The sequence below is a fragment of the Actinocrispum sp. NPDC049592 genome (assembly GCF_040675465.1).
GTDB lineage: Bacteria > Actinomycetota > Actinomycetes > Mycobacteriales > Pseudonocardiaceae > Kibdelosporangium.
Genome location: NZ_JBFAPA010000003.1, coordinates 114124 through 505830, shown reverse-complemented (window position 1 = coordinate 505830; position 391707 = coordinate 114124). Strand labels below are relative to the sequence as shown.

At 67.5% G+C, this 391707-nt stretch carries 327 protein-coding genes, 2 tRNA genes and 7 pseudogenes (1 of these 336 only partly in view); 185 read left to right on the top strand and 151 right to left on the bottom strand.

Going from position 1 to position 391707, the window contains the following annotated elements; translation table 11 throughout:
• Positions 1-87: 87 nt before the first annotated feature.
• From AB0J95_RS12250 to AB0J95_RS12200, 11 genes are all read right to left on the bottom strand, one after another.
• Positions 88-2355: a hypothetical protein gene (locus AB0J95_RS12250; protein WP_364756155.1), complete on the bottom strand. Its 2268-nt coding sequence runs from the start codon at positions 2353-2355 to the stop codon at positions 88-90.
• Positions 2324-2680 (bottom strand): hypothetical protein, encoded by a 357-nt coding sequence (locus AB0J95_RS12245; protein WP_364756153.1) that lies wholly within the window; start codon positions 2678-2680, stop codon positions 2324-2326. The genes AB0J95_RS12250 and AB0J95_RS12245 overlap by 32 nt, the downstream gene beginning before the upstream one ends.
• A 3-nt stretch (positions 2681-2683) precedes the next feature.
• Positions 2684-3280 carry a hypothetical protein gene (locus tag AB0J95_RS12240; protein WP_364756150.1) on the bottom strand — a complete coding sequence of 199 codons (597 nt, stop codon included), beginning with the start codon at positions 3278-3280 and terminating at the stop codon, positions 2684-2686.
• 249 nt (positions 3281-3529) lie between these two features.
• The gene (locus AB0J95_RS12235; protein ID WP_364756147.1) at positions 3530-6541 is read right to left on the bottom strand and encodes a hypothetical protein; all 3012 of its coding nucleotides are present in this window, start codon (positions 6539-6541) and stop codon (positions 3530-3532) included.
• Between the two features lie 31 nt (positions 6542-6572).
• Entirely contained in the window at positions 6573-6881 is a 309-nt protein-coding gene (locus tag AB0J95_RS12230; RefSeq protein ID WP_364756144.1) for a hypothetical protein, read from the bottom strand.
• A 98-nt stretch (positions 6882-6979) separates the two neighbouring features.
• A complete protein-coding gene (locus tag AB0J95_RS12225) occupies positions 6980-7255 on the bottom strand; it encodes a hypothetical protein (RefSeq protein ID WP_364756141.1) in 276 nt (91 codons plus the stop codon).
• Positions 7252-7887, bottom strand: coding sequence for a hypothetical protein (locus AB0J95_RS12220; RefSeq protein WP_364756138.1), 636 nt, complete (start codon positions 7885-7887; stop codon positions 7252-7254). Before AB0J95_RS12220 ends, AB0J95_RS12225 begins: the two co-directional genes overlap by 4 nt.
• Before the next feature lie 86 nt (positions 7888-7973).
• Positions 7974-8390 (bottom strand): hypothetical protein, encoded by a 417-nt coding sequence (locus AB0J95_RS12215; protein WP_364756135.1) that lies wholly within the window; start codon positions 8388-8390, stop codon positions 7974-7976.
• On the bottom strand, positions 8387-8731 hold the full coding sequence (locus tag AB0J95_RS12210) for a hypothetical protein (protein ID WP_364756133.1): 345 nt from the start codon (positions 8729-8731) through the stop codon (positions 8387-8389). The genes AB0J95_RS12215 and AB0J95_RS12210 overlap by 4 nt, the downstream gene beginning before the upstream one ends.
• A gap of 3 nt (positions 8732-8734) precedes the next feature.
• Positions 8735-9064: a hypothetical protein gene (locus tag AB0J95_RS12205; RefSeq protein ID WP_364756131.1), complete on the bottom strand. Its 330-nt coding sequence runs from the start codon at positions 9062-9064 to the stop codon at positions 8735-8737.
• Positions 9064-9456 carry a hypothetical protein gene (locus tag AB0J95_RS12200; protein ID WP_364756129.1) on the bottom strand — a complete coding sequence of 131 codons (393 nt, stop codon included), beginning with the start codon at positions 9454-9456 and terminating at the stop codon, positions 9064-9066. Before AB0J95_RS12200 ends, AB0J95_RS12205 begins: the two co-directional genes overlap by 1 nt.
• 287 nt (positions 9457-9743) lie before the next feature.
• On the opposite strand from AB0J95_RS12200, the gene AB0J95_RS12195 reads away from it, so the two are divergent.
• Positions 9744-10013, top strand: coding sequence for a hypothetical protein (locus tag AB0J95_RS12195; protein ID WP_364756127.1), 270 nt, complete (start codon positions 9744-9746; stop codon positions 10011-10013).
• A 147-nt stretch (positions 10014-10160) separates the two neighbouring features.
• On the opposite strand, the gene AB0J95_RS12190 is transcribed toward AB0J95_RS12195, so the two are convergent.
• Genes AB0J95_RS12190 through AB0J95_RS12170 form a run of 5 tightly spaced genes read right to left on the bottom strand, consistent with a single transcriptional unit; the run spans position 10161 to position 14586 of the window.
• Entirely contained in the window at positions 10161-10340 is a 180-nt protein-coding gene (locus tag AB0J95_RS12190) for a hypothetical protein (RefSeq protein ID WP_364756125.1), read from the bottom strand.
• Between the two features lie 11 nt (positions 10341-10351).
• Positions 10352-11329, bottom strand: coding sequence for a DUF5309 family protein (locus AB0J95_RS12185; protein ID WP_364756123.1), 978 nt, complete (start codon positions 11327-11329; stop codon positions 10352-10354).
• A 42-nt stretch (positions 11330-11371) separates the two neighbouring features.
• Positions 11372-12034 carry a hypothetical protein gene (locus tag AB0J95_RS12180; protein ID WP_364756120.1) on the bottom strand — a complete coding sequence of 221 codons (663 nt, stop codon included), beginning with the start codon at positions 12032-12034 and terminating at the stop codon, positions 11372-11374.
• Between the two features lie 42 nt (positions 12035-12076).
• Positions 12077-13054 carry a hypothetical protein gene (locus AB0J95_RS12175; protein WP_364756118.1) on the bottom strand — a complete coding sequence of 326 codons (978 nt, stop codon included), beginning with the start codon at positions 13052-13054 and terminating at the stop codon, positions 12077-12079.
• Positions 13051-14586: a phage portal protein gene (locus tag AB0J95_RS12170; protein WP_364756116.1), complete on the bottom strand. Its 1536-nt coding sequence runs from the start codon at positions 14584-14586 to the stop codon at positions 13051-13053. The genes AB0J95_RS12175 and AB0J95_RS12170 overlap by 4 nt, the downstream gene beginning before the upstream one ends.
• Between AB0J95_RS12170 and AB0J95_RS12165 the strand changes: the two are divergent.
• The 4 genes and pseudogenes from AB0J95_RS12165 to AB0J95_RS12150 form a co-directional block, all read left to right on the top strand.
• A pseudogene (locus tag AB0J95_RS12165) lies at positions 14567-15547 on the top strand (class I tRNA ligase family protein); the annotation flags it as partial. The gene AB0J95_RS12170 and the pseudogene AB0J95_RS12165 sit on opposite strands and share 20 nt — an antisense overlap.
• Positions 15548-15647: 100 nt before the next feature.
• Positions 15648-17186: a pyridoxal-dependent decarboxylase gene (locus AB0J95_RS12160; protein WP_364756113.1), complete on the top strand. Its 1539-nt coding sequence runs from the start codon at positions 15648-15650 to the stop codon at positions 17184-17186.
• A gap of 712 nt (positions 17187-17898) precedes the next feature.
• On the top strand, positions 17899-18822 hold the full coding sequence (locus tag AB0J95_RS12155) for a class I SAM-dependent methyltransferase (RefSeq protein ID WP_364756110.1): 924 nt from the start codon (positions 17899-17901) through the stop codon (positions 18820-18822).
• Positions 18823-19114: 292 nt separating this feature from the next.
• Complete coding sequence (locus AB0J95_RS12150) at positions 19115-21802, top strand: N-6 DNA methylase (protein ID WP_364756107.1); 2688 nt, start codon at positions 19115-19117, stop codon at positions 21800-21802.
• Positions 21803-22877: 1075 nt separating this feature from the next.
• Here AB0J95_RS12150 and AB0J95_RS12145 read toward each other — a convergent pair.
• Positions 22878-23264 (bottom strand): helix-turn-helix domain-containing protein, encoded by a 387-nt coding sequence (locus AB0J95_RS12145; protein WP_364756105.1) that lies wholly within the window; start codon positions 23262-23264, stop codon positions 22878-22880.
• A gap of 33 nt (positions 23265-23297) precedes the next feature.
• Between AB0J95_RS12145 and AB0J95_RS12140 the strand changes: the two are divergent.
• Together AB0J95_RS12140 and AB0J95_RS12135 are read left to right on the top strand one after the other, a co-directional pair.
• Positions 23298-23450 (top strand): annotated as a pseudogene (locus tag AB0J95_RS12140) (NAD-dependent epimerase/dehydratase family protein); the annotation flags it as partial.
• A gap of 123 nt (positions 23451-23573) precedes the next feature.
• Positions 23574-24125, top strand: a complete 552-nt coding sequence (locus AB0J95_RS12135) for an NmrA family transcriptional regulator (protein ID WP_364756197.1) — start codon at positions 23574-23576, stop codon at positions 24123-24125.
• A gap of 3 nt (positions 24126-24128) precedes the next feature.
• Here AB0J95_RS12135 and AB0J95_RS12130 read toward each other — a convergent pair whose 3' ends face one another.
• Positions 24129-24512 (bottom strand): hypothetical protein, encoded by a 384-nt coding sequence (locus tag AB0J95_RS12130; protein WP_364756102.1) that lies wholly within the window; start codon positions 24510-24512, stop codon positions 24129-24131.
• 78 nt (positions 24513-24590) lie between these two features.
• On the opposite strand from AB0J95_RS12130, the gene AB0J95_RS12125 reads away from it, so the two are divergent.
• Entirely contained in the window at positions 24591-24869 is a 279-nt protein-coding gene (locus tag AB0J95_RS12125; RefSeq protein ID WP_364756099.1) for a helix-turn-helix transcriptional regulator, read from the top strand.
• Here the strand turns inward: AB0J95_RS12125 and AB0J95_RS12120 are convergent.
• The gene (locus AB0J95_RS12120) at positions 24835-24999 is read right to left on the bottom strand and encodes a hypothetical protein (protein ID WP_364756096.1); all 165 of its coding nucleotides are present in this window, start codon (positions 24997-24999) and stop codon (positions 24835-24837) included. The two genes, AB0J95_RS12125 and AB0J95_RS12120, sit on opposite strands and share 35 nt — an antisense overlap.
• Positions 25000-25337: 338 nt before the next feature.
• On the opposite strand from AB0J95_RS12120, the gene AB0J95_RS12115 reads away from it, so the two are divergent.
• Both AB0J95_RS12115 and AB0J95_RS12110 read left to right on the top strand, forming a co-directional pair.
• The gene (locus AB0J95_RS12115; RefSeq protein WP_364756093.1) at positions 25338-26171 is read left to right on the top strand and encodes a hypothetical protein; all 834 of its coding nucleotides are present in this window, start codon (positions 25338-25340) and stop codon (positions 26169-26171) included.
• 11 nt (positions 26172-26182) lie between these two features.
• Positions 26183-27964 (top strand): carboxyl transferase domain-containing protein, encoded by a 1782-nt coding sequence (locus AB0J95_RS12110; protein WP_364756090.1) that lies wholly within the window; start codon positions 26183-26185, stop codon positions 27962-27964.
• Here the strand turns inward: AB0J95_RS12110 and AB0J95_RS12105 are convergent, their stop codons facing one another.
• Positions 27965-28336 (bottom strand): hypothetical protein, encoded by a 372-nt coding sequence (locus AB0J95_RS12105; RefSeq protein ID WP_364756087.1) that lies wholly within the window; start codon positions 28334-28336, stop codon positions 27965-27967. It lies immediately after the preceding gene.
• Between the two features lie 87 nt (positions 28337-28423).
• On the opposite strand from AB0J95_RS12105, the gene AB0J95_RS12100 reads away from it, so the two are divergent.
• The 4 genes from AB0J95_RS12100 to AB0J95_RS12085 all read left to right on the top strand — a co-directional run bounded on the left by AB0J95_RS12100 (position 28424) and on the right by AB0J95_RS12085 (position 30370).
• Positions 28424-29338 (top strand): SPFH domain-containing protein, encoded by a 915-nt coding sequence (locus AB0J95_RS12100; protein ID WP_364756084.1) that lies wholly within the window; start codon positions 28424-28426, stop codon positions 29336-29338.
• Between the two features lie 7 nt (positions 29339-29345).
• On the top strand, positions 29346-29546 hold the full coding sequence (locus AB0J95_RS12095; protein ID WP_364756082.1) for a hypothetical protein: 201 nt from the start codon (positions 29346-29348) through the stop codon (positions 29544-29546).
• A gap of 200 nt (positions 29547-29746) precedes the next feature.
• On the top strand, positions 29747-30115 hold the full coding sequence (locus tag AB0J95_RS12090; RefSeq protein ID WP_364756079.1) for a hypothetical protein: 369 nt from the start codon (positions 29747-29749) through the stop codon (positions 30113-30115).
• An 18-nt stretch (positions 30116-30133) separates the two neighbouring features.
• On the top strand, positions 30134-30370 hold the full coding sequence (locus AB0J95_RS12085) for a hypothetical protein (protein WP_364756076.1): 237 nt from the start codon (positions 30134-30136) through the stop codon (positions 30368-30370).
• On the opposite strand, the gene hrpB is transcribed toward AB0J95_RS12085, so the two are convergent.
• Positions 30336-32672 (bottom strand): ATP-dependent helicase HrpB, encoded by a 2337-nt coding sequence (hrpB, locus tag AB0J95_RS12080; RefSeq protein WP_364756189.1) that lies wholly within the window; start codon positions 32670-32672, stop codon positions 30336-30338. The two genes, AB0J95_RS12085 and hrpB, sit on opposite strands and share 35 nt — an antisense overlap.
• A 95-nt stretch (positions 32673-32767) precedes the next feature.
• On the opposite strand from hrpB, the gene AB0J95_RS12075 reads away from it, so the two are divergent.
• Both AB0J95_RS12075 and AB0J95_RS12070 read left to right on the top strand, forming a co-directional pair.
• Positions 32768-33265: a MauE/DoxX family redox-associated membrane protein gene (locus AB0J95_RS12075; RefSeq protein ID WP_364756073.1), complete on the top strand. Its 498-nt coding sequence runs from the start codon at positions 32768-32770 to the stop codon at positions 33263-33265.
• A 5-nt stretch (positions 33266-33270) separates the two neighbouring features.
• Positions 33271-34077, top strand: a complete 807-nt coding sequence (locus AB0J95_RS12070) for a thioredoxin domain-containing protein (protein WP_364756070.1) — start codon at positions 33271-33273, stop codon at positions 34075-34077.
• On the opposite strand, the gene AB0J95_RS12065 is transcribed toward AB0J95_RS12070, so the two are convergent.
• On the bottom strand, positions 34066-35298 hold the full coding sequence (locus AB0J95_RS12065; protein WP_364756067.1) for a phenylacetate--CoA ligase: 1233 nt from the start codon (positions 35296-35298) through the stop codon (positions 34066-34068). The two genes, AB0J95_RS12070 and AB0J95_RS12065, sit on opposite strands and share 12 nt — an antisense overlap.
• 188 nt (positions 35299-35486) lie before the next feature.
• On the opposite strand from AB0J95_RS12065, the gene AB0J95_RS12060 reads away from it, so the two are divergent.
• Positions 35487-35559 (top strand) — tRNA-Ala (locus tag AB0J95_RS12060).
• Positions 35560-36223: 664 nt separating this feature from the next.
• Here the strand turns inward: AB0J95_RS12060 and AB0J95_RS12055 are convergent.
• A pseudogene (locus tag AB0J95_RS12055) lies at positions 36224-36655 on the bottom strand (recombinase family protein); the annotation flags it as partial.
• Between the two features lie 178 nt (positions 36656-36833).
• On the opposite strand from AB0J95_RS12055, the gene AB0J95_RS12050 reads away from it, so the two are divergent.
• The 3 genes from AB0J95_RS12050 to AB0J95_RS12040 all read left to right on the top strand — a co-directional run bounded on the left by AB0J95_RS12050 (position 36834) and on the right by AB0J95_RS12040 (position 40185).
• On the top strand, positions 36834-37394 hold the full coding sequence (locus AB0J95_RS12050) for an EF-hand domain-containing protein (RefSeq protein WP_364756065.1): 561 nt from the start codon (positions 36834-36836) through the stop codon (positions 37392-37394).
• 115 nt (positions 37395-37509) lie between these two features.
• Entirely contained in the window at positions 37510-38673 is a 1164-nt protein-coding gene (locus AB0J95_RS12045) for an oxygenase MpaB family protein (RefSeq protein WP_364756062.1), read from the top strand.
• Between the two features lie 312 nt (positions 38674-38985).
• Positions 38986-40185, top strand: coding sequence for a lipase family protein (locus AB0J95_RS12040; protein ID WP_364756060.1), 1200 nt, complete (start codon positions 38986-38988; stop codon positions 40183-40185).
• A 1318-nt stretch (positions 40186-41503) separates the two neighbouring features.
• On the opposite strand, the gene AB0J95_RS12035 is transcribed toward AB0J95_RS12040, so the two are convergent.
• Complete coding sequence (locus tag AB0J95_RS12035; RefSeq protein ID WP_364756057.1) at positions 41504-41710, bottom strand: hypothetical protein; 207 nt, start codon at positions 41708-41710, stop codon at positions 41504-41506.
• Between the two features lie 309 nt (positions 41711-42019).
• Here AB0J95_RS12035 and vanH point away from each other — a divergent pair, with 309 nt between their 5' ends.
• The 5 genes from vanH to AB0J95_RS12010 are packed head-to-tail and all read left to right on the top strand — an operon-like array spanning position 42020 to position 46289.
• Positions 42020-43060 (top strand): D-lactate dehydrogenase VanH, encoded by a 1041-nt coding sequence (vanH, locus tag AB0J95_RS12030; RefSeq protein ID WP_364756055.1) that lies wholly within the window; start codon positions 42020-42022, stop codon positions 43058-43060.
• Positions 43053-44090, top strand: coding sequence for a D-alanine--(R)-lactate ligase (vanA, locus tag AB0J95_RS12025; RefSeq protein ID WP_364756053.1), 1038 nt, complete (start codon positions 43053-43055; stop codon positions 44088-44090). Before vanH ends, vanA begins: the two co-directional genes overlap by 8 nt.
• Positions 44087-44695, top strand: a complete 609-nt coding sequence (vanX, locus tag AB0J95_RS12020) for a D-Ala-D-Ala dipeptidase VanX (protein ID WP_364756052.1) — start codon at positions 44087-44089, stop codon at positions 44693-44695. The genes vanA and vanX overlap by 4 nt, the downstream gene beginning before the upstream one ends.
• Positions 44696-44706: 11 nt before the next feature.
• The gene (locus tag AB0J95_RS12015) at positions 44707-45192 is read left to right on the top strand and encodes a GNAT family N-acetyltransferase (protein ID WP_364756049.1); all 486 of its coding nucleotides are present in this window, start codon (positions 44707-44709) and stop codon (positions 45190-45192) included.
• Positions 45189-46289: a UDP-N-acetylglucosamine--N-acetylmuramyl-(pentapeptide) pyrophosphoryl-undecaprenol N-acetylglucosamine transferase gene (locus AB0J95_RS12010; RefSeq protein WP_364756047.1), complete on the top strand. Its 1101-nt coding sequence runs from the start codon at positions 45189-45191 to the stop codon at positions 46287-46289. Before AB0J95_RS12015 ends, AB0J95_RS12010 begins: the two co-directional genes overlap by 4 nt.
• Positions 46290-46292: 3 nt before the next feature.
• Here the strand turns inward: AB0J95_RS12010 and AB0J95_RS12005 are convergent, their stop codons facing one another.
• A complete protein-coding gene (locus AB0J95_RS12005; RefSeq protein WP_364756045.1) occupies positions 46293-47357 on the bottom strand; it encodes a HAMP domain-containing sensor histidine kinase in 1065 nt (354 codons plus the stop codon).
• Between the two features lie 154 nt (positions 47358-47511).
• Here AB0J95_RS12005 and AB0J95_RS12000 point away from each other — a divergent pair, with 154 nt between their 5' ends.
• Entirely contained in the window at positions 47512-48000 is a 489-nt protein-coding gene (locus AB0J95_RS12000; RefSeq protein ID WP_364756042.1) for a M15 family metallopeptidase, read from the top strand.
• A gap of 379 nt (positions 48001-48379) precedes the next feature.
• On the opposite strand, the gene AB0J95_RS11995 is transcribed toward AB0J95_RS12000, so the two are convergent.
• Positions 48380-49216: a hypothetical protein gene (locus tag AB0J95_RS11995; protein ID WP_364756039.1), complete on the bottom strand. Its 837-nt coding sequence runs from the start codon at positions 49214-49216 to the stop codon at positions 48380-48382.
• Between the two features lie 128 nt (positions 49217-49344).
• Between AB0J95_RS11995 and AB0J95_RS11990 the strand changes: the two genes are divergently transcribed.
• Together AB0J95_RS11990 and AB0J95_RS11985 are read left to right on the top strand one after the other, a co-directional pair.
• Positions 49345-49971 carry a TetR/AcrR family transcriptional regulator gene (locus AB0J95_RS11990; RefSeq protein ID WP_364756036.1) on the top strand — a complete coding sequence of 209 codons (627 nt, stop codon included), beginning with the start codon at positions 49345-49347 and terminating at the stop codon, positions 49969-49971.
• Positions 49972-50058: 87 nt separating this feature from the next.
• A complete protein-coding gene (locus tag AB0J95_RS11985) occupies positions 50059-51453 on the top strand; it encodes a hypothetical protein (protein WP_364756034.1) in 1395 nt (464 codons plus the stop codon).
• 56 nt (positions 51454-51509) lie between these two features.
• On the opposite strand, the gene AB0J95_RS11980 is transcribed toward AB0J95_RS11985, so the two are convergent.
• The gene (locus AB0J95_RS11980; RefSeq protein WP_364756031.1) at positions 51510-53312 is read right to left on the bottom strand and encodes a hypothetical protein; all 1803 of its coding nucleotides are present in this window, start codon (positions 53310-53312) and stop codon (positions 51510-51512) included.
• Positions 53313-53790: 478 nt separating this feature from the next.
• Complete coding sequence (locus AB0J95_RS11975; protein WP_364756028.1) at positions 53791-54798, bottom strand: LLM class flavin-dependent oxidoreductase; 1008 nt, start codon at positions 54796-54798, stop codon at positions 53791-53793.
• A 515-nt stretch (positions 54799-55313) separates the two neighbouring features.
• Between AB0J95_RS11975 and AB0J95_RS11970 the strand changes: the two genes are divergently transcribed.
• The gene (locus tag AB0J95_RS11970; RefSeq protein WP_364756187.1) at positions 55314-55511 is read left to right on the top strand and encodes a hypothetical protein; all 198 of its coding nucleotides are present in this window, start codon (positions 55314-55316) and stop codon (positions 55509-55511) included.
• 16 nt (positions 55512-55527) lie between these two features.
• Here the strand turns inward: AB0J95_RS11970 and AB0J95_RS11965 are convergent, their stop codons facing one another.
• From AB0J95_RS11965 to AB0J95_RS11955, 3 genes are all read right to left on the bottom strand, one after another.
• Entirely contained in the window at positions 55528-56097 is a 570-nt protein-coding gene (locus tag AB0J95_RS11965) for an ABATE domain-containing protein (RefSeq protein ID WP_364756025.1), read from the bottom strand.
• 76 nt (positions 56098-56173) lie between these two features.
• Positions 56174-56857: a response regulator transcription factor gene (locus AB0J95_RS11960; RefSeq protein WP_364756022.1), complete on the bottom strand. Its 684-nt coding sequence runs from the start codon at positions 56855-56857 to the stop codon at positions 56174-56176.
• Entirely contained in the window at positions 56854-58014 is a 1161-nt protein-coding gene (locus tag AB0J95_RS11955; RefSeq protein WP_364756020.1) for a histidine kinase, read from the bottom strand. Before AB0J95_RS11955 ends, AB0J95_RS11960 begins: the two co-directional genes overlap by 4 nt.
• Before the next feature lie 146 nt (positions 58015-58160).
• Between AB0J95_RS11955 and AB0J95_RS11950 the strand changes: the two genes are divergently transcribed.
• The 3 genes from AB0J95_RS11950 (at position 58161) to AB0J95_RS11940 (ending at position 63165) form a co-directional block, all read left to right on the top strand.
• Positions 58161-58904 (top strand): ABC transporter ATP-binding protein, encoded by a 744-nt coding sequence (locus AB0J95_RS11950; RefSeq protein WP_364756017.1) that lies wholly within the window; start codon positions 58161-58163, stop codon positions 58902-58904.
• Positions 58904-61339, top strand: coding sequence for an FtsX-like permease family protein (locus tag AB0J95_RS11945; RefSeq protein ID WP_364756015.1), 2436 nt, complete (start codon positions 58904-58906; stop codon positions 61337-61339). Before AB0J95_RS11950 ends, AB0J95_RS11945 begins: the two co-directional genes overlap by 1 nt.
• 173 nt (positions 61340-61512) lie before the next feature.
• Positions 61513-63165, top strand: coding sequence for a hypothetical protein (locus AB0J95_RS11940; protein WP_364756012.1), 1653 nt, complete (start codon positions 61513-61515; stop codon positions 63163-63165).
• Here AB0J95_RS11940 and AB0J95_RS11935 read toward each other — a convergent pair.
• Positions 63159-64703 carry an amidase gene (locus AB0J95_RS11935; protein WP_364756010.1) on the bottom strand — a complete coding sequence of 515 codons (1545 nt, stop codon included), beginning with the start codon at positions 64701-64703 and terminating at the stop codon, positions 63159-63161. The two genes, AB0J95_RS11940 and AB0J95_RS11935, sit on opposite strands and share 7 nt — an antisense overlap.
• Before the next feature lie 269 nt (positions 64704-64972).
• Here AB0J95_RS11935 and AB0J95_RS11930 point away from each other — a divergent pair, with 269 nt between their 5' ends.
• Positions 64973-66604 (top strand): GMC oxidoreductase, encoded by a 1632-nt coding sequence (locus tag AB0J95_RS11930; RefSeq protein ID WP_364756007.1) that lies wholly within the window; start codon positions 64973-64975, stop codon positions 66602-66604.
• 41 nt (positions 66605-66645) lie between these two features.
• Here AB0J95_RS11930 and AB0J95_RS11925 read toward each other — a convergent pair whose 3' ends face one another.
• The 3 genes from AB0J95_RS11925 to AB0J95_RS11915 all read right to left on the bottom strand — a co-directional run bounded on the left by AB0J95_RS11925 (position 66646) and on the right by AB0J95_RS11915 (position 69794).
• A complete protein-coding gene (locus AB0J95_RS11925) occupies positions 66646-67137 on the bottom strand; it encodes a carboxymuconolactone decarboxylase family protein (RefSeq protein ID WP_364756004.1) in 492 nt (163 codons plus the stop codon).
• Between the two features lie 2 nt (positions 67138-67139).
• A complete protein-coding gene (locus AB0J95_RS11920) occupies positions 67140-68213 on the bottom strand; it encodes a dihydrodipicolinate reductase (protein WP_364756002.1) in 1074 nt (357 codons plus the stop codon).
• A 207-nt stretch (positions 68214-68420) separates the two neighbouring features.
• The gene (locus tag AB0J95_RS11915) at positions 68421-69794 is read right to left on the bottom strand and encodes a M36 family metallopeptidase (protein ID WP_364756000.1); all 1374 of its coding nucleotides are present in this window, start codon (positions 69792-69794) and stop codon (positions 68421-68423) included.
• 250 nt (positions 69795-70044) lie between these two features.
• On the opposite strand from AB0J95_RS11915, the gene AB0J95_RS11910 reads away from it, so the two are divergent.
• From AB0J95_RS11910 to AB0J95_RS11900, 3 genes are read left to right on the top strand one after another with little or no spacing between them, the layout of a single operon-like run.
• Positions 70045-71535, top strand: coding sequence for an ankyrin repeat domain-containing protein (locus AB0J95_RS11910; RefSeq protein WP_364755997.1), 1491 nt, complete (start codon positions 70045-70047; stop codon positions 71533-71535).
• Entirely contained in the window at positions 71525-72697 is a 1173-nt protein-coding gene (locus tag AB0J95_RS11905; protein ID WP_364755995.1) for an AAA family ATPase, read from the top strand. Before AB0J95_RS11910 ends, AB0J95_RS11905 begins: the two co-directional genes overlap by 11 nt.
• Entirely contained in the window at positions 72694-73830 is a 1137-nt protein-coding gene (locus AB0J95_RS11900; protein WP_364755993.1) for a VWA-like domain-containing protein, read from the top strand. The genes AB0J95_RS11905 and AB0J95_RS11900 overlap by 4 nt, the downstream gene beginning before the upstream one ends.
• Here the strand turns inward: AB0J95_RS11900 and AB0J95_RS11895 are convergent.
• The gene (locus AB0J95_RS11895; RefSeq protein WP_364755991.1) at positions 73823-74398 is read right to left on the bottom strand and encodes a dihydrofolate reductase family protein; all 576 of its coding nucleotides are present in this window, start codon (positions 74396-74398) and stop codon (positions 73823-73825) included. The genes AB0J95_RS11900 and AB0J95_RS11895 overlap by 8 nt on opposite strands.
• Positions 74399-74466: 68 nt before the next feature.
• A complete protein-coding gene (locus AB0J95_RS11890; protein ID WP_364755989.1) occupies positions 74467-75366 on the bottom strand; it encodes an NADP-dependent oxidoreductase in 900 nt (299 codons plus the stop codon).
• A 945-nt stretch (positions 75367-76311) separates the two neighbouring features.
• Here AB0J95_RS11890 and AB0J95_RS11885 point away from each other — a divergent pair.
• A complete protein-coding gene (locus AB0J95_RS11885; protein WP_364755986.1) occupies positions 76312-77154 on the top strand; it encodes a patatin-like phospholipase family protein in 843 nt (280 codons plus the stop codon).
• Here AB0J95_RS11885 and AB0J95_RS11880 read toward each other — a convergent pair.
• From AB0J95_RS11880 to AB0J95_RS11870, 3 genes are all read right to left on the bottom strand, one after another.
• Positions 77139-82133, bottom strand: a complete 4995-nt coding sequence (locus AB0J95_RS11880) for an SDR family NAD(P)-dependent oxidoreductase (protein ID WP_364755983.1) — start codon at positions 82131-82133, stop codon at positions 77139-77141. The two genes, AB0J95_RS11885 and AB0J95_RS11880, sit on opposite strands and share 16 nt — an antisense overlap.
• A gap of 19 nt (positions 82134-82152) precedes the next feature.
• A complete protein-coding gene (locus AB0J95_RS11875; RefSeq protein ID WP_364755982.1) occupies positions 82153-85440 on the bottom strand; it encodes a BTAD domain-containing putative transcriptional regulator in 3288 nt (1095 codons plus the stop codon).
• Positions 85441-85605: 165 nt separating this feature from the next.
• Complete coding sequence (locus tag AB0J95_RS11870; protein ID WP_364755980.1) at positions 85606-87093, bottom strand: hypothetical protein; 1488 nt, start codon at positions 87091-87093, stop codon at positions 85606-85608.
• 541 nt (positions 87094-87634) lie between these two features.
• On the opposite strand from AB0J95_RS11870, the gene AB0J95_RS11865 reads away from it, so the two are divergent.
• The 3 genes from AB0J95_RS11865 to AB0J95_RS11855 all read left to right on the top strand — a co-directional run bounded on the left by AB0J95_RS11865 (position 87635) and on the right by AB0J95_RS11855 (position 91017).
• Positions 87635-89173: a hypothetical protein gene (locus AB0J95_RS11865; RefSeq protein WP_364755977.1), complete on the top strand. Its 1539-nt coding sequence runs from the start codon at positions 87635-87637 to the stop codon at positions 89171-89173.
• An 85-nt stretch (positions 89174-89258) separates the two neighbouring features.
• Entirely contained in the window at positions 89259-89534 is a 276-nt protein-coding gene (locus tag AB0J95_RS11860; RefSeq protein WP_364755974.1) for a YggT family protein, read from the top strand.
• A gap of 70 nt (positions 89535-89604) precedes the next feature.
• Positions 89605-91017: an alpha/beta hydrolase gene (locus AB0J95_RS11855; protein ID WP_364755971.1), complete on the top strand. Its 1413-nt coding sequence runs from the start codon at positions 89605-89607 to the stop codon at positions 91015-91017.
• Positions 91018-91141: 124 nt separating this feature from the next.
• Here the strand turns inward: AB0J95_RS11855 and AB0J95_RS11850 are convergent, their stop codons facing one another.
• The 3 genes from AB0J95_RS11850 to AB0J95_RS11840 form a co-directional block, all read right to left on the bottom strand.
• The gene (locus tag AB0J95_RS11850) at positions 91142-91516 is read right to left on the bottom strand and encodes a YccF domain-containing protein (protein ID WP_364755969.1); all 375 of its coding nucleotides are present in this window, start codon (positions 91514-91516) and stop codon (positions 91142-91144) included.
• Positions 91517-91585: 69 nt separating this feature from the next.
• Positions 91586-94477: a M36 family metallopeptidase gene (locus tag AB0J95_RS11845; protein ID WP_364755966.1), complete on the bottom strand. Its 2892-nt coding sequence runs from the start codon at positions 94475-94477 to the stop codon at positions 91586-91588.
• A 115-nt stretch (positions 94478-94592) separates the two neighbouring features.
• The gene (locus AB0J95_RS11840; protein ID WP_364755963.1) at positions 94593-95450 is read right to left on the bottom strand and encodes an SDR family oxidoreductase; all 858 of its coding nucleotides are present in this window, start codon (positions 95448-95450) and stop codon (positions 94593-94595) included.
• Between the two features lie 132 nt (positions 95451-95582).
• Here AB0J95_RS11840 and ykgO point away from each other — a divergent pair, with 132 nt between their 5' ends.
• Both ykgO and htpG read left to right on the top strand, forming a co-directional pair.
• Positions 95583-95705, top strand: coding sequence for a type B 50S ribosomal protein L36 (gene ykgO, locus AB0J95_RS11835; RefSeq protein ID WP_364755961.1), 123 nt, complete (start codon positions 95583-95585; stop codon positions 95703-95705).
• A gap of 138 nt (positions 95706-95843) precedes the next feature.
• Entirely contained in the window at positions 95844-97736 is a 1893-nt protein-coding gene (htpG, locus tag AB0J95_RS11830; protein ID WP_364755958.1) for a molecular chaperone HtpG, read from the top strand.
• Here htpG and AB0J95_RS11825 read toward each other — a convergent pair.
• The 4 genes from AB0J95_RS11825 to AB0J95_RS11810 form a co-directional block, all read right to left on the bottom strand.
• Complete coding sequence (locus AB0J95_RS11825) at positions 97696-98898, bottom strand: DUF6596 domain-containing protein (protein WP_364755955.1); 1203 nt, start codon at positions 98896-98898, stop codon at positions 97696-97698. The genes htpG and AB0J95_RS11825 overlap by 41 nt on opposite strands.
• The gene (locus AB0J95_RS11820; RefSeq protein WP_364756184.1) at positions 98898-99287 is read right to left on the bottom strand and encodes a YciI family protein; all 390 of its coding nucleotides are present in this window, start codon (positions 99285-99287) and stop codon (positions 98898-98900) included. The genes AB0J95_RS11825 and AB0J95_RS11820 overlap by 1 nt, the downstream gene beginning before the upstream one ends.
• A 79-nt stretch (positions 99288-99366) precedes the next feature.
• Entirely contained in the window at positions 99367-100347 is a 981-nt protein-coding gene (locus tag AB0J95_RS11815; protein WP_364755952.1) for an aldo/keto reductase, read from the bottom strand.
• 11 nt (positions 100348-100358) lie between these two features.
• Positions 100359-101501: an FAD-dependent monooxygenase gene (locus AB0J95_RS11810; RefSeq protein WP_364756182.1), complete on the bottom strand. Its 1143-nt coding sequence runs from the start codon at positions 101499-101501 to the stop codon at positions 100359-100361.
• 91 nt (positions 101502-101592) lie between these two features.
• On the opposite strand from AB0J95_RS11810, the gene AB0J95_RS11805 reads away from it, so the two are divergent.
• The 4 genes and pseudogenes from AB0J95_RS11805 to AB0J95_RS11790 all read left to right on the top strand — a co-directional run.
• Positions 101593-102165, top strand: coding sequence for a TetR/AcrR family transcriptional regulator (locus tag AB0J95_RS11805; RefSeq protein WP_364755949.1), 573 nt, complete (start codon positions 101593-101595; stop codon positions 102163-102165).
• A 139-nt stretch (positions 102166-102304) separates the two neighbouring features.
• On the top strand, positions 102305-102595 hold the full coding sequence (locus tag AB0J95_RS11800; protein WP_364755946.1) for a hypothetical protein: 291 nt from the start codon (positions 102305-102307) through the stop codon (positions 102593-102595).
• Positions 102588-103055, top strand: coding sequence for a MarR family transcriptional regulator (locus tag AB0J95_RS11795; protein WP_364755944.1), 468 nt, complete (start codon positions 102588-102590; stop codon positions 103053-103055). The genes AB0J95_RS11800 and AB0J95_RS11795 overlap by 8 nt, the downstream gene beginning before the upstream one ends.
• Before the next feature lie 351 nt (positions 103056-103406).
• A pseudogene (locus AB0J95_RS11790) lies at positions 103407-103853 on the top strand (sigma factor-like helix-turn-helix DNA-binding protein); the annotation flags it as partial.
• A gap of 19 nt (positions 103854-103872) precedes the next feature.
• Here the strand turns inward: AB0J95_RS11790 and AB0J95_RS11785 are convergent.
• Complete coding sequence (locus AB0J95_RS11785; RefSeq protein WP_364755941.1) at positions 103873-104661, bottom strand: SAM-dependent methyltransferase; 789 nt, start codon at positions 104659-104661, stop codon at positions 103873-103875.
• Positions 104662-104838: 177 nt separating this feature from the next.
• Here AB0J95_RS11785 and AB0J95_RS11780 point away from each other — a divergent pair, with 177 nt between their 5' ends.
• The 5 genes from AB0J95_RS11780 to AB0J95_RS11760 all read left to right on the top strand — a co-directional run bounded on the left by AB0J95_RS11780 (position 104839) and on the right by AB0J95_RS11760 (position 116279).
• A complete protein-coding gene (locus tag AB0J95_RS11780; protein WP_364755938.1) occupies positions 104839-105381 on the top strand; it encodes a dihydrofolate reductase family protein in 543 nt (180 codons plus the stop codon).
• A 114-nt stretch (positions 105382-105495) separates the two neighbouring features.
• The gene (locus AB0J95_RS11775; protein WP_364755935.1) at positions 105496-106086 is read left to right on the top strand and encodes a hypothetical protein; all 591 of its coding nucleotides are present in this window, start codon (positions 105496-105498) and stop codon (positions 106084-106086) included.
• A gap of 3 nt (positions 106087-106089) precedes the next feature.
• Complete coding sequence (locus AB0J95_RS11770) at positions 106090-108171, top strand: flotillin family protein (RefSeq protein WP_364755932.1); 2082 nt, start codon at positions 106090-106092, stop codon at positions 108169-108171.
• A complete protein-coding gene (locus AB0J95_RS11765) occupies positions 108168-113027 on the top strand; it encodes a DNA repair ATPase (protein WP_364755929.1) in 4860 nt (1619 codons plus the stop codon). The genes AB0J95_RS11770 and AB0J95_RS11765 overlap by 4 nt, the downstream gene beginning before the upstream one ends.
• Before the next feature lie 159 nt (positions 113028-113186).
• Positions 113187-116279, top strand: coding sequence for an NACHT domain-containing protein (locus tag AB0J95_RS11760; RefSeq protein ID WP_364755927.1), 3093 nt, complete (start codon positions 113187-113189; stop codon positions 116277-116279).
• A 6-nt stretch (positions 116280-116285) separates the two neighbouring features.
• Here AB0J95_RS11760 and AB0J95_RS11755 read toward each other — a convergent pair whose 3' ends face one another.
• Positions 116286-116939 carry a DUF899 family protein gene (locus tag AB0J95_RS11755; RefSeq protein WP_364755925.1) on the bottom strand — a complete coding sequence of 218 codons (654 nt, stop codon included), beginning with the start codon at positions 116937-116939 and terminating at the stop codon, positions 116286-116288.
• A gap of 162 nt (positions 116940-117101) precedes the next feature.
• Here AB0J95_RS11755 and AB0J95_RS11750 point away from each other — a divergent pair, with 162 nt between their 5' ends.
• From AB0J95_RS11750 to AB0J95_RS11735, 4 genes are all read left to right on the top strand, one after another.
• Complete coding sequence (locus AB0J95_RS11750) at positions 117102-119075, top strand: amino acid transporter (protein WP_364755922.1); 1974 nt, start codon at positions 117102-117104, stop codon at positions 119073-119075.
• A gap of 67 nt (positions 119076-119142) precedes the next feature.
• The gene (locus AB0J95_RS11745) at positions 119143-120234 is read left to right on the top strand and encodes a MoxR family ATPase (RefSeq protein WP_364755920.1); all 1092 of its coding nucleotides are present in this window, start codon (positions 119143-119145) and stop codon (positions 120232-120234) included.
• Entirely contained in the window at positions 120224-121396 is a 1173-nt protein-coding gene (locus AB0J95_RS11740) for a VWA-like domain-containing protein (RefSeq protein WP_364755917.1), read from the top strand. The genes AB0J95_RS11745 and AB0J95_RS11740 overlap by 11 nt, the downstream gene beginning before the upstream one ends.
• A complete protein-coding gene (locus tag AB0J95_RS11735; RefSeq protein ID WP_364755915.1) occupies positions 121393-122142 on the top strand; it encodes a hypothetical protein in 750 nt (249 codons plus the stop codon). The genes AB0J95_RS11740 and AB0J95_RS11735 overlap by 4 nt, the downstream gene beginning before the upstream one ends.
• Before the next feature lie 234 nt (positions 122143-122376).
• Here AB0J95_RS11735 and AB0J95_RS11730 read toward each other — a convergent pair whose 3' ends face one another.
• The 4 genes from AB0J95_RS11730 to AB0J95_RS11715 form a co-directional block, all read right to left on the bottom strand.
• Complete coding sequence (locus AB0J95_RS11730; RefSeq protein ID WP_364755913.1) at positions 122377-123177, bottom strand: SAM-dependent methyltransferase; 801 nt, start codon at positions 123175-123177, stop codon at positions 122377-122379.
• 65 nt (positions 123178-123242) lie between these two features.
• Positions 123243-123602 (bottom strand): VOC family protein, encoded by a 360-nt coding sequence (locus AB0J95_RS11725; protein WP_364755910.1) that lies wholly within the window; start codon positions 123600-123602, stop codon positions 123243-123245.
• Between the two features lie 11 nt (positions 123603-123613).
• Positions 123614-123997 carry a DUF3037 domain-containing protein gene (locus AB0J95_RS11720; protein WP_364755907.1) on the bottom strand — a complete coding sequence of 128 codons (384 nt, stop codon included), beginning with the start codon at positions 123995-123997 and terminating at the stop codon, positions 123614-123616.
• Positions 123981-124733, bottom strand: coding sequence for a HipA family kinase (locus AB0J95_RS11715; RefSeq protein ID WP_364755905.1), 753 nt, complete (start codon positions 124731-124733; stop codon positions 123981-123983). Before AB0J95_RS11715 ends, AB0J95_RS11720 begins: the two co-directional genes overlap by 17 nt.
• A gap of 74 nt (positions 124734-124807) precedes the next feature.
• On the opposite strand from AB0J95_RS11715, the gene AB0J95_RS11710 reads away from it, so the two are divergent.
• On the top strand, positions 124808-124966 hold the full coding sequence (locus AB0J95_RS11710; RefSeq protein WP_364756194.1) for a hypothetical protein: 159 nt from the start codon (positions 124808-124810) through the stop codon (positions 124964-124966).
• A gap of 327 nt (positions 124967-125293) precedes the next feature.
• Here the strand turns inward: AB0J95_RS11710 and AB0J95_RS11705 are convergent.
• From AB0J95_RS11705 to AB0J95_RS11695, 3 genes and pseudogenes are all read right to left on the bottom strand, one after another.
• Positions 125294-126787 (bottom strand): annotated as a pseudogene (locus AB0J95_RS11705) (carboxylesterase family protein).
• A 73-nt stretch (positions 126788-126860) separates the two neighbouring features.
• Positions 126861-127772 carry an RNA polymerase subunit sigma-70 gene (locus AB0J95_RS11700; RefSeq protein WP_364755902.1) on the bottom strand — a complete coding sequence of 304 codons (912 nt, stop codon included), beginning with the start codon at positions 127770-127772 and terminating at the stop codon, positions 126861-126863.
• A 2-nt stretch (positions 127773-127774) separates the two neighbouring features.
• Positions 127775-128179, bottom strand: a complete 405-nt coding sequence (locus AB0J95_RS11695; RefSeq protein ID WP_364755899.1) for a VOC family protein — start codon at positions 128177-128179, stop codon at positions 127775-127777.
• 93 nt (positions 128180-128272) lie between these two features.
• Here AB0J95_RS11695 and dinB point away from each other — a divergent pair, with 93 nt between their 5' ends.
• Entirely contained in the window at positions 128273-129472 is a 1200-nt protein-coding gene (dinB, locus tag AB0J95_RS11690) for a DNA polymerase IV (protein WP_364755897.1), read from the top strand.
• Between the two features lie 249 nt (positions 129473-129721).
• Here dinB and AB0J95_RS11685 read toward each other — a convergent pair whose 3' ends face one another.
• Positions 129722-130180 (bottom strand): nuclear transport factor 2 family protein, encoded by a 459-nt coding sequence (locus AB0J95_RS11685; protein WP_364755894.1) that lies wholly within the window; start codon positions 130178-130180, stop codon positions 129722-129724.
• Positions 130181-130256: 76 nt separating this feature from the next.
• On the opposite strand from AB0J95_RS11685, the gene AB0J95_RS11680 reads away from it, so the two are divergent.
• The gene (locus AB0J95_RS11680) at positions 130257-130769 is read left to right on the top strand and encodes a TetR/AcrR family transcriptional regulator (protein ID WP_364755891.1); all 513 of its coding nucleotides are present in this window, start codon (positions 130257-130259) and stop codon (positions 130767-130769) included.
• Between the two features lie 9 nt (positions 130770-130778).
• Positions 130779-131717, top strand: a complete 939-nt coding sequence (ligD, locus tag AB0J95_RS11675) for a non-homologous end-joining DNA ligase (RefSeq protein WP_364755889.1) — start codon at positions 130779-130781, stop codon at positions 131715-131717.
• Here the strand turns inward: ligD and AB0J95_RS11670 are convergent.
• Positions 131714-132166 (bottom strand): peroxiredoxin-like family protein, encoded by a 453-nt coding sequence (locus tag AB0J95_RS11670; protein ID WP_364755886.1) that lies wholly within the window; start codon positions 132164-132166, stop codon positions 131714-131716. The two genes, ligD and AB0J95_RS11670, sit on opposite strands and share 4 nt — an antisense overlap.
• Positions 132167-132286: 120 nt before the next feature.
• Between AB0J95_RS11670 and AB0J95_RS11665 the strand changes: the two genes are divergently transcribed.
• From AB0J95_RS11665 to AB0J95_RS11630, 8 genes are all read left to right on the top strand, one after another.
• A complete protein-coding gene (locus tag AB0J95_RS11665) occupies positions 132287-132907 on the top strand; it encodes a TetR/AcrR family transcriptional regulator C-terminal domain-containing protein (RefSeq protein WP_364755883.1) in 621 nt (206 codons plus the stop codon).
• A 77-nt stretch (positions 132908-132984) separates the two neighbouring features.
• Complete coding sequence (locus tag AB0J95_RS11660) at positions 132985-133242, top strand: hypothetical protein (protein ID WP_364755880.1); 258 nt, start codon at positions 132985-132987, stop codon at positions 133240-133242.
• A gap of 306 nt (positions 133243-133548) precedes the next feature.
• Positions 133549-134568 (top strand): Gfo/Idh/MocA family oxidoreductase, encoded by a 1020-nt coding sequence (locus AB0J95_RS11655; protein ID WP_364755877.1) that lies wholly within the window; start codon positions 133549-133551, stop codon positions 134566-134568.
• Complete coding sequence (locus AB0J95_RS11650) at positions 134568-135530, top strand: NAD-dependent epimerase/dehydratase family protein (protein WP_364755874.1); 963 nt, start codon at positions 134568-134570, stop codon at positions 135528-135530. The genes AB0J95_RS11655 and AB0J95_RS11650 overlap by 1 nt, the downstream gene beginning before the upstream one ends.
• The gene (locus tag AB0J95_RS11645; protein ID WP_364755871.1) at positions 135512-136642 is read left to right on the top strand and encodes a DegT/DnrJ/EryC1/StrS family aminotransferase; all 1131 of its coding nucleotides are present in this window, start codon (positions 135512-135514) and stop codon (positions 136640-136642) included. The genes AB0J95_RS11650 and AB0J95_RS11645 overlap by 19 nt, the downstream gene beginning before the upstream one ends.
• Positions 136639-137274: an acetyltransferase gene (locus AB0J95_RS11640; protein ID WP_364755868.1), complete on the top strand. Its 636-nt coding sequence runs from the start codon at positions 136639-136641 to the stop codon at positions 137272-137274. Before AB0J95_RS11645 ends, AB0J95_RS11640 begins: the two co-directional genes overlap by 4 nt.
• Positions 137274-138350 carry a DegT/DnrJ/EryC1/StrS family aminotransferase gene (locus tag AB0J95_RS11635; RefSeq protein WP_364755865.1) on the top strand — a complete coding sequence of 359 codons (1077 nt, stop codon included), beginning with the start codon at positions 137274-137276 and terminating at the stop codon, positions 138348-138350. Before AB0J95_RS11640 ends, AB0J95_RS11635 begins: the two co-directional genes overlap by 1 nt.
• A complete protein-coding gene (locus AB0J95_RS11630) occupies positions 138347-138910 on the top strand; it encodes an acyltransferase (protein WP_364755862.1) in 564 nt (187 codons plus the stop codon). Before AB0J95_RS11635 ends, AB0J95_RS11630 begins: the two co-directional genes overlap by 4 nt.
• Before the next feature lie 55 nt (positions 138911-138965).
• Here AB0J95_RS11630 and AB0J95_RS11625 read toward each other — a convergent pair whose 3' ends face one another.
• The 4 genes from AB0J95_RS11625 to AB0J95_RS11610 form a co-directional block, all read right to left on the bottom strand.
• Positions 138966-139541 carry a hypothetical protein gene (locus AB0J95_RS11625; protein ID WP_364755859.1) on the bottom strand — a complete coding sequence of 192 codons (576 nt, stop codon included), beginning with the start codon at positions 139539-139541 and terminating at the stop codon, positions 138966-138968.
• A 124-nt stretch (positions 139542-139665) separates the two neighbouring features.
• On the bottom strand, positions 139666-140133 hold the full coding sequence (locus AB0J95_RS11620; protein WP_364755856.1) for a SigE family RNA polymerase sigma factor: 468 nt from the start codon (positions 140131-140133) through the stop codon (positions 139666-139668).
• 60 nt (positions 140134-140193) lie between these two features.
• Positions 140194-140781 (bottom strand): hypothetical protein, encoded by a 588-nt coding sequence (locus AB0J95_RS11615; RefSeq protein WP_364755853.1) that lies wholly within the window; start codon positions 140779-140781, stop codon positions 140194-140196.
• 68 nt (positions 140782-140849) lie between these two features.
• On the bottom strand, positions 140850-142580 hold the full coding sequence (locus tag AB0J95_RS11610) for a discoidin domain-containing protein (RefSeq protein ID WP_364755850.1): 1731 nt from the start codon (positions 142578-142580) through the stop codon (positions 140850-140852).
• A 353-nt stretch (positions 142581-142933) separates the two neighbouring features.
• Here AB0J95_RS11610 and AB0J95_RS11605 point away from each other — a divergent pair, with 353 nt between their 5' ends.
• The 3 genes from AB0J95_RS11605 to AB0J95_RS11595 are packed head-to-tail and all read left to right on the top strand — an operon-like array spanning position 142934 to position 145342.
• The gene (locus AB0J95_RS11605; RefSeq protein ID WP_364755847.1) at positions 142934-143773 is read left to right on the top strand and encodes a DUF1996 domain-containing protein; all 840 of its coding nucleotides are present in this window, start codon (positions 142934-142936) and stop codon (positions 143771-143773) included.
• Positions 143770-144321 carry a DUF305 domain-containing protein gene (locus tag AB0J95_RS11600; RefSeq protein ID WP_364755844.1) on the top strand — a complete coding sequence of 184 codons (552 nt, stop codon included), beginning with the start codon at positions 143770-143772 and terminating at the stop codon, positions 144319-144321. Before AB0J95_RS11605 ends, AB0J95_RS11600 begins: the two co-directional genes overlap by 4 nt.
• Positions 144322-144328: 7 nt before the next feature.
• The gene (locus AB0J95_RS11595) at positions 144329-145342 is read left to right on the top strand and encodes a LacI family DNA-binding transcriptional regulator (RefSeq protein ID WP_364755841.1); all 1014 of its coding nucleotides are present in this window, start codon (positions 144329-144331) and stop codon (positions 145340-145342) included.
• Here the strand turns inward: AB0J95_RS11595 and AB0J95_RS11590 are convergent.
• On the bottom strand, positions 145339-146811 hold the full coding sequence (locus AB0J95_RS11590; protein WP_364755838.1) for a carboxylesterase family protein: 1473 nt from the start codon (positions 146809-146811) through the stop codon (positions 145339-145341). The two genes, AB0J95_RS11595 and AB0J95_RS11590, sit on opposite strands and share 4 nt — an antisense overlap.
• 44 nt (positions 146812-146855) lie before the next feature.
• On the opposite strand from AB0J95_RS11590, the gene AB0J95_RS11585 reads away from it, so the two are divergent.
• Complete coding sequence (locus AB0J95_RS11585; protein WP_364755835.1) at positions 146856-147335, top strand: cupin domain-containing protein; 480 nt, start codon at positions 146856-146858, stop codon at positions 147333-147335.
• Between the two features lie 234 nt (positions 147336-147569).
• A complete protein-coding gene (locus AB0J95_RS11580) occupies positions 147570-148226 on the top strand; it encodes a Crp/Fnr family transcriptional regulator (RefSeq protein WP_364755832.1) in 657 nt (218 codons plus the stop codon).
• A gap of 230 nt (positions 148227-148456) precedes the next feature.
• Here AB0J95_RS11580 and AB0J95_RS11575 read toward each other — a convergent pair whose 3' ends face one another.
• The gene (locus tag AB0J95_RS11575; RefSeq protein ID WP_364755830.1) at positions 148457-149743 is read right to left on the bottom strand and encodes a hypothetical protein; all 1287 of its coding nucleotides are present in this window, start codon (positions 149741-149743) and stop codon (positions 148457-148459) included.
• 169 nt (positions 149744-149912) lie between these two features.
• Between AB0J95_RS11575 and AB0J95_RS11570 the strand changes: the two genes are divergently transcribed.
• Positions 149913-150614: a hypothetical protein gene (locus AB0J95_RS11570; RefSeq protein WP_364755827.1), complete on the top strand. Its 702-nt coding sequence runs from the start codon at positions 149913-149915 to the stop codon at positions 150612-150614.
• Here the strand turns inward: AB0J95_RS11570 and AB0J95_RS11565 are convergent.
• Positions 150547-151542 carry a hypothetical protein gene (locus AB0J95_RS11565; protein ID WP_364755824.1) on the bottom strand — a complete coding sequence of 332 codons (996 nt, stop codon included), beginning with the start codon at positions 151540-151542 and terminating at the stop codon, positions 150547-150549. The two genes, AB0J95_RS11570 and AB0J95_RS11565, sit on opposite strands and share 68 nt — an antisense overlap.
• Before the next feature lie 390 nt (positions 151543-151932).
• On the opposite strand from AB0J95_RS11565, the gene AB0J95_RS11560 reads away from it, so the two are divergent.
• Positions 151933-154131 (top strand): NB-ARC domain-containing protein, encoded by a 2199-nt coding sequence (locus AB0J95_RS11560; protein ID WP_364755821.1) that lies wholly within the window; start codon positions 151933-151935, stop codon positions 154129-154131.
• 137 nt (positions 154132-154268) lie between these two features.
• Here AB0J95_RS11560 and AB0J95_RS11555 read toward each other — a convergent pair whose 3' ends face one another.
• The gene (locus AB0J95_RS11555) at positions 154269-155870 is read right to left on the bottom strand and encodes a TIR domain-containing protein (RefSeq protein ID WP_364755818.1); all 1602 of its coding nucleotides are present in this window, start codon (positions 155868-155870) and stop codon (positions 154269-154271) included.
• A gap of 275 nt (positions 155871-156145) precedes the next feature.
• On the opposite strand from AB0J95_RS11555, the gene AB0J95_RS11550 reads away from it, so the two are divergent.
• From AB0J95_RS11550 to AB0J95_RS11530, 5 genes are read left to right on the top strand one after another with little or no spacing between them, the layout of a single operon-like run.
• Positions 156146-159646 (top strand): glycosyltransferase, encoded by a 3501-nt coding sequence (locus AB0J95_RS11550; protein WP_364755815.1) that lies wholly within the window; start codon positions 156146-156148, stop codon positions 159644-159646.
• Between the two features lie 5 nt (positions 159647-159651).
• A complete protein-coding gene (locus tag AB0J95_RS11545; protein WP_364755812.1) occupies positions 159652-160302 on the top strand; it encodes a tetratricopeptide repeat protein in 651 nt (216 codons plus the stop codon).
• A 32-nt stretch (positions 160303-160334) separates the two neighbouring features.
• Entirely contained in the window at positions 160335-163259 is a 2925-nt protein-coding gene (locus AB0J95_RS11540; protein ID WP_364755809.1) for a BTAD domain-containing putative transcriptional regulator, read from the top strand.
• A gap of 60 nt (positions 163260-163319) precedes the next feature.
• The gene (locus tag AB0J95_RS11535; protein ID WP_364755807.1) at positions 163320-163754 is read left to right on the top strand and encodes a helix-turn-helix transcriptional regulator; all 435 of its coding nucleotides are present in this window, start codon (positions 163320-163322) and stop codon (positions 163752-163754) included.
• A gap of 37 nt (positions 163755-163791) precedes the next feature.
• Positions 163792-164301, top strand: coding sequence for a VOC family protein (locus AB0J95_RS11530; protein WP_364755805.1), 510 nt, complete (start codon positions 163792-163794; stop codon positions 164299-164301).
• On the opposite strand, the gene AB0J95_RS11525 is transcribed toward AB0J95_RS11530, so the two are convergent.
• Positions 164265-164693, bottom strand: a complete 429-nt coding sequence (locus AB0J95_RS11525; RefSeq protein ID WP_364755803.1) for a DoxX family protein — start codon at positions 164691-164693, stop codon at positions 164265-164267. The genes AB0J95_RS11530 and AB0J95_RS11525 overlap by 37 nt on opposite strands.
• Before the next feature lie 155 nt (positions 164694-164848).
• Between AB0J95_RS11525 and AB0J95_RS11520 the strand changes: the two genes are divergently transcribed.
• Both AB0J95_RS11520 and AB0J95_RS11515 read left to right on the top strand, forming a co-directional pair.
• Positions 164849-166213 carry a hypothetical protein gene (locus AB0J95_RS11520; RefSeq protein WP_364755801.1) on the top strand — a complete coding sequence of 455 codons (1365 nt, stop codon included), beginning with the start codon at positions 164849-164851 and terminating at the stop codon, positions 166211-166213.
• 57 nt (positions 166214-166270) lie between these two features.
• The gene (locus AB0J95_RS11515) at positions 166271-167053 is read left to right on the top strand and encodes a methyltransferase domain-containing protein (RefSeq protein WP_364755799.1); all 783 of its coding nucleotides are present in this window, start codon (positions 166271-166273) and stop codon (positions 167051-167053) included.
• Here AB0J95_RS11515 and AB0J95_RS11510 read toward each other — a convergent pair.
• Positions 167050-167427, bottom strand: a complete 378-nt coding sequence (locus AB0J95_RS11510) for a VOC family protein (protein WP_364755797.1) — start codon at positions 167425-167427, stop codon at positions 167050-167052. The two genes, AB0J95_RS11515 and AB0J95_RS11510, sit on opposite strands and share 4 nt — an antisense overlap.
• Positions 167428-167620: 193 nt before the next feature.
• On the opposite strand from AB0J95_RS11510, the gene AB0J95_RS11505 reads away from it, so the two are divergent.
• On the top strand, positions 167621-168607 hold the full coding sequence (locus tag AB0J95_RS11505) for a sigma-70 family RNA polymerase sigma factor (RefSeq protein ID WP_364755795.1): 987 nt from the start codon (positions 167621-167623) through the stop codon (positions 168605-168607).
• Between the two features lie 326 nt (positions 168608-168933).
• On the opposite strand, the gene AB0J95_RS11500 is transcribed toward AB0J95_RS11505, so the two are convergent.
• From AB0J95_RS11500 to AB0J95_RS11490, 3 genes are read right to left on the bottom strand one after another with little or no spacing between them, the layout of a single operon-like run.
• Complete coding sequence (locus AB0J95_RS11500) at positions 168934-171813, bottom strand: AAA family ATPase (protein WP_364755793.1); 2880 nt, start codon at positions 171811-171813, stop codon at positions 168934-168936.
• Between the two features lie 45 nt (positions 171814-171858).
• Positions 171859-171990, bottom strand: a complete 132-nt coding sequence (locus AB0J95_RS11495; protein WP_364755791.1) for a hypothetical protein — start codon at positions 171988-171990, stop codon at positions 171859-171861.
• Between the two features lie 43 nt (positions 171991-172033).
• Positions 172034-173146 (bottom strand): glycosyltransferase, encoded by a 1113-nt coding sequence (locus AB0J95_RS11490; RefSeq protein ID WP_364755789.1) that lies wholly within the window; start codon positions 173144-173146, stop codon positions 172034-172036.
• A gap of 103 nt (positions 173147-173249) precedes the next feature.
• On the opposite strand from AB0J95_RS11490, the gene AB0J95_RS11485 reads away from it, so the two are divergent.
• Positions 173250-175538: a PQQ-dependent sugar dehydrogenase gene (locus tag AB0J95_RS11485; protein ID WP_364755787.1), complete on the top strand. Its 2289-nt coding sequence runs from the start codon at positions 173250-173252 to the stop codon at positions 175536-175538.
• Positions 175539-175700: 162 nt separating this feature from the next.
• Positions 175701-176549 (top strand): chitosanase, encoded by an 849-nt coding sequence (locus AB0J95_RS11480; protein ID WP_364755784.1) that lies wholly within the window; start codon positions 175701-175703, stop codon positions 176547-176549.
• A 59-nt stretch (positions 176550-176608) separates the two neighbouring features.
• Here AB0J95_RS11480 and AB0J95_RS11475 read toward each other — a convergent pair whose 3' ends face one another.
• Complete coding sequence (locus tag AB0J95_RS11475; protein WP_364755781.1) at positions 176609-178216, bottom strand: L-lactate permease; 1608 nt, start codon at positions 178214-178216, stop codon at positions 176609-176611.
• A gap of 139 nt (positions 178217-178355) precedes the next feature.
• On the opposite strand from AB0J95_RS11475, the gene AB0J95_RS11470 reads away from it, so the two are divergent.
• Positions 178356-179405 (top strand): hypothetical protein, encoded by a 1050-nt coding sequence (locus tag AB0J95_RS11470; RefSeq protein WP_364755779.1) that lies wholly within the window; start codon positions 178356-178358, stop codon positions 179403-179405.
• Here the strand turns inward: AB0J95_RS11470 and AB0J95_RS11465 are convergent.
• Complete coding sequence (locus tag AB0J95_RS11465) at positions 179402-180274, bottom strand: TIGR03854 family LLM class F420-dependent oxidoreductase (protein ID WP_364755776.1); 873 nt, start codon at positions 180272-180274, stop codon at positions 179402-179404. The genes AB0J95_RS11470 and AB0J95_RS11465 overlap by 4 nt on opposite strands.
• 1474 nt (positions 180275-181748) lie before the next feature.
• Here AB0J95_RS11465 and AB0J95_RS11460 point away from each other — a divergent pair.
• A complete protein-coding gene (locus AB0J95_RS11460) occupies positions 181749-182675 on the top strand; it encodes a LuxR C-terminal-related transcriptional regulator (protein WP_364755773.1) in 927 nt (308 codons plus the stop codon).
• Here the strand turns inward: AB0J95_RS11460 and AB0J95_RS11455 are convergent.
• Together AB0J95_RS11455 and AB0J95_RS11450 are read right to left on the bottom strand one after the other, a co-directional pair.
• Positions 182672-185191, bottom strand: a complete 2520-nt coding sequence (locus AB0J95_RS11455) for a PEP/pyruvate-binding domain-containing protein (RefSeq protein ID WP_364755771.1) — start codon at positions 185189-185191, stop codon at positions 182672-182674. The genes AB0J95_RS11460 and AB0J95_RS11455 overlap by 4 nt on opposite strands.
• A 499-nt stretch (positions 185192-185690) precedes the next feature.
• On the bottom strand, positions 185691-186464 hold the full coding sequence (locus tag AB0J95_RS11450; RefSeq protein WP_364755769.1) for an SGNH/GDSL hydrolase family protein: 774 nt from the start codon (positions 186462-186464) through the stop codon (positions 185691-185693).
• Positions 186465-186517: 53 nt separating this feature from the next.
• On the opposite strand from AB0J95_RS11450, the gene AB0J95_RS11445 reads away from it, so the two are divergent.
• Positions 186518-187105: a hypothetical protein gene (locus AB0J95_RS11445; protein ID WP_364755766.1), complete on the top strand. Its 588-nt coding sequence runs from the start codon at positions 186518-186520 to the stop codon at positions 187103-187105.
• 95 nt (positions 187106-187200) lie between these two features.
• On the opposite strand, the gene AB0J95_RS11440 is transcribed toward AB0J95_RS11445, so the two are convergent.
• Positions 187201-187350, bottom strand: a complete 150-nt coding sequence (locus AB0J95_RS11440) for a hypothetical protein (protein WP_364755764.1) — start codon at positions 187348-187350, stop codon at positions 187201-187203.
• 197 nt (positions 187351-187547) lie between these two features.
• Between AB0J95_RS11440 and AB0J95_RS11435 the strand changes: the two genes are divergently transcribed.
• A complete protein-coding gene (locus AB0J95_RS11435; RefSeq protein WP_364755762.1) occupies positions 187548-187904 on the top strand; it encodes a pentapeptide repeat-containing protein in 357 nt (118 codons plus the stop codon).
• Between the two features lie 3 nt (positions 187905-187907).
• On the opposite strand, the gene AB0J95_RS11430 is transcribed toward AB0J95_RS11435, so the two are convergent.
• Positions 187908-188309: a MarR family transcriptional regulator gene (locus AB0J95_RS11430; RefSeq protein ID WP_364755760.1), complete on the bottom strand. Its 402-nt coding sequence runs from the start codon at positions 188307-188309 to the stop codon at positions 187908-187910.
• Between the two features lie 92 nt (positions 188310-188401).
• On the opposite strand from AB0J95_RS11430, the gene AB0J95_RS11425 reads away from it, so the two are divergent.
• A complete protein-coding gene (locus AB0J95_RS11425; RefSeq protein ID WP_364756179.1) occupies positions 188402-189874 on the top strand; it encodes an MFS transporter in 1473 nt (490 codons plus the stop codon).
• A 30-nt stretch (positions 189875-189904) separates the two neighbouring features.
• Here the strand turns inward: AB0J95_RS11425 and AB0J95_RS11420 are convergent, their stop codons facing one another.
• A complete protein-coding gene (locus AB0J95_RS11420; RefSeq protein ID WP_364755757.1) occupies positions 189905-190555 on the bottom strand; it encodes a response regulator transcription factor in 651 nt (216 codons plus the stop codon).
• A complete protein-coding gene (locus AB0J95_RS11415) occupies positions 190552-191613 on the bottom strand; it encodes a sensor histidine kinase (RefSeq protein WP_364755754.1) in 1062 nt (353 codons plus the stop codon). The genes AB0J95_RS11420 and AB0J95_RS11415 overlap by 4 nt, the downstream gene beginning before the upstream one ends.
• 335 nt (positions 191614-191948) lie before the next feature.
• Between AB0J95_RS11415 and AB0J95_RS11410 the strand changes: the two genes are divergently transcribed.
• Positions 191949-194012, top strand: a complete 2064-nt coding sequence (locus tag AB0J95_RS11410) for an EAL domain-containing protein (protein WP_364755751.1) — start codon at positions 191949-191951, stop codon at positions 194010-194012.
• On the opposite strand, the gene AB0J95_RS11405 is transcribed toward AB0J95_RS11410, so the two are convergent.
• A complete protein-coding gene (locus tag AB0J95_RS11405; RefSeq protein ID WP_364755748.1) occupies positions 194003-194680 on the bottom strand; it encodes a TetR/AcrR family transcriptional regulator in 678 nt (225 codons plus the stop codon). The genes AB0J95_RS11410 and AB0J95_RS11405 overlap by 10 nt on opposite strands.
• 107 nt (positions 194681-194787) lie before the next feature.
• Between AB0J95_RS11405 and AB0J95_RS11400 the strand changes: the two genes are divergently transcribed.
• Positions 194788-196245 carry an MFS transporter gene (locus AB0J95_RS11400; protein WP_364755745.1) on the top strand — a complete coding sequence of 486 codons (1458 nt, stop codon included), beginning with the start codon at positions 194788-194790 and terminating at the stop codon, positions 196243-196245.
• Between the two features lie 127 nt (positions 196246-196372).
• Here the strand turns inward: AB0J95_RS11400 and AB0J95_RS11395 are convergent, their stop codons facing one another.
• A complete protein-coding gene (locus tag AB0J95_RS11395; RefSeq protein WP_364755742.1) occupies positions 196373-197305 on the bottom strand; it encodes a methionyl-tRNA formyltransferase in 933 nt (310 codons plus the stop codon).
• Between the two features lie 107 nt (positions 197306-197412).
• Here AB0J95_RS11395 and AB0J95_RS11390 point away from each other — a divergent pair, with 107 nt between their 5' ends.
• From AB0J95_RS11390 to AB0J95_RS11355, 8 genes are all read left to right on the top strand, one after another.
• Positions 197413-198699, top strand: coding sequence for a SidA/IucD/PvdA family monooxygenase (locus AB0J95_RS11390; RefSeq protein WP_364755740.1), 1287 nt, complete (start codon positions 197413-197415; stop codon positions 198697-198699).
• Positions 198700-198726: 27 nt separating this feature from the next.
• Positions 198727-199746, top strand: a complete 1020-nt coding sequence (locus AB0J95_RS11385) for an iron-siderophore ABC transporter substrate-binding protein (RefSeq protein ID WP_364755737.1) — start codon at positions 198727-198729, stop codon at positions 199744-199746.
• A gap of 38 nt (positions 199747-199784) precedes the next feature.
• Complete coding sequence (locus AB0J95_RS11380) at positions 199785-203942, top strand: amino acid adenylation domain-containing protein (RefSeq protein WP_364755734.1); 4158 nt, start codon at positions 199785-199787, stop codon at positions 203940-203942.
• On the top strand, positions 203939-222679 hold the full coding sequence (locus AB0J95_RS11375; RefSeq protein WP_364755732.1) for an amino acid adenylation domain-containing protein: 18741 nt from the start codon (positions 203939-203941) through the stop codon (positions 222677-222679). Before AB0J95_RS11380 ends, AB0J95_RS11375 begins: the two co-directional genes overlap by 4 nt.
• The gene (locus AB0J95_RS11370; protein WP_364755729.1) at positions 222676-222885 is read left to right on the top strand and encodes an MbtH family protein; all 210 of its coding nucleotides are present in this window, start codon (positions 222676-222678) and stop codon (positions 222883-222885) included. Before AB0J95_RS11375 ends, AB0J95_RS11370 begins: the two co-directional genes overlap by 4 nt.
• A 172-nt stretch (positions 222886-223057) precedes the next feature.
• Positions 223058-223354, top strand: a complete 297-nt coding sequence (locus AB0J95_RS11365) for a hypothetical protein (protein ID WP_364755726.1) — start codon at positions 223058-223060, stop codon at positions 223352-223354.
• Positions 223355-223358: 4 nt separating this feature from the next.
• The gene (locus tag AB0J95_RS11360; RefSeq protein WP_364755725.1) at positions 223359-224306 is read left to right on the top strand and encodes a hypothetical protein; all 948 of its coding nucleotides are present in this window, start codon (positions 223359-223361) and stop codon (positions 224304-224306) included.
• Positions 224303-224875 (top strand): DUF3558 domain-containing protein, encoded by a 573-nt coding sequence (locus AB0J95_RS11355; protein ID WP_364755722.1) that lies wholly within the window; start codon positions 224303-224305, stop codon positions 224873-224875. Before AB0J95_RS11360 ends, AB0J95_RS11355 begins: the two co-directional genes overlap by 4 nt.
• Before the next feature lie 41 nt (positions 224876-224916).
• Here the strand turns inward: AB0J95_RS11355 and AB0J95_RS11350 are convergent, their stop codons facing one another.
• From AB0J95_RS11350 to AB0J95_RS11335, 4 genes are all read right to left on the bottom strand, one after another.
• A complete protein-coding gene (locus tag AB0J95_RS11350) occupies positions 224917-225150 on the bottom strand; it encodes a hypothetical protein (RefSeq protein WP_364755720.1) in 234 nt (77 codons plus the stop codon).
• A gap of 131 nt (positions 225151-225281) precedes the next feature.
• The gene (locus AB0J95_RS11345) at positions 225282-226259 is read right to left on the bottom strand and encodes an iron-siderophore ABC transporter substrate-binding protein (RefSeq protein ID WP_364755717.1); all 978 of its coding nucleotides are present in this window, start codon (positions 226257-226259) and stop codon (positions 225282-225284) included.
• A gap of 10 nt (positions 226260-226269) precedes the next feature.
• Positions 226270-227982, bottom strand: coding sequence for an ABC transporter ATP-binding protein (locus AB0J95_RS11340; protein WP_364755714.1), 1713 nt, complete (start codon positions 227980-227982; stop codon positions 226270-226272).
• Complete coding sequence (locus tag AB0J95_RS11335) at positions 227979-229652, bottom strand: ABC transporter ATP-binding protein (protein WP_364755711.1); 1674 nt, start codon at positions 229650-229652, stop codon at positions 227979-227981. The genes AB0J95_RS11340 and AB0J95_RS11335 overlap by 4 nt, the downstream gene beginning before the upstream one ends.
• Positions 229653-229781: 129 nt before the next feature.
• On the opposite strand from AB0J95_RS11335, the gene AB0J95_RS11330 reads away from it, so the two are divergent.
• The gene (locus AB0J95_RS11330; protein ID WP_364756177.1) at positions 229782-230747 is read left to right on the top strand and encodes an iron chelate uptake ABC transporter family permease subunit; all 966 of its coding nucleotides are present in this window, start codon (positions 229782-229784) and stop codon (positions 230745-230747) included.
• The gene (locus AB0J95_RS11325; RefSeq protein ID WP_364755709.1) at positions 230744-231787 is read left to right on the top strand and encodes an iron chelate uptake ABC transporter family permease subunit; all 1044 of its coding nucleotides are present in this window, start codon (positions 230744-230746) and stop codon (positions 231785-231787) included. Before AB0J95_RS11330 ends, AB0J95_RS11325 begins: the two co-directional genes overlap by 4 nt.
• Here AB0J95_RS11325 and AB0J95_RS11320 read toward each other — a convergent pair.
• Together AB0J95_RS11320 and AB0J95_RS11315 are read right to left on the bottom strand one after the other, a co-directional pair.
• Positions 231695-232951 carry an aromatic acid/H+ symport family MFS transporter gene (locus AB0J95_RS11320; protein WP_364755706.1) on the bottom strand — a complete coding sequence of 419 codons (1257 nt, stop codon included), beginning with the start codon at positions 232949-232951 and terminating at the stop codon, positions 231695-231697. The two genes, AB0J95_RS11325 and AB0J95_RS11320, sit on opposite strands and share 93 nt — an antisense overlap.
• Positions 232952-233079: 128 nt before the next feature.
• A complete protein-coding gene (locus AB0J95_RS11315) occupies positions 233080-234138 on the bottom strand; it encodes a hypothetical protein (RefSeq protein ID WP_364755703.1) in 1059 nt (352 codons plus the stop codon).
• Positions 234139-234267: 129 nt separating this feature from the next.
• Here AB0J95_RS11315 and AB0J95_RS11310 point away from each other — a divergent pair, with 129 nt between their 5' ends.
• Together AB0J95_RS11310 and AB0J95_RS11305 are read left to right on the top strand one after the other, a co-directional pair.
• A complete protein-coding gene (locus AB0J95_RS11310) occupies positions 234268-234912 on the top strand; it encodes a dienelactone hydrolase family protein (RefSeq protein WP_364755700.1) in 645 nt (214 codons plus the stop codon).
• Positions 234909-235454 carry a carboxymuconolactone decarboxylase family protein gene (locus AB0J95_RS11305; protein ID WP_364755697.1) on the top strand — a complete coding sequence of 182 codons (546 nt, stop codon included), beginning with the start codon at positions 234909-234911 and terminating at the stop codon, positions 235452-235454. The genes AB0J95_RS11310 and AB0J95_RS11305 overlap by 4 nt, the downstream gene beginning before the upstream one ends.
• Here AB0J95_RS11305 and AB0J95_RS11300 read toward each other — a convergent pair.
• From AB0J95_RS11300 to AB0J95_RS11285, 4 genes are read right to left on the bottom strand one after another with little or no spacing between them, the layout of a single operon-like run.
• Positions 235438-237108 (bottom strand): GMC family oxidoreductase, encoded by a 1671-nt coding sequence (locus tag AB0J95_RS11300; RefSeq protein ID WP_364755695.1) that lies wholly within the window; start codon positions 237106-237108, stop codon positions 235438-235440. The two genes, AB0J95_RS11305 and AB0J95_RS11300, sit on opposite strands and share 17 nt — an antisense overlap.
• Complete coding sequence (locus AB0J95_RS11295; protein ID WP_364755692.1) at positions 237098-238399, bottom strand: tocopherol cyclase family protein; 1302 nt, start codon at positions 238397-238399, stop codon at positions 237098-237100. Before AB0J95_RS11295 ends, AB0J95_RS11300 begins: the two co-directional genes overlap by 11 nt.
• On the bottom strand, positions 238380-239096 hold the full coding sequence (locus AB0J95_RS11290; RefSeq protein ID WP_364755690.1) for a GntR family transcriptional regulator: 717 nt from the start codon (positions 239094-239096) through the stop codon (positions 238380-238382). Before AB0J95_RS11290 ends, AB0J95_RS11295 begins: the two co-directional genes overlap by 20 nt.
• Positions 239097-239117: 21 nt before the next feature.
• Entirely contained in the window at positions 239118-240575 is a 1458-nt protein-coding gene (locus tag AB0J95_RS11285) for an FAD-dependent oxidoreductase (RefSeq protein ID WP_364755688.1), read from the bottom strand.
• A gap of 78 nt (positions 240576-240653) precedes the next feature.
• On the opposite strand from AB0J95_RS11285, the gene AB0J95_RS11280 reads away from it, so the two are divergent.
• Positions 240654-241316, top strand: coding sequence for a TetR/AcrR family transcriptional regulator C-terminal domain-containing protein (locus tag AB0J95_RS11280; RefSeq protein WP_364755686.1), 663 nt, complete (start codon positions 240654-240656; stop codon positions 241314-241316).
• Between the two features lie 13 nt (positions 241317-241329).
• A complete protein-coding gene (locus AB0J95_RS11275; RefSeq protein ID WP_364755683.1) occupies positions 241330-242628 on the top strand; it encodes a hypothetical protein in 1299 nt (432 codons plus the stop codon).
• Here the strand turns inward: AB0J95_RS11275 and AB0J95_RS11270 are convergent.
• Complete coding sequence (locus tag AB0J95_RS11270; protein WP_364755680.1) at positions 242616-243365, bottom strand: Tat pathway signal sequence domain protein; 750 nt, start codon at positions 243363-243365, stop codon at positions 242616-242618. The genes AB0J95_RS11275 and AB0J95_RS11270 overlap by 13 nt on opposite strands.
• A gap of 134 nt (positions 243366-243499) precedes the next feature.
• Between AB0J95_RS11270 and AB0J95_RS11265 the strand changes: the two genes are divergently transcribed.
• The gene (locus AB0J95_RS11265; RefSeq protein WP_364755678.1) at positions 243500-245800 is read left to right on the top strand and encodes a penicillin acylase family protein; all 2301 of its coding nucleotides are present in this window, start codon (positions 243500-243502) and stop codon (positions 245798-245800) included.
• Between the two features lie 192 nt (positions 245801-245992).
• Here the strand turns inward: AB0J95_RS11265 and AB0J95_RS11260 are convergent, their stop codons facing one another.
• Positions 245993-246529, bottom strand: a complete 537-nt coding sequence (locus AB0J95_RS11260) for an AAA family ATPase (RefSeq protein WP_364755677.1) — start codon at positions 246527-246529, stop codon at positions 245993-245995.
• A 185-nt stretch (positions 246530-246714) separates the two neighbouring features.
• Here AB0J95_RS11260 and AB0J95_RS11255 point away from each other — a divergent pair, with 185 nt between their 5' ends.
• On the top strand, positions 246715-247155 hold the full coding sequence (locus tag AB0J95_RS11255) for a histidine triad (HIT) protein (protein WP_364755674.1): 441 nt from the start codon (positions 246715-246717) through the stop codon (positions 247153-247155).
• A 190-nt stretch (positions 247156-247345) separates the two neighbouring features.
• Here the strand turns inward: AB0J95_RS11255 and AB0J95_RS11250 are convergent, their stop codons facing one another.
• Positions 247346-248890 carry a methionine--tRNA ligase gene (locus AB0J95_RS11250; RefSeq protein ID WP_364755671.1) on the bottom strand — a complete coding sequence of 515 codons (1545 nt, stop codon included), beginning with the start codon at positions 248888-248890 and terminating at the stop codon, positions 247346-247348.
• An 89-nt stretch (positions 248891-248979) separates the two neighbouring features.
• Between AB0J95_RS11250 and AB0J95_RS11245 the strand changes: the two genes are divergently transcribed.
• From AB0J95_RS11245 to AB0J95_RS11220, 6 genes are all read left to right on the top strand, one after another.
• Positions 248980-249573 carry an XRE family transcriptional regulator gene (locus AB0J95_RS11245; protein WP_364755668.1) on the top strand — a complete coding sequence of 198 codons (594 nt, stop codon included), beginning with the start codon at positions 248980-248982 and terminating at the stop codon, positions 249571-249573.
• 41 nt (positions 249574-249614) lie between these two features.
• Entirely contained in the window at positions 249615-250739 is a 1125-nt protein-coding gene (locus AB0J95_RS11240; RefSeq protein WP_364755666.1) for an FAD-binding oxidoreductase, read from the top strand.
• Positions 250736-250927: a 2Fe-2S iron-sulfur cluster-binding protein gene (locus tag AB0J95_RS11235; protein ID WP_364755664.1), complete on the top strand. Its 192-nt coding sequence runs from the start codon at positions 250736-250738 to the stop codon at positions 250925-250927. Before AB0J95_RS11240 ends, AB0J95_RS11235 begins: the two co-directional genes overlap by 4 nt.
• Positions 250924-252144 carry an NAD(P)/FAD-dependent oxidoreductase gene (locus AB0J95_RS11230; protein WP_364755661.1) on the top strand — a complete coding sequence of 407 codons (1221 nt, stop codon included), beginning with the start codon at positions 250924-250926 and terminating at the stop codon, positions 252142-252144. Before AB0J95_RS11235 ends, AB0J95_RS11230 begins: the two co-directional genes overlap by 4 nt.
• A 388-nt stretch (positions 252145-252532) precedes the next feature.
• Positions 252533-253444, top strand: a complete 912-nt coding sequence (locus AB0J95_RS11225; RefSeq protein ID WP_364755659.1) for a dihydrodipicolinate synthase family protein — start codon at positions 252533-252535, stop codon at positions 253442-253444.
• The gene (locus AB0J95_RS11220; RefSeq protein ID WP_364755657.1) at positions 253441-254442 is read left to right on the top strand and encodes a proline racemase family protein; all 1002 of its coding nucleotides are present in this window, start codon (positions 253441-253443) and stop codon (positions 254440-254442) included. The genes AB0J95_RS11225 and AB0J95_RS11220 overlap by 4 nt, the downstream gene beginning before the upstream one ends.
• Here AB0J95_RS11220 and AB0J95_RS11215 read toward each other — a convergent pair.
• From AB0J95_RS11215 to AB0J95_RS11200, 4 genes are read right to left on the bottom strand one after another with little or no spacing between them, the layout of a single operon-like run.
• On the bottom strand, positions 254437-255174 hold the full coding sequence (locus tag AB0J95_RS11215; RefSeq protein ID WP_364755655.1) for an ABC transporter ATP-binding protein: 738 nt from the start codon (positions 255172-255174) through the stop codon (positions 254437-254439). The two genes, AB0J95_RS11220 and AB0J95_RS11215, sit on opposite strands and share 6 nt — an antisense overlap.
• Positions 255165-255923, bottom strand: a complete 759-nt coding sequence (cbiQ, locus tag AB0J95_RS11210; RefSeq protein ID WP_364755653.1) for a cobalt ECF transporter T component CbiQ — start codon at positions 255921-255923, stop codon at positions 255165-255167. Before cbiQ ends, AB0J95_RS11215 begins: the two co-directional genes overlap by 10 nt.
• A complete protein-coding gene (locus AB0J95_RS11205) occupies positions 255923-256255 on the bottom strand; it encodes a PDGLE domain-containing protein (RefSeq protein ID WP_364755650.1) in 333 nt (110 codons plus the stop codon). Before AB0J95_RS11205 ends, cbiQ begins: the two co-directional genes overlap by 1 nt.
• A complete protein-coding gene (locus AB0J95_RS11200; protein WP_364755647.1) occupies positions 256252-256950 on the bottom strand; it encodes an energy-coupling factor ABC transporter permease in 699 nt (232 codons plus the stop codon). The genes AB0J95_RS11205 and AB0J95_RS11200 overlap by 4 nt, the downstream gene beginning before the upstream one ends.
• A gap of 183 nt (positions 256951-257133) precedes the next feature.
• Between AB0J95_RS11200 and AB0J95_RS11195 the strand changes: the two genes are divergently transcribed.
• Positions 257134-258522 (top strand): glycosyl hydrolase family 28 protein, encoded by a 1389-nt coding sequence (locus tag AB0J95_RS11195; RefSeq protein ID WP_364755645.1) that lies wholly within the window; start codon positions 257134-257136, stop codon positions 258520-258522.
• 175 nt (positions 258523-258697) lie between these two features.
• Positions 258698-259081: an Lsr2 family protein gene (locus AB0J95_RS11190; RefSeq protein ID WP_364755643.1), complete on the top strand. Its 384-nt coding sequence runs from the start codon at positions 258698-258700 to the stop codon at positions 259079-259081.
• Positions 259082-259088: 7 nt separating this feature from the next.
• On the opposite strand, the gene AB0J95_RS11185 is transcribed toward AB0J95_RS11190, so the two are convergent.
• Both AB0J95_RS11185 and paaI read right to left on the bottom strand, forming a co-directional pair.
• Positions 259089-259721, bottom strand: coding sequence for a TetR/AcrR family transcriptional regulator (locus tag AB0J95_RS11185; protein WP_364755641.1), 633 nt, complete (start codon positions 259719-259721; stop codon positions 259089-259091).
• Positions 259718-260086 carry a hydroxyphenylacetyl-CoA thioesterase PaaI gene (gene paaI / locus AB0J95_RS11180; RefSeq protein ID WP_364756175.1) on the bottom strand — a complete coding sequence of 123 codons (369 nt, stop codon included), beginning with the start codon at positions 260084-260086 and terminating at the stop codon, positions 259718-259720. Before paaI ends, AB0J95_RS11185 begins: the two co-directional genes overlap by 4 nt.
• 234 nt (positions 260087-260320) lie before the next feature.
• Here paaI and AB0J95_RS11175 point away from each other — a divergent pair, with 234 nt between their 5' ends.
• Genes AB0J95_RS11175 through AB0J95_RS11165 form a run of 3 tightly spaced genes read left to right on the top strand, consistent with a single transcriptional unit; the run spans position 260321 to position 262690 of the window.
• On the top strand, positions 260321-261499 hold the full coding sequence (locus AB0J95_RS11175) for a thiolase family protein (protein WP_364755639.1): 1179 nt from the start codon (positions 260321-260323) through the stop codon (positions 261497-261499).
• Positions 261499-262335, top strand: a complete 837-nt coding sequence (locus tag AB0J95_RS11170) for an LLM class flavin-dependent oxidoreductase (RefSeq protein ID WP_364755636.1) — start codon at positions 261499-261501, stop codon at positions 262333-262335. The genes AB0J95_RS11175 and AB0J95_RS11170 overlap by 1 nt, the downstream gene beginning before the upstream one ends.
• A gap of 31 nt (positions 262336-262366) precedes the next feature.
• Positions 262367-262690 (top strand): hypothetical protein, encoded by a 324-nt coding sequence (locus AB0J95_RS11165; protein WP_364755633.1) that lies wholly within the window; start codon positions 262367-262369, stop codon positions 262688-262690.
• A 139-nt stretch (positions 262691-262829) separates the two neighbouring features.
• Here AB0J95_RS11165 and AB0J95_RS11160 read toward each other — a convergent pair whose 3' ends face one another.
• Positions 262830-263600: an enoyl-CoA hydratase-related protein gene (locus AB0J95_RS11160; protein WP_364755630.1), complete on the bottom strand. Its 771-nt coding sequence runs from the start codon at positions 263598-263600 to the stop codon at positions 262830-262832.
• A 62-nt stretch (positions 263601-263662) separates the two neighbouring features.
• Between AB0J95_RS11160 and paaZ the strand changes: the two genes are divergently transcribed.
• The 8 genes and pseudogenes from paaZ to AB0J95_RS11120 all read left to right on the top strand — a co-directional run bounded on the left by paaZ (position 263663) and on the right by AB0J95_RS11120 (position 271436).
• Entirely contained in the window at positions 263663-265696 is a 2034-nt protein-coding gene (gene paaZ, locus AB0J95_RS11155; RefSeq protein ID WP_364755627.1) for a phenylacetic acid degradation bifunctional protein PaaZ, read from the top strand.
• On the top strand, positions 265693-266622 hold the full coding sequence (gene paaA, locus AB0J95_RS11150; protein ID WP_364755624.1) for a 1,2-phenylacetyl-CoA epoxidase subunit PaaA: 930 nt from the start codon (positions 265693-265695) through the stop codon (positions 266620-266622). Before paaZ ends, paaA begins: the two co-directional genes overlap by 4 nt.
• Positions 266619-266897: a 1,2-phenylacetyl-CoA epoxidase subunit PaaB gene (paaB, locus tag AB0J95_RS11145; protein WP_364755621.1), complete on the top strand. Its 279-nt coding sequence runs from the start codon at positions 266619-266621 to the stop codon at positions 266895-266897. Before paaA ends, paaB begins: the two co-directional genes overlap by 4 nt.
• Positions 266898-266903: 6 nt before the next feature.
• On the top strand, positions 266904-267737 hold the full coding sequence (gene paaC / locus AB0J95_RS11140) for a 1,2-phenylacetyl-CoA epoxidase subunit PaaC (protein WP_364755618.1): 834 nt from the start codon (positions 266904-266906) through the stop codon (positions 267735-267737).
• Positions 267731-268216, top strand: a complete 486-nt coding sequence (gene paaD, locus AB0J95_RS11135) for a 1,2-phenylacetyl-CoA epoxidase subunit PaaD (RefSeq protein WP_364755615.1) — start codon at positions 267731-267733, stop codon at positions 268214-268216. Before paaC ends, paaD begins: the two co-directional genes overlap by 7 nt.
• Entirely contained in the window at positions 268216-269286 is a 1071-nt protein-coding gene (gene paaE / locus AB0J95_RS11130; RefSeq protein ID WP_364755613.1) for a 1,2-phenylacetyl-CoA epoxidase subunit PaaE, read from the top strand. Before paaD ends, paaE begins: the two co-directional genes overlap by 1 nt.
• A 70-nt stretch (positions 269287-269356) precedes the next feature.
• A complete protein-coding gene (gene pip, locus AB0J95_RS11125) occupies positions 269357-270346 on the top strand; it encodes a prolyl aminopeptidase (protein ID WP_364755611.1) in 990 nt (329 codons plus the stop codon).
• Positions 270318-271436 (top strand): annotated as a pseudogene (locus tag AB0J95_RS11120) (IS3 family transposase). Before pip ends, AB0J95_RS11120 begins: the two are co-directional and overlap by 29 nt.
• A 437-nt stretch (positions 271437-271873) precedes the next feature.
• Here the strand turns inward: AB0J95_RS11120 and lpdA are convergent.
• The gene (lpdA, locus tag AB0J95_RS11115) at positions 271874-273259 is read right to left on the bottom strand and encodes a dihydrolipoyl dehydrogenase (RefSeq protein WP_364755608.1); all 1386 of its coding nucleotides are present in this window, start codon (positions 273257-273259) and stop codon (positions 271874-271876) included.
• A gap of 58 nt (positions 273260-273317) precedes the next feature.
• Between lpdA and AB0J95_RS11110 the strand changes: the two genes are divergently transcribed.
• Together AB0J95_RS11110 and AB0J95_RS11105 are read left to right on the top strand one after the other, a co-directional pair.
• Positions 273318-276806, top strand: coding sequence for an AAA family ATPase (locus AB0J95_RS11110; protein WP_364755606.1), 3489 nt, complete (start codon positions 273318-273320; stop codon positions 276804-276806).
• 79 nt (positions 276807-276885) lie between these two features.
• Positions 276886-277710: an MBL fold metallo-hydrolase gene (locus tag AB0J95_RS11105; protein WP_364755603.1), complete on the top strand. Its 825-nt coding sequence runs from the start codon at positions 276886-276888 to the stop codon at positions 277708-277710.
• Here AB0J95_RS11105 and AB0J95_RS11100 read toward each other — a convergent pair.
• Entirely contained in the window at positions 277683-278318 is a 636-nt protein-coding gene (locus AB0J95_RS11100) for a response regulator transcription factor (RefSeq protein WP_364755600.1), read from the bottom strand. The two genes, AB0J95_RS11105 and AB0J95_RS11100, sit on opposite strands and share 28 nt — an antisense overlap.
• Positions 278315-280873: a P-loop NTPase fold protein gene (locus tag AB0J95_RS11095; protein WP_364755597.1), complete on the bottom strand. Its 2559-nt coding sequence runs from the start codon at positions 280871-280873 to the stop codon at positions 278315-278317. Before AB0J95_RS11095 ends, AB0J95_RS11100 begins: the two co-directional genes overlap by 4 nt.
• Before the next feature lie 124 nt (positions 280874-280997).
• Here AB0J95_RS11095 and AB0J95_RS11090 point away from each other — a divergent pair, with 124 nt between their 5' ends.
• The 3 genes from AB0J95_RS11090 to AB0J95_RS11080 all read left to right on the top strand — a co-directional run bounded on the left by AB0J95_RS11090 (position 280998) and on the right by AB0J95_RS11080 (position 286427).
• Positions 280998-284075, top strand: coding sequence for an amidohydrolase family protein (locus AB0J95_RS11090; RefSeq protein WP_364755594.1), 3078 nt, complete (start codon positions 280998-281000; stop codon positions 284073-284075).
• Between the two features lie 142 nt (positions 284076-284217).
• The gene (tdh, locus tag AB0J95_RS11085; protein WP_364755591.1) at positions 284218-285249 is read left to right on the top strand and encodes an L-threonine 3-dehydrogenase; all 1032 of its coding nucleotides are present in this window, start codon (positions 284218-284220) and stop codon (positions 285247-285249) included.
• Positions 285249-286427 (top strand): glycine C-acetyltransferase, encoded by a 1179-nt coding sequence (locus AB0J95_RS11080; protein ID WP_364755588.1) that lies wholly within the window; start codon positions 285249-285251, stop codon positions 286425-286427. The genes tdh and AB0J95_RS11080 overlap by 1 nt, the downstream gene beginning before the upstream one ends.
• Here AB0J95_RS11080 and AB0J95_RS11075 read toward each other — a convergent pair.
• The 4 genes from AB0J95_RS11075 to AB0J95_RS11060 form a co-directional block, all read right to left on the bottom strand.
• Positions 286424-287281, bottom strand: coding sequence for a LysR family transcriptional regulator (locus AB0J95_RS11075; protein WP_364755585.1), 858 nt, complete (start codon positions 287279-287281; stop codon positions 286424-286426). The genes AB0J95_RS11080 and AB0J95_RS11075 overlap by 4 nt on opposite strands.
• 207 nt (positions 287282-287488) lie before the next feature.
• Positions 287489-287716 (bottom strand): hypothetical protein, encoded by a 228-nt coding sequence (locus AB0J95_RS11070; protein ID WP_364755582.1) that lies wholly within the window; start codon positions 287714-287716, stop codon positions 287489-287491.
• A 253-nt stretch (positions 287717-287969) separates the two neighbouring features.
• The gene (locus tag AB0J95_RS11065; protein WP_364755580.1) at positions 287970-288188 is read right to left on the bottom strand and encodes a hypothetical protein; all 219 of its coding nucleotides are present in this window, start codon (positions 288186-288188) and stop codon (positions 287970-287972) included.
• A 222-nt stretch (positions 288189-288410) separates the two neighbouring features.
• On the bottom strand, positions 288411-288941 hold the full coding sequence (locus AB0J95_RS11060; RefSeq protein ID WP_364755577.1) for a histidine phosphatase family protein: 531 nt from the start codon (positions 288939-288941) through the stop codon (positions 288411-288413).
• Positions 288942-289069: 128 nt separating this feature from the next.
• On the opposite strand from AB0J95_RS11060, the gene AB0J95_RS11055 reads away from it, so the two are divergent.
• The 3 genes from AB0J95_RS11055 to AB0J95_RS11045 are packed head-to-tail and all read left to right on the top strand — an operon-like array spanning position 289070 to position 292208.
• Entirely contained in the window at positions 289070-290260 is a 1191-nt protein-coding gene (locus AB0J95_RS11055) for a SpoIIE family protein phosphatase (protein ID WP_364755576.1), read from the top strand.
• Positions 290257-291774 (top strand): ATP-binding protein, encoded by a 1518-nt coding sequence (locus AB0J95_RS11050; RefSeq protein ID WP_364755574.1) that lies wholly within the window; start codon positions 290257-290259, stop codon positions 291772-291774. The genes AB0J95_RS11055 and AB0J95_RS11050 overlap by 4 nt, the downstream gene beginning before the upstream one ends.
• Positions 291771-292208: a response regulator gene (locus AB0J95_RS11045; protein ID WP_364755572.1), complete on the top strand. Its 438-nt coding sequence runs from the start codon at positions 291771-291773 to the stop codon at positions 292206-292208. The genes AB0J95_RS11050 and AB0J95_RS11045 overlap by 4 nt, the downstream gene beginning before the upstream one ends.
• Here the strand turns inward: AB0J95_RS11045 and AB0J95_RS11040 are convergent.
• The 4 genes from AB0J95_RS11040 to AB0J95_RS11025 are packed head-to-tail and all read right to left on the bottom strand — an operon-like array spanning position 292201 to position 295651.
• A complete protein-coding gene (locus tag AB0J95_RS11040) occupies positions 292201-293544 on the bottom strand; it encodes a VWA domain-containing protein (RefSeq protein WP_364755570.1) in 1344 nt (447 codons plus the stop codon). The genes AB0J95_RS11045 and AB0J95_RS11040 overlap by 8 nt on opposite strands.
• The gene (locus AB0J95_RS11035; protein ID WP_364756172.1) at positions 293541-294416 is read right to left on the bottom strand and encodes a MoxR family ATPase; all 876 of its coding nucleotides are present in this window, start codon (positions 294414-294416) and stop codon (positions 293541-293543) included. The genes AB0J95_RS11040 and AB0J95_RS11035 overlap by 4 nt, the downstream gene beginning before the upstream one ends.
• Positions 294417-294425: 9 nt before the next feature.
• On the bottom strand, positions 294426-295160 hold the full coding sequence (locus tag AB0J95_RS11030) for a zf-HC2 domain-containing protein (RefSeq protein WP_364755568.1): 735 nt from the start codon (positions 295158-295160) through the stop codon (positions 294426-294428).
• An 8-nt stretch (positions 295161-295168) separates the two neighbouring features.
• A complete protein-coding gene (locus AB0J95_RS11025; RefSeq protein WP_364756170.1) occupies positions 295169-295651 on the bottom strand; it encodes a sigma-70 family RNA polymerase sigma factor in 483 nt (160 codons plus the stop codon).
• A 318-nt stretch (positions 295652-295969) separates the two neighbouring features.
• On the opposite strand from AB0J95_RS11025, the gene AB0J95_RS11020 reads away from it, so the two are divergent.
• From AB0J95_RS11020 to AB0J95_RS11005, 4 genes are read left to right on the top strand one after another with little or no spacing between them, the layout of a single operon-like run.
• Positions 295970-296785: a DUF4142 domain-containing protein gene (locus AB0J95_RS11020; protein ID WP_364755565.1), complete on the top strand. Its 816-nt coding sequence runs from the start codon at positions 295970-295972 to the stop codon at positions 296783-296785.
• Positions 296782-297375: a ferric reductase-like transmembrane domain-containing protein gene (locus AB0J95_RS11015; protein ID WP_364755563.1), complete on the top strand. Its 594-nt coding sequence runs from the start codon at positions 296782-296784 to the stop codon at positions 297373-297375. Before AB0J95_RS11020 ends, AB0J95_RS11015 begins: the two co-directional genes overlap by 4 nt.
• Complete coding sequence (locus AB0J95_RS11010; RefSeq protein ID WP_364755561.1) at positions 297372-297578, top strand: ferredoxin; 207 nt, start codon at positions 297372-297374, stop codon at positions 297576-297578. The genes AB0J95_RS11015 and AB0J95_RS11010 overlap by 4 nt, the downstream gene beginning before the upstream one ends.
• Positions 297579-299933, top strand: a complete 2355-nt coding sequence (locus AB0J95_RS11005) for an FAD-dependent oxidoreductase (RefSeq protein WP_364755558.1) — start codon at positions 297579-297581, stop codon at positions 299931-299933.
• Between the two features lie 496 nt (positions 299934-300429).
• Here the strand turns inward: AB0J95_RS11005 and AB0J95_RS11000 are convergent, their stop codons facing one another.
• The 5 genes from AB0J95_RS11000 to AB0J95_RS10980 all read right to left on the bottom strand — a co-directional run bounded on the left by AB0J95_RS11000 (position 300430) and on the right by AB0J95_RS10980 (position 304754).
• Positions 300430-301050, bottom strand: coding sequence for a response regulator transcription factor (locus AB0J95_RS11000; RefSeq protein ID WP_364755555.1), 621 nt, complete (start codon positions 301048-301050; stop codon positions 300430-300432).
• Positions 301047-302288, bottom strand: a complete 1242-nt coding sequence (locus tag AB0J95_RS10995) for a sensor histidine kinase (protein ID WP_364755553.1) — start codon at positions 302286-302288, stop codon at positions 301047-301049. Before AB0J95_RS10995 ends, AB0J95_RS11000 begins: the two co-directional genes overlap by 4 nt.
• Positions 302285-302998, bottom strand: coding sequence for an ABC transporter permease (locus AB0J95_RS10990; RefSeq protein WP_364755551.1), 714 nt, complete (start codon positions 302996-302998; stop codon positions 302285-302287). Before AB0J95_RS10990 ends, AB0J95_RS10995 begins: the two co-directional genes overlap by 4 nt.
• Before the next feature lie 260 nt (positions 302999-303258).
• Complete coding sequence (locus AB0J95_RS10985; protein WP_364755549.1) at positions 303259-304176, bottom strand: ABC transporter ATP-binding protein; 918 nt, start codon at positions 304174-304176, stop codon at positions 303259-303261.
• A 71-nt stretch (positions 304177-304247) separates the two neighbouring features.
• Positions 304248-304754: a sigma-70 family RNA polymerase sigma factor gene (locus tag AB0J95_RS10980; protein WP_364755547.1), complete on the bottom strand. Its 507-nt coding sequence runs from the start codon at positions 304752-304754 to the stop codon at positions 304248-304250.
• A gap of 498 nt (positions 304755-305252) precedes the next feature.
• Between AB0J95_RS10980 and AB0J95_RS10975 the strand changes: the two genes are divergently transcribed.
• Positions 305253-305864 (top strand): response regulator transcription factor, encoded by a 612-nt coding sequence (locus tag AB0J95_RS10975; protein WP_364755544.1) that lies wholly within the window; start codon positions 305253-305255, stop codon positions 305862-305864.
• On the opposite strand, the gene AB0J95_RS10970 is transcribed toward AB0J95_RS10975, so the two are convergent.
• Positions 305859-306512: a response regulator transcription factor gene (locus AB0J95_RS10970; RefSeq protein ID WP_364755541.1), complete on the bottom strand. Its 654-nt coding sequence runs from the start codon at positions 306510-306512 to the stop codon at positions 305859-305861. The genes AB0J95_RS10975 and AB0J95_RS10970 overlap by 6 nt on opposite strands.
• Positions 306464-308353, bottom strand: coding sequence for a histidine kinase (locus AB0J95_RS10965; RefSeq protein ID WP_364755538.1), 1890 nt, complete (start codon positions 308351-308353; stop codon positions 306464-306466). Before AB0J95_RS10965 ends, AB0J95_RS10970 begins: the two co-directional genes overlap by 49 nt.
• A 165-nt stretch (positions 308354-308518) precedes the next feature.
• Here AB0J95_RS10965 and AB0J95_RS10960 point away from each other — a divergent pair, with 165 nt between their 5' ends.
• Positions 308519-309421 carry an ABC transporter ATP-binding protein gene (locus tag AB0J95_RS10960; RefSeq protein ID WP_364755536.1) on the top strand — a complete coding sequence of 301 codons (903 nt, stop codon included), beginning with the start codon at positions 308519-308521 and terminating at the stop codon, positions 309419-309421.
• 1 nt (position 309422) lies between these two features.
• Entirely contained in the window at positions 309423-310187 is a 765-nt protein-coding gene (locus tag AB0J95_RS10955; RefSeq protein ID WP_364755533.1) for an ABC transporter permease, read from the top strand.
• 7 nt (positions 310188-310194) lie between these two features.
• On the opposite strand, the gene soxR is transcribed toward AB0J95_RS10955, so the two are convergent.
• Positions 310195-310686 (bottom strand): redox-sensitive transcriptional activator SoxR, encoded by a 492-nt coding sequence (gene soxR, locus AB0J95_RS10950; RefSeq protein WP_364755531.1) that lies wholly within the window; start codon positions 310684-310686, stop codon positions 310195-310197.
• Between the two features lie 146 nt (positions 310687-310832).
• On the opposite strand from soxR, the gene AB0J95_RS10945 reads away from it, so the two are divergent.
• Positions 310833-311540 carry a M50 family metallopeptidase gene (locus AB0J95_RS10945; RefSeq protein ID WP_364755529.1) on the top strand — a complete coding sequence of 236 codons (708 nt, stop codon included), beginning with the start codon at positions 310833-310835 and terminating at the stop codon, positions 311538-311540.
• Between the two features lie 64 nt (positions 311541-311604).
• Complete coding sequence (locus AB0J95_RS10940; protein WP_364755526.1) at positions 311605-313017, top strand: carotenoid oxygenase family protein; 1413 nt, start codon at positions 311605-311607, stop codon at positions 313015-313017.
• Between the two features lie 70 nt (positions 313018-313087).
• On the opposite strand, the gene AB0J95_RS10935 is transcribed toward AB0J95_RS10940, so the two are convergent.
• Together AB0J95_RS10935 and AB0J95_RS10930 are read right to left on the bottom strand one after the other, a co-directional pair.
• On the bottom strand, positions 313088-313699 hold the full coding sequence (locus AB0J95_RS10935) for an NAD(P)H-binding protein (protein WP_364755523.1): 612 nt from the start codon (positions 313697-313699) through the stop codon (positions 313088-313090).
• Positions 313696-314577 carry an EamA family transporter gene (locus AB0J95_RS10930; RefSeq protein ID WP_364755520.1) on the bottom strand — a complete coding sequence of 294 codons (882 nt, stop codon included), beginning with the start codon at positions 314575-314577 and terminating at the stop codon, positions 313696-313698. The genes AB0J95_RS10935 and AB0J95_RS10930 overlap by 4 nt, the downstream gene beginning before the upstream one ends.
• Positions 314578-314656: 79 nt before the next feature.
• Between AB0J95_RS10930 and AB0J95_RS10925 the strand changes: the two genes are divergently transcribed.
• The gene (locus AB0J95_RS10925) at positions 314657-315526 is read left to right on the top strand and encodes a LysR family transcriptional regulator (RefSeq protein ID WP_364755517.1); all 870 of its coding nucleotides are present in this window, start codon (positions 314657-314659) and stop codon (positions 315524-315526) included.
• Here AB0J95_RS10925 and AB0J95_RS10920 read toward each other — a convergent pair.
• A complete protein-coding gene (locus AB0J95_RS10920) occupies positions 315523-316884 on the bottom strand; it encodes an amidase (RefSeq protein WP_364755514.1) in 1362 nt (453 codons plus the stop codon). The two genes, AB0J95_RS10925 and AB0J95_RS10920, sit on opposite strands and share 4 nt — an antisense overlap.
• 66 nt (positions 316885-316950) lie before the next feature.
• On the opposite strand from AB0J95_RS10920, the gene AB0J95_RS10915 reads away from it, so the two are divergent.
• From AB0J95_RS10915 to AB0J95_RS10900, 4 genes are all read left to right on the top strand, one after another.
• A complete protein-coding gene (locus AB0J95_RS10915; protein WP_364755512.1) occupies positions 316951-318177 on the top strand; it encodes an aldehyde dehydrogenase family protein in 1227 nt (408 codons plus the stop codon).
• Positions 318178-318302: 125 nt separating this feature from the next.
• A complete protein-coding gene (gene ctaD, locus AB0J95_RS10910; RefSeq protein WP_364755509.1) occupies positions 318303-320048 on the top strand; it encodes a cytochrome c oxidase subunit I in 1746 nt (581 codons plus the stop codon).
• Between the two features lie 92 nt (positions 320049-320140).
• Positions 320141-321367, top strand: a complete 1227-nt coding sequence (gene serB / locus AB0J95_RS10905; RefSeq protein WP_364755506.1) for a phosphoserine phosphatase SerB — start codon at positions 320141-320143, stop codon at positions 321365-321367.
• Entirely contained in the window at positions 321364-322164 is an 801-nt protein-coding gene (locus AB0J95_RS10900; protein ID WP_364755503.1) for a peptidyl-tRNA hydrolase, read from the top strand. The genes serB and AB0J95_RS10900 overlap by 4 nt, the downstream gene beginning before the upstream one ends.
• A gap of 74 nt (positions 322165-322238) precedes the next feature.
• On the opposite strand, the gene AB0J95_RS10895 is transcribed toward AB0J95_RS10900, so the two are convergent.
• Together AB0J95_RS10895 and AB0J95_RS10890 are read right to left on the bottom strand one after the other, a co-directional pair.
• On the bottom strand, positions 322239-323138 hold the full coding sequence (locus tag AB0J95_RS10895) for a DUF559 domain-containing protein (protein WP_364755500.1): 900 nt from the start codon (positions 323136-323138) through the stop codon (positions 322239-322241).
• A 173-nt stretch (positions 323139-323311) separates the two neighbouring features.
• Positions 323312-323959, bottom strand: coding sequence for a choice-of-anchor P family protein (locus AB0J95_RS10890; protein ID WP_364755497.1), 648 nt, complete (start codon positions 323957-323959; stop codon positions 323312-323314).
• A 149-nt stretch (positions 323960-324108) separates the two neighbouring features.
• Between AB0J95_RS10890 and AB0J95_RS10885 the strand changes: the two genes are divergently transcribed.
• Entirely contained in the window at positions 324109-324696 is a 588-nt protein-coding gene (locus AB0J95_RS10885; protein ID WP_364755494.1) for a biotin transporter BioY, read from the top strand.
• Between the two features lie 54 nt (positions 324697-324750).
• Here the strand turns inward: AB0J95_RS10885 and AB0J95_RS10880 are convergent.
• A pseudogene (locus AB0J95_RS10880) lies at positions 324751-325548 on the bottom strand (DMT family transporter); the annotation flags it as partial.
• Positions 325549-325664: 116 nt separating this feature from the next.
• Here AB0J95_RS10880 and AB0J95_RS10875 point away from each other — a divergent pair.
• From AB0J95_RS10875 to AB0J95_RS10865, 3 genes are all read left to right on the top strand, one after another.
• Positions 325665-326537, top strand: a complete 873-nt coding sequence (locus AB0J95_RS10875) for a LysR substrate-binding domain-containing protein (protein WP_364755491.1) — start codon at positions 325665-325667, stop codon at positions 326535-326537.
• Positions 326538-326564: 27 nt separating this feature from the next.
• Entirely contained in the window at positions 326565-328568 is a 2004-nt protein-coding gene (locus AB0J95_RS10870) for an ATP-dependent DNA helicase (protein ID WP_364756167.1), read from the top strand.
• A 67-nt stretch (positions 328569-328635) separates the two neighbouring features.
• Positions 328636-329826 (top strand): S1 family peptidase, encoded by a 1191-nt coding sequence (locus AB0J95_RS10865; protein ID WP_364755488.1) that lies wholly within the window; start codon positions 328636-328638, stop codon positions 329824-329826.
• Between the two features lie 512 nt (positions 329827-330338).
• On the opposite strand, the gene AB0J95_RS10860 is transcribed toward AB0J95_RS10865, so the two are convergent.
• Positions 330339-330908: an isochorismatase family protein gene (locus AB0J95_RS10860; RefSeq protein ID WP_364755486.1), complete on the bottom strand. Its 570-nt coding sequence runs from the start codon at positions 330906-330908 to the stop codon at positions 330339-330341.
• A 10-nt stretch (positions 330909-330918) separates the two neighbouring features.
• Positions 330919-332214: a nicotinate phosphoribosyltransferase gene (locus AB0J95_RS10855; RefSeq protein ID WP_364755483.1), complete on the bottom strand. Its 1296-nt coding sequence runs from the start codon at positions 332212-332214 to the stop codon at positions 330919-330921.
• 71 nt (positions 332215-332285) lie between these two features.
• Between AB0J95_RS10855 and clpS the strand changes: the two genes are divergently transcribed.
• From clpS to AB0J95_RS10815, 8 genes are all read left to right on the top strand, one after another.
• A complete protein-coding gene (clpS, locus tag AB0J95_RS10850) occupies positions 332286-332573 on the top strand; it encodes an ATP-dependent Clp protease adapter ClpS (protein ID WP_364755480.1) in 288 nt (95 codons plus the stop codon).
• The gene (locus AB0J95_RS10845; RefSeq protein WP_364755477.1) at positions 332570-333130 is read left to right on the top strand and encodes a DUF2017 domain-containing protein; all 561 of its coding nucleotides are present in this window, start codon (positions 332570-332572) and stop codon (positions 333128-333130) included. The genes clpS and AB0J95_RS10845 overlap by 4 nt, the downstream gene beginning before the upstream one ends.
• On the top strand, positions 333127-334068 hold the full coding sequence (locus AB0J95_RS10840; RefSeq protein ID WP_364755475.1) for a P1 family peptidase: 942 nt from the start codon (positions 333127-333129) through the stop codon (positions 334066-334068). The genes AB0J95_RS10845 and AB0J95_RS10840 overlap by 4 nt, the downstream gene beginning before the upstream one ends.
• Positions 334068-334295, top strand: a complete 228-nt coding sequence (locus AB0J95_RS10835) for an ATP-dependent Clp protease adaptor ClpS (RefSeq protein WP_364755472.1) — start codon at positions 334068-334070, stop codon at positions 334293-334295. Before AB0J95_RS10840 ends, AB0J95_RS10835 begins: the two co-directional genes overlap by 1 nt.
• Positions 334292-334735 (top strand): hypothetical protein, encoded by a 444-nt coding sequence (locus tag AB0J95_RS10830; protein WP_364755469.1) that lies wholly within the window; start codon positions 334292-334294, stop codon positions 334733-334735. Before AB0J95_RS10835 ends, AB0J95_RS10830 begins: the two co-directional genes overlap by 4 nt.
• A gap of 65 nt (positions 334736-334800) precedes the next feature.
• Positions 334801-335256 (top strand): M67 family metallopeptidase, encoded by a 456-nt coding sequence (locus AB0J95_RS10825; protein ID WP_364755466.1) that lies wholly within the window; start codon positions 334801-334803, stop codon positions 335254-335256.
• Between the two features lie 42 nt (positions 335257-335298).
• On the top strand, positions 335299-335571 hold the full coding sequence (locus AB0J95_RS10820; RefSeq protein WP_364755464.1) for a MoaD/ThiS family protein: 273 nt from the start codon (positions 335299-335301) through the stop codon (positions 335569-335571).
• A gap of 5 nt (positions 335572-335576) precedes the next feature.
• Positions 335577-336527, top strand: coding sequence for a cysteine synthase (locus AB0J95_RS10815; protein ID WP_364755462.1), 951 nt, complete (start codon positions 335577-335579; stop codon positions 336525-336527).
• Positions 336528-336572: 45 nt separating this feature from the next.
• Here the strand turns inward: AB0J95_RS10815 and AB0J95_RS10810 are convergent, their stop codons facing one another.
• Positions 336573-337430, bottom strand: coding sequence for an SMP-30/gluconolactonase/LRE family protein (locus AB0J95_RS10810; protein ID WP_364755459.1), 858 nt, complete (start codon positions 337428-337430; stop codon positions 336573-336575).
• Positions 337431-337521: 91 nt separating this feature from the next.
• Here AB0J95_RS10810 and AB0J95_RS10805 point away from each other — a divergent pair, with 91 nt between their 5' ends.
• Genes AB0J95_RS10805 through rdgB form a run of 5 tightly spaced genes read left to right on the top strand, consistent with a single transcriptional unit; the run spans position 337522 to position 341195 of the window.
• The gene (locus AB0J95_RS10805) at positions 337522-338175 is read left to right on the top strand and encodes a rhomboid family intramembrane serine protease (protein ID WP_364755456.1); all 654 of its coding nucleotides are present in this window, start codon (positions 337522-337524) and stop codon (positions 338173-338175) included.
• On the top strand, positions 338172-338975 hold the full coding sequence (gene murI / locus AB0J95_RS10800) for a glutamate racemase (RefSeq protein ID WP_364755454.1): 804 nt from the start codon (positions 338172-338174) through the stop codon (positions 338973-338975). The genes AB0J95_RS10805 and murI overlap by 4 nt, the downstream gene beginning before the upstream one ends.
• Positions 338976-339011: 36 nt before the next feature.
• The gene (locus AB0J95_RS10795; RefSeq protein ID WP_364755451.1) at positions 339012-339782 is read left to right on the top strand and encodes an MBL fold metallo-hydrolase; all 771 of its coding nucleotides are present in this window, start codon (positions 339012-339014) and stop codon (positions 339780-339782) included.
• A 28-nt stretch (positions 339783-339810) separates the two neighbouring features.
• Positions 339811-340587 (top strand): ribonuclease PH, encoded by a 777-nt coding sequence (rph, locus tag AB0J95_RS10790; protein WP_364755448.1) that lies wholly within the window; start codon positions 339811-339813, stop codon positions 340585-340587.
• The gene (gene rdgB / locus AB0J95_RS10785; RefSeq protein WP_364755445.1) at positions 340587-341195 is read left to right on the top strand and encodes an RdgB/HAM1 family non-canonical purine NTP pyrophosphatase; all 609 of its coding nucleotides are present in this window, start codon (positions 340587-340589) and stop codon (positions 341193-341195) included. The genes rph and rdgB overlap by 1 nt, the downstream gene beginning before the upstream one ends.
• Here rdgB and AB0J95_RS10780 read toward each other — a convergent pair.
• On the bottom strand, positions 341182-344253 hold the full coding sequence (locus AB0J95_RS10780; RefSeq protein WP_364755442.1) for an NACHT domain-containing protein: 3072 nt from the start codon (positions 344251-344253) through the stop codon (positions 341182-341184). The two genes, rdgB and AB0J95_RS10780, sit on opposite strands and share 14 nt — an antisense overlap.
• Before the next feature lie 57 nt (positions 344254-344310).
• The gene (locus AB0J95_RS10775) at positions 344311-344856 is read right to left on the bottom strand and encodes a TetR family transcriptional regulator (protein WP_364755439.1); all 546 of its coding nucleotides are present in this window, start codon (positions 344854-344856) and stop codon (positions 344311-344313) included.
• Positions 344857-344899: 43 nt separating this feature from the next.
• Here AB0J95_RS10775 and AB0J95_RS10770 point away from each other — a divergent pair, with 43 nt between their 5' ends.
• Entirely contained in the window at positions 344900-346006 is a 1107-nt protein-coding gene (locus AB0J95_RS10770; protein ID WP_364755437.1) for an FAD-dependent monooxygenase, read from the top strand.
• Here the strand turns inward: AB0J95_RS10770 and AB0J95_RS10765 are convergent.
• The 5 genes from AB0J95_RS10765 to AB0J95_RS10745 form a co-directional block, all read right to left on the bottom strand.
• Positions 346003-346869: a hypothetical protein gene (locus AB0J95_RS10765; protein WP_364755435.1), complete on the bottom strand. Its 867-nt coding sequence runs from the start codon at positions 346867-346869 to the stop codon at positions 346003-346005. The two genes, AB0J95_RS10770 and AB0J95_RS10765, sit on opposite strands and share 4 nt — an antisense overlap.
• A gap of 120 nt (positions 346870-346989) precedes the next feature.
• Positions 346990-347460, bottom strand: a complete 471-nt coding sequence (gene bcp / locus AB0J95_RS10760) for a thioredoxin-dependent thiol peroxidase (protein ID WP_364755432.1) — start codon at positions 347458-347460, stop codon at positions 346990-346992.
• A gap of 20 nt (positions 347461-347480) precedes the next feature.
• Positions 347481-348014, bottom strand: a complete 534-nt coding sequence (locus AB0J95_RS10755; protein ID WP_364755430.1) for a hypothetical protein — start codon at positions 348012-348014, stop codon at positions 347481-347483.
• Positions 348015-348173: 159 nt separating this feature from the next.
• The gene (locus AB0J95_RS10750; protein ID WP_364755427.1) at positions 348174-348356 is read right to left on the bottom strand and encodes a hypothetical protein; all 183 of its coding nucleotides are present in this window, start codon (positions 348354-348356) and stop codon (positions 348174-348176) included.
• A gap of 73 nt (positions 348357-348429) precedes the next feature.
• Positions 348430-348663, bottom strand: coding sequence for a hypothetical protein (locus AB0J95_RS10745; protein WP_364755425.1), 234 nt, complete (start codon positions 348661-348663; stop codon positions 348430-348432).
• Positions 348664-349052: 389 nt separating this feature from the next.
• On the opposite strand from AB0J95_RS10745, the gene AB0J95_RS10740 reads away from it, so the two are divergent.
• On the top strand, positions 349053-352253 hold the full coding sequence (locus AB0J95_RS10740) for a DUF4132 domain-containing protein (RefSeq protein WP_364755423.1): 3201 nt from the start codon (positions 349053-349055) through the stop codon (positions 352251-352253).
• 428 nt (positions 352254-352681) lie between these two features.
• On the opposite strand, the gene AB0J95_RS10735 is transcribed toward AB0J95_RS10740, so the two are convergent.
• The gene (locus AB0J95_RS10735; RefSeq protein ID WP_364755421.1) at positions 352682-352915 is read right to left on the bottom strand and encodes a hypothetical protein; all 234 of its coding nucleotides are present in this window, start codon (positions 352913-352915) and stop codon (positions 352682-352684) included.
• Entirely contained in the window at positions 352912-353454 is a 543-nt protein-coding gene (locus AB0J95_RS10730) for a TetR/AcrR family transcriptional regulator (RefSeq protein WP_364755419.1), read from the bottom strand. The genes AB0J95_RS10735 and AB0J95_RS10730 overlap by 4 nt, the downstream gene beginning before the upstream one ends.
• Before the next feature lie 133 nt (positions 353455-353587).
• Between AB0J95_RS10730 and AB0J95_RS10725 the strand changes: the two genes are divergently transcribed.
• From AB0J95_RS10725 to AB0J95_RS10715, 3 genes are all read left to right on the top strand, one after another.
• Positions 353588-354712, top strand: coding sequence for a cytochrome P450 (locus AB0J95_RS10725; protein WP_364755417.1), 1125 nt, complete (start codon positions 353588-353590; stop codon positions 354710-354712).
• A 443-nt stretch (positions 354713-355155) separates the two neighbouring features.
• On the top strand, positions 355156-356724 hold the full coding sequence (locus AB0J95_RS10720; protein ID WP_364755414.1) for an LCP family protein: 1569 nt from the start codon (positions 355156-355158) through the stop codon (positions 356722-356724).
• Positions 356725-356828: 104 nt separating this feature from the next.
• Positions 356829-357344, top strand: a complete 516-nt coding sequence (locus AB0J95_RS10715; protein WP_364755412.1) for a helix-turn-helix domain-containing protein — start codon at positions 356829-356831, stop codon at positions 357342-357344.
• 98 nt (positions 357345-357442) lie between these two features.
• Here the strand turns inward: AB0J95_RS10715 and AB0J95_RS10710 are convergent, their stop codons facing one another.
• The 3 genes from AB0J95_RS10710 to AB0J95_RS10700 all read right to left on the bottom strand — a co-directional run bounded on the left by AB0J95_RS10710 (position 357443) and on the right by AB0J95_RS10700 (position 360689).
• The gene (locus tag AB0J95_RS10710; protein WP_364755410.1) at positions 357443-358474 is read right to left on the bottom strand and encodes a hypothetical protein; all 1032 of its coding nucleotides are present in this window, start codon (positions 358472-358474) and stop codon (positions 357443-357445) included.
• 105 nt (positions 358475-358579) lie between these two features.
• A complete protein-coding gene (locus tag AB0J95_RS10705) occupies positions 358580-359146 on the bottom strand; it encodes a TIGR03086 family metal-binding protein (RefSeq protein ID WP_364755408.1) in 567 nt (188 codons plus the stop codon).
• A gap of 76 nt (positions 359147-359222) precedes the next feature.
• Positions 359223-360689 carry an NAD(P)/FAD-dependent oxidoreductase gene (locus AB0J95_RS10700; RefSeq protein ID WP_364755405.1) on the bottom strand — a complete coding sequence of 489 codons (1467 nt, stop codon included), beginning with the start codon at positions 360687-360689 and terminating at the stop codon, positions 359223-359225.
• Positions 360690-360759: 70 nt separating this feature from the next.
• Between AB0J95_RS10700 and AB0J95_RS10695 the strand changes: the two genes are divergently transcribed.
• Entirely contained in the window at positions 360760-361392 is a 633-nt protein-coding gene (locus AB0J95_RS10695) for a helix-turn-helix domain-containing protein (RefSeq protein WP_364755402.1), read from the top strand.
• Positions 361393-361505: 113 nt separating this feature from the next.
• A complete protein-coding gene (locus AB0J95_RS10690; RefSeq protein ID WP_364755400.1) occupies positions 361506-361796 on the top strand; it encodes a hypothetical protein in 291 nt (96 codons plus the stop codon).
• Positions 361797-361854: 58 nt separating this feature from the next.
• Here the strand turns inward: AB0J95_RS10690 and AB0J95_RS10685 are convergent, their stop codons facing one another.
• On the bottom strand, positions 361855-362076 hold the full coding sequence (locus AB0J95_RS10685; protein ID WP_364755398.1) for a DUF3618 domain-containing protein: 222 nt from the start codon (positions 362074-362076) through the stop codon (positions 361855-361857).
• A gap of 101 nt (positions 362077-362177) precedes the next feature.
• Between AB0J95_RS10685 and AB0J95_RS10680 the strand changes: the two genes are divergently transcribed.
• Positions 362178-362251: transfer RNA gene (locus AB0J95_RS10680), tRNA-Leu, on the top strand.
• Between the two features lie 243 nt (positions 362252-362494).
• Positions 362495-363445, top strand: coding sequence for a YafY family protein (locus AB0J95_RS10675; protein WP_364755396.1), 951 nt, complete (start codon positions 362495-362497; stop codon positions 363443-363445).
• Here AB0J95_RS10675 and AB0J95_RS10670 read toward each other — a convergent pair.
• Positions 363436-364350: an SDR family oxidoreductase gene (locus tag AB0J95_RS10670; RefSeq protein WP_364755393.1), complete on the bottom strand. Its 915-nt coding sequence runs from the start codon at positions 364348-364350 to the stop codon at positions 363436-363438. The genes AB0J95_RS10675 and AB0J95_RS10670 overlap by 10 nt on opposite strands.
• 61 nt (positions 364351-364411) lie before the next feature.
• On the opposite strand from AB0J95_RS10670, the gene AB0J95_RS10665 reads away from it, so the two are divergent.
• A complete protein-coding gene (locus AB0J95_RS10665; protein WP_364755390.1) occupies positions 364412-365248 on the top strand; it encodes an alpha/beta hydrolase in 837 nt (278 codons plus the stop codon).
• Here the strand turns inward: AB0J95_RS10665 and AB0J95_RS10660 are convergent.
• Genes AB0J95_RS10660 through AB0J95_RS10650 form a run of 3 tightly spaced genes read right to left on the bottom strand, consistent with a single transcriptional unit; the run spans position 365226 to position 368623 of the window.
• Entirely contained in the window at positions 365226-365612 is a 387-nt protein-coding gene (locus AB0J95_RS10660; RefSeq protein ID WP_364755387.1) for a hypothetical protein, read from the bottom strand. The genes AB0J95_RS10665 and AB0J95_RS10660 overlap by 23 nt on opposite strands.
• A 10-nt stretch (positions 365613-365622) precedes the next feature.
• A complete protein-coding gene (locus AB0J95_RS10655) occupies positions 365623-366657 on the bottom strand; it encodes a DUF6745 domain-containing protein (RefSeq protein ID WP_364755384.1) in 1035 nt (344 codons plus the stop codon).
• The gene (locus AB0J95_RS10650; RefSeq protein WP_364755382.1) at positions 366638-368623 is read right to left on the bottom strand and encodes a phospholipase A2; all 1986 of its coding nucleotides are present in this window, start codon (positions 368621-368623) and stop codon (positions 366638-366640) included. Before AB0J95_RS10650 ends, AB0J95_RS10655 begins: the two co-directional genes overlap by 20 nt.
• A gap of 95 nt (positions 368624-368718) precedes the next feature.
• Between AB0J95_RS10650 and AB0J95_RS10645 the strand changes: the two genes are divergently transcribed.
• Positions 368719-372159 (top strand): tetratricopeptide repeat protein, encoded by a 3441-nt coding sequence (locus AB0J95_RS10645; protein ID WP_364755379.1) that lies wholly within the window; start codon positions 368719-368721, stop codon positions 372157-372159.
• 358 nt (positions 372160-372517) lie between these two features.
• Positions 372518-373405, top strand: a complete 888-nt coding sequence (locus tag AB0J95_RS10640) for an SDR family oxidoreductase (protein WP_364755376.1) — start codon at positions 372518-372520, stop codon at positions 373403-373405.
• Here the strand turns inward: AB0J95_RS10640 and AB0J95_RS10635 are convergent.
• On the bottom strand, positions 373392-375194 hold the full coding sequence (locus AB0J95_RS10635) for an FAD/NAD(P)-binding protein (protein WP_364755373.1): 1803 nt from the start codon (positions 375192-375194) through the stop codon (positions 373392-373394). The two genes, AB0J95_RS10640 and AB0J95_RS10635, sit on opposite strands and share 14 nt — an antisense overlap.
• 45 nt (positions 375195-375239) lie before the next feature.
• Positions 375240-376151 carry a universal stress protein gene (locus tag AB0J95_RS10630; protein WP_364756165.1) on the bottom strand — a complete coding sequence of 304 codons (912 nt, stop codon included), beginning with the start codon at positions 376149-376151 and terminating at the stop codon, positions 375240-375242.
• A gap of 179 nt (positions 376152-376330) precedes the next feature.
• Here AB0J95_RS10630 and AB0J95_RS10625 point away from each other — a divergent pair, with 179 nt between their 5' ends.
• The 4 genes from AB0J95_RS10625 to AB0J95_RS10610 all read left to right on the top strand — a co-directional run bounded on the left by AB0J95_RS10625 (position 376331) and on the right by AB0J95_RS10610 (position 381332).
• Positions 376331-377671, top strand: a complete 1341-nt coding sequence (locus AB0J95_RS10625) for a PucR family transcriptional regulator (RefSeq protein ID WP_364755370.1) — start codon at positions 376331-376333, stop codon at positions 377669-377671.
• Positions 377672-377723: 52 nt separating this feature from the next.
• Complete coding sequence (gene gabT / locus AB0J95_RS10620; protein ID WP_364755367.1) at positions 377724-379037, top strand: 4-aminobutyrate--2-oxoglutarate transaminase; 1314 nt, start codon at positions 377724-377726, stop codon at positions 379035-379037.
• Complete coding sequence (locus AB0J95_RS10615; protein WP_364755364.1) at positions 379034-380419, top strand: NAD-dependent succinate-semialdehyde dehydrogenase; 1386 nt, start codon at positions 379034-379036, stop codon at positions 380417-380419. Before gabT ends, AB0J95_RS10615 begins: the two co-directional genes overlap by 4 nt.
• A 175-nt stretch (positions 380420-380594) precedes the next feature.
• Entirely contained in the window at positions 380595-381332 is a 738-nt protein-coding gene (locus tag AB0J95_RS10610) for a serine protease (protein WP_364756163.1), read from the top strand.
• Positions 381333-381653: 321 nt separating this feature from the next.
• Here the strand turns inward: AB0J95_RS10610 and AB0J95_RS10605 are convergent, their stop codons facing one another.
• On the bottom strand, positions 381654-384593 hold the full coding sequence (locus tag AB0J95_RS10605; protein ID WP_364755361.1) for a tetratricopeptide repeat protein: 2940 nt from the start codon (positions 384591-384593) through the stop codon (positions 381654-381656).
• 210 nt (positions 384594-384803) lie between these two features.
• On the opposite strand from AB0J95_RS10605, the gene AB0J95_RS10600 reads away from it, so the two are divergent.
• Entirely contained in the window at positions 384804-386018 is a 1215-nt protein-coding gene (locus tag AB0J95_RS10600) for a hypothetical protein (RefSeq protein WP_364755358.1), read from the top strand.
• Between the two features lie 224 nt (positions 386019-386242).
• On the opposite strand, the gene AB0J95_RS10595 is transcribed toward AB0J95_RS10600, so the two are convergent.
• Both AB0J95_RS10595 and AB0J95_RS10590 read right to left on the bottom strand, forming a co-directional pair.
• Positions 386243-388324: a tetratricopeptide repeat protein gene (locus tag AB0J95_RS10595; RefSeq protein ID WP_364755355.1), complete on the bottom strand. Its 2082-nt coding sequence runs from the start codon at positions 388322-388324 to the stop codon at positions 386243-386245.
• Between the two features lie 58 nt (positions 388325-388382).
• Positions 388383-388937, bottom strand: a complete 555-nt coding sequence (locus AB0J95_RS10590) for an Lrp/AsnC family transcriptional regulator (RefSeq protein ID WP_364755352.1) — start codon at positions 388935-388937, stop codon at positions 388383-388385.
• 97 nt (positions 388938-389034) lie between these two features.
• Here AB0J95_RS10590 and AB0J95_RS10585 point away from each other — a divergent pair, with 97 nt between their 5' ends.
• The 3 genes in view from AB0J95_RS10585 to AB0J95_RS10575 are tightly spaced (each overlapping or abutting the next) and all read left to right on the top strand, a layout consistent with a single transcriptional unit that may run on beyond the window.
• Positions 389035-390012, top strand: coding sequence for a thiamine pyrophosphate-dependent dehydrogenase E1 component subunit alpha (locus AB0J95_RS10585; RefSeq protein WP_364756160.1), 978 nt, complete (start codon positions 389035-389037; stop codon positions 390010-390012).
• On the top strand, positions 390009-390989 hold the full coding sequence (locus AB0J95_RS10580; RefSeq protein WP_364755349.1) for an alpha-ketoacid dehydrogenase subunit beta: 981 nt from the start codon (positions 390009-390011) through the stop codon (positions 390987-390989). Before AB0J95_RS10585 ends, AB0J95_RS10580 begins: the two co-directional genes overlap by 4 nt.
• On the top strand, positions 390986-391707 hold the 5' portion of the coding sequence (locus AB0J95_RS10575) for a dihydrolipoamide acetyltransferase family protein (protein WP_364755346.1). It continues 472 nt past the right edge of the window; only the first 722 of its 1194 coding nucleotides appear in the window; the start codon lies at positions 390986-390988; its stop codon lies off the right edge, out of view. Before AB0J95_RS10580 ends, AB0J95_RS10575 begins: the two co-directional genes overlap by 4 nt.

Here is a 391707-nt window from a genome sequence, read left to right as displayed (position 1 = left end):
ATGACAGTGCTCACCGGCCAGCGGCTCGGCAACCAGCCTCACCCCCACCAACCACAATCGGTGGGAGGCCACGCCGATCAATCCCCATTAGGTGGTGACGGGCCGGATGGTCAGCTCGTCAACGAATCCGTCTGTGGTGGACAGTCGGCGGGTGATGCCCACGATGGACGCGGTCACGGTGGTGGGGTAGGCGAGAGTGATGGTGTCGGTCAGGACTCGGCGTGGGTCACCGGGTACGGGGATGCGGTCGTACACCGCGTTGGGGTGTGCCAGCTCATTGAGCAGTGTCCGGGCGAGTGCCTGGAACGGCTCGACCCGTTGCCGCCAAGGGCCGGAGGGCAGGTCCAGCGAGCGGCGCCGGTAGGTGGCGATCGATGCGTCGTCGGTGATGGTGTCGGTGCGGGTGGGGTCGGCGGTGACCACGGTCCCGGACACCCGAAACGCGGGCCGGGGTGTGGCTTCGTTGGTGGTGAACTGGACGGCGAACGCGTTGGAGTTGATGATCCGGATTTGGGCGGTGGTGCCGGTCAGTCGTCGCACGACGACCGAGACGTTGCTGGTGACCTCGGTGGTGGGCTGGTCGACCCGGACCATGCAGAATCCTGTTTGGACGTTGTCGTTCCAGTTCGCGCTCGGGACACGCACGACGATGCCGCTGGTGAGGCTGTTGAGCAGGCCGCTGAAGTTCACCGATCCTTCGGGTAGGACCACTGTGCGCCGGTCGGTGGTGTTGGCCGGGATGACATAGGACAGCGGGTCGGTGGACTCGATCAACACGCGCGGGGTGCAGGTGTAGGCGGGGGTGGCCGAGATCGCGATTTCGTTCCGCACGCTGTCCATGCTGGTCGTCGCGTTCACCTCGGCCAGGTCGTCCACGGTTACCCTGCCTGTGGGCGGTGCGGATTGGCGGGCGGCGATGGTGGCGCGGTTGAGAAACGAGAACCGTCCAGCCTCGTTGAATCCCGGCACCGCGAACTCGGCGCCGGCGACTTCCTTGAGCACGTCCCAGGAGTCCTGGCCGCTGATCGAGGGGAGGCAGGTGAATTCGTTGAGACCGGGGTCGATGTCAGCGGGCGGCGCCGGAGGGAGTTGCGGCCAGCCGCCGGGCGCGGGCGGGGTGGGCGACGTCCAGATCTGGACGCCGCTGATGGGCCGGACCACGGTGAGTGTGGCCAGTGCTGAGGGGAACTCCCCGCCCGCCAACACGTTGCGTGTGGTGACGGTGGTCGCGGTCTGCCCGTCGATGTACCAGTTCACGGTCAGCTGCGTGATGGACGTGGGAGAACCGGCGCTCCAGGAGACGTGGGCGGCGATCAGCCGCCACTTCACCGTCGAGTCCAGGACAATCGGGCAGACGGTGAACATGTCCGTCGGCGCGACGATTCTGACCGAGAAGGCGATGCCGCCGTTGGGTTGCAGGACCAGCCGCAGGCTTCTTTGGTCAGCGGGCAGGATTTCCAGTACGGGCGAGGTGGTCAGGCCACCGCCGAGCGGTGCCCCGGCCCCGTGGTAGATCCACGCGGCCATGCCGAACCCGCCGCCGAAGGTCACCGGGACCGGCCTGGTGCCGGTATAGCTGGCTGTGTAAGGCGGGATGCTCCCGCCGCCGTTCGGGGCGAGCATCCCGTCCGGGCCGTTGGTCCACAAGGGACCTGTGTAGGTGCCGGTGGTGCCGAGCGGCTGCCCACCGAAACCGATCTCCGGAGTGAGCGCGCCGTGCCCGGTCACCGACAGCACCGCGCCGGGCAGGGGCGCCGCTGCGGTCAGGATTCCGTTGGCACGCAAGACATAGTCCACGATCCACTGGCTGTTCATCCAGTACCGGTACGCGTCGCCATACTTGGCTTGCTGAAGGCCGTCCAGGCTGATCGCGGGCAGGGTGATCGCGGCCCGCAGCCGTTCGGCGCCGTCGGCGGCGGTGAGTTCGACCTGGCCACTGGACGCCCGCAGGGTGGTGGCCCGGACCACGCCGGTGAACTGCCGCAACATCACCGGCCCGACCTTGGTGAGCAGGCCCAGGTCGTAGCGCACACTGACACCCGCCCACAGCGGGTTTCCGGGTCGTTGGATGACCGCGTCGGTGATCGGTGTCCCGTCAGGGAAGCGGCCTTCCAGGCGTGCGGTGAGCTTGGCTGAGGCGTAGCCCTCGACCTGGGCGGTGCCCTCGGGCAGGTCCCCCGTGATCGCGCGTTCCACGTCGATCTCGGTGACCAGGCCGTTCAGATCCGACCAGGGATGGGCAAAGCCGCCGTCTCCGGCCAGATCCACCATGAGGCGCCAGATGGGTTGCCGGACGGGTTGGGCCAGTGCTTCGGCCAGGGCGTCATCCAGGGCCGGGGTTCCGGTCGTCAGCATCGCTCGCCCCTCTCACCGGTCTGCCGGATCGTTGGCGGCGGGCGCGGGCGGCGGCGTCCTCGGCCGCGCGTCGGCGTTCGCGTTCGGAGTCGAGTTCGGTTTCCAGTTCGGCGAGCCGTTGTTCCAGCGCGGCCAGCCGGACGCGCAGGCCGGCGAGATCGGCTTCATAAGCCGTCCGGACCGCCGTGAGTTCGCTCGCGTGCTCGCCCTCGCGGGCGGCCAGGGTCTTCTCGTGTTGCAGGCGGTCGCGGAAGTTCGACGCCAGCAGGTAGGCGATCACCAGGACCAGGGCACCGGTGATGCCGAGGCCGGGGAGATCGTGCACGGTTCATGCCTCCAGCAGGGTCAAGGTGGTCGCGAAGGAGCCGGGCAGGGGGTAGGTCACGCCGAGGGAATCCACCAGCACCACCGCCGCGCCTCCGCCCGCACTCCATGCCGTCGCGATCGATCCGGCTTCGACCTGCCATCCGGTTGTCGTGACGGTGGCGGCTGTCCCGGATGGCGCGGTCAGCGCGACCCGGCAGGCAGCCGCCCCGGCAGGAGGAGCAAGGGTGAGGGTCAACCTCGTGCCGGTGGGGTCAGGGGTGACCGGGTTGCTGTCGTGTGTGGACAGCGTGGTGCCGGTGGCGGTTTCGGTTGTGACGGTCAGCCGGAGGGATCTCGGAGGGGAGGGAGGCGTGGCGACGTAGGCGGAGAAGGTGACCGGCCCGGTGTCGGGGAGCGGGACACGGCCGGTGGCGTCCAGCCGTGCACTGTCGGCAGGCACTGTCCAGGCGACACCGCCCGCCGCTGGGAGCCCGCCGAGACCGGTAGGCGTCCAGGCGAGCGTCCCCGCGGTGGCAGTGGTTCCGTGGTGCGAGTGGTCGACCCGGTGGAGGCGACCGCCACCGGCAACCGGTTCGGCCGTTGCGGGTCGATCAGCCACACCGGGTCGGTGAGCAACCCCAGGTGCAGGGCGTCCAGGAAGGCGTGCGTGGACGGATCGAGGAAGGGCCAGGTCAGCCTCCACGTCCGGCGCGCGCCCAGCAGGTCGATGGTGGGCCTGCCGGACAGGGACCGGTGGGTGGCGCCGTACCGGGTGGTAGTCGCCTCCGGACCACTCCCCAGGGACGGCGACGGCAACGCTCGTAACGCCCCGAGGGGACCGAGCCAGAACACCGGCATCTCGTTCACCTCACCGTCGGGCGTTGCGGGCGTTGACGGTGTTGACCAGTCGGGCAACTCCAGCGCCGTCGACGGTGTTGACCAGTCGGGCAACTCCAGCGCCGTCGACGGTGTTGACCAGTCGGGCAACTCCAGCGCCGTCGACGGTCATGCGGGCGCCGTCCAGCGCGGCCAGGACCCCGGCGGTGACCGCCGCCGTCAACATGCCCGGATCGGCCTGCCACCCACACGGCCCGGCAGAGGGACCAGCCCCCAGGGATGCCCCGACAACCCCAGCAGAGGCACGAGACCCGGCCTGGACGGTCAGCGGCAGGCTGGTGGTCAAGTTGGTCAGATAGTCCCGGATCGCGGGTTCCTCACCCTCCAAACCGGACAGCAGCCCTTGCATGATCAACCGGCCGTTCGGGGCCAGCAGCACCTTGTCCCGCGCGGGCGGACCTTTCCACGAGGTGATCCAGTCCGTGAGTTCACCGAGCTTGTCCTTGACCCAGGTGAACCCGGCCACGATGCCGTCGACCAGGCCCCGGATGATGTTCTTTCCGGCCTCCAGCAACAACGAGCCGAGATCACCGAGGGCGCCGAGGATGCGGCCGGGAATGCTGGCGAAGAACTCGACCAGACCGCCGATCATGTCGAGTGCGCCCTTGAGGATGCCGCCGAAGATCCCCGACACGAACTCTTTGATCCCGGTCCAGACTTTCGACCAGTCGCCCGAGATCACGCCCATGACGATGTCGATCACGCCCTGGATCGCCTTCATCGCGCCCCCGGTGATCTCGCCGATTCCCTTGAACACGTCGGTGACGACCGTGAGCAGGTCACCGAGTATCGGAATGACGTTCTGCGCGATCAGAATCACGAACGGCGTGACCGCCTGGACCAGCGCGGCGAAGGTGTTCGCGACCTCAATAACCACCGGGGCCAGCGCGACGATCAACCCGGTCAGCGGCGGCAGCAGCGTGGAGATCAGTTCCAGCAACGGCGGCAGCAACGGCAACAAGGCGTTGACCACGTTGAGAAACGCTTCGGCCAGCGGCGGGATGATCGGCACCAGGGCCGTGATCGCTTGCGCGAGGATCTGCCCGAGCAGGGTGCCGACCTGGGCCAGGATCGGCGCCGCGGCCGAGAGCGCTTGCGAGATCACCCCGGCCAGCTGAGTGATCACCTGCACGACCACCGGCAGGACCGGCATCACGGCTTGCAGCGACGCCAGGAAAACCTGACTGAACACCTGGGCCAGCTGGCCAAGCACAGGCAACACAGCAGCCAGCGCTTGCAGGAACGCCCCGCCCAGTTGGGTGATGATCGGCGTCAGCTGGGTCAACAGCTGCGCCAGGATCGGTCCGAGCGTGCGGAACGACTCGGCCAGCAACTGGCCAAACTGGACGATCAGTGGCGCGGCGGCCTCGGCCAGTTGCTGCAATGCCGGTGCCACAGCGCGGATCGCGTCACCGATCGCACCGCCGAGCAGACCGGCGACCTCAGCCAGCGCGGGCGCCAACGCTTGGACCACTGGCGCCAGCGCCTGGACGGCGGGCACCAGGATCGCGGCGAACGCTTGCGCGACCGACCCGAGCACGGGTGCCAGGGCGGCGATGATCTGGCCCAGTGGAGCGATCGCGGGCGCCAGGGCGCCGAGCGCTTGGCCGAGCATCGGCCCCAGCTGCGCGATCGCCGGAGCGATCGAGTTCACCAGCAGCGGCCCGAGTTGCGCGAACACCGGGCGCAGGCCCTCACCGACCGCGCGCAAGCCGCCGAAGATCTGGTGCAGCGCGTTCAAGCCCTCGGCCGAGCGCAGGAACGTCACCAGGCCGCCGGTCAGAGAGACCAATGTGGACAGCAACGAGACGCCGCCCGCGTTGGCCGCGCCGAACACGGTCATGACGATCTTGACCAGGTTGCCCAACAATGTGAACAGCTGGCCCAACGCCGCGAGCCCCTGGGAGATCCACTCTTTGAGCCGCCCGGTTTCCCGGGCGTGGGCGATGAACTCTGCGAACTTGTTCGCGCCGTCGGCCAGACCGGAGGCGAACTTGGGCAGGAACTCCGACCCGACCGCCGCGATATCCCGGAACGCCCGCAACAGCGGCGCTACCGCGCTGGACAGCGACCCCATCGACTTCGCGGAGTTGTCCAGGATGGTCCGCAAGTCGCCGACCGTGCGGGACTCGCGGGCGAACTCGCCGAAGCCGCGGGCACCAGCGTTGAGACTGGTCGCCATCTCGCCCAGACCGGTCCGCAACACCGGCAGATACAGCGCGCCCAGGTCCCGGACCTGTTGGCCCAGCCCGGAAAACAGTCTTTGTTGAACGTCCAGGCGAAGCTCTGTCCACGCAGGCGCCAAGCTGCGGACGGCCTGTGCGGTGTCCCGGGCGGACGGGGCGAGCTTGGCCAGTGCGTCGGCGAACTTCTGCGGGTCGGTCTCTTTCAAGACGTCGCTGAAGCCCTGCATGCCCAGCTTCGCGGTGTGCATCGCGACGGCCAGCGCGATGCCCGCCGAGAGCACCAGCAGCAGCGACCCGGACGCGGTCACCGCCGCAGCGCCGACCGCGTGCAGCGCGGCGATGGCCTGCCCGACCCCAGCGGCCAGCACCGCGTACTTCAGGGTGGCCGCGCCGACGCTGGCGGTCAGCCGGGTGAATCCGAGCGCGGTCTTGTCGACCCCGGACGACACCGCACCCAGGGCGCTCGCGACCTGGGAGAGCGCGGAACGGTCGGCGTTGACCTTGACGTCGACCGACTTGCCCGACAGGCGCCGCAGCAGCCGCTGAAACTGGGTTTCGGCGGGGACCGCGTCCAGCTCGGCCAACAGCCGGATCGCGGTCTCGTCGCCCTCCCGCGCCGCTGCCCGCAGCTGCTCTTTCAGCAGCGCGGTCTGCACCTGCGCGGTCAGCGAGATCGACGGAGCCGAACGCTCGGACTCGCGGATCTGGTCGCGCAGGTGACGCCCCAGGCCCTGCAACGAGGGCATGATCTTCAGATAGGCGTGGCCGACAGCGGTGATGGCGACCACCACCCACACCGCAACCCGTTACCAGGACTGGGAAACGGGACTAGTGGCCGCGCATCATCAGCGCCATCTCACGCAGAGTCTTGGTCTCCGGCCTGGCCTCACCCCCGCCCGCAGCGGCAGGCCGGTCACTGCGACCGATCAGGGCGTCTACTGGGCTGGCCACCTGGTCCTCGGTCAGCGTGTGACCGAACGCGGCGGCGACCGTCGCCCACAGCAGGGTGACCCGCCGTTCCAGCGCGACCAGGAGGTAGTCCGTGCGTGGCCATCCGGCGTCCCGGCCGGCGGAACGCCAGACCGCCGCGTCGTCCGGCAGGTGGGCGACGATGACGCAGACCCGCCGGAAGGACATCCGGCCCCGGTAGAGATCCAGCAGATCCAGCCCGAGGCGAAGGAAGTCGGTTTCCAGCGCGCCCGCGGTGGTTTCGTCGCCCAGCAGCCGGACGACCGTTAGGGGTTTCCCGGCCCCAGCTCCCGCATCACCTTCGTGGAGAAGTCCTCCGCGTCGGCCGCCGTGGAGGCCAGCGAGCGGAACGTGGCGTACTGCTCGACGCCCAAGATGAGCTTGAGCGCGGTCAGGTGCTTGCCGTCCTCCTCGGCCTCCAACGCTTCCAGGGGCATCTGGTCCGGAGTGGGCAGCGTGAACCGCTTGCCGCGCCACATCACCGCCGGACCACCGGAGGCGGCGGGTTTGCGCGTGGCTTCGGCGCGTTGGCTGGTGCTCACTGGGTTGTCTCCTCACTGAACGGTTCGATGGCCGTGAGCGCGGGCGGGGTGGCCAGTACTGCCGGGTCGTCGGTCAGCCACACACCGAGCACTGTGGACCCGCCGACCGGTGCGAGCGCGGCGAACGTCATCCCCCACCGGTTTTCCTGGCTGCGGCTCCACTGCGCGTCCTCGGTCTCGGAGACCTCGGCGCGGGGGAGGTAGAGCCGATGGTGGTAGACCTCGGTATCGCTGATGAAGTCGGTCCAGTCCACGCACAGCGCGCGGACGTCGCTGCGCGGGACGCTGGAGATCTCGGCACGGTACTTCTTGCTGCCCTGCGCGGTTTCCGCGAACCGCAGGCCGCCGAAGTACGCGCCGAGCACGACCCCCTTGCTTTCTTGGAATGACGACGCGACGGTGAGTTCCTGGCCCTGGTAGATGTATCGGGCGGGAGTCAACTGCTGCCAGTGCTCCGTGCCCTGTTTGTCCACCGACCGCCGCACCGTCACGCCGTCCGATGTGGACAGCCCGAGACCGGACCAGGCTGCGGTGAGTGGAGTGGTGGCGTCGGAAGGTTCCGGCGTTCCCACCGGGGCCAGCGAGACCTCGCCGGTTCCGGCGACGCGAACAAGGGCACTGTTGAGTGCCATAAGTTTGGTGACCTCCAAGCATGATGAGGAGGTCAGGGCCTCGCGCGGGACGCCAGAGGCGCAAAACCTCCAGAGCGAGAACGTGTTTATCGGCGGGTGGGAGTTCGTGCGAGCACCGCGACAGCGGCGGTAGCGAGGGGCTTGTCGGTGTAGGGGTCGGTGCCGCTGATCGGGCCGCTCACCGGCTCGGCCGACCACGGGCGGCCAGCGCCCGGGGCGCAGAGCACGGCCATCGCCAGGGCGGCCAGTGCGGTGCTGCTGTGTGCGGTGCGGTGCCAGCAGGTCAGACGGACGGTGACGCGTTGGACGGCGGGCCAGTCCCAGGTGTGGCCGTCGTTGGCGACCAGCAGCCACGGCAAGGACGGTGGACCGCCGGTCGGGCCGCGCCCGGTTTCGGTGGACACCTTCACCCCGGCGGCCTCGGGCTCGGGTCGCTCAGCCAGCAGCCGCCGCAGGGCGCGCACCACCAGCTCGGCCACGTCGAGCGGAACAGGAAGAGTCATCCGCCATCACGCGCCCGTCGCCGTGGCAGCGGGGTCGGGATGTCGAGACCTTGCACGTCCAGGCCGGCGGCGCTCGCGGCCCGCTTGAGCACGCCGTGCCAGGCTTCCATGCCGACCCCGGCCGCGTGCGGCACGGCGACCGTGGTTCCGGCTCGATCGGTGCCGGGGTCGTCGTAGACCTCGATCGGGAGTGGTTCGCCGGAGGTGACCCGGTGGCCCTGGGCGCGGGCGGCCTCGGCGACCTGTTCGGCAGCGTCGCTGACCGCATCGGCCACCTCGGGCGAGTTCAGGATCTCCTCAACCCCGGCCCGATCGATCTCCAGACCATAGAAGTCCGGCAAGACTCAACCCTCCACAGTGGATAGTGAGGCTTCATAGTGGGTACGGCCAGGACGCGGCGCCCAAGCAGCGGGCTCGCCCTGCACATCGAGCGTCCGGCCGTTCCACTCGACGCGTTCACGGGCATGGATCGGTGAGAACGTGAACAGCCGCCACGACGAGATCACCGGCTGACGGCCGGGCTCGGGGTCCTCGCGCGACCCGGTGGGTTGCAGCTGGCCCCAGATCTCCCGCCGTGGCGCGTCCGGCCCATAGTCCAGGCGCGGCGTGGGGTTGTCGTACTCGTCGGTCTTTTCGGTCGGGGTGATCACGATCAGCCGGTGCGGCAACTGCATCAACCACCCCCGGTCTGCGTGGACGGCGCGGGCGGGACGGTCCAGATCGAGAACGCGCCGCGTGGCTGCGACCTGGGCGGACGCAACAGATCCAGCTCGGCCTCGGTGAAATACAGCCCGCCGCCCTCGTGAGCGACGGTGCGGGAGTAGCCGCCGACCGTTTCACTGCGGATGCCGTCCGCCGGGCTGGCCAGCGCCCGCAGCACGGCGGTACACACCACCCCGACCGCTGTCGGGGGTGGCGGGGTGGAGATGTCCGGCACGTAGGTGTAGGCGATCGCGGCTGCGTCGGCAAGCAGAGCCGTGGTACGTGACCGTTCCTCATCAGTCAGGGGGTGATCAGCGCGGGCTTGGACGTCCTCGACGGAGGCGAGTGAAACGAGAGGAGGCATCGATGCACCTACCTGCCCCGTCACTCGAACGGGTGATGTGCCCCTGAACAGGCTAGACGCCCGTGACAACCCCTAGGCGTAGGTATATAGTCACATGCGCATCTATTGCTTGGTCACGACACCCCTTGGTAACTCGATTGGTCGTGACCATCAAATGAAGAGAAAGGTATGAAGATGTTTCATCTTTACCCGCTCCGCCGCTGATGTTCGCCGGTGCAGTCGCCAGAAAGGACGGGTGATCGGCGCACGGCGGAGTGGCGTTTTGGTCTATACCCGGGTGACTGACCATGAGGTTCGTTGTTGCCGGACTGTTCGCCCTGTTGGCGGACCTACTGAAGCCCCTGGGAGCAGTCGGCGGGGTCGCCGGTCTCCTGCTCTTCCTCCTCACGTACCTACTCATAGCGTTGTTGCTGAACGCAACGCGGAAGTTCCTCAAGTTCGTCTGGCGCCAGGCGTGTCAGAAGGTCTTCCGCCGGAGGTTCTGCAACAAGGCCGAGACGATGTTCAAGGCGATCAAGAAGATCGTCTGGTGGGTCTGGCGCAAGGGCTGGTTCTAACCCAACCCGATACGGCTCCCACAAAGCCTGGCACAGCCCCATTAAGTGCCACGGCTGCATTGCCGCCTCCCCGAGGTGAGACTCGGGCAGGCCCCGGGGCCTGCCGACATCGTGCAGGCCCCTTTTTTCATCGTCGGAAACTGCTAGCTACCGTGCCTCGGCGTCCCGCACAGGACGCCCACCCGCAGCGCGCACGCCCACATCGGGCGGGAGACCGCGCAGGGCTTCGATGGTGGCCTTGTCGGTCACCTCGGCTTCGCCGTCGACGAAGGTGACTTCCAGGTCGTGGACGACCAGTTGGGGATAGCGGGTTGACGTGAACTTCATCAGGACCCTTCCTACGCGGTAGCCAGGTTGGTGATCTTGCCGTGGGCGATCTCCGGCCCGTACTCCAGCGAGATCTCGCCGTAGATCTGGGCCTTGTCCGACGCGCCGGTCTTGCCGAGCGGTTCGGAGAACAGGAATCCCCGCCCGGAAGTTTCCAGCAGGACCGGGGCGCACTGGTCCAGGCTGGCAACCTGGACGGTGTCGGCGGGCATGTAGCGATTGAGCATGATCCCCAGTCGCCCGAAGTCAGTCTCAATGGTGGTCACACTGACGCCCGCAACGTTGCGCGACTCTTCCCGGTACTGCTTCTTGGTGATGAACTCGTTGGTCAGCACGCGCTTCTGCCAGCCGTTGCACATCAGCACAGCGGTCTCGGAGACCTGGATGCCGCCGCTCTCCCAGACCTTCTGCAACAGGTCGAGGACCATCTTCTCGGTCAACGCCGTGGGGTTGGCATTGGTGATGACGTTGGTCTTGGTGGCGTCGATGATGCTCTTGGTCTTGCGGACCGTGCTGTTGTCGGTTGGTTCCTGCATCTTGCCGACGAGGAATCCGACCTCGACGTCCCGGGCGATCTGGACCAGGGCTTGGCGGGTCTGCCAGTCCATCTCGTTGTCCACCGCGTTCGTCCCGCCGATGGCAGCAGCGTTGGGGTTCGGTGATCCTGTTCCGGCGAACATGGTCTGGGCGGCCTGGCGGGTGTAGGTGACGCCCACGGTTTCCTGGTGGATCTCCAGGACGTTGCGGTCCTGCCCGCGCACCCGGGTTTCCGGGCTGGGCGCGTCCGCGCCTTCCGGGCGCTGCCGGTTGGGGTCCGGCGGTCGCAGGTCGTACACGCTCCAGGTGTGCACGATCCCGTTGGCGCGCTTGCCGCCGGTCAGGCCGCCGATCGCGGCCAGGAACGGTGTGTCGGTGGGGGTGAGGGCGAACAGTTCGCCGACGAAATTGGGGCTGTTGTAGGTGTTGGCGATCGCGGCCACACCGGGCATGAGCAATACTCCAAACAGGACAAGGAAAGGACAGGGGAGCGGTCAGCGCTGCTGGCTGGCCTGTAGGGCGAGACGCTGGTTCTTCAGGCGGATGGCGGTGGCCCAGTCGCCGGTGCGCTCGGCCTCGGCGATCTGCGCGTCCAGCCCGGCGGGGCCGTTGCTGCGGGCGCCCTGCGAGGGGTCCGGCGCGGGCCGCCGCCCGCCGGCGTTCTCGGTCTCGGTGGTGCGGGCCAGGTGCGGGCGGGTCAGCAGGACCGCGGCGAGGTCCGCGGTGATCGCGGCGGTGTCGACCGTCCCGTCCGCGGTGAGGTACTTATCGCGCTGGTCGAGGTAGCGCGGTGCGTCGGTCGGGTCGGCCCAGTTCGTTGCGGCTGCGCGGATTTCGGCGTCCACGGCCAGGCGGCGAAGCGCGGTGATCTGCTGTTCGGCCGCCTCAGCGCGGGCTTCGGCCTTCTGGGTGTCGGTTAGCTGGGTGGCCTGGTACTCGTCGTACTTCGTGGCCTTGTCAGCGTGGTCGCGGGCGGTCTGCTCGGCGGCGGTCAGCCGGGCGCTGGTCTGCTCGTAGAGCGCCTTGTAGTCCACTGTGCCCGGCTCGCTGGCCGGAGGCTGGTCACTCGGTGGCGGGATGGTGGGTGGTGGTGGCGCGGGCTCGGGCGGTGGGACGGGTGGGGTGGCTGGATTGGTCGGGCTCGGTGTGTCGGGCACGGGTAACCAGAACTCCTTTCACGACAAGCAAATACGGTGGGATCAGCGCAGGTAGCCGAAGCGGCGCAACAGGTCGGCCAGTTCGATCTCGTCGCGTGCGCTGTTGACCAGCTGGGCGGCGGTGGGCCTCGCGGTGCGGGTGGAGCGGTAGCGGTCGCCGCGTTGACGGGCCAACTCGCCCATCTCGCGGCCTGCGCCACGCACGGTGACCGAGTCGCGGGTGTACTCGTGCCCGCCCGCGACATACAGCGCGCCAGGGCGGCGGGCGTTGACCACACGGGCGATGTCCGCCCCGGCTCGGATCGCCGCCGCGTCGCCCTTACCGAACGCCTTGTCCTGCTCGGCGTGGGTCATCCCGGCGAACAGGGCGCGGGGGTTGTTGTCCCGGTGGGACTCCCACTGTGTACGGGTGACCGGGCGCATACCGCAGTCACAGCGCGGATGCCGGGCGAACCCGGTGGAGAACCGGTAAAGCCGACCGGCCAGCAGGATGCACCGGCCGCAGGCCGGGAGGTGCACGATCCGCTCGTACCCGGCGATCCGTGGATCGGCCACGGAGGCGGCCGTGACGGCCAGCCGGGCCGTGTCGCTGATCTCCGTGGCCGTGTAGGTCAGCAACCGCGACAACCCGATAGCGCTGGCCTCACTCTCGGGCACGCCCAGGGCGAGGGCGCGACGGTAGGCGCCGAACGCGAGATCGAACAGCGCGGCCAGCGGTAGACCGTTGGCGGCGTAGCCGGCGAATGCGGCGGCCACCAGGGCGGCGACCGGGGCCGCTACCAGGCCAGCGGCCAGCAGCACGGCGGCCACGTACACCGGGGCCAGCGACGCGGTCTCGGCTTGGGCCTGCTCGACGGCCGCGACCGTCTGTGGCCGGACCTGCTCGGTCCACGACCCCACCGGGTCGCCTTCGTCGAGCCCGGCCCAGGCGGTCTGGACCTGCTCGACGGCCTGCCGCGTCGCCTGCTGGTATGCCTGGTAGAACTCGATCTCCGCGCCCGCGCTAGCGGGTGCGGTCACGCCACCACCCGCCCAGCCGCCACGGGTTCGCGGAACTGTACGGCCCGTGGCGGACGCCCGGTCCGTGTCGGCGCTGGTTCGTTGTCCGGTGTGGGATCGGCGGCCATCGGCGGGCGCGGCTCGGTCGGTTTCGGACCGTATTCCGCTGCGAGGTCCCCACCCGCGACGCGGGCGTAGGCTTGTTGGTCTTCAGCTTCCATGTCCCGGATCTGCGCGTCCGAGTAGCCCAGGGCGCGGCGGGAGGCCCGGCGTGGCAACAGTTTGTCCGCGCTGTAGAGCTTGACCACCCCGTCGGCCTGGGCGGCAAACGTGGGCGTCGCGGCGTCCACCCACTGGGTCTCCACCCGCAGCGCCTCATCCGGTACCCGGCCGTCGCGCACGTGCAGAATCCGTTGAGCCACTTGGTTCCAGCCATCCCCGAAGGACCGCTGACGGCGCTCCGCGCGCTTGATGTGCCGGGCCTCGGACGAACGGATGCCTTCCGCGCTCGCCGGGTTTTCAGTGGCATAGCCCAGAAAGTGCGGCGGCAGACCGGAAATCGACGCGACCAACCGAGCCAGGGCGTTCAGGGTGTTGTGGAAGTTGGACAGATCCGCTTCCGGGAACTGCCCGACGGCGACCCCGTCCTCCTTGGGCGACTTTGACGAGGCCCACAGCACACCTGCGACCGCTTCCCATGGGGTGAGCGGTCGTCCTTGTGCGTCAACGAAGTCGTCCTTGTCGAACCCCAAGGCGTACCGGCGGGGCATCGCGTGGAACTCCGCGGAGACCATCATGTCGGTGGCGACTTTGTTGGCCGCGTCCGACAACGGCAGCACGCTGGCCAGCTCGGACCGGCCGAGGCGCGGTGGTGTGGTGCGGCGTCGCCGGATGCGAGGCCGGTTGATCAACGGCACGACCGGGACCACGCCCATGCCGTGCTCGTCCCGGTCGTACTCCTCCCACACCGCGCCGCCGCTGTCGGAGCTGTACCAGATCGTCTCGTTCGGCAGGTACAACGTGGCCCACGCCTCGGACAGGTCCCCGTCGCCGTCCTCGGCGTACTGCCGCTTCAACGCCGCCCGCGCCTCACGGGTCCGCGGGTCAATGTCCACGTGCACGTCGAACGGGGACTCCACCGTGACGATCGGGAACGCGGGGCGCTTCTCGTTCGTGCCGACGATCGCGAAGGACCGGCCGAGCACCAAGGCGTCGATGTGGGCTTGCTCGGAGTGCAGGCCGAGCCGGTTGGCCTGCCAGATCTGCCACAGCTCCCGGTCGGCCGCCTGCTCAGCGCCGAGCCGGAACCCGGTGATGTCCAGCCGCTCGTCCAGCGAGTCCACGACTAGCTCAGGCCAGTTGATCACCACCTGGCGTACCCGGTTGTCCAAGCGCCGCAACAGTTCCGGGTGCATGTACGACAGAGGCTGCTCGCCTTCGTAGTAGGAGTCCAGCAGCTCCAGGTGCGGACGTTGCGCGTCGTGCTGACGCGTGATGCGGGTGATCCACTGCGCCGGAGAGAGATCGAGTGGGTGGGCGCGCCGATTTGGCAAGACCTCGGACCAGTGGAAAGAATGGTGGGCGGCTAATGCTGACGCCGAATCATTCTATTTCATGGGTAAGGACAACATCACCTTTCATGCTCAGATCTGGCCGGGCGAGCTTCTTGCCTACAACGGTCAAGGATCGAAGGGTGGGCAGCCTGGCGAGTTCGGCGAACTTGCGTTGCCGACGGAAGTGGTTTCGAGTGAGTACCTGACGATGGAGGGAAAGAAGTTCGCAACCTCACGAGGACGTGTGATCCTTGTGCGCGATGTCTTGCAGCGGTACAGCGCAGACGCGTTGCGGTACTTCATCGCGGTTGCGGGACCTGAGTCGTCTGATACTGACTTTACTTGGGATGAGTTCTACCGGCGTAACAACACCGAGTTGGTGGCCGGTTGGGGAAACCTGGTGAATCGATCCGTTTCGATGGCGGCCAAGAATTTCGGCGCTATCCCGGCGGCAAGTGATCTGACACCAGCCGATCAAGCACTTTTGGACTCAGCCAAGGCCGCGTTCGGGACGGTAGGCGACCTGATTGCTCGCCACCGGCAGAAGGCTGCAATCGGCAAAGTAATGCAGGTTGTCGGCGAGGCCAACAAGTACCTCTATGAGCAGGAACCCTGGAAGATCAAGGACGACCCTGTCCGCATGGGCACGATCTTGCATGTGACTTTGCAGGTGGTCAGCGACTGCAACACTCTCCTGACTCCCTTCCTGCCACATGCGTCTCAGAAGATCCACGAGTTGCTGGGCGGCACAGGCGTCCACGCTCCGATGCCCGTGATCGCCGAGGTTGAAGACCTCGATGGCGGTCCGGCGTACCCGATCCTCACAGGTGACTACACGGTTGGCGCACGTTGGGAGTCCGTACCACTTGAAGTGGGTCGTGAGCTCTCCCCGCCAAAACCCGTATTCAAAAAGCTAGACCCCTCCATAGTCGAGGAAGAGCTGGCCCGAATGAGCGCTTAGGCGCAGTAGGTATCGAGGCGCGATGGACTTTCGCGCCTCGATACTGCGGGTCCAAAATCTCGACGCTTCGCATTTCACACGGAAGTGAGATGGTGCACGAGTGGATCCGAGAGACTTCTTAGGCCATAACGGCCTTCCATACTCCGAAGCGCAGAAACTGCTGCGTAGGGTCGTGGATGTGGGATTGCGATTCAAATATCGCAAGCCTTTCGGTGCGCCTCCATCCCGAGAAGCGCTCGACTTGATCGCCACGGAGCCCCTTCCGTTGGAAGGCCAGCCAGTAGACGAGCTTCTCACGGCACTTGCGGACAACTACCTGCCCCACATGCCTAACTTCGCGTCGACGGCGTTCGCCGGTTTTCCGGACGCAGGCAATAGTGTTGCTGGTACTGCTGGTGCGCTTCTCGCAGAGCTTCTTAACGTCAATATGATCAACGCCGAATTCTGTTCCAGGGGCGCGACTGAGATGGAAATCGCTCTCATTCGCTGGCTTCGAGAGCTGATTGGGTACACGATCGCCCCAACGGCGCCCATGTCGGCTACTGACGTTGGCGGGATACCAACCGCCGGCGGGACGAACGCAAACTTTGCTGCGGTTCTGCTGGCGCGCACGCGAGCGAGCGCGGACGTGCGTCAAAAAGGGCTTGGTCGCTGGAACCAAAGGCAGCGAGTGATACTGCCTGAACATGTGGGGCACTACACCGTAGGTGCGTCGCTTGCGTGGTCGGGCCTTGGCACTGATGCCGCTCTCTACAGTCCGGTCAAGGATTTTCGATACGATCTTCCTCGTTTGCACGACACGTTGAGTGCGGCGCAGGAGCGTGGCGACGAAGTCATTATGGCTGTCACATATGCAGGGGACAGCAGGACCATGACGATCGACGAGCTAGGCGAAGTCGCCGCGACTGTCCGTCAATACTATCCAGAGGCTTGGCTTCATTGCGACGGATGTCACGGCACGAGCCTACTCTTCTCTAGCAGTCAACGTTCCCGACTTGACGGGCTTTCTGAATACGACTCGGTCATGATGGACCCTCACAAGGTCCTGACCGTTCCCTACTCGAACTCGTTCTTGCTTCTGCGGGATCCAGCCGACGCCGCGATGATAAGCACCGAATCCGAGTTGATCCTCCGACAGGCTAGATCATTCGGTCAGGTCACTCCCGCCACTGGCTCTCGGGCATTTCACAGCCTTCGCACATGGATGCTTTTGAAATCCCTGGGTGTGCAAGGCGTGGGGTCTATGATCGACCGCAGGATAGACGCCGCCCGGAGATTTGCTGAGATCATCGACGAAAGTCCATACCTAATTCGCCTCAACGACGTGAGCATAAATTCTGTCATGTTCACGCTCGATCCCGTAAATAACGGCGCGCCATTCGGTGCGGAGGCGGCTGAAGTCTCGGCTCGCGCAACGGAGAAGGCATATCAGGCGATCTTGCATGACGGAGCTGCGTATCTTCACAGCTTTCTGATTGCGGATACTGGTGACCGCCTTGGGCTCGGAAGATCTTACCGGCACCCGGTCCTGCGCTTCATGTCGGGAAACCCGCTGATCCAGGATGTAGATATGTTTGACCTTGTTGAACAGTGCGTCGACCTTGCGAAGCTGCACCGCACTCTATCTCATACGCAATAGCGTTAACTCATCTGGGAGACCCGTTGATGACTGCACGGGCAATATGTGACGACGCGCTTAGCCGGTTATCCGAAGTGACGCTTGCCAGGTTAGATGGTCCGCGGTGTGTCATTATCTACGGATCGCACGCCGTTGGTATGTCGCAAGCGAAATCCGATCTCGACGTTCTCTTTGTTGGGTCGAGCGTGTATGGAACTGTGTCGCCTCTTGTGGATGCAGTGGTGCGTTTCCATCGAGAGTACGGCTTGACGTTAGACGCTGAGGTTCCCTACGAGAACAAGATTCTTTGTGGATGGGATGAGCTAGAAATGGCGGCGAGTTGCCGAGTGTTTACGCAAGGGTTGGACGGGCGTCGCTTGACTCCTGTGAGGCGAGACCCAACTTACCTGAGTTCTCACTCCATGCGCGAACGGCTCCTCGTCAACATTCTTTGTCAACCGATCGTCGTTTGGTCTGAAGATCAGCTACGACTTGACCGGCTGCGCAGAGTGGCAAGGCAAGAGCTTGTCCAGACCGCTAGCGAGACTCTCGGACTAATGCGTGAGGCGCGCTCCGTTGATGCGATCGTTGAAGTACTTATGCGGTCGAACGGGGTTTCGGGTAAGGACTATCTAGGTTTCGGTACTGACTCCACGACTCAGGCCCATTTGCGCGCCATTGTTGCGTCCGAGTTTGAACGCCAGTGTTCCGCATCACCGATAGAGGGGCGAGGATGAACATTCAGCCAGATTTGCAAGCGTTACACGAAGCCTATCCGTGGCTACTTCGCGCGCCCAATAGGCATTCTGACTATCTCAGGCCTGAGTACTACGATCAGCTGCTGCCGGAGTATTCGTTTGGCGGTTACTCGGACCTCGATCTACTCGCCTCCTTCCTTCGGGGCCTCCAAGCACGTGACGGAATGAGGGTGCTTGAGTTGGGATGCGGCTCGGGACGTGCCACAGACGTTCTGTTCCGAGAAATGTCAGACCCGGCAGCGGTCGACCTCGTCGACCTTAGTCCGCAGATGGTCGACTTCTGCCGAGGGCGGTTCCAGCAACAGTCTCCGAACTTGAATGTCTATCAGTCCGACAGCCTCAACTACCTGCGTGGCGCTACTTCGGAATACGATGTGATCGTCAGCCTGTGGAATCTTTCCCACTCTGTTCACCAACACATGTTGCGCGACGGTCGCGCAGCTGCGGAGAGCAGGGTGCGAGGGGCCATCGAGAAGTTGATCACTCATCGCATGGCTCCCGGCGCATCTGCCTTCCTCATCCACTATGACATCCAGTCTCCCGAGCAGAAGCTGATCAATCCGTGGCGGAAACTGCTCTGGCAGGACGCGGACCCTGATTATGAGGTGTCCGGGCAAACTCCCTCGAAGATTATCCTGGACGAGGTTCTTACGCGGGCGCAGGACGAGGGATACATCGCCTTCAATTGCACCCATCACGAGGGTGATCCAATTGAATATGACTCTGTCGACCACGCTTTGGAAGTTTTCATGAACTTCCACATGGAAGGAATCTTCAACAGTCACGACCGGTTGGTAGACGTCCTTGCCAACTTGCAGGCGGGCCTCGACGAGCACACCCAGGATGGCATGGTGGCCGTTGCTCCGGGATGCTTCACGTACTCGATCGTCCGGTTGTAGACCACCGGCCTGCGGACTGGTACCAGTCGTAACGGTGTGGCTGGCAGAGTCTGGCCACCCACACCGGCACGACTGTGTGACTTAGGAGGAACTGCACATTCCCAAGTGCCCTCAATCATGGACTACTACCAGTTGAGAGGGTTCACTCACTTGGGCTCATGACCTTCTAGGCATACCCGAAGGTCGATGAGATGTCTACGATGCACGACACGCCGGAGGGGGTAATCCAAGCGCCGAAGTGCGCGGATGATACCATCGCTCAGTCAATTTGCGTCAGCGAGCAGGGAGCGCAGTGAGCACCACCGCGGAGAACAAGTTCGGCCGTCTGTCCGATCTAAGCAACGAAGCCACCGTGGAACAGTTCTTTGTCAACCGCTTGCTGTCCGACCTTGGATATGTCGATAAGAACATTCGACCGAAAGTCGCACTCGACGAGCTCGCAATTAGCCTGGGTCGCAAGAAAGTCAAGTACCGTCCTGACTACGCTATGCTAGTCGGGGGGAAAGTGCGCTGGATCTGTGAGGCTAAAGCGGTCGACGAGAATCTCGATGACTGGGTATCGCAATGTTCAAGTTATTGCCTCGAGCTCAATAAGGAGCATGCGGAGAACCCTGTCGAGTACTTCCTGCTAACGAACGGTGTCACGACTCGTTTGTACCGATGGGACAGTGGAAAGCCTCTCGTAGAAGCAAGTTTCCACCATTTCGTCGACGGCAACCAACAGTACGATCGGATTCGGGCGATATTGAGTTCGACCGCGCTTCGCGTAAGGCCGAGCCAGCGCAACATGCAGCAAACAGATCGATTTGTACTCCGTCGTAAGACGGTATCCGAGCTGAATGCCGATTTTGCTTGGGCTCACCGTCAGATTTATAAGCGGGAGCATCTCAGCTATGCGGCAGCTTTCATGGAGTTCGTCAAAATAGTATTCCTGAAGCTTCTCTCCGACCGGGACGTACATTCTTCGGCGAACGCCATAGAAGAAGAGGATCAGGTCACTGTACCGATCGACGAGGTGCGCTTTTCTCGAAGGTGGATTGAGATCCGAGAGAAGGATACATCGAATCCGCTTGATTCCATCCTGTTCCAGGACCTTCTGTCAAACTTTGAGACAGAGATCAGAGAAGGCAAGAAGAAACGCATCTTTAATCCTGGAGAACGGCTCAACATATCGCCAGACACTATTAAGGCGATTGCAGAACGGTTTCAAAATATTGACTTGATTAGCATTGACGCTGACTTGAATGGGAGGATGTTCGAGACCTTCTTGAACTCGACCCTGCGAGGGAAAGCGCTTGGACAGTATTTCACACCGCGCAGCGTCGTAAAACTTGCTGTGGGACTTGCCAACCTGGATGTTGGACCTAAGCGCGTTGACGTCGTGATGGATGCCTGTTGTGGGACGGGCGGCTTTCTTATCGAGGCCCTTGCTGCTATGTGGAGTAAAATCGAGCAGAATTCCTCGCTTTCGAATAAGCAGCGCGAAGAACTGCGTGCTCGGGTCGCGACCGAGTGTCTCATTGGTGTGGACGTCGCCAGAGATCCGGCTTTGGCCAGAATCGCTCGGATTAATATGTATCTCCATGGCGATGGGGGAAGCAGCATCTATCAACTTGATGCTCTCGATAAAAAGGTCCGCTCGGGGTCCACAGATTCTCCTGAGATCCGCCAAGAAAAGACCGAATTTCGGAAGAGGATAGAGGCATCTGATGGCCTCGCAGATGTAGTTCTGACTAACCCTCCTTTCGCAAAAGACTATAGTCGAGAGCAGTCGTCGGAAAGCACTTTGCTTGATGACTACGAGCTGGCCTATGACCACAAGGGGGGATCCTTGAGGCCGCTTGCGACAGTCAGCTCCATGGTTATGTTTCTGGAGCGTTATCATGATCTGCTCAAGCCTGGTGGTCGCCTCATAACGGTCATTGACGACAGTCTCCTAGGCGCAAATCGGTATCGGCCCCTTCGGGATTGGATTCGTAGGAACTGGCTGGTTAGGGCCGTCGTTTCCCTTCCTGGCGATGCGTTCCAGCGATCGCAGGCTCGTGTAAAGACGTCTGTCATCATGCTACAGAAACGATTGTCGCAGGAGGAAGAGCAGCCAGCGGTCTTCATGTATTACTGTACCGCGGTTGGGATAGATGACCCGCCGAGACAACGAGTACTTCCGATCGACGAAATTAATCGGAAGAAGGCCATTGATGAGATTAGACGTGTAGGTAAACTCTACGAGGAGTTTTTCGAAGGCAAACCAGAAGCGAAGCCTTGGGCGGTGCCTGCTAGCGCCATCGGTGATCGTATGGATGTTAAAGCGTGCTTGATGCAGCCTGGCCGTAGGGTCAAGGAATGGGAGGAAAATGGGCTAAGCGTCGTGACGCTGCAGGAGCTGATTCGGCCTGTTTATCCTAAAAACAGCATATCTCTCCGCCCGGAAGATGTAATCGATACGGCGGAATCTGATGAACTAGTTACATATTTGCGAGTCCGCTACGATGGTTTTACCGAGGCTGGCGACGAAGTTTGGACGTCAGACATCTCTGGCCAGAAAATGCATAGAGTGAGGACCGGTGACATAGTTATCAGCCACATCAACGCTATTCATGGGGCGATTGGTGTCGTGCCACCGGAACATGATGGTCTTGTGGTTACTAGCGAATATACTGTGTGCACGACTGTGAGTGGTATGGATCCCAAAGTTGTTTGGACCTTGTTGAGGTCACCTGAGGTGCGTGCAGAGCTCCTGATCCTGGCTACGGGAATTGGACGTACTCGGATCACTTGGGATCAGGCAAGTAAACTCATGCTTCCAGTTCCTGACAAGAATCTCAGTTCTACTTTGATTGCCGACTTAACTCGCGCTGAGAATGCAGAATTGGATGCAAGGAATACTCGAACTGCCGTGCGAACTAAGGCCGAGTCAAAGTTGCAATTGGGTAGTTCAGCGGCGCAGGAAATTCTTGCAGCATTCAAGCCTCCAAGGTGAGTAATGGACAAGGAAACTCGTAAGTTTCTAGATGCCGTCACTCTTCAATCAGGGCGTTCCGCGAGTGCAATCCTAAGAAACGTTCTGCATATAGACGGCTTAACGGAGTGCGCCGAGTTTCGGCGTATATATAGCGTATCAAACCAGCATGTAACTAGTCTTATCAAGTCGCTTGACTGGAATCTGCGCGTATTGAATCCGGGTTTGCATTATGTATTTCGGAAGGAGTTCATTGGTTTCCGTCGAGAACAAGGAGTGACTGCTAGTACCCGTGGTGAGCGCTCACAGATATTTCTCTGTGTCGTTGTGCGCTCAGCAAAGGTGGTGGTCACACTTCCTTTGCAACCCCACAAGTTCTTGACCTTCCCAACTGCACGTGATGTAAGTAAGGTTGGACACCAAGGAGTTGGCGACCTTGAAGTTACGCTGTCAAGTGAGGCTGATGTGAGCAACTTTCTCGAATATTTCTTCAGCTGGCTTAAGTCGTCAGATAGCCATCTATGACCCGTCGAGATAACAGTCGATTCTGATTGGATAGCCGTATTCTTCTATGCTAGATGGTCGAAATGTATTGGTATGTGCGAGCCCAAACACCCGCGCCATTAGTGATGTCCCTGGCATTCTCTCTCCGGAATCAAGTCTTAGTGCTTAGTATTGGGTGTCAGGCTCGGCGCCCTCATGACCCACGACGGTCCCAGCACCCGCTCATCGGCACGAGAACGTGCCGCTGTTATGTCAGGCGCGGGTTCGCACCGATTGGATATGCACTTCCGGGCCATCTGCCAGTACTTCCTGGTTCTTATGCTGACACGTTAGGTCCACTCGGGGAGTCCCACGTCGGTGCTCGCAAGCTCGCACCTTCGCGGGGCTCCTTTCGGATTGTTTTGGGGGGGCCGAGCCCCCCATGGGCGCCGCAGCGCCGCGGAGCGGCGCGGGCGCCGTTGGCGCGGAGTGCCATAGGCGCAGGGCGCCGAGGCGCCGTAGGCGGGAAGCCCGGAGCGCGGGGCGCCCGTTGGCGCGGACCGTCATAGGCGTCTTTGGCGCCAGGGGGCGTGCCCCTTGTGAGGGCGATGTCTCAGTTTCGGTCGTGGGCCTTCTTGGGTTTGTGGGTTTGGTCGTAGGTGTGGCGGGCGGTGTGGACTTTTTGGAGGTTGGGGGTCCAGGTGGCGAGGGCTTTGAAGATGGGGACGAGGGTTTTGGCGAGGGGGGTTATTTCGTACTCGACCCGTGGGGGGACTTCGGGGTGGTAGGTGCGGGTTATGAGGCCGTCGCGTTCCAGGGCGCGGAGCCGTTGGGTGAGGACTTTGGGGGTGATGGTGGTTATTCGGTGTTCCAGTTCGCTGAAGCGTTGGCGGCCGTGTTCGTTGAGGGTCCAGAGGATGGGGGTGGTCCAGCGGCTGAAGACGAGGTCGACGACCGGGGCGATGGGGCAGGCCTGTTCCGGGGGTGTGGGCTCGGTCACTTTGAGGCCGCTTTCCTGTAGGTACCTACTGTCATGGGGATAGTAGCTTTCGCCGCGTACCTAGTGCGATGGGAGCGGATGATGATCTTGGTGACTGGGGCTACGGGGAATGTCGGGCGGCCGCTGGTGCGTGGCTTGGAGCAAGCCGGGGTGGCTGTGACGGGTGTGTCAAGGCGGGATGGGGTGGATTTGACGCGGCCGGAGAGTTTGCCGCTGGATGGGGTCGAGGCGGTTTTCTTGATGACGCCTGCGGAGTTCCTGGCGGGAGGGGATCTGGCGGCCGTGATGAAGGTTGTGGTGGCGGCCAGGGTGAGGAAGGTTGTGTTGCTGTCTTCGCAGGGGGTGGGGACCGGGCGGCATCCCGGGGATTTGGAGGATGCGGTCACCGGGTCCGGGATCGCGGAGTGGGCGGTGTTGCGGCCGAGCAATTTCGACTCGAACGCGTTGCAATGGGCGCCGTCGATCAATGGGCAGCGAGTTGTTGCGGCGCCGTTTGGGGATGTCGGGTTGCCCGCGGTGGATCCGGCCGACATTGCTGAGGTTGCGAAGGTTGCCCTGGTGGGGGACTTGAATGGCGTCGTCACGTTGACTGGGCCGGAGCTCGTCACGCCCAGGCAGCAGGTTGCGGCGATCGCTGATGCGCTGGGGGAGCCGGTGCGGTTCGCGGAGCAGAGCCGGGCCGAGGCGCGGGATCAGATGCTGCGGTTCATGCCCGAGCCGTTCGTGGAGACGACCCTGGAGCTGCTCGGCAGGCCGACCGCGGATGAGCAGCGGGTCAGCCCGGATGTCGAGCGTGTGCTCGGGCGGGCGCCGCGGACGTTCGGTGAATGGGCGGAGCGCTCGGTCGGTGCGTTCCGGTAGGCGTTAGTGCCAGCGGATGTCCAGGAGGGCTCTGAGCTTTTGGTGTTCCGTTGGTTGTTCGGCCAGGAAACGGTCCAGGAACGCTATTACGTCGTTCGCCGTTGAGGTCCGGGGGTGCAGCGGGCGGATGATCGGCTGCGGGACGTAGGCCGGATCGGCCAGGATTCGGTCGGTCGCGTTGTCCGGCCAGTCCAGGGCTCGTTCGATGCCTCGCTGCGTTGCCGCGGATATCGGCGTGTCGTGTTTGTTCAGGGCCCGGCGGAGGGTGGAAAGGCGGACCTTGCCCTTTTCGGCCAGATCCTGAATCTGCATTCCTTGTTCTATTCTCGCGCTGTGCACGAGGCGTGTGAGCCGCCGGCGGGCTTCAACCTGCTCATGAGCGCTCATTGGCGCACATTAGCGCAACTTTCCGGGGCGTGCGCGTTCCGATTTGTTGTGAGCGCTTATTGGCGCTAATGTCCGCTCATGGCTCGCCGTCCGCTCACCCTGCCGTTCAGTGGAGCCCGGCTCCGCGCCTGGCGGGAGCGGGCCGGGCTGACCCAGCGGGAACTGGCCGAGCGGACCGGGCTGTCGAGATTCCGGATTTCCCGATGGGAAACCGGGGAGACCAAACCGCAGCCCGGTGCGCTGGAACCGTTGGTCCGCGGGCTCGCCGCGGCATTGCGGCGCCCCGAGTTCGGCCTCGACGACCTGCTGGACGAACCGCCGCTCAGGACCGATGAACCTGAACAGGACCGACTGTGATGCTGACCAGCAGGCCGATGGCCACGATCGCGAGCGTGGCCAGCACGATCAGCAGGCCGGCCCGTAATGTCGCCGGCCAGCTGGCCAGCACCGCCGTCAGGAATCGAATCCATGGCGTTCCGCGGTTCATGAATCTCCTTTGTCGGAAATACGGAATTCAGCAGAACTCCGGCGAAGGATGAATGGCGGCTCCCCTTTGCGGCAGGGGAGCCGCCGCCAGACAGTAGTGGCAGTAAGGCCGCGGGCGAACACAATTCATGCGTAGTGGCGAATCCTCGGGAATGTTGATTCGTGGTTCTCGAAACCTACTTTCGTCTGGACCGCTGAACGGAACACCACTACGCCCACAAGGTGGACAACGTTGACACCCCGAACCCGTCTGCTTACTTTCTGTGTGTGGTGACGTCGAGCCAAGCAGCGCCGGGGGCGTTGGCGGAGTTGTTGGCAGATGGGCCCTTTCATGTCGCATTGCGAGCGGCGATCAGCTCCAGCGGGCTGGCCCTTGACCGCATTCGGTACCGGTTGCGGTTACGTGACGTAACAATCAGTGTTCCGACGCTCAGCAACTGGCAGTCCGGGCGCAGACGGCCGGAACGCCCGGAGTCGCTGCGGGCGCTGGCCGAACTCGAAGACGTGCTGGACCTGCCGCCCGCCGCGCTGCGGTCGCTGCTGGGCCCGCCCAGACCCCGGGGCCGCGCGGCGCACCCGAAAGGGCCCGGCGCGATGGTCGAGACCTGGGGACCGGCGGTGGAGCGGCTGCTCGGTGGCGTGGACATGGCGTCCGACGGGCGGCTGACCAGGCTGAGCCAGCACGACCAGATCGAGGTCGACGACAACGGCAGGCTCGCCGAGGTGGCCAACCGGCTGGTGCTGCGGGCCAGCCACGACGGCGCCGACCGGTGGATCCTGGTCTGGGACGCCGGGCACGCCGAACGCATCCCCGAGGTGATCGCCGGCCAGCACTGCCGGCTGCGGCGGCTCAACGTCGACTGGGACACCGGCCTGATGGTGGGCGAGCTGCTGTTCGACGCCCCGCTCGCGCGCGGTGAGACGATCATCATGGAGTACCGGATCGTGTACCCGATCCAGTCGACCACCAAGTCGGACACGTTCGTCCGCCGGTTTCACCGGACCACCAGGGACTACGTGTTGCAGGCCCGGTTCGACCCGACCGCGCTGCCCGCGCGCTGCGTGCGGCTCGGCGGCGGGACCGGCTGCGAGCTGGTGCCGGATCCGAGCGGGTCGGCGCACCTGGTGGAGTTCAACGTGGCCGGGACGGTCGGGATCGTCTGGGATATGTGATCCTCGACGGCGTGACCGAACTGGTGGCGCCCATGCAGGGCACGGTCGTGCTCGTCTCGGTGGGCCCCGGCGACCGGGTCCGCGCCGGGCAGCAGGTCGTCGTGCTCGAGTCGATGAAGATGGAGCACGTCGTCGCGGCGCCCGAGGCCGGCCAGGTGCTGTCCCTCGCGGTCGCGGCGGGCGACACCGTGAAACGCGACCAGCCGCTCGTGGTCATCAAGCCGGGTGAAGCCGAGGAGGTCGACGAGCCGTCGGCCGACGCCGCCACCGGTGCGGAGCGGGCCGACCTGGCCGAGGTTCTGCGGCGTCGCGCGGCCACGCTGGACGAGAACCGGCCCGAAGCGGTGCTCCGCAGACACCGGGAAGGCCGCCGAACCGCCCGGCAGAACGTCGAGGACCTTTGCGATCCCGGGACGTTCGTCGAGTACGGCGCCTTTGTCGTCGCCGCGCAACGCAACCGCCGCCCGCTGGACGAGCTGATCGAGAAGACGCCCGCGGACGGGCTGGTCACCGGGACCGCGGAGATCAACGGGATGCCCTGCGTGGTCGTCGCTTACGACGCGACCGTGCTGGCCGGGACTCAGGGCGCGTACAACCACGCCAAGAAGGACCGGATGTTCGAGCTGGCCGCGCGGCGCGGGCTGCCGGTCGTGTTGTTCGCCGAAGGCGGCGGCGGACGCCCTGGGGATACGGACATCCCGGTCGTCGCCGCTCTGGACGCGGCCGCGTTCTCGCTGTTCGCCCAGCTTTCCGGTGTCGTGCCGTTGATCGGGATCGTCGCCGGGCGGTGTTTCGCGGGCAACGCGGCCCTGCTGGGGTGTTGTGACGTGATCATCGCGACCGCGGACGCGAACATCGGCATGGGCGGGCCGGCGATGATCGAAGGCGGCGGTCTCGGCGTGGTCACCCCGGAAGAGGTGGGGCCGCTCGACGTTCAGGTGCCCAACGGGGTCGTCGACATCGCGGTGGCCGACGAGGCCGAGGCTGTTCAGGTTGCCAAGCAGTACCTGTCCTACTTCCAGGGCCTAACACGGTGGTCCACTGTGGACGCTAGCGGATTGAGGAGCGCCGTTCCGGAGAACCGAGTGCGGTCGTATGACGTGCGGGCGGTGATCGACTTGCTCGCGGATCCCGGTTCGGTGCTGGAGATCCGCCGCGAGTTCGGGGTCGGGATCATCACCGCGCTGGTCCGGGTCGAAGGCCGGCCAATGGGGTTGATCGCCAACAACCCCACGCATCTGGGCGGCGCCATCGACCGGGACGCGGCCGACAAGGCCGCCAGGTTCCTGCAACTGTGCGACGCACATGGGCTGCCGGTCGTTTCCCTTTGTGACACACCGGGGTTCATGGTCGGCCCGGAGTCGGAGAGGACCGCGACCGTCCGGCACTTCAGCCGGTTGTTCGTCACCGGTGCGAACCTGACCGTGCCGCTCTGCGCGATCGTGCTGCGCAAGGCGTACGGGCTCGGCGCGATGGCGATGTTCGGCGGCAGCGCCAAGCTTCCGCTCGCCACCGTGGCCTGGCCGACCGCTGAGTTCGGTGCGATGGGCCTGGAGGGCGCGGTCAAGCTCGGCTTCCGCCGAGAGCTGGACGCCATCGAGGACCCGGTGCGGCGCAAGGAGACCCTGGACGCGATGATCCAGGCCGCCTACGAGCAGGGCAAAGCGCTCAACGCGGCCTCGATGTTCGAGATCGACGACGTGATCGACCCGGCCGACACCCGCCGCTGGATCACCGCCGCCTTGCCGGAAACCGTTGCGCGGGGCCGGAGGCCGAACATCGACACCTGGTGATCACTGGCTGCGGAAGGCGACCGGCGCGCTGACGAGACCGGCGACGAGGTAGCCGCCAGTCACCGAGGCGACCGTGGCGAACGGCGTCAGCGCAGGCCACAGGCCGATGAACACCCCGCTGGCCATCGGGCCCAGCATCGCGACCAGCCAGCCGTGCGGGAGCCCCGAGGACGTCAGGACGAAGTGCCCGAGCAGTGCGCACACGACCAGCAACGCCGGATACAGCAACAGGACCACGCCGAGGCAGCCCTCACCGGTGCAGAAGACGTCGGCCTCGAACAGCCGGTTGATCAGCCACCAGGTCAAGCCCAGGGCCAGGCCGACGGTCGTGCACGTGGCACTCCGTACGGCCAGCTCGACGCCTCTCGACATGGGCATATGGTGACGCACCAAGGCTCCTGGTGTCCCGTGATCCGGTCCCGCTGGCAAAAAGTGATATCACTTTGCTATGGTCTGGGCATGACCACTGAGATCCCTGCCCCGCGAGTGCGGGAGCACGCTGCCAACGAACGCGCCGGCCTGGGCATCCTGCTCGGCGGAATCCTTGTCGAGCTCGCCGGCGCCGGTGCGTTGATCGGTGGCGTCATGGCCACCGCGAGAGGCAACCCACCGCTGGGCATCCCGCTGATCGTGGTGGGCACGCTCGCCGCGCTGTTCGCGGTGCTCATGTTGGCGGGCCTGACAATCGTGGCCCCCGGCGAGTCGCGGGTGCTGCAGTTCTTCGGCCGCTACACGGGAACCGTTCGCACGGCGGGGATCCGTTGGGTCAACCCGTTCACCACGCGGGCGCGGGTGTCCACCAGGATCCGCAACCACGAGACCTCCGTGCTCAAGGTGAACGAGCTGGAGGGCAACCCGATCGAGATCGCGGCCGTCGTGGTGTGGCAGGTTCAGGACACCGCGCGGGCGATGTTCGAGGTGGACAACTTCGTGCAGTTCGTGAGCATCCAGACCGACACCGCGATCCGGCACATCGCCAACAGCTACCCGTACGACTCTCACGGCACCACAACGCTTTCGTTGCGGGACAACGCCGACGAGATCACCGAGCGGCTCTCGCTGGAGATCGGTGCGCGGGTGGAACCCGCTGGTGTCAAGGTGATCGAGTCCCGGCTGACCCACCTGGCGTACGCGCCGGAGATCGCGCATGCGATGCTGCGCAGGCAGCAGGCCACCGCCGTCGTCGCCGCCCGCCAGCAGGTGGTGGAGGGCGCGGTCGGCATGGTGGAGATGGCGCTCGACCGGCTCGCCGAACGCGAGGTGGTGGAGCTGGACGAGGAACGGAAGGCCGCGATGGTCAGCAACCTGCTCGTGGTGCTGTGCGGCGACCGCGACACCCAGCCGGTGGTGAACACCGGGTCGCTCTACACCTGAGGTCACTGTGCCGGAACGCAAAAGCGTCCTGTTGCGACTCGATCCCGCGGTGCACGACGCGCTTGCCCGGTGGGCCAACGACGAGCTGCGCAGCACCAACGCGCAGATCGAGTTCCTGCTCCGCCGGGCACTGGCCGACGCGGGCCGGATGCCCGACGAGGCCGGGCGGATCCCCAAGCGCGGCCGTCCACGCAAGGCCGACGAGTGACGTTTGCTACTTTCCGCAATAGGTGCACTGTCCCGCTTGGGCCGACCGGGCGTGGATCTGACTTTCCGTAACCTGGCCGAAATCGGTATACCAGCATCCCGATACCTCCTGACACCCTGTGTGACCAGGGATTTTCCACCGTTTGCCATTCGATCCCGAGGTCGTCTTCTGGGACAGTTGATGGTGGGAGGTGGTGCGCTGTGTCACCGTCATCAAGCGATCGTGCGCACGTCCGCGCACTGTTGCAGCCAGGAGAAGAGATCAGCTACTTGTTTCCGGCGTCGATGGTCGGCGGGCCCTACAGTTCGTCGCATTTCCTCGTCGCCGTCACCGACTCGTCGATCACCGTGCTGGACACCGGGCTGGGTGGCCGCACGAGGCCCAACGCGGTCTGGCGGCGCTACCCGCGCCGGACCAGGCTCGGACCGGTGGACCTGACCGTGATCCCCGAGTTCCAGCTGGGTGGCCGGGTGTACGAGGTGGATGAGGAGTATGTTGCGGAGATCAACGCGGCGGACGCGGAGTGGTCCGCGGATGCGATGCCCCCGGACCCGCTGCCGCACCTGTAGGTAGGTAGATTGGGTCGGGTGGACGACGAATCCGGGCGGGGTGAGCTGGTCGACGACCTGATGTTCGAGCCGGACTCGGACGGGTCTGCCAAGCAGGACAGGCAATGGGTGCATCGGTTGCGCATGTTCTGGCGCGCGGCCATCCGCTGGCCGCTGTGGCCGGTCACGGTGGTCGTCACCGCGGCCGTCGTGGGCGTGCTGATCTACATCGCGGTAGGCCTCATCGCGGGGTTCTTCTCGGGGATTGTGGAGTAACGGGCCAGTCGTGCTTCGGGTAGCGGCCACGCAGTTCCGCGCGGACCTGTGGATAACCGTTGACCCAGAACGACTCCAGGTCGTCGGTGACGGCGGCCGGGCGGCCCGCGGGTGACAGCAGGTGCAGCTGCACGCGGACCTGACCGTTGACGATCAGCGGTGTCCGCGTCCAGCCGAACGCCTCCTGGAGCTTGAGCCGGAGCACGGGGCGGTCGCCGGTGTAGTCGAGCGTGAACTTCTTGCCGGACGGGACTTCCAGGCGTTCGGGGGCGAGCTCGTCCAGCCGTGCGGCCTCGGGCCAGGGCAGGAGTGCCTTGAGGGCGTTGGTGACGCTGACTTTCGCGAGCTGTGCGCGGTTCCTGACGCGGCTTAGGTCCACTGTGGACAGAATGCGGTCGTCGGTGGGAGCTGGCCAGGGTTCGCCGAGGGTTCGGTGCAGCAGGGTCATGCGGGCGCGGAGGGACTCCGCGGTGTCGCTCCACTGGAGGATGCCGATGCCTTCGGTGCGGATCCCGGTGCGGATGGCGGCTTCGACGCTTTCCGGGCCGGGGTTGGTGAGGGCGCGTTCGGACAGGGTGATCGCGCCGATCCTGATGACCCGTTTCGCGGTGACGTCGCCGTCCCAGGTGACTTCGTCCACTGTGGACGGTGGAATGATCGCCTTCGCCAGTGCCTCGTCGGCTTTTGCGGCGAGGCGGATCCGGCCGTGTGCGTCGCCGGGGCGCCGGTCCGCGACCGCGACGGCGAGCCATTCCTGGTCGTTCAGGCCGGTTCCGGGCGGCAACTCGACCGCGGTCCCACCGGCCATCAGGTAGATCGCCGACCCGGGCGCGCGGCGGCGGGCCAGGCGCTCGGGATAGGCCAAGGCCACGATCAACGCCGGATCCGGTGCGCCAGCACGGTTCCCAGCCACCAACCCCGCCAGCCGCCGAGCCTCCCGCGCCCACCTGTCCCCACCGGCATTGCGGAGGGCCAGGTCGAGGTCGACGTCGTCGGTGTGGGCGTCGTTGTCGAGGAATGCCACGACATCCGCGGCGTTCTGCGCGCCGACCTGAGGTGCGCCGTCGAGCAAAGCCCGCGCCAGCCGCGGATGCAGCCCGAGCTCGGCCATCCGCCGGCCACGGTCGGTCGGGCTGCCGTCGATCACGGCATCCAACGCCCGCAACACGCTCTGCCCGGCCCGCAGCGCACCCTCGGGCGGCGCGTCCCACCACCGCAGCCCCGTCCCGTCCGGCGTCCCCCAGCACGCCAGCTCCAGCGCCAGCCGCGTCAGATCGGCGACCTTGATCTCCGGCTCCGGATACCGCGGCAAGGTCGCGTGCTCGTGCTCCGGCCAGCACCGATACACCCGCCCGGGTGCCTCCCGCCCGGCCCGCCCCGCACGCTGCGCAGCCACCGCGGCGGACACCCGAACCGTCGCCAGCCCGGGCAGACCCCGCCGGTGGTCAACCCGAGGAACCCGCGCCAGCCCGCTGTCCACAACCGCCCGCACCCCGGGAACCGTCAGGCTCGACTCCGCGATGGCGGTCGCGAGCACCACCCGTTGACTCGAACCCCGCCGAAGCGCGGCATCCTGCGTCGCGGAAGACAACCGGCCGTGCAAGGTGACGACGTTCACCCCATCGAGCATCGCCCGCACCCGCGCGATTTCCCCCGCGCCAGGCAGGAACACGAGCACATCACCGTCCGTTTCGGACAGTGCGAGCCGGGTCGCGCGAGCCACAGCCACCTCGATGCGCTCGTTGCGCACCGGAGGGGCGTACACGGTCGAAGTCGGGAAAACGGGAGCCTCGACCGTGAGGACAGGCGCGTCCAAGAGCTGGGCCAGGCGATCCGTGGCGACGGTCGCGGAGGTGGCCAGCAGCTGGAGGTCCGGCCGAAGCTCACGGGCGTCGGTCAGCAGCGCCAGCAGCAGATCCGCGTCGAGGTGGCGTTCGTGGCATTCGTCGAGCAGCACGGTGTCCACTCCGGACAGTTCCGGGTCGTGCTGCACCCGTCGCACAAGCAGCCCGGAGGTGACCACTTCGATCCGCGTGCGCGCCGACACCCGCCGCTCGCCCCGGATCGAATAGCCCACGGTCTCGCCGACCGGTTCACCCAGCAGCGAAGCCATCCGTGCGGCGGCGGCCCGCGCGGCGATGCGGCGGGGTTCGGCGACCACGACGCGGCCGCCCAAGGCCAGGGGCACGACCGTGGTCTTGCCGGTCCCGGGCGGGGCGACGAGGATCACCGCGCCGCGTTCACGCAGCGTGCGGGCCAGCTCGTCGACGATGGCCGTGATCGGCAGGTCAGGCAGGTTCATGCGGGTGGGTGGCGTCTTTTCGGTCACGGCGGGAACTCACCCGCCGATTGTCGGTGCTCAGGCTGTCCTCAGTTTGCCCGGGTAGCCTCGGCACCGTGGTTCGACCGTCACCCCGTGTGCTGGACGGCGTGGGCACGGTGGCCAGGCTCGGTCTGGCGGCCGTGTGGTTCGTCTCCGGCGGCATCAAGGCCAGCGACCTCAACCAGACGTACATCGCGGTGCAGGCGTACGACGTGCTGCCCAGCGGTGTGGTGAGCGTGGTCGCGTCCGCGGTGCCGTTCCTCGAGCTCGCCCTGGGCCTGCTTCTGCTGCTCGGCCTGGGCACGCGGCTCGTCGCCGTGCTGTCCGCCGTGGTGCTGCTCGCGTTCATCGCGGCCATCTCGCAGGCGTGGGCGCGCGGGCTGTCCATCGACTGCGGCTGCTTCGGCGGCGGCGGCCAGGTGGCCGCCGGGCAGACGGCGTACCTCCAGGAGATCCTCCGGGACATCGGGTTCCTCGTGCTGGCCGGCTGGCTGATCGTGCGGCCGCGGAGCCTGTTCGGACTGGACGGATGGCTGACCGGCCGTCCGGCCGCGGTAGTCGGGAAGGAATAGGGAACGTGGGTGGAGCCGAGCGCACGGCGCGCAAGCGGCGGCAGGAGATCGCCGCGAAACGGGCGGTCGCCGCGGCACGCCAGGCCAAGAGCGACCGCAACAAGGTCATCATCACGGTCGTCGTGCTCGTCGTGGTCGCCGCCGCGGTCATCGTCGGCGTCGTGATCAGCAACAGTCAGAAGAACAAGACCGCGGACGCGGCCATCCCGACGAAGTCGGTGACCCTCAGCTCGGGCGTCACGGCCAAGCGGGACGGCGCCACGGTGCTGGTGGGCAAGGACACGGCGAAGACGACCGTGGACGTCTACGAGGACTTCCTCTGCCCGGTCTGCGGCAACTTCGAGTCCACCTATGCCCAGCAGCTGGAGCAGAAGGTGAACGACGGCACCATCAAGATCAACTATCACCTGGTGAACCTGCTCAACGACCGGTCCGACCCGGTCGGCTACTCCACGGACAGCGCCAACGCCGCCCTCTGCGTGGCCGACGCGGCACCGGACAAGTTCATGGCGTTCCACGCGAGCCTCTACGGCACGCAGCCCGAGGAAGGCGCCCGCGGGTACGACAAGAACCAGCTGATCAAACTGGCCCAGGACCTGGGCGTGAACTCGCCGACCCTGTCCTCGTGCGTCAACGGCGGCAGCTACAACCAGGCCGTCAGCGACGCCTACCAGAAGGCGCGCACCGACCCCGCCCTGGCGCAGGAGGTCGGCGGCCAGACCGGCTTCGGCACGCCGACGGTCCTGGTCAACAACAAGCTCGCTGACTGGCAGGACCCGAAGTGGATGGACGCCCTGGTCTCACAGTCCTAGCAGCGGCGGCTCGCCCGACTGCCAGCGCGCCAGGCGGCGTGCCTTGCCGACTTCGGTCCGCGGCACGCTGCCTGGTGTGAGGACTTTCACCACACAGGTGATGCCCAGGCGTTCCCGCAACGCGTTGACGAGGTCTTTCTCCAGCTGCTCGGTGTCGATGCCGTCGCTGAACGGCTCGGTGGCGATGCGCAGCTCGCTGCGGGCCGGGTTCCGGCGGTCCTCCACGATCAGGTAGTGCGGGCTGACCCGTTCGTCGTTGAGCAGGACCGCCTCGATCTCGGTGGGGAAGACGTTCACACCCCGGATGACCAGCATGTCGTCCGTCCGGCCCTTGAGCTTGGACATCCGCTTGAGGGTCCGCGGCGAGCCGGGCACCGGGTCGGCCAGCGCGGCCACGTCGCCGGTGCGGTACCGGATCAGCGGCATCCCGGTCTTGGTGAGGGTGGTGAACACCAGCTCGCCAGGAGTGCCGTCCGGCACCGGGTTGCCGTCGCTGTCGATGGCCTCGACGTAGAAGTGGTCCTCGGCGACGTTGAGCATGCCCTCGGAGTCCAGCGACTCGCAGGCAACGCCGGGGCCGATGATCTCGGACAGGCCGTAGATGTCCAACGCCTTGAGCCCCAGCAGGTTCTGGATCTGGGTGCGCATCTCCTCGGTCCACGGCTCGGCGCCGAACACCCCCGCCTTGAGACTGGTCTCCTTGCCCTGCAAGGCTTCGCCGAGGTGGATCGCATACGACGGGGTGCACGTGAGGATATCCGGGCGGAGGTCCTCGATCAGCCGGATCTGCCGGTCGGTCATCCCGCCGGAGACCGGGATCACCGTGGCGCCCAACCACATCCCACCGTGATGCACGCCGAGCCCACCGGTGAACAAGCCATAGCCGTATCCATTGTGGATAGTGCTCGCCCTCGTCGCCCCGGCCCCACCCAACGCCCGCGCCATCACCCGCGACCACACCTGCACGTCATTCGCGGTGTACGGGATCAACGTCGGCCGCCCACCCGTCCCAGACGAGCCGTGCACACACACGATGTCCTCAGCGGACGCGACCCGTAACCCGAACGGGTAGTTCTCCCAGATATCCGCCTTCGAGATCAACGGCAACCGGCCCAGATCCTCGAGCGACACATCCGCGGCCCGGCTGACCCCCATCGCCCGCAACCGCTCACCCTGCAGGTTCCCCGGAGCCTGCAGCACCCGGTCCACCGTCAGCCGCAACCTATCCTGCTGAACCGCCCGCCGAACCTCAGGAGCCCCACCCTCACCATCCGGCTCAACCAGCTCGACAAGCCCGTCATCCCTGATCACCACCATGGTCTAGCACGCCGCAGCCCCCGAATCGACCCCCCGGTGAAACCCGTTTGACCCCGTCAGGTACGGTATCCAAGCACTCGAAAGAGCGCGGCGGGGCTGTAGCGCAGTTGGTAGCGCACCACACTGGCAGTGTGGGGGTCAGGGGTTCGAATCCCCTCAGCTCCACCTTAGAGGTCTTACTAGAACAAGTGCCTGAATGACGGCCGCGAAGTAGGACCGCGACGCCTGAAGGTGAACATGGGCCACCCGCATTGCGGGTGGCTTTCTTGTTGGTGGGCAGCTGGCTGGTTGCTGTGGCCTTGACCTGGTCGCCCTGGATGGCGTGGAGCAGCCCGAAGGGTTCGCGGAGTTCACCTTCTGTGATCTCCTCGTCCTCGATGTAGGGGGCTTGGAAGATCGCTTGGTTGAGCAGACGCCGTTGTTGGTCGTTGCAGCGTCGGTACAGGTTGTCGGGCTGTTCGAGCAGAGCGAGGCTGGCGTTGACGAGCTGGGCGCTGTCGGTGAGGTCGGCGTTCGCGGTTTCGAGGCGCCCTTCCAGCTTGCGGCGCTCGATCGCGATGTCGCGGAGCCTCTCCTTGACCTTGGTCCGCGGAAGGGTGCTGTCCGCTGCGAGGTCGGTCAAGTTCTCCTCCTTGGTGTCGAGTTCCTTGAGCTGTGCGGTGATCTGCTTGCGCAACAGCCGCGCGGACTTCTCCTGATCGCCGATTACGGCATCGACTTGGTCGCGCATGTCGGCGATGAAGGACTGGCTGAAGCGAATCGCCGCGTAATGCCGCTCGACGGCGTCCTCGATGAGTGCGACGTTGATGTACGGGGCTTGGCACGCCTCCTTCTGTCGGCCTCGGCAGAAGAAGTACGTGTACTCGGCGCCCTTCGAGTTGGTGGTCTGCTGGATGATCACCCGCCGCTTGATGCCCTCGCGCCGACAGCGCCCGCAGAAGAGCGATCCTTTCAGGTAGTGGTGATACACACGGCGGAGTTCTTGAGCTGTCATTCGCGAGTCGAGGATCTCCTGGACTGTGTCGAAGAGGTCCTCGTCGATGAGCGCTTCGTGCCGCCCCCGGATTTCTTCGCCGTCGTAGTCGACGTAGCCGAGGTAGTAGCGATCGTGCAGCATCTGCGAGATCTTGTTCTCGGAGACCTTTTTGGCCGGATGCCGGCGGGTGGCCCTGGTGCGGAGACCGCGATCGCAGAGTTCGTCGGACAACTCCTCTTGCGTCAGGATGGCGACCGCAGACCAAGCCGCAACTGCCGGAATCACCCGGCTCGGGCATTGCGGCGTGCAGCGTGCGCTGCGAGTGTTCGGGTTGGTCTCTGGTGGCCGGCATTCGGCGGCGGAGGGGTGCCGGACACGCGCCCGGCGTGGCCCGCCGATGAGCGTTCACCACCCAGGCTGACCGGTCGACAGATTCGGTGCCGCTCGACGGGAAAGGCTGCTCGTGGATATTTCGGCGTTTCTGGACCAGAAGCTGTCGCGCCGCTTCCGCACCTACGACCGGGACGGTGACGGCTTCGTCGACCGGGAGGACTTCGTCAGCGCGGCCGCTCGGCTCGGAGCGGAATTCGGGCATGCCCCGGACTCCCCGGTGCAGCAGCGGATGACCACGCTGTGCCTGGGAGTGTGGGAGCACCTGGTGAAGGTCGCGGATGTCGACGGCGACCAGCGGATCAGCGAGGCGGAGTACAAAGCCGCGTTCGCCGCCGGGCTGCTGGAGACGCCGGCTGCGTTCGACGCCGGCTACCAGCCCTTCCTCGCCGCCATCATGGACATCGCCGACGCCGACCACGACGGCTGGTTGACCGAAGACGACGAGGTGCGCTGGACCGGTGCGCTGATGGGCTTGCCCGAGGCCGACGCCCGGGCTGCGTTCCAGCACCTGGACCGCGACGGCGACGGGTACATCACGACCGGTGACCTGCTGGCGGCCATCCGCGCCTACTACTTCGACGAAGCTCCCGGCTCGGCGGGCAGCTGGCTCCTCGGACCCTTGGCCCCGTGATGGAGCCTGCAGCCGTCTGAGATCGCGGAAAGTAATGAAGCTATCACCAGGTCGAGGCGTGGCAGCGCCCGAACAGCGCTAGCGCCGACCTTCGGCTTTCGATGAGGCTGACCCGATGTCGGAAGGCTTGATCGGGCGGCGGGCGGGTTTGTCCGCTCTCGAAACGCTGAAGTACCAGGGTGACCCGCCGGCGGACGCCGTCATCGCCGATCTGGTGGCCGGTGGGCGGACGGGCGTGGTGAACGAGGTCCTGGCCCGGTTCCGGGACAACGATCAGCCCGTTCCCGAGGATTTGCCGGACTCGGTGCGGCGGTACCTGATCGACACGGACGTCCCGCCGGGCTGGGCGGATCTGGACCGGGTCGCGGGTGCGTACGAGTTCTTCGTGGACGATGGCGTGCACGTCGCTTCGGTGCTGTCCTTCGGGGCCATGGTGAACTGTTACGCCCAGCCGCGGCCCTCCAGGGTCCTGTCGCTGACCCATCGGCTGAACCAGCCGCATCGGCGGTTGTCGGAGACGTCGCAGTTCGTGTTGCATCTGATGGGTCCGGACCCGTTCGGTTCGGGCGGCAGTTTCGTGCCCACCATCCAGAAGACCCGGCTGATCCACGCCGCGGTGCGGTACTTCATCACCCGGTCCGGTGAATGGGATGTCGAGGCGGACGGTGTCCCGCTGTGCCAGCAGGACATGCTCGGTGCGCTGCTGATCTTTTCGGTACAGGTCATCGACGGGATGCGCCGGATCGGGATCTCGGTGACCGAGCGCGAAGCCGAGGATTACTACTACATCTGGCGGGTGACGGGGGCGATGCTCGGCATCCCGGCCGGGGCCATGCCCGAAACGCTGAAGGCGGCCCGGGAACTGAACGCGGAGCTCGTCGAGGCGACCTACGGCCCGTCGGCCGAGGGGATCGAGCTGACCCGCAACCTGCTGCGCCTGTGCGAGGAAATGGTGCCGGGCAAGGCGTTCGACGGGGTGGTCGCGGCGATGGTCCGCCAGGTTGTCACCGAGGAGGTCGCCGACTGGCTCGAAGTGCCGGACTCGCGCGGATGGCGCCGCGTGGTCGGTGCGGGTGTGCGGGTGACGCGGTTGCTGGAACGTTCGGAGGACCGCAGCCGCACGGCTACGGCGGTGCTCGACAAGGCAGGCAGCCTGCTGCTCGGCGGCAGCGTCCGGACGCTGACCAACGGCCAGCCGACCACACTGACCATCCCGGCGGACCTGCGGGAGAGGTGGCTTGCCGCCGGCGTCTGTCCGGTGGCGCCCCATCGCACATGACGCTGCGGCAGCTTCCGGAACCGTGGACCATCGGGTCGGCCGAGGGGTGAGCGCCAGGCGGTTGAAGCGTTGACGACGATGGCGACAGCAGTTGCCGAGTGCAGTCCGGCCGTGCGCCGACGTACCGACCTCTACGACGAGATCGACGGAGACGTGCATCCCTGCCAGGCCCCGGTTCCGCATGATCTCCGCGGTCGTGCGGCAGCGGAACCCATCCCGGCGCGACAGCGGACCGACGTGACGCATGATGTGGTGGCGGTGTGCCGAGCCGGGAACGTCGGCACCGGTCGATCTGAGTGAGACGGGGATACCTTGCGACTTTTTGCTGTCACGAGCCTGCTGAGCGTCGCCGCGCTGACAGCGGCAGTGGTGTCGCCGACTGCGGCCTCCGCCGCGTCGGCGGACTTCTACCAGCCGCCGTCGCCGCTGCCCGCCGGGCCGCCGGGCGCGGTCATCCGCACCCAGCCGATGCCGGCACTGGCGACCGCGTTGACCGCGACGGCCACCACGGTCATGTACCACTCCCGCGACGCCCACAACGCCGACATCGCGGTCACCGGCACGGTCTTCACACCAAGGCTGCCCTGGCTCGGCAGCGGGTCCCGGCCCTGGGTCGACCTCGCGGTCGGCACCCAGGGGCTCGGGCCGCAGTGCGCGCCGTCCAAACAGTTCGCCACCTCCACCGAGCAGGAACTGGAACCGGTCACGCTCCTGCTGGCCCAGGGCTGGGGCGTCGTGGTCAGCGACTACGAGGGCTACACCACCGGGTCCACCCCGACCTACGTCGCCGGGGTCTCCGAGGCGCACACCGTGCTGGACATGGCCCGCGCGGCCGCCTCCGTTCCGGGAACGGGCATTTCCCCGGCGACGCGGTGGGCCACCATGGGCTACTCCCAGGGTGGCGGCGCGTCGAGCTGGGCCGCGTCCCTGGCCCCGGCCTACGCGCCGGACCTGCGGCTGGTCACCGACGTGTCCGGCGGTGTGCCGGCCGACATCGCGAACGTCGCCGAATCACTGGACGGGAGCCTGATCGGCGAGGGCTTGCAGCTGTACGCGCTGATCGGCCTTCAGCAGGCATACCCCGGCCGGTTCCCCCTTGATGACTCTCTCAATGCGGCGGGTAAAGCCACCGAAGCGGCACTGAAGACCCAGTGTGTCGTGCAGACCCTCGCCGGTTTTCCGCTGAAGAGGTTCAGCGACTACTCCACCGGAGAAACGATCCAGCAGTTCGACGCACGTCCGGACGTCGCTGCCGTGTACGCGGAGAACAACCTGACCACCCGGCCGGCGCCGACCGTGCCCGTGTTCCAGTACCACGCCGCCCTCGACGAAATCGTCCCGCTCGGCCAAGCGCAGGCCCTGAACCGCGCCTGGTGCGCCGCCGGCGGCCGCACCGTGTTCGCGCTTGTACCGGGTGACCACATCGCCGGCGAGACCGCCGGCCTGCCCGCCGCACTCGCCTGGCTGGGCGACCGCTTCACCGGGCGACCCGCACCCACCACCTGCTCCTGACCTCACCGAACCAGCCACCCGCGCGGCTTTCGCCGAGCTGAGCTATGCCCACATCGCCGAGTTGCGGCTGGTGCTCGTGGAGCCTGACAGTTCGGCCGGCAGCAACTTGGCCGCAGATCGTGATAGCGCGCCGATCGACCACCAGCGACGGCCCGCAGGGCCGGTTCTCTGGGAAGAGGCACCGGGTGAAGCCCTTGGGCTCGGACCGCGAAAGGAACGCTCTCAGCGGCCGTCCATGAGCTTCGGTGGGTCAACTCCCCAGCCGGGAGATGGTGGTACGGCTGTCTTCGGGGCCGATCCAGGTTTCGGTGCGTTCGTGGAGCACCGCTGCGCGGGTACTTCGACTTCAGCCAAAGCGTGATCAGACGATCCTGGACGGCCTGGACGGACGCAAGCGGCACGAATGCAACCATTGCCATGCACCCCCAGAACAGCCGCCGGTCATGCCAGCGTTCACCGACTGCCGGAGGTGCTGTGACTGCCTAATTCGTACGGATCTGCTTACGACAGAAGCCCGGGAATGACTCATCGAAATCATTCCCGGGCTGGTTGGCGGAGCTCAATTATTGGCCAGCGTCCACCACCACGCCCAGGTAAGTCGTGAACGATGCTGGTCATGGACTGCTGCGGTTGAGCGTCGGTCCTAGAACGGTACCCACGCACTCTGGTCACACCTGAATATTACGGACGGCGCAAAGACTCTTAGAGCAAGAATGGGGCATGTGTCAATGATCGAGGCCGGGTAGTGTCACGGTTGCCGCCTGATGTCGAGCGATAAGTTCGCAAACCGTGCACAGTAGCCGACCTTCGAAACGTAGCTGACTCAGTGGCATGTACTGTCGGCCAACCTGAACCAGGCGCTACTGTGACCGTTTCCGTGGCCGAAATGGTAGGTAACACCGTTGTAGACGATAACTCCGCCGTCATCTCGAATGCCGCCACCAGCGGGTACGGTGTACACCCATGAGCCCCCTGGTGAAGTCCAGAATGGAGCCCCTCCGCTCCGCGCTGAGCAGAGTTCACCAGCCGTCGCATTGGCTGGTCCCACAGTTGCCGTAGCGATGGCGGCGGCCCCAAATACTATCGCAGCCACTCGCCTCTTGATGTTCCCCATGCGCATCCTTCGCTAGATCATGCATCTGGTTCGTATGGCCACTACAGTTTTCAGGATGACGACATGCCTGGTAGAGCATCACCTCCTCGTCTTTTGACCCACCAAGAGATACCAACCCGTGCCAGGCAGCGCAAGAACGGTTTGGATGAGCACTCGTTCGGCCCAGCGGTCATTCATTGATCAAACACACAGGACAGTTGGTGATCACGTATACGGTCTGCGCTTCTCAGGGCTCAGCAGAAGTGCTACGGGGGTTTGCGGGCCGGCCGCCTGTCGCACTCCCAACGCGGCTGGGAGCGACTTGAGCGTGTCCGCCGTGGCCTTGTCGGTAACGTCGACCTCACCATCCACGAAGGCCGCGTCCAGGTCGTTCACGACCAGTTGCGGGAACCGAGTGCTGGTGAACTTCATCAGAACCCCTTTCTGCGAGGTGGCCAGTGTTGAGGGGCTTGTGAGGTGGGGGCGGCGCGGAGGTTGTTGAGTTTTATCCGAGGGTGGGTGGAGTTTCGTTGCCTGATGTGGTTGGCGCGCGGTATGAGGCGATGATGGTGGGTGGAAGTGGTGTCGGAGGGGTTTGCGGGGTTTTTGGAGTACTTGTATGGGGAGTTGTCGCGGGCGGTTTCGTCGGTGGATGGTTGAGGTTACCGGGCGGTAACTTATTGTGGGTGTATTGAAAACTTGATACGTGGTGGTAACGGGGGGTTGGGTTGAGTTGGGGGTATGAGCTACAGCGAGGCGGGGCGTACTGGGGTTCGTTGTGCTGGGTCGGTGGCGTCTTCTGCTTTTCCTGCTGGTTCTGCTGTGGGGATCACTGTTTATGGGTGTGGGCAGGATGAGGCTTCTTTGTTCCGGGAGCTGGCGCCTCGGCTCGGTGTGATGCCTACCCTCGTCGAGGGGGCGGTTTACGAGGGCAATGTCGAGTTGGCGGCTGGGAACCGGTGCGTGAGTGTTGGGCACAAGACTCCGGTCGCGAACTCCACGTTGCTTGCGTTGAGCCGGGCAGGCGTCGAGTATGTCTCCACGCGGAGTATTGGGTTCAACCATATTGACGTGGAGTATGCCGAGAGTATTGGGATTTCGGTCGAGAACGTCTCTTATTCGCCGGACAGCGTGGCTGATTACACGTTGATGCTCATGCTGATGGTCATTCGGCATGCCAAGGCTGTCGTTCGGCGGGCTGATGTTCATGACTACCGGTTGAATGATGTTCGTGGGAAAGAGCTGCGGGATTTGACCGTCGGGGTCGTGGGGACTGGCCGTATTGGCGCGGCTGTTGTGGACAGGCTGTGGGGTTTTGGGTGCCGGATGCTGGCCTATGACACCAATCCCAAGATCTCTGCCGACTATGTTCCGCTCGATGAGCTGTTGCAGCGGAGCGATATCGTCACGCTTCATACGCCGCTCACCGAGGGGACTCACCATCTCCTGCATCGCCGGCGTATTGAGCAGATGAAGCAGGGCGCGTTCGTCATCAATACCGGGCGCGGTTCGCTTCTTGACACTGCGGCGCTTGTCGCGGCTTTGGAGGGCGGCCGGCTGGGTGGTGCGGCGCTGGATGTCCTCGAAGGGGAAGAGGGGATTTTCTACGCCGACTGCCGGAACAGGCCGCTGGAAAGCCGGCTGTTGTCGCGGTTGCAGCGGATGCCAAATGTGATCATCAGCCCGCACACCGCTTATTACACGGATCACGCGCTGCGTGACACCGTTGAGAACTCTATTGCCAACTGCCTGAGATTCGAAAGCAGGAACCAGCGTGGATAGATTGAGGATCGGCATCTTGTTCGGGGGCTCTTCGGAGGAACATCCTGTCTCCGTCAAATCCGCGCAAGAGGTCGCGAAACATCTCGACACCGACAAGTACGAGCCGTTCTGGGTCGGGATCACGCAGAGCGGTGCCTGGCGCCTTTGTGACGGCCCCGGCGCGGCCTGGGAGGACGGCTCTCGCCAGGTCGTGCTGTCACCCGACAGCAGCATCCAGGGGTTGCTGGTCCTGGACCAGGGGCGCTACGAGACGATCGGCCTGGACGTGGTGCTGCCCGTTCTGCACGGCAAGCTCGGCGAGGACGGCGCGATACAGGGCCTGTTGGAGCTCTCCGGCATCCCCTACGTGGGCTGCGATGTGCAGAGTTCCGCGCTGTGCATGGACAAAAACCTGGCTTACCTCGTGGTGAGCAACGCCGGAGTCGCCACGCCCAATTTCTGGACCGTCACGCCGGACGAGAACATCGACCCGGGTTTGTTCACCTATCCCGTGTTCGTCAAGCCGGCCCGTTCGGGTTCGTCTTTCGGGGTCACCAAGGTGTCCACGCCCGAGGAACTTCGTAGTGCGGTGGAGATCGCGCGGCACTATGACCCCAAGGTGTTGATCGAAGAGGCTGTCGTCGGCAGTGAGGTCGGCTGTGCGATCCTCGGGAACGATCTGGATGTGATCGCGGGTGAGCCGGATCGGATTCACCTTTCGCATGGTTTCTTCAAGATCCATCAGGAGGACAATCCCGAAAGTGGTTCCGAGAACTCGACGATAGTCGTGCCCGCTGACATTCCGGTGGACATGCGCGCCCGGGTTCAGCAGACGGCGAAAGCCATCTATCGTGCGCTGGGATGCCGCGGACTCGCCCGGGTCGACATGTTCCTGCTGGACGACGGCACGGTCATGCTCAACGAGGTCAACACGTTCCCCGGGATGACCTCGTACAGTCGTTACCCGCGGATGATGGCGGCCGCCGGACTGCCGCTTGGTGACGTGATCGACCGGGTCGTGTCGCTTGCGTTGACGGGGAAGGCCCAATGAAAGACGACTTCGTCTTCCTGGACGAGTTCGTTCCCGGAATACGATGGGACGCCAAGTACGCCACCTGGGACAACTTCACCGGCAAGCCGGTGGACGGATATGCGGCCAACCGGATCGTCGGCACGAAGGCTTTGTGTGCGGCTCTGGAGAATGCGCAGGAAGAGGCCGCGTCCCGTGGCTTCGGCTTGCTGATCTGGGACGGCTATCGCCCGCAACGCGCCGTGGACTGCTTTCTGCGCTGGGCGCAGCAGCCGGAGGACGGCCGGACAAAACCCCGGCATTATCCCAACATCGAGCGAGCCGAGATGTTCGAACAAGGATATGTCGCCACCAAGTCCGGTCACAGCCGGGGCAGCACGGTTGACCTCGCACTTTATCACCTGGCCACCGGTGAGCTCGCGCCCATGGGCGGCGACCACGATCTGATGGACTCGGTCTCCCATCATGGCGCGCCAGGAATTACGCAAGTCGAGGCGGAAAACCGCCAGCACCTTTGTTCCATCATGGAGATCTGTGGTTTCAGCTCGTACGACCGCGAGTGGTGGCACTACACGTTGAAAGACGAGCCTTATCCGGACACGTATTTCGATTTTCCCATCACCTAGCCGGAGAAGGCATGCAGATCAGACTGGTACACACCGCCGATGCTGCGGCAGTCAATGAGTTGCTCCACCAACTGGGTTATCCACAAGACGACACCACCGCGACGGCAACGCGAATCCAGGACTGGACTGACGACCACGCGAGCGCGGCCTATGTGGCCGACGCCGATGGCGACCTGCTCGGCCTGATCGCCGTCCACACAAGCCCGTTTTTCGAACGCGCCGGCTCCTGGGGACGAATTGTGGCTCTGGTCGTCTCGGATCAGGCGCGCGGCCAGGGCGTCGGCGGTCGGCTTGTCGCGGCGGCGGAGTCGTTCGCCGCGAGCCGTGGATGCGTGCGCATGGAAGTCACCAGCTCGGACCGCCGCGAGGACGCCCACGAGTTCTACCGGCGCCGCGGTTACATCGACCGAGCAGGCAGGTCATCCCGGTTCCTCCGCGATCTCGACGGCGCCGACCGTCAGCAAGATCAACTCGTACAAGGCAAGGGGCAGGCGTGACGGCACCACGCATCGTTGTCGCCGGTGGCCATTCGGCCGGGCACATCGAGCCAGCGATGAACTTCGCCGACGCGGTGCGCCGACTGGAGCCCAGTGCCGAGATCACCGCTCTCGGCACCGTTCGCGGCCTGGACACCACGCTCATCCCGGCCCGCGGCTACCCGCTCGAACTCATCCCGCCCGCGCCGCTGCCGCGCGAACTGAGCCGCGCCCTGCTGCGGACGCCAGGCAAACTGCGCGACTCGGTGCTGGCGGCCGGGGAAGTGCTCGATCGCGTTCGAGCCGAGGTCGTGGTGGGTTTCGGCGGCTACGTGGCCCTGCCGGCGTACCTCGCCGCGCGTAGGCGGGGCCTGCCGATCGTCGTCCACGAAGCGAATGCGCGGCCCGGCGTGGCCAACCGGCTGGCGGCGCGGATGACGACGCATGTGTTCACCGCCTCGCCGAGTGTCCGGCTGGCGCACGCAACCGCTATCGGGATCCCGTTGCGTCCGGCGATCACCGGGCTCGATCGGTCCGCGCTGCGCGACGCCGCCCGGCAGCGGTTCGGGCTGCGACCCGACGGGCCGGTGCTGATGGTGACCGGCGGTTCGCAGGGCGCCCAAACGATCAACGACGCGGTGTCCGGTGCGGCGTTGGCACTGCGGGCGAACGGCGTGCAGGTGCTGCACATCACCGGGCCGCAGCGCGTCGTCGAGGTGCCGGACGGCGACCCGCCCTATGTCGTCGTTCCCTACGTGGACGAGATGCAGTACGCCTACGCTGCGGCCGACTTCGTGATCTGCCGCTCGGGCGCGATGACCTGCGCCGAACTGGCCGCAGTCGGTTTGCCGGCCGCGTACGTGCCGCTGCCACTGCGCGGGGGTGAGCAGGGGTTGAACGCCGAACCGGTCGTTGCGGCGGGCGGGGGACTGCTCGTCGACAACGCGCACATCGACCCGGCTTGGATCGAGGCAGTCCTGATCCCGGTGCTCACCGATCCCACTCGGATCGCCGCGATGTCGGCCCACGCGTGGGCGTTCGGCGCCGCTGACGCGGACGTCGTCCTGGCCCATCACGTGCTCACGACGGTCGCCGGACGCCGTGGGGCGCTCCGCTGATCTTCATAGTGGCGCGGCCGGGAGTCGCACTGTGACGCTGAGACCTCCGGCCGCTCGCGGGACCAGAGTGAGAGTGCCGTCGTGGGCTTGGGCGATGCTTTTGACGATGGCCAGGCCGAGGCCGAATCCCGAATGGTCGCTGCGAATGCGTTGGGTGCCGCGCTGGAATGGTTCGGCGAGTGTCGAGACGAGTTGCGGGGAGAGCTTTTCGCCGGTGTTCTCGACGGTCAGCATCGCGAAATTCGGGTGCATGACGGTGGTGACCTGAACGATACCTTTTTCGGGGATGTTGTGGACGATCGCGTTGTGTACGAGATTCGTGGTCATTTGCAGTAGAAGGGCGTGTGAGCCGCTGGTGGTGGCCATATCGCCGGAGGTCTCAATGGTGAGGCCGTGCTTTTCCGCAAGCGGGAGGAGCGTTTCGGTGGCTTCCTCCGCTATTAGTGAGAGGTCCACTGGTTCCCGGTGGAAGGATCGCTGGTCGGTGCGGCTGAGCAGGAGCAACGCCTCGGTGAGGCCGATCGCCCTGGCATTGACGAAATACAGGCGATCGACGAGTTCGCCGGTGTCGTGGTTCATGTCGTTGCGCGCGACCTCGAGAAGAGTCTGCGTGACGGCAAGCGGAGTGCGCAGTTCGTGGGAGGCATTCGCCGCGAATCTTTGCTGTTCGGACACGTGGGCTTCGAGCCGGGCGAGCATGGTGTCGAAGGCGTCGGCGAGCTCGCGGAACTCGTCGCTGGGACCAGGTAACCGGATTCGGTGGGAGAGCGTTCCGTTCGCGGCCAGGCGCGTGGCGTCGGTGATCCGGGTCAGCGGGTCGAGCATGCGGCCGGCGAGCAGCCACCCGCCCAGCAGGCCGAAGATCAACAGGAACACGAGCGTCCACGCCGCCGCCGGGAGAAAGGCGTGCACCAGGTCGTAGCGGTTCGGTCCGCTGCCAGGGACCCTCCTCGACTCGGTGCTGGGCACGTAGCGCAGCAGGAACACCCACACGACCGCGAGCAGCAGAGCGCCCGCGACCATGAGGAACCCGGCGTAGCTGAGGGTGAGTTTGAGGCGGACGCTCATCCCTTGCGGCCTCACCTGTGAACGCTTCCTCGCACAAAGGGCTCGTTTTCGACGGCCAGCAGACGCATACCCCGAGGTTATGAGCCGACCCCTATCGTCGGCATATCAAAAACCGTGAACGGCCCCGCAACACATCAAAGTCTCAACTGTAGGCATGCCCTACAGCGAATCGGCCATCCGACGGGCTCTCGGCAAGGCACATGGCGCCGTCCCCGACCCTGTGACGGTATTCGACGACTCGACTCCGGCCGTGGCCAATCTCGATCCCGATCTGCTCGGTGCCCTGCGCCGGGCTGCGACTGATGCCGCGCGCGACGGGGTCTTTGTCCTCGTCAATGGTGGCTGGCGTTCCCCGGAGTACCAGGAACAACTATTGCATGCGGCGGTCTCGAAATACGGCTCGGAAAAGGAAGCCGCTCGATGGGTGGCCACTCCCGCCACATCGGCACACGTATTGGGACACGCCGTCGACATCGGACTCGCCAACGCCCGGATGTGGCTGTCCGAGCACGGCGCCAAGTACGGCCTGTGCCAGATCTACCGCAACGAACCCTGGCACTACGAACTACGCCCTTCGGCCATCGAAAACGGCTGCCCACCCATGTACCCGGACCCCTCCCACGACCCAAGAATGCGGCGGTGACCTGCCTTCGTTATGTGATCGGGGCACGGGTTGCGCAGTTCAGGTAGGGGGAAGTGTGACCGCGGGGACGGTGCGCCGGGCTCAGTCGGCGGGCGCTGTACAGCGGTTATGGGCATTTGGTTCCGCGCCTGCCGCAGCGTGGGCGGTGGTGGATCCGTTGCGCAGGAACACGTTGGCTGTCGTGGTGGTGCTCGCGGCTGCTTCGTCGAGTCCGCTGGTGATCCTGGTGGTACCGGCTTTGTGGATCCGCGCCCACCAGGGCCAACTGCACAACTGCACCCTGAACCGAACCAGCGTGCCCCGCCCATGACCCGCATCATCCTGCTCAGCCGCAACGCGCGCTGGGCCCTGCTGGCCAACGCATGGACACTTGGCAGGATCAGTTCGACTGTGTTTCGGGCCGGTCGTTGATGATGAAGTACGGCTTGCCGTGGCGGTGTTGGGCTTCGCGTGCGATGGGGATCAACAGTGCTTCGTTGGCGGCGTCGACGTACATGTGCCGGACCCAGCCGTGGTCGTTCAGCTTGATGCCGGTGGGGTCTCCGGCCATCGGGGTGGTCGCCCAGCCTGACGATGGGCTGCCGTAGGCGAAGGTTCTGATCTCGTTGTCGTTCAAGAGATCCGTCGCCTCGGCAGCGGTGATCCACCGCCCGCCGGGAGACAACGGATCGAGCGGGTCGTTCTCGTTGCGGTAGGTGATGACGTACCCCTGCCCGCGCCGGATCTCGTTCGCCGCCGTGACATAGGCGGGGTATCCGTCGGGGTCCGCTTTGGTCGGGCGATAGATGTATTTGCCGTCCTGCCAGTTGTTGGCGTAGATGAACGTGACGGTTCCGTCGTGTTGCTTGGTGATGCTTTTGATCTCGTGGGCTCTTACCAGCGCAAGCATCTCGTCCTGGCTGATGACCCGGTCGAGCTTGCGTGCGCTCAGCCGTTCGTGCAGGAAGCCGACGATGCCGAGCGCGCTCAACCCGAGCAGCACGCCACCCAGCACCCCGGCCACGATCCGGATCGGCCCGGTCAGCAGGCCGCTCAACCGAATGCCGCAAAAACCACCGATGTAGGTCAGGACGTATGCCGCCAGGTAAACCGGCGCCAGGCCGAGCTGGATGATCTCGGTTCCGGATTTTCCGGCCCGAGCCATGAGCCGCAGCCGGATGGTCACCACCATGACGAAGCCGTTGGCGGCAACGGCGAGGACGAGGAAGAACCACATCGCGTCACATCCAGGGATCAGTGGGCCGCTCCAGCATGCGGATGGTCGGACATGTTGTCAAGACAGTGTGTCCGACACTGTGCCGGGTTACCATCTCGCCAGATGCCGACGCTGGACTGGAGCTGTGCATGCCGTCTGTGACCCGGGGCGCCCATGCGAACCGGCAGAGCCGCCGGGAGTCGATGGAGCGGCGCCTGTTCGCGGCGGCCGAGCAGCTGATCAGCGAGGGCTCCACGTTCACCGAGCTGAGCGTCGAGCGGCTGGCCGCCCAGGCGGGCATCTCGCGGTCGACGTTCTACGTGCACTTCCAGGACAAGGGCGAGCTGGTCCGCAAGCTCACCAGGACGTTGCTGACCGAGCTGCGTGACGTCTCCGGCCAGTGGTGGGAGACGGCCGAACGTGCCGAGCGCGCGGACCTGGCGGCGGCCGTCACCGCCATCGTGGACGTCTACCGGCGGCACGCCGCCGCGTTCACCGCGGTCGTGGAGACGGCCACCTACGACACCACGGTTGCCGAGGAGCTGCGGGCGCTCGTCCAGTCGATCATCGACGCCACCAGGGCGGCCATCGAGCGGGGACAGGCCGCCGAGGTCATGCGCGAGGTCGCCCCGGCGGAGACCGCCGCCGTGCTCACCTGGATGGTCGAACGCGCCGGCTACCAGCTGGTTCGCGTGTCCGACCCGGCCGGTGACGCGAAGATCGTCGACGTCCTGACCGACATCATCTGGACCACGCTGTACCGGGCACCCGCCTGATGGTGGACACCTTTTAACCCGATAGGTGGAACCAACCTAGGCTGGGGCGCATCAGTCATATGGGGGGTCCGCTAGAAGGGGCGTGGCGTGGAGTTCGTAGAGCAGCTGGACCAGACCGTCGAGAAGATCATCGATGAGGCGATCGACTTCTACATGTACACGCGGGGCTGGTACCGCGTGGAGGGCGGCAGCTTCTACAACCTGACCGAGATGGGCTGGGAGATCACGCCGCCGGGCAAGCCGGCGCGGACCACCGGCGGCCAGGTGACGCACGACGGCGCACCCGCGGAGTGGGGCTTCGAGCACGGCACCGGCACGGACGCGGGCTCGCAGGTCTACGGCTACTTCGAGCAGACCATCCGGGACATGTTCAGCTGGTGGCGGTCGATCCCGACGCCGAAGGACTTCGACCAGTACATCGACTACCTGCGCGAGGCGGCTTGGCGGATCTCGCTGACCAGCCAGAGCGACAAGGTCGCCGACGTCAGCAACCCCGAGCTCACCGCGGTCGACTTCCTGCAGAAGAAGATCGGCGGCGACGACATGGGCGGCGAGCTGATCCTCACCTTCGACCAGAACTTCTGCACCCCGCTGCCGACGGTCATCCACGGCCAGTACGCCGTCACCCTGCTCGCCGGTACCACGCTGGCCGGTGAGAAGCAGATCTGGGAGAAGGCGCAGAAGGACCTGCTGGGGATCGCCGACAAGATGCTCGCCGCGATGAAGGACCGCGGGTCGTCCCAGGTCGGACCGCTGGACCTGAGCGTCGTCACCGCGCTGGTCGGCCTCGCCGGGGTGTTCACCACGCCCGCCAAGCCGATGCTGGACACCGCCGGGTCCGTGCTCGGCGCGCTGGACTCGCTGCTCAAGCTCGGCCAGCCCACCAAGCCGACCGTCGAGTTCGCCGCCGACCAGACCGACGGGGTCATCACCAAGGCCCAGGCGGCGCTGAAGAAGCTGGCCGAGAGCATCCGCGGCCAGGAGGACGACATCGAGAGCAAGCTCAAGGACGCGATGCACACGGTCACCAGCCGGTCCGGTGCGTTCGACATGCCGAAGCCGAAGCTGCTCAGCGAGACGCAGATCGACGGCATGAAGGTCGACCTCGGCGACCTGCACTTCCTGGCGACCGACACGTTGCCCAAGATCGAGAAGCAGCTGCACCAGTCGTCGGACAACGCCTTCTACGGCGGCATGTGCTCCGACGCGTGGTACCGGCCGGTCGACATCGGCGTGGGCAACACCGCCTACGGGCCGTACGACACGTGGTCCGCGGTGGCCTCGCTGGCCGAGAACCTCACCGCGGACTTGGCCTGGGAGGTCAAGGAAAGCGGCGTCCACCTGGACATCGCGTCCGACCGGATCGGCCGGACCGAGGACGACATCGAGGCCGACATGCGCCGGCACGCCGAGAAGATCAGCGCCGGCAGCGGACACGACCCGATCGGCAACGCCAACGAATGGGTCAAAGAGCACCCGTAAGCGTTCCCGGAGGACGAGCGGGGGAGGCCGTGGTGCACCGGCCTCCCCCAAGTGGTTTACGGGTAGTCGTTCACGTAGACCGGCTGGCCGACCTTGGTCGTGTCCGCCGGGCCGCCGACCCCGTTGACCACGTGGTCGATGGTGCCCGCGCTGAGGTTGACGGTCATGATGTGGTGCAGCTTCACGCCCGGCGTCTGCGGGGCCTCGAAGCCGTTCTCCGTGTGGATGGCCGGGTTGTTCTGGTTGAACACGTACACGCCCGCGCCGTACAGCTTGTGCGTCTTCACGCAGTCACCGATCTTGTAACCGGCCCAGCCTTCGACGTTGCCGTTCATCCAGTCCGCCTGGGTGGGCGGGTCGTAGGGAAGTTCGTTCTGGTACAGGATGGTCGTGCCGTCCTGGCCGTTCCAGACGGTGTTGTACTGCTGGAAGTGCTCGACGAACAGGCCCGTCGCGGTCACGTGGTCACCGTTGATGACGGCGCCGTTGCGGCCGAGGTTGGTGTTCCAGCGCTGGGTGTCGGTGAGGCCCTCGATGCCGTGGTCGGCGCGCCACACCCAGGTGTGGTCGATGAGGACGTTGTCGCTGTTGACTTCCAGCGCGGTGGTGGTCTTGCCGATGTGCGGGCCGCCGACCCGGAAGTACACATCGGACAGTGTGGTCGGGTTGGCGGGCGAGCTCCAGCCGTGGCCGCGGCCGACGCGCAGCAGGACCGGCGACTTCTGCGGGCCGGCGTCGATCGTGACACCGGCGACGATCACGCCCGGCACGTCGGCGACGTCCAGCGGGATCGAGCCCTTGGCCGCGGTCAGCGTGGCGTGGCCGATGCCGAGCACGACGGCGTTCGGGTGGCGCACCTCGATGCTGCGGTCGATGTCGTAGACGCCCGGGGTGAGCAGGAGGTTCTTGCCGCGCGCGAGCTGCGAGTTGATCTCACGCACCGGGGTGGACGGCTTGGCCACGAAGAAGTCCGACAACGGCACCGTGCGGCCGGCGGTCATGCCGTTGGCCCACGAGACGCCGCTGGTGTTGCGCCGGGCGTCCGGCACACGGACGTTGTACTTGCCGTTGGCGTCAACGAACAGGTACGGCTTCTCCCGGCTGACCGGGGTGGTGTCGAGCGTGGTGTACGGCGGCGACGGGAAACCGGTCTCCGCCGGGGCGCCGACGACACCGGAGAACACCTGGTTCCACACGCCGTTCGACCAGCCGGCCACCTCGCTGTTGCGGGTGATCCACTGCTGCTGCGAACCGTTCGTGGTGGCGGGCAGCTTGGAGTCGGCGATGAACCCGCCGGACGCGTACTGCGGTCCCGCGGTGCAGTAGTCCATCAAGGACAGGTTGCCGCCGGTGATGTTCAGCCGCCGCAACGACACCGCCTGGGACACCGCCCAGAAGTTCGCCGTGGAGCGGCATCCGTCCTGACCCGCCGCGTTGACGTTGATGGACAGGTTGGACAGCGTGCGCCAGAAGTTGACCAGCGCGAGGCAGTTGCTCGTGCCACCGTCGCCCAGGCAACGGTTGTAGACCTCGACCTTGCCGTTGATCACGACATCGGTGGGCGAGGCGCCGAGGCCGGCGATCTCGGTGTAGTAGCCGACCTTGACCTGCAGCGGGTGCTCGGTGGTCCCGTAGGTGCCCGGCTTGAAGAGGAACGCGTACCGCTGGGTGCCCATCTCGTTGTCGACCTGCTGGGCGTTGGTCGCGTCCAGCTTGGCCTGGATCTGGTCGACCGGCATGCCCGGATCGAAGACCGTGACGTTCACGCCGAAGTCCGGTGCGGCGGCTGGGGGAGCGGGCGGGGCGGCTACCGCGGTGGTCGCGGCGGCCGTCAGCAGCGTGACAGCGAGCGTTAACACCCGAGGGAGCCGGGCGCGCACACCGTTGTGACGTTGGGAGAGTCTCATCGACCTTGCCTGTTCACGTGGGATGGAACGGCCTGACACCGGCAGTACCCGAGAGAGCGCTCTCAAGCTGGCCACTGGTATCAAGCAGTGGACGGACTGTGGGTGGGCTATTTCTACCCCGTGAATCGTTCCAGCGCCATGGGGCCCGGACAACTGCCTGAACCGGCACCCGATATACAACGCCGTCCGGCTACCCCAGCCGGCTACTGCACCCTTCCGGTCAGCCAAAACGCGGCCTGGTACACCCATATCCCGTTTACTTCCAACCGAATCCACTCCACACAACGAAAAACCCAATCAATCCCCAGCGTTCGGTGAACGCCGTACACTTAAGTCCACAATAGACATTCGATGTGCGGTACCCGGATGCGGTTTTCGATGTGAGTGGACGAAGTGGGGCGTCAGGGCTGGGACGGGAGTCGAAGTGCGTTCACTCCTGGCCGGACCACCCCAGCAACGGACCCAGCCGGGTGGCGATGTCGGTGAGGATCTGGATGTAGTCGGCGTGCCCGAAGGTGAACGGCAGGGCGAAGGCCACTTCGGACACCTGCTGGAAGCCCAGGTGGGCTTGGAGTTTGGCGGCGATCTCCTCGGACGTGCCGATGATGTCCGGCGCGAACATCATCCGGCGGGGACCGTGGGTTGTCGCGGTGCGAGGGGTTCGGGTGTCGACGTAAGCCTGGTACTTCGCACGCTGTTCCGCGGTGGCTGAGTCGGTGGGGATGACGACAAGGCCTTGCGACACGCGGGCGTTGGGACCGGCGGGGTGGTGGGCGCGGAAGCGGGCGATGTGGGAGAGCTGGATCTCCGCGAAGTCCGCCGACCCCTCGGCCTTGACCACGTTGCTGACCAGGAAGTTCATCCCGTGCTCGGCCGCCCACTGGGCCGAGCCCAGCGATCCGCCGCCGTACCACATCCGGTCGATCAGACCGGGGCTGTGCGGCTGGACGCGCGGGGAGAAGACCTCGATGCCTTCCACGCCACTGAAGTCCGACGCGACATCGCCGCGGATGAAGCCCAGCAAGCGATCCACCCGCTGGTAGGTGAAGTCCTCGATGTCGGCGGTGTCCGGGTACAGCGCGGCTTTCACCGAGTCGTAGTGCATCGGCGGCCCCACGCTCACCCCCGGGTTGAGCCGGCCGCCGGTCAGCACGTCGACGGTGGCCAGATCCTCGGCCAGCCGCAACGGGTTCTCCCAGCCCAACGGGATGACGGCGGTGCCGAGCGCGATCCGGCTGGTGCGCTGGGAAGCCGCGGCGAGGATCGAGATTGGCGAAGAAATGCCAAACTGCAGATGCCGGTGGCGCACCCACGCGCTGTCGAACCCGAGCTGCTCGCCCAGCTCGATGATCTCCAATGTGGACTCGTGGCCCGCACGCGGGTCGTCCTCGTCGAACAGGCCGATGGTCAGGAAACCCAGCTTTCGCAACGGCGCCACAGGATCCTCCTCGTCTCACCGCCCATTGTCCCAGGCTGCGGGCGGTTCCGGCGCCGATGACCCACCTGGTGAGACTCATCGTGATCACTTGACAACACTTCGCCAGTCACTTGTGACCGCGCTCAATGCGGGGCCAAGCCGGGCCGGGGACGAGCGATCTTCACCAGCTCGGGGCAAGCAGAACACCGACGGCGTCCCGGTTTTCGGTGCTCAGGTCGTCCATGACCTCGACCAGAACGGGCTTTGGTCACCGCGGTCGGCAAGACCAGCGAGCGCCGCACGGGGTCCTTCCCAGCCGACAAGGCCGCCGCGCACAACCAGGCCAAGAACACGGCAACTGCGGCCGTGCACGCCAACGGTGTTCGCATCACCGGCGTCCAGGCCTACTGGTATGACGCGAGTCTTGGCGGTGGCGATGCGAAAGCGGTTGCCGTGCCTACCTTCTTCGTGCAGCTGAAAGCGGCGGAGGAGTCGCGTACACGTCGACCCGGTCCGAGGGCCAACCGGCCACGGGTATCGCGGATGTCGACCAGCAGGGCACGAAGATCACGCAGTGCCCGTGGGAGAACGCGTTCTGGGACGGCGAGCAGATGGCGTTCGGCGAGGGTCTGGACACTTTGGACGTTACAACAACAGCGGGGCCGAACCGGCGTGGGCACGTCGACGCCCTGGGGCTGGACAAGACCGCCCCTCGTGCGTGGTTGTGCCGGTGAGAACCGGCACAACCGCTCAAGCGGGGCCGCGGGCTGGGGACAGGGGTGGGTTTCCGCGTTTGCGGGCCCGGTAGGCGGCGGCTTTCATTTTGTTGCCGCAGGTCTCCATGGCGCACCATTCCCGGCGGAAACCGCGGGACAGGTCCAGGTAGACCTGGGTGCATTCCGGCCGGCCGCATTCCTTGAGCAGGTGCGCGTGCGGGCCGCTGAGGATGTCGATGGCCACCCGGGCCACCGTGGACAGCCCCTGGATCGCGTCGGCCTTGTCCGTGCGTCCGGTGAGGCTCAGCTCGGGTACTGCGGGTGGGAACCGGGCCGCGCGGTTGACGATCTCGATCGCCGCAGAATCCAGTTCGTACTGCGCCATCCTCGCTGAGATCAGCGAGTAGATCGCTTCCCGCAGGGCGAGGGCGCCGGCGAGGTCGGCCGGGCGGGTGCCCGGGTCGACGTCGGTGATCCCGGCCTCGGTCAGCCAGGCGTCCAGCATCCGTGGCGAGGTGAGCATCTCGGCCGGAGCTTCGTCCCGCCGGGATTTCAGCGTGCCGACGAAGTCCAGCGCCAGGTTGCCACAGGGGAAGGCGTGCACGTCACCAGGTTGACAGGTGACGAATCGGCATGCAAAGTCCGTCACCGTTCTGACAGGTGACGGATAACCAGAGAATTCAGCGCGGCTCTCGGGGTTGCAAAGCGCTGACCACACCCGTACGCCAAGCCCAGGCGGCGATCTCGACGCGGTTGCGCACGGCCAGTTTGCGTTGCACGTTCGCCAGGTGCGTCTTGACCGTCGCCAACGTCACGTACAGCTCGGCCGCGACCTCGTCGTTCGTCTTTCCCTGCGCCACCAGCCGGACCACGTCGAGTTCGCGCTCGGTCAACGGCTCCAGCGGCGCGGTCTCGGGGATGGTCTCGTCGGTGCGCTGGGGTGCGAGGTGGGACAACAGGCGCACAGTCACCGTGGGGGAGATCAACGTCGTTCCCGAGGCGGCCGCGCGTACGGCCTCGACGAGCAGCGCGGGCGACATGTCCTTGAGCAGGAACCCACAGGCCCCGTTGCGCAACGCCCGGTACACGTACTCGTCGAGGTCGAACGTGGTCGCGATCAGCACGTTCAACGGCTCCGCCACGCCCGGCCCGGCCAGCAGCCGGGTCGCCTCCAGCCCGTCCAGCCGGGGCATCCGGATGTCGAGCAAGCAGACGTCCGGCCGCAACCGGCGGGCCTCGGCGACCGCGGCCTCGCCGTCGCCGACCGACGCCACGACCGCCATGTCCGGCTGCGAGTCCAGGATCATCCGGAACGCCGAGCGCATCATCTCCTGGTCGTCGGCGATCAGCACCCGGATGGTCATGCGGTCGATGATGGCAGAGCCAGCGTCAACGGCAGGACGGCCGCCACCTGCCAGCCGCCGCGCACCGGTCCCGCGGTCAGCCGCCCACCGGCCGCCTCGACGCGTTCACCCAGTCCCACCAGGCCGAACCCGCTGCTGGACGGGTCCGGCTGGGACCGGCCGTTGTTGCGCACGACGATCTCCAGCTGCTCGTCCGGCCGGCGGCGGGCGCTGATCTCCACGTGCGTGACGTCGGCGGCGTGCCGGAGCACATTGGTCAGCGACTCCTGGACCACGTGCTGAGCGGCGTCCAGGGTGTGCGGTGCCAGGTAGGTCTCGGCGAGACCGTCATCCAGGTGGGTGACGGCCGGGGGACCGACGAAGTGGTCGACCGCCTCGGACACCACCTCGCCCAGCGTCCTGCGCATCGGCGTCTTCTCGTCACCCCGCAGCACGGTGATCATCCCGCGCATGGACACCAGCGCCTGCGACCCGGCCTTCTCGATCCCGGCGAGCATCTCGTCCAGCGCGTCCGGGGAGGGCTGCATGCCCGCGGCCGTGGTGAACCGGACGGCCTTGGCCTGGGCGACGATCGCGGTGACGTGGTGCGCCACGAAGTCGTGCAGGTCCCGGGCGTAGGCCAGCCGCTGGGACTGTTTGGCCAGCTCGTAGGCGTTGACCTTCTGCCGGTCCTGCAGCCGCAGGTACATCCCGACCAGCACGATCAGGCCCATGCCCAGGACCAGCACCGCCTCCATCAGGCCAAGGATGTAGCTGCCCTGGTCGGTGAGCCGGAACGGCAGCGCGACACCCGCCACGCCGATCAGCGGCACCAGCAACAACGACTGCAACGGCCGCAGCTGGATGATCACCCGCACGGCCAGCAGGGCCAGCGCGACCAGCTCGACCACGCCGAACGTGTTCTCCGGCCGGTCGGGCAGCAGCCGGCAGGTGATCGTGAACCCGATGGACAGCAACGCCACCCCGGCGACGACGCTCGGTGAGCTGGGCACGAACAGCGAGGCCAGCGCCACCAGCCCGCAGACCACGAGGCCGACGGCGGTGGGCGGGGCCGGCGCGGTCAGTCCTTCGAGCACGACGAGCACCGCCGCCCCGGTCAGCGTCGCGCCCACCGAGATCCGCTGCCCCCAGGACATGCGCTCGAACATCGCCAGCATGGTGGTGACGCTACGACAGCATTAGGACGCTCGCCCTCATTCGTTCGGCGGAGCGCCGCCGCATTCACTCGTCAGTCTGGTGGAAGTGCGGCCACCCCTCGTCCGGTGATCATCGTCGCCGAGCCTGAGATCGAGAGGGATGAGGAATGAATGAACACGTTGCCGCTGAAGTCGAGCACCTCGGCAAGGTCTATGGCACGGGCGACGCCGCCGTGGTCGCGCTCGCGGACGTCTCGGCGCGGTTCCGGCGCGGGGAGTTCACCGCGATCATGGGCCCGTCCGGGTCCGGCAAGTCGACCTTCATGCACTGCCTCGCCGGACTGGACACGCCCACATCCGGTCAAGCGCGGATCGGCGGGACCGACCTCGGCTCGCTGACCGACGAGAAGCTGACCCAGGTCCGCCGGGAGAAGATCGGCTTCGTCTTCCAGTCGTTCAACCTGCTGCCCACGCTCAGCGCCTGGGAGAACATCATCCTGCCGCTGTCGCTGGCCGGGCGGAAGCCGGACCGGGCGTGGACCAAGCAGGTCGTCGACGCGATGGGCCTGCAGACGCGGCTCGACCACCGGCCCGCCGAGCTTTCCGGTGGCCAGCAGCAGCGTGTGGCGTGTGCGCGGGCGTTGATCACGCGGCCGGAGATCGTGGTCGCCGACGAGCCGACCGGCAACCTCGATTCCCGTTCTGGCGCGCAGATCCTGTCGCTGTTGCAGGCCTGCGCGCGGCAGTGGGGGCAGACGGTGCTGATGGTCACGCACGACCCGATCGCCGCCGGGTACGCCGACCGCGTGCTGTTCCTGGCCGACGGCCGGCTGGTCGACGAGATGGCCCGGCCCACCCCCGACCGGGTGCTGGACCGGATGCGGCGGTTCGACGCGCAGGCGGTGCGCTGATGTTCCGGTTGGCAGTGCGGTCGATCCGCGCGCACAGGGCCCGCTTTCTGTTGCCCACCCTTGGTGTTGTGCTCGGTGTGGCGTTCGTCGCCGGCTCGCTGCTGTACGGTGGCGCGGTCCAGACCGCGGTCGATCGCGCTCAGGCCAAGGCACAGGCCGACATCGCGGTCACGGTGACACCACAGCTGATCGACACGCCGCTGAGCGAAGACCTTGTACAGAAGCTTCGTGGCGTGTCCGGGGTGGCGTCGGTGCGGCCAGTCGCCGATGGGCGCGCTTTCCTTGTGGGTAAGGATGGTTCGCTCGTTGGGGTGCCCGAGCGGGCCGGTGGGGTGAACTTCGACCCGGCTCGGTTCGGGTTGAGCGCGGGGAAGGCGCCGGCGAACGACACCGAGGTGGCGATCGACTCGTTCGCCGCCGAGAAGGCCGGTTTCCAGGTCGGCGACCAGATCCGGGTGATCGTCAACGGCGTGGTGCGCCAGGTTCGGCTGGTGGGCGTGTTCACCGCCGAGGACGGGCGGGTCGCGGGTGGCGGGACGCTGATCGCGTTCGACACGGCTACCGCCCGTGCGGCTTTCTCTCCCGGCGGATCCAGCTACACCTCGATCGGACTCGTTGCGGCACAAGGCGTCGGCGAGGCTCAGCTGGCGAAGAACGTGACTGAGGTACTGCCCGAGGGAGTGGACGCGGCCACCTCGGCCACGTTGAACTCGTCGCCGAACGACAGCAAGCTGACCGAGATCCTGCTGATCTTCGCCGCGGTGGCTTTGTTCGTCGCGGTGTTCTTGGTGGCCAACACGTTCACCATGCTGGCTGCGGCTCGGGCTCGCGAGAACGCTTTGCTGCGGGCAGTTGGGGCTTCGCGCAAGTACGTGTTGCGGACCGTGCTCGCTGAAGCTCTGGTGCTCGGGCTCGTGGCCACCGTGGTCGGGTATGTCGTTGGGATCGGCGCGGCTTTGCTGCTGAGCAAGGTGTTCGCGGTCGTCAACGGACCCGCCGTGTCCTTGCGGGTTTTCTCTCCCAACGCCTTGCTGGCCGCTCTGGTGGTCGGTCTGGGCGTGACGCTGGTGGCTGCTTACGTTCCCGCCCGGCGGGCTGCCGCGGTGCCGCCGATCGCAGCGCTGCGGACGGGGTTGCCGCCGACTGGGAAGTCCTTGCGGCGCAGGAATATCGCCGGGGTTGTGGTGACTCTGCTCGGGGCCGGTGTCACCGCCGCCGCTACTCAGACCGAGGACTTGATCTACCTGGGTGCTCCGCTGTTGTTGTTGGGACTCATTGTGCTGACGCCTTGGTTCGGCATGGTGCTGACTCGGCTGCTGCGTGGGCCGTTGACGCGGATCAGCGGCATGCGGGGGACTTTGGCGGTGGAGAACACCCGCCGCAACCCTCGTCGGACCGCCGCGACGGCCGCCACCCTGATGATCGGGCTGTCTGTTTGCGCTGCCGTGACCGTGCCAATTGCTTCGGTGGCCGCCAAGGACGCCAAGGCATCGGAGACGGGCGACAACGCGGACATCCGGCTGACGCCGATTCCGTTCGGCACGCTCAACGCGGACACTGCCACTCAGGTCGCCAAAGTCCCTGGCGTGCAAGCGGTCACGCCGTTGTTCCCGGCGCGCCTCAAGCTCGGCGAGACCTCCCTCTACCCCACGGCGGTCAATCCCGACCGCATCGCGGACTTCCTGCCGCTGACCGTTGTCCAGGGTTCGTTGTCGCACTTGGCCGGTGGCCTCGCGGTGTCCGCTTCGCTGGCTTCCCAGCATGGGTGGACCGTGGGCACCAAGGTATCCGGCGCACTGGCGTCCGGTGCTCCGGTGACGCTGCCGATCGTGGCGATCTTCACCACGTCGAGCGGCGAGAGTGCGTTCGTGTCCACAAAGGATGTTCCGCCGACGCCCGGCATGTACGGGACCATCCTGGTGAAGGCGAACGGACCGGCGAAGGATGTCCGCCAGGCGATCCAGAAAACCCTTGACAACCCCACCGTTCTCGTCCAGACCAAGGCCGAAGCGGCCGAGGCCGCGACCTCGCAGGCGGAGGTGTTCCTCAACATCCTGTACGCGTTGCTGAGCGTGTCCGTTCTCATCGGCGCGCTGGGCGTGGTGAACACGATGACCATGTCCACTTTGGAACGGGTCAGGGAGATCGGGCTGCTGCGTGCGGTGGGTCTCGGGCGCAAGCAGGTCGGGTCGGTGCTGCGGCTGGAGTCGGTGATCATCGCGTTGCTTTCAGCGGTGCTCGGGGTGGTCGCCGGATGCGCGATCGGGGCAGTGGCGGTGCTGAGCCAGAAAAGCCTGCCCCTGGTCCTGCCCTGGGACCGGCTGGGCATCTTCGTGGCGGTCACCGCCGTGATCGGCATCCTGGCGTCGCTCTGGCCGGCCCGGACGGCGTCCAGGATCCCGATCCTGACCGCCATCCATGCGGACACCGAATAACCGTTCGGCCCTCGTGAGTGGCACCGGTCACTCACGAGGGTGTCAACCGGGAGCAACCGGACGCGGTAGGTTCGCGTCTTGAGGGGTGAGTTCTGGTAAATCCGTTTGTGGGGGATCTTGTGGTGACGACTGTCACCGCGGAGGTTGCGCCTGCGCGCACACGTTCCGCGGCTGTGAAACTGAGAGCCGGGCTGCCCTGGGGGGCGATCGGGTCGATCGCGGCGGGGACGGCGGCGATCGCCGCGCACGCCTCCCGCTTCGGCAGCTGGATCGTCGACGACGCGGCGATCACGTTCGCTTATGCACGAAGTGTCGCATCGGGTCTGGGGCCGGTGCTGCAGCCGGGGGCGGCTCCGGTCGAGGGATATTCGAACCCGTCCTGGCTGGCCCTGCTGACAGTGGGCCGGTGGCTGGGGTTGTTCGACCACGGTTCGCTTTTCGGGATTCCCGACTATGTGTTCTACCCCAAGGCGCTGGCCTTGTTGTGCTGCATCGGGATCCTGATCGCCATCTACCGCGCGGCAGCCGTGGTCACCAGGCGCGCCGCACTCGTGACCTTGTGTGCGGGACTCCTGCTCGCGCTCATTCCCTCGTTCGTCATCTGGAGTTTCTCCGGACTGGAGAACTCGCTCTTCGCATTCCTGGTGACAGCGCTGGCCTCCTTGCTGATGCGAGCGGTGGTCGAGCACCGGATGCTCACCGCGAAGGTCGCCATCCTCGCCGGGGTGCTGGCCGCGCTCGCCGCGTTGACCCGGCCGGATGGGCTCATCTACGTCGCCGCGTTCCCGATCTTGGCTCTGTTGCGGGTGACCAGGCCGACGCTGGTGCCGGTGATCAAGTACTCGGCGCTGTCCGGGCTGGCGTTCGCCGTGCCGTATGGCGGATACATCGCTTACCGGCTGGTGGAGTTCGGGCAGTTGCTGTCGATGACCGCTGTGGCCAAGGGACAGCAGCCGCCGGACACCCAGACGCTGATCCGGGTCAGCGAGGTGATCGGGTACGGCGGTGCGCTGGCGGCGCTGGTCGTCGTCGTGTGCCTTGGGATTGTGATCATCCACCCGTCGAAGCTCCGGCTGGGCCTGGTCGCGCTGCTCGTCCCGTTGTCGCTCGCGCTCGCCGCGCACTCGGTGCTGATGCCGGACTGGATGGGCGAACAGCGGTTCGCCACCCCGATCTGGCCGCTGTTCGCTTTGCTAGCGGCGCTAGCCGTCGGAGCGGCGACAGTTCAGCTGAACCTCCGGGCGCGTGTTGTCCTTGTGCTCGCGGTGGTTGTGGCGTTGGTGCCGTCGGTGTCGACGTTCAAGGACAAGTCGGCCCTCTTCCGGGCCTCGCCGACGTTCCCGATGTGCTTCGTCGCCGAACGGATGGGGCACACGTTCGAGCACTACGCCGACCTGTTGGGCGTGCAGCAGGGCACGGTGCTGATGCCGGACATCGGCGGCTCGGCACTGACCACCCGCATGGTCATCGTCGACACCGCCGGGCTGGCCGAACCCCGCATCGCCAAGATGCGCGGCGAGGGCACGGTCGAGCGTGACCTGGCCAACTACGTCTTCGACGAGGCCAAGCCGACCTTCATCCACGAACACCCGGCCTGGGACCCGAAGGACATGGCCAAGGACCCCCGGCTGACCCGCGACTACGTGCCGATCTACAACCCCGAGTCGGTCCAGGGGCACAACGACTGGGTCCGCCGGGACGCCGTCAAGGACCCGAAAGCCCTTGAGGCGGCCCGTGCCTACGCGACCGTGGTGGCGGGCGCCGCATACGTGACCACCGCCGAGAACCCACGTCGCAGCTGCGGGGACACGCTGAGGCCTCAGTGAGGCAGGAACCCGGGCACGCGACGGGCCGGCTGAGCGCGTTCGAAGGCGGCCGCCAGGGCGAGCACCTTGGCGTCCGCCCACTGCCCGGCGAAGAACGACACGCCGATCGGCAGCGGGCCGGCGAACCCGGCCGGCACCGAGACGTTCGGGTAGCCGGCCACCGCGGCCGGGCCGGACGAGCCGAGCACGAACGCGTCCCCGGCGGCGTAGTCGGTCTTCCAGGCGGGGCTGTTGGTGGGCGCCATGATCGCGTCCAGCTTCAGCTTCGCCAGCGTCTCGTCGATCGACCGCCTGGCGGAGGTCGTCGCGATCTGGCGTTGCTTGAGGTAGACCGGATCGGTGGGCGCGGGCGCGGCCGCTGACTGCTCGAACAGCTCCTGGCCGAACTTGGACAGCTCCACCGGATCGTTGCGGTTGAACACGATCAGGTCGTTCAGGGTGTCCGGCGCGCCCGGCCGGGCGGCCAGGTAGGCGTTGAGATCGCGGCGGAACTCGGTCAGCAGCGCCGGGAACTCGTTCTCGTTCACCTCTTCCTGGAACGGCAGTTCGACGTCGACCACCGTCGCGCCTCGCGCGCGAAGCGTGGCGACGGACGTGTTGACCACCCGATCGACGTCAGCGTCCAAACCGGACAGTCGCCACACGCCGATCCGCGCCCCTCGCAGCGCATCCGGCCGCAACCGAGCCGCGTAGTCGCGCGGCTGGTCAGCGGGGATCCTGAGGGTGGCCGGATCGCTGGCGTCGCGCCCCTGCAGGACCGACAAGGTGATCGCGGAATCGATGACATGCCTGGTCATCGGGCCCGCGGTGTCCTGCTCGGCGGAGATCGGCACGACCCCGGTGCGGCTGACCAGGCCGAGCGTCGGTTTGTGCCCGACGACATCGTTGGCACCGGCCGGGCACACGATCGACCCATCGGTCTCCGTGCCGATCGCGACCTGGGCCAGCGTGGCAGCGATCGCCGCGCCCGACCCCGACGACGAGCCGCATGGGTTGCGGTCCAGCACATAGGGGTTGTTGGTCTGGCCGCCGACGCCGGACCACCCGGACGTCGAGTGCGTGGACCGGAAGTTCGCCCACTCGGACAGGTTGGTCTTGCCCAGGATCACCGCTCCGCCACGATAAAGCCTGGTCACCAGGCTGGCGTCGGCCGCGGGCCGGGTGTTGAGCAACGCGCGGGAACCGGCTGTGGTGGGCAGGTTGCGAGTGTCCACATTGTCCTTGAGCAGCACCGGGATGCCGTCGAGCGGGCCGAGCGTGTGCCCGGAGCGGTGCCGGGCGTCACTGGCCGCGGCCTCGGCCAGCGCCCGGTGGTTCACCGCGATGACCGCGTGGACCTTCTCATCGACGGTCGCGATCCGTTGCAGGTACAGGGAGGTCAGCCGCACGGAGGTCAGCCGGTGCTGGTCCATCCGGTGCTGGAGATCGGGAATGGTCGCCGCGTCCAGGTCGAACCCGGGCACGGCCTGATCGGCCCCGGCGGGAACCGGTCCGGCGGCGAAGGCGGCCAGGGCGAGCAGCACGAGCATCCGGCGCATACCCCCACCCCACTCCCGTCGCGCTGATCGAATCAACCGTTCTTTCGTAGGCATTCCGGCGCGAAAATACGATTCTCGGCTCGCGATTCCCTTGTTCTAGAACGGGTTCCCGCCCCGAGCAAGCGCTTTGTTTGTGTTCGGAGCACAATCGAAGCCCCTGACCTGCTGTTCGAATGTAACGACGTGAATGTTACTCGCAAGTATCTAGTGACTTGATCGGTCATCGGACGTATAACTTGTTCTAATCCCTCAACGGTGAGGAATGTCACATGACCAAAGATCCCTTGCGTAACAACGTATCCGGCAGTGTCAGCCGGCGGGCCCTGCTCGCTGGAACGGGTTCTATCGTCGGTGCGCTGGTATTGGGCGTTCGCACCGCGGGCGCGGCCCCTGTCCCCGCGCCGATTCCCAACGGCGCCCACGTTCCCGTCCTCATCATCGGCACCGGCTACGGCGGATCCGTTGCCGCGCTTCGGCTCGCGCAGGCCGGAGTGGACGTCCACATGGTCGAGATGGGCATGGCCTGGGACACCCCGGGGCCGGACGGGAAGATCTTCGCCAACACCACCACCCCCGACAACCGTTCGTACTGGCTGCGCACCAAGACAAAACAGCCGCTGAGCAACTTCCTCGGCTTCCCGATCGACAAGGACATCCCGCGCTACACCGGCATCCTGGACGCCGAGGAGTTCGCCGGCATCATCGTCTACCAGGGCAGGGGCGTCGGCGGCGGCTCGCTCGTCAACGGCGGCATGGCGGTCACGCCGAAACGGGAGAACTTCGGCGCGATCCTCCCGACGGTCGACGTGAACGAGATGTACTCCACCTACTACCCGCGCGCGAACGCCACCCTGGGCGTGAACAACGTCGACCAGGCCTGGTGGGAGACGGTGGACTGCTACCAGTACGCCCGGGTCGGCCGCAAACAGGCGCAACGGTCGGGTTTCCCGTTCGTGTTCGTGCCCAATGTGTACGACATGGAGTACATGAAGCAGGAGTCGGCCGGCACGGTGCCCAAGTCCGCCGTGGCCGGGGAAATCCTGTACGGCAACAACTACGGCAAGAAGTCCCTGCAGAAGACCTATCTCGCGCAGGCGAAGGCGACCGGCCGCGTGGCGATCTCGACCCTGCACCGCGTCACGTCGGTCACCCCGCGCGGCGGTGGCGGCTACGACGTCACCATCGAGCAGATCAACACCAGCGGCGACCTGGTCGCCACCAAGATCGTGGCCGCGGACAAGGTGTTCTTCGCCGCGGGCAGTGTCGGAACCAGCAAGCTGCTCACCAAGCTCAAGGCGACCGGTGCCCTGCCCGCCTTGAACGACGAGATCGGCAAAGGCTGGGGTGACAACGGGAACGTCATGGTCGGCCGCGCGAACCACATCTGGGACCCGACCGGCTCCGTGCAGTCGTCCATACCCACCGCGGGTATCGACAACTGGGCGGCCGGCGGCGCGTTCGCCGAGGTGGCACCGCTGCCCACCGGCATCGAGACCTGGGCGTCGTTCTACCTGTCCATCACCAAGAACCCCAACCGGGCCCAGTTCAGCTGGAACGCGGCCACCGGAAAGGTCGACCTGAGCTGGCAGACCGCGTGGAAGCAGCCGGCGATTGACATGGCCAAGACCATCTTCGACAAGATCAACGCCAAGGAGGGCACGATCTACCGCACCGATCTCTTCGGTGTGTACAAGACTTGGGGCGACCACCTCACGTACCACCCGCTGGGTGGCGCGGTGCTCAACAAGGCGACCGACAACTACGGCAGGCTGGCCGGCTACACCGGTCTGTACGCCATCGACGGGTCGCTCATTCCGGGCAACACCAGCGTGAACCCGTTCGTCACGATCACCGCGCTCGCCGAGCGCAACATCGAGCGGATCATCGCGACCGACCTGTAGGTTCCTTCCCGGGGCCGTGGCGCGCGGCCCCGGTCAGGGTCCTATTGCGACTGCATCCGGCTGGGCAGAACGCAGATCGCGTCCAGGCCGAGGACGTGGTTGAGCCGGCCGAACGCCAGCCACGAGCCGATGCTCATGCTCAGCTCGACGATCTCCTGCTGTGTATAGTGTTTCGACATCCGGCCCCAGAACTCCTCGTCCAGGCCGTGGTGGTCGACCGCGTAGCGTTCGGCGTACTCGGCGGCCAGCCGGGTCCGGTCGTCGAACGCATCCGTTGTGCGCCAGTCGGTCACGGCGTCGATGAAGCTCTCCTCGACCTTCTGGCCGTCCTTCTCGGTGCGCCAGTCCATGCAGAACATGCAGCCGTTGATCTGGGCGATCCGCAGCCGGGCCGCCTCGAACTCGCGCAGCCCCAGCGTTGTGTTGGCATACACGGAAAGCGAGAAGTTCGCCGCGGCCTGGCCGATGCCCGGGACCATCTCGCCCCACACGTACGCGATCGGGTCCTTGCCCTCGGGAATGTCGATCCGCATCGCTACTTCCTTCCGAGCTTGCCGGTCACGGGCCGCAGGGGCACGTCGAGCGCGTCGTAGAAACCCGGCCCGGCCTCGGCGAGCCAGCCGATCGCGTTCACCAGCCGTCCCACCGCGGTCGCGTTCCCGCCGGCGGAACGGTTCTCGCCCTCGTCGGTGGCCTCGACGGTGATCTCGATCCGCGGGCGCCCCTCGATGATCACGCGGTGTGCCCCGGCGCCGCTGGGCGGTTGCGGCCAGTCCGGCGCACAGCCGGGGTGGATCCGGGTCACGTGCTCGATCACGATTCTCGGCTCGCCTTCGACGATGCCCTGCACCTCGAACCGGATCGCGCCCTGCGTACCCGCCTCGAACTCGCCCATCGTCCTGGTGGTGACGGTCTTCTCGAGCGGGCGGCGGTCCACGGTCTCCTTGATCTCCTGGATCTCGGCGTTGAGCGCCTTGGCGATGAGCCGGATCTGCCCGCCCCACACCATGCTCGGCACCATCGGCGCCAGCATCGGCGGCTGGTAGTCCATCGGCTGGCCCATCCCCACCAGGTAGCGCACCGAGTCGGGCTGCTCATAGGTGGAGTAGTCGAAGATCTCCTGGCACCGCACGACATCGATCGTGCTGGCCAGACCGGTCATCAGCACCGGCAGGATGTCGTTGCCCCAGCCCGGGTCCACGCCCGACACGAACAGGCTGCCGCCGCCCTGCGCGATGGCCTCGTGGATCGGGTCGGTGAACTCCTTGGGCGCGTTGCGATGGTCGTAGAGGGCGTACACACTCGGCGAGACCACCACCGCGCCCGCCTTGACGGCCTTCGCGATGTCCGCGATCGCCTCCAGCGGCCGGACCTCGCCGGACGCGGCGTACACCACCGCGCGGGGGCTGGCGGCCAGGACCGCGTCGGCGTCGCCGGTCGCGGTGACCCCCAGCTCGTGGTGCAGACCTGCGAGGATGCCCGCGTCCTTGCCCACCTTGTCCGGGTTGTTCACCACCACCCCGGCCAGCTTCAGCCCTGGATGGGCCTCCACCGCCCGGATCGCAGCACGGCCGACATTGCCCGTACCCCACACCACCGTGGCAATCATGGGCCGAGCCTAACAAACGCTTGGTTGCTCGCTGATCGGCCGATTGGGGCAACCGGGGGTGTGTAAAGGTTTCCGGACAGGGGTGAGGCGGAACCTGGTGAGCCTCGGTGGGAGGTGAGGGTTGTGCCCGGTCCTCTGGACCCGGAGAAAGCTTCAGGGGCGCCACCGGGTCGGCGACGCCCCTGAGGGACAGGGTCCTTGGGTGCGTTAGATGATGCCGCGGGAGTGGAAGGCGGCGGTCACCTTGGCGGCGTCCGTGGTGCCGAAGAGCTTCTTCGCGGTGGCGACGGTCGCGTTGGCGGCCTGAGCCATGGTGGTGTTGGGCTTGTAGGTGAAGTGGGACTCGAGGATGAGCTTGGCCGACTTGTCGCGGCCGAAGGCCTTGTAGATGTCGAAGAGGGCGCGGCTCCAGATCTGGCCGTCGTCGTGGACCTCACCGTCGCGGTCGGCGTAGGTGAGGTTGGTGTCGGTGCGGCGCAGGCAGTGCGGGGTGCCGGAGGTGTAGGAGGTGGCGTCCCAGTCGGCGATGCAGGCGATCGGGGTCGTCGCGGTGTCCTGCTGGACGGCGGAGGACATGATCATGGCCCACCAGTCGCCGAAGCCCTCGCCGATGCTGCCCGCCTCGACGGTCGAGCCGAAGCCGGGGACCTGCGCGTCCTGGATGGCGTGGCCGTACTCGTGCCAGATGACCTCGGCGTCCTCGGCGTCGTCGACACCGCCGGTGCCGAACGTGATCTGGTCGGTGCTGGGGTCGTAGAACGAGTTGTCGTCCGACAGCCCGGTGGTCTTGAGGTCCTGGGCCTCGTTGTTCACGTTGGTGAAACCGAGGCTGTGGATGTACTTCTGGGTCTCGGTGACGCTGTAGTAGGCCATCACCTGCTCGAAGAAGTCGTTGTTGCGCGTGTAGTTGAAGGTGTTCGTGGTGGACTTCGGCTGTTTGTTCTTCGGGTCGGTGATCTTGGCGTAGCTGCCGGACAGGTAGCCCGAACCGTCCAGATCGGTCAGCGAGACCGACTTGTACGCGGTGGACGGAACCGCCGAGTCCTTGTCGTTCTGGTCGGTCAGCGACTCGTTCTGCAGGCTCGCGACCGGGTTGGGGGAGAACACCTTGCCGGTGCCGTTGACGTGCTTGACCAGGCTCTGCTCGTTGAGCACCTGGCCAGACTGAGCGTCCACAATGGTGCGGACGGTGCCCTTGCCGGTGTTCTTCAGCACCGAGTACACCAATTTGCCCTGCCACACCGACACATCGTTGGGCGCGGCCTGGTCGCCCGCGGCTGCCGCGGCCGACGCGGCGGAGACGGACGGCGTCTCGGCGAGCTTGCCCACGGCCTGGCGGCCGTCGTCGATGCTGACCTCACCGGTCCTCTTGTCGACGTGCTTGACGTAGTAGCTGTCGAGGACCTTGTGACCGGCGTAGGTCTGGACGTACCAGTAGTGCGTGGCCAGCAGGGAGTCGCGGACAGCGACCAGCTGCAGACCCTGCTGGGCGTCGACGGGGGCAGCGTGGGCGGTCGCCCCGAACAGGGGAGCCAGCAGGGTGGCCGAAGCCACCACCGTGGCGAGGCGACGCAGGGGCATGGGGTCTCCCGGAACTCTGGGACCGGCTCGGGCCGCCGGATCCATGCCTCCGACGCTATGTAACGGCGTCGCGCCTGATTAGGGCCGATGGGTGGGAGTTCGTTCCCGGTTGCCAGAAAAACGGCTACCCCCGCGTTGCTAGTCTTCGCCTTGGCAAGGCCGTAGCGCAGAGGTCGACGCGCCCAAGCTCTCAACGCTGGAGGACGCCGGTTCGAATCCGGCCGGTCTTGCCCCGATACACGGTGGAGAGATGACACCCGACGAGGTCAACAGCTGGTTACGCGTGCGGCGTCACGCCGTGCCCCGGTCGATGATCGACGCCGTCACCGAGGCGCGGCGGCAAGGCGACTGGCGTGCCGCGTGCGCTGCGGCCAATGTGGACATCGAGGATGTTCCGGACGAGTTCGCCGAGCCGGGGTTCGCGCCCGACCTGGTCCGCTGGCACCTGCCCCGGGTGCTCGGTGGCCGGGACAGCCTGGTGCCCCGGCTGTGGATCGTCCTGGTCACCCGGCCCGAGGGCGAGCTGTACCTGCGCACGCCGTCCAGGGTGGACGGACACCAGCGGCTCACCCTCGCCTTCGGCACCATGGAACCCGAGCGCCAGCAGTCCGTTCTGGACTGGACGGACAGCAGACACCTCTGGCACGCCGACCACGCCGACGAGCTGCGGATCCGGTGTGGTGGCGGCGATCGGGCGCCGTTCTTCCACCGCGACGGCACACCAGCCGAACTGCCCGAGACCGACCCTGGCACCGATGACCCGGCGGCGTACACGGAGTGGCTCGTCGTCCTGCAGCGGCGCGGCCAGGCCGAAGCCGCGTTCCGGGCGGTCGGCAAGGAACTGGACCAGACGGGCATCCGGCGCACGTGGCCGTGGTACACCCCGCGCGCGGCTGAGGATCTGGCCGAGCGGCCGCTGATCCTGACCCGGCTGCCGCGCGAACGGTCCTCGGCCCAGCTCGCCGGCTCGACCGGCCTGTTGCTGGACGGCCCGATCGCCAGAGTCCTGCCCGTCAACGACCTTCGCCGTATCCCGGACGCGAACGCCTACCTACTGCCGGATCTGGAGCTGATCCGGCGCGGCAAGCTGACTCCCGGCGAGCTGCATCCGCTCGTCCGGGAATCGCTGTTCCCGGAGTGGACCGGCGAGATCCCCGAGCCGCAACCGCTTGAGCTGTCTGAGGTTCGCGTGCGCTGCCAAGGGGAATGGCACGTCGTCGCGATGCGGGACGGTGTTCTCAGGACCCCGCACACCGAGGCGGAACACCGTCGCGAACGGGCGCTGAAGGCGTTCGGCGGCCAGATCTCCGGCTGCTTCGAGGCGCAGGAACGGTTGCGGGACGGCAAACGGCCGCACAAGGCCCTGCGCCTGCAACGCGACGCGATGTTCACGCGGATGCGGCACGGCGACACGGCCGCGGTGCTCGCGTTGCTGGACATGGGGTTCGACCCGTTCGTCCGCAATGGACGCAAGCAGACGCTGCTGCATGTGGTGCATCACGTGGACTTCGAGCAGGTGTTGCCGAGGCTGCTCAAGGCGGGGCTCGACCTGGAGGCGCGGGACCACGAAGGGCGCACACCGCTGCATGTGGCGGTCGGCGACGGCGGCTCGGCCGCCCTGGTCCGGGCGCTGATCGAAGCGGGTGCGCGGACCGACGCCACCGACGACCTCCGCCGCACCCTCGGCACTCTCATCCACTGGAACAAGCGCACAGATTTGCCTTTCATCGATGTCGGCTGACCCGTTGGCCGCTGCCGACCAGCTGATCGCGCGGCTGAGCGCCACCCGGACCGAACCGGCCACGAACCCACAGCACGAGGCACTTGCGCTCGCCGTCGCCGCGAACCTGCCTGTGTTGCTGTGGGGCGAACCTGGCATCGGCAAGTCCGCGGGCATGGAGCAACTCGCGCAAGGCCTTGAGGTTCCGCTGGAGACCGTGATCGCCAGCGTGCACGAGCCGTCGGACTTCGCTGGGTTGCCTGTGGTTGGCGAGAACCCGGCGAACACCGGTGTGACCATGGCGCCGCCGGACTGGGCGGTCCGGTTGTCCGGCGCTGGACGGGGTCTGGTGTTCTTCGACGAGCTTTCCTCGGCCCCGCCGGCGGTTCAGGCCGCGCTGCTCCGGGTTGTGCTGGAGCGTCAGGTCGGCAGCCTCCGGCTACCCGGCGAGGTTCGGGTGGTCGCCGCGGCCAACCCTCCCTCGAGCGCGGCCGACGGCTGGCACTTGAGTCCGCCGTTGGCCAACCGGTTCGTTCACCTGGACTGGACGCACGATCCCCGGACGGTCGCGCGGGGCATGGCCGGAACCTGGCCCCAGCTCACGATTCCGGTGGTCGACCCGGCGCGGATCACCGGCGCGCTGGCGCAAGCGCGCGGCTCGGTCTCCGGATTCCTCAGCGCACGACCGGGTCTGGTACACCACATGCCCGCCGACGCCGAAGCACGTGGCCGGGCCTGGCCTTCGCCGCGGACGTGGGCGATGGCGTTGCGGCTGATGGCCGTCGCGTACTCATGCGACGCGTCCGGTGAGGCGCTGGCGACCGCTCTGGTGGGCGCGATCGGTGATGGCGCCGGTCTGGAGTTGGTGTCCTATGTGGATGAACTCGACTTGCCCGATCCGGACCTGGTTCTCGCCGATCCCGATGCGTTCGCGCTTCCTGGCCGGGGCGACCGGCAGCTGGCGTTCCTGACCGCCGTCGTCGCGGCGGTGCAAGGGCGGCTCACCCGGAAACGCTGGGAAGCCGGGTGGGCCGTGCTCGCCAAGGCCGTCGACGCGGGCGTTCCGGACGTTGCCGCGAAGGCCGCGACGGATCTGGCTGTGCTGCGGGAACCCGCGTGGCCGGTACCGTCCAGTATGGACGCGTTCCTGGAGTTGCTGGAACTGTCCGGCGCGCTGCGATGACCGAGCTGGACCGGACCAAGCTGCTCGCGGCTCGGTACCGGGCCGCGAAGGACCGCCCGTATCTGGCGGCCGCTTTGTACGCGCTGACTGTTGTGCCGAGCGAGCGCGTGCCGACGATGGGCGTCGACAAGCGGTGGCGCTGCTATGTCTCGCCGGATTTCGTGGCCAGGACAGCCGTCGAGGAACTGGCCGGGGTGTGGATCCACGAGGTGGCGCATCTGCTGCGGGACCACCATGGCCGGGCCGGGCGGATCGACGTCGCGGATCATCGCCGGGTCAACATCGCGCAGGACTGCGAGATCAACGACGACCTGATCGCCGATCACCTCCACCTGCCCGCGGACCGGGTCGTCCCGGCGGACTTCGATCTGCCCGACGGCCTGCTGTTCGAGCAGTACCTCCCGCGCATTCCGGCCACCGAGCACGGCCCGGACTGTGGATCGGGCGCCCACGGCCAGGCTTCGCCGTGGGAGACCGAGGGACGGGGAGTGTCCGATGTGGAGGCTGAGTCGTTGCGGCGGCAGACCGCCGAATCGATGCGCGCGCACGTGCGCAGCCGGGGAACCCTGCCCGGGGGCTGGAAACGGTGGGCCGAGGAGATGCTGGAGCCCGTGGTCGACTGGCGGGTCGTGCTCGCCGGTGCCGTGCGGGAGGCGGCCGCTTGGGCGAGCGGTGCGGTGGACTACACCTATCGGCGGCCGAGCCGGCGGAACCTGCCCGGGATCGTGTTGCCCAGCCTGCGCAGGCCGTTGCCGAAGGTGGCGATCGTCGTCGACACCTCGGGGTCGATGGGCGAGGACGAACTGGTGGCCGCGCTGGCCGAGATCACCGGTGTGCTGCGGGAAGTCGGCATTCGCGGCAACCGCGTGACCGTGTTGTCCTGTGACGCCGACGTGCATGCGGTGCGTCGCGTCACGTCGACCGACCAGGTGATTTTGTCCGGAGGCGGCGGCACCGACATGCGCGTCGGTATCGAGGCCGCCTTGGCCGACCGGCCACAGGTGATCATCGTCCTGACCGACGGCTACACGCCGTGGCCTGCGGAACTGGCGTCCTGCCGGGTGGTCGCGGGCCTGATTGGTGCTGGTCGACCAGACCCGCCCGCGTGGATCGAGACGGTCCGGATCACCTGACGACCCGGAAACTGATGTGGGTCGCGGCCGGCGTGACCACCGCGTTCGTGCGTTCGAGCGTGATCGACTTGTCGAGCGCGCCGAACAACGGCGTGCCGCCGCCGACCAGCACGGGGACCACGTGCACGCGGATCTCGTCGACCAGGCCGAGCGGGAGCGCCTGCTGCATGACCGTGGCGCCGTGCAGGCCGACGACCTTGTCACCGGCGGCGGCCTTGGCCTGCTCGATCGCGCTCACCACACCGTCCGTGACGAAGGTGTACACAGCCGGGTAATCCTGAGTCGGTTTGTTGTGGGTCACCACGAACACCGGCGTGTCGCCGACCGGGCCGCCGTCACCCCAGCCGCCGTCGCCTTCGTTCTTGTCGAAGGACTTGCGGCCCATGACCACGGCACCGCAGTTGTCGATGGCGTCCTGCAGGATCGCCCGGTCCGCGTCGGTCGCGCCGGCGAAGATCCAGTCGTGCAAACCCCCGGCGCCGTCACCGAACGGGTTCTCGCGGCTGTCGTTCGGGCCGGTGACATACCCGTCGAGCGAGATCGACATGTCGCAGATCACGAGTGCCATGGTGAGCGTCCTCTCGTCGTTGGCTCACCACTGCGTCGAACCCGCCGACGGGTTTTCGACACGATCGGTCAGGGAACCAGCACGATTTTTCCGCGCGTGTGGCCCTTGGCCAGTTCGGTGTACGCGGCGCGGACCTCGCTGAGCGGGTAGGTCGCCGCGATCGGCACCTCCAGCTCACCGGCGTCGACCAGCCGGGCCAGCTCGGCGATCTCGTTGATGTCACTGGCCGACGCGCTGCCCTCACCCTTCACGCCGTACTCGGCGATGGCCGGGAAGTCGGCGATGGTGTTGATCCGGTCGGTCGGCAGACCCAGCTCCAGGGCGAGCTTCACGTAGCCGCTGCCGTACGTGTCGATGAACGCGGTGATGCCCGCCAACGCGGCGGCAAGGCCGTCCCCATACGCCACCGGCTTCACCCCGTGCGACGCAAGCCAGTCATGGTTGGCCGGACCCGCGATCCCCACAACCTCCGCTCCGGTGCGCTTTGCCAGCTGCACAACCAACGAACCGACACCACCCGCCGCACCCGACACCGCCACCGTGTCACCCGGCTTCAAGTCAACAGCCCGCACCGCCGCCACCGCCGTCGACCCGGCCACGAACAACGCCCCCGCAACCTCCCACGGCACATTCGCGGGCTTGGGCGTCACATTCTTCCCCTCGACCACCACATACTCGGCATGACTGGCCCGGTTGTCGGTGAACCCGATAACCTCATCGCCAACGTCGATGCCGTCCACAGTGGACTTGACCACCACCCCGGCGAGGTCACTGCCCTCACCCGACGGGAACGTGGCTGGCCACCGCGAATGCATCAACCCCTCGCGGATCTTCGCCTCGCCCGGATTGATCGAAGCCGCCTTCACCCGCACCACAACCTGACCGTCCCCCGGCTCCGGCACCTCGACATCCACCACCTGAAGGACATTCACGTCGCCGTACTCATCGAACCGCACAGCCTTCGCCATCTTGATCCGCTCCTCGATCGGCATCGCTCATGAGGCGGAACGCGGCCAGGGCGGGTTCTGATTCCCGGGCTCGTGGCTGGCGGGGCGGGGTGGGCCGGGTTTGTGCGGGTTGCAGTGCAGAACTGATCTGGTCGCGGGCGTGGATGGCGAGGTTCTGCCACGGGGCTGATTCAGGTGCCCGGACTGTGGGCGGGCTTGGATCGGGACGAGGGCTGGAGCCGAGATGAGCGGGGACCCGCGGGTGGTCGCGGTCCGGGCCGGGGCAGTGTGCGGATTCTGGGTGGGGCTGGAGCCAGCGGGTGATCCCGGGCGTGGTTCGTCGGCAGGGTCGGTGGGCCGAATCCCAGGAGATGTGGGTTTGTGGAGCGGTTTGGCCAGGCCCCAGACCTGAGGTACATGAGGCAACCACTCGTCCCGGAGTGACTGGGGGAGGGTGCGTGAACCCGGGAGTTCGTGGGGCGGGATGGAGCGGCGGACGAGCCGCGCACCAAACCCCACCATCCCCGCACACCCCCTGTGCGCACGCCGCAACGAGGGTCCCCTCCAGGGGATCCCCGAATTTCACGCTAACAGTGAAGGCGGACGTTTTCGGGTGGGTGGGGATGGGTTGTGCACAGGGTGGGTGTGGTTTTGCCGGTCGCCACCCGTTACCCCCACGGGTGGCGACCGACAGGTGGACGACGAGACGCTGGGTCGTCGCCGGCCATGTGACTGGGTCGTGCGCCGTCCGTGCCGAACCGCTCCCTCCGCGGCGCCTGTCACACCCCCATGTGACCGACCAGTCCTTGCCCCATCCCCACGATCAAGTTCACCACAGTGTTCTGACGGTGCTCTTACAAACCACTTACAGTTGATCTTGAAACGCGGTTCGGCGGTTTCCAACCCCCGTGACCCTGTGCATACTCGGGGTCGGATTTTCGCTGACGGTGAGGAGTCGGTGACGTGGTGTCGAGGGCGGTTGTGATCGGCGGCGGCGGGCACACCGGTTTCGGCTGGCAGTGGGGGGTGATCACCGGACTGTGGGAGTGCGGGGTGGATCTCGCCACGGCCGACCTCGTCGTCGGCACCTCCACCGGCTCGATGGCGGCGGTCCACCTGGCCGCCGACGGCACCCCCGAGGCGATGATGGCCCACGTCACCGCCCCGCCGAGCGGGCACGACCCGGAGTTCGACTCCCCCACGAACACCTTCGGGCTCGAGCTCGGCCGGATGATCAAGTCCGGGTACACCGCCGAGGCGATCCGCGCCGAGATGGGCCGGATCGCGCTGACCGCCGAGGCGCGCTCCGAGACGTTGATGCGCGAGATCAGCGGCACCTACCTGCCGCACGAGCAGTGGCCGGCCCGCCGCGTGCTGATCCCGGCGATCGACGCGGAGACCGGCGAGTTCGTGGTGTTCGACCAGGAGTCCGGGGTTCGGATGGTCGACGCGGTATGTGCGACCTGCGCGCTGCCGGGTGTGTGGGAACCGGTGACGATCAACGGGCGCAGGTACATCGACCCGTTCATCCGCTCACCGATCAACGCCGACCTGGCCGCCGGGTTCGAGCACGTCGTGGTGATCGCGTCCATCGCGGAGATCCGCGGCCTGCCCGGCGGCAGCCTGGACGAGCAGCTCGCCCCGGTCCTGCAGGACGGCAAGGTCACCGTGATCGTGCCCGACCAGGCCGCGATGGCCGCGATCGGACGCGACCAGCAGGACCTGTCCCGACGACCGGCCGCGGCCAAGGCCGGTCACGCCCAAGCACCCTCCCTAGTCGCGGAATTGGGGGACTACTGGCACGACTGAAGAACGCTTTCTATCAGCTCGGCCAGGGTGTAGCCGCCGAGCAGCTTGACCACGGGCAGGGCTACGCCGAGTTCGGTGGCGGCCCGGTTGCGGATCTCGATCGCCAGCAACGAGTTCAGGCCCACCTGGTTGAGCGGTTTTCGCAGGTCCAGCCGTTCGGGTGGGATCTCGAGCATGGCCGCGAGCTGGTCGACCAGGTATCTGGTGAGCTGCTCCCGGGGAACCTTGCCCGCCACCGCGACCGGCCGGGCAGGCCCGGCGCCGATCCGGCGCAGCAACGGCGAATGCGCGGTGTGTGGGTGCGCACGCGTCAGAGTTGCCCATTCGGCGATGAGGACGGCTGCCTGTGTGGCATCGGCGCGGAGCAACAACTCCAGGATCTCCAGGCCGTCCGCGGCCGGGAAGCCCTGCAGGCCCTCGGGCATGATCGGCAGCGAGCCCTGCTCGGCGCGCGAAGCCATGCCCACGGACTCCCACACGCTCCAGTTCACGCTGAGCGCCACCTCGCCGCGCTGCCTTCGCTTGTGTGCCAACGCGTCGAGGAACGCGTTGGCGGCCGCGTAACTGCCCACCATCGGGAAGCTCAGCAGCGACGCCAGCGAGGAGAACAGCACGAACACGTCGAGCTGGTCGAACAACCGGTCCAGCACAAGCGAACCCTGAACCTTCGGCCGCAACACCGCCGCCAGCGAGGCCGCGTCCAGCTCGGCTGTGAGTCCGAACTGGACGACACCGGCGGTGTGGAACACGCCCCGAACCGGTGGCCAGTCGGCGTTCTCGGCCAGAACCGCCCGCATCGCGTCCTCGTCGGCCACGTCCGCGACCCGGTAGCGCACGTTCGCGCCAGGCAGATCAGGATTGCCCTCGGACCGGCCGGTGAGCAGCAAATGCGTTGCGCCCTGGGCGATCAGCCACTGCGCGACCTCGAACCCAACCCCGCCAAGGCCGCCGGTGACCAGGTACGTCACGCCCGGCCGGATCGGCGACGGACGCTCGATCGTGGGCCGGTACCGGTCCAGGACCGCGACGAACCGGTCCTCACCGCGCAACGCGATCTGGTTGTGCTGGCCGGTCGTGGTCAGTTCGCTGTACAACGCGTCCACCGACACGTCCGGATCGACGTCGACGAGAGCCGGCCGCAGTTCGGGGTGTTCGGTCATCAGAACCCGCCCCAGGCCCCACACGGTGGCGCCCAGCGGCTCCAAAGCCGTGTCTGACACGGCTTGTGCCGACTGCGTGACCAGCCACAGCCGTTGCGCGGTCAGGTCCGGGAGGAGGTCCACCACCTGCGAGCAACCCGCCGCGGGATCGTCGATCGCCCGGAGATCAACGACATTCTGCGCCGAGTCGACAGATGTGACGCGGTCGCCGTCGGCTTCGAGCCGCTCCCGCAGCCGAGCGGCGAGACCGTTGGCATCGCCGAGAATGGCCCAGCTGCTGGGTTCCATAGTGGACTCGAAGTTGGGGCTGGGCTCCCACTGGACCTCGTAGAGCCAGTCACGCAGGTCCGGCGGCCGGTTCGGGTCGCTGAACTGCATACCCCGTAGCTCAAGCAGGCAATTTCCGTCCTCGTCGTAGGCCAGCACGTCACCGGCGAGCCGTCCGCGGCCGGGCGAGGGCTCCAGCCGCGCGTGGCTCCACAGTTGACGTCCCGGGCGTCCGAACAGCCGGACCTCGCGGATCCCGCTGAGGACGAGCGTGGTCCGCACGTCGTCGGCGGCCGCGACCATCGCCTGACCGCACGCGTCGAGCAGGGCCGGGTGGAAGTGGAAGTTGGTGAGATCCAGCGACTCCGGGCACTCGATCCGGGCGAGCGCCTCCCCGCTGGACCGCCACACCTCGGCGATCCCGCGGAACTGGTCGCGCCACTCGTTCCCGCTCGTGGTCATCCGCTGGTAGACCTCGTCACCGGACAGATGCTCAGGACAATTGTCCTTTATGGACGAAAGTGTCGCCTCCGCCGAAGGCGGCCGGTCGCCGACCTGAACCCACGCGGTGCCGTGCACGGTCCACGAGTCGAAGTCGCCGAACCGGCTGGACACCTCGGCGTGCCAGCGCGAATCGTCTTGCGGGACAAGGCGGACGCGCATGGTGGGCGGCTGGTCGCGGATCAGCAGCACCCGCGTGATCCGGACGTCCTCCAACGTGATCGGGCGGTCCCCGATGAGTGACCGAGCCGCGGCGACGGTCAGCTCGCACAGGCCCGTACCGGGGAAAGCGGTCATCCCCTCGACCTGGTGCCCGGCCAGATAAGGGTTCCGGTGCAGGTCGAGGCGCGCTTCCCAGGTCCGTTCCTGGCCAGAGGCGGGAACCGGACGGCCGAGCAGCGGGTGCTTGGGCAGGTTCTCGGTGCGTTGGGTGCTGATCCAGAACCGCTCACGCTGCCACCGGTAAGTCGGCAGCGACACCAGCCGGGCCTCGTTGCCGTACAGGCGGCGCAACGGAACCGGGTAGCCGAGAGTGTGCAACGCGCCCAACGAGGACAGCATCGACGCCTTCTCGGGCCGGTCCCGCCACAACGACGGCACGACGGCGCCGTCCAGCTCGAACGACTCCAGGCACTCCTCCAAAGCGGGCACCAGCACCGGATGCGGGCTGATCTCCACGAAGATCGTGGTTCCCTGGCGGAGAACGGTGTGCATCGAGTCGGCGAACCACACCGGCTCACGGAAGTTGCGCACCCAGTAGTCCGCGTCCAAAGCGGACCCGTCGACGACCTCATTGGCCACAGTGGAATGAATCGGCACCTTGCCGGGAGACGCGGAAACGTCCGTCAGGCAGGCCCGCAGCTCGTCGCGAAGTTCGTCCACCTGGGGGCTGTGCGCGGCGAACTGAACCTCCAGCCGCCGGCAGAACACCCCACGATCATCCATTGTGGACAAAATGGCGGCGATCGCGTCGGGATCGCCGGAGATCACGGTGGAGGCTGGGCTGTTGACCACGGCGATCGACACCCGGTCGGTGTAACCGGCGATGGCATCGGCTGTTTGCTCGGCGGACAACGAGATCGCGGCCATCGCGCCCCGCCCGGAGTTGCGCGCGGCCAGCTGGCTGCGGCGGCAGATCACCGCCGCGGCATCGCGGAACGTCAAGGCACCGGCGACGGTCGCGGCGGCGATCTCGCCCATGCTGTGTCCCAGCACCAGATCCGGCTCGACGCCCCAGGACCGCCACAGCTCGGCGATCCCGACCTGGACCGCCCACAGCACCGGCTGGACGAACTCCACGCCGCCCAGCGGTTCGCCGCTGGTCAGCTTGCCGAACACGGACCAGCCCGCCTCCCGGCGCACGGCCTGCTCGCACTGTTCCACCGCGGCACGGAAAACCGCGGAGCGCGCGAGCAGTTCCCGGCCCATGCCGATCCATTGCGCGCCCTGGCCGGGGAAGACGAACGCGATCCGGGGCGTCCTGCCGAGGGGCTCGGACCGCGCCGCCACCGCGCGATCCGCTTTCCCGGCAAGCCAGTCGCCCAGCCGCCCGGCCATCTCCGTGTGACTGGCACCCGCCACTGCCAGACGGCTCGGCTGGTGTTGCCGCCTGGCCGCGCTGTAACAGATGTCCCGCAACGCCACCTCGCGGCCGTCGCCGGTCAGGTAGTCCACATAGGCCGAAGCGAGGTCGCGCAATGCCTGAGGGCTGTGTGAAGACAATGTCAGCAACCGGGTCTCGCCCGCGCGTTCCGGTGCGGCGGCCGGACTTCCGGCCTGGGACAACACGAGGTGCACGTTCGTCCCGGAGATCCCGAACGAGTTCACCCCGGCCACCCATGGCCGATCGCGCTTGGGCAACGGGGTCAAGGACGCGGGAACCGTCACCGGCAGCCGCGACCAGTCGATCCCGGGGTTGGGCTCGTTGAGGTGCAGGCTCGCCGGGACTTCCCCGTGGTACAAGCACAACGCGGTCTTCACCAGCCCGGTCACCCCGGCCGCGGACTCGGTGTGCCCCACGTTCGTCTTCACCGATCCGACCAGGCACGGCCGGTCGCGGCCATGCCCGAGCGCGGATCCGAGCGCCTCCAGCTCGACCGCGTCGCCGACCGGCGTCCCGGTCCCGTGCGCCTCGACGTAGTCGAACTCCGAGGCTTTCACCCCGGCCTGCTCGAAAGCCTTACGCAGCACCTGTGTCTGGCCGCTGACCGACGGGCGGCCCAGGTAACCGCCGCCGCGGCCGTCGTTGTTCATCGCGCTGCCCAGGATCACCGCGTAGATCCGGTCGGAGTCGGCCAAAGCGCGGTCCAGGGTCTTCAACGCGACCAGGACCACCCCGTCACTCCGCACGAACCCGTCCGCCCCGGCGTCGCCGAACTTGCAGCGCCCGTCCGCCGCGAACAGCCCATACCGCGACAGGCCGAGGAAGTTCTCCGGTGCGAGAACGATGTTCACGCCACCGGCCAGGGCGAAGTCCGACTCACCGGACCGCAGGCTCTGACACGCCGAATGCACGGCCACCGCGGACGACGAACACGCGGTGTCCACCGACATGCTGGGTCCGCGCAGGTCGAAGACGTGTGAGACGAACCCCGACATCAGCGCGCGGATGCTGGCGAGCGCCGCGTACGCGTCCATCAGGCGCTCGGACTCCTGCATGTCCCGGTAGTCCGCGGTCGCGTGTCCAATGAAGACACCGGTCGCGGTCCCGGCCAGCGCTTCCGGTGGCTGGCCTGCGTCCTCGAGCGTCTCCCACGTGGTTTCCAGCAACAGCCGCAGCTGCGGGTCCATCCGGGTCGCCTCCCGCGGGCTGACCCCGAAGAACGACGGCTCGAACAGGTCGATGCCGTCGATGAACCCGCCGCGGCAGCCGGCCAGCTCGGCCACGGTGGCCTCGTCGAACGCGCCCAGCCCGATGCGTTCGGCGGAGATCGCGGTGACGCCGTCGTGCCCAGCGCGTAACCGGTGCCAGAACTCTTCCGGGCCATGGGCTCCGGGCAGCCGGCACCCGATGCCGACGACAGCGATAGGCGGTGGACTCTGGCTGGTCATCCAACCTCCGGCCCTGGGATCAGGTGGTGGTGCCGAGCAGCGATCTGAGCTGCTCGGCTTCTGGCGTCCCCAGTTCCGTGAAGATAGCCAATGCGTCCGGCCAATGTGGATGGACTGCCTGATCTCCGCGCAGCTGCCGCTCGACATGTCCGAGCGTGCGCAGCGTACGGGCCTCCCCTAACCGGTGCCCCACCTGCCGGTGAACCGGCAGTGCCTCAGTGGCGTGTTCGAGCGCGGTCTCGTGTTCCCCCGTCTCCAGGTGCGTGTCGGCCAGCGAGGTCAGCGCGACCCCGGTGGACTGCCGGAACTGGCTCTCCCGTGCCCCCTCCAACGCGTTCGTGGCCAGGCTGAGCGCGTAGTCGTGCTGGCCCTCGGTGCGGTGCACCGCGGCGAGGCCGATCATCGCGTCGATCTCGTTGCGGCGGAACCGGGTCTCCCGGGCCACCTGTACGGCTTCGGTGCCCAGGGTCCGGGCGTCGCCCAGCCGGTCGAGCACCAGATACGTGCCGGACAACACCGTCATGGCCAGGCTCGCCCCGCGCGGATCGTTGAATTCACCCGCCAGAGTGAGGGCGCGATGCCCCCAGTCGAGCGCGTCGCTGGTCTGACCAGTCTCCCGGTGGATCGCCGCGATGTTGGTCAATGTGGACGCTTCGTTGTAGCGGTAACCACTTTCGTGGTACAGCTCCAAAGCCCGCTGGCACAGCTGCATGGCCTCGGCGAACCGGCCCAGCTCGATGTAGGCGATCCCGCGGATCTGCAGGCAGGCGGCCTCGCCGAGCTTGCCGCCGATCTCCCGGTGGATCGCCAGCGCCTGGTCGTTGTACTCGAGCATCTCGTCGAGCCGGCCCCAGTCGGTGAACGACAGGCACATCCCGTTCATGCAGGTCGACTCGCCGGTCCGGTTGCCGCTCTGCCGGTAGAGATCGCGGCCGCGGGCGAACGCCTCCAGCGCGTTGTCCAGCTCGCCCAACGGCCAGTACGCCAGGCCGAGCTGTTTGTAGATCTCCGCGTCCCCGGCCGGGTTCTCGGCCTCCCGGTGCAGTTCCATGGCGCGCAGGCCGAACTCGACCGACTCGCGGTACTGGCCGAAGGTGAACCGGGCGCGGGCCAGGCCGTGCAGCATCGCGGCCTCGCCGATCCGCTCGCCGGTGTCGTGCGCGGCCTGCAGGCCCAGCTCGGTGATCTCCAGCCAGTCGCCCCGGTACATCCGGCCGTAGAAGTAGCCGGACAGCGAGTCGGCCAGCTGCCAGGTGAAGTCGCGCGGACCGTGCTCGGCCGCGTGTTTGGCCGCCGCGACCAGGTTGGGGCGCTCGGAGTCCAGCCAGTGCAGCGCCTGGGTCGAGTCGCCCAGCGCGAGCGTCCGCGCCCGGATCCCCTGCGGCTTGCTGACCAGGTGTTCCATCCCCGGGTAGAGCCGGGTGGTGGCCGAGTCCGACGTGCCCAGGTACATGTCCAGCAGGCGTTGCACGGCCTTGTCGCGTTCCTCGGCCGAGTCCTCGGCCTCGGCGCGTTCGCGCGCGTACAACCGCAGCAGGTCGTGCAGCTGGAACCGGCCGGGGTTGGCCCGTTCCACCAGGTGCGCGGCGGCCAGCCGGTCCACGATCCGGGCGGTCTCCTCGGGCGAGGCGTCGATCAGCGCCGCGGCGGCGGGCGCGGTGAAGTCGGGTCCGGGCAGCAGGCCCAGCAGCCGGAACAACCGCGAGGCGGCCGCGTCCAGCGTCTGGTACGAGAGGTCGAACGAGGCACGCACGGCGACCTCGCGATCCTCCTCAATCGCCAGCTGCCCCAACCGGTTTCCCTGGTTCAGCTCCGCCAGGTACTCGGCGATCGGCCGGGACGGGTGGCTGGCCAGGTGCGCTGCCGCGATGCGTAGCGCCAGAGGTAAGTAGCCGCAGGCCCGGGCCAGCTCCCGGGTCGCGTCCGGCTCGGCGGTCACCCGCTCCGCACCGACGATCCGGGTCAGCAGGGTGTGGGCCTCGTCCGGCGACAACACGTCCAGCACGAGCCGGTGGGCGCCGTGCAACGCCGTCAGCCCACGCAGGTCGTCGCGGCTGGTCACGAGCACGAGACAGGTCGAGCTGCCGGGCAGCAACGGCCGCACCTGGTCGGCCGCGGCCGCGTTGTCCAGCAGTACCAACGTGTGCCGGTCGGCCAGCAGGGACCGGTACAGCGCGGCCTGCTCGTCCTGCTCCAACGGGATCTGCGCCTGCGGCACGCCCAAGGCGCGCAACAGGATGCCCAGCGCCTCGGTCGGCACCATCGGCGGCGTGGGCGCGTACCCGCGCAGGTTCACGTACAACTGCCCGTCCGGCAGGCGGTTGGCGATCCGGTGCGCCCAGCGCAGCGCCAGCGCGGTCTTGCCGACCCCGGCGACACCCGCGATCGCGGAGATCACCACCGCGGGCTGTTCGGTCTGCAGCTGGCTTTCCAGCAACGCGTCCAGCTCGTTGAGGTACTCCTCGCGGCCGGTGAAGTTGGCGACGTCCGCGGGCAGCTGCCGGGGCACCAGGCCGGTCAGCGACACCGTCGGCGCGGCGGTCGGCGAGGGCACGTCCAGCGCGGGGTCGCTGGCCAGGATCTGCTCGTGCAGCTGGCGCAGCTGCAGGCCGGGCTGGATGCCCAGCTCGTCGGACAACAGCCGGTAGATGTCCTGGTACGCGCTCAACGCGTCGGCCTGCCGCCCACTGCGGTACAACGCGAGCAGCAGTTGACCGCGCAAACGTTCGCGCAACGGGTGCGTGCTGATCAGCGCGTTGAGGTCGGCGATCAGCGCGGCGTGCTCACCGCGGGCGAGCCGGACGTTGATCATCTCTTCGGTGACCGTCAGCCGGGTCTCGTTGATGCTGTTCGCGTGCCCCTGCGCGGAGCGGCCGGTCACCCCGGCCAGCGCGGGACCGCGCCACAGCGCCATCGCGGCCTGGAACCGGGTCACCGACTCGTCGAGCTGGCCGGCGGTGTTCGCCGCCCGGGCCTGTTTCACGTGCTCGTGGAACGTGTCCAGGTCGAGCTCGCCCGGTTCGACGCGGAGCAGGTAGCCCGTGGACTGCGTGACGATCCGCTCGCCGCCGCTGGGCTCCACGTCGTTCAACGCGCGCCGCAGCCGGGAGAAGCTGGTGTGCAGGGCCGCCGTCGCCGCGTCCAGGGGATCGTCGCCCCAGGCGGCCTCGATCAGCGCGTCGACGGGGACGACGTGGTTGGCCTGGACGATCAGCGCCGACATCAGCGCGACCTGTTTGGCCCCGCCGAGCCTGGCCCGTCCACCCGTTCCGTGGACCTCGACCGGGCCCAGGATCCTGAACTCCATCACAAACCCCGGCATCTCGGCTGTGTGCTACAGCTTGCGTGACGGTCCCCGGGACGGTGAGGACCCCTGTCGAGCACCGTATCGACGCCACTGCCTGGAGGTCCTGTGACCGGCCCGGATTCACTGTAGAGGACTAGTAGCGTTCCGGAGTCGTCCGATGTCAATTCAGTGACCTCCGGGCGCTTGCACGGGCGGCAGGTCGTGCGGGCACCCGGCCGCGCCTGCGGCTCTGGCCTGCCGGTACGCCAGGTACGGTCCCGCGATCTCCGCCCTGGACGTGCTAGCCAGCGCGAGCACAGCGTCACCTGCGGCCAGGGTTTGTGCGCGCATTCGGGTGAAGTCGATAGCGTCCTCGCCGAAACTCGGTGCCCAGAGTGACCATGGTCCGGAGATCATCGCAGTCGACGGGACCAGGTGGCTGTGCAGGTGCGTGCCCAGGCCACCGAAGGAACACTGCGGTGGCACGCGAGCCGGGTTCGGTACGTCGATACCCGGCAGGACGGCCACGCGGTCCACACCACGGTTGGCCAGCGCCGTTGTCGCCGCGGTGGCCAGCTTCGGGCTGCCCGCGAACCAGGCCGCGAACTCGCTGAGACCGGTCGGCCTCAGCTCCCGGCCTTTGTCGGTGGGGACGGCGACGAACTCCCGGGTGCCCAGGTGTTCGACCGCGAACGCGAAGGCCACTGTGCCCTTGTCGTAGTCGGCGTCCAGTTGGCGGGCCAGGAACTCTGTCCCCTCGGTGGGACGGTTCAAGTGGCCTGTTGCGAACACGAACTGGATCGTGCGGGGGCGGCAGGCCAGCGGGAGCCTGGCGAAATACCTTGCCAGGGCGATGAGAGCGGCGTTTCCGTTGTCCTGCACCCACGTGTTGCCGTCGGTGTTGGTGTCGAAGACGATCCGCTCGTCGCTCTGGCCGGGGAGGGTGGCGATCAGTGACCTCGTTGTCGCCTTTTCGGTGTAGGCCAGGACGGAGATGCTGGCTCGTTGACCCACTCGTTGCTTCAGGTCTCGCGCTTCGTCACCGCCGACGAACACACCCGGCACACGATAGTGGGTTCCGGTGTGCGGGTCGTAGTAGCCGCGGACCTGCTCACGGGGCAGGTCGAACGCGATGATCAGGCCCGCCGCCCCGGCGATTCCCGCCGCAATCAGGTCTTGGTCCAGCAGGGACTCGGCCGTGTAGCCGCGGTCCACCGGCGGGAAGTCGCGGATGACGATCCTGCCTTGGGCGTTGTCCTTGGTGATCGGCTCGGTCGCCGGGAGGTAGGTCAGCTTGCCGGTTCTCGCGAGGGCGGGCTGGGTGTACGGGATCGCGCCGGCGATCTTGACCCGGTCGGCGCCCGCGGTGAGGAACGCTGAGGTCTCGAGGTTGTGCGTGAGGGGTTGCCAGCGTTGGATCTCGAACTTCCGCGACGTCGTTTTCAGGCCGTGCACCTGACGTTCCAACCAGTTGATCATCGCCTTGTGCTCGGGGCCGCCGGTGATCCGCAGACCGAAGCCCGCGATGGTCGCGTTCATCCGGTGCAGGTCAGCGGTGGTGGCGAACGCGCTTTCGTCGACTGTGGCCGGGCAGCTCTGTGGTGCGGCTTGGGCAGCGGGCGGGACTACCGCTGCGAGCACGACGGTCAGCAGGGCGGGTAAGGCGACTCGCATCAGGCTCCCTCGCTGGGCAATGCTCTTGAGTATGAGTGCGTTCGGGGAATGGACCACCGCCGAAGGGACGCCCGTTTTCACCTACCGGGTCACGAATTCAGCCTGGGATCCCATCATCGACCCAGTGTCTTCCCGGCACGTCGTGCACCTTGGGAACCGGCGGATCACTCTCGTTGCCGGGAGTGACGGGTTGTGCAGTCTGTGGGACGAGTATCGGGACTGCCGGTGGTTGGCCGAGTCGACTGGGGTGTGTCGGCTGGGGGCGGAGGTTGTGTCTGGGGCGGCCCTCTTTGGGCCGACCTTTTGGCGGGTCTCGTGGGGCGAAGATCTTGGTTCGATGTGGTGCGGGGCCACCCCGCACAGAATCGAACCAAGATCATCGCCATCGGGATCGGGGTCGGGGTCTACGACCTCAACCCCTGCCGACTCGATGGGTGACGATCCTGAAGCGGCGTCGGCTGAAGTGGCTGAATCGGTGGGTTCCTTGGTGGGAGTTGGGGTTGAGCGGACGGTGTTGTGCCCGGAGGGGGAGTGGCCGTGGGTGCTGGTTCGCGTTGAGGTCGTGAACTCCGGGGATGCTGTGCTGCGGTCGGTGGTGAGCGAGGAGTGGGAGGTTCATCAGCGGGTGGTGAGCCTGGAGTTCGGGCCTGCGCGGGATGAGGCGCCTGCGGATCCGGCGGTCGTGTGTCTGGAAGAGGTTGGGGGAGCGCGGGTTGGGGCTGTTTCGGGGCCCTTGTCCGTGTCGGTGGATGTGGAGCTGGAGGTTGGGGAGCGGCGGGTGTTCTGGTTCCGGTTCGGGCTTGAGCTGGGGGAGATCGATCCGGAGGCGGTGTATTCCCAGAGCCTGGCGGGGTTGCGGGCGCGGTTGCCGTCTGTGAGCGAACCTCCCGAGGCTGTTGTGGAGATTCCTTGGCATGCGGCGATGTTGACTGGCGCCGCTTGCGTAGATGGTGTTCTGGGTGGGCATACGCTTGATCAGGGGTCCGCGTACTCGTTCCGGCATGGGTTCAACGGGGCCGCGCGGGATCCGTTGCAACATGCGCTTCCGTTGGTGTACCTGGAGCCGGATCTGGCGTTGTCGGTGCTGCGCAACACTTGTGCGTGGGGCAGTCCGGATGGTGACTTGCCTTATGCGTTGGATGGGCGGAAGCAGCCGTGGACGCAGTTCTTCCGGCCGTCCGACTCGAACTTGTGGGCGTTGTGGCTGGCGGCGGAGTACGGATTGGTGACTGGGGATCTCGGCGCGTTCGCGCAGCCGGTGGGGTATCACCCCGTGCACGAGGCGGATCCTGTGTCGTTGAAGGAGAACCTGCGGCGGCAGTTCCGGTTCTTTGTGGACAGTGTCGGTGTGGGTGAGCACGGGCATGTGCGGATTCTCAACGCCGACTGGAACGATATGGCGATCACCGAGTCCGGTGTGGACCGGGACGAGATGATCGGGCACGGCTCGTCGGTGCTCAACTCCGCGATGGCCGCGTGGGTTCTGCCGGTGTACGCGCGGTTGGCGGAGCGGCTTGGGGATACCGGGACCGCTGCGGAGGCCCGGGAGTATGGGGCCGAACTGCGGGAACGCGTTGCGGCGGAATGGAATGGGCGATGGTTCCGGCGCGCGTATGGGCCTGGGGCGGTGGTCGGGGACGACTCGCTGTGGCTGGAGGTTCAGCCGTGGGCCATCCTTTGTGGCGCCGCCGACGATGATCAGGCGCGCGAGTTGCTGTCGACGATCGACAGGATCTGCCGCACGGGCTCGCCGTTGGGCGCGCGCGTCCGGGAGGGCGGGCCGATCTGGTTCTCGATCAACATGACGTTGGTGTGGGCCGCGGCGAAGTACGACCGGGAACTGGCGTGGGACGAGTGGCGGCGGATGACGTTGCACGCGCATTCCGAGGCATATCCGGGGATCTGGTCGGGGACGTTGTCCGGGCCGGATGCGTACCTGCCGCCGGAGAGCGACCGGCCGGGGGAGACGTGGGCTTGGCCGGACCTGGGGATCGCGATGCAGGCGTATCCGGTCGCCAACCTGCACAGCCACTCCCAGCCGTTGCTGGCGTACTTCCGCCTGCTGGGCCGGGAACCCTGATAGTCCGCTGAGAAATACGGCGAACCCGACACTTCCGGCGGGGTCTTGTGCGTTGTACCCGGCAGGAAGGATGGAGGAGTTCGCCATGAGCGTCATCGGAGCCCTGATCGGGTACGCCCTGACGTTGTTCATCGTGTTGCTGATCGTGCGGATGGTGCTGGACTGGACCGGCGTGCTGGCCGGTGGCCCGTACTGGGCCCGGCGCGCCCGCCAGGTCACCCATGCGCTGACCGAGCCGGTCATCGCGCCCGTGCGGCGCGTGCTGCGGCCGGTGCGCGCGGGTGGGATCGCGATCGACCTGGCCTTCACGGCCGTGTTCGTGCTCGCGATCATTCTGCGGTCGGTGGCGTTCAGCTTGTAGGGTCAGCCCTACCATGATCACGCCTGCGCACCGGATGGCCCCGGTCCGGTGCGCGGGAAATGCTTGGGGCATGCGAAAAATCGTTCAGGTCTCGACCATCGCGGCGGTGGCCGCGAGCCTGGTGACGCTGCCCGTGGCCCAGGCCGCGGGCACGAACCTCACCTGGAGGCCATGCGGGACGCAGGAATGTGCGACCGTGCGCGTCCCCATGGACTACGACCATCCTGGCGCGCAACAGATCTCGCTGGCGGTGTCCCGGATCCGCACGGCCGACCCGAAGCTGCGGCGCGGTGTGCTGCTGATCATCCCCGGCGGTCCGGGCAACTCCGGGCTGAGCAAGCCGTCGGCGGTCGTACCCAGGCTGCCCAAGGACGTGAAGGACCGGTACGACATCGTCGGGTTCGACCCGCGTGGAGTCGGTGCCAGCACGCCGGTCTCGTGCGCGTTGACGCCGGAAGACGCCGATCCCAAGACCTTCTTGCCGTTCCCCGCCCCGGATGGGGACATCTCCGCCAACGTGGCCAAGGCCGAGCGGGTCGCGCAGGCGTGTGTCCGCAACGGCGGGGAGTTGATGCGGCACATCAACACCCGCAACGAGGCCAGGGACATCGACCAGATCCGCAAGGCCCTCGGTGAGCGGAAGCTCTCGTACTGGGGCACTTCGTACGGCACGTACGCCGGAGCCACCTATGCGCAACTGTTCCCCGGCAACACCGACCGCGTTGTGCTGGACAGCAACGACGATCCCAACCCGAAGCTGGTGGCCCGCCAGTGGGCGCGGAACTTCGGGGTTGGTGGCGAGGACCGGTTCCCGGACTTCGCCGCCTGGGCCGCGGCCCGCGTGGGCACCTATGACCTCGGATCCACTCCTGCCGAGGTTCGGGCCACGTACATGAGCCTCGCCGCGCAGTACGACCGTGCGCCGACCCCGTCGATCACCGGGAACTACCTGCGCACGGCCATGTTCCAGTCGATGTACGGCGACTCGGCGTTCCCGTTGCTGGCAGCGACCTTGCAGGCGGCCAAAACCGGCACCGAACCGCCCGTTTTCCCGGTCCCGCCGACGGATCAGTTCCAGAACACCATGGCCGTGTCCGTGGCGACCGTGTGCAACGACGTGGCCTGGCCGCGGGACGTGAGCTACTACCAGCGCGAGGTCCTGGCGAACCGCAAGGCGTACCCGTTGACGAACGGCATGCCCGCCAACATCTTCCCGTGCGCTTTCTGGCCCGCCAACCCCGCACCGGCGGTGCGGATCACGCCGAACGGCCCGGACAACGTGCTGCTGGTCCAGAACCTGCGCGACCCGGCGACCCCGTACTCAGGCGCGTTGAAGCTGCTTGACGCGTTCGGCCACCGGGCCCGCATGGTCACGGTGAACTCCGGCGGCCATGACTCCTACCTCGCCAACGGCAACGCCTGCGGGGACGCGGCCGTGACCGACTTCCTGGTCAACGGAACCCACCGCACCACCCACTGCTAACCCGCGTGTCCCCCTTTCCTCCCTCGCGTGTCCCCTCTTCCTCCGGTCCGTGTCCGCCTTTCCTCCGGGGGACACACCACGGAGGAAGAGGGGACACACCACGGAGGAAAGGGGGACACGCGGGTCAGGTGGTGGGGACGATCTCGGAGCCGAGGGGGACCAGGGAGATCGGGATCATCTTGAAGTTCGCGATGGCCAGGGGGATGCCGATGATGGTCAGGCACAGCAGGAACCCCGTGACCAGGTGGGCGATGGCCAGCCACCAGCCGGCGAAGATGATCCAGATGATGTTGCCGAGCACGGAGGCCACCCCGGCGCCGCGCCGCGGCTGGATGGTCCGGCCGAACGGCCACAGGGCGTAGTTCGCGATCCGGAACGACGCCAGGCCGAACGGGATGGTGATGATCAGGACACAGCAGATGATCCCCGCCACCAGATAGCCGACGGCCATCCAGAACCCGCAGAGCACCAGCCAGATCACATTCAGGATCAGTCGCACACCCTCCAGTGTGGACCACATCCGGGCCGGATGGGCGGTCAGGGGCACCCTGACCGCCCATTCTCAGGCTCAGATCAGGAAGGCCTGGAACTCGGCGATCCGGACGGTCTGGGCCACCGTCGGGTTTCCGGTGGTGCAGTCGCTGTTGGAACGGGGGTCGTTGTGCTGCTGGCCCGCGTACTCAGGGGCTCCGGTGCACTGGTTGGTCAGCACCCGGACCATCAGGTGCGTCGCGAACGTCGGCGGGATGCGGAACGAACGCTCGGACAGGTCCGGGGCGGTCGGCCGCGGCCGGTTCGCCGGGAACGCGTTGGCCGGCGAGGTGTAGACGTGCCGGTAGTTCGCCGGGTTCGCGCAGTCCTTGCCGAACACCGAGTTGCACGACAGCACCTCGAACTGGCGCAACGCGGTGAACCGGTTCTGCGTCCCCGGGTCCGCGTCCCCGGCGACCGGCGGCCGGACGAGGGCGCTCACCTGCACGCGGGTGACCAGCTGCGGCCGGTCGCCGGCCAGATCGACGCGAACGCCCTTGCCCGCCACCGGACTGCCCAGCGACGCCCAGTCCGTGCCCTCGGTCTCGTCGATCAGCTTCTCGAGGTTGACGCCATCGCCAACGGCAGTGGCGCCCGAAGCCGAAGCGGCCACGTTCGGCACCGGCAGCGTCCGGATCTGGCTCTGCTCACCGGCCCGGACCTTGCGGTGCAGGCGCGTCGAGCCGAACCCGTTGGCGGCCACCACGAACGAGTACTCACCCGGGGTGATCTCGGCGGTGTCCGGCAACGGCGTGGCCGGGTCGGTGTCCGCGACCGGGACGGACCGGGCCTCGTAGTCACCGACGTACAGCCGCGCGTTCGGCGTGGTCAGCTTCAGCGTGGCGTTCTTGCTGAACGCGGAGGCGAAGCTCGGCTTCGGGTGCTGGTCGTTGGAGCCGTTGCTGGCCGCGTCCCGGCCCAGGCCGTGCTGTGCGAAAGCGTTCCACAGCACCGGCAGGTCCGCCCCGCCGTACCGGATCTGGTTGGCCGCCAGCGTCGCGTCGCGCATGTCGACGTAGCTGACCGCACCCGAGGCGCTGAGCAGCAACGCGTCGAACGCCTGCTGGACCCAGCGCCGGTTGCCCGGGCACTGCTCCACCGGCACCTGGCCGTCGGCGCACTTCCGTTGCAGCTCAGGGGTTCCCAGGCCGTACTTGTCGATCATCGCCTGGCGCACGTCGAAGCTCGTCGCGCTCCAGATCTCGCCGTCCGCGTGCACCTGCGAGCCGACCAGGTCGTAGGTCACGTTGCTGTAGTTCAGCGGGCTCTTGCTCATGTCGTAGTTGCGAATGCCCGCCGTCTTGTCGCCGGTCACATACCCGCCGACGACGTACGGGGTGTCGCCGCGCGGGCGGAACCCGTACTCGTACAGGTACTCCATCGAGAACAGGTCGGAGTGCGACTCGTTCATGGCGCCGGCCTGTGAACCCGACCAGCCGCTGTTCGGGCCCGCGATGAGCCGGCCGCTGATGGCGTGGCTGTACTCGTGCCCGATCACCGACATGTCGTAGTCACCGTCGACACAAGGCCCGTAGAACGCGGCCGGAACCGCCTGCCACAGGTACATGTTCGACACCGGCGCCACGCCGTCGGGCGGGCTGGACTGGTTGGCGTTGTTGCGGGACAGGAAGTCCGGCGGCGCACCACCGGCGCGGCCGCCCGACTGGGCCTGCCCGCGTTCCTGGTCACCGCCCAGGCCGCCGCGGTCGCCGTTGCTGGCCTGCAGGTTCCACGTCTCCTCGGTGAACCCCAAGTGGTACGACCAGTCGTGCATCCGGTTGTGCATGGCGAACAGGTTCGCGATCGCCGCGTCGATGTCGTTCTGCTGCGGCGTGCCGAACACGGCCGGGTCGCAGCCCGAGTCGTGCCACTGGTTGGTCCAGGGGTAGGTGTACTTGCGCTCGGGGCTGGCCGTGGAGGTACGGGTGCCGAACGTGCCGCCGTTCAGGTCGTCCCACTTCTCCGTCGCCTTGGCGGAGTTGCCCGACGAGGTCAGGCTCGGGGTCCCGTTGACGTCGTCCCACGCCACCCCTCGGTCGGCCGTGCTGACCGTCCGCTCACAGCCCGGCCCGGCCGTCAGGCACCACTTCACGCGGGTGTCCTTGGTCGAGTAGTCCGCGGGCGGGTTGGCCGGGAACGCGGCCCACTCGGGGTTGTCCGAGTCGTGGTCGACGATGTCCTCGCGGAGGAGCACCTTCCCAGTCCGCGCGTCGATGTACGTCGTGAAGCCCTTGCCCTCGCCCTGCAGGACGACCTGGTAGGCCAGCCGGGGCGCGCCGTCCGGCATCGGGACCGGGCCCAGCTTCGCCTGCGCCACCTCGGAAATCCTGGCGTCCCTGGCCGCGGCCTGGACCGCGTCCTGCTGGGAGAGGGTGGCCGCCTCCGGCGCGGCGCGGTCCGGGCTGAGCGTGGAGCTGAAGTACGCCACGGCGCCGTCGCGGATACCGAACACGGCGAGCCCGTCCAGCAGCGCCGGGACGCCGCCGAACTTCTGCCGCAGCATGACGTAGTGCCCCTGGCCCATCGGCCGGTTCACCAGGACTTCCATGTCGCCGACAGTCTGGGCGGAGACCTTGAACGCGGCCTGGTTGTCGGCCAGGTAGGCCCGCGCGATGGCCACCGGATCGGCGGCCACTTTGCGCTTCTGTTGCTGTAGCTCGATCTTCGGCACCAGCGTGCCCGGTGTGCCGTACTTGTTCCACCGGACCGTCGTGCTGCCTTGGGCGGCGGTCGCCACCTGTTCCCTGGACGGCTCGGCCGCCGCCGGGCGGTTGTCGACGTCCCCGCCGTGGTCCGCGATGTCGCCCTGGACGGACGACGATGGTGCCCCAGCCGCCGGGGCCGCTTCGGCCGCCGGCGCCACCAATCCGATAGACAATGTCCCCACTGCGGCTAGGGCAGCGCCCCGCCACACAGCTCGTCTTCGCATCCGCCCACCCTTTCGGGGCGCGACCGGACGGGGTAGCCCCATTCGTCTGGTTCGCCGGAATGCGATCACCAGCCCGGGCCACGTTGCCCGGACTGGCGAGAAGATGCCGGATCCGTTACCCGGCAAGGGCCTTCGCGATGGACTCGGCCATTGGCTCGGTGGGCCGGCCCAGCAGCCGGGCCAGCTCGCCGGGCGTGCCGTTGAGCGCACCGCGGCTGATACCCGCGTTGGCGTCCACCAAGATCTCCGCGTACCCGGCCGGAAGTCCGGCGGCCACCAACAAGTCCTGCTGCTCCGCGTCGGTCACGGTCTTGTGGACCACCGCGGTCCCGGCCTGCTGGGCCAGCTCGGCGGCCAGCTCCGGGTACGACCAGGCGACGTCGCCGCCCAGCTCGTAGGCCTTGTTGAGGTGACCGTCCTGGGTCAGCACGGCCGCCGCGGCCGCCGCGTAGTCGGACCGGGGCGCGAAGGCGATCCGGGCGTCCGCCGTGACGTTGTTCACGATGGCGCCGTGCTCAAGGAAAAGGCCGGTCATGCCGGTGAACAGCTCGGTGTACCAGTTGTTGCGCAGGAAGGTGTGGGGCAGCCCGGACTCGATGATCTTCTTCTCGGTGGCCTGGTGCTCCTCGGCGAGCCGGAAGTCCGCGGTGTCGGCGCCGAAGATGCTGGTGTACACCAGTTGCGCGACTCCGGCAGTTGCCGCCGCGTCGATCACCGCGGAGTGCTGCGCCACCCGGCTGCCGACGGCGTTGCTCGAGATCAGCAGCACCCGGTCGCCCGGCTGGAACTCCCATGTGGACGGTTCGTCGTAGTCCGTGACCAGCAGGCGGATCCCTTGGGCGGCAAGGTCGGCCGCCTTCTCGGGGGAACGGACAGCGGCGACGATCTCAGCGGCCGGCACGCCCGCGGCCTGCAGCGAGGAGATGGTCAACCGTCCAAGATGGCCAGTGGCCCCGGTGATCACGATGCTCATGCCGTCGACCGTACGGCGTCCACTAACCAGATGAAAGTACCCACTTTGAAGTGGGGTACTCACCTACGGGTAATCACCCAGTGTAACCGTCTTAGCCGGAATATCTCCGGGGGTCCCGCCGTTGAGAGGGACATGAAGGTTCGCCAGTCGTTGAGGTCGCTGAAGGCCAAGCCGGGCGCCCAGGTCGTCCGCCGGGACGGCAAGGTGTACGTCCTGAACTCCAAGGATCCGCGGTTCAAGGCCCGCCAGGGCTGAACAGCAGGAAGGGCACCCCGTGGTGGGTGCCCTTCGTCATGTCCGGGTACGGCGGAGATCCACTAGCGCGGCTGGGATAATTCCCACAGGCGGGCACGGGATGAGGGGATGCCCGGCCGTGGTGACTCCGGAGGGAATGTGGATACGCGGATCGAAACGCTCGAGTTCCAGGCCGAGGCGCGGCAGTTGCTGCAGCTCATGGTGCACTCGATCTACTCGAACAAGGACATCTTCCTGCGTGAGCTGATCTCGAACTCGTCCGACGCGCTGGACAAGCTGCGGCTGGAGGCGTTCCGGGACAAGGACCTGCAGGTCGACACGTCCGACCTGCACATCGAGCTGGAAGCCGACCAGGAGGCCCGCACGCTGACCGTGCGGGACAACGGGATCGGCATGTCCCGGGCCGAGGTCATCGACCTGATCGGCACCATCGCCAAGTCCGGCACCGCGGAGCTGCTGCGCAAGCTCAAGGAGACCAAGGAGTCCGCGTCCGACCTGATCGGCCAGTTCGGCGTCGGGTTCTACTCGAGCTTCATGGTGGCCGACAAGGTCACCCTGCTGACCCGCCGGGCCGGCGAGACCGAGGCGACCCGCTGGGAGTCCGCGGGCGAGGGCACGTTCACGATCGAGACGGTCGAGGACGCCCCGCAGGGCACGTCGGTGACCCTGCACCTCAAGCCCGAGGACAGCGAGGACCACCTCTACGACTACACGGCCGACTGGAAGATCCGCGAGATCGTCCAGCGCTACTCCGACTTCATCACCTTCCCGGTGAAGATGCAGGTCGAGAAGCCGGCCGCGGAGGAGGGCGGGGAGCCCACCCGCGAGTGGGAGACCGTCAACTCGATGAAGGCCCTCTGGGCGCGCACCCGCGACGAGGCCTCCGAGGAGGAGTTCAACCAGTTCTACAAGCACATCAGCCGCGACTGGACCGATCCGCTGGAGATCATCCAGATGCAGGCCGAGGGCACGTTCGAGTACCAGGCGCTGCTGTTCATCCCGTCGCGCGCCCCGCTCGACCTGTTCAGCCGGGACCGCAAGCGCGGGGTGCAGCTCTACGTCAAGCGCGTGTTCATCATGGACGACTGCGAGGAGCTGATGCCGGAGTACCTCCGGTTCGTCAAGGGGGTCGTGGACGCGCAGGACCTGTCGCTGAACGTGTCCCGCGAGATCCTGCAGCAGGACCGGCAGATCCAGCTGATGCGCCGCCGCCTGGTCAAGAAGGTGCTGTCCACGGTCAAGTCGCTGGCCGCGGAGAAGTACGCGACCTTCTGGAAGGAGTTCGGCGCGGCCGTCAAGGAGGGCCTGGTCGCCGACTTCGAGAACCGCGAGGCCATCCTCGACGTCGCCTCGTTCGCCTCCACGCACGACGCCGAGAAGCTCACCACCCTGCGCGAGTACATCGAGCGGATGAAGGACGGCCAGGAGCACATCTACTACCTGACCGGGCACTCGCGCAGCGCGATCGAGAACTCCCCGCACATGGAGGCGTTCCGCGCCAAGGGCTACGAGGTGCTCGTGCTCACCGACCCGATCGACGAGATGTGGGTCGAGTCGGTGCTGGACTACGAGGGCAAGCAGTTCCGGTCCATCGCCAAGGGCCAGGTCGACTTGGACACGGAGGAGGAGCGCAAGGCCGCCGGCGAGCAGCAGAAGGACTTCGCGGAGCTGGTGTCCTGGCTCAAGGAGACCCTCGCGGACACCGTGAAGGAGGTCCGGCTGTCCTCCCGGCTGACCACCTCCCCGGCCTGCATCGTCGGCGACGCCAACGACATGACCCCCACCCTGGAGAAGATGTACCGGGCGATGGGCCAGGAGCTGCCGCCGGTCAAGCGGATCCTCGAGCTCAACCCGGGCCACGCCCTGGTGACCGGCCTGCGCAAGGCGCACGAGGAGCGCAAGGACGACGCGGCCCTCGCCGAGACCGCGGAGTTGTTGTACGGCATGGCTTTGCTGGCTGAGGGCGGCGAGCTGGCCGACCCGCCCCGGTTCACCCGCCTGCTGGCGGACCGCCTAGCGCACACGCTCTAGCCAGCAGGTATCGCTGCTGCGGTGGGCTCAGGGTCAGGCGCGCGGCCTGTTCGTACGACGAACGGGCCGCCGCCTTGTCCCCGGACATCTCCAGCAGATGCGCTTTCACGGAGTGCAGACGGTGGTCCTTGGCCAACGGCTTCTCCAAGGGCTCCAAGAGAAGCATTCCCGCGGCCGGGCCGTTGGTCATCGCCACGGCGACGGCGTGGTTCAACCGCACCAGGGGTGTGTCCTGGATCCGCAGCAGGACTTCATACAGCGCGACGATCTGCGGCCAGTCGGTGTCCGCGGCTGACGGGGCTTCGTCGTGCACGGCGGCGATCGCGGCCTGAACCTGGTACGGCCCAGTGGGTCCCACCGGCAGGGCGGCGCTGATCAAGGCCACGCCCTCGGCGATGAGCTCCTGGTTCCACAGGGACCGGTCCTGCTCGTCCATCGGGATCAGCGAACCATCGGGGCCACTGCGCGCGGGCCGCCGGGCGTCGGTCAGCAGCATCAACGCCAGCAGCCCCGCCACTTCGCCATCGGAGGGCACGACCCGGTGCACGATCCGGGTCATCCGGATCGCCTCGCCGGCCAGGTCCGCGCGCTGCAGCAACGGCCCGGAAGTACTCGCGTAGCCCTCGTTGAAGATCAGGTACAGCACGTGCAGGACCGCGCCCAGATCTCGGTCCGCGGGCATGCCGAAGGGAATTCGGCTGTCCTTGATGGACTGTTTGGCGCGGGTGATCCGGCGGGTCATCGTGCTCTCCGGCACCAGGAACGCCCGCGCGATCTCGGTCGTGGTCAGGCCGCCGACCGCCCGCAGGGTCAGCGCGATCTGGGACGCGGGCGACAAGGTCGGGTGACAGCACATGAACAACAGCACCAGCGTGTCGTCGAAGTCGTCCACCGGTGCGGGCAGCGGATACCGCGCGACCGTGTCCTCCCGACGCAGCCGCGCCTGCTCACTGCGCAACAGATCCGTGAGCCGCCGCGAAGCCACCGTGATCAGCCACGCCAAGGGCCGGTCGGGGAGCCCGTCGGACGGCCATTGTGTTGCCGCGGCAAGGAGAGCCTCCTGCACAGCGTCCTCGGCCGTGGAGAAGTGGCCGTAGCGGCGCACGACCGCGCCGAGGACCTGCGGCGCCAGCTCACGCAGCAGGCCCTCGACCCCGGTCATTACACGAGGTCCTCGAAGCCGCTGACGATCGGCCGGATGTCCACGTACCACTCGTGCGCCAGCTCGGCGTCGGCCGGATGCGGGGTGTTGGCCAGCTGGGCGGCGATCTCGGTGGCCCGGTCGAAGCTAGCGCACTCCACGATTGTGTAACCGGCGAGCACTTCCTGTGTCTCCGCGTACGGCCCGTCGGTGACCACCGGCACCCCGTCCTTCAACGCGACCCGACGAGCGTGCGCGGGTGGCGTGAGGCCCTGGGCGTCGACGAACTCTCCGGACTCGACCAGGGCCTGGTTCCACTCGCCCATGAACTTGTGCATGGCCGCCGCGTCCTGCGGCGCCCAGCCCGCGATCATGTCGAAGTCCCGCTGCGAGCCGGTCAGCATGATCATGTACTTCACGGTCGTCCTCCTCGGTGGGGCGTGTTCTCAGCAGGGACGTCGGAGCGGGTGGGCGCAGGCGGACACGGTCTCACCAACGAGCGTGCACGAGTTCCCGGATGTACTTGTCGTAGACGCCGGAGATGCCCGCGAGAGTGGCGCCGTCCAGCGGCTCGAGCTCCCCGGCGGCGGAGTTCGCCCTGGCCTGGGCCACGTTCCGGGCCCCGGGGATGATCGTCGAGACCCCTGGTTGCTGCACGATCCACTGCAACGCCATCTGCGCCGGAGTCACCCCTTCGGGGGCCAGCGCGGCGAACTCCTGGGCCGCGAGCACGCCGGTCTCGTAGTCGACGCCGGAGAACGTCTCGCCCACGTCGAACGCCTCCCCGTGCCGGTTGTAGTTGCGGTGGTCGTTCTCCGGGAACACCGTGTCCTTGGTGTACCGGCCGGACAACAGGCCCGAGGCGAGCGGGACCCGGGCGATGATCCCGATCCCGGCCGCGGCGGCCCTGGGCAGGACCTTCTCCAGCGGCCGGGGGCGGAAGGCGTTGAAGATGATCTGGATCGTGGCCACCCCAGGGCGTTCGATCGCCCGCAACGCCTCCGCCACGGTCTCCACGCTGACCCCGTACGCGGCGATCCGCTTCTCCTCGACCAGCGTGTCCAGCGCGTCGAACACCGAGTCGGTGTCGTAGGCGCCGGTCGGCGGGCAGTGCAGTTGCACCAGGTCGAGGGTGTCCAGGCCGAGGTTCGCCCGCGAGCGGTCGTTCCAGGCCCGGAAGTTGTCCAGGTTGTAGTTGGCGACTTCCTGGGCCATCCGGCGGCCCATCTTGGTGGCTACGAACGGCCGGTCGGCCTTGCCGTGAATGAACTTGCCGATCAGTTGCTCGCTGCGCCCGTCGCCGTACACATCGGCGGTGTCGAAGAAGGTCACCCCAGAGTCGACCGCCGCCGAGAGCACTGCCAGCGCTTCGTCCTCGCTGACCTCGCCCCAGTCCGCACCCAGCTGCCAGGTCCCCAGGCCGATCACCGACACGTCCCGGCCGAGCCGGTCAATCCGTCGTTTCTGCACGTCACGTGAGTCTAGGCGGCATAATCCTTCAGCTCGATCCGAGACGCGAAGTTGTCGGTCATCTTCAGCATCAGCTCGAGCATGAGCTTGCTGTTGAACATCCAGTCGCGCATCCGGATCCGCCACTTGCTGGGCGGCGCCAGGAACGGGCCGGCGTTGGCCTTGCGGTTGATCGACGCGTAGGTGTGGAAGGCCTCCTGGTAGGCCTGGAACGCCACGCGGTGGTCGCCGCCCGCCGTCAGCAGCTCACCGGCCAGCACGTACGCGCCGACCAGGGCCAGCCCGGTGCCGAACCCGGCCAGGGTGTTGCCGTACGCGGAGTCGCCGAGCAGCACGATGCGGCCCTTGAAGTAGTGGTCCATGTGCACGCGGCCGATGGAGTCGAGGTAGAAGTCCCGGGCGCCGGGGATCATGGCGATGACCTCGTCGGTCCGCCAGCCGGCGCCGCGGTAGGCGTCCATCACGATCTTCTTCTGCTGCTCGGGGTCGTAGCGGTCGTAGCTGAGCTGCTCCGAGGCGAACACGAAGAAGGTGCCCGCCTTGGGACCGCCCACCGCGACCATCCGGTTCGGCTCGTTGTACATCTCGGCCCTCCCGGACCAGCCGATGTCCGACAGTGCGTAGTAGTGCCCCAGGTGGGTGACGTAGTCCGACTCCGGGCCGAAGGCCAGCCTTCGCACGTTCGAGTGCATCCCGTCCGCGCCCACCACCAGGTCGAACGTCCGCGGCGCGGTCCGCTCGAAGGTCACGTGCACGCCGGTGGCGGTCTCGGTCAGCGAGGTGATCGAGTCGCCGAAGATGTACTCGGCCTGGTCCTTGGTCCGCTCGTAGAGCAGCTGCGCCAGGTCGCCGCGGTGGATCTCGATCTCGCCGCCGGTGAACTCGCCGGGGATGACCGACCGGGTCCGGCCGGTGCTGTCGACCAGGTACTGGTCCAGGCCACCGGTCTGACGGCGGCGGACCTCGTCGAGGATGCCCATCCGCTGCAGCACGGTCCGGTGGATGTCGCCCTTGAAGTCGACCGCCTGGCCGCCGGGCCGCAGCGCCGGGGCCTTCTCGACCACGGTCACCGAGCAGCCGTAGCGGGCCAGCCAGTAGGCGAGCGACGGGCCGGCGATGCTGGCGCCGGAGATGAGGACTGTGGTGCCGTTCAGGTTCTTCGTCATGGCGATGACTCTGCGGGCGGCGCTGACCAACTCCTGACAAAGCCCTGACCGACTAGAGATGATGACTATCATCTCAACCATGGCGAGGGTATCCCCAGAAGAGGCGGCGCGGCACCGCGAGCAGGTCGTGACCGCCGCCGCGCGGTTGTTCCGCGAGAAGGGCGTCCAAGGCGTCGGTGTCGCCGAGTTGATGGCGGACGTCGGCCTGACGCACGGCGGCTTCTACCGGCAGTTCGCGTCGAAGGAGGCGCTGGCCGCGGAGGCGGTCGGGCGGGCGTACGGCGAGCTGAGCGCGTTCCTGGACAGCGTGGCGGCCAGGCATCCGGGTGACCGGGACGCCGCCCGGACCGAGCTGATCGAGTTCTACCTGTCGGAGCGGCACCGCGACGATCCCGGCACGGGTTGCGCGACCGCGGCACTCAGCGGCGAGATGGCGCACGAGGCGCCGGACAGTGACGCGCACCAGGCGTTCCGCGAGGGCGTGGCCGGGTTCATCGACGGGCTCGGCGAGTTCATCCCGGACCGCCGGGAGCGGATCACCACGTTCTGCACGATGCTCGGCGGCCTCGTGCTCGCGCGTGCCTTGGGCGATACCCCGATGTCCGACGAGATCCTCACCACGGCACGGGAGAGTGCGCTTGACGATGAATGATGATGACCATAATCTTTAATCATGACCGACATCGCAGTGATCACCAGCGCCTCGGCGGGCATGGGCGCGGCGTACGCCGACCGGTTCGCCCGCCGCGGCTACGACTTGCTTCTGGTGGCCCGCGACGAGGCCAGGCTCCGTGCTGCCGGGCGCGGTGCGGACCGCGTTCTGGGACGGTTCCGGTCTGGAGCTGGCGAACTTCCCGGCGCAGATCGTCATGGAGGTCGACGACGCGGTGGACGCGGCGCTGGCCGGTCTGGACAACGGCGAGGCGGTCACCATCCCGTCGCTGCCCGACGAGCGGGAGTGGACCGACTACGACGCGGCCCGGTGGCTCTCGCGCGGAAGACATCCCTGGCAACTCCCGCGGACCGCTACAAGGTGTGATTTGAATTCGAACAACCCGGAGCTAAGCTCGGTACATGGCTGAGACCCGGTGGCTGGATGAGCGTGAACTCGCGGCGTGGGAAGGGTTCCTGACGCTCGGCGCGGTGCTCAACCGCCGGGTCGAGCAACAGCTCAAGGACGACGCCGGGCTTTCGCACCAGCAGTACGAAGTGCTCACCAGGCTGTCCGCGGCTCCTGGTGGGGCGCTTCGGATGACCGAGCTGGCCGGGGTCGCGCTGACCTCCAAAAGCGGCCTGACGTACCAGGTCGGGCAGTTGGAGAAGGCGGGACTGGTGTGCCGCAAGGCGTGCGCGTCCGATGATCGCGGCGTTGTGGCGTCCCTCACCGAGCAGGGCTGGGCGAAGCTGCGGGAGACCGCGCCCGGGCACGCGACCCTGGTCCGCGAGCTGTTCCGGGACGGCCTGACCGACCAGCAGTTCGAGGGGTTCGCCGCCGGGATCGACGCGCTGCTGGCCCGGCTCGCCCCCTGCCCGGGCGCCTGATTCACTGCTCCGGCTACTCGCAAATCACTGACGTATTGCCGTGGCATTCGGATGCTTTCTGGCAATAGGCCTATGGTGGCTGCTCGGTGGTGCATTGCCCGTTGCGGAAAGTGGAGTAGTCGTCGCAGTCGGCTGGCGCCGATTGTTTCCGGGTGGTACCTGCGGATCTGTGGGGCGGACTCGCCCGCATTAGTCCAGTCGGCCTAATTCTTTGTATTCGCGCTCCGGAGCTGGGACCCTACGAAGTGTGACGGGGGAATTTTCTTTCAAGAATTCGGAGAATCTCGCGTCAGTACGGCGGGGGAGCTGAGTCCCTCCACTGACTCAGCGCCGGACTTGCGGGGAGATGTCATGGGTGATGCACAGGCGCTCGACCAGATTCTGTCGTCGATCCGCCCAGTGATCGTGCGGTACTGCCGGGCGCGGCTCGGCAAGCGGGACCATTCGTTCGCCCACGCGGACGGGGTCGCCAAGCAGGTCCTGCACGCGGTGCTCACCGCGTTGCCGGCCAACCGGCGGCCGTTGATGGAACTGGTCTACAACACCGCGGTGCGGATGGTCGACGAGGCGCTCGGCGGGCAGCCCGGGCGGGTCGACCTGGGGGACGTGCTGGTGCCGTGGCTGCTCGACGAGCTGCCCAGCCACCAGCGGGAGATCATCGTGCTGCGGGTCGCGGTCGGCCTGAGCGCCGAGCAGACCGCCGAGGCGATGGGCAACACCGCCGCGGCGATCCGGCTCGCTCAGCACCGCGCGCTCAACCGCCTGCGCCAGGCCACGGCGGCGATCGGCGACGTGATCGACACCGTGCCCATCCAGGTCAGCACCGCGCCCGGACAAAGTAGCCCTGGCCCACGCCCGTTGCGTTCCGTGCAGCCGCGGGGAACGGCCACCTGTTGAGCGCCGTGCCCACCTCACTGATCAGCACCACGTCCGCCCGCCAGCCCAGGGGTTCGAGCAGCTCCTCCGGCTGGTCGGTGCCGAACCGCCAGGTCATGTCGTGGGCCGCGAACAGCTCCAGCATCGGCCGCAGGGCCGGACTGTCCAACAAGGACTGCCCGACGAAGTCGGTGAGCAGCAGGCTGCCCGCCGCCGACAAACCGGTGACCCGGTCCAGCAGCGCCGCCACATCGACGGCCGCCAAGTACTGCATCACCCCCTCGGCCAGCCAGCAGGTCGGCCGCCCCTGCTCGAAGCCCGCCGCCAGCAACGGCTCCGCCCAGTCCCCGGTCAGGTCCGCGCCCACTGACACGCGCCGGCAGACCGGCGCCTCGGTGATGAGCGAGTCCTTGAGCCGCAACACCTCGGGACGGTCCACTTCGTACAGTTCGGCGTCCTCCGGCAGCGCCAGCCGGAACGCGCGGGAGTCCATCCCGGCCGCCAGGATCACCAGCTGACGAGCTTCCGCGGCGGTGATCACATCGTCGAAGAACCGGGTTCGCACCGCGATCGTCGAGTTGTCACCGAACTCCGCCAACAGTGCCGTGCCCGCCTCACCGGCGAGCCGCGCCGCGAACGGGTCGGTGAACAACGCATCCGGCCGCGCCGACTCGCGCGCCCGCAGCGCCGCGGTGAGCCGGCTGGTCTGAGCCACTGGGTCCAAGGTCATGTCCGCGAGTGTTTCGCAGGCGCTGACGCCATGGCCTCCTGATAGAGCCGCTGGTGGAGTTTTTCGACATCCGAGTCGCTCTCGTGCGAGAAAAATCCATTTCGAGATTCTCGTCGATCCGGTCGTGGCCCGTTCGACGACTAGGTGTCCACGCAAGATCGAGCAGGGAGAGACACCATGGGCCGGATCGTCAACAACACCTACATCACCCTCGACGGCGACATCACGAACATGCAGGACTGGCACTTCGACTACATGGGCGCGCTGATGGATGAGGCGCGCACCCAGCTGTGGGCCGCCGGCGCGCTGATCATGGGCCGCGCCACGTACGACGGCTTCGCCGGTTCGTGGCCGCAGCGGGACGGCGACTTCGCCGACCGGATCAACGGTCTCAAGAAGTACGCGGTCTCCACGACGCTGACCGACCCGGAGTGGAGCAACACCACCGTGTTGAGCGACAACGTCGTCGAGCAGGTGCGCAAGATCAAGGAGGAGACCGAGGGCAACATCGTGCAGTACGGCTTCGGCTCGGTGACCCGGCTGCTGCTGGACGCCGGCCTGGTCGACGAGGTCCGGCTCTGGCTGCACCCGGTGCTGTCCGGCAAGGCCAAGCCCGCGGACCTGCTCTACCGCGACGCGGTCCAGACCAAGTTCACCCTCAACAGCGCCGAGCCGCACGACAACGGTGTGGTCATCCTCTCCTACACGCCGATCGGCTGAGCATTTCCGGCCCGAAAACCCCTTGAGGCAGTCCACTCGGGCCTTTCGCGTGATTCGCTCCCTTGTGGCGCGGACGGGTGATATCGTCCGCGCCTAGAAGGGGCAGGGAGTGCCATGGGGGAGTTCTTCGGCGCGGTTCTGGCGTTTCCGGCCGTGCTGTTCACGTTCCTCCTGGCCGTGCTCATCGGCTATTGGCTGCTGGTGCTCGCCGGCGCGCTGGACGCCGACGAGGACGGCGGGGATCTGTTGTCCGGCTTGGGGTTCGGCGGAGTCCCGCTGACCATCGTGCTGAGCCTCACAGTGATCGTCGCGTGGCTGACCGCGTTGGTGGGAACGGTCCTGTTGGACGGTTCCCCGGCCGGCATCCGGATCAGTCTGGGGATAGCGGTGGCGCTCGCCGCCATTCTGCTGGGGTTGTTCGTGACCCGTTTGCTGGTAACGCCGCTGCGGCGGATTTTCCACACCGCCCCGGCGGCGTCGCGGGCCGATTTCGTCGGCCGCACATGTGTGATCAGGACGGGCACGGTGACGACCGACTTCGGCCAGGCCGAGGTGCACGCCGAGGACGGGTCCTCGGCGGTCGTCCAGGTCCGCCAGACCGGCGCGGACGAGCTGCGCGCCGGGACGATCGCGTTGATCTACGACTACGACACCGAGGGCGAGTTCTTCTGGGTGGCCCCGGTGGATACTCAGGTGAAGGGCTAAGGCATGGACGCTGTCGGAATCGGTGTGGGCGTGGCGATCGGCGCCGTGCTGCTCGTCGTCCTGGTGATCCTGTTCGTGGTCAGCCGGTTGTTCCGCAAGATCGACCAGGGCAAGGCGCTGATCATCTCCAAGGTGCGCAAGGTGGACGTGACGTTCACCGGCGCGGTGGTGCTGCCGGTGCTGCACCGCGCGGAGGTGATGGACATCTCGGTGAAGACCATCGAGATCAACCGGGCCGGCACCGAGGGCCTGATCTGCCGGGACAACATCCGCGCGGACATCCGGATCACGTTCTTCGTGCGGGTGAACAAGACCGTGGAGGACGTGGTCAAGGTCGCGCAGGCGATCGGCACCGCCCGCGCCAGCGACGAGACCACGTTGCAGGAGTTGTTCAACGCCAAGTTCTCCGAGGCGCTCAAGACCGTCGGCAAGCAGCTGGACTTCGTCGACCTCTACACCAAGCGCGACGACTTCCGCGACCAGATCATCCGCGTGATCGGCACGGACCTGAACGGGTACTCCCTCGAGGACGCGGCGATCGACTACCTCGAGCAGACCCCGATGACCCAGCTCGACCCGGCGAACATCCTGGACGCACAGGGCATTCGCAAGATCACCGAGCTGACCGCGATCGAGCACGTGCGCACCAACGAGTACCAGCGCAACGAGGAGAAGGAGATCACCCGGCAGAACGTCGACGCCCGGGAGGCCATCCTCGAGCTGGAGCGCCGCCAGGCCGACGCGGAGGCCAAGCAGCGCCGCGAGGTCGAGACCATGAAGGCCCGCGAGGAGGCCGAGATCGCCAAGGTCCAGGCCGAGGAGCGGCTCAAGGCGCACACCGCGCAGATCCGCACCGACGAGCAGCTGGGCATCCAGGACCAGAACCGGGCCCGTGAGGTCGCGGTCGCCGAGAAGAACCGCGAGCGTGTGATCGCCATCGAGACCGAGCGGATCGAGAAGGACCGCCAGCTCGAGGTGATCTCCCGGGAACGCGAGACCGAGCTGTCCAAGATCGCCAAGGACAAGGAGCTCGAGGTCGAGAAGCGGGCCATCGCCGAGGTGGTCCGCGAGCGCATCGCCGTGGACAAGACCGTTGCGGAGCAGGAGGAAACGATCAAACGGCTGCGCGCGGTCGAGGAGGCCGAGCGGATGCGCCAGTCGCTGATCATCCAGGCCGAGGCCGAGGCGCAGGAGAAGCTGGTCAAGGACATCAAGGCGGCCGAGGCCGCGGAGGCCGCGTCGAAGTACGAGGCGCGCCGCGAGCTGGCCCTGGCCGAGGCCCGGCAGCAGGCCGCGGAGCTCGACACCCGCGCCAAGATCCGCCTGGCCGAAGGGATCCAGGCCGAGGCGGCGGCCGAAGGCCTTGCCTCCGTCCAGGTTCGCGAGCGGGACGCGGAGGCGATCGAGAAGGTGGGCCGTGCGGAGGCCGCCGTCGAGCGGGAGAAGGCGCTGGCCAAGGCCGAGGGCGCGGAGAAGCTGGGCCTGGCGGAGACCGAGATCGAGCGCCAGAAGGCGATCATCATGGCGGACGCGTTGCGGGACAAGCTGAAGGGCGAGGCCGAGGGTCTCACCGAGAAGGCCGCCGCGCTGGCCGCGATGACCGACGCGACCCGCGACCACGAGGAGTTCCGCCTGCGGCTGGAGATGGAGAAGGACATCCGGCTGGCCGGCCTGGAGGCACAGTCCAAACTGGCCGCCTCGCAGGCCGAGGTGCTGGCCGCGGGCCTGGAGAAGGCCGACATCGACATCGTCGGCGGCGACTCGATGTTCTTCGACCGCCTGGTGGGCGCGGTGTCGCTGGGCAAGAGCGTGGACGGGTTCGTGGACCACTCGCAGACCGCCCAGTCGCTGGCCGGGCCGTGGCTCAACGGCACGTCGAACTTCACTGACGACATCACCAGGGTTCTGGGTGGCCTGGACACCAACGATGTCAAGAACCTGACCGTGTCGGCGTTGCTGCTCAAGCTCATCGGCTCCGGCGGCAAGGAATCCGGCAAGCTGCAGGAACTTCTCGACACCGCGAACCGGCTGGGGATCGGTGACCACTCCGTCACGGCGCTTCTGCCTCCCCAGAATGTCCGATGACACAGTCGGCGATCGCGCTTGACGCGGGTACCTACGAGGTTCTGCGGGCGCGGCTGGCGGAGCACGCCGCCGCGCTCGCCGCCCGCGCGGAGTCGCTGAACACGCAACGGCTGGCCGTGTTCGGCGGTACCGAGCTGCGGCTGATCGGTACCGAGCGGATCCGCACCGAGAACAACTGCGTGCCGCGGGACATCGTGTCGGTCAACGGGCTGATGCTGTTCGGGTACAACGTGTTCATCGGACTGCGCCCGGAGACGAACGTCGACGACGTGTTCTCCCTGCACCGGTTCGCCCGGGAAGGGGACGCGTTCCGGTTCGACGACGCCGGGCCGGACGAGCTGCCGGGACTGTTGCGGGACGGTCAGTTCGAGCGTGACTTCGCCGAGCTTTACCGGTACTACAAGGAGACCCGGCTGCTGCAACTGCGCCGGGTCGAGGGCAAGCTGCTCGCCGTCTTCCAGACCGGCGCCGGGGCCTCGGACATCCGGGTCCTGCGCTGGGTCGTCAACGTGGCTGAGAAAAACGGCAACACGGTGTCCTATGAGGACGGACGGGGCGAGCGGGATCACGTGTTCCCGCCGTCGCACGACTTCGAGTGGACGGAGACCACACGCGAGAACCACGTCCTCGGGCGGCACCCGCATGTGTCCATTGAGGACATGGTGTTCATCGAGACGGTCGGCGGCGACCTGACCATCAAGCTGGAGAACAACACCGAGACCGGCGAGGGCATCTACGCCGAGCCGGTCGACGAGCCGCTGCAGAGCCTGGCCGACGCGGACATCTCGTACGCCCGGATCGGTGCGCTGATCCTGCTGAAGATCCGGCCGTACAAGGAGTCCGGCTGGCGGTACCTCGTCTTCAACACGCGCACCAAGGGTGTCGTGCGGCTGGACGGGATCGGCCAGGCCTGCCAGCGCTTGCCTGAAGATCAGGGGATCATCTTCCCCGGCGGCTACTATCTCGCGACCGGCGTGTCCAAGACGTTCGACACCGATGTGGCCAGCCTGGAGTTCGAGCGGTCGATCCGGTCGAACAACGGTGAGGACGTGCTGTACGTCTTCCACGCCCGCGCCGAGGGCCGGTACTTGTTGTTGCCGTACAACGTGATCCGCAAGGAGGTCGGCACGCCGATCCCGTGTCACGGGTGGTCGTTGTTCGACGACGGCACGCTTGTGGTGTTCCGGGCGATGTCCGACGAACCGACTCGCGTGCACCCGATGCAGGTCTGGCAGACGCCGTACCAGTCGGACACCTATGCCGCGGCGCGAGAAACCGGCACTGGGCCATTGGACCGCGTGGGCAATGCCGATCTTGTGCGCGGGATCTCGGACTGTCTGTCGATCTCGCGGATGGTCGGTGAGATGGCACCGTCCACTGAGGTCTTCGAGGCGCTGATCGCGGCCTGTGACCGGGCTTTCGACCACTACCACTGGCTGGGCGAGCGGGAGCTGGGTGACCTGCGGACGCCGCTGTCGGAGGTCCGGGCCACCGCCGAGCAGGTCCTGGACGAGTTCGAGGGCGTGCAGGCGCTCACCAACCAAGCTGCGACCGCTCTCGGCAAGGCGGCCGACGATATCGCGTCCTTGGTTCGCCGGGTGCGTGGCGAGGCGCCGAAGTCCGCTGATGAGTGGGTCGCCCAGCTGGCCGAACTCCGTCGCTCGCAAGGACATCTGGTCACCCTGCAGGAGCTTCGGTACGTCGGCACGGCTCGCATCAACGAGCTGAACGCTTTGCTGGCCACCGAACTGGACTCGGCCGCGAAAAGGGCGGTCGACTTCCTCGGCGGGGCCGATGCTTTCGCCGGGTATCACGCCGAGGTGGACCGTCTGCTGGCCGAAGGCTCGGCGATCAAGACCGTCGCCGAAGCCGTGCCCGTGCAGGACCGGTTGAACGCTCAGGCGGACGGTCTGGAGCTGTTGACGCAGGTGGTCAGCTCGTTGGACATCGCGGACGCCACTGTGCGCACCGGGATCCTGGAGCGGGTCGGGAAGGTGCTCGGCGGGATCAACCGTGCCAGGGCCACTGTGGACGCTCGCCGCCGCGAACTGGCTTCCGCCGAGGGGCGGGCCGAGTTCGCCGCGGAGTTCGCGTTGCTGGGTCAGGCGATCACCGCCGCTCTGGCGATGGCCGACACCCCACAGCGTTGTGACGACCAGCTCGGCCGATTGATGCTGCAGCTGGAGAACCTCGAGTCGCGGTTCGGCGAGTTCGACGACTTCCTGTCCGAGATCGGTGCCAAGCGGACCGACGTCTACGAGGCCTTCTCGGCTCGCAAGCAGGCTCTGCTGGACGAACGCGCCCGTCGTGCCGACCGTTTGGTCGAGTCGGCGACCCGCATCCTGGCCACGGTTCAGCGCCGCGCGGCGACACTGTCCAGTTTGGACGAAGTCAACACGTACTTCGCCGGCGACCCCATGGTGGCCAAGCTCCGGTCGGTCGTCGAGGACCTGCGTTCGCTGAGCGACCAGGTCCGGGCCGAGGAACTGGCGGGCCGGATCAAAGCCGCCCGCCAGGAGGCCGGCCGGGCGTTGCGGGACCGGCTGGATCTCTACGCGGACGGCGGTGAGACCATCCGGCTGGGGCGGCATTCCTTCGCCGTCCACACGCAGTCGATGGATCTGACGCTGGTGCCGCATGAGGACGGGCTCGCGATCGGCATCACCGGCACGGACTTCAAGGACCCGGTGTCGGATCCGGAGTTCGCTTCCACCAAGCCGTTCTGGGACCAGCTGCTGGTCTCCGAGTCGCCCGAGGTGTATCGCGCCGAGTACCTGGCGACCTCGGTGCGGAGCGTCGACGAGCTGCGCCAAGCGTTGGACAGCCGATACGACGAGGGCTACGAGCGCGGAGTGCACGACCACGACGCCGCCAAGATCTTCGAGGCAGTGCAACGCCTTCAGGCCGGGGCCGGGACTTTGCGTTATCCGCCACGGGCTCGGGCCGCGGCCACGGTCTTCTGGGCGTTCGGGCCGGATGAGCAGGCCAGGACCGTGTGGTCGCGCCGGGCAGGGTCTTTGGCCCGGGCGCGGCTCGCTTTCGGGCACGTCGAGGCGATCGCCGTGCTGGCCGGTGAGCTGAGTGACGCGATCACGTCGTTCTTGCGGGCCAATGAGCTTGAGCTGGACCACCCGTTGGCGGGGGAGTACCTGTTCGAGGAGCTGGCCAATGCGCCTTTCGGCTTTGTCACCAGCGCCGCCGCACGCTCCCTTGTGGACAGGTTCCGGCGGGCCCTGGGTGCCCAAGCCAAGTCGGCGCAGGAGTTCGACGACGATCTGCGTGCCCTCGGCGACGACCTCGGGGCCCGGTACCAGCTGATCTCGGCGTGGCTGTCGGCTTTCCTGGTGAGCACCGGCGAGACTTCGTTCGAGCTGCTCGAAGCCGTGATGATCGAGCTGTGCCGGGAGGTTCCCCGGCATGACTCGTCGGCGACGCTTGAGGCCACTGTGGACGGTCTACTCGGGGTGCATCCGCGGGTCTCCGGCGGCAAGCTGACCTTCCGGCTGGATGAGCTGCTCGCTCGTACGCGTTCGTTCCGGGCTGAGCGTGTTCCGGCTTTCCGTGCGTACCAACGCAAGCGCACTTCGCTGGTCGCGGCCGAACGCAAGCGGTTGCGGTTCGACGAGTACCAGCCCAAGGTGATGAGCGCGTTCGTGCGCAACCGGCTGCTGGACGAGGTGTACCTGCCGCTGATCGGCGACAACCTGGCCAAACAGCTTGGCACGGCGGGGGAGGACAAGCGCACCGACCAGATGGGCCTGCTGCTGCTGATCTCCCCGCCCGGGTACGGCAAGACGACGCTGATGGAGTACGTCGCCGACCGGCTCGGCCTGGTGTTCGTCAAGGTCAACGGGCCCGCGCTGGGGCACTCGGTGACGTCGGTCGACCCGGCCGAGGCGCCGAACGCGACCGCCCGCCAGGAGATCGAGAAGATCAACTTCGCCCTGGAGATGGGCAACAACGTGTTGCTCTACCTGGACGACATCCAGCACACCTCGCCGGAGCTGCTGCAGAAGTTCATCTCGCTGTGCGACGCCCAGCGCCGGATGGAGGGCGTCTGGAAGGGGCAGACCAAGACGTACGACCTGCGCGGCAAGCGGTTCGCGGTGTGCATGGCCGGCAACCCTTACACCGAGTCCGGCCAGCGGTTCCGCATCCCGGACATGCTGGCCAACCGCGCGGACGTGTGGAACCTCGGCGATGTGCTGTCCGGCAAGGAGGATCTGTTCGCGCTCAGCTTCGTGGAGAACGCACTGACCTCGAACCCGGTCCTCGCGCCACTGTCCACAAGGGATCGTGACGACATCACCAGGCTGGTCCGCCTGGCGCGCGGCGACGAGTCGGTCCGCCCGGACCAGTTGTCCCACCCGTACTCCGCGGTCGAGCTGGAGCAGATCCTTTCCGTCCTGCGGAAGCTGCTCGTTGCTCAGCGGGTGGTGCTGGCCAACAACGAGGCCTACATCGCCTCGGCCGCGCAGGCCGACGGATCCCGCACCGAGCCGCCCTTCCAGCTGCAGGGCTCCTACCGCAACATGAACAAGCTCGCCGAGAAAATCGTCCCGGCGATGAACGAGGCCGAACTGTCGGCCGTGATCGACGATCACTACCTGGCCGAAGCCCAGACCCTCACCACCGGCGCGGAAGCCAACCTGCTGAAACTGGCCGAACTCCGCGGCAGGCTGACGGACGCCCAAGCCACCCGCTGGGCCGAGGTGAAAGCCGCCTACCTGCGCGAACGCGCCCTCGGCGGCACCGAAGACGACCCCATGAGCCGAGCCGTGGGCGCCATGGGCCTGCTCGCCGACCGAGTCAGCTCCATCGCCACCGCCATCCGCGACACCACCCCCCACCCCTAACCCCCGCGTGTCCCACACTCACCGCCCCCGTGTCCCACGTTCGCGGACCCCGAGTTCTCCGTCCCGCCGGACGAATGTGGGACACACCCCGCTCGAACGGGGGACACGGGGTGGACGAACGGGGGACACGCCCGGGCGCGGGGTGGCAGACTTGGGGTGATGCATCAGCGGCCCGCAGTACACCGGACGATCCTCGTGGTCGATGTCGAGGGGTTCGGTGACCAGCGCCGGACCAACCCGAACCAGCTGTCCGTGCGGGACGGGTTGTACCGGTCGTTGCGCATTGCCTTTGACAAGGCGGACATCGCCTGGTCGGAGTGCCGGACCGAGGACCGCGGCGACGGCGTGCTCATCCTCGCGCCCGCGGCGATGCCCAAGGCGCCGTTCGCCGAGCTGCTGCCCGGCGCGCTGGTGGCGGCGCTGCGCGAGCACAACGCCGAACACCCGGAGGTGGAACGGATCCGGCTGCGCGTCGCGATGCACGCCGGTGAGATCAACTACGACGACCACGGCGTGACCGGGGCCTCGATCAACCACGCGTTCCGGCTCTGCGACGCGCCCCAGCTCAAGACCGCGCTGGCCGAGTCGCAGGGGATCGTCGCGGTGATCTCGTCGTCCTGGTTCTTCGACGAGGTGATCCGGCACAGCGCGGCGTGCGACCTGGCGTCGTACCGGTCGGTCAATGTCGCGGTCAAGGAGACCAACGCGGTCGCGTGGATCTGCCGTCCGGACGACCCGTTCCCGCCGCGGGCCACCACGTTCGGCGGCGAACCGGAGTCCGACTTCGAACGCCGCTACCTCAACTTCGTGATGGCGGAGACCTCCACCTTCGAACTGTTCCAGGTCACCCGCGGCGGCATGCCGGTCGGGTCCTCGTTCGACGAGTTCTACGTGACGCCGCCGATCATGCGCAGGGGCGCCACGTCCGAGCTGACCGGGGCCGGAACCGACGCGGGTAACGCGATTGCGGAGGCCCGGCGGGTGCTGTTGCTGGGCGGCGCGGGCGCGGGCAAGACGACTTTCCTGACCTGGCTGGCATATCTCGCCGCGGACACCCGCGACCAGGAGGGACCGTGGCGCGGGGTGGTGCCGTTCTTCGTGTCGTTGCGGCACTTCACTGGCGCGATGCCGCAGCAACCGGGCAAGCTGCTGGCCGCGGTGGCGCCGATGCTGACCGGGGACAAGCTCGACGAGTGGGCCACCGGGCTGTTCGTGGCCGGCCGGGCCATGCTGCTGGTCGACGGGCTGGACGAGCTGGTCGCGGAGCGGCGGCACGAGGTCAAGCGCTGGCTGGAGAAGTTCGTCCGCGCGTACCCCGAGGCGCGGTATGTGGTGAGCACGCGGCCCTCGGCGGTGGACGACGGCTGGTTCGTCGACGAGCCGCGCCGGGTCGGGCTGATCCGGTTCGAGCTGCTTCCGTTGAGCACCAGCGGGTTGCGCCGGGTGATCGAGCGCTGGTACGCGGCCGCGTTGAAACAGGAGGCCGATCCGGCGCAACGCGAGTGGCTCAAGGAATGCCGCACGTCGTTGTGGGAGAACCTGTCCGCCCGGCCGAACCTGCGAACCTTGGTCGCCAGCCCGCTGCTCGCGGCCTTGCTGTGCGCGTTGTACCGGCAGAACAACCAGTATCTGCCACGCACCCGGCGTGAGCTGCTCGACCAGGCGCTGGACCTGTTGCTGGGCCGGTGGGACGACGCCAAGCCGAGTTTCACGCCGGCCGACCGGATGACCAAGGCGGAGCAGCTGATCCTGCTGGAGCGGTTCGCCGCGCCAATGGTCCGCGGTGCGGAGCTGATGGTGTCGCACAGCGATGCGCAGCGGCGGCTGGAACGCGCGATGATCGGGTTGCGGTCGCAGGGCCTGGAGGCCGACCGGTTGCTCGAACACATGCTGGTGCGCACTGGTTTGCTGCGTGAGTACCCGGCCGACCAGAAGATCGAGTTCATCCACCGGACTTTCCGCGACTACCTGGCCGCCGCCGACATGGTGAAGGCGGGCGAGCTGGAAGCGTTGGTGGACAACGCGCACAAGGACTCGTGGTTCGAGGTCGTGTTCATGGCCGCCGCCCAGGCGCGTGAGCGGGAGGTCGCCGACCTGCTCAAGCGGTTGCTCCGGCATGCCGTGCAGCACAAGGAGAAGGACGTCGCCGACCGGCTGGTGCTGGTGGCCGCGGCCTGCCTGGGATACGCCGATGTCGTTTACCCGGACCAGGTTCGGGTGGACGTGCAGAACGCGGCCAAGCGGCTGATCCCGCCCGCGGACTTCCACGACGCGGAGATGCTGGCCAAGGCCGGTTCGTTCGTGGTGGACCTGTTGCCGGGGCCGGACGAGGCCGGGCCGGAGCTGGCGCCGTTCGTGATCCGGACGCTGGCGATGATCGGCGGCGAGGAGGCGTGGGAGAAGATCCGGCCGTTCACCGCGCTGCACCAGTCCACTGTGGTCGACGAGTTGCTGCGTGGCTGGCGGGAGTTCGACTTCGCGGACGACTACGCCCGGATCCTGCTGTCCCAAGTGGACTTCCAGGACCGCGCTTTGGAGGTCCGCCGCTGGGGTCTGCTGCCTCGGTTGCGGCACCTCACCACGTTGCAGTCGCTCAAACTCATCGGCAACGTCAGCCTGGCTGACTCCCGCGCGGGCCTCTACCCGCTCGCCGACATCCCACAACTATCCACTTTGGACATAGTGGCGAACGAGACCATCCGGCATTTGCGTCCTTTGGTGCGCTGCCGGTCGTTGCGTACTTTGCGGATCTCCGGGTACAGCATGCTGACCGATCTGTCCGCGCTGGCCAGCTGTTCCGTTGACGACCTCACCCTGCTCGCCGTGCGCCGGACCGCCAACCAGCCCCCGATCGACCTCAGCAGCCTCACCGGCGCCCGCCTGACCGCGTTGACCATCCAGCACCGGGCCCTTGCCGACGGCCTGCATGTGCTGCCCGACCTCCCGTTGGTCGAGCTGACCGTGAAGAACCGCGCCGATCAGCGTTCCCTCGCGGGCATCGAACGCTGGAAGACCCTGGAGATGGTCACCTGCACCGGCGTTCCCCGCGAACCCGAGGTCGAGGCCCTCGCCGAACTGCCCGCCCTCCGCCACCTCGTCATCCACGCCCCCACCCCCGCCAAGGACCTCGCCCGGATCCGCCCCCTCACCTGGTCCCTCGACGTCCTCGACCTCCACGACGTCGACGACCCCACCGCCGCCCTCGACGCCATCGGCCCCGACACCGACGTCGACATCCGCTTCTTCCCGTAGGACCGGCTAGTACTCGTCGTGCAGGCGGATCCACGACATGGTCTCGTCCTGGGGCCAGCCCGCCGGTGAGTCCTCCCAGACCTCCTGGCGGCCGAGGGGTGTCAGGTCGAGGAGGTTGAAGTCGAGGCGGAGGCGGTCCACGCCCCGGCCGGAGGTGTAGTACGTGCGGAAGACGTCGGTGCCGTACCGCAGGAACACGCTCAGCCCGAACCCGTCGCCCAGCCCGAGGTCGTCGTGGAAGGCGCTGCCGTACGAGGAGTACCAGGGCACCGACCATTCCATCCGGGTGCGCACCGGGTCGATGTCGTCCTGGGAGGCGCGGCTCATCAGGATCAGCCGGGTGTCGCGGGCGTTGAGGTGGGACTGGTCGGCGATGTTGTCGGTGAACGAGGCGCAGCCGCCGCAGATCGAGGTCTGCCCGGGCGCCAGCATGAAGTGGTACACCACGAGCTGGCGGTACCCGGCGAACAGGTCCGGCAGGCCGACCACGGTCCGGTCCGGCGCGGTGAACTCGTAGTCGGGCGACAACCGCACCATCGGCAGCCTGCGCCGCTCGGCCGCCAACGCGTCCAGCGCGCGGGTGTACTCCTTCTCCTTGACCAGCAGGGCATCCCGCGCGTGCGCCCACTCCTGCGCGGAGACCACTTCAGGCCGGTTCATGCGACCCCCATCCGAGAACGTTCACTCCACCCAAGGACGACCGGACCCACCCGGTGGTTGCTTCGCGCCATTGCGCAGCCGAAAGGGCCCTTTGCCTGATCCGCCGCCAGGGTTCTCGTAGGCTGCGGTCCGGCCGTGCCCTTTTTCGACCCTGGAGTGTCCATGAGCAGCGCACCCGAGCTGGCCATCCCGGCTCGCCTGGAGAGCCCGGTGCCGCCCAAGCCGCCGCGGCACGGCTTCGCCCGGTGGCTGCTGGCCAACCGCGTGCAGCCGGTCGGCCCGGAGGCGGTCGAGGACCACGCCAAGCCGCAGGCCTGGTGGAAGGTGATGTGCCTGACGGGTGTGGACTACTTCTCCACCCTGTCCTACCTGCCGGCCATCGCCGCCCTGGCCGCCGGCGCGTTGTCGCCGCTGGCGACGCTGCTGATCGTCGGCCTGACGCTGCTGGGCATGCTGCCGATGTACCGGCGGGTGGCGCGCGAGAGCTCGCACGGCCAGGGCTCGGTCGCCATGCTGGAGGACCTGCTGCCGTTCTGGCGGGGCAAGATCTTCGTGCTGGTGCTGCTCGGGTTCGTGGCCACCTCGTGGATCATCACGATCACCCTGTCCGGCGCGGACGCCACCGTGCACCTGCTGGAGAACCCGGTCGCGCCCGGCTTCCTGCACGGCCAGGAGGTGATCGTCACCTGTGTGCTGCTGCTCATCCTCGGCGGGGTGTTCCTGCTCGGGTTCAGCGAGGCGGTCGGCGTGGCCATCCCGCTGGTCGCGATCTTCCTGGCGCTCAACGCGGTCATCGTGGGTGTCGGCGTGGCCGACATCATCGCCGACCCGGCGGTGATCGACGGCTGGACCAACAGGCTCACCGAGGGCGGCGGGAACATCCTCGTCCCGGCCATCCTGGCGTTCCCGCTGCTGGTGCTGGGCCTGTCCGGGTTCGAGACCGGCGTGAGCATGATGCCGCTGATCGCCGCCGATGGTGAGAACGCCGAGCAGCGCATGGAGAGCCGGGTCCGCAACACCCGCAAGCTGCTGACCACGGCCGCGGTGATCATGTCGGTCTACCTGATCGCCACCAGCTTCATCACGACCATGCTGATCCCGGCGGACAAGTTCAAGGAGGGCGGCGAGGCCAACGGCCGCGCCCTGGCCTACCTGGCGCACGCCAAGCTCGGCGAGGCGTTCGGCACGATCTACGACCTGAGCAGCGTGCTGATCCTGTGGTTCGCGGGCGCCTCGGCGATGGCCGGCCTGATCAACATCATCCCGCGCTACCTGCCCTCGTACGGCATGGCGCCGGACTGGGGCCGCGCGGTCCGGCCGATCGTGCTGGTCTACACGGCCATCTCGATCCTGATCACGATCATCTTCGGCGCGGACGTGAACGCCCAGGCCGGCGCGTACGCGACCGGGATCCTGGCGATGATGGTGTCCGGTGCGATCGCGGTGACCATCTCGGCGATCCGGCACAGGCACAAGTTCGCCGGCATCGGCTTCGGCGTGCTGACCCTGGTGCTGCTGTACGCGCTGGTCGAGAACGTGCGGGAGAAGCCGGACGGCATCGCGATCTCGGCCGCGTTCATCGCCGGGATCGTCGTGGTCTCGCTGGTCTCCCGGGTCAGCCGGACCACCGAGCTGCGCGCCGACCACATCGAGTTCGACGAGCAGGCCCGCCTGTTCATCACCGAGTCGCTCAAGCACAACAACAAGCTCGACATCATCGCGAACAAGCGCCAGGCCGGCGACGACGCGGAGTACCTGGACAAGGAGCGCGAACAGCGCGGGATGAACCCGGTCGACGACAGCGCGGACATCCTGTTCCTGGAGGTCGAGGTCACCGACCCGTCGGAGTTCAGTGAGGTGCTGGAGGTGCGCGGGGCCGAGGTCGGCGGGCACCGGATCCTGCGGGTGCAGAGCCCGGCCGTGCCCAACGCGATCGCCGCGATCCTGCTGGCTCTGCGCAACGCCACCGGTGTGCGGCCGCACTGCTACTTCGAGTGGTCCGAGGGCAGCCCGCTCGGCCACCTGTTCCGGTACCTGATCCTGGGCCAGGGCGACACGCCGCCGGTGGTCCGCGAGATCCTGCGCACCGCCGAACCGGATCCCGCGCAGCGGCCCGGAATCCACGTAGGCGGCTGATTCACCCCGCGAGAATTTGTGGCGGGCGGGCGGTGGCGTCGGGATACTGGGCCTCATCGAGATGTCCGTGGCACACGAAGCGCTTGCGACGTCTGTGGCGGCCGGGGTGCCCGTGTTGTTGTGGGGCAGCCCCGGGACCGGCAAGACGTCAGTCGTGCGCGCCCTGGGCGAGTCGTTCGGCTGGCCGGTCGAGGTGGTCGTCGGTTCGATCCGGGAGCCGACGGACTTCGCCGGGTTACCGGTGGTTGTGGACGGTGGCGTGCGCCTCGCCGCTCCCGCGTGGGCGCGGAGGCTCGCCGAGGCCGGGCAGGGCCTGCTTTTTCTTGACGAATTGACGACAGCTCCGCCGGCGGTCCAAGCTGCGATGCTGCGGATCGTGCTGGAACGAGTCGTCGGCGACCTTGAGTTGCCGCCCGGGGTGCGCGTGGTCGCCGCGGCCAACCCGCCCGAGCAGGCCGCCGACGGCTGGGATCTGGCGCCGCCGCTGGCGAACCGCCTGGTCCACTTGGACTGGCCGGTGGACGCCGCCGCGGTCGCGCAGGGTCTCGCGGTCGGGTTCCCCAGACCGGAGACCAACGGCCACGCCAAGATCGACGAGAACCGCCGGATGGCCGCCCGCGCGGCGGTCGCGGCGTTCCTGAAAGTCCGGCCCGCGTTGGTGCTCAATGTCCCGTCGGTGGCCGCGAAGGCCGGGCGGGGCTGGCCGAGCCCGCGCAGTTGGGAGACGGTGGCGACGCTGCTGGGCATGTGCGACACGGTCGGGGCGAACGAGGACGTGCGCTCGTCGTTGATCATCGGCGCGGTGGGGGAGGGCGCGGGCATCGAGTTCCTGTCCTGGCTCGCGCACGCCGACCTGCCCGATCCGGAGGCCGTGCTGGCCGACCCGGACTCGTTCGAACTGCCCGAACGCAGCGACCGCGCGTTCGCCGTGCTGACCGCGGTCGCGTCGGTCGCGATCGCCCACGGGGACGCCGAGTCCTGGTCACAGGCCTGGAAAGTGCTGGCCAAGGCCACCCGCGCGGCGCCGGACGTGGCGACCCTCGTGGCCCAGTCGCTGGCCGGGGCCCGGCCGCCGGGGGCCGCGCTGCCGTTGGAGGTCTTGCACCTGACGCCGATCCTCAAGGCCGCGGGCCTGCTGGGGGACGACGATGGACAGTGACGAGCTGCGCCGGAAGTGGGCGGCGGCCCGGGTCTGGACCGCCCGGCAGGCCCCGTACCTCGCCTCGGCCGTGCTCGCGCTGGAACCCGTTGTGGTGGAGGAGAAACACGACCTCCGGGCGTTCCCCACGGATGACGCCTGGCACATCTACCTCGGGCCGGACGTGGTCGAGACCACCCCGGTGCCGGAGATCGGGTTCTGGATCCTGCACCAAGTCACGCATCTGCTGCGGCACCACGGCGACCGTTGCCCGGGCGAGGATCCGGCGCGCTGGAACGTCGCCGGGGACGCGGAGATCAACGACGACCTGAACACCGCGCAGCTGAAGGTGCCAGCGGACGCGGTGACTCCGAGCAAGTACAACATGCCCGACGGTCGGATCGCCGAGCAGTACTGGGAAGACCTGCCCGAACGTCCACAGAGGCCACACGACTGCGGGACCGGCGCCGACGGCCAGCCCCGCGACTGGAACTGCGGACGCCCCGGGTTGTCCGCGACCGCGGCCAAACTCGTCCGCCGGGACACGGCCACGAAGATCAAGGAGCACCAACAGTCCCGCGGCGACGTACCGGCGGGTTTCCAGCGCTGGGCGGAGGAAGCGCTCGACCCGGTGGTGAACTGGCGGCAGATCCTGCGTTCCGCGGTCCGCCGTGGCCTCGCGGAGATCGCCGGCCGCGTCGACTTCACGTACCGCAAGCCATCCCGGCGCGCGGCCGCGTTCCCCGAGGTGATCCTGCCCAGCCTTCGGCAGCCGCTGCCCACGGTCGCGGTCGTGATCGACACGTCCGGCAGCATGAGCGACGGGATGCTGGCCCAGATCCTCGGCGAGGTCGGCGGGTTGCTCAACAGCCTCGGCGTGGCCCGCAATCGCCTGCACGTGGTCTGCTGTGACGCGCAAGCCTATGAGGCGCAACGGGTTCTGAACGCGCACGAGGTGCGTCTGCTCGGTGGCGGCGGGACCGACATGGGCGCCGGACTGGCGGCCGCGGTCGAGTTGAGGCCGCGGCCGGACCTGGTGCTGGTGTTGACCGACGGGTTCACGCCGTGGCCGTCGAAGCCGCCGGGCAAGGCCAAAGTCGTTGTGGGGCTGATGGATCCGGCCGGGACCGTGCCGGACTGGGCCACCTCGATCGTGATCGACGCCGAGACGGTGACGCGATGAGCCGTTTCGAGGAAAGCGAGGAACCCGAGGACCTGACCGCGTGGCTGCACGTGGGGTTCCGGCGGGTCGAGGCGAAGGCGTGGCGGCGCTGGAACTTCGACCTCAACGAGGCGGTGACCTGGCTCAAGTCCGGGATCCGGGAGGCGCTGACCGCCGCGCAGTGGCAGGCCGCGGGCGCGACCCCGGCGACCGTCAAGGAGTGGATGAAGGCCGGCATCAGCCCGAACGACGCCGTGCGCTGGCACGAGTTCGGCTACACCCTCGAACAGGCCCGCGAGCACGTCAAGGAAGGCCGCGGGCCGGTGGACGCCTACGAGCAGCGGATGCCGACCTCGATGCGGTTCACCGCATCGGGTGGCGGCGGGATCGCCGGGATGGTCCCGGTCGGCCCGGACCGTCAGCACATCCAGCGGTTCCTCAACGGTGGCGTGCCGCAGGAGGTGATAGGCGGCTACCTGGAGCGACGGTGGCTGGACGACGAGGCGTACGCGTGGGCGAAGCAGGGTGTGCACGCGACAGACGCCCGGATCTGGTGCAAGATCGGCCTCATCCCGGCCGAGACCAAGGACCTGTCGAACCCGCTGGACGTCATCGAGGAGTGGTGGCGCGCGGGCATCCCGTTCGACGAGGTCGCGGACTGGCTGGGCGCGGGCCTGACCGCCGCCGAGGCCGTCGAGCAGAAAGCCGCCGGAGTCACCCGCGAACAAGCCGCCGCTCTCCGAGCCCTCCGCCGCGGAAACCCCTAACCCCTCCCGCGTGTCCCCCTTTCCTCCGTGGTGTGTCCCCCGTTCCTCCGTGGTGTGTCCCCCGTTCCTCCACCCCGTGTCCCCCGTTCGTGGCCCCCGTGTCCCACATTCAGGCACCCCGAATTCTCCGTTGGAGACAAGGGGGGACACGACCCGGACGAACGGGGGACACGGCCCGGAGGAACGGGGGACACGGCCCGGAGGAAAGGGGGACACGCCGAGGGGTGGGCGGGGTTAGGGCTTGCGGGCCACGCCGACGTAGACGCCTTCGACGGTGGGGTCCTGGACGCCGTACTGGGGGTGCCACAGGGGAGCGCTGACCACGCCCGGCTCGACCAGGTCGAATCCGTCGAACAACGCGCTGACCTCGTCGAACGACCGGAAGAACATCGGGTCGCGGCTGTTGCGCATGGCCTCGACCACACCGGCCATCTCGTCCGGCATCTGGTCCGCGGTCAGGTGCGACAACGCCAGCAGACTGCCTGACGGCAACGCATCCCGGTACCGCGCGACCACTCCGCGGGGGTCGCGTTCGTCGGACACGAAGTGGAACACCGCGACCATCAGCAGGCCGACCGGCTGGGTCCAGTCGATCATCTCGCGGACCGCCTTGGCCTTGAGGACTTCCTCCGGCTGGCACAGGTCCGCGTTCACGATGACGGCGTTGTCGTTCGCGCCCAGCATCAGCTCACTGTGCGAGACCGCGACCTCGTCGTAGTCCACGTACACAACGCGCGCGTCGGGGTGCAGCTTCTGCGCGACCTCATGCACGTTGCCCACGGTCGGGATGCCCGAGCCCAGGTCGAGGAACTGCGTGATGCCCTGCTCGAGCATGTAGCGCACCGCCCGGCGCAGGAAGGCGCGGTTCGACCCGGCGATCTGCCTGCCGTTCGGCTGGACCTCGAGCACCTTCTGCCCGACCATCCGGTCGGAGGCGAAGTTGTGCCCGCCGCCCAGCAGGAAGTCGTAGACACGCGCCGCGCTCGGCAGCCCCTCATCGACATCTGCGGGAACCCACGAGGGCCGATCAGTCACGGCGCATATCGTCTCACGGGCATACATGAGCCGCATTCGCACGATCGGTGGTTCAAACGGAGTAGTCAGCCCTTGTCGATGACGCAGAAGATGTTGCCGTCCGGGTCGGCGAGCACGACGAAGTCCGCGTTCGGTGGATACCGGTCCCAGTCAACGCGGTGCGCCCCCAGCCCGACGAGCCGCTCGACCTCTCCGGCCTGGTCGGCGGTGTACAGATCCAGGTGGACCCGCGGATGTTCCGCTACCGGGCTCTCACTCAATGCCAGCGACAACCCCGGTCCCTCGCCCGATCGGGGGACCAGAACCACCCAGGTCTCGTCACCGGGCTCTCGCGGCACGTAGTCGAGCGCCGCCGTCCAGAACGCCGTGGCCCTCGCGACATCCGACACACCCCAGACAATGCTCCCCACCCTGAGATTGCTCATGCACAAGCAACCTAGTTCGGCGGCAACACCAGTGCCCGCCAAAGATGGTCGAGCTGCTGCTCGGGGTCCTCGGTGAGCCCGGTATGGGTCGGGGAGGTCTGCAGAAGCGTACTTCGGGGGGCGGTGAGCCAGCGGAAACGTTGGCCCAGGGTGGTTCCGGCGATCGGGGCGTTGGTGGAGCCGTCGCAGGAACCACACCACAGCCGGAGGCTGGACTGGACCAGGTCGAGGTCGATCCTGGGGTCCAGGGCCAGCAGGCGGTCGGCGTCGACATGGGTCTTGCAGCGCAGGAACTGCCTGTCCGCGCAGTAAAGCAGGACGCCGACGTTGACGAACTCGCCGCGGTCCTGCCGGGGCACGGCCCGCAGCAGGGCGTACTCAAACACGTGCGGCACGAGCGGCCTCCAGCGTCTCGATCCACTGCGGGGCCGAGGCCAGCCGCGCCTGGAAGAACTGCACGTACCGGTCCTTGTCGCCGGGGTTGAGCCAGTCGCCCGGCACCAGGCCGAGCACCTCGTCGAGCAGACCCGGGGTGATGGCGGCGGCCAGCGAGTTGTCGATCGGGCCGGCGGCCGGGAGCATGACGTGGTCGCCCGCGTCGAACCGGTAGGTCGCCGCCGGTTTCCACCCCGCGCCCCAGCCATGGTGGAAGTACAGCGACGCCCCGTGGTCGATCAGCCAGACATCTTTGTGCCACAGCAACAGGTTGGGGTTGCGCCAGCTGCGGTCCACGTTGAGCACCAACGCATCCAGCCACATCACCTGTGCGGCCAGCTCCGCGCCCGGGTCGCGCACCACCGGGTTGAAGTCGAACGCGCCGGGCAGGAAGTCGAACCCCAGGTTGATGCCGCCGCTGTTGGCCAGCAGCTCCTGCACCTCCTGGTCCGGTTCGTTGCGGCCCAGCACCGGGTCGAGGTCGACGAGGACGATCTCGGGCACCCGGAACCCCAGCCGCCGGGCCAGCTCACCCACGATGACCTCGGCGGTCAGCGCCTTCACGCCCTGCCCGGCGCCCCGGAACTTCAGGACGTACATCCCCAGGTCGTCGGCCTCGACCAGGCCCGGCAGCGAGCCACCCTCGCGCAGCGGGGTGACATACCGGGTGGCGGAGACGGTCCGCAACGGTTGCACCCGAGAATCATGCAACGCGGTTCGCGGGCCCGTGACCGGGGTACCTCCTGAGCAGGTACAACATGGAGGTCAACGTGATCGGCTTCTTGGTTCTGCTGCTGGTGATCTGGCTTGCACTGTCCGTGGTCGGGTTCGTCGTCAAAGGCCTGGTCTGGCTGGCCATCATCGGCGTGATCCTGTTCCTGGCCACCGCCGCGATCGGGTTCGTCCGGCGCAAGAGCGTCGGCCGCTAGACCCGCCGCACATCCCGTCGTCACGCGTCCACAATGGACTTGGTGGCGGTGATGCCCGTCACCGGATCGCCTTTGACGAGCACCAGGTCCGCCTGGTAGCCGAGGGCGATCCGGCCACGGTCCGTCAATCCGAAAAGGTGCGCTGTCGCTCGCTGTTCGGCGGGAACAAGCCCATGTCCAGTTACTAGCCGGGCAGCTTCTAACCGGCGAGCTACAAGCGGGTTAGCAGCTAGCCTGCTAGTAGCTAGCCGACTAGCTGCTAGCCGACTAGCTACTAGCAGGCTAGTAGTTAACCTGCTAGTAGCTAACAGGCTAATAGCTAACTAGTTAGCTATTAGCAGGCCAGAAGCTGCAGTTGTGCTGCCTGGCGAGGTCGACGTGGTGGATGTCGTTGGGCGCCAACGACACCGAGCCGACCCACCCCGGGTAGCCGGACCTGGCGAACCTGCCCCACGCCCTGATCAGCTGGTCGGCAAAAGCCTGCTGCTCAGGCGTGAAGTTCGGCACGAACCCGGGCATGTCGAACAGGTACGGCAGCTCGGAACTGTGGAAGGCCCCGGGCGGCAGGTCGGCAGGGAATGGGAAGTACCCCGTCGGCGCGTTCCGGTCGGCGAACGAGTATGTGTACACCGGCGTCCGGCGGCCCAGGTTCCGGTCGTCGATCAGTTGCGAGCACACCCACACCGAGTCGGTCAGCACCGCGCCCCACGCGACCCTCGGCGCGTTCCCGGCCGGATACTCCCGCTCGACCCGCGAAGCCTTCGCGGGCCCGAAAGCTTCCGTGAGCAGATCCCGGTACTCCTCCACAGTGGACGGACGTGGCGCGGCCGCGGTCAACCGTCCCTCATCACGGGTGTTCCCGGAGATCACCGGAACCCGGTTGAACCGCCCGGAGGCCAACGCCTGAGCCGGAGCCACAGGCAGAACACGGTTGCCGTAAACGACCGGGGTCGAACCGTTGTCCACGGCGACGAGGTCGGCTGCCGGGATCCGCCGCAGGCAAGCAGCATCCGAGCAGCCGTGCGCGGAAGCCAAAGCGACACCAGCGGATTCGCCCGCAGCCTTGCCAATGAACGCTGCACTGGCTGGCTTTCCGTAGATGACCCCGTTGTCCGGCCAGGATGTCGTGCACCCGCCGCTCTGCATGATCGCCCGCTGGAACAACCCGGCCGCACCCGGCGAGGTCAGCTGCCCGCAGACGTCGAACGACCCACCGGACTCACCGAACAGCGTGACATTGTGCGGATCCCCGCCGAACGCGGCCGCATTCCGTTGCACCCAACGCAAAGCCGCCTGCTGGTCCTCCAACCCATAGGCGCCCGAGTCCGGCAACCCCGGATGCGCAAGGAAACCGAACACGCCGAGCCGGAAGTTCGTCGTCACCACAACGACGTCTCCGCCCAGCGCGAGCCGGTGCGCGTCGAACTCCGCCGCGGTCAGGTAACTGTTGCCGCCGCCGTGCAGCTACACCATGACCGGCTTGCGGTCGCCGCGCTGCGTGGGGGTGGTCACGTTGAGGTACAGGCAATCCTCGGTGGTGCTGCCGTGCTGGGCACCATTCGACTGAGCACAGGGGCCCGTCGGTGTGGTGGCGTCGCGGATGCCGGTCCACGGCTGCACCGGTTGCGGCGAACGCCATCGCAGGTCGCCGACCGGCGGCGCGGCGAACGGAATGCCCTGGAACGTCCGGTACCCGGCCGAGACCGTGCCCCGGATCTGCCCGGAGTCCGTGCGGACCACGGACGAGTCGCCGGCGGCGGCCACCGCGGCCGACCATAAGAACAACCCCGCTGTGAGCAGGGCAAAGACACGCTTGCGCATGGGAGTCCCCTCAGTGAGTCGGCGAGTCACGACAGTAGGTCGGAGCCGTTTCGCCGTACCCGACACAGATCTTTCACAACGTCTGCGGCAGATCGAACGCCTTCAACGTCGCGGACGGCCCGAACGTCGTGATCTCGGCGATCTTGCCGTCCGCGACACGCAGAACGTCCATCTTGAACACCCGGAACACGGTGTCCCCAGGCCGCCGCAGGTAGCTCGCCGAGCACGGCATCCGGTTGGCCACGGTCGGCACGAGCTTCCAGTCGCCGTCCCGATCCGGCCCGAACGCCCGTTCCAGCAGGGGTGCGAGCTGGTCCAGACCGTTGAAGCACATCGGTGCGGGCGGCATGGTGACGCGGATGTCCTGGGCCGCCGCCGCGATCGCCGCGGCGGCGTCACACCGTTCGTGCGCGTCGATGAACCTGGCCAGCAGGTCCCGTTCCTCGTCGCTGAGCTCGGCCGACGTCCACTCCGAACGCCGCTCGGGCAGCTTCTCCTGCATGGTCGCCCGCGCCCGCTGCAGCGCGCTGTTCGCTGCGGCCACGCTGATGTCCAGCAAGGACGCCGTTTCCTTGGCCGACCAGTCCAGCACGTCCCGCGCGATGAACGCGGCGCGTTGCCGCGCGGGCAGCAGTTGCATGGTGGCGATGAACGCGAGCTCGATGGTCTCGCGGTTCACCACCACCGCGTCGGGTTCCTCGTCGCTGGGCAGCATCCGGTCCGGGAACGGCTGCAGCCACGGCACTTCGGCGAACGAGTTCATGGTCACGACCTGCCGGGACGTGCGCCGGATCATGTCCAGGCACACGTTCGTGGCGATCCGGTAGAGCCAGGCGCGGAACAGGTTGTCCCCGTCGAACTTGTCCCAGCCGCGCCAGGCCTTGAGGAACGTCTCCTGCACCGCGTCCTCGGCCTCCTCGTAGGAGGCGAGCATGCGGTAGCAGTGGACGTGCAGCTCGCGCCGGTGCGGCTCGAGGTCGGGCATGGTCATGACTGCGGCGGCACTTCCTGGATCAGCCACTGGTTACCGTCCGGGTCGGCGAAACTGGCGAACGTGCCGTACTTGGCGCGTTTGGGGTCGGGGCCGGGCTGCTGCCGGCCGTCGACGAAGTGGTACGTCTCAGTGATGTCCAGGCCGCGACCGGCGAGCTCATCGCGCGCGGCCACGGCGTCCTCGACGACCATGTGGTTGCCGAGGATCGAGCCGGCCTTCTCGGCGTTCTCGCTGAGGATGATCGAGCAGGCCGAGCCGGGCGGGGTGAGCTGCACGACCCGGAAGTTCTCCGCCTTGAAGTCGACGTCCAGGGCGAACCCGGTCTTCTCCACGTAGAAGTCCTTGGCGCGGTCCACGTCGGTCACCGGGATCATCACGACTTCCAGCTTGTAGTCCATGGTGGCTACCTCCTGGTCGGGGTTTGTAGCAGGTGTAACGACGGGTCGCCGGAAAACTCATCGGTGCCGCGATGAGTCCGAATATGCGAACATGTGTTCGTGTCTTCTGATGGGGCGACCATCCTGCATGCCGACCTCGACGCGTTCTACGCCTCGGTCGAGCAGCGCGATGACCCGCGGCTGCGCGGGCGGCCGGTGATCGTCGGCGGCGGGGTCGTCCTCGCCGCAAGCTACGAGGCGAAGGCATACGGAATCAAGACCGCGATGGGTGGCGCCCGTGCCCGGTACCTGTGCCCCCACGCGGTGGTCGTGCCGCCGCGGATGAAGGCCTACTCGGACGCGAGCAAGGCCGTCTTCGAGGTGTTCCGCAACACAACACCGCTGGTAGAGGGCCTGTCGATCGACGAGGCGTTCTTGGACGTAGGTGGCCTGCACAAGATCGCGGGCACACCCGCGGAGATCGCAGCCCGATTGCGCCAGGACGTTCGCGCGCAGGTCGGCCTGCCGATCACCGTGGGGGTCGCGCGGACCAAGTTCCTGGCCAAGGTCGCGAGCGGGGTGGCGAAGCCCGACGGACTGCTGGTCGTGCCACCCGACAAGGAAATGGAGTTCCTGCACCCACTCGAGGTGGAGCGGCTGTGGGGCGTCGGAAAAGTGACGGCGGCCAAACTCCGGGAACATGGGATCCACCGGGTCGGCGACGTCGCCGAACTGCCGGAATCAATGCTGCGGTCAATGCTCGGCCGACATGTGGGACGGCATTTGTTCGGGCTCTCGCACAACCAGGACGCCCGGCGAGTCCAAACCGGCCGCCGCCGGAGTTCCATGGGCGCGCAACGAGCCCTGGGCCGATCACTCATCACGCCGGAAGCCATCGACGCCACCATCGTCGCGTTGACCGATCGGGTCACCCACCGCCTGCGCGCGGCCAAACGCGTGGGCCGGACCGTGGTGTTGCGCATGCGTTTCGACGACTTCACCAGGGCAACCCGGTCGCACACGTTGCCGCAGCCGACAGCCACCACGGACGAGATCCTGCTGGCTCTGAGATCGTTGGTGGCAAAGGCAATGCCGATCATCGACCTGCAAGGCCTGACCCTGATCGGCATTTCCGTGGGCAACCTCGACAACGAGGACTCGGTCCAGTTGATGCTGCCGTTCGACGAAACCCCCAACGCCCTCGACACGGTCCTCGACAGCCTCCACGACAAATTCGGCTCCCGCGCCATAACCCGCGCGGTGCTTTTAGGCCGCGACCCAGGAATCGAAATGCCCATGCTCCCCGACACCTGAGGCTGTCACCCGTTCCAGCGAACACCGTGCGAACGGCCCGTTCGCACGGCAAAACCCCTGTCCGGCCCCTCCATCCTCGATAGACTGGCATCGGGGAGCCCCCCGGAGAGGGTGGGGGCTGCCCATTGGGATGGGGTTATTGGATCGGGAAGGGCGCTGTGCTCGTCGGCGGGCAGGCGCCAGACCTGCCCCTTTGTGTCTGCCCGTGCGCCGCAGGGGTTCCCACACAAAAGTCGAACCGGAACCACGCTACTGGATCGGGAACAGGACCCCGTGCTCCTCAGCGGGCCGCGGGCCGAAAATGCGCCGATCGGCTTCGGTGATCTTCAGGTCGTTGATGCTCGCCTCCCGACGGCGCATCAACCCCTCATCGCTGAACTCCCACAGCTCGTTGCCGTACGACCGGTACCACTGCCCGTCCTGGTCGTGGCACTCGTATTGGAACCGCACCGCGATCCGGTTGCCGGTGTAGCTCCAGAGTTCCTTGCGCAGCGCGTAGTCCAGCTCGCGTTCCCACTTCTGGGTGAGGAACTCGACGATGGCCGCGCGGCCGGTGACGAACCGGTCGCGGTTGCGCCACACGGAGTCCTCTGTGTACGCGAGCGACACGCGCTCGGGGTCGCGGGTGTTCCACGCGTCCTCGGCCGCCTGGACCTTCTGCTTGGCCGTGTCCTCGTCGAACGGCGGGTAGGGCGGGCGACCGGTCATTGGTCTGGCTCCTTGTCGGCGGGAGAACGTGCGTTCTCCGGTATCGTAGAGAACGCTCGTTCTCTAGGCTAGGGGCATGGAGACCCAGGTACTCGACGCCGCGGAGGCGCTGTTCTACGAGCGGGGCATCCACGCCGTGGGCATGGACGACATCCGCGCCTCCTCGGGCGTCTCGTTGAAGCGGCTGTACCAGCTGTTCCCCTCCAAGGAAGCGCTGGTGGTCGGGTATCTGGAGCGCCGGGACGAGCGTTGGCGCGGCCGTCTCGCCGCCTACGTGGCCGAGCACCAAGGGCAGCCGCTGCTGTTGATCTTCGACTGGTTGTACGAGTGGTTCACCGAGCCGGACTTCCGGGGGTGCGCGTTCATCAACTCGTTCGGCGAGATGGGCACGTCGTCCGAGCCGATCATGCGGATCGTCCGGCACCACATGGCCGAGCTGCGGGCGTATGTCATCGGGCTCGCCGGGGATGTGACCCTGGGTGAGCAGATCTTCCTGTTGATCGACGGAGCGATAACCATCGCCGCGATCACCAACGATCCAGCCGCAGCTCACCGCGCAAAAACCGCAGCGGCCGCGCTGATTGGGTAGTTTCACCGCATGGCCAAGGAGGCGGTGGAACTCGAGGTCGGCGACCGGACGGTGCGGATCTCCAGCCCGGACCGGGTGTACTTCCCGGCGCGCGGCGAGACCAAGCTCGACCTGGTCAACTACTACCTGTCGGTCGGCGACGGCATTGTGCGCGCGCTGCGGGAACGGCCGTGCATGATGCACCGGTTCCCGTCCGGCGTGTCGGGCGAGAAGGTGCACCAGAAACGCGTGCCCTCCGGCGCGCCGCCCTGGCTGGAGACCGTGCGCGTGCACTTCCCGCGCTACGGCCGGCACGCCGACGAACTGTGCGTCACCGAATTGGCGCACGTGATCTGGGCGGTGCAGATGTCCACAGTGGAGTTCCACCCTTGGAACTCCCGCCGTGCGGACACGGAGAAACCCGACGAGTGGCGCATTGATCTCGACCCGATGCCGGACTGCCCGTTCTCGCGGGTTCGCCGGATCGCCCATGTGGCGCACGAGATCCTGGACGAACTGGGCATGACCGGCTTCCCGAAGACCAGCGGCGGCCACGGCCTGCACATCTACGTGCGGATCAAACCGACACTAGGGTTCAAGGAGGTGCGCCGGGCCGCCCTCGCCTTCGCGCACGAGGTGGAACGCCGTGCCCCCAACGATGTGACCACAACCTGGTGGCGCAAAGACCGCGACCCAGCCCTCCTTTTCGTGGACTACAACCAAAACGCCCGTGACCACACCATCGCGAGCGCCTACTCCGTCCGCGGAAATCCAGAAGCCACAGTGTCAACCCCTATCCGCTGGGACGAAATCGACGACGTCAACCCCAACGACTTCACCATCGCCACGGTCCCATCCCGCTTTGCCGAACTGGGCGACCTCCACGCCACCATCGACGACAACGCCTACACCCTCGACACCCTCCTGGAATGGGCCGACAAACAAGGCCTTGAAGCCCCCGAGGACTAGCGGTCCGCGAAGGCGCGAGCGTGGGTGAGCAGTTCGTCGACGGTCCATTGGTCGTAGGCGTGCGTGCCATGTTTCGAGGCCAGGACCTGGCCGGTGGGGGCGATCAGGAAGTCGGCGGGCAGCCCGAGGCGGCCAGCGTGGGCTTTGGGGGCGGGATCCTTGCGGCGCAAGGTGCGTAACGAACCCGCGAGGATGGCACCGATGGTTTTGGGGTGGAGTAACGCAAAGCGCGAGGTCTCCACGCCGAACTCGCGGTACAGCTTCTTGGTGGGGTCGGCGATGATGTCGAACGGGAGGGTGTACTCGCGGAGGTCCTCGGCGGGGGAGTGGAAGACGACGACTTCACGGATGCCCGCCGCCTGGATCTCCGCGTGTCTATCCACAATGGACCTCAGGTGGAGGTTGCAGATCGGGCAACCGGCGAACCGGCGGAACTGCAGGTGGGTCAAGCCGGAGGGTAGCGGGACCGGCGAGCCCTGAACCGAGGTCAAAGTGCGTGGTGAGACGAAACGCATGGATCCTCCCAGTGACCGTAGGCGTACATCGCACGCTTACGACGGTATGAGCGTATGGTGTACGCTGTCAACCCGATGCCACGACCACGTTCCCTCACCCATGAAGACATCGCGAAGGCTGCCCTCAAAGTCATCGACCGTGACGGCCTAGCGGCGCTAGCGATGCGAGCGGTGGCAGTCGAACTCGGCATGGGCACGATGTCGCTCTACCGCTACGTGAACGACCGTGCGGAGCTGGAAGTCCACGTCGTCGACCTGGTGTTGTCTACAGTGGACCTCAAACCGCCACGAAAACCATGGCAGAAACAGATCGTCACGCTGGCCGAACGGGTAAGAGACGCGATCAAAGCGCACCCGGAGGTCGTCCAGCTGGCGATTCAGCACCGGCAGGACTCGGTGAACTCGCTGCGTTGGGGCGAGGCCATACTGGAAATCCTGACAAAAGCCGGTGTCGTAAATCGGGTCATCGCGCTCAGGGCGATCATCGCCTATGTCACCGGGGCGATCCAACTCGATTATCGAGGCCCGCTGCACGGTCGAGGAACGGACATCATCGCCACCCGCGACGATTTTCCGTTGTTGAAAGAAACGGCAGCTCAGGCCCGCATGGTGGCGCCCATGGACGAGTTCCGGCAAGGCTTGGAAGCTTTGTTGCAGGGTCTCTCGCCACTGTGAAGTGAGCAGATCGCGCGCACAGTGTCGGCCTGGACGAAATCGATATCGCCTACGAAAGATTCGGCGACCTCAAAGACGTGGGCCTGCTGGTTGTCGTCGGCCTGGCCGAGGTGCACGTCGTCGGCATGTCGATGGGCGGCATGATCGCCCAGGCCAAGGGCCGGACGTTCGACCGCGCCCACGACCCGGTGTTCGACGTCACCGGCGGCCGGGGGCCACGGCGGATGGATGGCCGCCGCGGTGGATGCGGTCCAGGAGCAGTGGCGGTCCGATCTCGATCTGCCCGCGATGGGGTGTTCGCGCGGGTGCTCGGGCCGCGCAGGGGTCTGGCGTGAAGTAGCCGTGTGTGACCGAAGCGTCCGAAATGGACGAACACCCACTCGGGGTAGCGCGCCGGTCGCCCGGTGTACCCGAACGGCCCATTGCGCCGGCCATGAAACCGTGCAGCCCCAGGGGCAAAAGTGACCGCCTGACGCGCACGACGAGCAACTTGGCTGAAGCCAACCATGTCACGGCCCGGTGAGTGGGAGATGAACCAGCGGGGTGCGGGCCAGAACACATGTAATGCCCGAGGGGCCTCGGCACGATTCGGTGAGTAGTTCCCGACGTTCGCGGGAGCGGAATTCTCCGAGAGGATCCTGATGGTTGGCGTGGCCGTCATCGGCGCGGGCTACTGGGGCCCGAACCTGGTGCGCAACATCCAGGCGACACCCCAGTTCCACCTGAAGACGCTCTGTGACCTCGATGTGGACCGGGCCAAGGCGGTGCTCGGCCGCTACAGCACGGTCAACGCCAGCTCGTCGCTCGCGGAAACCCTGGCAGACCCGGAAATCGAGGCGGTCGCGATCGCCACGCCCGCCGCCACGCACCTCGAGGTCGCCCTCGCGGCCCTCGAGGCGGGCAAGCACGTGCTGGTGGAGAAGCCGCTGGCCTCCTCCTACGAGGATGGGTACAAGCTGGTCACGGCCGCTGACGAACGCGGTCTGACCCTGATGCTGGACCACACTTTCTGCTACACGCCGGTCGTGCAGCGGCTGCGCCGCCTGGTCCAGGAAGGTGATCTGGGCGACATCCAGTACCTCGACTCGGTGCGCATCAACCTGGGTATCGTGCAGCCGGACATCGACGTGCTGTGGGACCTGGCGCCGCACGACTTGTCCATTTTGGACTCGATCCTGCCCGAGGGTGTGACCCCGGTCGCGGTCGCCGCGCACGGCTCCGACCCGCACCAGCTGGGCCGCGCCTGCGTCGCCTACCTGTCGGTTCAGCTGTCGAACGGCGCCATCGCGCACGCGCACGTGAACTGGTTGTCCCCCACCAAGATCCGGACCATGATCGTCGGCGGGTCCCGGCGGACCGCGGTCTGGAACGACCTCGACCCCACCCAGCCGCTGGCGGTGTACGACCGCGGCGTGAACTGGTCGGACGATCCGGTGCAGCGCCGGGTCTCCTACCGGATCGGTGACATGGTCGCGCCCGCCCTGCCGACAGGTGAGGCGCTGCGGGCCGTAATGGCGGAGTTCGCTTCGGCGATTGTTTCCAGGCGTGCGCCGCTGACGGACGGCCGGTCCGGGCTGCGCGTGCTCGCCCAGCTCGAAGCCGCGTCGGCCAGCCTGGCGGCCGGTGGCACGTTCGTGCCCGTGAACGGAGGAAGTGTCTGATGGAGTTGACCGACACCAGGATCCTGGTCACCGGTGGGGCCGGCACGATCGGCTCGCACGTCGTGGACCAGGTGCTGGACGCGGGCGCGAGCCAGGTGGTCGTGGTCGACGACCTGTCCCGCGGCACGCTGGCCAACCTCAGCACCGCCCTCGACCGCGCCCCGGACCGCGTGGAACTGGTCGAAGGCGACATCCGCGACGCCGCCCTGATGCACAAACTGGCCTCGGGCAAGGACGTCGTGTTCCACCTCGCCGCGCTGCGGATCACCCAGTGCGCCGCCGAGCCGCGGACCGCGCTGGAAGTCCTCGTCGACGGTACTTTCAACGTCATCGAGGCCGCGGTGGACGCCGGAGTGTCCAAAGTCGTCGCCTCCTCGTCCGCCTCGATCTACGGTCTGGCCGACACGTTCCCGACCCGCGAGGACCACCACCCGTACCACAACGACACCTTCTACGGCGCCGCGAAGGCGTTCAACGAGGGCATGTTGCGCAGCTTCAAGGCCATGCACGACCTGGACTACGTGGCGCTGCGGTACTTCAACGTGTACGGCCCGCGCATGGACGCGCACGGCAAGTACACCGAGGTGCTGATCCGCTGGATGGAACGGATCGAGGCAGGCCAGCCCCCGCTGGTGCTCGGCGATGGCCTGCAGACCATGGACTTCGTGCACGTCGAGGACATCGCCCGGGCCAACGTCCTGGCCGCGCGGGCGGATGCCACCGACACCGTCTACAACATCGCCACCGCGACCGAGACCTCGCTGATCGAGCTGGCGGCGGCGCTGCAGAAGGTGATGGGGTCCACTTCGGACCTCGAGTTCGGCCCGGCCCGGTCGGTCAACAGCGTGACCCGGCGGCTGGCCGACATCAGCGCGGCCGAGCGCGATCTGGGCTGGAAGCCGACGATCTCGCTGGAGGACGGCCTGGCCTCGCTGGTGACCTGGTGGCGGGGCCAGCGATGATCCCGGTGATCCGGCCGTGGCTCGGCGAGGAGGAAGCCGAGGCCGCGGCGTCGGTCGTACGGTCCGGGTGGGTCGCCCAAGGCCCGCAGGTGGCCGCGTTCGAGGTCGCGTTCGCTGAGGAAGCCGGTGCGGGGCACGGGGTCGCGGTGTCCTCGTGCACGACCGGCCTGCACTTGGCGTTGCACCTGCTCCGGATCGGCCCTGGCGATGAGGTCGTCGTGCCGTCGTTCTCGTTCATCGCGACCGCGAACGCCGCCCGGTATGTCGGCGCCACACCGGTTTTCGCCGACGTCGACCCGGTCACCGGGAACCTGACGCCGGAAACGGTGAACGCGGTGATCACGCCCCGCACCGCCGCCGTGATCGGCGTGCACCAGGGTGGCGTTCCGTTCGATGTGGACGCTCTGGAAGCGTTCTGCTCCACCAAGAGCATCCCGCTGGTGCACGACTCGGCCTGTGCGGCCGGGTCGACCTACCGCGGTGCCCCGGTGAGTGCGCGGGCTTCCCTTGCGGCGTGGTCGTTCCATCCGCGCAAGCTGCTCACCACGGGCGAGGGCGGCATGATCACCACCTCGAACGAGCAGTGGGCGGCCCGGCTCCGGCGGTTGCGGGAGCACGGGATGAGCATGTCCGCCGCGGACCGGCACTCGGCAGGCGGCGTGAAGATCGAGGAGTACGACGAGGTCGGCTTCAACTTCCGGATGACCGACATCCAGGCCGCGATCGGCCTGGTGCAGCTGGCGAAGCTGCCCGAGGTGATCGCCCGGCGCCGGGAACTGGCTGAGCGGTACCACAAGCTGCTGGGCGAGATCGACGGTCTGACCTGTGTCACCGATCCCGAGTACGGCACGACGAACTACCAGTCGTTCTGGGTGGTCCTGCCGGACGGGTTCGAGCGCACGGTCGTGGACGTGTTGAGCGAGTTGCTGCTGCACGGGATCTCGGCGCGGCGCGGGATCATGGCGTCGCACCTGGAACCGGCCTACTCGTGGGTGGACCTGCCGGTGACGGACCACCTGACCAAGCGGTCGCTGATCCTGCCGTTGTTCCACCAGATGACCGAGTCCGAACAGGACACTGTCGTCACCGCGCTGGCCGAGATCATTCGATGAGGCCATTGCTGTTCGTCGGCGCCGGGGGGCTCGCTCGTGAGACCCTCGCGGCGGCGCGGCTGTCCGGCCGGGAGGTGATCGGGTTCGTCGACGACAACCCGGCGCTGCACGGCCAGACCGTGGACGGCCTGCCGGTGCTGGGTTCCCCGAACGTGATCGGGGACCACCCGGACGCCGAGATCGTGCTTTGCATCGCCACCAGCCGGAACCTGGCCTGCCGCAAGTTCATGTCCGAGCGGCTGGGACTGCCTCGCGAGCGGTATGCCACGATCATCCACCCGGCGGCGAGTCTCGCGCCGGGTGTCACTGCCGGCGTTGGGACCATTGTGCTCGCTTTCGTCGCGGTGACCGCGCCGCAGCACATCGGCGACCACGTGGTGATCATGCCGCACGTCACGTTCACCCACGACGACTCCGTCGGCTCGTACTCCACTTTCGCCGCGAGAGTGGCCCTGGCCGGCGGGGTGACCGTGGGGGAGTGCGCATACTTGGGAAGCGGTGCCCTGGTCAGGGAAGGCGTGTCCATCGGTGAGGGCGCGCTCGTCGGGATGGGCGCCGTCGTGCTGAAAGATGTTCCGCCGAAAGAGGTGTGGGCCGGGGTGCCCGCCCGCAAACTCACGAGGTCGCTCTGATGATCCCGCCTGTCGATCTGTCCATCCAGCACGCCGAGGTGGCCGACGAGGTCGCCGCCGGCTGGCAGGAAGTCCTCGCCACGACAGCTTTTGTCGGCGGCCCACAGGTTTCCGCGTTCGAACGGGAATATGCGTCGTTCAGCGGGGTCGCGCACTGCGTGGGCGTGGCCAACGGAACGGACGCGCTGGAGCTGGCGCTGCGCGCGATCGGCACGCACCCCGGTGACGAGTGCATCCTGCCCGCGAACTCCTTCATCGCCACCGCCGAGGCCGTCGTGCGGGCGGGTGCGCGTCCGGTCTTCGTGGACTGTGACCCGGACTCGTACCTGATCGACACCAAGGCCGCGCTGGCCGCGATCACCCGCAACACCAAGGCGATCCTGCCGGTGCACCTCTACGGCCAGATCGCGCCGATCGAGGACCTGCTGGACCAGGGCGTGTACATCGTCGAGGACGCCGCTCAGTCGCAGGGCGCGACCCGCTACGGCCGGGTCTCCGGTTCGCTCGGTGACATCGCCGGAACGAGCTTCTACCCGGGCAAGAACCTTGGTGCGTATGGTGACGCGGGCGCGGTCACCACCAACGACCCGGCGCTTGCCAACGAGGTCCGGTTGCTCAGCCAGCACGGGTCGGTGCAGAAGTACGTGCACAGCGCGCTGGGCTTCAACAGCCGCCTCGACACCATGCAGGCCGTGGTGCTGAGTGCCAAGCTGCGCAGGCTTTCCGAATGGAACGCCCAGCGGGTCGCCGCCGCCGAGTACTACTCTGCCTCACTGGCCGGTGTTCCCGGGGTCGTGGTGCCGAAGGTGTTGCATGGCAACACTCACGTGTGGCACCTGTACGTGATCCGGGTGGCCGACCGTGACCGCGTGCACGATCACTTGCGGGCCAACGGGGTTGGTGCGGCGATCCACTACCCGACGCCCATCCACCAGACCGTCCCGTTCGCGTCCGCGGCGTCCTTCCCCAACGCCGAGCAGCTCGCCGGTGAGATCCTCTCGCTGCCGATCTTCCCCGGGATCACCCGGGCTCAGCAGGACCGGGTTATCGAGGTCCTCATTGGAGCGTTGGCATGACCTTCGTGCACCCCAAGGGTCTCTGTGAGAGCGACGACGTCGGCTCCGGTACGCGGGTCTGGGCGTTCGCGCATGTGTTGCCGGGCGCCAAGATCGGCCGGGACTGCAACATCTGCGACGGTGCTTTCGTTGAGGGGGAGGTTGTTCTGGGTGACAACGTGACCGTGAAGAACAACGTGTTGTTGTTCAACGGGGTCACGTGCCAGGACAACGTGTTCCTTGGCCCCAATGTCGTTTTCACCAACGACATGCGTCCTCGCGCGCACCGGAAGATCTCCGGTGACGCCTTGCTGTCCACGATGGTCAGTGAAGGCGCGACGCTCGGGGCCGGTGTGGTCGTGGTGTGTGGTACGACCATTGGGCGGAATGCCTTCGTGGGCGCGGGCGCTGTTGTGACCCGGGATGTTCCCGCGCATGCGTTCATCGCCGGGAACCCTGGGGTGCGGAAGGGCTGGGTGTGCCGGTGTGCCGCCCGGCTGACCTCGTCGCTGGAGTGCCCCGAGTGCGGGACCCGGCACGAGCTGCTCTCGGAGACCTTGGGGCTCAAGGCTCTTGTGTGATGAGCTGGACCATCGGGACTACGTGTCCCGATGGTCCAGTGCCGGGCCGTCCAGATCATTTGCAGATCTGCTTGAACGCCGTCGCCCCGGGCCGCACCCGGAACCGCACAACGTGTCCCACCGCGTCGGTGAACTCCGCCTCCGTCGGCGAAACCTCGGTCATCACACCCTCCTGGTACGGGTTGCCCCACGAACCCGGCAGCGGCTCCGGAACAGGCGGCACCGCCTCATAAAACCGCCCCCACACCTGCGCCTCATCGATCCCACAATGCGTATACAGCTGGTATGCAACCTGTGTACGCCCGGTATACGAGGTCTCCGGCGCTCCCACGGACTCCGTTCCCGGCGGTCCCGCCGATACCGACACCGGCGTCAACACCGGCCCCACCTCCCCCCGCCCTCCACCCACCAGCAACACCGCACCCACAATCCCGCAAACCACAACCCCCGCCGCCACCGGCACCCACCTCCGCGGCGACCACAGATCGTGCTCGGTACGAGGCTTTGCGGCGTCCCCAGCGAGCGACCCTTGGTGGTCGGGCGTGGGATGGGGCGTCCAGTCCGTTGTTTCTACCTCTACTGCGTCGGCGAGGGCTTGGAAGGCCTCGCGGAGTCGTTGCTCAGTGGTCATCGCGGGACCTCCCATCCCGGAACGGCGCCTGTGGACAACCCGTCCACATCGCGCGGATCTTGTCGGTGTGCGCCGGAGGACCGCGCTAGTCGCTGCATAACCACGGCTACACGCTTGCGGAGGGTCATGAGAGGCGGGCCTCCAGCGTGGCGAGGGCGCGGGCGGCGCAGGTTTTGACGGTTCCGCGGGACACGCCCAGCGTGGTGGCGATCTCCGCCTCCGACAAGCCCGCCCAGTACCGCAGCACCAGCACCTCCTGTTGACGCCGCGGCAACCGGCGCACGGCCTTGAGCACGGCCTGGTGTTCCTCGGCGAGCAGCAAGGACGCGTCGGTGGGTGGGTCGAGGGAGGGTTCGGCGCGCAGGTGGCGGGCGGAGACGGCTTGGCGGCGGTGGGCGGAGCGGGCGCCGTTGATCACCGAGACCCGGAGGTACGCGCCTGCGCCGGAGGGGTCGGCGAGGCGCGGCCAGTGTTTGTGCAGGGCCATGAACGCGTCCTGGACGATGTCCTCGGCCAGCACGCGGTCGCCGATCAGCAGCACCGCCAGCCGGAGCAGCCCCGGTCGCTCGCGGCGGTACAGCTCCTCGATCACACCCACCCCCTGGTCCGCGGTCCTACTCCATCCACGCGGACCGGGTGGGCGAGGTTGACATCAGTTTCGGCGCAGCTGGCGGCGCACGGTGGTGAACCCGACGACGAGCAACGCCCCGACCGCGAGCCCGACCAGAAGCGAACCCCACTGCAGGCCGGTCGCGACAGGAGCAGTCACAGGAGGAACCACAGGCGCGGCGGCGGCAATGGGAGTGACGGCGGTCTTGGGCTTGTCGAGCAGGGCCGCCACCAGCGACTGCGTGACCTGAGGATCGACCGGCCGATGGATAGCACCGCGTTGGTCGAACATGATCTGGCCGTCGTACGACTGATAAGTCTCGATCCACGGCCCACCGTCCTCACCCAGGAACACGTGGTCGATCCGCCACACCTGAACGTCGTGGATCAGCCAGGTGATGTTGACGGCCGAGCTGCCAGGGCCGCCGTGCAACGTAGGCGCCTTGGGGTCGGGGTTCGCGTCCCCCAAGGCTTCGAGCAGCTTCTGGTAGTTCATGTCGCCGGTGTACAGCGACGCGGTCTTGCCCGAGCCGGGGTCGACGAGGATGACGCTGGTCGGGCCGCCTGCGAACGCGGACGGCGCGGCTAACAGGAACAAGGCCACCACGAGAGCGGCGATACGGCGTGCCATGACTGCCCCCAAACGACAGAAGGTCCGGACGGTGTGTGTACACCGCCCGGACCCAAGGGGTTCCGTGGTTACCGGAAGACCCGCACGTAGTCGATGACCATGTTCTGCGGCAGCACGGTCCCGGCCCCGGGCGGCCCCGGGAAGTCGCCGCCGATCGCGTTGTTCAGGATGATGAAGTGGTTGTGGTCGTACACCCACGGACCCTTGGTGAGCTCCAGCTGCGTCCGGTCGACGGTGAAGAACCCGTTGCCGTCCACGAAGAACGTCATGTGGCTGGCGTCCCACTCCACCGCGAACGTGTGGAACGCGGCGTCCACGCGCTGGCCGAGGTCGAGCGGCTGGCCGAACCCGCCCGCGCCGAAGTACCCGGGTGCGTGCAGCGTCGAATAGACCCGGTTCAACTCACGGCCGACGTGCTCCATGATGTCGATCTCGCCGCAGTTGGGCCACGGCGTCCTCGTCGCGAAGAAGTTGCTGCCCAGCATCCAGAACGCCGGCCACAGGCCTTGCGTGCTGGACACCTTGATCCGCGCTTCGACGCGCCCGTAAGTGAAGTCGTACTTGCCATACGTGTTGATCCGGCCGGAGGTGTACTGGCACGTCCCGCTGCCGCTGACCGGGTCGACCGGGCACGCCGAGCCGGGGGTCGGCTCGCGGCGGACCTGGATCACCAGGTTGCCCGTGCCGTCCATCCGCGCGTTCTGGTTGTTGGTGTAGTACTCCAGCTCGTTGTTCACGCCGGAACCGGTCTCCGGAGTCCACTTAGAACTGTCCGGTGTGGAGTTCGCCGGGCCGTTGAACTCGTCGCTCCACGCCAGTCGCGTGAAGTTCGGCGCGGGCGGTGGGGCGGGCGGCTGGGTCGGCGCGCCGCCGGTGCCGTAGACCTGGAACTCCCACAACGAGTAGCCGTACCCGTTGGACCGCTTGGTGCCGTACATCCGCACGTACCGGCCGGTGCCCGACACGGTCAGGGTTTCCTTGAAGCCCTTGCCCGTCGTGGTGTTGTAGATCCGGCGCCAGTTGTTGTTGTCGTCCGACACCTGGATCTCATACGAGACCGCGTACGCCGGATCCCATTGCAGGACAACCTTGTTGATCGTCGCGGTCGCGCCGAGGTCGACGGTGATCCAGCCGGGGTCGACCCAGCCGGTGGTCGCGCTGGTCGCCCAGCGGGTCGCCGGATCGAGGTCGGTCGCCTTGGTGGCAACGCAGCCCGGGCAGGCGCCGTCGTCCTGGAAGCTCGACGCGGTCGCGGGTTTGTTGTACGACAACAGACCGGTGGGCCCGGGGTCGGGACCGCCGGTGCCCAAGACACCGAAGACCTGGAACTCCCACAGCGAGTAGCCCCACTGGGTGGCCCGCTGGGTCAGGGTGAGGCGGACGTACCGGCCCGCACCGGTGACCGCGAGCGTCTGCACGCCGCCGGTGCCGGTCGCGGTCGAGTAGATCTGGTTCCACGAGCTGCCGTTCTCCGACATCTCGATGGAGAAGGCCTTGCCGTAGGCCGTTTCCCAGTTCAGCACCACCTGGTCGACGGCCGCCTGCGCGCCCAGGTCGATCTGGATCGACTGGGGATCGGCGAACGCGCTGGACCACCGCGTGCCCGTGTTGCCGTCGACCGCCGCCGTGGCAGGGAAGGCGGCGTTCTCGGTGGAGGACGCGGTCGCCGGTTTGTTCTGGGAGATCAACGGGCCTGCTGCGGTGGCGACAGGCGTCTGGAACAGGGCGAACGCCAGCGCGGCGACCAGCCCGAGGGGTAACAGCCGCCGGCGGCGGGGCCGGGACGAAACCGTGTGCATGCGTGCTCCTTCGCGCCATGCATCGGCGAGATCGGGAGAGAGGTGTGCAGGGTGCGAGAGCGCTCTCCCGACACTGAGGGTGCAGTGCCCGAAACGTCCTGTCAAGGTAACGGGGGAATGAACGCCATGTTCCCTGGTTTCTGTTATGTCGCTCTCCGTGAACCGTCGGGTGGAGAGAGCGCTCTCTTGCATCCGCCGAACGGGGCAGCGCCGCTGGGCTGTGCAGCCCAATCAATTGCGTGCGAACAGGTCAAAGCGAGTCGTGCGGTTTGACGAGGTCCTGGCACCCGGGTCATCCTCGAACGGCGAGAGCGCTCTCACCTGCATCCCACAGGAGAGGGAGTTCATCTTCGATGAGGAAGAAAACCTGGCGCCTCGGGCTGATCGCCGCCGCGGTGGCCGCACTGCTCGCCGGCGTCCTGCCGGGCGCCCAAGCCGAACCCGTCCGCGTGGCCGAGTTCCTGGCCGACTGCACGCCGAGCCACCGCCTGCCGGACGACCCGATCGTGCTGCCCGGCCTGCCCGGCGCGTCCCACTCGCACGACTTCTTCGGCAACGACTCCACCAACGCCAACTCCACCTACCAGAGCCTGCTGGGCAAGACCGGCACCTGCAGGCCGGCCATCGACATCTCCTCGTACTGGGTCCCGACCTTCTACAATGGACAGCAGATCGTCGACCCGAGCATCGTCACGTTCTACTACCTGGGCGAGGGCGTGAACCGGCCGCAGGACATCAAACCGACCCCACTGGGCCTGAAGATCGTGGCGGGCAACGCCAAGGCCACCGGTGACGCCGACTCCAGCGCCCGCTGGTCGTGCCTGCACGCCGGTCAGGTGCCGCCGTCGAAGAACTTCGTGACCTGCCCGGCGGGCACCCAGCTGGAGACATATCTGGACTTCCCGCAGTGCTGGAACGGCCGCGACCTGGACTCCGCGGACCACAAGAGCCACATGGCCTTCCCGGTCGCGGGCGGCTGCCCGGCCACCCACCCGGTGCCGGTTCCCAAGCTGCGCATGGTGATCCGCTACCCGGTGTCCGGCAACCCGGCGGCGTTCCGGCTCGCGTCCGGGCCGGGGTACACGATGCACGGCGACTTCTTCAACGTGTGGCCCGCCGCCGAGATGCAACGACGGGTGCGCGACTGCATCAACGTCGTGATCAAGTGCGACATCAACGGCAACCACGGATGATCAGGCTCCTCGTGGGCATCCTCGCGGCGGCCGCCGTGACCGGGTGCGCGGCCGCGGGGGAGACGGCTGCGCCGGCTCCGGTGGTTCCTGCCACCACCGGGGCCGGGCAGTTCGGCCTGACCGAGCGCGCGTTCGTCGAGCTGCAGATCGCCACCGACGACCAGGCGGTGAAACTGCTGGACCTGGGCGGTGCCAAGGTGTCCGGCGCGCTGCGGGACCTCGCCGCTGAGATCGCCACCGCCCGTCGCACGGAACTGGCCGCACTGCACGGTTTGCTCGATTCCGCCGGTATCACGTACGTGAACAACCATGAGGGGCACGACATGCCGGGAATGCCCACACCGGACGAACTGGCCGAGCTGGCGGCCGCGCCGGCGCCCGATGCGATGTTCGTTCGCTTGCTGCGCGCCCATTTGGCCGAGTCCGAGGGCGTTGTCCGCGGTGCGGCCCAGTCGGTGACCCATGAGGCCACCAGAACCCTTGCCCGGCAGATGGAAACGGACCGGCAACGGTTCTCCCGGCGGCTTGGTGAGCTGCTGCGGGTATAAAGAGTCGGTGCCTGCCTCACGTGAGCCCAAACGCGTCACCCTGGAGGAGGTCGCCCGGGTCGCGGGGGTCTCCCGGGCGACGGTTTCGCGTGTGGTCAACGGAGTCTCCTCGGTCGACCAGAACATCCGGGTGGTGGTGGAACGTGCCATCTCGGCGACCGGCTACCTGCCCAACCTCGCGGCCAGGTCGCTGGTGACCCGCCGCGCGGACGCGATCGCCCTGGTCCTGCCGTCGGAGAACAGGATCGTCGGCGACCCGTTCTTCACGCAGATCGTCACCGGGGTGACCAGGATCGTGCGCCCGCTGGGGGTGCACCTGGTGCTGATGATGACCGGCCCGGACACCGGCGAACAGGTCGTCACGGACCTGCGGCAGGGCCGGTTGGACGGCGTGATCCTGGTGCACACCCACACCAACGACCCGCTGCCCGAGCTGCTTGTCAAGGCGCACAGGCCGGTCGTGCTCTCGGCGCGGCCGTCTTCGGCCGTTCCCATCACGTTCGTCGACGTCAACCAGACCGCGGGCGGGGCGCTGGCGGCCGAGCACCTGGTCGGCCGGGGCTGCCGCCGGGTCGCGACGATCACCGGGTCGTTGGATCGTCCGCCCGGGCACGAGCGGCTGGCCGGGTTCCGGGCCGCGATGGCCGGCCTCGGCCAGCCGGACATCGTTGTTGTGCAAGGGGATTTCACGCGGGAGAGCGGCGCGGCGGCGATGCGGCGGCTGCTGGCGGAGTTCCCGCCGGTCGATGGGGTGTTCATCGCGTCGGACCTGATGGCCGAAGGTGCTTTGCCGGTTTTGCGGCGGTACGGGCGATCCGTGCCCGACGACGTGGCCATCGTCGGGTTCGACGACAGCACAGCGGCTTTGACGTGCGATCCGCCGTTGACCACTGTGCGGCAACCGGTCGAGGACATGGCCGCCGAGATGGCGCGCCAGCTCCTGCGCCAGGTCGACGACCCGGACACGCCGGTGCGTTCGGTGATCTTCGAACCCGCGTTGGTGGTCCGGGAGTCCGCCTAGCGGACCCCTACCCAGATCTCGCGCTCGTCCGGGCGCGGGTCCTCGACCAGCTCCGCGGACAGGTCGAACCGCATGGTGGCGCGGGTCGGGCTGTCGTAGGTGGGCCAGCCCGGGTTCCCGGTGGTGGCGAAGGAGACCCATGCGCCGTGCATGACGTCGGCCAGCTCCTGCGGCAGGTCCTCGCCGAGCAGGTTCGCCAAACCTTTGTCCGCCAGGGTGTCGAACACGAACGGCAGCTCGGCGGCGTGGCAGGCGCCGAGCCGGCCGTCGAACGTGGGCGGCTGCCAGGAGAACTCGTACAGCCAGGTCGGCGCGGTCCGCTCGGCGATGCGCAGCGCTGGGATGCGGAACACCCAGTCGGTCTGGATGGCCGAGTAGAGGTCGCCAGGTGTCGCGTTTGGACGGTTCGCGCGGTAGATGGCGATGAGCTTCTCCGTGTCCGCGCCGTACCGCCCGACGAGCGCGTTGAGGATGTTCTCGTCGATGTGGCCGATCAGCCCGTTGGGCACCACGTAGAGCCGGAACTCCTCGGTGGTGGTGCCGAGCATCAGGTCCACGTCCGGGTCGAGGTTGTCCAGCGGGGGACCCGGAACCACCGTTCCGTCGACCACCGGTTCGAACGGCAGTCCGTTGAGCGCCGCGTCGCCCCAGACCGCCGGGTCCGGCTGGGCCGACAGGGTGGCGCGGAGCTGTTGCTGCGCAAGGACGAGCTTGTCCCGTGGTACCTGGGCGATGGCATCGAGGGTCGCGTCGACCTCGAGGATCTTGGCCAGCTGGGCGGCCACCATCCTGGTGGAGTCCGGCCGCAGCCACATGTGTGACGCTCCACTTTGGAGGATGGCCCGCCGGAACAGGCCGCGCGCACTGGGCATGCCGAGCAGGACCCCGATCGACATCGCGCCTGCGGACTGGCCGAACACCGTGACGTTGCCCGGGTCGCCGCCGAACGCGGAGATGTTGTCCTGGACCCACCGCAGCGCCGCGACCTGGTCCTGCAGGCCGAGGTTGGGGTGGTCGCCCTGGCCGAGGTAGAGGAACCCCTCGGCGCCGAGCCGGTGGTTCAGGTTCACCATGACCACACCGTCGCGGGCGAACGCCTCGCCGTTGTAGCCGCTGATGGAGTTCGAGCCGTTGCCGAAGCCGCCGCCGTGGATGAACACCATCACGGGCAGCGCGCCCGCGGTGTCCGGGGTCCAGATGTTGACGTTGAGGTAGTCGTCGCCGGGGATGTCCACTTCGTCGATCAGCTGGTCGACCGGCGCGGGATACGGGGCTTTCGGCGCGGTGGGACCGTACTCGACGGCGTCGCGGATGCCCGTCCACGGCTGGACCGGTTCAGGCGGCCGGAACCGGTTCGCGCCGACCGGCGGTGCCGCGTACGGGACGCCCTTGAAGACGAGCCCGTGGGCCGTGCGGGCGCCACGCAGCTGCCCGGACCGGATGGGGACGACAACATCGCTCGTCGGCATGATCCCGACTGTAGTCTGTCGAAAAGACTGGGGAAGGGAAGCGCATGTCATACCCAGAGCCGCTGTACAAGGGCGACACGGGCGAGGTTTCGGCGTACTACCGGCCGAATGACCACGCTCCGGAGCTCGTCTACCCGCACGGCACCAGGATTCACTACCTGGCAACGGGGGACACGACGGCCGGTGGTTACGGGCTGTACCGCTACGAGATGGTCACCAACGGCGGGCCGGGCCCGCACTTCCACCGGACCATCTCCGAGTCGTTCTACGTGCTGTCCGGCACGATCCAGATCTACAACGGGGAGAAGTGGATCGACACCGAACCGGGCGACTTCGTGCACGTGCCGGCCGGCGGCATCCACGGGTTCCGCAACGAGTCCGGTGAGGAGGCCTCGATGCTGATCCACTTCGCGCCGGGCGCCCCGCGCGAGGCGTACTTCGAGGGTCTGGTCGAACTCGGGTCGAAGACCGACGAGGAGCGCCAGGACTTCATGCTCTACCACGACAACATCTGGGTGCCCTGAGATTTTCCGGCGGCGGCCCGGGCCTCCGGGCCGCCTTTTGCCCGATCTCCTTGCGGTGGCAACGAAATGCAATCGGTTGCTTCACCCCGGCGGATCACCCCCGGCTGACTCGATCACCCGCTCACCGTCACAAACCGCCCGCCTGCCGAAGTAATCGGACTGTGCTCTCCGGCATTGGGAAGGCTGGAGGCTGAGCTTTGGGGCTTGAGGCATCAAGGGTTGAGGGAGCCGGTCGTGTTCGGAGACTTTCGGCTGAGTGAAGACGGGCAACGCAAGCTGATCGCCGCGGGGACACCAAGACGGTGGCGGCCGGGTCAGGTGCTGATCAGGGAGTCGGACAGCGACGACCACGTCGTGCTGATCATCAAGGGGCAGGTGAAGATCTCCTCGTCCGCGCCCAGCGGCCGGCAGGTGTTGCTGGCCATCAGAAGCGCGGGGGACCTGCTCGGCGAGGCGTCGGCCATCGACGGCGGAAAGCGCTCGGCCACGGCTACTGCGCTGACCAACGTCGAGGCGGTGATGTTGTCCAGCGCGGAGTTCCAGCGCTGTGTCACCACAACGCCAACAGTGGCTTGGGAGTTGCTGCGGCTGGTGGTGGGGCGGTTGCGGGAGTCGACGCGGCGGCGGTTGGAGTACGGGGCGTACGACGTGCCGACTCGGACGGCGTTGCTGTTGATCGATCTGGCGAGCACGCATGGGGAGCCGAACCGCAACGGGATCACGATCAAGCTGCGGCAGAGTGATCTCGCGGATGCCGCGGGGGCGTCTCGGGAGGCGGTTGCCAAGGCGCTCAAGGTTTTTCGGGATGCTGGGGCGGTGCGGACCAATCGGTGCAACGTGGATGTGCTGTCGATGGACCTGCTGCATCGGTTCGCTGAACCGGCCGCCTGACCCCCGTCGTGTCCCCCTTTCCTCCGCCGCGTGTCCCGTCTTCCTCCGGGCCGTGTCTCCCCCCAGTTCGGTCCGAGAGGTGCGCGCCGGAGGTTTCGGGGTGGAGGAAAGGGGGACACACCCGGGAGGAAGGGGGGACACGCGGCGGAAATGGGGAACCCCTCGTGAGTGTTCGGGTCTCACGAGGGGTTTGTGCGCTGTCAGGTTATCCGGGTACCAGGTTGGGGCATTCATTCTCCTTTCGGTTCGGATATGCCGTGGTGCTCGCGGATCATCCTCCTTATCACGGTCAGGGCCGGTGGGTTGGGCCAGGCGATCTCTCCCCGGAAATCGGCGTGGCCGGTGAACCCGGTGCCCACGGACAGGGTCTCCCCGTTGGTGTTGGCGATGGTGAGGATCTGCTCCAGTGGTGTTTCGCGGGCGAACTCGCGGTCCTGGTGGCGCAGGGCGTTCATCAGGGAGCTGGGGACGGGGTAGGCCGCGAGTTTGGTGCTGACGATGTCGGCGTAGTGCCATTCGGTCGTCTGGTCGACGGTGATGTCGCCGGTGCGGAAGTCGAGCTGGCAGTGGTAGGTGCACAGCAGGGTGTCGGTCAGGAACACCAGGAGGATCTCGTAGGAGTTGGCGCGGATGAGGGTGTCGTGGCCCCGGCGGATGCGTAATGGGGCGCGCAGCGCGACGTCGGGGAGGCCGACAATGGCCTGGACGGGGTGGATGAGGTCGCCGCCGCGGGATTTCAGGCGGGTGTCCAGCAATACGCGGGTGCTGGCGCGGGAAACGAGCGTGGAGATGTCATCGTCGAGCCAGGCGTCCATTTCCTCGTCGCTCGGTTTGGGCTCGGCGGCGGCGTAGTGGCGGCGGTAGCGCTGGTGTTCCCTGAGGTCCTCGGCGCCTTGTTTGGTGATCCACAACGCCAGGACCGCGATCAGGAACGAGGCCGCGTTGAACAACACCAGCGCCAGGATCGCCAGCAGCCCGGCGAACGCGAACAGCACCGCGTACCGGTTCCCGCCCCGCGGGGTGGGGGCCGGCGTGAAGTAGCGCTGGACCGCTTCGGCGCGGGCGGACAGGTCGTCGATCCGGCCGACCCGCTGGCAGAGGGCCTGCCAGGCGGCGCCGGTGGGGGTGCCGATGTGGTTGAGCAACGGCCAGAGGTCGTCCATGGTCAACCGCGACAGCACGCGCGTGAGGTCAGGTGACGGGGCGGTGTGGTGGTAGTCGTCCTGGATGATCGCGGACAGGATCTGGGCCTGCAGGGCCGCGGTCGTCCCGGCGTACTCCAGGGCCCTGGCCAGGTGTTCCTCGACCAGCCGGATCCGTTCGGGGCCGGCGTTGCCGGGTGCCCGGCCGTGCAGCAACGCGACGGCCAGGTGGAAGTGGGCCGCGCCGGAGCCGCCGGTGCTCAGCGCCGTGCGGAACTCCTCGGCCGCGGTCGAGTAGCGTCCTTCCTGCAGGGCACGCAGTCCGCTGCCGAAGTGATCGGTCATCGTGTCGAGCTGGTCGGTGGTACCGCTCATGCCCGTTCCTCACCTGACGAAGTAACCAGGCGACGATCCTCACCGCCGGTCACCGGGAAGTCTGTGGAATTTGACGCACAACGGAAATGTCCAGTAGTTGTCCACTCCACGCGGAAATGTCCACTCGCCGGGCTCGTTTATCGGTGCTGGGTAAGGCATTCTTTTCCCGGTGGGGAGCATGGCCGAACTGCGCCGCGGACGGCCCGGGCACCGGGTCGTCGAACGCGTGCTGGCCGAGCCCGGGCTGCGGTTCCGGGCCATTGTGGACTCCTACGCGCGCAAGTACCGCCTCGACCCGGACGAGCTCTACCAGGCCAGCAGCGAACGCCTGCTGCGGCAGCGAACCGTGCTGCCCGAGCACCACGGCCTGCGCGGCTGGCTGGACCGCTGCGTCAGATACGCCGCGCTCGACCTGGTCAAGGACCGCTACCGGCAGCCGGTCACGCTGGCCGAGCTGCCCGAACCCGTTGCGGCACAACCGATCGACACCGTTGGCTGGGAGCAGTGGCTGGTCCAGCGGTTGCGCCGGGTGCTGAGCACCGACCAGCTCAAGGCGACCCTCGCGCTCGTCCGCGACCCGGACATCGATCTGCGCGAGCTGGCCGGGCTGATCGGCAAGAGCTACGCCGGAGCCCGACAGCTGAAGTCCCGTGCGATGGCGAAACTCGGCGGCCTCATCGGCCTGACCGCGGCCGAGCTCGCCGCCTACCGGGGCTGGCGCAGGGGCGAGGGGGTAGCGGATGTGGCCCGCCGGCTGAAGATCGACCAGGCACAGGTCGAGCGGCTCCGGCGGGCCGCGTCCGTCAAGGTGCGCCGGTTCCTGTGGCCTGAGACGCCTGCCAGCGGATCCCGTAGGCGAGACCGGGTGTGAGCTCGTGGAACCTGGTGTGGATCTCGCCCGCGCCGTCCAGCGGCAGCAGGTCGCCGGCCGGCGCCGGGTCGTCGATGTCGCGTGAGAACGTGTTGTTCAGCCGCCACACCTTGTCCGGCGGACTGTCCACATTGAACCGGACGCGCAGGTCGAACTCCACGCACCGGTTGCGGGGCACGCACACGTAGTGCGGGGACATGGTCCGGTCCGGGCGTACCCGGGCGCGCAGCCCGATCTGGTGGGACTCGTCGCGCCGCAACGGTTTCGGCAGCTGCAGGCGGAACCCGTAGCGCTCGGCGCTCTCCATCTGCATGCGGGTCAGCCGCCCGCCGTGGAACACGTCGATCTCCAGCTCGTCGGTGCGCACCGTGCCGTTGCGGCTGGGCGGCGAGGTCAGCGTCATCGCCAGGTCGACGAACTCCAGCCGGTCGCGGTCGGCCACGATCCGCCGTAGCTCGAACGCCTCCGGCGTTGGCTGGTCCAGCGCCAGCGAGACCTGCAGGAACTCGGTGTGCCAGCCCGCGCCCGGCTCCACCGGCCGGTCCTCCACGTCGGCCGTGCCAGCGGTCGCCACCTCGGCCAGCCGCTCGATGCCCTCGTCGATCCGCCTGCGCGCGGTGCGTTCGTCGCGGCCGAGTTTCTGGGCGACCAGGTGCACACGGTCCTTGTAGTACGGCAACCTGACGTCCTCGCCGAGCGCGAACGCGGCCAGCACGGCGATCCGCAGGTCCTCCGGCAGCTCTTCGGCCCAGCGCAGCAGGTTTCCGCCGATCTTGCGGCGCATGTCCGCCGCCGCGTCGTCGGGGTGCGTGCCGGTCACCGCCCGCAGCGCCGGACCGACCCGGCCGGTGATCGAGCTCGCGAGGATTCCGCGCCCTTTGCGGAGCGCCTTCAATTCCTCGACGAGCAGCTCAACGCGGACCCTCACCGGGCGCCTCCGACTCGACCGCATGGACCGGGCAATCGATTACCGTAGCCGCACCGGCTGGCCCGCTCAACCCGGGCCGCTCACGATGCGAGCCGTTTCCCAATCAATCAGGAAACCCGGGACATCTTGTCCGCGCCGCGCGGCGCTGACCATGATTCAACCGCGCCGATTGACGGCGGAAAGTCGCGAAAGTCATTGAACCCCAAGCGTTTCCGGGGTGATTCGGGCTGTCCGCGGTAATCGGTGCGACGTAATTGCCGCGACATCGAGAGGGGGTGCGGCGGCGATGCAGACCCACAGTGTTCTGGCGTGGCTGCTCGGGCTTATCGGCTGATCCGAGTGTCCCAGGCTGACACACAGGAGTACGGCCGCGGCATCTAGTCTGCGGCCATGACCGAGCCGGCCGGGTTTGGCGCCGAGCTGAGAAGGCTGCGGCTGCAGGCCGGTATCTCGCTGTCCGGGCTGGCCCGCCGGGTGCCCTACAGCAAGGGTTACCTCAGCAAGGTGGAAACCGGTCTGGCGCAACCGAATATGACGCTCGCACACATCTGTGACAACGAGCTGGGCACCGGCGGGCAGCTCGCCACCCTGGTTCCGGTCATCCGGCGCGGACCGGGCCGGCCGCGCGTGCTGGAGCAGGGATTGGCCGGGCTGCCCCCGGTGACCGAACATTTCATCGGCCGTACCGGCGAATTGACTCAGGTGCTCGACGCGTTTTCCCGGCCGGCCAGGGCCGCGCCGGTGTGCGTCCTCGACGGGATGGCCGGTGTCGGAAAGACGGCACTGGCCGTCCGGGCCGCATACCAGCTGTCCGGGCATTTCTGCGACGGCACTCTTTTCCTTGATTTGCGCGGATACGCGCCGGACGCGAAGGAGGTTTCCGCCGGGGAGGCGTTGCACCGGATTCTGCGGCTGCTGCGGGTCGGCGCCGAGGACATCCCCGGGCACCTGGAGGACGTCGCCGCGCTGTACCGGGATCGCTTGCGTGGCAGGCGGATCCTGATCGTGCTGGACAACGTGCGCAGCGCGGGCCAGGTGGTCCCGCTGCTGCCGGCCGAGCCCGGCTGCGGCGTCCTGGTGACCAGCCGCAACCGGCTGACCGCGCTGGACGACGCGCGGCACGTCTCGGTCGGCGTGCTGCCGCAGCCCGAGGCGGCGCGGCTGTTCCGCTCGGTGGCAGGCACCCGGCTGGCCGGCGAGCGACCACAGACCCACCAGCCGGTCGGCCGGATCGTGCAGCGCTGCGGCCGGCTGCCGCTGGCGATCAGGATCGCCGCCGCCCGCTACCGCGGCCACCCCGCCTGGACGGTGGCCGGGTTCGACCGGCGGCTCGCCGACGAGGAGGCTCGCTTGGCCGAGTTGGATGACGGTGAGCGCAGCGTGTCCGCCGCGTTCCACCTGTCGTACCGGGACCTGCCGCCGGACCAGCGGCGGATGTTCGCGTTGCTGGCCCTGCACAAGGGGCCGGACATCGACCTGCCCGGCGCGGCCGCGCTGGCCGGCACCGGCCTGCGGCAGACCGAGCGGCTGCTCGACCGCCTGCACGACGCGAACCTGATCATCCAGCACGCCTATGGGCGCTACCGGTTCCACGACCTGGTGCAGGCGTTCGCGGCCGAGCACGCGGTCCTGCCCGAACCGGAACAGGACGCGGCCGTGCGGCGGCTGCTGGACCACGCGCTGGGCGGCGCCGAGGCCGCGGACGTCTTCCTGGCGCCGCACCGGTACCGGCCGGAGTTCGGGCTGCCGGGCCGGGACGGGTTCACCGACCGGGCCGCGGCGATGGAGTGGATGGACCAGGAGTGGCCGAACCTGGTCTCGCTCTGTCGCATATCCGTTGTATACAAGGTGCATACACGTTGTTGGCAGCTTGCGTACTCGTTGCGCGGCTTCTTCTACCTGACCAAGCTCTGGCAGCCCTGGGTCGAGACACACGCTCTGGCCGTCGAGGCCGCGCGCACCTCCGGTGACAAATGGGCCGAGGCCACCACGCTGAACAGCCTCGGCATCGCGCACATCGACCAGGGCGACCAGGAACGCGCCGCCGAGTGCTACCGGGCCGCGCTCAGCCTGTTCGAGGCCATCGGCGACCGTTATGGGACCAACAATTGCCTGGTCAACTTGGCCTGGGTGCACCACTACTGCGGCAATTTCGCTGCGAGTCTGCGGGACATGTGGCGGGCTTTGACATTCTATCAGACTCAAGGTTCTTCAAGTAATGCTGCAATTACCTTGCGCGGAATTGCCGTGATGCAGATCGATGCCGGCGCTACTACACACGCAATTCGCCATCTTAAACAAGTGCTTGCGGAGTTTCGACGCCTAGATATGCCATTGGACGAAGTAATGGCGCTTAACTGCCTAGGCTTGGCATATCTCAAAGAAGGGTGCATGTCACTCGCGGAGGCGTACTATCACCAAGCCGTCGAGTTAGGTGAGGCATGTGGCGCCCGCTACGAAGCTGCACGTGCTGAGGTCGGTCTGAGTGAGGTGGCCGCTGCCTGCGGTAGGCCGGAAGACGTGCAAGCCCATTTAGCGCGAGCAGGCCGATGGCATCCAAGATTTGCGGATGCTCGTGCCACCTCTTAATAGCAAAGCGATGGCAGTTCTGGTCAGCACAAGCAGATGTGTTGCTCCTCAGACGCTTGCCTCCTTACAGATCAAGGCAACGAATTTCTCGATTAAGCCACTTCCTGCTGAGAGGGATAAGACAGGTGAAATCGTACTCAATAGCTAGTGTCCACCGCCTCCAATATTCGATTATCAAGTTTGAGCTGCAGGTCATTTATGATCATTCGGGAAACTTCAATCTCATGTGCAGTCAGTTTGGCGCTATGTAAGAATTCGGTTATGATGGCTATAACTTCTTGCAAGAATGTTTCCGTCATATCGCCAGTCGTGTAGTGAATCCGTGTTGCGAGTACTATCAATGGATCTATCGTCCAGATGGACCCAACGCGAGACGCTGCAGAGTATGCGCTCAAACTTTTGAGCACTGCTCCAACGTCTATATTGTCAAGGCCGGGCAATCGGGTTAGTAACTGTGCCGGGATCGTGTTCGCGCCAAGTTGATCTACTAGACAAAGTACAGACAATTCACTCGTGCCCATCTGATCGAGTACGCGACTAATTCGCGCCAGCACGTATTTCGTAAAGTGAGATTCTTGGTCGATCTCTTCCATAGCAGAGGCGTAGGATGCTTGGCCTTGGCGATCGCGAAGATAGTCACCAACGGCAATTAGTGCGGCTGCGTTGGTGTTTAGGCGAAGGGCCAATGAATCACGCGCCCGTCGATCTTTCGCGTTATCAGGAAGTCTGTATCGATCGAGTAATGACGAAGCGTCTGACAGGGGCATGGGGCCAATTCTTATGCTCGGAATTATGTCCCGAAAGGTATCTTTATCACCTATTAGGATGGTTCGCGCACCAGTGTATGCTGGCATCGTCAATATATCGAGGATGTCCAAATCGGTCATTTCTGGAACGTCATCGATGATCCATAAACTAGGCGCGCCGGATGCCTGCAGATGGTCGGCAATGGATTTGATGATCCGATGACCAGGAATGGCGTCGACGTCAAATCCAATCTTGAATGCAACGCGATGAAGCTCGTATATGTATCTGACTTTCAATTGCTCTAATGTGGCGCCAGCCCCAGCTAGACTCAACCAATGTATTCCTCCAGGGTATGCATCGGAAAACCAGGATGAATAGGCTGTGACTAATGCGGTCTTGCCTGCGCCTGGAAGTCCATTGACTGAGACGAACGGTCCGCAGATGGCTGACCGGATGAGTGGATAGTCGATAGCATTTAGAGCGCTGTGTAGATCCCATAGTTCGGCGTGTCTGCCGATGAGGTTCAGTACGTGGCTCGACTGCTTGACTGACAGCCATGGATTGGGGACGTGCGGCACCTCGCCGATTGACCCTTGGATTTCTTCGGTCCGCTTCGCTACTTGTCGCGCTAATTCGATGACTCCCGTTACTGGTAGGGCAAACCTGGCGTCCGCCAGTTCGATTGGGCGGAGGTGAAGGGTGCTCGATTCAGGGTTAATGACCAATATTCTTTTACACGGGTCACCCTCTCGCTGGCCGGCAAGGAAAGCGATCATCAGCTCGCGTTGGCATGCGGGTCGGACGGCATAGTCAGCTGAATAGTATGCGACTAAACACTTTGAGCTGCTCAGTCCGTCACGGATACTCTTTGTAATACTGACAAAATGAGCTATGTCGTCTTCGTCTACGAATACGCGGAGACCGAGTGCGCGTAGTTCGAACGCAAGGTTACGGACCTGCGTTCGGTCAGTACCGGAGAACGACAGGAACACATCGTAGATCGTTTCTAGCAAGCTGGTGGCGTCCTCTCATCTCGCAGCTACAAGCGTTGCCGTTCGGTAATCTTCCAAGCGTGAGACTGGACTAAGATTAGCGGCTGTCGCTACCAGGTGAAGTGTTACATCGTTCCGACGTTGATTGGTAACGACGCAGGTGATGCCAGTCAGCAGCCATGGGCAGCCCGCGTTGATGATCGTCTAGGTGACGTCACAGCCCTGACTGAGAGGGGAGGAGGGCGTTGGAGAACCGGTCGTCTTTTGGTGCCCGGGTGCGACAGTTGCGGCTAGCGGCTGATCTGTCCACGAGAGCTTTGGGCGAACTCATCCACTACAGCAACGCTCACGTTAGCCGTGTGGAACAAGGGCTATCACCACCCTCGATGACTTTCGCAGCAGGCTGTGACCGAGTGTTTGGCACTGGAGATGAACTGGCACGTGCTGCCGCCAGATTGACCGTTGTAGATCGGCGAGCCGGGAGCCGCCCTTGGTTCGATGTTCCTGCAGGCCCATCGAGACTGATAGGGCGGGAAGCCGACGTCGATGCGCTCAGAAAATATCTACATGGCGGTGTAGGGCGAACAGCTCGTGTGTGTGTTGTCTATGGTATGGCCGGGGTAGGGAAAACTGCTATTGCGCTATCAGTGGCGGAATTGGTGCACGAAAACTATCCAGATGGATGTATGTACCTAGATATGCAGGGATATACTCCCGACGTTAATTCGCTAACCGACGAGGATGCACTTGACAGTACTCTTCGTCGAATGGGAGTAGCGGGTGAAGTAGTGCCGCAATCCGTTGACGATAGGGAGGCATTGTTTCGACAGAAGCTCACCGATCGGCGCTTGCTGATAATCGTAGACAACGTCGCGAACGTGCGGCAAGTAAGCAGACTGCGGCCGCCAAACGGCCGAACGTCGCTCATCGTTATCAGTAGACACGCGCTTACGGGGCTAGATGCAGAAATGCATTGGAACGTCGGTGCGCTCGCCCCGGGTGAGGCGGTTGAGCTATTTCGTTGGGTCTCCCAATTGCCGCCGGATTCTTACGAACGTGGTAATCCTATCATCGTTGACAAGATTGTCCAGATTTGTTGCGGCTTGCCATTGGCGATTTGTATCGTAGCGTCTCGTTTTCGAGACAATCCGGTGAGGCGCCTTGAGGACGTTGCGGCACGCTTAGCAGATCATTCGGCTTGGCCGAATGAACTTGACGATGGTATCCGAAGCGTGATGGCAGTCTTTGCTACCTCGTGTGCCACCCTCTCCGATACGCAACGTGCCATGTTGGCTCTTCTTGTCTTGCACCCTGGCCCTCGCGTAGATGCTTATGCTGCTGCTGCGTTGGCCGGAACAAACCCAGCATTGGCTGAGAGCGTGCTTGATGAGCTGATCAGAACTGGGATGCTTGAACGACATTCGCACAACGCTTATCGTCTGCACGATTTACTGCGTGGCTACTTGCGTCAACCGGAGGCCGTGTATCTCTCTCCGGCCGAAACTATGGCGAGTCGCGGTAGGTTATTTGATTATTATACGCATACGGCGGCCGCTGCAGACAGGCGAATTGATGAACATCGATATCGAGTTCAAATCGATTCTATGTCATCTGCGGTAACAATTAGAGATTTTCCGGACAAGAGTTCCGCTGTCGATTGGATGAACCGAGAGGTTGGTAATTTCCTGCAAATAGCTCACGAGATGGAAACGCATGCGGAAGCGTTAGTGTGCTGGCAATTCGTCTATTATTTGAGAGGGTATTTGTTCGCAACAAAGCAATGGGAGTTGATGATCGCATGTTTTGTCTACGCGCTCGCGGCAGCACGGAGATCGGAGAATCATAGGGCTATTGCGATTGCGCTCAACAACTTGGGTTTAGCTCACGCGCAGCTCCATCGAAATCATGAAGCCATGAGTTTTTATGCGGAAGCGCGGGTTGAGTTTTACACTGCCGACGATCTTCACGGAGAGATGAATGTAGTAGCTAATCATGCCTGGCTCGCCTACGATAGTGGTCAATATGAACTGGCATGTGAGCTCGCGACTACTGCTCGGAATTTCTATCGTGCTCACGGACAGTATTCGAACGCGGCTATCGCTTTAGACTGTGTCGCGCGGTGTGAACTTAGACTCGGCTCATTTTCGGCCGCCGAAGGAAATTTTGATCAGGCCCTAAGGGAATTTGACGGGCTTCGTTTTAGCGATGGAGATGTGGCGCAACTACTTTCTCATCTCGGCGAAACTGAGCACCATCTTGGAAAGCTTGAAAAAGCCGGTGCTCACTATAATGAGGCGATTCTTCGCGCCCGGAAGGGGAAGTCATTGCGAGAGGAGGCCGCGGCATTTGAGGGTCTTAGTCGCGTTGCGCTGGCGCAGGGACGAGCGGTTGACGCCGACGCGCATCGCGCTGCGGCCATTGCTCTTTATGAAGAAGTCGGTGGATGGGAAGATGTGGAGCGAGTTCGTGCTGATGGACACGCGAGATCCATGCAGGACGATGGCTCTATTGGGGTAACTACAGTTGAAACACGAGCGCCGACGGGAAACTCCAAGGAAAGCCTGAGTATTCTAGTGGTGAACACTGAATGGTCGTCTCGGAATGGTGGGCAGAGCACCTTTAATCGAGAGTTGTGTAAAGCGCTGGCGTCCCTAGATGTAACTGTTTTTTGTTCGGTACCAGATGCATCGGCTGATGAGTCTCGTGATGCTCAGGCCGCAGGTGTGCACCTGGTTAAACCACCGCCCTCTCTGGGGGATCCCTATGCTGCGCTTTCGCGACCACCGAAGCTCCCCTTAGCCGTAGTTCCGCAGGTGGTAATCGGCCACGGCCGAAAAACGGGAGAGGCTGCCATGTGGTTGGTCGAGGACCACTTTAGAAATGCGAAATTGCTACACGTCCTACACGTGATCCCCGACCGAGTGGAATTTGAGAAAGACTATAGTCCAGGTGAAGACTCCATGGCGACTGCCGAGCAGCGCATCAACGATGAAATCTTGGTCGCAAAACGGGCGGATCTTGCCATTGGAATTGGTCCTGTGCTGTATCATTATCTTCGCGATCGATTGTTAGGCACTGACGCCCCTGAACCGTTGCGATTGGATCCCGGATTTGACCTTCTAGGTTCTGTGATTGAACCTCCACCCCCCAGTGACACTATACGGGTGTTACTTGCTGGACGTTTAAGTATGCGTGAAGTTAGAGTGAAAGGTGTCGATATTGCTGCACGTGCATTGGGTGCGATACTCACGCGACGTCGATCGAGTGAGTCGGAAATCGAATTGGTTCTTAGAGGAGTTGCGGACGGTGAGGGTCGAATCATGGCCGACGCCGTCAGGAGTTGGGCCGGTACCGGGGCGCTGCGGGTCGTGCCAAGACCCTATTCGGCTGATGCTGCCACCTTGAACCAGGATATGCATCAGGCGACCCTGGTTATTATGCCCTCGCGTACGGAGGGATTCGGATTAATCGGCTTGGAGGCCATGGCGCGGGGTGTGCCGACGTTGGTGAGTAAAAGTAGTGGTCTTGGTGCGCTTTTGTATGAGCAGCGATCCAGCTTGTCCGTTGAGTTGGCGAATCGAGTAATTCCTGTTACAGATGAAGAGCGGGCTGACACTCTACGGTGGAGTGACGCAATTGCGAATGTCATCGACAGTCCAAAGCCGGCATTCATAGCGGCCAAAATGTTAGGGGAAGATATGGCGGCAAGACAGACTTGGCGTATGGCTGCCTCCACACTATTGAATTCTATAGCTGCTCTTTTGAATAACAGCTAATAGTGGTGAATGTAGAGAGTCTCGCTGGGAGCGGTGACAAATGGGCCGAGGCCACCACTCTGAACAGCCTCGGCATCGCGCACATCGACCAGGGCGACCAGGAACGCGCCGCCGAGTGCTACCGGGCCGCGCTCAGCCTGTTCGAGGCCATCGGCGACCGGTTCGGCATGAGCAACTGCCTGGTCAACCTCGCCTGGGTCTACCACTACCGCGGCGACCACCCGGCGGCGCTGCGGGACATGTGGCGGGCGCTGGCGTTCTACCAGCAGCAAGGCGTGCCCGGCAACGCGGCGATCACGTTGCGCGGGATCGCGGTGATGCAGGTCGAGGCGGGCGCGGTGACGCACGCCATCCGGCACCTCAAGCAGTCGCTGGCCGAGTTCCGCCGGATGGGCATGCCGCTGGACGAGGTGATGGCGCTGAACTGCCTGGGTAAGGCCTATCTGAAGGAGGGGCGGCTGGCCCGGGCGGCGGCCTGCTACCGCCAGGCGATCGAGCTCGGCGAGGAGTGCGGGACCCGCTACGAGGCCGCGCGGGCCGAATTCGGCCTGGGGCAGGTGGCCGCCGCGGCTGGCAGGATGACGGAGGCGAAACAGCACTGGGAACGGGCCGACGAGCGACACCCGAACCTCACCCGGACCCGTGGGTACTTTTGACGGCAGTGACATGACACCGTTCGGGGAGGGCCGTGGAGTTCCGACTGCTGGGGGCGGTACGCGCGGTCCACGACGGCGAGGCCGTCGCCCTGGGCCCGCGTCAGCAGCGGCTCGTGTTCGGCGTGCTGGCCTGGGAGCTGGGCCGCCCGGTCTCGCTGGACCGGCTGATCGACCTGGTCTGGCCGCAGTCCCCGCCCCGGACCGCGGCGCACGCCATCCGGGTGTGCGTCTCCGGCCTGCGCTCGATCGTCGCCGGGCACGTGACCATCGACGCCCAGGGGCAGGGGTACGTCCTGCGGGCCGACCCGCGGCTGTTCGACGTGCACCGGTTCCAGGCGCTGGTCACCGAGGCGCGCGCGACCGCTGACGACTCGTCCCGGCTGGAGCTGCTCGACCGGGCGCTGGCCGAGTGGCAGGGGCCGGTGCTCGCCGACACCGCGCCGGACGAGACCCGGTCGCGCCTGTTCAGCGGGCTGGACGAGACCCGCCTGGTGGCGATGGAGGACCGGTTCGAGGCGTTGCTGAACCTGGGCCGCCACCACGCGGTGGTCAGCGCGCTGACCGGGCTCGTGCAGACGCATCCGACCCGTGAACGCCTGGTCGGCCAGCTGATGCTCGCGCTGCACCGTGGTGGCCAGACCAGCCAGGCCCTCGACGTGGCCCGCCGGACCAGGGACTACCTGGCCGAGGAACTGGGCATCGACCCGGGGCGCGCGTTGCGGGAGCTCGAGGTCGCCATCCTGCGCGACGATCCCTCGTTGGCCACGGCCAAGCCCCGGCAGGTTCCCGCGCAGCTGCCGCCCGACGTCGCCGACTTCACCGGCCGGGCGGCGATGCTGGACCAGCTCGACGCGCTCGCCTCGGGAAACCCGGCGGCCGTGGTGATCAACGCGATTGACGGTACCGCGGGCGTGGGGAAGACCGCGCTGGCTGTCCATTGGGGACACCGGATGCGGTGGCGGTTCCCGGACGGGCAGTTGCACGTCAACCTCCGCGGTTACGCGCTGAGTCCGCCGATGCGGCCCGCCCAGGCGTTGACGCACTTCCTGCGTTCGCTCGGGGTGACGGACATTCCGGTCGACGTGGACGAAGCGACCGCGTTGTACCGGACTCTGGTGTCGGACAAGCGAATGCTGATCCTGTTGGACAACGCGGTGAGCGCCCAGCAGGTTCGTCCTCTGCTGCCCGCCAGTCCTGGTTGCGTGGTGCTGGTGACCAGCCGGGACCGGTTGGACGGCTTGGTCGCCGTGAACGCGGCCCGCCGGGTCACGTTGGACGTGTTGCCCGCGGACGAGGCTTTGGCCTTGCTGGAACGGATGCTGGGGGTGGGGCGCGTTTCCGCCGAGCGTTCGGCGGCCGGGGAGCTGGCTTCGTTGTGCGCCTGTCTGCCGTTGGCTTTGCGGATCGCCGCCGCGCACCTGGCGAGCCGGCCGGGCCGGTCCATCGCGGAGCACGTTTCGGCTCTGCGGGCCGGCAACCCGGTGTCCTCGTTGCGGATCGACGGCGATGAGGAGACCGCGGTCGCGGCCGCGTTCGACTTGTCCTACACCGCCTTGAAGCCCGATGCGCAACGGTTGTTCCGGTTGCTGGGTCTCGTTCCCGGGCCGGATGTCGACGTGACCGCCGCCGCGGCTCTCGCGGACCTTCCGCTGGATGAGACCACCGATCTGCTCGACCGGTTGGCCGAGGCGCACCTGATCGACTCCCAGTCTCCCGGCCGGTTCTCGTTCCACGACCTGCTTCGGCGCTATGCCTGGGATCGGGCGCATGAGCAGGACGCCGACTCGGCAGTCGCTTGTGGACGATTATGGGACCACTATCTGTCGTTGAGTTCCGCTGCTGTGGATCTGTTGTACCCGTACATGCTCCGGCTGCGGGAGAAGTCGTCGGCGGGTGTGTTCACCTCGCACGCTTCGGCACTGTCCTGGTTGGACGCTGAACGGTTGAACATCCTGGCCGCGGTGCCTCGCGCGGACGCCTCGACCGCCGTGCTGCTCGCGGACACGATTCGCACGTACCTGTACATGCGTGGCCACAACGGGGATCTGTTCCAGGTCGCCGCCGCCGCGTTGGATGTGGCTGCGACGCCACGGGATCTCGCCGCCGCGCACCTCGGCCTCGCGACCGCGCACTACAGCCAGAACCACTATCCCGACGCCATTTCGCACTACACGTCGGCGTTGGAACAGTGCCGCGCGGCGGGTTGGGTGCTCGGTGAGGCCGCGATGCTCAACAACCTCGGCGTGATCTCCGAGCAGCTCGGCGACCTCGACAAGGCCAACACCCGGTATGTGCAGTCGCTCGAGCTGCACCGCCGTGAGGGCATGCTCGACCGCGAAGGCCCGGCGCTGATGAAGATCGGCTCGAACCACCAGTACCGCGGCGAGTTCGAGGAAGCCGCGTCGTACTACCGGCAGGCGCTGGCGAGCAGCCGTTCGCTCAACTCCCGGCACGGCGAGGCCAACGCCCTGCACTACCTGGGCGCCACCGAGTTCCTGATGGGCGACCTGGACTCCGCCTACGCGCACAACACCGCGGCCCTGGCCATCTACCTGGACCTGGGCGCCCGCAACGACGAAGCCCAAGCGCGGGCGCACATCGCGAACATCTACCGCGCCCGGTCCCGCCCGGCCGAAGCCCTCGACACCCTCAAAACCGCCCTCGACCTGGCCCTCGAAACGGGGGAGAAGCGGACCGAGACCTGGGTCCGCACGGCCCTGGCGGCCACCCACGAGTCCATGGGCAACACCGCGAAGGCGATCGAGGAGTACACGACCACCCTCACCATCGCCCAGGCCATCGGCGCCCGATACGAGGAATGCGAAGCCCTCATCGGCCTGGCAGCGACCAAGAAGAGTCCCGAAAACGCCCAAAAAGCCTTCACCCTGGCCAAAACCACCGGCTACAAGCACCTCGAAACCCGAGCCCAAGCCCTCATGAGTGGTCATGCCGGTTAGAACCGGTCCAACCACTCACCAGGGGGATCCCGGTGAGGCGGTCCGGTTCATACTGGCGTCATGACTTCCCTGCCGCCGGCCCGTCACCTGGTGCGTGCCAAGGACCTGGCGGACGGCCGCTACTTCGAGAACCTGACGGTCGCCGACCTGGCCAAGGCCGCGGGCCTGTCCCGGGCGCACTTCAGCCAGGAGTTCCGGCGCGCCTTCGGGGAGTCGCCGCACGCGTACCTGCTCACCCGCCGCCTGGAGCGCGCCGCCGCGTTGCTGCGCACCACGGACCGCTCGGTGGCCGACATCTGCATCGCCGTCGGCCTGCAGAGCATCGGGTCGTTCACCACCAGCTTCACCCGGACGTTCGGGATGTCGCCGACCACCTACCGGGCCAAGTTCCCGCCCGCGTCCGTTTACGCCCGTGTGCCCCGTTGTGTCCTGCGGTTCTACGGCCGCCCGCAACACCGGACGTTTCGAGAAGACGGCGGCGAGCCCCAGGGATAGCGTGTGCGGCGACGGATGAGTCCACTGAGGAGAAACCATGCCGTACAAGCTTTCCACCGTTCAGCTGTGGGTGTTCGACCAGGACGAGGCGCTGAAGTTCTACACCGAGAAGCTCGGCATGGAGGTGCGCCAGGACGTCACCATGGCCGAGCTGGGCGGGTTCCGCTGGCTCACCGTCGGCCCGGTCGGCCAGCCGGACATCGCCATCACGCTGATGGCCCTGCCGGGTGAGCCGATCATGGACGACAAGACCGCCGGCCAGGTGCGTGACCTGACCGCGAAGGGCTTCACCGGCACGGTGTTCCTGACCACCGACGACTGCCAGGCGTCCTATGAGGAGCTCAGCGCGCGCGGGTCGAGTTCATCGACAAGCCGTTCAAGCAGCCGTACGGGATCGACTCGTCGTTCCGCGACCCGTTCGGCAACCACTTCCGCCTCGCGCAGGTCTTCGACCTGGGCTGAACACACGGAAATGGGGTGCGCCGCGAGCGCACCCCGTTTCCCGTGGTCTCACTTGCGGCGGCGCAGCACGGTCGCCACCGTGTAGGAACCCGGGCCCAGCACGGCGATCAGCAGGAAGATCCAGCTGTAGAGCGCGGCGGGCTCGCCCATGTTCTGCAACGGCAGCAGGGCCAGCTGCTGGTGCACGGTGAAGTACGCGTAGGCCATCACGCCGGAGCACACCACGGCGGCGGGCCGGGTGTGGATGCCAAGCAGCACAAAGGCTCCGCCCACGAGCTCGAGCACGCTGGCGTACCAGCCCGGCCACATCCCGAACGACACGGCCGTTCCGGCGCCGTCGATGCCGCCGAACATGCCGAAGCCCTGCAGGGCGTGGCAGACGAACAGGAACGACACCACGACCCGGAAGGCCGATACGGTGGCGCCGGAGACGGCGGTCTTGCTGACGGTGTTGGGGCGCAGGGTCGAGGTGGTCATCTCACTGTCCTCTCTGGACGCTTCAAGGTCGCTTACACCTAAGCGTCGAACCCGCCCGCGCCGGATCGACATCCTTTCCAAGATTTTTCGGCCGGCTTGATATGTGACCGTTTGGTCACCTATCCTCGGTCGCACCCGATCGAGAGGACATGTCCATGCGACGCATGCTGGGAACCCTGTTTCTCGTGCTGTTGGCCCTGGTAGGGCTCGTTTCGCCGGCTGTGGCGGGCGGCAGGCGCGGCTACACCGGCGAGATCGGGGGTGCGAAGTACCGGGTCGAAGTGCCCGACCACTGGAACGGCACGGTGGTGGTGTACAGCCATCCGTACTACGTCGAGGGCATGCCCACCGCCATCGGCCTGGCCAACCGGCCGGAGACCGAGGAGTGGCTGTTGGACCACGGGTACGCGCTGGCCGGGTCGGACTTCAACCCGCGCACCGGGTTCGTCATCGAGCAGGCGGTGCGCGACCAGGGCGCCCTGCTGGACTGGTTCGGCCGGACCGTCGGGCGGCCGCGGGACGTCGTGGCGACCGGATCGTCGCTGGGCGCCGCGGTGTCGTTGAAGCTGGCCGAGCGCTACCCCGGCAGGATCACCGGTGTGGCGCCGTTGTGCGGCCCGCTGGACCTGAACGGCACGTTCAACATGGCGCTCGACGTCACGTTCGCGCTGCGCACGTTGCTGGCCCCAGGTCAGGACATCGGCCTTGTGCACCCGCGCAACCCCGCCCACAGCGTTGAGCTGCTGCAACAGGCCGTGAACACCGCCATGACGACCAAGGAAGGCCGGGCGCGGCTCGCGCTGGCCGCCTCGTTCGCCAACACCCCGGGCTGGGATCGTGCGCTGGCGCCCAAGCCCGCCGATCTCGCTGGTCAGCTGGCCCAGCAGGTCGAGATCACGAGCGGCTTCTGGGTGCAGACCTTCGGCCCGGGCGGACGGCCCGACCTGGAGGCGCACGCGGGCGGCAACCCGTCCTGGAACGTGGGTGTCGACTATGGCCGCCAGCTGGCCAAGTCGTCCCAGCGGGACCTGGTCGAGGCCGCCTACCGCGACGCGGGCATCAGCCCCGACGCCGACCTGGCCAAGCTCGCCGCCGCGCCCCGGATCGCCCCGGACCCGGCCGCGGTGGGCTGGATGTACCGCAACGCCGTGATCACCGGGACCCAGCGCGCACCCGTGATCACCTTGCACAACATCGCCGACGCCGCCGACCCGGCCAACGAGCGCTGGCTGGCCGACCTGATGCGTGGCCGTTCCTCTGACCTGCGCCAGGTCTGGGCAGGCCGTGCCACGCACTGCGCGTTCACCGCGTCCGAGGAGATCGTGACCTTGCAGGCGCTGTTCACGAAGATGCGCACCGGTCGCTGGCCGAACACCCCCCCGGCCGCGATGACCGCCGCCGCCAAGCGGCTTCCCGCGCGGTACCAACTCGTCTACGACTACCCGACGAACACCAACGCGCAGGTCACACCGTCGCTCGTGCCGTTCACACCCGGCGTGCCGCTGCGGCCGTCCCGCTAGTCCTGCACTCAATTGGGGGTACAGCCGGTCGGTCCAGCCACATTAGGCTGACCGGCTGTGACCAGCACGGAACAAGGCAGGCGCAAGTACGACGAGCTCGCCGACCGCTACGAGGAAGTCTTCCCGTACGTCGCTGACGTCGGCAAGCAGTTGGTCGCGTTCGCAGGGCCACCGCCAGGTTCGCGTGTGCTGGACGTTGGTGCCGGTAGGGGAGCGGTGGCGCGGGCCGCGCTTGCGCTGGGCTGCAAGGTGACCGCGACGGACGCGTCCGCCGGCATGGTCGAGCGGCTGACCGCGGACTTCCCGGAGATCTCGGCGTACCAACGGGATGCGGGCTCGCTGGACTTCCCGGATGGGTCGTTCGACTTGGTCACCGCGGGGTTCGTGGTTCAGGTTTTGCCCGATCCGGACGTCGCCTTGGCGGAGGCTCGCCGGGTGCTCGCGCCGGGCGGGATGATCGCGCTGTCGCTGGAGAAGCAGTCCGTGGGGCGGCTGTTGTGGTTGTACCAGCTGGCTTCCGAGTTCTTCGGGGTGCCGGTGCCCAGCGAGGACGATGAACAGACCGGGGCGCTGACCGCTCGCAAGCTCGATGTCCTGCTGGCGGACGCCGGGTTCACGGATCTGGAGACGTCGCCGGTCGCCATGCCGGTGCCGATGGAGGACGCTTCGGCGCTGTGGAACTGGCTGGCGCCAAGGGGTCTGGGTGACGCCGTGGGACGGCTGCCCGCGGACCGCCGTTCGGCGTTCGAGTCGCGGTTCCTGGCCGGCGCGGAGCGGATGGGCGCGGAGGGCGGCATCGTGCTGGACTTCCGAGCCACCCTCCACAAAGGACTGCGTTAGGCCGCGGCCTCCCAGAGGCCCATCAGGTTGCCCTCGGTGTCCTTGAAGTACGCGGCGAAGCCGAAGTCGCCGACCGCGCGCTTGCCGGACACCGTGCTGCCACCCAGCTTCTCGATCTTGGCCAGCGCCTCGTCCAGGTTGGGCACGTCAACCACGATCACCGGGCTGCTGGCGCCCGCCGGATCGCGGTTGAGCAGGCCGCCGTTGATGAACCCGGCCTCGGCCGGGGCGGCCTGGCCGGTGGTCGGCCCGGACGCGGCCATCGTGTAGCCGGGCAGGTCGAGGAGTTTCCAGCCGAACGCCTCCGCGTAGAACTCGTTGGCGCGCTTCTCGTCGTCGAACGGGATCTCGAAGTGCACTACGCGTCCGCTCATCGCTCCACTTCCGGTGTGTTGGGGTGTCGTCGAGTGACGTCGTGGACGTTAGACCGGATGGCGCAACGACACCAGGCACACACCTGGACGCCCACCGGCCCCTCGAAGCGGTTTTAGGGGGTCTGACCTGCGGTGACATGGTTTTGTCGGTGGTTGGGTCTAGAGTCGGGCGGGTCTGGGGAAAGGAGCAACCATGACCACCGCGCAGGCCTCGGAAAGCTTCCTGGAGCAGGCGGATCCCTACCGCCGGGAGCTGCTCGCGCACTGCTACCGCATGCTGGGTTCGGTGCACGACGCCGAGGACCTCGTGCAGGAGACGTACATCCGGGCGTGGCGGTCGTACGACAAGTTCGAGAAGCGGTCGTCGCTGCGCACCTGGCTGTACCGGATCGCCACCAACGTGTGCCTCACCGCGTTGGACGGCCGCGACCGCAGACCGCTCCCGGCCGGCCTCGGCAACCCCGACGCCGACCCCAGGGACCCCCTCGACGAACGCCCCGAAGTGCTGTGGCTGGAGCCCATCCCCGACGCGATGGCGGGTTTTGACGAGTCCACCGCCGACCCCGCCACCCTCGTCGCGTCCAAGGAGAGCCTCCGCCTCGCCCTGGTCGCCGCCCTCCAGCACCTCCCACCCAGACAGCGGGCCGTGCTGGTCCTCCGCGACGTGCTGAGGTGGAAGGCCGCCGAGGTCGCCGAACTCCTGGAGACCTCGACCGCGGCGGTGAACAGCATCCTCCAACGCGCCCGTGCCCAACTGAACGAGATCCACCCCACCGAGGAGACCGTCGAGGAGCCAACCGCCGCCGACCAACGGGAACTGCTCGACAAGTACGTCTCCGCCTTCGAGGCCAAGGACGTCCAGGCCATCGTCAGCCTCTTCACCCAGGACGCCGTCTTCGACATGCCGCCCTACGCCGTCTGGTACCGCGGCCCCGAGAACATCGCCCACCACCTCACCCACACCTGCCCCGTCGGTCCCGGCGAGATGCGCCTGATCCCCACCACCGCCAACGGCGGCCAACCCGCCTTCGGCACCTACTGGCGCCACCCCCAAGACGGCATCTACCACCCCTTCAACCTCGTGGTCCTCACCCTCACAAAAGCAGGCATAACCCACTCCACCTCCTTCTTCGACCACACCCTCTTCGCCAAATTCGGCCTCCCCACCGACCCCTCCTAACCCCGACCCCGCCCCCGATCTCGCGGAACGACAGGGGAGGGGCATCGCTGATCAGGAAGCCGCCCACGCACCGGGCGGCGCCTCCATCAGCACGGCCGGGCGCAGATCATCGCGGCGCCAGGCTTCCCTTGTCGCGGCGGCTGACTTCCCTTGTCGCGGCGCCCGGTGGGCTGGGTTCGGGGTGGTTGGCGAGATCTGTCGCGGCACCCGGCGCGACGATCTCAACCGCACTCGCGGTATCCCCAAGCTCATCGCGGCGCCCACTAACACAAGCGCGGCGCCTAGCAAGCCCAATCGCGGCGCCAAGCAGGCTCGAACACCCCGAACTAAGCAAGCAGACCGCGATCGTGAGCAATAGAAACGACCTCGGTCCGGTTCGCCGCCCCCAACTTCGCCATGACCCGCGACAAATGCACACTCGCGGTCTTCTGACTGATGTACAACCGATCCCCAACCTGCCGGTTGGTCAGCCCCCGCGCCACCAACTCCAGCACCGCCAACTCACGGGGTGTCAACACGTCGTCCGAAGGCGCAGCCACCCCAGGCAGAGAAACTCGAGCCCGCCGAGCCAAACCAACCAGAGCATCCCGCAACGGAACAGCCCCCAAAGAAGCCGCCCGCGAGTACGCGATCTCCAACTGCTCCGCCCCCTCCTCCCGCGAACCCGCAGCCAGCAACGAACCCGCCCACCGCCATCGAGCCAAAGTGGACGGATACCCGAACCCCTCAGCAGTGGCCACGGCCTCGGCCCACAACGCGGGCGAGTCAACGCCCCGCAGCCGCGAAACCTCAGCGGCCACCCGAGCCCGATGCATCGCCAGCATGGGTGTTGTCTGCTGGTAGACGAGTTCGCCCACGTGAGTCCGTGGGGTGTGGTCGGCCATCCGCGCCAGCAAGGCCTCGCCCTCCGCGACCAACGGCGCCCGCGGTGAACCCGCCGAGGCGAGGTCGGCGAGCGCGGAAATCCCCGTCGCCGCAGCCATGGCGGCGTCGGTGAGTGAGGGCCGGGAGAGGGACTCCAGATGCCCGAACACCCGCTCGACGTGGTCGACGGCCTCGCGGTACCGGCCTTGCCACTGTGCCGCTTCGGCCATGGCGAACCCGCCGACGGCGTGCGCGAGACCGTCGGTGGTCAACCGCTCCAGCTCGGCGGCCAGCGCTTCGACCTGCGCGAACTCGCCCTGTGCGGCGAGGATGTGCATGGCGGGCGACATGATCCGGGCGGTGACCATGGGTGGGGCGCCGGCGGTGTCCACCGACTCCAGGGCGGCGGCCCACTCGCCCATGAGGTACCGGATGTGGACGACTTCCATCCCCGCGTCGACCGCTGCCGCGCCCCACGGCATGCCGACCTCGGCCGCACGTTTGCGAACGAACTCGACCAGCCGCAGCGCCTCGTCCAGCCGTCCGGCCAGCAGCAGGCTGATCGAGGTGTTCTTGCGCGCCCGCAGTTCCACGTCGTAGGCCCCGATCGACGCGGCTCGCTCGGCGGCCAGCCTGCCCACCTGGATGGCCTCGTCCACGTGGTTGGTCCACTCGGCGAACACTGCCAGCGTCACCAGGGCGTCCACCTCGACGGCGGCCGCGCCCACCTGTTTGGCGATGGTGATGGCCTCCTCGGTGTACGCCCGCAGTTCGTCGACGGACACGTCGACCGCCCAGTCCCACACCCATTGCCGGGCCAGCAGAGCGAGCACTTTGGCCTTGGTCGCGCTCGGCGGTCGCGCCCGCACCAGGTCCCAGGCCGCCTCGACGATCGACTGGGTGGCCATGGTGCGGTGTTCCCACGGCATCGACACCGCGACCAACTGGACCCGCGCCTCGGCTGCCTGCTCGGGATCGCCGATGGCATCGGACAGGTCCACCACGGTCTGCGCGTACTTGACGGCCCGCTCGGTCTCCCCGGTCGCCGCGGCCGCGGAAGCCGCGTTGCGGAACAGCTCCAGCTCGTCCACCGACTCCGAACCCACCGCGCCCAACAACTCCAGCGCCTGCTCCAGGTGACGCAACAACTCCCCAGGCGCCCCCATGTCCGCGGCGACCCGGGCCGCGCGAATAGAGGCGTCCAACGCCCGAGGCAGGTCGTGCGCCCGCAAACTGTGGTACGCGAGCAAAGCCTGAGAGGTGACGATGGAAGCGTAGCCCGCGTGCAGCCGAACCCGTTCCCCCGGCAGCAGATCCCCGTACACGGCCTCACGCAGCAAGGCATGCCGGAACGTGTACCCGCCGTCCGAGGTCACCAGAACGTTGAGCTGCACCGCCTCCCGGAGCGCCTCCTCCAGCACCTCCGAAGACAACGAAGACACCGCGGCCAGACTGGAATGCGTCACAGTCGTCGAAGCCACGGACGCCGCCCGCACCACGGCCCGGGCAGCGGCGCTCAGCCGTTCCACCCGCGCCAGCAACAACTCCGCCAGTCCACTTGGGACACCCGCGCCATCGCCATAGACAGCGGTCAGTTCCTCGCAGAAGAACGCGTTCCCCTCGGACCGCTCGGCGATCTTGCGAACTGTCGAGGCAGGCAGCGAACCGTCGGACAGAGCGGAGACGAACTCGACCGCATCCGAAGGCGAGAACGGTGAGAGCTGGATCTGGTCCACAGTGGGCAGCCGACTCAGCTCACCCAGCAAGGGCCGCAACGGATGCCGCCGGTGCAGGTCATCCGTCCGGTAGGTGCACACGATCAGCAGGCGCTGGTTGCGCAGCCTGGACATCAGGAACAGGATCAGGTCCCGCGTCGAGGCGTCCGCCCAGTGCAGGTCCTCCAACGCCAGCAGCACACACCCCGTGGCCGCCAGGTCCGAGAACAACCCGTGCACGGAGTCGAACAGCCGCAGCTGTTCCATGGCCTGGTCCTCCGAGGGACCCGCGACCGAGCCAAGGCCCGGAACCAGCCGGTTGAGCACCGGCCGGTTCCGGGCCACGTCCCGCTGGGCTTCACCGAGCTGGCCGAGTGCCTCGACGAAAGGCAGGTAAGGCAGCCCCGCCTCGTCCACGTCGAGACACCGCCCGGTGAACACGGTCACGCCGGTAGATCTGGCCGTCGTGACCAGCTCAGCGAGAAGCCTGGACTTCCCCACGCCCGCGTCGCCCGCCAGTAAGACCGCCCCGGCCTGCCCGGAATCCGCCGCGGCCAGCGCTGATCGCAGCGCGTCCAGTTCGGCACCACGGCCGACCAGCGCGATCCCAGACCCAATCCGAGGCACACCGCATGGTGGCATACGCACAGCTACGGGGCCGTTCATTTTCGGTCACTGCTTCTTCTGCCACCAGCGGCGCCTGCGCTTGATGACCGACCGCGCCTCGCGGTCGGCCGCCGCCCGGCGGCGTTCGCCGGCCTGCAGGTGGTGGATGAGTTCGAGTTGGATCTCCGGTGTCCCCATGCCACCAGGTTCGGCGTAAGACCCCCGCCCCCGCATTGGGCAACTAGGCAGGAACGAGGCCCTCCAGCAGTCCCACCACGTAAGACACCCCAGGTTGGGCGGCCATCTCGGCCCTAAGGCCTGCCGCGACGAGCGTGTAAGACGGGTCGGTAAGGACCTCGGCGGCCGCGTCCCGGATGGTGGCCGGGGTGAGGCTGACCGGGTCGAGCACCAGGCCCAGCCCGAGGACCGCGGCCCGCGCGCCGTTCATCAGCTGGTCGGCGCCCATCGGGATGAGCACCGACGGCAACCCATGAGCCAACGCCCCGGTCAGGCTCCCGGAACCGCCGTGCGACACGACCAGGCGGCACTCCGGCAGCACGGACGCCTGCGGCACGAACCGTTCGATCCGCACATGCGACGGCTGTGGCCCGAACTCGGCCGGGTCGACCAGCTCTCCCACGGTCATCACCAGCGGCACGTCCAGTTCGCGCAACCCGGTGAGCACGCGCTGGAACAGGTCGCCGGACTCGGTGTTGAAGATCGTCCCCAGGGTGAAGTAGATGGCCTCGCCGTCCGCCTCGACCGGGTCCTGCGAGCGGAAAGTGCGCGCGGTCACCGGAAGCGGGTACGCCGGGTCGCGAAAGCCGGGCGGGAACGGCGAAAGTACGAGGTGCCGGCCGGGCATCGCCATCGACGGGTCCGCGGGCAGGCCGAACGACGCGCGCACGTCGTCCAGCGCGCAGGCCACCACCGACGCCCGGACGAACCCGCCGGACGCGGTCACGAGCACCGAGGCGTGCGGGACACCGAGCCGTTCGGCCGCGATCATCGCCCCGAAGTCAACCTCATCGCACACCACCAGATCCGGCCGCCAGGTCTCGGCCAGCGCGAGGATGTCCTTGCCGCGCAGGGAGGCCGCGCGCCGCGCGAACCCTTCCCGCAGGTCGAGGTCCTCCTTCACCGGATCCGGTGCCAGCAACGGCAGCCGGGACCCGTCGCTGCCGTAGTCGGGGCCGATCGCCACCGCCTCGAAGCCGGCCGCCTGAACAGCGGGAACCATGCTTTGCTGACAGGCGAACAAGATCGTGTGGCCGGCCGCCGCGCATGCACCGGCCACCGGGACGAGCGGCGTGAAATGTCCCCTACCTCCGACAAAACCGAACAGCATGCGCATGCCGACAACTGTAGGGTCTTGTTTACTCACCCACCGCTGGGTAGCGTCGGCCCGCGTAGTAGTAAGCGCTTACCATGCCGACGATGTTCATGGTGGGGTGTCGATGCTCAGACGTTCACTCGCGATAGTTACTGTTTCCCTTGTCGTATCGGGGCTTCCGGTGTCCCAGGCGGCCGCGGCCAGTGTTCCGCTGACCGACCCGATTCCGGAGAAACCGGTTTCATCCGGCCTCGCGCTCACGCTGGACGAGCTCGTGCAGATGCCGAAGTCGGACACGAATCCCCCGACGACCGACGCGCGATTACGGCGGTACGCGCGGATCAACTACTTCGGCCAGGTCCCGGACGGCTCCGGCCGGATGTACGTCCCCGACCTCAACGGAAAGCTCTACCTGGTCAAGAACAACACGCCCATCCCGTACCTGGACGTCGGCGCGGTGGCGGGTGCCGACTTCCTCAACAACCGCGGTCTCGGCAGCGGCTTCGGGTTCGTGGCGTTCCATCCCGACTTCAAGACCAACGGCAAGTTCTACACAACGCACACCGAGGCCGGCAACGCGCTGAACAAGCCGGCCGACTGGGCCCAGCCGGGCACGATCCTGCAGAGCGTGATCACCGAGTGGACCGCGACCGACCCGGGCGCGGACACCTTCAGCGGCACGCACCGCGAGCTGATGCGGCTGGGCTTCGCCGGCACCGTGCACGCGGTCCAGCAGATCTCCTTCAACCCCACCGCGATCCGGTCGGACCCGGACTTCGGCCAGCTGTACCTCGCGGTGGGCGACGGCGGCCGTGGTGTGTCCACTTCGGACCCGCAGAACCTGTCGATCCCGTTCGGCAAGCTGGTCCGGATCGATCCACTGGGCACCAACAGCGCGAACGGCAAGTACGGCATCCCGTCGAACAACCCGTTCGTGGGCAGGCCGGGCGCGCTGGGCGAGATCTTCTCGTACGGCTACCGGGATCCGCATCGATTCAGCTGGGACTCGGCGACGAAACGGCTCTACGTCGGCGTGATCGGTGAGCACGCGATCGAGAGCATCTACGACGTCAAGGCCGGCGACAACAACGGCTGGGGTGAGCGGGAAGGCCCGTTCGTGTTCAACCGGTCCGACCGGTGCCACCTGTACACGTTGCCGGACAACGACGCGGACTTCGGGTACTCCTACCCCGTCGCGGCCTACGACCACGACCCGCCGCCCGGCCTGTCCTGCACCGCGGACAGCGGCCACGCCATCATCGGCGGGTTCGCCTACCACGGCCGGTCCATCCCGGGCCTGCAGGGCAAGTACATCTTCGGCGACGGCGTGGACGGCAAGCTGTTCTACACCGAGACCGCCGAGATGCGCCGGGTGAGCAACGGTCAGCGGGCGCCGATCAAGACCCTGTCCATCCTGGACAAATCCGGCAAGGTGCTCACCATGCAGGACCTGGCCGGGGACAAGCGGACCGACATCCGGTTCGGCACCAACGACGCCGGTGACCTGTTCATCCTGTCCAAGGCCAACGGCAAGATCTGGAAGGTCACCGGGGTCACCCAGCGGCCGGACGTGCTGCCGTCGCTGAACGCGAACATGGTGGCGCACTACGACTTCGACCACCCGGCCCTGGACAACGCCGCCGTGGAGCGGGATCTGGGCTCGTCCGGGACGCCGATTCAGCTGGTCAACGGCGGTGCGGCCATGCGCGTGCCGGACGGTTCGCGGATGGCGCTGCAGACCATGCAGATCAACCCCGCGACGGCCGGGAACGACGACTGGAAGGCCGGTACGTATGCCACGCCGGGCATGCCCTCGCTGACCGCGTTCAACCACGTCCAGCAGGCCACGATCATGGCCTGGGTCAAGGTGACCGGCGAGGCACCGGCCCGCAACTCCGGTTCGGCCAACCCGGACGACTTCTACGGCGCCATCGGGCTGGCCGGGCTGCTCAGCGGGGACTCCGACGGGCACGCGGTGCGGGCGTTGCTGGAACTGATCAAGGTCGACGACGTGATGAAGGTGGTCGCACTGGGCCGCCGGGTCGACGGCAGCGCGTCGCAGACGTTCGCGGCCACAGAGGACTGGCACACCATCCTGCCTGCCAATGAATGGGTGTTCCTCACCGCGACCTTCGACTACAACACCGGCGCGATGGCACTGTACAAGAACGGTCAAGCCCTGCCGGGTTCCTATGTGGTACAGGGAGATCCATGGGGAGTTCTGACCGGTAACGGTCCCTATTTCTCCTCGGCGACCGACCCGCGCGGGATCAAGATCGGCGGCAGTTTCCCGCAGAACACCAGGGAAGGCAATGCCTGCAACTGCCGGTTCGACAGCCTGATGTTCCTGGACCGCGCCGTGCGGCCGTGGGAGGTCGCGCAGCAGTACGCGCTGTCCCGGCGCGGTAGATGATCATCTCTAATTGGTAAGAGTCTTGACGAATGGGGCCGTGACGCTGTTGACTCGGTGTCACGGCCCCCTTACCCCTGTCCATGTGGGGCCCGCTTCGCTGCGAGCGTATCTGCCGCCACCGCTCGGCGGAGCGAACATCCTGCCCTGCAAGGAGGATTCTCGGTGAAACTCCCGTCCCGGTGGCACATCAGCGCCCTGGCAGTGACTTCCGCGGCCAGCCTGGCCCTCGGGGTCACAACCGTGAATGCGTCGCCCGCATTCGACGCGCCGGTGGCCGTGGACTCGGCCGCCGCGATCGCCGCGGTCAACCTCGACGACCCGGCCAAGAAGGAGATCGCGATGAAGATCGTGTCCAGCGCGGAGAACTCCTCGCTGGACTGGCGCGCGCAGTTCAAGTACATCGAGGACATCGGTGACGGCCGCGGCTACACCGCGGGCATCATCGGGTTCTGCTCCGGCACCCACGACATGCTCGAGCTGGTGCAGGAGTACACCAAGCGCAAGCCGGACAACATCCTGGCCAAGTACCTGCCCGCGCTCAAGAAGGTCGACGGCTCCGACTCGCACGCGGGCCTGGACCCGAACTACCCGAAGGACTGGAAGACCGCGGCCAAGGACAAGGTGTTCCAGGACTCTCAGGAGTTCGAGCGCGACCGGGTGTACTTCAACCCGGCCGTGAGCCAGGGCAAGTCGGACGGCGTGCGCGCCCTTGGCCAGTTCATCTACTACGACGCCATCGTCATGCACGGTGACGGCAACGACTCGACCAGCTTCCGCAACATCCGCAAGCGGGCGCTGAGCAAGGCCAAGCCGCCGTCACAGGGTGGCAACGAGACGACGTGGCTCAACGCGTTCCTCGACGCCCGCGTGTGGGCGATGAAGCAGGAAGAGGCCCACTCGGACACCAGCCGCGTGGACACCGCCCAGCGCGTCTTCCTGAAGAACGGCAACTTCGACCTCAACACCCCGTTGAAGTGGAAGGTCTACGGCGACTCGTACACCATCAACTGACCTCACCCCCTCGTGAGTGGTTGTGCCGGTTCCAGCCGGCGCAACCACTCACGAGCGGTTCAGGGCACCATCCAGCCGAGGATGGCGGTGCTCTGCAGGACGACCAGGACGCACATCACCAGCAGCAGCCCGGCGCTCCACGGCAGGACCTTGCGCAGCAGCATGCCTTCCTGACCGGGGAGCTGGGCGGCCACGCAGGCGATGGTCAGGTTCTGCGGCGAGATCATCTTGCCCAGGACGCCTCCGGAGCTGTTCGCGGCGGCCAACAGGTCCGGAGGCAGTCCGGTCTTGCCCGCCGCGGTCACTTGCAGCGCACCGAAAAGCGCGTTGGCCGAAGTGTCCGAACCGGACACCGCCACGCCGAACCAGCCCAGCACGGGGGAGAAGAACGCCAGCAGCGCCCCGGCTCCAGCGACGAAGTTGCCGATGGTGGTCGTCTGGCCGGACAGGTTCATCACGTAGGCCAGCGCCAGGACGCCGGTCACGGTGAGGATCGCGAACCGCAGCTCGTACACGGTCCTGCCCCACTCCGCGATCGCCACCCGCCAGGGCAGCGCCAGGACGGCGGCGGTGATGATCCCGGCGATCAGCACGAGCGTGCCGCCGGTGTTCAGCAGCGGCAAGGAGAACGTGTTGCCGGACACCGCCTTCCCGTTGCTCCCGTGCACATCCAGGAACGGCCAGTGGAACGTCCAGGTGGCCTTGGTGAGCAACGACTTGATGAACGGCACCTGGCCCAGCGCGAAGATCACGATGATCACGCCGTAGGGCGCGTACGCCTTGAACACGTCCTCGCGTGAATCGGACGGTTGTGAATCGACCCGGGTGTCCACATCGGAGGTTCCGGCGGAGCCGACCCGCACGCGGGTCCGCAGGGTGAGCACCAAAGCGCCCGCACCGGCCAGGGAAGCGCCGATGTCGGCCAGCTCGGGCGCCACATAGTTGGAGATGGCGAACTGAGCGATGGCGAACGCCACCCCGCACACCAAAGCCTGCACCCAGGTCTCGCGCACCCCGCGCCGGCCGTCGATGATCGCGACCAGGATCAACGGCACGAACAAGGCCAGGATCGGGGTCTGCCGTCCGACCATTGAGGACACCACGTCCAACGGCAACCCGGTGACCTGGGCCAGGGTGATCACCGGCGTGCCCATCGCGCCGAACGCCACCGGCGCGGTGTTGGCCACCAGCGAGACGACCGCGGCCCGCACCGGCGTGAAACCCAGTGCCACCAACATGACCGAGCAGATCGCCACCGGCGCGCCGAACCCGGCCAGTGCCTCCATCAGCGCCCCGAAGCAGAACGCCACGATCAGCCCCTGGATCCGTGGATCGGCCGAGACCTGGCCGAAGGACCGCCGCAGCACGTCGAAATGCCGCGTGTACACGGTCATCCGGTAGATCCACAGCGCGTTCACCACGATCCACATGATCGGGAACAGGCCGAAGACCGCGCCCTGCACGGCTCCCGACAACGCCTGCCCGACCGGCATTCCGTAGATCGAAATCCCCACCACCAAGGCAACGCCCAAGCCGGTGAGCGCGGCCACCCATGCCTTGGTCCGGACCACGCCGAGCAGCACGAAGACCGTGAGCAGCGGAAGCGTGGCGACCAGGGCGGACCAGCCGAGCGAACCGGCCACGGGCGCGAGCTGTTGAGTGAACATCCAACCTCCCGTGCGCCGTCGCAGGTACTAACAATCAGCAACGTTCGTAAGCCAACGCAAGACCGGCGCCACTAATGGTCGGTTCTCGTCGCTCAGTGGCCCTGTCCGGTTTGCGTGGCTCGAGGTGACCCTGCTTGACATGGGCAGACTGAAACTCTTCGCGACATCTGTGTTGCTGGCAGTCGGTGCGCTGCTCCCGGTGTCCGGTTCCGCGCAGGCCGCGGTGCCGGACGCGTACGCCTTCGCCACGTGGGACGGGGTGGCGACGGCCGACATGTTCCCGGCGGGCGCGATCGCGCCTGGCGCGCCCGGCGTGTACCAGGTGACCTTCGGCGGGGTCGGCGGTCCGGGCGGCGTCGTCCACGTGACCGCGATCAGCTCCGCGGGCCATTCCTGCCAAGCGCTTGCCTGGGGCGCGTCCCTGCCGAACGAGATCGTGCTGGTGCGCTGCTACAACGCGGCCGGAGTGCTGGCGAACACCGGCTTCACAGTCACGTACTCCCGCAGCACACCGCTGATCGTGGGACCCGGACAGCACGCCTACGCGGACGTTCCCGGGCCGGGTGTGCCCGCCAACAGGTTCAACCAGCTGGGGGCGGTCACCGCGGTGGACACCAACGGCCCGCCGCCAGGGGAGATGACGGTGACGTTCGCGGGCGTGGCCTCCCCGACGTTCGCCGGCAACATCCAGGTGACCGCGGTGAACCAGGTCGCCGTGCGGTGCAAGGTCAGCGGCTGGATCCCCACCCCGAACCTGCAAGTGCGGGTGTGGTGCTTCAACGCGGCGGGGACGCCGGTGGACAGCCGGTTCACGATCAGCTATTCCGCGCAGCGCAACGTCTTCGGTGGCTGGGCGGCCGGTGGCAAGTTCGCCTACCTGTCGATCTGGCCCGGCGGCGTCGCCCCGATCACCTTCACCGTGGGCCAGACCAACTTCAACAACGTCACCGGCCCGAACACCAACTCGGCCGCCGGCCCGTTCCCGGACTACCAGCTGAAGCTGCCGCAGGTGTTCTTCCCGGTCGATGACCTCCAGGTGACCGCGCTGGGCGTGGACAACCGCTACTGTGGGATCGCTTCCCTGTGGGGCAACGCCGGTCCGGACGTGATCGGCCGCGTGCTGTGCTTCACCCCCGGCGGCGCCCCGGCCCCGTCAGGTTCCTCCGTCACGTATGGCCAGCGCACCTAGTTCTCGATCGGCATCAGTTCCGCCGCAAAGGAATCCAGGAAGACGCGGAAGTCGTCGACCGGCGTCGCGGGCCGGATGACGAACTTGGTGATCCCGGCGTCGACGTACCGGTGGATGAGGTCACGTGCATTGGCCCAGCCACTCGGGACGAGGGCGCCGGGATCCGCGTCCGCGTGGCGGTCGGTGATGAACGCGACCAGCGAGGCGGGAATCCCGTTGCTGGACACGGCGATCGACATGCCGTAGTGGTCTTCCTCGATCTCCCGCCCGGCCTGCTCGGCGGCTTGCTTGATGACGCCGATGGCCCGGCCCGCCTGCTCTGGCGTGAGGAAGCTGCCGAGCCAGCCGTCGGCCAGGCGGCCCACTCGCTCCAGCCCGGCCCGTGCCGACCCGCCGAGCCAGATGTCCATGGGCTTCAAGGGTTTCGGCGTCAGGCTGGCGTCGGAGATGGACCAGTACCGGCCCTCGAACGACACGGACTCCTTGTCCAGCAGCAGCCGCACGGCCCGCATGGTCTCGTCGAAGACGTCGGAGCGCTTGCCCGCGACCGGGAACGCCTGCCGTTCCGGCGAACGCGCGGGCTGCAGGCCGAACACCGGCAGCACCCGCTTGGGGTTCAACGCGGCCAGCGAGATCAGCTGCTTGGCGACGTGCACGGGATGACGGCCGGGCAGGACCGCGACCCCGGTCCCCACTTTCAGCCGGGTGGTGCGGGACAACGCGTGCGCCATCCCGATGAACGGGTCCACTTGCTTGGCGAACACGACCTCGGAGAGCCACAGCGAGTCCACGCCGATCGCTTCGGCGTGGTCGACGGCCTCGGAGAAGCCGTCCAGCGATCCGTACCCCACTCCCAGCCGAATCTTCATACCCCCAATCTACGAGCTGAACACGCGTTGGTGAATGTGCGCGACAGCACGTGCCGCGGCCCGGCACAGCGACTGTCCTCAGTGGACAAATCAGCGGCGGGCCGTTGCCGGGTGTGCGCCATTGTGCGGTCCACTGCTGAAATAGTGGCGGCCGGAGAAATGCGCCGCGTGCGTACGGCCGTCCAGATCCGTTTCGCGTGGCTATCGCGGGTGAACGGAGTTCCGGCCTTCAACGGCTGGGATTGTTCGTTTTCCGGGAGTCATTCGCGCATGTCAGGTCGCTATTCCGGGAATCGCCACACGCTTGTGGCCGCCCGGCCGGGGCGGTGCCGGCGGCCGGGCGTGCGGTCCGGCGCCCGAATCGATTCACGACTTGTCTCGGAGTCATCAGTGCCGCGATCGATCTCATCGAGTTCGCCGGGTTCACGGCGGTGGTCATCGCGCAATGCCTCCTCGTCACGCCGTTGCACACCCTCGTCATCGCGGTCGCGGCGGCCCGGGCGGTCCCTGCGTTGGGCTCATCGGGCGCCCCCTCGCCGCGGGCGAACCGCTCAGTTGGCCTCCCCCGGATGAGGCAAGTGTGATGCAGGTCACAATACTTTCACATTCACAAAGTGGTCACTCAATGCAATCGATTGCTCGTTCGGACCGGCCAATCAGTGACAGCGGACCGTACAAATTGTGTGACTCAACGTATTTGAATTGCGCCCGACAACGATGTCATGACGGTGTTGCGGTCCTTTGGGGACGGTCGGCGGTTCCGCTTACTGGAACACCCGATTTCGGCCTGGGCAATGATTTCCTGGGATGATTAACAGTGTTCAAGCGCCCTGGCCGAGTTCACGGATGATGTCGCGTGGGTTAACTCCGGGGCGGCGGGCCGCGCGTGAGCGGCCAGGTCACTCAAACAGTCCTACCTCAAGATGCCTTGCGGGTACTAGATTCCGCAGTGCAGCCGCGGTTGTCGCACGCGTTGTGACCCGTGGGGCGTTGGGAGGGGGCTTGCTCGCGAGGGAGGTCCACAAGCGATTTACCCGGGTTTTGCGAATTCATACAGCCGTCTGTCCTGTGACGCGGAGGTTCACTCCGGGTCGCGGGGCGTAGCCGCGTGTGCCTGAACTCGGTGTTATAGCGGGTAAAACCCCGCGGATCTGCGGCAGTGTCGGCGTTATTGCCGGGAATCTCGTAAGATCATCGCGGGTGAGACCACAGGGCTTGGGGAACAACGATGAGGGCTATGTGTGACCGCGTTGGCGCGTGGAGTGATGATGTATCACGCCGTGCCGGCACTCCGGTCCACTTAGGAACGAATACTGCAACTTGCAGTGGGGGGTATTCCACCAGGGGGACGGCTCTCTTCCCTACCAAGGCGCTGCGTCGAACCGAGGAGGGGTTCCATGCGTCAAACCGTGCGCTGACACAGCGAGCGGAGTCCTCGGCCGGTGCGCAACGGGTCGAATGAGGGTGAGGGACCATGAAGAGCCACAGGCTTGGCGTGGGCGGCCAAGCTGAGATCGGGTACCGGGCCATGCTGACCCGGCCCCGTTGGCAGCCGGAAGAGCTTGCGAGAGCGCTGGCCTGGCCGCATGAGCGGGCCGCCGCGGTGCTCGCCGAGCTGCGGGCCGAGGGGCTGGTGATGTGTTCCGCGGTCGAAGTGGGGGCGATGCGCGCGGTCCAGCCATGCCTGGCCCTGCCGGCGCTGGCGGCGCGAAGGCTGGGCGGTGGCCGGATGCCGACCGCCGCGGCTGTGGAAACCTTTGTCTCACTGCATGAGCAGACCACCGGAAGACTTGACGACGCCACGCCACTGTTCGATATGGACGAAGTGACCGCGGTCGTGGAGCGGCTCGCGGCCCGGGTGCGTAACGAAATTGTCTTTCTGTCACCTGTTTATGACCCGTGCTCCTGCGAGTTCGCCGAGCACATAGCCGAAGGTGTGCTGCGCCGCGGCGCGGGTCTGCGCGCCATCTGGAAACACGACGTCGCCGCGTCGTCTTTCGCCGTCTGGCTGGGCAATCGCGGGGTCGGTCCGCGGGCGGCCTCGCTGGTACCGGTGCGCGCGGTGGTGGTGGACGGTCTGGTCGGCGTGGTGCTGGACGAGTCCGGCGCGGGCCGGGTGGTGCGCGACGACACCGAACTCGGCTCGCTCATAGCGCTGGCCGACCGGTTGTGGGTGCAGAGCGTCGAGGTGAGCCAGGAACAGACCGCGCCACCGACGCGGTCGCGGCACGAGCTCGTGCTGCGGATGCTCGCCCAGGGCCTGACCGACGACGCGATCGCGCGCAGGCTGGGTGTGAGCGTGCGGACCGTCCGGGGAGACGTCGCCTCGGCGATGATCGAGCTGGACGCCCGCTCGAGGTTCCAGGCGGGCGTCCGTGCCATGCAGATGGGCTTGCTCTAGCCGGGTTGTTGCTGTGTGACGGCGCCGGTGGCGCCGTCGACAGTGATGGTTTGTCCTGTGATGATCCGATGTGTCGCATCCGGGACGCCGACGACGGCGGGAATGCCGTACTCGCGCGCGACAACGGCGCCGTGCGAGTTGGAGCCGCCCATTTCCATCACCAGGCCGCCCGCGGTCAGGAACAGCGGGGTCCAGCCGGGATCGGTGCTCGGCGCGACCAGGATCTCGCCGGGTTCCAGATGCGCGCCAACCGGATCGAGCACGACCCGCGCGATGCCGGTGACTGTGCCCGCCGACGCCGGCGTGCCGAGCAGCCCGTCGGTGGCCGGTGCCTGGGCCAGCGCCTCGGGTTCGGTCCCGTCGGACAGCAGCACGCGGGGGAGCCTGCGGCGCCGCATTTCCAGCTCGTAAGCCGCCCGGCGCGCGGAAATCACCGAGCGCAGGTCGTCCGCGCCGAGCATTTCCCGGAAATCCAGGAAGAACACGTCATCGGCGTGCGCGATCCGGCCGGCCGCCGCCAGTTCCTCACCCACTCGTGCGAGTTGCCGCCGGGCCGCGCCGAGCGCGACGATCAGGTAGTACTTGGGCATTTCCCGCAGACCGATAAGCCGCCGGGCACGGCCGAGCGCGAAGCGCGCCAGCCACTTTACCCGTGCTTTACCCACTAGCCGGTCAATCGCCGCTTCCGCCTCGGCGGCACCGCGGGCGAATTGCACATCCGGCGCCAGGTCCGGGTTGTCCAGTCTGAGGTAATTCGCCAGCACGCCCAGAATGTGCGTCGGGTCGTCGGCCCAGCGCGGCAGGCCCAGGTCGATCTCGGCGACCGCCCGGTGTCCCCACTTGCGCAGGAACTCGTCGATCCCGACGTCCGGCAGCTCGCGGTCCTTGAGCTGCTCGGGTGGCGTGTCCAGGAACAACGCCCGGGCCTCGTCGTTCGCGCGGATGCGCTTGGCGATCTGCCACAGCTCGAGGTCCATCTCGGTGGTGATGTTGTGCGGCAGGCCGCGCAGCACCTCCTGGACGTCCGCGGTCCCGGTGAGCTTGCGCGCCAGGCCCAGCATCGCGAACCCGGCGAGCGCGGCCGGGAAGACGGTGGGCACCACTGGGAAGGCGTCGTAGAGGACCTTGCGGACGTGCTCGACGCGTTGCTGGATGGTCGCCGGTTCCGGTAGCCGCGTGGTGGCCTCGAGCCTTTCGCCGACCTTCGCCGCGTACCGGTGCGCGGCATCCGGGTTCGCGATGGACCGCAGGATCCGCGACGGGATGCCGAACTTGAAAGCGACCTTGATGAGCCGTCGCACGAACTTGGCGCGGGACTTGTACTTGAGGCTGAACCTCGGGTCGTCGAACAGTCCTTTGAGGACTCGACCGGAGCGGGCCTCCATCACCCCGAGGACCTTCGGCACGATGGCCCGGCCGACCGCGCTGCGGATCGGGATGGTGGCGTCGATGAAGACCCGCTGGCCCGCGACGACGAACATCGGCGGACCCTCGAACTGGTCCCGCACGTGGTAGCCGACGATGTTCTCGCTGACCGAGCTCGCGATGAGCCGGAGCGCGGCCAGGCCGCTGGGGGTGATCGGGCGGTACAGGCCTTGGGCGACGCTGAACGAGAAGTACGCCCTCGGGTCGCTCGGGGTGGGTTCGGGGAGGGGGTAGAGGGTGGTGATCGGGCGGGCTTGGGTGAGCCAGAGCTTGCCGTTCTCGATGGCCCACTCGGTGTCCTGAGGGCTGTCGTAGTGGTTCTCTGTTGCCTCGCCGAGCTTCGCGAGGGCTTTGATCTGGTCGTCGGTGAGGCAGGGATCGGTGCTGTCCTGCTCGAACTGTTCGGTGCCGCCATCCGGGCGGGAGCGGATCACGATTCGCTTGTCGCCCAGGCGTCTTTCGGTGATCTCGTGGTCGGTCACGACGAAGTGGTCGGGGTTGACCGCGCCGGAGACGACCGCCTCGCCCAGGCCTGGGCTGGCGTCGATCACGTACTGGTGGCGGCGTCCGGTGACGGGGTTGGCGGTGAACATCACACCGGCCACATCCGACTGGACCATCTGCTGGATGACCACCGCGAGCTGCACGGTGTTGTCGTCGATCCCATTGGTGGCACGGTAAGACACCGCCCGCTCTGTCCACAGCGATGCCCAGCAGTGCCGCGTGGCTTCGAGAACCGCCTGTGCGCCAATGATGTTGAGATACGTGTCCTGCTGGCCCGCGAAGCTCGCGAACGGCAGGTCTTCGGCCGTGGCTGAACTTCGTACCGCCACGGGGATGTTCTCGCCGAGGGCTTCGTAGGCCTTGGTGATCTCCTCGGCGATCTCCGGGGGGATTTCGGCGTTGAGGATTTGGTCACGCGCCTTGGTGTGGTCGTCGCCGGCCACCCTCCTGTACGCGTCCGTGGTGATGCAGAAACCCGGTGGCACCGGCAGTCCTGCGTTTGTGAGGACACCCAGGTTGGCGCCCTTACCACCAACTGCGGCGAGCATCCCGCCGTCGATCTCCGCGAACCCAAGCGTCCAAGTCATGAACCAGAGGTTAACACGGAATCTCAACACGCGATGAAATTTTCCACCACATGGGGGACGAAACGGACTCCAGGTGGACCATCGGGTGTGTTAAGCCGCTTGTACTGGGTGGCGTACGGGATGCGCTCGCCGCGCAGCTGACCACCCAGAGGGGGCGCCGGGGTGCCCCCGCCTTCGCCCAGGTCATACCGGAGGGAGAGCACGAGGGCGGGATCTGCTGCGCTTGCGCGCCCCAAGCGCTTGGGGATGACTCGCCTACCCCGATCCCACCGACTTCCCCGCAGCTCGCCTCACGCCGTACTCACTGGAAGGGCCCGAACTCCGGGCACTCCCAGCTTTCCAACACCGCTGTCTTCGTTCTCCGCCGCTCTCGCCCCTTGCTCGCCACGAGATCGTGGCGACGAACGCGCCTGAGCCCCGCTCTCCGCGCCCCGCTGCGGGCTGATCCTCTTCGGCCGCCTTCTGCTGGCTGTGCCGACATCTTCTTCTCCCGCGCTTGTCAGGAGGCGGGGGTTGCGGGGAATTCGGTCAGGGTGGGGCGTTTGGGCGTGATTCGGTCGCCGGAGGACTCGCCCCTGATCCTGCGCTGGATCCAGGGCCATGCGTGTTCGCGGCTCCACTGGAGGTTCTCCGCGCGGCTCTCCCGCGGGGTCTTCGCGGGTGGGGGTGGGAGGGTGGTGCGTTCGAGTTTGTGGGGGATGTCGAGGAGGTCGAGGAGTTCGATGGCGACTTCGTTGTGGCCCAAGGGGTTGAGGTGCAGGCGGTCGGGGGCCCACATTCGGCGGTCGCGCAGTTGGCGCATGGCCCAGAGGTCGACGACGGTGAGGCCTTTGCGGGCGGCCATGACGCGGACGTGTTCGTTGTAGATCGCCACCCGGCCGCGCATCCTGCGGAACACCGGGTCGGAGACGCCGTCCACTCCCGTGAACACCACGATGTGGGCGCCGGTTGTCAGGAACCGGTCGATGGCTTGCTCGTAGTCCGCCATCATCGCGTCGATGTTGACGGAGGGGCGCATCAGGTCGTTGCCGCCGGCGTAGATGGTCACGAGGGTGGGGTCGAGGGCGAGCGCAGGGCCGACCTGTTCGGCGAGAACTTGCCTCATCAGCTTGCCGCGGACCGCTAGATTGGCGTACAGCAGTGCCGGATCGTGTGCGGCCAGCTGCTCCGCTACGCGGTCCGCCCAGCCGCGGACGCCGTTGGGGAACCTGGGGTCGTCGTCGCCGACCCCCTCGGTGAACGAGTCGCCGAGGCTGACTAAGCGCTTGCTCATGTGGCCGAGCTTAATGGACCCGAATATTCTACCTATTCCTTACGGCCGTTACGGTGCTGCCGCACCTGCCGGAGGAGTACGCGCAAGGCATCTACGCCACCCCGGCCACCTACGAGGCAGTGATCCGGTACTCGAACGGGATGGGCCGCGTGCGGCCGGACGCGTTGTTCGCCGAGGAGACCAGATACAAGTGGCTGCATGACTTCCTGACCAACGCCGGTGAGCTGGCGCCGGACAAATGGCTGTGGGACGAACTGCTGTCGATCCTGTCGTTCACGTCGATCCAGCCGCGCAACCTACTGTCCTATTCGTACTGGAGCATGGCCGCCGTACGGCACGGCGAGTACATCGTCAAGATCCGCACGAAACCCTTGACCGCGGGCACGAACGACGACGTCAACTTCCTCACGACCCCAGAAGCCCACCGCACCAAGCTGATCGCGGAAGCGGGCGAGCGTGACCACCAGTACGCCGTCCAGGTCCAGCTGTCCAAGCACCTGAAGACGCGCGAAGAGCACAAGCCATTGGGCGAGATCGTGGAGATCCGCCGCGAGGTCTACTGCCAGTCCTCCATAACCCGCCACACAACCAACAACCAAGAACGCCGCGAACCCACCTCCCTGAAGGACCTGTTCGGGTGACAGTGGTGGCCGCGGTGTGACGAGCCCGGTCCCGCGAACGACTGTCCAGGCATGGGAAAAGGCCGGAAGCGGGAGCCGGGCGCGACGAAGGCTCGTCAGCCGCTGAACTGGTGGCTGGTGGTGCTGGCGGTGGCCGTGGTGGTCGCGGTCGCGTGGATCGCGACCTCATGGCTGCTCAACGAAGCCAACCAGGCCAAAGATCCCGCCGCGGCCCGGGTGGAGGCGATCAAGACCGGGCTGAGCATCGGCGCGGGAACCGGGGGCGTCTTCGCGCTCCTGCTCGCCGTCCGGCGCCAGTGGCATCAGGAGATCACCTCGATCGCCACCGAGCTGGACGCCTCCGAGAAGCGCGTGACCGAGTTGTACACGAAGGCGGTGGAACAGCCAGCTCACCCAGCACCTCAGTCCAGGGCTGTTTCGGGACGACCCTGGCTACTGGGGAGTGCACGCCATCGACCTCACCGGCGCAGTGCTCGTGGACTTCCAACTTGTGAGTTGCGAGGTCGGCCATGCCCGGTTCGACTCGGCGATCTTCGAGGGTGACACCAGCTTCGCCGGGACCAGGTTCTTCGAAGAAGTCAGCTTCCGCACAGCAGTTTTCCGAGGCAGGGCCGAGTTTATGGAAGCTCGGTTTGAGAAGCCCCGCCTCCGGATCGACGACCATCTGCTCGGGCCAGCGGTCTTCGGCGGCACCGTCTTCGAGGGCTTCACGTACATCGAGCACGTCAAGGGACTCAGCCCCGGAGACTTCGACGGTGCGACCTTCGCCGTGAGTCGCCCGGACGTAGCCACACCTTGACCGTCAGGTGGTCTGCAGGCTGCCTGGGGCGAAGACTGACTCCAGCACCTCCCGATGCGTCGCCACCGCCTCCGCGTGCTTGGCGCGGCCCTCGTCCGTCGGAGTGACGTAAATCCCACGGCGGTCTTCGGCGCACATTTTGCGGGTGACGAGGCCTTCGCGTTCGAGGCGGGCGATGAGGCGGGACAGGGCGCTCTGGCTGAGGTGGATGCCGTCGGCCAGCTCCTGCACGCGGCAGTCGGGGTTGTGGCTCTCGATCAGGCGGTCGAGCACCTCGAACTCGCTGGCGCCGAGGCCGTGCCGCTCGTTGAGCTCACGTTCGAGGGTGGACCACGTCCGGGCGTGCAGGGACAGCATGCTCCGCCATTCGCAGACCAGGTTGCGGGCGGCGTCATCGGCGACCATGGCTCGCATCCTACCACTGCGCATGCATCTTGTGCGAACGCATTAAATGCACTTGCATCGGTTGCACATGCATGTATATCGTCGTCGCCGTGATCGAGTCATCCACTACTTCTTCCACCTCGGATGTGCGCTGGGGACCCCGGTTGTGGGGCACATTGGTGGTGCTCTGTGGCGCGTTGTTCCTGGACGCCCTCGACATCTCCATGGTCGGCGTCGCACTGCCGTCCATCCGCACCGACCTGAACATGACGACCTCCGCCCTGCAGTGGGTGGTCTCCGGCTACGTGCTCGGCTACGGCGGTCTGCTGCTGCTCGGCGGCCGCGCCGCCGACCTGCTGGGCCGCCGCCGCGTGCTGCTCACCGCCCTCGCGGTGTTCGCGGTGGGCTCCCTGCTCGGCGGGCTGGTCAGCTCACCCGAGCTGCTCATCGCCGCCCGCTTCATCAAGGGTGTCGCCGCCGCGTTCACCGCGCCGGCCGCCCTGTCCATCATCACCACGACGTTCCAGGAGGGCCCGGCGCGCAACAAGGCGCTGAGCATCTTCGCCGTCACCGGCGCGTCCGGCTTCTCACTCGGCCTGGTGCTGTCCGGCCTGCTCACCGAGGTCGGCTGGCGCTGGCCGCTGCTGCTGCCCGGCCCGGTCGCCGCGCTCGTGCTGTTCGCCGCGCTGAGGTTCGTGCCGAACGACGGGCGGCCCGAACGCAACGGCCAGGGCTACGACCTGGGCGGCGCGATCACGTCCACCGCGGCGATGCTGCTGCTCGTGTACACGATCGTGCAGGCGCCGGAACAGGGCTGGGCCTCGCCGTGGACCATCGGTTCGTTCGTGGTCGTGCTCGCCCTGCTGGGCGCGTTCGTCCTGATCGAACGGCGCAGCAGCCACCCGTTGGTGCGCCTGGGAATCCTGCGGTCCGGCTCGCTGGTCCGGGCGAACATCGGTGCCATGGTGTTCTTCGGCTCGTACGTCGGCTTCCAGTTCGTTGTGATGCAGTACATGCAGCGCCTGCTCGGCTGGTCGTCGATGGAGACGGCGCTGGCGTTCCTGCCGGCCGCGGTGATCGTCGCGTCCAGCTCGACCAAGATGGCCGCGGTGGTCGACCGGTTCGGCACCGCACGGCTGATCGGCGTCGGCATGGTGGCCCTGGTCGCCGGGTACGCGTTCTTCCTCGGCCTGGACGTCACACCGAACCTGGCCGGGGTGATCCTGCCCGGCATGATCCTGATCGGCATCGCCGTCGCACTGACCTTCACCTCGCTGAACATCCAGGCCACGTCCGGGGTGGCCAACGAGGAACAGGGTCTGGCTTCGGGTCTGCTGAACACCTTCATGCAGGTCGGTGGCGCGGTCGGGCTCGCGGTGGTCACCGCCGTGGTGTCCGCCAACGAGACCACCACCGCCAAGGTCACCCCGAACGAGCTGCTGGCCAGCTACTTCCCGGGCCTGGCAGTGGTCGCCGGGATCGCGGTGATCGGCCTGCTGGTCGCGGTGTCCGGGCTTGCCGCACTGCGCAAGGAGAACAAGGCCATCGCCGCCCAGCAGCGGGAGCTGGAACTCGCCAACGCCTGAGGGAGGGGCGGACCTGGCCGCGCCGTCTCGCTACGAGGCGGCGCGGCCGGGCACGACGAGACCCGTTTCGTAAGCCACCACAACGGCTTGCGCCCGGCTGGCGAGATCCAGCTTGGTCATCGTGCGGTTCAGGTGCGTCTTCACGGTCGCCTCGCTCACCACGAGGCGCCGCGCTATGTCCCCGTTGGCCATGCCGGAACCCACCAGCCGCAACACTTCCACCTCGCGCGGGGTCAGCGAGCCCAGCTCCGGGTGTTGCGAGCGCGGCACGTACGCCTCGATCAGCCGCCTGGTCACACTCGGCGCGAACAACATGTCACCCGCGCAGACCGCTTGCACCGCGGCGAGAAGCCGCTCCGGCGGGGCGTCCTTGAGCAGGAACCCGCACGCCCCGGCCCGAAGCGCGGCATAGACGTACTCGTCCAGGTCGAACGTGGTCAGCACGAGCACCCTCGGGTGCGGGTCGGCCTTCAGGATCCGTTCGGTGGCAACGATTCCGCTCATCCCGGGCATCCGGATGTCCATCAGCACCACGTCCGGGCGAGTACTCGCCGCCAGTGCGACCGCGTGCTCGCCGTCCGCAGCCTCGCCGACCACCTCGATCCCGGGCGCCGCCCGCAGCAGCGCGCCGAGCCCGGCCCGGATGAGCGCCTGATCGTCGACCACCATCACCTTGATCATGTCCGCTCCCCGATCGGCAGGGTCAGCTCGACCTCGAAACCGCCTTCGGGGCGGTATCCGGCATGCACGGTCCCGCGGTACAGCCTGGCGCGCTCGCGCATCCCGATCAGGCCGTGCCCGGAGGCCTCCACCTTCCGGTTTACCACGGGACCGTCGCTGATCACCCGGACCATCAGCGATGTGGCCTGATAGTCGACAAAAACCTTGGCGCGCGCGGGTTGTGCGTGCTTCATCGCGTTCGTCAGCGCTTCCTGGATCACGCGGTAGGCGCACAACTCCAAGCCGGACGGCAACGGCCGGGGCGTACCGGTGATCTCCAGGTCCGCGCCCGCCCGTCCGGCCAGCTCCGCCAGGTCGTCCAGACCCGGTGCGGGATCAAAGGATTCGTCCACCTCGCTCGGGCGCAGCACCGACAGCAGCCGCCGCAGCTCGGCCAGGGCCTCGCGGCTGGTGTCGCCGATCGTGTCCAAAGCCGTTCTGGCCGTGGGAGGATCGGACGTGAAGACATACCCGGCGAGGCCGGCCTGCACGGAGATCACAGACATATGATGCGCAACGACATCATGCAGTTCCCTGGCCATCCGGGTGCGCTCCTCCATGACCGCCAACCGGGCCCGTTGGCGTTGCTCCGCACGCAGCAACGCCGTCGCGATGTGCAGCTTGCGCACGTTTTCCCCGAAGGCCCAAGCGAAAGCGGGCACCACCACGCCCTGGCCGATGGACACCCATGGCGACAGCAATTCGTCGGCGAAGCCGCTCCACATCATCAGCAGACCTAGGGGAATCGCGCAGGCCGTGGTGACCTTCGACGAACGCAGCCCGGCGACCGTGTAGAACGCCAGGATCGGTCCCCAGAAGTTGAACGACGGCTGGTACCCGCCCGCGAGGTAGACCGCGTACCCGGCCGAGGTGATGATCAACACCGTCACCGGCGCCCGCCTGCGCACCGCGAGCGGGAAACTGACCACGGCGGCCAGCACGTACGCAGGCAGGTCGTAGGCGGGCCACTCGGGGTAGGCACGCTGGCCGACCAGTGCGGACAGGACGAACGTCGCCACCGCCAGCACCGCGTCGGCGACTTGCGGATTCCATCGCGGTTTGAGGGCGCCGGCCATCACCGCAGCACTAATAGTCGACTGAACGTGCTCAACCGCAACATTATTGTCATGCTTTCCCCAGTTGCTCTCAGTGACCGGCGGGGTACGAGTGAAACATTTGCTACCGGCCCGTACCAATACAGCCAGGGTTTACCCCGCTACTCCATTTGCCGACGCTTACACTGGATCATTGGGTCATCGCGAGGCGTGACCGGCATATCCCCCGATTGGACCATTCGATTGAACGCTTGACCAAGTGGTGGTCTAGTGCTGACGACCCTGGGTAGGCTTTTTTGGTGCCTCAGCGAGAGCGGACCTCCCAGCTCCCGGACGGCCCAGAACGTGACCGCATTCGAGAGCGACACAAGCTCGCCCGGAAATGGGCGTACCTGATCTCGGCGACGACGTATGTCCCGTTGTCGCAGGACGAGCTTGAGCAACATCTGCTGTCGCTGCTGGACGACGTCATCCGGGCGCTCCGGTCGGAACCGTTCTCCACCGCTATCGCCGCCGAGGTGACGGCAAAACTCACGCAGCTGAACTGTTCGGGCGCGGACAGCATCCGGTGCAGTGTCGAGCTGCTCGGCCAGCTGATGTCGATCCGTGAACTCACGAATGTGAAACGCCTGCCGGCCCGCGTGGTGGCAATGGTCGGGGCGCTGGCGGCGAGCGCGGCCGAGCAATTGCGCTCGGTGACCTTCACGCAGCAGGAGGAACTGCGCCGGGCGCTGGTGAACGCGGTGCAGGACGCGCAGGGCAGCAAAAGGATCAACGAGGCGACTTTCGAGGAGGTCGCCGCCTGTTCGTCGAGCGGGATCGTGATCATCGGGCAGGACGGGAAGTTCGTCCGCACCAACACCGCTTTCGAGCAGATCATCGACTACCCGCCGGAGGAACTGGGCGCGCTGACCATCTTCGACCTCGTGCACCCGGATGAGGAACGGCACCTGCGCGACTCGTACCAGAGCCTGGTCGACGGCGACTACCTGCGGTTCCGCAACGCGCAACGGCTCATCCGCGGCGACGGGGAGACCGCGCGGGTCACGCTCACCGCGACGGTTCTGCACGACGGCACCGACTCGCACTTCGTCACCATCGTCGAGGACAGCACCGAACTGAAGCTGCTGCAGAACGAGTTGAGCCGCCAGGCCCTGCACGATGTGCTGACCGGCCTGCCCAACCGGCAGTTCTTCACCACACACCTGGAGACCGCGTTGCGCCGCTCGGGCAGCGTGACGCTGTACCACCTGGACCTGGACGCGTTCTCGATGATCACCGGCGGCCTCGGCCGCGAGGTCGGCGACCTGGTGCTGAAGTCGGTGGCGGAGAAGCTGAAGGTCATCTTCGCCGACGAGAAGGCGATGGTGGCGCGGTTCGACGGCGACGAGTTCGCGGTCCTCGTGGAGAACGCGGCCACCGCGCCGGATGTGCTCGCCATGGTCACCAGGATCAACGAGGAGCTGTCCGAACCGGTCTACATCAACGATCACGGCGTCGCGGCGACCGCGAGCATCGGTGTTGTGCACCATCCGCCGCGCGGGATGGACGCGGTGGACCTGTTGCGTGCGTCGGACATGACATTGCGGCGTGCCAAGAACAACGGCCGCCGGCAGTGGGAGATGTTCCACCCCGACCAGCATTCCCGCGACCGCGAGGCGTTCAGCCTGGCCGCGGAGATGCCCGGCGCGTGGGAGAGCGGCGAGCTGACCGTGGCGTACCGGCCGATCGTTCGGTTGTCCGACAAGGAGATCGTCGGCACCGAGGCGATCCTGCGCTGGGACCACCCGGTGCACGGCCTGGTCTGCGGGGACCGGTGCCTGGAGCTGGCCGAGGAGACGGGTCTCATCCTCGCGCTCGGGCCTTGGTTACTGCGCAACGCCTGTGAGCGGCTGCGCTGGGAACGGGACCTGCCGTTGAGCATGAACCTGACCGCCGGCCAGGCCGCGGACGCCGACTTGGTCGCCGAGGTCGGCCGGGTGCTCAAGGAAACCGGTGTGGCGCCGGAACGTCTGTGGCTCGGCATGCCGGTCGGCGCGCTGATGGGCCAGGACAACGCCACGGACAACCTGAGAGTGCTGGCCGAGAACGGGATCCGCGCGGTCGCCCGGGAGTTCGGCGGGATGTCCGGCGACCTGGTCTGCCTGGAGGACCTGCCGCTGCACGCGGTGCGGGTCGCGCGGTGGCTGGTCGAACGCAAGCCGGAGCCGGGCTCGCCGGTCACGCATGCGTTGCTGGACTTGTCTTCCCTCGTGCACCTGTCCGGCGCACAGGTCATTGTGGACGGTGTCACCACCGAGGAACAGGCCGAGTGGTGGCGTAACGCGGGCGCGGACCTCGCCCAGGGCCCGCTCTACGGCTGACCCAGCCGGGCTTCGACCCCGTCGAGCACCCGTTCCAGGCCGTAGGTGAACTTGTCCCGAGGCTCGGTGTTCTCCAGCAGTCGCTGCAACCGCGGATGCCCGCTGACTGCCTGGGCCGCGGCGGGGTGCAGTTCCGCGAGCCATTGCTCTTCGGTTTTGCCACTGCGCGCCAGCGCCGTGTTCCAGGCGGCCTCGCTGCTCGCGATGCCGATCACGAAGCCGATCACCGTGCTGATCGCCATATCCGCCTCGGTCAGCGAGAACCCGGCGTCCTCCAGCACGCCGAGCATCCGCTCGGTCATCTCGGTGAAGTTGGGACCCAGGTAGGACAGGCCGATCTGGCCGAACATGGACGCGATCCACGGGTGGCGCAGGATCATCTCGCGGACGCTGCGCGCGGTCTCGGCCACCGACTCGCGCCATTCGCCGCCCGGGACGCGGATCTCCGCGTAGATCTCGTCGGCGACCAGCTCGATCAGCTCGTCCTTGTTCGCCACATGCCGGTAGAGCGAGGTCGCGGCCGCGTTCAGCCGGGTGCCCAGGTTGCGCATGCTCAGGCTGTCGATGCCGTCCTCGTCCAGCAGCCGGATCGCCTCGGCGACGATCTGCTCCCGGCTGAGCTGCGGTTCCTTGCCCTTGCGCGGCTGCCGCGTCCACACGCTCGTCATGCCCGCCACTCTAGCGCACTCCGTACGCACTTGCGTACGACGGACGCGTCTGCGTACAGTGTTCGCATCACCGGAACGACGTACGCAAGAAGCTCTCTGGAGGGGTCATGTCAACGCGGATGACGGAGCGGCAGCCACGACGGTGGCTGGTCCTGGTCGTGCTTTGCCTCAGCGCACTCGTGCTGGTCGTCGACAACCTGGTGCTGACCGTGGCGGTGCCGCCGCTGGCCCAGGACCTGGGCGCGAGCGCGTCGGACATCCAGTGGATCCTGGACTCTTACATCCTTGTGTTCGCAGGGTTGTTGCTCACCTCGGGCAGTCTCGGCGACCGGTTCGGCAGACGCCGGATCCTGATCATCGGCCTTGCCTTGTTCGGCGCGGCCTCGCTGCTGGCGACCTACGCGGGCTCACCGTTGGAGCTGGTCGTCGCCCGGGTCGTGATGGGTGTCGGCGGTGCGCTGATCATGCCGAGCACGTTGTCCATCCTGATCACGGTGTTCGACGAGGAGGAGCGGCCGAAGGCGATGGCCGCGTGGAGCGCGGTGGCGATCGTCGGCTTCGTCGGCGGCCCGATCCTCGGCGGTGCGCTGATCGCGTGGTTCTGGTGGGGTGCGGTGTTCCTGATCAACGTGCCGATCGTGGTGCTGGCCATCATCGCCGCGGTCGTGCTGATGCCGGAGTCCCGTGGCCCGTGGCAGAAGCCGGATCCGCTGGGCGCGGTGCTGTCAGTGGTGGGCATGACCGCGTTGGTGTGGACCATCATCGAGCTGCCCAAGCACGGCCTTCCGGTGACCTCGCTGGTGATCGCGGTCGTCGCCCTGGTCGCGTTCGTGATCTGGGAGTCGCGGGTGGAGCACCCGATGGTTCCGCTGAAGTTGTTCCGTTCCAGGAACTTCAGCGGCGGCAGCCTGTCGCTGACGTTGGTGCAGATCGGCAGCGGCGGCCTGCTGCTCGTGGTGACGCAGTACCTGCAGTTCGTCCTGGACTACACGCCGACCGAGGCCGGGCTGGCGTTCGTGCCGATGGCGATCGCCTCGCTGATCTTCAACGGCCTGGGCGCGACCCTGGGCCAGAAGCTGGGCAACCGGTGGCTGGTCGGGCTGGGCATGATCGTGATCGCGGCGGCGTTCGTGGTGCTGACCTTCGAGTCGGGCTCGTTCATCACCATGGCGACGGCGATGTTCCTGATCGGCGCGGGCGGCGGCCTGGCCGGTCCGGCGGCGATCAACGCCCTGATGAGCACGGTCCCACCGGAGCAGGCGGGCGTGGGTTCGGCGCTGAACGACACCATCCAGCAGATGGGCGCCGCCCTGGGGGTCGCCGTACTGGGCAGCGTCCTTTCGGCGGGCTTCATCGCCGAGATGCCCGCCGGTTCGCCCACGAACATCAGCGAAGCCATCGCCGTGCCGGGCCTGGCCTCAGTCGCCCGGACCGCGTTCACGTCCGCGATGTCCACGACGTTCTGGATCTGCGCCGCAGGTGTGGTCGTCGCCGCGATCCTGGCCATCACAGTCATGCGCGACAAGACAAAGACCGAACCCACCGAGGACCTCATCCCCGCCTGACCCGCGTGTCCCCCTTTCCTCCGCCGCGTGTCCCTCTTTCCTCCGGGGTGTGTCCCCCGTTCGTCGGGGGTGTGTCCCACGTTCGTCCGCCAGGCCATGGGTGGGTCCGCGATTCGCGGGCCCACCCTTATTTCAGATAGCCGCCCATCGTGCGGAAGTAGTCGGTGGCCTTCAGCTCTGTGTTGTCGTCGAGGCGGACGCGTTCGATGACCAGGCCTTTGTTGCGGCCGGTGCGGGCGTCGGCGCCCGCGACGATCACCACTCCGGGGCCTTCGCGGATGAAGATCCGGCCCGGGGTTCCGCCGTAACAGCCTTGGGAGACCGAGGCTTTCACCACGCGCAGGCGCTTGTCGCCGTGGTGGGTGAAGGCGTTCGGGTACGGGTCGGACTGGGCGCGGACCAGGCGGGCGACGGCGTCGGCCGGCCAGTCCCAGTTGATCCGGCTGTCCTCAATGGACCGCTTGTGGAAGAAGCTGGCCTTCGACCGGTCCTGCTTGCGCAGCACGGCTTTGCCGCTCTCGATCAGGGTGAGCGCGTCCACCACGATCGGGCCGATCAGGTCGATGGTCCGGTGGAACAGGTCCGTCGCGGTGTCCTGCGCGCCGACCGGGATGGCCCGCTGCAGCACGATGTCCCCGGCGTCCAGGTCCTCGTCCATCATGTGCGCGGTCACGCCGACCTCGGGCTCGTCATTGATGAGTGCCCAGATCAGCGGGGAGAACCCGGCGTAGGCGGGGAGCAGGGAGTCGTGCACGTTCAACGTCCCATGGCGTGGGAACGAGAACACCTCGGACGGCAGCCAGGTGCGCCAGTTGTTGGCCACGATGATATCCGGGTCCGCCTCTTTCAGCGGGACCATCAGATCATCGGGGCGGTTGCGCAGCACGACCGGCACGCCGTGTTCGGCCGCGAGGTCGGCCACCGAGTCCGACCAGATCTTCTCGTAGGCGTGGTAGCTCTTCGGGTGGGTCACGACCAGGACCACCTCGTGCGCCGACTCCAGCAGCGCTTTGAGGGTGCGGTGCCCCCAGGTCTGGTACCCGAACATGGCGACCCGCATAGGTGCTCCTTCGTGATCAAGGCGACGAGCGTCACCCTCGAATGTAGTAGTTGAGCCTCACCTTAGTTAGGTTAGGGTGTCCTCAATAGAGGAGGGAAGGGGTCGCCATGCCGGACGCGGGAGAGCCGATCTATGACGTCGTCGGGGTCGGCTTCGGGCCGTCGAACCTCGCCCTCGCCATCGCGCTGACCGAGTACAACGCCAGGTCCGGCCCGGTCACGGCACAGTTCCTCGAGCGGCAGCCACGGTTCGGCTGGCACCGGGGGATGCTGATCGAGGACGCCACCATGCAGGTGTCGTTCCTCAAGGATCTGGTCACCATGCGCGACCCGACCAGCAGGTTCAGCTTCCTGTGCTACCTGCAGGCCCGTGACCGGCTGGCGGACTTCATCAACCACAAGAACCTGTTCCCGCTGCGGATCGAGTTCCACGACTACTTCGAGTGGGCCGCCGCGCAGGTGGACGACCTGGTCGCGTACGGACGCGAGGTCACCGAGGTCACCCAGGCCGGCGAGTTCTTCGACGTGCACTCGGGCGGCGAGGTGTTCCGCGCCCGCAACCTCGTGTTGGGCACCGGTTTACGCCCGAACATGCCCGAAGGCGTGACCCGGGACGACCGCATCTGGCACAACAGCGAACTGCTGGCCAAAGTGGACACCGTCACCGACCCGCGGCGGTTCGTCGTGGTGGGCGCGGGGCAGAGCGGCGCCGAAGTGACGGCGTTCCTGCACGACCGGTTCCCGCAGGCCGAGGTCTGCGGCGTGTTCTCGCGGTACGGATACAGCCCGTCGGACGACAGTTCGTTCGCCAACCGCATCTTCGACCCGGCCGCGGTGGACGAGTTCTACACCGCACCCGAGGACGTCAAGCGCAAGCTGATGGGCTACCACGCCAACACCAACTACTCCGTGGTCGACATCGACCTGATCGACGAGCTGTACCGGCGCGAGTACCGGGAGAAAGTCGCGGGCCGGCAACGGTTGCGGCTGTTCAACGTCTCACGGCCGAGCCAGGTCGTGCGGACCGACGGGGGAGTCCGGGTCACCGTCGAGTCGCTCACCGCGGGCGAGCAGACCGTGCTGGACGCGGACGTCGTGGTCTACGCCACCGGGTACCTACCGGCCGACCCGGTGGGCCAACTCGGTGACCTCGCCCAGTACTGCCTGCGTGACAACGAAGGCAGGCTGCGCGTGGGCCGCGACTATCGAGTGTGGACAGAGCCGCGGCTGACCGGTGGCATCTATCTGCAGGGCGGAACCGAGCACACCCACGGGATCACGTCCTCGCTGCTGTCCAACACCGCCGTGCGGGTAGGGGAGATTCTCAAGTCCATTGTGGATCGACGCACGCCGGTCCCCTCGCCGCTGCCCGCCTACGCGGGATCTGGCGGCTAGTTCACCTATCCTCGAAGGGTTCCAGTGATGTCCCCATCCTTGCCGCGCAGGGCGTTCATCGCCGCGCTGGCGGCTGTCTCCCTGGCCGCCTGCGGTTCGACCCAGACGCCCGCCCCGGCCGCGCAGCAACAGCCCGCGAGCGGGACCAGCGCCGCGTCGGCGTTTCCGGTGACGATCGAGCACAAGTTCGGCAAGACCGAGATCAAGGCCGAACCCAAGCGCGTGGTCACACTCGGGCTGACCGACCAGGAGGCCGTGCTGGCCATGGGGGTCAAGCCGGTCGGTGTGGTGGACTGGTTCGGTGAGCGCCCGTACGGCAACTTCCCGTGGACCAGCGCGCTGTGGGGCGGCACGCAGCCGGAGATCGTCGGCGAGCGCGGCGACTTCAACTTCGAGAAGATCGCGGCGCTCAAGCCGGACGTGATCATCGCGCAGTACCAGGCGTTGTCGCAGGAGCAGTACGACACCGTCTCGAAGATCGCGCCGACGGTCGCACAGTCCGGCAAGTACCCGGACTTCGCCACGCCATGGCGGGACATGACCCGGACGATCGGCCAGACCTTGGGCCGCGCCGCCAAGGCCGAGGAGCTGCTCTCCGGCATCGAGGCCAAGTTCGCCCAGGTGCGCAAGGAAAACCCGGACTTCGTCGGTAAGACCGTGGCGGTCGCTGACACCACCGGGCCGGGCAAGTACGCGGTGTTCGCGGCGAACGACCCGCGCTCGGTGCTGATGACTGAGATCGGCTTCAAGATCCCGGACCAGGTCAAGTCGCTGACCCAGGACGGCAACCCGGTCGAGTTCGGTGACGAGAAGCTCGACCTGCTGGAGGCGGACCGGCTGATCTGGCTGACCTCCGACGACGCGGCGCCGGACCAGATCAAGGCCAACGCGGTCTACCAGAAGCTGAAGGTGGCCCAGGAGGGTCGCGCGGTGTTCGTGCCCTACAACACCCCGCCGGCCGGTGCGGCCGTCACCTTCGCGACCGTGCTGAGCATCCCGTACGCGCTCGACCAGGTCGTGCCGCTGCTCGCGGCCGTCAAGAAGTAGCCGTCAAGAAGTAGCACCGTCCACTCTGGAGGGACCTGATGTTTCCGCATGCCCGCACCTGGCCGGAGTTGTTCGCGGCACGCGTGCAGGCCGCTCCAGAAGCGATCGCCGTGGTGTACGAGGACTCTTCGCTCACGTATGCCGAACTGGACGCCCGCGCCAACCGCCTGGCCAACCGGCTGGCGGCGGCGGGCGCGGGCCCGGAACGGTTCGTGGCGCTGGCGGTCCCGCGGTCGCTGGACATGATCGTGGCGGAGGTGGCCGTGCTGAAGAGCGGCGCGGCCTACCTCCCGGTCGATGTGGACTATCCGCCCGACCGGATCTCTTACATGCTCCAGGATGCGCGGCCCGTGTGCCTGGTAACGACGGCTGACTGCGTTGTGCCGGACGATGTTCCGGTCGTGCTGCTGGATTCGTTGGCGGAATGGCCTTCCACTCCGCCTGTGGTGTCCTTGGACGTGCACAACGCGGCCTACGTGATCTACACATCCGGGTCGACGGGACGGCCGAAAGGCGTTGTCCTGTCGCACACCGGCGTGGCGAAGTTGGTGGCGACGCAGACCGAGCGGTTCGGGATCGGGCCGGACTCGAGGATCCTGCAGTTCGCCTCGCCCAGTTTCGATGTGGCGTTCTGGGACCTGTGCCTGGCTTTGTTGTCCGGCGGGCGGTTGGTCGTGACACCGACCGGGCGACGGGTGCCTGGACCAGAGCTGACGTCCTATATAGACCGTCACGAGATCACCTTCATGATCCTGCCGCCGAGCCTGCTCGCGGTGTTGCCCAAGGAACTTTCGCTGCGGCCGGGCGCGATTTTGCTGGCGGGCACGGAACGGGTCTCGCCGGAGCTGGTGGCCAGGTATGGCCGGGATCGGCGGATGTTCAACGCGTATGGCCCGACCGAGGCCACGGTGAACTCCACCTTGGGTGAGTCACATCCGGACTGGGTGCGTGGACCCGTTGTACCCATTGGCATCGCGGACCCGATGACCGCCGTGCACGTGCTCGACTCCTCGCTGCGACCGGTGGACGAGGGCGAGCTGTATCTCGGCGGCCCCGGTCTGGCTCGCGGCTACCTCAACCGGCCTGGGCTGACGGCCGAGCGGTTCGTCGCGGATCCCTTTGGCCCGTCTGGTGGACGCCTGTACCGGACCGGCGACCTGGTGCGGATCAACGCTTCCGGCTCGCTGGAGTTCCTGGGCCGGGCCGACGACCAGGTCAAGATCCGGGGCTACCGCATCGAACCGGGCGAGATCGAGTCCGTTCTGCTTGCGCACGAGTCGGTTCGAGCGGCCGCCGTGATGGCTCGCGAGGACAAGGCCGGACAGCGGCGGCTGGTCGCTTACGTTGAGCCAGATCCGGGCGCGCAGGGGATCGTCGATGAGTGGAAGGACCTGCACGAGCTGCTGTACTCGGCGGCCGGTCCGCAGTCGTCCGAGGAAGGCTTCGCGGGTTGGAACAGTAGCTACGATGGCACGCCGATTCCGTTGGCGCAGATGCGGTCCTGGCGCGCCGCGACCGTCGACCGGATCCGTGAACTCCAGCCGCGGCGGGTACTGGAGATCGGTGTCGGCAGCGGGTTGATCCTGTCGGCGATCGCTCCGGACACCGAGGAGTACTGGGGTACGGACCTTTCCGAGGAAGCCGTCGCCGCTCTGCGACGGCGTGTGCCGTCGGAGTGGCCGGTTCGGTTGCGAGCGCGGCCAGCCGACGACTTCAATGGCCTGCCAACGGGTTACTTCGACACGGTGGTCCTGAACTCGGTCGTCCAGTACTTCCCGAGCGCTGGCTATTTGACTGAGGTTCTGCGTGGTGCGTTGCGGGTGCTGGCTCCGGGTGGATCGGTCTTCGTCGGCGACGTGCGGAACCTCCGTCTGCTGCCTGCTTTGCGGGCCGGGATCGGGGATGATCTGCCGTTGTCCTGGGAAGGCGAGTTGCTGCTCGACCCGGACTTCTTCGCTACTCTCGACCTGCCCGGAGTCACTTCTGTTGACCTGCGGGTGAAGCGCGCCGACTACCACAATGAGCTGAGCCGGTACCGCTATGACGTAACCCTCCACACTGGACAGCCCAGCGCGCCTTCGGTCGGGCTGGAACTGATGTGGGGCGTCGACGTCCATGGCTTGGCCGGGTTGGACGAGTTGCTGGGCGCTGGGCATGGCGATCTCCGGGTGACGGGCGTCCCCAACGCTCGCCTGACGCCCGATCTCGTGCGGCTGCGCGGCTCCGCGCCGGACGGAGTCGATCCCGAGGATGTGGCCTGGCTTGCTGCGAAACACGGTTACCGGTTCGCGGCCACTTGGTCCAGCGAAGGGGCCAATGGCGAGCTGGACCTGGTCTTCGTGCTGGGTGAGCTGCCCGAGATCTACCGGCCTGGCAAGGACTTCGCGCTGGCCAACATCCCGGCCGGGTTCCGGGACGTGCATGCCTTGATGAAGTCTCTGCGGGCTCATGTCGCCGCGGTTCTGCCGGAGTACATGGTTCCGTCGGCGTTCATCCCGTTGGAGCACCTGCCGGTGATGGCCAACGGCAAGCTGGACCGGAAAGCCCTTCCCGCGCCGGACTTCGCAGCTCTCGCAGGCAGCGGCGTGCCGCGCACGCCCTTGGAGCGCCAGCTTTGTTCGTTGGTCGCTGATGTCCTTGGCCTGCCTCAGGTTGGTGTGGAAGATGATTTCTTCGCGCTTGGCGGCGACAGCATCGTCTCGATCCAGCTGGTGATCCGGGCCCGCGAGAACGGTCTCACGCTGACTCCTCGTGCCGTCTTCGAGCATCGAACGCCTGCCGCGATGGCCGGTGTGGTGACAGCCGTTCAGGTGCGTGAAGAGGTCTCGGGTGTCGGCACGTTCCCGATGACGCCGATCATGCGCTGGCTCGACGAGTGCGGCGGCCCAGTGAAAGCTTTCAGCCAGGCCATGCTCGTCGCCGTACCCGATGTCGATCTCGTCCCGATCCTGCAGAAGGTCATCGACAGGCACGACGTACTGCGATCCCGTATCGACCGTGCAGCACAGACGTTCACTGTGTCCGAGCCCGGATCCGTCGACGCGGCATCGATCCTCACCACGGCCAGCGGCGACATCGAGACCCTGACCGAGGAAGCCGCTGCCCGGCTGGACCCGGAGAACGGTGTGATGATCCAGGCCGTCCGTTGCGACCAGGGACTGCTGGTCGTCGTGCACCACTGGGTGATGGATGGCGTCTCGTGGCGAATCCTGTTGCCCGACCTTGCCGCCGGCGAGCAGGGCGAAGTGCCCGCGATCGGCACTCCCTTCGGCCCTTGGTCCGAGTCGCTCCACAAAGAAGACCGGACTGGTGAGCTTCCCCTGTGGACGTCCATTATGGATGGACCGGACCCGTTGCTCGGCTCGCGCCCATTGAACCCCTTGCAGGACTTGGCCTCTGTCCAACGGGTGACCTTGCGCCTGCCGGTCGAGAAAACCACACCCCTGTTGACCACGGTCCCGGCGGCGTTCCACGCGGGGATCAACGACGTCCTGCTGACCGCTCTCGCGTTGGCGGTCACCGAATGGCGGGGCAGCGGGACCGACGTGTTAGTGGCGCTGGAAGGCCACGGCCGTGAGGAACAGATCGGCGACGTCGACCTGTCTCGCACGCTGGGCTGGTTCACCAGTATCTTCCCCGTCCGCCTCGACCTCGGTGCAGTGAACCGGGCGGATGCGTTGGCCGGCGGACCGGACGCGGGCACGGCGCTGAAGCTGATCAAGGAACAACTGCGCGCGATCCCTGACCACGGCATCGGCTACGGCGTGCTGCGTCACCTGAACCCGGACACCGCAAAGGTTCTGGCCGGGTTCGGCACACCGCAGATCAGCTTCAACTACCTCGGCCGGTTCTCCGTCGCCACCGGCCAGGACTGGACCGCGCTCCCGGGTGCCGGCGTGCTGGAGGGCGGTTTCGACACCGCCATGCCAGTCACCCCATATTCGTTGGAGATCAACGCTTTCACCGCCGACGGCCCGGACGGGCCCGAACTCCGTGTCACCTGGGCGTTCCCCGCCGAACTGTTCACCGAGGACGCTGTGCGCGCGCTGGCCCAGGGCTGGTTCGCCGCGCTGGACGCCCTCGTGACGCACGCCGCCGGGCCTGGTGCCGGCGGGCACACCCCCTCCGACCTCGGCCTGACCGGCCTGAGCCAGGAGGAGATCGACGAGCTCGAAGCCGAATGGGAGATCTCGTGACCGGGTTGGCTGACATCCTGCCGCTCACCCCGCTGCAGGAAGGCCTGCTGTTCCACACGTTGCTGGACACCGGCGGGATCGACCTCTACACCAGCCAGCTCACCGTCGACCTGGACGGGCCCGTTGACGCGCAAGCGATGCGCGCGGCCGGGCAGGCGCTGCTGGACCGGCACCCGAACCTGCGCGCGGCCTTCCGGCAGAGCAAGACCGGCCGGAACGTCGCGTTGGTGGGCAAACGGGTCGAGCTCCCGTGGGGGGAGCTCGACCTGTCCGGCCACGACGCCGACAAACGCGACGACGAGCTCGCCCGGATCCTCGACGAAGAACAGGCCCGTGGCTTCGACCCCGCGGTGCCCCCGTTGCTGCGCATGACGTTGGTCAAGCTGGCCGCGACCTCGTACCGGCTTGTCCTTACGCACCACCATGTCCTGCTGGACGGCTGGTCGATGCCGGTCCTGGTCCGCGAGCTGCTGACGCTCTACGCGGGCGGGACCCTGCCACCGGCCCCGCAGTTCCGGGACTACCTGGCCCATCTCGCGGGCCAGGACAAGGCCGCGGCCGAGTCCGCCTGGCGAGCGGCTCTGGCCGGACTCGAAGGTCCGACCAGGGTCGCGCCAGAGCAACGCGCCCGCGCCGCCGAAGTCCCCGCCTCGATCATCCGCGTCCTCGACTCGGAGACCACCGCCCGGATCACCGCCGCTGCCCAGACCAATGGGGTCACGATCAGCACGGTTGTCCAAGTGGCGTGGGCCCAGGTGCTCGGCACGCTGACCGGGCGGGACGATGTCGTTTTCGGGACAACGGTTTCCGGCCGTCCGCCGGAGCTGGCCGGGGTCGCCGACATGGTCGGCCTGTTCATCAACACCGTCCCGGTCCGGGTGCGTCTCGGTGGTCCACTTGGGACTCTTTTGCGCCGGGTCCAGGGCGAGCAGACGGCGTTGCTGGACCACCAGACCTTCGGCCTCGCCGACATCCAGCGGATCGCCGGCCAGGGCGAGCTGTTCGACACCATCACGGTGATCGAGAACTGGCCCGAGCTCCCAGAGCTGCCCGACACCGGCGATGTCACCGTCACCGCTTCGGCCGTCCGCGACGCCGCCCACTACCCGCTCTACCTGGTCGCCCGGCCCGGCGAGCGGCTTGAACTCCGTCTGCACCACCGGCTCGACGCCTTCGACGCCACGACCGGCGGTCGACTGGCGGATTGGCTGGTCCGCGCCCTGGAGTCGATCGCGTCCGGCACCCTGGATCTTCTCGGCCCCGAACGCGAGCAGGTCCTGCGCACCTGGAACTCCACCGCTGCCGAAGTACCTGACGAGACGCTGACTTCTTTGCTCGCCGCCCAGGCTGTTCGCACGCCTGACGCCACTGCGGTCGTGTTCGAGGGCTCGTCCCTGACCTACGCCGAGTTGCACTCGCGGGCGGGTCGGCTGGCATCTCTGCTGGCAGAGCGGGGTGTCGGGCCGGACTCGGTCGTCGCCGTCTCGGTGCCGCGGTCGCTTGACCTCATGGTCGCGCTGCTGGCTGTCCTCCGGGCCGGGGCCGCATACCTGCCCGTCGATCCAGACCACCCGGTGGCCCGTCGTCAGGCACTGCTCCACGACGCCCATCCGTCCATGGGCATCACCGTCTCGTCCGTCTCATCTGTCGGCGACCTCGACTGGCTCGTGCTGGACCGGCTGACGCTGCCAGAGGTGCCGTTGGGGCCGGTGCATACCGCTCCCGAACACCTTGCATACATCTTGTATACATCCGGTTCGTCCGGGAAGCCCAAAGGTGTTGGGATTTCGCACCGGGCGATCGTGAACCGGCTCGCCTGGATGCAAGATGTGTACAAGTTGTATACCGACGATCGGGTGCTGCAGAAGACCCCGACCAGCTTCGACGTCTCGGTCTGGGAGCTGTTCTGGGCACTCTGCCAGGGCGCGGCCGTCGTCCTGGCTCGCCCCGGCGGCCACACCGATCCTGCGTACCTGACCCAATTGATAGAGCGCGAGCGGATCACCACGCTCCACTTTGTCCCGTCGATGCTGGCCGCTTTCGTTGGCGCGGTGGAGGACTCGGCTTGGGCTGCGTCGCTGCGCCGGGTGATCTGCAGCGGCGAGGCCCTGAGCGCCGACCTCGTGACCCGTTGGCACTCGCTCACCGGCGTCCCGCTGTTCAACCTCTACGGCCCGACCGAGGCGGCGGTCGACGTCACCTGGTGGGATACGGCCGACGGGCCTGGAGTCCCGATCGGCAAGCCGGTCTGCAACACCCAGGTCTACGTCCTCGACTCCGCCCTGCGGCCCGTTCCCATTGGCGCACCAGGGGAGTTGTACTTGGCCGGCGCCCAGCTGGCCCGGGGATACCGAGGCCGGGCCGGGTTGACGTCGGAACGGTTCGTGGCCAACCCATTCGGTAAGCCAGGCGAGCGGATGTACCGGACCGGCGACCTCGTGCGCTGGCGTCCCGACGGCGCCCTCGACTACCTGGGCCGGACCGATGACCAGGTCAAGATCCGTGGCGTCCGCATCGAACCCGGCGAGGTCGCGGCCGCCCTCACCGCCCGCCCCGACGTGACGACCGCGGCGGTGATCGCCCGCGACGGCCAGCTGATCGCGTACGTCGTGCCCAACGGCGTCTTCGACACCCCCCGGGTCCTCGAAGCCCTCGCGCAGGACCTGCCGCCGGCCCTCGTGCCCGGCGCGATCGTCGTGCTCGACGCCCTGCCGGTGACCGCGAACGGGAAGCTCGACCGCAAGGCCCTGCCCGTTCCCGAGCGCAAGACGACTGCACGGGGACCGCGCAACGACCGCGAACGCCTGCTGGCCGATCTGTTCGCGGCCACGCTGAAGCTCGACCGGGTCGGTATCGACGACGACTTCTTCGTCCTCGGCGGCGACAGCATCGTCTCGATCAGCCTGGTCGCCCGGGCCCGCCGCGAAGGTCTGAACCTCGTCGCGCGAGACGTGTTCAAGCACCGAACCCCAGCCGCGCTCGCCGCAGCCCTCACCGAGCGGTCCCCGGTCACGGCCGTCGACGAGGACGGCGTCGGGGAGCTGCCGCTTTTGCCGGTGGCGCACTGGCTTCGCGAACGCGGCGGCCCGATCCGCCGGTTCAGCCAGCACATGACGGTCCCGATCCCCGTCGACATCACCGAAGTACGCCTGCTCAAAGCGTTGCAGGCGCTGATCGACCGGCACGACGCCCTCCGCCTCCAGCTCACCATCCCGGTCCCCGGCCTGTGGACGCTCGCGGTGCGCCCGGTCGGGTCGGTTCGCGCCGAACTCGGCACCGAGCTGAACCCCGAAGCGGGCGCAATGGTCTCCGCCACCTGGTCGCCGGGTGAGCTGCGATTGTCCATCCACCATCTCGCGATCGACGGTGTGTCCTGGCAGATCCTCCTGCCCGACCTGGAAGCAGCCCTCCGCGGTGAGACGTTGCCGCCGGTGCCGACATCGCTGCGGACCTGGTCCCGAAGGGTCGCCGAGGCTGCCCAAAACCCTGCGCTGCTGAGCGAACTGCCCTACTGGACCGAGGTCCTCCGCCCAGGGGCTGGTCTCGCACCCGCGTTGCCCGGCGCGACTGCCGTCAAGCGGTACTCGGATATCCCAGCATCCATTGTGGACACGGCCGCACGCATCCGAGGTACGGTCGAGGACGTCCTGCTGACAGCCCTGGTTCTGGCGATGGCCAGGCGCGGGCAGCCGGAGTTGCTCGTCGATGTCGAAGGCCACGGCCGGGACGCGGACGCCGACCTGTCCCGGACGGTCGGCTGGCTGACCACGATCCATCCGGTTCGCCTTGATGCCACTGGGATCGACATCGTGGACGCCTTCGCCGGTGGTCCTGCCGCAGGTGAGGCGCTGCGGCGGGTCAAGGAGCAGGTGCGGTCGGCGCCGGGCAAGGGCGCCGGGTTCGGCATGCTCCGCTACGGAAACCTCCAGGCCGCACCGGTTCTGGCCGCCGGGAGCCGTCCTCAGGTGCTGGTCAACTACCTCGGCCGCGGCGACGGCAACCCGATCGGGGCCGACGCCGACCCGGACATGCCGCAGCCCTACCTGCTGAGCCTGGACGTCGAAGGGCGCACCGCGACCTGGACCTGGTCGGGCATCGAACTCGACCTGACCGACGACTTCACCGCCGCCCTGACCGCGCTCTCTGGCGTGACGACCGGGCTCACGCCCTCGGACCTGGTCGCGGTCTCCCTGACCCAGAACGAGATCGACCGCGTCCAGGCCGCACACGACGGCCCGGTCGACGACATCTGGCCGCTGTCCCCGTTGCAGGAAGGCCTGTTCTTCCTGGCCTCGTTCGACCAGTCCGGCCGGGACGTCTACACCGTGCAGGACCACTTCGACTTCGATCGCATGCTGGACGCTTCACGGCTGCGCCAGGCACTCGCCACGCTCCTCCAGCGAACCACCGGTCTACGCGCGGGTTTCACCAACAATGGACTCACCAGCCCGGCCCAGTTCATTGCCGCCCAGGCTGAACCGCCACTGTTCGAAGTGGACCTGACCGGCCAGGAGGGCCGGCTGCCCGAGGTCATGGCCGCCGACCGCGCCCGGAAGTTCGACGTCGGCAAGCCGCCGTTGCTCGCGGTGACCCTCATCAAGCTCGGTGAGAACCGCTGCCGTCTGGTGATCTCACACCACCTCCTGCTATGGGACGGCTGGTCCTCGGCGCTGCTGTTCGAAGATCTCTTCGAGCTGTACACCGCAGGCGACGACGCGGTCCTGCCGTGGCGCGGCAGCTACCGCGATTACCTGGAATGGCTGAGCGACCAGGACACTGAGGTCGCCGTCGAGTCATGGCGGTCCACTTTGGGCGGACTCGACGAGCCCACCCTCGTGTTTCCTACCCGCACCGGCGAACCCGTCGCACCAGAGACCCTCCGCGTCGAGCTGTCCGAAGAGGACTCCGAGCGGCTCCGGTCGGCGGTCCGGTCCCACGGTGTCACGCTCAACGCGATGATCAGCGCCGCCTGGGGCATCGTCCTGGCGGGCCTGACCGGCCGCGATGACGTTGTCTTCGGAACCACCGTTTCGGGTCGGCCGGACACGCTCCGGCACGTCGAGTCCATCATTGGTCTGTTCCTCAACACCGTGCCCGCACGTGTCCGGCTCGACCCGGCGGAGACCGTCGGGGAGTTGCTGGCGCGCCTGCAGGACGAGCGATCGGCGACGATGGGCCACGACTGGGTCGGTCTCGCGGACATTCAGCGGCAGACCGGGCACAAGCAGCTCTTCGACACGATCTCGGTGCTGCAGAACTTCATCGGCGACGGCTCCGAAGAAGCGGAGTTCCGCCAGCGGCACGGAATCACGGACGTCGGCTACGCGGACGCCACGCACTACCCGCTGACCCTCGTGATCACGCCGACGAACCGGATCGTGGTCGGCCTCTACCGCCGCCCGGACATCGTGACCGAGCCGGTCGCCGAGTCCATTGTGACCAGACTCGTGGCCGTGCTGCGCCGATTGGCCGCCTCGCCGGACACCAAGATCGGCGAGCTGGACACGCTCACTTCGGCCGAGCGCCACGACGTTCTGGTGCGGTGGAACGAGACCCAGTCGCCGCTGGGCACGCGGACCATCGCGGACCTGCTGGCCGAACAAGCCCAGCGGACACCCACCGAGACCGCCCTCGTCACCCCTTTGGTGACTTGGACGTACGCCGACCTCGAAGCCCGGATCAACCGCTTGGCCCGATGGCTGATCAGCTGCGGCGCCGGCCCGGAACGGGTCGTCGGCCTTGCCCTGCCCCGAACCGCGGACATGGTGGCGGCGCTGTTCGCCGTTCTCCGGACTGGCGCAGCGTATTTGCCGCTGGACACGGACTACCCGGCCGACCGCATCGCGTTCATGTTGTCCGACGCGCGACCCGTGTGCGTGCTGGCGACCTCAGCGACCGCCGCCTTGCTGCCTGAGTGCGACGCGCTTTTGTTGGACTCACCCGAGGTCAGTGCGGCAATCGACGCCCTGGCAGCGGATCCGGTCCCGGAGTTCGAAGCCGAGTCGACATATCGCCTTGAACACCCTGCGTACGTCATCTACACCTCGGGCTCGACGGGGCGGCCCAAAGGCGTGGTCACGCCGTATCGCGGCCTTACCAACATGCAGCAGAACCACCGCGAGGCGATCTTCGGTCCCGTGGTGGACCGCACCGGACGCAGGCTGCGGATCGCCCACACGGTCTCGTTCTCGTTCGACATGTCCTGGGAAGAACTGCTGTGGCTGGTCGAAGGCCACGAGGTGCACGTGTGCGACGAGCAGCTCCGCCGTGACCCGCAAGCGCTTGCGGCTTACTGTGCGCGGCACCGGATCGACGTCGTCAACGTGACCCCAACCTATGCGGCCCAACTGTTCGAGCACGGTCTGCTCGACGGACCTCATGTGCCGCCGCTGGTCCTGCTTGGCGGCGAGGCCGTCCCCGAGCAGGTCTGGACCAGACTGCTCGAGACTCCGGGCGTGACCGGCTACAACCTGTACGGCCCCACCGAGTACACGATCAACACCCTCGGTGGCGGAACCGACGACAGTGTTACGGCGACCGTCGGCAAGCCCATCCACAACACCCGCGCCTACGTCCTGGACTCGCGGCTGCAGCCCGTCGCCCCTGGTGTGGCGGGGGAGTTGTACATCGCGGGAATCGGACTCGCTCGCGGCTACCTGGATCGTCACGGTCTGACCGCGGAACGCTTTGTGGCGTGTCCATTCGGCGCGCCCGGTGAGCGGATGTACCGGACCGGTGACCTGGTCCGCTGGCGGTCCGACGGGTTGCTGGACTTCATCGGCCGCGCCGACGACCAGGTCAAGATCCGTGGTTACCGCGTGGAACCAGGCGAGATCGCCGCCGTTCTCGCCGATCATCCAGCCGTTTCCGCCGCTGCGGTCGTCGCGGTGGACGGCCGGCTTGCCGGGTACGTCGTGCCCGCGCCGCCGGACACGGATGCCCGCGAGACCGCCGAGTCCGCGCATGTCGAAGAGTGGCAGCAGGTCTACGACGCCGAGTACGACACCATCCCGACGGCGGTGTTCACCGAGGACTACGCCGGCTGGGACTCCAGCTACACCGGCGAGCCGATTCCGTTCGCCGAGATGCACGAATGGCGTGAGCACACGCTGTCCCGCATCAAGGCCCTGGCACCAAGCAAGATCCTCGAGGTCGGTGTCGGAAGTGGGCTCTTGCTGTCCGGCCTGGCCCGCGACGTCGACGAATATTGGGCAACGGACTTCTCCCAGCCGGTGATCACCAAGCTGGCGGCGGACGTCGCAAATGACCCGACGCTGGCTTCGGTCCGCCTGCAGTGCCAGGATGCAGCCGTCACGGACGGCCTGCCGTCCGGGCACTTCGACGTGATCGTGATCAACTCGGTGATCCAGTACTTCCCGAGTGCGGCTCACCTGGCGCGAGTTCTCCTGGGACTCGGGTCGTTACTGGCACCCGGTGGGGCCATCTTCGTCGGTGACGTGCGCAACCTGGCCACGCTGAACGACTTCCACGCGGCCATCGCAGTGACTCGTGGTGAGGACGAGGCATCGGCCCGCCGCCGGGTATGGATGGAGAAGGAACTCGTCCTCGACCCGGGCTGGTTCACCCGGCTCCCCGGCTTCACCGGCGCTGAGATCCGGGTGAAGGGCGGCCGTTCGCACAACGAGCTGACCCGGCACCGGTATGACGTTTTGCTGCACACCGCGCCTACGCTCGATGTCTCCGACGCGCCCGCGATCCCGTTCTCCAGCATGGCCACACTGGCTCGCCGTCTGGAGGTTGGCCAGCAGGCCGTGTTGCGGGTGACTGGCATCCCGAACCCCCGCCTGGAAGGCGATCCAGACGGGATCGAACCAGAGGACCTCACCGATCTGGCCGCCCGGCTCGGCTTCCGGGCAGTGGCCACACCGGACTCAGGCGCCTACTCGGCCGTGTTCGTCAAGTCCGAAGACCCGCTGACCGGAGTCCACATCGGGCCTGCGGGTGCGAACGACCCCGCCGCCGCGCGTGCTGTGATCGCGCTGTTGCCCAAGCTGCGTGAGTACCTGAAGGACGCACTGCCCGATTACATGGTCCCGTCGGTGCTGGTACCGCTGGAGTCGATGCCGTTGACTCCCAACGGCAAGCTCGACCGCGCCGCACTGCCCGCGGCCGAACCGGTTGCCACAGGCGGAGGACAAGCGCCGAGTACGCCGACCGAGGCCGTGTTGTGTGCGCTCTTCGACGAGATCCTCGGCGTCGAGAAGGTTGGTGCCATCGACGACTTCTTCGAGCTAGGTGGGCATTCGCTGCTGGCCACGCGCCTGATCAGCCGCGCACGCACCGAACTGGGCGTGGAACTGGCCATTCGCGACCTGTTCGAAGCCGCCACCCCACAGGACCTGGCCATTCGTGCGGACTCCCGCCGGACTCCCGCCCGGCCGACGGTTCGCCGGTACGAGCGTCCCTCGCGGATCCCGGTGTCGTTCGCCCAGCAGCGCTTGCTGTTGGTGGACTCGATTGCCGGCGGCGACCTCGCCTACAACTTCCCGTTGGTGTTCCGGGTGACCGGGCTCGACGTCGACGCACTCCGCGCTGCTGTCAACGATGTGGCCCAGCGTCATGAATCATTGCGGACCGTGTTCCCGGATGGTGAACACCAGGAGATCCTGGACATCTCGCCGACCTTCGAGGTGTCCGGCTCGGTTGAACAGTTCGTACGGCGGCCGTTCGACTTGCGCACCGAGATCCCGTTCCGGGTGGGCGTCTTCGAGGACGTCGTCGCGGTGGTCTTGCACCACATCACCACCGACGAGTGGTCCGACCGGCCGTTCCTGGCCGACCTGACCAGGGCCTACCAAGCCCGGGTCAACGGCGCGGCTCCACAGTGGACCCCGCTGGAGGTCCAGTACGCCGACTACACGCTGTGGCAGCGCGAGCTGCTGGAGGAAGTCGGCGATGAGCAGCTTTCGTTCTGGGTAGACGCCCTGCAGGACATCCCGGATGCCCTGGCGCTACCGCTCGATCGTCCGCGTCCAGTGACTCCGACTGGCCGCGGTGGCCGGACCGAGCTGGACTTGCCTGCGGCGGTGGTGAATGAGCTGCGAGTGCTGACGAACCGCACTGGCGCCAGCATGTTCATGATCCTGCAGGCCGCGGTCGCGACCCTGCTGCACCGGTTGGGCGCGGGGACGGACATCCCGCTGGGCGCGCCGGTGGCGGGCCGGACCGACGCCGGCGTGAACGACCTAGTCGGCTTCTTCGTGAACACACTGGTTTTGCGAACATCTCTCGACGGCGATCCCACATTCACTGAACTGTTGGCCCGGGTCAAGGAAGCCGACCTGGCGGCGTTCGAGCATCAGGACGTGCCGTTCGAGCGGGTCGTGGAGGCGGTCAACCCGGTGCGGGTGGCCGGGCGGAACCCGTTGTTCCAGGTCATGCTCGGTTACCACGTGCGGACCGACGACGATGACACCGTGCTCGGCCTGCCCACTGAGTGGATCCCGATGGACACCGGCCAGGCCAAGTTCGACCTGCACTTCACGTTCGTCGACCGCCCCGGCGGGATCACCCTGGTCCTGGAGTTCGCCCGAGACCTGATCGATCAGTCCACCGCGGACAGTCTGACCGCTCGGATGGCTGCACTGCTGAACCAGGTCGGCGCGCGGCCGGATGTTCGAGTGGGGAGCCTTGACGTTCTCACTGAGGCCGAGCAACGGTCAGTGGTGTCCGACTGGAACGCCACTGCCCATCCGGTCCCGGCTACGACGCTTCCGGCCCTGTTCGAGGCGCAGGTGGCTCGCACGCCAGACGCGATCGCAGTCGTCTTCGAAGGCGTGTCCCTTACCTACGCCGAGCTGAACGGCCGGGCGAACCGCCTGGCACGCCACCTGATCGCACAAGGCGTCACCGCCGAGTCAGTCGTGGCCGTGCAGTTGGCGCGCTCGATCGAGCTGATCGTTGCCCTGTATGCCGTGCACAAGGCCGGGGCCGCGTACTTGCCGGTTGACCTCGACTATCCGGCTGAACGGATCCGTTACATGCTCGCGGACGCCGAGCCTGCCTTCGTGATCGACGGCCCCGCGATGGTCGACGTCTCCGGTGACCCCTCGAACCTGCCGATCCGGGTCCGTCCCGCGCATCCGGCGTACGTCATCTACACCTCCGGATCGACCGGACGCCCCAAGGGCGTGGTTGTCCCGCATTCGGGGATCGTCAACCGTCTCTTGTGGATGCAGGACACATACAAACTCAGCAGCGCCGATCGTGTCCTGCAGAAGACCCCGTCGAGCTTCGACGTCTCGGTGTGGGAGTTCTTCTGGCCGCTGATCACCGGCGCCACGCTCGTGGTCGCGCGGCCGGAAGGCCACAAGGACCCGAGCTACCTGGCCTCGCTCATCCAGGAGCAAGGCATCACGACGGCTCACTTCGTCCCGTCCATGTTGGACGTTTTTCTGGCTGAAGCTGCCGGATGCACGAGTCTGCGTCAGGTCTTCGCCAGCGGCGAGGCTCTTCCCGCGGGGGTCGCCGCGCGATTCCTTGAGGTGCTGGACGCCAAGCTGCACAACCTCTACGGACCTACCGAGGCGTCGGTCGACGTGACCTACTGGCCTGTAGTGGATTCCCGTGTGCCGATCGGCCGTCCAGTGTGGAACACCCAGACCTACGTGCTGGACGCAGGTTTGCAGCCGGTCCCGCCCGGCGTCGTCGGGGAGCTTTACCTGGCCGGGGCTCAGCTCGCCCGTGGTTATCTCGGCCGCGCCGGGTTGACGGCCGAGCGATTCGTGGCGAACCCGTTCACGACCGGACAGCGCATGTACCGGACCGGCGACCTCGCTCGCTGGACCACGGATGGCGTGTTGGAGTTTCTGGGCCGAGCCGATGACCAGGTCAAGGTCCGCGGGTTCCGGATCGAGCTGGGCGAGATCGAGTCGGCGCTGGCCCAGGATCCGGGCGTGTCCCGAGCGGTGGTCGTTGTCCGCGACCAGACGCTGGTGGCCTACGTCATCGGAAAGGTGACGACCCGGCTCGCGGATGTCCTGCCCGAGTACATGGTCCCGACCGTCGTTGAGCTGGATGCATTCCCGGTCACACCCAACGGAAAACTCGACCGTAAGGCCCTTCCTGCGCCATCGTTCGAGGTCTCCGACGGAGAGCCGCGCAACTCGGTCGAAGCCGCACTGTGCCAGATCTTCGCCGATGTGCTGGGTCTGGACCTGATCGGCATCGACGACGACTTCTTCGCCGTCGGCGGGCATTCGTTGCTGGCAATGCGTTTGGCGGGGCGGGTCTCGGCCGTCCTTGGCTCAACGGTCTCCTTGCGTACGGTATTCGACTCGCCGACGGTCGCCCGGCTTGCTTTGGTGTTGGGCACGGAGAACAGTCGACCCCCGCTGGTTCCGGTCGAGCACAACGGGGATGTTCCGCTGTCGTTCGCGCAGCAGCGGATGTGGGTGCTGGACAAGCTGTCCGGCCCGAGCCCGGCCTACACCATCCCGATGACCTGGCGTCTCAACGGCCCCTTGAATGTCGAGGCCCTGCGTGCCGCTCTGGTCGACGTAATGGACCGGCATGAGCCACTTCGGACACTCGTCGCCGAACGGGATGGTGTTGCCGTTCAACGGATCGTGCCGGTCGAGTCGGTGCTCCAGGTTGAGCGGGTCTCGGACGGGTTGGTGGATGGCCGGATCGCCGAGGTCACCCGGCAGCCGTTCGCCCTGGACGCCGAGCTGCCGATCCGGGCCCGGGTCTTCGAGGTCGGGCCCGACGAGCACGTGTTCCTGCTGGTCCTGCACCACATCGCCACCGACGAGTGGTCCGCCGGACCTCTGGTCCGCGACCTCGCCCAGGCTTATGCTGCTCGACTTGACGGCGCTGCTCCACAGTGGACCCCGCTGCCGATCCAGTACTCGGATTACGTGTTGTGGCAGCGCGCTCTGCTGGGCGACGAGAGCGACGCGGAGAGCCTGTCGGCCCGGCAGCTCGACTACTGGCGTTCGGCACTTGCCGGTCTGCCCGACGAGCTCAACCTGCCGGTGGATCGGCTGCGGCCCGAAGAAGCCGACGAGCGCGGCGGCACAGTCACCGTCCCGCTTGACACTGAGACGGCGTCTGCCTTGCGTGCACTGGCGCAGGCCGAGAACGTCAGCATGTTCATGGTCTTCCAGGCCGCGGTCGCGGCGCTGCTGACCAGGTTGGGCGCGGGCGACGACATCCCTGTCGGCAGCCCGATCGCCGGCCGGTCGGACAGCGCGCTCGACGACCTGGTCGGGTTCTTCCTGAACACGCTGGTGCTCCGCACGGACACCTCGGGCGATCCATCGTTCCGCGAGCTGCTCGCCCGGGTGCGGGAGACGAACCTCGCCGCCTACGAGCACCAGGACGTGCCGTTCGAGCGGGTCGTGGACGCCATCAACCCGGCCCGGTCGCTCGGCCGGCACCCGTTGTTCCAGGTGATGGTCGTGTACATCCCGGAGATGGGCGACACGTTCGCCCTCAACGGTCTGACCGTCCGCGCCGAGCGGATCACCTCGGACACCTCGAAGTTCGACCTGTCCTTCGACTTCGTCGAGACCGGCCAAGGGATCGACGCCTCAATCGAGTACCGGGCCGACTTGTTCAACCGCGACACCGTTTCCGGCTTCGGTGAGCGGCTCATGCGGGTTCTTCGTGCTGTGGCCACCGATCCGTCGGTCGCCATAGGCCGGATCGACCTGCTCACTCCGGCAGAGCGGATCTCGCTCGCTCAGGACACTGCCGTACCAGTGGAGATGGACGCGGTAACGGCGTTTTTCGCGGCCGTGCAGGCCCGTCCGGATCAGATCGCGCTGGTGACAGCTGGTGGCAGGCTGACGTTCGCCGAGCTGGCCGACCAGGTGCGGCGGATCGCTGGTGCTCTGCGAGCGCGAGGAGTCGGTGCCGAGCAGGTCGTTGGGCTGGAACTGCCGCGTGAGCACATGGTTCCGGCGATTCTCGGGGTCTGGGCTGCTGGGGCGGCGTATCTGCCGATCGATCCGGAGTACCCGGAGGCCCGGCGGGCGCTGATGATCGCCGATGCTCGGCCTGTCTGTGTGCTGACCAGCCTGGAGTTCGGCGCACCGGTTTCGTCGGCGCCTTACCGGGCCGATGCGGCCGCGTACGTGATCTACACCTCGGGATCGACCGGAACGCCCAAGGGGGTGGTGGCGACGCACGGCGGCGTCGCGAACCTCCTTGCCGGACAACGGGCACAGGTGATCCCAGCAGAACCGGCGCGGGCAGGCCACATTCAGCCGTTCGGCTTCGATGCCTCGCTGGAGCCGCTGTTGTGGCTGCTCGCGGGGCATGAGCTGCATGTGATCGACGACCTGACGCGTACCGACCCGCCGGCGCTGGTGTCGTACGTGCGCGATCACGGGATCGATTTCCTGGACGCGACCCCAAGCTATCTGGTCGAGTTGGAGCGGCACGGGTTGTTCGAGCATCCGCTGAAGGTGCTCGTGGTCGGCAGCGAGCGCGTTCCTCCTTCGCTGTGGGAGCGGCTGCGGACGTTGGACGTGTCCGTGCATGATTTGTACGGGCCGACCGAGTTCACTGTGGACGCTTACGGGCGGCACGAGAAACATGCTTCTCCGGTCGCGAACTCGCAGGTCTACGTGCTCGATGCCGCCCTTTCGCCGGTGCCTTCCGGGGTTGCTGGGGAGGTGTACCTGACGGGCGCCGGGCTCACGCGCGGCTACCTCAACCGCGCTGGGCTCACCGCCGAACGGTTCGTCGCGAACCCGTTCGTGCCTGGCACGCGGATGTACCGGACCGGTGACCTGGCGCGGATTCGTAACGGTGTCATCGAGTTCATCGGCCGGACCGACGACCAGGTCAAGATCCGGGGCTACCGGGTCGAACTCGGCGAGGTGGAGTCCGCCCTGCTTGCGCTGCCGTCGGTCAAAGCGGTTGCAGTGGTGACCCGGTACTCGCGTCTGGTTGCTTACGTTGTGCCGTCGCAGGACACGAACCTCCTTCGTGGACAGCTGGCCGGAACGTTGCCAGAGCACATGGTTCCGGCGGTCGTCATCGGTCTGGACGCGTTGCCATTGACCGCCAACGGCAAGCTCGACCGGGCCGCGTTGCCAGCGCCGGACTTCGCTGCGATGACCGGTGACCGGGCTCCGTCCGGACCGGCCGAGGAACTCCTGGCCGCGCATGTGGCCGATGTCCTCAGGCTGCCGAAGGTGGGCGCGGACGACGACTTCTTCGCGCTGGGCGGCGACTCCATCGTCGCCATCCAGCTGGTGAGCCGGCTGCGGGCGGACGGCAAGGTGATCACGCCTCGCGATGTGTTCCGGCACCGGACCATCGCACAGATCGCCTCGGCCCTGTCCGACGCGCCCGACCCCACGGTTCCAGTCGTGGCCGACCTGGTGACGTTGACCGCCGCGGAGGCCGCCGAGGTTGACGGCGAGGTTTTGCCGCTGACACCGTTGCAGTCCGGACTGTTGTTCCTGGCCTCGTTGGACACTGACGACCTCGATGTCTATACGGTCCAGATGTCCCTGGACCTCCATGGTCCGCTTGATTGTCCCCGGCTGCGGGATGCGTTGCAGGCTTTGCTGGATCGGCACGCGAACCTCCGGTCCTCGTTCCAGTACTTGTCTTCAGGTCGGGCGGTCGCCGTGGCACCTGCTCGCGTCGAGGTGCCTTGGCGCGAGGTCGAGTTCGTCGATGAGCAGGCGTGGACGGAGTTGCTGGCGGTTGAGCGTCGCCGGTTCGATCCGGCTTCGGCTCCGTTGCTTCGAGCTGTGTTGGTGCGGGTTGGGCCGGAGGAGCACCGGCTGGTGATCTCGCACCAGCACTTGCTGCTGGATGGGTGGTCCACGGCTCCGCTGTTGGCTGAGCTGTCCCGGCTTTACTCCGGTTCGACCGTTTCGGGTCCGTTGTTCAAGGACTATCTGACTTGGCTGGGCGCGCAGGACCGGTCGGCTGCGGAGTCTGCGTGGCGGGAAGCGTTGGCGGACTTGGAGTCCCCGACACATCTGGCGCCTCCTGGTACCCGCTCGCCGTTGACGCCTTCGGTCCGGCAGGTCGAGGTTCCGGCCTCGGTGACGGCTGCCCTGGTCGCGTTGGGGCGGCTCAATGGCTTCACGCTGAACACGATTGTCCAGGCGGCTTGGGGGGTTGTGCTCGGCCGGTTGACCGGGTCTTCGGATGTCGTGTTCGGTGCCACCGTTTCCGGTCGGCCGCCAGAGGTTCCGGGCGTGGAGTCGATGATCGGGTTGTTCATCAACACGATCCCGGTCCGCGTCCGGCTGCGACCTTCGGAATCCGTGCATTCCCTGCTGACGCGGCTGCAGGAGGAGCAGTCGCGGTTGATGGCCCATCAGTACCTTGGGCTGACGGACGTCGCGAAGCTTGCCGGGACCGGGGATCTGTTCGACACCCTGGTGGTGTTCGAGAGCTATCCCGGCGGTGAACCGGAGTTCGAGTCCGGGCTGCGAGTGTCCGAACGGCATAGTCAGGACGCCACGCACTACCCGCTGACGTGGGCCGTCGAGGTCGACTCCTCCTTGAAGCTGACCGCCGAGTACCGGTCGGATCTGTTCTCGCAGGAGACCATCGAGCAGATCACCGACGCGATGGTCGCGGTTCTGGGGGCGATGGTCATCGACCGTCCAGTAGGGACGATCGACGTTCTGGACGCCGCCTCGCGGGAGCGTGTTCTCGTCTCGTGGAATGACACGGCTTTGCCGGTGTCTGTTCACACCGTGCCGGAGCTGTTCGAAGCACAGGTCCAGGCCACTCCTGACGCAATCGCTGTGGTTGCCGGCGATGTGAGCCTGACGTTCGCCGAGTTGAACGCCCGGGCCAACCGGTTGGCCCGGGCGCTGGTCTCGGTGGGAGTCGGGCCTGAGCGGGTGGTCGGGATCGCGTTGCCGCGGACCGAGGAGTGGCTCGTCGCGATCTTGGCCGTGCACAAGGCCGGCGCCGCTTATCTGCCGCTCGAGCTGTCGCTGCCTGCCGAACGAATCTCTGCGATGCTGATCGACTCCGGTGCGCTCGCAGTGGTTTCGACCTCCGGTGTTCAGTTCGGCACGTCTCTGCCGGTGGTGCTCACGGACGCACTTCCTGCCGCGTCCACGGAGAACCTCGGCACGCCACCGCATCCGGACAACCCGGCGTACGTGATCTACACGTCTGGGTCGACCGGAAAGCCCAAGGGTGTTGTAGTTCCTCACCGCGGCTTGGCGAACCTGTTTGCCAGCCATCGCAAGGATCTTTACGTGCCGACGGTTGCCGCGACCGGGCGCAGGCATCTGCGGGTCGGGCATGCATGGTCGTTCTCCTTCGATGCCTCTTGGCAACCGCAGTTGTGGTTGCTCGACGGGCATGCCGTTCACGTGCTCGACGAGGAGACCCGGCGTGACCCGGAGCTGCTCACCGCGGCCATACGTTTGCATGCGTTGGACTTCATCGAGGTCACGCCGACGGTTCTGACTCAGCTGGCGGACGCCGGGCTGTTCGAGGACTGTCCGCTTTCGCTCATCGGGTTCGGCGGGGAGGCGGTGTCCGAAGGGCTGTGGGCTCGGCTTCGGTCGCTGCCAGGCACTTCAGGCGTGAACCTCTATGGTCCGACTGAAGGGACAGTAGATGCGTTGGTGGCCAAGGTGTCTGCCAGTTCACGTCCGGTGATTGGGCGTCCGGTGGCCAATGCGCGGGCCTACGTGCTGGACGCTGGGCTGCGGCCGGTTCCGCCGGGCGTCACGGGCGAGCTTTACCTTGCCGGCGACGGTTTGGCACGTGGGTATTTGGGTCAGGGCGCGTTGACGGCCGAGCGATTCGTGGCTTCGCCGTTCGGGGCGCCGGGGGAGCGGCTTTACCGGACCGGTGACCTCGCGCGATGGTCTGTGGACGGCCGGCTCGAGTACGGTGGCCGGTCGGACGATCAGGTCAAGGTGCGCGGGTTCCGGGTGGAACCGGCGGAGATCTCTTCGGTGATCGCCGCTCAGGCTGGCGTGACTTCCGCTGTGGTCACAGTGCGTCCTGGTCCGGTGGCTCGGCTTGTGGCTTACGTCGTCGGGTCTGATGTGGACACGTCGGCGCTGCGGCGGGCGGTCGCTGCTGCCTTGCCGGATTACATGGTTCCTTCGGCTTTCGTTGTGCTGGACCGGTTGCCGGTGCTGCCTGGCGGGAAACTCGACCGGGACTCGTTGCCCGAGCCGGACTTCTCTTCCGCTGGCCGTGCTCCTGCCGGACCGGTGGAGACCGCTTTGGCTTCGGTTGTTGCTGAGGTGCTGGGGTTGTCGTGGGTCGGTGCTGACGATGACTTCTTCGCGTTGGGTGGCGACAGCATTGTGTCGATGCAGCTTGTCAGCCGGGCGCGGGCGGCCGGCTGGCGGATCACGCCCCGGCAGGTGTTCACCGAGCGTTCGGTGGCGGGTTTGGCTTTGGTGGCCACTCCGGCCGCAGTTGTCTCGCGGGTGTCTGATGGGACCGGTGTGGTTCCGTTGGTTCCGGTCATGCATTGGTTGCGGGAGCTGGACGGGCCGTTCAACGGGTACCAGCAGTACGCGTTGCTGCGGACTCCCGCTGCGCTCACGATGGACGCCTTGGTGTCCATGATCGGTGCTCTGGTGCAGACACACGATATGCTGCGGGCTCGGTTGGTGGACTGGGAGTTGCACGTTCCGGCCACTGTGGACATATCTTCGTGGGTGACCCGGGTTCCGGTCACCGGCGACCTGTCCGCCACCATTGCCGCTCATGCTGTCGCGGCTCGCGATGGGCTCGATCCGGCTGGTGGGCGGATGATGTCCGTGGTCTGGTTCGATGTTCCCGGGTCGGCTGGGCGGCTGCTGATGATGGTCCACCACTTGGTGATGGACGGTGTGTCCTGGCGGATCTTGTTGCCTGACCTTGCTTCTGCTTGGACGGACATCTCGGCAGGCCGGGTTCCCGCTTTGCTGCCTGAGGACACTTCGTTCCGCCGGTGGGCTCAGTTGCTGACTTCGCTGGCGCCTTCTCGTGAGTCCGAACTGGACCTGTGGACCTCCGTTGTGTCCGATGTGGACTCGTTCCCGTTGATCCGGCCGCTGGATCCGCGGGTGGATGTGGCCGACACCGAGAAGGTCCTGTCGGTGTCGTTGCCTGCTTCCTTGACTTCGCTGCTGGTCGGGTCCGTTCCCGCGGCTTACGACGCCCGGATCGACGACGTTTTGCTGGCTGCTTTGGCTTTGGCCGTGTCGGAGTGGCGTGGCTCGGGACGTTCGGTCTTGGTCGACCTGGAGGGGCACGGCCGGCAGGAGCAGCTCGGTGACGTCGACCTGTCCCGGACCATCGGGTGGTTCACCACCATCTACCCGGTCCGGCTCGACACCGGCGGCGTCACGCTAGCAACGCTAACCCCTGCTACTGCACAGGATCTGGTCTCTCGGACCGGCGCTCACCTCACCTCGTTGCCTGACTCCGGTATCGGCTACGGCATGCTCCGATACCTTGCGGGTGCTTCGGAGTTGGCGTCCGTGCGGCCACCCATCGAGTTCAACTACCTGGGCCGGTTCGGTTATCCCGAGGACGCCGACTGGTCCTACGCCCCCGAGGAGGATGCCGCCGACGTCGACGCAGATGCCCAGATGCCTGTCAGCCACGCCATCGAGATCAACGCGCACACCCGCGACCTCCCCACCGGCCCGGTGCTGGAGGCCACCTGGTCCTGGCCCGCCGACGTCCTCACCGAACAAGCAGTGACCACCCTCGCCCACACCTGGCTGCGAGCCCTCGAATCCCTGATCAGGAGCACCCCATGACAAACCCCTTCGAAAACCCCGACACCCAATACCACGCCCTCATCAACCACGAAGGCCAATACAGCCTCTGGCCCGCCTTCATCGACATCCCCCATGGCTGGACCTCCACCCACGGCCCCGCAACCCGCCAATCCTGTCTCGACCACATCGAAACCAACTGGACCGACATGCGCCCCAAATCCCTCATCCAAGCCATGGAAGGCTGACCCGTCCCCCTCGGCGTCACCCATCCAGGTGACGTTTCCCGCGCCTCACCAGGTCCAGCCCCACTCTGTTACCGTCTGTGCGCGATAAATCACGTACAGGCGGAACCCGGTTATCCATGGCCACGTCTCACCCTCCGATGCACCGGGGACCAGCAGAACGAGGGGCTGCGAGATGTACGAAGGATTTGCGATCGACCTCGCCGAGGCCGACAAAGCGGCAAGCGATCCAGAGGGCTCACTGCCTACAGCGGTGAGGATGTACCGGGTCCCGATCAGCAGTTTGGCGGTGTATGCCGACTTCGCGCGACCGGGCAAATTCGATGCCACAGACCGGCTGCAGGCGGTGTACGCCGGATGGAGCGATGTCATCGCTCAGCGACAGGCGCGCGCGTGCGATGTGATGGACGCCAATGCTCAGGCATTGCGGGACATCATCGCGCTCTACCGGCGCGTGGACGGCAGGGGCTGACGGCGTGAGCGGCTGGAGAACCGACGACAAGATCGAGGAAGCCCAAGCCCTTCTCCAGGATCGATTCCTGGCGATGCACGATGGCGACTTCCCGGCGGCCGGCATTCCGCACGCGCAGATCGCCGGTCTCAGGCGTGACCTTGAAATTTGGCTGAGCATCGATCCGCAGCGGGTTGCCGACGAGTACGAGCGGATCTACCAGGCCATGATCGCCATCGGCGACAATGCTGATGCCGTCACCCAACTGCGGGAGAGCATCCGGCATCTGGCCAACTGGACCGGCGCTGCCGCCGACGAGTTCAAGAACCAGATCGACCGGATGGAGATCTTCTGCGAGGAGCAGCAAACTCGCATGCTCCGTGGTCTGCTGGGGCTCGCCGCCACTTACACGGCCGTTGTCGAAGGCCGGGAAAGCTTCTACCAGCTTCTGCTGGCCACCGACGCCGCTGGCCGCAAGGAGATGGAGGACCAGGAGAAAGAGGACACCAAACTCCAGTCGGCGCTGCTGTTCGACATCGTCAGTGGCATCCTTTCCGCGGATCCGAAGAAGCTGATCGGATCCGCGGTCGTCACCGCGGTGGACATGGGCAAGGATTTTGTCGATCGGGTGATCGAAGGCAACGACGCCGACCAGGTGATGGACAGTTACCGTCGCGAGGCGGACTGGCTCAACGAGTCGTTCGGTAACGCGCTCGACCACATCCGGACCGACGTCGCCCACCAGATCGACGACGCCATGCGGCCGTCGAGCATGTACAAACCTCTGCCGCTCATCTGCAACGTCAACAGCCCGGATTTCCGATGGGAGAACTTTCAGGACATGGTCCACAATCCAGGCTCCATCGGTCCGATCGTCGAGGCTGAGCGCAGGAAGTACGCCGAAGAGAAGAAGCGGCAGAGCGACATCGACAAGCGCATGAATCCGGGCAACGCCCGCAGGGGTGCGATATGACGTCACGCCGGCACTGGACAGCAGGTCTTCTGGTTGGACTGACCCTCGTCGCCAGTGGTTGCACTGGCTCGCCGACACCTGGGCCGACACCTTCGGCCTCCCCCTCGCCGACCAGGCTGGGCACCAGTGCACCGCCGGTCGCGAGACTGTGGGATGCCAGTGCCTATCGGACCAAGCCGTGCGGCCTGTTCACCGATGACCAGGCAAGGGTGCTGGGCTACAACAAGCCGGGGTCCGCCTCCACGGACGACCCTGATGTAGCGACCTGTATCCGGGACACTGGGACGGCCAGCGGTGGCTTCATGGTCAAGTACTACTTCGCCACGGATCTGCTGGGGAAGATCTACCGCCGGGAGATTCTTTTCCCCGGCATCAACTCCGCCAGTCCGATCACGGTCGAAGGCCAGCCCGCCCTGAAACCGACCATCCCCGGCGCGGAGTTCTGCACGGTGGCCGTCGGGCTCACGAACACCCAGGGGTTCGAGGTCCGCATCGACGACAAAGCCGTTGACCCATGTGACCGCGCTGTCACCATCGCCGAGACCATCATGCGCAACCTCGGGGCATGACTGCGAAACGCGCCCGGACGGTCTGGGCGCCTTGTCGGTTGTCACTTCCTCGGTGCAGGCTTCCCATTCGGCCACACAAGGAGAAGTCGCCCCCAACGACAGACCCCCTGTGACCTTTCCTGCACCGAAATACCGAACCCATCCGCCCGGTTGTCGACGGACACCCAATTCTCCTTGGGCCGTTCGTCGGACATCACTACGAAGTTGTTCTCCTGCCACCACTTCACCAGCGCTGCGACGACCTCCGCATTGCGCTGGGTGATGGTGTTCTTCACGGAACCCTCCGGGTCGGCGACTTTGGTGTTCGCCCTGAGCTCATCGGGCTACAACCGGAACGCAGTGCCTACGGTGACTTCGCAACCTCGAGGCCTGAAAGGGCGCCCAGCGGGTTGGGCGCCCTTTTCTGTTATGTGAAGGCTTTTTTGAGGTCTGGGACGAGGTTGTCGAGGAGGTAGGGGATGCTGAGGACGGAGATGAAGCTGACGGAGCTGCCGTAGGGGGTGGTGTCGTCGATGAGGATGTCGTGGTGTTGTTTGGCGACGTTCAGGCCGGTGTAGAGGGGGTCGGTGTTGAGGTCGGCGCGGGTTTTGGTGGCGTCGGTGACGATCCAGACCAGCACGCGCTGGTCGAGGAGGTCCACTCGTTCTTTGCTGATGGTCGCGCCGAACTTGTCGCCGATGACCTGGTCGAGGGTGTCGGGGAGCTTGAAGCCCAGCGCGGCCAGCATGCGGGAGCGGGGGTCTTGGCTGCCGTAGACGAAGTAGCCCTCCCAGTTGGTGGCGATCACGGCGGTGGCGCCGTTGAACTCGGGGTTGTCCTGGCGGACCTTGGCCAGGCGCGCTTCGGTGTCAGTGACAAGCTTCTCGGCTTGGGCGGACTTGCCGACGATCTTGCCGACCGTTCGAGTGGCGTCCTGCCAAGGGATTCCGTACGCGTTGTACTGCGATGGCTGGGCGACGGTGGGGGCGATCTTGCTCAGCTTGTCGTATGACTCCTGGGTCAGCTCCGCGTACAGGCCGAGGATCAGGTCGGGTTTGAGCGACGCGATCTTCTCATACTGCAGGCCACCTTGGTCGGACAGAACCGTGGGCAGCGGGGCGTTTCCGAGCTTGTCCCGGGACCACGGCGGGATCTCGCCATCATATTTGCCGATCCACTTGGTGGTCGCGACCGGCACCACACCCAACGCCATCAACGGGTCCTGCTCGGTCAGTCCAACCAGGACGATCCGTTTCGGCTCCGCCTTGATGGTGGTACTGCCGAACTTGTGCTCGATGGTGACCGGGAACGCCCCATCCGAGGAGGTGGGTGCCTGGGCGCCCTGGCTGGATGAGCCACAGGCGGTCAGCAGGAGCAGGGATACGGCCAGCAGATAACGAATCATTCCTTGCCCTTCATCGAGTCCCGGACCATGCGGACCACAAGGTGGCGTACCGGCCGCCGGCCGCCAGGAGCTCCTGGTGCGTCCCGGTCTCCACGACCCGCCCGTTGTCCAGCACCACGATCCGGTCCGCCGAAGCGGCCTGAGTCAAGCGGTGCGCGACAACCAGCGCGGTCCGACCGGAAAGTGCCGCGTCCGCGGCGACTTCCAACGACCGCGCCCCGGCACTGCCGGCCTCCGCGGTCGCCTCGTCCAAAATGGCGATCGCCGGATCCGCCAGGATCAGCCGCGCCAAAGCCAGCTGCTGCGACTGGGCGACGGTCAACCGATGACCGCCATCACCGACCACAGTAGACAGTGAAATCTCCGCGTCCCACCCCACAGCCGCCAAAGCGGCCGCTAGCCGCGCATCCGAGGCGTCCGGCGCCGCCAGCCGCAGATCATCGGCCAGTGGACCGGCGAAGACGTGCACCTCCTGGCTGACCAGCGCGATGGTCTGCGGCGGCACCGAGTCCAACTCCACCCCGCCAACCGAGATCGACCCCGACGACGGCCGGTGAATGCCCGCGATCAACTTGACCAACGTCGTCTTCCCGGCCCCACTCGCCCCCACGAACGCCACCCGTTCCCCGGCGCCGACAGTCAGATCGACATCAGCCAGGACCGGATGCCCAGGGACGTAAGCGTGCCCGACATCGGCGACCTTGATCGACGCATCGGTCAGCGAAACCTGCTCTCGCGACCCATCGGCGGGCACGTCCGCCACGCCAACGATCCGGGCCAAACTGGCCGACGCGGACTGAGCATCGTCCACAAGCGACAGAGCCGTGTTGATCGGCCCGAACAGGCCATGGAAGTAGACAGCCGCCGCGCTCGCCGTGCCGATGGTGGCCGAACCATTGCCGACCAGCACGAACCCCATCACCAGCACCGCTGACAGCCCGATGATCTCGGCGAGGTTGAGCCGCCCGAAGAACCGGCTCAGCAGATGAATGCCCCGCAACGACAACTCGACCGCGGCCGTGGACTTCTCGCGCACCCGCGAGACGTGGTCCTCGGCGAGACCGAAAGCTCGCACGGTCCGCGCCCCACCGATCGTGTCCAGCAGCTGCTGTTGCTGCGCGCCAACGGCGATCCGCTGCGAAGCGTACAAGGGGTTGGCGCGCTTGACATACCAGAACACCGTGTGGATCTGGACCGGCGCGGCCAACAATGCGGCGAGCATGAACCGCCAGTCCAGCACGGCCATCCCGGCCAAGGTGAGCACGATCGTCAACGCGGACCGTGCCAACTCTGGCAGAGCGGACCGAACGGCGTCCGAAACAACGGAAACGTCGTTGGTCACCCGCGAAGTCAGGTCACCCGATCCCGCCCGCTCGACCTGCTCCAATGGCAACGCCAAAGCCCGCGAAACGAACCGTTCCCGCAGCGCCGTCACGATCGTCTCACCCAGCCGCGCGACCAGACCAATCCCCAACGCGGTCATGACACCCTGGCTGAGTGCCACGATCACCAACCACACCACGGGAACCAGCAACGCATCCCGCCCGGCGGTGACCAGGTCGACGATGTGGCCCAGCAAAGGCGCGATCGCGGTTCCGATGGCGGTCGCCACGACCATCACCCCGAACGCGGCCACAGCGCTCCAACGGTGCTCCCGCAGAAACTTGCCGAGGACAGCACGAGTCCGGGCCGGGGACGCGACCGGAAGCAACTCCCGGGTCATGACAACACCGCCCCACGGTAGATCGCGTTGGAACGCGCCAACTCCGTGTGTGTGCCGGAAGCGACAACCACACCCTCGTGTACCAACACCACCCGGTCCGCCTCAGCCAGCAAAGCCGGGCTCGTCGCCAGAACGAGTGTCGTCCGTCCACTACGGACCGATCGCAACTGTTCGGCGATCTGAGCCTCGGTGACCGTGTCGACCGCGGTCGTGGGATCGTGCAAAACCAGGACCGGCGGATCCGCAGCCAAAGCGCGGGCGAGAGCCACCCGTTGTCGTTGCCCGCCAGACAATGACTGCCCCCGCTCGGAAACGGCGGTCTCCACGCCCTCCGGCAATGAAGAAGCCACTTCATCGGCAGCCGCCGCGCCGAGAACCGAGTCGACCGGGCGCCGAGCGGCTGCGGCCACGTTCTCCAGCAGGGTCCCCTCGAACAAGACAGCATCGTGAGCGGCCACCAAGACCGACGACCGCACAGCAGCGGGATCCAGTGTGGACAGATCGATACCGTCCAAGGTAACTACGCCGGAAGCGGGATCCGCCTCACGCCCCAAACACACCAACAGATCCGTGGCATGAGCCGGATCTGAGGCCACCACGCCGACAAACGAACCAGGCGAGACATCCAGCGAGATCCCGCGCAGCGATCCGTGGTGCACATCGGAAAGCCGCACGCGTCCAGAGACAGCGACAACCTCACCAGTCCCACCTGAGACAGCAGACGGAGAAGAGAGCACCTCGGCCACCCGGTCCGCGGAAGCCCGGGACTGCGCGAACTGCCCGTTGGCATAGGCGAAAAGCTCGAACGGCCCCAGCAGGAACTGGGACAACCCAACGGCCGCCACGAGGTCACCGATGCTGATGTCCCCTGACAACGCCAAGTTCCCGCCCACCAGGGCGATGACGGCGATGAAGACCCCGGTCAGCGACAACAGCGCGCCGTCATGCCAAGCCCGGGCCCGAGCCGCCCGCAGGGTGGCCGCGAGCGAGTCCTGGCTGGTCGCGCGGTACCGGGAGATCGCGGCGCGCTCGGCGCCGATGCCCTTGAGCACCCGTAGCCCGGCGATCAGGTCGGCGGCTGTCCCAGAGGTGTGCGCGGCCCGCTCCTGCTCGGCGTCGCTCCGCCGTTCGAGCGGTCGGCCGATCAGGTGTCCCAGCAACAGCAGCGGAGGGGTGCCGAGCAACACCAGCAGCCCCAACGGGATCGACATGCTCAGCAGCGAGATCGCGCTCACCAGCAAGCCAGTGAGCGCGGCCGCGGTCATCGGGATCACGTGGTTGATCAACCCGACCCGCTTGGCGTCCCCGGTCGCGATGTTGACCAGAGCGCCGGGAAGATGGGCCGCGTCAGCGCCGCCGCGTGGGTCGAGGACGCGCTGGGCCAACTGGGTCCGCAGGGCGTGGGCGGCCCGTTCGAAGGCCCGCTCACCCAGCCGGGCGCCGAACCGCCAGCTGTAGGACAGCATGGCGAACAGCGCCACCAGCACCGCGAGCCAGCGCAGCAGGGCGCTCACCGACCCGGTGGCCACGGCGTCGTCGATGGCGAGGCCGATCACGACCGGCACCAGCGCCTCGCCGACCTGGTGGCCCGCCGTCAGCAGGCTCGCCCGGATGACGTCTTTCCGCTGGCCGGCAATGGCCTGGCGGAGGATCCTTCCCCCAGCGGACACCCGGCCTCCCGGTTGCTAGACTCCAAGAACTTCGGTTAGCCTATCCTCAATTCGCGACGTCAGGACATGGTGGTGCGTGTGGTCAGCGTGAGAAACCACACGAAGATCTCAGTCCGGGCGGTGGGGCTGATGGGCGCGCTCATCGGCCTGGTCGTCGTGTGCATGTTGAGCATCTGGCTGGGGTCCAAGGACATTCCGTTCGCGTCCACATGGGACGTGCTGTGGCACAACGACGGCTCCCGTGACGCGGCGATCATCCACACAGTCCGCATCCCTCGCACGATCCTCGGCCTGCTCGTCGGCGCCGCCCTGGGTCTGGCGGGCGCGTTGATGCAGGCCTTGACACGTAACCCATTGGCCGATCCCGGGCTGCTGGGAGTGAACGCCGGGGCCTCGTTCGCCGTGGTCATCGGCATTTCGTTGGGCGTCACTGGGGTGTCCGGCTACGTCTGGTTCGCGTTCGCCGGGGCGGCGATCGCCTCGGTGGCCGTGTACATGCTCGGCGCGGCCGGGCGCGGCGGGCCGACCCCGGACCGGCTGATCATGGCCGGTGCCGCGATCACCGCTGTGCTGTACGCCCTGATCGACGCCTTCCTGCTGCTGAACCCGCTGACCTTCAACGAGTTCCGCTACTGGGACGTGGGCTCGCTGAGCGGCCGGAACCTCGACGTCGTGCTCAAGCTGCTGCCGTTCTTCGCGATCGGCATCGTGCTCACGCTGTTGCTGTCCAGGCCCTTGAACGCGCTCGCCCTCGGTGAGCAGACCGCGATCGCGCTGGGTGCCCACATTGGACGCACGCGGGTGCTCGGCGTCCTCGCGGTGACCCTGATGTGCGGGGCTGCCACGGCGGCCTGCGGGCCCATCGTGTTCGTCGGCCTCGCGGTTCCCTACGCCGCCAGGCTGATCACTGGACCAGACCAGCGCTGGGTGTTGCCGTACACCATGGTCCTCTCGCCGATCCTGCTGATCGGCTCGGACATCATCGGCCGCCTGGTCAACGAGCCGGAGGAACTGCAGGTGGGCATCGTCACCGCGTTCGTCGGCGCACCCGTGTTCGTCTGGCTGGTCCGGCGCCGCCGGGTGACCAAGCTGTGAGCGTCACGACATCGGTGCGCGGCAAGCCGATCCGCACCAAGAACCTTTCGGTCCGGCTGGATATCCGGGCCACCATTGTGTGCGTCGTCATGGCCGCGTTGGTCGTCGGCATCGGCATTGTCGCGATGACCACAGGGGATTACCAGCTGACAGTGTCCGAAGTGGTCGATACCTTGCTGGGCCAAGGGCCGCCCGGCGCCGAGTTCATCGTCCTCGACCTGCGGCTGCCCCGGTTGCTAGCGGCGGTCCTGGTCGGTGCGGCGTTCGGCATCAGCGGCGCGATCATGCAGCGGATCACCGACAACCCGTTGGGCAGCCCGGACATCATCGGGTTCACCATGGGTTCGGCGACCGGCGCGCTGATCGTGCTCGTGCTGACCCACGGTGGCATGCTCGCGGTCGCCGGGGGAGCGCTGGGCGGTGGCCTGGTGACCTCGATCCTGATCTACTTCCTGGCCTACAAACGCGGCGTGCAGGGGTTCCGGCTGGTGCTGGTCGGGATCGGGATCAGCGCGATGTTGCTGGCCACCAACCAGTACCTGATCACGCACGCCTCGCTGCAGGACGCGATCGCCGCGCAGGCGTGGCAGGTCGGCGGCCTGAACGGGCGCGGCTGGGAGCATGTCGAACCGGTGGCCTGGGCGCTGCTGGGGCTGCTGCCGTTCGCGGTGTTCTTCAGTCACCGCCTGGCGATCCTGCAGATGGGCGACGACACCGCCAAAGCCCTTGGCGTGCCGGTGGAACGCACCCGGCTGGTGCTGATCATGGTCAGTGTCGCCTTGGCCGCGGTGGCAACCGCAGCCGCCGGGCCGATTTCGTTCGTGGCGCTGGCGTCACCCCAGATCGCCCGCCGGCTGACCGGGTCGCCCTTCTCCGGCACGGTCTCGTCCGGGCTGATGGGCGCGGTCCTGCTGATGGCGAGCGACCTGGGGATCCAGCGGCTCTTCTCAAACACCCAGCTCCCGGTCGGCGTGGCGACCGGCGTCATCGGTGGTCTGTACCTGTGCTGGCTGCTCGCCTACGAGTTCCGCCGCCGGTGACCGGCCGACGAACGTGACCGCGATCGCGCCCAGCGCGCCCACGATCGCGAAAACGTAGAAGCCCCACGGGTACGCGATCCCGGCGGTGAGCAAAGCGCCGCCCACCAACGGACCCGTGATCGCGCCGAGCCGGCCGACACCCGCGGCCCAGCCGAGCGCGGTGGCCCGGTTGCCGGCCAGGTACGTCCGGCCGATGTACGCGTACACCAGAACCTGGGCGCTGAACACGAAGCACCCGGTGACGAACACCGCGATGTACGCGCCGAGCTGCGGCATCTTCACGCTCAGCAGGGCCAGGAACACCGCGGCCACGGCAAACCACGTGATCGTCGGACGCCGCAACCCGGCCCGGTCGGACACCGCGCCCGCCAACAGCAACCCCGCGACCGCACCGGCGTTGAGAGTCAGCAACAGAGCCAGAGCCGCGCCGAGCTGGTACCCGGCGGACCGCATGATCTGCGGCAGCCAAGTGTTCAACCCGTAGACCAGCAGCAGGCCCATGAAAGAGGTGACGCCGAACGCGATCGTGGCCCGCAGATACCGGCCCTGGAACAGCGACTTCATCGCGGACAGCGCGGTCGTCCGCTCGGTGTGGAACTGCTCGGACTCCGGCAGGTACTTCCACATCAGCGGAACCAGCACGACCGCGGGCGCGGCGCCGATGATGAACATGGCGCGCCAGCCCAGATCCGAGATCACCAGGATGCCCAGCAGCGCCGTCAGCACGGCACCGACGTGGTAACCGGTCATCACGGTCGTCGTCGCGCTGCCCACCCGCTTGCTGTGCTCGTTGACGATCGTTATCGCGGTCGGCAGGCAGCCGCCGAGACCGAGCCCGGCCAGGAACCGCAGCAGCCCGAACACGAACACCGACGGCGCGACCGCGCACAGCAGCGTGAACACCGAGAAACTCACCACCGACAGCATCAACGCCTTGCGGCGGCCGATCACGTCGGTGATGGTCCCGATCGCCAGGGCGCCGATCGTCATCCCCACCAGGCCGATGGTGGCGACGACCGACGCGCTACCCGCGTCCAGACCCCACACCTTCTGTTGCAGCAGAACCGGTAGCACGGTGCCGAGGACGACCAGATCGAAGCCGTCCAGCAGGACGGCGCTCCACGATAACGCCGTCGCCCATCGGGACTCGTCGCGTTCAGGCATTGTCTCGCTCCGTTGCGTTGGCGGTGGGGCGAGACGGTAAGGCCGTTATGCGTAGAGCGGATCCCCGGTTTCCATTCAGCGGAAGCCTTGGTGAGTGGTTGACCGATTCAAACACTCACCAAGTGATCTCAATCCGCGCTGAGGGGCTGCAGGTTGTCGTCGCGGAAGTTGCCGGTGGCCTCGATCTTGCCGTCGACCACGTCGAACGGGCCGAACCGCCAGGTCGGCACGATCCGGTTGTTGATCACTCGGACGTTCTCCGGGAAGCCGTTGCCCTGGCTGCGGACCTGGACCGCGTAGTTGCCGCCGGCCAGCAGGTTGTTCTCCACCAGGAAGTTGTGCGAGTCGCCCTGTTCGGTGGCGATCCGCACCACGGCGTTCTTGCCGTCGGCGTCGTTGATGAACGTGTTGTGCCGCAGCACCACGTTCAGCGCGCCCGACGACTGGATGGCGTCGTTGTGGCAGATCGGGCAGTTGGCGAGGTCGTGCACGTACGAGTTCTCCACCACCACGTTCGCGCCCATGTGCGGACCCTCACCGGCGTTGTGGATGTTCACCCGGCGCAGAACGTAGTTCTCGAAACCGACGGCCGCATTTGTTTCACCGGAGTTCATCCCGTCGATCTCGGTGTCCTCGATGACGGCGCCTTTGATGCCTTCGTAGATCCGGATCGGGAAGTAACTGTCACACCGCACCCGGCTGCGTTTGATCGTGACATTGTTGGCCTTGATGCTGACGCAGCCCTGAATGTCCTTGCCGTCGATCACGGCGCCGGGGGTGTTGATCTGGAATTCGCGGTCGGGCGTCAGGTTCACGCCCGCGGTGGTCAGTTTCACGCCGGTCGGCTGCCATCCGGTGTTGCTGGCGTCCGGGAAACCGCAGGCGCGGAGGGTCTTGATGCAGTTCGTGCCGTTCGAGACGCCGGGCGCGGGCGCCGCCGGAGGCTTGGCGCTGCTGCTGCCGCTGGGCTTCGGCGCGGCGGGGGAACTGAGCTGCGAGGCGGGTGTGCCGGCGGAGGACTCTCCTGGCTCGGGGGCGCCGGAGCTCCACTCGGCCGGGGCTTCGGAAGAGGGGGCGGGGGGTGCTGGGGCGGCTTCCTTCTTGCACGCGACCAAGCCGACGCCCATGAGCAGGACGGCGGCGAGGACGCGCAAACGTCTCCGCCGTACCGGTAATGAGTCGATCATTCGGCCTCCCTGGTGTGAATACTCACCGGTATTCCCACGCGTGTGGTTTGTTGAGTTCCAACAGGTAGGTTTCATCTCGTGACACGAGAGCGTACTGAATCAGTTTTCGCGCCAATTGGCCAGTTCGACATGAGGGTTTGGCTGCCGGAAAACGGCCGTGGCCATGGAGTTCTCCTGCTTCAGGAGATCTTCGGAGTGGGCGAGTACATCGAGGCGGTAGCCGCGGATCTCACCTCATTGGGTTACGTGGTGGGTGCGCCGGACCTGTTCTGGCGGGTTCAGCCGGGGTGGCGCGGCGAGCACTCCAAGGCGGGGATGGCCGCGTCGATGACCGTTGCCAGCCAGTTCGACCTGCAGACAGGCATCGCCGACTCGGTGCTCGCGCTGGACCACCTGGCCGGTCTGCCCGAGGTCGACCGGGTCGGTGTACTCGGGTTCTGCCTGGGCGGAACGGTCGCGTTCGGGGTGGCCGCGCGGACCAAGCCTTCCGCCGTCGTGTCCTTCTACGGGTCGGGCGTGCCGGACATGCTCCACCTGGCCGGCGAGATCTCGTCGCCCTTGCAGCTGCACTTCGGGGGTCAGGATCCGTACATTCCGGCCGAGAAGGTCGCAGCCGTGGCCGAGGCGGTCGCCGGCCGTGACACCGTGGAACTGCACATTCAGCCCGACGGGGGACACGCTTTTCATAACCGCGTTTCCGAGATGTTCTACCAGCCGGAACCGGCGGAACGGGCCTGGCGGCTGACCGAGGAGTTCCTGCGGAGGTACCTGTGAAAGACGAGCACGCGCTCGGCCGGGACACGTTCGGCTCGCTGGTTCCCGACGGCAAGGCGCGGCTGGACCGGATCTTCAAGGTCGCTCCCGGTCTCGAGGAACTCGCGGTCGGGGTCGTCTACGGGCATTTGCACTCGCGGCCGGCATTGGACCCCCGAATGCGTGAGGCGGCCGCGATTTCCGCGATCATCGCGTCCGGTGGCGCCGGGACGCCCATTCGCGTGCACACCCGGACCGGGCTTTCCTCGGGCCTCGCCCCGGCCGAGATCACCGAGGTGATCACCGAGGCCGCGGCTTTCTCCGGTTTTCCGCGGGCGGTAATGGCGCTCGAACACATCACCGACGTTTTCACCGAGGCCGGTGCCCCGGTTCCGCCACCGCCCGCCCCTCGTGAGGTGCTGCTGGCCGAGTTGACCGACTCACCCTCGCAGGTGCTGACCACCGGCCCGGACACCGCGATCGCCATTTACGGCGACGGCGAGCGTGTGGTGTGGGCGCGGATTTCGGGGACCTCGGTCGCGGAGCTCAAGACGCTTTCGTGATCCCGTCCGCGATCGACATGGCCATCGCCATGATGCTGAGCTGCGGGTTCACCTCGGGACAGGTCGGTATGCAAGACGCATCCGCGATGTATACACCTTGTACACCGCGCAGCCGCCCGGTGACGTCGACGGGTGCATGTTGCTGGTCGGCGCCCATCCGGGCGGTGCCCGTGGGGTGGAACGCCGCGACCCTGAGCCGCGCCGCCGGGGTCGACCGGACGATCTCCTCAAGGTGCTCGGTGGTTCGCGCCCGGGGATGTTTGCCCAGGCCGGTAAGGACTTCCTCGGCTCCGGCGGCGAACAGCACCCGGCCCATCTCGATCATCGCCTTGCGGAGTTTGCCCGCGTCCTGCGTGGTCAGCCGGTAGGCCGGGATGGCTCGTCTCCTGCCGTGGACCTCGCCCGAGGGGGCGTCGGCGATCATCGCGCCGAGGTAGGCGAGGTGGTCGCGGCGCGGGATCTCTTCGAGAGGAAGCGGGAACGTGATCAGCCCGGCCGGGCTCGCGGTGGCCTCGATGAGGATGCCTTCGTCGTGGAACCGTTCGATCCCAACGCTTTGCAGGACTCCTTTGGCAGCGTTGACCTTCTCCGGGAACCGTCCGGCCACCGAGGTCGCGGGATGCACCGCCATTCCCTTGCCCAGCATGGGGTGTTGGCCCAGACCCGAGCGTCGGAGCAGGGGCGGGGTCTCGGTCGCGCCCGCCGCCGCGACGACAATGTCGGCTCGGAGAACGAAGCTTGTCCCGTCCGGTCGCCGGATCAGGACTCCTTCGGCGCGGCCGCGGGCGGTGATGATCCGCTCGACCCGCGCCTCGGTGATGATTCTTGCGCCGTTGGCGCAGGCGTCCGGCAGGGCGTTGAGGTGGACGCCGTTCTTGGCGTTGCGGGGACACCCCACCGCGCACTGGCAGCTCCCCGCGCAGCCGGGAGCGTTGCGCCGCAACGGTTGAGCCTCCCATCCGAGCGCTAGTGCGCCTTTCAGGGCCCGCTGTCCGTTCCCGCCGAGGACGTTCTCCGGTTGTTTGCGCACTTGGAGCATGTCCTCGACGGAATCCAGAAGGGACGGAAAGTGCTCGGTAGGCACGCCCCAGTCGTCCTGCCACCGTTTGAGCACCGTGTCCGGCGTCCGGAAGCACGTCCCGGAGTTCACCAACGTCGTCCCGCCAACGCCCCTGCCGAGCGGCAGAACCACAGGTGGGAGTCCTAACGCGACTGTCGCCCCAGAGTCCCGGTACAGCTCCCGGAACCGGTCGAAGGTCGACGTTCGCCGGAAGTCCTCGGCCGTATGCCGCCGCCCCTCCTCGACAACAACGACATCAACCCCGGCCTCCGCCAGAACCTTGGCTACCACGGCCCCACCGGCGCCAGAGCCGACGATGACGACATCGGCCCGAGCCCCCCGCCACTCCCACGACGGAATGCAGGTCAGCGGCGGATCGGGACGCCCGCCTGGCTGGAAGTCGCCGGTGGTCTCGGGGTTGGCGGCCAGCAGCAGCGGGAGCTTCACCAGGTCAAGGCCTACAGGCAACGCCCGGATCCCCAACCGGGCCACCGCGGGAAACCCGGCGGTCAACCGCGCGAACCGATCCGCGACCGCCCGGGCCTCGCTCCGCGAAACGCCAAGGGCGGCGGCGATCGCCCGCTCAGTCACCACGGCCGCCTACTTCGGCGTGGGCGGTGTCGTGGATGTCCCAGGTTCGGTGCTGGCGCCAGGTGCCGTTCCGGCGTTCCTCCAACGTGATGTGTGCGGACGAGCGTTCGCTGTTCCAGCACGTGGCGGTGCTGCCGTCCGGATCGCGGTACTCGAGCGAGAGAGTGCCGTCGTCGGGTTGAGTCACGACAACGGAGATCCGCCAGTCGCCCACCCGTCCGGCGACACTCCACGAAGGACGGTCGATCTCGGCGTGGAACCGTGGCGCGGCAAGGAGAGTGTTGCTGGGCCATTCATGGCCGTTGACCCGGAGCTTGAGGAACGTCAAAGGACGCAGGGAACGCAGGGGCTGGCGACGGGCGACCGCACTCACGATCTCCAGGACGTCACCATTGCCGAGATCGGCGTGCAACCAGGCCCAGCGTTGGCCGTTGCCGTGACCGTAGATCCGGGAGTTGCCGCCGGGAGCGTCGTTGAGGGTGAGTTCGCCACCGGGCCACTTGACGGTGCCGGAGAACAACGCGTGCGGCTCGGCCACAACCTGGGCGGCAGGCAGCAGTTCCGTGTCCCAGGCCCACTTCGGGAAGGTGTACAGCGGTTTGCTGTCGCTGGTGGAGCGCAGGTCCCAGTGGATGTCCCCGGCGCTGGTGATCTGCCTGCCGTCGTTGGGGAACGGGCCGAACCGGCCGTGCCGCGGGGGTTCGCCGGGCGGGAACACCGCGGCCCAGCCGAGAACGTGCGCCTCGCTGCCGTCGGTCGGCGCGACCATCTCCCGGTGCAGCCACACACCCGTGCCCGTCGCGGGATCGGTCAACGTCGTGTACCAGACCTCCAACCGCCCCGGCTGACCCCGCCATCTTGGCTCCAGCACGGCAGAATCCAGCCGGAAGCTGCCCAGGAACCTGGGCAGGTCACGAGTGTCGAAGCTCAGGTCCGCCTCGCCGAGCACACCTGAGGAATCCGTGACGGTCGCTGGCAGAGTCGTCATCGAGCGCACGGGATGCCGGTAGTCGATGGACTTGTGGCCGTCGAGCGTCAGCTCGCGCCCGTCCGAGGCCTGGAATGTGCAGCGGTAGTGGATGATCCGGGCCTTCATCGGCGCGATCCGGAGGGTGCCAGTGGTCGGCGAGTCGGCCAGGCCGTCGATCCGGACCCGGCCGGTGAACGTTCCGTCCACATCGGACCATGGTTTGAGCACGCCGGGCACGGTCACGTCGAGGTCCATCCGGACCGGCCGCGGACCGTCGGCGAGCGTGATCGTGCCGGCCATGGTCTCACGGAATGTCGTTGGCACCGTTGCCTCCCAGCATCAGACGTTCGGTCTCGGCCAAGTACGCGGTCGCCGCGGTGTGGGCGCGCGCGGGGTCCCCGGTGAGGACCGCCTCGACGACCGGCGCGAGCCGGGCCGCGGCGGCCGGGGGATCGGTGAACGGGTGGACGAACAGCCCGCGCACCGGCATGTAGGCATCCAGCAGGGTGTCGACCAGGATCCGGTAGACCCGGTTGCCGCACGCCTCGCCGAGCACCCGGTGCACATCACACTCGGCGACCTGGGCCGCGTCCGCGTCCGCCGCGTCCCGAACCCGTTCCAGCAGGTCCGTGAGCCGGGCTCGATGCGCGTCACCGGCCCGCTCGGCGGCGCGGGCGGCGACCAGCGCCCCGATCTCCCGCCTGGTCTCGAAGATCTCGACGAACCAGCCGGGCGCGTCCGCCATCACCAGCTCGGGCAACAACTCCAGGCTGCGTAGCCGTGCGTAGTCCAGAACCCTCGTACCCACACCGTGTTTGGTGGCGATCAAGCCGGCCTGAGCCAATCGGACCAAGGCGTGCTTGAGCGAAGTCCTTGTCACGCCGTAGCTCTCCGCGAGCGCGCGTTCCGGCGGCAGCAGCGAACCCGGCGGGTAGCGCCCGTTCAAGATGTCCGCCCTGATCCGGGCGACCAGGGCGTCCACCACCGTGCCCCGCTCAATGAGGTCTAGTGGCTCATCCACTGGACCAATCTAACCCGACTGTCAACCCCGCGCCGGACCGAACCACGTGCTCAGCGCATTGGTCAGACCCTCCTGACCTGCGGAACCAACCCAAGCGACGTATCCGTCCGGCCGGATCAACACCGCCGAAACGTCCGGAACCGCGCCGATCAGCGGAATGGTCCAGTCCGAAGTGCACTGCGCCTCGACGACTTCGACACGGTCTGCCCATCCGTCTGGCAGCCCGACCTGGCCGCCGAGGGAGAGCAGAACCGGACGGCCGCCGTGCAGCAGCGAGAACAGCCGCACCTCGCCGTCGGCGGTCTTCAGACCCTGGTCCGGGACCCGCCGGCCGACCAAAGGATGTTCGCCGGTCATCGGGTACCGCACATCGAGCGCGGTGATCATGTACCCGAGCCGGTCGTTCACCGGGCCGAGGTCGATCAGCGACGCCAGGATGTCGCGTAATGCCTGCGTCTGCGGGGTGGGCTGGGACAACGCGGACTGCGCTCGTGTGTTCTCGAGGACCCGCTCGGCCACTGGGCGCCGCTCGGTCTGGTAAGTGTCCAAAAGCGACTCCGGCGCCTCGCCGCGGATCACCGCGGCGAGCTTCCAGCCCAGGTTGACCGCGTCCTGCACGCCCATGTTCAACCCCTGGCCACCGGCGGGGTAGTGGATGTGGGCGGCGTCCCCGGCGAGGAAAACCCTGCCGCTGCGGTAGTTCGCGGCCAATCGGGTGCTGTCGTTGAACTTCGACAGCCAGCGCGGGCTGTGCATGCCGAAGTCCGTCCCGGCGACCTTGATCAGGGCCGCGCGCAACGACTCCAGCGTGACGGGTTCGTCCCGGTCCAGGACGCGGTCGTACTGCCCCACCATCACGCGATACCAGCCCGGCTCGAACGGGATGACGGAGTAGTCGCCGTGGTCACTGCGGGTCATGAACCTCAGATCGGCAGGCGGCTCGGCCAGTTCGACATCGCCGAGCAGCGACGTCATGGTCGGGTCGGTTCCGGTGAAACCGATCCCGGCCTGCTTGCGCACGACACTCCGGCCACCATCGCACCCCACCAGGTACTTCGCCCGGATCGTCTCGCCACCGGCGACCACCTCGACGCCGCTTTCGTTCTGCGACACCGAGGTGACCTCAGCCGACCAGCGGATCGGCACACCCAGCTCCAGCACGTGCCGTTCCAGTAGCACCTCGATCCTGCGCTGCAGCAACGACAACAGGAACGGATACCGCGTGTCGAACCCGCTGAAGTCCAGCCGGAGCCCGGAGAAGTGCCCAGCCTGCAGGCATCGGCCCTGTGCGAGGAAATCGTCCAGCAGTCCGCGCTGGTCCAGTACCTCCATGGTGCGTGCGTGGATGCCGCCCGCCCTCGACTCGGTGGTGTCCCGGCCCTCCGCCCGGTCGACCGCCAACACGTCCAGCCCGGCCAGTCGCAGCTCGTAAGCCAGCATCAGCCCGGTCGGCCCGGCGCCCGCGACGATCACGTCCATCTCGATCCCTCCCTGAACGACGTTCAGCACTCACTGAACGACGTACAGGATGAAATGAACGATGTTAAGCTGTCAAGTGTGAAGCTGACTCGAGACGGAATCGCCCGGGCGGCACTCGACCTGCTGGCCGAGCATGGCCTGGACGGGCTGACGATGCGCTTGGTGGCCAAGCACTTCGACGTTCAGGCCTCCGCGCTGTATTGGCACGTCAAAAGCAAGCGTGAGCTGCTGGACGCGATGGCCGAGGTGATCCTGGTGGCGGCCAGCTCCGAGGTCGAGGCCCCGCGCCAGGGCGTGACGTGGGAGGACTGGACCATCGAGCGCGCCTCGCGGCTGCACGCCGAGATGCTGCGGTACCGCGATGGCGCCAAGGTCGTAGCCGGCACGAACACAGCGCATCCCGCGTTGTTCCGGCTGATCGAGCTGTCCCTGGGTGCGATGCTGGACGCCGGTTTCCCGCTCGACTACGCCGCCCGTAGCTACCCGGTGATCTACCACTTCACGATCGGCTACACGATCGAGGAACAGGCCCGCCTCGGCGGCGAGTACGCCACCAACCCCTACGAACGCGAAGCGATGGCCGCCGCCGTCGACTCCACGCGGTTCCCGCTCACCGCGAGCGTTCTGCCGGACCTGTTCGGCGACGCGGGCCAGAACTTCGAGCACGGCCTGCGAATCGTTCTCGCCGGCATCCGGTCCGGGGTAAGCTCCGGGCACTCCGCCGCACCCGGAGACACATAGAAGGGGTCTTTTCGTGGTCGGTCGGAGTGTGCTCGCCGCTGTCGTGGCGATGGTTCTGGTCGCGCCGCCAGCTTCCGCGGTGTCGTTCGACTCGTTGGTCAGCAGATCCTCGTTCGGGGCCTTGGGAAACGGTGCCTCGCTGACGCCCGTGCTCAGTGCGGACGGGCGATACGTCGTTTTCCCTTCCGAGGCTTCGAACCTGGTCCGGCATGACGGCAATGGCGTATCGGATGTCTTTGTCAAGGACCGGTATTCGGGATCGGTCAGCCGCGTGAGCGTGGGCGCGCGTGGGGAGGAAGGCGATGGGGCGTCGTACGATCCGCCCGGTGTGAGCGCCGATGCGCGTTATGTGGCCTTTCTGTCCAGTGCGACGAACCTCGTTCCCGGGGACACCAATGGGGCGGACGACGTGTTCATCAAGGACCGTCGCACCGGCGCTTTGTCGGTCGTGAGTTCGGCGGCGGACGGGTCTTTTGGCAACGCCGCCTCGTACGGGTCGCCGTCGGTGAGCGCGGACGGGCGGTTCGTGGCGTTCCGGTCGGACGCGTCGAACCTGGTTCCCGGTGATACCAACAAAGTCGCCGATGTCTTCGTCAAGGACGTGCGGACCGGGGCGATCTCGCGGGTGAGCGTGGCCGCCGACGGGACGCAGGGCGATCGCCTTGTCGTGCACGGCACCGCGATCAGCGCCAACGGCCGATACGTGGTCTTTCCCTCGCAGGCAACGAACCTGGTGCCTGGGGACACCAACGGCAGTATTGACATGTTCGTCAAGGACACCGTCACTGGCGCGATCGTGCGCGCGAACACGACGGCGACCGGCGAGCAGTCCACTTCGTACACGTTGATGCCGTCGATCACCGCGGACGGCCGCAAGGTCGCTTTCGTTGCGTGGGGCGCCAACCTCGTGCCGGGGGACACCGAGGACACGCCGGACATGTTCGTCAAGGACATGACCACGGGAGCGATCACCAGGGTCAACACGGCTTCCGACGGCACGGTCGCGGAGTCGCAGCCGTACGGCGCGGTGATCAGCGCGAACGGCCAGTACGTCGCGTTCTCGTCGCTGGCGTCCAACCTGGTTCGCGGCGACACCAACAACTACGACGACGTCTTCGTCAGGAACCTGCGCACCGGCAAGACAAAGCGGGCCAGCGTGTCGGTGTTCGGCAGGCAGGGCGACAACTTCTCGGTGGCGCCTTCGCTGAGTGCGGACGGACGCGTACTGGCGTTCTCCTCGTACGCCGGGAACCTCGTCCCTGGGGACCGGAACGAGGCCGCCGACGTCTTCGTGGACTGTCAGAGCAGCTGATACGCCTTCATGTCGCGCAGCAACAGGTGGCAGTCCTGGATCTGGGCGGAGTCGCTGAGCGACCGGTAGATGCCCCACTTCGGGCGGACCCGGTCGTCCAGCCATGTGTCCACACCGGACTTGCGCGCGTCCAGGACGGTACTGCCACCGCTGCGGATCAGCCAGTTCACGTACCCCGCGCCGGCGTCGCCGATCCGGATCTCCACCTCGGTGTCGATCCACCTGTCCTGCAACGGGGCCAGGTCCGTGTTGCCGACCAGGGTGTCGCCCTCGGTCACCTTGAACTCGATGGTCGGCCGGGTTGCCTGCCGCCGCAACGACATCACGGTGATCGGCGCCGAGCCCAGGCCGGGCATCTTGGTCTGCATGATGTGCGTGAAGCTGCTGGTGGCCTTGAGCGTGCTGGGGATGAACATGGAGTAGGTGAACTTCCAGGTCTGCCCGTTGTCCATGGACAGCGCCACGCCGTTCGTGCGTATGCCACGGACCTCGTTGCGCTGCCGGTCCGGCGCGGTGTCCCGGTCGCGTTTGTGCATGTCGAACCGGAACGCGTCGCCCTGCGGATAGATGTGCTTGACGCCCGGGTGCGAGTTCGCGCGGTCGTCCTCGACGCCCTCGAACGCGCCGAGCCCGTCCTTGCCGGGCACCGGGCTCCACCGCAGCTGCCAGCTCGGGGGCGCCGCCAGCGGCAGCGCGCCGAGCGCGGCCAGCACCGCACGCCGACCAATTTCAGCCATGTTCTCCTCCGTCACCGAGTTCCGTGGGCGGCGGAAAACAGCTGGATCACACCATCGCGGGCCGCGAACTGTCAACGACCCTTGGGGGCCATCCCTGATGGTCCTCCCTGTCGATCTGCACTACAAACAGCGGTGTGCCAATTCTGAGACGCCTGACAACACTCGCCGCGGCGGTCGGGGTCGCCCTGTCGGCGATCGCGACCGCGAGTGCGGCACAACCCGACACCTGGGGACTTTCCGCTGTGGTGCGGTACACCGAGGGCGGTGTTCCGCACATCAAGGCCAACACGTTGGCCGGCGCCGGTTTCGGCTACGGCTATGCCGTCGCCAAGGACAACATCTGTGCGCTCGCCGACCTTTACGTCACCCTGTCCGCCCAAAGGTCCCGGTACTTCGGGCCTTCCTCGCCGGGCAACCCGGCCACCGGAGACGCCTCGACCAGCCTGACCAGCGACCTGTACTACCAGCAGGTCAACGACTCCGGCGTGGTCGAACGCGACTTCCGGCGGCCCGCGCCGCTCGGCCCGCAACCCGAGGCACGCGAGCTGATCCGCGGCTATGTGGCCGGGTACAACAAGTTCGTGGCGACCGGCAAGATCACCGACCCGGCCTGCCGTGGTGCCGCGTGGATCCGGCCGATCACCGAGCTCGATGTGTTCCGGCACATGCATTCCCTGACCATGGTGGGCGGCCAGGGCGGGGTCATCGACGACATCGTGACCAGCAAGCCGCCCACTCCTGGTGCGCAGGTCGCGGCCATTCCCGCGGACGCCGCCGACCGGGTGACCGGGAAGCTGAAGGCCAAGGGGGACTTGGGCAGCAACGCGATCGCTTTCGGCACCGATGGTTCGGCCAACGGCCGGGGCCTGCTGCTGGGCAACCCGCACTACCCCTGGCAGGGGGCGTTGCGGTTCTGGCAGGTGCAGTTGACTGTGCCCGGTCAGCTGGACGTCACCGGCGCCACGGTGCTGGGCGTTCCGGAGGTGCAGATCGGGTACAACCGCGATGTGGCGTGGAGTCACACCGTGGCAACGCCGATCGGGTTCAGCCTGTTCCAGCTGCAACTCGTGCCTGGCTCGCCGACGACGTACCTGGTCGACGGCAGGCCAGAGCAGATGACCAGCCGCAAGGTGTCCGTCCAAGCGCGCAACGCGGACGGCTCACTGTCCACTGTAGAGCGGACGCTGTGGTTCTCCCGCTATGGCCCGGTGCTCGGCAGCGGGTTCGACCTGTTGTCGTGGACGGATACGACCGCGTACGCGATGAAGGACGCGAACGTGGACAACTCCCGTTCGTTCAACACCTGGTACGGCTTGGGTACGGCACGGGACACTCGCGATGTCGTCAAGACTCTGTCGTCCACCCTGGGATCGCCGTGGGTCAACACCATCGCCGCGGACCGCTCCGGAAACGCGCTGTACTCGGACATCCAGGTCGTCCCGCACATCACCGACGAGCTGGCCAAGCGCTGCAACACCCCACTGGGGCAGCAGATCTTCCAGCAGAGCGGGGTTGCCGTGCTGGACGGTTCGAAGACCAGCTGTGGCTGGGGTTCCGACCCGGACGCCGTCCAGCCCGGACTGTTCGGCCCGTCGAAGCTGCCCAACCAGGTGCGCAAGGACTACGTCGGCAACGCCAACGACAGCGCCTGGCTGACCAACCTGCGCGCGCCGATCACCGGCTATCCGCGGATCGTCGGGACCATCGGCACCGAACGCAGCCCGCGCACTCGTGAGCTGCTGACCGAGATCGACGGCAAGCGGTTCTCCCGGCAGTCGTTGCAGGACATGCTGTTCAGCGACCGGAGTTTCACCGCGCGGCTGGTGCTGGACGATGTGCTGAAGATCTGCGCCGATGTGCCCGACGCGTGTTCGGTTCTGGCGCGATGGGACAGGACGTTCACGGTGTCGAGCAAGGGATCGCTGCTGTTCGACCGGTTCATGACCCGGGCGCGGCCGGTCTGGAAGATACCGTTCAACCCGGCCGACCCGGTACGCACACCGAACACTTTGGACACGAACGACCCGGCTCTGCACAAGGCGTTCACCGACACCGTCGCGGAGTTGCGGGCAGCCGGGATCCCATTGGACGCACCGCTCGGCGACAACCAGTTCGTCGTGCGCAACGGAACCAAGATCCCCGTACACGGTGCGGCCAACCGCAACGGCGTCCTCAACGTGCTGACCCCCGTGTGGCAGAACGGATACACCGAGGTCGTGCACGGGTCCAGCTACATCCAGGCGGTGTCCTACGACGGTACGCCCTGCCCGGACGCGCAGACCCTGCTGACCTACTCACAGTCGTCAGATCCGACCTCACCGCACTTCGCTGACCAGACAAAGCTGTTCTCGCAGAGCAAGTGGCAGCGAGGTCGCTTCTGCGAGCGTGACATCCTGTCTTCGCCGCAGCTGCAAGTGGTCCATCTGCACGGTTAGACCAGGTGCGCGGCGCCGTCGCACGGCGACGCCGCGCACCATCACCAGTTTGCTGGGCGGCTCCTCGCCCAGCTCGCGCCTCGCCACGCGTGCCGCTGAGACCTTCCGGTGGTAGTCCGACACGATCTCGATGGCCGAACCCCGTGGTGTGCGGTTCAACTTTCCGAGAACCACAGGGGACCCAACCGGGTTTCAGGCGACCTGGAGGCGGAGTCCTTTGCTCGCCGCCGATCGATCGACCACCTGCGCGCTGTGCCAGCCCCGGAGCCGTCCGTTCGTCAGTTGCCTCCGCAGCTCTGGGCTGCGCCGCACATGCCCGGCGAACGCCCACTTCAGCAGCACCCGGCCGCGCTGTTCCTGACCCGCGAGCGCTTCCGCGGGCGTGCAGTCCACCCAGATCAGATGCCGCCGCCGTCCTGTCAACGCGCCCACCACCGCGAACAACACCCGCGTACTCGTCCGCGTTGCGGGGTCATGCAGCACGATCGGCCGCTCCGAGCACACCACCATGATCAGTACACGCAATGTATGCAAGATGTGTACAACCGGTCGACACACTGCATACGGCGTGCGTGCGGGCAGCACGCGCCGGAACCACGTGCGCAGCTGGTCCGTGTCGATCACCGCGATGGGCACGTTCGCTCTGGTCCGCCGCAGCAACGTGCTCTTCCCCGCCCCCGGCAACCCCGCCACGACCACCAACGCACGGCTTTCGACCGTTATGTCCATATCTGCCCAACGTCCGGCCACTCCGATCGGTTTCCCCTGTCGTACCCGTTCGCCGGACGATCGAGCGTATGGCTGTGAGGACTGGAAGAACTGTGCTGACGGGCTCACTGAGGACGAGTCCCAACGGTTCAGCTGGGTCCATCGCTTTGGTGGCTCATGACAACCGAGACGCATAGCCTGAAGGCATGACTGAAGAGTGCCTGATCTGCGCCAAGCATCGTGGGGAAGGCCCGCTGGTCGGTCACCATGTCTGGGCTGACGAACACGTGATCGTGTCCCACCGACTCGAAGGTGACGACGGAACGACCTTTCTGGGGTATCTGTTCGTGGAAAGCCGTCGCCACGTTCCGTCGTGGGATGCCCTGACCGAAGTCGAGGCTGCTGCCGTCGCCAGAGCGGCCTGGAGGGCTGCTCGTGGCCTGCGGGCCGAGCTTGGTCCCGAGTTCGTTTTCTCCGCGATCGTCGGCCGTAGGGTCGCTCACTTCCACCAGCACCTGTTTGCCCGCTACCAGAACACCCCAGAGCAGTACTCGTGGATGGACAGTGCGGAGTGGCCGGGCTCGAAGCGCGGAGGCCTCGACGAGGTTGCCCATCTGTCCGCACGGCTGGCGGTCCACCTGGATTGAACATCTACCGCCCAGCCCCATGACATGCAGAATGACCAGCACAGAGCGTTCGTCTTCGTTCTGCTTCAGGCCGAGGTTGCCGAGGAACAACCTGCCCAAGTGGGTGAGTCCGGTGGGCCCTGCGGCGGTCAGCACCGATCCGGCGACGACCGCGAGCAGGGCTGACAGGACCTGTCACCTGGGCACGGTGTCACTGGGCTTCGATGCGGGGGAACAGCGCCGGGGACTTGGTGACCTGCACGCCCGTGAGGTTGTCCAGCCAGTTGGCCGCGCCGGGGACCTTGTCGGGTTCGGCGCCGAGGGTGCGGATGATGGTCTCCGCGGCCTGGGGGAGGAAGGGGTGCAGCAGGCGGCCGAGCTGGCGGACGGCGGCGGTCAGGTAGTGCAGGGTGGTGTCCAAAGTGGACGCCTGGGTCTCGTCCTTGGCGAGGTGCCAGGGGGCGCGCTCGTCGACGTACGCGTTGGTGCGGCGGACGAGGTCCCAGATCTTGGCCAGGGCGTCGCGGTGGTCGTAGCCGGCCATCGCCTTGATGGACGCCTCCTCGCTCGCGGCGAGCTGCTCGGCCAGCGCCCGCTCCGGGTCCCCGAGCTCGCCCGGCGCCGGGATGACGCCGTCGCGGTACCGCACGGTCATGCTGGTCGCGCGCGACAGGAGGTTGCCCAGGCCGTTGGCCAGGTCGGCGTTGTACCGGGCGATCAGCCGCTCCTCGCTGAAGTCACCGTCGATGAACGGCGAGAACTCGGCGAGCAGGAAGTAGCGCACGGCGTTGGACCCGAACCGCTCGATCAAGTCCGCGGGGTCGATCACGTTGCCGGTGGTCTTGCTCAGCTTCTGCCCGGACGCGGTGATGTACCCGTGCACCACGACCTCGGTCGGCATCGGCAGCCCGGCGGACATCAGCATCGCGGGCCAGTACACCGCGTGGAACCGGGTCACGCCCTTGCCGACCACGTGCACGCGCTTGGCCGCGTTCACCCAGTAGGTCTGGAACTCCTCGGCGTCCCGCGTCCAACCGAGGGCATTGGTGTAGTTGGTGAGCGCGTCGATCCAGACGTACATCACCTGGTTCTCGTCGCCCGGCACCGGGATGCCCCAGCCGCGCGCCCGCCCCGTGGACCGGGAGATCGAGATGTCCTCCAGGCCGGACCGCACGAAGCTGGCCACCTCGTTGAGCCGCGACTCGGGCACGACGCGCAGCTCGCCCGACTCCAGCGCGGCCAGCAGCTGGTCCTGGTAGCGCGACAGCTTGAAGAAGTAGTTCCGCTCGCTGACCAGGTCCGGCACGGTGAAGTGCTCCGGGCACTTGCCGTCGACCAGCTCGGCCGGCGTGTAGAACTGCTCGCAGCCCACGCAGTACAGGCCCTCGTAGTCCTTGGCGTAGATGTCGCCCGCGGCGGCCATCCGCTTCCAGATCTCGATCGCGCCGTCGATGTGGTCCTGGTCGACGCTGGTGCGGATGAACCGGCGCAGCTGCACCTGCAGGTCGGCCGCCATCCGCTCGAAGAACACGACGTTGCGGTCGACCAGCTCGCGCGCGGTGATGCCCTCCTTCTCGGCGGCCAGCACGTTCTTCAGGCTGTTCTCGTCCGACCCGCTCAGGAAGTAGACATCCATGCCCTGGCCGGCCATGTGCCGCGCGTACGCGTCGGCCTGGCTGTACTCGAACGCGTGCCCCAGGTGCGGCTGCGCGTTCACATAAGGGATGGTCGTCGAGATGAAAGCGGCCTCGGCCATGATCCTCTGCGCTCCTTAGCTGCCGGACGACCAAGCTTATCCGCCGGGGGTTGGGTAGCCTCGGCCGGGCGAGCGCGAGGAGCCTGAAGTTGGTGAAGGAACAAGCTGGTCAGGTGCTGGCGGCGAACCTGAGGGCGCTGCGCGCCCAGCACGGGCTGTCCATGTCCGAGCTGGCCAGGCGCTCGGGCATCGCGAAAGGGACGCTGTCGCAGCTGGAGTCCGGCACGGGCAACCCGACCATCGAGACTGTGTTCAGTTTGTCGAACGCCTTCAACGTGCCGGTGTCGACCCTGCTGACCGAGCGGACCTCGCCGGACGTGGTCCTGGTCCGGTCCGCAGGGCTGGACGTGCTCTCCAGCAACGCCGTGGACCTGCGGATGCTGCGCCGGCTGGACCTGACCGACACCGTGTTCGAGATGTACGACCAGCGCGTGCGGCCCGGTCAGACCCAGGAGTCGCAGGGGCATCCCGGGCTGGAGCACGTGGTCGTCACCTCGGGGCAACTGCTGGTCGGGCCGCCGGACGCGCCCTACACGCTGGGGCCGGGCGACTACGTCTGCTTCCCGGCCGCCACCCCGCACATCTACCGGACCGCCGACTCGTCGCCGGTCGTGTCGGTGCTGCTGATGCAGTACCCGGCGGATCAGGCCGGCTCGGTGCTTGCTTCCTGCGTGATCCGGTAGCTACGCTCGGAGCGTTCACTTTACCGAACGGTGGAGTGCTTATGCTGCCGGACGTCGTGGTCGTAGGAGCGGGGATCGCCGGGGCCGCCTGCGCGGAAGCGCTGAGCGCCGCGGGGGTCCGGGTGACCGTGCTGGACCGGGGCGCGCCCGCGTCCGGGACCACCGCCGCGGGCGAGGGCAACGTCCTGATCTCCGACAAAGCCCCAGGTCCGGAGCTTGCGCTCGCGCAGGCTTCGCTGGCGCGCTGGCCCGTGCTGCTGGAGTCGCTCGAGGCCGACGTCGAATGGCAGGCGAAGGGCGGCCTGGTGGTCGCGCTCTCGTCGTTGGACGCTTTGACGGACTTCGCCTCGGGGCAGCGGGCGGCCGGGGTTCGGGCTGAGGTGGTGTCCGCTTCGGACGCTCTCGCTCTGGAGCCGGGGTTGACGCCTTCGGTGGTGGGTGGCGTGTATTACCCCGAGGATGCTCAGCTTCAGCCGGTTCTGGCGGCGACGGCGTTGCTGGGCGCTGTTCGGCGTCGTGGCGGGTCGGTTTTGGCCGGGGTCACTGCTCTGGGGATGCGTCCCGGCGGGGTGATGACTTCTGTTGGGTTCCTGCCGTGTGGGGCGGTCGTCAACGCGTGTGGGCCTTGGGCAGGGGAGTTCGGCGCCGCCGCGGGCGCTCCGCTGGCGGTGATGCCTCGGCGGGGGATGATCCTGGTTCTTGCATGCCCGTTGTACACAAGGGTCATACACAAGGTGTACGACGCGGATTATGTTGGTGCGGTTGAGAGTTCGGACGCCGATCTGCAGACCTCCACGGTGGTCGAGTCCACAATGGCCGGTTCGGTGCTGGTCGGGTCGAGCCGGGAGCGGGTGGGGTTCGACTCCTCTTTGCGCGTGGATGTCCTGCGGGTGTTGGCGCGCAAGGCCGTGCGGTTGTTTCCTCCGCTGGCTGAGGTGCCGGTGATCCGGGCCTATGGCGGGTTCCGGCCTTACGTGGCTGATCACCTGCCGGTCATCGGGGCGGATCCTCGGGTGCCTGGGTTGTGGCATGTCACCGGGCACGAAGGGGCCGGCATTGGGTTGGCTGCGGGGACCGGGCAGTTGTTCGCGGACTTGTTCCTGGGGCGGGAGCCGGTGGTGGATCCCGCGCCGTTCCGGGTCGATCGGGATGGGGTGATGGTGTGAACGTGACCGTTGATGGCGTACCCGTCTCGGCTCAACCTGGGCAGACGGTGGCGGCTGTTGTGCCTTCGGTGGTGTTCTGCGGGATTGGCGTGTGCTTTGACTGTCTTGTTGAGGTGAACGGAGTGCAGGACGTGCGCGCTTGTCAGCGGGTGTTGGTGGATGGTGACTCGGTCCGGACTCGGTCATGACCGTCGTTGTGGTGGGGGCGGGGCCGGCGGGGTTGAACGCCGCTCGGGCTGCTGCTGGGTTGGGGCGTGAGGTTGTTCTGGTTGACGCTGCTCCCTCTGTGGGTGGGCAGTATTGGCGGCAGCGGTTCTCTTCGCCTCGGACTCTGCCAGGGGTTACGCATCTGGCCTCCACTGTGGTTTGGGCGGTTGAGGGGCGGCGGGTGCATCTGTTGACCGGGCCTGCTGATGGGCCTGGGCGTTCGGCGCGGACTATTGAGGCGTCGGCTTTGGTGATTGCTACCGGGGCTTACGATCGGGTGGTCCCTTTTCCTGGGTGGGATTCTGCCGAGGTGTTCACCGCGGGGGCGGCTCAGGCTTTGGCCAAGGGGCAGGGGGTTGCTGTTGGGCAGCGGGTTCTTGTTGGGGGGACTGGGCCTTTCCTGTTGGCCGTTGCTCGGTCGCTTCTCGGAGTGGGGGCTTCGGTGGTGGGGATCGCGGAGGCCAATCGGCCTTTGCGGTGGGATCTTCGGACGGGGTGGGGGAAGGTTCCTGAGTTGCTCGGGTATGCGCCGATGTTGGCTCGGGTTCCTTTGTGGACTCGTACTGCTGTGGTCGGGGTTTCCGGTGGGGTTGCCACTGTGGCTCGGTTGGATGGGGCTTGGAATGTGGTGGGGACGCGGTCGGTGGAGGTGGATGCGGTGTGTGTTGGGTATGGGTTCTTGCCGCAGTTGGATGTTGCTTTGGCTGCCGGGTGTGAGGTTGTGGATGGGTTTGTCGGGGTTGATTCGTCGCAGCGGACTTCTGTGGCGGGGGTTTTTGCTTGTGGTGAGGTGACTGGGGTTGGTGGGGCGGATCTTGCGGCGGTGGAGGGGTGGGTTGCTGGGGTTGCTGCTGGGGGCGGGGTTGTTTCTCGGGCGTTGTTGCGGCGGGTTCGGGCGGGACGGCGGTTTGCTGCTGCGCTGGCTCGCGCTTTTCCGGTTCGGGAGGGGTGGCGGGGGTGGGGTTCGGAGTCGACTCTGGTGTGTCGGTGTGAGGGGGTTTCTGTGGGGGAGGTTCTTGGGGCGGTTCGGGAGGGGGCGGTGGGGGCTCGGAGTTTGAAGTTGGTGTCGAGGGTTGGGTTGGGGCGGTGTCAGGGGCGGATGTGTCTGTCCAATGTGGCTTCTCTTACTGGGGTTGAGTTTGATGGGCGGCGGCCCGTTGTTGTTCCTGTGCGGTTGGGGGAGATCGCTGATGGCTGAGTGGCTGGCTGCTGAACGGGACGCCAAAAGAAGGCCCTGCTGGATGGGTTTGGCGCTAAAGAAAAGACTGCGCTCGCCGCGCGGCAGGCCGCCAAGAGGGGCGAGGGATCCTTCGGATCCTTTGGGTTGGGTTGGGTGCGTGTCCTCTCCCTCCCGTATGGCCTGCCCAAGGGGACCACATCAGTCAAGTGGGGGCCGCCATGGCTTCCAGCGTTGTGCCGGTCCGTATGGCCTTCAGCGTGGTTGGGGTCCGTGGGCGGACCGGGATTCGTTGGCGGCCCCCACTTGACAGATGTGGTCGGCTTCGCCCAGGCCATACGGGAGGGAGAGGACACGAAGGACAGCTGTTGCGCGGGCGCGCGTTGGGGAAACCAGTTCTCACTAAGGAGTGTGTGTCGTGGTGTTGGATGGGGTTATTGTTGCTACTGCTTTGCCTTATGTTCCGGATTCTGGGGCTCCGGCAGGGCTTCGGGTGGATTTTGATCGGTATGCCGAGCACTGCCGGTGGCTGGTTTCTTCTGGGTGTCGGGGGGTTGGGCCCAATGGGTCGTTGGGGGAGTACTCGTCGTTGACGGATGAGGAACGGCGGCGGGTGGCGAGGACGGCGGTGGAGGCTGTGGGTGGTGGCGGTGGCGGGATTGTTGTTGTTGGGGTTCATGGGGTTGGGAGTCATCAGGCGCGGTATTGGGCCGAGTGTGCTGCGGAGGATGGGGCGGATGGGGTTCTGTGTCTGCCTCCTACGCTCTACCGGGCTAATCGAGGGGAGGTTGTGGCGCACTTCGAGGCGGTTGCTTCTGTGGGGTTGCCGGTGATGGTTTACAACAATCCTTTTGATACCAAGGTTGATCTGACGCCTGAGGTGTTGGCGGAGATCGCGCAGATCGACAATGTTGTTGCTGTCAAGGAGTTCTCTGGGGATGTTCGGCGGGTCACCGAGATCCGGGAGATCGCGCCTGATCTCACTGTGGTGGCTGGAGCGGATGACGTTCTGCTCGAGTCCGTTCTGATGGGGGCTACTGGCTGGTTTGCTGGGTTTCCCAACGTGTTCCCCGAGGCTTCTGTGCGGCTCTTCGAGTTGGCGATGGCCGGGAAACTCAGTGAGGCGCGGGCGTTGTATGAGGCGGTTGTCGCGGCATTCCGGTGGGACTCGCGGACCGAGTTCGTGCAGGCCATCAAGTTCGGGATGGACTTCGTGGGGCGGTATGGGGGGCCGTGCCGGCCGCCGCGTGGGGCGTTGTCGGCGGAGCAGGTTGCGCAGCTGACTGCTGACATGGAGCGGGCTGTGGGTGGGATCCAATGAGGGCCAAGCGTTATTTCACTGCCGTTGACTCGCACACGGAGGGGATGCCTACCCGGGTGGTGACGGGTGGGGTTGGTGTCGTGCCGGGTGAGACGATGGCGGCGAAACGGTTGCACTTCATGGCGCACATGGATGATGTGCGGAAGTTGCTGATGAACGAGCCGCGTGGGCATGCTGCGATGAGTGGGGCGATTCTGCAACCGTCCACACGGGACGATGCCGACACCGGTGTTATCTACATCGAGGTTTCCGGGTGTCTGCCGATGTGTGGGCACGGGACAATTGGGGTGGCGACCGTTCTCGTGGAAACGGGGATGGTCGAGGTTGTCGAGCCGGTGACGACCGTGCGGCTCGACACGCCTGCGGGGTTGGTGACGGCCGAAGTCGCAGTGGTGGATGGGCATGCGGAGGCGGTGACCCTTCGCAATGTTCCGTCGTTCACGTTGGAGTTGGACGCGGTGGTGGATGTTCCGGGGGTGGGGGAGGTTCGTTATGACATGGCGTATGGCGGGAACTTCTATGCGATCCTGCCGATCGAGGATCTGAAGATTCCCTTTGACCGTGCCGAGAAGGACCGGATGCTCGGTGTCGGGCTGGCCATCATGGACGCGATCAACGAACAGAACCGGCCGGTTCACCCGGAAAGCCCGGAGATCGGTGGGTGTAAGCACGTTCAGCTGGTGGCGGACGGGGTGGATGGCAGCGATTCGCGCAACGCCATGGTCATTCATCCGGGGTGGTTCGACCGGTCTCCTTGTGGGACGGGGACTTCGGCTCGGATGGCTCAGTTGCACACGCGTGGCGAACTGTCGTTGAACACCGACTTCGTGAACGAGTCCCTGCTGGGCACTCGGTTTGTTGGGCGGCTGATAGAGGAAACGGAGGTCGGTGGGCTGAAAGCGGTCGTGCCGACGGTGAGTGGACGCGCGTGGATCACCGGTATGGCGCAGTACTTGCTCGACCCCACCGATCCGTTCCCGGCGGGGTTCGAGCTATAGCGTGAAACCGTACGGCAGTTCGAGGCGGTGCTGGGCCAGCAGCTCGGTGTCGGACAGGATCTTCTCGGTCGGGCCGTCGGCGACGATGACGCCACCGTCAAGGAGGATGCTGCGCGGGCACAACTGGAGCGCGTACGGCAGGTCGTGCGTGACCATCAGCATGGTCCGGTCCAAGCTCAGCAGGAGCTCGGCCAGCTCCCGGCGGGCGATCGGCTCGAGGTTGGCCGAGGGTTCGTCCAGGACAAGGATCTCCGGGTCGCAGGCCAATACCGTGGCCACCGCGACCCGTCGGCGTTGACCGAACGAAAGGTGCAACGGCGACCGTGACCGGAAATCGTCCATCCCGACCGCTGAAAGCGCTGCTGTGACGGCGTTTTCCAGGTCGGGGCCGGTGACGCCGAAGTTCGCGGGCCCGAAAGCCACGTCCTCGGCGACCGTGGGCATAAACAGCTGGTCGTCGGGATCCTGGAAGACGACGCCGACGCGGCGGCGGATCTCCTTGAGGTTCGCCTTGGACACTGGCAGTCCAGCGATGGCGATGTTTCCCGTGCCGCCCTGGAGGACGCCGTTGAGGTGCATGACGAGCGTGGTCTTGCCCGCGCCGTTGGGGCCGAGCAGGGCCACGCGCTCGCCCGGGTCGATCCGCAGATCCACGCCGAACAGGGCCTGAGTGCCGTCTGGGTAGGCGTACGCCAGGCGTTCGACGTGTAAGGCGGGTGTCGTTATGTCCACAGCGCCACCGTAAGCGTCAGAGCGGACACCAGCGCGGGCAGGAGGCCCGCGATCCACAGTGGTACGGCCGCGGGCTGGGCCACCGTCGGCATGACCCCGGTCCACCCCCGCGACACCATGGCGACGTGCACGCGCTCGCCGCGTTCGTAAGCCCGCACGAACAAAGTCCCGACCGCCCGAGCGGTAGCCCCCACCTGCCAGAGGAAACGCGGATCATGGCCGCGGGAAATACGCGCGATCCGCATCCGCCGGGCCTCCCCGGCGATCACCTCGGCATACCGCATCATCAGCGTGGCAATGGTGATCAGCAGGCTCGGCACCCGCAACCGTTGCAGCCCAACCAGAAGGTCACGTTGGGTGGTCGTCCCGGCCAGCGTCAACGACACCAGCACCCCGAGCGTCCCCTTGACCAGGATGTTCCACCCGGCCAACGAACCCGCCACGGACACCGACATCCCGAGGAACTCCGTGCGCTCGCCACCGCCCACGAAAGGCAGCAGCAGAGCCAGGATCACGAACGGCGCCTCGATCAACGCCCGCGCGGCGAACCACCGCAACGGAATCCGCGCGACCACCCAGACCGCGACCAGCACGGCCAGATACCCGCCGAACGCCCAGTACTCGGTCCGCGGCGTGGCCACAACGCACAGCACCATGGCCAACGCCGAAACGATCTTCACCTGCGGCGCCAGGCTGTGCACCGGTGACGAACCCGCCCGGTAGAGCAGGTGCGCGTGTCCCGCGCCCATCAGGATTCCGTCGGGGTTCGCTTACGCAGCAACCAGAACAGGCCACCGGCCACGGCGAGCGTCGCGATCACGCCGATCACACCCGCGACTCCGGTCAGGCCGTCGTTCCCGTTGACCGTGTAGTCGGCCAGCGGCCCGGACTTCAGCGCGTGGTCCTGGGCGTTCTGCGCGATGCAGGTCCCGGTCAGCTCGTCGTCCGGGCCGACCGTGCAGCCCTGCTGGGTCGTGGCGTCCAGGCCGTCCGGGCTGGAGGATGCGAAGTAGGACACGCCGCCGGCCAGGATCAGGGCCACCAAAGCGAAACCGACGAAGAACAGGGTCCGGTTCCTCACAGCGCGGCCTCCTTGAGCACGAGCGGGCGCTGCGTGCCCCGCAGCAGGTAGACCAGGTCGGGCCGGATCGACGCGACCGCCGTGACGGTCAGCGCGGTGATGATGCCCTCGCCGATCCCGATCAGGCAGTGCACGCCCACGATCGTGGCGATGACCCCACCCAGGGCGAACGCGGGGTCACCACCGAGGGCGAACTCCAGCACGAACCCCAGCGACGCGATGACCGTATTCACGAAGGCCGCGGCGAACGCGGTGAACGCCAGCCCGAACTTGGTGCGAGCGGCCAGTTTCTTCAACGCCAGCGCGACCAGGAACCCGGCGGCGGTACCGATCAGCGCCATGTTGGTGATGTTCGCGCCCAACGCGGACAGGCCGCCGTCGGCGAACAAGAAGCATTGCAGGACAAGGACGATCGTCACGCACAGGGCGCCGGTGAACGGCCCCACCAGGATGGCCGCGAGCGCGCCGCCCAGCAGGTGCCCGCTCACCCCGGCCAGCACCGGGAAGTTCAGCATCTGCACGGCGAAGATGAAGGCCGCCACCAGGCCGGCCATCGGCGCCGTGCGGTCGTCCAGGTCGCGGCGCGCGCCGACGGTCGCCACAGCCAATCCGACGATGGCCACCGCGCCGAACAGGATCGATGTCGGGACGTTGAGCAGGCCGTCGCTCATGTGCATCGCCACCGGGGTGGACATGCCAGCCTCCTTTAGAACGGTCGATTCACCCTAATCGCCAGTCAGCGGTTGTCGCCAGTGTCTGGCAATAGTGCATTCGTCGCTCGACGCGGTGTGGCCTGGACGTGACCCCATGTAAACGTTTACAGTCAGAAAGTCCGCCGCCAGGTACCTGCACCCATCAACGACGACCTGGAGGTAGGGATGGATCGCCGGCAGCTGCTGAGGACCGGAGTGGTGGTGGCGGCCACGGCCGTGGTGTCCCCCGCGCTCATCCGCGACGCGTTCGCGGCCTCGCCCGTACAGCTCACCGCCGCGATACCCGTGCTGCCATGGCCCGAGGCCAACGACATCGTGGCGGCCACCAAGCTCCCGATTTTTCCCAGCGTGAATTTTCTCGCGACCGACCCGCAGTTCGGCGCAAAAGGCGACAACAAGACCGACAACACGGCGGCCTTCGCCAAGGCCATCGCGGCGGCGAACGCCGCGGGCGGCGGGCACGTCATCGTCCCCAAGGGGAACTATGTCACCGGGGCGATTCACCTGAAGAGCAACGTGGACTTCCACCTGGAATCCGGGGCGGTGCTCAAGTTCAGCGGGGACTCGGCCAAATATCCCACCGTGCTCACCCGGTACGAGGGCATTGAGTGCATGAACCGCTCGCCCATGGTGTATGCCCACGGCCAGACGAACATCGCCCTGACCGGAAGTGGCACTCTGGACGCGAACGCCACTTCCTCCTGGAACAAGGGCTCCGACCGGGCCTGGCTGGAATCCCGGATCGCGGCGGGCGTGACCGACCCGGCCAAACGGGTCTTTCCGGGTTCCGGGCATACCGCCCGGTCCACCTTCATTGAGCCGTACAACTGCGACACGGTTCTCATCCAGGGGGTCACCCTGAAAAACCCCAAGTTCTGGCAGATCCACCCGACGCTGTGCAAGAACGTGACAGTCGACGGCGTCAGCACCGACCCGAGCACGGCATCGTCGAACACCGACGGCTGCGATCCGGAGTCGTGTGATCACGTGGTCATCACCAACTGCAACCTGGGCGCACACGACGACAACATCGCCATCAAGTCCGGCCGCGACGAGGACGGCCGCCGGGTCAACGTGCCCTGTCAGAACCTCGTGGTGGTCAACTGTGCGATGAACGGCAACTGGGGAGCGATCACCTGCGGCTCAGAGCAGACGGGCGGTATTAGGAACGTCTACGCCTACAAGTTGAATGTCACCGGCGCGACCAAGTTCGCCCTGTACGTGAAGTCGAACACCAAACGCGGCGGATTCTCCCAGAACATCAACCTGGACAGCGTGTCCGGGACCTTCCAGCGTTCCGTCTTCTTCGTCACCACCACCTACAACAACCAGACCGGGAACTTCCCGCCCGCCTTCGGCCCCTTTGCCATCAGTAACTCCTCCTGTACCAAGGCCGAGCGGGTGTTCGACGTGAGCGGGCTGTCCAATGCCCACATCAAGGGGCTGGTCGCCACCGACTGCAAGTTCGCCGGTGTGTCCAACACCTCGAACATACTGAACAACGTCGACGGCCGGAAGTTCACTAACGTGACCATCAACGGAAAACCCATCTGACCCTCGGCGTGTCGGTTCCCGGCGCGCCCAAGTGTCGCGTTCCCGACGCGCCCAAGAAGACCCGGTAGTTGCGAAGTAGTGGTAGTGGCGATCTATAGTCTGCTTAACACCCGCGGCATTCCATCCTGTGGGAGTTACCCGTTGTCACCACTGTCACAAATCGAGGTAACCTTTAATGGCTCAGAGGGTCACCGTCCAGTTGGTTGATGACCTCGACGGCACCGCCGCCGACGACATCAGCACCGTGAGCTTCGCACTCGACGGCGTGAGCTACGAGATCGACCTGACCGAGGCCAACGCCGAGAAGCTGCGTTCCGGCCTCGAGGAGTTCGTGAACTCTGCGCGCCGTACGGGTGGGCGGGTCAAGCGCGGCTCGTCGCCGGTGAAGCGTCCCGGTTCGCCGGCGAGCCGGGAGCAGACCAAGGCAATCCGCGACTGGGCCCGGCAGAACGGCTACGAGCTTTCCGACCGCGGCCGCATTCCGGCCAACGTCATCGACGCGTTCGAAGCCGCGCACACCGGCAAGAAGAAGAAGGGCGAGCCGGCCTTCTCCTCATGAGGTCCGGCTACTGGAAGTGGCGCTGGGGAGAGCCACTTCCAGTGAGGCCCTGATTTTCCGATGCACGCAACCCGCTGAACGCTATGGCGCAGACGGCATCCGCCAGGTCGTCGCTGCCGAGTCCCCCACGTGGGCGATACCACTCGATCAGCGAGTTGACCGTGCCGAACAGCAGCCGCGCGGTGATGGCCGGGTCGATGTCCGGCCGGACATCGCCCTCGGCCTCGGCCTGTTTCACCAGTTCGGTGACCAGGTGGTCGAAGTCGCGGCGCCGGGCCAGCGCGGCCCGTTCCACCTTCGTATTGCCCCGCACCCGCAGCAGCAGGGTGACGAACGGCAGCCGGTCGACGAGCACCTTGATGCTGCCGCGGACCAGGAACTCCAGCCGGTCGATCGCCCGGCCGCCCATTCGCTCCGCCTCGCCGGCCACTTCGAACAATCCGTCCAGCGCCCGGTCGACGGCCAATCGGAGCAGTTCGTCCTTGCTCGCCACGTGGTAGTAGATCGCCGACTTGGTGATTCCGAGCTTGCGGGACAGTTCCTCCATGCTGGTGGCCTCGTAGCCGCGTTCGTTGAACACCTTGACCGCGACCGTGAGCAGCGATTCCAGGTCGTATCCGGGCCGGCCGCGGCGGGTCATTTCCCGATCACCCGGCTGCGCCCGCGGAACTCCGCCACGACCTCACCGCCGCGGGTGACCGTCACGTCATAGATGCCGCTGCGGCCGAACCTGGTCCGTTCGGACGCGGTGGCGGTCAGTTCGTCGCCGAGATGGGCGGATGTGACGAACGTGATATCGGCGCCCGCGGCCACGGTTACCGGTCCGTAGCTGTTGCACGCGCACGCGAATGTGGTGTCCGCGAGCAGGAAGACATATCCGCCGTGCGCTATGTCGTGCCCGTTCACCATCTCCGCGGTGACGCGCATCCTGGTGACGGCCCGGCCCTCACCTGCTTCGATCAGCTCGATACCCAGTGCCCTGGACGCGGCATCCGCCTCGAACATGTCGTGCGCGGCACTGTGTGACACCGGATTCACCACCTTGGACTGACCGAACAGTCGGTTGATAATAGCCGGTATGGCTGACATGGCCGCGCCGGTGCTTTCCGGCCCGCAACGCGCCCGGCTCCGCCCCGGGCACGGCGGCGGGCGGGTGGGCATGCGGAGCCGGTCGCGCGGTGCGGGCCGGAAAGCACCGGCATGTCGGCGGCCGGGTCTGTGCGAGCGGAGCGAGTACGAATGAGCACTGCATTTGTCGTTGACGGTGTCCGAACTGCTCAGGGTCGTTACGGCGGCGTGCTGGCCGGGGTCCGGCCGGATGATCTGGCGGCTCTCGTGGTGGGTGCGGCGGTCCGGCGGGCCGGGATCCCTGCCGGCGACATCGACGAGGTGATTCTCGGCGCCGCGAACCAGTCCGGTGAGGACAATCGCAACGTCGCCCGGATGGCCGTGTTGCTGGCCGGCCTGCCGCACACCGTGCCCGGATACACCGTGAACCGGTTGTGCGCCAGCGGTCTCACCGCGGTGATGTCCGCCGCGCAGGCGATCAAGTCCGGCGAGGCCGATCTCGTCGTGGCCGGTGGGGTCGAGTCGATGACCCGCGCGCCGTGGGTGATGGCCAAGCCCGGCACGCCGTGGGCCAAGCCCGGTGAGGTCGCCGACACATCGCTCGGCTGGCGGTTCACCAACTCCGAGTTCCCCGCGAAGACGACGATCTCGATGGGGGAGACCGCGGAGGAGGTCGCCGCCCTGGACGGGATCACTCGTGCGGAGTCGGACGCCTTCTCGTTGCGCAGCCACGCCAAGGCGATCGCCGCGATCGACGCGGGCCGGTTCGAGCGGGAGATCGTGCCCGTGCCGGTGAAGGATGGGGAAGTGACGGTCGACGAGGGGCCGCGGCGATCGACCACTTTGGAAAAACTCGCCCAGCTCAAGACCGTTTTCCGCAAGGACGGGATCGTCACCGCCGGGTCGTCGTCGCCGCTTTCCGACGGCGCCGCCGCCTTGGTGCTGGCGAGCGAGGCCGCGGTGGAAAAGTACGGCCTGACGCCGCGGGCGCGGGTCGTCGCGGGCGCGAGCGCGGGTGTCGAGCCGCACATCATGGGCCTGGGACCGGTTCCGGCGACCGAGAAGGTGCTCGCCCGCACCGGTTGGCAGCGCGATGACCTCACGGTCGAGCTGAACGAGGCCTTCGCCGCGCAGAGCCTCGCCGTGATCCGCCGCCTGAAGCTCGACGAGGAACGCGTGAACGCCGACGGCGGCGCGATCGCCCTGGGCCACCCGCTCGGCTGCTCCGGCGCGCGGCTCGTGGTGACCCTGCTCGGCCGGCTCGAGCGGGAGAATTCCACTCGCGGTCTGGCCACCCTGTGTGTTGGGGTGGGGCAAGGAGTGTCGGTGGCGTTCGAGAAGGTGAGCTGATGACGGTTCTGGGGGCAGTGTTCCGGCCACAGGTGGCGCCCGAGCGGCTGCGAGACGTCGCTCGGGCCGCGGACTCCGCGGGGCTGGAACAGTTGTGGCTATGGGAGGACTGCTTCTTCGAGAGCGGGATCGCCAGCGCGGCGGCCGCTCTCGCGTGGACCTCCGACGTGCGCATCGGCGTCGGCCTGCTGCCGGTGCCGTTGCGCAATGTGGCGTTGACCGCGATGGAAGCGGCCACTTTGTACCGGATGTTCGGCGACCGGGCGATCCTCGCGTTCGGCCACGGCGTGCAGCGGTGGATGGGGCAGACCGGATCTCGGGTCGAGTCCCCGCTGACCCTGCTGCGGGAGTACCTCGTCGCGTTGCGCGGGTTGCTCAACGGCGAGGAGGTCAGCACCGACGGCCGGTACGTCAAGCTCGACAAGATCTCCCTGGAATGGCCGCCGTTGTCGCCGCCCGCGATCTACGCCGGCGCGGAAGGGGCGCGTTCGCTGAAACTTTGCGCTGAGGTCGCCGACGGAACCCTGCTCACCGCGAGTTCGTCGCCGGAGCGCGTTCGGGAGGTCCGCGCGTACACCAAGTCCGAAATCGTGGTCTACATGTCCGCCGCCACCGGCCCGGGCGCCGCCGAGCGCCTGCGTGCCGAGCAGACCGCGAACGAGGACCTGGACAAGGGTCTCGGCGCCGCGGGCGACGCGCAGGCCATCGCCGACGCTGTCCACCGCCTGGTCCAGGCCGGCGCGGACACCGTCATCCTCCAGCCAACTCCCGACGAACCCGACCCAGTTGGCTTCGTCCGGTTCGTCGCCGAGGAAGTCCGGCCGCTGGTCCGGTAAACCTGTTGGTAGCGCAGGTAACTTGGGACGCATGATCACGATCCGCCGGGACGAGGACGACGAGATCCTCGGGTATCTGGCGCCTACGGGCGACGAATGGCTGCCGTTGACTGTGTTCCATGTCGCCCTGGCGGATCCGGCCTCGCAGGACGACGCCGAGGAGATCGTCCGGCGGGACGGGCTGGCCAGCCTGAGCGACCCGTGGTGGGTCGAGGACGAGCAGGGTGAATGGGTCGAGGCGCGGCTGCAGGAGGCGCAGCCGCACCGCATCCGCGTCCGCTGGGCGGACCCGATGATCGACCAACCGGCGCACGGCGTGTGGATCGACACCCGCGAACGCCGGGTCCGCCGCTGACCCCACCCGCGTGTCCCACGTTCACCGCCCCCGTGTCCCACACTCGCGGACCCCGAAATCCCCATTGGTCCGGGGCGAGTGTGGGACACGGGGGCGGCGAGTGGGGGACACGGGGGCGGCGAGTGTGGGACACGCGGGGTTAGCGGGCTTGGAACTTGGGGGGTTGTTTGGCCAGGAAGGACTCGACGGCGTTCTGGTGGTCCTCGGTGACGCCGAGGCGGGCTTGGCCTTCGCCTTCGGCCTGGAGAGCGGCCTCCAGCGACACCGCCATGGCCTTCTTGGCCTCGGCGTAGGCGAGGGTCGGGCCGTCGGCGAGCCGGCCCGCGAGGGCGGCCGTCTCCGCCGCGAAGTCCTCGGGTGCCACGACCTTGCCGACCAACCCCCAGGCCAGGGCCTCCTCGGCGGTGAACATGGTCGCGTTGAACACGAGCTCGCTGGCACGGGCGGCGCCCACCGCGCGGGCGAGGGTGACTGACAGGCCGGAGTCGCAGGTCAGGCCGATCGCGGTGAAGGCCGTGCCGAACCGGGCCTTGGCGGAGGCGATTCGCAGGTCACACGCGAGGGCAAAGCCGAGGCCGGCGCCGACGCAGACGCCGTTGATGGCCGCGATGACCGGTTTGGGCATGGTCGCCAGGCCCAGGACGATCGGGTTGTAGTGCTGCCCGACGGTGTCGAACGCGTGCGCCGCGTCCCGCTTGAGCTCCTCGGCGTGCTCGACCAGGTCCTGGCCCATGCTGAATGCCTTCCCGGCGCCGGTGAGCACGACCGCACGGATGCCTTCGTCGTCGCTGACCTGGGTGATCGCGTCCAGCAATGCCGTCTTCGCCGCGGTGGTCAGCGACGGACTGGTCATCGTGATGGTGGCGACAGAACCGTCCCGTACCAGCAGGACACCGCTTTCCTCGGGCATGCGGCCAAGCTACCATGCTGACTGAACGGACGGTTAGTAATTCAGCCGGGAGGTCGACCAGGATGGCTCCGCTGCGCAGCTATGTGTCCGGTCAGTGGCACACTCCGCCGGACGAAGGCGCGCCACTGCACGACGCGGTCACCGGCGAGGAGATCGCCCGAATCTCGTCGGCCGGGGTCGACATGGCCGCCGCGCTCGAGTACGGCCGCAAGCAGGGCGCCGCATTGCGCGAGCTGACCTTCCACCAGCGGGCGGCGCTGCTCAAGGCACTCGCCTCCCACCTGATGGAGCACCGCTCCGATCTCTACGACCTGTCCCACCGCACCGGCGCCACCGCGGGCGACAACAAGTTCGATGTGGACGGTGGCATCGGCACGCTGTTCGGGTACTCCAGCAAAGGCCGCCGCGAGCTGCCGAACGACACCGTCTACGTGGACGGCGGCCTGGAGCCGCTCGGCAAGGGCGGAACCTTCTACGGCCAGCACATCTGCACCCCGCTGCACGGCGTCGCGGTGCAGATCAACGCCTTCAACTTCCCGGTCTGGGGCCCGCTGGAGAAGTTCGCGCCCGCGTTCGTCGCCGGAGTGCCGAGCCTGATCAAACCCGCGTCGCAGACCGCGTACCTGACCGCGCGGCTGGTCGAGCTGATCATCGAGTCCGGCATCCTGCCCGAGGGCTCGCTGCAGCTTGTCGCCGGCGGCGCGGGTGACCTGCTGGACCACCTGACCGAGCAGGACCTGGTGTCCTTCACCGGTTCCGCGTCCACGGCGCAACGCCTGCGCGCCCACGAGAACGTGGTGCGCCGGTCGGTCCGGTTCAACGCCGAGGCCGACTCGCTGAACTGCTCGATCCTCGGCCCGGACGCCGTGCCCGGCACGCCCGAGTTCGACCTTTTCGTCAAGCAGCTCGTGAACGAGATGACCGTCAAGGCGGGGCAGAAGTGCACCGCCATCCGCCGGGCGTTCGTGCCCGCTGCCCACCTCGACGCCGTTGCCGAGGCGGCCTCCGCGCGGCTGGCCAAGGTCGTCGTCGGCAACCCGCGCAACCCAGACGTCCGGATGGGCGCGCTGGCCAGCCTGGAACAGCGCGAGGAGGTCCGCCGGTCGCTCAAGGCACTGCTGGAGGCCGGGCGGGTGGTGTTCGGCGACCCGGACAATGTGTCCGTTGTGGACGCTGACGTTTCGCGAGGCGCTTTCGTCTCACCGGTTCTGTTGCTTGCCGCCGACCCGGAGCTGGCGCAGCCGCATGAGGTCGAGGCCTTCGGCCCGGTCAGCACGCTGATGCCGTACAACGACACCGTGCACGTCATCGCGTTGGCGGCCAGGGGACAGGGCAGCCTCGCGGGATCGGTTGTCACGTCTGATGCTTCGTTCGCGCGTGAGGTCGTTCTCGGTGTGGCGCCTTGGCACGGCCGGATCCTCGTCACGGACAGCGTGAACGCCAAGGAGAACACCGGCCACGGCTCACCGCTGCCGTCGTTGGTCCACGGTGGACCGGGGCGTGCCGGTGGTGGTGAGGAGATGGGCGGCATCCGGGGCGTCCTGCACCACATGCAGCGCACTGCCGTGCAGGGCAGCCCGCAGGTCATCACCGCGGTCACAAACCGTTGGGTGCCAGGGAGTTCTACTGCCAACGACGTGCACCCGTTCCGCAAGAACCTGGAGGACCTGCGGTTGGGCGACACGGTCGTGGCCGGACCGCGAACCGTGACCATGGAGGACATCGAGCACTTCGCGTCCTTCACCGGGGACACGTTCTACGCGCACATGGACGAGGATGCCGCCAAGGCCAACCCGTTCTTCGGCGGCCGGGTCGCGCACGGCTACCTCGTGCTCTCGTTCGCGGCCGGCCTGTTCGTCCAGCCCGACCCGGGCCCGGTGCTGGCCAACTACGGACTGGACAACCTCCGGTTCCTCACGCCCACCTTCCCCGGCGACTCGCTGACGGTCACGTTGACCGCCAAGCAGATCACGCCCCGGCACGACCAGGAGTACGGCGAGGTGCGCTGGGACACCGATGTGACCAACCAGAACGGTGAGTCGGTCGCCAAGTACGACGTGCTCACCCTGGTTGCCAAGCGGGAGAAGACGTCATGAGCGATCTCGAGGCGCATTTCGAGCACACCATCGAGCGCGACCAGCGGGTCGAGCCGCGCGACTGGGTGCCGGACGGCTACCGCAAGACGATGATCCGGCAGATCGCGCAGCACGCGCACTCCGAGATCATCGGCATGCAGCCGGAGGGTGACTGGATCAAGCGCGCGCCCTCGTTGCGGCGCAAGGCGGTCCTGCTCGCGAAGGTCCAGGACGAGGCCGGGCACGGGCTCTACCTGTACTCGGCCGCGGAAACCCTTGGCGCGGACCGGACCGACCTGACCGAGCGGCTGATCACCGGGCGGCAGAAGTACTCCTCGATCTTCAACTACCCGACGCTGACGTTCGCGGACGTCGGCGTGATCGGCTGGCTGGTCGACGGGGCCGCGATCTGCAACCAGGTTCCGTTGTGCCGCAGCTCTTACGGGCCGTACGCGCGGGCGATGATCCGGATCTGCAAGGAGGAGTCGTTCCACCAGCGGCAGGGCTACGAGCTGCTGATGACGATGATGACCGGCACGCAGGCGCAGCGGGACATGGTCCAGGACGCCACAAACCGCTGGTGGTGGCCATCTTTGATGATGTTCGGCCCGCCGGACGCGGAGTCGACCAACACCGCGCAGTCGATGGCCTGGAAGATCAAACGGCACACCAATGACGAGCTGCGCCAGCGGTTCGTGGACATGTCCGTGCCGCAGGCCGAGAAACTCGGCGTCACGCTGCCGGATCCCGAGCTGAGGTGGAACCCGGACCGCGGGCACTACGACTTCGGTGAGATCGACTGGGAGCACTTCAAAGAGGTCGTCAGCGGCAACGGGCCGTGCAACAAGATCCGCGTCGAGCGCCGGCGCAAGGCACACGAGGACGGCGCCTGGGTCCGCGAGGCCGCCGCGGCGCACGCGGCGAAGCACAAGGAGGCCGTGGCATGACGTGGCCGCTGTATGAGGTTTTCGTGCGGGGCAAGCGAGGTCTGAACCACGTGCACGTGGGCTCGCTGCGCGCCGCCGACGACGAGATGGCGCTGAGCAACGCCCGCGACCTCTACACCCGCCGCAACGAGGGTGTGAGCATCTGGGTCGTCAAGGCTGCCGACATCACGGCATCGTCGCCGGACGAGAAGGACCCGTTCTTCGCGCCCAGCGGGGACAAGGTCTACCGGCACCCCACGTTCTACGACATCCCCGACGACGTCCCCCACATGTGAGGGCCCATGTCTTTCGACAACGCGTACGAGGCACTGACCGAGGACAACGACACCCGGTGGGCGTTCGGCACCGGGTTCGCCGATCCCTTGGCAGGGATGGACACCACGGTACCGTCACATGTGGACGCTGCGCGGCTGGCGACGTTCTGCCTGCAGCTGGGTGATGACGCGCTGATCATGTCGCACCGGCTGCAGGACTGGGTGACTTGCGCGCCTGAGCTCGAGGACGAGGTAGCGCTGGCGAACATCGGACTGGACCTGCTGGGCCAGGCCCGGTTGTTGCTGGCTCGTGCTGCCAAGGCTGATCCCGCTCTGGTGCCTCCGGTTCCGCAGTCCGATGAGGACGCTTTGGCGTTCTTCCGGGAGGCGCACGAGTTTCACAATGTGCGGCTGGTTGAGCTGGGTGGCGGGGACTTCGCCTTCGCCATGGCTCGGTTGCTGGTCTTCTCCACTTGGCGGCTGGCGCTGATGCAGGGGCTGACTTCTTCCGAGGACCCTGTTTTGGCGGCTATCGCGGTGAAGAGCGTCAAGGAGCTGACCTATCACCGGGATTATGCGGCTCGGTGGGTGGTTCGGCTGGGTGACGGCACCGCGTTCTCGCATGAGCGGATGCAGGCCGGGCTTGATGCCGTTTGGCCTTACGTGGACGAGCTTTTCGACGATGATGCCGGGTTGCGGGCGGAGTTCGACGCGATCATCGCCGAGGTGTGCCGGGTGTCCACACTTCGTATACCGGTTGTATACGAGGTGCATGCACCGCGTATACACACTGAGCACCTTGAGCCGTTGCTGGCCGAGCTGCAGAGTGTGGCTCGTGAGCATCCGGACGCGACATGGTGACCGCACTGGAGGTGGCGTCGACCGTCACCGATCCCGAGCTTCCGCAACTGACTCTTGCTGATCTCGGGGTCTTGCGGGATGTCCGGGAGACTTCCGACGGGGTCGTTGTCTCGATCACGCCCACTTACACGGGTTGTCCCGCGATGGATGTCATGCGGGCGGACCTCACTCAGGCTTTGCGTTCGGCTGGGTTTGCTTCGGTGGATGTGCGTACTGTGCTTTCGCCTGCGTGGACTACCGACTGGATTACCTCGGCTGGGCGGCGGAAGCTGGCCGAGGCCGGGATCGCCCCGCCGGGTGCGGCTCCTCGCGGTGGGCCTGTTCCGCTGACATTGAGTGCGCCGCCTTCGCGGGTTGCCTGCCCGCAGTGTGGTTCTCTGGATACGGAGCTGGTGTCGCAGTTCAGTGCCACTGCTTGCAAGGCGTTGCGGCGGTGCCGTGCTTGTGCGGAACCGTTCGAGCATGTGAAGGAGATTTGATGACTGTCTCCTTGCGTCCACAGTTCCACACGCTGACTGTGGCTTCCGTCGCGCGGCTCACCGATGACTCGGTCGCGGTGACGTTCGATGTGCCGGACGAGCTGGCTTCGTTGTACGAGTTCCGGCCGGGGCAGTCGCTGACGCTGCGGCGGATGGTCGATGGGCGGGATGAGCGGCGGTCTTATTCCATCTGCGCGATGGCCGGGGAACGGCCGCGGATCGGGGTTCGTGAGGTTCCCGGTGGGGTGTTCTCTCCCTGGCTGGTGCGGTCGCTCAAGCCTGGGGACACCGTTGAGGTTCTTCCGCCGTCGGGGGCTTTCACTCCGGACCTGACTCGGCCCGCTCGGCACGTGTTGCTGGCCGCGGGGTCTGGGATCACGCCGGTGATGTCCATCCTGGGCTCAGTTCTGCGGGATCCTTCGGCGACGGCTGTGGTTCTGTACGGCAACCGGCGTACGAACACCGTGATGTTCGCGGACGAGCTGGCCGACTTGAAGGACTTGTATACAACGCGTATGCAGCTTGTACACGTGTTGTCTCGGGAGCCGCGTGAGGCCGAGTTGTTCACTGGCCGGCTGGACGAGCCCAAGCTGCGGACCTTGCTGCCGTTGCTGGTTGATGCCGCCGAGGTGGATCACTGGTGGTTGTGCGGACCCTTCGGGATGGTCACCGATGCTCGGGCTGTGCTCGCCGAGCTTGGGGTTCCACGTGAACGGATCCACTTCGAACTGTTCTATGTGGAGGATGTGGCTCCTGAACCTGTTCACCACACGGAGCCGGGGACCGTTGGGCCCAGTTCTTCGGTGACTGTGACTTTGGATGGCCGTTCGACCACCGCCGTCCTGCCCAAGGACATGACCATTCTCGAGGGGGCTCAACGGGTTCGGCCTGATCTTCCTTTTGCTTGCAAGGGTGGGGTGTGCGGGACCTGCCGGGCGAAGGTGGTCGGGGGGAAGGTGCACATGCGGCGGAACTTCGCGCTTGAGGATGCCGAGGTCGAGGCGGGGTTTGTGGTTACCTGCCAGACCGTTCCGGTCTCGGACGCTGTTGAGGTCGACTTCGACCAGTAGTGGCTGTGGTCTCTGTGGTTGATGGTGGCGGGCTCAGCGAGGGCGAGCCCGCCACTGCCATCATGGATGTATGGCGACTACATCCGGGCGTTTTCCGTTGAGTGAGCCGCACGAGTCGGGCATGGTGGAGGTGGGGGACGGGCATTCGCTGTACTGGGAGGTTTCGGGGAACCCTGACGGGAAACCGGCGGTCGCGCTGCATGGCGGTCCTGGGTCGGGGAGCTCGCCGCGAACGCGGAACCTGTTCGATCCGGATCGCTACCTCGTGGTGCAGTTCGACCAGCGCAACTCCGGGCGCAGTACGCCTTCGGCGGCGGACCCGGTCGTGGATTTGTCGGCGAACACCACTCAGCATCTCGTTGCCGATATCGAGGCGTTGCGGGTTCATCTGGGAATTGAGCGGTGGCTGGTGTGGGGTGGTTCGTGGGGTGTCACGCTCGGTCTCGCCTACGCGCAGGCGCATCCGGAGCGGGTGACCGAGCTGGTGCTCGCCGCCGTGACCAGCGGGGACCGGAGCGAGACTGACTGGATTACCCGGGACATGGGTCGGGTTTTCCCGCGCGAGTGGGAGAAGTTCCGCGACGGGGTGCCCGTTGGGGAACGTGATGGTGATCTTTCGGCGGCCTATAGCCGGCTGCTGCACGATCCGGATCCGGAGGTTCGGGCGAAGGCGGCGCGGGGGTGGTGTGAGTGGGAGGACACGCATATGTCGCTGGCTCCGGATGCGGCGCCGTCATTGTCGGTGGCTGAGCCGGGGTTTCAGCTGGCGTTTGCGCGGTTGGTGACTCATTACTGGTCGCACGGGTGTTTTTTGGAGGAGGGGCAGCTGTTGCGAGGGATTGGGCGGCTGCACGGGATTCCTGCGGTGTTGATTCACGGGCGTTATGACGTTAGTGGTCCGCTGGGTACGGCGTGGGCGCTGCATCGGGCGTGGCCTGGGAGTGAGCTTGTGGTTCTGGATGACACCGGTCACCGCGGGGGGAGCATGACTGCGGCGATTGTTGCCGCTACTGATCGGTTTGCCCGGGACGATGAGTACCAGGAAGCGGCACACACCTGAGCAGGTCGTTCGGAAACTGACGCAGGCCGACCAACTGCTGGCCGAGGGCAAAGAGGTGGCTGATGTTTGCCGGGAGTTGCAGATCACCGAAGCGACCTACTACCGGTGGCGCAACCAGTTCGGCGGTTTGAAGGCCGACGACGCGAAGCGGTTGAAGGACCTCGAGCGGGAGAACGCCACGCTCAAACGGCTGCTCGCGGACGCGGAACTGGAGAAGGCCGCGCTCAAGGAGATCGCCCAGGGAAACTTCTGAGCCCGCAACGCCGGCGGGCGGCTGTGCACCACCTGAGGCGCGTGCTCGGGGTGAGTGAACGGTTCGCTTGCCGGGTGATCGGGCAGAACCGGGGCACGCAACGCCGTCCGCCTGCCGCGCAGACGCCGGCGGACCCCGACGCCGCGCTATGCGCATGGTTGCGTGCCTATGTCAAAACGCATCCACGGTGGGGATTTCGGTGGGCCACCACGATGCCCGCGGCGAGGGCTGGATCGTGAACCACAAGAAGATCCAACGGTTATGGCGTGAGGAAGGTCTGCGCGTGCCGCAACGCCGCCGCCGGAAACTCCTGGGCTGCTCAACTGCGCCGAATACGCCGACCGCGGATGCGCCGGACCATGTGTGGGCGGTGGATTTCCAGTTCGACGCCACCACCGACGGCCGACCGGTCAAGATCGTGTCCATCGTGGACGAGCACACCCGCGAATGCCTCGGCGGCCTGGTCGAGCGCTCCATCACCGTCGACCGGCTGACCGACGAGCTGGACCGCATCGCCCTGGGCCGGGGTTATCCGGCCGTGTTACGCAGCGACAACGGCCCTGAGTTGGCCTGCCAGACGATGCGCGACTGGGCCGGCGAGCGCGTCAGCCTGGCGTTCATCCCACCGGGGCAACCCTGGCGCAACGGCTACATCGAATCGTTCAACGGCCGTCTCCGCGACGAATGCTTGAACATCACCCTGTTCTGTTCTGGTCACTCACCCAGGCTCGGGTCGTGATCAGCGACTGGAAAGACGAATACAACCACCACCGCAGGCACTCCGCCCTGGGCTATCAAACCCCAGCCAACTACGCTGCCGCCTGCATCCACCGATAACCGGCTCTCACAGCCCCTAGTTCAGTTCGTGGGGTCCCGTCAGCGGCACGTTGCTGGCGCTGAAAGAAAAAGATGTCCTCGCCGGACGGGCAGGCCGCCAAGAGGGGCAGGGGAGCAGGATCCTTCGGATCCTTTGGGTTGGGTTGCGTGTCCTCTCCCTCCCGTATGGCCTGCCCAAGGGGACCACATCAGTCAAGTGGGGCCGCGGCGGCTTCCAGCGGGGCCGGTCCGTATGGCCTTCAGCGTGGTTGGGGTCTGTGGGCGGACCGGGTTCTTGCTTCGCGGCCCCACTTGACAGATGTGGTCGGCTTCGCCCAGGCCATACGGGAGGGAGAGGACACGAGGGTCCTTCGTGGGGCGTGGGCCGCGGGCGGGTTGGAGCCCCGGGTTGTGCCCCCGATCCGGGGATCGGGGGCAGGTGTGGGTGTGCGTGGTTGTCAGAAGTTGATCATGTGGCCGGCCAGGCCGTGGATGGCTTCCTTGACCGCTTCGCCGAGGGTGGGGTGGGCATGGACGTTGCGGGCGACCTCGTTGACAGTGAGGTCCCACTGCTGGGCGAGGGTGAGCTCGGGCAGCAACTCCGTCACGTCCGGGCCGATCAGGTGGGCACCGAGGAGTTCACCGTACTTGGCGTCGGAGAGGATCTTCACGAAGCCCGCGGTGTCGCCGAGGCCGTGGGCCTTCCCGTTGGCGGTGAAGGGGAACTTGGCGACCTTGACGTCGTAACCCTTCTCTCTTGCTTGTGCCTCTGTCCAGCCGAAGCTGGCGATCTGCGGCTGGCAGTACGTGGCGCGGGGGATCATCACGAAGTCGAGCTCCATGGTCTCCGCACCCGCGATGGTCTCCGCCGCGACGATGCCCATGGACTCGGAGGCGTGCGCGAGCATCAGCTTGGCGGTCACGTCACCGATCGCGAAGATGTGCGGGACGTTGGTGCGGCCGCGTCTGTCGATGTCGATCGCGCCACGATCGGTCAGGGCCACGCCGGTCTTCTCCAGGCCATAACCCTCGACGTTGGGCTGGAACCCGATGGCCTGCAGGACCTTCTCGGCGTCCAGGATCTGCTGCTGGCCGTTCTTCGACACCGTCACCCGCACGCCCGCGGAGGTCTCCTCGATGGACTCCACCTTGGTGCCCACCAGCACGTCGATGCCCAGCTTGCGGTAGCGCTTGGCCAGCTCCGCGGACACCTCGGCATCCTCCAGCGGGACCATCCGGTCGAGGAACTCGACGATGGTCACCTTCACACCGTAGTTGTGCAGCACGTACGCGAACTCGACGCCGATGGCGCCCGCGCCGGCGATCACGATGCTCGACGGCAGGTTGTCGGCGAGGATCTGCTCCTCGTAGGTGACCACGCGGGAGCTCTTCGACGTGCCGGGCAGCAGGCGGGGCTTGGCTCCCGCGCCGATGATGCAGTAGTCGAAGGTGACGTCCTCGCCGTTGACCTCGATGGTGTGGTCGTCCTTGAAGGTGCCGTGCCCGTTCAGCTCGGTGATGCCGTTCTTCTTCATCAGGAAGTGGACGCCCTTCACGCGTCCGTCGGCGACCTTGCGGCTGCGGCGGTAGGCCTCGCCGTAGTCCAGGCTGACCGTCCCGTCCACCTGGATGCCGTAGTCCTTGGCCTCCTTGGTGAAGATGTGCGCCAGCTCGGCGTTGCGCAGCAGTGCCTTCGAGGGGATGCAGCCGACGTTGAGGCACACCCCGCCCCAGTACTTCTCCTCGACGACGGCGGTCTTCAGGCCCAGCTGCGCCGACCGGATCGCGGCGACGTAGCCACCCACGCCGGCCCCGAGGACGACGACATCGAAATGTGTGGTCATGCCATCAAGCCTATGTCCGCCGGTTTAGGGTGTCCGACTGGACGAGAGGGGGCTCACCATGGCATTACCCGAGCTGCCGGACCACCTGCAGCTGGTGCTGTCCGACGAGCCGGTGTTCGACCTGTACGCGCACGGACCGTGGCGGGTGCCGGACGGTCTGTACGAGCAGATCACCGAGCGCGCGAACGCGTTGAACGCCGACCCGCGGGTGGCCGAGCTGCCGTACTCGCTGAGCGACTTCTACGGCGCCGACGTCACCGTTGTCGGCGCGGAGCTGTGGTGCCTGCTGCAGTACCTACCGGGTGTGGCGGCGGTGCGTGGGGGCAACCGCTGCGACATCGAGTACGAGATGCTCAACGCGTTCCAGGCGCGCCCCGAGCCGCCGGACCGGGACCCGGTGTGGGCCTGTTTCCGCGCGTCCAACTTCCGCCCGCCGGGTGACTGGCTGCTGTCCGCGGCCGGGACCGACCCGGACAAACGCGCCCTGGCGCGTCAGCTCGCCCGCGAGTGCCTGGACGTGTTCGAGGGCATCGAACCGTTGGAGCCGCGCCGCCAGGCCCTGATCGCCCTGCACGAGCTGGCCAAACCCGAGGACACCGCGGACACGCCAGTGTCGGCGCTCTACGACATCTGGGCCCGCGCGGCCACCGACGACATGCTCGGCGCGCTGCCCGAGCTGGCCGGGCCGGTCAACCACCTGGAATGGGCGTTGAGCGGGTTCAGCGCGGCGCACGAACGCCTGCGCTCGGCCGTCGGCGGCCCGAGCGTCGGTTCGGTGGTGGCCAGCCTGCTCACCGTCGCGGGCATCGAGCGCGCCCCCGCCGAGCTGCTCGCCATGGACGAGGCCGTGTACGACGCGGTGCAGGACCACATGCCCCAGCTGGTCGACGCCTCGGCCTGGTCGTCGGCGACGCGCGGGTGGCTCGCCCTCGGGGTGGCCGAGGGGGAGATCGACGCCTGCCGGGCGTGGCTCGACATGTGCGTGCGCTTGGACTCGTCGCTGCGCGGCCTGCCCGGCGTCGCGATCGGCGCGAACCCGGACATCCCGATCGTCGGCTTCCAGCGCACGGTCCGGCAGATGTACCGCCGCCGTCCGGTGTTCAACCCGCTGGTCCGCACGTTCGCGGTGGCGCCGGGGGAGGCCAAGAAGGCCGGACCGGCCGATCCGGACATCCCGCTGGTGGGTCAGCCCGAGCTGGCCACGGCGGTCAAGGACATGATCGTCCCGGTGAACGAGCCGGCCCCGGTGCGGCTGATGATCGCCGGGCCGGACGGGACCGGCCGCCGCACCGGCGCGACCATCCTGATCAAGGAACTGGTCGACCGCGGCGTGGCCTCGTCCGCGCGCTGGGTCTCCGACCAGCTGTACGCGACGATGGACGCGACCAACGCCGTGCACCAGCTCACCCGTGACATCAGCGAGTGTGTCGCGGAGAAGATCGTGCTGGTGATCGACGGCCTGGACCGCACCCTCGGGTTCGACCGCTGCGGCGCCGCGCTCACCGAGGAACTCCGCCGCTGCCTCAAACGGTTCCCTGACCTGCACGTGGTCGCGGTCTGCGGGCCGGGCGGCGAGACCCGCCTGTTCGACGCGAACCCCGCGCTGTACCAAGGGTTCCGGGTCGCGCGGACCTACGAGTTCACCGACAAGCACTACGCGGAACTGCTCAAGCGCGCGGTCACCCGCCGGGGCGCGACGATCAGCCGCACGGTCAGCCTGACGGCGGGCGTGCTGCTCACCCGCACCCCGCCGCTGCTGAACCTGCGCGGCGCCCGGCTGGTGGACTACCTCGCCGAGCAATGCGTTGTGGCGGCCCGCAAACGCGCCAAGGTGGGCAGGTCTCGTTCGGTCGCGGTGACCGCCGCGGACCTGCCTCGCCAGCTGATCCCGGGCGGGGTCGCGGGCGCGGACCCGCAGGCCGAGCTCGACTCGTGCGTGGGCCTGGACAAGATCAAGCGGGAGCTGGCGCTGCTGGTCGCCGAGGAGAAGGCGGCCCGGATGCGGCGCGAGGCCGGGATGGTCGTCGAGACCCGGCCGCGGCACCTGGTGTTCACCGGTCAGCCCGGCAGCGGGAAGACCATGGTGGCGCGGATTCTCGGCCGGATGTTCGCCGGTCTCGGGGTGTTGTCCTCCGGGCACATCGTCGTCGTCGACCGCGGCGACCTGGTGCACGGCGAGACCTGGGAGATCGGCCCGCGCGTCCGGCGGGTGGTCGACCGGGCCATCGGCGGCGTGCTGTGCATCGAGGACGTTCACGAGCTGCAGCCCTCCGACGACGACTGGCGCAACCGTGAGGCGGTGAACGCGCTGCTCGCCGGGATCCAGAACCACCCCAACGACCTGGTGGTCGTGCTCACCGGACCCGACGCGGCGGTCAACGGGCTGCTGAAGTCCGAATCGGACCTTGCCGCGTTCTTCCCGTCGGTGCTGCGGTTCCCGGCGCTGACCGAGGACAACTTCGTGGCGCTGTTCGGGGAGAAGGCCATGGCCGCCGGGTTCTCCTTGCAGGACGGGGTATCCGAGAAGGTCCGCAGCCTGGTCAAGTCGACGCCGACCGGCAACGCGCGGCTCGCGGTGGGCCTGCTGGAACGGTCGATCGCGCGCCAGGCCCGGCGGGTGCTCGCCGACGACGTGGTCAGCGAGGACGAGTCGCTGCACGAGATCCTGGTCGAGGACGTGCCGGACACCCTGGCCAACACCTCCTGGGTGGACGTGCAGAGCGACCCGTTGTCCGAGATCGAGTCGCTGATCGGGCTGGACTCGGTCAAGCACGAGGTCCGGCTGCTGGTCGCGGAGGCCAAGGCGGACCGGATGCGCCGCGAGGCCGGCATCCCGCTGGCCTCGCCGACCAGGCACCTGGTGTTCACCGGCAGCCCCGGCACCGCGAAGACCACGATGGCCCGGCTGATCGCGGCCGCCTACGCCAAGCTCGGGCTGCTCTCGTCCGGGCACCTGGTCGAGGTGTCCCGCGGCGACCTGATCGGCGAGTACCTCGGCCAGACCGCGCCCAAGGTCCGCGCGGCCGTGGCGAAGGCGCTCGGCGGTGTGCTGTTCATCGACGAGGCCTACTCGCTGACTCCGGCCTGGTACGACGGCTACGGCAGCGAGGCGATCGCCGAGCTGATCAAGCTGATGGAGGAGCACCGCGACGACCTCGTGGTGATCGCGGCCGGGTACGACGGCAAGATGGCCAAGTTCATGGAGGCCAACCCGGGCCTGTCCTCGCGGTTCCCGACCACGCTGCGGTTCCCGGACTACACCGACGACGAGCTGGTCGAGATCTTCACCAAGATGACCGAGAAGGCCGGGTACACGTTGCACGCCGACGTCGTTCCCGCGGTCTACGACCTGCTGCGCGGGACCGAGCGCGGTGAGTCGTTCGGCAACGGGCGGTACATGCGCAACGTCTTCGACCGGTCGGTCGCGTTGCAGGGGCACCGGATCACGACCACCGAGAACCTCGCCGAGATCCGCCTGCTGCGCCGTGAGGACCTGCCGCCCGCGAAGTCTGTCGAAGCCGACGTTCCCACGGGCCAGTACCTGTAACCCCAGCTCAACCCTCGTGTTCGCGCACGAGGGTTGAGCCGGCCTTGCCTGTAGTAGACCAGTCTGTATATTACAGTTCATGGCGATTCATCACCTCAACTGCGGGTCCATGCGGGAGATCGATCCGGGCAACGGGCTCGTGCCGGCGCGGGTGCTCAACCACGTGCTGCTGGTCGAGACCGCGGATGCGCTGGTCATGGTCGACTCGGGGTTCGGCACGATCGATGTCGAGCGTGGCGACGAGTCTCTGGGGCGGACCTTCCTCGAGCGCACCGAGCCGTTGCTGGAACCGGGGGAGACCGCGTTACAGCAGGTCAAGAAGCTGGGATACCAGCCCGAGGATGTCCGGCACATCGTGCTGACCCACCTGGATCTCGACCACACCGGCGGCATCTCCGACTTCCCGCACGCGGTCATTCACGTCCACAAGCAAGAGCTGAACGCGGCGCTGTCGCCGGGCACGCATCCCGAGCACAGCATCCGCTACCGGCCGATGCACTGGGCCCATCGTCCACAGTGGAGCACCTACACGTCGCAGAAGGGCAACTCCTGGTTCGGCTTCGACGCGTTGCAGCTCGACGGCGTGTCCGAGGACGTGCTGATGATCCCGCTGGCCGGGCACACTCCCGGGCACAGCGCGGTCGCCGTGCGGGGCGGGGAGAAGTGGCTGCTGCACGTGGGCGACGCGATCTACCACCACGGCCAGGTCGAGCCGGGCAACCGGTGGACCATGCCGCTGTGGGAGGCGTTCGAGGAACTGACCGAGATGGACCGCCCGCTGCGGATGGCCAACCAGTCACGGCTGCGGGAACTGCTGCTGGACCACGGTGACCGGGTCGAGGTCATCGCCGCGCACGACCCGTGGGCGTTCCAGCGCTACACCGAGATGGCCCCGGCCTTGTAGCCCAGCCGGTACACCGAGCGGACCACGCCGTGGCCGAGCTTGCGGCGCAGGTAGTACACGTAGGTGTCCACGGTGGACTCGCTGGCCTCGGTGCCGAACACCCTGGTGCGCAGCTCGGCCTTCGGGTAGATCACCGTCGGGCGGGCCACCAGGGTGCGCAGCAGGTCGAACTCCCGGACCGACAACGAGATCCGCTTGCCCTTGGGCAGAACGACCTCGTAGCGCCGGACGTCGAGCTGCGCCTGTCCGAACGGGATGGTCTCGGCGTTGTCGATGTGCCGCCGCAACAGGCCGCGCACCTTGCGGATCAGCGTGGTCGGCAGGAACGGCTTGGTCAGGTACCCGTCCGCGCCGGACGCCAGCGCCGCCTCCTGGTCCTTCTCGTCCCCAATGGACGACAACACCAAAGCCCTCGCCGTGACCGCCTGCCGCCGCAACGTCAGCAGCATGTCCAGGCTGCCGTCCAGATCCCGGTCCACGATCATCAGGTCGTACCCCGGTTCGCCCGCGGCCGCCACATCGTGCTCGTAGCCCGCCTCGGCCAGCAGCTCGCCGAGCCGGCTGATGAGCACTTCGTCGTCCGACACGACCAGGATCTTCGGCGTCACAGGTCCATCCTGCCCGGGACGGGACCGCTGTGGCGGAAACGGCCGATAAGATCCACCCAACCGGTGAGTCCATCCAGTGAGAAGTCGCGCCCAGGCCCGAGCGCGACCCAGTTGTGCAGCACGTCCTCTTCGGACGGTGCTGGCAGCGCGTCCGACAGCTTTCGCGAGCCGGACCGGATCGCGGCGAACAGCGGCCCGGCCGTGCGCGGCAGGCCGACTGCCACGGCGACCAGCACCGCCAGCTGCCCCCGGCGGGGAACCTCCCAGTCCCGCCCGATACCGATCGCCTTGATCAGCAGGTACACGTTGACGAACCGCTTGACCGCCCGGGGTGTCCGGCCGATCAGCTCGGCGACGTCCTCGGCCTGCCGCAGCTCCTCCTGGGTGATGGTCAGGTCGACGGCCACCGGCCGGGCCTGCCCGCCGGAGACCTGGCTGAACGAGGCGACGACTTCGTTGAACTCGTCCAGGTCGCCCCATGGCACGTACACCGCGCCGTCGGCGGTCGCGGCGGCGGTATCGGGAGCGACGATCGTGCTCGGCGCGAGCAGTCCGCGGGTCATCTGTTCGCGCACCGGCACCGGCAGCGGCTGGATCCGGAACGGGATCTGGAAGATCTTCTCCAAGTAGTCCTCCGGGTCCGCGTCCGGCCCGGCGAGCTGGGGGTAGTGCTGCCGCAGCGAACTGGTCAGCCAGCGGGCGTCCACGGCGACCACGACCACGAACACCGGGAACGCCAGCAGCAGGTGCACCGCCTCCAGCACCTTGATCACCATCGGGGTCGGGCAGCGGTCGAGGTCGTCGATGTACAGCACGATCCGGTCGATCGCATACTCGCCGGGCGCCTCGGAGTCCTGCGCCGCGACCAGCCGGGAAAGCCGCTCCAGGTCGCGGCGGACCAGCGCGGGCACGCCCAGATGACGGCGGTAGTCGTCGCTGCCCAGTCGTTCGGTGATGAACTCGTCCAGCACCTGCCCGGGCGTCGCCGCCTCCTGCTCGCGCCTGACCTCGTCGAACTTGGCGGCCAGGTCCCGTTCCCGCTGGACCGCACCGTCCAGTTCGGACTGAATCGCACCGAGCATGGCCTCCGCCTCGGCGACCTCGCGTTCGATTCGGTCGTGCTCCTCCTGTTCGGCGGCGGCCAGCTCGGCCTGGGCGTCGGCGATCTTCTTCCGCGCGGCCTGCAGGTACTTTCCTGCCAGGGCAACATAACTGGCCGCGGTACCGAGCAGCCAGGCCACGGTGGACACAGCGGCGAGGTCGAACTGCCGCATCACCACGGCGATCACCGGCGCGGCGAACAGCGCGATGATCGCGAAGAGCCAGTACTTCCAGTTCCGCAACGGGGTCAGCAGGCTCCGAAGGTCGGCGCCGGCCTGGTCGAGTTCCTCGCGCAGCTTCACGGCGTTGTCGATGACCTCGGTGAACCCCGCTGTGGCGGCCGCCTCCTGGACGGCTCTGCGTAAGGCCGCGCTTGGTTTCGGCCGCTGTGCCTCGGCAAGTTTCCCGGCCGCCTGCTCCAGCTCCCGCGTGCGCTCCTCGACCTCTTTGGCCGCGTTCTCCCGTTTGGTCTCCAGGGCTTCGCGGGAGACCTGGGCGGTCTGCTGTGCGGCGCCCGCGGCCTGAACCTGTTGCAGCCAGTACTTCTGCCGTTGCGCGATCAGGTCGTCGCTGTCGTCCCCGGAGATCCGCAGGTTGCGGAACAGGTGCTCGACCAGGCTCGCCCACAGGTCACCGCCGACGTACTGCCCGGCGTTGAACTCGACCTGCACCACGGACTTGTGGAAGTCCGGCTGGGCGGCCTCGGCGATCCAGGACACCCGCTGCCGCAGGCTGCGCACGAAGTAGCTCTTGCCCGAGCCCCAGTCGCCGAACAGGCCGATGGCCAGCGGCGGTACCAACCGTTTCGACGTGATGAGATGCGCGAAGGCGTTCACCTCGGGGCCGATCCCGATCAGGTCGGGGGTGCCGTCCGGCTGGTCGGTGAGGTAGTCGGCGAGGGTCACTTTCGGCGGCTGATAAGGAAAGCGCTGTTTGAGGAAGTCGCCGAGGGTGCGCGTCGACTGGTGGAGATAGGCCTCGTAGGCATCGCCTACGTCGCGCATCCCGCTGCCGCGGGCGGCGAGCGCCCGGTGCAGCGCCCCGCCGGCCAGCGTGTCGCTGAGGAGGGTCGCGCCGAGCAGTTGCGCCAGCGAGGCCGGCTCGCTGCCCGCGTACCCCTTGAGCGTGCCGAAGATCCGCCGGGCCTCCTCGGTGAGCTGCACCCCGCCGGGCCGGGGTCGTGCGGCGACGGCACGCAATGCGGCGGCGGTAAGTAGTCCGCGGCTGCCCGGCGAGAGCACCTCACCCGGGGAGATGCCGAAGTGCTCGAACAGCACCCGCGCGGGGCTGTTGTGCAGGTCGGCCAGCAGGACACCGGTCAGCAGGTCGAGCGAGCCGATGGGGGCTGTCGCCGCCGACCTGGCGCCGACCCAGGCGGCCGCCTGCGCCCACAGCAACGCCGCCTGAACCGGCTCCGACAGTGATCCCGGCAACTCATCGCCGAACTCCGGCATTCGCCCTCCCTCGATCGTCCAGAGGAACTATCGGCGAGGACGGCTGGATGTTGCCTGTTTCACCTGCTGCGCTGAGTAGACGATTAATCACCTCCCGTGCATAGTTGAGGCCTGGGAGGTTGAGATGTCACCACAGGGATTGTCTCGTCGTGAACTTCTTTTGCGCAGTGGCGCCGTTGCCGCTGGTCTGGGGATCGCTGGGGCTGGGGACGCGCTGGCCGGGCCGCAACCGGACGGCTCGCACGGGGTCGAACTGACCGAGGGAACGAATATGTCGGTCGCCGTGTCGCCGGACGGGCAGCGGCTCGCGGTCGACCTGGTGACCGGGATCTGGGTGCTGCCCGGGTCGGGTGGCCGGGCACGCCGGCTCACCGACGACTTCCAGGACGCCACCCTGCCTTCCTGGTCGCCGGACGGCAGGACCCTCGCGTTCCAGTCATATCGGGAGGGCAACTTCCACCTCTACCTGATCGACGCGAACGGCGGCCAGCCAAGGAAACTGACCAGCGGGCAGTACGACAACCGCGAGCCGGTGTTCTCGCCGGACGGCAAGCGCCTGGCGTTCAGCAGCGACCGGGACGGCAGCTACGGGATCTGGTTGCTGGACCTGGCTTCCGGCGAGATCACGAACGTCACCGCCACCGCCGACGAGGAGGCCACCCCGCGCTGGTCGCCGGACGGGCAGCGGCTTGTCTTCACCGTCAACGACATCGGCATCGACGTGATCACGTTGGCCACCAAGGACCGCCAGCGGGTGATCACCGCGACCGGTACCGACAAGCTCTACAGCCCGGCTTTCGGGCCTGGCGGTCAGATCAGCTACATGCGGCTGCGCGGTGCGGACGCGGACCTGATGCTGGGGGACAAGCAGCTCACCCAGAACGAGGACGTGTTCGGGTTCGCCGCCCAATGGCTCGGCGACGAGTGCTTCTACACCGCGAACGGCAAGATCCGGCGGCGTTCGGCGGCCGGGGTGGCCAAGGACATTCCGTTGCAGGGCTTCGTGTCGGTCGCCCAACGGAACTATCGCAGGAAGGTCCGCGATCTGGAGTCCCGTGTGCCGCAACAGGTCCGCGGTATCGCCAGCCCAGTGGTCTCGCGGGATGGCAAGCAGATCGCGTTCCGGGCGTTGAACGCGATCTACACCCTCCCGGCGGGTGGTGGTCTGCCGAAGCGGATCACCGACGACGAGTTCTTCAACTCCGACCCGGACTTCTCGCCGGACGGGAAGACCTTGCTGTACGCCAGCGACCGGCTCGGCACGGCCGACCTGTGGTTGCGGGACCTGGCATCCGGCAAGGACACCGTGCTGACCTCCTTGCCGGGCGCGCAGATCACGCCTCGGTGGTCGCCGGACGGCAGCCACATCGCGTACACCGACCACGATGGCGCGGTGTGGGTCCTTGAGGTGGCGACCAAGAAGGTCCAGCAGATCACGCCCACGCTGTTCATGCCCGGGCGGCCGACTTGGTCGCCGGACGGCAAGGTGGTCGCGTTGGCCGCGGTGAAGCCGTTCTCGAAGCGCTACCGCGAAGGCACGAGCCAGATCCTGACCGTCAACCTCGAGTCGGGCACGCTCACCTACGCCGAGCCGATGCCGTTCCGCTCCTTGGCAACGCGTGGCGACGACGGTCCACTGTGGTCACCCGACGGCAAGTACCTGGCGTTCACGGTGGAAAGCGTCGCCTGGATCGCGCCGGTCGACGCCACCGGCAAGCTCATCGGCGACCCGCGCCAGGTCACCCACGAGGTCACGGACTCGTTGGCCTGGCAAGGTTCCGACACGCTGGTGTACCTGTCCAAGGGCAGGCTGCGGGCGGTCCGGACCGCCGGGGGAGAGCCGCGGACGATCCGCGTGTCGTTCTCGTGGGCGCGGCCGAAGGCGCCCGAACGGCAGGTCATCCACGCCGGCAAGTACTGGGACGGCAGCGCGCGGTCGCTTCAGTCCGATGTGGACATCGTGGTGGCGAACGGCCGGATCGCGCAGATCCGGCCGCACCGCGACGAACCCGGCACCATCGACGCCCATGACCTGACGGCGATGCCCGGCCTGGTCGACATCCACAACCACTGGCACCTCCGCGGCCGCCAGTGGGGCGACCGCCAGGGCCGGTTGTGGCTGTCCTACGGCATCACCACAACGCGTTCGCCGGGCGACCCGGTGTACCAGATGCTGGAGACCCGGGAGGCCCTGGAGTCCGGAAAACGGGTCGGCCCAAGGTATCTGGGCACCGGCGAGGCCGTCGACGGGTCGCGCGTGTACTACAACTTCATGCGGCCCACGCTGTCCCGGGCGCAGCTCGACCTGGAGCTGGCCCGCGCCGCCGAGCTCGGCTACGACATGATCAAGACCTACGTGCGGCTGCCGGTCTGGATGCAGGCCGAGGTCGTGCGGGCCGCGCACAACGCCGGAATCCCGTTGTCGTCGCACTATCTCTACCCGGCGTCGAACATCGGCATGGACGGGATGGAGCACACCGGCGCCACCAACCGGCTCGGCTATTCGCACACGGTGAGCCGGACGGGCGCGGCCTACCAGGACGCGATCGCGTTGTTCACCCGATCGGGGATGTCGTTGACCCCGACCCTGTTCAACTCGGTCCACCTGTACGGCAAGGACCGTTCGCTGGTGGACGACGAACGCACCAAGGTCCTGTTCCCGCGATGGGAGTACGACCGGCTGGTGGCCGACGCGGAGCTGCACAGCACCCCGGCGACGGACTACGTGAGCAAGGCGCTCGCGGCCAACGTCGAGATGGTCAAACGGGTGCACCGGGGCGGCGGTCTGGTCGTGAACGGCACGGACGCGCCGCTGGACCGGATCGGCATCGCCACCCACCAGAACCTGCGGGCGATGGTCCAGTACGGCATGACCCCGTACGAGGCGCTCACCACGGCCACCCGCAACCCGGCGCGCTGGCTCGGCCTGGAGGGCAAGGTCGGCGTGCTCAAGCCGGGCGCGTTCGCGGACCTGTCCCTGGTCAGCGGCGACCCACTGGCCGACATCAAGGCCGCTGCCGCGGTCAAACAGGTCATGATCGGCGGCCTGTTGCGGTCGGTCGGCGACCTGCTCAAGCCGTTCCAGGCCCAGCAGTCAAGGGCGGCTGTGGTCAACGAGGTGCTCCCAGCCGCCGCTTCGGCGTCGAAGCAGCACTGGTGGCACGAGCCGGAGTGGGCCGACCACATCTGCTGCCACGGATAACCCCTAGTAGGGGTGTGTTTGCGAGCGCTGGCTCGTGAACACACCCCGCTGTCCAACCAGCGGGGCCTGTCAAGCTGGGCTAACAAGCGATTTCAGAAAGTCCTGATGGACCGCACAGCGGCGGTCGCGCCACACTTCGGGCATGAAGGCACTCGTCAAGCTGGTCGAGGGCCCGGGGCTGGAGCTCACCGAGGTGCCGGACCCCACGCCCGGCCCCGGTGACGTCAAGGTGCGCGTGCTGCGCACCGGGATCTGCGGCACGGACCTGCACATCGAGGCATGGGACGACTGGGCCGCCAAGACCATCACCACCCCCCTGGTGGTGGGGCACGAGTTCGTCGGCGAGGTGGTCGAGGTCGGCGCCGCGGTGACCGGCGTGCAGGTCGGCGACCTGGTCTCCGGCGAGGGGCACCTGGTCTGCGGCAGGTGCCGCAACTGCAAGGCCGGCCGCCGCCACCTCTGCGCGAACACCCGTGGCCTGGGCGTGCACAGCAACGGCGCCTTCGCCGAGTACGCCGTGCTGCCCGAGCAGAACGCCTGGGTGCACCGCAACTCGGTCGACCTGGACGTGGCCGCGATCTTCGACCCGTTCGGCAACGCCGTGCACACCGCGCTGTCGTTCCCGGTGATCGGTGAGGACGTGTTGATCACGGGCGCGGGCCCGATCGGGATCATGGCCGCGGCGGTCGCCCGGCACGCCGGCGCGCGCAACGTCGTGATCACCGACGTGAGTGAGCACCGGCTGGAGCTGGCCCGCAAGGTCGGCGTGGACCTCGCGCTGAACGTGAGCAGCGCGTCCGTGGCCGACGCGCAGGCGATCCTGGGCATGTCCGAGGGCTTCGACGTGGGCATGGAGATGTCCGGGCAGCCTTCGGCGATGCGTGACATGATCGCCAACATGTCCCACGGCGGCCGGATCGCGATGCTGGGCCTGCCCGCGGCCGAGTTCCCCGTCGACTGGAGCTCGGTCGTGCTGAAGATGTTGCACATCAAGGGGATCTACGGCCGGGAGATGTTCGAGTCCTGGTACTCGATGTCGGTGCTGCTGCAGGCCGGGCTGGACCTGACCCCGGTGATCACGCACCGGTATCCCGCAACCGACTTCGACCTGGCGTTCTCGACGGCCCGCGAGGGCCGCTGCGGCAAGATCATCCTGGACTGGACGGAGAGCTGATGTACGGCGCGATGCGCGATGACCTGCGAGCCGGGCTGGCCGAGATCCGCGAGGCCGGCCTCTACAAGGCGGAGCGGGTGATCGGCACGCCGCAGAAGGCGGCCGTCCGGGTCGGCGGCGGCGCGGAGGTGCTCAACTTCTGCGCCAACAACTACCTCGGCCTGGCCGACCACCCGGTGCTGGTCAAGGCGGCCCAGGAGGCGCTGGACAAGTGGGGCTTCGGGATGGCCTCGGTCCGGTTCATCTGCGGTACCCAGGAGCCGCACAAAGCCTTGGAGGCCAAGCTTTCCGAGTTCCTCGGCACCGAGGACACGATCCTGTACAGCTCCTGCTTCGACGCCAACGGCGGGCTGTTCGAGACGTTGCTGTCCGACAAGGACGCGGTCATCTCGGACGAGCTGAACCACGCGTCCATCATCGACGGTGTGCGGCTGTGCAAGGCGTCCCGGTTCCGGTACAAGAACCGGGACATGGCCGACCTGGAGGCTCAGCTCAAGGCGGCTTCGGGCGCGCGGTACCGGTTGATCGCAACCGACGGTGTGTTCTCAATGGACGGTTACCTCGCGCCGCTGGACGAGATCTGTGCGCTGGCGGAGAAGTACGACGCCCTGGTGATGGTCGACGACTCGCACGCGGTGGGCTTCACCGGTCCGACCGGCCGGGGCACGCCCGAGCTTTTCGGGGTGACGGACAAGATCGACGTGTTCACCGGGACCATGGGCAAGGCCCTCGGCGGCGCCTCCGGCGGGTATGTCTCGGGTCGTGCGGAGATCGTGGAGATGCTGCGCCAGCGGTCCCGCCCGTACCTGTTCTCGAACTCGCTGGCCCCGTCCATCACCGCCGCCGCGCTGGCCGCGCTCGACCTGCTCAGCTCGTCGGGTGAGTTGCTGGAACGGTTGCGGGACAACACCAAACTGTTCCGCACCCGGATGACGGAGGAGGGCTTCGACCTGCTGCCCGGCGAGCACCCCATCATCCCGGTGATGATCGGCGACGCCGCCAAGGCCGGCCGCCTCGCGGATCTGTTGCTGGACCAGGGCATCTACGTGATCGGTTTCTCGTACCCGGTGGTGCCGCACGGCAAGGCCCGCATCCGTACCCAGATGTCCGCTGCCCACACCACTGATGACGTGAACAAGGCCGTCGACGCCTTCGTCGCCGCCCGCGCCAAGCTCTAGACCTGGTTCTGCAGGGCGTCCAGCACCGTCTTGATCAACGGGTGTTCTTCGCTGCCGCGGCGGACGGCGGCGAAGACCCGGCGCTGCGGCGGGACGCCGTGCACCGGGATGACGATCGCGCCGGGCATGTCGACCAGGGCGGTGCGGGGGACCAGCGCGACTCCGGCACCGGCCGCGACCAGGGCGATGATGGCCCGGAAGTCGTCGGAGGTGTGCACGATCCGGGGCGTGCCCTCGATGGCGTCGCGGCAGGGGTTGCCGGGCAGCGGGGCGATCCAGTCCTCGTCGGCCAGGTCACGCAGGAGGATGGTGTCCTGTTCGGCGCGGGGGTGGTCATCGGGCAACACCATGTCGTAGGGCTCGGTGTACAGCGGGAACTTGGCCACCCGCTGGGACGGCAGCCGCTGTTCCTCGGTGATGGCGATGTCGATCTCGCCGTCGAGCAGCAGCGGGATGCTCAGCTGCCCTTCCGCGTCCCGGACCAGGACGGTGATCCCCGGCGCGTGTTTGCGCAGATCCCGGATCGCAGGCGCCACCACCTGCGTGATCGCCGAGGCGAACGACGCCAGCGCGACCCTCCCCATCGCCCCGGTCGCGAACGACGCCAGCGTGGCCTGCGCCCGCTCCAACTCAGCCGCGACGGCGTTGGCATGCTCGACCAGCAGCTCCCCAGCCGCCGTCAACCACACGCGCCGACCCCGGCGATGCAGCAGCTCCTGCCCCGTTTCCGACTCCAACGCCGCGAGCTGCTGCGACACCGCCGACGGCGTCAGGTGCAGCGCCTCACCCGCCGCCGTCACCGTCCCATGGTCCGCCAGCGCCCGCAGCACCCTCAAGCGCCTCGGATCAATCACACCCCCCATTGTGCTCCCTCACGGCCGGCCTCAGCAGGGTCACGTTGCGGAGCTGGGAGAGCGGCCACTGTAGACAGTTGGGGGCGGTACAGCTCGCGTGTATGGGGCTTGATGGGTTGGGGCACGGTTCGGTTTGACATGGGTCCCGTCGGCGGCCTCGGCAGGAGAGGCGGGCAGGTCCATCCCAGGGATGCGGTATTCCTGGGGTCAGGCGGCGGCGGGGATGGATCTTCGGGCGGAGTTGGTTCTGGGGCGGCGGTGCGGGTCGATGTAGGCGGGTGGGATGAATCGCGGGGTGCGCAGGCCATTCTTCGTCGGCTGAGACGGGCACTGTGCGGCCATGCGCAGGGTTTCTACGAAGGCATCGGCGGTGCGTTCGGCCTGGCAACGGTCGTCGGCACGGTCGGTGGGCCGCTGTTCACCTTTCTTGATCACCGGGTGCAGCAGGTGGCTTCGGCGGGCAGGTGGCCGCGGAAGACGAGGCCGCCGTTGCGCGGGTGCGGTGTGCAGCATTCGGTCGGGCTGCTTCGGTTCCGGGTCGGGTAGAGGTGGGCCATCGGGATCGACGATGTTGCGCACCCGGGTGCCGAAGCGAGCCAACGCATTCGCGCGGCGGAGGTGGCGGGCAGGGCGGGCTCGATCACCGACCCGGTGGGTGTGATGCTGGGGAACAGCGCTTCGGCTTGCGCTAGGCGGCGTTTGGCTTCCTGGGCGAGATCCGCAACGCGTGCACGAGCAGCGCGGCGGGGTTGGAGTAGCCGAGGTCGTTGGCGAGGCCCTGGTTGTTCAGGTGGGCCACCAACTCCAGCCCGGTGTACTCGATCCGCCGACCCTGCGCCTCGACGTCCTGCAGGGCAGCGACTATCTCTTCTTTTGTTTTACTCCAATGGTTTCCACTGCCTTGCATGGCATCAACACTACCCGCGCGGAGCCGGAAGGCCCCGGGATTTGGCGGGGGTTCACCGGAATTGGTGACCCCCTTGTCCCGCGGGCAAAGCGCAAGCGCACCAGATCGCGCCTTCGTGCCCTGTCCCCCTCTGGGTGGCGCTGCCACGCGGCGAGCGCTCCTTCACCCAGCTGGATGTCAGCCCGTCCGGCGAGGACAAACCCCACCTAGAAGCACAAGGACCTACAGAGGCAGAGAAACCAACTCGGCATTCTCAATACCAGCAGCAGACTCAACCCCCAGCCGCCGCATGGCCAACCGCATAACCATCCCATGACACACAACCAAAGCAGGCCGAGGTCCAGAAGAGATCTCAGCGAGAGCGGCCATCACCCGATCCCCCTGCTCCACATAAGACTCCCCGCCCTCAAAGCCAAACCCCTCCGCCCCCGTCACAAACCCCTGATAAGCAACAGGATCCGCGGCCTCCAACTCCGCATATAACCGATCCGTCCACACCCCGGTATCAGTCTCCATGAGCCGAGCATCGACCCGCACCGGAAGTCCGATCTGGACCGACACCGCCTCGGCGGTCTCCCGCGCCCGCGCCAGCGGACTTGACCACAGAGCCACCAGACCCAGTGACGCCACCCGGCTCGCCAGCGCCTTCGCCTGGGTACGGCCGGTGAAGTTGAGGGGGACGTCCATTTGGCCCTGGAAACGGCGCGTGTGGTTGTAGTCCGTTTGTCCGTGCCGGGCGAGGTAGATGGTCACGTAATCACACCGTACTGGTTACGGTCCTACGCGCCAGGGTTCGAGACGGGGTTCACCTCTAAGATGATCGCGGTTGAGCCAGCAGCCCAGTGCGCGAGCCTGCCCAGGTGATGATCAGGGGATATTGCGTGGAGACTCCGGCGAGAGTGGACCGGCCGCTGCGCGTGCTGCTGGTCGAGGACGACGACGGGGATGCCTTCCTGGTCTCCGAGCTGCTCGCGGACGTCCCCGACCAGGTGGTGGTGCACCGGGTGGTGACGTTGGCGAGTGCGCTGAGCATCCCGCTGAATGTGGACTGTGTCCTGCTGGACCTGCAGCTGCCGGACGCGGATGGCCTGGTCGGCCTCACCAAGCTCCGGCAGCACGCGCCCGGGACGGCGTTGGTGGTGCTCACCGGTCAGCGTGACGCGTTGACGGGTCTCGCGGCGGTGGCCGCGGGCGCGCAGGACTACCTGGTCAAGGACCAGGTGGACGGTCTGCTGCTGGTCAAGGCGCTGAGGTACGCGTGGGAACGCAAGCGCGCCGAGGAGGCCGAGCGCCGGTTGCTCGAACAACAGTTGGTGGCGGCGGAGAACCGGCGCCTGGAACGCGGGCTGCTGCCCGCGCCGCTCTTCAACGACCCGAGCCTGGAGCTGGTGGCCCGCTACCGCCCTGGCCGCCACGGGTCCCTGCTCGGCGGCGACTTCTACGACGCCGTCGAACTCCCGGACGGCACGGTTCACCTGGTCATCGGGGATGTCAGCGGCCACGGCCCGGACGAGGCCGCGCTGGGTGTCGCGCTGCGGATCGCGTGGCGCTCGCTCGTGCTGGCGAACCTGCCCACCGACGACGTGCTGGCCACGATCGAGCGCATCCTCAAACATGAGCGGATCAACCACAACTTCGTGACGCTCTGCGCCATCACCCTCAGCCCGGACCGCGCCGTCCTGCGCATGCGCCTCGCCGGTCACCCGCCGCCGCTGCTGATCGAGGGCACGACCGGCAGGCTGCTCCCGTTGGACGAACTGGGCGTGCCGCTGGGCCTGCTGCCCGAACCCGGGATCTGGCGCCCGGTGGACATCGCGCTGCCGCCCGACTGGGCCCTGCTGCTCTACACCGACGGCGTGTACGAAGGCCGGGTCACCGGCAGCCAGAACCGGCTGGGCCACGAGCGGATGGCCGAGCTCGTGCTGGCCGACCTGGCGGCGAACCCGGGCTGGCGCAAGGCGCCCGTGCAGGTGCTCGACCGGCTCATCGCGGCGGTCGAGGAGCTCAACGAGGGCCCGCTGGACGATGACGTCGCCCTCGCGTTGATCAAACACGACAGGCAGGCCCGGTGAACGAGTGGCGGATCGGCCGCTGGGCCACCATTCTGATCGTCGTCGAGGCCGTGATGCTGGCCGCCGCGGTCGTCCTCGGCGTGGTCGGCCTGCAGAACCTGTCCGATGCCCGCAGCCGGGTCGTCGACCAGATCGACCCGGAACTCCTGCAGGCGCAACGACTCAACGCGGCCATGCTGAACCAGGAGACCGGTTTGCGCGGTTTCCTGTTGACCGGCCAGCAGTCCTTCCGCCAGCCGTACGACGACGGCAGGCAGACGGCCACCGAGGCCATTGCCGGCCTGCGCGACCTGGGCGCGGTCCCGGGCACCGACGCCGGCCGCGACCTCGACACCGTGATGTCCAAAATAGACGCTTGGCAGCGGATCGCTGAACAGATGCTGGCCGGCAGCACCGATCCCACCCTCGTCGACCGCAGCAAGACCGCGTTCGACGATCTTCGATCCACAATGGACGGTCAGCGTCGCAACCTGGCGGCCGCGCGGGACGTCGACCGCAACCGGCTGTCGAGGTCGGCGACCCTGCTGTCGGTCATCCTCGGGGCGATCATCGTCCTGCTGGTGGCCCTGTTCGTCCTGCTGGCGCTGGGATTCCACCGCAAGATCGCGCTGCCGATCCAGGCGCTGGCCGGCGAGGTGCGCAAGGCCACCGACGACATCAACCGCGAGATCCCGGCCGGCGGCGGCCCGCAGGAGCTGACCGAACTGGCCGAGGACGTCGAGGACATGCGCAAGCGGATCGTGGCCGAAGTGGACGAGCTCCGGCGCGCGCACGAGCTGCTCGACCAGCGCACCCGCGAGCTGCAGCGGTCCAATTCGGATCTCGAGCAGTTCGCCTACGTCGCCTCCCACGACCTCCAGGAACCGCTGCGCAAGGTGACCAGCTTCGTGCAGCTGATCCAGCGCCGGTACCAGGACAAGCTGGACGAGCGCGGCGAGCAGTACATCGAGTTCGCTGTGGACGGTGCCCGCCGGATGTCGGTGCTGATCAACGACCTGCTGGCGTTCTCCCGGGTCGGCCGCAGCACCGGCGAGTTCGTCGACGTGGACACCGGGGCGGTGCTCGACGCGGCGCTGAGCAACCTGGAATCCGTGATCGAGTTCAGCGGAGCCAAGATCACGCGCACCGACCTGCCGCACGTCCGCGGCGAGGCGTCCCTGCTGACCGTGGTGTTCCAGAACCTGATCAGCAACGCGATCAAGTTCCGCGGCGACACCACACCGCAGATCAGGGTGTCCGCGGTGGAGGGTGACGGTGAGTGGAAGTTCTCGGTGACCGACAACGGGATCGGCATCGAGGCCGAGTACGCCGAGCGCATCTTCGTTATCTTCCAACGGTTGCACCCGCGAGCCGCCTACCCGGGCACCGGCATCGGGCTGGCCATGGCGCGTAAGATCGTCGAGTTCCACGGCGGCCGCATCTGGCTGGACACAGTGACGAACAACAGCGAAGCCGGGAAAACTGTGCCGGACAAGACAACCTTCAGCTTCACGTTGCCTAGTGAGGGGAAATGAACGAACTGCTCAACTCGGTCGACATCCTGCTGGTCGAGGACGACCCGGGCGATGTGCTGATGACCAGGGAGGCGTTGGAGCACCACAAGGTGCACAACACCCTGCACGTGGTCAGCGACGGCGTCGAGGCGATGCAGTTCGTCCGCAAGCAGGCGCCGTACGAGGACGTGCCGCGGCCGGGGCTGATCCTGCTGGACCTCAACCTGCCCCGCAAGAACGGCCAGGAAGTGCTGGCGGAGCTGAAGGGCGACCCGGAGCTGCGGGCGATCCCGGTGGTCATCCTGACCACGTCCGAGGCGGAGGAGGACATCCTGCGCAGCTACAACCTGCACGCCAACGCCTACATCACCAAGCCGGTGGACTTCGACCGGTTCGTCCAGGTGGTCCGCCAGATCGACGACTTCTTCCTGACGGTGGTGAAGCTGCCTAGATAGGCAGCAGCCTGGTGATCAGTTCGGAGAGTTGGTGGACCGTCCGGCACTCGTACATGTCCACTACGTTCGCGTAGGAATGTGCCAGCGAGTCACCGGTCGACCACAACCGTCGCGGCTCGGGGTTGAGCCAGTACGCGTGCCGTGCGTTGGTCACGATCTTCTTGAGCGCGGCCAGGTTCGGGTCGCCGCCGTTGTTGCGGGCGTCGCCGAGGATCAGGACCGACGTCTTCGGCCCGATCGCGTCCAGGTACTCGTCCACGAATACCTGCAACGCATGTGTGTAGTCGCTGTGACCGTCCCAGCGGACCAGTTTGGCCTCGCGGTGGATCCGGGAGGCCAGGCCCGCCGGGTCCTCGGCGCCCGCCTTCACCAGGTGGGTGACCTCGTCGGTGGTCTCGATGAACCCGAACGCCCGCACCTTGCTGAACTGGTCGCGCAGCGCCTGGGTGAGCAGCAGCGTGAAGTTCGCGAACCCGGCCACCGAACCGGACATGTCGCACAACAGCACCAGCTCGGGCCGGCCCGGCCGCCGGTGCCGGTAGGCGGGCTTCAACGGCACCCCGCCGGTGGAGATCGATCGGCGCAGGGTCCGCCGCAGGTCGATCTCGCCGCGTTTGGTCCGGCGGCGGCGCGCCGCCAGCCGGGTGGCGAGTTTCCGGGACAGCGGATAGATCGCGCGACGCATATCCGCGAGCTGTTTGCGGCCCGCGGTGAGGAAGTCGACCCGGTCGGATGGTTGTGCGACCGCGTTACGGGACACCGCGTCCCGGCCGCGCAGCTCGGCGGTCCGCCGCCGGGCCTCGCCCTCGACCATCTCGCGGAACCCGGCGATCTGCCGCCGGATCTCATCCCGCCGCAGGTCGGCCAGGAACGCGGGATCGTCGGCCCGCAGTGCGGCCAGGATCCGGACCAGCAACGTCTCCGGCCGCAACCGTTGCAACGTCTGGTACGCCGACCACCCGCCCGCGCCCTGGCCGTTCTCACCGAACCGGCCCAGCGCGTCCACCGCGGCCTGTGCAAGCGTTTGCTGGTCCCGCAGCGACCCCGTGGCCAGGGCCTCGACCAGCTGGTCCCGCAGGGACTCGACATCGGCGGGCGAGTCGCCGGGCGAGCCGACCGACACCGGGAAGTAGAGGTCGAAGACCTGGTCGAAGACGACCCGCTGACCGGACCGCCGCAGCAGCGCCGCCGCCAGACCCTCCCGGACCCGTTCGCGGTCCTCCAGCCCGAGCACGGTCAGCACCCGGGCCGCGTCGATCGTTTCCCCAGGCCCGGCCAGGATCGAGTGGTCGCGCAGCGCCTCGACGAACTCGATCAGCCGCGCGGGGACGCTCACCCCAGCACCTCGTCCAGCTTGAGGTCGGTGGCCGCCCGGCGCTTGTCCGCCTCGTACTTAAGCACCACACCCAGGGTGGTCTCCACTATCTGCGCGTCGAGCGACGTGGCACCCAGGGCCAGCAGGGTGCGCGCCCAGTCGATGGTCTCCGCGATCGAGGGCGCCTTGCGCAGTTCCATCGCCCGCAGCGCGCCGACCACCCGGACCAGCGACTCGGCCAGCACCGACTCCACCTCGGGCACCTGCAACCGGACGATGTCCAGCTCACGCTGGGCATCCGGGAAGTCCAGGTGCAGGAACAGGCACCGGCGCTTGAGCGCCTCGGACAGCTCCCGGGTCGCGTTCGAGGTCAGCACGACGAACGGCTTGCGGGTCGCGGTGATCGTGCCCAGTTCGGGGACGGTCACCTGGAAGTCGCCCAGCACCTCCAGCAGCAGACCCTCCATCTCGACGTCGGCTTTGTCCGTTTCGTCGATCAGCAGGACCGTCGGGTCGGGGTTGCGGATCGCGGTCAGCAGCGGGCGGGGGAGCAGGAACTCCTCGCTGAAGATGTCCGCGCGTGCCTCGTGCCAGTCCTCATCGCGGCCGGCGGTGATGCGCAGCAGCTGTTTGGCGTGGTTCCACTCGTACAGCGCACGGGCCTCGTCGATGCCCTCGTAGCACTGCAGGCGTACCAGCTGGGACTGTGTGGCCGTGGCGACGGCACGGGCCAGCTCGGTCTTGCCGACCCCGGCGGGGCCCTCGACCAGCAGCGGCTTGCCCAGCCGGTCGGCCAGGAACACGGTGGTCGCGATGGCGGTGGACGTCAGGTAACCGGCGTCAGCAAGCCGCGCGGCGACCTCGTCGACGGAGTCGAAAAGCACACCTGCCAGGCTAACCGGTTAGGTAGCCAGGGTAAGCAAGATGTCCCCGTTGTCCGCGCGGATCTCCAGGCGGGAGATCTCCGACGGCTGGAACGGGGCGCCGCCGCTGAGCTTGAGCGGCTCGTTGCGGCCACCGGCCGGCACGCTCCAGCTGGTCACCGTGCGGGCCTCGCCCTTCTTGGACACCGCCACCAGCTCGCACAGCCTCGGCCCGGCGGCACCGCGCAGCTCCATGTCGATCTGCGTGCCCCAGTCCTGGGCCAGCATGGTGACGTTGGCGTCCAGCTCACCGCCCATGCCCTTGGCCGGCCCGTCGAGCGTGCGGGGCTGACCGGTCGGGGCGGCGGAGGACGGCGGCACCGTCTCGGAGTCGATCTTCACGTTCAACTGCGGGCTCGCGACCGGGGAGCCGCCGCCTGCCTGGGTGATCACGATGGTCGCCAGCGGGGCGGCGATGATCAGCGCGGCGGCGGCCGCGGCGGCGAACCACTGGCGCCTGCGCCGCTGAAGACGGGACCGGCTGGCCTCCTCGAGCAGCGAGGACAGCACGCGCGGACCGGGAACCGGGACGAGCAGGGCCGGGGCGTCATGTTTGACGGTGTCCAGCAGGTCCGGCACGTCCTGCAGCTCGACCAGGTCGAGCTGACACCTCGGGCAGTCGAGCAGGTGCTCCTCGAACGCCGCGTTGTCCGGCTCGTCGAGGGCCCCGAGGATGTAGGCGGCGATGTCGACATGCCCAGACGCGTGGACCATTCCCGCCCTCACCCCCTGTCCCGTAGCGCACGCCTCAGTGCCCTGACCGCGTGATACAGCCTCGACTTGACCGTACCCGGCGGGACGCCCAGTGTCTCGGCCACATCATTAACCGTGCGGTCACGGAGATAGGTCTGCATGATCGCTTCTCGTTGCTCGTCGGACAGTACGCGCAGCGCGTCGTAGACCACCATCGCGCTGAGTGTCCGGTCGGACTCGTCGGGTACACCGACGGAGTTCGCGTCCGGCTCCTCCACTTCCTGCGGTCTCGCCTTTCGGCTGCGTCTGCCGTCGATGACGATGCGCCGGGCCACCGTGTACAGCCAGGCGCGCAACATGTCGGGACTGCGGTCGAGTTTCTCCGCGTTACGCCAGGCCCTGATCAAGGTCTCCTGGACGACGTCCTCAGCCCAGTGCCGGTCGTTGCCGGTCAGCTTGAGGGCGAACGCCATCAGGGGCGTGCCGAAGTCCCGGTACAACGCTGTTGCCAGGTCTTCTTCGGAATGCCCATGACGGCGAAGCTCGTCGCCGAGAAGTGCTCTCGCGGTATGGCTGTGGCGTCCCACGCGAGACATCCTGTCGGTATGTAAGGTTGCTGTCCACTGCCGAATCGTTGCGGAATTTTTGTTTGAACCACCCTGGGGCCCGCTCCGTATCCACCAGTGAAGGCGCACCAGGTGCCCCCGAACCCGGTCGCACCGGATCCACTGTGGCCACAAAGTGTCCATTGTGGATTCAACACGGCCTTTTCCAGCAACGTCGCTAGGTAGCCGGTCCCCCGGCCGGCCCACGGAGACAGGAAGGACGCCGTGAAACGAATACTCACGTCGCTGGTGTTGGTGCTGCTCACTGCACTCACCGCACCCGGCGTGGCGGCAGCGCAGCCAAGCCCCGCACTGTCGGCGTTCGACGCGGAACTGCTGGTGAAGGTCCGTCACGCCGGCCTGTTCGAGATGCCCGCGGGCGAGATGGCGCAGGAGCGCTCGGCCAACGCCAAGGTCCAGGAGGCCGGCCGCACGCTGATGACCGACGACGCCCAGCTGGACGTCGAGGTCCGCCGGGTCGCGAGCCTCTACAACCTGGCGCTGCCCGCCGAACCGGACGACCAGCAGAAGGGCTGGCTCGCCGACATGGCTACGGCGTCCGGCTCCCAGTTCGACTCCGTTTGGGCGATGCGCCTGCGGCTCGAGACCGGAATGATCTTCACCACCATCGCCAAGGCGAGGGCGAGCACCGCGGATCCCGAGATCCGCAAGTTCGTCACAACGGTGAACACCATGGTCCTCAAGCACATGGGCGTTCTCGAGGACACCGGGATGGTCGACTTCGCGAGCCTGAACCAGCCGCTCGCGAACGTGCTGGCAACCGACCCGGACAACGGCGTCGACATGGGCGTCGCGCTGACCCTGGTGCCGCTTGTGGTGGCGATCACGATCTTCGTGTTGTGGCTTGCCGCCGGACGTCGCAAGGGCCGCCGGGCACCGGCGCGCTACCGCGACGAGGAGGACGAGGACGACGATCGTGACCGGGGCGATCGCGGTGACCGAGGCGGTGGCCGCCGTAGGCGGGAAGAACCGCGCAGTGGTGGTACGAAGTTGTTCGCAGATAAGGAATATGCAAGGTGAGTGGCACACAGACGCTGATCCTGGCGGTCGGTGGCCCGTCGGACGACGGGCTGCGCGGAGTCGCCGCGGTGGCGGCCCGGGTCTCCTACGCCATGCTGTGCCTGACGATCAGCTGGGGCGTACTGACCCGGACCGGCTGGGCGCGGCGCGTCGGCGAGCGGAAGACCTTCCGCAGTGGGCATCTCGTGCTCGCGACGCTGACCATCGCGTTCGGCATCGTGCACGCGCTGGGCTTCCTGTTCCTGTCGGACGGGAAATTCACGTTCGGCATGATCGCCATCCCGATCCAGCCCGAGTTCCGCTACACCATCGCGATTGTCGGCCTCGAGCTGATGATGGCGATCGCGATCACCGCCAGCCTGTACCGCTGGACTTCCTACCGTCGCTGGCAGTACGTCCACCGAATGGCCTACATCGCGTTCCTGCTTCTGGTGGCGCACTCGGTACTCGGGGCGATGGCCAACAACCACCTGTCGATACTGTGGCTGGCGGGGCTGACATTTTTCATCCCAGCCATTACGTTGGCCATCCTCCGGTTCGTGCCGACCCGGACGCTTGTCCAAATCGGACTTGTTGAGGAGCAGGCATGAGAGAGCGCCGGCTTCGGCTCAAAGTGGACAATGACCGTTGTGAGCGTTACGCGATCTGTGAGATGGAGGCTCCGGACTTGTTCGAGCTGACCCCGGACGGGCGGCTGTTCTACACGAAGAGACCGGACGAGACTCAGGTCGAGCAGGCGGCCGCAGCCGCGCGCTGCTGCCCCATGCAGGCCATCAAGGTGGACAGGGTTTAGATGACCGAACTAGAACGCATCGTCATCGTCGGCGCGGGGGTCGCCGGCCTGCGAGCCGCGGAACGGTTGCGCGAGCTGGACTACGACGGCGAGGTCGTCATCATCGGTGACGAACCGCGCTGGCCGTACCACCGTCCACTTGTGTCCAAGGACCTGCTCGCGGGCAGCGACCGCCCCTCGGACCTGACGCTGCAGCGGCACGTCGAGACCGGTGCCCGCTGGCGCCTCGGGACCCGCGCGGAACGCCTTGACACGCAACGCAAGGTCGTCGGCCTGCCGGGCGGCGAGGAGATCAAGTACGACGGGCTGATCATCGCCACCGGTGTGGAACCCCGGCACATGAAGGGTGTTCCCCGGCACAGCCCGCGTGTGCACACGCTGCGCACCGTGGACGAGGCGATGGCGCTCAAGAAGACCATCCACGACAACGACCTGCCGATCGTCGTGCTGGGCACCGGTTACATCGGCTGTGACGTCGCCGCGAGCTCGCGCAAGATGGGCCGGGACGTCACCATGGTCGGCCGTTCCCGGTTCCCGTTGAAGGCACTGGGCAACGAGGTCGCGTCCGCAGTGGACCACCTGCACCGCAAGCACCGCGTGCGGATGGCGATGAACACCGACATCCGCAACTGGGTCGTCTCCGACGACAACATCGCCATGCACACCACCGATGGCCAGCTGCTGGTCGCCGGTGCAGTGGTGCTGGCCATCGGCTCGATCCCGTCGGTGGACTGGGCGCGCGGCTCCGGCCTGATCCTGGAAGACGGCATCCTTTGCGACGCGCAGCTTTTCGCGGCCGGCGCGGACAACGTCGTGGTCGCCGGTGACTGCGGCCGCTGGCCGAACCTGCGGTTCAGCGAGACCCCCCGGCGGGTCGAGCACTGGATCAACGCGGTCGAGATGGGCCGCGCCGCGGCCGAGAACCTCCTTGTGGGGCGCGAGAAGGCGACGCCGTTCACGCCGATCCCGCGGGTCTGGTCCGGTCAGTACGGCATGCGCCTGCAGATCGCCGGTGTGCCCGCGCTGGGCAAGGACGTCGTGCACCTCGAGGACGGTGTCCCCGGCACGCCGGGCATCACCGGGTACGTGCGGGACGGCAAGCTCGTCGGGGTCTGCGGCTGGGACGCCCCGCGCAAGATGATCAAGTGGACCGAGGAGCTGCACAAGCTGCTTCCGGTGCCGGAGAAGGCCAAGCGCCCGGTCGCCCCGGCTCCTGCCGCCGCGAACTCCCGCCCGCCGGCCCCGCCGGTGCGCCAGGAGGTGCCGACCGCCCCGGTGCGGCAGCAGTCCATGCCGTTGCCGGTTCCCGCGATGGCCGGTGCCCCCATGAACAGCATGGAGATGACGGTCGTGCAGCCCGGTGCGATGGGCCGCCCGCCGATGCCGTCCATGCCGATGCAGCGGCCGGTCGCGACGCCGTCCATGCGGATGCGTCCCGTGCCGCCGCCCGCGCCCGCCAACCCGCCGGTCGCCCCGGCCGCGCGTGGCGCCATGAACTCCATGCCGATGTCGCGTCCGGCCCCGGCCGGTCCGCCGCCTCGGCGGGTTCCGCCCGCGCTCGCCCGTCCCGCCGCCGCGACCGGTGGCGGGGGTGGGCGTCACTCGAAGCCCGCGGGTCCCACCGGGCGTCCGCCGATGCCGTCGATGCCGATGGCTCGTCCGCAGCTGCCCGAGCCCGAGCCGATGACGACGCAGATCCCGCCGATCCGGGACGAGCCGATGTCGATCAACTCGGAGTTCGCCCGCATGGTCCGAGAAGAGGCCGCCCGCGAGCGCGCCAGCGTCCCGGAGTACCGCGGCCGTCGCCGTCGCGAGGACCGTGAGGTGTCGGTCCAGCCGCCATCGGCGCCGGCGACCGGGTCCATCCCGAACCTGTCCGCGCCGAACCTGTCGATGTCGAACCTCGCGATGCCCAAGATCCCGGTGCCCGACCCGACACCGTCGGCACGGATGCGGCCGGCGCCGCCACCCGCACGGCAGCGTCGCGCGGAGGCCAGCCAGGCCCTCCCGCCGGTGCCGCCGCCACTGCCCGGGCAGCACCCCTCATTCCCGAACATGCGCCCGGTGGCGCGTCCGGACGAGATGCCGTCGTTCTCGAGCATGCCCCCGGTCCCGCCGCCCACCGGCCGGTACCAGGAGCACCCCTCGTTCCCCAACATGCGGGCCGTGCCGCCGCCACCCCAGGGGCGGTACCAGGAACACCCCTCGTTCCCGAACATGCAAGCGGTGCCCCGGCCACCCCAAGGCGGCCGTTACCAGGAGCACCCATCGTTCCCGTCGATGCAGGCCGTCGAACGGCCGGAACGCGAAAGCCGCCGCCTCACCAGCCGTGGTGCGGTGCGAGGGTTCGGCTAGAGACACGGCTAGCCGAGCAAGGCCGCGGCGGCCAGGCCCTTGGCCGCCGCGGTTGCCCCTTCGCAGGTGAGCCAACCCGACCGCTCACCCGCGAGGGGGCGTTCGCATACCCGGACCAATCCGCCCCACCCACCCCGGCGCTCACCCCTGGCGCTCGCCCACCCTGGCGCTCGCCCACCCTGGCGCTCACTCACCCTGGCGCTCGCCCACCCTGGCGCTCGCCCACCCTGGCGCTCACTCACCCTGGCGCTCGCCCACCCTGGCGCTCACTCACCCTGGCGCTCACTCACCCCGGTGCTCACTCACCCTGGCGCTCGCCCACCCTGGCTGGCCCCTGCGCAAACCGGCCCCTCCCAATCCGGCCCCTGTGGATAACTCATCCCCACAGCCCCGGTTCTGTCGCCCCTCCCCGGTAACGTGAAATTCGGGGATCCCCCAGGAGGGGACCCCCGTCGCGGCGTGGGCGGGGGTGGGTGTGGATGTGGATGTGGGTGGCTCAGTCGAGCAAGCCCCGGCGGTAGGCCTCGGCGACGGCTTGGGCACGGTCGCGGACATCGAGCTTCGCGTAGATGTGCAGCAGGTGGGTTTTGATGCTGGCTTCGCTGATGAAGAGTTTGGCCGCGGCCTCGCGGTTGGTGGTGCCGTCGGCGACCAGTTGCAGGACTTCCAGTTCGCGGGGGCTGAGGGTGCCGCGCTGAGGTTTGCGGACCTGGCCGATCAGGCGGTTGGCGACCGAGGGCGACAGCACGGACTGGCCCTGGTGGGCAGCGCGGACCGCGCGCAGCAGTTCCTCGGTGGGCGCGTCTTTCAGTAGGTAACCAGTGGCGCCCGCCTCGATCGCGGGCAGGACGTCGCTGTCGGTGTCGAACGTCGTCAGCACGATCACGCGCGCCTGCGAGGACGACTCCTTGAGCCGGCGGATCGCCCGCACGCCATCGAGTTCCGGCATCCGCAGGTCCATCAGGACGACATCGGCCTGAAGGGCCGCGACCTGTTCGACGGCCTCCCGTCCGTTGGCCGCCTCGCCGACGACCTCGATGTCCGGCTCACCGGTGAACGCCACACGCAGCCCGTCCCGGACGACAGGGTGGTCGTCGACGATGAGGAGTCGGATCATCGGTCACCTTCCGCGCGGATCGCCGGGACGCTCGCCCCGATGGCGGTGCCCTCACCGGGCCCGCTCTCGATCTCCAGGGTGCCACCCACCCCGAGCAGCCGCTGACGCATGGTCTCCAGGCCGTACCCGCTCGACTCGCCCGGCGACTGCGCGGACACCACGAACCCGGCGCCGTCGTCGCGCACGTCCAGCAGCACCACATCGTCCAAATAGGACAGCGTGATCCCGGCCCTGGACGCGCCCGCGTGCTTGGCGACGTTCGCCAGCGCCTCCTGCGCCACGCGGAACAGCGCCACCTCGATGCCGGTGATCATCGGCACCGGCGTCCCGTTGGTGTCGACACTCAGGCTCACCCCGGAGGTCTGGCTCCACGCCTGCGCCATCTCGGCGATCGCGTCCGGCAGCCGGGAACGTTCCAGCGGCGCCGGTCGCAGCGCCTGAACCGACCGGCGCGCCTCGGACAGGCTGCGGCGCGCGAGCATCTGCACCTGGTCCATGTGGTGCTGCCACTGCTCGGGTTGGTCGCGCACGCGGTCGGCGGCCTGGAGCTGACGGATCATCGCGGCCAGTTCCTGCGCGAGGGTGTCGTGGATCTCGCGGGCCATGCGCTGCCGTTCGTCGAGCACCCCGGCTTCCCGCGCCTGCACCAGAAGCTGGGCGTGCAGGCCGGCGTTCTCCGCCATCGCGTTGGCCAGCCGGGCGTTCGCATCGGTCAGTTCGGTGATCGCCTTCTTGCGGCGTTCGCTCTCCACGCCCGCGTACCAGCCGGCGAAGATCACCGGGATCGCGATGGCGAGGATCATCGAGTACGGCGAGCTCTGCGTCATCGCGTCCCGCTGCACGACGAACGTGCCGAACGCGTTGGCGGTCACCGCGAACACCGCCCACCGCGCCGGGAACACCGCGAACGCGAACGGGTAGCCGACCCACACGAACGCGGTGAACGCCTGACTGCTCCAGATCAGCGCACAGCAGAACGCGAGCAACCCGGCGAACGCGGCCACGGCCCACACCCGGTGTTCCGGCCACGTCGGCCACCAGAACCCGAACAGCAGCAGCCATACGGCCGTCCCACCGGCGAGCGCGGCGGTGAGGCCGGGGCTCGGGGTGAGCTCGCGCTGGACGAGGGACCACGTCACCGAGAAGGCCAGCGCGGCGTACGCGACGGCGACGTAGATCCACTTCGCCAGCCGCGCGCCCGCGTCAGCGGAGTCGGTGACCTGCAGCATCGTCCTCATTCCCACCGGAACACCCGGGCCGCCAGCGCGCCCGCCACGATCGTGTACCCACCGAGCACGCCGAGGTGCAGCGGTGCCGGCATCGTCCCACCCCAGCTCGCCCGCAGCGACTGCATGGCCGCGCCGAGCGGGGTGTAGTCGCCGATGTCGAGCAGGAACGGCGGCAGCGTCTCCGCGGGCATGAACACCCCGCCGAACACCAGGCTGACGAAGAACAACCCGACACCGATGCCGGTCGCCACCCGCTGGCTGGGCGCCAGCGCCGCGACGAGCAGCCCGACGGCGAACAGCGCGGTGCACGAGAGCACGATGGCGGCGAGGAACCCGGGCACCTGCCGGGGCAGCTCGAAGCGGAACCCGAAGTGTCCCACGACGATCACGAGCACGACCGCGACGGCGGCGACGATCAGGCCGATGGACAGCTGCGCGGCCAGAACCCGCCACGGCGGCATGGGCGTGGTGGACATCCGGCGCAGGATGCCCTTTTCGCGGTACCCGGCGAGGGTGGTGGGCGTGAGGTTCAGCGCCAGCTGGGCCAGCCCGAGGCACAACGCCATGGTGGGGAAGTAGGTCAGGATCGGGTCGGTGTTGTCACCCGGATGCGCGATCACCCCGAAGACGACGACGATCGCGACCGGCAGGGCGAGCGTGACGATGGTCGACGCCGGGTCGCGCAGGAACAGCTTGAGCTCAGTGACCGTGAGCCGCATGGAAACCTCCACAGTGGATGGCCGCCCCCGCGTGTCCCCCTTTCCTCCGCCGTGTGTCCCCCTTTGCTCCACCCCGAGATCACCGCGGGACCCCCAGCCCCGCGGTTTCGGGGCGGACGAACGTGGGACACGCGGCGGAGGAACGGGGGACACGCCGGGGAGGAACGGGGGACACGCGGGGGAGGAACGGGGGACACGCCGGGGCGGGGTGTGGTTGTGCGCGGAAGTTGGGGGTATTGCCCAGGTTTGGGCGGTGCGTGTCAGTTTTCCGTAGTAGTGAGCGGGTGACCGGTGAGGGCCACGTAGGCGTCGTCCAGGGTGGTCTGGTCCACTCGCAGGTCGGTGGCGATGACGTGGTTGCGGGCCAGGACGGCGGTCACCGCGTACAGCAGGTTGCCCGTCCCGGTCACGACGAACCGGGTGCCATCGCGCGAAACGTCCGAGACTTCCGGGATATCCGACAGAAGTAGTGGGTCGAAGGGGTCAACCGCCCTGAACCGGACGCGCTGCCGGTTGTCCACTTGGGACACCAGACCCGCTGGCGTATCGATTGCAATGATCTTGCCGGCGTCGATCACGGCCAGCCGGTCGCAGAGCCGTTCCGCCTCTTCCATGAAGTGGGTCACCAGGATCACCGTCACGCCGGTCTGCCGCAGCCGGGTGATGTGATCCCATGTTTCCCGCCGGGCGGATGGGTCTAGACCAGTGGTCAGCTCGTCGAGGAACACCACCGACGGGCGGCCGACCAACGCGAGGGTGATGAACAGACGCTGTTTCTGGCCACCGGAGAGCTTGCCGAACGGGCGATCGCGCACCGCCGAAAGGCCCCAATCGTCGACAAGGCCCTGCCAGTCCGCGGGTTGCGGGTAGAACGAGGCGTACAGCCGCAGCGCCTCGCCCACCCGAAGCCGCTCGGGCAGCTCACTCGATTGCAGCTGCACGCCGATGCGCGGACGCAGCGAAGCCCCGTCCCGCCGCGGGTCGAGGCCGAGAACGCGAATGGTCCCACCATCCGGTGTCCGCAGGCCGGAGAGGCACTCGACGGTCGTCGTCTTGCCCGCGCCGTTGGGGCCGAGGATGCCGAAGATCTCACCCTCGGCCACGGCGAACGACACATCCTGGACCGCGACGATGTCGCGGTACCGCTTGTGCAGGTGGGACACCTCGATGACGCTCATGGCACAGAGCATCGGTGAACGCGTGGCCCCGCGGATCCACGAACCGGCCACAATGCCGGTGGATCCCGGGATCAGCCGATCGGTCGATACGCGCCGATCCGCTTGCGCAGCCGGTACAGCGCCGAATGCGCGCCCTGCGTGGTCGTGCCCAGCTCACGGGCGATCTCACTGTGCGGCTTGCCGTCCGCGACCATGTCGACCAGCTCCTGGTCGCGGCGGGGCAGTGCGAGGATCTTCACCGCCAGCCAGCGGGCTTCTTCCTTGTCGCAGGCGAACTCGGCCGGGTCCTCCGCCGTCGGCGGGACCAGCCGGGGATGGCCGGCCATGCGGGTCGCGACCGTCCGGCGGCGGGCCTCGTCGGCGCACAGCCGGGTGACCGTGGAGACGAGGAACTGTTCCAGCCTGCTCATGTCCAGATCGTCGAACTCCGCCCCGCGGACCAGGGCTTCGCCGACGATGTCATCGGGGTCCACCGGTGCCGCACAACGCCGGGCGGCGATCCGGACCAGCTGGGGCCGGATCCTGATGCACTCCTGCCAGTAGTCGTCGGTACGCGTACGTGCGTCCGGGACCGGCATTACCACACCCCCGATCGGGCTGTCGTACGCGCCGCACGACAGACCGTCTCGATGTCGAGTAGTTGTTATTTGAACATATTTCTTCCATGTTTCGATGGAAGCTTCTCCTGAGCGACACTGATCCGGGAGGGCCATTCGGCCCGTGTCTCATGTGGTGAGAATCTCAACCCTATCCCGACGAATCACTGTAACGGCGGTACAGTAGAACCCAACTTCCGCCATTCGAGTGAACCTCGGTCAGATCGCGCCGACTCAAGCGAAATACCTAGCGTGGGAGACGTTGCGGCTCGGACTGGATCTGCGGGTGCTGAATTCATTTGCGGTTATTTTGATCGACAGAATTCAGCCACCAGGTCGCCGCGGCGGGGGACCACCACCGGCCCCCGGGGTTGATCACCCCGGCGGTGGAGCGACGCGGGGCAGGGCCGCGTCGCTCCACCGGGCGCGGGTGTGCCGCTCAGCGTGTTCAATCGCGTTGAGCGGCACACCATGACGTCCTTGACCAGCGTTTTCATCGTTGACGACCATGAGCTGATCCGCAGAGGCCTCGCGGCCCTGCTGGACGACGAGTCGGACATCCAGGTGGTCGGCCAGGTGGGCACGGTGCTCGAAGCGCTGGCCCAGGTCCCCGAGCGGCTGCCCGATGTCGCGGTGCTGGACGTCCGGCTGCCCGACGGCGACGGCATGCAGCTCTGCCGGGACCTGCAGCAGCGCTGTCCCGAGGTCAGCTGCCTGATGCTCTCCCCGTTCCCCGACCAGGACACCACGCACGCCGCGTTCGCCGCGGGTGCGTCCGGGGTGGTCTCCAAGCACCTGCGCGGACCCGAGCTGACCAGCGCGATCCGGATCGTTGGCGCCGGTGGCAAGCTGCCGAACGTCGCCCCGGCCGACCAGCCCAGGGAACAGGACCCGCTGCAGACCCTGACCAGGCGGGAACGGGCCGTGCTGAGCCTGATCGGCGAGGGCCTGACCAACCGGCAGATCGCCGCCCGGCTCGACCTGGCCGAGAAGACGGTCAAGAACTATGTCTCGAGCGTGCTGGGCAAACTCGGGCTCAGGCGCCGCACGCAGGCCGCCGTGCTGGCCCACGAGCTGCGCCACCGGCTATGAGCTGGTGCTGTTGAGGTACGCGAGCACCGCCAGCACCCGGCGGTTGGTGTCGTCCGACGGGGCCAGCTGCAGCTTGGCGAAGATGTTCGCCGTGTGTTTGCCCACCGCGCCCTCGCTGACGAACAGCTGGGACGCGATGGCCGCGTTCGACCGGCCGCCCGCCATCAGCTCGAGCACCTCGCGCTCCCGGGGCGAGAGTGCGGCCAGCGGCTCGTTGCGGGCGTTGCTGGCCAGCAGCTTGGAGATGACCTCGGGGTCCATCGCGGTCCCGCCGGCCGCGACCCGGCGCACGGCGTCGATGAACTGGTCCGAGTTGAGCACCCGGTCCTTCAGCAGGTACCCGATCGCGCCCGCGCCGTCGGCCAGCAGCTCCCGCGCGTAGAGCTGCTCGACGTGCTGGGACAGCACCAGGACCGGCAGGGCGGGGACCTTGCGGCGGGCCTCCAGCGCGGCCTGCAGGCCCTCGTCGGTGAAGGTCGGCGGCAGCCGGACGTCCACGATCGCCACGTCCGGCGACAGCTCGTCCAGGGCCCTGACCAGCTCGGGACCGGACGAGACGGCGGCCACGACCTCGAAGCCGTGCGCCGTGAGCAGGTGCGTCAGGCCGTCTCGGAGGAGGTAGAGGTCCTCGGCGAGGACAACGCGCACGGCACCTCCAGGGTCACGGTGGTCGGCCCACCGGGCGGGCTGTTGAGCATGAGTACGCCGTCGAATGTAGCGAGCCGCCGCCGCACGCCGTCCAGGCCTCCACCTGGGGACACCGAGGCACCGCCGTGGCCGTCGTCGGACACGGTCACCCGCAGCCGCTCGTTGTAGTGACGGATGTCGATGCTGGCCCGTTGCGCCCGTGCGTGCTTGCCGACGTTGGTCAGCAGCTCGTTCACAGCGAAGTAGACCGCCGCTTCGACAGGCGCGGTCACCCGTCCGGGTAGGTCTACCGCGACATGTACGTCCAGAGCGCTGTCGAGGGCTAGCGCCCGCACAGCGTCGCCGAGGCCGCGTTCGGACAGCACCGGGGGATGGATCCCGCGGACCAGGTCGCGCAGCTCGACCAGGGCCTCGGCGGATGCGTTCCGGGCGTTGGCCAGCAGTTTCTTGGCCGCCTGTGGATCTTGGTCGATCAGCCGCTCGACCGCGCCGAGGTTGAGGCCCATGGCGACCCAGCGCGCCTGTGCGCCATCGTGCAGGTCGCGCTCGATACGTCGGAGCTCTGCGGCCTGCGTATCGATTGCATCGGTCCGGGTCTCGGTCAGCTGCGCCACCCGCCGGGCGAGCTCCGCCGAACGGGTCGGCGCCAGCAGCAGGCCGCCCCACCGGCCGTACAGCCTGAGCAGGGCACTCGCCGCCGCGAACACCGCCGCTGCCACCACGAACCCGATCACCGGGGTGGCCCAGCGCGGCACCCAGCCCAGCCCGGGCAGCAGGTCCAGGTAGGCCCAGCCCTCGCGCGGGCGGGCGGACGAGAGCAGCTCCGGGATCCACGACCAGACCCAGGACCAGAAGTAGCCGAAGAACGCGGCCGTGCCGAGCAGCACCGGCACCAAGCACAGCACGATCACCACGATCGGGTCCAGGACCAGCCACAACAGGTCCCGCCAGGTGGCCTTGTCCTTGTACGTGGTGCAGATGGCCTGGTTGCGGATCAGTTCGTCCGGCCGGTCGTGCAACCGTTTGCCGGCCAGGTACGTGCCGTCCGGGCGTGGCACCGGCGGAGGCGGTGGCGGCAGGTACGGCTCGGCGATCGGCACGCCGGTCCACTTGGTCAGCTGCCTGCGCCGGGCGTTGGCCACCAGCCGGTACTCGGCCATGATCTGCGGAAAGAACCCCACCACGCCCGGGAAGATCGACACGACCAGGAACAGCGCGTAGGGGATGTCCAGCAGCGCCATCCCGCAGGCCTGCGCCAGCCGGCCGGCCGCGCGGCCCTGGGTCTTCGCCCAGGCCCAGAACGGGCCGAGCACGTCGTCCGTGCCCAGAAAGGGCACACTCCACCGGACGTACAGCTCCAGTGCGAGTGGACCCACCGCGAACCCGGTCACCACCAGCGGAATCGCCGCCCACCATGGCACCAGGACCGCGGCCGCGATCAGCAGCGCGGGGACGCCCGCGGCCAGGCCTCCGGTGAACGGCGTGGCCAGTTCCCACATGTGGTCACGGTGAGTGGCCATGTCCCGGTGGATCCAGTCGCGGCGGCGCCGGTACTTCAGCAACCAGGTCCGCCGGTAGAGCTGGTTGCCCTCGCGATACCAGCCGTCCGGCTCTGGCGTGGGCGGTGGCGGCTTGGGCCGGTAGGGCTGCGGCACGTGCACGCCGAACCAGGCACCCATCAGCCGGCGGACCAGGTTCGGCAGCCACCGCTCCAGCTGGAAATGCACGACCACGCCGGTGAACGACAGCACGAAGGCCACGATGACCTGCGCGAACCCGACCAGCGAGAGGCCGGACAGGACCAGGCCCCGAACGGGGGCGAGGGCGTGTCGGCGCAGCATGGACCCAGTCTGGCGGACCTGCGCTTCCGTATGCACTGCGTTCAGGCGTAGGGCGGGGGTATGGCTAGCCCCACCCCAGGTGTGCGGTCAGACGGATTCGATACGCAGTGGCGGATCAATAGCGTTGCCGTCAGCAGAACGACGAACTTCCGAGGGGTGAGTCCGGTGGCGGTCATCGAGGTATCGAACCTCCGCAAGAAATACGGCGAACATATCGCGGTCGACGATGTCTCGTTCACCGTCGAGCGCGGCGAGATATTCGGAATTCTCGGCCCGAATGGCGCCGGGAAAACGACGACGGTGGAATGCGTCGAAGGATTGCGCCCGGCGGACGGCGGCACCATTTCCGTGCTCGGAATGCGGCCGCAGGACGTGCGTGAGCGGGTCGGCGTGCAGCTGCAGACCAGCCAGCTGCCGGAGAAGATGCGGGTGCGCGAGGCGATGGACCTGTTCGCCTCCTTCTACCCGCGGCCTGCCGACGGCGCGAAGCTGCTGGACGACCTTGGCCTGACGGCAAAGCGGGACGCGCGGTACAAGGACTTGTCCGGCGGGCAACAACAACGGCTCGCCATCGCGCTGGCCCTGGTGGGCGACCCGGAGATCGCGTTCCTGGACGAGCTGACCACCGGCCTGGACCCGCAGGCGCGCCGGGACACCTGGCAGCTCATCGAAGGCGTGCGCGACCGCGGGGTCACGGTCGTGCTGGTCACGCACTTCATGGAGGAGGCCGAGCGGCTGTGCGACCGGCTCGCCCTGGTCGACTCCGGCCGGATCGTGGCCATCGACACCCCGGCCGGGCTGGTGTCCAGAGTGGATGGTGGCGGCCAGCGGCTGCGGTTCCGCCCCTCGGTGTCCTTTCCGGACAGCCTGCTCACCGCCCTGCCCGAAGTCACCGGCATCGCCCGCACGGCGAGCCAGGTTGTCGTGTCGGGCAACGGAAACCTGCTGCAGGCGGTGAGCGCGGCGCTGACGGCGCACAACGTGGTCGCGCTGGACCTGCGGGTGGAACAGACCAACCTCGAGGATGCCTTCATGGCCCTCACCGGACGCGAGCTCGAAGGGGAATGAGATGACTACGGCAACGAAAGCCAGTCCGATGACCGGCCTGAGCAGGCTGACCGGCAGCGAGTTCCGGCTGATGTTCCGCGATCCCGGGGTGTTCTTCGTGCTGGGGATCCCGATCCTGCTGGTGCTGATCTTCGGGCTGATCCCGGCGATGAGCTCGCCCAGCCCGGACTTCGGCGGCGGCCGGTTCATCGACTACTACGTGCCGGTGCTGGTCACGATGATCATCGCCATGCTGTCGCTGAACGTACTGGCCGGTGTGCTTGGCACGTACCGGGAACGCGGTGTGCTGCGCAGGCTCGGCGTGACCCCGGTGCGGCCCGCGGCGCTGCTCATGGCTCAGGCACTGGTGAACCTCGCTGTGCTGCTGGCGATGACGGTGGCGTTGCTGCTGATCGCGAACCTGGCGTTCGACGTGCCGATGCCGCGCCAGCTCCCGGGTTTCCTGCTGGCGCTGGTGCTGTCCATCGGCGCGATGTTCGGCCTCGGCCTGGTGATCGCGGCCCTCGCGCCGAACGGCAAGGCCGCCAACGGGATCGGCACGGTGCTGTTCTTCCCGCTAGGCTTCCTGGCCGGCCTGTGGACACCCGGCCCGCTGATGCCATCGGCCATCCGGCACATCGCCGACTTCAGCCCGCTGGGCGCCGGAGTGCAGGCCATGCAACGGGCCTGGGACGGTTCGTTCCCGGAGCCGCTGCACCTGATCGTCCTGGTGGCCTACACCGCCGGCCTCGGTTTCCTCGCCGCGAAGGTCTTTCGCTGGGACTAGGTGCAACTCAGCAGCAGTCCGCGGACTCGCCCTGGGGGTGCGGGTCCGCGCTGCGGCGTTCGATCAGCCGCCGCGGACCGGGGCCCTGCTGGGAAAGCCGGTCGTCGGTGTTCGCGAGTCCACACCGGTCAAGGGAAAGACAGCCGCAGCCCACGCAGTCGGTGAAGTCGTCGCGCAGCTGCTGCATCTGCTCGATGCGCACGTCCAGCTCGGCGCGCCAGCTCTCGGACACCTCGGCCCAGTCCGCGCGGGTGGGCACGCGCCCGTCCGGCAGCCGGCCGAGCACCTCGGCGAGCGTGCTCAGCGGCACGCCGACCCGCTGGCCGATCCGGATGAACGCGATCCGCCGGAGCGTGTCGCGGCGGAACCGGCGCTGGTTGCCCGCGGTTCGGCGGCTGGTGATCAGCCCTTTGGACTCGTAGAAATGAAGTGTCGACACTGCGACGCCCGCGCGCCTGGCCAGCTCTCCCACGGTCAGTTCGGTGCTCGGTACGGACATGGCGCAATCCTAGCCCAACCTGAACAATAGTTGAGGTTCTTCGTCGTAAGGAAAGTGCCGCATTCATCACCGGGATTTATGGTCCGGGCCGGAATGCCCCGGCGAGTTCACCGCGCGCCAACGTCCACTGTGGTGATGTCTGCCCGGTGAAGGATTTCTGGGACGAGCTGTTCGGCACGCAGCCGGACCCACCCTCGGCGGTCATCCTGGTGACCGGCGGCGCGGCGCTGCTGCTGGTGCTGTCCGGGCAGCCGTGGCGGCTGGCCCGCAACGTCATCACCATCGTGCACGAGGCCGGGCACGCCCTGGTCGCTCTGCTGGTCGGGCGGCGGCTGCGCGGCATCACCCTGCACTCGGACACCTCGGGCGTCACCGTCTCGCGCGGCAAGCCGACCGGGCCGGGCATGGTCTGTACGGCGCTGGCCGGGTACGTCGCGCCCTCGCTCGTCGGTCTCGGGCTGGCCGCGTTGGTCACCGCGGGAAAGATCACCCTGATGCTGTGGGTGCTCACGGCGCTGCTGCTGGCGGTCCTCGTGATGATCCGGAACCTCTACGGCGTGCTCTCGGTGCTGGCCACCGGGGCGGTCCTGGTCGTCGTGTCGGTGGTGACGACGCCCGAGGTGCAGTCCGCGTTCGCCTGCCTGACGGCGTGGTTCCTGCTGTTCGGCGGGGTCCGGCCGATCTGGGAGCTGCAGGTCAAACGACACCGCGGGCACGCCCGGGACTCCGATGCCGACCAGCTGGCCCGGCTGACCCACACCCCGGGCATCTTCTGGGTCGCGATGTTCATCCTCATCGCGCTGGGCGCCGTGTTGGTCGGCGGCCTCTGGCTCGCCGCGCCCGCCCTGGCGTAAGACTGACGATTTCCCGTCAACTTGACAGCGGAATCACTAGTTCTTCGTGGATAGCTTGCAGAGTGTGAGCGCACTACTTGACCGAAGGACCTTGCTGAAGGCCTCCGCGTACGGCGGGGCGGCCGTCGCGTTAGGCGCGTCCGCCACTGGAGGGATCGCTGTGGCGGACGACTCCGACGTCCCGACCTACCTGACCGACGTCCGAGCCCCGGTTCCCGACGAGATCAATGTGCAGAACCTGCCGGTCGAGGGTCGCATCCCGGCCGAGCTCAACGGCCGCTACTTCCGGGACGGGCCCAACCCGCCCGCGGGCTTCGACTCCGGTGTGTGGTGGTCGAACGCGGGCATGGTGCACGGCATCCGGCTGCGCGGCGGGCGGGCGGAGTGGTACCGCAACAAGTACGTCATCTCGCAGAACACCAACGACCTGCGGCGCAGTGCCGCCAACACCCGGATCATCCAGTTCGCGGGCAAGATCCTCGCGCTCTACGAGGTCGCCTACCCGTACGAGATCACGCCCGAGCTGGACACGGTCGGCCCGGTGGACTTCGGCGGCAAGCTGCAGACCGCGATGACCGCGCATCCCAAGGAGGATCCGGACACCGGCGAGCTGCACTTCTTCGCCTACGACTTCCGCAAGATGCCGTTCCTGACGTATCAACGGCTGTCCTCGGCGGGTGAGCTGATCCGCACGGTGCCGATCGACCTGCCGGCGCCCGTGATGATGCACGACTTCGCCATCACCAAGAACTACGTGCTGTTTCTCGACCTGCCAACGGTGTGGGACCTGCAGTCGCTGCAGACCGGCTTCCCGAGCTGGGGCGAGGACCACCAGGCGCGGATCGGCATCATGCCGAAGAACGGCACCAGCGCCGACGTGAAGTGGATCAAGGTCAGCCCGCGTTGGGCCTGGCACGTGGGCAACGCGTACGAGGACAGCCAGGGCCGCGTGATCCTGGAGGCGATCTCCGGCAACCGCGAGGGCTGGCTGGCCACGATCAACTACTTCACCGGTAAGCCCGCCGCCCGCGCCATGGGCGTGGTCTGGCGGTGGACGTTCGACGTGAAGAACGGCACGGTCCGCGAACAGCAGATCGACGACACCTTCACCGAGTTCCCGACCATCAACGACGACCGGACCGCCCAGCCACACCGGTTCGTCTACAGCCCCACCTCACCGCTGTCGGTCGAGACGCACAACCGGATCGTCAAGCACGACACCACCACCGGCCGCACGGTCGCGCACTACCTCGGCCGCGACCTCGTCGCCGGGGAAGCGGTGTTCATCCCGGCCCGCGGCGCCCGCTGCGAGGACGACGGCTGGCTGATGACCATCGTGCACGACCTGGTCCGGGACGCCGCGTCGTTGCAGATCCTGGACGCCTCCTCACCGGCCCGCCCACCGGTCGCCGTTGTCCACCTCCCCCGCCGGGTGCCATATGGCTTCCACGGCACCTGGTTGCCGGACGCCAGCTGACATCCGCCGCGGCCCGGAAGGGAGGTCACCCCTCCCGGGCCGCCACCATCCGTTGCGGGGGCGTTGTCCTCTAGTCGGCCACGGTGAAGTGCCGGTGCTCGCCCGGGTTCTCCAACTCGTCGACGATCGCGACGGCGAGGTCTTCGGCCGAGATCCGGGACTGGCCGTCGGCGGTGGTGAGCAGGGTGGTCGTGCCGCGGCGGTACTTGCCGGTGCGGGTGCCCGGTTCCAGAATCGCCGGCGGGCTGAGGTAGACCCAGTCAGCGGAGTGCGCCCTGCAGGCTTCGAGTTGGTCGGCGCTGGCTTCGGCGAAGGTCCGCCATTCCGCGGGAACGTATTCGGGGCTGTCCATGACAAGCCTGCCGTTGGCCCGCAAGGGACCGGCGCCCCCGACAACGAGGATGCGCGTGGACGCGGCCGCGTCGAGGAGTGCTGTGGTGGTTGCGACGACAGTGTGTTCCTGGCCAGGAGCGGGACGGGTCGCGCCGACAATCGCGTCGGCGTCGGCCAACAGGCTTGCCATGTGGCCTGGGTCGTTCGCGTCACCCTCCACTGTGGTCACTCCGGGCAGCGAGTCCGGCGCCTTGCGGAAGACCGCGACGACGGTGTGTCCGCGGTTCACGGCTTCCTGGACCACACGCGAGCCGACCATGCCGCTCGCGCCCACGACTGCGATCTTCATCGGGCTGTCCTTTCCAGCACGCGGATCTGGGGTTCGGGGAGTTGTGCGGCGACGATGGAGGCGAGGGCGAGGCCGAAGCCGGCGAGCTGGACCGGGCCGAGGGTCTGACCGAGCACGACCGCGCCGAGGATGGCGGCGACCAACGGGGACAACAGAACCAGGACCGCGACCGAGGTGACCGGCAGGGTGGTGATGCCGCGGAACCACACGATGTACGCGATCAGCCCGCCGACGAGTCCCAGCCACAGGTAGCCGACGGCCGAGGTGGCGCTGATCGCGGGTGGCTGGCCCTCGCACAGGAAGGTGACCGGCAGCAGGAACAGGCCGCCCGCAGTGAGTTGCCACCCGGCGAACCCGGTCGGACTCACCCCGGCGGGACGCCCCCAGCGTTTGGTGAGCGTCAGCCCGACTCCCATCGAGGCAGTACTGCCGAGCCCGGCCAGGACACCGACGAAGTCGAGCTTCGCCGCCGGGCCGAGCACGACCAGGCCGACGCCCAGCACGCCGGCCACACCCCAGGCCAGTCGCCAGGCGGAGGGGCTTTCGCGGAGAACGGCCATGGCCAGCAGGGCGACGAACAACGGCTGGGCGGCGCCCATAGTGGCGGCGACTCCACCGGGGAGTCGTTCGGCGGCGGTGAACACCAAAGCGTTGAGCAGGCCGATGTTCAGCACGCCGAGCACCGCGGCCTTCCACCACCACGCGCCCCGCGGCAGGACCCGGGAGATCGCCAGCGCGATCAGGCCTGCGGGCAATGCACGCAGCAGCGCGGCGAACAGGGGATGTCCGGGCGGCAGGAGTTCGGTGGTGACGATGTAGGTGGTGCCCCATGAGGCCGGCGCGATCGCCGTGAGGAGCGTGATTGCCGGGCTTTTCATGCTTTTGATTTCAGCTCGTATGGATCGATGAGTCCAACACATGTTTGTCACGCCATCGATCTCGATTCAAGATAGATCAATGGAGCTTCAGCAGCTGCGCTACGTCATCGCCGTCGCCGAGACGAACAGCTTCACCCGGGCCGCCGAACGCTGCCTGGTCGTCCAGTCCGCGCTCAGCCACCAGATCGCGCGCCTGGAACGGGAGCTGGGCGCACGGCTGTTCGACCGCACCAGCCGCCGCGTCCAGCTGACCCACGCGGGCGCGGCCTTCCTGCCCGCCGCGCGGCAATGCCTGGACGCCGCCGAACGTGCGGCCGCCGAGGTCGCCGCCGCGGTCGGCGAGATCCGCGGCCGGCTCGCGGTCGGCCTGATCCCCACCGTGGCGGCGGTCGACATCCCGGCGGCGTTGCGTGAGTTCCGTCAGCGGTACCCACACGTTCGGGTCAACCTGAAGGTGGGTGCGAGCGGAGAACTCACCGAACAGGTCCGCCAAGGCTCGCTCGACGTGGCCTTCCTGGGCCTGCCGACTTCCCAGCAGCCGCAAGGGGTTGCTGCCCGCGAGCTCGTCCGCGACCGGCTGGTGGCGTTGGTCGCGCCGGACCATCCCCTGGCCGGTGCCGAGGTCGTCGACCTGCGGCGGCTCGCGGAGGAGGTGTTCGTGGACTTCCCGGCCGGGACCGCCGGGCGGATCCAGTCCGACCAGGCCTTCGCGGCGGCCGGGCTGACCCGCGAAGTCGCCTTCGAGGTGACCAACGCGGACTCCCTGCTGGCCCGCCTGGTCAACCAGGGCCTCGGCGTCGCCATGCTCGCGTCGACCTACGCGCCTCAGCTCAGCGGCGTCGTCACCATCGAGGTCACCGACGCGCCGAGCCGCGTCGAGTACGTCATCTGGAGCCAGGCCACCCGCACGCCCGCGGCCACGGCGTTCCTCGAGATCGTGAACGCCTAAAGGCTGGGAGTCCGCTCCTGCCAGCGCTCCTCGGTCTCCAACTGCTGCGCCAACGAGATCAGCAGCGGCTCGCTGTGCTCGGTGCTGACGAGTTGCGCGCCGATCGGCAGGCCGGACGCGGTCAGCCCGGCGGGCACGTTGATGCCGGGCAGGCCGAGGATGTTCCACGGCCAGGCGTAGGGGCACGCGGCGGTCATGGTGCGGGTGGTGGCGAAGTTGGACAGGCCGTCGTAGTGGCCGATCGGCGTCGGCGGCGTGGCTGTGGTCGGCGCGAGGATCACGTCGAAGTCGTCGAAGAACCGGCCGAGCCGCTTGCGTTCGAACTTCTCGTGCAGCATCGACAGCTTCAGCAGCGGCCCGAACACCACGCCCATCCGCCGGTTGCCCTGGGTGCGCTTGTCCAGCAGGCGCAGGTCGGGCACGTTCACCGCCGCGTCGCGCAGCCCGCCCATCGACCGGGCGAACACACCCGCGCCGACGATCCCGTAGCTGGGACTGGCCAGCGTCACGTCGTGACCGAGCCGCGCGAGCACCCGCCCGAGCCGGACCACCGCGGAGCGGATCTCCGGGTCCAGCCGGGCCGGGACCATCGTGAACGGCACCCGCAGGGCGAGCGCGATCCGCAGCCGCCCGGGAGTCCGTCCCACGGCCGAGCGCATTTTCGTCCCCGTTCCGGCGATGACGTCCAGCAAGAGGGCCGCGTCACCGACCGTCCGAGCGAGCGGTCCGTTCACCGCCAAGCCGTGCCAGGCCTCGGGTTGCGGGTGCGTGTCGACAAGCCCACGCGTTGTCTTGATCCCCACAAGCCCCGTCCACGCGCACGGGATCCGGATCGACCCGAGCCCGTCGGACCCAGTCGCGGCAGGCACGAGACCAGCGGCAACGGCAGCGGCCGAGCCGCCGGAAGATCCACCGGGGGTGTAGCCGAGATCCCACGGGTTGCGGGTGGCGCCGAACGCGTGCCCCTCGGTGAACGGCCACTGCCCGAACTCCGGGGTGTTCGTCTTGCCGACGATCACCGCACCGGCCTCGCGCAGCCGCCGGACCAGGCCGCTGTCGGCGGTCTTCAACGGGAAATCACCCGCACAGCCGAACGCCGTGGGCTCGCCCGTGACGTCCGTGTCGTCCTTGACCGCGATCGGTACCCCCAGGAGCGGGGCTTTCTCACCGGCCGCCAGCCGGGCGTCCGCCTCGGCGGCCTCGGCCAGCGCGGCCTCGCGCCGGATCCGCCGGAACGCGTTCAGCGTCGGCTGCGCCTTCTCGATCCGGTCGAGCGCCTCGGTGACCACCTCGACCGAGCTCGCTTCCCCGGCCGCGACCAGCTCCGCCGTCCGCTGCAGGCCCGCGAACTCCGTCACCGCACCTCCCCGAAACCGTTTCGCCTCGTGCGGCAGACTAGTCATCTCGCTGGAGAGGAGATACCGGTGGTTGACGAGGTTGTCGAGGCCTGCGCGCGAGCGGCGAAGCAGGCGGCTCCGTCACTGGCCGCGGCGACCGACGAGGCCATCGACGCGGCGCTGGCCGGAATGGCCGAGCGGCTGCGGGCGAACGCGGACAAGCTGCTCGACGTGAACAACGGCGACGTGTACGTGGCCCTCGAGGAGGGCATGAGCAGCGGCCTGATCGACCGGCTGCGGATCACGCCCGAGCGCCTGACCGCCATGGCGGACGCGTTGCTGCTGCTCGCCGGGGTCCCGCAGGAGCCGCGCGAGACGCCGGTCCGGGACCTGCCGGACGGCCTCAGGCTGGTCGAACGCCGCCGCCCGGTGGGCGTGATCGGCGCGAACTACGAGGCCCGGCCGAACGTCACCGTGGACATCGCCTCCCAGCTGATCAAGTCCCGCAACGCGGGCGTGCTGCGTACCGGCTCGGCCGCGCTGCAGTCGGCGAAGGCCCTGGTCCGTTTGGTGATCGCGCCCGCGCTGACCGACGCGGGCATCGACCCGGCGGTGATCCAGCTGGTCCCCAGCCCGGAGCGGGAGGCCGCGGCCGCGCTGGTCCGGTTCCCGGATCTGGTGCCGCTGGTGATCCTGCGGGGCAGCGGTGAGAGCACCCGTGAGCTGGGTCTGGAGGCCGCCAAGCACGGGGTGCGGACGCTCGCGCACGCCGACGGCGGGGGAGTGCTGTACATCGACGGCGCCGCGGACCTGGACAAGGCCATCGGCCTGGTCGCGAGCAGCCTCGACCGGCTGGGCGTGTGCAACCGGCTCAACCTGCTGCTGATCGACTCGTCGATCTACGGCGAGGTCCTGCCGAAGATCCAGGAGACCCTCTCCGAGCTGGGCATCAAACTGTCGATGCCGCCGCACGAGCACCCCATCGGCTACGAGTGGGCGCTGGACCCGGCGAATGAGGCGACCGTCACCATCTCACCGGTCGACGACGCCGTGCAGGCCGCGCAGGTCGCCAACGAGAAGACATCCGGCCTGGCCGCGGGCATCGTGACCGAGGACAAGGCGGTCGCGGACGCGTTCATGGACGCCTACACCGGCACCGGCGTGTTCTGGAACGCCACGACCCGCCTGCTGGACGGGTTCAAACTGCTCGCCGTGCCCGAGACCGGCATAAACATCGACAAAGTGCCCGGCCCGCGCGGACCTGTGACTTACACCGACCTTTGCCTGCGCCAGTACGCGGTGGTGCCCGCGTAGGCGGTCTGACCAGCATCGATACGGTTGGCTGCCCTCTGGTGCCCGCATATGTAGCGGGGGATAGTATCCAGGGGCCGTCTACCGGACGGTCCGAGAATGTTTGCAACACCTCTGGAGGCACGACAGTGACGGCGGTAGCCCCCAAGCCGATCGCGACGCGGCCGTTCCCGGCGCGTGAGACGGTCAAGGGTTCGTACCTCCTGCGGCTGTTCCGCACTACGGACCACAAGCAGATCGGCATCATGTACCTGGTCACCGCGTTCGCCTTCTTCATGGTGGGCGGCGCGATGGCGATGCTGATCCGCACCGAGCTGGCCGTGCCGGGACAGCAGTTCCTCTCGCAGGAGCAGTACAACCAGCTGTTCACCATGCACGGCACGATCATGCTGCTGCTGTACGCGACGCCGATCCTGTTCGGGTTCGCGAACTTCGTGCTGCCGCTGCAGATCGGCTCGCCGGACGTGGCGTTCCCGCGGCTGAACGCGTTCTCGTACTGGCTGTACCTGTTCGGCGGCATCATCGTGCTGTCCGGGTTCCTCACGCCGGGTGGCGCCGCCGACTTCGGCTGGTTCGCCTACACCCCGCTGTCGGACAAGATCCACTCCCCAGGGGTGGGCGCCGACCTGTGGATCTCCGGTCTGATCGTCTCCGGTCTCGGCACCATCCTCGGCGCGGTCAACATGATCACCACGGTGATCTGCCTGCGCGGCCCGGGCATGACCATGTTCCGGATGCCGATCTTCACCTGGAACATCCTCATCACCGCGATCCTCGTGCTGATCGCCTTCCCGATCCTGACGGCCGCCCTGTTCGGCCTCCTAGCGGACAGGCATATAGGCGCGCACGTCTTCGATCCCGCGTCAGGCGGGGTGATCCTCTGGCAACACCTGTTCTGGTTCTTCGGCCATCCAGAGGTCTATATCGTCGCGCTGCCGTTCTTCGGGATCATCTCCGAGATCATCCCGGTGTTCAGCCGCAAGCCGCTGTTCGGCTACAAGCCGCTGGTCTACGCGACCCTGTCGATCGCCGCCCTGTCGGTGGCCGTCTGGGCGCACCACATGTACGCGACCGGCGCCGTGCTGCTGCCGTTCTTCTCGTTCATGACCTTCCTGATCGCGGTGCCCACCGGCGTGAAGTTCTTCAACTGGATCCTGACCATGTGGAAGGGCCAGCTGACCTTCGAGACGCCGATGATGTTCTCGATCGGCTTCCTGGTCACGTTCCTGTTCGGCGGCCTGACCGGGATTCTCCTGGCGGCGCCCGCCATCGACTTCCACGTGTCGGACACCTACTTCGTGGTGGCGCACTTCCACTACGTGCTCTACGGCACGATCGTGTTCGCCACCTTCGCCGGCATCTACTTCTGGTTCCCGAAGATCACCGGGCGGTTCATGGACGAACCCCTGGGCAAGCTGCACTTCTGGACCACGTTCATCGGGTTCCACGGCACCTTCCTGGTCCAGCACTGGCTGGGCAACGAGGGCATGCCGCGCCGGTACGCCGACTACCTGGCGTCCGACGGGTTCACCACGCTGAACACGATCTCCACGATCGGCGCGTACATCCTCGGCGCCTCCACGCTGCCGTTCATCTGGAACGTGTTCAAGAGCTACCGCTACGGCCAGATCGCCGACGCGGACGACCCGTGGGGCTACGGCAACTCGCTCGAGTGGGCGACCACGTCCCCGCCACCGCGGCACAACTTCAAGGAGCTGCCGCGGATCCGCTCCGAGCGCCCGGCGTTCGAGCTGCACTACCCGCACATGGTCCAGCGGTTCCGCGACGAGGCGTTCGCCGGCCACGGCCACAGCAGCGTCTCGGTCATCGAGAAGCCCGAGGTGAACGAGATCACCGACGACGGCGACAAGTAACCGGCTAGTTTCATAGGCGTCGATCTGCCGCCGGTCCCACGATGGTGTGGGATCGGCGGTATACGCATGTCCAGACCGAGGAGGGGACCCCCTTGCCCGGCCCGACCAGCACGCCAGTCCTCATCACCGTCAGCGGCCCGGACAAGCCGGGCGTGTCGTCCGTGCTGTTCGCAGTGCTCACCCGCCACGGCGTCGACGTGCTCGACGTCGAACAGGTGGTGATCCGCGGCCAGCTCGTCCTGGGGGTGCTCGTCGGCACCGACAAGGACGCGGAGGGCCTGCAGGAGACCGTCGAACAGGCCATGGCCAGCGTCTCGATGCAGGTCGAGGTCGAGGTCGGCGCCGACCCGCTGACCCCCGCCCGCGTCGGCTCGACGCACGCCGTGGTCGTGCTGGGGCGGCCGGTCAGCGCGCGGTCGTTCACCGAGGTGGCCCGCCGGATGGCCGCCCTCGGGGTGAACATCGACGCCATCCGCCGAGTCGCCGACTACCCGGTGACCGGCCTTGAGCTGCACGTTTCCGTGCCGGATGACACCCCCGAGGCGGACAGCGCCTTGCGCAACGCCCTGGTCGAGGTGGCTTCGCGAGTGGGCTTGGACGTGGCGGTCGAGCGGGAGGGCCTGACCCGGCGGTCCAAGCGGCTGATCGTGTTCGACGTGGACTCGACCCTGATCCAGGGCGAGGTCATCGAGATGCTCGCGGCCAAGGCGGGGCACGAGGACAAGGTGCGGGAGATCACCGACGCCGCGATGGCCGGGTCGATCGACTTCACCGAGTCGCTGCACCGCCGGGTGGCGTTGCTGGAGGGGCTGCCCGCTTCGGTGATCGACGAGGTCGCCGCCGACCTCGAGCTGACCCCCGGTGCGCGGACCACGATCCGGACGTTGAAGCGGATGGGCTTCCGCTGCGGGGTCGTGTCGGGCGGGTTCACGCAGGTCATCCAGGGCCTGGTGGACGAGCTGGGGCTGGACTTCTGCGCGGCCAACGAGCTGGAGATCGTCGACGGCAGGCTCACCGGGCGGGTCACCGGCGAGGTCGTCGACCGCCCCGGCAAGGCCGCCGCGCTGCGCCGGTTCGCCGCGATGTACGAGGTGTCGCCGGCCCAGACCGTCGCCGTCGGCGATGGCGCCAATGACATCGACATGCTCTCCGCGGCCGGCCTCGGCGTCGCCTTCAACGCCAAACCCGCCCTCCGCGAGGTCGCCGACACCGCGTTGTCGCACCCGTACCTCGACGTGGTGTTGTTCGTGCTCGGCGTGACCCGTGCGGAGGTCGAGGCCGCGGACGCGGCCGACGGCATGGACGCTGCCCGGATATGAGCATCCTCGCGCCGCTCGCCGCCCGGTACGCCTCCTGGCTCGCCCTCCCCGCCGAACAGACCAACCAGGTCGAGACCGACCCGGCGCTGGTCCGGGCGATGCCGGTGATCCTGCGGATCGAGCGTGACCCGGTGCCCGGCCGGACGGCGTTGCTCGAAGCCGCCGCCTCAGCCGCCCTCGCCGTCTGCCTCGACCCCCGCGCCACCGCCCCGGACGGCGAATGGCACTCCGCGGTGACCGCCTGGATCAACGGCCACATCCGCAAAGTCTCCCGCCGAGCCCGCGGCGCCCACTGGCAAGCCGCCCAAAGCTTCCCCGGCGTAACAGTCACCGCCAACGGCACCTCCACCGCCCTTGGTGACGTCTCAGTCCTCGGCGGCGCCTCGGTCCGTGCTCTCGTTCCCGGCCTGGTCACCGAGACGCCCAAGGAAATCAGCCGCCTGCAGATCTCCGGCAGCGACCTCCCGCACGACGACCCCGGTCCACTCCCCGAGGGAATCCCCGTCCTGTGGCTCAACCCCAACGTCGAACTCACCGCAGGCAAAGCCGCAGCCCAAGTCGGCCACGCGAGCATGCTCCTGGCCGCCCTCCTGGACGACACCACCCTGAAGTCCTGGGCCGAAACCACCTACCGCTGCGCCGTCCGCACCCCCACCCAAGCCCAATGGAAAGCCCTCCACCCCGGCACCGACCCCGCCAAGGCCTGGGACGAACGCCGCGTCATCGCCGTCCGAGACGCAGGCTTCACCGAAATCGCCCCCGGCACAGTCACCGTCCTAGCCCAATGGCCCCCCTAACCCCCCACCCCACCCCCCCGCGTGTCCCACACTCGCGGATGCCGTGTCCCACATTCGCCGCATATGAAATCTCCCTACGCCGCGACCGCGCGTTGGCGAAACGCCGTCCGGACGGAATCGATCAGCCGGTTGGGATCCTTCAGATCCGCTGATGTGGCCCTCAGCACGATCCACCCCCGCTTCATCAGGTCCAGGTCCCGCGACGAATCTCGGCCCTCGCGGCCTTCATGTGCCGCGTAACCGTCGTACTCCAGCGCGATTCGCAAGTCGGGCCAGGCGAAATCGAGCCGATACCGAACGGTGCCGTCGATACCAACGATGGGGTACTGCGGCACTGGCGGTGGCAGTCCGGCGTCCGCGAGCATCAACAGCACCCAACTTTCCGCGGGGGACTCAGTCAGGCCGGTGGCCAGTTCCAGCAGAGACGCCGCCCTGCGAGAACCACGCCGGTCGGCCCGGCTCAACACACAATCCGCGACCAGTCCGACGAAGGCGCGGCGACTGTCGGCCGGACGCATCGCCAGAGCCTGTTCCAGACAGGCGAACGCAGTCGACGAACGCGCACGGCAGAGCATTTCGGCGAGCGCGTGCTCCAAGGCGAGCACAGGCAGACCGTGCACGCTCACCACATCACGCACTGACCATGCACTGTGGTGGACGATCATGTCGGGCTTGGACCGCACCTTGCGCCGGTAAGGGACTACGACGTGCACCGGTGCCTGGTCAGCGGCTTCACATCCGTGCAGGCGAACTGCGGTGTGGCTGGTCAGTACCGCGGTCGGGCCGGTGGTGAGGATGCTTGCAGCGGCTCGCGTGAGCAGGTCGGCCGACCTATCTCGTTCGACGACAACGGATCTCGAGAAATGGATCAGGTGCCGTTCGGCCAGGTCCGACTTCAGCTGACTCTCGCCACGAGAACGGGCCAGGTCCTGGATGAGGTGTGCGCCGTGCATGCCGGTTTCGATGTTGGACATGGGTCCACGGTGCTGCGCCCGGACTCTCCGACGCCAGCACCCTCGACTGACCTGTGGACAACTCCGGAGTGCACGGGGATTTCGGGGGCGGCGAATGTGGGACACGGCCTCCGCGAATGTGGGACACGCGGGGGTGGGGGTCGGGGTGGGGTGGGGGATGGGGTGGGTGGGGGTTAGACGAGGGGGGTGCAGTAGACGCTGCCTACTACTAGTTCGCCGGTGATGGGGCCTTGGCCGGTGGGGGCGAAGATCACGTGCATGAGGTTGAGGGTGATGCTGCCGTCCGGGGGGCTGGGGACGAGGATCTCGTTGAGGATGATCTTGGCGAGGGGTGGGTCGCCCTTGTGGTCGCCGGGGACGACGACGGTGTAGTTCGGCGGGAGGTCCTGCGGGGCTTCCATGCCCACCAGGCCTGAGAACTGCATGCGCGCCACCGCCCCGCTCACGGTGGTGGCGCAGGTGGCCAGGAAGTTGCTGATCCGGATCCTGGGCCCGCCGAACTCCGGCAACGCGTTCAGCTCGAACTTCTGCCCGGTGGCCTCCACCGTGATCCTGCCGTTGGACGGGTCGGCGGTGCACTTGGTGTTGCCGTCGCCGTACTCCGCCACGCCCTTGAGGCGGATGCGTTTGCTGGCGTTCTGGATGTTGCCGCCGTTGGTCAGGCACTGGGCGACCGGGGGCTGCACGATCCGTTTCTTGCCGTGGATGGTCACGTCCACCGAGCCGACCAGGGCTGTTCCGCTCCCGGTGGCCGCGAGCGCGGGCGCCGCCTGGGTCAGCAGGACGGCAGCCACCAGCACAACAGCGATCCGCCTCTTCATAACCCCATGATCAGCGGAAACGGTGTCACGGACGACCCCGCGAGCGCGGAACCACACCATTCAGCGACCCCGGAACTGTCGCGATTACCACAGGTCATCACTAGTGCGGCCGCACTAGCCTGCAGACGCAGGATGATCCTCTGGGAGGTTTGACCGTGTCCGTTGTCCCCGTTTCTCGTCCGGCCGTGCTCGCCGACCTGGTGCCCGGCGCGCTGGTCCGGGACGCCGCACTGGTCGTCGGCGGAGCCGTGCTCACCGGCCTGGCCGCGCAGGTGGTCGTGCCGGTGCCGGGCAGCCCGGTGCCGATCACCGGCCAGACGTTCGGCGCACTGCTCGTCGGCGCCGGGCTGGGCTGGCGGCGTGGTGCCGCGTCGATGCTGCTGTACCTGGTCGCCGGGATGGCCGGCGTGCCGTGGTTCCAGGATGGCAAGTCCGGGTGGCTCGGCGTGACCGGCGGTTACCTGGTCGGGTTCGCGGTCGCGGCGACGCTCGTCGGCCTGCTGGCCGCCCGCGGTGGCGACCGCACGCCGTTGCGCACGATCGCCACCATGGTGCTGGGCAACCTAGTGATCTACGCGATCGGCGTGCCGTGGCTGATGGCCGCCACCGGCATGGACCTCGGCACCGCTCTGGACCGTGGCGTACTGCCGTTCCTGCTCGGCGACGGCATCAAGATCCTGCTCGCGGCCGGCCTGCTGCCGGGTGCTTGGGCGCTGGCGAACCGAGCCGCGCGATAGCACCACCCCGCCGATGATCAGCACTGCTCCGGCCGCGGTGTTCCAGCCGACCGGTTCGGCCAGGAACACCGCGCCGAGCAGCGTTGAGAACACCGGCGTGACGTAGGTGACGGTCGACGCCACCGTCGACCCCGCCTGCCGGATGACCGTGAAGTTCAACCGGTACGCCAGCCCAGTTCCCAACGCACCCAGCGTGACCAAAGCGGCGACCGTGCCCCAGCCCGGCCACGCCACAGGGCCACCGAAGAACGGCGTCACCAGCCCAAGCTGCACCACACCCCACGTCACCTGAGCCGTGGCCATGACCGTTGCCGACTCGGGCCGCTTGGTGAGGAACCGCCGTGTGTAGACGAACGAGGCGCCGTAGCAGGTGGTCGCGCCCAGACAGGCCAAAGTGCCGGCAAACGGGCCCGCGTCGATCCCGTTCCACATCCCGAGCACGACCAGCACGCCGACGAACCCGACGGCCATCCCACCCAGCCGTCGCGCCGAAGGTCGCTCGGACGGCAGGATCATCAGCACGAAGGCCAACGTGGCCAGCGGCACGGTCCCGTTCCACACACCCGCGAGCACCGAGCTGATCCGCGTCTCGCCGAACGCGAACAACGGGAACGGAATGCTGTTCAACAGCAACGCCACCACGAACGTGTGCCCCCACACCGCGCGGGACCGTGGCATCCGTTCGCGGCTCACCAGAACCATCACCCACAAGGCCAACGCACCGAACACGCACCGCGAAAGCGCGACCCACAGCGGCGGAACCCCCGCGGTCACGGCGATCTTGATGAGCAGGAACGTCGATCCCCAGATCGTGGACAACAGCAGGAACGACGGCACCCAACGCTGGTTCATTGCCCTGACCTTTCCGGACCCTGGCCGCCCGGTCCGGCGGCTTTCGGACGTCAGGCTGACCCGCTGAGGCATAATGAGTCCAACAAGTGGCTCACGAATGACCATGAGAGTTGCTCATGACGATCAACCTGCCTCAGCTGCGGGCCTTCCTCGCCGTGGTCGACGAAGGCGGGTTCGGCGCGGCCGCTCCTGCCCTCGGCATCAGCCAGTCCGCCGTCTCCCACGCGGTCGCCGCACTGGAGAAGGCCGTGGGCGGCCCGGTCCTGCATCGCGCCAAACAGCCGCAGCTGACCACTCTCGGCAGCCGCATGCTCGACCACGCCCGTGCCGCGGTCGCGGCGGCCTCGGCCATCACCGATCTGGCCGCGGAACACGCCGACAAGCCGAGCGGCACGATCCGGCTGGCCGCGCCGGCGACCGTCTGCCAAGGACTGTTGCCGGACCTGCTGGCCCGGTGGCGTTCGGAGTTCCCGGCGGTCAAGGTGCGCGTGTTCGAGGGCGAGGACGGCGAGATCAAGGAGTGGCTGGCCGAGCGCACGATCGACCTGGCCGTGCTGGTCAACCCGGAGCGGCACAACGACGGCGTGGAGATAGGCGCGGACGCCTTCTACGCGTTGGTCCGGCGCGACCATCCGCTGGCGGGCCAGGAGATCATCGACGTCACCGACCTGGACGACGACCCGTTCCTGATGTCCGACGGCGGCTGCGAGCGGTTCATCCGGGACATCTACCGGCAGGCCGGGCACCAGGTGCGGCCCACGCACCGGGTCCGGGAGAACGGCACGCTGATCGCGATGGTCCGGGCCGGTGTCGGCGTGTCTGTGGTGCCGGGTCTGATGGCCGGGTCGATCGACCACCGGCTGGTGCTGGTTCCGTTGCGCCAGCACGGAAAGCGCCGCCTGGTGCTGACCGGGCCGGATACCGGTACATGGCACCCCGCGGTGACCGCACTGGTGGATGGTCTCAAGACTGACAGTGCGGCCGGGTAGGTTCAGGCGGTGCCCGAACTGCCTCCGATGAAGGAACTCCTGGCGACCGCTGTCGAGTCGGTCGGCGGCACCGAACGGCCTGGCCAGCTCACCATGGCCGAGGCGGTGCAGAAGGCCATCCGGACCGGCTCGCACCTGGCCGTGCAGGCCGGCACGGGGACCGGGAAGTCGTTGGCGTACCTCGTTCCCGCGGTTCGGCACGCGGTCGAGAAGGGCAAGTGCGTCGTGGTGTCCACCGCGACCATCGCGCTGCAGCGCCAGCTCGTCGACCGCGACCTGCCCCGGCTGGCCAAGTCGCTCAAGGGCGCGCTCGGCCGGGAGCCCACGTTCGCGATCCTGAAGGGCCGCCGCAACTACCTGTGCCTGCACCGGCTGGACACCGGCGCGCCGGACGAGCCCGACGACGACATGCTGTTCGACCCGTTCGCGGTGTCCGCGTTGGGGCGCAACGTCAAACGCCTCTTCGAGTGGTCCTCGGAGACCGAGACGGGTGACCGCGACGAGCTCAACCCGGGTGTGCCGGACCAGGCCTGGCGGCAGGTCTCGGTCACCGCTAAGGAGTGCCTCGGCAAGGACAAGTGCCCGTTCGGCACCGACTGCTACGCCGAGCTCGCCCGTGCCGAGGCCGGCCGCGCGGACATCGTGGTCACCAACCACGCCCTGCTGGCCATCGACGCGTTGCAGGGCTACCAGGTGCTGCCCGAGCACGATGTGGTGATCATCGACGAGGCGCACGAACTGGTCGACCGGGTCACCTCGGTCGCCACCTCGGAGCTGACCGGCGGAATGGTGTCCGCGGCGGTGAAGCGCTGCGGGCGCCAGCTCGCCGAGGACATCGTGGACCGGCTGGAGGAGGCCGCGGAGGGCATCCGGGAGATCTTCGACGACCTGCCGCAGGGCCGCCTGGACCAGCTGCCGCGGCCGCTGGAGGCCGTGCTCAAGGTGACCCGGGACGCGGCGCACACCTGCATCACCGCGCTCGGGCCGGACCGTTCCACCAAGGACGTCGACTCGACGACCGCGCGGCGGCAGGCGCTGGCGCTGCTGGAGGAGATCCACGACACTTCGGTGCGCATGCTGGAGGCGTTCGACCACCAGGACCGGGACGTGGTCTGGCTGAGCGCCGACGTGATCAACGGCAACCCGCGGCCGCCCGTTCTGCGCGTCGCGCCCCTTGGCGTGGCCGGGTTGCTGCGGGAACGGCTGTTCGCGGAGTGCACGACCATCCTGACCTCGGCGACCCTGACCCTGGGTGGCTCGTTCGACGCGCTGGCCCGGCAGTGGGGCCTGCCGGTCGAGGCCGCGCCCGCGCAGAAGGCCGCCGGGACCGCGACCGACATCGCGCCGCCCGCCGACGACGACGTGCCGAGCTGGGACGGCATCGACGTCGGGTCGCCGTTCAGCCACGAGAAGAGCGGGATCCTCTACGTCGCCCGGCACCTGCCGCCGCCCGGCCGCGACGGGCTCACCCCGGCGTTCCTGGACGAGCTGGAGGGTCTGATCAACGCGGCCGGCGGGCGCACGCTGGGCCTGTTCTCGTCGATGCGCGCGGCCAAGCAGGCGACCGAGGCGCTGCGGGACCGGATCGAGCACCCGATCCTCTGCCAGGGGGAGGACTCGACATCGCTACTGGTCAGTAAGTTCGCTGAGGACGAAGCAACCTGTCTTTTCGGAACGCTGTCGCTGTGGCAGGGCGTGGACGTGCCAGGGCCGTCGCTGCAGCTGGTTGTTGTAGACAGGATCCCGTTCCCGCGGCCCGATGACCCGCTCGCGTCGGCCCGTCAGCGCGCCATCGAGTCCCGCGGCGGAAACGGTTTCCTGACCGTCGCAGCGACGCACGCTGCGCTTTTGCTCGCTCAGGGTGCCGGTCGCCTGCTCCGTTCGAATGACGATCGGGGTGTCGTGGCCATACTTGACTCGCGGTTGGTTACTGCCCGGTATGGTGGCTTCCTGCGCGCGTCGCTGCCGCCGTTCTGGACCACTTACGACCCTGGTGTCGTACGTGGTGCTTTGGCCAGGCTAAATAAATGAACCGGAGTCCCCGTGCCGTCCGTACCTCCCTGTGGAGGGCAAGACGAGGCACGAGGAGGCTTTCGCTATGGGGACGCATCGGGGCCAGGCGCCACGCCCGGTCAACCGTAAGATCCTCGTTGGCATGGTCATCGGGGTGACCGTGGCCGCCTCCGTGACCGCGATGGCCTCCACCGGCCGCGGTCCCGTCGACCAGCAGACCGTCGAGGTCGGCTCGGCGTCGGCGCTGGACACCAACTTCAAGCGGGACGAGCGGCTGACCGCCCAGCAGGCCAAGGCGCGGGCGGTCGACGACGCCAAGGCCAGCCGCACGGTTCAGGACCTGCGCAAGAAGCTCGGCGAGAGCTACGCGGGAGCGTGGCTGAACAGCACCGAGCGCAAGCTGATGGTGGGCGTGACCGACCGGACGCAGCTCGAGGTGATCAGAGCGGCGGGAGCTGAGCCGAGACTGATGCGCAACAGTTTGACAACGTTGACGAAGGCCAAGTCCAAGATCGACCGGTCCGGCCGCGCCATCCCCTCCTCGGTGGTGTCCTGGTACGTCGACCCGCCGACCAACAGCGTGGTCGTCGAGGCCAAGAAGGACCCGGCGGCGGACGACTTCATCGACCGGATGAAGGCGGGCACCGGCGACATGATGCGGGTCGAGTGGCTGCAGCGCGGCGCGCAGACCTTCGCCGACCTCGTCGGCGGCCGCGGGTTCACCATCGGCGACGCCCGCTGCTCCATCGGGTTCTCCGCCACGGGCCAGAACGGCACCAAGCACATCCTCACCGCGGGCCACTGCACCAAGGACGGCGACATCGCCCTGGCCGACGGCCTGGAACTGGGCCGGGTGAGCGGTTCGGCGTTCAACACCGACGGCGACTTCGCCCTGATCGACATCACCGACCCCAGCGCCACCACCTCAGCGTTCGTGGACACCAGGGACGGCGGCCCGGTCACCATCACGGGCACCGAACCAGCGGCCCTCGGCGCGTCGGTCTGCCGCTCCGGATCCACCACCGGCTTCGCGTGCGGCGAGGTCATCGCCCTCGACGAGACCGTGAACTACGGCGACGGCAACATCGTCCGCGGCCTCACCCGGACCTCCGTCTGCGCCGAACCCGGCGACTCCGGCGGCTCGGTGATCAGCGGCACGCAGGCGCAGGGCGTCATCTCCGGCGGTATCGGCGACTGCGGCTCGGCCGGCGTGACCTTCTTCCAGCCCATCGTCGAAGCCGCCACCAAACTCGGCGTCACTGTCGTGACGCTCTGAAGCCCGTTCGCGGGACCACCACGCCATGCTCGGCTGGCGGCCGGAAGTCGGGCGCGCGCCAAGATGTCGATGGCGGACCGGTTGTGGGCAACCATGCTCAGATCGCCTTCCCAGCAGCGCCAGAATCGCGCCAACCAAGCCGCCGCTGGACCGGCCAGCCTCGTGCGTTTCGCCAACACACTCGCGTCAGCTGTGACCGCCGCGACCGCGAAATCCAGACGCTGCGCGCACAGTCACGCTCGCCGCGGACCTACAGGCACCTCAATGGCGAGTTCACTGCCACTCACTGAAATGCCGGTACGACCACTCACCTGCTGCACCCAGCGGGTTCGTTTCAGCCGCAGCCTCCCGCGGAGATGCCCGCACCTAGCCGCGTTCGCTTGAGCCGCACCCGCCCGCGGAGATACCCCCACCCTCCCGGGGGCGGCCCCAGTTCCATTCTATCGAGGGAAGGGGGCCGGGAGTGGGTTTGCGGGCGGGCTGGGGATAACTGGGTGGGCTGTGGACAAGTCTCAGCCGACGTGGGGGTCGCCGATGAGGTCGGCGCCGGCGTCGCGGAGCTGACCCAACGCGGACTCCACTGTGGACGGTGCGACGCCCGCGGTGAGGTTGAGCAGGACGCGCGTGGAGAGGCCGGCCTGGGTCGCGTCGAGGGCGGTGGCGCGCACGCAGTGGTCGGTGGCGATCCCGACGACGTCGACCTCGGTGATGTCCCGCGCCCGCAACCAGTCGGCCAACGAACTGCCGTCCCCGGCGAACCCCTCGAACCCCGAGTAAGCCGCCGCGTGCGCGCCCTTGGAGAACACCGCCTGGATCCCGGTCACGTCCAGCTCCGGGTGGAACGAGGCCCCCGGCGTGCCCGCGACGCAGTGCACCGGCCAGGTGTCCACGTAGTCGGGGGTCGCGCTGAAGTGGTCGCCGGGGTCGATGTGGTAGTCGCGGGTGGCGACCACGGCGTCGTAGGCGCTCGACTTGATGTGGTCGCTGATCGCCGCGGCCACAGCGGCGCCGCCCGTCACCGGGAGCGAGCCGCCTTCACAGAAGTCGTTCTGTACGTCCACCACGATCAGCGCGCGTGCCATCAGGACTCCTTCAGTCTATGAACACTGTGGGGATCGCCGGTTCGCCGTGCGACAGCTTCAAGCCCTCCCAGGGCAGGCTCACCAGCCCTCGCTTCACCCGCTTGCGGCACTGTTCCAGGGTGGGCGGGTCGGCCACCGGCTGTCCACCGCGCAGGAACGGGACTTGCAGATCGCGGTCGTCGTCGCTCATCTGCGGCCACTGCTTGTCCGGCTGGTACACGACCTCTTCCAGCGCGGTGCCGGTCGGCTTGTGCCGCCGCATCGCGCCCTTGCGCCCGCCGCGGGACTCCTTGTGGGAACTGCGTTTCGCCACCGGCCGGCCGGCCACCTCGACCAGCTTGTACACCATCCCGGCGGTGGGTGCACCCGATCCGGTGACGAGCGATGTCCCCACGCCATAGGCGTCCACCGGTTCGGCGCGCAGTGCGGCGATCGCGTACTCGTCCAGGTCGCCCGACACCACGATCCGGGTGTCCTTGGCGCCCAACGAGTCCAGCTGCTCACGTGCGTGCCGGGCCAGCACGCCCACGTCACCCGAGTCGATCCGGATCGCACCCAGCGATGGCCCGGCCACCTCGATGGCCGTGTTGATCCCGTTGGTGATGTCGTAGGTGTCCACCAACAATGTCGTGCCCACGCCGAGTGCGTCGATCTGCGCCTGGAACGCCGCTCGCTCATCGTCGTGCAGCAACGTGAACGCGTGCGCGCACGTCCCCGCCGTAGGAATGTCGTACGTCCGGCCCGCCTCGAGGTTCGAGGTCGTCGCGAACCCGGCGATGTAGGCCGCGCGGGCGCTGTCGACCGCCGCGCTCTCGTGTGTCCGGCGCGAACCCATCTCGATGATCGGCCGGCCGTTGGCCGCGCTCACCATCCGGGCCGCGGCCGACAGGATCGCGCTGTCGTGGTTGAGGATCGACAACACGACCGTCTCCAGGACCACCGCCTGAGCGAACGTGCCGCGCACGGTCAGGATCGGCGACCCCGGGAAGTACAGCTCGCCCTCGGGGTAGCCGTCGACGTCCCCGGTGAACTTGTACGACGCCAGCCAGTCCAAAGTGGCCCGGTCGACCACGTCCGACTCGCTCAGCCGGGCCAGCTCGGCCTCGCCGAACTGGAACCGCGCGATCGTGTCCAGCACCCGCTGCGTGCCGCCGACCAGGCCGTACCGCCGGCCGTCGGGCAGCCTCCGGGCGAACACCTCGAAGACACAGGGCCGCTCCGCCGTGCCGTCGGCCAGCGCCCCGGCCAGCATCGTCAGCTCGTAGTGGTCGGTGAGCAGCGCCGTGCTCGCACCGCGTTCGTTCATGAGAGGTGAGCCTATGGCGCGGCGTCAAAGGTCGATCACCCGCCTGGCAGGGAGCATGCCACCATTGAGCTATGACCACGCCAGTCGAGCTGGGGAGCACACACGGGGCCGAGCTGGGTGCTGAGGACAAGCCGTGGCAGACGATCGTCTGGAACGACCCGGTCAACCTGATGTCCTACGTCACCTACGTGTTCCAGAAGCTCTTCGGCTACTCCCGCGACAAAGCCACCAAGCTCATGCTCGACGTGCACCACAAGGGCAAGGCCGTGGTGTCCTCAGGCGACAAGGACAAGGTGGAGGCGGACGTGGCCCGCCTGCACGCGGCCGGCCTGTGGGCCACGATGGAGCGCGACTCTTGAACCCTTGGCGCCGTGAGGGCGAGCTGATCGTCACCGAGATGGAGCGGCAGGAGGCCGCCGTCCTGCGGGCGATGGTCAGCCAGGTCAACGACATGCTGCTGGCGCGGTCGGACGAGGCGCCGCAGGACGAGCTGGCCGAGCTGACCGGGATCCGCACCGGCCCGTCCACCTCCCCGGACGACCCGATCCTGTCCCGCCTGCTGCCCGACTTCCACCGGCTGGACGACGACAACCCGACCAAGGAGGCGCTGGACTCCGCGGCGGCGCTGCGGTCGTTGCACGAGCCGGCGTTGCTGGAGCAGAAGACCGGCGTGGCCGCGATCGTGCTCGAGACGTGCCCGCCCGAAGGCGGCCAGGTGCGGCTCGACATGGAACAGGCCGACGCGTGGTTGTCCGCGTTGAACGACGTCCGCCTGGCCCTGGGGACCGCGCTGGACGTCGACGACGACATGCCCGACGAGCTGCCGGACGACGACCCCCGCAGCGGCCACCTGCCCGTGTACCACTGGCTCACCCTGGTGCAGGAAGAGCTGGTGCACGCGTTGTCGGCCGCATGATCACCGCCGTTCCCGGGGTCCTGGTCGGCCACCATTCACAGTGGAACACCGGGACCACGGTCGTCCTCGCCCCGCCGGGGACTGTGGGTGCCGTTGACTGCCGTGGTGGCGCGCCGGGCACGCGTGAGACCGACTCGTTGTTGCCGGAGAACCTGGTCTCCCAAGTCGATGCCGTGTGCTTGACCGGCGGGAGCGCGTACGGGCTGGCTGCGGCCGACGGTGTGATGCGGTGGCTGGAGGAGCACAAACGCGGGCTGCCGGTGGGGGAGCAGGACCACCAGGTCGTGCCGATCGTGCCCGCGGCCGTGCTGTTCGACCTGCCCGCCAACGAATGGGGCCACCGGCCGACCGCCGACTTCGGTTACCTGGCCTGCGAAGCGGCTTCCGAGAATGTGCCGCAGGGGAGCGTCGGCGCGGGTTCCGGGGCGCGGCTGGGCTCGTTGAAGGGCGGCCTCGGGACCGCGAGCACGACCGTCGGCGAGTACACCGTGGGCGCTTTGGCGGTCGCCAACGCCATCGGTGAGGCCGTGGATGCCCGGAGCGGTGTTCCGTTTGCCGCGGACTTCGAGGTCGACGGCGAGTTCGGCCCGTGGCCGCACCGCCCCGCGGAGCTGCCCAACATCCCGCGCCGCCGCCTGAACACGACCATCGGCGTGGTCGCCGTGGACGCCCGCCTGTCCAAGGCCGAAGCACGTCGTCTCGCCGTCGCCGCCCACGACGGCCTCGCGCGGGCTGTCCGCCCGGCGCACTCCATGTTCGACGGCGACACCATCTTCGCCCTCGCCACCGGCACCCGTGACCTGGCCGAACCCCGCCCCCAGACCCTCGACACGCTGTGCACCGCGGCCGCCGACACCTTCGCCCGCGCGATGGTCCACGGCCTGCTCGCCGCGAAGACAGCCGCGGGTCTGCCCTCCTACCGGGAGATCTGGTCGTGATGTGGCGGATCGTCCTGTGGGACGACGACATGAACACGGGCGCGACCATGACGTTCGTGCTGCACCGGGTGGTCGGGCTGACCCTGGCGCAGGCCGTGGACCTGACCCACCAGGTTGGCCGCGAGGGGTTCGCACAGGTGCCGGTGATCGCCGACCAGCAGGAGACCGGGGTCGTCGCCGCCCGCATGCAGGTGTTCGGCCTCCGCGTGGAGGTGGCTCCGGCATGACGGACACACGGCACGCCTGGTCGGCGGGATTCAGGTACCACTCGCAGATCCGGCAGGCGATGGTGATCTTCGAGGCGAGCCTGCGCGGCGTGCGGACACCCACACGGCTGGGACGGGTCACCCTCGGCGGAGTGACCCACCTGTTCTCGCCGGTCTCGGCCGACGCCACCATCGCCGAGGAATTCCGGCGGGCGCACACCCAGGGGATGCGCGCCGAGGTGCTCCGGTCCGTCCAGCACGCCCTGCGGATCTGGGGCCGGCTGGACGGCACGGCCCAGGAGGACTTCGACGCCCTGTTCGTCGCCCTCGCCCAGCTCGCGCGGTTCCTGCAGGCGCACCCCGCCGATCCGGCCATCCAACGCGTCCTGGACGAGTGCCTGATGCTGCAGGACGACATGTCATCGGCGTGGCTGAGGCAGCAACCCACCTGGCAGGAATGAACACCCCGTCCGCGTGGTTCATCTCACGAGATGGGAGTGCCCCACCCAGCCCTTAGGATGGAGCCGTGTTGCAGATCCGCCGAGACCTCGTGGACGAGATCGTCGCCCACGCCAGGCGAGACCACCCGGACGAGGCGTGTGGGGTGATCGCCGGCCCGGAGGACACGCGGCTGCCCGAGCGGTTCGTGCCGATGACCAACGCGGCGCGGTCGCCGACGTTCTACCAGTTCGACTCGATGGAGCAGATCCGGCTCAAGCGGGAGATGGACGCCAACGGCGAGGAGCCGGTGGTGATCTACCACTCGCACACCGCGACCGAGGCCTACCCGTCGCGCACGGACATCCAGCTGGCCCAGGAGCCGGACGCGCACTACGTGCTGGTGTCCACCCGGCACGCCGACGAGACCGAGCTGCGGTCCTACCGCATCCTGGACGGTGTGGTGACCGAGGAACCCGTCGAGGTCGTCGAGTCCTACCTGTTCTCGCACACCGGCGCGGACGACGTCCCCGACCGCGGCTGAGCGTTCCTGAGCACCGCAACGTTGTCATCACGGAGGTTTGCCATGGCTGTGACCGTTTCCATCCCCACCATCCTGCGCACGCACACCGGTGGCCAGAAGGCCGTCGAGGCGTCCGGCGCCACCGTCGCCGAGGTCATCGACGACCTGGAGGCCCGGCACGGCGGCCTGAAGACCCGCCTGGTCAAGGAGGGCTCGCTGCACCGGTTCGTCAACGTCTACGTCAACGACGAGGACGTGCGGTTCGCCGGCGGCCTGGAGGCCAAGGTGTCCGACGGCGACACGGTGACGATCCTGCCCGCGGTCGCCGGCGGCTGAGGCACGTGGCCCGCTACGACTCGCTGCTGGACGCCCTCGGCGACACCCCGCTGGTGGGGCTGCCCCGGCTCTCGCCCGGTGACGGCGTGCGGCTGTGGGCCAAGCTGGAGGACCGCAACCCGACCGGGTCGGTCAAGGACCGGCCCGCGCTGAAGATGATCGAGGCGGCCGAGCGTGACGGCCGCCTCACCCCCGGCTGCACGATCCTGGAGCCGACCAGCGGCAACACCGGGATCGCGCTGGCCATGGCGGCCAAGCTCAAGGGCTACGGCCTGGTCTGCGTGATGCCGGAGAACACCTCCGAGGAACGCCGTCAGCTGCTGCAGGCCTACGGCGCCCGGATCGTGTTCTCGCCGGCCGCGGGCGGCTCGAACCAGGCCGTCGCGCGGGCCAAGGAGCTGGCCAAGCAGAACACCGACTGGGTGATGCTCTACCAGTACGGCAACGAGGACAACGTCCGCGCGCACTACGAGGGCACCGGCCCGGAGATCCTGCGGGACCTGCCGTCGGTGACGCACTTCGTGGCCGGCCTGGGCACCACGGGCACGCTCGTGGGCGTCGGCCGGTACCTGCGCGAGCACAAGCCGGGCGTGCAGATCATCGCGGCCGAGCCCCGGTACGGGGAGCTGGTCTACGGCCTGCGCAACCTCGACGAGGGGTTCGTGCCGGAGCTGTACGACCCGTCCGTGCTGACCGGGCGCTACTCGGTCGGCTCGTACGACGCCCTGCGGCGCACCCGGCAGCTGCTGGAGACCGAGGGCATCTTCGCGGGCATCTCCACTGGGGCGATCCTGCACGCGGCGCTGGCCGCGGCGGAGAAGGCGGCCACCAACGGCACCGAGGCCGACGTCGTGTTCATCGTGGCCGACGGCGGCTGGAAGTACCTGTCGACCGGCGCCTACAGCGGTTCCCTCGACGAGGCCGCCGAACGCCTCGACGGCCACCTCTGGGCCTGACCCTCGTGAGTGGGTCAGCGCCCCGACCCACTCACGACGGCGTTCTCAGCCCTGGAAGACCGTGCTGGGCAGGCCCATGCCGACGTCGGGGAGCACGAACACCGACCCGGACAGCGGCTGCGTCTCCAGCTCCCGCTCGGACAGGCCCGTACGTGCCGTCGTGATGTACAGGTCGGTCAGACCGGCGCCACCGAAGCAGCAGGCTGTGGTGTGTGCCGCGGGGACCGTCACAGTGCGGTCCAGACGGCCGTCTGGCGTGTAGCGGCGCACCTGTCCGGCTCCCCACAAGGCGACCCACACGCAGCCGTCAGCGTCCACGCAGAGGCCGTCTGGCGAGCCGTCGACGTCCGCGAACAACCGCCGTGACGTGGGCTCCCCGCTGTCGAGGTCGTAGTCGAACACGTCGATGACGCCGGTGGGCGTGTCCGCGAAGTACATCAGCGTGTTGTCCGGGCTCCAGCCGATCCCGTTGCTGATGGTCGTTTTCTCCAGGATGACCTTCGCGTGGCCGTCCGGTTCGACCCGCGCCAGCCAGCCACCGCCGTCCGCGGTGTCGTAACGCATGGTGCCCGCCCACAGCCGCCCCGCCGCGTCCACGGCCGCGTCGTTGCCCCTGACCTCGTCGCGCGCCCACCACACGAGCCACTTCTGCTCACCCGACGGGTCGACGATGCCGATCCCGTCGCGCAGGTTGAGCACCAGACCGCCGTTGGCCCGGGGTTTGGCGGCGCCGACGTGCTGCGGGGCCGGCGTGGTCTCGTTCACGCCGGTCGACGGGCTCCACCGGTGCACCGCCGGCGCGAGGATGTCCACCCACAGCAGCGTGGACGTGCGCGCGTCCCAGGTCGGTCCCTCACCGAGCGAAGCTGTCGATTCGATCGCGACTTCGAAGGCTTCCTTCACGACCCGAGATGGTGTCACCCTGGTCGCGCTTTACCAAAGACCAGGGTTTTTCCCGATTCGACCGGGCCGCGTGGCACGTAGCCTCGGTGCTGTGACCACTTTGCCTGCCAAGCCCGTCGACCCCGGCCCGGTGAACCGGGTGGTGCCGCCCAACCCGAAACAGGCGGCACTGGTGGTCGTGGGCTTCACCGCGCTGCTGTACCTGATCGAGCTGATCGACGTGGCGCTGCCGGTGCACCTCGACAGCTGGGGGATCCAGTCCCGCAGCTGGTCCGGCCTCGACGGGGTGATCTGGGCCCCGCTGCTGCACGCCGGCTGGGACCACCTGATCAGCAACACGCTGCCGGTGCTGGTGTTCGGCTTCCTGGCGATGGCGGGCGGGCTGGGCCAGTGGATCGCGGTGACCGTGACGATCTGGCTGGTCAGCGGGCTCGGTGTGTGGCTGACCGGACCGTCCGGGGCCACAACTGTCGGCGCGTCCGGGGTCGCGTTCGGCTGGCTGGCGTTCCTGCTGGTCCGGGGGATCTTCAACCGCAGCCTCAAGCAGCTCGCGGTGGCTGTCGTACTGTTCCTGTACTGGGGCAGCACCCTGCTTGGCGTGCTGCCGGGCAACCCCGGGATCTCCTGGCAGGGTCACCTGTTCGGGGCCCTCGCCGGGGTGCTCACCGCGTGGCTGACCGCGCGGGCGTCCAGGGACAAGAAGCCGATACCCGCGACACCCACCACACCGGAGCTGCCCGCTTGAGTTCCACCGAAGCGCCGATCGGGATCTTCGACTCCGGGGTCGGCGGCCTGACCGTGGCCCGCGCCATCCGCGACCAGCTGCCCGGCGAACAACTCCGTTATGTCGGCGACACAGAGCGGTCGCCGTACGGCCCGTTGCCGATCGCGGAGATGCGGGCGCGGGCGCTGGAGGTCATGGACGAGCTCGCCGACAGCGGCGTCAAGATGCTCGTGATCGCTTGCAACACAGCGTCCGCGGCGGTTCTGCGGGACGCACGCGAGCGCTATCCGATCCCGGTCGTGGAGGTCGTCCTGCCCGCCGTGCGACGAGCCGTGGCGACCACCCGGAGCGGGCGCATCGGGGTCATCGGAACCGTTGGCACGATCCGGTCCGGGGCCTACCAGGACGCGTTCGCGGCGGCCCGGGACGTGACGGTGACCGCGGTGGCGTGCCCGAAGTTCGCCGAGTTCGTCGAGCGTGGGGTCACGTCGGGACGCCAGATCCTTGGCCTGGCACAGAGTTACCTGGAACCGTTGCAGCGCGCGGAAGTTGACACGCTCGTGCTCGGCTGCACGCACTACCCGTTGTTGACGGGGGTGCTGCAGATCGTGATGGGAGACGGTGTCACGCTTGTGTCCAGTGCTGAGGAAACGGCGAAAGACGTGGTCCGTGTGCTGACGGAGAACGAGCTGCTGCGCGACACACCCGGCGACGCGCGACACGAGTTCCTCGCCACCGGTTCGGCGGCCTCCTTCCACCGTCTGGCCAGGCGTTTTCTTGGGCTGGAAGTGGGCTCAGTTAGGCCGTTAGCGCGAAATTGACCTGTAGTTGGCACCTGGTATGTCACGCTGTGCGCTGTGTTGTTGACCGTGCTGGGCTGTTCGGGCAGCGTTCCCGGGCCGAACACGCCGGCCTCGGGTTACCTGATCGAGGCCGACGATTTCCTGCTGGCGATGGACCTCGGCAACGGCACACTGGCTGAGCTGCAGTGCTACTGCGATCCGTTCCTGCTCGGCGCGTTGCTGTTGTCGCATCTGCATCCCGACCACTGCGCCGACTTCACCGCGCTGACGGTGTTCCGGCGGTACCACCCGAAACCGTCGCGGGATCCCAAGCTGCACCGGCTGCCGGTGTACGCGCCGGGCGACGCGCCCGAACGGTTCGCCGGCGCCTACGCTCCCAGCGTCAAGGAACGCGGTGAGACGGACTTGTCGGACGTGTTCGACTTCCGGGCGCTGGGTTCGGCGACGGTCCAGGTGGGACCGTTCGAGGTCACCTCGAGGCTGGTGCTGCACCCGTGTGAGGCGTACGCGTTCCGCATCTCGCACGGCGGCCGCAGCCTGGTCTACACCGGCGACACCGGGCCGTGCCCGCAGCTGGACGAGCTGACCGAGGGCGCGGACGTGCTGCTGGCCGAGGCGTCCTGGACGCACGGGCCGGACCGGCCCGCCGACATGCACCTGTCCGGCCGGGACGCGGGCGAACTGGCCACCCGGGCGGGGGTGCGGCGGCTGCTCATCACGCACGTGCCGCCGTGGACCGACCGGGAGGCGGTGTTCGCCGAGGCGCGCCAGAACTACCGGGGTGACGCCCGTCTGGTCGAGCTCGGGGACACCTACACGGTCTGATCGTCCGCGCATCTCGTAGGGTGGCGGTGTGGCGCGAAGTGACGGCAGGAACGACGACGAGCTGAGGGAAGTCCGGATCACGCGGGGCTTCCAGAAATGGCCGGCCGGCTCGGTGCTGGTCGAGTTCGGCAACACCAAGGTGCTGTGCGCGGCGAGCGTGACCGAGGGGGTGCCGCGCTGGCGGATCGGTTCGGGTCTCGGCTGGGTGACGGCGGAGTACGCGATGCTGCCGTCGGCGACCAACACCCGCGGCGACCGTGAGTCGGTGAAGGGCCGGATCGGCGGGCGGACGCACGAGATCAGCCGCCTGATCGGCCGGTCGCTGCGGGCGTGCATCGACCTGTCCGCACTGGGCGAGAACACCATCATGATCGACTGCGACGTGATCCAGGCCGACGGCGGGACCCGCACGGCGGCCGTCACCGGCGCCTACGTGGCCCTGGCCGACGCGGTGACGTGGCTCGGTGCGGCGGACCGCCTGGCCGACCCCAAGCCGTTGTCCTGCGCGATCTCCGCGGTGAGCGTCGGCGTCGTGGCGGGCCGGGTCCGCCTCGACCTGCCCTACGAGGAGGACAGCGTCGCCGAGGTCGACATGAACGTGGTGGCGACCGACGCGGGCACCCTGGTCGAGGTCCAGGGCACCGGCGAGGGCGCGACCTTCGCCCGGTCCACATTGGACCAGATGCTGGACCTGGCGCTGGCCGGAACCGAGAAGCTCTGCCGGTTGCAGGCCGAGGTGCTGGCCGAGCCGTACCCGGGCGAGCTGCCCGAGCCGTCCCCGCGCAGGAAGTCGAAGGCGAAGTAGTGAAGCTGCTGCTGGCGACCCGCAACGCGAAGAAACTGGTGGAGCTGCGCCGGATCCTGGCCGCGGAGGGCATCCAGGGCATCGAGGTGGTCGGCCTCGGCGATGTCCCGGAGTACCCCGAGGCGCCGGAGACCGGGGCCACGTTCGAGGACAACGCCCTGGCGAAGGCCAGGGACGCCGTCGCGGCCACCGGGCTGCCCGCCATCGCCGATGACTCCGGCCTGGAGGTCGATGCCCTCAACGGCATGCCTGGCGTGCTTTCCGCGCGTTGGGCGGGTGGGCACGGTGACGACAAGGCCAACCTCGAGCTGGTGCTCAGCCAGCTGGGCGACGTCCCCGACGAACGCCGCGGAGGAGCCTTCGTCAGCGCGGTGGCCCTGGTCGTCCCCGGCCACGACGATGTCGTGGTCCGCGGCTACTGGCCCGGCCGCATCGTCCGCAAACCCCTGGGCACCAACGGCTTCGGCTACGACCCCATCTTCGTGCCGGAAGGCGAGACCCGGACATCGGCCGAGCTCACCAACGAGGAGAAGGACGCCATCTCCCACCGAGGCCGGGCCCTGGCGCTGATCCTCCCGCATCTGCGCACCCTGGCTACTCGTACTTGACGGTGACCCCGGGGCCGAGCTTGTCGAGGCCCCGGTAAGTCCCATCCCTGGTCAGGATGAGCTTGAGCTTCTTGTCCTTCAAGGGACTCAGGTCCACGTTGTCGCCGTCCAGTTCTAGGAAGGTCAACGGCAGCCTGGTGATGGGTGTGAGATCGGGTATGGGGATCTGACGCAGCGTCAGCTGCGTCAGCCCAGGGAAAGCCACTGGGATCTGGGCGATGTCCTCGTGGCTGTTGTAGATGCCCAGAGATCTGACATGCGGCCACGCCTTGTTGGTAGTGGAGTTCAGCGCGACGTCGTCCCACAGTTGCAGCGTTCGCAAATGGACGAGGTCGTCGAGCGGTGCGAAGTCCCGCACTTCGCTCAGCCGGTCCAGGGTCAGGTCGGTCAGCTGAGGGTGCTGGCGCAGGAACTCCACGTCCGGCCACGGGGTGTACTGGTACAAGTTCAGCATCGTGAGCCGGGGCAACTCTGCCAATGATGCCAAGCTGGTGTAGCCGTGGACGTGGATTAGCGTGATGCTGCGTAGCTTGCGATGCCGGACAAGCGGTGCAAGATCGACAGTCGTAGCGTTCATCCGCGCACTCAACCGGATGATGTCGGGCAGATCTGCCACGAAGTCTAGGCTCGGGAGCGGCTTAGCCCTTAGCAGGCCTATACCGAGCCACTTAAGCCGTTTCAACAGCTTCACATGCGGCAGCAACCGAGTGGACTCGATGTCGATCAGTCCATTCAGCAGCGGCGCGTCAGCGAGCACCTCCTCGGCATAGCGCTGCGGATCGAAGTACTCCCAGCCTGCGGCCAGTTGTTCCTGCACCGTCCAGCGTTCGTCGGCGGCGTAGCCAGCCAGCCGCGTGAGCGCCTCGGCATTCCCTGTAAGCACGGCTGTACGCACGGTCGCCGCCGCCTGCGCCTCCGAGAGATCCTCCAATGTGGACGGCAGGTACCGCAGCAGCCGGTGGCCAATGGTGGCCAACGACGCTGACTCTCGGATGTTCCTGGGCGGTACCAGGTGTTCGCGGATCAGGGTTTCCACCCGTTCGTGCACCTTGGGGTCGATCTCCGTCACCGTCTCCAAACACGCCGCCGCGAGCAGCCACAGTCGACGCGCGTTCCGCGGCTCCTTGTCCGCGCGGTTCATGATCTCCGTGAGCAGGTCATCCGCCTGCTTCTTCTTCGCGTGACCACAGGCCATCACGATCGTCTCGCGCCAGCTGTCGAGATGGGCGTTGGCGACCAAGGTATCGATGTGGGCCTGTTCGGTGGCCTCGCTCGCGGCCAGGTACTCCTGGAAGGTCCGATGGATGAAGTCGACCTTGCCCGGGATCGGTTGGCGCAGCACACCACTGCGTTCCAGGAGGTGGTGGAGCACGTCGTCCGCGGGCTTGTCGACGTTCGGCAGGCCTCGCAGTTTGAGTTCGACGTACTCCAGCGCCCTGGCTTTGGACAGCTCGACCCGGTTGGCCTGAGTGAGCCGCCAGGCGATGTCCCGCAACAAAGCCCGCTTCTCGGCCAGCTCAAGGAAACCCTTGATGCCCCGCTCGGTGTCGCGGATGTCCAGCAGCATCGCGAGCGCGCGCTGGTACAGCTCCATGCGGCTGCGCGGCAACTCCGAGGCGTGGTTGAGGTTCAACGCGCACAACATCGCGCACAGCAACGGGTTCGCGGCCAGGGTCCGCAGGTGTGGGCGGCTGTCGAACTGGGTCATGAGCCGCTGTTCGGCCGCCGGGAGGTCGACGCGTTCGCTTGGCAGCGGTGTGGCGTGGGAAGCGGCGACGTGCCAGCGCTCGATGAACTTCCGGATGTCATCCGCGCCCATCTGCTCCAGTGTCACGGAGCCGAACTTCTCCTCGGCCAGCCACTTCTCGTCCACCGCCGCGGGCCGCGCGGTCACCACGACCTTGATCTTCGGGAAGGTGTCGACGAGGTCGCGAAGCCAGGCCTGCACCTCCTTGCGGCGCCGCACCGGAACCTCGTCCACGCCGTCGACAAGCACAACGCTCCGGCCATCACGCAGTCGCCGGTGAACCCATCCGGCAGGCATCTCGGCGGACGCCATCGGCCACGCGTGCCGGACGAACTCCTCGGGCACCGGCAACGGCCCGCTCGCGAAGCTGCGCAACCGGATCGGGAACGGCACGTGGTCGTTCCACTCGGCGAGCCCACCGGTGAACTGCGAGCGCGCGGCAGTCACCGCCAGCCAGTCGAGCAGCGTCGTCTTGCCCGAACCCGCCTCACCACGAACCAGAACCCGGTCCGCGGACCCGACCGCCTCCTCGACCCGCAGCGACCCGCCGCCGCTCTCGGGTTCCCGGAACCAGTGGTGCGCCAACTGGTCCCGTTTCGCACGGGACCGCTGGGTCTGCGAGACGCTCAAGGACAGGTACGCGATGGTCAGCTTCAGCCGCGGCTGTTCGTGGGCGTTGAGGCCGAGCAGCTCCAGCTTGTCCAAAGTGGACGATATGTGGCTCAGGTAGGCCGTGGTGAACTCGGCGTCGTGCTGAGTTCCGCTGGGTGCGTGCAGGCTGGTTCGCGGGATCCGGGCGAGGAGTTCCTCGAGCTGCGCCGTCTGGTTGGACAGCCGCGTCAAGGTCTCGGCGAGTGCTCGCGGCTGGAAAGTGGGCAGATAAAGGACAACCTGCACGAGGTAGCGGCACGCCTGGTTCAGGGCCGCCTCGTAGACCTGCGTCGCCGCCTCGGACAGCCCGGCGATCCTGGCCTGGTCGGGAGAGCGGGAGCGGATGTGTTTGGCGAGGTCGTCGGGGTTCGCGTTCGCGGCGAGCAGGGCGTCATCGGACAGGTCGACGGCGTCGAGTGCATCGCTCGCGGCGTCCAGGGCTGCCTGGATCTCGTTGTCCGGTAACGACTTGAACCGCGTGGCCAGCAGCGGTTCGAGGTTCTCGGCGACCTGGATGCCGATGTTCGCCACGAAGTTGTCCAGCTTGTGCAGCTGGATCGGGCTTGCCACCTCGCTCGCGGCGAGTTCGTGCAACGACGAAGTCCGCTGCGTCTTGGCCTTGTGGCGCTGCAGCCAGAACGTCGCTGCCTTGGTGGCCACGGTCTGCGCCAGTTTCAGTAACTCGGTGATGGCGACCTCCCAACCGGGCGGTCTACGTTACTGGGCCGCGAATGCCGTTGCGAACAGGGGGATCAGCGCGTCGCGCAGGTCGTCTGCGGAGCGAACCGGCCCGGCTTCGGCGATCTGGTCGAACAGCAGGCCGTCGATGCAGGCCACGAGGTTCTCCGCGCGCCGCCGCGCATCGGGGACGCCCGCCTCGGTCAGCAACTGGGTCGCGGCGGCGCGGAAGGAGGCACCGGCGGCCAGCAGGACCTCGCGGAGTTCGGGGCGGCGGGTGGACTCCAGGGTCAGCTCGAACCGGGCCAGCATGCGGTCGCGGCCGTCGGTGAGCCAGCGGTGCAGCAGTCCCGCGATCGCGTCGAGGTCCGTGGGTGGCGTGGCCTCGATGTCCGCCGTCGACAACTCGGCCAAACGCTCCAGGGTCGCCTGGAGCAGGGCTTCCCGCGTGCGGAAGTAGTAGGAAGTGGAGCCCTCGGGCAGGCCGGCCTCGCGGTCGACGGCCCGGTGGGTCAGGCCGCGCATGCCCGAGCGGGCGAGTGTGACGATCGCCGCGTCGGTCAGGTGGGCTCTTCGGTCCGGCACTCTACAAGTGTAGAGTCCTCTACAGATGTAGAGGAGGTGCGGTGTGCGAACCGCGATCATCGTTGGCGGCGGCATCGGCGGGCTGGCGGCGGCGACCGCCCTGATCCGGGCCGGCTGGCAGGTCGAGGTGCTGGAACAGGCCGCCGAGTTCACCGAGGTGGGCGCGGGCCTGACGTTGTGGCCCAACGCGTTGCGCGCGCTCGACGCCATCGGCCTCGGCGACGAGGTCCGGGCGGCCGGCGCGATCGAGGCCACCGCGGGCATCCGCAACCCGCGCGGCGACTGGTTGCTGCGCACCGACTTCACCGAGCTGGACCGGCGGTTCGGGCCCGCGGTCGCGTTGCACCGCGCGGACCTGCTACACGTTCTGGCCAAAGCAGTACCCGAAGGTGTGGTCAGAACGAGCACCAGGGTCACGGATGTGCGCCTGGACAACCAGGTTGTCGTCACACACACGGGTGGAGAATCCCGAGCGGACCTCCTGGTGGCCGCCGATGGGCTGAAAAGCGTTGTCCGTCAGTTGTTCTGGCCCGGGACGACACCGATCTACTCGGGTTCGACGGCCTGGCGCATGATCCTCGACCGGCCCGGCGAACGCCTTGAGGTCGGCGGCGAGTACTGGGGGCGCGGCGAGGAGTTCGGTGTCCTGCAGCTGCCCCGCGACCAGGTCTACATGTTCGCGGGCGCAGCCGCCCCGGAAGGACAGACGAACGACGACGAACACGCGGAGCTGCTCCGCCGCTTCGGCACCTGGGCCGAACCCATCGCCTCACTTTTGCCGCAGGTCGATCCGGGTCGCGTCATGCGGCACGACATTCACTACGTCCCGAAACTCAAGTCATACGTCCACGATCGGGTGGTGCTGCTCGGCGACGCGGCCCACTCGATGACCCCGAACATGGGCCAGGGCGGGTGCATGGCGCTCGAGGACGCGGCGACCCTCGGTGCGATCGTCAACGACGGACTCGACCGCTACGACCGCCTGCGCCGGCCCAGAACCCAGTCGGTCGCGCGGATGTCCAGAATGGCCGGCCGCGTCGGCCTGGCCCGGTCCAGGGCGGCCGTTGCCTTGCGGGACAACGGAATGCGACTCGTCCCGGCCCGGGCCATGCTCCGCTCGTTCGCGGGCGTGTTCAACTGGTCGCTTTAGGACAGTATCGACCGGATGTTCTTCGCCGCGGCGGTGACCGCGCTCGTGGCCGATGACCACGGGGTGGACCGCGGGTACTCGGTCAGGATGATCACCGTGTACCGCCAGCCGTCCCCGACCAAACCCGTGCTGTGACAGGACATCGACGTGTCGTCGTTGGTCCACGCCTGCTTGACCGCCCAGTGGTCCATCGCGGTCATGATCCCGAACGACTGGTTGAACCCGTCCGAGCCCTTCGGTGCCGCCGACGCCATCGCCCGCACGATCACATCCCGGTCGCCCGCGGCGGCCTGCTTCAGGATGTAGTCGTAGACCCGGGTCAAGTCGTTGGCGGTGACCAGGGTTTCACCCCATTGGGTACTGGGTGTGGGCGGTTCGGTGTTCAGCAGGCCCATCAGTTTGGCCATCCGGCCGACGATGGAGGTGCCGCCCTCCCGCACCCAGAAGGAGCTGGCGATGCCGTCGTCGCTGTACCGGATCATGTCGGTGACCCGGCTGATGGTGTTCGAGTCCTTCGGGTGCCGCCGCAGCGCGTCCACCGCGATCAGCAGCTTGACCAGCGACCCGGAGTGGAACTGACGGTCGGCGTTCTCGCTGACGACCTGGTCGCCGGTCTGCCGGTCGATCACCACGGCGCCGGTGATGGCCGTCTTGACCGTCGCGGTGACGGCCGCCCCGATCTTCGGCTTGGCCTTCGGCGCGGGCGAACTGACGGCGGGTGGTGGTGTGGCCGGGGGAGTCGGCGAGGCCGGCTCCACGGTCGGGACGATGAGCAGCTCGGTCGCTGATGGCGGGGCGGCCGTCTTCGCGGCACACCCCGACAGTATGAGCACCAGCGCGACCCCAAACGCGATCCTCTTCATGACCCGACGACGCCGGGCCGCAGGGCCGGAGTTGAGCGGTGCTCAGCTCAACTTTGTCGCAGGTCAGGGCGTTCTTGACGCCCACCGGACGGGTTTGGTTGAGCCCGTCCGGGGTGACGTTCAGACCCCGAGATCCTTGCGGAGCTTGGCAACGTGACCGGTCGCCCGGACGTTGTAGGCCGCCTTCGCGATCTTGCCATCCGCGTCGACGATGAACGTCGACCGGATCACCCCGGTGACCGTCCGGCCGTAGTTCTGCTTCTCGCCGTACGCGCCCCACTCCTGCATCACCGAGCGGTCCTCGTCGGACAGCAGCGGGAACGTCAGGCCCTCGTCGGCGACGAACCTGGCCAGCTTGGCCGGCTTGTCCGGGGAGATGCCGAGCACCTCGAACCCGGCGTCGTTCAGCTCGGCGAGGTTGTCCCGGAAGTCACAGGCCTGCTTGGTGCACCCGGGCGTGCCCGCGGCGGGGTAGAAGTACACGACCACGGAACGGCCGCGGTAGTCCGACAGGGACACGGTCTTGCCGGTGCTGTCGGGCAGCGTGAAGTCCGGGGCGGCGTCCCCGGCTGCCAGCCTGTTGTCGCTCATGTCGCGAGAACCTACCCGGCTCAGGCCGGGCCTTCGAACTCGGCGGTCGTGGTCGCCTGCGCCACGTTGGCCTGCACCGTGACCACCACGTTCACCTGGTCGGCGGGTAACGCGAACGCCAGCGACAGGCGTGCGGTCCGGCCCGGCAGGACCTCCCCGGCGAGCACTCCCGAGTAGCCCTGGGTGGCGTCGACCACGGCCGCCATCCGCTTGCCGTCCGACGTGGACGCCTGCACCACCAGCTGCGAGGACCGGTACACGCTGGTGCCCACGTTCTCGAGGGTGATGTCGAACCCGGCCGCCCGCGGCGCCTTCGGATACGCCGTGTCGCCCGGCACGAACGACCGCGGCGAGGAGACGGTGACCAGCAGGGTGTCCCCGGCCGGCCGTTGCTCGCCCCACTTCGCCAGTCCGCCGGCCACCTTGACCGGCACCTCGCTGGGCGCTGCGGCCTCGGAGACGACCTTCGCGTCGGCCCGGTTCATCCCGTCGGCACCGCATCCGGCCACGAGCGCCAGCAGCGCGCATGCGACGGCGGCCAGCCCGGCTCTCACGGGTGTCCTACTTTCGACCAACGGGGATGGGAGGTGTGACTTCCACAGAGTGAGGCTTGTGGGCCGGATTACCTAAACCGTTCGGCTGGTCGAGTCAGAGCTGGTGTCGTGATGTGGCCAAGCTGTAACCGAAGGGGCACCTGGAGTGACCAAACGGGCTTATGCGGCCATCGCGAAGAAGACGACGAACATGCCGACAGTGACCAGCCAGGTGGCGATCAGCCAGCCGAAGTCCCGCCACGGCGAGACCGGGTGGCTGTCCTCCCCTGGCACGTAGACGCCGCGCGCCTCGAACCAGTCGACCACGCGCAGGGCCCGCTTCAGCGGTTCGAACACGCGCATGGTGGCCCCTCCCGTCGGTTCGAATGGTGCCAGGCCGGGCGCGCCGGTCAAGCACCTGGGTGGAGTATCACGCTCAGACCGGCGGTACGCACCCTTCGACCCAGCCCATGTCGTCGGACTCGCCGCAGATCGGGCAGGCCCGTTCGACCATGACCCCGGGCGCCACCTCGTGGTAGATCGAGCCCTGGCCGGGCACGGTCATCGGCCGCAGGATGGCCACGTCGTCCTCGTCCTCCAGCCTGATGTGCGTGACCTGACGACAGCCGTGGCAGACCGTGCGCTGGGGCAGCGACCCTGGAGTGGACACCGGCAGAGCCTATCGCCGCCAGGTCACGCCGGGCCAGCCCGCGTGACCTGGCCAACGATGTGTTTGCCCAGGTCATCGGCGTTTCGGTGGCGTTCGGTGTTCGATCCATGTGGCGGCGATGGACAGAATCCCGGCGCGTGTACCCATGCCGTCGCAGCGCCTCGATCAGGCCGTGTGCGGCGTCGGCGAACCGTGACCGTTCCCGGCGCCGTGACTCCGGCGAGCCGGCCGGGCGGCCGGTGTGTCCTTCAGGAGGTCCGCTGAGTTTCCGCAGCGTCGCGCGACACCCCATGATCGCGGCTCTTTCCGTTGTGCGCCAACGGTTTTCCAAAATTGTCGGTGCCTGCCCGTATGGTGCTGCCAACGTCCGGACCAGGGGAGTCAGCGCAGTGCGAGAGACCACGTTCACCGTCCCGAAGTCGTGGCGGGCCAGGGTTCACCCCTGGCCCGGCGACGACGGCGGGACCGAGCCGGACCCGTTGGCGGAGGAGTTCCTCCGTGAGCGGATCGCGGCCATGCCGAAGCACTTCACCGGCGATGGCGAGCTCGGTGCGCAGCTGCGCGCGTACCTCGCCGGGACGGGCACCCCGCTGGGGGCGGCGGCGCTGGTCGCGGTGCTGCACGCGATCGACCGGACGGAGGGCCAGGAGCGCATCGCCGACGCGCTGATCGGCAGACACGGCCTGCTGTTCACCGTTGAGGTCGCCGCGCGTCTCGGCGAGGTCCACGCGGCCCACGCGCTGGTCGGCGCCAGACTGGTGCGGCAGATGATGACCGTCGCGCCGATGCTCGAGCGGCTCAGACGCCTGCTGGCCGGCGTGCGTGCGGGCGAGTTCGACGCGGTCGCCGAGGTGCTCGCCCGGCATCGTGCGACCGGGCTCGGCTGCCGGGTGGTCGCGGCCTACCTGGTGCCGACCCGGGTGGACTGGGTCGACGAGGTCTGCCGGGAGGCGGTCGCGATCACCCAGCAGTACTCGTGGCCGGGGCAGGATCTGCTGCTGCAGTCGCTGAGCACCGGCGGGCAGTACACCCTGCTCGTCACCGAGGCCTCCTTCTGGTTCAAGCTGGCCAGTGAGGAGCGCCTGCGCGTGGCCGCGGCGAGAATCGGCCCGTCGATCGCGCCCGGGGTGGCGTCGCTGCTGGACCGGCACAAGGGCAGCAAGCCCGACCGCAGACGGCTGCTCAAGCTGCTCGGGCAGCTGCCGACCGATGAGGCGTTCGGGCTGATGCTGGCCCGGGTGGACCAGCCGCTGGTCCGGCCGGTCCTGCTGGACATGATGAACCGGTTCCCCGAGCGGGCGGCGCGGCTGCTGGCCGCGGCGGGCGAGACTTCGTTGCTGCGGGACCATCTCGTGGCGCACCCAGGCATCGCGCCTCCAGACGGCTTGGCTGTGATGCCGGGGGTTCCCGAGGCGACGGACCTGCCGTCGGCGCTGGTCGATCCACCGTGGACCCGTCGACGTGAACCTGTTGTCCTGCCGGGACTTCAGCCCATCGGACAGCCCGCGGCCTGCTGGACGCCGGGCGAGCGCGAGGAATGGGCCGCGTCGCCGGTGGACGAGTGCTGGTCGGGCACGTTCCCCGACTGGGATCAGGCCATGCGGCAGTACCGCGGCTTCCAGCTGCCCTGGTACCAGGAGGTATGGCTGTTCACGCGCGGACCGGCCGAGGTGATCGACCCGGTGCTGGAGTCGTGGCGGCCGTTGCACACCAGCGCGTTCGAGTGGGGGAGACCGTTCGCGGCCCGGCATGGGATCGCTGGTCTGCCGGTGCTCCAGTGGGTCGCTTCGAAGGCGCCCGCGCACAACGGTGAGTTGCTGCTGCCGTTCGCGGACGCCTCGGTGGCGCAGCTGATGGCGGAATGGCTCGTACGCAACAAAGGCGCGCGCCCGACTGCGGAGGCGTGGTTGCGTCGGCACGCGGAGTTCGCCGCGGCCGCTTTGGTGCCCGCGGCGTTGGGCAGACCGGGCAGACACCGCAGCGAGGCCGAGGCAGCGCTGTTGTTCCTCGACGGCGTGACCGATGTTCAGGCGGCTGCCCGCGAGTACGGCGAGGAGGCCGCGCAGGCGATCGAAGGCATGCTCGCGTTGGGTGAGCTCGGTGTTCTGCCGGCGAAGATGCCCGCGCTCCCGACGTGGGCGCACCCGGGCATGTTCCCGCAGATCCTCATGCGGGACAAGGAGACGGCCCTGCCGGTCGCCGCCGTCGGGCACCTCCTCACAATGCTGCGGATATCCACAGTGGACTCCGTGTACGCGGGCATCCGCGTTGTCCAAGACTTGTGTGACCCGGCGTCGCTGGCATCGTTCGCGTGGGACCTGTTCGAGCGCTGGCGCGACGCGGACTCCCCAGCGAAGGAGTCGTGGGCGTTCACCGCGTTGGGCGTGCTCGGCGACGACGACACGGTACGCGCGCTGACCCCGCTGATCCGCGCCTGGCCGGGTGAGAACGGGCACGCCAAAGCCGTGCTGGGCCTGGACGTGCTCGCTGCCATCGGGACCGGCATGGCGTTGACCCATCTGCACAGGATCGCGCAGAAGTTGCCGTTCAAGGCGTTGAAGGAGCGAGCGGAGGAGAAGATCACCGCCGTTGCCGCCGGTCTCGGGCTGACCGCCGACCAGTTGGCAGACCGGCTGGTGCCGGCCTTCGGTCTGGACGAGACGGCATCGCTGATGATCGACTACGGGTCGCGCCGGTTCACTGTGGGCTTCGACGAGTCGCTGCAGCCCTACGTCCTCGACGGGGATGGCAAGCGGCGCAAGGACTTGCCGAAGCCAGGGGTGAAAGACGATCCGGCGTTGGCCCCGATCGAGTACAAACGGTTCACCACGTTGAAGAAGGACGTGCGCGGGGTGGCGGCCGGTCAGATCGCCCGGCTGGAGTCCGCGATGCTGAGCCAGCGCGAGTGGCCCGCGGAGGAGTTCGTCTCGTTGCTCGCCGAACACCCACTGCTGGGGCATATCGTGCGCAGACTGGTGTGGCGGACGAACAAGGGCGAGACGTTCCGGCTCGCCGAGGATCGCACTCCGGTCGATGTCAACGACGAGCCGTGGACGCTGCCGGAGGACGCGACCGTGAGCGTGGCGCACCCCGTCCAGCTGACGGATGTAGCCGACCGGTGGGCGGGGGTGTTCGCGGACTACGAGATCATCCAGCCGTTCCCGCAACTCGACCGGCCCGCGTACGTCCTTACCCCACAAGAGATGCAGGCGACGCGGCTGGACCGGTTCCATGGCATGACAGTTCCCAGCGCGCGGTTACTCGGCCTGGCCAACCGCGGCTGGCGACGGGGCGACCCCCAGGACCACAGCGTGGAGCGGTGGATCACCCGTCCGGTGCCGGGCGGCGGATCCGTTGTGCTCACCCTGAATCCGGGGATCACCACGGGCCACGGCAGCGACAACGAGCACCAGATCCTGACCGATATCTGGCTGTGCCCACCAGGCGACCGGTTCTGCGATCCGCGGGACCGACGGGTGTTCGGCGAACTCGACCCGGTGACCGCGTCCGAGCTCCTCGCCGAGTTATCCGCAATCACGTTGTCCACAGCCACGTCGCCCACAGCCACGTCGTCCGCAGTCACCGGCTGAGCGAACCGGAATTGCGCATGGGTCGCCCTGCGAACTGTGGTCTGGGGGCGCGATGAGGGGCCTGACGGTTGCCGGATTGGCGCTGGAGGTGGCTCTGGTCTGGTGGGCGGGCCGGTCCTGAGGGTGGGGTCGCATACCCGGGGTGGGACTGGTGAGGGAGTTCGAGGTGACGTTCCGGGATCTGGTGCCGCGGTTGCTGCCCGCGTCCACAACCAAAACCGCTCGCGTCTGCTGGAAGCCCACCTCATGAGTGCGGCGCTCGCCGGGTCGGGCCGGTGGGCCGCGCAGCCGTGCCAAAGTGCCCGGCATGTACGACCTCAGTGACTCCGAACGGCTCGTGCTCACCGCGTTGGGGCAGCGGTACCTCCGGTAGGAACGACACCCGCGACCGGTGGCGTGGAAGCAGGTCGTCGACGACCTCAAGCGCCTCAACGGGCCGCACCTGGACCGTCAAGACCACCACCAACACGGTCGAAGCCGTCCGCAAACGCCTCGCCGCGCAGATCCTCGGGATCGTCCGTGACGACGGCATTGGCGAACCGGTCGGCAATGTGTTGAACCACAACCTGATCCAGGCCCTGCTCGAGACGACGACCCTGATGCCCGCCGGCCTCACCCTTCTCGGCGACGAGCAATCCCCAGCCGCACAAGGAAAGGCTCACAGGGCTGCCAGACCGGGCAACGCCAGCCGGCGGAAGCGTTCGTACATCTCGTCCGCCGAGCACCGCGCCTTGGTCACCATCCACCAGGTGATCAACCCGTTCATCCCGCTGAACAGGAACACCACGATCGCGCTGAGCTCCTCATCGCTGACCGTCAGCCGCGGCCGCAGATGCTCGAACAGGATCGTGTTCAGCTGGTCGCGGATCGGCCGGATCGCCAGCTCGTGGCCGAGCACCATCGCCTCGTACAGCGCCCGCTGCTTCTTGACCGAGTGGAACAGCGCGCGCATCGGGCCGAGGATGTCGTCCGGCACGCGTTGGGCCTCCGCGAGAAACGCCACGCGCACGTCGTCGTAGCCACTCAGCAGGAGGTCGTCCTTGCTTTGGTAGTGCGTGTAGAACGTCGAGCGGCCCACGTCGGCGCGGTCGAGGATGTCCTGCACGGTCACCTTCTGGTAGCTCTTCTCCAGCACCAGCGCGACCAACGCCTCCTGCAGCCGTTCGCGGGTCCGCCGAACCCTGCGGTCCTCCACATGCACCCCGTTTCCGCACAGTTGCGCCGGAGATGTTCAGTACCGGACACCTTCCACGGAACTGTGCCTGGTGTTCAGCCGTTTCAGTATCGAACATGGGTCCGGTAACGGACACTCGTTCGGAATTGCGGGGGAGCAGATGACCGTTCAACGGATCGACATGCCCAACATGGGGATCGCGTACCTGGTCACCGGGTACGAGGAGGCGCGGGCCGCGTTCACCGACCCGCGGCTGTGCCGGGACGCCCGCAACGCCCCGGACTGGCTGCGCGACCGGGTCGTGCAGAACCAGCGCGAGTCCGGCCTCGGCCGCAACATGCTCGACAGCGACCCGCCGGATCACACGCGCCTGCGGCAGGCCGTCAAACGCGCCTTCACACCGCGTCGCGTGGAGAGCCTGCGGCCGCGGGTTGGCGAGATCACGTCAGGGCTGCTCGACCGGATGGCCGGCCAGGACGAGCTCGACCTGATGGACGAGTTCGCGTTCCCGCTCCCGGTCACGGTGATCTGTGACCTGCTCGGCCTGCCGTACGCCGACCAGGACCAGTTCCGCGGCTGGACCGCGAGGCTGTTGATGGGTGGCGAGGACCGCGAGGCGAGCCGGGCCGCGAGTCACGCCATCCGCGGCTACCTGGAGGACTTCGTCGCCGGGATCACGGTCGAGGACCTGCCCGAGGACGCCCAGCCCGACCTGACGCACGCGCTGATCCGGGCCGGTCAGCTGGACCACGACGAGCTGGTCAGCATGTTGATGCTGCTGCTCATCGCGGGCCACGAGACCACGGTGAACCTGATCGGCACCGGCATGGTGTCGCTGTTCACCAACCCGGCCCAGCTCGAGCTGCTGCTCGCCGACCTTTCGCTTGTCCCGCAGGCGGTCGAGGAGATGCTGCGGTTCGACGGCCCGATCGTGTCCGCCCCGCCCCGGATCGCGGCCCAGGACCTCACCCTCGGTGGCACGGACATCCCGGCCGGGAGTGTGGTGGCGATCGCGTTGCCCGCCGCCAACCGCGACCCGGCACGGTTCGACGATCCGGACTTCCTCGACCTGACCAGAACGAACAACGCACACCTCGCGTTCGGCCATGGCACGCACTTCTGCCTGGGCGCCGCGCTGGCGCGGATGGAGGCCGAGATCGCGTTCACCGCCCTGCTGACCCGGTTCCCGGGCATCGGGCTGGCCGTGCCGTGGCAGGACCTGACGTGGCGCAGCGGAATGGTCCGGGCACTCAACGCGTTGCCGGTGCGGCTCAAGGCGGCGTGATCCGGCTCACTTCCCGGTCCACCCGTGCACGGATTCGGCCGCCCGCGCATTTCCCTGCATGATGACGTGTGGCCGCAGATCAGGACGGGTGCACCGGTTCCCCCAATGGGGTGACGGCACGCCGTACCACGATGTGGTCGTAAGCCCCGGTGTAGTGGTGTGTCACGCTACGGCAACCCCATACCAGGGCCAGGCGTCCAACTACGTGTGTCGGGGGATGGCGCAGCTAGCGAAGGAGAGCTGGATTGGACTACGGGCCGCCGAGGTCGGGCGGTCGCGCGGGTGAGCAGGGCCGAGGAGGACGTCCGGTGCCGCCGCGTGGCCAGCCAGGGGTGCCGCCACGTCGCCGGGTGCCGCCGCCCCCGGGTCGTGAGCAGGCTCCCCCGCCGGGCCGTACCCCAGTGCGCAGCGAGCCGCCGCCCAGGACCCGGGTGCGTCCGGCCGTGGACGACCGTGACTACGACGACCGCGGCCGCGACCGGGATCGTGACCGGCAGAGGTCGCGTCCCGCGGCCCCGCCGCCGCGCCGTCCGAGGTTCGTCGCCGGCAAGGTCGCCCTCGCGGTGGCCTCGCTGGTCGTGCTGAGCGCGACCGGGATCGGCTGGGACAAGTACAACGAGATCGTCAGCGGCTACACCACCGCCGACGTGATCGACCCGGGCGCGGGTGGCCCGAAGCCCGCCGACGGCGCCACCGACGTGCTGCTGGTCGGCCTGGACAGCCGGGTCGACGCGCAGGGCCACCCGTTGTCCAAGGAGCTGCTGGCCCGGCTGAACGCCGGTGTCGCCGACGGCCCGCTGAACACCGACACGCTGATCCTGATGCGCATCCCGAACGACGGCAGCAAGGCCGTCGGCATCTCGATCCCGCGTGACTCGTACGTCAACATCGCGGGCGGCTTCGGCAAGCACAAGATCAACTCGGCTTATGCCCGCGGCAAGGCGGCGGCGACGGCCAGGCTGAAGAAGCAGGGCGTCACCGACCCGGCCCAGCTGGAGGTCAAGTCCAGCCAGGAGGGCGCGCAGATCCTGATCAAGACGATCCAGGACCTCACCGGCGCCACCATCGACCACTACTCCGAGGTGAACCTGCTCGGCTTCGCCGACATCACCGACGCGGTCGGCGGCGCGGACGTGTGCCTGCTCAAACCGGCCAAGGACAGCTTCTCCGGGGCGAACTTCCCGGCGGGCCCGCAGACCCTGGCCGGCCCGCAGGCGCTGGCGTTCGTGCGGCAGCGGCACAACCTGCCCAACGGTGACCTGGACCGGATCGTGCGCCAGCAGGTGTTCATGAAGGGCATGGCCAGCAAGGTGCTCAGCGCGGGCACGCTGACCGACTCCAAGAAGCTGGACTCGCTGCTGGCCGCGATCAAGAAGTCGGTCGTGCTGGACCCGCGGTGGAACATCGTCGACTTCGCCCGGCAGATGTCCGGCATGACCGCCGGGCAGCTGGACTTCAAGACCATCCCAACCGGCAGGCCGGACCTCAAGACGCCGGAGGACGGCGACGCGATCCAGATCAACACCGCCGACGTGAAGACGTTCGTGCAGGGCCTGCTGCCCGGCGTCGGCCAGCCGGCCACCTCGGGCAGCCAGTCGCCGAGCAGCTCGGCGAGCAGCAACCCGGACACGCCCGGCAACGGCATCACCGTGGACGTCCGCAACGGCAACGGCGGGTCGGGCCTGGCCGCACAGGTGCTCAAGGACCTGACCAGCCAGGGCTACAAGGAAGGCACGACGCTCAACGCCAGCGTGCGCAGTAAGACCGTGGTCCGGTACGCCAAGGGTGAGAAGGCCAACGCCGACAAGGTGGTCGACGCGCTCGGCAAGGACTACACGGTCGAACAGGACACGTCTGTGCCCAAGGGACACGTCGTGGTGTACCTCGGCAAGGACTACAAGTCCTCGCAGGGCCTGGCCGGCGAGCCGTTGCTGCAGATGAACCCGCCCGCGTTGCGGGCGCAGCCGCCCGGAGCGCAGATCGGGGCCAACGGCGCACCGTGCGTCAACTAGCCTGACCAGGCTCGCTTCGCCCGTTCGGAGCAACACGTGAAAGAAAATTCTACTTTCGCGTAATAGCGGCGGGCCTGATCAGTTCCTCCAGTGTGTTGTTCGACGTGGCTGTGTACCAGCGGGTGCTCGGGGACGAGATCCGCCGGCTGCGTAAGAAACGTGGCCTGACTCGCAAGCAGCTCAACCGCCGCTTGCAGAGCGAGATCTCGCTGCAAACGCTCGCCACCTACGAGCTGGGCACGAGACAGTGCTCGGTCGTCCGGTTCGTCGAGATCTGTGTGGCTCTCGACGAGCAACCGCACGAGCTGATGGCGCGCGTGCACGAGCGCGTGTTCGCCGACGCCCCCCGTGGCCGGATCCGGCTCGACCTGCGCCAGGTCGTCCGCGACGACCACGACGAGCTGCTGCCGTTGCGCCGCTGGGCCAGAGGCAGGCTCGACCACCTCCCGAACGCCGGGGCCGCCGAGGTCCAGCTGGACTTCGCCGCCCTGGAGCAGCTCGCCGCGCTCTGCGGCCTGCAGACCGTCGAACTGATCGCCTTACTGCGCCGCATCGGCGGCGCCGCACCCGAACCCGTCGCCGTTCACCACCACTTCGGTGAGCACGACGAGGACGACTAGAGCCACCCACATGGAACCGGCAACGACCGCGCCCGATGCCGGTTCCGCCCTTCCGGGGAACCTCGGCAGGCCCCCAGGCTGAGGTTCCCCGGAAGGGATCACTTCTTCTCGACGAGTTCCTTCGCGATCGCGGTCAGGTCCTTCTCGCCCTGGTCCAGCGGGGCAGGCGTGTCACCGAAGAACCCCTTGGTGTAGCCGTACAGGCTGACCTTGGTGATCGTGTCGCCCTTGAGCACGTACAGGTCCAGATAGGTGTGGCCGTCGTGCTCGAAGGCCCGGTAGGTCGACTTGTCGCCGAGCTTGGGGCCTGCTTTGAACGAGCCCTGGGTATCGCCGAACTGCCGTTGGAACACGTTGGGGTCGGCGACCAGCTGCGGGTGCACGTTCGGCACCACGGCGACGCGGATCGTGCGAACGGTGCTGCCGCCCCGCGCGATCGAATAGTCGCAGTAGAAGTTGCCCTGGTCCTCGTAGCCGCGGGTGAAGACGGTCGCGTTGGCGCTCTTGAGCGCCTCCTCGCTGACCGCGCAGCGCGGGTTCGGCTGGGCGCCGATCGGCGTGGCGCCCTCGTCCCGGGACACGTAGATGATCCGCCACGTCACCCACCCACCACCGGCCAGCACGAGCAGCACGATCGCGGTGATGATGAGGATCTTGGGCAGCTTGCTCTTGCGCTTGGGCTGCTCCGGGGACCACTGCTGCTGGTAGGGCCTGGTCTGGTCGAACCCGGGGATGAAGGACGCGCCTTGCTGCTGATGGTGGTCGGCGCCCGGCTGGGGCTGGAAGCCTGGCGGCGGGGCCTGCTGCGGGTGAAAGCCAGACGCTGGTGTCTGCGGGGGCCGGCCCGGTGCCTGCGGCTGGAAGCCGGGTGGGTAGGCAGCCGCTTGCTGCTGAGGCTGGAAGCCGGGCCGGGACCCGGCCGCTCCTTGGGGCTGAAAGCCAGGCGGATGGGCGGCCGAGTCCTGCTGCGCCTGGAAGGCCGCAGGAGGCGGCTGCTGTGGCCCCGGTGGGGTGGGTGCGTTTTGTGCGGGTGGAGTGAAGCCCGGCGGGTACTGCGCTGGTTGGGCCGGCGGTTGTTGTGGGTACTGCTGGTTGTCTGGTTGTTGTTGCTGCCAGCCTGGTCCGGACATGTCGGAACCCCCTCCACCCCTTGAGTTCGCCCCAGCCTAGCGACCCGGGTGCCCCGCCGCCCGGACGCCGGGCGGTCCACCCGGCGTCCGGCCCACAGTGGACGGTCAGTCCTCCCGCCGGCCCAGGAAGGCCAGCATGCGGGTCTGTTCGCCCGCGTCGGTGGGTGGGGTCAGCTCGGGGCCGAAGAACCCGGGCCGCCGCACCACGTTCTTGCGCGACCAGTCGAACGCGACCGCGACCAGCTCCTCATCCAGGTGCACGTCCAGCCCCAGGGCGTGCCCGATGTCCCACGTGTGGGCGACATGGTCGGTGATCATCAACGAGATCAGCGCGCCCACCGGCACCTCGCCGAGCCCCGGCAGGGTCGCGGTCCGTGCCAGCGCCTCCTCGGTGAGCGCCGCGAAACACGATGAACGCGCCGCCCGCCAAGTCGCCACCGGATCGTCGCCCATCATGACCGCTGGATGCGGCGACCCCGGTGCGCCGGCGGTCTCGCCCCACTCCTCACCGGTCGCCCACGTCCGCAGCCGGTGCTGACCCCAGATCACGTGCCCGGCGACGTCCCCGACCGTCCACTCGGAACACTCCGACGGCTTGTCCCAGGCCCCCGCCGGAACCTGTGTCACAACAGCATCGAACCCATCCTGAGCCCGCCGGTACAACTGCAGCATCAAGACCAACTCCATCCTCGAAGTGCCTCACGAACACCTCAAGGACGCAGCCATCCACCGGGACTCGACATGAGTTTCAGGTCAGTTGGAAGTCCGCCGGGTCGACCTTGCGGGTCTCCAGCCAGTAGCGCCAGGTGAAGCCCGGCCAGATGGTCCGGTTCACGCCCATCGCGTCGAGATACCAGCTGTCACAACCGCCCTGCGACCACACGCCCTTCGCCAGCTGCCGCTGGATCCGCGAGTTGAACTCGTCCTGTGCCTGCGGGCGGACGTTCAACGCCTTGGCGCGGCTGCGTTCCACCAGCTTGATCGCGTCGGCGACGTACCGGATCTGCGACTCGATCATGAACACCACGGAGTTGTGGCCCAGGCCGGTGTTCGGGCCCAGCAGGAAGAACAGGTTGGGGAACCCGGCCACCGTGATGCCCTTGTGGGTCTGGATGCCGTTGCGCTGCCAGTGCTTGGCCAGGTTGGTCTCGTCGAGGCCGACGACGTCCAGGTAGTCGAACGCGTCGGTGACGTGGAAGCCGGTGCCGAAGATGATGGCGTCGACCTCGTACTCCTCGCCGTCGGTCGTCACCACGCTGTGCTCGCGGACCTGCGCGACGCCGGACGTGACCACCTCGACGTTGTCGCGGGTCAGCGCCGGGTAGTAGTCGTTCGAGACCAGCACACGTTTGCACCCCATCGTGTAGTCCGGGGTCAGCTTTCGGCGCAACGCGGGGTCCTTGATCTGCTTGGCCATGTGCCGTTTGGCCAGGCCCTGAGCCAGCTTCAGCAGGCCGGGGCGGGAGCTGAACGCGATCGCGCGCGACTCCAGCAGCCAGTAGACGAAGTCGCGGTAGAGCCGTTGGGTCAGCGGCACGGTCTTGAACAGGCGCTTCACCCACGACGGCATCTCGTAGTCCGGCTTGGGCATGATCCACGGCGCGGTCCGCTGGAACAGTGTCAGCTTCTCCACGTCGGGCGCGATCCGCGGGACGAACTGGATCGCGCTCGCGCCCGTGCCGATCACCGCCACGCGCTTGCCGCGCAGGTCGTAGCCGTGGTTCCAGGTCGCCGAGTGGAACGTCTCGCCCTTGAAGTCCGTCAGCCCGGGCAGCTCGGGGATGTGCGGGATATGCAGCGCGCCAATACCCGACACCAGGAACCGGGCGACGTACTCGTCGCCGTTGCTCGCGTGCAGGTGCCAGCGGCCCTCGTCGTCGTCCCAGCGCGCGCTGACCATCTCGGTGCCGAACCGGATGTGGTCGCGAACGTGGTACTTGTCCGTAACGCGGCGCAGGTAGTCCCAGATCTCCTGCTGCGGTGAGTAGGAGCGGCTCCAGCCGGGGTTCTGCTCGAACGAGAAGGAGTACATGTGCGACGGGATGTCACACGCGCAGCCCGGGTAGGTGTTGTCCCGCCAGGTGCCGCCGACGTCCTGGTTCTTCTCCAGCACCACGAAGTCGGCGCGGCCGGTGCGTTTGAGCTGGATGGCCATGCCGAGCCCGGAGAACCCGGTGCCGATGACCACGACCCCGGTCTCGTGTCGGTTGCCCATGTCTCCTCCAAGCGGCTCGGATGTTACCGATAGTAGGTTACTTCAAGTAGGAAACGGTAGAGTGAGTGTCGTGACAAGCGCGGGGAGCAAGACCGAACGACGGCGGCGGATGCCGCGGGCGGACCGGGAACAGCAGATGATGACGGTCGCCGAAGCGGTCTTCGCCGAACGCGGGTACGCCGCGACCTCGATGGACGAGATCGCCGAACGGGTCGGCGTGTCCAAGCCGATGCTCTACGAGTACTTCGGCTCCAAGGAAGGCCTGCTCGTGGCCTGCATCCGGCAGGTGCGGGTGGAGCTGCGGGACCGCACGGCCGAGTCGGTGATCGGCGCCGACACCCCCGAGGAGGCGTTGCGCCGCGGCCTGGTGACGTTCTTCAAGTACACCGACGAGCACCGCCGGTCATGGGACCTGCTGCTGCGCACCGAAGCCGCCGTGGTCGGGCCGGCCGCGGTCGCCGAGATGGAAGCGGTCCGCCAGGAACAGACCCAGCTGCACATCGCGCTGTTCTCGGCGTACATGCCCGACGCGACGCCGCTCGAGCTCGAAGCGGCAGCCGAGATTCTGGTCGGCGCGTGCGAACGGCTCTCGGTCTGGTACGTCCGGCACGACGACGTGACCGCCGAAGAAGCCGCCGAACACATCATGCGGATGACATGGTTCGGCCTGAAAGGCGAAGTCGAGGCCAGGCACAAGCACTGACAGTAGTGTCGATTAACACTCTGGATCGATCAGTGCGCCCACAACTGTCGGGATAGGCTCGAAAGACGTCTAATGGTGACAAGGACGTGGGAGCCGCGCGGAGAGGGGCCGTCATGGTGGAGCCGATCGAAGCGAACTACGTGCCCGACGGTGACGACTGGACCATCACGATCGTCGGCAAAGGCAAGACACTGACCGCCAAGGCCCCCGGCCTGATCGCCGCGCGCGACCGCGCGGACCAACTGGTCGACGAACTCGCCGGCGACGACAAGAAACGGACCGTGGTACACCGCCTCGACGGCGACGCCCTCGAGTTCACCACGGCCTACCTCAACGCCCGCCTCGCCCGGCCACCGGCACCCGAACCGGACCCGAAACCAAAGGTCGAGGAAACCAAGGCATAGCCGGTCGCGACGGCACGGCCTGCGGTCCTCGAAGCCGCAGGCCAGCAAACAACGGGGGCTAGCGGAAGATCCGGCGCACCACAAGCACAGCGACCAGCACACCCACCCCGATCAGCGCCGCCTTCACCCGAGGGTCATCGAACTTCGACTTCACACTCGAAGTGGCGTCATCCACCAGCTTCTTCGGATTCGCCTTGGTGCCGAGCTGATCCAGAGTCGAAGCCAGCGCATCCCGCGCCTGCTCGATGTCTCGCTGGATGGTGTCGGGGTCGCGGGCCACATGTCCTCCCAAGAATCCTGGCTCTCGCGGCCTACGGTAGATCACCCATGGTGTCCGTGCCCTCCAGGGATACCACTAGGCTGTCCGGAGTCAGTCGAGTAGGGGCTGTAGCCCAATTGGCAGAGGCACACGGTTTAGGTCCGTGCCAGTGGGGGTTCGAGTCCCCCCAGCCCTACGCGATTGGGCGGCCCCTGCTCGCGGATAGCGCTCGCCGGGATCGCTCCGGCGTAATTTCTGGGGGGCGACCCCCAGACCCCCGAAGCTGGGGCTTCGCCCCAGACCCCGTTGCGGGCTTCGCCCTCGGGGGCCGCAGCCCCTTGCCCCCGATGGGCGGAGCCCTGGGCTCCGTGACGGCTGAGCTTGGTGGTGGTGGGGCGCCCCTTGGTTATTGCGGGGTGGGCGGGGGGATGATCTGGGGGTGCGGGCGGAACGGTTGGTGGCGTTGTTGTTCATGTTGCAGGGGCGGCGGGGGGCGACTGTTGGGGAGTTGGCTGCTGCGCTTGGGGTTTCCGAGCGGACTGTTCACCGGGATGTGGCCGCTTTGGTGGATGCTGGGGTTCCTTTGTGGACTGAGGCGGGGCGGTATGGCGGGGTTCGGCTCGTTGATGGGTGGCGGACTCGGCTGGATGGGTTGACGTCGCGGGAGGCTGTCGCGATCTTCGCGATGGGGGTGCCGCGGGCGTTGGCCGAGCTGGGGTTGGGGACGGCGATGTCCGCTGCGCACGCCAAGGTCAACGCCACGCTGCCGCCCCAGATCCGGGAACAGGCCCAGCACATGGCGCAACGGTTCCACCTCGACGCGCCCGGCTGGTTCCACCCGCAGGACCAGGCCGAACACCTCGCCGCGGTCGCGCAAGCGGTGTGGGAACAGCACCGCGTCAAGGTGACGTACAAGGGCACGGTCGAGCGTGTGCTGCAACCGTTGGGGCTCGTGCTCAAAGCGGGTGTCTGGTACCTGGTGGCACAGGTCGACGGCACCGTCCGCACCTACCGCGTCGGCCGGATCGACCAGGTCGAGGACCTCGCCGAACCCTTCGAGCGCCCCACGGACTTCGACCTGGGCAGCTGGTGGGAGAACGCGTCGACCCAGTTCGAGAACACCCTGCGGCGCATCCCGATCCGCGTCCGCCTCAGCCCGAGGGGACTCAAGGCGCTGCCGTCGGTCATCGGCGTCGAAGCCGCGGCCGAAGCCGTACGACACGACCCAGGGCCGGATGGCTGGCGGGAGGTCGGGTTCGCCCTGGAAGACCCGGAAATAGCCGCCGTGATGCTGCTGGGCCTCGGGACCGAGGTGGAGGTGCTGGAGCCACCCGCCACGCGGGCCGCGTTCGCGGACGCCGCGCGGCGGATGGCCGAACGTCACCGGTAGCCGGTGGTGTCCGCGGGCTTCCCCGCGTCGGTCACCTCGGTCGAGTATCGCCACGCATCGGGCTGGCTACCGTCGATGTCCCGTATGCCGTAACGAAGAGCGATGCTGCCGCTGTCCAACGTCTTGCCGGAGAACCGCGCCTTGTCCGGGTCGGCGGCCAAGGCGACCACCCCGCGGCCCACGTAGGTCGGCGACTCGGCGATGGCGAAGTGCGGCTCCTTGGCCACCGCGTCCCGCCAGTTCTCCTCGGTCACGCCGAAGATGTCGAGCATCGCCTCCGACCGCAGCCACCCGGGGGTCAACGCGACTGCCGTGCAACCAAAGGACTCCAGCTCGAACGCCTCCGCGATCGCCATGGAATGCGCGGAAGTCTTCGCCAGATAGAACGCCAACGACGTGCCACGGCGGAAACGCGCGTTGTACTCGGCGGTGCCGTCGGTCATCTCCACCACGAGGCCGCCCGGCTGCTTGATCACCAGCGGCAGCAGGAAATGGCTCGTGATGATGTGCGCGTCGATGCCCAGCCGGATCATCCGCAGGCTCGCCTCCAGCGAGTGCTCCCACACCGGTTTCGCCCACTGCAGATGGTGATCACCGCCCCAGACCCCATCTATCAGAATGTCGATCCGCCCTTGCTCCCGTTCCACGCGCGCGGCGAACTCGGCGACCGCCGCTGGGTCGAGGTGGTCGACGCGCACCGCGAACCCCGTGCCCCCAGCCGCTTCGATCAGCGCGACGGTGTCCTCAATGGTTTCCGCCCGGTCCACTTCGGACCGTTGGGTACCGGACGTCCGTCCCGTCACATACACCGTCGCACCACTGCGCCCCAGCTCCACCGCGATCGCCCGGCTCGCCCCGCGCGTGCCACCGGCCACCACCGCCACCTTGCCCGAAAGATCTGTCATGCCCGCCACACTCGCGGCGAACCCTGTCAGAACGTGTCATGGTTTGGGTAAGGATGTCCGGGTGACTCCGACGTACGTGTTTGTGCACGGTTCAAGCAGCAACTCCTTCACCTGGGCGCCCCTGCAGCGCGAACTGGCGCTGCGCGGGCACCGCTCGCTGGCGGTCGACCTGCCGGGCCACGGGTTCGGTGCGTCGTTCCCGGTCGCGTACCAGGCGCCGCAGGACCTCGAGGCCTTCGCCAAGGCACCGGGCAGTGTGCTGGGAACCGACGCGGCTGTGGAGCATGTAGTCGATGTCGTAAGGCGCGTCGCCGAGCACGGGTCTGTAGTGCTCGTGGGTCATAGCCGTGGTGGTCTCACGCTGACGGGCGTCGGCAACGCGATCCCCGAGCTGGTCGACCGGATCGTCTACATCTCCGCGTGGTGCTGCGTGGACCTGACGGTGGGCGAGTACGCGACGGAACCGGAGAACGCGACGAGCGCCCTAGCGGCCACGGTGGGCATCTTGGCGGGCAACCCGGCCGAGCTGGGCCTGCTGCGGATGAACTGGCGGACCGCCGACCCGGCTTTGCTCGCCGCGCTGAAGACCGCGCTGCTCGATGACGGCACCGAGCAGGAGTTCCTGGCGTACCTCAACACCCTCGAACCCGACGAGAGCCTCGACGCGGGCACCCACCGGGCCGACGCGGCGACCTGGGGCCGCATCCCACGCACCTACATCCGGCTGACCAAGGACCTGTCCATGCCGCTGGCCCTGCAGGACCGGTTCATCCGGGAGGCCGACGCGCTCACCCCGGACAACCCGTTCGAGGTGCACTCGCTGGACAGCAGCCACGTGCGGTTCCTGATGTACCCGCAGGAGGCGGCCGAGATCCTCAGTCGATCACCAGGCCGGTGAGCTCGCGCTTGCGCCGCAGCACGTACCGGCCGGGCGCGATGCCGCTGTTGCCGTGCTCGGGGTGGTCGAGATAGGCCTCGGCCCCCGGCGGAACGTGCAGCGACCCCAAGGTGAGCCAGCCGTCCGAGGGCGAGTACCGCACGTCCCCGGACGCCAGGAGGAGGTGGGTGTTGCCGTTGGAGAGCGCCTGCACAACGGCAACCCCCTCGGCCGGGACGTAGGTGGCGGGCTCGATGTAGTCGTGCACCATGGCGGCGGGCACGACGGACACGTCGCCCTGGTGCTGCAGGCCGGCGAGCACGGGAATGTCGAGGTCCTGGGCGAGAACGCGCAGGTCACCGCCGAGGAGCTGGCTGAGGATCACGGGAGTCTCCCTAGGTGCGGCGGACGGTCTGGCGGTAGGCGTCGGCGGAGATGCCGATCTGCCACGCGGCGGCCGCCACGGGGTCGGTGAGGTCGGCGGGGACGGTCTCGGCGTAGGAGCGGCGGGTGCCGTCCCGCTCGGGCGTCCCGTTGGTCATCAGCAGGAGGTTGACGGGGACGGGATAGATGTCCGGCACCCGGTACAGCGACAGTGTCTGCCCAGGGTTGCCGGGGTCTGCCACGGTGCTACCGACCTGGGGCCAGCCCGCACGGGCGATGAGCGACTCCCACCCCTCGACGGAGGCGACTCGTTCGACCGCGCACCGGCGGACCTCGCTGTTGGGCTCCCGGACGATCTGCTCGATCGGCCAGCCGTCCAGGATCAGCGAGGCCGGGACCCGGGTCCCGTGCCACACGTACACACACCAGCCGTCCGGGTACACGAGCGCGGGCCCGTCGGCCCGGTGCAACCGGTACTGGTCGTCGCGGTACAGCGCCGACGGCCGTTCACACAGCACCACGGCGTCCCGCCGCGGCCACCACATGCCCGCGGACTTCGCGACCCTGGTGATCCCGGCGACTCGTCCGCACGGCACCGCCCCCAGGCGGGCGTACATGTCGTACCGGCTCAGCTCGGCGGCCTTGAACTGGCCCTCGATGCCCTCCCACAGCAGGTCCCGCATCGACCGCAGCTCCGCCTCGATGGCCTGGACGACCGCGTTGACCTGCGCGTGCACGGGTAAGCCGACCTCGGACCAGATCTGGTTGCCCGTGGCCGGGCTGATCCGCTCCGACAGCGAGTCGCCGAGGTAGATGTAGTTGTGCACCTCGTACTGCACGCTGGGGCCAGCCGTTTGACGTGACTTCTGTGCCTCGTCCGCCCCCGAGAACGGTGACCCCGCCCAGACCACGTGCTCCGGCGGGGGGAGTCCCGCCGCGCGGTAGGCCTGGGCGACGCCCGCGACCGCGGCCGGCCGGTCGGCGGGCTGCGTGCACAGCCCGTGGGCCAGCCATTCCGCGCGGACCTCAGCCATCAGTTGCGTCACCCGGCAGAGGATGCCGCGCCGGAGCCGGATCCTCTGTGTCAGATGACACGCTCGCACGTCCACTATGGACGAAAACCACGGCAAGGGCGACCGCGACGGTGGCGCTGTGCAGCACCAGCCCGATCGGGCTCCAGGTGGTGAAGATCGGTGGGATACAAGCCGCCGCGGCCAGCAGCCACGGCCACGACTGGTTACCACGCCGACTGAGTCCACTGTGGACGCTGTGGACGTACTGAATCAGGTACCCGCCCAGCATGAGGTGGATCAGGTTGGCCAGTGGGTCCAGCGCCAGCCCGAACAGCCACGGCGCCCCGACTTGCCAGGTCACGCCGGTGACAGCGAACCCCAGCACACCTAGCACGCTGTAGCCAACGCCAAGCGCCGACGCGAGTGCGTGTATTCCCGTCACCGGTCCGGACAACGTCGCCGACGGCCGCGGACGCCGTTCGAACCAGAAGAACGCGGCCAGCGTCACCGCCACGATCATGGCTATCCCGAGCCAGGTCCGGAACCGGGTGAACCAGTCCACACCTGTCGCACTCGTCAACCCGAAGACCAGCAACACGATCCCGACGTACACCAGGTACACCGTCATCGGCATGTTCCGCAGCACGCTGACCGCCTGCCGGGGCACCCACCCGTACGTGCGAACCATGCACGCCAGGCACACCAAGGCGATCCCGAGCAACGGCAGGTACCCCAGCGCGACAAACGCACCCAAGGCAGCTACAGCACCGACGATCAACACAACGCGGGGAACGCGTTGCAGCGGCCCGTCCTGCCAGTGGAAGGCCAGCTGCGCGAACCCCAACGCCAGCAGCACCCCGCTGACGTGAACGTACGGCGCCGAGTCCCCAGCAACGTCAACAGCCGTCGTCGCCACCAGCAACACGGCGGGAACGACCCAACTGAACCGCTGGTACAGCCACTGCATCGGCGGACACGCAGCCACAGTGATCAACACGAGTCCCAGCAACCACAACGGTTGCAAGACCAACTGGCCCACCGCGTTGATCGTCCCGGTAGGCGCGTCAAGGGCCTCGAGCGCCAACGGCACGATCAGCCACGCGAGCACGAACGCGAACGTCGGCCGCAGCAGCGCGGTGATCCGGTTGGCCAGGTACACGCCGTAGTCCTCGTTGGACTGCCGCCACGCAACCAAGTTGGCATGACCGCTGGCAAAGAACAGCAGTGGCGCCAGTTGTAGCTGTCCCAGGCTGGTGTTCCCGGCGAACGCGAGCACGGTCTCGCCGACCACGACCCCGGCCAGGCTCAGCACCTGCAGGAACGACATGTACGGGTGCCCGGAAGGCCGGGGCGCAACGGGTTTGCTAGGAGTACGACGCTTCCATGGCGGCCGGGCGGCGAGCAGGAAGATGACCACTAGCAGGCCCACGGCCCACGACGAGATCGGCTCCGCGCGCGGCGGACCCCAGCGCTGGTGCCACGAGTTGACCACCAGGCCGACCGTGTACAGCGACGCCACCACCGAGCACATCCCGGCCGAGTTCTGCGGGTTGAGCACGCACTGGTGGTGCATGTCGAACGACAGCTGGTCGTCCAGGCGGCGGCGGAGGTCGGCGGGCAGCGGGTGGCCCTTCTTCTCCGCGTACCGCAGCAGGTCGTAACCGAGGTCGTGCGCCTTGCAGCCGACGCTGTAGTCCCATCGGGTGTTCTCGTCGCCCCAAGGTGTCGAGCAGCCGCCGTCGACGTGTACCGCGCGCATGGTGCCATCCGGCGCGCGCATCCGGCCGGGCGTGACCTTCTCCACAGCGGTGAAGTCGGGCGGCAGCGTGGCCAGCGGGTCGACCCCGGAGCCCGGATGGAGCAGCGCCTCGATGGTCTGCGCGGCCAGCGCCAGGTCACCGGGCGGGATGTCGGTCGGCGGCGCGGCGGGGCGGGACGCGACGATCCCGAAGCCGAGCGCGGCCACGATGACCGCTACGACCCCCACCAACCTGCGCACATACGGAAAGTACCCGCAGAGATCGTGAAGACCCAGTCAGGCCCGCACCACCGTTTTGGTGGGGCCGGCCGGGTTGTTCCGGCAGGATCACCCCTATGGCGTTCGGCCCCAACGAGTTGGGTGAGCTACTGCGGGCTCACCGGGTCCGTGCTGGGCTCACCCAGCAGGAGCTGGCGGACCGGGCCGAAGTGAGCGTGCGTGCGGTCCGCTACATCGAGCAGGGCCGGGTGGCCAAGCCGCGGCCGGCGTCCATGCGCCGGCTGGCCGAGGTGGTCGGGCTGGTCCTGGACGGCCGCGCTGACGTGCACATCCACGTGCTGGGGGAGCTGACCGTGCGGACCGGTGCGGGCCCGGTGGACATCGGCCCGTCCATGCCGAGGTCGCTGCTGGCCCTGCTCGCGCTGCAGCCCAACCGGGTGGTCACGCGCGAGGAGATCGTGGACGTTCTGTGGGGCGAGCACCCCCCGAAGTCCTCGCTCAACCTGGTCTACACCTACGTCGCCCGGCTGCGCCGTGCGCTGGACCCGGCCCAGCCGATCGTCGCTGCGCACGGCGGCTACCAGCTGAGAGTCGACTCCGACGGCCTGGACGCGCTGCGGTTCGACGAGCTGTCGACCGAGGCGCGGCGGATCGCCGCGGAGGACCCGGACACCGCCGAGGCGCTGTTCGTCGAGGCCCTGGGCCTGTGGCGGGGCTCCGTACTCAGCGATATGCCCGACAGGCTGCGTAGGCACCCGGCGGCCATGGCACTGGCGCAGCGTCGTCTGGCTGGGGTGCTGTCGTACGCCGACCTCGCGATCGAGCTTGGCCGGCACGAGCAGGCAGCAGTCCAATTGCACCGCTTGGCGGGTGAGGATCCGTTGCATGGCGGCCTGCACGAGGGGCTCAACGCGCGGCTGATGACCGCGTTGGCCGGGTCCGGTCAGCAGGCGGCGGCGCTGCGGTTGTTCGCCGAGGTGCGCGACCGGCTGGCGGACGAGCTGGGCGTGCGGCCGGGCAACGAGATGCGGGACGCGCACCTGCGGATCCTGCAGCGCGAGACGCCCCAAGTGTCCACTGTGTCCCCGATGACCAGTCGTGCGATCCCGGCGCAGTTGCCCGCGGACGTCACCGGGTTCGCCGGGCGTGAGGCGCAGTTGGAGATGCTGGACTCGCTGGTCCCCGAAGGCGACCAGACGACCGCCGTGGTGATCGTGACCATCGAAGGCATCGCTGGCGTCGGCAAGACGGCACTAGCCGTGCACTGGGCACACCGCGTACGTCACCGTTATCCCGACGGTCAGCTGTATGTCGACCTACGTGGCTACGCGGCCTCGGGGCCACCCGTGCGGCCGTTGGACGCACTGTCACGGTTCCTGCACGCCCTGGGGGTCCCGGCCGAGCAGGTGCCGATTGACGTCGACGAGGGCATGGGTATGTTCCGCACGCTCCTGGCCAACCGCAAGGTGTTGATCGTGCTGGACAACGCCAGCGGAGTGGACCAGGTCCGGCCGTTGCTGCCGGGCAGCGCGGGCTGTCTGGTGCTGGTGACCAGCCGGGGCCGTCTGGGCGGTTTGTCCGCGCGTGAGGGTGCGCACCGGATGCAGCTGGACGGGTTGCATCCCGAAGAGGCGCAGGCGTTGCTGGAGCGCACGATCGGCGTCGACCGGATGCGCGACGAAGAAGCCTCGGTCGCTGATCTGCTCGACGCGTGCGCGTACCTGCCGTTGGCACTACGGATCGCCGCGGCGAACCTGTCTTCGGGGCCACACACGGAGATCGCCGCGTACACGGCGGATCTGCGGAGGCAGGGCCGTCTGGCTGGGCTAGCGGTCGACGGCGATGAGCAAGGCGCCGTGCAGGCCGCGTTCGACCTGTCGTACACCAGGCTCGGCCCGGAGTCACAGCAGCTGTTCCGGTTGCTGGGCTTGGTTCCTGGCACGGATTTCTCGTCCGACGCGGCGATCGCCATGACCGCGGGCAGCCCGGCGAACGTGCGGCGGTGGCTGGGGCACTTGGTGTCGGCGAACCTCGTGCACCCGGAGAGCGGCGACCGGTTCAGCCTGCACGACCTGCTCGCCGAATACGCGGGCAGCAAAGCGCGTGCGGAGGACGCCGAACCCGCGTTGCGGCGCCTGCTGGACTACTACCTGTACACCGCGCACGCGGCGACCACACGGTTGTTCCCGGACACCATGCGGTTGCCCATCAAGCCGCCCGCGCCGGGTGTGCACATCACCGCGCTGACCGACGAGACCGAGGCCATCGGCTGGCTCGACGCCGAGGGCCCGAACCTGATCGCGGCCATCAACTGGGCCGCGACCGCGGCGAAAGGACTGCGCCCCTTCGCCTGGCAGATCACCGACGCGCTGCGCGGGTACTTCATCAGCCGCGGCCACGGCGTGGACGGCCTGGAGATCTGCCAGGTGGCGCTGGACGTCGCCCGCCAGGAGGGCGATCCCATGGCCGAAGCGTCCATTTTGGACATCGTCGGCCTGATCTACTACAACCTCAGCGACTACCAACGCGCGATCACCAACCACAACGAGGCCCTCGCGCTCAACCGGCGGATCGGCAACCGCACCGGCGAAGCCGCCTCCCTGCACAACCTCGGCCGCGTGCACTCGCAGCTCGGCCGTCCCGCGCAGGCCGCCAGCTACTACTCGCAGGCGTTGACGATCAACCGCGAGACCGGCAACCGCGCGGGTGAGGCGACCGGGCTCAACTACGTTGGCGTGGCACAGCTTTCGCTCGGCCGCCCGGACCAAGCCCTGAGCTGGCACAAGCAGTCGATCACGCTGGCCAGGGAACTCGGCAACCGCAACACCGAGGCGCGCGCGTTGAACGGCGCCGGTCTGGCGAACTGGGCGCTCGGCGACATGGACGCGGCCGTGCAGTGCCACCTACGGGCCCTGGCTACCTGCCGTCACCTGGGGGACAGGCACGGTGAGGTCAGTACGATCATTTGCCTTGCTGAGACCCACTGTGACGCCGGTAGGTATCGCAGGGCTGTCGTGTTGGCGCGCACTGCTATCACTCAGGGGCGTCAGTTAGGCGAACGACGGCACGAAGTCAGCGGCCTCGACATCGTCGCGACCGCCCACATGCGCCGTGGCCACACGGACATCGCGCTCGGTCACTACCGGGACGCGCTGAACCTGGCCCGGGACATAGAGTTCCGCTACGGCGAGACGTCCGTGCTGATCGGCATGTCGGCCGCGTTGCGCCGCGCGGGACACGTCGCCGAGGCGTTGACCGCCGCGCGGGACGCGTTGTCGGTGATGCGTGACTCCGGGATGCGGCTGCTGGAGGCGCGCGCGTTGACCGTGCTCGCGTTGGGGTACTTGGCGTTCAACGACTTCGCTCGCGCGCACGACCACGCTCAGCAGGCGTTGACCATCGCGCGGCGCACGGGTCAGCGTCTGGTGGAGGCGTGGGCGCGTCAGGCGAAGGCGCAGATCCAGCAGGGACTGGGCGAGACCGCCGAGGCGTTGGTGGAACGGAGCACCGCGGCCGCGATCTTCACCGCGCTCGGCGTGCCGCCGATCGACGACTAGCCATCCGGAGCGTATTACGACATACCCCCCTATGCCGTAATACGCCGCCCGGACTGAGGACAACAGTAGTGCGCCCCTGTGGATCAGGAGTGAAATGTCCCTGTACTTCAGAACAGTGTTCAGCGGCAGGTCTAGACCACGTCTGAGCTGCGAGATTCGTCGAACCCTAAACCGGCGACCGGCAACTTTGAGATCCAAACCGGCAATATGATTCACCGCTTCGGCACATTCTGGACGGAGACGTTGATAGGTTGCGCTGTATTGTGCGGCCTAACTCGATGGTTCGTTTGGCGCAATGAGCGGACCGCTCGGCGCGGGTCACCCACCCGTGGCAGCCGGCCACTGCCACCGTTGTGCCATGAGGTTCTTGGACGGCAAGGCCGTGGTCATCACCGGGGCCGGGCGCGGCCTCGGCGAGGCTTTCGCCCTGCACGCCGCGCACGCGGGAGCGGCGGTAGTGGTCAACGACATCGACGCTGACCTGGCGGAACGGACCGCGGAGAACATCAGGGCGCAAGGGGGCAAGGTCGTCGCGAGTACCCACTCGGTCGCCGACCCCACGCAGGCACAGCAGATCGTGGAGCTGTGCGTGGGCGAGTTCGGCCGGATCGACGGACTGGTCAACAACGCCGGCCTCAACTACGAGGCCCTCCCGTGGGACGAGGACGTCGACCAGCTCAGGGAACTGGTCGAGGTCAACGTGCTCGGCGTGATGTACGTCGGCATCGCGGCCGCCCGCCACATGCGTGCACAGGGTGGCGGGTCGATCGTCAACGTCTCCTCCGGGGCGCACCTGGGGCAGCGCAAACTCGGGGTGTACTCGGCGTCGAAGGGCGCGGTGGCATCGCTCACCTACTCGTGGGCGCTGGACATGGAGGAGGCCGGAATCCGCGTCAACGCGCTGTGCCCGTTGGCGCACACCAGGATGGTGTGGAAGTCGGAGCGGTCGCTGCGGGCCTGCCCGCCGGACCGCACACCCAGCCGGATCGCGCCGGTGGCGCTGTTCCTGCTGTCCGACCGGTCGCACGGGATCACCGGGCAGATCATCCGGTGCAACGGCCCGCAGCTGCACATCATCGGGCAGCCGTACTTCAAGGCGCCGATCCTGGAGCGGGAGGTGTGGGACTCCGAGGGCGTCGAGCACGCCTTCAACGAGGTGTTCCAGGCGCATCTGGAGTCCTACGGGCTGGAGAAACGCCTCCCGCCACTGCTGCGCAAGTGGATCGTGCCGGCTACAGCGTCCTGAGGATGGCGCGGGCGACCGCGTCGTTCTGCCGGAACGCCGGCGCGTTCGTGTGCGGCCGGGCGAACGCGGTCGCTGCCACCACGTTCGTCAACGGTCCCAAGGCGAACCGCGAAGGGTGCGGGCGTCCTTCGCGGTCGACGACTCGCAGATCGGCCGGTGTCACCACGAGCCGGCCGGTCTCGACCGCCGGGTCCCGCAACACCTCCGCGGTGGCGTTGTCGTTGAGCCAGTGGATCAGTTCGTCGGTGGTGCCGGTGAGCCCGGGCTTCGGCAGTCTCGCTTCGACCAGCGCCGTCGCGGTAACCGGTTGGGGGTGACTGGATGTCGTCGCTCTGAAGACGCCATCCTGGGCCGCTACCCGCATGTCCGCGCCCAGGAACTCGACGATTCCCGCTCGGGACAAGGCAAGCAGCTCCTCCAGCCGGTGCCCTGGCGGGCCGCTGGCGAGGAGGTTGAACAACCCCTGCCACCAGCCGACATCGTGCACGAGCGAGGTGGTGGTGAGTTTTCCGGACGCCGCAAGCGGTGCGAGGCCGCCGAAGCCGGTCAGCAGGCCCATGAACGCGCCGAGATCCGGGCTGTGGCGGTCGTCGTGACGGCGGTCGATGTCCTGGCGGATCACGGTTCGCAGGTGTTCCTGCAGCGCTTCGGGTGTGTCGAACTTCTGGGTCAGCGGGCGGTCGAGGGCCTCGAAGTCGAGCCGGTCCTCCTCGCCGGGAACCGTGCCGTTGATTAGGGCCTGCATCTGGTGAGAGCCCCACGTCAAGGCGGCGAACCTTTCGGCGAAATCACTCCATGTGGTGGTAACGCGGTCTGCGTGGGCGTTGAACAGCTCGTGGTAGTGACCCCACGCGATGTCCTTGGCCATCAGCGGCCACACGTCCGCGTGAAAGTCGAGCTTGTCCCTTGCGGCGAAGGCCTCCGGCACGAAGAACCTCGGCAGCGGTGGGCGGCCGGCTTTGAGGCGGTAGTCGGTCTTGGCGTGGTACGGCACGCCCCGGCGGGAACCGACGATCAGCCGGGGTTCCTCGCCGGAGGGCAGGTACGTCAGGGCGCCGTCGGGTTCGGTCCGGTACTTGCCGCCGCGGCCTTCGGTGAGCAGCACCATCAGGTCGATGAACGCCAGGCCGAAGCCGCGCATCAGCACGTCCTGGCCGGGGCGGATGCCGTCGAGGTCGGCGTCCGCGGAGTATTCCGGTGGCAGGTAGAACAAGCCGTGGTCCCGTGCGTAGGTTTCGAGGTCCTGCTTGGGTTTGTTGTCCAGGTGGCCGACCGTGAACACGATGACGTCCGCCCTGACCGGCGGGGTGTCCTTGAGCCAGACGGTCTGCGGGTCTTCGCTGATCCTGGTCGCGATGTCCTGGTGGACATGGACTTTGACGTTGGGCGGGAGGGTGGCGACGGTGTGTTCGTAGAACCACTTCAGGTAGGCGCTCTGCAGGCGGCGGGTGGGGAATGCCGTGCCGGTCAGCGTTTCCACCTCTTCGCGGATGTCCGCGGGCAGGGTCTCCGGCCGGACCTGCTGGGCCCATTGGGAAAGCGACGGTCCCGGACGGACCGGTCCCTCGCAGGTCACGCTTTCGTCGGTGAACATCGTGACGTCCTCGGCCATCGAGTTCATCCGCAGCAGCGGCGACTGCTCATACCGCCACACCCGCCCGGCACCCACCGGGAAAGGATCCACCAGATGGACGTCCAGCTCGCCGGTGAACAGTTCGATGTTGGCGCCCAACCGTTCCAGCACACCGACCCCGCGCGGCCCACCTCCCACGATCACAATCGACGGCACTCACCCAATAGTCCGGTTGCGGCGCCGGGAAGCAACAGTGCCCACCTAGTGGACGCCTGGCTCCGCCCGCAGGACAGCGACCGGGCACTTCGCGTAATGCAGGATGGCCTGGCTCACCGACCCGAGCAGCATCCGCCGCACCGCTCCACGCCCATGGCTGCCGACCACCACGAGATCCGCGCCCTCCGCCTCGTCCAGGATCGCCTGTACCGGCTTGCTCATGGCGACGACCTGCCGGACTCGGACATCCGGGTACCGCTCGGCATGGCCCGCGATCGCCTCGGACAGCACGGTCCGCGCGGACTCGGTCACCTCGTCCCAGTCCACATCCCACTCCCGGACCGCGGCCAGGGCGTCCAACGGCAGGTCGCTCCACGCGTGCACGGCCACCAGCTCGGCGTTGTGCCGTGACGCGAAGTCGAACGCGAAGTCCACCGCCCTCGTGCTGGTCGGCGACCCATCCGCGCCCACCACGACCTTGCCGTGGGTGAGGTCGTCGCCGCGGACCACGACCACCGGGGCGTGCGCGTACCGCACCAACTCCGCCGACGTCGACCCGAGCAGCACCTGATGCGCGGTGCCATGCCCCGACGACCCCAGGACCAGCAGATTCGCGTTCACCGACACCCGATCGAGCACATCCACGGGTTCCCCGGTGAGCACCTCCCCGGTGACCTCCATCCCACCGGCCAGCTCGCGGCACTCCTCGACGACGGAGTCCACGAGCTTCTGGTACTCGGCCCGGAACGGATCCTCGGTGAGCACCACGATCTCCGTCCGCAGCTGCGTCAACTCCGTCAGCGGCCACCGAAACGCGCTGACAACCAGCAACCGCCGCCGCCGCGTCGCCGCCTCCCGCGCGGCCCAGTAAGCAGCCCGCCGAGAAGCCACCGACCCATCAAACCCAACAACAACCCCATCATGCGCCACCTCACCCACAACCCCACCCCTTCCCATCACCCATCGGAGCGAACCCCGTGCGAACGGCCCACTCGCACGCCCAAAACCTCCCCCACCCCCTCCCACCTCGATAGACTGGCCGCAGGGGTGCCCCCCAGTGGAGGGCGGGGGCTGCTCGGATTGCGGTTGGCGGTTTCTACTTTGCTCCTGGTTGGCGGGGCGTGCAGCATGTGGGGGTGCTCAGTGTTGGGGCGGTTGTGCGGCAGCGGGGGTTTGGGCTGCGGGTGCTCGCGGGGGAGGGGGAGCTGGGGCGGGCGGTCGAGTGGGTTCACGTCAGCGAGCTCGCGGACCCTGGTCCGTTCCTGCGGCCGGGCACGTTGCTGCTGACCACGGGGATCCAACTGGGGGATCCGGAGGAGTATGTCGGTCGTCTCGACGTGGTTGGGATCGGGTTCGGGGTGGGGTTGTCGCACGAGTCCGTTCCGGACGGTCTCATCGCGACCTGCCAGCAGAACAGCGTGCCGTTGCTCGAGGTGCCGTTGGCGACGCGGTTCGCCGACATCGTGCGGTTCGTGGCGGACGACCTCGCCCGCACCGCGGTCAAAGCCGTGCGGTCCACAGTGGACGCCGAACGCACGCTCATCCGAGCGTTGGGTACCAAGGATCCGCAGACGGAGATCGTCCGCAGGCTCGCGAAGTGGCTCAACGGGTGGGCAATGGCCCTCGACAAGGACCGGCGCCCGCAAGCCGTCTTCCCGGCCAAGGCCCGGCGCGAACTCGGCCAGGTCCAGGCGGAGCTCACCCGGACCACCCCGGCCGGCCGGTTCTCGGTCTCCTGGTCGACGGACACCGACCAGATCTCGGTGCACCCGACCGAGCACGGCTATCTCGCGGTCGGCGCGCCGAAGCTCAACCCCGACGCGGCGGGGGTCATCGGCATCGCGGCCAACCTGCTGTCGTTCCAGGACGACCAGGCCGGCCGTGCCCGCGAAGCCGAGCGAACCGTCCGGACCGCCGCCGCGTATCTGCTGGTCAACGGCCTGCATGACGAAGCCGTCAAGATCGCGAAGGACCTCCCGCAACCGCCGTACCGAGCGGCGGTCATCCAAGACCAGGAGACCCTCCCCGACGACGTTCTGATGATCGACGACATCGGGATCTTCGCTGCGGACTTCCCCCTCGCCGACCACCTGACCGGCCGCGCCGCGGTCAGCGACCCGGCCGAAGACCTGCCCGAAGCCATCGAACAGGCCCGAAGCCTCGCCAAGGCGTTGACGAAGCCGGGAATCATCACCCGCGACGATGTCGCCGCGAGAAGCCTGCTGTCCCAAGTGGACACTCCGGAAATTCGCGCGTACGCCAAGGCTTTGCTCGACCCGTTGCCCGCCGAGTTGCTGAACACGCTCAAGGTCTTCCTGGCGGCCGGCGGTAGCTGGGCGGAGGCGAGCGCCAAACTCAAGATCCACCGGCACACCCTCCGCTACCGCATCCGCAAGATCGAGGACCTGCTCGGCCGCAGCCTCGGCGACACCGGCGCCCGCGCCGAGCTGTGGCTGGCTATCCATTTGGACAAGTAGCTGTCCAAATGGACAACTGCGGAATCCCCAGGACCGCGCCTGCAATAGAAGCATGACGGAGCAGCGGCGCGTTCTGCGCACCGAGATCCCCGGCCCGCGTTCGCGCGAGCTGCAGGCCCGCAAGACCGCGGCGGTCGCCAGCGGCGTGGGCACGACGTTGCCGGTGTACATCGAGCGCGCGAGCGGCGGGATCGCGGTCGATGCCGACGGCAACCAGCTGATCGACTTCGGCTCGGGCATCGCTGTCACGAGCGTCGGCAACTCGGCACCGCGCGTGGTCGAGGCCGTACACAAGCAGGTGGAGGACTTCACCCACACGTGCTTCATGATCACGCCGTACGAGGAGTACGTGGCCGTCGCCGAGCGCCTCAACGAGCTGACCCCAGGGAGTCACGAGAAGCGGTCGGCGCTGTTCAACTCCGGCGCCGAGGCGGTGGAGAACGCGGTGAAGATCGCGCGCCACCACACCGGCCGCCAGGCCATCGTCGCCTTCGACCACGCCTACCACGGCCGTACCAACCTCACGATGGCGCTGACCGCGAAGAACATGCCCTACAAGCACCGGTTCGGCCCGTTCGCCGGGGAGATCCACCGGGTGCCGATGGCCTACCCGTACCGCTGGCCGGGCGGTCCGGATGTGTGTGCTGACCAGGCGTATGCGGCGTTCACACAATCGGTGGAAACGCAGGTCGGCGTGGACAACGTCGCCGCGGTCATCGTCGAGCCGATCCAGGGCGAGGGCGGCTTCATCGTGCCCGCTCCCGGGTTCCTCAAGCGGGTCGCCGACTGGTGCGCCGAGCGCGACGTCCTGCTGATCGCCGACGAGATCCAGACCGGCTTCTGCCGCACCGGCGACTGGTTCGCCTCGACCCACGAGGGCATCGTCCCGGACCTGATCACCACCGCCAAGGGAATCGCGGGCGGCCTGCCGCTGGCGGCGGTCACCGGCCGCGTGGAGATCATGGACTCTGTGCACGTCGGCGGCCTTGGCGGCACCTACGGCGGGAACCCGATCGCCTGCGCGGCCGCCCTCGCGGCCATCGAGACCATGCGCGCCGACGACCTTTGTGCTGCGGCGCAACGGATCGAGGCGACCATGCGGCCACGCCTGGAGGCGTTGGCGGCCAAGTACGAGGCCATCGGCGACGTTCGCGGCCGGGGCGCGATGCTGGCGGTCGAGTTCGCCGAACGTGGCTCCGCGCAGGCCGCCGCGATGGCCGCGGCCTGCCACAAGGCGGGCCTGATCGTGTTGACAGCCGGGACTTTCGGCAACGTGCTGCGGTTCCTGCCACCGCTGGTGATCGGCGCGGACCTGCTCACCGAAGGCCTGGACATTCTGGACGCTGCGGCGGGAGAAGTCCTATGAGGACGGACATGTTCATCGGTGGCGAGTGGACCTCGGGCTCGGCGGGCACGTTCCCGGTGCTGGACCCGTCGACCGGCGAACCCATCACGGAGGTGGCCCGCGCGGGCCTGGACGACCTCGATCGCGCGTTGAAAGCGGCGCACGAGGCACAGCCGTTGTGGGCCGCGGCCGCACCGCGTGAGCGCAGTGAAGTGCTGCGCAAGGCATTCGACGCGATGATCGCGCGACGGGACGAGATCGCGGCGCTGATCGTGCGCGAGATGGGCAAGTCGCTCGCGGACGCGCTCGCCGAAGTGACCTACGCGGCGGAGTTCCTGCGTTGGTTCGCCGAGGAAGCCGTGCGTATTGGCGGTGAGTTGCGGACGGCACCCGCTGGGGCCAACCGGATCCTGACCTTCAAACGGCCGGTGGGTGTCGCATTGTTGCTCACCCCTTGGAATTTCCCGGCGGCGATGGCGACACGCAAGATCGGTCCGGCGCTCGCCGCGGGGTGCACTGTCGTATTGAAGCCCGCCGAGGACACGCCGTTGACCGCGCTGGTGCTCGCCGAGATCTTCGCGGACGCGGGCGCGCCTGCCGGTGTCGTCAACGTGGTGACGACCGACCGGCCCGGTGAGATCGCGTCGGCCGCGTTGGCGGACAGCAGGGTGCGCAAGGTGTCGTTCACCGGGTCGACGCCGGTCGGGCGGTTGTTGCTGGCGCAGGCCGCCGAGCGGGTGGTCAACGCGTCGATGGAGCTCGGCGGCAACGCGCCGTTCATCGTGCTCGACGACGCCGACCTGGAGGCCGCGGTGCGAGGCGCGATGCTCGCGAAAATGCGCAACTATGGCCAGGCGTGCACCGCGGCCAACCGATTTCTCATCCATGAATCCGTGGCGGGCGAGTTCACCGGCATGCTCGTTTCCGCGATGAACCAGGTGGCCACCGGGCCGCTGGTCAACGAGAAGGCGGTGGCCGGTGTCGAGCGGAAGGTGGATTTCTCCGGCGGCCGGGTACTGCTCGGCGGAAAGCGGGACCCCGGGCCCGGATTCCGCTATCCCCCGACTGTCGTAACCGATGTTCCGCGTGACTCGGTGCTGGTGACCGAGGAGATTTTCGGGCCGGTCGCGTCGATCGTGCCGATCTCGGGAGACGAGGACGCCATCGCGGTCGCGAACTCGGTGGAGATGGGTCTGACCGGCTACGTCTACACCCGGGATCTGGCCCGTGGCCTGCGGATGTCCGAACGGCTGGAGGTCGGGATGGTCGGCCTGAACCGGGGCCTGGTGTCCGATCCCGCGGCGCCGTTCGGCGGGGTCAAACAGTCCGGCCTCGGCCGGGAAGGCGGCTTCGAGGGTATCGAGGAATACCTGGAAACCGCCTACGTCGCAACATCGTGGTAACACACCGGGAAGAACAACCGAAGAAAGTTGGTTGACCGCCCGGATTGGGCTCTGGTGTCATCGATTCGAGTTCCACATCCCTGCATCTCTTCTGTGGACCCGAGAGGAATGACCCGTGAGCACCAATACGTGGTTCAGCGCGCTCAAAAAAGCCGCAGTCGGCCTCGTCGGCGCCGTGACCATCCTCGGTCTCGCCTCACCCGCCGTCGCGCAGCCCCCGCAGACGAACGTCGTCGGTGGCACGCGCGCGGCCCAGGGCGAGTTCCCGTGGATGGTCCGGTTGTCGATGGGCTGCGGTGGTGCCCTGTACACCCGCCAGATCGTCCTGACCGCCGCGCACTGCGTGTCCCGCACCGGCAGCAACACGTCGATCACCGCCACCCTCGGCGTCGTCGACCTGCAGAGCAGCGCCGCCGTCAAGATCCGCTCGACCTACGTGCACCGCTCACCGACGTACCCGACCTCCACCGGCGGTGACTGGGCCCTGATCAAACTGGCCAGCCCAGCCCCCTCCACCATCCCGCTGCTGCCCATCGCCACCACCAAGGCGTTCGACACCGGCACGTTCACCGTCGCCGGCTGGGGCGCGGCCACCGAAGGCGGCGGCCAGCAGCGCTACCTGCTCAAGGCCCAGGTCCCCTTCGTCAGCGACGCCACCTGCAAGGCAGCCGGCGGTGACTACGCCGGCCTGATCGCCTCCGCCGAGATCTGCGCCGGCCTCCCCCAGGGCGGCGTGGACACCTGCCAGGGCGACTCCGGCGGCCCCATGTTCCGCCGCGACAACAACAACGCGTGGATCCAGGTCGGCATCGTCAGCTGGGGCGAAGGCTGCGCCCGCCCCGGCAAGCCCGGCGTCTACACCGAGGTGAGCACCTTCGCGTCCGCGATCGCCGCTGCCGCAGCAAGGATCTGAGAAAGCTTAGCTATACAAGCAAAAGAGTGAGGGGGTCGGCCCAATCGGGCCGACCCCCTCACCTACAGGTCTACTGCGGATCCATCCAAGCGAGCTGCAGGTTCACCGTTTGGGGATCCATCCAATCGGTGTGCGCACCTACTGCCGGTGGGTTCTTCGGCTGCGTGTTCTCGGTGGCACCCGCTGTCGCGCCGAAGGAAACGAGCACGAATAGTGCCAGGGCAACACCGCTGATAGCTCGCCTCGAGATCATCGTCACCCGAAAGATGATCTCATGTCCCCCAGGCAACGCGTCGCCCGGGTGGGCGAATGGGCTACTCCTCAGTAGACTGTTCGGCGGTCACCCTCGGTGATATTCGGTGTGGCTGCGTGCGATCGGCGAGGTGGGGGCGTTGTCGAGCGGTCGAGGGCAGCCAGTCTGGTTCTGATGTCGGTCTCTCGTGGACTGTCCTTATCGGTCAGGACTCCCAGCTCCTCGATGAGGACTCGGCGGGCGCCGGCGATGTCGCCGGTCGCCTGGAGGGATCGGGCGAGGACGTCCAAGGCGTTCGCCCGGGTCCGCCGGTCGACGATCTCCTCGGCCGCGATCTCGGTCGCCTCGTGCGCCAGGCGCAGGGCCTCCTCGAAGTCCCTTGACGTGAAATGGATCTGGGCCAGAACCACCAGGGCCGCGCAGGTCGCCACCCGGTCCATGGTCTGGCGCAGCACCGTCAGGCCGATCTGCCCGTGGATGCGAGCCATGCCCAGTTCGCCGAGGTCCAGGTACACTTCGGCAAGCGCGGTCCTGGTCGCTCCCTCGCCCCGGGTGTGCCCGATGTGGACCCTGAGGTCGAGTGCTTTCGTGAGGTAGTCAAGGGATTCGTCATCGCGGTCCAGCCGGTGATAGGTAACACCCAGGCGGTGCATGGAAAACGCCATGCCGTAGGGCTGCCTGATGTCGCGATATGCTTGCAGCGCAAGGTGATAGTTGCTGATGGCGCTGGCCGATTCACCCTGGTCCGCCAGGATGTTGGCGAGGTTGTGCAGGCACACCGCTTGTCCCTCGCGGTGTTCGGCCTGTTGCGCCAACTCGAGTCCGCGCTGGAAGTAGGCCGTGGCTTTGGGGAGGTTGCCGAGCTTGTAGTAGGTGGCGCCGAGATTGTTGAGCGTCCCGATCTGTGGTTCGGCCGCGTCGAGCGTCAGTGTCGAGGCGAGGGCGACCATGTTGCTGTGCAAGATGTCCGCCTGTGGACCATAGCGTTCGTACACCTCATGGACGGTTCCGGCCAGCTGCCATGAATGCTGGTGAAAACCATGGTCGTGGGCACTTTCCGTGGCCGCGGCCAGATTCGCCCGCTCCACCTCGCACCATGCCAGGGCCGTTGGTTCTGCATCGAACTCCAATGGCCTGATGTCACCGGGTTCGGGCAGTCCAGGGGTCTGACTGCGTTGCGGGACAAGGCATCGCGCGGCATTCACGCCACTGAGCAGGTAGAAGTCCAGCATTCTGCGCACGGCGGCGGTGCGGTCGGCGAGGGAATCGTCCATCTCGCACAGGTTCGCGGCGTACGTCCCAAGAAGGTCATGAACTCGGTATCGCTCATGGTTCGCTTCTCGCTCAAGGAGGTGGCGGCGGATGAGCGTCTCCAGATGCGGCTGCGCGTTGCCGTTGAACAGCGCGTTGGCGACTGGGACGCCGAAGCTCCGGCCCGGGTGCAGGCCCAGGAGCCGGAACATACGTGCCGTCGTGGCTGGTAGTTCTTCGTAGGACCACGAGAAGAAGGTGTGCAGGGTCTCGTCGTCCTGACCGTCCTCGGGCATCCGGCTGAGCAGCTCGGCCAGATGGCCGTGCAGACCGGCCAGGGGCGCCTCGGGCAGCTCCGCGATGTTCTGGCCGAGGATGCGGATCGCGAGCGGCAGTCCGCTCGACAAATGGGCCAGCGCGGCGACCGTCGCCGGACTTTCCGCGGCCCGCCGGGCACCGATCAATGTGGTCAGCAAACTGACGGACTCGTCGTGCGACAGCGGGGGGATCGCGATTGTGCGGATACCGTCCCGAATGCTCAGTCCTTTCAGCCGGTCGCGGCTGGTGATCAGCACCATGCCGGACGACAACGCGGGCAGCAAAGGACGTACCTGGTCAGCGTTGCGGACGTTGTCGAGGACGATCAGCACCTTGCGATCGGCGAGTAAATTCGCGAGCCGCGTCCGTCTGCTGTCCGCGGCGTGCGGCACGCGGTCGGCGGGCATTCCGAGATCGCGCAACAGCTGCGCGGTGATGTCGTCTGGCGGCATCGGGCGGTCTGTGCCATAGCCGTTGACATTCATATATAGCTGCCCGTCTGGGAACAGCTCGGTTCTGCGGTGTGCCCAGCAGGTGACGAGGGTGGTTTTTCCGATGCCGGGCATCCCGGTCAGCGCGACACCGGTACGCGCTCCCGGTTCGGCCGCGATCGCGTCCAGTTCGGCGAGCAGCGGCTCGTGTCCGGTGAACTCCCTCGTGGGCAGCAACAGCTGGCGAGGTGGCACGAAGTCGGCGAACCGTTTGCGGCCGTGCCGTTTGCCCAGTGCCTCCTCATACACGGCTCGCAGTTCGTCGTCTTCCTCGTCCAGCCTGGGCGAGAGCCTTTCGAAATGTCGTTGCAGTTCCTGGTGCCGCCCGGTCGCCACCATGGCCGCTGTCCAGTGTTTGGCCAGTTCGACGTCGTGTGGACGGTCCTCGACCAGTGGACTCACTCTGGTCAGAATGGCGTCGTGCTGCCCCAGTGACCGCTGGCTGTCGAACAGCAGGTGCAGCGCGGGCAGCTTTCCCCAGAGGGTCACCATCTGTTCGCGGATGTGTTCCGCCTCGGCCGACTTCAGTTCGTCCAATGGTGTGCCCGTCCACCATTCCATGGCTCGCGACAACAGATCAACCACCGCTTTGTGATCACCTTCTGCCGCCGAGATGCGGGCAGTTCGTACGGTGGCGACGAGCCGGTGGTAGTCGATGAGATCAGGATTGAGGTCCAGCTGATATCCGTCCGCGAGCCGGGGAAGGTCGGCGGGCACCCGGTTATCCGTGAATATCTTGCGAATACGGCTGATCGGCGCATACAGGATCTGGCGGATGTCCGACGGTGGACGGCCGCGCCAGAGCAGGTTTCCGATCGTTTGAACACTCACCGGCTCGTTGGCGTGGTAGAGCAGTATCGCCAGCAGTCCGCGTTGGCGAGCGGCGCCGAGCGGGACGGATCTACTTCGCACGATCAGCCTGGTCGGTCCCAGGATCTTGAATTCCACCAGCGTCACCCCTCGCACGACGCGGTTGTCTGGGAAAAATTCTGGACCACCGGGAGCCATGCGTCAGCAGAATCGAGAAAGTCGTTAGCAAGCGTCGACAAAGCTCGTCCGAAAGGGTGACAACAGTACGGCAAGTTCGCTGGCAACCCAGGCGCGGATCCTTTCCCGGCATCGGGGGCGTTCTTCGTATTGGATCGGGGTGGAGAAGCATTGATCTCCAATGAGAACTGGGTTCATGTGCCAGTTGGCATAGACGCCGAGTGGCTGGTCACCAGGGCGGACTGCCGGAGTGTTCTCGTCGTCGTGCACACCGTGACCAGCGGGCGGGCGCTGCTGGACGTGGTGGAGCTGATCGAGACCGACCCGCGCGTCCAGCTCGTGTTCACCCATCAGCCGGGAGCCTTCTCCGGCGGGGTGGCCGAGTTCCTCCACCAGATGGGTGGGGTCGTGATGCCCTGGCACCAGGCGGTGCGCGAGCGCTTCGACCTCGCGCTGGCCGCCGCCTACAGCGGGCTGCCCGACCTGCACGCGCCGGCGATGGTGGTCAGCCACGGAGCTTCCTTCGGCAAGCATGTGTCGCCGGTCGGTGAGGGTGTCCTGCTGGCGGATCCGCCCGTGTACGGGCTGGACGCCCAGCGACTGACCCGGGATGGGCGTCTCGTGGTGTCGGCTTTGGCTTTGTCGCACCACAGTCAGCTGGATGTACTGCGTCGGCAGTGCCCGGACGGACTGCGGGTGGCGGTGGTCGCCGGCGATCCCTGCTTCGACCGGTTGGTGGCAAGCGAGCCGCATCGTCGCGAGTACCGGGCCGCGTTGAACGTCGAAGACGATCAGGCTCTCGTCGTGGTCACGTCGACGTGGGGCAGGCACGGCCTTTTCGGGCAACACGGGGACGTGCTCGCGAGGCTGATGAGCGAGCTGCCACCGGAGCGGTTCCGGGTCGCGGCACTCCTGCATCCGGCGGTGTGGGCCTGCCACGGACGGCGGCAGGTGAAGGCCTGGCTGCGTGAATGCCTCGACGCCGGGTTGATGTTGTTCGAGCCGCAGGACGACTGGCGTCCGGCGATCGTCGCCTCGGACCACGTCTTCGGGGACCACGGTTCGGTCACCGTGTACGCCGCCGCGATCGGTCGCCCGGTGCTCTGCGTCGACCGGCCGAGCGGCTTCGTCACCGCGGGCGGGTCGCCCCACGAGCTTGTCGGGCACACCGCCCCGGCGTGGGATCCGGACCTGCCGCTGGCCGAGCAGCTCGGCACCGAGCCTGCCGTTCGCCCCGAGGAGGTCGCGAAGTTGGTGACATCATGCCCCGGGCGGGCCGACGGGGTCCTGCGCAAGATCATGTACAAGCTGATCGGGATCGCCGAACCGGGCCGGCACCGGCTGGCCCGGCCGGTCCCCGCTCCGACCCGGTGGCGGGCGCGGTGACCGAGCCGGTCATCGCATGGGGTCCGGGTGGCCGGGTCGCCTTGGCCGACGTCTTGGTCCTCCCGGTTGAGGACGTTGGCGCCTTCCAACAGTGGCCCGGACTCTCGATGATCGCCGTTCCTGGACCCGGCAACAGCTGGACGATCGTCATCCGCGACGGGCAACGGCTGAGCGTGACCAGTTCGTCCATTGTGAACACTCTGCGCCGGATTCACCACCGGTGGTCATTGTTCGGTCAGTTGTCGTAGGCGGGTGCGGACGGAGTCGGCGCGGGCGGAGAACGCCGACTCGAAGATGGCCAGGGCGTGCTGGAAGTGGTCGATCGCGGTGGTGCGGTCGCCGGTGGCGACGGCGATCTCGGCGAGGACCTCGTGGGTTTCGGCCTGGCCGAAGGTGGAACCGAGCTCGGTCATGGCATGCGCCGCGCGTTCAGCCCAGGTGCGTGCCTGACCGAGGTCGCCCGCTTGGCGGTGCGCGTCGGCGAGGGCGGTCATCGCGCGGGCGCCGTTGAACGGGTCGGTGGTGGCCAGGCGGGCGAAGATCTCGTGCGCCTCGGACAGTTTGGCAACGGCTTCCTCGGCCCGTCGCTGTTTCGGCAGCACCAGCCCGAGGTTGATCAGGTCGAGCGCGACGTTGCGCTCGGCGCCGAGTTCCCGGTGCACGGTAAGCAACTCCTCGAACACGTCGACGGCGTCGGTGAGCCGGCCGGTCTCCAAGTACAGCAATGCCAGGTACTCCCGGGCGGCCGCCGCGCCCAGGGTGTCCCGCTCGGTGGCGAAAAGGTCTTGTGCGGACCGCAAACGCTGCTCGGCCTCGTCGTGGTCGCCCAGCACGGTCAGGACCCGGCCCAGTCGTTTCAGCATCTCTGCCTCTGCCCAGGTGTTGGCCCACTCGCGGGCCGCCGTCACGCCGCGGTGGTCGATGTCCAGTCGGTCGCGATAATGCTTGCGGTACAACAAAAGCGGCCACATCACGTCGGACAGGTGCCAGGCCAGTTCCGCCCACTTGCGGTCCAGCGCGGCCCGTCCGGCGGCCATCAGGTTGACCCGTTCGCTGTCCAGCCAGGACAAGGCCTCGTCGCGGGAACCGAACCGGGGCACCGGCGACGGGCCGGTCTGGAAGTCGTACCCGAACGGGCGACGGCGATACGGCGTCACCACGAGGTCGGCGGCAATGGCGGTCGCCAGGTACCACTCCAGGATGCCGAGCACGGTGGCTTCCTGTTGCTGGGGTGTGTCCTCGGCGGCCGCGCGATCGCGGGCGTGCAGGCGGAGCAGGTCGTGGAAGCGGTAGCGGTCCTCGTCGATCTCCTCGATGAGGTTGTCCTCGACCAGGTTGTCGAGGGCCTCGTCGGTGTTGTCCGGTGTCACCGCGACGGCGACGCCCGAGCCGAAGTCCTGGCCCGGGTGCAGGCCGAGGCGCCGGTACAGCGTGGCCACCTGCGCCTCAAGGGATCGGTAGGACACGTCGAACGCGGCTTGCACGGCGGACAACCCGGCCAGCCGGCGCTGCTCGTCGGCGAGAGCGGCGGTCATCCGGCCGACGGACAGCCGAGGCCGCGTCGCCAGCCGGGCACCGGCTACGCACAAGGCGATCGGTAACCCACCACAGATGTCGACAAGTTGCTCGGCCCGGTCTCGTTCGTGCTCCACCCGGTCCTCGCCGACGGTACTGGCCAGCAAGTCCATGGCGCCCTCAGTCGGCAGCGGCGGCACCGGTACGAGCCGTGCGCCATCAGGCACCAACCCGACGAGACGGCTACGACTCGTCACCACAACGGTGCTTGCCTGGGACGACGGCAGGAGCACGCGCACCTGGGCCGCGGAGTAGGCGTTGTCGAGCAGGATCAGCATCGCCTTGTCGGCGGTCAGCGACCGGTACAGCGCGGCCTGCTCGGCGAGCCGCGCTGGCACGCGTTCGGGTGCCACGCCGAGCGACCTCAGGAACAACCCCAGCGCCTCACCGGGTTCGACCGGGGTGATCCCGCTGAACCCGGCGAGGTCGATGTACAGCTGGCCGTCCGGGAACCGGTCACGCACCCGGTGCGCCCAGTGCAGCGCCAGCGCCGTCTTCCCAACCCCGCCCTGGCCGGTCAGCACCAGCGTCCGGGACCGGATCTCGTCGAGTTCTCGCAGCTCACGGTCGCGCCCGGTGAACCTGGGTGGGGACGCGGGCAGCTGCCGGGGCACGGGTGGCCCGGTGGCCGCGGTGTGGTGGATGTGCACGCCGCCGGTGACCTGACCGGCTTGGACGACAGGCCCGGATGCCCGTCCGGAGATCTCGTTGCGGATGTCCGCGGTGTCCATTCGGCTCCCCCCGACGAAAGCGCATTCCGACCGTACGTCGTGCCCGGTCTGAAAGCACTCAGTGCTTCGGGTGGAGTTCGTCGAGGATGAACATGGTGTGGGTGGCCATGACTTCGGGCATGGACTGGAGGCGGTCGAGGACGACGTCGCGGAGGGCGTCGCTGTCGGTGGTTCGGACGAGCAGGAGGCCGTCGTAGCCGCCGGAGACCATGGCGGCGTGTTCGACCTCGGGCATGTCGGCCAGGCGTTCGGTGAACTCGCGCCAGGAGCGTTGGCGGAGTTTGACCGCTAGGTATGCCGACACTGTGTAGCCATACCTGTGCGGATCGATGGTGGCGTGGTAGCCCGTGATGACGCCGGAGGCTGTCAGGCGTTCGATCCGGGCATAGGCGTTGGCCCTGGAGACGTTGACCTGCTCGGCGAGTTTGCGGACGGAGATCCTGCCGTCGGCTCGGAGGAGCTCGACGATGTTGCGGTCGATCTCGTCCAGGACCGGCGCCATCCGTCCATCGGTTCCGTGCTGGCCGGACATCTGGTGGGACATCCGGACCTCCTCCTCGCCGCCCACCGGCAACTCGTCTCGGGCTAGGCCACCGGCGTGGACAACTGTCACGATACCAACTGACCATTCGGTCATGAAGTCGACCGAAGAGCTCCTCGGCGTCGACCTGCCGAGCATGGACCCGATCCAACTCGTCGACGAGCACGGTATGGCCGCCGGCACGCTGCCGGACCAGCAGGTGCTGCGGTCACTGCACCGGGCCATGGTCCTCGGCCGCCGGTTCGACCGCCAGGCGACAGCGTTGACGAAACAGGGCAGACTCGCGGTCTACCCGTCCTCCGCGGGCCAGGAGGCCTGCCAGGTGGGCGCGACGCTCGCGTTGGCGCAGGATGACTGGCTGTTCCCCACGTACCGTGACTGTGTCGCCATGGTCACGCGTGGTGTACCCCCAGTCGAGGCGCTGACACTGTTGCGCGGCAACTGGCACTCCGGTTACGACCCGTACGCGTACCGTGTCGCACCACAGTGCACGCCGTTGTCCACCAGTGCGCCCCACGCAGTGGGCCTTGCCCACGCCGCCCGTCTTAAGGGCGACAACGTGGCTGTGCTGGTGTTCATGGGCGACGGCGCTACCAGTGAGGGCGACGCGCACGAGGCGTTCAACTTCGCCGCGGTGTGGAACGCCCCGGTGGTCTTCTTCATCCAGAACAACCAGTGGGCCATCAGCGTCCCGCTGTCCAAGCAGACCAAGGCGCCCACCCTGGCGCACAAGGCGATCGGCTACGGCATGCCCGGCCACCACGTCGACGGCAACGACGCCGCCGCGGTGTACACAGTCACCAAGCAGGCGCTGGACCGTGCACGCGCCGGCGGCGGACCATCCATTGTGGAGGGCCTTACCTACCGGATCGACCCGCACACCAACTCAGACGACACCAGCCGGTACCGCGACGCCGCGGACGCCGAACCGTGGCGGGCCAAGGACCCGATCGCGCGGTTCGACCGGCTGTTAGGCCTTGACGCGGACGTCTACGCCGACGAGATCGAGCGGATGGCGAGCGCCCTGCGCGCCGAGATGAACAAGGACGCGCACGTGCACCCCGACGAGCTGTTCGAGCACGTCTACGCCACCCCCACGCCGCGCCTGCGCGCCCAGGCGGCCATGCTGAAGGAAGAACTGGCATGACCACACAACTGAACATGGCTCAGGCGCTCAACCGTGCGCTGAAGGACGCCATGACGGAGGACCCGAGTGTCGTCGTCTTCGGCGAGGATGTGGGCCCGTACGGCGGGGTGTTCACCGTGACCGAGGGCCTCACCAAGCAGTTCGGTGAGGACCGTTGTTTCGACTCGCCCCTAGCAGAGTCGGGGATTGTTGGCACTGCTGTCGGTATGGCTATGTACGGTCTGCGGCCTGTGGTCGAGATGCAGTTCGACGCGTTCGCGTACCCCGCGTTCGAGCAGATCACCTCGCATGTGGCCAAGATGCGCAACCGTACGCGCGGCAAGGTCGCGTTGCCGATGGTCATCCGCATCCCCTACGGCGGTGGTATCGGCGGTGTGGAGCACCATGGCGACTCGTCAGAGACCTACTACACGCACACCCCGGGTCTGACCGTCGTCACACCAGGCACTACAGCGGATGCGTACTCACTGTTGCGCTCGGCGATCGAGTCGCCGGACCCGGTGATCTTCATGGAGCCGAAGTCCCGCTACTGGTCCCGCGCCGACTTCGACCTGACCCAGCGCGACCCGATGAACCGCGCGATCGTCCGCAAGCACGGCAAGGACGTCACGCTGCTCTGCTACGGCTCCACGGTGCAGACCTGCCTGGAGACCGCGGAGGCGGCCACCGAGGAAGGCTGGGACGTCGAGGTCGTCGACCTGCGGTCGCTGTCGCCGCTCGACGAGGAGACGGTGTGCGCGTCGGTGCGTAAAACGGGCCGCGCGGTCGTCGTACACGAGTCGTCGATGTTCAGCGGCTATGGCGCTGAGGTTGTGGCTACCGTTTCCGAGCACTGCTTCCACTGGCTGGAGGCACCCGTGTTGCGCGTCGGTGGCCTGGATGTGCCGTACCCGCCCAAGGACCTCGAGGAGCACCAGCTGCCGCACCCGGACCGGATCCTGGACACCATTGCCCGGCTGCAGTGGGAGGACAAGTGAACGTCCGCGAGTTCCCGCTGCCGGACCTCGGCGAGGGCCTGATCGAGGCGGAGATCGTCCGCTGGCTGGTCGAGGTCGGTGACGCGGTCGAGGTCGACCAGCCGGTGGTCGAGGTCGAGACGGCCAAGGCGGCCATCGAGGTGCCCGTGCCGTACGCCGGGGTCGTGACCGCGCTGCACGGCGAGGCCGGGGCGATGGTGAAGGTGGGCGCCCCGCTGATTTCCGTTGCCTCGGCCGGGCTTTCCGAGCCGGGCGTGCAGACCGCGCCCAATCTCGTTGGCGCGGGAACGGTGAAACGCGCCCGCCGCGCCAATGGCCGCCGCCGAAACGCTCCCGTCGCCACGCCGGACGTGCCCAAGACCCACCCCGGGCGGGTCCCGGTGATCTCTCCGGTGGTGCGGAAACTGGCCCGGGACAACGGGGTCGACCTGCAGGCCGTGGACGGCTCCGGGCCCGAAGGCCTGGTGCTGCGCAAGGACGTCGTCGCGGCGATCGAAGGACCGAAGGGCACCCGGATCCCGCTGAAGGGCGTCCGCGGCGCGATCGCCGAGCGCCTGAGCCGCTCGCGCCGCGAGATCCCCGAGGCCACGGTCTGGGTCGACGTCGACGCGACGAACCTTCTCGCCGTGCGCAAGGAGATCAACGCCGCCGACCCGTCCCGCCCGGTGGGTGTGCTGGCGCTGCTGGCCAAGTTCTGCGTGCTCGGGCTCAAGCGGTT

Coding starts and splice junctions, on each gene's coding strand:
- AB0J95_RS12250 (WP_364756155.1), bottom strand. CDS start 2,355: ATGCTGACGACCGGAACCCCGGCCCTGGATGACGCCCTGGCCGAAGCA.
- AB0J95_RS12230 (WP_364756144.1), bottom strand. CDS start 6,881: ATGTCCTTCCGGCGGGTCTGCGTCATCGTCGCCCACCTGCCGGACGAC.
- AB0J95_RS12220 (WP_364756138.1), bottom strand. CDS start 7,887: ATGGCACTCAACAGTGCCCTTGTTCGCGTCGCCGGAACCGGCGAGGTC.
- AB0J95_RS12215 (WP_364756135.1), bottom strand. CDS start 8,390: ATGACTCTTCCTGTTCCGCTCGACGTGGCCGAGCTGGTGGTGCGCGCC.
- AB0J95_RS12205 (WP_364756131.1), bottom strand. CDS start 9,064: ATGCAGTTGCCGCACCGGCTGATCGTGATCACCCCGACCGAAAAGACC.
- AB0J95_RS12200 (WP_364756129.1), bottom strand. CDS start 9,456: ATGCCTCCTCTCGTTTCACTCGCCTCCGTCGAGGACGTCCAAGCCCGC.
- AB0J95_RS12195 (WP_364756127.1), top strand. CDS start 9,744: ATGAGGTTCGTTGTTGCCGGACTGTTCGCCCTGTTGGCGGACCTACTG.
- AB0J95_RS12190 (WP_364756125.1), bottom strand. CDS start 10,340: ATGAAGTTCACGTCAACCCGCTATCCCCAACTGGTCGTCCACGACCTG.
- AB0J95_RS12185 (WP_364756123.1), bottom strand. CDS start 11,329: ATGCCCGGTGTGGCCGCGATCGCCAACACCTACAACAGCCCCAATTTC.
- AB0J95_RS12155 (WP_364756110.1), top strand. CDS start 17,899: ATGAACATTCAGCCAGATTTGCAAGCGTTACACGAAGCCTATCCGTGG.
- AB0J95_RS12130 (WP_364756102.1), bottom strand. CDS start 24,512: ATGAGCGCTCATGAGCAGGTTGAAGCCCGCCGGCGGCTCACACGCCTC.
- AB0J95_RS12125 (WP_364756099.1), top strand. CDS start 24,591: ATGGCTCGCCGTCCGCTCACCCTGCCGTTCAGTGGAGCCCGGCTCCGC.
- AB0J95_RS12120 (WP_364756096.1), bottom strand. CDS start 24,999: ATGAACCGCGGAACGCCATGGATTCGATTCCTGACGGCGGTGCTGGCC.
- AB0J95_RS12105 (WP_364756087.1), bottom strand. CDS start 28,336: ATGTCGAGAGGCGTCGAGCTGGCCGTACGGAGTGCCACGTGCACGACC.
- AB0J95_RS12100 (WP_364756084.1), top strand. CDS start 28,424: ATGACCACTGAGATCCCTGCCCCGCGAGTGCGGGAGCACGCTGCCAAC.
- hrpB (WP_364756189.1), bottom strand. CDS start 32,672: ATGAACCTGCCTGACCTGCCGATCACGGCCATCGTCGACGAGCTGGCC.
- AB0J95_RS12045 (WP_364756062.1), top strand. CDS start 37,510: ATGTCGGAAGGCTTGATCGGGCGGCGGGCGGGTTTGTCCGCTCTCGAA.
- AB0J95_RS12035 (WP_364756057.1), bottom strand. CDS start 41,710: ATGAAGTTCACCAGCACTCGGTTCCCGCAACTGGTCGTGAACGACCTG.
- vanH (WP_364756055.1), top strand. CDS start 42,020: ATGAGCTACAGCGAGGCGGGGCGTACTGGGGTTCGTTGTGCTGGGTCG.
- vanX (WP_364756052.1), top strand. CDS start 44,087: ATGAAAGACGACTTCGTCTTCCTGGACGAGTTCGTTCCCGGAATACGA.
- AB0J95_RS12015 (WP_364756049.1), top strand. CDS start 44,707: ATGCAGATCAGACTGGTACACACCGCCGATGCTGCGGCAGTCAATGAG.
- AB0J95_RS12005 (WP_364756045.1), bottom strand. CDS start 47,357: ATGAGCGTCCGCCTCAAACTCACCCTCAGCTACGCCGGGTTCCTCATG.
- AB0J95_RS12000 (WP_364756042.1), top strand. CDS start 47,512: ATGCCCTACAGCGAATCGGCCATCCGACGGGCTCTCGGCAAGGCACAT.
- AB0J95_RS11995 (WP_364756039.1), bottom strand. CDS start 49,216: ATGTGGTTCTTCCTCGTCCTCGCCGTTGCCGCCAACGGCTTCGTCATG.
- AB0J95_RS11990 (WP_364756036.1), top strand. CDS start 49,345: ATGCCGTCTGTGACCCGGGGCGCCCATGCGAACCGGCAGAGCCGCCGG.
- AB0J95_RS11960 (WP_364756022.1), bottom strand. CDS start 56,857: ATGACCATCCGGGTGCTGATCGCCGACGACCAGGAGATGATGCGCTCG.
- AB0J95_RS11955 (WP_364756020.1), bottom strand. CDS start 58,014: ATGCTGGCGATGTTCGAGCGCATGTCCTGGGGGCAGCGGATCTCGGTG.
- AB0J95_RS11950 (WP_364756017.1), top strand. CDS start 58,161: ATGAATGAACACGTTGCCGCTGAAGTCGAGCACCTCGGCAAGGTCTAT.
- AB0J95_RS11945 (WP_364756015.1), top strand. CDS start 58,904: ATGTTCCGGTTGGCAGTGCGGTCGATCCGCGCGCACAGGGCCCGCTTT.
- AB0J95_RS11935 (WP_364756010.1), bottom strand. CDS start 64,703: ATGCGCCGGATGCTCGTGCTGCTCGCCCTGGCCGCCTTCGCCGCCGGA.
- AB0J95_RS11930 (WP_364756007.1), top strand. CDS start 64,973: ATGACCAAAGATCCCTTGCGTAACAACGTATCCGGCAGTGTCAGCCGG.
- AB0J95_RS11925 (WP_364756004.1), bottom strand. CDS start 67,137: ATGCGGATCGACATTCCCGAGGGCAAGGACCCGATCGCGTACGTGTGG.
- AB0J95_RS11920 (WP_364756002.1), bottom strand. CDS start 68,213: ATGATTGCCACGGTGGTGTGGGGTACGGGCAATGTCGGCCGTGCTGCG.
- AB0J95_RS11915 (WP_364756000.1), bottom strand. CDS start 69,794: ATGCCCCTGCGTCGCCTCGCCACGGTGGTGGCTTCGGCCACCCTGCTG.
- AB0J95_RS11910 (WP_364755997.1), top strand. CDS start 70,045: ATGACACCCGACGAGGTCAACAGCTGGTTACGCGTGCGGCGTCACGCC.
- AB0J95_RS11905 (WP_364755995.1), top strand. CDS start 71,525: ATGTCGGCTGACCCGTTGGCCGCTGCCGACCAGCTGATCGCGCGGCTG.
- AB0J95_RS11900 (WP_364755993.1), top strand. CDS start 72,694: ATGACCGAGCTGGACCGGACCAAGCTGCTCGCGGCTCGGTACCGGGCC.
- AB0J95_RS11895 (WP_364755991.1), bottom strand. CDS start 74,398: ATGGCACTCGTGATCTGCGACATGTCGATCTCGCTCGACGGGTATGTC.
- AB0J95_RS11890 (WP_364755989.1), bottom strand. CDS start 75,366: ATGGCGAAGGCTGTGCGGTTCGATGAGTACGGCGACGTGAATGTCCTT.
- AB0J95_RS11880 (WP_364755983.1), bottom strand. CDS start 82,133: ATGACCAGCCAGAGTCCACCGCCTATCGCTGTCGTCGGCATCGGGTGC.
- AB0J95_RS11875 (WP_364755982.1), bottom strand. CDS start 85,440: ATGGAGTTCAGGATCCTGGGCCCGGTCGAGGTCCACGGAACGGGTGGA.
- AB0J95_RS11870 (WP_364755980.1), bottom strand. CDS start 87,093: ATGCGAGTCGCCTTACCCGCCCTGCTGACCGTCGTGCTCGCAGCGGTA.
- AB0J95_RS11860 (WP_364755974.1), top strand. CDS start 89,259: ATGAGCGTCATCGGAGCCCTGATCGGGTACGCCCTGACGTTGTTCATC.
- AB0J95_RS11855 (WP_364755971.1), top strand. CDS start 89,605: ATGCGAAAAATCGTTCAGGTCTCGACCATCGCGGCGGTGGCCGCGAGC.
- AB0J95_RS11845 (WP_364755966.1), bottom strand. CDS start 94,477: ATGCGAAGACGAGCTGTGTGGCGGGGCGCTGCCCTAGCCGCAGTGGGG.
- AB0J95_RS11840 (WP_364755963.1), bottom strand. CDS start 95,450: ATGAGCATCGTGATCACCGGGGCCACTGGCCATCTTGGACGGTTGACC.
- ykgO (WP_364755961.1), top strand. CDS start 95,583: ATGAAGGTTCGCCAGTCGTTGAGGTCGCTGAAGGCCAAGCCGGGCGCC.
- AB0J95_RS11825 (WP_364755955.1), bottom strand. CDS start 98,898: ATGACCGGGGTCGAGGGCCTGCTGCGTGAGCTGGCGCCGCAGGTCCTC.
- AB0J95_RS11820 (WP_364756184.1), bottom strand. CDS start 99,287: ATGATCATGCTGACCGGCTCGCAGCGGGACTTCGACATGATCGCGGGC.
- AB0J95_RS11805 (WP_364755949.1), top strand. CDS start 101,593: ATGGCGAGGGTATCCCCAGAAGAGGCGGCGCGGCACCGCGAGCAGGTC.
- AB0J95_RS11795 (WP_364755944.1), top strand. CDS start 102,588: ATGGCTGAGACCCGGTGGCTGGATGAGCGTGAACTCGCGGCGTGGGAA.
- AB0J95_RS11785 (WP_364755941.1), bottom strand. CDS start 104,661: ATGACCTTGGACCCAGTGGCTCAGACCAGCCGGCTCACCGCGGCGCTG.
- AB0J95_RS11780 (WP_364755938.1), top strand. CDS start 104,839: ATGGGCCGGATCGTCAACAACACCTACATCACCCTCGACGGCGACATC.
- AB0J95_RS11775 (WP_364755935.1), top strand. CDS start 105,496: ATGGGGGAGTTCTTCGGCGCGGTTCTGGCGTTTCCGGCCGTGCTGTTC.
- AB0J95_RS11770 (WP_364755932.1), top strand. CDS start 106,090: ATGGACGCTGTCGGAATCGGTGTGGGCGTGGCGATCGGCGCCGTGCTG.
- AB0J95_RS11765 (WP_364755929.1), top strand. CDS start 108,168: ATGACACAGTCGGCGATCGCGCTTGACGCGGGTACCTACGAGGTTCTG.
- AB0J95_RS11760 (WP_364755927.1), top strand. CDS start 113,187: ATGCATCAGCGGCCCGCAGTACACCGGACGATCCTCGTGGTCGATGTC.
- AB0J95_RS11755 (WP_364755925.1), bottom strand. CDS start 116,939: ATGAACCGGCCTGAAGTGGTCTCCGCGCAGGAGTGGGCGCACGCGCGG.
- AB0J95_RS11750 (WP_364755922.1), top strand. CDS start 117,102: ATGAGCAGCGCACCCGAGCTGGCCATCCCGGCTCGCCTGGAGAGCCCG.
- AB0J95_RS11740 (WP_364755917.1), top strand. CDS start 120,224: ATGGACAGTGACGAGCTGCGCCGGAAGTGGGCGGCGGCCCGGGTCTGG.
- AB0J95_RS11735 (WP_364755915.1), top strand. CDS start 121,393: ATGAGCCGTTTCGAGGAAAGCGAGGAACCCGAGGACCTGACCGCGTGG.
- AB0J95_RS11725 (WP_364755910.1), bottom strand. CDS start 123,602: ATGAGCAATCTCAGGGTGGGGAGCATTGTCTGGGGTGTGTCGGATGTC.
- AB0J95_RS11700 (WP_364755902.1), bottom strand. CDS start 127,772: ATGCCCGACCTCGAGCCGCACCGGCGCGAGCTGCACGTCCACTGCTAC.
- AB0J95_RS11695 (WP_364755899.1), bottom strand. CDS start 128,179: ATGGACTACAAGCTGGAAGTCGTGATGATCCCGGTGACCGACGTGGAC.
- AB0J95_RS11685 (WP_364755894.1), bottom strand. CDS start 130,180: ATGACCGGTCGCCCGCCCTACCCGCCGTTCGACGAGGACACGGCCAAG.
- AB0J95_RS11680 (WP_364755891.1), top strand. CDS start 130,257: ATGGAGACCCAGGTACTCGACGCCGCGGAGGCGCTGTTCTACGAGCGG.
- ligD (WP_364755889.1), top strand. CDS start 130,779: ATGGCCAAGGAGGCGGTGGAACTCGAGGTCGGCGACCGGACGGTGCGG.
- AB0J95_RS11665 (WP_364755883.1), top strand. CDS start 132,287: ATGGTGTACGCTGTCAACCCGATGCCACGACCACGTTCCCTCACCCAT.
- AB0J95_RS11655 (WP_364755877.1), top strand. CDS start 133,549: ATGGTTGGCGTGGCCGTCATCGGCGCGGGCTACTGGGGCCCGAACCTG.
- AB0J95_RS11650 (WP_364755874.1), top strand. CDS start 134,568: ATGGAGTTGACCGACACCAGGATCCTGGTCACCGGTGGGGCCGGCACG.
- AB0J95_RS11640 (WP_364755868.1), top strand. CDS start 136,639: ATGAGGCCATTGCTGTTCGTCGGCGCCGGGGGGCTCGCTCGTGAGACC.
- AB0J95_RS11635 (WP_364755865.1), top strand. CDS start 137,274: ATGATCCCGCCTGTCGATCTGTCCATCCAGCACGCCGAGGTGGCCGAC.
- AB0J95_RS11630 (WP_364755862.1), top strand. CDS start 138,347: ATGACCTTCGTGCACCCCAAGGGTCTCTGTGAGAGCGACGACGTCGGC.
- AB0J95_RS11625 (WP_364755859.1), bottom strand. CDS start 139,541: ATGACCACTGAGCAACGACTCCGCGAGGCCTTCCAAGCCCTCGCCGAC.
- AB0J95_RS11615 (WP_364755853.1), bottom strand. CDS start 140,781: ATGGCACGCCGTATCGCCGCTCTCGTGGTGGCCTTGTTCCTGTTAGCC.
- AB0J95_RS11610 (WP_364755850.1), bottom strand. CDS start 142,580: ATGCACACGGTTTCGTCCCGGCCCCGCCGCCGGCGGCTGTTACCCCTC.
- AB0J95_RS11605 (WP_364755847.1), top strand. CDS start 142,934: ATGAGGAAGAAAACCTGGCGCCTCGGGCTGATCGCCGCCGCGGTGGCC.
- AB0J95_RS11600 (WP_364755844.1), top strand. CDS start 143,770: ATGATCAGGCTCCTCGTGGGCATCCTCGCGGCGGCCGCCGTGACCGGG.
- AB0J95_RS11590 (WP_364755838.1), bottom strand. CDS start 146,811: ATGCCGACGAGCGATGTTGTCGTCCCCATCCGGTCCGGGCAGCTGCGT.
- AB0J95_RS11585 (WP_364755835.1), top strand. CDS start 146,856: ATGTCATACCCAGAGCCGCTGTACAAGGGCGACACGGGCGAGGTTTCG.
- AB0J95_RS11575 (WP_364755830.1), bottom strand. CDS start 149,743: ATGAGCGGTACCACCGACCAGCTCGACACGATGACCGATCACTTCGGC.
- AB0J95_RS11560 (WP_364755821.1), top strand. CDS start 151,933: ATGACCGAGCCGGCCGGGTTTGGCGCCGAGCTGAGAAGGCTGCGGCTG.
- AB0J95_RS11535 (WP_364755807.1), top strand. CDS start 163,320: ATGACTTCCCTGCCGCCGGCCCGTCACCTGGTGCGTGCCAAGGACCTG.
- AB0J95_RS11530 (WP_364755805.1), top strand. CDS start 163,792: ATGCCGTACAAGCTTTCCACCGTTCAGCTGTGGGTGTTCGACCAGGAC.
- AB0J95_RS11525 (WP_364755803.1), bottom strand. CDS start 164,693: ATGACCACCTCGACCCTGCGCCCCAACACCGTCAGCAAGACCGCCGTC.
- AB0J95_RS11520 (WP_364755801.1), top strand. CDS start 164,849: ATGCGACGCATGCTGGGAACCCTGTTTCTCGTGCTGTTGGCCCTGGTA.
- AB0J95_RS11510 (WP_364755797.1), bottom strand. CDS start 167,427: ATGAGCGGACGCGTAGTGCACTTCGAGATCCCGTTCGACGACGAGAAG.
- AB0J95_RS11505 (WP_364755795.1), top strand. CDS start 167,621: ATGACCACCGCGCAGGCCTCGGAAAGCTTCCTGGAGCAGGCGGATCCC.
- AB0J95_RS11495 (WP_364755791.1), bottom strand. CDS start 171,990: ATGGGGACACCGGAGATCCAACTCGAACTCATCCACCACCTGCAGGCC.
- AB0J95_RS11490 (WP_364755789.1), bottom strand. CDS start 173,146: ATGCGCATGCTGTTCGGTTTTGTCGGAGGTAGGGGACATTTCACGCCG.
- AB0J95_RS11485 (WP_364755787.1), top strand. CDS start 173,250: ATGCTCAGACGTTCACTCGCGATAGTTACTGTTTCCCTTGTCGTATCG.
- AB0J95_RS11475 (WP_364755781.1), bottom strand. CDS start 178,216: ATGTTCACTCAACAGCTCGCGCCCGTGGCCGGTTCGCTCGGCTGGTCC.
- AB0J95_RS11470 (WP_364755779.1), top strand. CDS start 178,356: ATGGGCAGACTGAAACTCTTCGCGACATCTGTGTTGCTGGCAGTCGGT.
- AB0J95_RS11465 (WP_364755776.1), bottom strand. CDS start 180,274: ATGAAGATTCGGCTGGGAGTGGGGTACGGATCGCTGGACGGCTTCTCC.
- AB0J95_RS11460 (WP_364755773.1), top strand. CDS start 181,749: ATGAAGAGCCACAGGCTTGGCGTGGGCGGCCAAGCTGAGATCGGGTAC.
- AB0J95_RS11455 (WP_364755771.1), bottom strand. CDS start 185,191: ATGACTTGGACGCTTGGGTTCGCGGAGATCGACGGCGGGATGCTCGCC.
- AB0J95_RS11450 (WP_364755769.1), bottom strand. CDS start 186,464: ATGAGCAAGCGCTTAGTCAGCCTCGGCGACTCGTTCACCGAGGGGGTC.
- AB0J95_RS11440 (WP_364755764.1), bottom strand. CDS start 187,350: ATGCTCAGCCCGGTCTTGATCGCCTCCACCCGGGCCGCGGCGGGATCT.
- AB0J95_RS11430 (WP_364755760.1), bottom strand. CDS start 188,309: ATGGTCGCCGATGACGCCGCCCGCAACCTGGTCTGCGAATGGCGGAGC.
- AB0J95_RS11420 (WP_364755757.1), bottom strand. CDS start 190,555: ATGATCAAGGTGATGGTGGTCGACGATCAGGCGCTCATCCGGGCCGGG.
- AB0J95_RS11405 (WP_364755748.1), bottom strand. CDS start 194,680: ATGACGAGCGTGTGGACGCGGCAGCCGCGCAAGGGCAAGGAACCGCAG.
- AB0J95_RS11400 (WP_364755745.1), top strand. CDS start 194,788: ATGTCAACGCGGATGACGGAGCGGCAGCCACGACGGTGGCTGGTCCTG.
- AB0J95_RS11395 (WP_364755742.1), bottom strand. CDS start 197,305: ATGCGGGTCGCCATGTTCGGGTACCAGACCTGGGGGCACCGCACCCTC.
- AB0J95_RS11390 (WP_364755740.1), top strand. CDS start 197,413: ATGCCGGACGCGGGAGAGCCGATCTATGACGTCGTCGGGGTCGGCTTC.
- AB0J95_RS11385 (WP_364755737.1), top strand. CDS start 198,727: ATGTCCCCATCCTTGCCGCGCAGGGCGTTCATCGCCGCGCTGGCGGCT.
- AB0J95_RS11380 (WP_364755734.1), top strand. CDS start 199,785: ATGTTTCCGCATGCCCGCACCTGGCCGGAGTTGTTCGCGGCACGCGTG.
- AB0J95_RS11370 (WP_364755729.1), top strand. CDS start 222,676: ATGACAAACCCCTTCGAAAACCCCGACACCCAATACCACGCCCTCATC.
- AB0J95_RS11365 (WP_364755726.1), top strand. CDS start 223,058: ATGTACGAAGGATTTGCGATCGACCTCGCCGAGGCCGACAAAGCGGCA.
- AB0J95_RS11355 (WP_364755722.1), top strand. CDS start 224,303: ATGACGTCACGCCGGCACTGGACAGCAGGTCTTCTGGTTGGACTGACC.
- AB0J95_RS11345 (WP_364755717.1), bottom strand. CDS start 226,259: ATGATTCGTTATCTGCTGGCCGTATCCCTGCTCCTGCTGACCGCCTGT.
- AB0J95_RS11340 (WP_364755714.1), bottom strand. CDS start 227,982: ATGACCCGGGAGTTGCTTCCGGTCGCGTCCCCGGCCCGGACTCGTGCT.
- AB0J95_RS11330 (WP_364756177.1), top strand. CDS start 229,782: ATGGGCGCGCTCATCGGCCTGGTCGTCGTGTGCATGTTGAGCATCTGG.
- AB0J95_RS11320 (WP_364755706.1), bottom strand. CDS start 232,951: ATGCCTGAACGCGACGAGTCCCGATGGGCGACGGCGTTATCGTGGAGC.
- AB0J95_RS11315 (WP_364755703.1), bottom strand. CDS start 234,138: ATGATCGACTCATTACCGGTACGGCGGAGACGTTTGCGCGTCCTCGCC.
- AB0J95_RS11310 (WP_364755700.1), top strand. CDS start 234,268: ATGAGGGTTTGGCTGCCGGAAAACGGCCGTGGCCATGGAGTTCTCCTG.
- AB0J95_RS11285 (WP_364755688.1), bottom strand. CDS start 240,575: ATGGACGTGATCGTCGCGGGCGCCGGGCCGACCGGGCTGATGCTGGCT.
- AB0J95_RS11270 (WP_364755680.1), bottom strand. CDS start 243,365: ATGGCTGAAATTGGTCGGCGTGCGGTGCTGGCCGCGCTCGGCGCGCTG.
- AB0J95_RS11260 (WP_364755677.1), bottom strand. CDS start 246,529: ATGGACATAACGGTCGAAAGCCGTGCGTTGGTGGTCGTGGCGGGGTTG.
- AB0J95_RS11255 (WP_364755674.1), top strand. CDS start 246,715: ATGACTGAAGAGTGCCTGATCTGCGCCAAGCATCGTGGGGAAGGCCCG.
- AB0J95_RS11250 (WP_364755671.1), bottom strand. CDS start 248,890: ATGGCCGAGGCCGCTTTCATCTCGACGACCATCCCTTATGTGAACGCG.
- AB0J95_RS11240 (WP_364755666.1), top strand. CDS start 249,615: ATGCTGCCGGACGTCGTGGTCGTAGGAGCGGGGATCGCCGGGGCCGCC.
- AB0J95_RS11230 (WP_364755661.1), top strand. CDS start 250,924: ATGACCGTCGTTGTGGTGGGGGCGGGGCCGGCGGGGTTGAACGCCGCT.
- AB0J95_RS11220 (WP_364755657.1), top strand. CDS start 253,441: ATGAGGGCCAAGCGTTATTTCACTGCCGTTGACTCGCACACGGAGGGG.
- cbiQ (WP_364755653.1), bottom strand. CDS start 255,923: ATGGGCGCGGGACACGCGCACCTGCTCTACCGGGCGGGTTCGTCACCG.
- AB0J95_RS11200 (WP_364755647.1), bottom strand. CDS start 256,950: ATGTCCACCCCGGTGGCGATGCACATGAGCGACGGCCTGCTCAACGTC.
- AB0J95_RS11195 (WP_364755645.1), top strand. CDS start 257,134: ATGGATCGCCGGCAGCTGCTGAGGACCGGAGTGGTGGTGGCGGCCACG.
- AB0J95_RS11190 (WP_364755643.1), top strand. CDS start 258,698: ATGGCTCAGAGGGTCACCGTCCAGTTGGTTGATGACCTCGACGGCACC.
- AB0J95_RS11185 (WP_364755641.1), bottom strand. CDS start 259,721: ATGACCCGCCGCGGCCGGCCCGGATACGACCTGGAATCGCTGCTCACG.
- paaI (WP_364756175.1), bottom strand. CDS start 260,086: ATGTTCGAGGCGGATGCCGCGTCCAGGGCACTGGGTATCGAGCTGATC.
- AB0J95_RS11175 (WP_364755639.1), top strand. CDS start 260,321: ATGAGCACTGCATTTGTCGTTGACGGTGTCCGAACTGCTCAGGGTCGT.
- AB0J95_RS11170 (WP_364755636.1), top strand. CDS start 261,499: ATGACGGTTCTGGGGGCAGTGTTCCGGCCACAGGTGGCGCCCGAGCGG.
- AB0J95_RS11165 (WP_364755633.1), top strand. CDS start 262,367: ATGATCACGATCCGCCGGGACGAGGACGACGAGATCCTCGGGTATCTG.
- AB0J95_RS11160 (WP_364755630.1), bottom strand. CDS start 263,600: ATGCCCGAGGAAAGCGGTGTCCTGCTGGTACGGGACGGTTCTGTCGCC.
- paaZ (WP_364755627.1), top strand. CDS start 263,663: ATGGCTCCGCTGCGCAGCTATGTGTCCGGTCAGTGGCACACTCCGCCG.
- paaA (WP_364755624.1), top strand. CDS start 265,693: ATGAGCGATCTCGAGGCGCATTTCGAGCACACCATCGAGCGCGACCAG.
- paaB (WP_364755621.1), top strand. CDS start 266,619: ATGACGTGGCCGCTGTATGAGGTTTTCGTGCGGGGCAAGCGAGGTCTG.
- paaC (WP_364755618.1), top strand. CDS start 266,904: ATGTCTTTCGACAACGCGTACGAGGCACTGACCGAGGACAACGACACC.
- paaD (WP_364755615.1), top strand. CDS start 267,731: ATGGTGACCGCACTGGAGGTGGCGTCGACCGTCACCGATCCCGAGCTT.
- paaE (WP_364755613.1), top strand. CDS start 268,216: ATGACTGTCTCCTTGCGTCCACAGTTCCACACGCTGACTGTGGCTTCC.
- pip (WP_364755611.1), top strand. CDS start 269,357: ATGGCGACTACATCCGGGCGTTTTCCGTTGAGTGAGCCGCACGAGTCG.
- lpdA (WP_364755608.1), bottom strand. CDS start 273,259: ATGACCACACATTTCGATGTCGTCGTCCTCGGGGCCGGCGTGGGTGGC.
- AB0J95_RS11110 (WP_364755606.1), top strand. CDS start 273,318: ATGGCATTACCCGAGCTGCCGGACCACCTGCAGCTGGTGCTGTCCGAC.
- AB0J95_RS11105 (WP_364755603.1), top strand. CDS start 276,886: ATGGCGATTCATCACCTCAACTGCGGGTCCATGCGGGAGATCGATCCG.
- AB0J95_RS11095 (WP_364755597.1), bottom strand. CDS start 280,873: ATGCCGGAGTTCGGCGATGAGTTGCCGGGATCACTGTCGGAGCCGGTT.
- AB0J95_RS11090 (WP_364755594.1), top strand. CDS start 280,998: ATGTCACCACAGGGATTGTCTCGTCGTGAACTTCTTTTGCGCAGTGGC.
- tdh (WP_364755591.1), top strand. CDS start 284,218: ATGAAGGCACTCGTCAAGCTGGTCGAGGGCCCGGGGCTGGAGCTCACC.
- AB0J95_RS11080 (WP_364755588.1), top strand. CDS start 285,249: ATGTACGGCGCGATGCGCGATGACCTGCGAGCCGGGCTGGCCGAGATC.
- AB0J95_RS11065 (WP_364755580.1), bottom strand. CDS start 288,188: ATGCAAGGCAGTGGAAACCATTGGAGTAAAACAAAAGAAGAGATAGTC.
- AB0J95_RS11045 (WP_364755572.1), top strand. CDS start 291,771: ATGAACGAACTGCTCAACTCGGTCGACATCCTGCTGGTCGAGGACGAC.
- AB0J95_RS11030 (WP_364755568.1), bottom strand. CDS start 295,160: ATGGTCCACGCGTCTGGGCATGTCGACATCGCCGCCTACATCCTCGGG.
- AB0J95_RS11010 (WP_364755561.1), top strand. CDS start 297,372: ATGAGAGAGCGCCGGCTTCGGCTCAAAGTGGACAATGACCGTTGTGAG.
- AB0J95_RS11005 (WP_364755558.1), top strand. CDS start 297,579: ATGACCGAACTAGAACGCATCGTCATCGTCGGCGCGGGGGTCGCCGGC.
- AB0J95_RS11000 (WP_364755555.1), bottom strand. CDS start 301,050: ATGATCCGACTCCTCATCGTCGACGACCACCCTGTCGTCCGGGACGGG.
- AB0J95_RS10995 (WP_364755553.1), bottom strand. CDS start 302,288: ATGAGGACGATGCTGCAGGTCACCGACTCCGCTGACGCGGGCGCGCGG.
- AB0J95_RS10990 (WP_364755551.1), bottom strand. CDS start 302,998: ATGCGGCTCACGGTCACTGAGCTCAAGCTGTTCCTGCGCGACCCGGCG.
- AB0J95_RS10985 (WP_364755549.1), bottom strand. CDS start 304,176: ATGAGCGTCATCGAGGTGTCCCACCTGCACAAGCGGTACCGCGACATC.
- AB0J95_RS10980 (WP_364755547.1), bottom strand. CDS start 304,754: ATGCCGGTCCCGGACGCACGTACGCGTACCGACGACTACTGGCAGGAG.
- AB0J95_RS10965 (WP_364755538.1), bottom strand. CDS start 308,353: ATGCTGCGCCGACACGCCCTCGCCCCCGTTCGGGGCCTGGTCCTGTCC.
- AB0J95_RS10955 (WP_364755533.1), top strand. CDS start 309,423: ATGACTACGGCAACGAAAGCCAGTCCGATGACCGGCCTGAGCAGGCTG.
- soxR (WP_364755531.1), bottom strand. CDS start 310,686: ATGTCCGTACCGAGCACCGAACTGACCGTGGGAGAGCTGGCCAGGCGC.
- AB0J95_RS10935 (WP_364755523.1), bottom strand. CDS start 313,699: ATGAAGATCGCAGTCGTGGGCGCGAGCGGCATGGTCGGCTCGCGTGTG.
- AB0J95_RS10930 (WP_364755520.1), bottom strand. CDS start 314,577: ATGAAAAGCCCGGCAATCACGCTCCTCACGGCGATCGCGCCGGCCTCA.
- AB0J95_RS10925 (WP_364755517.1), top strand. CDS start 314,657: ATGGAGCTTCAGCAGCTGCGCTACGTCATCGCCGTCGCCGAGACGAAC.
- AB0J95_RS10900 (WP_364755503.1), top strand. CDS start 321,364: ATGAGCATCCTCGCGCCGCTCGCCGCCCGGTACGCCTCCTGGCTCGCC.
- AB0J95_RS10895 (WP_364755500.1), bottom strand. CDS start 323,138: ATGTCCAACATCGAAACCGGCATGCACGGCGCACACCTCATCCAGGAC.
- AB0J95_RS10890 (WP_364755497.1), bottom strand. CDS start 323,959: ATGAAGAGGCGGATCGCTGTTGTGCTGGTGGCTGCCGTCCTGCTGACC.
- AB0J95_RS10875 (WP_364755491.1), top strand. CDS start 325,665: ATGACGATCAACCTGCCTCAGCTGCGGGCCTTCCTCGCCGTGGTCGAC.
- AB0J95_RS10870 (WP_364756167.1), top strand. CDS start 326,565: ATGAAGGAACTCCTGGCGACCGCTGTCGAGTCGGTCGGCGGCACCGAA.
- AB0J95_RS10865 (WP_364755488.1), top strand. CDS start 328,636: ATGGGGACGCATCGGGGCCAGGCGCCACGCCCGGTCAACCGTAAGATC.
- AB0J95_RS10860 (WP_364755486.1), bottom strand. CDS start 330,908: ATGGCACGCGCGCTGATCGTGGTGGACGTACAGAACGACTTCTGTGAA.
- AB0J95_RS10855 (WP_364755483.1), bottom strand. CDS start 332,214: ATGAACGAACGCGGTGCGAGCACGGCGCTGCTCACCGACCACTACGAG.
- clpS (WP_364755480.1), top strand. CDS start 332,286: ATGACCACGCCAGTCGAGCTGGGGAGCACACACGGGGCCGAGCTGGGT.
- AB0J95_RS10840 (WP_364755475.1), top strand. CDS start 333,127: ATGATCACCGCCGTTCCCGGGGTCCTGGTCGGCCACCATTCACAGTGG.
- AB0J95_RS10835 (WP_364755472.1), top strand. CDS start 334,068: ATGTGGCGGATCGTCCTGTGGGACGACGACATGAACACGGGCGCGACC.
- AB0J95_RS10830 (WP_364755469.1), top strand. CDS start 334,292: ATGACGGACACACGGCACGCCTGGTCGGCGGGATTCAGGTACCACTCG.
- AB0J95_RS10820 (WP_364755464.1), top strand. CDS start 335,299: ATGGCTGTGACCGTTTCCATCCCCACCATCCTGCGCACGCACACCGGT.
- AB0J95_RS10765 (WP_364755435.1), bottom strand. CDS start 346,869: ATGAAGAGGATCGCGTTTGGGGTCGCGCTGGTGCTCATACTGTCGGGG.
- bcp (WP_364755432.1), bottom strand. CDS start 347,460: ATGAGCGACAACAGGCTGGCAGCCGGGGACGCCGCCCCGGACTTCACG.
- AB0J95_RS10750 (WP_364755427.1), bottom strand. CDS start 348,356: ATGCGCGTGTTCGAACCGCTGAAGCGGGCCCTGCGCGTGGTCGACTGG.
- AB0J95_RS10725 (WP_364755417.1), top strand. CDS start 353,588: ATGACCGTTCAACGGATCGACATGCCCAACATGGGGATCGCGTACCTG.
- AB0J95_RS10710 (WP_364755410.1), bottom strand. CDS start 358,474: ATGTCCGGACCAGGCTGGCAGCAACAACAACCAGACAACCAGCAGTAC.
- AB0J95_RS10705 (WP_364755408.1), bottom strand. CDS start 359,146: ATGCTGCAGTTGTACCGGCGGGCTCAGGATGGGTTCGATGCTGTTGTG.
- AB0J95_RS10700 (WP_364755405.1), bottom strand. CDS start 360,689: ATGGGCAACCGACACGAGACCGGGGTCGTGGTCATCGGCACCGGGTTC.
- AB0J95_RS10690 (WP_364755400.1), top strand. CDS start 361,506: ATGGTGGAGCCGATCGAAGCGAACTACGTGCCCGACGGTGACGACTGG.
- AB0J95_RS10670 (WP_364755393.1), bottom strand. CDS start 364,350: ATGACAGATCTTTCGGGCAAGGTGGCGGTGGTGGCCGGTGGCACGCGC.
- AB0J95_RS10645 (WP_364755379.1), top strand. CDS start 368,719: ATGGCGTTCGGCCCCAACGAGTTGGGTGAGCTACTGCGGGCTCACCGG.
- AB0J95_RS10640 (WP_364755376.1), top strand. CDS start 372,518: ATGAGGTTCTTGGACGGCAAGGCCGTGGTCATCACCGGGGCCGGGCGC.
- AB0J95_RS10630 (WP_364756165.1), bottom strand. CDS start 376,151: ATGGGAAGGGGTGGGGTTGTGGGTGAGGTGGCGCATGATGGGGTTGTT.
- gabT (WP_364755367.1), top strand. CDS start 377,724: ATGACGGAGCAGCGGCGCGTTCTGCGCACCGAGATCCCCGGCCCGCGT.
- AB0J95_RS10615 (WP_364755364.1), top strand. CDS start 379,034: ATGAGGACGGACATGTTCATCGGTGGCGAGTGGACCTCGGGCTCGGCG.
- AB0J95_RS10595 (WP_364755355.1), bottom strand. CDS start 388,324: ATGGACACCGCGGACATCCGCAACGAGATCTCCGGACGGGCATCCGGG.
- AB0J95_RS10585 (WP_364756160.1), top strand. CDS start 389,035: ATGGCCGCCGGCACGCTGCCGGACCAGCAGGTGCTGCGGTCACTGCAC.
- AB0J95_RS10580 (WP_364755349.1), top strand. CDS start 390,009: ATGACCACACAACTGAACATGGCTCAGGCGCTCAACCGTGCGCTGAAG.